General features: G+C 37.4%; 434 protein-coding genes, 7 tRNA genes and 1 other RNA gene (2 of these 442 only partly in view). 196 read left to right on the top strand and 246 right to left on the bottom strand.

What is annotated here, in order from left to right:
• A protein-coding gene (locus ACJJVW_RS02095; RefSeq protein ID WP_405250601.1) for a hypothetical protein crosses the window boundary here: on the bottom strand, nucleotides 1–116 show its 5' portion. It extends 1036 nt beyond the left edge of the window; the window shows 116 of its 1152 coding nt (coding positions 1–116); its start codon is at nucleotides 114–116; its stop codon lies off the left edge, out of view.
• A 99-nt stretch (nucleotides 117–215) separates the two neighbouring features.
• Here ACJJVW_RS02095 and proS point away from each other — a divergent pair, with 99 nt between their 5' ends.
• The 10 genes from proS (at nucleotide 216) to ACJJVW_RS02145 (ending at nucleotide 13233) form a co-directional block, all read left to right on the top strand.
• The gene (proS, locus tag ACJJVW_RS02100; RefSeq protein ID WP_298330739.1) at nucleotides 216–1694 is read left to right on the top strand and encodes a proline--tRNA ligase; all 1479 of its coding nucleotides are present in this window, start codon (nucleotides 216–218) and stop codon (nucleotides 1692–1694) included.
• Nucleotides 1695–1779: 85 nt separating this feature from the next.
• A tRNA-Glu gene (locus tag ACJJVW_RS02105) sits at nucleotides 1780–1851 on the top strand.
• 48 nt (nucleotides 1852–1899) lie between these two features.
• Nucleotides 1900–1971 (top strand) — tRNA-Glu (locus tag ACJJVW_RS02110).
• 30 nt (nucleotides 1972–2001) lie between these two features.
• Entirely contained in the window at nucleotides 2002–2253 is a 252-nt protein-coding gene (gene rpsT, locus ACJJVW_RS02115) for a 30S ribosomal protein S20 (RefSeq protein WP_013751623.1), read from the top strand.
• Nucleotides 2254–2480: 227 nt separating this feature from the next.
• Entirely contained in the window at nucleotides 2481–2834 is a 354-nt protein-coding gene (gene rplS, locus ACJJVW_RS02120; protein WP_013751622.1) for a 50S ribosomal protein L19, read from the top strand.
• 523 nt (nucleotides 2835–3357) lie between these two features.
• Nucleotides 3358–5580, top strand: a complete 2223-nt coding sequence (locus tag ACJJVW_RS02125) for an NADP-dependent isocitrate dehydrogenase (RefSeq protein WP_405250602.1) — start codon at nucleotides 3358–3360, stop codon at nucleotides 5578–5580.
• Between the two features lie 123 nt (nucleotides 5581–5703).
• On the top strand, nucleotides 5704–8082 hold the full coding sequence (locus tag ACJJVW_RS02130) for a TonB-dependent receptor (protein ID WP_405250603.1): 2379 nt from the start codon (nucleotides 5704–5706) through the stop codon (nucleotides 8080–8082).
• A 4-nt stretch (nucleotides 8083–8086) separates the two neighbouring features.
• Nucleotides 8087–8980, top strand: a complete 894-nt coding sequence (locus ACJJVW_RS02135) for a DUF4249 domain-containing protein (protein WP_405250604.1) — start codon at nucleotides 8087–8089, stop codon at nucleotides 8978–8980.
• Between the two features lie 84 nt (nucleotides 8981–9064).
• A complete protein-coding gene (locus tag ACJJVW_RS02140) occupies nucleotides 9065–10765 on the top strand; it encodes a M23 family metallopeptidase (protein WP_405250605.1) in 1701 nt (566 codons plus the stop codon).
• Nucleotides 10762–13233: a carboxypeptidase-like regulatory domain-containing protein gene (locus tag ACJJVW_RS02145; protein ID WP_405250606.1), complete on the top strand. Its 2472-nt coding sequence runs from the start codon at nucleotides 10762–10764 to the stop codon at nucleotides 13231–13233. Before ACJJVW_RS02140 ends, ACJJVW_RS02145 begins: the two co-directional genes overlap by 4 nt.
• A gap of 1 nt (nucleotide 13234) precedes the next feature.
• Here ACJJVW_RS02145 and ACJJVW_RS02150 read toward each other — a convergent pair whose 3' ends face one another.
• A complete protein-coding gene (locus ACJJVW_RS02150) occupies nucleotides 13235–14392 on the bottom strand; it encodes a cysteine desulfurase family protein (RefSeq protein WP_405250607.1) in 1158 nt (385 codons plus the stop codon).
• A gap of 195 nt (nucleotides 14393–14587) precedes the next feature.
• Between ACJJVW_RS02150 and ACJJVW_RS02155 the strand changes: the two genes are divergently transcribed.
• Complete coding sequence (locus tag ACJJVW_RS02155) at nucleotides 14588–15508, top strand: hypothetical protein (protein ID WP_405250608.1); 921 nt, start codon at nucleotides 14588–14590, stop codon at nucleotides 15506–15508.
• Nucleotide 15509: 1 nt separating this feature from the next.
• Here the strand turns inward: ACJJVW_RS02155 and ACJJVW_RS02160 are convergent, their stop codons facing one another.
• Nucleotides 15510–16049, bottom strand: a complete 540-nt coding sequence (locus tag ACJJVW_RS02160) for a Smr/MutS family protein (RefSeq protein ID WP_339850297.1) — start codon at nucleotides 16047–16049, stop codon at nucleotides 15510–15512.
• A 142-nt stretch (nucleotides 16050–16191) separates the two neighbouring features.
• On the opposite strand from ACJJVW_RS02160, the gene ACJJVW_RS02165 reads away from it, so the two are divergent.
• Genes ACJJVW_RS02165 through ACJJVW_RS02175 form a run of 3 tightly spaced genes read left to right on the top strand, consistent with a single transcriptional unit; the run spans nucleotide 16192 to nucleotide 18984 of the window.
• Nucleotides 16192–18336 carry a T9SS type A sorting domain-containing protein gene (locus ACJJVW_RS02165; protein ID WP_379953336.1) on the top strand — a complete coding sequence of 715 codons (2145 nt, stop codon included), beginning with the start codon at nucleotides 16192–16194 and terminating at the stop codon, nucleotides 18334–18336.
• 9 nt (nucleotides 18337–18345) lie between these two features.
• Nucleotides 18346–18621 (top strand): DUF2752 domain-containing protein, encoded by a 276-nt coding sequence (locus ACJJVW_RS02170; protein ID WP_379953338.1) that lies wholly within the window; start codon nucleotides 18346–18348, stop codon nucleotides 18619–18621.
• 27 nt (nucleotides 18622–18648) lie between these two features.
• Nucleotides 18649–18984 carry a CCC motif membrane protein gene (locus ACJJVW_RS02175; protein WP_379953340.1) on the top strand — a complete coding sequence of 112 codons (336 nt, stop codon included), beginning with the start codon at nucleotides 18649–18651 and terminating at the stop codon, nucleotides 18982–18984.
• A 121-nt stretch (nucleotides 18985–19105) separates the two neighbouring features.
• Here ACJJVW_RS02175 and rocD read toward each other — a convergent pair whose 3' ends face one another.
• Complete coding sequence (gene rocD, locus ACJJVW_RS02180; protein ID WP_379953341.1) at nucleotides 19106–20389, bottom strand: ornithine--oxo-acid transaminase; 1284 nt, start codon at nucleotides 20387–20389, stop codon at nucleotides 19106–19108.
• A 213-nt stretch (nucleotides 20390–20602) separates the two neighbouring features.
• On the opposite strand from rocD, the gene ACJJVW_RS02185 reads away from it, so the two are divergent.
• The 4 genes from ACJJVW_RS02185 to ACJJVW_RS02200 all read left to right on the top strand — a co-directional run bounded on the left by ACJJVW_RS02185 (nucleotide 20603) and on the right by ACJJVW_RS02200 (nucleotide 24533).
• Nucleotides 20603–21769, top strand: coding sequence for a mechanosensitive ion channel (locus ACJJVW_RS02185; protein WP_405223579.1), 1167 nt, complete (start codon nucleotides 20603–20605; stop codon nucleotides 21767–21769).
• Between the two features lie 161 nt (nucleotides 21770–21930).
• A complete protein-coding gene (gene rlmD, locus ACJJVW_RS02190; protein WP_379953345.1) occupies nucleotides 21931–23343 on the top strand; it encodes a 23S rRNA (uracil(1939)-C(5))-methyltransferase RlmD in 1413 nt (470 codons plus the stop codon).
• A gap of 1 nt (nucleotide 23344) precedes the next feature.
• Nucleotides 23345–23848, top strand: a complete 504-nt coding sequence (locus ACJJVW_RS02195) for a DUF6452 family protein (protein WP_405250610.1) — start codon at nucleotides 23345–23347, stop codon at nucleotides 23846–23848.
• On the top strand, nucleotides 23811–24533 hold the full coding sequence (locus ACJJVW_RS02200) for a DUF6048 family protein (RefSeq protein ID WP_405250612.1): 723 nt from the start codon (nucleotides 23811–23813) through the stop codon (nucleotides 24531–24533). Before ACJJVW_RS02195 ends, ACJJVW_RS02200 begins: the two co-directional genes overlap by 38 nt.
• A gap of 25 nt (nucleotides 24534–24558) precedes the next feature.
• On the opposite strand, the gene ACJJVW_RS02205 is transcribed toward ACJJVW_RS02200, so the two are convergent.
• On the bottom strand, nucleotides 24559–25710 hold the full coding sequence (locus ACJJVW_RS02205; protein WP_405253045.1) for a class I SAM-dependent RNA methyltransferase: 1152 nt from the start codon (nucleotides 25708–25710) through the stop codon (nucleotides 24559–24561).
• 82 nt (nucleotides 25711–25792) lie between these two features.
• Here ACJJVW_RS02205 and ACJJVW_RS02210 point away from each other — a divergent pair, with 82 nt between their 5' ends.
• The 3 genes from ACJJVW_RS02210 to ACJJVW_RS02220 all read left to right on the top strand — a co-directional run bounded on the left by ACJJVW_RS02210 (nucleotide 25793) and on the right by ACJJVW_RS02220 (nucleotide 27435).
• Nucleotides 25793–26461, top strand: coding sequence for a ZIP family metal transporter (locus ACJJVW_RS02210; RefSeq protein WP_298330682.1), 669 nt, complete (start codon nucleotides 25793–25795; stop codon nucleotides 26459–26461).
• Entirely contained in the window at nucleotides 26461–26889 is a 429-nt protein-coding gene (locus ACJJVW_RS02215; RefSeq protein WP_298330680.1) for a DUF4268 domain-containing protein, read from the top strand. The genes ACJJVW_RS02210 and ACJJVW_RS02215 overlap by 1 nt, the downstream gene beginning before the upstream one ends.
• Nucleotides 26890–27102: 213 nt before the next feature.
• Nucleotides 27103–27435: a hypothetical protein gene (locus ACJJVW_RS02220; RefSeq protein WP_405250613.1), complete on the top strand. Its 333-nt coding sequence runs from the start codon at nucleotides 27103–27105 to the stop codon at nucleotides 27433–27435.
• 122 nt (nucleotides 27436–27557) lie between these two features.
• Here ACJJVW_RS02220 and ACJJVW_RS02225 read toward each other — a convergent pair whose 3' ends face one another.
• Nucleotides 27558–27815 (bottom strand): hypothetical protein, encoded by a 258-nt coding sequence (locus ACJJVW_RS02225; protein ID WP_405250614.1) that lies wholly within the window; start codon nucleotides 27813–27815, stop codon nucleotides 27558–27560.
• 58 nt (nucleotides 27816–27873) lie between these two features.
• Between ACJJVW_RS02225 and ACJJVW_RS02230 the strand changes: the two genes are divergently transcribed.
• Nucleotides 27874–28155, top strand: coding sequence for a T9SS type B sorting domain-containing protein (locus ACJJVW_RS02230; protein WP_405253047.1), 282 nt, complete (start codon nucleotides 27874–27876; stop codon nucleotides 28153–28155).
• 303 nt (nucleotides 28156–28458) lie between these two features.
• Here the strand turns inward: ACJJVW_RS02230 and ACJJVW_RS02235 are convergent, their stop codons facing one another.
• Nucleotides 28459–29526, bottom strand: coding sequence for a PorV/PorQ family protein (locus ACJJVW_RS02235; RefSeq protein WP_379952657.1), 1068 nt, complete (start codon nucleotides 29524–29526; stop codon nucleotides 28459–28461).
• A 123-nt stretch (nucleotides 29527–29649) separates the two neighbouring features.
• On the opposite strand from ACJJVW_RS02235, the gene ACJJVW_RS02240 reads away from it, so the two are divergent.
• Nucleotides 29650–30372: a phosphatidylcholine/phosphatidylserine synthase gene (locus ACJJVW_RS02240; RefSeq protein WP_298330870.1), complete on the top strand. Its 723-nt coding sequence runs from the start codon at nucleotides 29650–29652 to the stop codon at nucleotides 30370–30372.
• A gap of 43 nt (nucleotides 30373–30415) precedes the next feature.
• Entirely contained in the window at nucleotides 30416–31879 is a 1464-nt protein-coding gene (locus ACJJVW_RS02245; protein ID WP_405250615.1) for an aminoacyl-histidine dipeptidase, read from the top strand.
• A gap of 87 nt (nucleotides 31880–31966) precedes the next feature.
• On the opposite strand, the gene ACJJVW_RS02250 is transcribed toward ACJJVW_RS02245, so the two are convergent.
• Genes ACJJVW_RS02250 through ACJJVW_RS02260 form a run of 3 tightly spaced genes read right to left on the bottom strand, consistent with a single transcriptional unit; the run spans nucleotide 31967 to nucleotide 34718 of the window.
• Nucleotides 31967–33139 (bottom strand): peptidylprolyl isomerase, encoded by a 1173-nt coding sequence (locus ACJJVW_RS02250; RefSeq protein ID WP_298330865.1) that lies wholly within the window; start codon nucleotides 33137–33139, stop codon nucleotides 31967–31969.
• Nucleotides 33140–33153: 14 nt separating this feature from the next.
• Nucleotides 33154–33705: a gliding motility-associated peptidyl-prolyl isomerase GldI gene (gldI, locus tag ACJJVW_RS02255; RefSeq protein WP_405250616.1), complete on the bottom strand. Its 552-nt coding sequence runs from the start codon at nucleotides 33703–33705 to the stop codon at nucleotides 33154–33156.
• Nucleotides 33702–34718 carry a bifunctional oligoribonuclease/PAP phosphatase NrnA gene (locus tag ACJJVW_RS02260; protein WP_379952653.1) on the bottom strand — a complete coding sequence of 339 codons (1017 nt, stop codon included), beginning with the start codon at nucleotides 34716–34718 and terminating at the stop codon, nucleotides 33702–33704. The genes gldI and ACJJVW_RS02260 overlap by 4 nt, the downstream gene beginning before the upstream one ends.
• Nucleotides 34719–34950: 232 nt before the next feature.
• Between ACJJVW_RS02260 and ACJJVW_RS02265 the strand changes: the two genes are divergently transcribed.
• Nucleotides 34951–35370: a nucleoside-diphosphate kinase gene (locus ACJJVW_RS02265; protein WP_041295684.1), complete on the top strand. Its 420-nt coding sequence runs from the start codon at nucleotides 34951–34953 to the stop codon at nucleotides 35368–35370.
• 440 nt (nucleotides 35371–35810) lie between these two features.
• Nucleotides 35811–37607 (top strand): translational GTPase TypA, encoded by a 1797-nt coding sequence (typA, locus tag ACJJVW_RS02270; RefSeq protein ID WP_339850338.1) that lies wholly within the window; start codon nucleotides 35811–35813, stop codon nucleotides 37605–37607.
• Nucleotides 37608–37697: 90 nt separating this feature from the next.
• Here typA and ACJJVW_RS02275 read toward each other — a convergent pair whose 3' ends face one another.
• Entirely contained in the window at nucleotides 37698–38843 is a 1146-nt protein-coding gene (locus tag ACJJVW_RS02275) for a glycosyltransferase family 2 protein (protein ID WP_405250618.1), read from the bottom strand.
• Nucleotides 38833–40134, bottom strand: coding sequence for a hypothetical protein (locus ACJJVW_RS02280; protein ID WP_405250619.1), 1302 nt, complete (start codon nucleotides 40132–40134; stop codon nucleotides 38833–38835). The genes ACJJVW_RS02275 and ACJJVW_RS02280 overlap by 11 nt, the downstream gene beginning before the upstream one ends.
• 137 nt (nucleotides 40135–40271) lie before the next feature.
• Between ACJJVW_RS02280 and ACJJVW_RS02285 the strand changes: the two genes are divergently transcribed.
• Genes ACJJVW_RS02285 through ACJJVW_RS02300 form a run of 4 tightly spaced genes read left to right on the top strand, consistent with a single transcriptional unit; the run spans nucleotide 40272 to nucleotide 44170 of the window.
• A complete protein-coding gene (locus tag ACJJVW_RS02285) occupies nucleotides 40272–41252 on the top strand; it encodes a GNAT family N-acetyltransferase (protein WP_405250620.1) in 981 nt (326 codons plus the stop codon).
• Nucleotides 41249–42355 carry a DegT/DnrJ/EryC1/StrS family aminotransferase gene (locus ACJJVW_RS02290; RefSeq protein ID WP_405250621.1) on the top strand — a complete coding sequence of 369 codons (1107 nt, stop codon included), beginning with the start codon at nucleotides 41249–41251 and terminating at the stop codon, nucleotides 42353–42355. Before ACJJVW_RS02285 ends, ACJJVW_RS02290 begins: the two co-directional genes overlap by 4 nt.
• Complete coding sequence (locus ACJJVW_RS02295; RefSeq protein ID WP_298330847.1) at nucleotides 42349–43638, top strand: O-antigen translocase; 1290 nt, start codon at nucleotides 42349–42351, stop codon at nucleotides 43636–43638. The genes ACJJVW_RS02290 and ACJJVW_RS02295 overlap by 7 nt, the downstream gene beginning before the upstream one ends.
• The gene (locus tag ACJJVW_RS02300) at nucleotides 43631–44170 is read left to right on the top strand and encodes a DapH/DapD/GlmU-related protein (RefSeq protein ID WP_298330844.1); all 540 of its coding nucleotides are present in this window, start codon (nucleotides 43631–43633) and stop codon (nucleotides 44168–44170) included. Before ACJJVW_RS02295 ends, ACJJVW_RS02300 begins: the two co-directional genes overlap by 8 nt.
• Nucleotides 44171–44174: 4 nt before the next feature.
• Here ACJJVW_RS02300 and ACJJVW_RS02305 read toward each other — a convergent pair whose 3' ends face one another.
• Complete coding sequence (locus ACJJVW_RS02305) at nucleotides 44175–45308, bottom strand: glycosyltransferase (protein WP_405250622.1); 1134 nt, start codon at nucleotides 45306–45308, stop codon at nucleotides 44175–44177.
• A 31-nt stretch (nucleotides 45309–45339) separates the two neighbouring features.
• Here ACJJVW_RS02305 and ACJJVW_RS02310 point away from each other — a divergent pair, with 31 nt between their 5' ends.
• Both ACJJVW_RS02310 and ACJJVW_RS02315 read left to right on the top strand, forming a co-directional pair.
• Nucleotides 45340–46419, top strand: coding sequence for a glycosyltransferase (locus ACJJVW_RS02310; protein ID WP_405250623.1), 1080 nt, complete (start codon nucleotides 45340–45342; stop codon nucleotides 46417–46419).
• The gene (locus ACJJVW_RS02315) at nucleotides 46416–46796 is read left to right on the top strand and encodes a sugar 3,4-ketoisomerase (protein ID WP_405250624.1); all 381 of its coding nucleotides are present in this window, start codon (nucleotides 46416–46418) and stop codon (nucleotides 46794–46796) included. Before ACJJVW_RS02310 ends, ACJJVW_RS02315 begins: the two co-directional genes overlap by 4 nt.
• Here the strand turns inward: ACJJVW_RS02315 and ACJJVW_RS02320 are convergent.
• The 11 genes from ACJJVW_RS02320 to folP form a co-directional block, all read right to left on the bottom strand.
• The gene (locus tag ACJJVW_RS02320) at nucleotides 46793–47725 is read right to left on the bottom strand and encodes a glycosyltransferase family 2 protein (RefSeq protein ID WP_405250625.1); all 933 of its coding nucleotides are present in this window, start codon (nucleotides 47723–47725) and stop codon (nucleotides 46793–46795) included. The genes ACJJVW_RS02315 and ACJJVW_RS02320 overlap by 4 nt on opposite strands.
• Entirely contained in the window at nucleotides 47718–48596 is an 879-nt protein-coding gene (locus tag ACJJVW_RS02325; RefSeq protein WP_405250627.1) for a glycosyltransferase family 2 protein, read from the bottom strand. The genes ACJJVW_RS02320 and ACJJVW_RS02325 overlap by 8 nt, the downstream gene beginning before the upstream one ends.
• A 154-nt stretch (nucleotides 48597–48750) precedes the next feature.
• Nucleotides 48751–49434, bottom strand: coding sequence for an ATP-binding cassette domain-containing protein (locus ACJJVW_RS02330; protein ID WP_339850382.1), 684 nt, complete (start codon nucleotides 49432–49434; stop codon nucleotides 48751–48753).
• 217 nt (nucleotides 49435–49651) lie between these two features.
• A complete protein-coding gene (gene rplT, locus ACJJVW_RS02335; RefSeq protein ID WP_013751599.1) occupies nucleotides 49652–49996 on the bottom strand; it encodes a 50S ribosomal protein L20 in 345 nt (114 codons plus the stop codon).
• Nucleotides 49997–50115: 119 nt separating this feature from the next.
• Nucleotides 50116–50313: a 50S ribosomal protein L35 gene (gene rpmI, locus ACJJVW_RS02340; protein ID WP_013751600.1), complete on the bottom strand. Its 198-nt coding sequence runs from the start codon at nucleotides 50311–50313 to the stop codon at nucleotides 50116–50118.
• 118 nt (nucleotides 50314–50431) lie between these two features.
• Nucleotides 50432–50944 (bottom strand): translation initiation factor IF-3, encoded by a 513-nt coding sequence (infC, locus tag ACJJVW_RS02345; protein ID WP_262485281.1) that lies wholly within the window; start codon nucleotides 50942–50944, stop codon nucleotides 50432–50434.
• A 59-nt stretch (nucleotides 50945–51003) separates the two neighbouring features.
• On the bottom strand, nucleotides 51004–52950 hold the full coding sequence (gene thrS / locus ACJJVW_RS02350) for a threonine--tRNA ligase (RefSeq protein ID WP_379952638.1): 1947 nt from the start codon (nucleotides 52948–52950) through the stop codon (nucleotides 51004–51006).
• A 529-nt stretch (nucleotides 52951–53479) separates the two neighbouring features.
• Entirely contained in the window at nucleotides 53480–57265 is a 3786-nt protein-coding gene (locus tag ACJJVW_RS02355; protein ID WP_405250628.1) for a hypothetical protein, read from the bottom strand.
• Nucleotides 57246–58526, bottom strand: a complete 1281-nt coding sequence (locus ACJJVW_RS02360; RefSeq protein ID WP_405250630.1) for a hypothetical protein — start codon at nucleotides 58524–58526, stop codon at nucleotides 57246–57248. The genes ACJJVW_RS02355 and ACJJVW_RS02360 overlap by 20 nt, the downstream gene beginning before the upstream one ends.
• Entirely contained in the window at nucleotides 58498–61401 is a 2904-nt protein-coding gene (locus ACJJVW_RS02365) for a hypothetical protein (protein ID WP_405250631.1), read from the bottom strand. The genes ACJJVW_RS02360 and ACJJVW_RS02365 overlap by 29 nt, the downstream gene beginning before the upstream one ends.
• A gap of 135 nt (nucleotides 61402–61536) precedes the next feature.
• The gene (gene folP, locus ACJJVW_RS02370) at nucleotides 61537–62361 is read right to left on the bottom strand and encodes a dihydropteroate synthase (RefSeq protein WP_405250632.1); all 825 of its coding nucleotides are present in this window, start codon (nucleotides 62359–62361) and stop codon (nucleotides 61537–61539) included.
• Between the two features lie 292 nt (nucleotides 62362–62653).
• Between folP and ACJJVW_RS02375 the strand changes: the two genes are divergently transcribed.
• The 11 genes from ACJJVW_RS02375 (at nucleotide 62654) to ACJJVW_RS02425 (ending at nucleotide 73886) form a co-directional block, all read left to right on the top strand.
• A complete protein-coding gene (locus ACJJVW_RS02375) occupies nucleotides 62654–63193 on the top strand; it encodes a DUF1599 domain-containing protein (protein WP_405250633.1) in 540 nt (179 codons plus the stop codon).
• A gap of 76 nt (nucleotides 63194–63269) precedes the next feature.
• The gene (locus ACJJVW_RS02380) at nucleotides 63270–65018 is read left to right on the top strand and encodes a BT_3928 family protein (protein WP_405250634.1); all 1749 of its coding nucleotides are present in this window, start codon (nucleotides 63270–63272) and stop codon (nucleotides 65016–65018) included.
• Complete coding sequence (locus tag ACJJVW_RS02385; protein WP_405250635.1) at nucleotides 65015–66091, top strand: ABC transporter permease; 1077 nt, start codon at nucleotides 65015–65017, stop codon at nucleotides 66089–66091. The genes ACJJVW_RS02380 and ACJJVW_RS02385 overlap by 4 nt, the downstream gene beginning before the upstream one ends.
• A 244-nt stretch (nucleotides 66092–66335) precedes the next feature.
• A complete protein-coding gene (gene tpiA / locus ACJJVW_RS02390; RefSeq protein WP_405250636.1) occupies nucleotides 66336–67088 on the top strand; it encodes a triose-phosphate isomerase in 753 nt (250 codons plus the stop codon).
• A gap of 102 nt (nucleotides 67089–67190) precedes the next feature.
• Nucleotides 67191–67712, top strand: a complete 522-nt coding sequence (locus ACJJVW_RS02395; protein ID WP_405250637.1) for a hypothetical protein — start codon at nucleotides 67191–67193, stop codon at nucleotides 67710–67712.
• Nucleotides 67705–69312 (top strand): S8 family peptidase, encoded by a 1608-nt coding sequence (locus tag ACJJVW_RS02400; RefSeq protein ID WP_405250638.1) that lies wholly within the window; start codon nucleotides 67705–67707, stop codon nucleotides 69310–69312. Before ACJJVW_RS02395 ends, ACJJVW_RS02400 begins: the two co-directional genes overlap by 8 nt.
• Nucleotides 69309–70169: a 50S ribosomal protein L11 methyltransferase gene (gene prmA / locus ACJJVW_RS02405; RefSeq protein WP_405223518.1), complete on the top strand. Its 861-nt coding sequence runs from the start codon at nucleotides 69309–69311 to the stop codon at nucleotides 70167–70169. The genes ACJJVW_RS02400 and prmA overlap by 4 nt, the downstream gene beginning before the upstream one ends.
• Nucleotides 70170–70264: 95 nt before the next feature.
• Nucleotides 70265–70540: an ATP-dependent Clp protease adaptor ClpS gene (locus tag ACJJVW_RS02410; RefSeq protein ID WP_013751571.1), complete on the top strand. Its 276-nt coding sequence runs from the start codon at nucleotides 70265–70267 to the stop codon at nucleotides 70538–70540.
• Nucleotides 70541–70634: 94 nt separating this feature from the next.
• The gene (gene sucC / locus ACJJVW_RS02415) at nucleotides 70635–71825 is read left to right on the top strand and encodes an ADP-forming succinate--CoA ligase subunit beta (RefSeq protein WP_013751570.1); all 1191 of its coding nucleotides are present in this window, start codon (nucleotides 70635–70637) and stop codon (nucleotides 71823–71825) included.
• A 427-nt stretch (nucleotides 71826–72252) separates the two neighbouring features.
• Nucleotides 72253–72588 carry a hypothetical protein gene (locus ACJJVW_RS02420; protein ID WP_339847391.1) on the top strand — a complete coding sequence of 112 codons (336 nt, stop codon included), beginning with the start codon at nucleotides 72253–72255 and terminating at the stop codon, nucleotides 72586–72588.
• A gap of 98 nt (nucleotides 72589–72686) precedes the next feature.
• The gene (locus ACJJVW_RS02425) at nucleotides 72687–73886 is read left to right on the top strand and encodes a DUF4105 domain-containing protein (protein ID WP_405250639.1); all 1200 of its coding nucleotides are present in this window, start codon (nucleotides 72687–72689) and stop codon (nucleotides 73884–73886) included.
• 2 nt (nucleotides 73887–73888) lie between these two features.
• Here the strand turns inward: ACJJVW_RS02425 and ACJJVW_RS02430 are convergent, their stop codons facing one another.
• The 24 genes from ACJJVW_RS02430 to ACJJVW_RS02545 form a co-directional block, all read right to left on the bottom strand.
• Nucleotides 73889–75283, bottom strand: a complete 1395-nt coding sequence (locus tag ACJJVW_RS02430; protein WP_298328135.1) for a sugar transferase — start codon at nucleotides 75281–75283, stop codon at nucleotides 73889–73891.
• Between the two features lie 36 nt (nucleotides 75284–75319).
• Nucleotides 75320–76336 carry a glycosyltransferase family 4 protein gene (locus ACJJVW_RS02435; RefSeq protein WP_405250640.1) on the bottom strand — a complete coding sequence of 339 codons (1017 nt, stop codon included), beginning with the start codon at nucleotides 76334–76336 and terminating at the stop codon, nucleotides 75320–75322.
• Nucleotides 76290–77651 carry an O-antigen ligase gene (locus ACJJVW_RS02440; protein WP_298328141.1) on the bottom strand — a complete coding sequence of 454 codons (1362 nt, stop codon included), beginning with the start codon at nucleotides 77649–77651 and terminating at the stop codon, nucleotides 76290–76292. Before ACJJVW_RS02440 ends, ACJJVW_RS02435 begins: the two co-directional genes overlap by 47 nt.
• A gap of 4 nt (nucleotides 77652–77655) precedes the next feature.
• The gene (locus tag ACJJVW_RS02445; protein WP_405250641.1) at nucleotides 77656–78729 is read right to left on the bottom strand and encodes a glycosyltransferase; all 1074 of its coding nucleotides are present in this window, start codon (nucleotides 78727–78729) and stop codon (nucleotides 77656–77658) included.
• On the bottom strand, nucleotides 78726–79838 hold the full coding sequence (locus ACJJVW_RS02450; RefSeq protein WP_405250642.1) for a glycosyltransferase: 1113 nt from the start codon (nucleotides 79836–79838) through the stop codon (nucleotides 78726–78728). Before ACJJVW_RS02450 ends, ACJJVW_RS02445 begins: the two co-directional genes overlap by 4 nt.
• Entirely contained in the window at nucleotides 79838–80944 is a 1107-nt protein-coding gene (locus ACJJVW_RS02455) for a glycosyltransferase (RefSeq protein ID WP_405250643.1), read from the bottom strand. Before ACJJVW_RS02455 ends, ACJJVW_RS02450 begins: the two co-directional genes overlap by 1 nt.
• A 6-nt stretch (nucleotides 80945–80950) precedes the next feature.
• A complete protein-coding gene (locus ACJJVW_RS02460) occupies nucleotides 80951–81943 on the bottom strand; it encodes a glycosyltransferase family 2 protein (protein ID WP_405250644.1) in 993 nt (330 codons plus the stop codon).
• A gap of 1 nt (nucleotide 81944) precedes the next feature.
• Complete coding sequence (locus ACJJVW_RS02465) at nucleotides 81945–82976, bottom strand: exostosin family protein (RefSeq protein ID WP_405250645.1); 1032 nt, start codon at nucleotides 82974–82976, stop codon at nucleotides 81945–81947.
• Entirely contained in the window at nucleotides 82973–84439 is a 1467-nt protein-coding gene (locus ACJJVW_RS02470) for a glycosyltransferase family 2 protein (protein WP_405250646.1), read from the bottom strand. The genes ACJJVW_RS02465 and ACJJVW_RS02470 overlap by 4 nt, the downstream gene beginning before the upstream one ends.
• Nucleotides 84436–85290: an FkbM family methyltransferase gene (locus ACJJVW_RS02475; protein WP_405250647.1), complete on the bottom strand. Its 855-nt coding sequence runs from the start codon at nucleotides 85288–85290 to the stop codon at nucleotides 84436–84438. Before ACJJVW_RS02475 ends, ACJJVW_RS02470 begins: the two co-directional genes overlap by 4 nt.
• Nucleotides 85291–85327: 37 nt before the next feature.
• The gene (locus tag ACJJVW_RS02480; RefSeq protein ID WP_405250648.1) at nucleotides 85328–86476 is read right to left on the bottom strand and encodes a glycosyltransferase family 4 protein; all 1149 of its coding nucleotides are present in this window, start codon (nucleotides 86474–86476) and stop codon (nucleotides 85328–85330) included.
• Nucleotides 86476–87345 carry a hypothetical protein gene (locus ACJJVW_RS02485; protein ID WP_405250649.1) on the bottom strand — a complete coding sequence of 290 codons (870 nt, stop codon included), beginning with the start codon at nucleotides 87343–87345 and terminating at the stop codon, nucleotides 86476–86478. The genes ACJJVW_RS02480 and ACJJVW_RS02485 overlap by 1 nt, the downstream gene beginning before the upstream one ends.
• An 8-nt stretch (nucleotides 87346–87353) precedes the next feature.
• On the bottom strand, nucleotides 87354–88256 hold the full coding sequence (locus ACJJVW_RS02490; protein WP_405250650.1) for a hypothetical protein: 903 nt from the start codon (nucleotides 88254–88256) through the stop codon (nucleotides 87354–87356).
• A gap of 107 nt (nucleotides 88257–88363) precedes the next feature.
• Nucleotides 88364–89797, bottom strand: a complete 1434-nt coding sequence (locus ACJJVW_RS02495) for an MBOAT family O-acyltransferase (RefSeq protein WP_405250651.1) — start codon at nucleotides 89795–89797, stop codon at nucleotides 88364–88366.
• 3 nt (nucleotides 89798–89800) lie between these two features.
• A complete protein-coding gene (locus ACJJVW_RS02500) occupies nucleotides 89801–90754 on the bottom strand; it encodes a hypothetical protein (protein WP_405250652.1) in 954 nt (317 codons plus the stop codon).
• Nucleotides 90751–92154, bottom strand: a complete 1404-nt coding sequence (locus ACJJVW_RS02505; protein ID WP_405250653.1) for a UDP-glycosyltransferase — start codon at nucleotides 92152–92154, stop codon at nucleotides 90751–90753. The genes ACJJVW_RS02500 and ACJJVW_RS02505 overlap by 4 nt, the downstream gene beginning before the upstream one ends.
• A 572-nt stretch (nucleotides 92155–92726) precedes the next feature.
• The gene (locus ACJJVW_RS02510) at nucleotides 92727–93602 is read right to left on the bottom strand and encodes an N-acetylneuraminate synthase family protein (RefSeq protein WP_405250654.1); all 876 of its coding nucleotides are present in this window, start codon (nucleotides 93600–93602) and stop codon (nucleotides 92727–92729) included.
• A complete protein-coding gene (locus ACJJVW_RS02515; RefSeq protein WP_405250655.1) occupies nucleotides 93595–94758 on the bottom strand; it encodes a cytidylyltransferase domain-containing protein in 1164 nt (387 codons plus the stop codon). Before ACJJVW_RS02515 ends, ACJJVW_RS02510 begins: the two co-directional genes overlap by 8 nt.
• A 55-nt stretch (nucleotides 94759–94813) precedes the next feature.
• A complete protein-coding gene (locus ACJJVW_RS02520; protein ID WP_405250656.1) occupies nucleotides 94814–95920 on the bottom strand; it encodes a glycosyltransferase in 1107 nt (368 codons plus the stop codon).
• 23 nt (nucleotides 95921–95943) lie between these two features.
• A complete protein-coding gene (locus ACJJVW_RS02525; RefSeq protein WP_405250657.1) occupies nucleotides 95944–96891 on the bottom strand; it encodes a glycosyltransferase family 2 protein in 948 nt (315 codons plus the stop codon).
• Nucleotides 96888–97955: a glycosyltransferase family 2 protein gene (locus ACJJVW_RS02530; protein ID WP_405250658.1), complete on the bottom strand. Its 1068-nt coding sequence runs from the start codon at nucleotides 97953–97955 to the stop codon at nucleotides 96888–96890. Before ACJJVW_RS02530 ends, ACJJVW_RS02525 begins: the two co-directional genes overlap by 4 nt.
• Before the next feature lie 41 nt (nucleotides 97956–97996).
• Complete coding sequence (locus tag ACJJVW_RS02535; RefSeq protein ID WP_405250659.1) at nucleotides 97997–99082, bottom strand: glycoside hydrolase family 99-like domain-containing protein; 1086 nt, start codon at nucleotides 99080–99082, stop codon at nucleotides 97997–97999.
• Nucleotides 99066–99929, bottom strand: coding sequence for a glycosyltransferase family 2 protein (locus ACJJVW_RS02540; RefSeq protein WP_405253049.1), 864 nt, complete (start codon nucleotides 99927–99929; stop codon nucleotides 99066–99068). Before ACJJVW_RS02540 ends, ACJJVW_RS02535 begins: the two co-directional genes overlap by 17 nt.
• A 69-nt stretch (nucleotides 99930–99998) precedes the next feature.
• Nucleotides 99999–100778, bottom strand: coding sequence for a glycosyltransferase (locus ACJJVW_RS02545; RefSeq protein WP_405250660.1), 780 nt, complete (start codon nucleotides 100776–100778; stop codon nucleotides 99999–100001).
• A gap of 433 nt (nucleotides 100779–101211) precedes the next feature.
• Here ACJJVW_RS02545 and ACJJVW_RS02550 point away from each other — a divergent pair, with 433 nt between their 5' ends.
• The gene (locus ACJJVW_RS02550) at nucleotides 101212–101919 is read left to right on the top strand and encodes a glycosyltransferase family 2 protein (protein ID WP_405250661.1); all 708 of its coding nucleotides are present in this window, start codon (nucleotides 101212–101214) and stop codon (nucleotides 101917–101919) included.
• Nucleotides 101920–103386 (top strand): hypothetical protein, encoded by a 1467-nt coding sequence (locus ACJJVW_RS02555; RefSeq protein WP_405250662.1) that lies wholly within the window; start codon nucleotides 101920–101922, stop codon nucleotides 103384–103386.
• A 213-nt stretch (nucleotides 103387–103599) separates the two neighbouring features.
• Here ACJJVW_RS02555 and ACJJVW_RS02560 read toward each other — a convergent pair whose 3' ends face one another.
• The 10 genes from ACJJVW_RS02560 to ACJJVW_RS02605 form a co-directional block, all read right to left on the bottom strand.
• On the bottom strand, nucleotides 103600–104454 hold the full coding sequence (locus ACJJVW_RS02560; protein ID WP_405250663.1) for a glycosyltransferase family 2 protein: 855 nt from the start codon (nucleotides 104452–104454) through the stop codon (nucleotides 103600–103602).
• Nucleotides 104454–105233, bottom strand: coding sequence for a glycosyltransferase family 2 protein (locus ACJJVW_RS02565; RefSeq protein WP_405250664.1), 780 nt, complete (start codon nucleotides 105231–105233; stop codon nucleotides 104454–104456). The genes ACJJVW_RS02560 and ACJJVW_RS02565 overlap by 1 nt, the downstream gene beginning before the upstream one ends.
• 37 nt (nucleotides 105234–105270) lie before the next feature.
• A complete protein-coding gene (locus ACJJVW_RS02570; RefSeq protein ID WP_405250665.1) occupies nucleotides 105271–106785 on the bottom strand; it encodes a DapH/DapD/GlmU-related protein in 1515 nt (504 codons plus the stop codon).
• 184 nt (nucleotides 106786–106969) lie between these two features.
• Entirely contained in the window at nucleotides 106970–107821 is an 852-nt protein-coding gene (locus ACJJVW_RS02575; protein WP_405250666.1) for a glycosyltransferase family 2 protein, read from the bottom strand.
• A 7-nt stretch (nucleotides 107822–107828) separates the two neighbouring features.
• Nucleotides 107829–108695 carry an FkbM family methyltransferase gene (locus tag ACJJVW_RS02580; RefSeq protein WP_405250667.1) on the bottom strand — a complete coding sequence of 289 codons (867 nt, stop codon included), beginning with the start codon at nucleotides 108693–108695 and terminating at the stop codon, nucleotides 107829–107831.
• 15 nt (nucleotides 108696–108710) lie between these two features.
• Nucleotides 108711–110000, bottom strand: a complete 1290-nt coding sequence (locus ACJJVW_RS02585) for an ABC transporter ATP-binding protein (RefSeq protein WP_298328224.1) — start codon at nucleotides 109998–110000, stop codon at nucleotides 108711–108713.
• A complete protein-coding gene (locus tag ACJJVW_RS02590) occupies nucleotides 109997–110824 on the bottom strand; it encodes a polysaccharide pyruvyl transferase family protein (protein WP_405250668.1) in 828 nt (275 codons plus the stop codon). The genes ACJJVW_RS02585 and ACJJVW_RS02590 overlap by 4 nt, the downstream gene beginning before the upstream one ends.
• Nucleotides 110824–111696: an ABC transporter permease gene (locus ACJJVW_RS02595; protein WP_298328230.1), complete on the bottom strand. Its 873-nt coding sequence runs from the start codon at nucleotides 111694–111696 to the stop codon at nucleotides 110824–110826. Before ACJJVW_RS02595 ends, ACJJVW_RS02590 begins: the two co-directional genes overlap by 1 nt.
• A gap of 9 nt (nucleotides 111697–111705) precedes the next feature.
• Entirely contained in the window at nucleotides 111706–114168 is a 2463-nt protein-coding gene (locus tag ACJJVW_RS02600; protein ID WP_298328233.1) for a tyrosine-protein kinase, read from the bottom strand.
• A 3-nt stretch (nucleotides 114169–114171) separates the two neighbouring features.
• Nucleotides 114172–114957: a polysaccharide biosynthesis/export family protein gene (locus ACJJVW_RS02605; RefSeq protein WP_405250669.1), complete on the bottom strand. Its 786-nt coding sequence runs from the start codon at nucleotides 114955–114957 to the stop codon at nucleotides 114172–114174.
• Between the two features lie 272 nt (nucleotides 114958–115229).
• Between ACJJVW_RS02605 and ACJJVW_RS02610 the strand changes: the two genes are divergently transcribed.
• The 8 genes from ACJJVW_RS02610 to ACJJVW_RS02645 all read left to right on the top strand — a co-directional run bounded on the left by ACJJVW_RS02610 (nucleotide 115230) and on the right by ACJJVW_RS02645 (nucleotide 125781).
• Nucleotides 115230–117149 (top strand): ABC-F family ATP-binding cassette domain-containing protein, encoded by a 1920-nt coding sequence (locus tag ACJJVW_RS02610; RefSeq protein WP_405250670.1) that lies wholly within the window; start codon nucleotides 115230–115232, stop codon nucleotides 117147–117149.
• 61 nt (nucleotides 117150–117210) lie between these two features.
• Nucleotides 117211–117990, top strand: a complete 780-nt coding sequence (locus ACJJVW_RS02615) for an O-methyltransferase (protein ID WP_405250671.1) — start codon at nucleotides 117211–117213, stop codon at nucleotides 117988–117990.
• A 164-nt stretch (nucleotides 117991–118154) separates the two neighbouring features.
• The gene (locus ACJJVW_RS02620; RefSeq protein WP_108876699.1) at nucleotides 118155–118841 is read left to right on the top strand and encodes an ABC transporter ATP-binding protein; all 687 of its coding nucleotides are present in this window, start codon (nucleotides 118155–118157) and stop codon (nucleotides 118839–118841) included.
• Nucleotides 118842–118936: 95 nt separating this feature from the next.
• Complete coding sequence (locus tag ACJJVW_RS02625) at nucleotides 118937–120037, top strand: pentapeptide repeat-containing protein (protein ID WP_405250672.1); 1101 nt, start codon at nucleotides 118937–118939, stop codon at nucleotides 120035–120037.
• A 427-nt stretch (nucleotides 120038–120464) separates the two neighbouring features.
• Entirely contained in the window at nucleotides 120465–121040 is a 576-nt protein-coding gene (locus ACJJVW_RS02630; protein WP_405250673.1) for a cob(I)yrinic acid a,c-diamide adenosyltransferase, read from the top strand.
• A gap of 177 nt (nucleotides 121041–121217) precedes the next feature.
• Nucleotides 121218–121439 carry a DUF2795 domain-containing protein gene (locus ACJJVW_RS02635; RefSeq protein WP_013751528.1) on the top strand — a complete coding sequence of 74 codons (222 nt, stop codon included), beginning with the start codon at nucleotides 121218–121220 and terminating at the stop codon, nucleotides 121437–121439.
• 96 nt (nucleotides 121440–121535) lie between these two features.
• Entirely contained in the window at nucleotides 121536–124898 is a 3363-nt protein-coding gene (gene secA, locus ACJJVW_RS02640) for a preprotein translocase subunit SecA (protein WP_405250674.1), read from the top strand.
• Nucleotides 124899–124959: 61 nt separating this feature from the next.
• The gene (locus ACJJVW_RS02645; protein ID WP_405250675.1) at nucleotides 124960–125781 is read left to right on the top strand and encodes a Cof-type HAD-IIB family hydrolase; all 822 of its coding nucleotides are present in this window, start codon (nucleotides 124960–124962) and stop codon (nucleotides 125779–125781) included.
• On the opposite strand, the gene ACJJVW_RS02650 is transcribed toward ACJJVW_RS02645, so the two are convergent.
• The 4 genes from ACJJVW_RS02650 to ACJJVW_RS02665 form a co-directional block, all read right to left on the bottom strand.
• Nucleotides 125756–126436 carry a peptidoglycan DD-metalloendopeptidase family protein gene (locus ACJJVW_RS02650; protein WP_405250676.1) on the bottom strand — a complete coding sequence of 227 codons (681 nt, stop codon included), beginning with the start codon at nucleotides 126434–126436 and terminating at the stop codon, nucleotides 125756–125758. The two genes, ACJJVW_RS02645 and ACJJVW_RS02650, sit on opposite strands and share 26 nt — an antisense overlap.
• Nucleotides 126437–126526: 90 nt before the next feature.
• Entirely contained in the window at nucleotides 126527–128239 is a 1713-nt protein-coding gene (locus ACJJVW_RS02655; RefSeq protein ID WP_405250677.1) for a hypothetical protein, read from the bottom strand.
• A 2-nt stretch (nucleotides 128240–128241) separates the two neighbouring features.
• On the bottom strand, nucleotides 128242–128847 hold the full coding sequence (locus tag ACJJVW_RS02660) for a hypothetical protein (RefSeq protein WP_405250678.1): 606 nt from the start codon (nucleotides 128845–128847) through the stop codon (nucleotides 128242–128244).
• Complete coding sequence (locus ACJJVW_RS02665) at nucleotides 128831–129376, bottom strand: RNA polymerase sigma factor (protein WP_298328280.1); 546 nt, start codon at nucleotides 129374–129376, stop codon at nucleotides 128831–128833. The genes ACJJVW_RS02660 and ACJJVW_RS02665 overlap by 17 nt, the downstream gene beginning before the upstream one ends.
• Before the next feature lie 217 nt (nucleotides 129377–129593).
• Between ACJJVW_RS02665 and ACJJVW_RS02670 the strand changes: the two genes are divergently transcribed.
• On the top strand, nucleotides 129594–130127 hold the full coding sequence (locus tag ACJJVW_RS02670) for a DUF2383 domain-containing protein (protein WP_405223400.1): 534 nt from the start codon (nucleotides 129594–129596) through the stop codon (nucleotides 130125–130127).
• 71 nt (nucleotides 130128–130198) lie between these two features.
• Complete coding sequence (meaB, locus tag ACJJVW_RS02675) at nucleotides 130199–131245, top strand: methylmalonyl Co-A mutase-associated GTPase MeaB (RefSeq protein ID WP_405250679.1); 1047 nt, start codon at nucleotides 130199–130201, stop codon at nucleotides 131243–131245.
• Here meaB and ACJJVW_RS02680 read toward each other — a convergent pair.
• The 3 genes from ACJJVW_RS02680 to ACJJVW_RS02690 are packed head-to-tail and all read right to left on the bottom strand — an operon-like array spanning nucleotide 131242 to nucleotide 133399.
• Nucleotides 131242–131802, bottom strand: a complete 561-nt coding sequence (locus ACJJVW_RS02680; RefSeq protein ID WP_405250680.1) for a phosphatase PAP2 family protein — start codon at nucleotides 131800–131802, stop codon at nucleotides 131242–131244. The two genes, meaB and ACJJVW_RS02680, sit on opposite strands and share 4 nt — an antisense overlap.
• Before the next feature lie 3 nt (nucleotides 131803–131805).
• Nucleotides 131806–132039: a hypothetical protein gene (locus tag ACJJVW_RS02685; RefSeq protein ID WP_013751518.1), complete on the bottom strand. Its 234-nt coding sequence runs from the start codon at nucleotides 132037–132039 to the stop codon at nucleotides 131806–131808.
• Between the two features lie 13 nt (nucleotides 132040–132052).
• Nucleotides 132053–133399, bottom strand: a complete 1347-nt coding sequence (locus ACJJVW_RS02690; protein WP_144784682.1) for an MATE family efflux transporter — start codon at nucleotides 133397–133399, stop codon at nucleotides 132053–132055.
• Between the two features lie 116 nt (nucleotides 133400–133515).
• Here ACJJVW_RS02690 and ACJJVW_RS02695 point away from each other — a divergent pair, with 116 nt between their 5' ends.
• Entirely contained in the window at nucleotides 133516–133899 is a 384-nt protein-coding gene (locus tag ACJJVW_RS02695) for a hypothetical protein (protein WP_405250681.1), read from the top strand.
• Nucleotides 133900–133902: 3 nt separating this feature from the next.
• On the opposite strand, the gene ACJJVW_RS02700 is transcribed toward ACJJVW_RS02695, so the two are convergent.
• The 11 genes from ACJJVW_RS02700 to ACJJVW_RS02750 form a co-directional block, all read right to left on the bottom strand.
• Nucleotides 133903–134463 (bottom strand): hypothetical protein, encoded by a 561-nt coding sequence (locus ACJJVW_RS02700; RefSeq protein ID WP_405250682.1) that lies wholly within the window; start codon nucleotides 134461–134463, stop codon nucleotides 133903–133905.
• A 142-nt stretch (nucleotides 134464–134605) separates the two neighbouring features.
• On the bottom strand, nucleotides 134606–135013 hold the full coding sequence (locus ACJJVW_RS02705; protein WP_405250683.1) for a hypothetical protein: 408 nt from the start codon (nucleotides 135011–135013) through the stop codon (nucleotides 134606–134608).
• A gap of 85 nt (nucleotides 135014–135098) precedes the next feature.
• Nucleotides 135099–136499, bottom strand: coding sequence for a M20/M25/M40 family metallo-hydrolase (locus ACJJVW_RS02710; protein WP_405250685.1), 1401 nt, complete (start codon nucleotides 136497–136499; stop codon nucleotides 135099–135101).
• Entirely contained in the window at nucleotides 136492–137370 is an 879-nt protein-coding gene (locus ACJJVW_RS02715; RefSeq protein ID WP_035336194.1) for a PPK2 family polyphosphate kinase, read from the bottom strand. Before ACJJVW_RS02715 ends, ACJJVW_RS02710 begins: the two co-directional genes overlap by 8 nt.
• Nucleotides 137371–137377: 7 nt before the next feature.
• A complete protein-coding gene (locus ACJJVW_RS02720; protein ID WP_405223373.1) occupies nucleotides 137378–138541 on the bottom strand; it encodes a sigma-54-dependent transcriptional regulator in 1164 nt (387 codons plus the stop codon).
• A gap of 2 nt (nucleotides 138542–138543) precedes the next feature.
• Nucleotides 138544–139440, bottom strand: a complete 897-nt coding sequence (locus tag ACJJVW_RS02725; RefSeq protein WP_339847553.1) for a DUF6268 family outer membrane beta-barrel protein — start codon at nucleotides 139438–139440, stop codon at nucleotides 138544–138546.
• The gene (locus tag ACJJVW_RS02730) at nucleotides 139433–140428 is read right to left on the bottom strand and encodes a mechanosensitive ion channel family protein (RefSeq protein WP_013751510.1); all 996 of its coding nucleotides are present in this window, start codon (nucleotides 140426–140428) and stop codon (nucleotides 139433–139435) included. Before ACJJVW_RS02730 ends, ACJJVW_RS02725 begins: the two co-directional genes overlap by 8 nt.
• Nucleotides 140413–141717 (bottom strand): ABC transporter permease, encoded by a 1305-nt coding sequence (locus tag ACJJVW_RS02735; protein ID WP_405250686.1) that lies wholly within the window; start codon nucleotides 141715–141717, stop codon nucleotides 140413–140415. Before ACJJVW_RS02735 ends, ACJJVW_RS02730 begins: the two co-directional genes overlap by 16 nt.
• Nucleotides 141714–142652, bottom strand: coding sequence for an ABC transporter ATP-binding protein (locus ACJJVW_RS02740; RefSeq protein ID WP_405250687.1), 939 nt, complete (start codon nucleotides 142650–142652; stop codon nucleotides 141714–141716). Before ACJJVW_RS02740 ends, ACJJVW_RS02735 begins: the two co-directional genes overlap by 4 nt.
• A gap of 326 nt (nucleotides 142653–142978) precedes the next feature.
• The gene (gene dnaJ / locus ACJJVW_RS02745) at nucleotides 142979–144109 is read right to left on the bottom strand and encodes a molecular chaperone DnaJ (RefSeq protein ID WP_298328325.1); all 1131 of its coding nucleotides are present in this window, start codon (nucleotides 144107–144109) and stop codon (nucleotides 142979–142981) included.
• 89 nt (nucleotides 144110–144198) lie between these two features.
• A complete protein-coding gene (locus ACJJVW_RS02750) occupies nucleotides 144199–144765 on the bottom strand; it encodes a nucleotide exchange factor GrpE (RefSeq protein WP_298328328.1) in 567 nt (188 codons plus the stop codon).
• 426 nt (nucleotides 144766–145191) lie between these two features.
• Between ACJJVW_RS02750 and ACJJVW_RS02755 the strand changes: the two genes are divergently transcribed.
• Complete coding sequence (locus tag ACJJVW_RS02755; protein ID WP_298328331.1) at nucleotides 145192–145857, top strand: YceI family protein; 666 nt, start codon at nucleotides 145192–145194, stop codon at nucleotides 145855–145857.
• A gap of 56 nt (nucleotides 145858–145913) precedes the next feature.
• Here ACJJVW_RS02755 and ACJJVW_RS02760 read toward each other — a convergent pair whose 3' ends face one another.
• Nucleotides 145914–146834, bottom strand: coding sequence for a TIGR01777 family oxidoreductase (locus ACJJVW_RS02760; RefSeq protein ID WP_405250689.1), 921 nt, complete (start codon nucleotides 146832–146834; stop codon nucleotides 145914–145916).
• Nucleotides 146835–146918: 84 nt separating this feature from the next.
• Nucleotides 146919–148124: an NAD(P)-dependent oxidoreductase gene (locus ACJJVW_RS02765; protein WP_405250690.1), complete on the bottom strand. Its 1206-nt coding sequence runs from the start codon at nucleotides 148122–148124 to the stop codon at nucleotides 146919–146921.
• 126 nt (nucleotides 148125–148250) lie between these two features.
• On the opposite strand from ACJJVW_RS02765, the gene ssrA reads away from it, so the two are divergent.
• Nucleotides 148251–148649, top strand: a transfer-messenger RNA (tmRNA) gene (gene ssrA, locus ACJJVW_RS02770).
• Nucleotides 148650–148819: 170 nt separating this feature from the next.
• On the opposite strand, the gene ACJJVW_RS02775 is transcribed toward ssrA, so the two are convergent.
• The 3 genes from ACJJVW_RS02775 to ACJJVW_RS02785 form a co-directional block, all read right to left on the bottom strand.
• Nucleotides 148820–149038, bottom strand: a complete 219-nt coding sequence (locus tag ACJJVW_RS02775) for a hypothetical protein (RefSeq protein ID WP_405250691.1) — start codon at nucleotides 149036–149038, stop codon at nucleotides 148820–148822.
• A 365-nt stretch (nucleotides 149039–149403) separates the two neighbouring features.
• Nucleotides 149404–150063, bottom strand: a complete 660-nt coding sequence (locus ACJJVW_RS02780; protein ID WP_405250692.1) for an HAD family hydrolase — start codon at nucleotides 150061–150063, stop codon at nucleotides 149404–149406.
• Nucleotides 150064–150066: 3 nt separating this feature from the next.
• Nucleotides 150067–151368 carry a D-arabinono-1,4-lactone oxidase gene (locus tag ACJJVW_RS02785; protein ID WP_405250693.1) on the bottom strand — a complete coding sequence of 434 codons (1302 nt, stop codon included), beginning with the start codon at nucleotides 151366–151368 and terminating at the stop codon, nucleotides 150067–150069.
• A 463-nt stretch (nucleotides 151369–151831) separates the two neighbouring features.
• Between ACJJVW_RS02785 and ACJJVW_RS02790 the strand changes: the two genes are divergently transcribed.
• Both ACJJVW_RS02790 and ACJJVW_RS02795 read left to right on the top strand, forming a co-directional pair.
• On the top strand, nucleotides 151832–153424 hold the full coding sequence (locus ACJJVW_RS02790; RefSeq protein ID WP_405250694.1) for a hypothetical protein: 1593 nt from the start codon (nucleotides 151832–151834) through the stop codon (nucleotides 153422–153424).
• Complete coding sequence (locus ACJJVW_RS02795; protein ID WP_339847648.1) at nucleotides 153424–154089, top strand: response regulator; 666 nt, start codon at nucleotides 153424–153426, stop codon at nucleotides 154087–154089. Before ACJJVW_RS02790 ends, ACJJVW_RS02795 begins: the two co-directional genes overlap by 1 nt.
• A 1214-nt stretch (nucleotides 154090–155303) precedes the next feature.
• Here ACJJVW_RS02795 and ACJJVW_RS02800 read toward each other — a convergent pair.
• The 11 genes from ACJJVW_RS02800 to ACJJVW_RS02850 form a co-directional block, all read right to left on the bottom strand.
• On the bottom strand, nucleotides 155304–155474 hold the full coding sequence (locus ACJJVW_RS02800) for a hypothetical protein (RefSeq protein WP_405250695.1): 171 nt from the start codon (nucleotides 155472–155474) through the stop codon (nucleotides 155304–155306).
• Nucleotides 155475–155835: 361 nt separating this feature from the next.
• Entirely contained in the window at nucleotides 155836–156240 is a 405-nt protein-coding gene (locus ACJJVW_RS02805) for a hypothetical protein (protein WP_405250696.1), read from the bottom strand.
• 53 nt (nucleotides 156241–156293) lie between these two features.
• A complete protein-coding gene (locus ACJJVW_RS02810) occupies nucleotides 156294–158045 on the bottom strand; it encodes a hypothetical protein (protein ID WP_405250697.1) in 1752 nt (583 codons plus the stop codon).
• Nucleotides 158035–160254 (bottom strand): tryptophan-rich sensory protein, encoded by a 2220-nt coding sequence (locus ACJJVW_RS02815; protein ID WP_405250698.1) that lies wholly within the window; start codon nucleotides 160252–160254, stop codon nucleotides 158035–158037. Before ACJJVW_RS02815 ends, ACJJVW_RS02810 begins: the two co-directional genes overlap by 11 nt.
• A complete protein-coding gene (locus ACJJVW_RS02820) occupies nucleotides 160254–161540 on the bottom strand; it encodes a BatA domain-containing protein (protein WP_298328463.1) in 1287 nt (428 codons plus the stop codon). Before ACJJVW_RS02820 ends, ACJJVW_RS02815 begins: the two co-directional genes overlap by 1 nt.
• A gap of 1 nt (nucleotide 161541) precedes the next feature.
• Nucleotides 161542–162438, bottom strand: a complete 897-nt coding sequence (locus ACJJVW_RS02825) for a DUF58 domain-containing protein (RefSeq protein WP_298328466.1) — start codon at nucleotides 162436–162438, stop codon at nucleotides 161542–161544.
• A gap of 26 nt (nucleotides 162439–162464) precedes the next feature.
• Nucleotides 162465–163463: an AAA family ATPase gene (locus ACJJVW_RS02830; RefSeq protein ID WP_405250700.1), complete on the bottom strand. Its 999-nt coding sequence runs from the start codon at nucleotides 163461–163463 to the stop codon at nucleotides 162465–162467.
• A gap of 1121 nt (nucleotides 163464–164584) precedes the next feature.
• Nucleotides 164585–165205 carry a DUF4159 domain-containing protein gene (locus ACJJVW_RS02835; protein ID WP_405250701.1) on the bottom strand — a complete coding sequence of 207 codons (621 nt, stop codon included), beginning with the start codon at nucleotides 165203–165205 and terminating at the stop codon, nucleotides 164585–164587.
• Nucleotides 165206–165225: 20 nt separating this feature from the next.
• Nucleotides 165226–165603: a DUF3703 domain-containing protein gene (locus ACJJVW_RS02840; RefSeq protein WP_405250702.1), complete on the bottom strand. Its 378-nt coding sequence runs from the start codon at nucleotides 165601–165603 to the stop codon at nucleotides 165226–165228.
• A 107-nt stretch (nucleotides 165604–165710) separates the two neighbouring features.
• On the bottom strand, nucleotides 165711–167027 hold the full coding sequence (locus tag ACJJVW_RS02845; RefSeq protein WP_339847678.1) for a TldD/PmbA family protein: 1317 nt from the start codon (nucleotides 167025–167027) through the stop codon (nucleotides 165711–165713).
• A gap of 26 nt (nucleotides 167028–167053) precedes the next feature.
• On the bottom strand, nucleotides 167054–168688 hold the full coding sequence (locus tag ACJJVW_RS02850) for a TldD/PmbA family protein (RefSeq protein ID WP_405250703.1): 1635 nt from the start codon (nucleotides 168686–168688) through the stop codon (nucleotides 167054–167056).
• A 303-nt stretch (nucleotides 168689–168991) separates the two neighbouring features.
• Here ACJJVW_RS02850 and ACJJVW_RS02855 point away from each other — a divergent pair, with 303 nt between their 5' ends.
• The 7 genes from ACJJVW_RS02855 (at nucleotide 168992) to ACJJVW_RS02885 (ending at nucleotide 175609) form a co-directional block, all read left to right on the top strand.
• Nucleotides 168992–170416 carry a DUF4041 domain-containing protein gene (locus ACJJVW_RS02855; RefSeq protein WP_405250704.1) on the top strand — a complete coding sequence of 475 codons (1425 nt, stop codon included), beginning with the start codon at nucleotides 168992–168994 and terminating at the stop codon, nucleotides 170414–170416.
• A 110-nt stretch (nucleotides 170417–170526) separates the two neighbouring features.
• A complete protein-coding gene (locus tag ACJJVW_RS02860; RefSeq protein WP_405250705.1) occupies nucleotides 170527–171408 on the top strand; it encodes an aldose 1-epimerase family protein in 882 nt (293 codons plus the stop codon).
• Nucleotides 171409–171570: 162 nt separating this feature from the next.
• Nucleotides 171571–172083 (top strand): hypothetical protein, encoded by a 513-nt coding sequence (locus ACJJVW_RS02865; protein WP_405250706.1) that lies wholly within the window; start codon nucleotides 171571–171573, stop codon nucleotides 172081–172083.
• Between the two features lie 4 nt (nucleotides 172084–172087).
• Nucleotides 172088–173353: a cation:proton antiporter gene (locus ACJJVW_RS02870; protein WP_405223300.1), complete on the top strand. Its 1266-nt coding sequence runs from the start codon at nucleotides 172088–172090 to the stop codon at nucleotides 173351–173353.
• A gap of 66 nt (nucleotides 173354–173419) precedes the next feature.
• On the top strand, nucleotides 173420–174121 hold the full coding sequence (locus tag ACJJVW_RS02875; RefSeq protein WP_405250707.1) for a ZIP family metal transporter: 702 nt from the start codon (nucleotides 173420–173422) through the stop codon (nucleotides 174119–174121).
• 79 nt (nucleotides 174122–174200) lie between these two features.
• Entirely contained in the window at nucleotides 174201–174974 is a 774-nt protein-coding gene (locus ACJJVW_RS02880) for a TrkA C-terminal domain-containing protein (RefSeq protein WP_298328488.1), read from the top strand.
• Nucleotides 174975–175093: 119 nt separating this feature from the next.
• On the top strand, nucleotides 175094–175609 hold the full coding sequence (locus ACJJVW_RS02885) for a PepSY domain-containing protein (protein WP_144784783.1): 516 nt from the start codon (nucleotides 175094–175096) through the stop codon (nucleotides 175607–175609).
• Between the two features lie 11 nt (nucleotides 175610–175620).
• Here ACJJVW_RS02885 and ACJJVW_RS02890 read toward each other — a convergent pair whose 3' ends face one another.
• Complete coding sequence (locus ACJJVW_RS02890) at nucleotides 175621–176079, bottom strand: Na(+)-translocating NADH-quinone reductase subunit F (RefSeq protein WP_405250708.1); 459 nt, start codon at nucleotides 176077–176079, stop codon at nucleotides 175621–175623.
• A 353-nt stretch (nucleotides 176080–176432) separates the two neighbouring features.
• Here ACJJVW_RS02890 and ACJJVW_RS02895 point away from each other — a divergent pair, with 353 nt between their 5' ends.
• A complete protein-coding gene (locus ACJJVW_RS02895) occupies nucleotides 176433–178004 on the top strand; it encodes a hypothetical protein (protein WP_405250709.1) in 1572 nt (523 codons plus the stop codon).
• Nucleotides 178005–178077: 73 nt separating this feature from the next.
• The gene (locus ACJJVW_RS02900; protein WP_405250710.1) at nucleotides 178078–179907 is read left to right on the top strand and encodes a cytochrome-c peroxidase; all 1830 of its coding nucleotides are present in this window, start codon (nucleotides 178078–178080) and stop codon (nucleotides 179905–179907) included.
• A gap of 82 nt (nucleotides 179908–179989) precedes the next feature.
• Here the strand turns inward: ACJJVW_RS02900 and ACJJVW_RS02905 are convergent, their stop codons facing one another.
• The 5 genes from ACJJVW_RS02905 to ACJJVW_RS02925 form a co-directional block, all read right to left on the bottom strand.
• On the bottom strand, nucleotides 179990–180439 hold the full coding sequence (locus tag ACJJVW_RS02905) for a rhodanese-like domain-containing protein (RefSeq protein WP_405253051.1): 450 nt from the start codon (nucleotides 180437–180439) through the stop codon (nucleotides 179990–179992).
• Nucleotides 180417–180722: a rhodanese-like domain-containing protein gene (locus tag ACJJVW_RS02910; protein ID WP_013751473.1), complete on the bottom strand. Its 306-nt coding sequence runs from the start codon at nucleotides 180720–180722 to the stop codon at nucleotides 180417–180419. Before ACJJVW_RS02910 ends, ACJJVW_RS02905 begins: the two co-directional genes overlap by 23 nt.
• Before the next feature lie 72 nt (nucleotides 180723–180794).
• Entirely contained in the window at nucleotides 180795–182183 is a 1389-nt protein-coding gene (locus ACJJVW_RS02915; protein ID WP_405250712.1) for a rhodanese-like domain-containing protein, read from the bottom strand.
• Between the two features lie 105 nt (nucleotides 182184–182288).
• On the bottom strand, nucleotides 182289–182912 hold the full coding sequence (locus ACJJVW_RS02920; protein WP_405250713.1) for a thioredoxin family protein: 624 nt from the start codon (nucleotides 182910–182912) through the stop codon (nucleotides 182289–182291).
• A gap of 2 nt (nucleotides 182913–182914) precedes the next feature.
• The gene (locus ACJJVW_RS02925; RefSeq protein WP_405250714.1) at nucleotides 182915–183418 is read right to left on the bottom strand and encodes a TlpA family protein disulfide reductase; all 504 of its coding nucleotides are present in this window, start codon (nucleotides 183416–183418) and stop codon (nucleotides 182915–182917) included.
• A 165-nt stretch (nucleotides 183419–183583) separates the two neighbouring features.
• Between ACJJVW_RS02925 and ACJJVW_RS02930 the strand changes: the two genes are divergently transcribed.
• From ACJJVW_RS02930 to ACJJVW_RS02985, 12 genes are all read left to right on the top strand, one after another.
• Complete coding sequence (locus tag ACJJVW_RS02930) at nucleotides 183584–184045, top strand: MarR family winged helix-turn-helix transcriptional regulator (RefSeq protein ID WP_405250716.1); 462 nt, start codon at nucleotides 183584–183586, stop codon at nucleotides 184043–184045.
• Between the two features lie 5 nt (nucleotides 184046–184050).
• Nucleotides 184051–184623 carry a YceI family protein gene (locus ACJJVW_RS02935; protein ID WP_339847718.1) on the top strand — a complete coding sequence of 191 codons (573 nt, stop codon included), beginning with the start codon at nucleotides 184051–184053 and terminating at the stop codon, nucleotides 184621–184623.
• Nucleotides 184624–184870: 247 nt separating this feature from the next.
• The gene (locus ACJJVW_RS02940; protein WP_405250717.1) at nucleotides 184871–186268 is read left to right on the top strand and encodes an anthranilate synthase component I family protein; all 1398 of its coding nucleotides are present in this window, start codon (nucleotides 184871–184873) and stop codon (nucleotides 186266–186268) included.
• A gap of 3 nt (nucleotides 186269–186271) precedes the next feature.
• Nucleotides 186272–186841, top strand: a complete 570-nt coding sequence (locus ACJJVW_RS02945; RefSeq protein ID WP_298328524.1) for an aminodeoxychorismate/anthranilate synthase component II — start codon at nucleotides 186272–186274, stop codon at nucleotides 186839–186841.
• 10 nt (nucleotides 186842–186851) lie between these two features.
• Complete coding sequence (locus ACJJVW_RS02950; RefSeq protein WP_298328527.1) at nucleotides 186852–187373, top strand: hypothetical protein; 522 nt, start codon at nucleotides 186852–186854, stop codon at nucleotides 187371–187373.
• The gene (gene trpD, locus ACJJVW_RS02955; RefSeq protein ID WP_298328529.1) at nucleotides 187370–188362 is read left to right on the top strand and encodes an anthranilate phosphoribosyltransferase; all 993 of its coding nucleotides are present in this window, start codon (nucleotides 187370–187372) and stop codon (nucleotides 188360–188362) included. The genes ACJJVW_RS02950 and trpD overlap by 4 nt, the downstream gene beginning before the upstream one ends.
• Before the next feature lies 1 nt (nucleotide 188363).
• Entirely contained in the window at nucleotides 188364–189140 is a 777-nt protein-coding gene (gene trpC, locus ACJJVW_RS02960; protein WP_405250718.1) for an indole-3-glycerol phosphate synthase TrpC, read from the top strand.
• Nucleotides 189137–189535 (top strand): hypothetical protein, encoded by a 399-nt coding sequence (locus ACJJVW_RS02965; protein WP_405250719.1) that lies wholly within the window; start codon nucleotides 189137–189139, stop codon nucleotides 189533–189535. Before trpC ends, ACJJVW_RS02965 begins: the two co-directional genes overlap by 4 nt.
• Nucleotides 189536–189595: 60 nt before the next feature.
• Entirely contained in the window at nucleotides 189596–190222 is a 627-nt protein-coding gene (locus tag ACJJVW_RS02970; RefSeq protein ID WP_405250720.1) for a phosphoribosylanthranilate isomerase, read from the top strand.
• 10 nt (nucleotides 190223–190232) lie between these two features.
• Entirely contained in the window at nucleotides 190233–191435 is a 1203-nt protein-coding gene (trpB, locus tag ACJJVW_RS02975; RefSeq protein WP_405250721.1) for a tryptophan synthase subunit beta, read from the top strand.
• A gap of 77 nt (nucleotides 191436–191512) precedes the next feature.
• Nucleotides 191513–192274, top strand: a complete 762-nt coding sequence (gene trpA, locus ACJJVW_RS02980; RefSeq protein WP_013751459.1) for a tryptophan synthase subunit alpha — start codon at nucleotides 191513–191515, stop codon at nucleotides 192272–192274.
• A 78-nt stretch (nucleotides 192275–192352) separates the two neighbouring features.
• Entirely contained in the window at nucleotides 192353–192493 is a 141-nt protein-coding gene (locus ACJJVW_RS02985) for a hypothetical protein (RefSeq protein WP_158307006.1), read from the top strand.
• A gap of 77 nt (nucleotides 192494–192570) precedes the next feature.
• Here the strand turns inward: ACJJVW_RS02985 and coaD are convergent, their stop codons facing one another.
• Nucleotides 192571–193062, bottom strand: a complete 492-nt coding sequence (gene coaD, locus ACJJVW_RS02990; RefSeq protein WP_108876769.1) for a pantetheine-phosphate adenylyltransferase — start codon at nucleotides 193060–193062, stop codon at nucleotides 192571–192573.
• Between the two features lie 49 nt (nucleotides 193063–193111).
• Nucleotides 193112–194110, bottom strand: coding sequence for a D-alanine--D-alanine ligase (locus tag ACJJVW_RS02995; RefSeq protein ID WP_405250722.1), 999 nt, complete (start codon nucleotides 194108–194110; stop codon nucleotides 193112–193114).
• A gap of 129 nt (nucleotides 194111–194239) precedes the next feature.
• Between ACJJVW_RS02995 and ACJJVW_RS03000 the strand changes: the two genes are divergently transcribed.
• From ACJJVW_RS03000 to yaaA, 3 genes are all read left to right on the top strand, one after another.
• Entirely contained in the window at nucleotides 194240–194833 is a 594-nt protein-coding gene (locus ACJJVW_RS03000) for a PASTA domain-containing protein (protein WP_108876770.1), read from the top strand.
• Between the two features lie 3 nt (nucleotides 194834–194836).
• A complete protein-coding gene (locus tag ACJJVW_RS03005; RefSeq protein WP_298328553.1) occupies nucleotides 194837–195880 on the top strand; it encodes an RluA family pseudouridine synthase in 1044 nt (347 codons plus the stop codon).
• A gap of 391 nt (nucleotides 195881–196271) precedes the next feature.
• A complete protein-coding gene (gene yaaA / locus ACJJVW_RS03010; protein ID WP_405250723.1) occupies nucleotides 196272–197036 on the top strand; it encodes a peroxide stress protein YaaA in 765 nt (254 codons plus the stop codon).
• 86 nt (nucleotides 197037–197122) lie between these two features.
• Here yaaA and ACJJVW_RS03015 read toward each other — a convergent pair whose 3' ends face one another.
• The gene (locus ACJJVW_RS03015; protein WP_405223233.1) at nucleotides 197123–197284 is read right to left on the bottom strand and encodes a 30S ribosomal protein THX; all 162 of its coding nucleotides are present in this window, start codon (nucleotides 197282–197284) and stop codon (nucleotides 197123–197125) included.
• Nucleotides 197285–197351: 67 nt separating this feature from the next.
• On the opposite strand from ACJJVW_RS03015, the gene ACJJVW_RS03020 reads away from it, so the two are divergent.
• The 3 genes from ACJJVW_RS03020 to ACJJVW_RS03030 all read left to right on the top strand — a co-directional run bounded on the left by ACJJVW_RS03020 (nucleotide 197352) and on the right by ACJJVW_RS03030 (nucleotide 200594).
• A complete protein-coding gene (locus ACJJVW_RS03020) occupies nucleotides 197352–198080 on the top strand; it encodes a hypothetical protein (RefSeq protein ID WP_405250724.1) in 729 nt (242 codons plus the stop codon).
• A complete protein-coding gene (locus tag ACJJVW_RS03025) occupies nucleotides 198080–198739 on the top strand; it encodes a uracil-DNA glycosylase family protein (RefSeq protein WP_379952691.1) in 660 nt (219 codons plus the stop codon). The genes ACJJVW_RS03020 and ACJJVW_RS03025 overlap by 1 nt, the downstream gene beginning before the upstream one ends.
• Nucleotides 198740–198845: 106 nt before the next feature.
• The gene (locus ACJJVW_RS03030) at nucleotides 198846–200594 is read left to right on the top strand and encodes a M14 family metallopeptidase (RefSeq protein WP_405250725.1); all 1749 of its coding nucleotides are present in this window, start codon (nucleotides 198846–198848) and stop codon (nucleotides 200592–200594) included.
• Here ACJJVW_RS03030 and ACJJVW_RS03035 read toward each other — a convergent pair.
• Nucleotides 200562–201185, bottom strand: a complete 624-nt coding sequence (locus ACJJVW_RS03035; RefSeq protein WP_298328571.1) for an NUDIX hydrolase — start codon at nucleotides 201183–201185, stop codon at nucleotides 200562–200564. The genes ACJJVW_RS03030 and ACJJVW_RS03035 overlap by 33 nt on opposite strands.
• A gap of 7 nt (nucleotides 201186–201192) precedes the next feature.
• Between ACJJVW_RS03035 and pyrE the strand changes: the two genes are divergently transcribed.
• From pyrE to ACJJVW_RS03060, 5 genes are all read left to right on the top strand, one after another.
• Nucleotides 201193–201834: an orotate phosphoribosyltransferase gene (pyrE, locus tag ACJJVW_RS03040; protein ID WP_379952693.1), complete on the top strand. Its 642-nt coding sequence runs from the start codon at nucleotides 201193–201195 to the stop codon at nucleotides 201832–201834.
• Nucleotides 201835–201850: 16 nt separating this feature from the next.
• Nucleotides 201851–202243, top strand: coding sequence for an orotate phosphoribosyltransferase (locus ACJJVW_RS03045; protein ID WP_013751446.1), 393 nt, complete (start codon nucleotides 201851–201853; stop codon nucleotides 202241–202243).
• Nucleotides 202244–202353: 110 nt separating this feature from the next.
• Nucleotides 202354–203199: a transketolase gene (locus ACJJVW_RS03050; RefSeq protein ID WP_013751445.1), complete on the top strand. Its 846-nt coding sequence runs from the start codon at nucleotides 202354–202356 to the stop codon at nucleotides 203197–203199.
• A gap of 48 nt (nucleotides 203200–203247) precedes the next feature.
• Entirely contained in the window at nucleotides 203248–204201 is a 954-nt protein-coding gene (locus ACJJVW_RS03055; protein ID WP_298328576.1) for a transketolase family protein, read from the top strand.
• A 98-nt stretch (nucleotides 204202–204299) separates the two neighbouring features.
• On the top strand, nucleotides 204300–204929 hold the full coding sequence (locus tag ACJJVW_RS03060; RefSeq protein ID WP_298328578.1) for an outer membrane beta-barrel protein: 630 nt from the start codon (nucleotides 204300–204302) through the stop codon (nucleotides 204927–204929).
• A 297-nt stretch (nucleotides 204930–205226) separates the two neighbouring features.
• Here the strand turns inward: ACJJVW_RS03060 and ACJJVW_RS03065 are convergent, their stop codons facing one another.
• On the bottom strand, nucleotides 205227–206252 hold the full coding sequence (locus ACJJVW_RS03065; protein WP_298328580.1) for a hypothetical protein: 1026 nt from the start codon (nucleotides 206250–206252) through the stop codon (nucleotides 205227–205229).
• A gap of 89 nt (nucleotides 206253–206341) precedes the next feature.
• On the opposite strand from ACJJVW_RS03065, the gene ACJJVW_RS03070 reads away from it, so the two are divergent.
• Nucleotides 206342–206737, top strand: coding sequence for an RNA-binding S4 domain-containing protein (locus tag ACJJVW_RS03070; protein WP_405250726.1), 396 nt, complete (start codon nucleotides 206342–206344; stop codon nucleotides 206735–206737).
• A gap of 41 nt (nucleotides 206738–206778) precedes the next feature.
• Nucleotides 206779–207282: a phosphoribosyltransferase family protein gene (locus ACJJVW_RS03075; protein WP_298328584.1), complete on the top strand. Its 504-nt coding sequence runs from the start codon at nucleotides 206779–206781 to the stop codon at nucleotides 207280–207282.
• Here the strand turns inward: ACJJVW_RS03075 and ACJJVW_RS03080 are convergent.
• Nucleotides 207274–207795 carry a shikimate kinase gene (locus ACJJVW_RS03080; protein ID WP_298328586.1) on the bottom strand — a complete coding sequence of 174 codons (522 nt, stop codon included), beginning with the start codon at nucleotides 207793–207795 and terminating at the stop codon, nucleotides 207274–207276. The genes ACJJVW_RS03075 and ACJJVW_RS03080 overlap by 9 nt on opposite strands.
• A 120-nt stretch (nucleotides 207796–207915) precedes the next feature.
• Here ACJJVW_RS03080 and ACJJVW_RS03085 point away from each other — a divergent pair.
• The 9 genes from ACJJVW_RS03085 to ACJJVW_RS03125 all read left to right on the top strand — a co-directional run bounded on the left by ACJJVW_RS03085 (nucleotide 207916) and on the right by ACJJVW_RS03125 (nucleotide 214806).
• Nucleotides 207916–207988: transfer RNA gene (locus tag ACJJVW_RS03085), tRNA-Lys, on the top strand.
• Nucleotides 207989–208115: 127 nt separating this feature from the next.
• A tRNA-Lys gene (locus ACJJVW_RS03090) sits at nucleotides 208116–208188 on the top strand.
• Nucleotides 208189–208333: 145 nt separating this feature from the next.
• Nucleotides 208334–208416: transfer RNA gene (locus ACJJVW_RS03095), tRNA-Leu, on the top strand.
• 235 nt (nucleotides 208417–208651) lie between these two features.
• On the top strand, nucleotides 208652–209581 hold the full coding sequence (locus ACJJVW_RS03100) for a MerR family transcriptional regulator (protein WP_298328588.1): 930 nt from the start codon (nucleotides 208652–208654) through the stop codon (nucleotides 209579–209581).
• A complete protein-coding gene (locus ACJJVW_RS03105; RefSeq protein ID WP_405250728.1) occupies nucleotides 209574–211034 on the top strand; it encodes a phytoene desaturase family protein in 1461 nt (486 codons plus the stop codon). Before ACJJVW_RS03100 ends, ACJJVW_RS03105 begins: the two co-directional genes overlap by 8 nt.
• A 1-nt stretch (nucleotide 211035) precedes the next feature.
• Nucleotides 211036–211875, top strand: coding sequence for a phytoene/squalene synthase family protein (locus ACJJVW_RS03110; RefSeq protein ID WP_298328592.1), 840 nt, complete (start codon nucleotides 211036–211038; stop codon nucleotides 211873–211875).
• A gap of 16 nt (nucleotides 211876–211891) precedes the next feature.
• Nucleotides 211892–212359: a sterol desaturase family protein gene (locus ACJJVW_RS03115; protein ID WP_013751435.1), complete on the top strand. Its 468-nt coding sequence runs from the start codon at nucleotides 211892–211894 to the stop codon at nucleotides 212357–212359.
• Between the two features lie 91 nt (nucleotides 212360–212450).
• Nucleotides 212451–213443, top strand: a complete 993-nt coding sequence (locus tag ACJJVW_RS03120) for an NAD-dependent epimerase/dehydratase family protein (protein ID WP_405250729.1) — start codon at nucleotides 212451–212453, stop codon at nucleotides 213441–213443.
• Nucleotides 213444–213786: 343 nt separating this feature from the next.
• Nucleotides 213787–214806 (top strand): glycosyltransferase family 2 protein, encoded by a 1020-nt coding sequence (locus ACJJVW_RS03125; RefSeq protein WP_405250730.1) that lies wholly within the window; start codon nucleotides 213787–213789, stop codon nucleotides 214804–214806.
• Nucleotides 214807–214897: 91 nt separating this feature from the next.
• Here ACJJVW_RS03125 and ACJJVW_RS03130 read toward each other — a convergent pair whose 3' ends face one another.
• Both ACJJVW_RS03130 and ACJJVW_RS03135 read right to left on the bottom strand, forming a co-directional pair.
• Nucleotides 214898–216292, bottom strand: a complete 1395-nt coding sequence (locus ACJJVW_RS03130; protein ID WP_405250732.1) for a hypothetical protein — start codon at nucleotides 216290–216292, stop codon at nucleotides 214898–214900.
• Nucleotides 216279–217943 (bottom strand): IPT/TIG domain-containing protein, encoded by a 1665-nt coding sequence (locus ACJJVW_RS03135; protein ID WP_405250733.1) that lies wholly within the window; start codon nucleotides 217941–217943, stop codon nucleotides 216279–216281. The genes ACJJVW_RS03130 and ACJJVW_RS03135 overlap by 14 nt, the downstream gene beginning before the upstream one ends.
• 232 nt (nucleotides 217944–218175) lie before the next feature.
• Between ACJJVW_RS03135 and ACJJVW_RS03140 the strand changes: the two genes are divergently transcribed.
• Entirely contained in the window at nucleotides 218176–218319 is a 144-nt protein-coding gene (locus tag ACJJVW_RS03140; protein WP_405250734.1) for a hypothetical protein, read from the top strand.
• A 4-nt stretch (nucleotides 218320–218323) separates the two neighbouring features.
• Here the strand turns inward: ACJJVW_RS03140 and ACJJVW_RS03145 are convergent, their stop codons facing one another.
• On the bottom strand, nucleotides 218324–219646 hold the full coding sequence (locus ACJJVW_RS03145) for a M24 family metallopeptidase (RefSeq protein WP_405250735.1): 1323 nt from the start codon (nucleotides 219644–219646) through the stop codon (nucleotides 218324–218326).
• Between the two features lie 87 nt (nucleotides 219647–219733).
• Complete coding sequence (locus ACJJVW_RS03150; protein ID WP_405250736.1) at nucleotides 219734–220909, bottom strand: BamA/TamA family outer membrane protein; 1176 nt, start codon at nucleotides 220907–220909, stop codon at nucleotides 219734–219736.
• A gap of 122 nt (nucleotides 220910–221031) precedes the next feature.
• Between ACJJVW_RS03150 and ACJJVW_RS03155 the strand changes: the two genes are divergently transcribed.
• The 3 genes from ACJJVW_RS03155 (at nucleotide 221032) to ACJJVW_RS03165 (ending at nucleotide 222890) form a co-directional block, all read left to right on the top strand.
• A complete protein-coding gene (locus ACJJVW_RS03155; RefSeq protein ID WP_405253053.1) occupies nucleotides 221032–221487 on the top strand; it encodes a tRNA (cytidine(34)-2'-O)-methyltransferase in 456 nt (151 codons plus the stop codon).
• Between the two features lie 12 nt (nucleotides 221488–221499).
• Nucleotides 221500–222201, top strand: a complete 702-nt coding sequence (locus ACJJVW_RS03160) for an SH3 domain-containing protein (protein WP_405250737.1) — start codon at nucleotides 221500–221502, stop codon at nucleotides 222199–222201.
• Between the two features lie 128 nt (nucleotides 222202–222329).
• Nucleotides 222330–222890 (top strand): hypothetical protein, encoded by a 561-nt coding sequence (locus ACJJVW_RS03165; protein WP_405250738.1) that lies wholly within the window; start codon nucleotides 222330–222332, stop codon nucleotides 222888–222890.
• Nucleotides 222891–222912: 22 nt separating this feature from the next.
• Here the strand turns inward: ACJJVW_RS03165 and bshC are convergent, their stop codons facing one another.
• On the bottom strand, nucleotides 222913–224508 hold the full coding sequence (gene bshC / locus ACJJVW_RS03170) for a bacillithiol biosynthesis cysteine-adding enzyme BshC (protein ID WP_405250739.1): 1596 nt from the start codon (nucleotides 224506–224508) through the stop codon (nucleotides 222913–222915).
• 121 nt (nucleotides 224509–224629) lie between these two features.
• Here bshC and ACJJVW_RS03175 point away from each other — a divergent pair, with 121 nt between their 5' ends.
• Both ACJJVW_RS03175 and ACJJVW_RS03180 read left to right on the top strand, forming a co-directional pair.
• Complete coding sequence (locus ACJJVW_RS03175; protein WP_405250740.1) at nucleotides 224630–227119, top strand: M14 family metallopeptidase; 2490 nt, start codon at nucleotides 224630–224632, stop codon at nucleotides 227117–227119.
• Between the two features lie 405 nt (nucleotides 227120–227524).
• Nucleotides 227525–227899 (top strand): endonuclease domain-containing protein, encoded by a 375-nt coding sequence (locus ACJJVW_RS03180; RefSeq protein WP_405250741.1) that lies wholly within the window; start codon nucleotides 227525–227527, stop codon nucleotides 227897–227899.
• A 437-nt stretch (nucleotides 227900–228336) separates the two neighbouring features.
• On the opposite strand, the gene ACJJVW_RS03185 is transcribed toward ACJJVW_RS03180, so the two are convergent.
• The 5 genes from ACJJVW_RS03185 to ftsY form a co-directional block, all read right to left on the bottom strand.
• Nucleotides 228337–229581, bottom strand: coding sequence for a hypothetical protein (locus tag ACJJVW_RS03185; protein ID WP_405250742.1), 1245 nt, complete (start codon nucleotides 229579–229581; stop codon nucleotides 228337–228339).
• 116 nt (nucleotides 229582–229697) lie between these two features.
• Entirely contained in the window at nucleotides 229698–231050 is a 1353-nt protein-coding gene (rimO, locus tag ACJJVW_RS03190) for a 30S ribosomal protein S12 methylthiotransferase RimO (protein ID WP_405250743.1), read from the bottom strand.
• Between the two features lie 159 nt (nucleotides 231051–231209).
• Nucleotides 231210–232892: an amidase family protein gene (locus tag ACJJVW_RS03195; protein WP_405250744.1), complete on the bottom strand. Its 1683-nt coding sequence runs from the start codon at nucleotides 232890–232892 to the stop codon at nucleotides 231210–231212.
• Between the two features lie 37 nt (nucleotides 232893–232929).
• Nucleotides 232930–233262: a hypothetical protein gene (locus ACJJVW_RS03200; protein ID WP_339848129.1), complete on the bottom strand. Its 333-nt coding sequence runs from the start codon at nucleotides 233260–233262 to the stop codon at nucleotides 232930–232932.
• 13 nt (nucleotides 233263–233275) lie between these two features.
• Nucleotides 233276–234229 carry a signal recognition particle-docking protein FtsY gene (gene ftsY, locus ACJJVW_RS03205; protein WP_013751421.1) on the bottom strand — a complete coding sequence of 318 codons (954 nt, stop codon included), beginning with the start codon at nucleotides 234227–234229 and terminating at the stop codon, nucleotides 233276–233278.
• A 295-nt stretch (nucleotides 234230–234524) separates the two neighbouring features.
• Between ftsY and murC (ACJJVW_RS03210) the strand changes: the two genes are divergently transcribed.
• From murC (ACJJVW_RS03210) to secDF, 7 genes are all read left to right on the top strand, one after another.
• Nucleotides 234525–235877 carry a UDP-N-acetylmuramate--L-alanine ligase gene (gene murC, locus ACJJVW_RS03210; RefSeq protein WP_405250745.1) on the top strand — a complete coding sequence of 451 codons (1353 nt, stop codon included), beginning with the start codon at nucleotides 234525–234527 and terminating at the stop codon, nucleotides 235875–235877.
• Nucleotides 235878–235928: 51 nt separating this feature from the next.
• On the top strand, nucleotides 235929–237275 hold the full coding sequence (locus tag ACJJVW_RS03215) for a hypothetical protein (protein WP_405250746.1): 1347 nt from the start codon (nucleotides 235929–235931) through the stop codon (nucleotides 237273–237275).
• Nucleotides 237276–237355: 80 nt separating this feature from the next.
• Nucleotides 237356–238492, top strand: coding sequence for a DinB family protein (locus ACJJVW_RS03220; protein ID WP_405250747.1), 1137 nt, complete (start codon nucleotides 237356–237358; stop codon nucleotides 238490–238492).
• Nucleotides 238493–238684: 192 nt separating this feature from the next.
• Complete coding sequence (gene gyrB / locus ACJJVW_RS03225; RefSeq protein WP_405250748.1) at nucleotides 238685–240628, top strand: DNA topoisomerase (ATP-hydrolyzing) subunit B; 1944 nt, start codon at nucleotides 238685–238687, stop codon at nucleotides 240626–240628.
• 861 nt (nucleotides 240629–241489) lie between these two features.
• Nucleotides 241490–242416, top strand: coding sequence for a malate dehydrogenase (mdh, locus tag ACJJVW_RS03230; protein WP_144784848.1), 927 nt, complete (start codon nucleotides 241490–241492; stop codon nucleotides 242414–242416).
• Nucleotides 242417–242696: 280 nt separating this feature from the next.
• Nucleotides 242697–243296, top strand: coding sequence for a hypothetical protein (locus ACJJVW_RS03235; RefSeq protein WP_405250749.1), 600 nt, complete (start codon nucleotides 242697–242699; stop codon nucleotides 243294–243296).
• A gap of 157 nt (nucleotides 243297–243453) precedes the next feature.
• A complete protein-coding gene (gene secDF, locus ACJJVW_RS03240; protein WP_405250750.1) occupies nucleotides 243454–246438 on the top strand; it encodes a protein translocase subunit SecDF in 2985 nt (994 codons plus the stop codon).
• A gap of 218 nt (nucleotides 246439–246656) precedes the next feature.
• Here secDF and ACJJVW_RS03245 read toward each other — a convergent pair whose 3' ends face one another.
• Both ACJJVW_RS03245 and ACJJVW_RS03250 read right to left on the bottom strand, forming a co-directional pair.
• Entirely contained in the window at nucleotides 246657–247298 is a 642-nt protein-coding gene (locus tag ACJJVW_RS03245; RefSeq protein WP_405250751.1) for a 7-carboxy-7-deazaguanine synthase QueE, read from the bottom strand.
• A 331-nt stretch (nucleotides 247299–247629) separates the two neighbouring features.
• Nucleotides 247630–248253: a hypothetical protein gene (locus ACJJVW_RS03250; RefSeq protein WP_405250752.1), complete on the bottom strand. Its 624-nt coding sequence runs from the start codon at nucleotides 248251–248253 to the stop codon at nucleotides 247630–247632.
• Nucleotides 248254–248438: 185 nt separating this feature from the next.
• Between ACJJVW_RS03250 and kynU the strand changes: the two genes are divergently transcribed.
• The 9 genes from kynU (at nucleotide 248439) to ACJJVW_RS03295 (ending at nucleotide 257076) form a co-directional block, all read left to right on the top strand.
• Nucleotides 248439–249701 (top strand): kynureninase, encoded by a 1263-nt coding sequence (gene kynU / locus ACJJVW_RS03255; protein ID WP_405250753.1) that lies wholly within the window; start codon nucleotides 248439–248441, stop codon nucleotides 249699–249701.
• Nucleotides 249701–250318 (top strand): FMN-binding negative transcriptional regulator, encoded by a 618-nt coding sequence (locus ACJJVW_RS03260; protein ID WP_405250754.1) that lies wholly within the window; start codon nucleotides 249701–249703, stop codon nucleotides 250316–250318. Before kynU ends, ACJJVW_RS03260 begins: the two co-directional genes overlap by 1 nt.
• Before the next feature lie 49 nt (nucleotides 250319–250367).
• Nucleotides 250368–251768 (top strand): FAD-dependent oxidoreductase, encoded by a 1401-nt coding sequence (locus ACJJVW_RS03265; protein WP_405250755.1) that lies wholly within the window; start codon nucleotides 250368–250370, stop codon nucleotides 251766–251768.
• 15 nt (nucleotides 251769–251783) lie between these two features.
• On the top strand, nucleotides 251784–252236 hold the full coding sequence (locus ACJJVW_RS03270) for a RidA family protein (protein ID WP_405250756.1): 453 nt from the start codon (nucleotides 251784–251786) through the stop codon (nucleotides 252234–252236).
• Nucleotides 252237–252388: 152 nt separating this feature from the next.
• Nucleotides 252389–252706: a GIY-YIG nuclease family protein gene (locus ACJJVW_RS03275; protein WP_405250757.1), complete on the top strand. Its 318-nt coding sequence runs from the start codon at nucleotides 252389–252391 to the stop codon at nucleotides 252704–252706.
• A 143-nt stretch (nucleotides 252707–252849) separates the two neighbouring features.
• Nucleotides 252850–254292 (top strand): aldehyde dehydrogenase, encoded by a 1443-nt coding sequence (locus ACJJVW_RS03280; protein ID WP_405250758.1) that lies wholly within the window; start codon nucleotides 252850–252852, stop codon nucleotides 254290–254292.
• Between the two features lie 58 nt (nucleotides 254293–254350).
• Nucleotides 254351–255130, top strand: a complete 780-nt coding sequence (locus ACJJVW_RS03285) for an SDR family oxidoreductase (RefSeq protein ID WP_405250759.1) — start codon at nucleotides 254351–254353, stop codon at nucleotides 255128–255130.
• Between the two features lie 84 nt (nucleotides 255131–255214).
• Nucleotides 255215–256303 carry an amidohydrolase family protein gene (locus tag ACJJVW_RS03290; RefSeq protein WP_405223129.1) on the top strand — a complete coding sequence of 363 codons (1089 nt, stop codon included), beginning with the start codon at nucleotides 255215–255217 and terminating at the stop codon, nucleotides 256301–256303.
• Nucleotides 256304–256434: 131 nt separating this feature from the next.
• On the top strand, nucleotides 256435–257076 hold the full coding sequence (locus ACJJVW_RS03295) for an O-methyltransferase (RefSeq protein ID WP_405250760.1): 642 nt from the start codon (nucleotides 256435–256437) through the stop codon (nucleotides 257074–257076).
• Nucleotides 257077–257139: 63 nt separating this feature from the next.
• On the opposite strand, the gene ACJJVW_RS03300 is transcribed toward ACJJVW_RS03295, so the two are convergent.
• Nucleotides 257140–257421: a twin-arginine translocase TatA/TatE family subunit gene (locus ACJJVW_RS03300; RefSeq protein ID WP_013751401.1), complete on the bottom strand. Its 282-nt coding sequence runs from the start codon at nucleotides 257419–257421 to the stop codon at nucleotides 257140–257142.
• Between the two features lie 359 nt (nucleotides 257422–257780).
• Between ACJJVW_RS03300 and ACJJVW_RS03305 the strand changes: the two genes are divergently transcribed.
• Nucleotides 257781–258644, top strand: a complete 864-nt coding sequence (locus ACJJVW_RS03305) for an RNA polymerase sigma factor RpoD/SigA (protein ID WP_013751400.1) — start codon at nucleotides 257781–257783, stop codon at nucleotides 258642–258644.
• A gap of 287 nt (nucleotides 258645–258931) precedes the next feature.
• The gene (gene rpe, locus ACJJVW_RS03310; protein ID WP_339848156.1) at nucleotides 258932–259594 is read left to right on the top strand and encodes a ribulose-phosphate 3-epimerase; all 663 of its coding nucleotides are present in this window, start codon (nucleotides 258932–258934) and stop codon (nucleotides 259592–259594) included.
• Here the strand turns inward: rpe and ACJJVW_RS03315 are convergent.
• The 3 genes from ACJJVW_RS03315 to ACJJVW_RS03325 form a co-directional block, all read right to left on the bottom strand.
• The gene (locus ACJJVW_RS03315) at nucleotides 259591–261822 is read right to left on the bottom strand and encodes a transglycosylase domain-containing protein (RefSeq protein WP_405250761.1); all 2232 of its coding nucleotides are present in this window, start codon (nucleotides 261820–261822) and stop codon (nucleotides 259591–259593) included. The two genes, rpe and ACJJVW_RS03315, sit on opposite strands and share 4 nt — an antisense overlap.
• A gap of 198 nt (nucleotides 261823–262020) precedes the next feature.
• The gene (locus ACJJVW_RS03320) at nucleotides 262021–262722 is read right to left on the bottom strand and encodes a Bax inhibitor-1 family protein (RefSeq protein ID WP_298328704.1); all 702 of its coding nucleotides are present in this window, start codon (nucleotides 262720–262722) and stop codon (nucleotides 262021–262023) included.
• 192 nt (nucleotides 262723–262914) lie between these two features.
• Complete coding sequence (locus ACJJVW_RS03325) at nucleotides 262915–263448, bottom strand: hypothetical protein (protein ID WP_298328707.1); 534 nt, start codon at nucleotides 263446–263448, stop codon at nucleotides 262915–262917.
• A gap of 173 nt (nucleotides 263449–263621) precedes the next feature.
• On the opposite strand from ACJJVW_RS03325, the gene ACJJVW_RS03330 reads away from it, so the two are divergent.
• The 3 genes from ACJJVW_RS03330 to ACJJVW_RS03340 all read left to right on the top strand — a co-directional run bounded on the left by ACJJVW_RS03330 (nucleotide 263622) and on the right by ACJJVW_RS03340 (nucleotide 266336).
• Nucleotides 263622–264326 (top strand): DUF4331 family protein, encoded by a 705-nt coding sequence (locus ACJJVW_RS03330; protein WP_405250763.1) that lies wholly within the window; start codon nucleotides 263622–263624, stop codon nucleotides 264324–264326.
• A gap of 19 nt (nucleotides 264327–264345) precedes the next feature.
• Nucleotides 264346–264969, top strand: a complete 624-nt coding sequence (locus ACJJVW_RS03335; RefSeq protein ID WP_298328713.1) for a hypothetical protein — start codon at nucleotides 264346–264348, stop codon at nucleotides 264967–264969.
• Nucleotides 264970–265046: 77 nt separating this feature from the next.
• Nucleotides 265047–266336: a tetratricopeptide repeat protein gene (locus ACJJVW_RS03340; protein ID WP_405250764.1), complete on the top strand. Its 1290-nt coding sequence runs from the start codon at nucleotides 265047–265049 to the stop codon at nucleotides 266334–266336.
• Nucleotides 266337–266815: 479 nt separating this feature from the next.
• On the opposite strand, the gene ACJJVW_RS03345 is transcribed toward ACJJVW_RS03340, so the two are convergent.
• On the bottom strand, nucleotides 266816–267613 hold the full coding sequence (locus ACJJVW_RS03345) for an anti-sigma factor domain-containing protein (RefSeq protein ID WP_405250765.1): 798 nt from the start codon (nucleotides 267611–267613) through the stop codon (nucleotides 266816–266818).
• Complete coding sequence (locus tag ACJJVW_RS03350) at nucleotides 267610–268149, bottom strand: RNA polymerase sigma factor (protein WP_108876829.1); 540 nt, start codon at nucleotides 268147–268149, stop codon at nucleotides 267610–267612. The genes ACJJVW_RS03345 and ACJJVW_RS03350 overlap by 4 nt, the downstream gene beginning before the upstream one ends.
• A 237-nt stretch (nucleotides 268150–268386) precedes the next feature.
• On the opposite strand from ACJJVW_RS03350, the gene ACJJVW_RS03355 reads away from it, so the two are divergent.
• The gene (locus ACJJVW_RS03355) at nucleotides 268387–268545 is read left to right on the top strand and encodes a hypothetical protein (RefSeq protein WP_405250766.1); all 159 of its coding nucleotides are present in this window, start codon (nucleotides 268387–268389) and stop codon (nucleotides 268543–268545) included.
• Nucleotides 268546–268590: 45 nt separating this feature from the next.
• Here the strand turns inward: ACJJVW_RS03355 and ACJJVW_RS03360 are convergent.
• The 16 genes from ACJJVW_RS03360 to mraZ form a co-directional block, all read right to left on the bottom strand.
• Nucleotides 268591–268664: transfer RNA gene (locus ACJJVW_RS03360), tRNA-Arg, on the bottom strand.
• Nucleotides 268665–268702: 38 nt separating this feature from the next.
• Nucleotides 268703–270661, bottom strand: coding sequence for an OmpA family protein (locus ACJJVW_RS03365; protein ID WP_405250767.1), 1959 nt, complete (start codon nucleotides 270659–270661; stop codon nucleotides 268703–268705).
• Between the two features lie 204 nt (nucleotides 270662–270865).
• Nucleotides 270866–271315, bottom strand: a complete 450-nt coding sequence (locus ACJJVW_RS03370) for a GatB/YqeY domain-containing protein (RefSeq protein WP_298328727.1) — start codon at nucleotides 271313–271315, stop codon at nucleotides 270866–270868.
• A gap of 202 nt (nucleotides 271316–271517) precedes the next feature.
• Nucleotides 271518–273533, bottom strand: a complete 2016-nt coding sequence (gene ftsZ, locus ACJJVW_RS03375; protein WP_405250768.1) for a cell division protein FtsZ — start codon at nucleotides 273531–273533, stop codon at nucleotides 271518–271520.
• 93 nt (nucleotides 273534–273626) lie between these two features.
• Nucleotides 273627–274976 (bottom strand): cell division protein FtsA, encoded by a 1350-nt coding sequence (gene ftsA / locus ACJJVW_RS03380; protein ID WP_405223091.1) that lies wholly within the window; start codon nucleotides 274974–274976, stop codon nucleotides 273627–273629.
• A gap of 71 nt (nucleotides 274977–275047) precedes the next feature.
• Nucleotides 275048–275737, bottom strand: a complete 690-nt coding sequence (locus ACJJVW_RS03385) for a cell division protein FtsQ/DivIB (RefSeq protein WP_405250769.1) — start codon at nucleotides 275735–275737, stop codon at nucleotides 275048–275050.
• Between the two features lie 16 nt (nucleotides 275738–275753).
• Entirely contained in the window at nucleotides 275754–277106 is a 1353-nt protein-coding gene (murC, locus tag ACJJVW_RS03390) for a UDP-N-acetylmuramate--L-alanine ligase (protein ID WP_405250770.1), read from the bottom strand.
• A gap of 54 nt (nucleotides 277107–277160) precedes the next feature.
• Nucleotides 277161–278249, bottom strand: a complete 1089-nt coding sequence (gene murG / locus ACJJVW_RS03395) for an undecaprenyldiphospho-muramoylpentapeptide beta-N-acetylglucosaminyltransferase (RefSeq protein WP_405250771.1) — start codon at nucleotides 278247–278249, stop codon at nucleotides 277161–277163.
• Complete coding sequence (locus ACJJVW_RS03400) at nucleotides 278236–279444, bottom strand: FtsW/RodA/SpoVE family cell cycle protein (protein WP_405250772.1); 1209 nt, start codon at nucleotides 279442–279444, stop codon at nucleotides 278236–278238. The genes murG and ACJJVW_RS03400 overlap by 14 nt, the downstream gene beginning before the upstream one ends.
• A gap of 102 nt (nucleotides 279445–279546) precedes the next feature.
• Complete coding sequence (gene murD, locus ACJJVW_RS03405) at nucleotides 279547–280884, bottom strand: UDP-N-acetylmuramoyl-L-alanine--D-glutamate ligase (RefSeq protein WP_405250773.1); 1338 nt, start codon at nucleotides 280882–280884, stop codon at nucleotides 279547–279549.
• Nucleotides 280885–280909: 25 nt separating this feature from the next.
• Nucleotides 280910–282148 carry a phospho-N-acetylmuramoyl-pentapeptide-transferase gene (gene mraY / locus ACJJVW_RS03410; protein ID WP_339848182.1) on the bottom strand — a complete coding sequence of 413 codons (1239 nt, stop codon included), beginning with the start codon at nucleotides 282146–282148 and terminating at the stop codon, nucleotides 280910–280912.
• Nucleotides 282148–283611: a UDP-N-acetylmuramoyl-L-alanyl-D-glutamate--2,6-diaminopimelate ligase gene (locus ACJJVW_RS03415; RefSeq protein WP_405250775.1), complete on the bottom strand. Its 1464-nt coding sequence runs from the start codon at nucleotides 283609–283611 to the stop codon at nucleotides 282148–282150. The genes mraY and ACJJVW_RS03415 overlap by 1 nt, the downstream gene beginning before the upstream one ends.
• A complete protein-coding gene (locus tag ACJJVW_RS03420) occupies nucleotides 283608–285599 on the bottom strand; it encodes a penicillin-binding protein (protein WP_298328755.1) in 1992 nt (663 codons plus the stop codon). Before ACJJVW_RS03420 ends, ACJJVW_RS03415 begins: the two co-directional genes overlap by 4 nt.
• Nucleotides 285600–285603: 4 nt before the next feature.
• Entirely contained in the window at nucleotides 285604–285924 is a 321-nt protein-coding gene (locus ACJJVW_RS03425) for an FtsL-like putative cell division protein (protein ID WP_405250776.1), read from the bottom strand.
• A gap of 8 nt (nucleotides 285925–285932) precedes the next feature.
• The gene (gene rsmH / locus ACJJVW_RS03430) at nucleotides 285933–286829 is read right to left on the bottom strand and encodes a 16S rRNA (cytosine(1402)-N(4))-methyltransferase RsmH (protein ID WP_405250777.1); all 897 of its coding nucleotides are present in this window, start codon (nucleotides 286827–286829) and stop codon (nucleotides 285933–285935) included.
• Nucleotides 286816–287286, bottom strand: a complete 471-nt coding sequence (mraZ, locus tag ACJJVW_RS03435; RefSeq protein WP_298328768.1) for a division/cell wall cluster transcriptional repressor MraZ — start codon at nucleotides 287284–287286, stop codon at nucleotides 286816–286818. Before mraZ ends, rsmH begins: the two co-directional genes overlap by 14 nt.
• A gap of 313 nt (nucleotides 287287–287599) precedes the next feature.
• On the opposite strand from mraZ, the gene ACJJVW_RS03440 reads away from it, so the two are divergent.
• The gene (locus ACJJVW_RS03440; RefSeq protein ID WP_108876845.1) at nucleotides 287600–288364 is read left to right on the top strand and encodes an alpha/beta fold hydrolase; all 765 of its coding nucleotides are present in this window, start codon (nucleotides 287600–287602) and stop codon (nucleotides 288362–288364) included.
• A gap of 131 nt (nucleotides 288365–288495) precedes the next feature.
• Complete coding sequence (yihA, locus tag ACJJVW_RS03445; RefSeq protein WP_013751371.1) at nucleotides 288496–289107, top strand: ribosome biogenesis GTP-binding protein YihA/YsxC; 612 nt, start codon at nucleotides 288496–288498, stop codon at nucleotides 289105–289107.
• A 12-nt stretch (nucleotides 289108–289119) separates the two neighbouring features.
• Here yihA and ACJJVW_RS03450 read toward each other — a convergent pair whose 3' ends face one another.
• From ACJJVW_RS03450 to gldB, 3 genes are read right to left on the bottom strand one after another with little or no spacing between them, the layout of a single operon-like run.
• Nucleotides 289120–289470 carry a GTPase gene (locus ACJJVW_RS03450; RefSeq protein WP_405250778.1) on the bottom strand — a complete coding sequence of 117 codons (351 nt, stop codon included), beginning with the start codon at nucleotides 289468–289470 and terminating at the stop codon, nucleotides 289120–289122.
• A 19-nt stretch (nucleotides 289471–289489) separates the two neighbouring features.
• The gene (gene gldC, locus ACJJVW_RS03455) at nucleotides 289490–289831 is read right to left on the bottom strand and encodes a gliding motility protein GldC (protein WP_013751369.1); all 342 of its coding nucleotides are present in this window, start codon (nucleotides 289829–289831) and stop codon (nucleotides 289490–289492) included.
• Nucleotides 289832–289834: 3 nt separating this feature from the next.
• A complete protein-coding gene (gldB, locus tag ACJJVW_RS03460; RefSeq protein ID WP_405250779.1) occupies nucleotides 289835–290788 on the bottom strand; it encodes a gliding motility lipoprotein GldB in 954 nt (317 codons plus the stop codon).
• A gap of 112 nt (nucleotides 290789–290900) precedes the next feature.
• Here gldB and nadE point away from each other — a divergent pair, with 112 nt between their 5' ends.
• Nucleotides 290901–291710 (top strand): NAD(+) synthase, encoded by an 810-nt coding sequence (nadE, locus tag ACJJVW_RS03465; RefSeq protein ID WP_013751367.1) that lies wholly within the window; start codon nucleotides 290901–290903, stop codon nucleotides 291708–291710.
• A 124-nt stretch (nucleotides 291711–291834) separates the two neighbouring features.
• Nucleotides 291835–292473 (top strand): response regulator transcription factor, encoded by a 639-nt coding sequence (locus ACJJVW_RS03470; RefSeq protein ID WP_013751366.1) that lies wholly within the window; start codon nucleotides 291835–291837, stop codon nucleotides 292471–292473.
• Here the strand turns inward: ACJJVW_RS03470 and dnaG are convergent.
• The 5 genes from dnaG to rsmG form a co-directional block, all read right to left on the bottom strand.
• Nucleotides 292470–294446 carry a DNA primase gene (dnaG, locus tag ACJJVW_RS03475; RefSeq protein ID WP_339848194.1) on the bottom strand — a complete coding sequence of 659 codons (1977 nt, stop codon included), beginning with the start codon at nucleotides 294444–294446 and terminating at the stop codon, nucleotides 292470–292472. The genes ACJJVW_RS03470 and dnaG overlap by 4 nt on opposite strands.
• A 194-nt stretch (nucleotides 294447–294640) precedes the next feature.
• Nucleotides 294641–295735 (bottom strand): hypothetical protein, encoded by a 1095-nt coding sequence (locus tag ACJJVW_RS03480; protein ID WP_405250780.1) that lies wholly within the window; start codon nucleotides 295733–295735, stop codon nucleotides 294641–294643.
• A 51-nt stretch (nucleotides 295736–295786) separates the two neighbouring features.
• On the bottom strand, nucleotides 295787–296587 hold the full coding sequence (locus ACJJVW_RS03485) for a hypothetical protein (RefSeq protein ID WP_405250781.1): 801 nt from the start codon (nucleotides 296585–296587) through the stop codon (nucleotides 295787–295789).
• Nucleotides 296571–297140 carry an RNA polymerase sigma factor gene (locus ACJJVW_RS03490; RefSeq protein WP_405250782.1) on the bottom strand — a complete coding sequence of 190 codons (570 nt, stop codon included), beginning with the start codon at nucleotides 297138–297140 and terminating at the stop codon, nucleotides 296571–296573. Before ACJJVW_RS03490 ends, ACJJVW_RS03485 begins: the two co-directional genes overlap by 17 nt.
• A gap of 153 nt (nucleotides 297141–297293) precedes the next feature.
• Nucleotides 297294–297923 (bottom strand): 16S rRNA (guanine(527)-N(7))-methyltransferase RsmG, encoded by a 630-nt coding sequence (gene rsmG / locus ACJJVW_RS03495; RefSeq protein ID WP_108876856.1) that lies wholly within the window; start codon nucleotides 297921–297923, stop codon nucleotides 297294–297296.
• Nucleotides 297924–298122: 199 nt separating this feature from the next.
• Here rsmG and ACJJVW_RS03500 point away from each other — a divergent pair, with 199 nt between their 5' ends.
• From ACJJVW_RS03500 to ACJJVW_RS03520, 5 genes are all read left to right on the top strand, one after another.
• Nucleotides 298123–299220, top strand: coding sequence for an acyl-CoA desaturase (locus ACJJVW_RS03500; RefSeq protein ID WP_108876857.1), 1098 nt, complete (start codon nucleotides 298123–298125; stop codon nucleotides 299218–299220).
• 111 nt (nucleotides 299221–299331) lie between these two features.
• A complete protein-coding gene (locus ACJJVW_RS03505; protein WP_405250784.1) occupies nucleotides 299332–300516 on the top strand; it encodes a pyridoxal phosphate-dependent aminotransferase in 1185 nt (394 codons plus the stop codon).
• 266 nt (nucleotides 300517–300782) lie between these two features.
• On the top strand, nucleotides 300783–302567 hold the full coding sequence (locus ACJJVW_RS03510; RefSeq protein WP_405250785.1) for a DUF885 domain-containing protein: 1785 nt from the start codon (nucleotides 300783–300785) through the stop codon (nucleotides 302565–302567).
• A gap of 60 nt (nucleotides 302568–302627) precedes the next feature.
• A complete protein-coding gene (gene purT, locus ACJJVW_RS03515) occupies nucleotides 302628–303791 on the top strand; it encodes a formate-dependent phosphoribosylglycinamide formyltransferase (RefSeq protein WP_298328813.1) in 1164 nt (387 codons plus the stop codon).
• 6 nt (nucleotides 303792–303797) lie between these two features.
• A complete protein-coding gene (locus ACJJVW_RS03520; RefSeq protein ID WP_298328816.1) occupies nucleotides 303798–304298 on the top strand; it encodes a MepB family protein in 501 nt (166 codons plus the stop codon).
• A gap of 21 nt (nucleotides 304299–304319) precedes the next feature.
• Here the strand turns inward: ACJJVW_RS03520 and ACJJVW_RS03525 are convergent, their stop codons facing one another.
• The 38 genes from ACJJVW_RS03525 to rpsL all read right to left on the bottom strand — a co-directional run bounded on the left by ACJJVW_RS03525 (nucleotide 304320) and on the right by rpsL (nucleotide 328495).
• Nucleotides 304320–305234: a dimethylarginine dimethylaminohydrolase family protein gene (locus ACJJVW_RS03525; RefSeq protein ID WP_298328819.1), complete on the bottom strand. Its 915-nt coding sequence runs from the start codon at nucleotides 305232–305234 to the stop codon at nucleotides 304320–304322.
• Nucleotides 305235–305320: 86 nt separating this feature from the next.
• Complete coding sequence (locus tag ACJJVW_RS03530) at nucleotides 305321–305818, bottom strand: GyrI-like domain-containing protein (RefSeq protein ID WP_298328822.1); 498 nt, start codon at nucleotides 305816–305818, stop codon at nucleotides 305321–305323.
• A gap of 102 nt (nucleotides 305819–305920) precedes the next feature.
• A complete protein-coding gene (locus ACJJVW_RS03535) occupies nucleotides 305921–307207 on the bottom strand; it encodes a citrate synthase (RefSeq protein WP_013751353.1) in 1287 nt (428 codons plus the stop codon).
• A gap of 742 nt (nucleotides 307208–307949) precedes the next feature.
• Nucleotides 307950–309239 carry a phosphopyruvate hydratase gene (eno, locus tag ACJJVW_RS03540; RefSeq protein WP_013751352.1) on the bottom strand — a complete coding sequence of 430 codons (1290 nt, stop codon included), beginning with the start codon at nucleotides 309237–309239 and terminating at the stop codon, nucleotides 307950–307952.
• A 151-nt stretch (nucleotides 309240–309390) separates the two neighbouring features.
• Complete coding sequence (carA, locus tag ACJJVW_RS03545) at nucleotides 309391–310503, bottom strand: glutamine-hydrolyzing carbamoyl-phosphate synthase small subunit (protein WP_405250786.1); 1113 nt, start codon at nucleotides 310501–310503, stop codon at nucleotides 309391–309393.
• Between the two features lie 75 nt (nucleotides 310504–310578).
• Nucleotides 310579–311295 (bottom strand): hypothetical protein, encoded by a 717-nt coding sequence (locus ACJJVW_RS03550; protein WP_405250787.1) that lies wholly within the window; start codon nucleotides 311293–311295, stop codon nucleotides 310579–310581.
• Nucleotides 311296–311449: 154 nt separating this feature from the next.
• On the bottom strand, nucleotides 311450–311923 hold the full coding sequence (rplQ, locus tag ACJJVW_RS03555; RefSeq protein WP_405223007.1) for a 50S ribosomal protein L17: 474 nt from the start codon (nucleotides 311921–311923) through the stop codon (nucleotides 311450–311452).
• Between the two features lie 57 nt (nucleotides 311924–311980).
• Nucleotides 311981–312973, bottom strand: a complete 993-nt coding sequence (locus tag ACJJVW_RS03560; protein WP_013751347.1) for a DNA-directed RNA polymerase subunit alpha — start codon at nucleotides 312971–312973, stop codon at nucleotides 311981–311983.
• Between the two features lie 25 nt (nucleotides 312974–312998).
• Complete coding sequence (gene rpsD, locus ACJJVW_RS03565; RefSeq protein WP_013751346.1) at nucleotides 312999–313604, bottom strand: 30S ribosomal protein S4; 606 nt, start codon at nucleotides 313602–313604, stop codon at nucleotides 312999–313001.
• A gap of 87 nt (nucleotides 313605–313691) precedes the next feature.
• Entirely contained in the window at nucleotides 313692–314075 is a 384-nt protein-coding gene (gene rpsK, locus ACJJVW_RS03570) for a 30S ribosomal protein S11 (RefSeq protein WP_013751345.1), read from the bottom strand.
• 9 nt (nucleotides 314076–314084) lie between these two features.
• A complete protein-coding gene (gene rpsM, locus ACJJVW_RS03575; RefSeq protein WP_013751344.1) occupies nucleotides 314085–314459 on the bottom strand; it encodes a 30S ribosomal protein S13 in 375 nt (124 codons plus the stop codon).
• A 5-nt stretch (nucleotides 314460–314464) separates the two neighbouring features.
• Entirely contained in the window at nucleotides 314465–314581 is a 117-nt protein-coding gene (ykgO, locus tag ACJJVW_RS03580; protein WP_010519235.1) for a type B 50S ribosomal protein L36, read from the bottom strand.
• 17 nt (nucleotides 314582–314598) lie between these two features.
• On the bottom strand, nucleotides 314599–314814 hold the full coding sequence (gene infA, locus ACJJVW_RS03585; RefSeq protein ID WP_013751343.1) for a translation initiation factor IF-1: 216 nt from the start codon (nucleotides 314812–314814) through the stop codon (nucleotides 314599–314601).
• On the bottom strand, nucleotides 314814–316166 hold the full coding sequence (secY, locus tag ACJJVW_RS03590) for a preprotein translocase subunit SecY (protein ID WP_013751342.1): 1353 nt from the start codon (nucleotides 316164–316166) through the stop codon (nucleotides 314814–314816). Before secY ends, infA begins: the two co-directional genes overlap by 1 nt.
• 13 nt (nucleotides 316167–316179) lie before the next feature.
• Nucleotides 316180–316632, bottom strand: a complete 453-nt coding sequence (gene rplO / locus ACJJVW_RS03595; RefSeq protein ID WP_013751341.1) for a 50S ribosomal protein L15 — start codon at nucleotides 316630–316632, stop codon at nucleotides 316180–316182.
• A gap of 12 nt (nucleotides 316633–316644) precedes the next feature.
• Nucleotides 316645–316824, bottom strand: coding sequence for a 50S ribosomal protein L30 (gene rpmD, locus ACJJVW_RS03600; protein ID WP_013751340.1), 180 nt, complete (start codon nucleotides 316822–316824; stop codon nucleotides 316645–316647).
• A 10-nt stretch (nucleotides 316825–316834) separates the two neighbouring features.
• Complete coding sequence (gene rpsE, locus ACJJVW_RS03605) at nucleotides 316835–317359, bottom strand: 30S ribosomal protein S5 (RefSeq protein WP_013751339.1); 525 nt, start codon at nucleotides 317357–317359, stop codon at nucleotides 316835–316837.
• 5 nt (nucleotides 317360–317364) lie between these two features.
• Complete coding sequence (gene rplR / locus ACJJVW_RS03610) at nucleotides 317365–317721, bottom strand: 50S ribosomal protein L18 (protein ID WP_013751338.1); 357 nt, start codon at nucleotides 317719–317721, stop codon at nucleotides 317365–317367.
• 11 nt (nucleotides 317722–317732) lie between these two features.
• Nucleotides 317733–318275 carry a 50S ribosomal protein L6 gene (gene rplF / locus ACJJVW_RS03615; RefSeq protein WP_298328852.1) on the bottom strand — a complete coding sequence of 181 codons (543 nt, stop codon included), beginning with the start codon at nucleotides 318273–318275 and terminating at the stop codon, nucleotides 317733–317735.
• A 20-nt stretch (nucleotides 318276–318295) separates the two neighbouring features.
• The gene (gene rpsH / locus ACJJVW_RS03620; RefSeq protein WP_013751336.1) at nucleotides 318296–318694 is read right to left on the bottom strand and encodes a 30S ribosomal protein S8; all 399 of its coding nucleotides are present in this window, start codon (nucleotides 318692–318694) and stop codon (nucleotides 318296–318298) included.
• An 86-nt stretch (nucleotides 318695–318780) separates the two neighbouring features.
• Nucleotides 318781–319050, bottom strand: coding sequence for a 30S ribosomal protein S14 (gene rpsN, locus ACJJVW_RS03625; RefSeq protein WP_013751335.1), 270 nt, complete (start codon nucleotides 319048–319050; stop codon nucleotides 318781–318783).
• Nucleotides 319051–319053: 3 nt separating this feature from the next.
• A complete protein-coding gene (gene rplE, locus ACJJVW_RS03630; protein ID WP_013751334.1) occupies nucleotides 319054–319605 on the bottom strand; it encodes a 50S ribosomal protein L5 in 552 nt (183 codons plus the stop codon).
• Nucleotides 319606–319607: 2 nt separating this feature from the next.
• Nucleotides 319608–319919 (bottom strand): 50S ribosomal protein L24, encoded by a 312-nt coding sequence (gene rplX / locus ACJJVW_RS03635; protein ID WP_013751333.1) that lies wholly within the window; start codon nucleotides 319917–319919, stop codon nucleotides 319608–319610.
• Nucleotides 319920–319932: 13 nt separating this feature from the next.
• Nucleotides 319933–320301, bottom strand: a complete 369-nt coding sequence (gene rplN / locus ACJJVW_RS03640) for a 50S ribosomal protein L14 (RefSeq protein ID WP_013751332.1) — start codon at nucleotides 320299–320301, stop codon at nucleotides 319933–319935.
• Complete coding sequence (gene rpsQ / locus ACJJVW_RS03645) at nucleotides 320301–320558, bottom strand: 30S ribosomal protein S17 (protein ID WP_013751331.1); 258 nt, start codon at nucleotides 320556–320558, stop codon at nucleotides 320301–320303. Before rpsQ ends, rplN begins: the two co-directional genes overlap by 1 nt.
• 11 nt (nucleotides 320559–320569) lie before the next feature.
• Nucleotides 320570–320758: a 50S ribosomal protein L29 gene (rpmC, locus tag ACJJVW_RS03650; protein ID WP_013751330.1), complete on the bottom strand. Its 189-nt coding sequence runs from the start codon at nucleotides 320756–320758 to the stop codon at nucleotides 320570–320572.
• 11 nt (nucleotides 320759–320769) lie between these two features.
• The gene (gene rplP / locus ACJJVW_RS03655) at nucleotides 320770–321192 is read right to left on the bottom strand and encodes a 50S ribosomal protein L16 (RefSeq protein ID WP_013751329.1); all 423 of its coding nucleotides are present in this window, start codon (nucleotides 321190–321192) and stop codon (nucleotides 320770–320772) included.
• 21 nt (nucleotides 321193–321213) lie between these two features.
• Nucleotides 321214–321936 (bottom strand): 30S ribosomal protein S3, encoded by a 723-nt coding sequence (rpsC, locus tag ACJJVW_RS03660; protein ID WP_013751328.1) that lies wholly within the window; start codon nucleotides 321934–321936, stop codon nucleotides 321214–321216.
• Between the two features lie 4 nt (nucleotides 321937–321940).
• The gene (rplV, locus tag ACJJVW_RS03665; RefSeq protein WP_405250788.1) at nucleotides 321941–322351 is read right to left on the bottom strand and encodes a 50S ribosomal protein L22; all 411 of its coding nucleotides are present in this window, start codon (nucleotides 322349–322351) and stop codon (nucleotides 321941–321943) included.
• Between the two features lie 6 nt (nucleotides 322352–322357).
• Complete coding sequence (gene rpsS / locus ACJJVW_RS03670) at nucleotides 322358–322639, bottom strand: 30S ribosomal protein S19 (RefSeq protein WP_108876871.1); 282 nt, start codon at nucleotides 322637–322639, stop codon at nucleotides 322358–322360.
• 6 nt (nucleotides 322640–322645) lie between these two features.
• Nucleotides 322646–323470, bottom strand: coding sequence for a 50S ribosomal protein L2 (rplB, locus tag ACJJVW_RS03675; RefSeq protein ID WP_013751325.1), 825 nt, complete (start codon nucleotides 323468–323470; stop codon nucleotides 322646–322648).
• A 9-nt stretch (nucleotides 323471–323479) separates the two neighbouring features.
• Nucleotides 323480–323770 (bottom strand): 50S ribosomal protein L23, encoded by a 291-nt coding sequence (gene rplW, locus ACJJVW_RS03680; RefSeq protein ID WP_013751324.1) that lies wholly within the window; start codon nucleotides 323768–323770, stop codon nucleotides 323480–323482.
• 6 nt (nucleotides 323771–323776) lie between these two features.
• A complete protein-coding gene (rplD, locus tag ACJJVW_RS03685; protein ID WP_013751323.1) occupies nucleotides 323777–324406 on the bottom strand; it encodes a 50S ribosomal protein L4 in 630 nt (209 codons plus the stop codon).
• Nucleotides 324406–325017 carry a 50S ribosomal protein L3 gene (rplC, locus tag ACJJVW_RS03690; RefSeq protein WP_108876872.1) on the bottom strand — a complete coding sequence of 204 codons (612 nt, stop codon included), beginning with the start codon at nucleotides 325015–325017 and terminating at the stop codon, nucleotides 324406–324408. Before rplC ends, rplD begins: the two co-directional genes overlap by 1 nt.
• Before the next feature lie 154 nt (nucleotides 325018–325171).
• Nucleotides 325172–325477, bottom strand: coding sequence for a 30S ribosomal protein S10 (rpsJ, locus tag ACJJVW_RS03695; protein ID WP_013073266.1), 306 nt, complete (start codon nucleotides 325475–325477; stop codon nucleotides 325172–325174).
• Between the two features lie 11 nt (nucleotides 325478–325488).
• Nucleotides 325489–327615 (bottom strand): elongation factor G, encoded by a 2127-nt coding sequence (fusA, locus tag ACJJVW_RS03700; protein WP_298328891.1) that lies wholly within the window; start codon nucleotides 327613–327615, stop codon nucleotides 325489–325491.
• A gap of 3 nt (nucleotides 327616–327618) precedes the next feature.
• A complete protein-coding gene (gene rpsG, locus ACJJVW_RS03705) occupies nucleotides 327619–328095 on the bottom strand; it encodes a 30S ribosomal protein S7 (protein WP_013751319.1) in 477 nt (158 codons plus the stop codon).
• A 25-nt stretch (nucleotides 328096–328120) separates the two neighbouring features.
• Nucleotides 328121–328495: a 30S ribosomal protein S12 gene (gene rpsL / locus ACJJVW_RS03710; protein WP_013751318.1), complete on the bottom strand. Its 375-nt coding sequence runs from the start codon at nucleotides 328493–328495 to the stop codon at nucleotides 328121–328123.
• A gap of 231 nt (nucleotides 328496–328726) precedes the next feature.
• Between rpsL and ACJJVW_RS03715 the strand changes: the two genes are divergently transcribed.
• The 12 genes from ACJJVW_RS03715 (at nucleotide 328727) to rlmB (ending at nucleotide 349334) form a co-directional block, all read left to right on the top strand.
• A complete protein-coding gene (locus ACJJVW_RS03715; RefSeq protein WP_405250789.1) occupies nucleotides 328727–330373 on the top strand; it encodes a POTRA domain-containing protein in 1647 nt (548 codons plus the stop codon).
• A gap of 198 nt (nucleotides 330374–330571) precedes the next feature.
• Nucleotides 330572–333601, top strand: a complete 3030-nt coding sequence (locus tag ACJJVW_RS03720; protein WP_298328899.1) for a SusC/RagA family TonB-linked outer membrane protein — start codon at nucleotides 330572–330574, stop codon at nucleotides 333599–333601.
• A 13-nt stretch (nucleotides 333602–333614) separates the two neighbouring features.
• Nucleotides 333615–335066, top strand: a complete 1452-nt coding sequence (locus tag ACJJVW_RS03725) for a RagB/SusD family nutrient uptake outer membrane protein (protein ID WP_298328902.1) — start codon at nucleotides 333615–333617, stop codon at nucleotides 335064–335066.
• 18 nt (nucleotides 335067–335084) lie between these two features.
• Nucleotides 335085–335939, top strand: coding sequence for a hypothetical protein (locus tag ACJJVW_RS03730; protein ID WP_298328905.1), 855 nt, complete (start codon nucleotides 335085–335087; stop codon nucleotides 335937–335939).
• A 457-nt stretch (nucleotides 335940–336396) separates the two neighbouring features.
• A complete protein-coding gene (locus ACJJVW_RS03735) occupies nucleotides 336397–339600 on the top strand; it encodes a SusC/RagA family TonB-linked outer membrane protein (RefSeq protein WP_298328908.1) in 3204 nt (1067 codons plus the stop codon).
• Between the two features lie 4 nt (nucleotides 339601–339604).
• Nucleotides 339605–341203: a SusD/RagB family nutrient-binding outer membrane lipoprotein gene (locus tag ACJJVW_RS03740; protein WP_298328911.1), complete on the top strand. Its 1599-nt coding sequence runs from the start codon at nucleotides 339605–339607 to the stop codon at nucleotides 341201–341203.
• Between the two features lie 334 nt (nucleotides 341204–341537).
• A complete protein-coding gene (locus ACJJVW_RS03745; RefSeq protein ID WP_298328914.1) occupies nucleotides 341538–344732 on the top strand; it encodes a SusC/RagA family TonB-linked outer membrane protein in 3195 nt (1064 codons plus the stop codon).
• 12 nt (nucleotides 344733–344744) lie between these two features.
• Nucleotides 344745–346436: a SusD/RagB family nutrient-binding outer membrane lipoprotein gene (locus tag ACJJVW_RS03750; protein ID WP_298328919.1), complete on the top strand. Its 1692-nt coding sequence runs from the start codon at nucleotides 344745–344747 to the stop codon at nucleotides 346434–346436.
• A 7-nt stretch (nucleotides 346437–346443) separates the two neighbouring features.
• Complete coding sequence (locus tag ACJJVW_RS03755; protein ID WP_298328922.1) at nucleotides 346444–347355, top strand: hypothetical protein; 912 nt, start codon at nucleotides 346444–346446, stop codon at nucleotides 347353–347355.
• Nucleotides 347356–347413: 58 nt separating this feature from the next.
• Complete coding sequence (locus ACJJVW_RS03760) at nucleotides 347414–348247, top strand: hypothetical protein (protein ID WP_298328925.1); 834 nt, start codon at nucleotides 347414–347416, stop codon at nucleotides 348245–348247.
• Between the two features lie 75 nt (nucleotides 348248–348322).
• The gene (locus tag ACJJVW_RS03765) at nucleotides 348323–348604 is read left to right on the top strand and encodes a hypothetical protein (protein WP_298328928.1); all 282 of its coding nucleotides are present in this window, start codon (nucleotides 348323–348325) and stop codon (nucleotides 348602–348604) included.
• The gene (gene rlmB, locus ACJJVW_RS03770; RefSeq protein ID WP_405250790.1) at nucleotides 348588–349334 is read left to right on the top strand and encodes a 23S rRNA (guanosine(2251)-2'-O)-methyltransferase RlmB; all 747 of its coding nucleotides are present in this window, start codon (nucleotides 348588–348590) and stop codon (nucleotides 349332–349334) included. Before ACJJVW_RS03765 ends, rlmB begins: the two co-directional genes overlap by 17 nt.
• On the opposite strand, the gene ACJJVW_RS03775 is transcribed toward rlmB, so the two are convergent.
• On the bottom strand, nucleotides 349329–350084 hold the full coding sequence (locus tag ACJJVW_RS03775; RefSeq protein WP_405250791.1) for a rhomboid family intramembrane serine protease: 756 nt from the start codon (nucleotides 350082–350084) through the stop codon (nucleotides 349329–349331). The genes rlmB and ACJJVW_RS03775 overlap by 6 nt on opposite strands.
• Before the next feature lie 99 nt (nucleotides 350085–350183).
• Here ACJJVW_RS03775 and ACJJVW_RS03780 point away from each other — a divergent pair, with 99 nt between their 5' ends.
• Nucleotides 350184–351461 carry a replication-associated recombination protein A gene (locus ACJJVW_RS03780; protein ID WP_405250792.1) on the top strand — a complete coding sequence of 426 codons (1278 nt, stop codon included), beginning with the start codon at nucleotides 350184–350186 and terminating at the stop codon, nucleotides 351459–351461.
• Nucleotides 351462–351468: 7 nt separating this feature from the next.
• Here the strand turns inward: ACJJVW_RS03780 and ACJJVW_RS03785 are convergent, their stop codons facing one another.
• The 6 genes from ACJJVW_RS03785 to radC form a co-directional block, all read right to left on the bottom strand.
• Nucleotides 351469–352299 (bottom strand): hypothetical protein, encoded by an 831-nt coding sequence (locus ACJJVW_RS03785; protein ID WP_405250793.1) that lies wholly within the window; start codon nucleotides 352297–352299, stop codon nucleotides 351469–351471.
• Nucleotides 352300–352306: 7 nt separating this feature from the next.
• Nucleotides 352307–353713 carry a DUF5723 family protein gene (locus ACJJVW_RS03790; RefSeq protein WP_405250794.1) on the bottom strand — a complete coding sequence of 469 codons (1407 nt, stop codon included), beginning with the start codon at nucleotides 353711–353713 and terminating at the stop codon, nucleotides 352307–352309.
• A gap of 1 nt (nucleotide 353714) precedes the next feature.
• The gene (locus tag ACJJVW_RS03795; RefSeq protein WP_405250795.1) at nucleotides 353715–354236 is read right to left on the bottom strand and encodes a hypothetical protein; all 522 of its coding nucleotides are present in this window, start codon (nucleotides 354234–354236) and stop codon (nucleotides 353715–353717) included.
• A gap of 95 nt (nucleotides 354237–354331) precedes the next feature.
• Nucleotides 354332–355015 (bottom strand): YjjG family noncanonical pyrimidine nucleotidase, encoded by a 684-nt coding sequence (locus tag ACJJVW_RS03800; RefSeq protein WP_405250796.1) that lies wholly within the window; start codon nucleotides 355013–355015, stop codon nucleotides 354332–354334.
• Nucleotides 355008–356291: a polysaccharide deacetylase family protein gene (locus tag ACJJVW_RS03805; protein WP_405250797.1), complete on the bottom strand. Its 1284-nt coding sequence runs from the start codon at nucleotides 356289–356291 to the stop codon at nucleotides 355008–355010. Before ACJJVW_RS03805 ends, ACJJVW_RS03800 begins: the two co-directional genes overlap by 8 nt.
• Nucleotides 356292–356305: 14 nt before the next feature.
• Entirely contained in the window at nucleotides 356306–357019 is a 714-nt protein-coding gene (gene radC / locus ACJJVW_RS03810) for a DNA repair protein RadC (protein WP_013751299.1), read from the bottom strand.
• Between the two features lie 198 nt (nucleotides 357020–357217).
• On the opposite strand from radC, the gene ACJJVW_RS03815 reads away from it, so the two are divergent.
• The 3 genes from ACJJVW_RS03815 (at nucleotide 357218) to ACJJVW_RS03825 (ending at nucleotide 360221) form a co-directional block, all read left to right on the top strand.
• Nucleotides 357218–357835 carry a MarC family protein gene (locus tag ACJJVW_RS03815; protein WP_108876891.1) on the top strand — a complete coding sequence of 206 codons (618 nt, stop codon included), beginning with the start codon at nucleotides 357218–357220 and terminating at the stop codon, nucleotides 357833–357835.
• 34 nt (nucleotides 357836–357869) lie between these two features.
• Nucleotides 357870–359033 carry an ATP-grasp domain-containing protein gene (locus ACJJVW_RS03820; protein WP_405250798.1) on the top strand — a complete coding sequence of 388 codons (1164 nt, stop codon included), beginning with the start codon at nucleotides 357870–357872 and terminating at the stop codon, nucleotides 359031–359033.
• Between the two features lie 117 nt (nucleotides 359034–359150).
• Nucleotides 359151–360221, top strand: coding sequence for an L-dopachrome tautomerase-related protein (locus ACJJVW_RS03825; RefSeq protein ID WP_405250799.1), 1071 nt, complete (start codon nucleotides 359151–359153; stop codon nucleotides 360219–360221).
• Nucleotides 360222–360307: 86 nt separating this feature from the next.
• On the opposite strand, the gene asnB is transcribed toward ACJJVW_RS03825, so the two are convergent.
• Nucleotides 360308–361975: an asparagine synthase B gene (gene asnB, locus ACJJVW_RS03830; RefSeq protein ID WP_298328973.1), complete on the bottom strand. Its 1668-nt coding sequence runs from the start codon at nucleotides 361973–361975 to the stop codon at nucleotides 360308–360310.
• Between the two features lie 257 nt (nucleotides 361976–362232).
• Here asnB and ACJJVW_RS03835 point away from each other — a divergent pair, with 257 nt between their 5' ends.
• Nucleotides 362233–362769, top strand: a complete 537-nt coding sequence (locus ACJJVW_RS03835) for a DUF2911 domain-containing protein (protein WP_298328976.1) — start codon at nucleotides 362233–362235, stop codon at nucleotides 362767–362769.
• Between the two features lie 102 nt (nucleotides 362770–362871).
• Here the strand turns inward: ACJJVW_RS03835 and ACJJVW_RS03840 are convergent, their stop codons facing one another.
• The 14 genes from ACJJVW_RS03840 to ACJJVW_RS03905 form a co-directional block, all read right to left on the bottom strand.
• Nucleotides 362872–363402 carry a hypothetical protein gene (locus ACJJVW_RS03840; RefSeq protein WP_405250800.1) on the bottom strand — a complete coding sequence of 177 codons (531 nt, stop codon included), beginning with the start codon at nucleotides 363400–363402 and terminating at the stop codon, nucleotides 362872–362874.
• A 5-nt stretch (nucleotides 363403–363407) separates the two neighbouring features.
• On the bottom strand, nucleotides 363408–364667 hold the full coding sequence (locus ACJJVW_RS03845; RefSeq protein ID WP_405250802.1) for an asparagine synthetase B: 1260 nt from the start codon (nucleotides 364665–364667) through the stop codon (nucleotides 363408–363410).
• Between the two features lie 81 nt (nucleotides 364668–364748).
• Nucleotides 364749–365219 carry a hypothetical protein gene (locus tag ACJJVW_RS03850; protein WP_405250803.1) on the bottom strand — a complete coding sequence of 157 codons (471 nt, stop codon included), beginning with the start codon at nucleotides 365217–365219 and terminating at the stop codon, nucleotides 364749–364751.
• 87 nt (nucleotides 365220–365306) lie between these two features.
• Nucleotides 365307–366863: a replicative DNA helicase gene (gene dnaB, locus ACJJVW_RS03855; RefSeq protein WP_405253055.1), complete on the bottom strand. Its 1557-nt coding sequence runs from the start codon at nucleotides 366861–366863 to the stop codon at nucleotides 365307–365309.
• Nucleotides 366864–367030: 167 nt separating this feature from the next.
• Nucleotides 367031–367984, bottom strand: coding sequence for an acetyl-CoA carboxylase carboxyltransferase subunit alpha (locus tag ACJJVW_RS03860; protein ID WP_298328989.1), 954 nt, complete (start codon nucleotides 367982–367984; stop codon nucleotides 367031–367033).
• A gap of 80 nt (nucleotides 367985–368064) precedes the next feature.
• Nucleotides 368065–368970 (bottom strand): DMT family transporter, encoded by a 906-nt coding sequence (locus ACJJVW_RS03865; RefSeq protein WP_405250804.1) that lies wholly within the window; start codon nucleotides 368968–368970, stop codon nucleotides 368065–368067.
• Nucleotides 368957–370033, bottom strand: a complete 1077-nt coding sequence (locus ACJJVW_RS03870; RefSeq protein ID WP_405250805.1) for an LptF/LptG family permease — start codon at nucleotides 370031–370033, stop codon at nucleotides 368957–368959. The genes ACJJVW_RS03865 and ACJJVW_RS03870 overlap by 14 nt, the downstream gene beginning before the upstream one ends.
• Entirely contained in the window at nucleotides 370034–371164 is a 1131-nt protein-coding gene (gene tgt, locus ACJJVW_RS03875; RefSeq protein ID WP_405250806.1) for a tRNA guanosine(34) transglycosylase Tgt, read from the bottom strand.
• An 80-nt stretch (nucleotides 371165–371244) separates the two neighbouring features.
• Nucleotides 371245–372480 (bottom strand): Nramp family divalent metal transporter, encoded by a 1236-nt coding sequence (locus ACJJVW_RS03880; RefSeq protein WP_405250808.1) that lies wholly within the window; start codon nucleotides 372478–372480, stop codon nucleotides 371245–371247.
• A complete protein-coding gene (locus ACJJVW_RS03885; RefSeq protein WP_405250809.1) occupies nucleotides 372477–373046 on the bottom strand; it encodes an RNA polymerase sigma factor in 570 nt (189 codons plus the stop codon). Before ACJJVW_RS03885 ends, ACJJVW_RS03880 begins: the two co-directional genes overlap by 4 nt.
• Nucleotides 373037–374152: a glycosyltransferase gene (locus ACJJVW_RS03890; RefSeq protein WP_405250810.1), complete on the bottom strand. Its 1116-nt coding sequence runs from the start codon at nucleotides 374150–374152 to the stop codon at nucleotides 373037–373039. The genes ACJJVW_RS03885 and ACJJVW_RS03890 overlap by 10 nt, the downstream gene beginning before the upstream one ends.
• A gap of 12 nt (nucleotides 374153–374164) precedes the next feature.
• Nucleotides 374165–374362, bottom strand: a complete 198-nt coding sequence (locus ACJJVW_RS03895) for a hypothetical protein (RefSeq protein ID WP_013751282.1) — start codon at nucleotides 374360–374362, stop codon at nucleotides 374165–374167.
• A gap of 69 nt (nucleotides 374363–374431) precedes the next feature.
• Nucleotides 374432–375199: an anti-sigma factor domain-containing protein gene (locus ACJJVW_RS03900; protein WP_405250811.1), complete on the bottom strand. Its 768-nt coding sequence runs from the start codon at nucleotides 375197–375199 to the stop codon at nucleotides 374432–374434.
• The gene (locus ACJJVW_RS03905) at nucleotides 375196–375750 is read right to left on the bottom strand and encodes an RNA polymerase sigma factor (protein ID WP_298329007.1); all 555 of its coding nucleotides are present in this window, start codon (nucleotides 375748–375750) and stop codon (nucleotides 375196–375198) included. The genes ACJJVW_RS03900 and ACJJVW_RS03905 overlap by 4 nt, the downstream gene beginning before the upstream one ends.
• A 123-nt stretch (nucleotides 375751–375873) precedes the next feature.
• Between ACJJVW_RS03905 and ACJJVW_RS03910 the strand changes: the two genes are divergently transcribed.
• Complete coding sequence (locus ACJJVW_RS03910) at nucleotides 375874–376386, top strand: fasciclin domain-containing protein (RefSeq protein WP_405250812.1); 513 nt, start codon at nucleotides 375874–375876, stop codon at nucleotides 376384–376386.
• Between the two features lie 167 nt (nucleotides 376387–376553).
• Here the strand turns inward: ACJJVW_RS03910 and murB are convergent, their stop codons facing one another.
• From murB to ACJJVW_RS03925, 3 genes are all read right to left on the bottom strand, one after another.
• Nucleotides 376554–377573, bottom strand: a complete 1020-nt coding sequence (gene murB / locus ACJJVW_RS03915) for a UDP-N-acetylmuramate dehydrogenase (RefSeq protein WP_405250813.1) — start codon at nucleotides 377571–377573, stop codon at nucleotides 376554–376556.
• A gap of 2 nt (nucleotides 377574–377575) precedes the next feature.
• On the bottom strand, nucleotides 377576–378766 hold the full coding sequence (locus ACJJVW_RS03920) for a pyridoxal phosphate-dependent aminotransferase (protein WP_405253057.1): 1191 nt from the start codon (nucleotides 378764–378766) through the stop codon (nucleotides 377576–377578).
• Nucleotides 378767–378902: 136 nt separating this feature from the next.
• Nucleotides 378903–379289, bottom strand: coding sequence for a DUF1573 domain-containing protein (locus tag ACJJVW_RS03925; RefSeq protein ID WP_298329016.1), 387 nt, complete (start codon nucleotides 379287–379289; stop codon nucleotides 378903–378905).
• 179 nt (nucleotides 379290–379468) lie between these two features.
• Here ACJJVW_RS03925 and ACJJVW_RS03930 point away from each other — a divergent pair, with 179 nt between their 5' ends.
• A complete protein-coding gene (locus tag ACJJVW_RS03930; protein WP_405250814.1) occupies nucleotides 379469–382102 on the top strand; it encodes a valine--tRNA ligase in 2634 nt (877 codons plus the stop codon).
• Nucleotides 382103–382183: 81 nt separating this feature from the next.
• Here the strand turns inward: ACJJVW_RS03930 and ACJJVW_RS03935 are convergent, their stop codons facing one another.
• The 6 genes from ACJJVW_RS03935 to rsfS all read right to left on the bottom strand — a co-directional run bounded on the left by ACJJVW_RS03935 (nucleotide 382184) and on the right by rsfS (nucleotide 386977).
• Nucleotides 382184–382444 (bottom strand): acyl-CoA-binding protein, encoded by a 261-nt coding sequence (locus ACJJVW_RS03935; protein ID WP_298329022.1) that lies wholly within the window; start codon nucleotides 382442–382444, stop codon nucleotides 382184–382186.
• Nucleotides 382444–383094, bottom strand: coding sequence for a phosphatidylserine decarboxylase family protein (locus ACJJVW_RS03940; RefSeq protein WP_379952724.1), 651 nt, complete (start codon nucleotides 383092–383094; stop codon nucleotides 382444–382446). Before ACJJVW_RS03940 ends, ACJJVW_RS03935 begins: the two co-directional genes overlap by 1 nt.
• Nucleotides 383084–383887: a phosphatidate cytidylyltransferase gene (locus ACJJVW_RS03945; RefSeq protein ID WP_379952725.1), complete on the bottom strand. Its 804-nt coding sequence runs from the start codon at nucleotides 383885–383887 to the stop codon at nucleotides 383084–383086. The genes ACJJVW_RS03940 and ACJJVW_RS03945 overlap by 11 nt, the downstream gene beginning before the upstream one ends.
• A gap of 1 nt (nucleotide 383888) precedes the next feature.
• Nucleotides 383889–384503: an LUD domain-containing protein gene (locus tag ACJJVW_RS03950; RefSeq protein ID WP_379952726.1), complete on the bottom strand. Its 615-nt coding sequence runs from the start codon at nucleotides 384501–384503 to the stop codon at nucleotides 383889–383891.
• A gap of 112 nt (nucleotides 384504–384615) precedes the next feature.
• Nucleotides 384616–386592 carry an ATP-dependent zinc metalloprotease FtsH gene (ftsH, locus tag ACJJVW_RS03955; RefSeq protein WP_298329034.1) on the bottom strand — a complete coding sequence of 659 codons (1977 nt, stop codon included), beginning with the start codon at nucleotides 386590–386592 and terminating at the stop codon, nucleotides 384616–384618.
• Nucleotides 386593–386605: 13 nt separating this feature from the next.
• Nucleotides 386606–386977 (bottom strand): ribosome silencing factor, encoded by a 372-nt coding sequence (gene rsfS, locus ACJJVW_RS03960; protein WP_108876919.1) that lies wholly within the window; start codon nucleotides 386975–386977, stop codon nucleotides 386606–386608.
• A gap of 83 nt (nucleotides 386978–387060) precedes the next feature.
• Here rsfS and ACJJVW_RS03965 point away from each other — a divergent pair, with 83 nt between their 5' ends.
• The 4 genes from ACJJVW_RS03965 to ACJJVW_RS03980 all read left to right on the top strand — a co-directional run bounded on the left by ACJJVW_RS03965 (nucleotide 387061) and on the right by ACJJVW_RS03980 (nucleotide 392002).
• Nucleotides 387061–387792 (top strand): biotin--[acetyl-CoA-carboxylase] ligase, encoded by a 732-nt coding sequence (locus ACJJVW_RS03965; RefSeq protein ID WP_405250815.1) that lies wholly within the window; start codon nucleotides 387061–387063, stop codon nucleotides 387790–387792.
• Between the two features lie 73 nt (nucleotides 387793–387865).
• Nucleotides 387866–388741, top strand: a complete 876-nt coding sequence (gene lipA / locus ACJJVW_RS03970) for a lipoyl synthase (protein WP_379952728.1) — start codon at nucleotides 387866–387868, stop codon at nucleotides 388739–388741.
• A 4-nt stretch (nucleotides 388742–388745) separates the two neighbouring features.
• Complete coding sequence (gap, locus tag ACJJVW_RS03975) at nucleotides 388746–389747, top strand: type I glyceraldehyde-3-phosphate dehydrogenase (RefSeq protein ID WP_405250816.1); 1002 nt, start codon at nucleotides 388746–388748, stop codon at nucleotides 389745–389747.
• Nucleotides 389748–389779: 32 nt separating this feature from the next.
• Nucleotides 389780–392002: a response regulator gene (locus ACJJVW_RS03980; RefSeq protein ID WP_405250817.1), complete on the top strand. Its 2223-nt coding sequence runs from the start codon at nucleotides 389780–389782 to the stop codon at nucleotides 392000–392002.
• A gap of 27 nt (nucleotides 392003–392029) precedes the next feature.
• Here the strand turns inward: ACJJVW_RS03980 and lpxK are convergent, their stop codons facing one another.
• Nucleotides 392030–393040: a tetraacyldisaccharide 4'-kinase gene (gene lpxK, locus ACJJVW_RS03985; protein ID WP_405250818.1), complete on the bottom strand. Its 1011-nt coding sequence runs from the start codon at nucleotides 393038–393040 to the stop codon at nucleotides 392030–392032.
• A 33-nt stretch (nucleotides 393041–393073) separates the two neighbouring features.
• Here lpxK and ACJJVW_RS03990 point away from each other — a divergent pair, with 33 nt between their 5' ends.
• The 3 genes from ACJJVW_RS03990 to msrA all read left to right on the top strand — a co-directional run bounded on the left by ACJJVW_RS03990 (nucleotide 393074) and on the right by msrA (nucleotide 395815).
• A complete protein-coding gene (locus ACJJVW_RS03990) occupies nucleotides 393074–394168 on the top strand; it encodes a Nif3-like dinuclear metal center hexameric protein (protein ID WP_405250819.1) in 1095 nt (364 codons plus the stop codon).
• A 3-nt stretch (nucleotides 394169–394171) separates the two neighbouring features.
• Nucleotides 394172–394951, top strand: coding sequence for a zinc ribbon domain-containing protein (locus tag ACJJVW_RS03995; protein ID WP_013751262.1), 780 nt, complete (start codon nucleotides 394172–394174; stop codon nucleotides 394949–394951).
• 207 nt (nucleotides 394952–395158) lie between these two features.
• Nucleotides 395159–395815 carry a peptide-methionine (S)-S-oxide reductase MsrA gene (msrA, locus tag ACJJVW_RS04000; protein WP_405250820.1) on the top strand — a complete coding sequence of 219 codons (657 nt, stop codon included), beginning with the start codon at nucleotides 395159–395161 and terminating at the stop codon, nucleotides 395813–395815.
• Here the strand turns inward: msrA and ACJJVW_RS04005 are convergent.
• Nucleotides 395812–396615 (bottom strand): class I SAM-dependent methyltransferase, encoded by an 804-nt coding sequence (locus tag ACJJVW_RS04005; protein ID WP_405250821.1) that lies wholly within the window; start codon nucleotides 396613–396615, stop codon nucleotides 395812–395814. The genes msrA and ACJJVW_RS04005 overlap by 4 nt on opposite strands.
• 20 nt (nucleotides 396616–396635) lie before the next feature.
• On the opposite strand from ACJJVW_RS04005, the gene ACJJVW_RS04010 reads away from it, so the two are divergent.
• From ACJJVW_RS04010 to ACJJVW_RS04025, 4 genes are all read left to right on the top strand, one after another.
• A complete protein-coding gene (locus ACJJVW_RS04010) occupies nucleotides 396636–397283 on the top strand; it encodes a flavin reductase family protein (RefSeq protein WP_405250823.1) in 648 nt (215 codons plus the stop codon).
• Between the two features lie 82 nt (nucleotides 397284–397365).
• On the top strand, nucleotides 397366–398184 hold the full coding sequence (kdsA, locus tag ACJJVW_RS04015) for a 3-deoxy-8-phosphooctulonate synthase (protein WP_298329066.1): 819 nt from the start codon (nucleotides 397366–397368) through the stop codon (nucleotides 398182–398184).
• A 134-nt stretch (nucleotides 398185–398318) separates the two neighbouring features.
• Nucleotides 398319–399764, top strand: a complete 1446-nt coding sequence (gene rpoN, locus ACJJVW_RS04020) for an RNA polymerase factor sigma-54 (RefSeq protein ID WP_013751257.1) — start codon at nucleotides 398319–398321, stop codon at nucleotides 399762–399764.
• Nucleotides 399764–400369, top strand: a complete 606-nt coding sequence (locus tag ACJJVW_RS04025) for a hypothetical protein (RefSeq protein ID WP_405250824.1) — start codon at nucleotides 399764–399766, stop codon at nucleotides 400367–400369. The genes rpoN and ACJJVW_RS04025 overlap by 1 nt, the downstream gene beginning before the upstream one ends.
• Nucleotides 400370–400458: 89 nt before the next feature.
• Here the strand turns inward: ACJJVW_RS04025 and ACJJVW_RS04030 are convergent, their stop codons facing one another.
• The 12 genes from ACJJVW_RS04030 to ACJJVW_RS04085 form a co-directional block, all read right to left on the bottom strand.
• Nucleotides 400459–401160, bottom strand: coding sequence for a porin family protein (locus ACJJVW_RS04030; protein WP_405250825.1), 702 nt, complete (start codon nucleotides 401158–401160; stop codon nucleotides 400459–400461).
• Between the two features lie 104 nt (nucleotides 401161–401264).
• Nucleotides 401265–401738, bottom strand: a complete 474-nt coding sequence (locus ACJJVW_RS04035) for a biopolymer transporter ExbD (RefSeq protein ID WP_013751254.1) — start codon at nucleotides 401736–401738, stop codon at nucleotides 401265–401267.
• A gap of 18 nt (nucleotides 401739–401756) precedes the next feature.
• Nucleotides 401757–402371: a biopolymer transporter ExbD gene (locus ACJJVW_RS04040; RefSeq protein WP_013751253.1), complete on the bottom strand. Its 615-nt coding sequence runs from the start codon at nucleotides 402369–402371 to the stop codon at nucleotides 401757–401759.
• Nucleotides 402372–402373: 2 nt separating this feature from the next.
• The gene (locus ACJJVW_RS04045; RefSeq protein ID WP_298329078.1) at nucleotides 402374–402808 is read right to left on the bottom strand and encodes a hypothetical protein; all 435 of its coding nucleotides are present in this window, start codon (nucleotides 402806–402808) and stop codon (nucleotides 402374–402376) included.
• A 31-nt stretch (nucleotides 402809–402839) separates the two neighbouring features.
• On the bottom strand, nucleotides 402840–403634 hold the full coding sequence (locus ACJJVW_RS04050) for a MotA/TolQ/ExbB proton channel family protein (protein WP_041295665.1): 795 nt from the start codon (nucleotides 403632–403634) through the stop codon (nucleotides 402840–402842).
• Between the two features lie 442 nt (nucleotides 403635–404076).
• Nucleotides 404077–406035: an OmpA family protein gene (locus tag ACJJVW_RS04055; RefSeq protein ID WP_405250826.1), complete on the bottom strand. Its 1959-nt coding sequence runs from the start codon at nucleotides 406033–406035 to the stop codon at nucleotides 404077–404079.
• A gap of 10 nt (nucleotides 406036–406045) precedes the next feature.
• Nucleotides 406046–406960 carry a type IX secretion system membrane protein PorP/SprF gene (locus tag ACJJVW_RS04060; protein WP_405222860.1) on the bottom strand — a complete coding sequence of 305 codons (915 nt, stop codon included), beginning with the start codon at nucleotides 406958–406960 and terminating at the stop codon, nucleotides 406046–406048.
• 32 nt (nucleotides 406961–406992) lie between these two features.
• On the bottom strand, nucleotides 406993–418527 hold the full coding sequence (locus ACJJVW_RS04065; RefSeq protein WP_405250827.1) for a gliding motility-associated C-terminal domain-containing protein: 11535 nt from the start codon (nucleotides 418525–418527) through the stop codon (nucleotides 406993–406995).
• A gap of 480 nt (nucleotides 418528–419007) precedes the next feature.
• Nucleotides 419008–419092: transfer RNA gene (locus tag ACJJVW_RS04070), tRNA-Ser, on the bottom strand.
• 167 nt (nucleotides 419093–419259) lie between these two features.
• Nucleotides 419260–420282, bottom strand: a complete 1023-nt coding sequence (locus tag ACJJVW_RS04075) for an asparaginase (RefSeq protein ID WP_405250828.1) — start codon at nucleotides 420280–420282, stop codon at nucleotides 419260–419262.
• Complete coding sequence (locus ACJJVW_RS04080; RefSeq protein WP_405250830.1) at nucleotides 420279–421400, bottom strand: 1-acyl-sn-glycerol-3-phosphate acyltransferase; 1122 nt, start codon at nucleotides 421398–421400, stop codon at nucleotides 420279–420281. The genes ACJJVW_RS04075 and ACJJVW_RS04080 overlap by 4 nt, the downstream gene beginning before the upstream one ends.
• A 70-nt stretch (nucleotides 421401–421470) precedes the next feature.
• The gene (locus tag ACJJVW_RS04085) at nucleotides 421471–422247 is read right to left on the bottom strand and encodes a TatD family hydrolase (protein ID WP_405250831.1); all 777 of its coding nucleotides are present in this window, start codon (nucleotides 422245–422247) and stop codon (nucleotides 421471–421473) included.
• A 121-nt stretch (nucleotides 422248–422368) separates the two neighbouring features.
• Here ACJJVW_RS04085 and ACJJVW_RS04090 point away from each other — a divergent pair, with 121 nt between their 5' ends.
• The 3 genes from ACJJVW_RS04090 (at nucleotide 422369) to ACJJVW_RS04100 (ending at nucleotide 425898) form a co-directional block, all read left to right on the top strand.
• Nucleotides 422369–422806, top strand: a complete 438-nt coding sequence (locus tag ACJJVW_RS04090) for a retropepsin-like aspartic protease (protein ID WP_405250832.1) — start codon at nucleotides 422369–422371, stop codon at nucleotides 422804–422806.
• A gap of 260 nt (nucleotides 422807–423066) precedes the next feature.
• Nucleotides 423067–424227 (top strand): M12 family metallopeptidase, encoded by a 1161-nt coding sequence (locus ACJJVW_RS04095; protein ID WP_405250833.1) that lies wholly within the window; start codon nucleotides 423067–423069, stop codon nucleotides 424225–424227.
• A gap of 150 nt (nucleotides 424228–424377) precedes the next feature.
• Nucleotides 424378–425898: a GH3 auxin-responsive promoter family protein gene (locus ACJJVW_RS04100; RefSeq protein ID WP_405253059.1), complete on the top strand. Its 1521-nt coding sequence runs from the start codon at nucleotides 424378–424380 to the stop codon at nucleotides 425896–425898.
• 71 nt (nucleotides 425899–425969) lie between these two features.
• Here ACJJVW_RS04100 and ACJJVW_RS04105 read toward each other — a convergent pair whose 3' ends face one another.
• Nucleotides 425970–426599, bottom strand: coding sequence for a hypothetical protein (locus ACJJVW_RS04105; protein ID WP_379952740.1), 630 nt, complete (start codon nucleotides 426597–426599; stop codon nucleotides 425970–425972).
• 60 nt (nucleotides 426600–426659) lie between these two features.
• Between ACJJVW_RS04105 and ACJJVW_RS04110 the strand changes: the two genes are divergently transcribed.
• Nucleotides 426660–427382, top strand: a complete 723-nt coding sequence (locus ACJJVW_RS04110; RefSeq protein WP_405250834.1) for a DUF6503 family protein — start codon at nucleotides 426660–426662, stop codon at nucleotides 427380–427382.
• A gap of 3 nt (nucleotides 427383–427385) precedes the next feature.
• On the opposite strand, the gene ACJJVW_RS04115 is transcribed toward ACJJVW_RS04110, so the two are convergent.
• The 3 genes from ACJJVW_RS04115 to rplU all read right to left on the bottom strand — a co-directional run bounded on the left by ACJJVW_RS04115 (nucleotide 427386) and on the right by rplU (nucleotide 429035).
• Nucleotides 427386–427937 (bottom strand): hypothetical protein, encoded by a 552-nt coding sequence (locus ACJJVW_RS04115; protein WP_298330409.1) that lies wholly within the window; start codon nucleotides 427935–427937, stop codon nucleotides 427386–427388.
• A 134-nt stretch (nucleotides 427938–428071) separates the two neighbouring features.
• Nucleotides 428072–428332, bottom strand: coding sequence for a 50S ribosomal protein L27 (gene rpmA, locus ACJJVW_RS04120; protein ID WP_144668082.1), 261 nt, complete (start codon nucleotides 428330–428332; stop codon nucleotides 428072–428074).
• A gap of 40 nt (nucleotides 428333–428372) precedes the next feature.
• Complete coding sequence (gene rplU / locus ACJJVW_RS04125) at nucleotides 428373–429035, bottom strand: 50S ribosomal protein L21 (RefSeq protein WP_405250835.1); 663 nt, start codon at nucleotides 429033–429035, stop codon at nucleotides 428373–428375.
• 349 nt (nucleotides 429036–429384) lie between these two features.
• Between rplU and ACJJVW_RS04130 the strand changes: the two genes are divergently transcribed.
• Nucleotides 429385–429954 (top strand): hypothetical protein, encoded by a 570-nt coding sequence (locus ACJJVW_RS04130; protein WP_298330419.1) that lies wholly within the window; start codon nucleotides 429385–429387, stop codon nucleotides 429952–429954.
• A 66-nt stretch (nucleotides 429955–430020) separates the two neighbouring features.
• Here ACJJVW_RS04130 and ACJJVW_RS04135 read toward each other — a convergent pair whose 3' ends face one another.
• From ACJJVW_RS04135 to ACJJVW_RS04180, 10 genes are all read right to left on the bottom strand, one after another.
• The gene (locus tag ACJJVW_RS04135) at nucleotides 430021–430509 is read right to left on the bottom strand and encodes a DUF4199 domain-containing protein (RefSeq protein ID WP_339850097.1); all 489 of its coding nucleotides are present in this window, start codon (nucleotides 430507–430509) and stop codon (nucleotides 430021–430023) included.
• 84 nt (nucleotides 430510–430593) lie between these two features.
• Complete coding sequence (locus tag ACJJVW_RS04140) at nucleotides 430594–431130, bottom strand: RNA methyltransferase (RefSeq protein ID WP_405250836.1); 537 nt, start codon at nucleotides 431128–431130, stop codon at nucleotides 430594–430596.
• A 61-nt stretch (nucleotides 431131–431191) separates the two neighbouring features.
• Nucleotides 431192–432076, bottom strand: coding sequence for a GTPase Era (gene era / locus ACJJVW_RS04145; protein ID WP_108876956.1), 885 nt, complete (start codon nucleotides 432074–432076; stop codon nucleotides 431192–431194).
• A 138-nt stretch (nucleotides 432077–432214) separates the two neighbouring features.
• Complete coding sequence (locus ACJJVW_RS04150; protein WP_405250837.1) at nucleotides 432215–432676, bottom strand: RNA methyltransferase; 462 nt, start codon at nucleotides 432674–432676, stop codon at nucleotides 432215–432217.
• 63 nt (nucleotides 432677–432739) lie between these two features.
• Complete coding sequence (locus ACJJVW_RS04155) at nucleotides 432740–432964, bottom strand: hypothetical protein (protein WP_013751231.1); 225 nt, start codon at nucleotides 432962–432964, stop codon at nucleotides 432740–432742.
• A gap of 159 nt (nucleotides 432965–433123) precedes the next feature.
• Nucleotides 433124–433342, bottom strand: a complete 219-nt coding sequence (locus tag ACJJVW_RS04160) for a uroporphyrinogen decarboxylase (RefSeq protein ID WP_405250838.1) — start codon at nucleotides 433340–433342, stop codon at nucleotides 433124–433126.
• A gap of 179 nt (nucleotides 433343–433521) precedes the next feature.
• The gene (locus tag ACJJVW_RS04165; RefSeq protein WP_405250839.1) at nucleotides 433522–434217 is read right to left on the bottom strand and encodes a VIT family protein; all 696 of its coding nucleotides are present in this window, start codon (nucleotides 434215–434217) and stop codon (nucleotides 433522–433524) included.
• 2 nt (nucleotides 434218–434219) lie between these two features.
• Complete coding sequence (locus tag ACJJVW_RS04170; protein WP_405250840.1) at nucleotides 434220–435356, bottom strand: efflux RND transporter periplasmic adaptor subunit; 1137 nt, start codon at nucleotides 435354–435356, stop codon at nucleotides 434220–434222.
• A gap of 10 nt (nucleotides 435357–435366) precedes the next feature.
• Nucleotides 435367–439698: a CusA/CzcA family heavy metal efflux RND transporter gene (locus tag ACJJVW_RS04175; RefSeq protein WP_405250841.1), complete on the bottom strand. Its 4332-nt coding sequence runs from the start codon at nucleotides 439696–439698 to the stop codon at nucleotides 435367–435369.
• A gap of 78 nt (nucleotides 439699–439776) precedes the next feature.
• Entirely contained in the window at nucleotides 439777–440175 is a 399-nt protein-coding gene (locus tag ACJJVW_RS04180) for a hypothetical protein (protein ID WP_298330446.1), read from the bottom strand.
• Nucleotides 440176–440371: 196 nt separating this feature from the next.
• On the opposite strand from ACJJVW_RS04180, the gene ACJJVW_RS04185 reads away from it, so the two are divergent.
• The 17 genes from ACJJVW_RS04185 (at nucleotide 440372) to ACJJVW_RS04265 (ending at nucleotide 454072) form a co-directional block, all read left to right on the top strand.
• On the top strand, nucleotides 440372–440659 hold the full coding sequence (locus ACJJVW_RS04185; protein ID WP_405250842.1) for a DUF983 domain-containing protein: 288 nt from the start codon (nucleotides 440372–440374) through the stop codon (nucleotides 440657–440659).
• The gene (locus ACJJVW_RS04190) at nucleotides 440659–441291 is read left to right on the top strand and encodes a Crp/Fnr family transcriptional regulator (RefSeq protein WP_144784973.1); all 633 of its coding nucleotides are present in this window, start codon (nucleotides 440659–440661) and stop codon (nucleotides 441289–441291) included. The genes ACJJVW_RS04185 and ACJJVW_RS04190 overlap by 1 nt, the downstream gene beginning before the upstream one ends.
• Before the next feature lie 75 nt (nucleotides 441292–441366).
• Nucleotides 441367–442179, top strand: a complete 813-nt coding sequence (locus tag ACJJVW_RS04195) for a sulfite exporter TauE/SafE family protein (protein ID WP_339850131.1) — start codon at nucleotides 441367–441369, stop codon at nucleotides 442177–442179.
• 198 nt (nucleotides 442180–442377) lie between these two features.
• Nucleotides 442378–443790, top strand: a complete 1413-nt coding sequence (locus tag ACJJVW_RS04200) for a rhodanese-like domain-containing protein (protein WP_405250844.1) — start codon at nucleotides 442378–442380, stop codon at nucleotides 443788–443790.
• A gap of 160 nt (nucleotides 443791–443950) precedes the next feature.
• A complete protein-coding gene (locus tag ACJJVW_RS04205; RefSeq protein WP_405250845.1) occupies nucleotides 443951–445357 on the top strand; it encodes a rhodanese-like domain-containing protein in 1407 nt (468 codons plus the stop codon).
• A gap of 6 nt (nucleotides 445358–445363) precedes the next feature.
• Nucleotides 445364–445681, top strand: coding sequence for a rhodanese-like domain-containing protein (locus ACJJVW_RS04210; RefSeq protein WP_405250846.1), 318 nt, complete (start codon nucleotides 445364–445366; stop codon nucleotides 445679–445681).
• A 177-nt stretch (nucleotides 445682–445858) separates the two neighbouring features.
• Nucleotides 445859–446203 carry a rhodanese-like domain-containing protein gene (locus ACJJVW_RS04215; RefSeq protein ID WP_339850170.1) on the top strand — a complete coding sequence of 115 codons (345 nt, stop codon included), beginning with the start codon at nucleotides 445859–445861 and terminating at the stop codon, nucleotides 446201–446203.
• A gap of 138 nt (nucleotides 446204–446341) precedes the next feature.
• Complete coding sequence (locus tag ACJJVW_RS04220; protein ID WP_035335796.1) at nucleotides 446342–446608, top strand: heavy-metal-associated domain-containing protein; 267 nt, start codon at nucleotides 446342–446344, stop codon at nucleotides 446606–446608.
• Nucleotides 446609–446611: 3 nt separating this feature from the next.
• A complete protein-coding gene (locus tag ACJJVW_RS04225) occupies nucleotides 446612–446872 on the top strand; it encodes a DUF202 domain-containing protein (protein ID WP_035335795.1) in 261 nt (86 codons plus the stop codon).
• 23 nt (nucleotides 446873–446895) lie between these two features.
• Nucleotides 446896–447912, top strand: a complete 1017-nt coding sequence (locus ACJJVW_RS04230; RefSeq protein WP_405250847.1) for a DUF3365 domain-containing protein — start codon at nucleotides 446896–446898, stop codon at nucleotides 447910–447912.
• 1 nt (nucleotide 447913) lies between these two features.
• Nucleotides 447914–448639 (top strand): DUF2490 domain-containing protein, encoded by a 726-nt coding sequence (locus tag ACJJVW_RS04235; protein ID WP_148235994.1) that lies wholly within the window; start codon nucleotides 447914–447916, stop codon nucleotides 448637–448639.
• Between the two features lie 3 nt (nucleotides 448640–448642).
• A complete protein-coding gene (locus tag ACJJVW_RS04240; RefSeq protein ID WP_405250848.1) occupies nucleotides 448643–449428 on the top strand; it encodes a carbonic anhydrase in 786 nt (261 codons plus the stop codon).
• Nucleotides 449429–449620: 192 nt separating this feature from the next.
• Entirely contained in the window at nucleotides 449621–450928 is a 1308-nt protein-coding gene (locus ACJJVW_RS04245; RefSeq protein ID WP_405250849.1) for an FAD-dependent oxidoreductase, read from the top strand.
• Nucleotides 450929–451020: 92 nt separating this feature from the next.
• A complete protein-coding gene (gene epsC, locus ACJJVW_RS04250; RefSeq protein WP_013751212.1) occupies nucleotides 451021–451806 on the top strand; it encodes a serine O-acetyltransferase EpsC in 786 nt (261 codons plus the stop codon).
• Nucleotides 451807–451813: 7 nt separating this feature from the next.
• Nucleotides 451814–452692, top strand: a complete 879-nt coding sequence (gene cysM, locus ACJJVW_RS04255; RefSeq protein ID WP_405250850.1) for a cysteine synthase CysM — start codon at nucleotides 451814–451816, stop codon at nucleotides 452690–452692.
• A gap of 183 nt (nucleotides 452693–452875) precedes the next feature.
• Entirely contained in the window at nucleotides 452876–453541 is a 666-nt protein-coding gene (locus ACJJVW_RS04260) for a peroxiredoxin (protein WP_108876973.1), read from the top strand.
• Between the two features lie 57 nt (nucleotides 453542–453598).
• Nucleotides 453599–454072, top strand: a complete 474-nt coding sequence (locus ACJJVW_RS04265) for a Dps family protein (RefSeq protein ID WP_108876974.1) — start codon at nucleotides 453599–453601, stop codon at nucleotides 454070–454072.
• A gap of 68 nt (nucleotides 454073–454140) precedes the next feature.
• Here ACJJVW_RS04265 and ACJJVW_RS04270 read toward each other — a convergent pair whose 3' ends face one another.
• A complete protein-coding gene (locus tag ACJJVW_RS04270) occupies nucleotides 454141–456246 on the bottom strand; it encodes a TonB-dependent receptor domain-containing protein (protein ID WP_405250851.1) in 2106 nt (701 codons plus the stop codon).
• Between the two features lie 69 nt (nucleotides 456247–456315).
• Nucleotides 456316–456681 (bottom strand): hypothetical protein, encoded by a 366-nt coding sequence (locus ACJJVW_RS04275; RefSeq protein WP_405250852.1) that lies wholly within the window; start codon nucleotides 456679–456681, stop codon nucleotides 456316–456318.
• Between the two features lie 214 nt (nucleotides 456682–456895).
• On the opposite strand from ACJJVW_RS04275, the gene ACJJVW_RS04280 reads away from it, so the two are divergent.
• The 4 genes from ACJJVW_RS04280 (at nucleotide 456896) to ACJJVW_RS04295 (ending at nucleotide 460449) form a co-directional block, all read left to right on the top strand.
• A complete protein-coding gene (locus tag ACJJVW_RS04280) occupies nucleotides 456896–458290 on the top strand; it encodes a cytochrome ubiquinol oxidase subunit I (RefSeq protein ID WP_405250853.1) in 1395 nt (464 codons plus the stop codon).
• A gap of 2 nt (nucleotides 458291–458292) precedes the next feature.
• Nucleotides 458293–459330 carry a cytochrome d ubiquinol oxidase subunit II gene (gene cydB / locus ACJJVW_RS04285; RefSeq protein ID WP_298330510.1) on the top strand — a complete coding sequence of 346 codons (1038 nt, stop codon included), beginning with the start codon at nucleotides 458293–458295 and terminating at the stop codon, nucleotides 459328–459330.
• Nucleotides 459331–459474: 144 nt separating this feature from the next.
• Nucleotides 459475–460032 carry a YeeE/YedE family protein gene (locus ACJJVW_RS04290; protein ID WP_405250854.1) on the top strand — a complete coding sequence of 186 codons (558 nt, stop codon included), beginning with the start codon at nucleotides 459475–459477 and terminating at the stop codon, nucleotides 460030–460032.
• A 3-nt stretch (nucleotides 460033–460035) separates the two neighbouring features.
• Nucleotides 460036–460449, top strand: coding sequence for a YeeE/YedE family protein (locus tag ACJJVW_RS04295; RefSeq protein WP_405250855.1), 414 nt, complete (start codon nucleotides 460036–460038; stop codon nucleotides 460447–460449).
• A gap of 75 nt (nucleotides 460450–460524) precedes the next feature.
• On the opposite strand, the gene ACJJVW_RS04300 is transcribed toward ACJJVW_RS04295, so the two are convergent.
• A protein-coding gene (locus ACJJVW_RS04300; RefSeq protein ID WP_298330519.1) for a succinylglutamate desuccinylase/aspartoacylase family protein crosses the window boundary here: on the bottom strand, nucleotides 460525–461373 show its 3' portion. It continues 114 nt past the right edge of the window; only the last 849 of its 963 coding nucleotides appear in the window; its start codon lies off the right edge, out of view; its stop codon occupies nucleotides 460525–460527.

Raw genomic sequence — 461373 nt, forward strand, 5'->3', positions numbered from 1 at the left:
ATTCCATCCTCATCATAAATATTCTGAGTAGAACTACAACCAATAATAAAAACTGATGTAACAGCTAGAAATGTTATTTTTTTTACTGTGCTTAAGAGAGAAGTATTAAATTCCATATCAATAGTGTTTTAATTGTTGCTTGATTGAAAAATACCTAATTTCGCTAGGTAATTTTATATTGACTTTAACACAACATTTGTGCCAAAACAAGTTTTATGGGCAAGAACCTCACAAAAAGAAGTGAAGATTATTCTAAATGGTATAATGAATTAGTAGTTCAAGCAGACCTAGCAGAAAACTCAGCAGTGCGCGGCTGTATGGTTATCAAACCATACGGATATGCCATCTGGGAAAAAATGCAAGCAGAGCTTGATCGCATGTTCAAAGAAACAGGACATGAAAATGCATATTTTCCATTATTTGTACCCAAAAGTCTTTTTGAAGCAGAAGAGAAGAATGCAGAGGGCTTTGCAAAGGAATGTGCAGTAGTTACTCACTACAGATTAAAAACAGATCCTGATAATCCTAGCAAGCTTATTGTTGATCCTAATGCAAAATTAGAGGAAGAACTTATCGTTCGTCCTACTAGTGAAGCTATTATATGGAATACATATAAAGGATGGATTCAATCATATAGAGATCTTCCATTATTAATAAACCAATGGGCAAACGTAGTACGCTGGGAAATGCGCACTCGCTTATTTTTAAGGACTGCCGAATTCTTATGGCAAGAAGGTCATACAGCACACGCTACTAAACAAGAAGCACTAGTAGAGGCAGAATTAATGAATAACATCTATGCAGAATTTGCTGAGAATTTCTTAGCTATTCCTGTAGTAAAAGGTGTAAAGACAGAGAGTGAACGTTTTGCTGGTGCAGATGAAACCTTTTGTATCGAAGCACTTATGCAAGATGGCAAAGCACTACAAGCAGGTACCTCTCACTTTTTAGGTCAAAATTTCGCGAAAGCGTTTGATGTAAAATTTACAACAAACCAAGGAAAACAAGAGCATGTATGGGCTACCTCTTGGGGTGTATCTACACGCCTTATGGGAGCGCTTATAATGACGCATAGTGATGATCAAGGACTTGTGCTACCTCCTAACCTCGCTCCATTCCAGGTGGTTATTGTTCCAATATATAAAGGACAAGAACAACTGGATGCGATCTCTCAAGTGGCGAATGAAATTGTACAAGACCTCAAACTTCATGGAGTTTCTGTAAAGTTTGATAACCGCGATACGCACAAACCAGGATGGAAATTTAATGAGTATGAGCTCAAGGGTGTTCCTTTAAGAATAGGAATAGGACCTAAAGACCTTGAGAAACGAACAGTTGAACTTGCTAGGCGCGATACGCTCACAAAAGAGTTTGTGGCCAAAGAGGATATTGTAGAGACTGTAGTTGACCTTTTAAAGGAAATACAAGAAAACCTATACACTAAGGCAAAAAATTACAGAGATACGCATATAACGCCTGTAAATGACTTTGAAGAATTCAAAGAAGTACTAGAGACCAAAGGTGGATTCTTGAGCGCACATTGGGATGGCACTGCAGAAACTGAAGAAAAAATCAAACAAATTACAAAAGCAACCATACGATGCATACCTATGGATGCTGTTGAAGAAGAAGGAAAATGCGTTTTTTCTGGCGCTCCTTCTAATCGTAGAGTACTGTTTGCCAAGGCATATTAATTTTTTTTTGAAAAAAGTTTCAAATAGTCTTGCAACATCTAGAAAAATGTTTATTTTTGCATCCGCAATTTAAGCGATTGTTCTAGGCCCGTTCGTCTATCGGCTAGGACGCATGGTTTTCATCCATGTAAGAGGGGTTCGATTCCCCTACGGGCTACACATTTTGAATACATAAATTCTGAAGGTAACACTTCAGAATTTTTCTGGCCCGTTCGTCTATCGGCTAGGACGCATGGTTTTCATCCATGTAAGAGGGGTTCGATTCCCCTACGGGCTACAATTTTTATAATTACTAGAAAAAACAATAATGGCAAATCACAAGTCAGCTTTAAAGAGAATTAGAAGCAACGAAGCTAAGCGTCTTAGAAATCGTTACCAACACAGAACGACTCGTAACGCGATCAAAAGACTACGCGATATGACTGAGCAGAAAGATGCACAGGCTTTATATCCAGCTGTAGCTTCTATGATTGACAAGTTAGCTAAGCGTAATATCATTCATGATAACAAAGCAGCTAACCTAAAATCTAAGCTTGCAAAGCACGTAGCAGCGCTATAATAGCACTACGATTATGATATACAGAGAACTTCTATATTTCTATAGGGGTTCTTTTGTTATTTAAGAAGTAGATAAGTATAACTTACGCTTTCGCGAAAGCAAAACCTCTCTACTACTTTTACATATTAAGATTAATACCGCAAGAAATTCTTGCAACTGATTAGGCTAACCTCTGACGATGTTCGTGAATGTTGCCCTAACGTAAAACCACTTTAATATCCATAGAAATGGAAGATTTAGTAAAATTCGTACAAGACGAATTCATCCCAAAAAATGATTTCCCAACTTTTTCAGCAGGAGATACAATTACTGTATTTTATGAAATTAAGGAAGGTGAAAAAAGTAGAACACAGTTCTTTAGAGGAGTTGTGATTCAATTAAGAGGAACTGGAAGAACTCAAACATTTACAATTCGTAAAATGTCTGGTACTGTTGGTGTGGAACGTGTATTCCCACTTAACCTTCCTGCAATCCAAAAGATTGAAATAAACAAGAAAGGTATTGTACGTCGTGCACGTATCTTTTACTTTAGAGGTCTTACTGGTAAGAAAGCTCGTATTAAAGAAAGACGTGGCGCTTAAGCTACCACAATATATTATCAAAAAGCTCCATCATAACGATGGAGCTTTTTTTTTGGATATATGTTAGCGTAAAAATATCTTAAGAAGTTAAAAATTAAACGGACATCTACCACTCAGCTTAGAATAAGACAGCTTAATTAATCAAGTCAAATACTGTTATCATCTTTCTCACTAATTAGAAGCTCCATCTAGTCGTTGATAAGAAATATCAAAGCCACTTCCCTTCTCCTCAAACTAAACTCCTCTGCTTATATACTACACAACAAACACAGTTATTAGTATTAGCATCTTGTTACACAACCAAAATCAACACCATCTTATACTTTATATAACTTCAAAAAAGTATTATTCATCTACTTTAAATGCTTAAATGAATTTAATGTATAGTTAAATACAATATTCTTAATAATTCTGAGTGTATTCACGCACCTAAGCATTGCAAGTAACCTTAGTGATTTGGTATATTTGCTAGGCTCGACTTACGAGTGATTTTCAATAGATTTACTAAACAAATACCTTCTAAATGGCGACAGAAAAGACCACTATAAAGTATACACTTACGGATGAAGCTCCTATGCTTGCAACGCATTCATTCCTCCCTATTATAAAACGTTTCACCCAGTCTTCTAATATTGACATGGAGCTAGTGGATATTTCTCTAGCTGGTCGTATCGTTGCAAATTTTCCAGACAACCTTACTGAAGATCAAAAACAAGAAGATGCATTGCTTGCGCTAGGAGAACTAGCAAAGCAACCAGAAGCAAATATTATCAAACTTCCAAACATCTCTGCCTCTATACCTCAGCTTACGGCTGCTATAAAGGAATTACAAAGTGATGGATACGATATTCCAGATTTTCCAGAAGAGCCAAAAACTGACGAGGAGAAATCTATACGTGCTAGATATGCAAAAGTATTAGGTAGTGCTGTAAACCCAGTATTACGTGAAGGTAACTCAGACCGTAGAGCTCCTAAGCCAGTGAAGCAATATGCGAGAAACAACCCACACAGTATGGGCGCATGGAGTGCAGATTCTAAAACACATGTTTCGACAATGTCTCATGGAGACTTTAGAAACAATGAAAAATCTGTTACTATTCAAGAAGCTGGAAATGTTCGTATTGAACATGTAGCTACAGATGGAACTGTTACTGTTCTTAAAGCAAATACACCAGTACTAGCAGAAGAAATTATAGACGCTTCTCTCATGGAGAAGAAAGCTTTAATTTCTTTCCTTGAAGAGCAAGTTGTAGATGCAAAGGAAAAAGACATCCTTTTCTCCCTTCACATGAAAGCGACTATGATGAAGGTTTCTGACCCTAAAATATTTGGACACGCAGTACGTGTATTTTTTGCACCAGTGTTTGAAAAGTACGCAGCTACTTTTGATAAACTAGGAGTAGATGTAAATAATGGATTTGGAGACTTAGTTTCTAAAATTGACGAATTACCATCCTCAGAAAAAGAAGAAATCCTTGCTGCTATACAAGCTTGTTATGATGCAAGACCAGATCTTGCAATGGTAAATTCTGATAAAGGAATTACAAACCTACATGTTCCTAGTGATGTTATTATTGATGCATCTATGCCAGCAATGATACGTGCATCTGGACAAATGTGGAATGCAGAAGGAAAACAACAAGACACAAAAGCGGTAATTCCAGATAGTAGTTATGCTGGGGTTTTCCAAGAAACTATAGATTTCTGTAAAAAACATGGAGCTTTTGACCCTACAACAATGGGTACAGTTCCTAACGTAGGTCTTATGGCTCAAAAAGCCGAAGAATATGGATCTCACGACAAAACTTTTGAAATACCAGCAGCTGGAGTAGTACGTACAGTAGATGACGCTGGAAATACACTAACAGAACACAAGGTAGAAGAAGGAGATATCTGGAGAATGTGCCAGGTAAAAGATGCTCCTATACGTGACTGGGTTAAACTTGCTGTAAGTCGTGCAAGAGCTACTGGTGTGCCAGCTATATTCTGGTTAGATCAAGAGAGAGCTCATGATGCACAACTTATCAAGAAAGTAAATCTTTACTTAAAAGATCACGATACCGATGGTCTTGATATACAAATCATGTCTCCTGTACTTGCTACACGTTTCTCTTTACAACGTATCAAGAATGGACAAGACACTATCTCTGTAACAGGAAATGTACTTCGTGATTATAACACAGATTTATTCCCTATTCTAGAAGTAGGAACTAGTGCAAAGATGCTATCTATCGTTCCTCTTATGAATGGTGGAGGTTTATTTGAAACTGGAGCTGGAGGATCTGCTCCTAAGCATATTCAGCAGTTTCTAGAAGAAGGTCACCTGCGTTGGGATTCTCTTGGAGAATTCTTAGCACTAGCAGTATCTCTAGAGCATGTAGCAACTAGCCGTGGTAATGATCGCGCTCAAGTTCTTGCAGACACGCTGGATGAAGCGACAATTAAATTCTTAGAAAATAGAAAGTCTCCTTCTCGTAAAGTAAACGAGCTAGATAACCGTGGTAGTCACTTTTATCTTGCACTTTACTGGGCACAAGGCCTTGCTGCACAGACTGTAAATGCTGACCTAGCTTCAGAGTTTGCACCTATAGCAAAAACTATGGAAGAAAACGAGCATAAGATTATTAACGAACTAAATGCCGCACAAGGTGAGCCTCAAAATATAGATGGTTATTACAGCGTAAGCAGTGAGAAAACATTTGCAGCCATGAGACCTAGTGCTACATTTAATGCAATTATTGATTAGATTATAACGCTTTCGCGAAAGCGTACAAAATCACTTAAAAGCCTCTTCTAAACAGAAGAGGCTTTCATTTTTTTTAACAAGTTTAATTAAAGAATTGTGGTTAGCTTTACTCAAAACTATAACATGAAAAAGTTCTTTACTTTACTCTTTCTCATAGGGGTTACTCAACTTTCACTGGGACAAGAAAAGTATACACTAAGTGGAACAATCACCGATAACTCAAGTAATGAAACCTTAATTGGTGTGAGTATCCTATTTCCAGAATTAAGCGATGGCGTAGTGACAAATTCTTATGGATTCTATTCGATAACACTACCCGAAGGAACCTATCAATTACAAGTAAGCTATCTAGGATTTAAAGATGTAATTGAGACTGTTAATCTTACAAGTGATATACGTCGCAATTTTAAACTAACACCTTCTGAAGAGCTACTCAATGAAGTTATCTTAGAAGAAAAAGTAGAACGAGTACGTATACGCAAACCCCAAATGAGTGTAAACGCTTTAAGTTCGGCTACTATTAAACAAATTCCCGTAGTACTAGGAGAGGCAGATGTTATTAAAGCGATTTTATTACTCCCTGGAGTTACAAGTGCTGGCGAAGGTGCCTCTGGATTTAACGTGCGCGGTGGTGCGGCAGATCAAAATTTGATACTTCTTGATGAGGCTACCATATTCAACTCCTCTCACCTCTTTGGATTTTTCTCAGTGTTTAATCCTGATGCGATTAAAGATTTAAAGCTATATAAAGGCGGAATCCCTGCACGTTATGGTGGTCGCGTCTCTTCTGTACTAGATATTTATCAAAAAGAAGGTAATAGCAAAAATGTAAAAGTAAGCGGAGGAATAGGCGCTGTAGCAAGTAGATTACTTGTAGAAGGACCTATTGTAAAAGACAAAGCTGCGTTTCTACTAGGAGGAAGAGCATCATATGCTCATTTATTTTTACCCTTATTTGATATAGACAACAAGGCATATTTTTACGACCTCAACACTAAGATTAACTATAACATAAACGACAACAATAGTCTATATCTTTCTGGATACTTCGGTAGAGACCTCTTTAGTATTGATGACAGTTTTAAAAATGTCTATGGAAATGCTGTAGGAAACTTACGATGGAATCACATCTTTTCTGATAAATTATTTTCTAACGCCTCACTGATTTATAGTGACTATTATTATGGTTTAGATCTTGACTTTGTAGGATTTGAGTGGAACTCAGGTATCAACAACATTAACCTCAAGTATGATCTTACTCATTACTTAAATGATAAGATGAAGATTTACTCTGGGATCAATAATCTATACTACACATTTAATCCTGGACGTATAAAACCTAATGGACCAGATTCTGGCATTATAGAAGAGCAACTCACAAAGAAGTATGCAAATGAGTTTGCAGCCTACGTAGATGTTGAGCACAAACTATCTAAAGACTTCACTATGGAGTACGGCTTACGTTATAGTAATTTTACTCGTCTTGGTCAAGATGAGATTAATATATATAGAGATAATCAACCTGTTACTTTTGATCCGTTTCTATTGATTTATAAAAGTGAAGATCCTATTGAAACAAACACTTCTTTATCAAGAAGTGATAAACTAGCTACCTTTAACTCACTAGAGCCACGTATCGCTGCATCTTATGCGTTTAATGACGACACTTCTATAAAAGCAAGTTACACGCGACTAGTTCAATATCTTCATTTATTGTCAAATACAAGCTCCCCTACTCCATTAGACATATGGACTCCTAGTGGGCAATTTGTACAACCTCAAAAACTCGATCAGTATGCTTTGGGATACTTTAATAACTTTGAAGTAAAAGACACAGAGTACACCCTTGAAACTGAGGCATTTTATAAAAATATAGATGGTAGAGTAGATTATATTGATGGCGCACAACTTATCGCAAATGATGCCATCGAGCAGGTAGTATTACAAGGTGAAGCAAGAGCTTACGGCCTAGAGTTCTTATTGAGAAAAAATGATGGTGACCTTAAAGGATTTATAGCATACACGCTCTCAAAATCTGAGCAACGTACTCCGGGCAGAAATGAGAATGAGCTAGGTATAAATAGAGGGCAGTGGTATAACACTCCTTATGACAAAACTCATGACATCTCTATGAATCTAAGCTATGAGCTCAGTAAGAAGTGGAAATTTGGTAGTAACTTTCTTTTTCAAACAGGACAGCCTACAAATTTTCCTGTAGGACAATTTGAGTTTCAAGGAATAGTAATCCCAACATATGGTCCTCGCAATGAACAACGATTGCCATCTTACCATAGACTAGACTTAAGCGCTACACTAACTCCTAGTGCAAATGAAGGTCGCTCATGGAAATCCGAGTGGATTTTTAGTCTTTATAATGCCTATAATCGTCGAAATGCTGCTTCAATTAACTTTAGGCGAAATGCAGAAACTGGAAACAATGAAGCTATTAGAACTTCTATTTTTGGGGCAATACCAGCAGTAACTTATAATTTCAAATTTTAAGAATATGAAATATTTATTTTCCATACTCGTACTGCTTTTCATCGCTACTTCTTGTGAAGACGTAGTAGATGTAGATCTTGAAAACGAAGAACCAAGACTTATAGTAGATGCACTTATTAGAATTGATACAGCGCAAAATCTAACAGATGCAACCATAAAGGTTTCTTTATCATCTTCATTTTTTGGAGCTATTGAACCTGCCTCAATAGAAAATCTAGAATTAAGAAAAGAAGACGATGGCAGCACTGTTCCCTATGAACCTATTCCTGGGTCACCTGGAATGTATCGCCCTTTCAGCACGACAACTTCTCCTGTGTCAGACAATAAAATTATCACTAACTGGTTTGAAGACGAAAGTGACTTTCTTTTGTATGTTACTTACCAAGATCAGCTATACCTAGCAAGAACTTCATTTGCGCCTTCTTCTCCTATTGATTCTGTTACTCAGGGCGATGGAGGACTCTTTGATGAAGATGATAAAGAAGTTATTGTTGCATTTACAGATATTGAAGCTCAAGAAAACTATTATATTTTTGACTTCGGTTTTAATGAATTCTTACCTACAGAAGATCGTTTTTATGAGGGACAACAATTTGAGTTCTCTTACTTTTATGATGCAGAAGATACTGGCATTGCAACGGGAGACGAAGTAAACATTAGTATTCTGGGAGCTACAGAAGACTTCTTCAACTACATGAATGGTCTCGTAGAACAAAGTCAGCAGGGAGATAATGGACCTTTTCAAACTCCTACCGCCACCGTAAGAGGAAACTTTCTTAATGTAACTGACATAGATAACATAGACCAGTTTGATAACGTAAATAGACCAGATGCTTTTATCTTAGGCTACTTCTCGTTATCACAAGAATTTACAACCAGCTTCGTTATAGAAGAGTAATTTTCTTTTTACGCTTTCGCGAAAGCGTACTAATAACATACATCTAGATTTTATTTTATTACTTGATTACCTACATTAGCCTTTATGATTAAAAGTATTTTATCCTTTACATTATTTATAGTAACAAGCACGCTTCTATTCTCACAGCAAGATATACCTCAAGACTATTTTGTTAATCCGCTGGACGGCCAGCTTGTCCTTGCCGGAAGTTTTGGAGAGTTGAGGAGTAATCACTTTCATAGTGGTTTAGATTTAAAAACACAAAGAAGAGAAGGACTTCCAGTTTATGCATCTGCGGCTGGTACGGTTACACGCATTAAGATATCGCACTACGGTTATGGGAAGGCAATTTATGTTACTCATCCTAATGGATACACTACCGTTTACGGACACTTGCAGAAATTCTGTGATGAAATAGAAGAATTTGTAAAAAATGCACAGTATAAAAAAGAAAGCTTTGAGATAGAGCTTTTCCCTAAAAAGGGCGAACTAGAAATTGGTCAAGGTGAAATTCTAGCATATAGTGGTAACACTGGAAGCAGCGGCGGACCGCATTTACATTTTGAAATAAGAGATGCAAATGAACGCCCTATGAATCCGTTTTTATTTGGACTTACAGCAAAAGACACGCGTAAACCTACTATTAATGAGCTACGCGCGTACCCTGTAGGAGAAAATGCATCTATTAATCAAAATGCAAGTCCAGTATCTGTGAGACTCACACAAAAGCCTGATGGTAGTTACCTCGCCGAAAATCTCAATGCATATGGAGAAATAGGATTTGCAATAGGTACCATAGATCAACAAGATTTGGCCAATAATAAAAATGGTATTTATGCCATTACCACAGCTGTTAATGGTCAAGAAAACTTTGAAGTAACCATGGATAAATTTTCATTTGCAGAGACTCGCTACCTCAACCGAATGATTGATTATAGTCTCTACAAGGACAAGCGTAAAAGAGTTCAAAAATTATTTATAGAAAAAAACAACCCTTTAAGTATCTACACTAAGCAAGTGGATAATGGTGTGCTGAATATAGGAGATAGTCTCTCTTATCAATATCAAATAAATGTGCGTGACTATGCAGGTAATAACGTAATCATTAACGTACCTATCACTGGTAAAAAAGAAACGATAACACCTGCTGACAGAAGTGGGATAGAAGATTATGTCTATAGTGATCAAGGATACACGTATAATGATGGCAAATTTGAAGTTTATATACCAAAGGGAGCGTTATACGAAGACACTTTTCTCAACTTAAAAACAGAAGGGGATAAACTTATACTGCACGAAGATTTAATTCCAGTGCATAAGAATATTGCTATCTCTTATGACCTGTCTAGTTATAATGAAGAAGACCGCGATAAGCTATATTTAGGTAGAATAGGATACAAAGGAGACGTGTATTATAGCAACACAAGAATTAAGGATAATAAGCTACAGATAAGTACTCGTATACTAGGCGACTATACAATAGGAAAAGATACGGATTCACCAATCGTAAAAGCTGTAAATATTACAAAGGGAAAATGGATGTCTAAATACAGATATCTCAAATTTGAAATAACAGATCTTACTAGCGGCATTAAAGGCTATAGGGCTACTGTAAATGGAAAGTATATTCTACTCGAGTATGACCCAAAGACTAAGCTCCTTACTCATGACTTTAATGACAACGTGGTAACAGACACAGAAAACAACTTAAAACTGATTGTAACAGACAATGTGGGAAATAACACTACATTTGAAACTACTTTCTTTAGAAAATCTGCCTTTTGAAAAACAACTATCTACTCCTACTATTTATATTTCTAGTCACATCTGCTACTAGTCTAGCACAAACCGCAACTATACGCGGTATTGTGGTTGATGATAGAAATACTCCAGTTCCTGGGGTTTCTGTTTCTTATGGAACTGATGGAACAACTACAAATGATAATGGTTTTTACATACTAGAAATACCTTCTGGTGAGAAACTAACTATAAACTTTACCTATGTAGGTTTTAAGAAAATATCGCAACCTTTTAACCTCTCTCCTAATGCTGAAGTGGAGTTTAATCCAGTGTTAAAAGCAGACGTGGAGCAACTAGGAACAGTAATTATAACCGCAACAACACAACAACGCGTTGAGGGTGTTGTTACCATATCTCCAGAAGTTATTAGAAAAACACCGGGAGCAAACGCTGGGGTAGAAAATTTATTAAAATCCTTACCAGGTGTAAGCAACAATAACGAGTTAAGTACGCAATATTCTGTACGTGGTGGAAACTTTGATGAGAACCTTGTATATGTAAATGAGATTGAAGTGTACAGACCTTTCTTAGTAAGGTCTGGGCAACAAGAAGGATTGAGTTTTGTAAACAGTGATCTTGTTCAAAATGTAGCTTTTAGTGCTGGTGGCTTTCAAGCAAAATATGGAGACAAATTATCCTCTGTTTTAGATATAAGCTATAGGAGGCCTACAGGTTTTGCAGCTAGTGTAGACGCAAGCTTACTAGGAGGCAGTATCTCTGGCGAGGGAATAACAAAAGACGGACGTTTTACAGCACTCGCAGGAGTACGTTATAGAGACAATAGCTTGCTTGTAGATGCAAAGCAGACAGAAACAAATTTTAGACCTCGCTTTTTTGACGCACAGACTTTTTTGACCTATAAGTTTTCAAATAAATTCCAATTGGACTTTCTAGGAAATATTGCTGTAAACAAATACGATTATGAGCCACTTACAAGACAGACTAATTTTGGAACCTTAGCAGATCCTATAGCGCTTGTTGTTTTTTATGAAGGCCAAGAAAAAGATAAGTATGAGACCTACTTTGGAGCATTAAAAGGAACCTACGAGCTTAATGAGCATACTACTCTAAAGCTATTAGGCTCTGCATATCACACACAAGAACAAGAGTATTTTGACATTTTTGCAAATTACCGTTTGGGAAGACCTAACACTAATATAGGAGATGAAAATCTAGGAGAAGTAGAATTTACTCAAGGTATAGGGTCTCAACTTACTCATGCACGTAATGATCTTGATGCGCTCTTTATTAATCTGGAGCACAAAGGAACTTACTTAAAAAATGATGATCAGATAGATTGGGGAATTAAATATACTAGAGAGGATATACGCGACCGTCTCGAAGAATATGAAGTAATAGATTCGGCTGGCTTTTCAATTAGACCTCCCATAGGTGATTTTGTAATCCAGCAACCTTATGAAGCTTTTGACGCTCCTCTTGAACCCTTTACAAATATCAGAGCTAGAAATGATGTTCAAATTGATCGCATCTCTGCTTATGGTCAATACAGTAAAAGAATAGATTGGGGAGAACGTGAAGTGTGGATTAACGCAGGAGTACGGGCACAACAATGGACAGTGAGTGGTGAAGGCATAGAAAGCAATACACAAACTATTGTAAGTCCTAGAGCTCAGATAAGCTTAAAACCCGGCGGGAATGAGGATATGATTTTTAGACTCTCAGGAGGGCTTTATGCACAACCTCCACTCTATCGTGAGTTAAGAGATTCACTAGGTCAAGTACGCCCAGAAGTAAAAGCTCAAAAATCTTATCATATTGTAGCTGGACACGATTGGAGCTTTAATATGTGGGAACGTCCTTTTAAACTAGTTACAGAAGCTTACTACAAAGGACTTACAGACGTAAATCCATATACGTTAGAAAATGTACGTATAAGATATAGAGCTACTAATAATGCTACTGCTCAATCGTACGGTCTGGATACAAGACTTAATGGAGAGTTTGTACCAGGAACTGAGAGTTGGATAAGCCTGGGTGTATTGCGCACAGAAGAAAATATAGATAATCAAGGCTATATACCTCGACCAACAGACCAGCGATTAAAGGTTGCTTTCTTATTTCAAGATTATGCTCCTAGTATTCCAAATCTAAAGTTATATATCAATATGGTATATCAAACAGGATTACCAGGGGGATCTCCAAGTTATGCAGACCCATATCAATTTGCAGAGCTACCGAGATTACGAGATTACTTTAGATCAGATATCGGTATAAACTATGTCATCACAGATGCAACAAAACCGTACCCAAAAGGACACTGGCTTCATGTATTTAAAGATCTAACGGCAGGTTTTGAAATCTATAATATTTTTGATAGACAAAATTCGATTACAAATACCTTTGTAAGAGATGCTAGTACGAGACAACAATTTGCAATCCCTAATTTTCTATCACCTAGAGTATTTAATGTAAGAATGTCTGCAAAGTTCTAAATTAGGCAGGAACGCCTTCTAGAAATTCTTTTAAGATTTCTATTACATAATCCACATCGGCTTTGGTGTTATATTTTGAAAATGAAAAACGCACACTAGGCTTTCCTAAATCTTCTCCCGATAAAATTTCTTGTAACACATGCGAGCCCTTATCGCTACCACTTTGACAAGCACTTCCTTTAGAACAAGATATACCTTTCATATCTAGTTGAAATAATAGTAAAAGTGCCTTTTCTGAGGCTATAGGTAAACAAACATTAAGTAAGGTGTACGTACTTTTTTCTGAGTTAGAACAATTACCGTTAAGCTTAGCTTCAGGAATTTCTTCTTGTAGCCTTTCGGCGAAATAGTCTTTTATACCCTTCACATAAGCGCTTTCCTCTTCAAGATTTTTATAAGCATACTCCATTGCTGTTTCTAATCCTGCAATATTATGAACTCCTTCTGTTCCAGCTCTTAATCCTCTTTCTTGCGAACCTCCATAAATTAAAGGTCGTAGGCCGCTATTTTTTCTCACAAAGGCAAACCCTACTCCTTTAGGACCGTGAAATTTGTGAGCAGCTGCGGCAATATAATCTACAGGTATCTTCTGTAGGTCTATATTATAATGACCTATACTTTGTACCATGTCACTATGCACTAATGCTCCATATGACTTACACATAGTCGCCACAGCTTCTATGTCAATCATATTACCTACTTCATTATTAACATGCATTAAGCTCACAAGCGTCTTCTCTTCACTCGATCTTAGCATTTCTTCTAGATGCTTCTCATCCGGTGTCCCGCAGTTCTTGAGGTTTACATACTCTAATTTGATATTATTAGTACGTGCTGCCTCTTCGGCTGCATGAAGTACAGCATGGTGCTCGATGCGCGAAGTAATTATGCGTTGTATTCCTAAATCGCGTGCTGCGCTATTTATTACAAGGTTATCTGCTTCTGTACCACCAGAAGTGAAGAATATTTCTCCAGCAGATACATTGAGAATTTTAGCTACTGTCTTACGAGCATTTTCTACAATACTTTTGGCACTGCGACCTACAGCATGTGTAGAGGATGGATTTCCAGAAACATCACGCATTACTTGCATAATACGGTCAAGTACTTCCTCTCTTATTTGCGTGGTTGCTGCGTTATCAAAATAAACCTTAGACATAAGCGTTATTCATTAGGGATTTGCTTACAAAAATAACCAAAATAACTCGAGACTGCTCGATAGGTGCCTATTTGGTTATTAGAATTTGCAGAGCTCAACGACAATTCTAATAGCTACTTTTTTGAAAGTAAATAACATTTTCGCGAAAGCGTATTTCAATCACTTTGCCCTATTTTTGCACTAAACATTATAACTATGAAGAAGCTCACGCTTTTACTTGCTCTTATATTTTTGATCGTGTCATGTGATGACGGCGACGTTATTGTTACGGAACTTGATTTTGACGATGTTGAGTTACAACGATGTGAGAATGTAAGTGATGTTACTAACTATGTGTTTTATAAAACTAAGTCTAGCACTAATGAGGCGCTTGCTTTACAATTTGAAACAGATGAGCCTTTATTTGAAGAGGTAAATACTTCATATTCTATATTACTTTCTGGAACAGATCAATACTCATACCGCGTATTTAATGGAGATCCAAGCAATTACTTTTGTAATGCGATACCGCCTACAAGTCCTTTAGTTCAAGAAGAGTTTATAAGTACAGATGGTCTGGTAGAAATATTTTCTAGCGGTACAGAAAGCGACGCAGATGCTATACCTTCAGAAATAGAAGACCCTACACTTTTACTAGATACAGATCTTGACGGAATTCTTGATTACTTAGATTTTGATGATGATGGAGATAATGTACCTACTAGACTTGAGGGTGTAGTTTTAAATGAAGATGAGACAGCGATAGATTTGATGTTATCCCGCGATACAGACGGAGATATGATTCCAGATTATCTTGATGACGACGATGATGGCGATGGGATTCTTACAAGAAACGAAGACCTAAACAGAGACTTAAACCCAAATAATGATAAATCTGATCTTGATTTCCCAACAGTTCCAGATTACTTAAACCCAAATATAACTGTAGAAACTGTTGTAGACGTCTATCGTGAAAACGAATACTTTATATCAGATTTAACGCTAGATATCACGATTACTAATACAGTACTTATTAACCCTGCTAACCAGGAAGAATTGCGAAATGAGACATTACAACTACTAGGAACATACTCCGCAGGTGATGTTTCAATAAAAGATACCCCAGTGTTTAATTAAATTACGTATTCTGAAAAATATAGACTTCGGTAGCTCCTACTCCATACTTCTGAAAATCCGCATCATAAAACCTAAGATTATCATACCTACGAAGTAGTGTATAGAGCTCCTCACGGAGCACTCCTTCTCCCACTCCATGTATGAAAACCATCTTAGGGATACGCTTTTTGATAGCAAATTCTAATTGTCTGGTTGCAGTATCGAGTTGAACGGTAAGAATTTCATAATTACTCATACCGCGTTCCCTATCGACTAACTTATGGATATGCAAATCCACCTCAAACATGGGAGCATTGCGCTCTTTAGGATTTACCTTTATTGCTTTCTTTCTTTTTGCCTCTTCTTTTTCTGAAATTACAGAATCTGGCACTACAGAAAGTGCCGCTCTCATACTCTTAGAAACTGCTGGTATAAGCTCGCTTTCGCGAAAATAGGATATAAAGCCATACTCATCTTCTACCGAAACTTCATCATCTTTAATGCGTACCACAACGCCCTCAAAATCATCGTCTAACGCTTGCACTTGATCTCCTAATTTCATAAATTTACAGTCGAATAGGTTTTTAGTCGGTAAAAATATACAATCTATCGAAAATTAAGCAGAAAAGTATCGTACTTACGCTGTCCTATCTACATTTGACTAAGTTTGACCCCAAGTTATAACTAAGTGTAAAGTTTAAATTATGAAAAATCTACTCCTTGTAGCAGTACTCTCTCTAGGATTCTCTGCTCATGCACAACTTTTTGTGAAGCCTACAACCACAGATGCATCTTATGTTTTTGTAAACGATACTTTCATTTATGTTGAAAACGATGTCGAATTGGAGTCTAATAGAACTCTCGCAAATGGCACAACTGAAGGTATACCTAATATTGCGCTGCGAAACAACGCCCAGCTCCTTCAAGGAGAAGGAACTGTTAGTAAAATTAATAAAGGAACGGGAGAAATATCAATCTTTCAAGAAGGTACGGTAAACAACTTTGATTATAATGTATGGGGCTCTCCAGTTGGAATTTCTCGTAATGGAGCAAACTCTCCTGCTCCTGATGGAAATGGAGTATTTTCTTTTAAAGATGGATCAAGTGGATTTATTGAGAGTGTTTTTTTCTTACCGACTTCTGTAACTATTAGTAACCCTGCACTTGGTATATCTGGATTTGATGGAGTGGTTAGTCCAAACACTCTACAAATTGCAAATTATTGGCTATGGTCATATAAATCTGGTACAAATTACGGTGCTTGGGATCATATTACAAATACTGGAGAACTAGATGCTGGTTATGGCTTTACGATGAAAGGTGTATCGGGAACAGATGCAACTGAGATTGCAACAGAAATTGGTCAATTGCAAAATAACCCTGGTAATGCACAACGTTACGATTTTAGAGGAAGACCAAACAATGGCGATATTAATATAGAAGTGGGACCAACATTAGACCCTTCATCACCTGTACAAACATTAGTAGGAAATCCATACTCATCTTCATTAGACCTCAATTATTTTTTACTACAAAACTCTAGAGCCTCTGGTGATCCCGTTACATACTCTGAAAATGTAGGAGGTGAAAACGTAAGCTTTACTAGAAAAAGTGTGATTAATGGAATGGCCTACTTTTGGGATAGTAATCCAGCTGTGATGTCTCATTACTTAGTAGATTATCAAGGAGGTTACGGTACATACTCGCCATTAGGTTCACTTAACAGTAATGGATTATATATGAATGCTGTATTTTATATGTATGATGAAAGTGGAGCTCAAATACCGGGAAGTGATACAGATACTTCAAATCCACAAGTAGCTATATCTTATGAAAGAAGATTTTCACCAGTGGGTCAAGGCTTTTTTGTGACAGGCGCCGAAGTACAAGATGAAAGTACTCCAGGAGTTCCAGAATTAATTTCTTTTAATAATAGCCAGAGAGTATTTGTACGAGAGGGAAATAATTCTGATTTTAGATCTTCACAATCATCTCAAAATGAAGAGCAAACCCCAGGAGTAGGAGTATCTGTATATTATCCAGATGTAAATAATCTGGGTGTTACAAGTCACATAAAATTATCAGCTGGAATCAATGACACATATTCACGAGAACTGGGAATTGCTTTCTTAGACAACGCTACAGAAGGTTATGATGTCGCAATGGATGCACCAACTGTCGACAACTTAGGGTCAGACGTTGCTTTTGTAATTGAAGATGTTAACAACTACGTAATCAATGCTGTACCAAAAGATGAATACCAATGGATTCCTTTATCTATAAAAGCTTCAGGACCTACAGAATTTAAGTTTGCAGTACACTACACAGAAGCATTTGAGTACAACAATGTTTTCTTAGTTGATATGGAAACAGAATCATATCATTCTATCCTAGGTGAAGAAGTTCTTATGATGCTTGAGGATGGTGTTTATGATGATAGATTCTTTATTCGTTTTACTACATCAGCATCGCAAGAGGAAGATGAAACTACTGAGGAAGAAGAAACAACTGAAGAGGAGACAACAGATAATACTGATGTAGCAGATGAAACTGTTGACATAGCGGTAAACGAACAAGATCCATTTATTGAAGAGAGCGTTCTTGAATCTTTTACCATTATACAGAACAACATTAACAACCAACTTGAAATTTATAACCCAAATAATATTGTTGTTGAGGATGTAACTTTATTTGATCTATCTGGAAAAAAGATCTTTAATGAAATAAACCTAGGTGGCCAGAGTGAATATACTTTTCCTACAAGAAACTTGGCAACAGGAATATATGTAGTTAAATTTACAACTCGTGATGGCCTTACAAAAGGTCGTAAAATTAGTATCGTAAATTAAAAGACACCTATGGATCAATACATGTTGCCCTGCCTGAATAAAAAATATTTAGGATTTGAATGTATGGGCTGCGGTATTCAAAGATCCATTTCTCTCCTTTTTAAAGGAGAATTTATAGAAGCATTTTACATGTACCCAGCAATCTATCCTTTGATAGCATTGTTGGGTTTTTTAATGCTCAATCAGTTTACAAATTTAAAATTTGCAAATAAAGGTGTAATATTTTTAGCTATATTGACGGTCGCTACTATCATCATTAGCTACACAATAAAAATGACTAACTAATCAATTAACTAAACATCAAACATTAAAATGGAAAATCGTAAACTGCCTAATGTAACCATATCTCTAGTATTAGGGATTGTATCATTCATAGCTTGCTGCTTCTCTTGGGGAATAGGAGGAGTTCTACTCTCTGGAATAGGCTTATTTTTAGCAAACAAAGACAAGAAAACATACTTACTATCACCTGATAGCTATGATAATTATGGACAGCTTAAAACTGCAAGAATTATCGCTATTATTGGTTTAGTTTTAGGTGTGCTGACACTATTAATGATAGTTATAATGCTCGTTATGTTCGGAGGAATGGAAGGTTTACAAGAATGGCAACAACAACAAATGGAACAAGCTGGAATGGCATCATAGTTGTTCTATACAACAAACACATAAACACGTCTCACGACGTGTTTTTTTTGCCAAATCATGAAAGCAAAAAAGCCGTTAGGATTCATAATCCTAACGGCTTTATATTTTAAATCAAAAAGATCTACTTTTCAAACTGCTTAAGTGTGTTGATAATAATATCAGTACACTCTAATAATTGTTTTTCATTCATTACTAATGGTGGAGCAAAACGAATAATGTTACCATGTGTTGGTTTTGCAAGAAGTCCATTATCACGAAGCGCTATACATATATCCCAAGCCGTTGAGCTATCTTCTGTATCGTTAATCACTACTGCATTTAATAAACCTCGACCACGCACTAAAGTTGCGATAGAACTTGAATCTACAAACTCCTGCATCTTCTCACGGAAAATTGTTCCTAGTTTACGAGCGTTCTGTATAAGGTGTTCATCCCTTACAACTTCTAATGCCGCTGTTGCTACTGCTCCAGCAATAGGATTTCCACCAAAGGTAGAACCATGCTGCCCTGGCTTTATAACCTCCATGATGTGATCATTTGCTAGCACGGCAGATACTGGATAAGCTCCACCAGAAAGTGCTTTTCCTAATATTAAAATATCAGGTTGTGCATAGGTATCCTCTTGCTTCTCACAATGAGACTCACAAGAACAATTACCACAAACTGCGAGTAAACCACCAGTTCTTGCAATTCCTGTTTGAATTTCATCAGCTATAAAAAGTACTTCATGCTTATTACACAAAGCTTGCGCCTTACGCATATAATCATCTGCTGGAGTATACACACCTGCTTCGCCTTGGATAGGTTCTACTAGAAAACCTGCAATATTTTTATGTGACTTAAGAGCATTTTCTAGCGCATCAACATCATCATAAGGTATTTTAATAAATCCTGGAGTATATGGTCCGAAGTTTTTACGAGCACCTTCATCGTTAGAAAAAGAAATTATGGTCGTTGTTCTTCCGTGAAAGTTATTTTCACATACAATAATCTGAGCTTCATGCTCTTCTACACCTTTTTTCTCGTAAGCCCATTTTCGCGCAAGCTTTATAGCTGTCTCTACAGCCTCTGCTCCCGTATTCATAGGTAATAGCTTATCAAAGTCAAAATACTCTGTAGCGTATTTTTCGTACGGTCCTAAGGTATCGTTGTAAAACGCACGCGAAGTAAGCGTAAGTGTTTTTGCTTGTTCTGTCATTGCATTTACAATGCGTGGGTGACAGTGTCCCTGGTTTACAGCAGAATAAGCAGATAGAAAGTCGTAGTATTTTTTTCCTTCTACGTCCCACACATAAACGCCTTCTCCCTTACTTAAAACCACAGGAAGTGGGTGATAATTGTGTGCTCCATGCTTGTCTTCTAGTGCAATTGCCTCTTGTGAAGAAAGTTGATCAACAGTGGCCATAATAATAATATTTTAAAAATAGTAATCTACAATTCCTAATTTGTGCTTAAAGCTAGAGGTAAGAAATCAACCCCATAAAACGTATATGCTTAAATTAATGTATTACATCGAAAAAATAAAACACTTAATCGATATAATTACATGATAAGTGAAATAAAGTAGTCTTCACTTACAGACAGTTTACTTTTGAAAAAACTAAAATAATTAATCAAAATGAACTATCTCAACGATTTACTAAGAAACTTAACGAGCGGTGATTATCTAATCAATGCGCTTATTGCAATACTACTACTTATAGTTGGTATTTTTATAGCAAAACTACTCAAAAAACTCACCGCAAATATTATTAAAAAGAGTGGCCTTGACGAAAAGCTAAAGAGTGAGAATATCACACTGTCGAAATTCATATCAAAACTAGTATACCTACTTGTTATGATATTTGTATTTACTCTTGTACTAGGACGATTAGGACTTACATCTGCGTTAGATCCTCTTAAAAATATGCTTGATGATTTCCTAGGCTTCATACCTAAAATTGTAGGTGCTGGTCTTGTAGGCTACATTGGTTATATGCTGGCCACTATTATTGCTGAGTTTGTTGGAATGTCAGGAGATACTATTCGTAAATTTCTTCCAAAATTAAAAATTTCAACCAAGATTGATGTTGTAAATATTTTAAAGAAGATAGTATTTATTTTTATTTTCATTCCATTACTTATAGTTGCTCTCAATATTTTAGGAATGGATGCTATTTCTATACCTGCTACTGAAATGCTATCGAGCTTTATGGAAGCTATTCCAAAAATTGCCACAGCAGCAATCATACTTATCGCCTTCACTATTGGTGCACGTTTCTTAAGTAGCCTTGTAAAGGATATTCTTAATGGTATGAATATGAATGAAACACTTCAAAAAATCCAATTAGATAAAATGGTTGGCAGTGTAAATGTGGTAAACCTCATAGGTAACATTGTGTATTTCTTTATTGTATTATTTGGTATCACTACAGCCGTAGAAAAACTTGAATTTAGCCAACTTTCAGAAATCCTAGCTACAGTAAATGTTTATGGTGGCAAGATTCTTTTTGGCCTCGTGATTTTAGTGATTGGTAATTGGATCGCTAGCATTGTATATAAAAATATGGCTGTAAAAGAAAATGCATTTTTGGCATCTATTGTACGCATGGCAATTATTGCTATATTTCTTGCAATAGGTCTTAACACGATGGGTATTGCAGATGAAATCATCAATCTTGCTTTTGGCCTTACATTAGGTACCATAGCACTCACCATAGTATTAAGTTTTGGACTAGGTGGACGTGAAGCTGCAGGTCATCATATGAAGAAAATCTTAAATAAATTTGACAATAAAGTTGACTAAACACTAATTAATTTTACTCTTAAGGCTACTTTTTAAATAAAGTAGCCTTTTTTTTGGCCCATGCTTATTACGTAGGTGCTATTCATACTGCGTAGATAGTACTTTATAAAAAACTACTTTTAATCAATTAAGGTTTTGATATAAGTCCTACTTTTGCGCCTATGGGAAGACGTAAACAGAACAGACAGGTTTTTGAAAATATTAGTGTAACAGATGCAGGTGCAAAAGGCAAAGCTATCGGCCACGCGCCAGATGGAAAAGTGATTTTCATTAATAACGCAGTGCCTGGTGATATTGTAAACGTACAAACTACAAAGAAGCGTAAAGCTTATTACGAGGGAACTGCAACAGAGGTTTTAACGCTTTCGCGAAAGCGTACTCAACCTAAATGCGAACATTTTGATGCATGTGGTGGTTGCAAGTGGCAACACATGGATTATAAATTCCAACTAGAATACAAACAGCAAGAAGTAGAAAATAACCTGAAACGCTTGGGTAAAATAGAACTCCCTGAACTTACTCCAATCGCTGGAAGTTCAGAGCAATACTTTTACCGCAATAAAATGGAGTTTGGTTTTTCTGACTCAAAATGGCTTACACTTGAACAAATAAAAAGTGATGAAGTCATTGAAGATAGAAACGCCCTAGGCTTCCACATCGCTGGAATGTGGGATAAAATACTTGATATTGATAAATGTCATTTACAACGTGATCCTAGTAATGCCATACGTAATGGTATAAAAGAATTTGCAACTGCAAATAATATGGCATTTTATAATGCCCGTAATCAAGATGGACTCCTTCGTACATTAATGATACGCACATCATCTAATGGTGAGTTAATGGTTTTAGTTCAATTCTTTAAGGAAGAAACTGAGAATAGAGAATTACTCCTCAACTATATAAAAGACACTTGGCCAGAAATAACTTCGCTATTGTATGTAATAAATAGTAAAGGGAACGATACCATTTATGACCAAGAGGTTATATGCTTCTCTGGAAGAGATCATATTTTTGAAGAAATGGAAGGTCTTAAGTTTAAAATTAATGCCAAATCATTCTACCAAACGAATTCAAAACAAGCTTACGAGTTGTACAAAATTACACGTGACTTTGCTGGACTTAGTGGTAATGAGCTAGTGTATGACTTATATACTGGAACCGGTACTATTGCTCAGTTTGTAGCGAAGAAAGCTAGAAAAGTGATTGGTGTAGAAGCTGTCCCAGATGCAATTGAAGCAGCTAAGGAAAATGCAAAGCTTAATGGCATTGAAAATACAGAGTTTTTTGTGGGTGACATGAAGAAGGTATTCAATACAGAATTTATAAATGCCCATGGCGTTCCAGATATTATCATCACAGATCCCCCTAGAGATGGAATGCACGCAGACGTTGTACAGCAAATTATAAACATATCACCAGAAAAAGTGGTGTATGTGAGTTGTAACAGTGCAACACAAGCACGTGATCTTGCGTTATTAGATGACACCTACAAAGTAACTAAGGTTCAACCTGTAGATATGTTTCCTCAAACTCATCATGTTGAGAATGTAGTGTTGCTTGAAAAGAGATAATATGAAAAAGCTACTTTTAATATTAATAATAGGTGCCAGTTTTGGACAGAGTTCTTGCGAACGAGACGATATCTGTGCAGAGACTACTCCCACTACTCCATTACTTATTATTGAATTTTATGATGTTAATAATCCAACATTATTAAAAGCTCCTAATAATCTAACGGTATCAACAATTGTTAATGAAGAGGTAAACGAAGTGTTAGCGCTCGTAAACCTAGAGAGTATAGAGATTCCTTTACGTACAAATGACGAATTCACAACGTACTCATTTAGCATAAATACTGACGAAGATGATGAAGAAGAAGCCAATACTGATGTATTGAACTTCACATATACCGTCACAGATGAGTTTGTAAATAAAGCATGTGGCTTTAGAGTAGTATATGACGATTTACAAAATACAAATGATCCGCTACAAGATGGAGCATGGATACAAAATATAGATATTGAAAACCCAACGGTTAATGATCAAACTGAAGCACATATTTCTATTTTTCACTAGTATAATTCTCACCGTTTTCACTAGCTCTCTAAGAGCTCAAAAAACGTCTATAGAAAATACTGCTAGTGATTCTATCACTGCACCTACAGACTACTATGGCTTACGCCTTGGTGTGGATATATCTAAACCTATTAGATCTTTCCTTGACGATAATTACAAAGGACTAGAACTCGTTGCAGACTTTAGACTTAAGAAGAATTACTATGTTGCTGCAGAAATAGGTAACGAAACCTGGAACTCTGACCTCCCTAATCTTGAGAATACCACAAGCGGAAGTTACATTAAAGCAGGTTTTAATTATAATACCTATGAAAATTGGTTTGGGATGAACAATCTCATTTATGCAGGTGTTAGAGCCGGTTTCTCTAGTTTTAGTCAAGAGCTAGAGAGTTATACAATCTATACCACTAATCCTGTATTTGGTGATGACACGAGGTCAGTAAGTCAAGAATTCAAAGGCCTTAATGCCACTTGGCTTGAACTCAAAATTGGCTTAGAGGTAGAGCTATTTAGCAACATTTACCTAGGGGTAAATGCACAATTGAAAAGAACTATTACAACTACAGACCCAGACGGCTACTCAAATTTATATATACCAGGGTTCGGAGAACTTACAGAAGGTACTCCTATAGGCGTAGGATATGGATATACACTATCATATCTTATCCCTATTTTCAAAAAGTAATTATTTACGCTTTCGCGAAAAAAGACTACTCCTCTTCCCTTTCTAGGTATTTACCTTTTTTGCTTCCCTCGTACATTTCATACTTGACAAGTCTACTCTCTAAACTACCATTGAAGCATTTAATTTTTCTACTCGGTCTAAGTCCTACATGTTTTAATGATTCCATATTTGATGTAATCATCCAAGCGTGAGATCCAGGATATCTAGATTTAAGAGTGTCTCCTATTTCTTTGTAAAATTCTTCCATCTCAATAGGTAAACGCTCCCCATATGGTGGATTAAAAACTATATGCAAGAAATCATTCCCTTCCTTTTCTGTCTTAAAAAAATTCTCTTCTCTTATAGTAACGAAATCAGATAGCTGAGCATTCTTAACATTCTCTCTTGCTTTCTCTACAGCAGATGGAGCTTTATCATATCCAGTGATGGTGTACCTAAAATCTTTAACTCTTTTTAAAGCAGAGGCTTCTATGAGTTCAAAAAGATCTACGTCCCAATCACCCCATTTTTCGAAAGCAAACTCTTTTCTATTAAGATTTGCAGGAACATTACAAGCTATCATTGCCGCCTCTATACACATGGTTCCAGAACCACACATAGGATCAAGAAAATCTGACTGTCCGTACCATCCGCTCATCATAATTAGCCCAGCAGCAAGTGCTTCATTAATAGGAGCAATATTTGTAGCAGTACGATAACCTCTATGGTGAAGAGAGGCTCCACTACTATCTAAAGATAGCGTACACCAATTATCTTGTATATGTACGTTGAGACGAAGGTCTGGATGCTTTGTATCCACATTAGGCCTAACGTTCTCTTCACGACGGAATTTATCTACAATAGCATCCTTGGTCTTAAATGAGATATACTGAGAATGGGTAAATGTAGGACCGCTTACGGTTGCATTTATTGCAAACGTAGTATTCACGTCCATATATTTACGCCAATTAATTCGCTGCATGCGACGATACAAGTCGTCTTCATTCATCACCCTAAACTCAGCAATAGGTTTTAAAATCTTGATAGCCGTACGGCAGCAAAGATTTGCCTTATACATAAAGCCTTTATCACCTTCAAAAGAAACATTACGTACGCCTATTTGCACATTACCAGCACCTAAAATACGTAGCTCTTCTGCTAATATATTTTCAAAGCCAAAAAACGTTTTGGCTACCATCTTAAAGTTTTGACTTGTCTCGCTCATATACCGCAAAAATACGTTAATTTTATCGCCTTAACACCGCAAAATACCTAACCATTTGTTAGCAATTATCTTACCCATTATCGCAGTTATTATTGGATTCACTATTGCGCTTATTTTTAAGCCTGTAGTAAATAATAGCATCAAGCTTTTGCTTTCATTTAGCGGCGCTTTTCTATTGTCGGTTATCATATTCGAATTTCTACCTGAGGTTTATAGTGAAAGCACAAATAATATAGGTATTTACATTATGGCTGGATTACTCGTTCAAATACTTTTAGAATTTGGTTCTAAGGGAGCTGAACACGGACACATGCATCATCAAGATCAAGGGAGCTTCCCTTTCTTATTATTCATAAGTTTATGTTTACACTCTGTAATTGAAGGTTTTCCCATTGCAGATAATCAAGATTTACTTTATGGAGTGGTCATCCACAAGATTCCAATTGCCATCATTATATCGGCTTTTTTATTTAACTCTAAAATGAGTAATCTAAAATCAGGTATATTTCTAGTTCTTTTTGGATTAATGACACCCATAGGAGCGTTTATGAAGTCTCAATTGATATTTCTACAACAATATAGCACCTATGTAAATGCATTTGTAGTAGGCGTACTATTGCACGTATCTACTACTATTCTATTTGAATCTTCAAAAGATCATCAATTTAATGCCTCAAAATTAGCCGTAATATTACTGGGTATAATAATAGCATACTTTTTATAATGTTCACAAGAGAAGAGTCTAAAGAAATACGAAAACAATTTTGGATTTTCTTCGGGAAGAGATATCCTAAGAAGTGGTTGTTGTATAATACTGGAGTCAAAGATTTAAATCTCAAGTTTGATTTTGATAATGACAAAGCTATAGTCTCTATAGATTCAGAATCTCGTGATGAAATAGATAGAACTTATTACTTCGATAAAATATTGAGTCTTAAAAACCTACTTCTGGACGAAGTATCTCAAAATATGATTTTTGATTCAGACTATATTCTAGAAAGTGGCAAGCTTATCTCAAGAGCATATATTAAATTAGAAGGTGTTAACATTCATAATAAGAATCACTGGCCACAGGTTTTTGATTTCATGTTTGAAAACATGTCCAAACTAGAACTCTTCTACATGGAATATCAGGATTTTATAAAATCCTAATAGAGCATCCTTTCAACACTAGTACAACCTTGATAGTCAAACTTTAGAATAGGAGTACAGCTTCTTACCTCCTTATTAGACATAATAACCATTGTTGTAAATCCTTCTAGATTTGACTATAGATTAATAGTAGACTAGTTATGGCATTCTATTTCACTAAATAATAAATCGCATATCTCGCTTTTAGCAAAAGACTTGCCTAGCTATTTAAATATGACAGTAGCGATTTATGGATATCTGGTAACGGCAAAGAATACAGGTACCTCAAATGGTAATCGTATGTGCTTTGGAACCTTCTTAGATTATAACGGTGATTGGGTAGATACTGTTCACTTTCCTCCTTCATTAAAGAAATACCCTATACAAGGTAAAGCAGTTTATAAGATAACCGGTAAAGTTGTAGCCGAGTTTGATTTTATTACTATTGAGGTATCAACATTAGAAAGACAGCATTATAGATCTGATACTAAAACTACGGCATTCTATAATCCAAAAGGAAGTCCAAAAGAGAGTCATAATCATAGCCCCTTTAAGCTTTTAAAATAAAGTAAGGCAGTGGATTAACATTGATAAATCCCCATCCATATATAGCTTAAGATATTGAAGACATACATTTCCTTGATTTTATGGCATAAAAAAAGCTCCAATACAATAGTTGTATTGGAGCCTTAAAAAGGCGGCGACCTACTCTCCCACGAGTGCAGTACCATCGGCGCTGACGGGCTTAACTTCTCTGATAGCGCAGAGAGTGCTCCCGTTTTTGAAGCGGTCGTTGTAGAATCTTCTTTTAACAATAGCGGATTATACACGGTAGAAGTAATTAATGTTACAGGAGCAGATGTCGCTTCAGCATATGAGTTTGCGATAGATGATGGACCGTTCCAGAGCAGTACAACCTTTACAGGAGTAACACCGGGGACACACACTGTTTTTGGAAGACTAGCCAGTGGTAACTGTAGTATCTCAGAAGTAGAAATAGGGATAATTGATTACCCAAGATTCTTTACACCGAATGCAGATGGCTTCCACGATACATGGAATATCATAGGACTAGGAGTAGCACCAAACTTAAACGCTAAGATTTTTATCTTTGATAGATACGGAAAACTCTTAAAGCAAATCAGCCCAGTAGGTGCTGGATGGGACGGTACCTTTAATGGACAGCCTATGCCGTCAAGTGATTACTGGTTCCGCGTAGAGTTTACAGAAGTTGATGAGCTAGGAACACAAAGAACCGTAAACGGACACTTTACATTAAAGCGATAATTAATATCAACTAGATTTAGAAAAGCTCTCAGTATGTGTTACTGGGGGCTTTTTTATGTATTAATCTTTATGATAAAAATAATCAGTAATCTGTTAAGTAATCTTAGCGTTTAAGCAAGTTTTAGTACTTTGTAATACATGGATAACCTTTAATTACGTGCGTGAGGGATAGCAGTGGTTACCCCGCAGTGTTATGGAGCGATAGCGCAGCATCACGAAGCGTATAAACGTATAGCCCGGTCACTAGACTTCAAGAATGAAATGAATGAAGGATAGGGGCACGCCCTGAGGTAAAGAAAAAGGCTATCTAAAAAGCTCCCAATCTAACTTTACAGAAAACACGTTAGAATAAATAGCAGCGCTCTGGTCACCTATATCTGTAAGTGCATAATCCACATGGATCCCTTTGTACTTGAATCCTACACCTATATTAGGTTGAAAACCTATAGACGTGGAGTCATCAAGAGCAGTGAGTTCTTGAAAATTACCAACGCCAGCTCTTACATATACTAGCTCTGCATAGCCAAACTCAAGTCCTAAGGCGGGTGTTGCACTTACGGCAGACGATGATATTATATCATTAGTTTGAGCAAATCTAAAATTCATATCTAGTTCTGCACGTAAGGAGTAATCATAATGAAAAATCCACTGGCGACCGAATCCTACTTGAAGTTTAGGGATGGTGATTTCTGTACTTTCTGGTAAATCTTGATTTTGACCTTCGACGGCATCGCTTATGGTAGCAAACTCATCTTCATCAATACTCCACGCGTTTACTGTAGTGGTGATGTCTCGAGCCATAACTCCAAAATCCCAATCTCCTTTTTTCCATTGCAACCCTACATCAAGGCCAAAACCCCAGCTGTTTGCAAAGTCACCTATTACTCTTCTCACCACCTTTGCATTCACCCCTAAATTCAAACCATCTAGCGGAAGTGCTCTTGCATAAGACACAGTAAAAGCATAATCTGCAGTAGAAAATAGACTGATACGATTGTAATCTATGTTTCCTTGGTCGTCTATAAGTTGGGTAGTATTTAAAATATCATCAACGCCAAAACGTATAATTGATATTCCAATAGCACTTCTATCATCAAGAGGTTTTGCAAAAGCGATGTAATCATAATTTGCAATATTTGCAAAATAGGAGGCGTGCATTAATGAGATCTGGTTATCTTCTAGGTTTACTAAACCTGCAGGATTCCAATAGCCTGCATTTACATCACTCGTACCTGCGACTACGGCATTACTCATACCAAGAGCGGCAGCATCTACACCAATATTCAAAAATTCATTCGAATATTTACGAACCGTTTGTGATACAGCAGTAACTGAAATGAGTAAAAATAGTATAGAAAGTGATTTTTTCAATAGCAGGATTTATGGGACAAATATCCCACTTTTAGTACACATTGTAAACAATAAAACGAGCTAGATATTGCACAAGCCTATATTAGTCGAAAATTCTTCCATACTTTTACTAAAAATTAAACAATGTCTATAAAGAGTTACGTTCCTAATGCCATCACAATGGGTAATTTGCTAAGCGGTTGTGTAGCGGTAGTTTTTGCTGTAAATGATCGTCTAGAGCTTGCTGCGATATTTGTAGCTCTTGGGATTTTCTTTGATTTTTTTGACGGCTTTTTTGCACGAATTCTTAATGCTTCTAGTGATGTAGGGTTACAGCTAGATTCCCTTGCAGATATGGTTACTAGCGGCGTTGTGCCAGGAGTAGTTATGTATCAACTGCTAGAAGATGCCAGCGGTATTCCTTGGGGAGCGGCACTAGAAGAACAGCACTTTCACTTGGGGTATATAGGTTTTGCAATTACGATGGCTTCGGCATATAGACTTGCAAAGTTTAATGTAGATGATCGCCAGACTAACTCATTTATAGGGCTTCCAACTCCTGCAAATACCTTATTCATACTAAGTTTACCTCTTATATTGATGTTTGAAGAGTACGCTTTCGCGAAAGCGTTATTAGAAAATCCATACGTCCTTATAGTACTTACCGCATTAAGTTGTTTTATGCTCAATGCAGAACTTCCATTATTTGCACTAAAGTTTAAAAACTGGTCTTTTGGAGAGAACAAAGTGCGTTACCTCTTTTTACTTGCAAGTGTATTATTGCTTGTATTCTTCCAGTTTTTAGGAATACCTATCATCATCATTCTCTACATCCTTCTTTCTATCGTTTTTAAAGAGCAAGCGTAGTCTTTCATCTATGTAGCCATTATCTTTGTGTAAAACTTAGAAAATGGATAATCAAGAAATAAGAAATCTAGCCCCAAAGGCGCTCTGGAATAAATTTGCAGATCTTAATGCTGTCCCTCGTCCTTCAAAAAAAGAGGAGCGCGTCATTGCGTTTATGAAAGACTTTGGTAAAAACTTAGGTTTAGAAACGATAGAAGACGAAGTAGGTAATGTAATCATAAGAAAACCTGCTACTGCTGGTCATGAGAACAAGAAAATGATTGTGATGCAATCTCACCTTGACATGGTACACCAGAAAAATAATGATACCGAGTTTGATTTTGATAATCAGGGTATCGAGATGTATGTAGATGGTGACTGGGTACGTGCAAAAGGAACTACACTAGGAGCAGATAATGGTCTTGGAGTAGCGACAATAATGGCAGTGCTTGAGAGTACTACTATTGAGCATCCAGCTATAGAAGCATTATTTACTATAGATGAGGAAACAGGTATGACAGGCGCGATGGGTCTTAAGGGAGGAATTCTTAAAGGCGACATCTTACTTAATCTGGATACAGAAGAAGATGACGAGATAGGAGTAGGTTGTGCAGGTGGTGTAGATATCACAGCAACTCGTAATTATCCAGAAGAAGGAATAGATGATGGTCTTGTAGCTTATAAGGTTACTGTAAATGGTCTTAATGGAGGTCACTCTGGGATGGATATCATCAAGGGACTTGGTAATGCAAATAAAATGATGAATCGCTTATTACGTAGTGCATCAGAAAATTTTGATATACGTATTTCAAGTATTGATGGAGGAAGTTTGAGAAATGCAATCCCAAGAGAAAGCGTAGCAATCATCGCGGTAGATGAGAATCAGCTGGCAGCTTTTGAAGCAGATTTTCAGGACGTGGCAAGTGCTATTCAAGGAGAGTACAATTCGCTAGAAGAAAACCTTAGCATTACCGCAGAGAAAACAAATCTTCCTGATAATGTTATGAACATGGAAGCTCAACAAGAACTTATTAAAGCGATAAGTGCTGCTCATAATGGGGTGTATAGAATGAGTCCAGAGATAGAAAACCTAGTGGAAACTTCTAATAACATAGCTAGAGTGATTGTAAAGGACGGATCTATAAAAATAGGCTGTCTTACACGCTCATCTGTAGATAGCACAAAGGATGATCTTGCAAATGCCATTATAGCTACTTTTGAACTTGCAAACTTTGACGTAGCACTTTCTGGTGATTATCCAGGATGGGCTCCTAATATGGCGAGTCCTATCTTAAAGGTGCTTGAAGCAAAATATAAAGAGATCAATAATGAAGATCCACATGTGGCAGCATGTCACGCAGGACTTGAATGTGGCATCTTGGGTCAGAATTATCCTGAGATGGATATGATTTCCTTTGGGCCTACTATTAAGGGAGCGCATTCTCCAGATGAGAGAGCAAGTATCTCTAGTGCTCAAAAGTATTGGGATTTTGTAATAGAAATATTAAAAGATATTCCAGTTGCTTAACAACTGATTGTTTCTTCAAATCATTAGATAAAAAAAAGCTAGCCATCGTAAGATGGCTAGCTTTTTTAATGTGCTGTAATGTTTGTATTACTTTACAATCTCTACAAGTTCGATTTCAAATACAAGATCTGCCTTAGGAGGTATTGCACCAGGATATCCTTGCGCTCCGTATCCTAAGTGGTAAGGGATAAATAGTGTTGCTTTATCACCTATAGACATCAATTGTAGTCCTTCTTTAAATCCAGCAATAAGTCTAGCTTCTGGGCTATATACTGTTTCAAGAAGTTTGTACTGTCCTGCAGCTTTCTTGCGGTCGTCTAGTTTGTTATTTGCAGCAGCTACTTCTTCACTACTTGTGTCAAATAACTCTCCTGTTGTAAAGAAACCAGCATATTCTACTTTTACTTTTTGACCAGTATTAGGCTTTATTCCTTTTCCTTTTTGATCAAAATAGATTCCTAGTCCGCTAGGAAGTTCTTCAATTCCTTCTCTCTTTGCGTCAAGCTCAGCTTTCTTTCCAGCAAATTGCTTTGCTTTTTCGGCAGCTTCTTTTGCTTTGTTTTCTTCAAAGGCAGCTAGTTCATTTGTAAACGTCTCACTAGCGTTGTAATTTTTTACATCACTTCCTTTTCTGATGATGTTTACTTGTTGGATAATTACTGGAGTTTTTGGTTTTCCAGCGCGTGGATCTTCAAGTTCTACTTCTGTAATAGCATCTACAACTTCTAATCCAGTAACTACTTTACCCCATACTGTATGACAGCTTACTCTAGGGTTATCACAGTTTTTAAGATTTCCGTTTGAGTCATAACCATCAAGGTGTGGTGTCGCTTTATGTGTAATAAAGAACTGACTTCCGTTAGTCGCATATCCAGAGTTTGCCATAGAAAGAACTCCTGCAGAATCATGTCTACGCTCAGGAGTAAGTTCGTCAAAGAACTTGTAGCCAGGATCACCAGAACCTGTGCCTGTAGGATCACCACCTTGAATCATAAAGTCCTTTATGATTCTATGGAAGGTTAATCCATTGTAAAATGGCTTACCAGCATATGTGCTATCTGCTAGAGGGTGTGTACCTTCTGCTAGCGCAACAAAATTTGCAACCGTTGCAGGGGCGTCGTTATAAAAAAGCTCTGCAACCATGGTTCCCTTATCTGTGATGATTTCTGCATATAATCCATCTCCTAGATCTGGATATTTATCATTACATGAAAAGAGTGATAAAATTACTGCAACTAATAACATACTTGTTTTCTTCATTGTTTGTGATTTATTTATTCGTTTGATTGGTCTTTTATTTCAAGTAAAGTAACGGTACTACGCACTGGGGTATTGCTAGGTATTCTATCTTCAAAACCGTAATAGCCGTAAGCTTTATAACTAGGAAATAGAAACGTCATTGTTTCTCCTTCCTTCATTAATTTAAGTCCTTCCCTTATTCCGGTAATTATATCTGGATTACTTTGATCTATTTGAGTAACCGTATTTCCTAGTTCTTCTTGCGTAACAAGTTCCTTACCGGTGATTGTTGCGAGGTTGTAATTAAACAAAACAAGATCACCTACTTGAGGAGCTTGCTTACCTAATGTATCTTTTGCAATATAAGAATACCAGAAACCATTAGGTGAAGGGTTATAGGTGTTTAAAGTATCGCTAGCTATAAATTTCTTAATAGCTGCTTCATCTTGGGCGATAAGCTCTTTGTTACGAGAGATAGTTTCTGTCTTCACGTAAGATCCTGTTTTTTGAGAAACTGGTCTGCGAGCAACTGTCTCAGAGCATGAAACAATAAGGAATATAGAAAACAGAAATATTACATTTCTCATGATGATAATTGGTCTTTATATGAAGGCAATAACTCTTTAAAGTTAGCAATAGTTTCTGCAAGTGCTACCTCGCTTCTTCCACCTGCGGCATTAGTATGTCCTCCACCATTATAATGAGCTCTAGCAAATTCGTTTACAGAGAACTCACCTTTAGATCTAAGCGACATTTTTATAATACTATCTGCTTTATGTTCTATAAATATCACAGCAAATATAATGCCCTCTAGCGAAAGACAATAATTTACAAAACCTTCTGTATCCCCTTTTTGAAAATTATGGTCATCTAGCTCTTTCTGCGTCATAGTAATAAATGCAGTTCTATACTCCCTTAAGACTACAAGATTATTAAGAGCAACACCTAGGAGTTGAAGTCTAGACTCGCTATTAGTATCGTAAATGTTTTGGTGTATCTGATCGTTATTTGCCCCTTTTTTAATGAGAGCAGCAATAACCTCGTGAGTAGTAGCGGTGGTAGATGAGAATCTAAAAGATCCAGTGTCTGTCATGATGCCTGTATACAAACAGCTAGCCATGTCTGCAGTAATTAGCTGCTCATCACCTAAAGCTTTTATGAAATGATATACCATCTCACAAGTACTGCTCATGGCAGTATCACTATAAGTAACCGTAGCATAATCTGCTGGTTGCTGGTGGTGGTCTATCATGATAAATGGAGCCTTGACATTATCAAGCACCTCTTCTAAGTCTCCTACTCTAGAAAAATGATTAAAGTCTAATGTAAATACGAGGTCTGCTGTTTTTATTGCATCCCTTGCATTAGTTGTATTAGATGTGTAAAAAAGTACATCGTCATGACCTGGCAGCCACTTTAAAAAATGTGGATACTCATTAGGCGCCACTACAACTGCCTTATGACCTTTTTTATTTAAATATGCTACAAGTGCAAGTGTACTTCCCATAGCATCTCCATCAGGATTTTTATGAGGAATTACAGCTATGCTTTTTGAGTCTTTAAGTAACTCTTTTGTTGTTGAGATTTGAGAGATATTCATAGTTTGCGAATATACAATTTCTGTTGTGCTCTATTTCTGCTTGTGATTAAATATTTAGCTTTTCAAGGAGATGAAAACTTAATATGGTGGTAACATTAAAAAGCAGTATTTTTGCACGCGATTTCAAGAAAGAGTTTTTACGCTTTCGCGAAAATTTTAAAAGCTCAACACGTGGGCATCTAAAAACTAAGTGAAGGTAGGGAGATAATACCGCCATTGCAGAAATTAAAGAATTATGACAAACAGAACTTTTACAATGATTAAGCCTGATGGCGTTGAAAACGGACACATCGGAGCAATCTTAGAAAAAATTACTGCTAGCGGTTTCCGTATTGTAGCAATGAAACTTACTCAAATGACGAAGGCAGACGCTGAGACATTTTATGCAGTACACAACGAGCGTCCATTTTTTGGAGAGCTTGTAGAGTTTATGACACGCGGACCTATCGTTGCAGCAGTTCTTGAAAAAGAAAATGCAGTAGCAGACTTCCGTACGCTTATAGGAGCAACAAACCCAGCAGACGCTGCTGAAGGTACTATACGTGCTTTATATGCAACTTCTATGGGAGAAAATGCAGTACACGGTTCTGATAGTGATGAGAATGCAGCTATTGAAGGTGCTTTCCATTTTTCTGGACGTGAGATGTTTTAATTGCTAGCGCAATAAACATATATACATATCTTACATGTGTTTTTACACATTAAGATTTATTTTAAATGCTTCTTCTATATAACATAGAAGAAGCATTTTTATTTACAGCTATTGTTGCGTTAAGGATAGTAGTGGTTACCCCACACGAATTGAGAACACCGAGCCATCTCACTTTTATGTGAGATGATAGCGAGGTTTTCTTAATGAGGAGGAGTAAAAACGGATAGCCTGACCCTTAGGGTAACGCCCATATAATAAGACGCCGTAATCGCTTTAAATAGTAGACTAATATATTAACTAAGCTGTTTTATTTCAATAATTTGAGCGCTTTTTGATTCATTTTAAAAGGAGAAAGCACATATAATATAGTAATAGTAAATATTTTAATTAAAAATACTTACTTTTGCACCGCCAAAAACACGGCATTAATACAACCCATTATGGACGTAAGGAATATCGCGATTATCGCCCACGTAGACCACGGTAAGACAACCCTGGTAGACAAAATTATGTATCACTGTGAGCTTTTTAGAGAAAACGAATCTAAAGGAGAACTTATTTTAGATAACAACGATCTTGAGCGTGAGCGCGGGATTACAATTACTTCTAAGAATGTTTCTGTAATGTACAAGGGAACGAAAATTAACATTATCGATACTCCTGGTCACGCCGATTTTGGTGGTGAAGTAGAGCGTGTATTGAACATGGCAGATGGTGTTTGTCTTCTTGTAGATGCATTTGAAGGGCCTATGCCACAAACGCGTTTTGTACTACAAAAAGCACTTGATCTTGGATTAAAGCCTCTTGTTGTAGTAAACAAAGTAGATAAAGAAAACTGTACTCCAGATATCGTACATGAAAAGGTTTTTGACCTTATGTTTGAACTTGGTGCAGAAGAGTGGCAGTTAGACTTTCCTACCGTTTATGGTAGTGCAAAGAACAACTGGATGAGTGACGACTGGGAGAAGCCTACTGATTCTATCGAGCCATTATTAGAAATGATAATGGAAAATATTCCAGTACCAGAGGTTAAAGAAGGAAACACGCAGATGTTAATTACATCTTTAGATTTCTCTTCATTTACAGGTCGTATCGCAATAGGACGCCTTAACCGTGGTGAGCTTACAGAAGGTATGCAAGTATCTCTTGTAAAGCGTGATGGAACTATCAAGAAAACACGTATTAAAGAATTACACACTTTTGACGGTTTAGGTCGTTTAAAAGTACCAAGCGTTCAAGCTGGTGATATCTGTGCAATTGTAGGATTAGAAGGATTTGAAATAGGTGATACTGTTGCAGATTTTGAAAATCCAGAAGGTCTTGCAACTATCGATATTGATGAGCCTACAATGAGTATGCTTTTCTCAATTAACGATTCACCGTTCTTTGGAAAAGATGGAAAGTTTGTAACATCTCGTCACATTAAAGATCGTTTAACAAAAGAGCTTGAAAAGAACCTTGCACTTCGTGTTAATGATACAGACAGTGCAGATAAGTTCTTAGTATATGGTCGTGGAGTAATGCACCTCTCTGTACTAATTGAAACAATGCGCCGCGAAGGATATGAATTACAAATCGGGCAGCCGCAAGTAATTATAAAAGAAATAGACGGAGTAAAATGTGAGCCTATAGAAGAGCTTACTATTGACCTTCCAGAAAATGTATCTGGTCGCGCTGTCGAGTTTGTGACAATGCGTAAAGGAGAAATGCTTTCTATGGAGGCAAAAGGAGAGCGTATGATTATTGAATTCTTAATCCCATCACGTGGTATTATAGGATTACGTAACCAACTACTTACTGCAACTGCAGGAGAAGCAATTATGGCTCACCGTTTTAAAGAATACCAGCCTTTCAAAGGAGATATTCCTGGACGTATATCTGGATCTTTAGTATCTATGGAGAATGGAAATGCGATTCCTTATTCTATCGATAAGTTACAGGATAGAGGTAAGTTCTTCGTATCTCCAGGTGAAGATATTTATGAAGGTCAAGTAATTGGTGAGAATTCTCGTCAAGATGACATGAACATTAACATTACAAAAGCTAAGAAGCAATCTAACGTACGTTCATCTGGTGCAGATGATAAAGCAAAGATTGTTCCTGCTATCAAGTTTTCATTAGAAGAGGCGCTAGAATATATTCAGAAAGATGAGTATGTAGAGGTAACTCCTAATCACTTGAGACTACGTAAAGTTCACCTTAAAGAGGTAGATCGTAAGCGTTTTAAAATAGCTTAATAATCTTAGAAATAAGAAATTATAGAAAAAACCTACTCGTACTGAGTAGGTTTTTTTATGGGCTATCGCGAAGGCTAGACCTAAAAACTATTACTTCCTAAGACCTAGTATGCTAAAAAAGAAGCTGAAAAGAATGGTCTGCACACCAAGTAACAATGTAGTAATAGCAGGAATTACTACGCGTAAAGTACTTACACCCGTAATGTTACCAAAGTTCACAGCTTTCCAATTCTGATAAGCATACACAGTTGTTATGATGGCTGTTATAATAAGCGTAAAGCCAACAATCAAGCCTTTTTCTAAAGTAAGCACTCTAAAGAGCTGATCATATTTTTTTGACTTAGGCAGTAAATCATTTTCTACTGTATAAATTTTAGTCAAGCCGTAAAATAGTACTAGCTGAAAACCTACAAGAAAAGTGGCGCTACTATATAGTAACGTGTGAACTCCTAACGTAATTTTACCTAAATGTAATGGACCAGTAACAAGAATAGTAGACAGTATAAATCCAACAGTCATAAATAAGACTCCTGGAATCATAAACAGCCAACTAGGACTGTAAAGAAGCAAAAAACGCAGATGTCTCCATCCATCTTGCCAAGTATTGAGATGTGGTGGCCGTGTACGACCGTCAGGATGTAAGATGGTAGAAACTTCTACAATTTTCATCCCTTTTAAACTTGCTTTTACAATCATCTCTGACGCAAACTCCATACCCGTAGTTTGTAACTCCATTCTCTGGAAAGCATTTTTACTAAAACCTCTTAAGCCACAATGAAAATCGCCAATTTTAGATTTAAAAAATAATCGCCCTATAAATGATAGTACAGGATTACCTAGATATTTATGTAAGAAGGGCATTGCTCCTTTTTTGATTTCGCCTTTAAAGCGATTACCCATTACTAGGTCGTTTCCTTTACGTAACTGGTCAACATATGGCGTAAGGTTTGAAAAGTCATAACTATCATCTGCATCTCCCATAATGATGTAAACTCCTCGAGCTGCCTTTATTCCTTCCTTTAATGCGCTTCCATATCCTTTATGAAGTGCGTTTACTACAATTGCTCCATGCTTTTTTGCTATGTCCTGCGAGCCATCTGTACTTCCGTTGTCACTTATGATAACTTCACCATGTATAGATTGATTTGCTAAAAACTCATTTGCTTTTAGAATACAAGTAGCGAGCGTTTCGGCCTCATTGAGACAAGGCATCACTATCGAAAGTTCAATTTTCATTTGTAAGATTTTTTTTGGTAGTTATCATATCCATTGTGAGAAAAACAATTAGAAATAGAACCCAATCATTGTAAAATGTAAACCGTTGTATAGTGTGCATTGCTATGGAGACTACAGCCATATTTGCCATTGTACAGAGACTAAAGAATAAAACAGTTTTATTAAGAATTGCAGGCTGTTTAATGAAATCTGTGAGACTTATTAAAAATAGAATTACAAATAAAACAAACATACTAATGGAACCAAAGCCATTAATAAAATTCATAATATATAATTTAGTCCAATCTACTTTATTATCCCAAGTAAGAGTTGCTGTCATCGATGTTGTTAGCTGGTCAACTAGGATAAAGTTTTCGTCAGTAAGCTCTCCATCACTTACTATCTCTAGTCCCTTATAAAATAAAGTTGCATTTGCAATCTTACTATAATATTCCTCATAAATATCAATATCTGGTTCATTGGGATTGTTTTTATGATTGACATTGAGCCCTTCTTCTTTAAGGATTGCAAACATCTCCTCAAAATATTGTTTTTCTTGAGAATCTTCATAAAGCAAGTTGTCACTTTCTTGGGCAGTAAAAATTGCTGGAGTAAACAGATGAATACCTGTCCACGGAGTGCTTACAAAATGGTTGTGTTGTATATGATGATATGTTTTATCTACAAAATTTGTGAGAAACGGTAATATCAAAAATGCTAACGCTAAGATTACTGTTTTTTTAGAAGTCTTATTTCGAAAATAAATGTTCAAGCAAATAAGTATTCCCATTGGGACAAGAAAGACAAACTGCGTCCGCGTTAATAGTAGTACAAAGAGTACAATAAACGCTTTGGTTAATGGCCTTGTTACGTTATTCAAAAATGCATTGAAAAAGAACGTAATTGTAATTAGATAAAGTGGATAAGATACTGCCTCACTTAAGATATTATTACCTATTCCTCTTTCAGCAATATACGGGTATAGCACCATTCCGAAAAGAATAACAAGCCAATGAACGGAGAGTGAAGTCCATTTTCTAAGCTTAGTAATCATGAACAATGCTGCACTTATGCCCATAAGAGTTTGTAATCCAATTATAGCAATATCTTCATGGCTCCCAAATAATAGGTCAATAATTTTAAGAAATATTGGATATATTGGAGTTCTATAAATTGCAGCTGTAATATAGCCTTCTGAGTCAGGGAAGATATGAACAGGTCGTAAAAGAGTAGTAACGAGAACTAATGTAGCAATCAAAATGATTGCTATGGTATAAATTTTATCACTTTTTAAAGACCTTATAATCTGCATCAATAATAATTTAAATTTATTTGGCTAAAATAGATATTATGTTCAAAGTACTTGAAGTATAATTGACATCTCTCAAAACAACGATTATATATAATTATGTTTGTATTTTACAGTACTAAAAGAGTAACTCCCAGTATTTGAAATCACCTTATACCATCCATAAATTTCAGCAAAAGGATACCGTCCAGTGGAACGATTTTGTCGCGCTATCATGCAACGCAACATTCCTCCATAATAGGGCATTTATGGAGTATCATTCTGATCGTTTTATAGATAACTCGCTGATGATATTTAAGGATAAAAAAGTAGTTGCACTGCTACCTGCAAATATTGAGGGAGAAGCGATCTATAGTCATCAAGGGCTTACTTATGGAGGGTTATTGATACTGCCATCTTTAAAGATTGCAGATTTAACAGAGCTATTTAAGGAGTTACTCAGTTATTTAAAGTCCCTAGATATTCAGACGCTCTACTTAAAGCAGATTCCTAACTTTTACAATCGTTTGCCTAGTGAAGGACTAGACTATCTTTTACAACTCGTTCAAGGGGCTTGCTATAGAGTGGATAGCGCTTCAGTCATTGATTATAGAAATGACATACAGATTCAATCTAATCGGCTTGAAGGTGTAAAGAAAGCTCAAAAACACAATTTAGTTATTAAAGAGGAAGATAATCTTGGTGATTTCTGGAACATTATTTTAACTCCTAATCTTCAAGAGCAACATAACGCCGAACCTACACACACTGCAGAAGAGATAACATTACTAAAGAAGTCATTCCCAAATAATATTAGACAGTTTAATGTTTACCATGATGGACGTATTGTTGGGGGAGCTACGATATTTGAGACAAGTACGACAGCACATGTCCAGTATATCTCGGCAAATAGTGAAAAACAAACTTTAGGCACACTAGACTTTCTTTTCAATCATCTTATAAAAGTTACTTTTAAAAACAAGAGATTTTTCGACTTTGGAACTTCAAATGAAAATGCAGGAAAACAACTCAATAAAGGACTTGCTTACTGGAAAGAATGTTTTGGCGCACGTACCTCTGTGCATCGAAGCTTCAAAATAGACACTGCAAATCATATCTATTTAAATAACGTACTGGTATGATCCCATTTTTAGATCTTAAAAAAATAAATGCTCCCTTTGAACAGGAGTTTAAAAATAAGTTCGATTCCTTTTTAGATAAAGGATGGTATGTGCTAGGAGAAGAGGTACAACTTTTTGAAGCAGAATATGCTCAGTATTGTGGAACGAGACATTGTGTAGGTACAGCAAATGGTCTCGATGCTTTACGACTCATCTTTGAAGGCTACAAAATCTTAGAACAGCTTCACGAAGGAGACGAAGTTTTAGTTGCAAGTAACACGTATATCGCTACTATTATCGCTATTAAGCAGTCTGGTTTGATTCCTGTATTAGTAGAAGCTTCGTTACTTACTTATAATTTTGATTTTGAAGATCTAGAACGCAAAATAACACCTAAAACGAAAGTAGTGTTACCTACACACTTGTATGGGAAACTTACGGATATGGAAAGGGTTAACGCTTTCGCGAAAGCGTACAACCTACTCGTAATTACAGATTGCGCACAATCACATGGAGCAAAGGATATTAATGGAAATCGCAGCGGATCACTAGCAGATGCGAGTGCGCATAGTTTTTATCCAACTAAAAACCTAGGAGCTTTAGGAGATGCCGGAGTAATTACTACAGATAATGAAGCGCTTGCTCAGGTAGTGAAAAAGTATAGAAATTATGGTTTTAAAGAACGCTATGTAGCCGAATATGCAGGAGTTAATTCTAGACTTGATGAGATACAAGCGGCCTTCTTAAGAATAAAATTAAAGCAATTAGATATTCAAAATCGTAGACGGCGTGAGATTGCGATGAAATATCTAAGCAAAATTCATAACGAACATATGATACTTCCTCAATTAAATAAAGAAGAAAATCATGTGTGGCACTTGTTTGTGATACGAAGTGTTTATCGAGATCAATTACAGACACACTTACAAAATAACGGGATAGGGACTAATATTCATTATCCAGTTCCTCCTCATAAACAAGAGGCACTTAGCGAGTACAATATGCAATCATTTTCCGTTTGTGAGCAATTGCATAAAGAGGTACTCAGTATTCCATTATCACCCGCATTGTCAGATGTAGATGTTGAGGACATTATAACAGCGCTAAACAACTTTAGATGCTAAGTAAAATACGCGCTAATATAGGTGACAATACGCTTTTAAAGATAGGCTCAATAAATGCTGTGAGTGTAATTCTCCAAATTTTAGGAGGGCTTATAACTTCAAAACTTATTGCTATTTATCTAGGGGAGCGTGGTATGGCATTGCTAGGACATCTGCGCAATTTTATGACTTCTTCTCAAGCTGCTGGAAATCTAGGCCTGTCCAACGGTATTGTAAAGTATGTAGCTACGGGTGATGAGAATAGTCATCCATTATCAAAATTATTATCTACTGCTGTTATTGTAAGTCTTGTTGCTACTATAATTGTATCATCGATGTTATACGTAGGCGCTTCTTATTTTAATGCACAGGTTTTTGGAGAAGAGGCACAGTACATCTATGTTTTTAAATTGCTAGCCATTGCCTTACCGTTTATAACACTTAACGGTATTTTACTTGCCGTTATTAATGGGCAGTCGGCTTATAAGAAGGTGGTTAAAATTCAAATATTTTCTAACCTTATTGGACTTGCTATAACAGTGTTAAGTATTATATACTACGGTGTGCAAGGTGCATTATTTTCGCTAGTTGCAAGTCCCGCAGTGATACTAGTGATTACCTTAATTGCATTAGGAAAGCAAGGTGATGTATTGAGAAATATTTCATTATCAAACTTTGATACGGCAGCGTTACGTAAGCTAGGATCGTACACACTTATGGCTTTGTTCTCTATGATTGTGCTGCCGCTCGTATATATTACCATACGTAAAGAGATAGGTGATGGTGCTGGTTACTGGGACGCAATGACTAGAATATCTAGTTATTATGTGAAGTTCGTCGCCACACTTATGACATTGTATATACTTCCTCAACTCGCAAAGGCAACTACAGATGAATCCTTTAGAAAGGAGATATTTGGGTTTTACAAAACCGTTCTTCCGCTCTTTGGAGTTGGACTTGTGGTAATATATCTACTACGAGATTTTATTGTAGGATTCGTTTTTACAGAAGATTTTGTCCCGATGACACATCTTTTTAAATGGCAATTACTTGGAGATTTTTTTAAGGTTGCCTCCATCGTGATAGGATATCAAATTATCGCAAAAAATAATCTAAAGCTATTTTTAATAACAGAGATAATATCCCTAGTAGTTATCTATTGTTCTGGAATTTACTTGGTGCGTAAATTTGGATATGAGGGAGCGTCTATGGGACATTGTTTTAGTTATTTTATACATTTATTGGTATTACTGTTTATCTTTCGGAAACCATTATTTGGTAAAATAATTGCAGCAAGTGAGTAGACTTAGTAACATATTACAATCCTTTAGAATATGGAAGTATAAAATGCTTTCATCTCATAAAAGTATCGATGGTAAAGCGGTACTTCATCAACCTGCGCAAATTAATGGAAAAGGAAGTATACGCTTTCGCGAAAGCGTACATATAGGTGTTATCAATTCGCCATTATTTTATAATACCTACGCGTATATAGAAGCAAGGAAGGGAGGTAGTGAGATCATCTTTGGGAATGATGTTGCAATTAATAATAACTTTTGTGCGATTGCAAATGAGGCTTCTATAACTATAGGAGACAGAACTACAATAGGTTTAAATTGTAGTATTTATAATTGCAATTTTCACAGTCTCAATCCTCAAAACCGAAGATCACATACAGGGTCTAGCGCAGCTGTAATCATAGGTGAGAATGTATTTATCGGGAATAATGTGAGTATCTGGAAAGGTGTGACCATAGGAGATAATGCCGTGATAGCGGCAGGAAGTACTGTTACAGTAAATGTAGCTGCGGGAACAACGTTTTCTAACTTTTTTTAAAGAATTAATTATTCCAAGTGTCTATATACTTTCGTGCGACTTTCTTATAACTATGATGAGTCTCAATAAATATTCGAGCGTTCCTTCCTATTTTCTCAATGGTTTCTGGATTTTCAATGAGTTTCTTTAAACTGCACACTATTTGATCTACATCTGGCGTAGCATCTATGGCCACAGTTTCTGAAAGATTGTAGTGCTCCTTAAAGTGAATGCCAGCGCCAGTAAATACTACTTTACCCTTTGCCATTGCTTCAAGTGCATTATAGCCTTGATCATGTGAGTAAACTTGATCTAGAATAATATGTGCACTATTGTACTTTTCTATATAAGTTTTATAGGGTAAGCTTTCGGTGGTAATTATAGCAACTCTTGAAGTATATGTCTCTTTAATTATTGCAAGCGCATTTTCAAAAATATCATTTCCCTTCTTAAAATAGTTTGCGCGATTTATGCCATGAAAGATTATAATAGGATTTGCATTCTCCTGAGGTAAGCTTTTTATGATATCTGTGTTTATGGGATTAGGAATTAAACCTACATATAGATCATGATCTATGAGCGGTATGTGATAATCAAGATCTGTAGCAATCACGCCATCTACTAGCTCATATAATTTTTCATGCAGTTCCTTGTAAGCAAGATCTAGATACTTAAGCGCAGGGGCAAAAGATTTCTTATCTATCTTTTCTTCTTGAAACGGAGTTACTATAGTGTATGGAAGCTCCTCTGTAAACGCATGTGTGATACTTGGATAATCTGCACCGCAAGAGAGGAGAAATACTTTCTTATTGTTATTTTTTAAATACTGAGCTATTTCTAGTTCTAATGATGGTGTGGTGTTGAAACTGGACTCATTAATGAGCTGTACCACATCATAACCAGAAAGTTGTGGTTTTAAAGTGTTGAATGATTTCCTTAAGGCGATTTCAGAAATATCAATCCCGGTTAGTTTAAGAACACCAAGTTTTAGTTTTTTTCTCCATCCGCTAGTGTAGCCTCTTTCAAGTCTAATGTCTACAGGATAGTTTTTAAATCCATCGCCACTTCCCACAATCGTTATTTCGTGACCTAACTGTAGGAGTCCTTCTTTGAGCGAATTGTGAAGTCGGCTGTATTCGCCTACAAGTAAGATGCGCATTGACTATATTTGGTATTCAAAATTTCTTCCGTTGCTTAAAGATACTCATAAAAAAATTGCGCTAGTTACCATCTCTTTGGCAGGTGGTGGCGCAGAGCGATCGTTGGGAATTTTATCGACTATGTTATCGGGATTAGGGCACACAGTGCATATTGTGACGTTAAGAGATGACATTGAAGTTCCATACACTGGAACACTTTTTAATCTAGGAAGTTATAAATCGAGTGATGATTCTTTAACCGCTAGATGGCGTCATTTGAAAAGATTAAGAGCCTACTTACTTCAGCACGATTTTGATCTGATTATAGATAATAGATCTAGACCTTCTCTACTTAAAGAGATTTGCTATACGCAATACATCTACCGTAACTTTAAGGTTGCATTTATGGTGCGTAGCGCTCGCTTAGAAACCTATTTTCCTAAGCCCATATCTATAGCAAAAAGACTTTACAACAATTCCAATTTTATCGGAGTTTCAAAACGCATTTGTGATAAGATTACGGAGACATATGGATTCAAAAATACAAAGCATGTTTACAATGCTATTCCTCAATTTTCAGTAGTAGAATCTTCTACAGCATTACCCAGCACCTATATTCTTGGTTTTGGGAGACTCGTAGATGATGTTAAGAATTTTAGTTTAATGATTTCCGCTTTCGCGAAAGCGAATTTAAAAACACCTCTCGTAATAATGGGAGACGGTCAGGATAAGGAAAAGCTGGTTGCTTTGGCCAAAAAGCTAAACGTTAGCAATAAAATCTACTTTGTAGGCCATCAAAAACAACCGTCCTCCATCGTGAAAAATGCATTATTCACGCTCTTAACTAGTCATTATGAAGGTTTCCCCATGGTGCTTGTAGAGTCATTATCACTAGGAACTCCGGTGATAAGTGTAGATTGTGAGTCTGGACCTAATGAAATAGTACAACACGGTCATAATGGATTATTAGTTCCTAATTATGATATGGAGGCATTATCTGAAGCTATACATATGTTTGTTCTTGATAGCGAACTTTTAGCGCATTGTAAATCAAATGCCAAAGAGAGTGTAGCACACTTATCACAGGAACAAATTAGTAATGACTGGAGTACCCTTATAAATTCCTTATGAAGAAAATTATAGAAATCCCTAGAATAACAGACCCGCGAGGCAACCTTGCTGTTATAGAAAATGGTGTGTTTCCACATGATATTAAGCGAGTTTATTATTTACACGATGTGCCTAGTGGAGCATATCGCGGCGGGCATGCACATAAAGAATGTGTAGAATTGCTCATTGCAGTAAGCGGAAGCTTTGAGGTTGTACTCGATAATGGAACGATTAAAGAACGGGTAATGCTTAACAATCCAAGTGAAGGCTTATTGATTGATGTGAATATATGGCGCGAACTAGAAAATTTCTCATCTGGTTCTGTTTGTCTTGTACTAGCTTCTCATGAATATGATGAACAAGATTACATCCGTGAATATAAAGATTTTATTGGCTAAAAAGCAGACAGATTAATCCCTGCTTGTGCTAATAATTTTTGTGATTTAAATGCTATTTTCAACACGCTCGGAGGTAAATTAAGTAGAAACCGCTGTCTACTATTAAGATTATTTAGGTCAAGGTTATCAAGATACACGGTCGCTTCTTGTGACTCATTCCATAATCTAGCCCTCAGTATTAATGAATATCTATTGAGATCTATAAATTTCTTTAAGCTCTCAAGCTTTTCCTCTTCATTGAGATAATTTAGATAATCAGGTCTATGTGTAACACTGCGTATACTTTTATAAAGACTTTGTGGCGCATAGATATAAGTTACAGCGGGCTTAGTGCTGAAAGCTACTCGATATTTAATCCCTATTCTAATCCATAAATCTGTGTCTTGTCCGCTTTTTATGGATTCATCATAAAACCCAATATCATTAAAAACGGACTTATGTATCACTGCAGAACTACTCGTTAATAGCGAGTTTTTATAGCTGCTCTCAAAGTAGTTTAGATCTAGAAAAGTATCTTCATTTGGATTATCAAAACTATAATTACTTGCCGTAGTTTTTCCTATATATTCTTTGAATACCGCTGTCGCGAAAACGTGATGTTGCGGAAACACATGTATTAGACTTACAATCTCGGCTAGGTAATAGCTATCCCAAATATCATCACCATCAAGAAGTGCAATATAAGATCCTCTGGCAGATTTTATGCCTATGTTGCGTGCAGCGCCGGCTCCTAGATTTTCTGCAAGTGGTAGATATGTAATTTTTTCTGAGGCTATAGATTTTATGACAGCATCACTACCATCTGTAGAGCCATCATTAACAATAATAATCTCAAAATCTTGCACCGACTGATTTAAGACACTTTCTACAGTTGCTTGTACAAAGTCCTCCTTATTATATACCGTAATGACTACAGAGAACTTAGGCATTTTCTTTAAGAGTTATATAATGATGTAATCTGTACAGGTCAAAAAGGAATAGAGATGGCTTCTTGCCCATTAAGTTTTTTTCGATGTACTTCAAACTTTTACTTATAATCACCTTGAAAATAAGAACTACTTTATTCTTTTTAAGAGTAAGATAGCTTTTTTGTAAACGTGTGAAGTCTTGAGCCATTAGACCTTTCTCTTCATAATAAATAAGAGTTTCTATCGCTTGTATGGACTTTTTTAAAAACACATCGTTCTTTTCTAAACCATGATGTATTACTGGATTATCTATGTGTTGGACACCATAACCTTGTTTAAGGATTTGATAAGAGAATATGTTATCCAGACCATACCTGTTTGAAGCAATAATATTGAGCTTTAAGAACGCTTCCTTTTTTACAAGTATATTTTGAGAAATAACAAAATAAGGAGTTTTACATCTTTTTTTGGCTAGTTGTGTTTCTCTTTGTGTTCCATATGTACTCCTAAGAGTGAAATCATCGTTATTATCTATAGCATATGATATACCACCATGAATAATATCATGGGATGAATTTAAATGCGAAACATAATTTTCAATGAAACTTATTGAAGGTAGTGCAACATCTGCATCTAGAAATAGTAACCAACTATATGTTGCGTTATGGGCAAGATTAGTACGGGTGGCAGTTCTACCTAAATTGGTAGCGTTTATTAGCCGTTTTACGTTAGTGTTTCCTAGAAGTTGTACGTTTTTTTCTATGTATAGATAAGATGCATCTTCACAGAAAATCACTTCAAAAGTAATTTTCGCACGACGTGCTTGCTCACAGATAGACTGGACAAGATCTGTGATGTCAGTATTATATGTAGGTATAAGTATAGAAAGCATTAAAGTAATGTCAATATACGCTAAATAGAAGTTTTAGGTATTTTACTAGCCAAAATCTATCTGGAATCTAACTCATTATTTTGTATAAGTTGATTACCAATCAAACAGTAACTTATTAGTGAGTTGGATGATATGTAAGTGTTCGGAAAGGATATTAAACTGTTTTCTGTACAACCTCAAAAACCTTGTTGCCATCGCACTTCAATGTTTTTGATGGATATTTTAATAAGAGCGCATAATCATGAGTTGCCATTAGTATAGTGTTTCCATTCTTATTAATCTCTTGGAGCACTTCCATCACTTCAACACTTGTCTGCGGGTCAAGATTTCCAGTAGGCTCATCTGCAAGGATAAGTTCGGGGTCATTGAGTAAAGCGCGTGCAATAGCAATACGTTGTTGTTCTCCACCAGAAAGCTGATAAGGGAACTTAAAGCCCTTGCTTTTCATTCCCACTTTATCAAGAACCGAATCTATCTTATTTGTCATAGCAGCCTTATCCTTCCATCCAGTTGCTTTTAAAACAAATTTTAAATTATCGATAACCGTTCGGTCATTTAATAATTTAAAATCTTGAAAAACAACACCAAGCTTACGACGTAAAAAAGGGATATTCTTTTCCTTAAGTCCATTGAGATCAAACCCTACAATATTCCCTTTTCCCTCTGTGAGCGGTAAATCACCATAAAGCGTTTTCATGAAACTACTTTTTCCAGAGCCCGTTTTACCTATGAGATATACAAAGTCACCTGGTTCAATGGTAACATTAACTTCAGATAAAATTAAATTTTCTCGCTGATATATAGCAGCGTGTGAGAGTTCAAGAACAGGTGTAGACATAGATTTTCTTATTGCACTCAAAGTAACGGAATTTCGATGAAAGTGTTTTAAAGCTACTTCAAAAGTTTTATAATAAGTTGTGCAATCTCGCTTTCGCGAAAATTGAATTACTCAGCAGTACTAGTAAATTTTAGAAAAGTTGTTTAAAACAAAAAGTCCTGCTCAAAGAGCAGGACTTTTTAATAAGTGAGATGTATTATTAAATGAGGCTCGCGCCTTACTTTACTTTATTGATTACTGCTTCAAACGCTTCTGGGTGGTTCATAGCAAGATCTGCAAGCACCTTACGGTTAAGCTCGATTCCATTTGCTTTTACTTTCCCCATAAACTGAGAATAAGACATACCGTGCATACGAGCACCCGCATTAATACGAGTAATCCATAATGAACGGAAATTTCTTTTATTCTGACGACGGTCTCTGTATGCATAAGACATTGCTTTGTCTACTGCATTTTTTGCTACTGTCCAAACGTTTTTACGTCTTCCAAAGTAACCTTTGGCTTGCTTCATCACCTTTTTTCTACGGGCTCTTTTAGCAACTGAATTTACTGATCTAGGCATAATTTAATGTGTTTTTGTAGCAGGCGGTACACGCTGTATACTCTTTTGTTCTCTCTCTTAAGCGGAGAGAAGGCCATACTCCAGGGTTGAAAAATATTTGTTTTAACCGGTTAAACGGATTACTTAAGATTAAGCATCAATTTAACATTACTCGTATCTGCATCGTGCACAAGGCCATCATGCGTTAACGCAAGCTTACGCTTTTTAGATTTTTTAGTCAAAATGTGACTCTTAAAAGCGTGCTTTCTTTTGATTTTACCAGTTCCGGTAAGCTTGAAACGCTTCTTAGCACTGGATTTTGTTTTCATTTTAGGCATCTGTTCCTATTTTTTAAATTATCTCACTTATTTTCTTACTAAACCCTCCTGACTCAAAAGAGTAGGAGGGTTTTATGTCTAGCTGCTATACACTAGCAACTTATGCTTGCTAGCAAGCTTATTTTTTCTTAGGAGCGATGAACATTGTCATACGCTTTCCTTCTAGTCTCGGGAGTTGTTCTACTTTTCCTAGTTCTTCTAGCTCTTGTGCTAGTCTTAGAAGTAGTATTTCTCCTTGATCCTTATAGATGATAGAACGACCTTTAAAGAATACATAAGCTTTAAGTTTTGCTCCTTCTTTAAGGAACTTTTCAGCATGCTTCTTTTTAAATTCGTAATCGTGATCGTCTGTCTGCGGACCAAAACGTATTTCTTTGATAATCACTTTTGAGGCTTTTGCCTTCATTACCTTCTCACGCTTCTTTTGCTCATATACAAACTTCTTATAGTCTATAATTTTACAAACCGGTGGTGCGGCATTAGGTGATATCTCTACAAGATCTAGCTCTAATTCTGCGGCTAGTGCTTGTGCTTTTTGGATAGGGTAAATCCCTACTTCCACGTTTTCTCCCACGAGTCGTACTTCTTTGGCACGAATCTTTTGGTTGATTTTGTGTTGGTCTTCCTTAATGATCCTAGCAGGACCTCTCGATCTTTTTCTACGTATTGCTATGGCGTTTCTATTTTAAATTAAACTTCAAATGTTTTTATTGTGGATGCTATCTCGGCATTTACCATTTTCGCGAAAGCGTCCATAGTCATACTACCTAAATCCTCACCACCATGTCTTCTTACAGATATTGTGCCATCATTCTCTTCTTGCTCTCCTATGATAATCATAAACGGAAGTTTTTGCATCTCTGCTTCCCGTATTTTCTTACCCATAGTCTCACCACGGTTATCTATAAGAGCGCGAATTTCGTGATTTTCAAGCAAAGTTAAAACATTCTGAGCATATTTCTCGTATTTCTCACTCAATGTCAAAATAGTAGCTTGCTGTGGCATTAACCAAAGTGGGAAGTTTCCTCCTGTGTGCTCTAGTAAAATTGCGATAAAACGCTCCATACTTCCAAAGGGTGCACGGTGTATCATTACAGGGCGATGCATCTCATTATCACTCCCTTTATACTGTAATTCAAAACGTTCTGGCAAGTTGTAGTCCACTTGTATAGTACCCAGTTGCCAGCTGCGGCCTAGAGCATCCTTAACCATAAAGTCAAGCTTAGGTCCATAAAAAGCAGCTTCACCAGTTTCAACAACGTAGTTAAGTCCTTTAGCTTTTGCAGCATTGAGGATAGCATTTTCTGCTTTTACCCAGTTTTCATCTGCTCCTATATATTTTTCTGGTTTTTCTGGATCACGTAAAGAAACCTGCGCTGTAAAGTTTTCAAAACCTAAAGAACCGAAAACATAAAGCACTAAGTCTATTACTTTCATAAACTCTTCATCCAGTTGATCTGGCGTACAGAATATATGTGCATCATCTTGAGTGAAGCCACGTACACGGGTTAGTCCATGAAGTTCGCCAGATTGCTCATAGCGGTATACTGTACCAAATTCTGCAAAACGTTTAGGTAGTTCCTTGTAACTCCAAGGACGGCTATTATAGATTTCACAGTGATGAGGGCAGTTCATAGGTTTAAGTAAGAACTCTTCTCCCTCGTTAGGTGTATGTATAGGTTGGAAACTATCTGCCCCATACTTTGCATAGTGTCCAGAAGTTTCATAAAGTTCCTTTTGACCTATATGTGGAGAAACTACCATCTCATAACCTTGCTTTTTCTGTGCAGCTTTAAGGAAATTTTCAAGACGCTCACGTAGTGCAGCTCCTTTAGGTAACCACAATGGAAGACCTTGACCCACACGTTGAGAAAAAGTAAAAAGTTCAAGCTCTTTACCTAATTTTCTGTGATCGCGTTTTTTTGCTTCTTCTATTAATTCTAAGTATTCCTTAAGATCCTTTTGTTTTGGGAACGATGTTCCATAAACACGAGTAAGTTGTGGTTTGTTCTCATCACCTCTCCAGTAAGCTCCAGCAACACTCATTATTTTTACAGCCTTGATGATTCCTGTATTCGGAATGTGACCACCACGGCATAAATCTGTAAAGTCATCATGATCACAGAAGGTGATTGTTCCATCTTCTAGATTCTCTATAAGTTCTACCTTAAACTCGTTTCCTTCTGCTTTGTATTTATCTAAAGCCTCTTGCTTAGTTACAGAGCGTAGGCTAAAGTCATGCTTACCTCTAGCGATTTCAAGCATTTTGTCTTCTATAGACTTAAAATCCTTGTCAGATATGGTTTGGTCACCCAGGTCAACATCATAATAGAAACCATTTTCGATAGCTGGTCCTATAGTAAGTTTTGCTCCAGGATATAATTTTAAAATTGCTTGAGCCAGTACGTGAGAAGAAGAGTGACGAAAAGCTGTCTTTCCTTCATCATCATTCCAGGTAAAAAGTGTGATCGAACCATCTTCGGTAAGTGGGGTAGAGGTCTCAACCGTTTGCCCATTAAATTTTGCCGAAATTACATTACGCGCCAGTCCTTCACTGATGCTCTTTGCGACGTCCATAGGAGTAGCTCCGTTGTCCATCTGTTTTACATTGCCATCTGGCAAAGTGATATTGATCATAGTTCGATTGTTTAAAGGCGCAAAGATAGTATCTTCAATGAAGGTTTACAATATATATTACATTCTGTTTGACTATATATTAAGGAGAAAGATTGTTTCGCTTTCGCGAAAATTTGAATTATAATAACTGCTTTGTTTTCATTTGATTAGGGATTTTTAGGTGGTTTTAGGAGGTCTATTTTGAGATAATTTTAAATATTTTGATATTTATTCTTGTAAGATTAGAACTTCGGTGTATCTTTGCCACCCGCTTAACAGCAAGCGGTTGTTCTTTTAAATGTCTTCAAAAAGTTTGTTTTTATTTCTTCAAATTATTTTAAAAAAGATAGTTTGTGATTAGGAAAAAGGTTGTAGTTTTGCAGCCGCTAACAAATGGAGGTTATTTGGGAGTTATGTTCATTACGATTGTTGCTTGGTTTTTAAGGGTTGAAAATTAAATTTTCAATTATTTTTAAGATTAAGTTGTGAGTTTAAAAAACAGTTGTATATTTGCACCCGCTTAGAGAAACAGTAACATATCTAGCGAAGTTCAAAAGTTTTTATTGAGNAAAGGAACGACTACAAAACATAGATTTCCGTCGCTATCCAAGTCGCTGTTTCCTGGCACATCACGTTCCACCCTTGCGTATAATGTTTGGTTGCCAGTCACGGTATTGATAAACGCAGTCACATCTGCAATGGCGAGCGTAGTGTCTTCTGGGTTCGCTTCCGCGAAAGCGAGTTCTGTATACACCGTTATATTTACCGGTTCTGCCCCCGCAATCTGCGCGATAGCAGGTGTTAAATCAAAGACTTCAAAACCATCTGTTGCCGAACCTGAACCTGCATCAATCACTCCATCACCATCTGTATCGACATCTGTAGTCGTGTCACACACTTCTAGCGTATCTGGATTGGTATTTGGTGTTGGCAGTGGTAATACTTCGATATTAAAGGTCGTTCCATCACTACATCCTGCTGGGCTTGATACTACCGCTTGGATGGTCTGAGGGTTTAAAATATTAGTGTAAGCCGAAGGATCTGCAATAGGAGTTCCTGCATTCAAAGCAGCAAGACTCTCATAATACGTCACCGTAAGTAGCGGATCACCACCAGTGAGACTCGCCTGATTTACGCTCAAGTCAAACACCGTAAAGGTGTCTGTATCATCATCACAAATCATGAGATCTAGATTGTCACCATTCGGGTTTGCCGTAGGTGGTGTCTCAACTGATATCTCAAAAGAACCAATGGCAGCACATATATTTGGAGAGCCATCACTTACTTGCAAGCGTACCCAGATAGTTTCTAGTGGTGTTATCTGTGTTGCTGTATAAGCAGTAGGGTTTACAATTGGATTGATTCCCAAATCAGCATCTGCTTGTGTATTATGGTAGGTAATGACAAGATTTGCTGGATCTTGCGTTCCTATAATCGTAGACTCATTTTGGGTAAGGTCAATGATTTCCATTAAATCATTGTTATCATCACAAGCAGCAAGGGTTGCTAGTGTTGTAGGAAGTTCTGGAATAGGGAACACAATAAGCTCAAACTCATAGATCTTCGTACAACTTGTGGCTGTCGTAGCGTCTGTATCTTGTGCAACTACATATAGCGAAGTCATTCCTGAGATGTTATTATAAGGAAGAGTAATGTCTATTTGACCTGCTCCTGTATCTGCCGTTGCATTATCTAGTGTTTCATAAAAACGCAAGTCTATGTTTGTTACTGTTGCTAGTAAGTCGTCATTATATTGTTGCAAGTCAAAAGCTCCAAAGCCATCATTGTCCTCATCACAAGCTACTGCAGCAGGCAAAGGTTCTCCAATTACTGGCAGCGGATTCACTTGAAGGTCTACCGTAGTCTGAGCGCCACACATTCCTGCTTGATCGCTAGTTACTAAGATAAAAATGGTCTGCGGACTCATTCCTGTATTCACATAAGCTGTTGGAGTAGAAATCGCATTGGTTGTCCCAGCATCTAAGTCTGCTTGCGACTCATAATAGCTAACACTTAAAGTGGTGTCTCCTCCAGTAATTAAAGTATCAAGGCTCGTTAAATCAAAACTTGTAATTCCATCAGTATCGGTGCCTACCAGTGCTCCTGCGCTATCACACTCCTCAAAAACACCAGGAGGTGTTATTGCCGGGATCATCGCTATGTTAAGATTGAAAGTACCAACTACCGTACATCCTGTAGTAGTATTTTCTAGACGTACCCAGATTGGTGTGGTTGGTGCACTTGCTAAATAGTTCAGCGGATCGGCAACTGGCATATCACTTACGCTTCCTACCATAGCTTCTGCGCTAGCAAGGGTTTCATGATACGTTAAAGTAACATCAGCAGTAGTTTGTGTTCCTAGAACAATCGCATCATTTTGAGTAAGATCAAAAAGTGCTTGTCCATCTTCATTATCATCGCAAGAGGTAAGATCTGGAATCACCGCAGGTAGCACAGGTGCTGGTTGTACGATAAGTTCTAGTTCGATAACACGGTANAAAGGAACGACTACAAAACATAGATTTCCGTCGCTATCCAAGTCGCTGTTTCCTGGCACATCACGTTCCACCCTTGCGTATAATGTTTGGTTGCCAGTCACGGTATTGATAAACGCAGTCACATCTGTAATGGCGAGCGTAGTGTCTTCTGGGTTCGCTTCCGCGAAAGCGAGTTCTGTATACACCGTTATATTTACCGGTTCTGCTCCCGCAATCTGCGCGATAGCAGGTGTTAAATCAAAGACTTCAAAACCATCTGTTGCCGAACCTGAACCTGCATCAATCACTCCATCACCATCTGTATCGATATCTGTAGTCGTGTCACACACTTCTAGCGCATCTGGATTAGTATTTGGTGTTGGCAGTGGTAATACTTCGATATTAAAGGTCGTTCCATCACTACATCCTGCTGGACTTGATACTACCGCTTGGATGGTTTGAGGGTTTAATATGTTTGTATACGCCGAAGGATCTGTAATAGGAGTTCCTGCGTTCAAAGCAGCAAGACTCTCATAATACGTTACCGTAAGCAGCGGATCACCACCAGTGAGACTCGCTTGGTTTACGCTTAAGTCAAACTCCGTAAAGGTGTCTGTATCATCATCACAAATCATGAGATCTAGATCATCACCATTCGGGTTTGCCGTAGGTGGTGTCTCTACCGATATCTCAAATGAACCAATGGCAGCGCATATATTTGGAGAGCCGTCACTTACTTGCAAGCGTACCCAGATAATTTCTAGTGGTGCTATCTGTGTTGCTGTATAAGCGGTAGGGTTTACAATTGGATTGATTCCCAAATCAGCATCTGCTTGTGTATTATGGTAGGTAATGATAAGGGTTGCTGGATCTTGAGTTCCTATAATCGCAGACTCATTTTGAGTGAGGTCAATAACCTCCATTAGATCATTATTATCATCACAAGCTGCAAGGGTTGCTAGTGTTGTAGGAAGTTCTGGAATAGGGAACACAATAAGCTCAAACTCATAGATCTTCGTACAACTTGTGGCTGTCGTAGCGTCTGTATCTTGTGCAACTACATATAACGAAGTCATTCCTGAGATATTATTATAAGGAAGGGTAATATCTATCTGACCTGCTCCCGTATCTGCCGTTGCATTATCTAGTGTTTCATAAAAACGCAAGTCTATGTTTGTTACTGTTGCTAGTAAGTCGTCATTATATTGTTGCAGGTCAAAAGCTCCAAAGCCGTCATTATCCTCATCACAAGCAACTGCAGCTGGTAATGGCTCTCCAATTACTGGTAACGGATTCACTTGAAGGTCTACCGTAGTCTGAGCGCCACACATTCCTGCTTGATCGCTAGTTACTAAGATAAAAATGGTCTGCGGACTCATTCCTGTATTTACATAAGCTGTTGGAGTAGAAATCGCATTGGTTGTCCCAGCATCTAAGTCTGCTTGCGACTCATAATAGCTAACACTTAAAGTGGTGTCTCCTCCAGTAATTAAAGTATCAAGGCTTGTTAAATCAAAACTTGTAATTCCATCAGTATCGGTGCCTACCAGTGCTCCTTCGCTATCACACTCCTCAAAAACGCCGGGAGGTGTGATCGCTGGAATCATCGCTATGTTAAGATTGAAAGTGCCAACTACCGTACATCCTGTAGTTGTATTTTCTAGACGTACCCAGATTGGTGTGGTTGGCGCACTTGCTAAATAGTTCAGCGGATCGGCAACGGGCATATCACTTACGCTTCCTACCATAGCTTCTGCGCTAGCAAGGGTTTCATGATACGTTAAAGTAACATCAGCAGTAGTTTGTGTTCCTAGAACAATCGCATCATTTTGAGTAAGATCAAAAAGTGGGCATATCACTTACGCTTCCTACCATAGCTTCTGCGCTAGCAAGGGTTTCATGATACGTTAAAGTAACATCAGCAGTAGTTTGTGTTCCTAGAACAATCGCATCATTTTGAGTAAGATCAAAAAGTGCTTGTCCATCTTCATTATCATCGCAAGAGGTAAGATCTGGAATCACCGCAGGTAGCACAGGTGCTGGTTGTACGGTAAGTTCTAGTTCGATAACACGGTAACACTGGGTTGCAGTTGCTGGGTCCGTATCGGTTGCTCGTACAAATATCGTTCTAGATACAGTCTCATAAGCCGCCGGTGTTGCTATCGATGGACTGCCCAGTTCCGCGGAAGCGAGTGTCTCGTGAAAAGTGAGTGACATAAACGTCTCTCCATTGATGATATCTGCAGTTACTTGACCTGTAAGATCAAATACTGCGTCTCCATCATTATCTACATCACCATCATTTGCCATGGTATCACATTCTTCTACCGCTACAATAGTGGTAGGTGATGGTAGTGGGTTTACCACTAAAGTAAGCGTGGTGGTTTCAAAACAGCTAGTTACTATATTTTCTACTCTAGCAAAAATAGTTTGGTTAGCCATTACGGTGTTTTGATATACATCTGGAAGCGCTGGTGCACCTGCATCGGCATCGCCTTGGGTAAGGTGATAGCTTACTGCCCAGTCATCATTACCACCAGTAATTTCATCATCACGGCTACGTAAATCAAAACTCGCAAACTCATCGGTATCACTACCACTCTCTAGATCATCACAAAGCTCATATTCGGCAGGTTGTACCGGAGTAGGAAGCGGATTCACAACAAGAGAAAGGGTCGCTATATTACTACAAAAAGTAGCCGTGGTCGTTGGTTGCGTCGTATCTGTCACCACTGCAAAAACAGTTGCCGTATTGCTGGTGTAAGCGCTAGGAGTTGCTATGGCAGGAGTTCCAGCTTCCGCGGAAGCGAGAGAAGAAAACCACACCACACTGTGAGTAGCAGGGTCTAGACCTCCTAAAATATTTACCACTTGCGTGCTTAAATCAAAAATCTGTAGTCCGTCGCTATTATCATCACACAATGCAAAAGGAGTTGCATTTTCATTAGGCATTGGAGTGTTAAGCACTCTCAAGGTAAGCGGTGTTGTGTCATAACAACCTATCGCATTAAACACACGAGCAAAAATGATCTGCTCAAAAGGGTCGTTATTGATATACATTGCTGCGTCCAGCTCTTGGCCTACAGGCGCGTTATCTGCATCTGCTTGGGTTTGTGTCATAACAACCTATCGCATTAAACACACGAGCAAAAATGATCTGCTCAAAAGGGTCGTTATTGATATACATTGCTGCGTCCAGCTCTTGGCCTACAGGCGCGTTATCTGCATCTGCTTGGGTAAGGTAATAAGCAACACTTAAACTAGGGTCACCACCAGTAATTTCAGTATCTCTAGATGAAAGCACAAAAAAGTCAAACACACCATCATTATCATCATCACAAGCCTCATAGTCGGCTGGAGTAACAGCCACAGGTACTGGGAAACTACGGATGCTCATGCTTGTAGTTGAAAAACAACCTGTTGTATTATCAGTCACACGAACTCCTACAATCTGCGGATTACTCGTGGTGGTAAACATGGTACTATCTGGAATGCTTGCATCGCCAGTAGTAGCGCCAGCGGCATCTAAGTGATAGGTCACTGTAAGATTTGCATTAAAACCACTAGTGATTTCTGCATCTTTTTGAGAAAGATCTACCGTTGTAAATCCATCTACTACACCATCATCATCACATACTTGAAGCTCAGACGGCGTGATAGCCACAGGGTTTTGATTGACAATAATCTCAAAATTCATCGCAGTATCAAACGTCGTACACGTGCTACTCGTACTTCTTAAACTATAGAAAATAGTCTGAGGATTACTACTGTTTGAAAAAGAAGTAGGACTTGCAATCGCTACAGCAGGTGTAGCTGTATAAGCTGCAATACTCTCATAAAAAGTAACTTCTAGATCTGCATCTCCACCAGTGATCTCCGCTACATTCTGCGTTAAATCAAAAGTAGCTGCATTTGCTACAGCAGAACAAGTCTCAATACTACTAATATTAGGAAGGAATGTTGGGTTGGGAGTCACAGTGAGTCTTACGTGCTCTCCAAGACCTACACAACCATTATCTGTATCTGCCTCTACACGAACCCAAATATCTTGAACGCCACCAGCACTTGTGAATAACGGATTATTGCTATAAGCAGCTATATCCGTAATAGGATTAATCTCAGATAAGGCTTCTTGCTCTGTTTCATAATAAGCAACAGATACTACTTGTGGCGAGAAAAATGTTTCTATCGTAGCAGTAGCGCCAGAGAAATCAAATACAGCAATGCCATCACCATCAGTATCACACTCAATCTCATCTGCAAAGAGTGTTCCTGTTGGAATTTGAGAAGCACTCACAATCACGTTAATAACGCCTTCTCGTGAACATCCATCTAGATTTGTTACAGTCACAGCAATAGCCTCACTAAAAGGAGAACCACTGTTTATATAAGCCGTAGGATCAGTTATAGGTGTGCCAGAAGCGTCTACATAAGTAAAAGTCTCGTTAGCTGAATTTGTACTCAACTCGCTTTGTGACTGTGTTAAGTTTAAAGTTGTAACACCGTTTGTATCATCATCACACTGACGTAAAGTAACTGGTGTGGTTAGGACTGGGAGAGCATTAACTCTAAGATTAATTGATGTTATTGAGAAACAACCAGTGAAAGCTGTATTTTCAACTCTTGCAAAAATAGTATCGTTATTAGGGCTTGATGTATTTGTATATGCTGCAGGAAGAGGATTTGTATTACTAGATGCTTCCGGTCCGTTTACATGATAACTCACTTCAAACTGCACTGGATCTAAGCCATTTAAAACTTCGTCATCTAATGTAGAAAGGTTGAAGGTAGCCACTCCATTAGTATCATCACCGTCTATATTATCGTCACAAATTTCATAGGTAGCAGGCATTGTTGCTATAGGTAATGCAACAACCTCAATATTAAATGAGGTAGTACTTGAACATGCAGGCAAGCCATTGTTTTCTACACGAACAAAAATCTCATCACTTACAGAGTTATATATTGTGGTTCCTGCTAAAGCTCCCGCTCCTGTATCTGCGTCTGCTTGACTCAAATGGAAAGAAACAGAAAACTCTGTCGCACTCTGTCCATTTAAAATATCTAGAATTTGAGCGTCTAGATTAAAACTTGCAAAACCATCTGAATCTGTATCACACTCAAAAATATCATCTGGAGCTGTTGCTGTTGGTACTGTGAAGAATGTAACGATAACCTCGTCTGTTCCTGTGTCACCAGCAGTATCTGTGATTGTCACTTGGTACTCGCCACTTGTAGTTACGTTAAGCATCGCTGTAGTAACTTGAGCTCCACCACCGTCTAAAACAGGCATAAAACCTGCTCCAGTATCTACAGCCCATGCATAACCAGCTGCTTCTGTACTCGTAGCATCTAGTGTTACTGTTGTTCCTTCACAAGCATCTTGATCTGCTCCTAGTGAAGCATTTACAATAGAACAATCTGTACTACCAACTCCAGTATTCATTGGGTCATTAGTTTGCTCTATAAAAATCTCCGCTTGTTGACCAGAAAAATTAGTAACCATAAAAACATAGACATCACCTTCTTGCGCATTTGTAATTGTAGGAAACTCTACTGGTGCTGAAGAAAAGCTACAACTTTCAATATTAGCTGCAGTCAATTGGTCAAAAACATCAGTATCTGCAAAAGGACCCCAGATTATATAATCTACATCAAGGCCTGTTCCTGTTGGAGTTCCGTCATCATCTATTGCTGTATTCTGGGTGATTTGAAAATTTAAATTTCCTGCTTGATCAATTTGCAAGAAATACCAAGTAGGAAAAGGTTGACTACCTAAACAACCATAATTGGGACCTGCTTGTCCTGATGTAGTACAGTTTGAATCTGTACTACCTGAAAAACAAGCGTCAAATGGTGTCGCAAAAACAGGATCATTGGTACAAAATGGAACTGCATCTTGAAACGTAGAACCTCCTGCCGATGTCTGAGCAAAAAGCGACGTATTTATAAAAGAAAAAGCTATTAGAATTAAAGCTAAACGTAGGATTCTCATTATAGAATTATTTAAGGAGTGAAAAATAGCGTTTTTTTGCTAAAATCCTGTTAACAGAGACTCGTTTTGTTAAGAACTATTGACAATAAAAATCCCAATTAGCAATGTCAATACCAGCAAAATAAACAAGCTTAACTACAAGGAACATGCTTGGCAAAGAGTTACCACTTCCATAGCTTCCTTAACGTCATGAACTCTTAATATATGAGCGCCTTGATTTATCGCGATTGTATTTAATACCGTGGTCCCATTAAGTGCCCTATCTGGTGATGTGTCGAGGGTTTTATAAATCATAGATTTACGAGAAACGCCTGCGAGAATAGGGAGGTCTAACTGTTTAAAGATTGCCAACTTATTAAGTAACTCAAAACTATGGCTAGCTGTTTTTGCAAATCCAAAGCCTGGATCTACTATCACATCATTTATTTTATGAGATCTTGCGACAGCAACTCGCTCACTAAAGTATTGCAGCACCTCTTTTGTTATATTCTCATAGACCGCAAGTTCCTTCATGGTCTGAGGAGTGCCTCGCATATGCATCATTATATAAGGAACACCCAACTCCCCTACTGTAGACATCATTTCTGGATCTAACTGCCCTGCACTAATATCATTAATCATAGCTGCTCCTGCTGCTATTGCTTTTCTTGCTACGCTTGCGCGAAAGGTGTCTACAGAGATTATAATCTCTGGAAACAAAGTCACCAATTGTTCTATCACTGGTATCAATCTTAACTCCTCCTCCTCTACCGAAATATCTACAGCTCCTGGTCGCGAACTATAAGCTCCTACGTCAATAAATGTGGCGCCATCATCAAGCATTGTTCTTACTTGGTCTATAGCAGCTTCCATATCTTTATACCTACCACCATCATAAAAACTATCTGGAGTAAGGTTTAGTATTCCCATAACCTTAGGCTTTGAGAGTTCTATTAGCGTTCCTTTACAGTTTATTTTCATAGATGATTATTTATAAATCTTTGGCTCTTTTTCTGTGATAGTTTAACTTCTTTAGTAACTACTTCTAATCACACACTACCTCTACTCCATAGCCCCGATTGTAGTGAAAATCCCGCAGCTGGCTGGTGCAACCGCCGCGAGGAATTGCAACAGAAAGCGGGATACTGCTTCAAAAATACACCATAAACGCTGTGCTTCAAAAGGATAATAGCTAGCATTACTTCCTAAGCAAGAACTCATTTCTTATATTGAAGATTTTAACCGAAATTTACCAAAAATCAAACAACATAGCATGCCTGACACTTCTGCCCAATATGATGCGGTAATCACACAATGTAGAGACCTTTATATTAAAAAAATGAAAGACTATGGGAGTGCATGGCGCATTTTGAGACTTCCTTCTCTCACGGATCAAATTTTTATAAAAGCACAGCGCATACGCGGGTTACAGCAAAACGAGGTGCAAAAAGTGGATGAAGGGCAGCAATCTGAATTTATAGGGATCATTAATTACTGCGCCATGGCGCTAGTAAATCTTGAGCGCGGCGTGGTAGAGCAACCAGACATGGAGCTTGAGGAGGCTACGCATGCTTATGATGAGAAAATAAAACTCACAAAACAGTTAATGATGGATAAAAATCACGACTATGGTGAAGCATGGCGTGATATGCGAGTGAGCAGTCTCACAGATTTGATTCTCCAGAAATTGCTGCGCGTGAAGCAAATAGAAGATAATAAAGGAAAAACGCTCGTTTCTGAAGGTATTGATGCAAACTATCAAGACATGATTAATTATGCTGTTTTTGCAATGATTCACTTAGGTGAAGCGTAATAATTAGTATTTATGAATAAAAGTTACGCTTTCGCGAAAACGTGACTAATACACCTCCAGTACTGCTGGATTATATATGAAACTATTTACACACATAGCTCGCTTTATTGTAGGAGCACTTTTTATCTTTAGCGGATTTATAAAGCTTAACGATCCTTTAGGGTTTTCTTACAAGCTTCAAGAATATTTTAGCGCAGAGGTTTTAGGCCTTGAGTTCTTATCACCTTACGCCCTACTTATTGCAATCATACTTGTGGTGGTTGAAGTACTTTTAGGAATTGCCCTTTTGGTAGGGTATCGTAAAAAAATCACCTTGTGGCTACTGTTTGCAATGATTGCATTTTTTACATTTCTCACCTTCTACTCGGCTTATTTTAATAAGGTGACAGATTGTGGATGTTTTGGTGATGCTATTCCGCTAGTGCCGTGGGAGTCTTTTGCAAAGGATGTGATTTTATTAGTTCTTATCCTTTTCTTGATGTTTAATCAGAAATATATCCTGCCTCTTTTTGGCAAACTCATCAACACCTCTATTGTCTTTGTATCATTTTTAGCATGTATGTTCTTTGGTATGCACGTACTCGAGCACCTGCCATGGTTAGATTTTAGAGCTTACAAAGTAGGCTCAAACATAGCCGAAGGAATGAAAATCCCAGAGGGCGCACCTGAAGCTACGTTTGAGTACCAGTGGAAATTTAATATTGATGGTAAAGAGGAAGTAATTACCACAGAAGGTGGCTACCCGCAAGTAGACGGAGAGTTTATCTCATACGAGGTCGTACAAACAGCCGAAGGTTATGAGCCACCTGTACACGATTTTACAATAGAACGCGGAGAAGAAAACTATACTACAGAATTTCTAGAGAAAGAAAATCTCGTTGTAATTGTTGCTTATAACTTAACTAATACGGAGCGAGAAGGTTACTATAATATTAGAACAATTGCAGAAGATGCTATTAGAAAAGGATATAACGTCATAGGTCTAAGCTCCTCGTCACAAGACGTGACAGATGAGTTTGTACAAGATTTTAAACTTCCTTTTAAGTTTTACTTTACAGATGAAACAGTTTTAAAAACTATTGTACGTGCAAATCCTGGAATTGTGAGTCTTCACAAAGGAACCATTTTACAAAAGCTTCACTATAATGACGCCCAAGACTTGCGCTTACAAACTCTAGAAAACAGTAAGCCTAACCTTGATTTCACCCTCAAATATGAGCTAGATAGTATCGCTATTCTAGATCAAAAGTACAGACGGATGATGTACTTACAAGACGGAGAAGAAAAGAATATCGAAGCTAAAAAGCTAGGCGTTGCTCCAGAGGAATTTCAAAATTTTATATGGAAGCAACAGGAATTACTGGATAGTATTAATCTTGAACGCATTGAATATACTATAAGAACTAAAGGATATCCTGGGAAGAGTATCGTGGGCGAACCTACAAATACTGCTGCTTGGTATGTGATCCAGCATAATCCTAATAAAATACCAACCTACATAGATACCATCAAAAAAGCTGGACAAGATGGCGAATTACCATACACGCTGGTTGCAATGATGGAAGACCGTTTACTTATGGGTAATGGCGAACCTCAAATTTATGGTACTCAAGGAGCAACATACCCAAACATGGCCGATTTTATATGGCCTATAGCAAATCCTCAAGATGTAAATGAAAGACGTGCTGCAGCTGGATTTCCTCAAACTATTGAGCAATATGGTAAAGACCTCTTTGGTCAAGACTTTGAATACAAAGAAATAACTCTTGATGAAGCGCTTGCTGCAAAACAGCAAATGCTCGAAGGTAAGGCGGCATCAAATTGATTAAATACCTATTATATAAATTAGGTTATGCGCTTCTCACATTATGGGGAGTAGTAACCGTCATTTTCTTCTTGTTTACGGTGCTTCCTGGAGATCCCGCACGTATGATGCTAGATCAAAATGAAGATCCAGAACAACTAGCTAAAGTGCGTGCAAAATATGGATTTGATAAGCCTATAAGTACGCAATACGCATACTACATTAACGATCTTTCTTTGCTCTCTCTACACGCTAATGATGAGCAAAACTATACATCTCTATCCTCTGGCAAGTACAGCGCAACTCCATTATTTGAGATTGGCAATAGCACGCTAGCAGTAAAATATCCATACCTCAGAGAGAGTTTTCAAAAGACAGGAAAACCCGTCACAGAGGTAATTACCGAAACGTTACCTAACACGATTGTTCTTGCCGTAAGTGCTATTGTGATTGCCATATGTATTGGCGTTTTTTTAGGGATTATTTCTGCGCAAATGCGGGACACATGGGTTGACAAAACCATACAGATTGTAAGTACTCTAGGAATGAGTGTTCCAAGTTTTTTTAGCGCTATTCTTTTTGCTTGGCTCTTTGGTTATGCCCTTCATAAATATACAAATCTCAATATGACAGGTAGCTTGTATGAGATGGATGATTTTGGGGAGCACGTACACATCCAGTGGAAGAATTTGATTTTGCCAGCGCTAGTTTTAGGTATACGTCCGCTTGCCGTTGTAATTCAATTAATGCGCAACTCGCTCCTTGAGGTTTATAATCAAGAATATATAAGAACTGCAAAAGCTAAAGGACTTACCACCTACCAGATTACAAAAAACCACGCACTTAAAAATGCATTAAATCCTGTAGTCACTACAGTGTCTGGATGGTTTGCATCCATGCTCGCGGGTGCTGTATTTGTAGAATATATTTTTGGGTGGAATGGTTTAGGTAAAGAAATAGTAGATGCGCTCAACACACTGGATCTACCTATTATCATGGGTGCCGTGCTTATTATCGCTACGCTATTTGTAATCATTAATATTCTTGTAGATTTCGTCTACGGCTGGCTAGATCCAAAAATTAGGCTGCGCTAGGTCGCAAAGTTTTTACGAAAACGTAATCGTGAAAACTGGGTTAAATCAAGAGTAAACCTCTCTTACTCTTAGTATATTTGGTTTTTAAGGAACTTGCTTTTGCGAAAGCGAAATACAACAAAGTAAAACACATACGCCTTTTTAAAACCACATGTAATGTTACATTATTGGTTTTCATCATTGAGGCTTCTGAAATTAACTACTAACGAGACCTCTTTGTATGAAGAGATAAAAAAGAACTATAATGAGAAAAAATATCGTCGCTGGAAACTGGAAAATGAATAATGACCTAGGTGCCACAGCAACCTTAATCACAGCACTTAAACAAAAGAAAAATGAAGGAAATGCAGAGGTTATTATCGCTCCTACATTTGTAAACCTTTACAGTGCTTTTGATAGTCTTTCTGACTCAAACATCACTGTTGCTGCGCAAAATATGCATCAAGCAGAAAGTGGAGCTTTTACGGGTGAGATTTCGGCAGGTATGCTCAAAGGAATAGGTGTAGACACTGTGATTTTAGGACATAGTGAACGCCGCGCTTATTTTCACGAAAGTGATGAACTACTTGCTCAAAAAGTAGATAGCGCTCTTAAAAATGACATGAGAATTATATTCTGCTTTGGTGAAGAACTAGAAGATCGTAAAGCAGGAAAAGAAGAAGATGTGGTGGGTAGCCAACTCAAAAATGCATTATTTCACTTAGATGTTAGCGCGTGGTCAAATATTGTTCTTGCATACGAGCCAGTGTGGGCAATAGGTACAGGAGAAACAGCATCACCAGAGCAAGCACAAGACATGCACGCCTTTATAAGAAAAACTGTTGCTGAAAAATATAACAATGACGTCGCAGAAAACGTATCAATCCTTTATGGAGGATCTGTAAAACCTGCTAATGCAAAAGAAATTTTTGGAAAACCAGATGTAGATGGTGGTCTCATAGGTGGTGCTGCACTTAAAGCAGATGACTTTTTTGATATTGTAAATGCGTTTGCATAGTCTCAAATAATTTAAGAATTGACAATGCGCTTCCAGAGATGGAGGCGCATTTTTATTTTATATCAATTGGTATTAGTACATTAGAGCTTAATCTTTTATCACATGAAATTCTTTTTTACATCGCTAGTCCTACTCCTCACCATCTGTAGTTGCACCTCACAACCAGCAGTTACCACAAGCACTCAAGAAGATGGCACACTCGTACTTCTCAAAAATGCTCAAGAAGCCAAGTCCATTTATATTACAACAGATGGCAATATGGGTATAGGTAAAAAAGAGCCAAAAGTTAGACTTGAGGTAAACGGGCAAATACACGCTAAATCCGTAAAAGTGGATATAAAAGAATGGGCGGATACGGTATTTGAAGATGGGTATGATTTATCACGCTTACGCGAAATTGAAACCTACATTCAGAAAAATGGGCACTTACCCGAAATTCCGTCTGCCGCAGAAGTTGAACAAAATGGTATTGAACTAGGTGCCATGAATGCACTACTTCTAAAAAAAATCGAGGAGCTCACCTTACACCTCATTGAGAAAGAAAAACAAATTGACCAACTAACTAAAGACGTACAGGCTCTCAAAGAAACTATCGCTCCATCTGACACCAAGAATAATGGCTAAACTCATTATCTTATCTCTCCTATTCTATTCTTGCCTGCTTCAAGCGCAAGAAGATCGCTTTTACATACGCACAACATCTGAAAAAGTGGAGATACCTGTTAGCACAAACGATTCGATTGTAACCTACTTAGGTAATGATACAAGACTCAAAAAAATGTTTACTGAGCACAAGGTTAAAGTATTTAGAAAAGAATTTAAATACGCGCAGCGAGACAAACTTAAACGCACATACTTTGTTATTGCAGAGAGTAAAACGTTTCAAGAAGAGTTAATGAATCTAGCGCCAGATCTTTTTGAGTTTGCAGAGAGTATCTTAAATGAATCGCTACAAATTTATGAACCTAATGATTACGGCGTTACAAGCACCACTGGCGAAAACCTAGGCGCACAAGCTGTTTTAGACTATTATGATTTCCTCGGTGTACCACAAGCTTGGTACTACACCACAGGTTCTCCGGAAGTAATTATTGGAATATCTGACGGTTACATAGACCCAGAAGACCCTGAGTTTGCAGGCAAAACTACCATGTTCAAAAAAAGCAGCCTATCCAAAGGTCATGGGTTTACAATCGCTGCCATAGCTGCAGCTCGCGGTGATAATGGATATGGCGCGCCGGGAGTTTGCTATAACTGCAACATATACGCTACCACCTATGGTGACTTTAAAGAGTTGGGCCAACTACTAGAACTATCAAGAACAGGCGCAAAAGTGATTAATTGCAGCTGGGGATCACGTACCTATTATGAGACTGCGCAGGAAGCCATTAATGAAATGCGCGACCTTGGTACCGTCATTGTTTCTGTACCACATAATGCGGCATATAGTGTTACTAATGGAGAACAATTAAGATATCCAGGCGCTTATGAGCATGTGATATCTGTAGGAAGTGTGCAGCACAAAAATGATGAAATCTCAGATGGACTTCTCATTGAAGAGAAAAACGGGAAATATTATGCAGAGAAGCAGCAATACCATTTATCACGTACAGGTGGTTTTAAAAATAATGATCCCAAAAATGAATATACGCTATACCTAAGTTCTACAAATAATCTGGATAGCTCTGTAGATATTGTCGCACCGGGAAATGATATTTTTCAATACTATAATTATAAAGAGAATGGTGAAGTATTTCATAATCCGTTCCAAGCGACATCTCCTGCGGCACCACTTGTCACTGGAACTATAGGACTTATGTTTTCACTTAACCCATCACTATCTGTAGATGAAGTGAACAGCATTATAAAATTAAGCGCGACTAATATTGATCATATAAAAGCAAACGCGCCACTCAAAGGATTATGGGGAGCAGGATCATTACACACAGGCAGAGCTGTAAAGATGACCCATGAAATGCTACAACCTGACACGTATATGATCATTGAAAATCAGCGATTTGCTCGGTGGAACTTTAAAATCAATGCCGCGCATAAAATCATGATTAAGAATCAGCAATTTATAGAGGACGCTAGAGTAGATTTTACTGCAAAAGATGAGATTCTCATCAATGCAGAAACCGTACTTTTGCCTGGAGAAAACGGATCTATAATACTTACTATTGATCCTAATGCATCTTATAACTTAGAAACTATAAAAGAATGACACCCATTTATTTAGGATATACCTTTACTATTGAGCCACGTGACCCTGCTACAGAAATTATCATTGCAGAGCTAGGCTACGCTGGTTTTGAAAGCTTTACAGAAACTACAAGTGGTGTGATTGCATATATCCAGAAAGAAGAAGCGTTTCCTAGTGGTGAAGTTGATTTTGCCGCACTTCTTACAGATATCCAGATTCTCAAATCTGATGAGTTTAACATCACCTACACTGCCGAAGAAATTGAGCAAGTAAACTGGAATGAAGAATGGGAGAAAAACTTTGAACCTATTGAGGTAGACGGAAAATGTGCCGTACGCGCACCTTTTCACGAGAAAACTGATGTTGAGTTTGACATTGTGATTGAGCCAAAAATGTCATTTGGAACTGGTCACCATGAGACTACACACATGATGATTAAGCATTTACTCAAACTCGATGTCGCTGGTAAAAAAACACTTGACATGGGCTGTGGTACTGGAGTACTAGCTATCCTAGCCGAAATGAGAGGTGCACAACCTATAGACGCGATAGACATTGATAACTGGTGCTACCTTAATACTATTGAAAATGTAGAACGCAACAACTGTAAGCACATCACTACTTATGAAGGTGAGGCTTCATTGCTATCTGATAAAAATTACGAATTCATTATCGCAAACATAAACCGTAACATTCTTTTACAAGATATCGGCGTGTACGCGAGTTGTCTTTCTGAGGATGGAATACTGTTATTAAGCGGCTTCTATACAGAAGACATTCCTTTAATTTCAGAAAAGTGTAATGAGCACGGACTCTACTTTGTAAGTAATTATGAGCGTAATAATTGGGTGGCTTGCAAGTTTGAAAAAAGAGGATAATTTCAAATTATTGATGATAAATAATTGTTAGAATTATGCTTTCGCGAAAGCGTAATCTCTAAAATTTGTAAATTTGCATCATAAATCTCAACGCTATGAGTAATCAAGAAAAATATCAAGAAGACGTAGATGTACTAACAGAAGAAACTCCATCACACGAGATTATTCTGTATAATGATGAAGTAAATACTTTTGACCATGTGATAAATACGCTTATTTATGCATGTGATCATGAGGAGAATCAAGCACATCAATGTGCGTTACTAGTGCATTACAAAGGAAAATGCTCTGTAAAGTCTGGTGAGTATAAAGATCTAGAGCCTCGATGCTCAAAACTTTTACAAGCAGGACTGAGTGCAGAAATTGTATAAAATCCAATACTTATAATTAATCACAATAACTATTGCGCTCTCGTGGCGCATTTGTTATTTTTGCGAGGCAAATTAAGCATCTTAAACGAAGATTATGAATCTACACGAATATCAAGGAAAAGAGATATTAAATAGTTTTGGCGTACGTATCCAGCGCGGTTATGTAGCACAGACTCCGGATGAGGCTGTTGCAGCTGCCGAAAGACTTACTGAGGAAACTGGTACTGGATGGCACGTTATTAAAGCGCAAGTTCACGCAGGTGGTCGTGGTAAAGGTGGTGGTGTAAAGCTAGCAAAGAGCCTAGATGAAGTAAGATCTATTGCAGATCAGATCATCGGGATGGATCTTGTTACTCCACAAACAAGTGCAGAAGGTAAAAGAGTTCACCAAGTGCTAGTTGCAGAAGATGTATACTACCCAGGTGACAGCGAGCCAGAAGAATATTATATGTCTGTACTACTTAACCGTGGTACTGGTCGCAATATGATTATGTATTCTACAGAAGGTGGAATGGATATTGAAACAGTAGCAGAGGAAACTCCGCACCTTATTTTTCATGAAGAAATTGATCCTGCAACAGGTCTACTTCCTTTCCAAGCACGTAAAATTGCTTTTAACTTAGGATTAAGTGGTGCTGCTTTTAAAGACATGACAAAATTTGTTGCTGCTCTTTATAAAGCGTACACAGATTCTGATAGTTCACTTTTTGAGATCAACCCTGTTCTTAAAACAAGTGATGATAAAATTATGGCAGTAGATGCAAAGGTATCACTAGATGATAACGCATTATACCGTCGTAAGGAATATGCAGCAATGCGTGACAAGCGTGAAGAAAACCAAGTAGAGGTTGAAGCTGGTGAGAAAGGACTTAACTATGTAGATCTAGACGGAAACGTAGGATGTATGGTAAACGGTGCTGGACTAGCAATGGCAACTATGGACCTTATCAAGCAATCTGGTGGTGAGCCTGCAAACTTCCTTGATGTAGGAGGTACTGCAGATGCTGAGCGTGTAGAAGCTGCTTTCCAATTAATACTTAAGGATCCAGCTGTAAAGGCAATCTTAGTAAACATTTTTGGAGGTATTGTACGTTGTGACCGTGTGGCACAAGGTATCATTGATGCATACAAGAACATGGGAACTATCAACGTGCCTATCATTGTACGTTTACAAGGTACTAACGCAGATATCGCAAAGAAATTAATAGATGATTCTGGACTTGATGTTCAATCTGCTATTGAATTCCAAGAAGCTGCAGATAAAGTACAGGCTGTACTAGCTTAATACTTTTTAATACATAGATGCTACTTGTAGCATCCTTCAAATCCCACTTTCTTTAAAGTGGGATTTTTTTTGTTTTACAAATGTCATTATGTGTCGTCATAATCTCTAGCTAAACAACTACCAAATAGGTCATTTTCTTAACATTGACTACTATATACTTTCTTTAAGGATTCCAAAGCTATTATAATAAAATATCACTCCATATTTCACGTAATGCTTACTGTTGTTGTCAATACATTATGAAGTTGATAATGACGCTTTCGCGAAAGCGTTACCCCAACAAATCCCCTACGTTAACAACTCATAACCAGCATTAAACAACAGTTAAGCTTGACTAACTCCCATAGAAAAACGAGAAATAAGTCGTCTATTTGTACTGTAATAATTCATCAAAAACCTCGAGTACATCGAGACAAAAAAGAAAATTATGAAAACATTAAACGTATTATTGGTAGCCGCTTTACTTGCAGTAAACACTGCCTTTGCAACAGAAACAGAACCAACATCAGACAACAAAGAAAAAACAGTTACAGAGCAAGTAGCTGTACTTTTGAACAAGCCAGAATTTGAAGTTACTAAGGAACTTGTTGCTCAAGTAACATTAATGGTAAACAACAAACATGAAGTTGTTGTATTAAGCGTAGATACTGACGAAGAGTATGTAGCAGATTTTATTAAGGCTCGTCTTAACTATGAAAAGCTAAGCACAAGAACCATAGGAGAGCAATTTACATTACCAGTACGCATCGTCCCAGGAGCTTAAGAAGCTTCACCTAAGTTTGTAAAGCTGAGCGTCGCTCGGCTTTTTTTATGCCCTGTATTGATTGTGAGATTTTTATACCTCCACTATCTTTACAAGGTATGAAAAATCTTATCCTTTTAATTTCTCTCTGTTTCTCTACCCTTGGGTTTGCACAGAATAAATTCATTAGCCTCTCTGATGACGCAACTATTAATCTAATCACCATAGGTCCTGGAGCTGTACTTAATGACGCCTTTGGGCACAATGCCATTCACGTACGTGATTATAAAAAAGGGTTAGATATTGTTTTTAACTACGGTAAGTTCAACTTTAACACTCCTAACTTCTATCTCAAGTTTGCAAGAGGAAAATTACTATATGAGGTCGGTGTAGATAAGTATGACGACTTTGAATATAGCTATAAGCTCCAGCAACGATGGATTGAGTCTCAAGAACTACAGCTCACTCAAGATCAGAAGCAAGACGTCTTTGAGTTTTTAGTAAATAATGCTAAAGAAGAAAACAAATATTACAAATATGATTTCTTCTACGATAATTGCTCTACAAGACCATTTGAGATTATTAAGAATGAAGCTAATGTGACAATGAGCTATGATCATCAAGAAGCTGGCATGACACACCGTGATCTGATACATGAATACGTTTCTTGGAATACTTGGGGAAGTATGGGTATTGATATCGCACTAGGATCTGTAATTGATAGAACTGCTACTCCAGAAGAGTACTTGTTTTTACCACATGAGCTTATGTATGCTTTTCAAGAAGCTACTATACAAACACCTTCAGGAACACTACCACTCGTAAAAGAAACAAAGACGGTATTCTCACCGCAAATCAAACATCGCTATAGTACTAATTTCTTACTAAGTCCATTGTTTATAATTGGACTTCTAGCAGGGCTTATCATCTACAAAACCTACAAAGATCATAAGAATGAAAATCCACTAGGCTGGCTAGACACGATTATTTTACTAATCACAGGGCTTATAGGAGTTGTAGTCTTTTTATTATGGTTTGGCACAGATCACAATGCCACTGCTTGGAATTATAATTTACTTTGGGCTTTCCCATTTCATATACTAGCAGCATTTGCTGTAAAAAGAGTACAGCCGCCACAATGGGTATATCCCTATATGAAGTTGGCTGTAATTATGATGTCGCTTTTATTCTTTCACTGGATTATAGGAGTCCAGCGATTTGCATTATCTCTTTTACCGCTCCTTTTAGCAATTACGATACGTTACGTATTTATACTTAGAAGAATTAAAGTTACAAGAACAAATGGTAATGAGGAGTAGTATTACTGCCCTCTAAAATTTACTATAGTACTAATAGTTTTAAGTACTATACTTAAATCCATAAAGAGGTTGCGGTGCTTGATATAATATAAGTCATACTGTAGCTTTTCTAGCGAACCTTCTTCAGAGCTTGCATAGCCACCCATTACTTGCGCCCACCCTGTAAGTCCTGGCTTAATAATGTGGCGTGTCTCATAAAAAGGTATCTCTTGAGAGAGTTCCTTTACAAATACGGGACGTTCAGGTCTTGGGCCTATCACGCTCATTTCTCCTAGAAACACATTAATAAACTGCGGGATTTCATCTAGCCTACTCTTTCTTAAAAATTTTCCGAATGATGTAATACGCGTATCATTTTTAGTAGACCATGCAGCGCCATCTTTCTCTGCATTTACAATCATTGTGCGTAGTTTGATAATCTTGAATGTATTACCGCCTTGGCCTATGCGTATTTGTGTATAAAACAGTGGACCGCGATTACCAATGAGATTACCAAGAAACACAATAGGTAGAACCACAACAAAGGACAAAATTCCCAAGACAGACATGACCACATCAAAAATGCGATGAATGAGTTTATAGAATTTATTTTGATTACTACGACTAAATGGAAAGTAACGGTAAAAATCTTTATCTACATATTCTACAGGAACACGCTGCGTGATATCCTCATAAACCTGCATATACTCTCGTATGGGGAAGCCTGATTTCAAGAGTGTTATAAGCTGGTTATAGAGTTCAAGCGATACTCCATCTTCATAAGTACTAGCGACAATAATTTCAGAAATTCCATTTTCTGAGATGGTTTCTTTCAGATCTTTAATAGGAAATCGTTTTGCCTCTGTTGAGATTACATCTGCAATAGACATAGGCTCTGTGTTGATATAACCAGCTATTTTGTAATTAGGATCTGCTCCTTCTAGATTCTTAATAATCTTATGAATATTAAAGGAATCTCCTACTACAATTGCTTTTCTATAAAATCTTGGTGCTGAAATTATAGACACGTATAACCACCTCCACAAAGAAATACCTATAATCATTGCCAAGAAGAAGTACACTATCTGTAGTCTATTTTCTGGAAGAATGGGAGTATAAAAGGGAGTTAGCAAGTAGAATAACACAGTAACTGCTACAGTAAGAATCACATTCTTAAGCATGGTTTGAAACTTCACCGTCTTTGGTAAGAAATAAAGTTCAAACACCGTCCCAAAGATGGACAGATACCCCACAAGCACTATGATTGCCGTTGCGTTTTCCTTTCTGATTTTTACATAATCAAATTCTAAGAATAATTCTGTGAGATAGAGTGCTCCCAGAACAGATAAGATATCAAATATGCGCAGTAATACTTTACGCTCTGACACATCAAAATGGATACTAGGTAAGAGGGACATTCGAGGTTGGTTGAGTACCGTAAATATATCACAAATTTAGCAGAGCACTTTATGCCATTGCTCTTTTACTACGCTCCAATCAAAGGATTCTACTTTTTGACGAGCATTCAACACTATTTCCTTTGTGCTATCTGTGTTTTCAAGCAACTTACTAAGCTTTTCTGAGAAAGCAGAAACATTCTCTGGACCTGATAATAGCCCATCGACAGTGTCATGAATAAGATATGGCATTCCACCTACATTTGTAGATACTACAGGTAATCCTAATGCCATTGCCTCTATCACACTCACAGGAGTATTGTCAAAGTTTGTAGTACTTATGAAAACATCATGGTCTTGCGCTAGAGACGTCCAATCCTCCTTGGATAATCTACCCGTAAAATGCACAGGGAGGCTGTTTTTCCTTGCATATTCCTCACAAGGTACTTGACTACCATCTTTATCTGGCCCAACCATCGTAAGAGTAGCTTCGGGATACCTTTGATGTAATTTCTCAAGCACTTGAACAGCCATAAGCGGATTATAAATTTCAGCAAATGAGCGTACCCATAATAAGTTGGGTTTAAATACTAATCGTTCTTTAAATGGATATTCTGCTAGTTCTATGGTATTAGGAATTAGGATTAGATTTGAGAATCCCGCTTTCGCGAAAGCGTTATATAAATAGCCACTAGGAGCAACATTAATCTGTGCACTCCCAAAAAGCTGTTTGCAAATTTTTGCGTTGTTCTTAAGCCTATGTGGCAAATTACCACCGTGTAAAATTGGAATATATGGAATACTGAACGTTCTACATAAACTAGCAATGATTACAGCATACCAAAAGTTGGATGTGCTATATGTATCTATGAGAACACTGTCTATACTTTTGCGAGAACGCAATAATGCGCGCATCATATCAAGTATGCGAAGTGACTTATTTGATATTGTTGACGTCACCTCAACATCATAGCCTTCCTGCCTCAGTAATAAACTAAGGGTCTCAATAGTGGTAGCCGTCTTCCCTTTATTGGATAACGCGTTGCCTACGTATAGGAGCTTTTTTCTTTTCATGAACAACGTTTAAAAGGGCAAGAGCATATATAAAAGCTGGTGCTGCAATACGCATTGAGGAGTGATTTATGGTCATAAACCAAAACCCTAGAGCCGCAAAAAATAGATAGTTCCTTCTATTCTTAGCTCTATATACAAGTGGATAAATAATAAGAATTCCTAGAATGATTAATCCTAAAAAGCCATGTTCAGATAATAATCTACTGACTTCGTTATGAGAAGCAGCTCCTATTCCTGTTTCATCTGCCCTTAATTCTTTTATCTTTCCAGCACCTACTCCTAGTAAAGGATTTTGATAAAAAGCCTCTAATTCTGTTTCTAATAGTTCTCCCCTACCTGTAGTAATATCACTCTTTAAACGACCTGCTGCGTCCCTATTTGTATAGCGTTTATTGATGAGTCCATTGGTCTGAAAAGAACTATAAGCACCGGCAGCCACCAGAACGCCTCCTAGTAAAATTAAGTACGTGACCATTCTTCTACGAGCAGATCCTTTAGAGCCTGCAAAATATATTACTAAAAAGGCGGCACTGCATACAAGACCTGTAATTACTCCTCCTCTCGAAAAGGTTATAATGCCTTTATAAAGTAGAAAACCCGTTAATCCTAAGTGTATAAATAAAAACAGCTTGTTCTTACTGTAAATAACAAGCTGGACGAGTGCTAGAAACATCCCTAAACCTAATACTGTAGAAACTTGATTAGGACCAAAACCACCTGTAGCAGCATAGTTGGCCCCAGTTCCACTTAAAGATTCTCTTAAGTCTGGTGTTCCTAGGGTGATGTAAACAGACATCCCTATAATAGGTAATAATATCCATCTCGTTAAGTTTGAAAGCTGTTGATATGTTAATCTTCTATCTACGCAATACAAGGCGGAAAGACCTAAACATATAGGACCACTTAAGTTAAAAAAGACAGCCTTTTTTACATCTGTACCAAGATTGAGCGTCATAGAGGCGACCAATATACTGGGAAGTAACAAGAAAACATACAGCCAGTAAATCCCTGATTTACGACTAGTACCACTCAAAAAAAGTCCGATTAACATAAAAGCTATTACCGAATATTTACCTGCTTCGTACACAGGTATAGCTTGGCTCATTCTAAAAAATACCTCAGCACCAGCCATATAAGCAGCTGCCATAAGTGCTTCGTTTTTCTTATTTCCCGTTCTGAATATTTGAACTAAAAAATAGAGAATACTTCCTGCAAAATACACGAGTGCAAGCGACCTTACGAGATACACTAAAACTCCTATGATGATATGAATCACCATAAAAGTTAAGTATGTAGATTGTTTGGATATATTCACAGCTCTAAGATATCAATCCTTTATAGATAGGCAACACCTTGTCCATAAAAGCCTTCTTACTATAATTTTTTAGTACGCTTTCGCGAAAGCGTAATCCCATCTGATCTCTTTCTTTTTGATCACAATGAAACAATTTTACTAGCTCCTTGCTTAGTTCTTCTCTTACATTATTAATCACTATACCGTTATTCCCTACGACCGCTGCACATTGCCCAACGTTTGTGACGATAACAGGCAAACTACTGTTCCCATATTCTAACAAAGAAACAGGTAATCCTTCTGAAATAGAAGAAAGTACACCTATCGTACTTTGTTCTAGAATATGCGCTATATCATTACAACTACCATAGAGAAATACCTTGTCTGAAAGGTTATGTATTTCAATAGCAGTGGTTAATTCACTATAGTAGTCATCTTCAAAGGACTTTCCTACTAAATGTAAAGTCCACTCTTGAAAACTATTTTGTGTTTTTGAAAAAGCTTCAATGAGCTCTATATGATTTTTCTGTGGTCGTAAGTTTGCTAAGCAAATCACACGCTTACCTTCTTTTCCTTTTAACGAAGTAACTTTGAGTTTATCACTGGAAAGTGCTGCAAAGTTCTCTAAAAAATAAGTTTGCTTGACACCTAATACTTCCCTAGACCATGTTTTAAGCTTCTCATTAACCGCTATTGTCACATCAATATATCTAGCAAGAATTTTGAGGAGTTTGCTATCACGTTTTTCTAACGCATCACTCATACCATAGTGATCATGCCAAACAATCTTTATGCTACGCTTATTGATTTTGGCTAGTACTGCTAGCATTAGCGATGTAGAATGCGCGTGGATAATGGTAATCTGTTCTTTCTTAACCCATTTAAAAAATCGACGAAAAGCTACAATATCTAGCTTCCCTTTCTTTCCGAGCATTAAAAAATTCACTTGAGAAGACAATTCATTTTCTAATGAACCTCCTCGGCGGGTTGCACACACATAGGAGGTTATACCCTCTTCATTAATTGCATTAGCAATATTTACAGCCATACGCTCTGCCCCACCAGCATCTAATGTATCTATGAGTTGGAGGATTTTCATTGCAATAGCTTTTTGATTTCTTGAGCAAAGGTATCCATTGTGTATTGCCTAGACCACTCTGCGGCCTCTTTACTCATTTGTACAAGAGCTTCTTTGTTAGTTAACTGTTTTCTTAAATACTCAACATCGATATGTTCTGGTTCATGTATGAGTATCCCTCGCTTATCGTTTCCAATTATCCAAGGCACACATGATACACTCGAGACTATAGGCACTACACCCCAAAACATTGCCTCTGCGACAACCTTAGGCCATCCTTCACTTTTGGAGAGTAATATGAGAAGATCTGCATTTTTGTAGGCTTCTTTTACTACATGCCCCGGTTGGTTTCCTCGTATGATGATTTGATCTAAAATCCCATTTTCTTTTCGATACCACTTGATGTCTTCTACCACGGGTCCATCACCGTACATCTCAAGGGTAATATCTAATCCAGAGCTACGTAAAAATTTTATAAGCTGTACTGTTTCAAAAGGTCTTTTATTTGCTCCCATAGTGCCTACATACATGGCTTTTAGAGGTTGCTTAAAATCTCTATCTATGATGGGCTCCTTTTCATTATTGTAATAACTTGCCGTAAAAAAGGGTTTAATATTTTTAGTTTGGTCCTTCCATTCTCCATAAACTAGCACTTGCATATTCTTAGTCAATACGGTATTAGAAAGTATCCACTTTTGGATCTTATAAGCTAGCGGCTGCTTAGATGCAGGGTCCCAATTCCCAGCATACTTAGCCGTTTTACGTTTTCGCGGAAGCGTAACCTGTATCATACTGGCTAGCAAAGCAAGATTACCTGGACATCTTAGATGGATATGATCTGCCTTACGCATAGCATTCCATAACACTATGGCTTGGTATGGAATGGTAAGAAACGAGATAAGAGCAGACATAAGTGTGTGAAATTCTAACCTGCGCAGGGCTATCTGCTTAAAATCTTGAATTTCAAATGGCAGTCCAAGTAAAGGGCCTCTTATTTTATTGGGACAAATGAAGGTAGTATGATCTACCTGTGACATCCATAGGTTCATTTCTTTCACATAAGGAGCATAGGCTACTTTTTGTCCATTTTGGTTAATGAGATGCGCGTCTGTGATTACAAGTAACTTCACTAATTATTTTTTAGCTTGTTAATTAATATCGTAACATGAGAAGGCATACTCTTTAAGCTATATGTATTTTCAAAAGTTTGGATAGCGCCTTGAGAATATATTTTCCAGTGAGCTATTACTTTATCAAAGGCTTCTAGCAAACTATTTTGGTTTGAATGTTTAAAGAATTCACCATTAATACCCGGTTCAAGAATATCTAAACTCCCGCTTGTTTTTGTGCATATAACGGGCGTGCCTTCTCGCAGTGCTTCAATAGTAACCATTCCAAAGGCCTCCTCATGGCTTGCTGATATATGTGCTACGCTATTTGCATACACGCTACCTATCTGGTCATTAGATTTATTTCCAGAGAATATAACGTTATTTTCAATCCCTACCCTTGCCACCTCTTTCTCAAGATGTTCTCTTTCATCACCATTACCCACAATATTCAATGTAATTTCTGGATATTTAGAAAGTAAAACCTTAAACTGTGATAAGAGCTCAAAATGGCCCTTTGATTTTGCGAGCCGACCTACTATAGATAATGTATGACTTCGTTCCTTTTGTATTTTTAAAGATAGCTGTGTCTCAGGTATCAAAAAGGTATGTACAAATACTTTACTCCCTTTTACATTAAAACGCTTTATAACGTCATTTCTTGTTCCTTGGGAGTTTGCAATCAGTTGAGTATTTAATCGATAAACGATTTGTTTTCTTACGTCTAGCAAGATGCTTTTATAGCTTGCTTTTTTACCACTGTCTATGCATATCTGCCCACCTAGTGTATGTACAAAATTCCATCTATGTGGAACACCCTTTAAATAACTCGCTACTGAAACAATGTTAGTAGATCCGAAATTAGATAAACACATCAGTGGTTTAAACTCTCGTAGCAATTGTACAAAGAAGGTAAAATCCTTCCATTTTGTAGGTCTATGATTAGGCCATTTCCTGAAAAACAAGTTTACCTCATCTTTAGGGAGAGTGCTTGGATTATTATCTATTACCACAACCACTCGATATCCTTCTTTAACAAAGGCCTTTGCTAGATCATGAAAATAGCTCGTAATTGTACCAAAAGGCAAAGATGTCGCTATTACGATTGTTTCTTTATTGTCTTGCACAGCCCTTTATTTAGGTTTATTAATAAAAAGGCTTAGTAAGCCAACTGTGCGCCCTAAGTATTCGGTAAAAGCTTCTTTTCTTTCTGAAGTAGTAATTACGTTTATTAAACGTATTTTAGAAAGTAATGTACTAATCATGTACCATTTAATAACATTCTTAAATCCAGGATTAGGATGCATCACTCTCCATACATACCAGCCATTACGTGTTACCATTTTTCCATACTTAAATCGATTAGGTCTGCCTGAAGCTGCATGATAGTGCCCTAAATTTGCACCTGTATGGACATACAACTTCCCTAATTTTGAAATTCTAAATGTATAGTCGGCATCTTCATAAAGACCATATCCTTCAAAATACTCTGAAAATTTATTTGCTTGTAATACACTAAGCGGAAAACTTGAGACTCCTCCCATTAACTGTTTTACTTCGTATATTTTTCCAGAAGGAGGTAAAAATCCAGTAGAGCGACCGTGACCAAATTTAGGCAAAACTCCAGGAACCGTATCTGCATCTAGGCCTAAACGCCTTCTTAGTTTAAAACGAGCACCTTCCGTTCTTCTATAACCATCATAATAAAAATGGTTTATATCGCTAGGGTTTTCATTATTAACTTGTTCCCAAATCACCTCATTATCTATATGTCCACCTACGCCCAAAGCTTCAGGATATTTTTGATAAACATCAAGAATTCGTTCAAAATAGGTATGTCTTAATATCGTATCGTCATCTAGAAAGCACACGATATCCATAGATGGGTCTACACGATCTATTCCGTAATTACGTTGTTTTGTGAGTCCTCTTGAGTCTTCAGCCACCTTATAATATAGGAGATTTTCTATTTCGCTTTCGCGAAAGCGAACGCCCGTCTCATCATCTGTACTTCCATCGATTATTAATATTTCGTCGGGATACATAGTCTGCTCTACCACTGATGCTAGCAAGATAGCAAGTGGCTCAGGACGCATGTAAGTACAAATAATTAGAGAAAATTTCAATTTAAAGTATTGATTTAAGATGATTATATAGGCTGTAAAAAAAACGATCTCGCACTAAATAGTTTTGATACAAATTACGATTAGATTCTTGTAACTTAATGAAAGAATCTTGATTGTATTTTTTGTGAAAAGTGCTCAAAGCATTTATCAGGTTTTCATCACGATACACGATACACACATGTTCATGCCACTTTATTATATGTTCTAGCGGCAATTGACAATCTGTATCTACTAAAACAGGAATACGACCAGATGCCAGAGATTCATAAAATCTCACAGAAAAATTACCTGCACCGCGTAAACAAAATGTGTAGGGCGACTTACTCAGATTCGTGTAAAATTCCTCTGTTGTGCGTGCCTTCTCTTCTTCCGTTTTTACGCCTGCTCTATATTTTGAACGGTAAATAAAATCTGTTTCTATAGACTCAGATTGCTCTAATTGTTTGAGATATTTAAATCGTTCTCTCGCCGCATTAAATAATACTTGCTTATCTGATTGATCTCTATTACACAATCTATACACATTAGCTTTTAATGTAGCTGCTGTGGCTCTTAGTACTTCTTTTAAACTCCCTGTCGCAAATCCCGTAAAAGAAATTTGAGGTCTCGCTGCATATGCTATAGCTTTATGGTTCATTCCTTTTCTTTGCAAAGGATCATCTATAAATGCAGGAATAATTATGGTATGCGTATCGTTAGATTTTTTAAAGCCAGCATTACGCCATACAATGATAGCATCATCATTAAAAGTTTTACCGTAGTCACCTCCTGTATAAACCATTAATTTTTTACCATTTTTGCGGGCTAAATTATACAAGTCCTTGAAGTGTGATTGATAACCTTTATTTTGAATGCTATTGTAATTAATAGGAAATAGAAATACATCTGCTATTTCCGGATTTGTTACTAGCGAGTAATGCGCCGTTACATCCTGATTAGTTTTTTCAAAATAATGCAAGTCAAATATGAGTGGATGTACTTCTCCTCTATTTTTAGGTATAAGAAGTGAGCTGTCTGTGTATATTTTAATCATAACCTAGCCGCCCATTTTTCACTTTGATTCCAAGCTTTTTTGAATCGCTTAAAGTGCTTGTAAGGATTTTTTGTGTTAAAGAAACCAAAACTCTTAAAGAACTGCATTATCTTATAACCTTGAAGTTGTTCTAATGTCAAGTTCTTTTTTCTAAAATACATAATTTGTGGAGAAGGCTTAGGCTGTACCGTCTCTTCTTTCCAAGGAAATACATGTGGATTTCTAAACCCTCCTACTGGAGCTTTAAGGTGTAGCATTTGGATTTGAGGCGCATAAATAACATCGTTACCTAAGTTGCGCACTTGCATACCATAGTCTAGGTCTTCTCCATAGCCATGTTCAAGTGCCATATCAAATGAGCATTTACTAAAAATTTCTCTATGCACTATAGAGCAACCAGAGCCAAAAGATTCCCATTGCTTATAAGCTTGCATGGTTTCCTTCTCATCTTTTTGAATACACGCAAAAGTTACACACCTCGCATTTGTTTTCTGAATGAAGTTCTCCACCTTATTCATAAAATCTGTTTTTATGCGTACATCATCGTCAAAGAATAACAGCCAAGGCGAATTACTAAGGGCTATTCCTGCATTACGAGCACCACAAGCACCAGTTATATGGGTGAATTTATGAATGATTTTAAAGTTCCAATTTTCATTATTAAGATAAGCTAATTCTGAAATTTGGTTAGGGTCTGGATTTTGTTCTATAATAATTACTTGAGAAGGAGTTATTTTTTGGTTGTTCAAATCTTCTAAAACCTTTTTTAAATACTCTTTACGACCAATAGTTGGAATAATAACATCATAGTTAAGTGGGATACCATCTATAATTTCCAGAGACTGTTGCAAGGAAAGCATATCTAGAGATAAAGAACGTTTTTTATAAAATTGCGCTTTCGCGAAAGCGTACAAAGGAAACTTCTTCTCATAATAGAGATGGCATAACAATAAATGTATAGTCCACCTACGTTTATAATGCTGCTTTACAAATTTATACAATTGGCTTACACCAAAAGTTTCTGTTTTAACCGTAATGGGAAGTTGATAGTTGAGCACTCCCAAAGGTCTCGTAAGTTTCCCTAGTGAATTTAACCAATATAAATAGTCATTACTGCTAGATAGTTGGCATGACACTTGATTGAGCAAAGAAGCATGTACGAGAAACATAGCCGTCCCTTTTTTCCAAGTAGGAAATATGACCTCATCATTTGTGGGAATAAATGGTTTATCCTCTACATAACCAAAATCAGTATTGAGTGGGTTATATGATGAAATAATACTTGTTTTTGATATTATTCCTTGTGCTTGAGACAAGAAACGATCTCTATCCTTATGATCTTTATAGACAAGAAGAAATTCATCTGGATTTTCTATAGATAACACGTACAAGCTCGATACCAAGGGCTGTCCCTGGTAGGCACTGCTTGTTACTTTGTTACCGTCGTGTTCTATAAAAATCATATTTCTCGGTTAAGTACTTTTACCTTTGGAGCACCATTTACTCGCTTTTGCACAAAAGGCAAATCTCTAATGAATACCGTATTAAATTGTGTTTTATTATAAGAGTCAAGCGCTGTAAAATGTCTCTTAAATGGATTATAGTCATAAGCTTTGAAACCTAGATTTTCTAGAAACCCCACTATCTGTCTATCCTCTATTTTATAACGACTACCCGAGTCATTGAGCTCTACAATAATCATCTTTAAGGTGTGATTCTTCAAGACCTTTTCTGCTCCCTGTAATGCTGGCATTTCATATCCTTCTACATCTATTTTAAAGCATGCAATATCTCTATCATCTACAAGTGTATCTATGGTGGACACCTTCACCTGTATAGCATCAGGATGGTTAGACTGTACAACATGATTCATCACTGTATTTCTGCTAGAAAAATACAAGTTCCCTTCCTCTTTAGAAACTCCGTAAGGGTGCAGGTCAATGCTACTCTCTAACTTATTCAGTAAAATTAAGTCGTTAAATTTTTTACAAGTGGCGGGTATAGGCTCTACACTAATAGAATTAGCACCTAATGAACCTGATACTAAAAGGCTGTAATGTCCTAAATTTGCTCCTACATCAAGGAATGTATCTTCTTTTCTTAAAAAATGTAGTAAAAGTAAAGATTCCTTATACTCATATAGGCCATAGTATACATTACTTACTAATCCCGCATCTCCCTTTTCTAACTCTAATTGTAGCCCGTTAATCCACTTTTTAACAACTCCTTTTTTTATTATGAATGTTCCATTGAGAATAACATATCTACATAACGCAGCTAGCGGATTACTAGCTGTAAGAGGATGACTTTTCATCTCCTTATATCTTCTATTAATTTTTGACAGAGCCACTTTAATACTCATCCTCACACAACAGTTTATAGGTGTCCAGATTTTTGTGAACTAGTTTACTTATATCAAATTTGTTTTCTACGGATTTCCTTGCTGCCTGTGATATATTATTTACAAGAACATCATCATCAAATAATTTTGAGATTGTATCTACATATGCTTCAATATCATCTGGATGATGCATAAACCCATCCTTACCGTGTTCAATAAGATCTTGAGCCCAACCTATACTTGTATTTACCACTACCTTTTGTAGCGCCATGGATTCTATGGTAACCATGCCCAGTGTTTCTGCTAAAGATGGAAACACACAAACATGTGCTTTTTCTATTTCGTTTTTAACTTGACTATAAGGTATTTTACCTAGGTATGTAATTGCTTTTTTGGCATCTGGCGACATTAATTTTTGCATAAGTTCCCAAGTAGAAACATTTCCTGTTTTTACATCGTTACTATCTGCACCTATAAAGTAAAGCGTTGCATCAGGATGCTTAACTATAATTTTATTGAACATCTCTATTAATTGAAATACTCCTTTCTTTCTAATAAGAGTACCTATATTTAAAAGTCGCTTGGAAGAAAAATCACCAGGATTGTTATTTTTAAATTGAGCTAATTCAAGTCCATGAGCAATTATTATCATTTTTAATAATGGTAAATTAAAAAGCCGCATACTCTCCTCTCCTGCGAAAGTAGTTGGAGCTATAAAGCCAATTGCTTTTTTGACTGCTTGTTTTTCAAAATAAGCATTTTTCTTCTTCTGCAAACGTCCTTCAATATGACAGAAATAAGTATCACTTCCGTGAAAACGTATCACCAACGGTTTCTTTAACTTCATAAATGCCGTGATCCCTGTCCAATCAGGAGCTTCTATAATATCTATGGTATCTGAGTACCGGTTCAAATAACGACTAATATGTTTTCGGTATAGAAAAAAACCTCCATACCCATAACTCTTCTGTTTTATGATATGAAAAGTTATCCCATCCTCGATAAACACCTCATCTGTTTTTTGACCGTAGATAAACAGACTCACAGCATGCCCTTCAGCAACGATAGCCGTTACAAGATTTTTTACACTCGTTCCCATTCCGCCAGAATTACCTAGTTTAGGGTGAGGGTACTCGGGTGTTAAATAGGCTATATGCATTAGTTTCTAAGGATATCGTCGGTTATTCTATGCGTAAATTTTTGTGCTCCTTCCATATTTAGATGACCACAATTAGCATAATTATCTTCTTGATCATCAAAAATATCAACGAAACTTTTCAATTGGGGATAATCAATCGTTAACGCTTCTATAAATTCATCTCTATTCAATGTATTCTTACAGTAAGGTGCCGTAAAAAGGACCACATTATCACCAGTAGCTAAAATCTCGTCTAAATCTGCATTACTTGAAGTAATTTCATATGGAAAGTGACCACTTATATCATTCCCCACACCCATTAAAGGATTAAAGCCTGAATGCATATCTACACTAGATTCTTTTTGAAAAACTTGCAAAAGCACCTCCCGAACACCGTTATACTTTTCATTGATAGCGTATCTAACAAATGGTAAATCATAAATTTTAGGAAGCGTCAAGCGCTTAGCTAGTTCTTTGGAAAATCTTTTGGATCTTACGAAAGGTGTTAATTGAGACACAAAAGCAGGTGAATTATTATTTATATTATGCATATAATCCACTTGTAATAATAGTTTGTCATAAGTCACTCTATTTAAGTTTAGCATTTGCATCATCACATTAGAATCGGCAATTGTCCCTCCTTGTATTCCTAAATTAATACAAGATTTTCCGGTTAATTGAGTAATCAAATTACAATCTATGTGGTTTTCTACTCGGGAGCTACCTAAAAAGACAAAATTTATATGTCTGTCCTTAAGATTAGCAACCAATTGTACTTTATTTCTTGGAATATCATTCTTAAAAGAAGCAGTATACCCAATATCTAATAGCACACTACTTATTACAAGCAATGCGCAAATTATTATTAGGTAAATTAACATCTTTTTCATCGTTTTCTTTATTCGCTTTTTAAAGTAAGCGAAGACCATCGTCTTCTAATTATATCCTCTGCTATTTTTTCTGAAAAATTCTTTGACCCCAATCTATTCAAGTGTAAACAGTCATTAAAATATTCTTGATTACTATCATATAAGGTCGCGTAGTTTATATATGAATCGAAGAGATTATTTAATGATAGCATAGCTTCTCTATTTTTGATTTCTTCACAAAAAGGAGCCGTAAAATAATTAAGATTTACATTAGTAGCACCTCTAGCCTTTTCATATAAATCTGAGTTGATGTTTCGTTCATAATTATCAGGTAAGGAAACGTTTATAAGCACACCTTCCCCATCTAATGGCTTGTATCCGCTTTTTGCATCTTTACCAAATAGTCCTGCAATAGGCACTAGTACTTTTCTTATACCAATTACTTTATCATTAATCATATACCTATAAAAAGGAATATCCCACAGTAATGCATTGCCTTGTTCATCTTTAAGATATTGATCTACCAGTTCTCTTCCCGTAAATGGTATTAGGTCAGCTTTAAAATGACTCCCTAACGAGAAATCATTATACTTATAATCAACCTGAAAAAAGGCATCCCTAATTGCATTATTATTACTTAGTAATACTTCAAATAGAAAAGCATCATTTTTTAAGGTAGAACCCATTGACCCCATATTCAGGCAAGATTTACCTGTCAATTTTGAAATGATACTGCAATCAATGTTATTTACTACTCGTGAGGAACCAAAAAAAACAATATCCCACTCTTGATTAGAATAACTGAAAGCTTTTTTTAATGGAGAATCTGTACTTGGTCTAGTAAGTAAAGATGAATATATTCTATCTAATCCTACCGCACTGATAAAAAGGATAGCTATAACAATTACAATATGTTTTAAAAATGAAATCATATTAAAACTGAAAATAAATAAAGTCGTTATGATTAGAATAAACACCGAGCGTGAGCAACATAAGGATAGCTATAACAATTACAATATGTTTTAAAAATGAAATCATATTAAAACTGAAAATAAATAAAGTCGTTATGATTAGAATAAACACCGAGCGTGAGCAACATTAGGATAACAGCTGTAAGCTTTACCCATTTAAATCTTCCTTGAAATGGATGTTCTTCAGTTCTATTAAACCATTCTATACTTATTAAAATACCTAAGATTACAATCATCTCTACATTATATCGCTCTATGTTTAAGTACTCTAATGTAAAGGTCATATCTGTAAAAATCCTTTCTATATAAGCAAACGCAGTACTTACAGAACTTGCTCTAAAGAATATCCAAGCAAAGCAGACAAGTATAAAAGTAAACAGCATTTGACCTAGTTCCTTGAAGTTGGGTAGTAATCGATTTGTAGCAACTTGATCTAGGTTCTTCCTATTAACATTAAATAACAATACTGGAATAAAAAATAAGGAATGAAGCGCTCCCCAAAAGATAAAAGTCCAATTTGCTCCGTGCCAGAATCCGCTAACAATGAAAATGATTAATACATTGCGAAGTTGGTTAGCCTTGGATCCTCTCGAACCTCCTAATGGGATATAAAGATAATCTCGGAACCAAGTAGATAAAGAAATATGCCATCTCCTCCAGAACTCAGCAATATCTCTTGAGAAGTACGGGTAATTAAAATTACGCATAAGGTCAAAACCTAATAAACGCGCTGAGCCAATTGCAATGTTTGAATACCCCGCAAAATCCCCGTAAATCTGGAAAGCAAAGTAAAAAGCTCCCAATAATAGACTGAGGGAGTTCATACTCTCGTAGTTGTCAAATATTGCATTCACATAAGGAGCACAACTATCGGCGATTACAACTTTTTGAAACAAACCCCAGATTATAAGATTAATACCTGAGATTGCTTTTTCCTCATCAAAAGCTCGCTTCTCTGCAAACTGCGGAAGTAGGTTAGATGCCCTTTCTATAGGACCCGCCACGAGCTGTGGAAAAAATGCTACATACGCAGCAAAATTTATAAAATCAGGAGTCGCTGTTAGCTTCTTACGATATACATCTATCGTATAACTTAATGTTTGAAATGTATAAAATGAAATGCCCACAGGTAAGATAATTTGTAGGGTACTAGTGTGCATCGTTATGCCTATTGCATTGAAAGCTTCTACCCAACTATCAACAAAGAAATTATAGTATTTAAAAAAGCCTAGCAACCCTAAATTCACAGTTAAAGAGATGCCGAGAAGCAGCTTTCTATTTTTCTTAGAATCACTATTTTGGATTTTTAATCCTACCATATAATCTACAAGTGTGCTGAAGGCTATAAGCGCGAGAAATCTCCAATCCCACCATCCATAAAACACATAGCTTACTAAGAGAATAAAAAAGTTTTGCCCCTTCAGACTTTTTTTGAGACCAAACCAATAGACTACAAAGACTAATGGCAGAAAGACGAGATATTCTAATGAATTAAAAAGCATTTATTAATTAAGGTTATTAATGGTGTCTACTATCATAGAACTAACAATATAGCTCCCTTTCTTATTTAAATGAAATGTATCGTAAAAATGGTTCTTTTCGTCAAGATTAATTTTTTGTAAGTCAATAAAAGCAATATTGCTATTTTCAGTACAGAACTCACTTACTAAATTTTTAACTCGATGTGTAGCTCTTTCAGTTAGCCTCCATCTTCTCTCAGACTCCGGAAGCCACACTAAAACTACTTGAATATTTGCATCTAATTGATTCTTAATAAAACTTAAGGTAGTCGCTATTCCTTCTTCTTTTATAAAATTAGGCTTCTCTATGTGAGATGCTTCTATTCTAGCTAGGTTATAAGAATCTATCTGAAATGGCTTTTCAACTGGATAGAATCCATTATAATCAAGTGAGGGTAGATTATCGAAATTATCTAAAGCATATAGAAAAGCTCTTTTAAATAACCTGACGTCATAAGCATATTTCATCGTCCCCTGAGATTTCCAGTAGTTGTATTCTGGTTCATATTTTTTTATGATTTCTCTTACCTCTGGCACCTCTGAAACAGGTAAAATCTGTTCTCTAAATGGGATTTGTTTTAAAGTTGAAAAATGTGCTAAGTCAATATTCTGTATTAGTATTTTAGGCTTTTTATTATATGACAAGTACGTATTAAACTTATCTATCTGCAAATTATGAGGAGCAGCATCGAAGCTTAAATTGAAAGTCTCAAGCTGCAGTCCTTTAGTAAAAACCTCAGGGTCATATGACACTTTTCCTCGAGAACTACCTAGGATAATAACCTCAGCATTAATATCGCCACTTACTATTTGATTCCATTCCTCAAAGTACGTATGAGTCCCGCTCACTAATCCTTTATCTACTAGTTTACCTAACAATAGATTTGTAGCATAAGCCCCTATGACAATAATCAGTACATACTTAATAAAGACTTTCATATAATTTCCCTTATCCCTTCCCAAATACGCTCACTAGCTTTCTCAGGCTGTTCTGGTTTATTTACAATTCCAAACCACTTTTTTGTAATAGGAACTGGATTAAGACTACCATTAAGTAACCCTTTAATTCCATCATAAATCTCCTCTTTATTCATTGCCCAAGTGACACTTGTATCATAATCTGGCATCGAGCGGAAGTGAACATATTTATAGTTCTGTCCTATATCACGTATTCCTTTCTTAAGTTGTGGCTGCTCGTAATTGGGGTAAATAGTAGGCTTATTGTGAGCCACAAAGTCAAACACCATACTCGAGCATATGTTTACCACAAGCTCGCAGTGGTGACAAGTATTTACTAGTAAAGAAAAATCTTCTTTGGTAGGCATTACCTGATTCCATTGACTCCCCATAGGTTTCCATAAAGGATCTATAGGTGTTATGACATCACTATAGTTAGCCAAAACCTCATCATACCTACCCGAAAAATCAATAGGCACTTTTCTATATACAATAGCTACATCTTCACCTTCTTCTCTCAACTTACGCACAGCAATTGCCGTGTCTTCTAGATAATATTGATCCAGTGGTGACGTGGTTTGATCATCCCCAGAGAAGCAAATATATCGTGTCTCTTCACTAAGGTTATGCTCTAGACAAAATTGCTTTCGCGAAAGCAATAAATCCTTATCATAATGAGGCTCAAATTGTGGAGTCCCCGTTACAAATATCTGTTCTTCGCTCGTTTTTGGGTAATACTGTAAGAGCTGCTCCTTCATTAACTCAGACCATACAAAATAGTAATCTGTCTCTACAGTGGTCATTCCCTTAGGCAGGTTGTCCCAACTATAAATCCAACACGCAGTTTTAATTCCTAAGTCTTTTGCTGCTAGGATAGGTGCAATGGCCTGTGTAGCGCGCTGTGTGGTGCAAAAGACAATATCTGGACGGTGTTCTTCTAGTTGTGCTCTAAGCTCTTGGTAGCGAACAGTAGATCGTTCGGCGGCTTGCATTTGGTTCATTATTCGTTGCCATCCCTTTGGCGTAGCACTAAACGTTTCATGATACTTTACAAATGCACTTTTTAAGGCTTTCTTTAAACTATTCCACTGTAATGGAAAACGATAGGTAGGATAGACATGATCCTTTTCACGCTTTCGCGAAAGCGCAAGTTCTACTCTTTTTCTTGCGTGACTAAGTGTAGGCGTTTTAGGGTGAATCCTGGTGTTCTCAATCTTCACTTCATTATAACCCAATTCTTTTTCTAACGAAAATATGGTGTTATTCCAATACGTGATATCAAATCCTTGTGCCTCTCCTACTTCTTTGAACTTAGTAAAAGCAAAGTTGCGTAGGCCTACGCCATCTGGAAAAAGAATGAAAACTTTATTTTTTTTAATCATATTTCATATACAGCTACTTACTGTAATAAGGTTTTTTTTGGTTTTATTCTTTTGTCATTTCAACCAAAGGAGAAATCTCATTATCAAGCTCACGTAAAAAGCTCAAAATACATTGTTTACTCTTCTCTGTTTACTCTGATGAGATTTCTCGTCGCTTCGCTCTGTCGAAATGACGAGTTCTCCTATACTCACCCAGTGAGTTTTCATTTTGCCCTAGCCTTTGGTCATTTCGACCTAAGGAGAAATCACATTATCTAGCTCTCGCAAAAAGCTCAAATACTTGTTTACTCTTATCTGCTTACTCTGATGAGATTTCTCGTCGCTGCGCTCTGTCGAAATGACGAGTTCTGCTATACTCACTTAATGAGATTTCACTTTGCTCTAGCCTTTTGTCATTTCGACCTAAGGAGAAATCACATTATCAAGCTCACGTAAAAGCTCAAATACTTGTTTACTCTTCTCTGCTTACTCTTCTCTACTTACTCTGATGAGATTTCTCGTCGCTATGCTCTGTCGAAATGACGACTCCTAATTTTTGTTAGTTTGCCTTAAACAAAGACTCTTAATTTACCTTAAACCTTTCTATATTTCAACTTATCTCTTTGTACTTGCTCAATAGGTAAAATGTCCGTCGCTTTATAGTCCAATGCTTGATATACCGCCTTTAAATCTCTAGAAAGCTTTCTCATTCCTGCTGGTTCCAGTGATGCGCTGTGATCTGTACCTTTCCAAGTACGGTCTAGTGTATAGTGGCGTTCTACAATGTTTGCACCAAGTGTATAAGCAGCAACATCTACTGCAATACCTAGATGATGACCAGAAAACCCGATGTGCTTTACACGATCGCCATACTTCTCGATGAGCGTTTTAATATCTAGCAAACAAACATCTGGAAATGGTACTGGATATCCAGACGTACAGTTATAAAGTACTAGGTCTTTACCTCTGTTATGCTTTTCAAAAAACTGTACTAGCTCCTCTATCTCATCTCTTGTAGTCATCCCAGTGGAGCAGTGAATCTCCCCTTTGTAATTCTCACATAACCATCCTAGCATTTCGTAATGATTATTACAAGCACTAGGTATTTTTATAAACTCTGGATGAAGCCCTGCTATTTCCTTTGCACTCGTTGTATCCCAAACCGAAGTTGCATAGGTAATGCCTAATTCCTCACAATAAGCCTTAAGCTCTGCGTGCTGATTCACATCAAATTCTAAGAATTCTCTATGCGCTCCATAAGAGTCTCCATAAGAATTTACAGGATTAGGATGTGGTGCTTCATATTGTTCTTTAGTAAGAAGTTCTATGTTGTGTCGCTTCTGGAATTTTACGGCATCTACATTACAGAAGATAGCCGCTACTTTAATCATTTCCTTTGCGATTTCCATATCGCCTTTATGGTTTCCGCCTATTTCAGCAATTGTATAAGGCGTTTTGTAATTACTCATATCGGTTATTGTATTTTATAATAAAGTCACAGGCTTCGCGTATTGCTCCTTCTGCGCTATTGTTTTGTAATATAATATCTGCGTGATTCTTGATAGGCATTGTAGCATTTGCAGGGGTAAATGACCAACCTGCTGCACAAATATTTGCCATATCATTCACATCATCACCTATATAAGCTATGTTTGAAAATGATAGACCTCTATCTGTCGCAATTCTAGAAAGCAAGCTATACTTGTCCTTCACACCTAGATACACATCGTTTATTTTTAATTTCTTCATGCGGCTGGCTACTATTTGAGAATCCTCAGACGTCATCACCATTACCTCAACATTATATTGTCTCAAAATCTCAAGTCCCATACCATCGCGCATGTCAAACTTTTTCATGAGTTCGCCCTCTGCACCATAATAGATACAGCCATCTGTAAACACACCATCTACATCAAGTATAAGATGTGTAATTCGGTTACTTTGCTTCTTAGTTTTTAAACGAGCGGCTAGCAATTCCTCCACGATTTTCCAGTCGGTAAGCGTGTCTATCTCTGTAAGACTATCCTCTGGCATGTGTACCGTAGCTATTTTACCGCTAATTCTGTTTCCGCTTTCGCGAAAAGCGTCACGCCTTGTCACATAGCAAGCTCCATTCTCAATAAGTAACCCATCAAAATCTTGTCTACGCGGTCGGTTGAACACATCATAATTTTGAGGTGTGCCATCTGCATTCCAAGTGAATCGGTGTGTATTTACCACCGTAAGAGCCGAATCATTTTTCGTACCTGACGCTACTGTATCTAGGCACGCATTTATATCTTGAGAAGTGGTAAAAGGTGATGTTGCTTGGAGTAAACAAAGCACATCAAAATCTTCTTTTAAACCTGCTGCAAACTCCTGCATCCCCATTTCTGTAGAAGCAGTATCTGTAGCACTCTCGTCGCTACGTTGTACGGCTTTAACTTTATCTGTCCAGTGATATTCTTTTTCTACAAAAGCGATGATATCCTCATCGTCCGTATAAATATAGATAGTATCAAGACGTGAAGCAATCGCTTCACCCAGCACCCAGCAAAATAGCGGGCGACCGAGAAGTTTCTTTTTATTTTTACCTGGAATGCCTTTTGAGCCTTTACGCAGGGGTATAAAACCGATGCTTTTCATTGTGGTTGGGTTGTAGTCAAATTTAAGGATAAGAGCCGACAACTTGTTAAAATCATTAACGTTTAATTGTACTGTAAGCTTTAACAACTTGGTTAGTAATTAATCGGCGACTAAGTGTAGGCAAAATATTCAACGTATTATATGCCATGCCACTTTTTAAGAGCTTTTGCTTATTAATCGCTTTCGAAATTAATTCTTGAATATGATGGACATCTTCACAATCTTCTATGAGAAAGCCATTCAAGCCATCCTCTATAATTTCGGCGGTAGCGCCACCAGGATTAGATTGTATAGGGAATGCTCCTGCACAAATTGCTTCTAATAATGTATTAGGCATTCCGTCACTGTTTGAATTACCAATATAGATAGCACTTTTACATAATAGCTCTATCAACTGCTTGTGACTTATAAGTCCATGAACAGTAATATTGGGAATCTTGCTTTCTTGAAATTTAAATACCTCAGAATTTTCAACACCAAAAACTACTACTTCAAAACTTTCTAATTTGAGAGAAATGCAGTCAAGTGCTTTTAACACTGGAATGGCTCTGCCGGATCTATTTTGATTTCCTTTTACCGCAATGATTTTACGATCTTGAAAAGGTATTTTATATTTTTCAAATAGCTCTAAATCAAATCCACCTCCACCTGGAAAAACGCCTAGATGCTCTCCTGTAAAACCTAATTCATTAGCAATATTTTGATCGCGAGCACAGTCTGCAAACATGTAATTAACGCGAGGCAATACGGCTTGAATATCTTTTAAATATTCTGGTTCATTTCTATAATAAAATAAATCACTACCCCATGAGGAGTATAGCCATGGAATATTATTTTGGTACATTACAGGTAATATAGGTGTGCAACTTACATAGAGTGCAAAACTATGTACCGCATCTGGTTGAATTTCTTGTAACGCTTTCGCGAAAGCATCCTCTATAGAGTGATCATATCTTCGAACTAAAATCCTATATAATTGAGGAAATTTATTTTTTATAAACGTACGCCCTCTTTTCTTCAAAAAACCTTTTTTCCATCCTGTGACTTGCGTCATCCAGCTCATAGATGGTGCATAACCTTGATCTAGTATATCAAACCAGTACACATCATGACCACTATCTCGCAACTGATTTGACCAGCGACGAAAATGTATAGAATTCATTGATACTAGTAAGATCCTCATTGTTATACTATAGACTTTTTTAAGGAGTAAATGTATCGCTTAAATAATGTCAAGGATAGATTTGATTTAAGTATTTGTAACATTAAAAAAGCTCCTCTTAAAAACTTTTTATCTCTATTGTAAGATGTTACTAGTGCTAATTGATGGTGCTCTAAACTATTTTTAAACAATGCTTCATTAGGCTCTAGAGCTTCCAAATGCGTTAAGTTTTTGATGATTTCTAAATTTCGAATAGCCACATTAGTATTATCCTCTCTCATACGTGCAGACACACCTATAGTACTTCTATAAACAGCCGTAACCTCTGCTAGTTTAAATGCTGCAGTATTTGTCAAAGACATAACTAGCAAATACGATGGCCAGTCGCCATAAGGAAATTTATGAAAAAACTGTGGTAATTCTAGAACACGATACACATTGAGAAACACTGCAGTAGGTGCTATAATTTTATTTTCTAGAGAAAGCTCACTTAACGCAATAGGCCCAGTATATTTATCTATATCTATTTCATTTATTTTACCACCTATAGATTTAAAACAACTTGTACCTACTACACTATACTCTTTATTCTTTTCTAAGAAGTCAACTTGAAGTTGAAGTTTATTATTATTAATCCAGTAGTCATCACCATCACAAATTGCGACGTATTTGCCTCTGAGCCACTTTGAAGTTTTTACAAAGTTACCCATCAAACCTAGGTTCTTTTCCTGCTTAATAAAAGTGATATTACTATTTATAGCGGCTAAACTTTCACAAATTTGTGGCGTTTTATCGCTACTTGAATCATCACTTATAATGATGGCAAATGGAAAATTAGTTTTCTGAGAAAGAATACTCTCTATAGTTTGAAGGATATAAGGCTCTTGATTATAACAAAGTACAAAAACACTTACGGTAGGCTCTTCATCTCTAAGTATATTTAGCTCTTCAAAATACATAGGCACTTTCATCTATAATGTACTTCAAGCGTGATGACATTACTTTCAGACATTTTATACTTGTAAAAAGAATCTCTAGCTTTAGAAACAACCCATTCTAAGATAATGTTATTTGCTTCTCTAATCGTTATAAAATTCAAAGCTTTACCTCTGGCTTTTCTCTTTATTTTCTTAATAAAGTCGTGTCTTTCTGGATGCTCTCTTACTGTTAATAAAACTCTCTTCCCTACACAGTTTTCTATATAATACAAGGCAGATTTTACTTGATCACGAGTTGTAAGAACATTTATTTTGACCTCGTCTACATTAAGGTCATATGAATCAGGAATTATGCCTGTGCCAGATGAATTATTTGCCTTTACAACACTTCCTTTTTGTACTCTGTTTAGGTATTGACCATTTATTAATTCTAAAGTTTCAGCAAAAGGATAGTTACTCTTGAAACTTCGATACATTTTAGGGTGCCATTGATGCTTGAAGTATAGAGTGTTTTCTACGAACTCTACTGTAACACCTGCTCTTTGCAGTCTTATATGTACATCTGTATCCTCCCCTCCCCAACCGTGATAAAATTCATCAAACCCACCTATAGACTTGAGTTTTACTGTTGGAAAAATCGAAATTCCGGTTGCTTCGTGAGTTGAGATACCCTTAACGATATATTTATGAAATGAAACTTCTCTTTTACTTTCGCTCTCGGTTAGGAAACCCACGGGAAAATAAAGGGCCTTTGCACTGTGCAAATGTGAGTGTCCTTCTTCTAAAAAATCAGGATGCCACAGCATATCTATATCACTTACCATAAAGTATTGAGAAGAACAGTCTTTTAGTACTGAATTTATAATTCTAGACTTGTTCCAAAGCTGCCCTTGTGTTTGATATAAGATAATTTGGAGTTTAGAAAATTTCGCACAGACATTTTTCAGTTCCTTTTGATAACCTACTGGGCTTCCATAATCTACCAGAATCAGCTTAACATTTTCTTCGATCTGACTGTAAACAGAGCTTATAGACTTTACAACAAGTTGTAAATCTCTATTCCTGTTAGGTAAGACTACGGTTAAAAGATCTTGCATTCTATTTTAAATATTTATGGCTTTATTGTAGGTAAATTAAATTACTTAAGTGCTTTATATGTCTCTTCTAGATACTGTTTACCCCACTTTTGACAAGGCTCTAAGTGATTTCCTTCAGCCCACTCATTCCAAGCATTTATAAATAGATAATTTTCTGGCATTTTTTGCCAAGGATAATTTAAAACGATATGCTTTAACCATTTTGCATATTTCTGCGGAGTTGAATTATGTAAAGCAAAATAATTCTTTTTTCGTCTAGCGGTATTATCCCACATAGGAGTTATTCCAGGATAGACCTTCGATTTAAACTCAGTATTTATCTGTAAATCAACAAACTGTTCATAATCATAAAATAACTCATAACGATTATCTATAGTCCATTTAAATTTACGTAGTAATGCGGTAGCATACCTCTTAAATACATTATTTTTAATACTGGAAGGTCTATTACTAAAATTAGGCTGAAAGTCATAAGAGAAATCAAACCCTCCTTCTCCAAGAAGCGACTGGTTTTTTTCTCCTAGCGCGTACCCCAAATAGATATCAGAAAAACCTGCTACCTTAACCTCCTCTCGCCATATCGCTATTGTTTTTTTAATATCAGGAAACAAGTTAGGTCGATATATAACAAATACTGGTTTTCCATTAGATTTCATGTAGCGATCATCTTTAAAGTATCTTATCAATTCCCTAATATGTAGTAAGTCATCTTCGTGCGAATACTTTTGCTCTAAAAGAATATTCTTTTCCCCACCGTCCCAAACTCTTGTCCAGTTCTCATTTGCCCAACATAACATAAAAGGAAAATCTTCCTTAATATTTTTAAGTTTACGCTCTAATGGTGTTTCTAGTATACGTTTTCCATTAAACCAATAGTGATAATAACAAAACCCAAATATTCCATTAGCACGAGCCAGATCCTCTTGTGCAATCCTTGCCTCCTCGAGTCTTAAGTCATAAAAACCAAGATCTGCTGGTAAATGAGGTTGATAATGTCCATCAAAAAAAGGCTTTGCTTTAGAAACATTAGTCCATTCGGTAAAACCATTACCCCACCATTCATTATTTTCTTTAATTGGGTGAAATTGTGGTAAATGAATAGCGATTGCTTTAATTTCCTTTGACATTCTTGTACTTACTTATAATTTTACGGTATAACCGCTTAGGGTATTTAATCAAAAGCGGCTCTCTACCTCTTCTTAAAATTTCTCGCCTTTTTTTTAATAAAACTCTTGCGTATTCAGGCTGTTTATTATTCTTAAAAAACTCTTCTAAAAGTCGTGTGGCTTGTAAAAAGCCATTCTTCATTTTAAAATAGTCTTGTGTCATTGAGTAAGGATGGATTCTATACTCAGCTAGTATCTCCCTGTTAAAACTAACCTTTTGAGAATAATAAAAATACTTCACCCAAAACACCCAGTCTTCGTGATTATCAAGCGACTCATCAAAATTTAATGTATTATCTAATAGAATATCATTTCTAAATAAGGCAGTATGGCAAGGTATTGACAGCTTAGACTCCCAGTTGAGTATAACACTATTAACCAAATTACTAGCGGATACAAAAGGAGTTAAATATCTATGTACTACATCTTGATTTGTCTCATTATCAAATGGCCTGTAATCACAAATACATATATCTGTATTATTTAAATTTACAAGTTGCTTCTCAAATTTAGTAGGCATAAGCAAGTCATCAGAATCTAACAATTGAATGTAAGTGCCCTGAGCAAGTTTAAGTCCGTAGTTGCGTGCACTGCTTAACCCGCCGTTATCTTTTTTAAAATATTTAAATCTATCATCTTTAATCACCCATTTGTGAGCTACAACGGCAGTCTCATCTGTGCTACCATCATCAATGATTAAGCACTCCCAACTCTTCTCTGTTTGAAGAAAAACAGAATCAAGTGTTTCATCAAGAAACATTGCTTGATTGTAAGAAGGTATTATGATTGATATTTTAATAATTTGTATTTAAAAGTTATACTATTTTCTATTGAAAAGACATAGGAAAAACATACACCACTAGTGAAGATTATTTATCTAAAACCTTTTGGGCTTATTTAAGCAAAACTTTATAGTATAAACAAAGCGCCTTAGAGCATACCATAAATCAACAACAAGGGCTTTTTTAAGCCTCCATCCAGTAGCAATAATACCTTTACCAGCAGAAAGGATGCTTACATCTTTATGCCAAAGCTGATAATTGCCTACTAAATCATTCTTCCATCTAAAAAATTGTTGCTTTTTTGTTCTGCGTATTTCATAACTAAAGATAGCAGGTGCAAACTCAATATCAAACCCTGCATTAACCACTCTTTTTGTCCACTCCTTATCTTCGAATGTAGCGACATCTTCTCTAAATGGATACTCCTCCCAAACTTTTTTACTAAAAGCAGAACCTGAGAATATTAATCCTGATTTATTAGGGTCAGTTTTTGCACTTATTTTATTTATGTAATTTCTATAATCATTTGGGCTATGCAAGCAACGTACACCAGCCAAGTTATTATTTGATTCAAATCTATCCTTTATTGTTTTAAAAAAATCGTGACTCACGGGATATGAATGCGCACTAAATATTACGACTATAGAAAATTGAGCTTTACTAGCAGCAAAGTTTGCACTTCCACCATAACTAAATTCCTTTATAGTTTCAAAGCGCGCATTATATCTAGTGGTTATCTCCTTACTTCTATCTGTAGATAAATTATCTACTACTATGATTTCAGAAATGTCTTCAGTGTATCGCTGTGTCAGGTTTTTTAATAAAAACTCCAGTGCTACTTCTTGATTTTTATTACGTATAACTACAGATATCATGTTTTAATTTTAACTTACTATCATTTTAAAGTAAAAAACAAGGATAACCCATTCTCATTTGCATTAAAATAGACTTAAGTATTTTGAGAATAAAAGCGTTTAATTAATCATTCAAATTGCCCCTATAAAAGTAATCAGCTAAGACTCGATTGAACATCAGTAAAATTCAAGTATACTAATGATATCCAACCAAATTTTATCACAATATATTTATTTAAACTCGAATGATAAGAAATTTTATAAAAATAAGCCCAACACAAGTAAAACAATACAAATTACTCTTTACAAAATGTTCTTTACATTTTTAAGCTCAAATATTGATGAGAAATTGCTAAACTTGCTTTTAAGTTAAATTCTACACACAATAAAATCAAGTCCATCTTTTAAAGCTATAAATGTAATTATTTATAAGTTTTAATTAATTAATTACATAATGATATTTAAAAGACTCTCTATAATTATACCCACCTATAATGAAGCTCCAACAATCCATTTAATTTTAAACAAAATTAAAGCAGTTCAACTTGAAAATAACATTGACAAAGAAATCATCATTGTAGATGACTATTCAAGTGACGGCACAGTTGATTCGATTAAAAATTACATTACAAAAAACAAAGATTTATCTATAAAATACTTTAGTCACACTAAAAATCAAGGAAAAGGTGCTGCTCTGCATACTGGCATTAAAAAAGCTACAGGGGAACTCACTGTCATTCAAGATGCAGACTTAGAGTATGACCCTGAAGAATACAACGACCTACTAAAACCAATACTTTTAGGAGCTGCAGATGTAGTTTATGGATCTCGTTTTATGGGAAGTAAACCGCACCGAATTTTATTTTTTTGGCATAGTATCGGAAATAAATTCCTAACAACTCTATCCAATATGAAAACGAATTTGAACCTTACAGATATGGAAACATGCTATAAAATGTTCAAAACGGAAATGCTGCAAAGTTTAATTCTAAAAGAAAAGAGATTTGGTTTTGAGCCGGAAGTTACTAGAAAAATTTCTAAGCTCAGAGGGGTGAGAATTTACGAAGTAGGAATTAGTTACTACGGAAGATCTTATGATGAAGGAAAAAAAATAGGCTGGAAAGATGGTTTTAGAGCAATTTACTGCATTATAAAATACTAAATGTTTATCAACATCTCAAATCCAAATTACTATAACCTATATTTTGTTGCTCCTATTATATGTTTTTGGACAGCTATAATATTTTGCAACTTAAAATACTTCCAGTCGCTTCTTTTAAAAATTTTAAATTATACAAAAGATAAGATCAATATTACGTGGGTATCATTTTTATTTTTAATCCCTAGCACTATTATTGCTTGGACTTTACCTCTCACTTACGACGAATCTTATACATTTTTACAATTTGTAAATAAATCTTTTTTTTATGCCATAGCAACCTACCCAGCTCCTAATAATCACATTTTCCATTCTATTTTAAGTAATTTAATATGGCATCTTTTTGGCTGGATAGGTAATCCAATCATCGTTCGTATACCCGCTTTGTTTTTCTCTTTTTTACTTATCAATGTTGTTTTTACTAACATCAAAAATCATAAGCTATTTTACACAATATTATTTAGCTGTGCTTTACTTTTAAACTTGCCATTTTTGTCATACACATTCCAAGCTAGGGGCTATATTTTTCAAGCTTTATTTGCGACTTTATCATTAATAGTTATTTTTAAAAATTCAGAAAACATAACTTTTAAACACCAAAACGAACTGCTTCTTTTATTATCAGGAATAGGTCTGTATACAAGCCCTGCTTACCTCTATAGCTTTTTAACATTCTATGCAGTTTTTTTAATTAAAAATTTACCGAAAGCTATTGATAATTACTTGTGGTTACTCAAAAGTGCTTTCTTTTTCACACTTACAATAATTACTTTATATTCTCCAATAATTATTTTCAGAGGGTACGAAAGTTTAATAAGCAATAAATTCGTTAGATCCATGAAAACTGTTGATTTTGATTTTATAATTCAGCACTATTTTCAAGTACTTATAGAAATTTCCGGAGGTTATATTTATTTTACTGTTCTATTAATTACAATAATATATTTTGCTAGAAAGAATAGACGCCCTGAAATCATAATTCTTTTCATACTTCCATTGGTTTTGATGATTGCATTAAAACAAACTCCATTCTCACGCATATTTTTACCAATTATCATTGGAATGACCAGCTTATGCGTTTTAGACATCGCAGATAATTATACAATCCCTAAAAAAATTGAAAACATTTTATCTCCCATTATTTTAGTACTTCTTTTAATTTTTATTCCTTCCTGTTTTTTAAAAACTAGTCATGGTGGTATAGATACTTCGTCAAATATTAAATCTATTGGCCCGTATCTCCATAAAAATTTTTTAATTGACAACTCTACTCAAGAACATGTCAAAATTTGTGCAGAAGCGCTATTAACCATAAAGAAAATAAAATACCAAAAAGGATCATTTACAAACACATCTTTAAAAGAAGGTGATGTTATTCTATTTACTGAACCCATGTACAACTTAGATGTATTCAAATTAGATTCTGTTACATCCTATGGAAAAAAAGTATATATTGGAAAGAAATACTAATGGATATTTCTTTCTCTAAGTGTTGTGATTGATCAAACCGAAAGTATTTTAAAATTTCTTTATAGTAAGCTGAAAGTGATATTAACGTGAAAAAATCTAAGAATAATTTAGTTTTAAAAATCATCTACAATATAATCTGAACTTTAAGTTATTTTCCACGAGCAACTACTGAGTTTAAGTAGATAAATGTGGAGGCTGGTAATACGTATAATCTTATTTCTTTGCCACTACTAGCTCTCTGAAAAATCTCAATGGCTTCAAAATAAATTTCCCCAATTTATATTCCAGAGATGCCTTTAAATAATCCTCACTTGATCTATGTTTTTTTATTAAGTAAAATAAATAATCCAAAGTGTTTTCAAAATTTGCCTCATAGATATCCCGATGTTTCTTATAAACATATTTTGAAGTATCCTCCAAATGATTTTTTATTGTATGCGTAAGCATAGACCTTTTAGATTTGCGATAATAAAATAAATACTCATCGACAAAGGATATAGCCATGCCGCCCTTAGTTATTGCAATCCAAAACTCCCAATCCTCAAGTCCATGCTTCATGCTCTCATCATAACCTCCTACTTGAGCCCATGACTCTTTCCTGTATAAGGAAGATGCCATCATGATATTTTCAAATAGAAGAGCATGGTATGACTCACCTTTGGGTTCTCTTTTGTTTACCACATTTGAAATACTATCCTCAAAGAAGATACTATTACAAGATACTACACCAATGTTTACACCATTTTCTAAGACTGGTACTAGTTTTTCTAAAAAACTCATATGCAACATATCATCTGCATCTAAAGGCAATATAAATGTGCCTTCGCAATTTTGTATTCCAGCATTACGAGCACTAGACAAGCCACCATTTTCTTTATACACATACTTGAATCGATCATCTTTCTCACACCATCTCATAGCTTGACTTTCCGTGTCATCTGGACTTCCATCGTTTACGATGATACATTCCCAAGCCGTATACGTTTGCTCTAAAACAGATTGTAAACTCTCTTTTAAAAAATGAGCTTGATTGTAGCAAGGAACAATGATGGAGACGAGTGTACTCATTAAAATTTATTTAAAAGCTTGAATCTTACCAAAGCATTAATAATTCTAGACTTTTTAAGACTATTGAGAACTCTTTTCATAAGCACTGTTTCTTCTACATCTTGATAGAAAAGTGTGTATTCTTCATTCAATACTCCTTGCTTTTCCGCCTCTTTTGAAGACCAATTTTTAGGATCAGAGCTCATTCCCCCTATGTAAAATGTTGTCAAGACCTCCGGAACATGTTTGTAGGTTAATTGAAATTTACAGATAGCGTCTATAAAAAACTTCCAGTCAGATACTATTTTAAAATCCTCTTTATATGTTCCCACTTTCGCGAAAGCCGTCTTTTTAATAAAAGTGGCTGGATGGGGTAAGGTATCATCCACAAAATAAGAAAATGACAACTTTTTGGGATACTTCTTAATAAAGATATTACGCTCTTCTACCACCTGTAAATCAAAATAAATAATACTTTCTCCTCTAAGATGCTTTATCGCATTTTCAAGAACATCAGAATTAAGAAAGTGATCTCCTGCATTTAAAAATAAAACATACTCACCAGAAGCTTGCTCAATCCCTTTATTCATCGCGTGATACACCCCTCTATCAGATTCGCTTATACAATAAGAAAAGGTATTTTGTTGTGCTTTTATATAATCCTCACTCCCATCTGTAGATCCTCCATCAATGATGATATGGTCAAACCTCTGAAGAGACTGTGCATGCACACTCTCAATGGTCTTTTTAAGACCTTTGAAATCATTATAATTAACTGTGATGATGGAGAGCTTTGTCATTTCTAACCTGTAGTGGCCGCTAATTTAGCTTTATGAATTATAGATTTACTGATGATTTTGAAACAAACTCATGTATATTATCAAAATAATTCTCCACTAACTGAAGATCATCTTCATTAAAATCCCACCACTGTATTTTCTTTAACTTTTCAATCTGTTCTTCTTCAAAACGATACTTTATAATTTTTATGGGATTTCCAACGGCAACGGCATAAGCTGGTATATCCTTAGATACGACCGCTCCAGCACCTATAATAGCTCCATCACCTATGGTTACACCATCTAAAATTGTTACATTCATGCCTATAAATACATCATTACCTATTCTGATGGGTGCAAATTCCTGAAACTTATTTTGTTTACAAAGAGTTAACCCATTTTGCTTTGCTGTAGAATAGAACATCGGGCTAGTTGAAATTCCTTGTGATGGATGAATACCCCATCCACAAACTAGATTAGGGCCTATGGAACAAAACTTCCCCACAACGGTATTTTTAAAAGACGAGTTTTGGGAAACATAGGTATAGTTACCTATCACTGAGTTTATAATTGTCGCACGTGGATAAATTTTTGTTTTACTTCCCAAATGGCTGTTTACGATGCTATTTTTAAATTTCTTGAGGTCTGGAACGATTTTGTAAACCAGGCCCTTCATTTTAAAAACAATCCTTTTTCGGATTCCTTTTGTAGCCTTTTTTTTGAGATCATTATAAAATGATGTGATTACGTCACGGGCTTCTGCATTTTCTATTTTAGGGTGACGCTCTACAGCTATTCCCTTTGCGAGCTCTCTATGAGCAAACTCAGAGTTACTCCCATTATGTACACCGCTGTTATCAAAACCTATATTATCTACGAGTGACTTTCTAGGAAATAATGTAAACCCACCCTTTAAAATTACAGATGCATGCCATTTTACAAACCAAGTTTTTAGATCTCCTGTTATATTAGCTGCAAGTTGTTTTGAGAGATAATCCCCACCAAAACCATCTAGTTTACAGAAAAGCACTTGCATATTGATCGCATTCCATAAGTCTACCGATGAGTCATTAAAATGTGACCAAGCGTCTTTCCAGGTAGCCCACCCCCAGCATAGGGTTACATTGTAAAAAAAGGTTTCAGGAAGCTCCCTTTTATGCGGATACATGTATCCAGATATATGCATGACATCTGCATCGTCTTTATAAAGGCAAAGAGCATCATTCATATACTTTAAAAAACCCTTAGAGACTATAATATCATCTTCAAGAACAATCACATGACCATACTTGTTTACGACTGTAGACACGCCATCTTTAATATTTTCTGCAAGGCCAAAATTAGTATCGCGTTTTATAACTTTCACCTCCTTAAAGCGCGACTCACCATCTGCTAACGCTCTTACCTCATTAATTGCTGTTAATAAACTCCTATCACTATCCTCCTTAGTACCATCACAATAGATATGAAGTACACTTTCTTTTGCTTCTTCGTTTTGAGCTAGCGCATCTAGCGTCTGCTTTGTGTGAAAGGGACGATTATAAACGAATAAAACAATAGGTGAAAAGGTCATATTACTAATATACTTTAAATTGTCAGTCTGAGAAATTATTAAAAGAAAATGCTTTGTTCTCACTCATACTTACTGTACTTCCTGAAAAATGTTTTCAACATCTTTTAATAGCAACTGAATATAGTATGGGATTATATTTACTTTTTTGCTTAAGGCTATGTTTGTGTGTTTAGTATATCAAACACTAGTTTTCATTTAAATCGCTCAACTTATTCCCTAAAAACAAAAAAAGAAGTCCTGATAATAATAGGGATAAAATCTTTTGCGCGGGCTTTGATTTCTCCAATTCCCTAAGCATCAAAAATCTATTACTGTTTAATAATTTAGTGTCAATTTGACTTCTTTTAATAATGTCATATCCACTATTTGAAAAAAGTGATCGTAATACTTCCTTATGTTCTTTAAACTTAAGTTCTTCATTACTATTACTCACCCCATTCATATCAAAATATGAAATCGCAATATCAATATAGTTTACGGTGGCACCGCCTTGAATAATTGCCTTCAAAAAAAACTTCCAATCTGAAACTATTTTTAGATTTACGTCATAAAGTCCGTATCTATCAAACAACGCTCTTCTATGAAAAGTTGCGGGATGTGGTAAACTATTTCCATCAAAAAGCAAGTTTAAATCAATAGTCCTTCCAGCTATCCCTTTATACTCCCTTTGATTTGTTTCATTATAATATTGAATATAATTACCATAAACAATATCAGATTCGCTTAGATGACTAGAAACTCTTTTTAAAACATCTTGATCCTTTAACCAATCACCAGAATTTAAAAAAAGAATATAATCGCCAGTAGCAGCTTCTATTCCTTTATTCATAGCGTCATAAATCCCTTGATCTGGCTCGCTAATCCAATAACTATAGTTTTCTCTTGTATTTATAATAAGTTCTTTGCTACCGTCATTACTATCCCCATCGATTACGATGTGCTCAAAATCTTTGAATGACTGCTTGTAAACACTAGTGATAGTCTTTTCTAACCCTAGCACGTCATTCATATTAACAGTGACAATACTCAAAATCATACTTCTTCTATTTTTTGGCAATCAAGTTTACATACGGATATCTTAACCTCATAACATCTTGAACTAATCCTCCATTCTCTAGTGTAAACCACTTATATCCCAATTCTTCAATCATCTTGTACACATCTTGAACCATGTAACCCGCATTGAAGGTGTTTTGCTCTGTAAATTCAACCATCAAAATTGGCGAGAAATTCTCCAAAAAGGTTAATCCTCCTAGCAATGTAAATTTCTCCCAACCCTCAACATCAATTTTAACTAAACGTATGTTGCTCTTATCTATTCTTTCTAGTTCTTTATCTAGTGTACTTACAGGAACTTTAATGGATTCTTGTAATTTATTATCGCTACTAGATGCAAGAGAATTCCAAGCATCATGACCATTATTAGATATAAAGAAATCCATATCACCTGCTTTATCAGAAAGTGCTAGTTGTCTAGCTTCTATATTCTTAAAATCATTTAGAGAAATGTTCTCGATTAGTCTATTGTAAGTGATTGGTGTAGGTTCAAAACTAATTACCCTCCCAGTATCTCCAACTTTTGGTGAAGCAAAAAGAGAAAACAACCCAACGTTTGCCCCAATATCAATAAAAATATCACCTTCTTTCAAAACAGATTCTAAGTAAGATACCTCTTCTACTTCAAACCCTCTGTATATAGGCTGTGATAAAACACTGTCTCTATAGAGGTTTATTTTTACAGAATTATTTAATTTATAGACAAAAGAATTCTGCCCATTAAACAAGTCACTCCATTCTTTGTCCTTTTGTCCAAGAGTAATTGTATGTCGCTTCAAATCAATTTTATAAATATAGTTTTTCAAGACTTTGGCAGTCTTAATAGCTAGCCTATAGAGTATATTATCAAACATTATTTGTTATATAAATTATTTTTTAATCGTCTCCCAGTTCAATGATGGCATTATTAAACCTGGACGATCCTCCATGTAAACTGCATTTATTCCTTCTAAATTTTTAACCTCAATATTTTTTCCTAAACCGTCATTATAAATGATCCACCTTTTATTGTGAACACCAATGGCCAACTGGATAAAATAAGAGCCCTCCTTAAGTAAGTTTGAGGAGATTACACTCCTACATATAAACTCTCCTTTTTCTAGCTCTTTTATCTCAGTATTCGCATCATCATGATAACTCCTAAAGAGTAAACTGTTAGTCTTCAAGTCGATAAAGTCATACCCTACTCTACAACCTATTAAACTTTTAAACAACTCAAATTTAATCTCGACCATTAAAGGTAAGTTTGTATAAAACACGCCTTCAGGTGATTCGTCTTGATAAATATTGAATGAATCTAACCTGAATTCATCATCATCCTGATTTATAATAAAATCACCTATAGAATTGTTCGTATTATCTTCTGCATTTTCGGTTAAGTATATTTCGATACCATCCTTGGTAGCACCATCAAAACTAATTTCGCCATTTTTAAGTACGATACAACGATCACACAATTGCTGTATACTACCCATATTATGGCTCACTATAAGTACCGTTCTCCCTCCAGTTTGTGATATATCCTGCATCTTACCAATAGCCTTTTTCTGGAACTCAGCATCTCCTACTGCAAGCACCTCATCTACCACAAGAATATCTGGCTCTAAGAATGCCGCTACCGCAAACCCTAATCGCACACGCATACCACTTGAATAACGCTTTACAGGAGTATCAATGTACATCTGACAGCCTGAAAAGTCCACAATCTCATCAATCTTAGCAGTAATTTCAATTTTGGTCATTCCCAAAATAGCCCCGTTTAAAAAGATATTTTCTCGTCCCGTTAATTCTGGGTGCATCCCAGTACCTACTTCTAGTAAGCTCGCAATTCTACCTTTAGTCTTTATACTGCCTGTAGTTGGACTGGTTACTCTTGATAATAACTTTAGTAACGTTGATTTTCCTGCACCATTCTTTCCAATAATGCCGAGAATTTCTCCTCTCTTAACTTCAAAATTAATATCCTTTAATGCCCACACATAATCAGAACTAGCGCTAGCACTTCGATCATTTACAGCTCCTATCTGTAAGTACGGGTCATCTTTCCCCCTTAACTTTGCCCAAAACCGATTAATGTCATGGCCCAAAGTTCCAGTCCCTACAACACCTAGACGATATTGTTTTGATATATTTTGTGCCTTTAATATTATATCGTTCATTGATTTAATGCTTTAAAAGGACATACCTCAAGAAGTGTCTTTTGTAAACTTTCTATAACTCCTATATCTGGAAGTGCATTTTTATGATTTTCAACGAAGGAAACCCAATGATTTACATCTTCTGGTGTATGTACTGTCAATGCTATGTAGGGATCTAAACCTACAGATATAAAATAATCATGGTATTTTACACCATCACCAAAAATTTTATCTGAAAAAATTACTTGAACTGCAGGTATTTGATAAGCGTGAGCTACAATTACACCGTGTAACGATGATGCTATAATACGCTCACAAGAGAGAATTTCTTTAGTTGTAGACTCTATGTCATTTGTTCTAAAATCTATAACCTTCACCTCTGGAATATTAGCAAACATTTGTGCTACAGCTACATAATCATTGATGTGAGGTATCACTCCAATTTTTGTTTTTTTAGCAAATGTATTCTCAAAGAAAAGTGGCAATAATAGCGCTGGATCACCATACACTTCTGGACATGCATAGCCCATACTAAGTAATCGCTTTCGCGAAAGCGGGCCTCTCACTGCTAGAAAAGTGGCGTTAGAAATCACAGAATCTCTATGGTTTATACCACTACCCCAAACAGTACAACGAGGACCTATATGCTCTAAAACACTCCCAATGGTTACATATAAAGGTTCCCATAAATTTTTAAGATGAAATTTATTTGCGCGTACCCACTTAACAGATTTTCCTGAAATCTTTTTTACAAGGTATTTTCCTAAGAGATCTCCATAGTTCTCTTTTTTCTTCTTTTGGATATGTATCTCACTCCACCAATATAGTCGTATCGAATTTCTCATTAGACAGTATCGATAAAGGTTTTTTCTGTTTTATTAAACACAATTAATCCCATTAAAAGAGATACTACTGCGACAACACTACTTATAATAAGTCCATTGAAATTTAAGTATTCACTACCTAACAAAAGATTCCTATACAACTCAATAGTTTGTGCGAGTGGGTTTGCTTCAATGAGCCATGCGTACTCAGAACTCTTCTTTTTGGCTTCTGCTATCGGATACATTACTGCACTCAAATACATCAACAAATTGATTCCAAAAGAAACTAATATAGTTAAGTCCCTATATTTTGTGGTGAGAGAACTCAAAATCATTCCCACTCCTAAGCCTAACAGTGCCATGTTTAGAACACAAATAGGCAACAACCATATATAAACAGAGGGAGCAATAGAGGCGTCTTTTGCCAATACGAAATACAAGTAGAAAATGAAAAATATAAATAGCTGTATAATGTATTTAAATAGCCCTGAAATAACCTTAGAAGCCGGAACAATAAACCTTGGGAAGTACACCTTACCAAATAGTCCTGCGTTTGCTGTAAAAGTAGTACTACTTGTACTAAGACATTCTTTAAAATAATTCCACAAGGTAACTCCAGCAAGATTAAATAAAAATGGAGGAACAGCCCCAGTATCTATATTAGCAAATGTGTTGAAAACAAGCGTAAAAACCACACTAGTAAATAATGGTTGTATGAGATACCATAAAGGTCCAAGAACAGTTTGTTTATAAACAGTTACAATATCACGCTTTACAAAAAGAACTAGCAAATCCCTATACCGCCAAATCTCTTTGAGATTTAGATCTATGAGCTTCCCCTTAGGTTTGATTTCGTAAAGCCAGTCTTCGTCATCTTTCATTTTATCAACCATAAACCCTCTCTACTTACGACCTCTTATCAGTCTACCTAACTTACCTAACAAGCCTCCTTTTCTTTCCTCCTCATGGTACCCGTTATTATAAGTACCATAGCCGTATCCATAACCGTAGCCTGCGCCATAACCGTAGCCATAACCATACTTACGCTTCTGTTGGAAATAGTTGAGTACAAAACTTACATGTTTTATTTCTCCTTTTTCATACTTATCTGTAACCAGGCCAAGCATATCTTTTCTAGTATACCCTTGACGCACCATATATAAAGACGCATCCACATAAGGCATTAACTCAAATGCATCAGAGACAAGGCCTAATGGAGGTGTATCAAAAACAATATAGTCATACTCTTCCTTAAGCTTATTAATAAATTCATGCATTGCGTCACTTATAATAAGTTCCGACGGGTTAGGTGGTATAGGTCCAGAAAGGATAACATCTAGATGATCAATACCTGAAGGTTGTTTTACTTCGTCTAGCGTTGCATCCCCTATCAAATAATTAACTACTCCCTTATCATTCTCTAATTCAAAATCGTCAAATATCTTCGGCTTACGTAAATCAAGTCCCACTAGCACTGTTTTCTTTTCGCTCAAAGCGAAAACGGAAGCAAGATTCATAGAGGTAAATGTTTTTCCTTCCCCACTCACACTTGATGTTACTAATACCGTCTTTGCACCCGTAACTCCCTTCTTCTTGTACATAAACTGCAGGCCAGAACGCAAGCCTCTAAAAGCCTCTGCCATTGCAGATCGAGGGTGATCACGCACTACGAGTCCTGAGGTACGCTTACTTTTACCTATCACTCCAAGTACAGGAATGGAAGAGCGCTTCTTAACATCTTCAGGAGTACCTATTTTTGTATCTAAAAAGAAGATAATCAATACCAAGGCTAAAGGAACCACAATTCCAAAGGTGGCTGCCATCACCTTATTGAGTTGTGTATTCGGACCTATAGGTCCTCTACCTACGTCTTTTGCTTTGTCTATAAATAAGATGTCTGAAACGTTTGAGGCTTTTATTATCTCTGCCTCACTGCGTTTTGTGGTGTATAAATTATATGCTTCCTGACTTATGGTAAAACGACGTTGTATTTCTGCAAGTTCTTGTTCTTCTTTTGGAAATTGCCTAAGCTTCCTTTCGGCTTGACCTATTTCTCTATTTAAGTTTGAAATTTGCGAATTAATCTGAGATTTACTGGATCTTATATTTTCAAACAGGACTGCTTTCTCTGCATCTATACGTCTATCAAGATCTCTAAAAGCTGGGTTACCTTCCTTTGCTGTATATGCAAGATTACTACGTTGTAATGCAAGCTGGATAATACTTGACACCCCTGATGTTATACTTCCTTCATTAATAAGAGAGACAGAAGGTGCAGGCACGTTTGTATAATCTGTGCGTGTTCTTAAATATTCTTCTAACTGCTTGTAATAAACAAGTTGTCTTGCTAAGTCATCTTTTTCGTTATCTATCGTCTGTAGTTCTTCACTTATTTGCTCCGCTCCTCCAGATAGTGTAATAGCACTATTTTTATTTTGGAACGAATTAAGATCATTCAATGCCTTATCTAAATCAACATTACTTGACTTAAGACTACTATCGATATACTTTATAGTTTTTGTAGCAAATAGATTCTTCTGGCGCAATTGCTCTTCCGTACGCACCTCAATACTTGCATTAAGGTAATCTATGAGTCGTTTTTTATTAGTCCCTACAAGGCTTAACTCTAAAGTAGAACTTCCTCGCGGAGTTTGGGTAACTCCCATCCCACGATATCTTCCTGCGGTTCCATTAAAATTACCCATACTCACAAAGTACTCCTGACCTGCGGTAGGATAAACATCTGTGGCTAGCAATTGCCCTTTTAAGAATGGAGTATCAATGGTGTCGCCTAACTTAAAAACCTGATCAAAATCTGTAGATGGTGCAGGTACCGTTGATGGTTTAAGCGTGTTATAATTAAATAATGAAGCATTCCCTCCACTAAAGGGTATCGTAAGCCTCATGCTACCATCTCCTTGATCTACTACAGTAATTCTCTTTCCATATAACTGCGGAAATGAGTCATTAAGTTTTAATTGAAAAGGAGTGTATCCATACACATCCTCAATGGCATATTTGCCTTGTTTTTGATAGTTAATGTAGTACTGTAAGTATTGAACAACACGCTCTGCATGTGTTCTAGATTTAAGCATGATAATACTAGTTTGTACCTTATCTGTAGTGCCACCCCAGTTAAAAACCAAACTTGTATTCCCTCCAAACATTTGATTTTGATCATCTTTTATAGAGATCATACTTGTCTCTCTATAAATAGGCACTTTACGCACGTTAATATAATGCGCTATAGAGAAGGCAATAAGCAATGATATCACAAATAACCACCAAAAGCTTAAGAGCCTAAACAGGAATCCCTTAAAATCAAAAAAACCTCCGGAGCTTTGTACGTCAAATTCTTCTTCCATCACTTATCGGGTTGCTAGTAATATTACAGAGGCTAGCGTTGTTACTAATCCTAATATGGTAGTAAATGCTTGCAGCCCGGTTGTACCAATACCTATAGCTTTTTGAGGTAGCGGATTTACTGTTATAATATCATTAGGTTGTATGTAGTAGTAAGGTGACTGCATCACATCTATGTTTGTAAGATCCACATGATGTACACGTTGCCCTCCTGGATATTGTCTTATAATAAGTACATCTGTAAGGTCACCCGTAAGTGGCACACCTCCAGCATTTGCTATCGCCTCAAGTATGGATACTTTCTCTGCAAGCACATTTTGAGTTCCAGAGGCTCCTATCTCTCCTACTAGCGTATATCGTATTCCTGGTAGTTTTACGGTTACAAATAAATCGGCCTCGTCTTTTATATAATCTGCTAGGAGTCTTTTTTCTATAATTTCTCTTATCTCGTCGGTTGTTCTGCCTAAGACATTAATTTCACCTAACTCTGGAACGCGGATGTTTCCATGAGTATCTATGGCAAAGCCATCATAATAAAAACCTTCGTCAAGGGATACGCCTCCATTGCTGGAAGGATTAAAAAAGTCAACCAATTGTTGATCCAATGCTTTCAGCCGAATACTCAATATATCGCCTATTTGTACTCGGTATGGTGGTTGCTGTTGCTGTAGAGATACAATACTGTCTGTAGCGCGCTCTGTCTCGCGCAAATAGGTAATGTCTTTAAGGGGCACACAAGAAGCTGTACTCGCGATAATTACGAGTAAAAGCAGTATGATTGGGTATCTCATTTATGTAAAGTTAGGCATCACAAATATAGCGTTTCATCGATAAAAATAAAACGTTCACAGATGGATGCTTAGTTATTAGCTTAAAATTATCAGAAATTAACTAAAAACAATGCTACGCAACGACTTAAAATCAAGTTATTTCTATTTGTAAGCGTTATTTTTGCTTTCGCGAAAGCGTAAAAGCATACCCATAATACTAAAAAACTGGTTGATCACTCATGTGACCAACTAATCGTAAATGGTGCAACGTATTGCATCTACACTATTTCCTGATGAATTACCTCTCTGTAGAAAACGTATCAAAATCTTTTGGCGAACACCATCTTTTTAAAGACATCGCGTTCGGTATTAATAAAGATCAAAAAATAGGCTTTGTTGCCAAAAATGGAACAGGTAAAACCTCTCTCCTCAACATTATCGCCGGACTAGAAGCTCCAGATAGTGGCCAAGTGGTGAGCAGGAAGGGAATTGTAATTTCGTTTCTACCTCAGGAACCAGATCTGGATCCTAATCTTACAGTAGAAGAAACCATATTTGCTCACGATAACCCTATACTTAAAACCATTGCAAATTACGAGAAGGCGCTTCTCAATATGGAGGATGCAGATGCGTACCAAAAAGCATTTGATGCCATGGAAGCTGCACAAGCATGGGATTTTGAGACACAATACAAACAGATCCTTTTCAAGTTAAAACTTGACGACATGGATCGTAAAGTTGAGCTCCTTAGTGGTGGGCAAAAAAAGCGTCTTGCACTAGCTCAAATGATGCTTACCAAGCCAGATCTAGCCATACTTGATGAGCCTACTAACCACCTTGACCTTGAAATGATAGAGTGGCTGGAAGAATATTTCCGTTCAGAGAATATCACTTTATTCATGGTGACTCACGACCGTTACTTTCTAGAAAATGTATGTAATGAGATTGTAGAGCTTGAGGGTGGCGTTCTTTACAGCTACAAAGGAAATTATGCCTATTACCTAGAGAATAAAGATGCTCGTGTAGCAGCATGGGAGACAGAGACTGGAAAAGCAAAGCAACTTTATAAAAAAGAATTAGAGTGGATGCGTCGCCAGCCTAAGGCTCGTACCACAAAATCAAAGTCTCGTATAGATGACTTTGCAGAAATTAAATCTCGCGCACATGAGCGTCGCAATGATCACACTGTACAACTAGAGATTAATATGGAGCGTATGGGGAGTAAGATTCTCGAGTTTCATAAAATCAGCAAATCTTTTGGAGATCTTAAATTACTTGATCAATTTGAGTATGTATTTAAAACTGGGGAGCGTGTAGGGATCATAGGTAAAAATGGAACTGGTAAAACCACCTTCCTTAATATGATTACTGGTGAGCTAGCTCCAGATTCTGGAAAAGTGATTGTAGGAGAAACTGTAAAATTTGGTTACTATACGCAAAAGGGAATTAACATCAAAGAAGGTCAAAAAGTAATTGATGTTATAAAAGAATACGGAGATCACATTCCTCTTAAAAAGGGAAGAACCATTTCTGCTGGGCAGTTACTAGAGCGTTTCTTATTTGACCGCAAGAAACAGTATGATTTTGTAGAGCGATTAAGTGGTGGAGAGCGCAAGCGCCTTTACTTGTGTACTATTTTTATCCAGAATCCCAACTTCTTGATTCTCGATGAGCCTACAAATGATCTAGACGTTGTAACACTCAACGTACTTGAGCAATTTTTACTTGATTTTCCTGGGTGTCTTGTCGTAGTTTCTCACGACCGTTACTTTATGGATAAGATTGTAGATCACCTTTTTGTTTTTAAAGGAGATGCCGTGGTAGAAGATTTTCCAGGTAATTACTCAGATTTTAGAGCTTATGAGGGTGGGATAAGTAACGCTTTCGCGAAAGCAGAAAAAGAACAATCTCAAATAGAGAATAAACAAAAATTTAATGCCTCCATAGGAGAAACCGCCACCGAAACTAAGTCTTGGAAAGAGGAACAGCATACAGGAACGATAAGCTTTAACGAGCAGAAAGAGCACGCAAAGTTAGAGCGTGAGATTGCAAAACTAGAACGTGAGAAAGAAGACAAGCAGAAACTCTTTTTAAATCCTGATCTTACTCAAGATCAAATCACCGAAGAAAGTCTGAAATTGCAAAAAATCATAGATGCGATTGCCTTAAAAGAGGAACGATGGTTTGAATTATCGTCTAAAATGGAAGGATAAGAAATTACAAACGACAATCTTTACTATAACCAAGACCATACAATAGCTCACATTCTATAAAGTGAACCAGTACAAACACTCCATACTAGCCTACTTAAAATGGCTTCCTAAGACCTTCCATCTTCATGGGATACACTCTCCGTTTATTTTTAAACTAGAGAAGGAAGTATTGAGAGGAAAGTCGGATCCTGCTATTTCACAAAAAATAAATACCTATAAAAAGGCATTACTAGATAATGAGACTAGTATAGAGGTGATGGACTATGGCGCAGGCTCTAGAGTATTTAAATCTGCTCAACGAGAAGTAAAAGATATTGCTAGGTGCGCCGGTGCTACACATAAAAGAGTACTATTACTGCAACGCCTTATGGCATATTTTCAGCCTAAAGAAGTGTTAGAACTAGGCACTTCGCTTGGTGTTGCTACTGCAGCACTAGCGATTCAGAATACGGCGCATGTCACTACTATAGAAGGTTGCCCCAATACTGCTGCCATAGCAAGGAAGGAGCTAGATGCAGCAAATGTGACTAACGTAACGCTTTGTGTAGGAGATTTTAATGATGAGATTGTAAAACACAATCACAAAAAGTTTGAATTTATTTATTTTGATGGAAACCACTCTAAGCAAGCCACGCTAGATTATGTGTCATCACTCCTAAGCACAACAACAGACGATACTGTCTGGATGTTTGATGACATTCACTGGTCACCAGAAATGACAGAAGCTTGGAATACCATTAAAAAAATGACAGAGATATCTGCGACCATAGATGCTTTTCATTTTGGAATGGCATTCTTTAGACCACAGCAAGCTAAAGAAGATTTTTATATTAGATTATAATTATACACAACGAAATAATCTTGACCTGTTTTTACACGCACAGCGTTCAAACAGCTATCGTCTCTTTTCTTAAAACGTTACAGTTGTTACTTCCTAGATAAATTTTTACATAAATTGTGTAACATTTAGACGCTTACCTCTTCTAATAGCAAACCAAACATTCTATGGGCAACCTTATTAAAATCAGAAATATCATTCGTGACTTCCCATTAGGGACAGAGATTGTTCACGTACTCAAGGGTATAGACCTTGATATTGATAAGGGCGAGTATGTAGCTTTTATGGGACCTTCTGGTTCTGGTAAGTCTACGCTTATGAATCTTTTAGGCTGTCTTGATACACCTACCGCTGGATCATATGTTCTTAATGGACGTGACGTGAGCCAGATGACAGATGACGAGTTAGCCGAAGTACGTAACACCGAGATTGGCTTTGTATTTCAAACCTTTAATTTACTTCCTAGAACCACCGCTCTTGACAACGTAGCATTACCAATGGTATATGCTGGAATGTCAAAGTCTGCGCGTAATGCTCGTGCAGAGGAAGTACTTACAGACGTAGGTCTTGCAGATCGTATGGATCACAAACCTAACCAACTCTCTGGAGGTCAACGACAGCGTGTTGCAGTAGGTCGAGCCTTAGTAAATAAACCATCCATCATCCTTGCAGATGAGCCTACAGGGAACCTGGACTCAAAAACTGGAGTGGAAATTATGGCACTATTTGATGCTATACATGCCGCAGGTAATACCGTAATTCTTGTAACACACGAGGAAGATATTGCAGAGCATGCACATCGTGTGATTAGATTACGTGATGGAGTCATTGAGAGTGACACTAGAAATAAATAATTTGCTTATTTCGTGAGTGAATTATTAATCATATTTATTCTCAACATAGGGGCTCCTTTACGAATTTGATAGTATTTTGGTGAAAAATTGCAACTATGAGTTTAATGGATGACGAGCTTAAACAAGCACTCAGTAAAAATGAGTTGTTAAGTCAAGAAAATGATTTTTTAAAAACGCAGCTTAAAGAGCAATCTTCATCAAATAAAAAAGTAGTTTTTACAACCACACTCAAAGGTATTCACCTCTGGGCTGGCGCTGACTTAAAAGAAAGTTTTGATCAAGTCTATCATGAGCTACCTAATGTATCAAAATCTTCATTTGCCCAACTCTCTGCTAGTTTAGTAAAGCGTATCACTCGCATAGGTCTATTTACATTACTATTTGCTGTGATACCTGTATTCTTAATCTTAATACAAACAGGTATTTTATTCCAGCAGAACAAAAAATTAGATATTCAGAATGATAGAATACAGCAACAGGTGTATCTAGAAGAGGCTAGCAGAAGGAATAATCTTGTTTTTTTAATGGATAATGTGCTCGATCAAGTGCATGATGAATTACAAATCTCAACATCCATATCTAAGCCTCTTATTGCTCGTACTCAAGCATTGCTCTATGGCTTTAGACCTTATCGCTTTCTAGAAGATGAAATTCTCACAAAACCGCTGAGTCCTGAAAAAGGACAATTTCTACTAGCTATTATTAATAGTGGGATGAACAAAAAGAGTATTCAAAATGTTTTTGCTGCGTCCTTTAGTAACGTGTATTTAAAAAGAGCAAATCTCTTTGGAGCGCAACTTGCCAATATTGATATGCCCGATGCAGATCTATCTTATGCAGATTTATGGAATGCAAATCTCACAGGAGCAAATCTCAAAAACAGTGATTTTACGGGATCACAATTAAACAACGCCATTCTTACAAATGCAGACCTTAAAGGAGCACAACTTAATGATGCTACACTTATTAAAGCAGTACTGGACGGTGCTTTCTTAGAAAAAACACAACTAGCTAACAGCGATATGAGAGGCGCCTCTCTTAAAAATGTTCACGTAGATAGTAAAGACTGGCTACAAGAATTAAAAGACGCAAATGTTTCAGGTGCAGATGAGCTTATTGCAACCTATCAAGTTCAAGGACCCGAAAGTGATGAGGACAATAAACAGTACTTTGTCGTATCTTTAAAACAAAAATAAGCGTGTGTAGTGTCTACATAAACACTACCACTCTGAAACCACATGAATATGGATTTCTTTAATAACCTCTCCCCTACCACACAGATAATTGTAAGCATTATTGGGGTTTCAGTTCTATTTCTTCTCGTATTTGCAAATAGCAAACGTAATACTACAAATCAACGAGGGAGGAGAACACGCAAATTTGGAGAAGGCCTCAGTAAGAAAATGAAGGAAAGAGAAAACAAATAACGCTTCTATTTTAGACTAGTAGATTTCGCAAGACCTCGATCATACAAATCACAATTCAAGTACACAGATGAATCCTATTTATAAAGCAATGCTATTTGGAATACTTATGGCAATAGGTTACATCATCATGAACACCATAAAAAGGAAATCTCAATCTTAAACACCAGTATCATATACTGGCTCACAAAAAAAGATAATGAAAGTATATACAAAGACTGGAGATGCAGGAACGACCGCTTTATTTGGCGGAACCCGTGTCCCAAAACATCATATTAGAATAGACAGTTATGGTACTGTAGATGAGCTTAACTCATTTATAGGGCTAGTACGCGATCAAGAAATCGATGCACGTAGCAAAGAAATACTCACGCATATCCAAAATAAACTATTCACCGTAGGTGCTGTACTGGCAACAGATCCAGAAAAAATGGTACTTAAAAATGGGAAGGATAGACTTAATATCCCAAAAATCAATGAAGAGGATATAGAGCTACTAGAAAAGGAAATAGACTGGATGGAGACATCACTACCTCAAATGACACATTTTGTACTACCTGGAGGACATACTACCGTGTCATATTGTCACGTAGCACGCACCGTATGCAGACGCGCAGAACGTTTAGCAACAGCACTTTATGAACTAGAGCCTTTTGACACACATACTCTTAAATATCTCAACCGTCTTTCTGACTACCTATTTGTGCTGGCACGGAAGTTGTCTAAAGACTTACAAGCAGATGAGGTTAAATGGATACCTACAAAGCTAGATTAAGAGTACAGATTACAGAAACATCAATATAAAGAGGAAGGAATATTTTCGCGAAAGCGAAATCCACCACTTTACAAGGTCTGAAAGCCACGTTCTTACATTTATTTTGAAATAATCACCAATTCACTTGCATTTCTGCCTAGAAAAATTATTTTTGCACAAATTAAAAACACAAATGCTATGTACTGGACACTTGAACTAGCTTCTTACCTAAGTGACGCGCCTTGGCCTGCTACTAAAGATGAGTTGATCGATTATGCGATTAGAACAGGAGCACCACTTGAGGTTGTAGAAAATTTACAAGCTATCGAGGATGAAGGTGACTCTTATGATTCTATCGAAGAGATCTGGCCAGACTATCCCTCAGACGAGGACTACCTCTGGAATGAAGACGAATATTAAAAAATATACCCGTTAAAACACTAAAAAGTCTCTCTATGAGGCTTTTTTTTTGATTAAATTTACGGGTTCAAGATTGACATAAAACAACACCATATTATGGGATTTTTAGATAATGTATTAAAGATTTTTGTAGGCGATAAGTCTAAACAGGATGTAGGAGCAATTACTCCTATTGTTGCCGAAATCAAAGCCCACGAAGCCGCTTTAGAAAAATTATCTCTAGATAGCTTACGCGAAAAAACGAACGAATTCAAAAGAACGCTAGCCGCTGCGCTTAAGGAAAATACAGACGCTGCCGAAGCTCTAAAAATTAAAGCCGAAGCTACCGAAGATATTGATGAGCGTGAAGACGTTTACACAGAGATTGACAAGCTTAAAGATGAAGCTTACGAAATATCTGAAAAGACACTTACCGAAATACTTCCAGAAGCATTTGCCGTTGTAAAAGAAACTGCAAAACGCTTTACAAATAACACTTCACTTGAAGTTACCGCATCAGAATATGACCGTCTTCTTAGTGCTACAAAAGATTATGTAACACTAGATGGTGATAAAGCAATATGGGCTAACAGCTGGGATGCTGCTGGTAAAGAAGTAACATGGGATATGATTCACTATGACGTACAGCTCATAGGTGGTATCGCAATGCACCAAGGAAAAATTGCAGAGATGCAAACGGGAGAAGGTAAAACACTTGTGGCTACCTTACCGGTATATCTTAATGCACTTACTGGAAACGGTATACACTTAGTAACTGTAAATGATTACCTAGCAAAACGTGATAGCGCATGGATGGCTCCTATATTCCAATTCCACGGGATGACAATAGACTGTATCGATTATCACAGACCTAACAGTCCAGAACGTCGTGCCGCTTATGCTGCAGATATTACATATGGTACTAACAATGAATTTGGTTTTGATTACCTACGTGATAACATGTCACATAAACCAGAAGATCTTGTTCAAAGACCTCCTAACTATGCGATAGTAGATGAGGTAGATTCTGTACTTGTAGATGATGCACGTACACCACTTATTATTTCTGGACCTGTACCTAAAGGAGACGTGCATGAATTTAATGCGCTAAAACCACAGATTGAGAAAATCGTAAACATACAGCGTCAAGAGCTTGTAAAAGTACTTCCAGAAGCAAAGAGATTAATTGCTGCAGGAGATACTAAAGAAGGAGGAATCCAATTACTACGTGTTTTTAGAGGATTACCTAAAAACAAAGCACTTATTAAGTATTTAAGTGAGGAAGGAATACGCCAATTATTACAAAAGACGGAGAACTTCTATATGCAAGATAACAATCGTGAGATGCCAAAAATAGACGAGGCACTTTACTTCACGATTGATGAAAAGAACAACCAGATTGAACTTACTGATAAGGGTATTGAAACCCTTTCTGGAAAAGAAAACCCTGATTTCTTTACCATGCCAGAAATTGGTCTTGAAATAGGGAAAATAGAAGCAAAAGGATTATCACCAGAAGAAGAGGCTGCAGAGAAAGAAGAGCTCTTTAAAGATTTTGGAATTAAGTCTGAACGTATTCACACTATGAACCAATTACTCAAAGCATACACTTTGTTTGAAAAAGACACGGAGTATGTAGTAATGGATAATAAGGTGATGATTGTAGATGAGCAAACGGGTCGTATTATGGACGGGCGTCGCTACAGTGATGGACTACACCAAGCGATTGAAGCAAAGGAAAATGTAAAAATTGAAGATGCTACGCAAACATTTGCAACGGTTACACTTCAAAACTACTTCCGTATGTACCGCAAGCTATCTGGTATGACGGGTACAGCGGTAACAGAGGCTGGCGAACTTTGGGAAATCTACAAACTTGATGTTGTTGAGATTCCTACTAACCGTCCTATTGCTAGAAAAGATAAAGATGATTTAGTTTACAAAACTAAACGTGAGAAGTATAATGCAGTAATTGACGAAGTTACAGAGCTTTCTAAAGCTGGACGTCCAGTATTAATAGGTACGACTTCTGTAGAGATTTCAGAATTGTTAGGGAAAATGCTTACACTACGTAAGATTCCTCACAATGTACTAAACGCAAAACTTCACAAAAGAGAAGCAGATATTGTTGCAGAGGCTGGTAATCCAGGCGTAGTAACAATTGCTACAAACATGGCAGGTCGTGGTACAGATATTAAATTATCTGACGAAGTGAAAAAAGCCGGTGGTCTTGCCATTATAGGTACAGAGCGTCATGACTCTCGTCGTGTAGATAGACAATTACGTGGTCGTTCTGGACGTCAAGGAGATCCAGGAAGCTCGCAGTTTTACGTATCTCTTGAAGATAACTTGATGCGTTTATTCGGGTCTGAGCGTATTGCAAAGATGATGGATAGAATGGGTCTTAAGGAAGGTGAAGTGATCCAACATGGAATGATTTCAAAATCTATTGAGCGTGCTCAGAAAAAAGTAGAAGAAAATAACTTTGGTGTACGTAAGAACCTTCTTGAGTATGATGATGTGATGAATATGCAACGTGAGGTTGTATATAAGCGCCGTCGCCATGCACTTTACGGAGAACGTTTACGAGTAGATCTCGCAAACATGATTTATGATACTTCTGAGGTAATTGTAGAGTCAAACAAGCAGGCTTCAGATTTTAAGAACTTTGAATTTGAGTTAATTCGTTATTTCTCAATGACGAGCCCAGTGAGCGAAACTGAATTTGCAAGTAAATCTGCAAAGGACCTTACAGATATCATTTACAAAGCCTCTTTTGAGCACTACAGAGAGAAGATGACTAAGAATGCAGACCTTGCATTCCCTATTATCAAGCGAGTGTATGAAGATCCTGCTGCAAAATTTGAACGTATTGTGGTTCCTTTTTCTGATGGAACTAAAGAGCTACGTGTAGTAACAAATCTTAAAGAAGCTTACGAGACTGATGGTAAGCAACTAGTAACAGATTTTGAAAAGAATATTACTCTTGCCATTATAGATGACGCTTGGAAAGATCACCTTCGTAAGATGGATGAACTTAAGCAGAGTGTTCGCCTTGCTGTTCACGAGCAAAAAGATCCTCTATTAATTTATAAGTTTGAAGCTTTTGAGCTTTTCAAAACGATGATTGATAAAGTAAACAAGGATGTAATTTCTTTCTTATTTAAAGGAGAGATTCCTCAAGGTAATCAGCAGCAAGTAAGTGATGCTTCTCAAGTGCGAGAAACTCGTGAGCAAACGCAGACGCAAAAGGAAGAAATTCCTAATCTTGATGAGCGTTCTACAGAAGCTAGAGCAGCTGGAAACACACAGCCACAGCAGCAGCAAGTAACAGAAACCATCGTAAGGTCTCAACCTAAAACAGGTCGTAATGACCGCGTTACTATTAAAAATGTGATGAACGGTGAGACTAAGGAAGTAAAGTTCAAACAAGCAGAACCACTTTTAGCTAAAGGACAGTGGGTAATTGTACAAAACTAATTTCCACTTTTGATTATATAATAACGGCGAACTTTTTAAGTTCGCCGTTTTAGTTTCTTACATGATGAATAAAACTATAAAAATACTCTGTTCAGACATAGACGGCACTTTATTAAATAAAGAACGCTGGCTAAGTGATGAAACTGTTTACGCTTTCGCGAAAGCGGGATTACCGCTCATTCTAGCATCCTCAAGACCGCCGCAAGCTATGCGCTACTTGCAAGAAGGTCTAGATAACCTAGGTGAGTCTCTTATAGCTTTTAATGGCGGGCTTATTATAGGAAATAACAACACAATCATAGAAAGCAACACCTTCCCTACTTCCCTACTGGAGAGTCTAGCAAGTCATCACACTAAACATACTTACAACCTAAGTATTTATAGTCATGAACACTGGTTTACAGATAAGGAAGATGAGTGGATCTTACGCGAAATAAACAACACACGCGCAACTCCCCTATACCAAACAGCCTTAGAAAGTCTTGCTTTTTTAAACAAAGAGCATCTTGGAATCCACAAGCTCATGTGCATGGGAGATCCAGCGGAGCTTGATGAAATTATAGAAGTTCTAACGCCCGCTTACGGAGATACTGTCCATTTTTACCGTTCTAAGGATACGTATATAGAGATCACTCCAAAAAACATAGACAAGGCAACCGCTTTGAGAAAACTTCTAGTAGCCGAATATGGCTATGAGATGAGCGAAGTAATGGCTTTTGGCGATAATCATAATGACGACGAACTCATAAAGAAAGTAGGACTAGGTGTTGCTGTAGCAAATGCCACAGACACCTTAAAGTCACTAGCAGATTATGTGAGTCCTTTTACAAATAAAGAGCACGCCGTTGCTCAAGCAATTAATAAATTTTTAATAACAGATTAGGGTCTGGGCAGTTATTCTTGTAGAAATCTAAGGTGTTCTGGCTTCCTACGCCAGCATAATCTCCCTCCTTACCTTCCATGTCCATTACAATTTGAAAATGTAGGTGTGGCGCATAATCACCATTCACATCAGGATTTCCTAAGGTTGCTATAACCTCACCTGCTTCCACCTTTTGGCCTACTTCCTTACCTTCAAGAGAAGCAAGACTCAGATGACCATACAAAGTGTGAAAAGTGTGCTCCCCTATCTTATGTTTTAAGATTATGGTAGGACCATAATCACCAAAATTCTCATTGCGCTTAAAACTATGTATCTCACCCTCTAGAGGGCTTAGTACTGCTGTACCTTCATCACACCATAAGTCTATCCCTAGGTGGATATTGCGTTTGTCTTTTGGGTCTGTAGCTTGAAAATAATCGGATCGATCATATAATGGACGCTGTTCTAAGTAACCACCATAAGCAACTTTAGCATCATTCTTTGCGAGATACGATTGTAAAAACACATGATGCTCATACGGACGTGTGAGCATATCAATATCTAAATCCTTATTAGCTGTAGATAAATCTAATGGAAAGTAATCCTCCTTTTTAAAGATAGGATTTATGATGGGTGTGAATTGCTGTGTGAGCGAGCTTAAAAAATTGTTATTCATAGAGAGTCTATTACACCATAAAAGTACTTAATCTAGTGTGAACACAAAAAGCAGCCATAGCTGCAAAGTAATCAATTATGTAATCTTTATCTACTGTAGTACTACGTCACTATACTTTGCATTGATAGTGATAGTATTTGCACTACTGCGTGATTTATGAAAACCATTTACCATCTCTGTAGATCCGTTTTTCATAGACTTTGTTTCCAGTTGTTTTGGAATAAAGAAGTCGTTATGATCTCCGCTATAATTAAAGTTAAATGCAGATTGTGGTAATCTTAACGTAAGATCACTATTCTCTAGAAAGATAGTAAGTGACCCAAAGTTATCGCTCACCTGCGGTATAGATAGCTTACCAAAAGAGCCAGATATCATCCCAGCTCCATTAATGCGATTTATATTTACATTACTAGAGTTTGAAGTTACCTCAATATTATTTGCAGTTGAGATGTTACATTCCTTTACGTGATTCACATTAAGAGTTCCCTCATTCCAGTTTGCAACAGCCACTGGACTGTAAGAAACATCGAAGGAGGTTTGCCCTCCATCGATGTTTGTTGCTACAAGGCTTCCGTGTGAGATTGTAGCTTTTGCATTATAAGCATCTACCATTCTCACTTTACCATAACGTACATTTAAGTCCAGCTCAGCCTTTTTAGGCATTTTGATGATTATTATACGTTTTACATTTTTATTTGGCTTTTTAGATCCATTACTTTCAGAGTCCCAATTAAGGCTAAAGTGGCTACTCTTGTTCCCCCTTTCGTCCTTAGTATGTTTTTCTTCCCACTCTCCTTCGTGATCTTCTGCCCAGCGCTCCATTTTCTTTCCAAAATTTTCACCCCACTTTTCCATGTCTTTCCCAAAAGATTCTCCCCACTTCTCCATAGACTTGCCAAAGTTCTCTCCAAAAGATTCTCCCCACGCTTCCATAGATTCACCAAAGTTTTCTCCCCAGTCTTCCATCTTTTTTCCAAAATCTTCTCCCCAAGCCTCTACATCATCCAGCCATTTATCAACCTCACGCACACTTACTCTTGTGTTGTACTTTCGGTTTAGTTTGTTTACATATGCTTGTTTATCCTTTTCATACTCATCACTATCAAAGGTCATATTACCTCCGCTTTTAAAAGGCCATCTAGGTATACCAGAGCGATCTATAAGGCGTTCACTCCAATCCTCAGAGTTGCGCTCAAATTCCTTCTCCCACTTCTCCATTTTCTCTTCAAACTCTGGTCCATAGCTTTTATCCATTTGCTTCTCCCATCTATCTAGATAAGCCCTTCCTTCTTTCTTGTATGCTTCATGATCAAACTTCATCTTTCCCATTTCCTCATAAAACTCATCTGGTAATCGCTGTCCAGATATTCCTTCTAATAGAGGACCCACAAGACCATTCATGACTGGCTCCACAAGGCTAAGCGATTGACCTATAATTTCTCCAAGGTCTAAATCAAGATCGAGATTGAGGTTACCTATATCATTTCTATCATACACCTTTGCATCGCTATAACCACCTTTACTGCTGATGCGCACATTATTACTATTACCCGACACATTTAAATCCCATGATCTTAAAGCATCGCTAGCATCTTTACCTTCTACATAAGCCTCTACAGATACTTCATTTTTATTCCATGTTTCAAAAACTACATCTGCATAGCGTGTGTCTACTGTGATAGACACATCCTTATTCACTGAGAAGCGCTCGTTTAATTTTTCTTTTTTGCTTTGTGCAAATACACTTCCAGAAGCTACAAAAAGGAGTGCTAGGAAGGTCCAAAATATGTTTGACTGTTTCATTTTTATACGGTTTGAATGGCTGCTTCTTGTTGAGCAGCGTTTTTCATTTCTTTCAATTTTGACTTGAGCTTTATCATAAGCTCTACTCGTAATTTGAGATTCTCAATCATCGCACTTACCATTTCATCACTTACTCCACTTTCGGTAATCTCACGATTGAGGCTCTTATACTCTTCATCTAGATCAGACAGTTGCTTCATAAAAGCATCTATAAGTTCTTTGTTATCATCTGTAATTTCTAATCTGGCAATCTCAAGATTCACACTTGCGAGGTAATAATCCTCCACTCGTTTAAATTCAGGTGAGATGGCGCTTAGTAATACTTCTGGTTCTGCACTTTGTTTTTCACTTGTCTCTACCTCTACTAGTTGTTGATCTTCCGCTTTCGCGAAAGCGTTATTATACACCATAAATACAATTCCACCAGCTATAATAAGTACTGCTGCAATTTTCATCCATAGATAGATACCTCCTTTAGCCGAAGTTTTTTGCTCCTGAATAGGTAAGCGTTCTTCAAGTAAATTCTCAAAGCGACGTGTATGTCCCTCGCGCAGTGATTGCTTACTGTCGCTATCATTCTTCATGAGCTCTCTAATATCCTGTGCCATAATTAAGCGTCTTTAATTGTTCTTGAAGTTTTTTCTTCCCGCGGTGCACCAGCGTTCTTGAAGCTACTTCTGTAATCTGTAATATTTCTGAAATTTCCTGATGATCATAACCCTCTATTAAGAATAGCATAAGAGGAAATTTATAGTTCTCAGGAAGTTCGCTGATAACGTTTTTCACATGTTCTATAGTAACGTCGTCTCCTACATCCCAACCGTCATCATCATCAACTTTGCCCATTACTTCTTCATTAAGAGGAATAATCACTGCTTTTTTTGCCTTGATCATATCGAGACTTTTATTAATCACGATACGCTTAAGCCAAGCTCCAAAGGTGACTTCTCCAGTAAACTGGTGCAACTTTGCAAAGGCGTTTATAAAACCCTCATGCATCGCTTCCTCTGCTTCAAATGAATTTTTTAAGAATCTAAAGGCGACGTGGTACATACCATCACAATACTTATTGTACAGCTGCAGCTGTGCCTTGCGATCATTAGTTTTACATTTTTCTATGATTTCAGTAACTAGCAAAATGGTTGGTTGGTTTTGATGGTTGTGATTGCTATTCTCTCTAAAGACGACGCTATTTTCTCAATGTTGCAAATGAGCTAAAAAAATACGACATTAACAGAAAATTAAGATACTCTATGATTTTTGAATAAACTATTCTTAAATATAGAGGTATTAACAGTAAGTTAGTAAACCTACGTTTAATACTGAATTATATTTGACATCAATAACTAGCCCTATGAAGCACCTTGACTTATCGTACGAAAAATTAAATGATCTACTAGATGAATGCTTCTGGGCAGAGCGACGCTACTTTAACGCCGCCGAAGATATCCAGATTACAGAATATAAGCGCTTTCTGAGTCATGAAAGTGTGAATAGAAATCGCTTTTGTCATAAAATAGTAGAGCGTATGTCACAAGAAGGCATAGAACCTAGTAGATTAGACATCGTAAAAGGAAATTCTAACCGTGATTGGATTGAAGTAAAAGCGGCTCTTGAAAATAGTAAGCCTAAATATCTTATAGGAGAATGTATGGTACAAGATGAAGTTGTACTTAACTTACTTAAAGATATTATAGATGATGGATGGCTTCCTGTAAATATTCTAGAGGTACTTGTGCCTATGGAATTCCAGATGAAGCAATCACACATTGACCTCTTGAAGCTTAAAAAGAAAATGAAAAAAAAGAAGCAAAAGGCTAAGGAGAAGATGCTAAAGAAGAAAAAATCAGGAGTTATAGACATACAAAGAATGAACGCCTCTAAATAACGCAAACCACCAAATGGTGGTTTTTTTTTGATGTAGATGTTTGTAGAAAGTAGTAATTTGGTATCACCATTGTGAGCGACAAAAACACACCCATAAACAAGAGTATTAATCCTGCATTTTACAAAAAAAGTAAAAGGCAAGACGCTATTGATGTATCACAACTGGCCCAGCGATTAATTACTGGTAATATTACTGCATTATCACAAGGAATCACTTTAATAGAAAGCTCGGTTCAAGAGCATCAAGTAAAGGCGCAACAACTTATAGAATTGTGCTTACCTCATGCCAATAAGTCTGTTAGATTAGGAATCACAGGTGTTCCTGGTGTAGGTAAAAGTACGTTTATAGAAAGCTTAGGAAACTATCTTACAGACCAAGGGAAAAAAGTAGCCGTACTTGCGGTAGACCCTACGAGCTCTGTTTCACATGGCAGTATCTTAGGAGATAAGACAAGAATGTATGAATTATCTCAAAACCCAAATGCCTTTATACGTCCTAGTGCTTCTGGGGATTCTCTAGGCGGCGTAGCTCGCAAAACGCGAGAGGCAATCATATTATGCGAGGCTGCAGGCTTTGATACTATTATTATTGAAACTGTAGGTGTAGGACAGAGTGAGACGGTAGTACACTCTATGGTTGATTTCTTTCTATTACTAAAGCTAGCAGGAGCAGGAGATGAACTACAAGGAATTAAACGCGGGATTATAGAAATGGCAGACACCATTGTAATCAATAAAGCAGATGGTGGTAATGAAAAGGCAGCACGGCTGGCTAGATCTGCTTTTGCAAAGGCATTACACCTTTTCCCACCAAAGCCTAGCAATTGGACTCCTCAAGTCATTACTTGTAGTGCCTTAGAACATTCTGGAATTTCAGATTCTTGGGACTTAGTTTCAGATTACTGTAATCATACAAAGGCCTCTGGATATTTTGCTAAGAAAAGAGCAGAGCAGAACAAGTTTTGGCTATTACAAACTATAGAGAATACTCTTAAGGACACGTTTTATAATAACAAGGACGTGAAGTCAACGCTTCCCGAGATACTTGAAAAAGTTGCTCGCGGTGAGGTATCACCTTTTAAAGCTGCAAAATCACTCATAGCAACCGCCGATTCTTAAGCCCACTTTGCTACAGCCCACTGCTGTAGTCTATATATTGCAAAGCCAATTATTGCTCCTATTACCCAACCTGTAAGCACATCACCTGGATAATGCACGCCTACATAAATACGGCTATAACCCACCATCGCAGACCAAAATAGCAGTATAAAGATTAACTTCTTGTGCGTAGATCTTAAGGCAAGACCTGCAAATACCGCAACCGCCATACTATTACCTGCGTGCGCAGAGTAATACCCATAACGCCCACAGCGCTCTGCTACATATCTTATAATTCCTTTAAAGTCTTCTACTCTACAAGGACGTGGTCTTTCAAAACCATGCTTAAAAGCATTTGCTAATTGGTCTACACACGTAATGAGTAACGCAACTGCAACCACTGTTATCAAGGTTCCTTTTACACCAAACTTTTTATAAATAAAGAAGAGTAGCAATGCATATAAAGGAATCGAGCTGAGCTTATTTGTAACAATAAGCCAGAATTGATCCCACGCAGGTGATCCTAATCCGTTGAGGAAAAGGAAAAACTCTTGATCATATTGGATAAGTTGGTCCACCGTTTATTGCTCTTTGTCAAATTTTTCCATCTCTGCATCATACCACTCGGTAGCATCTTTGATGGCATTTTCTGTTTCTGAGGCTAGCTCATCTTCGTCTTGACGATCAAACTCTTCAAACCATTCTATCTCATCTATTGTAAGGTCTATAATAAACCTTGGGAACTCAGTATGTATCACAAAAATATGATCTGAAAAATCTGAATTATCGCCTAAAAGGAACTTAGGTACTTTCATAAATATCGTATTATTACTGTTGGTCTATTAATTTCTTGCTAAGGTAATTAAATCTAAAGTACAACATCACTGCAGAAGCCGTAAGCCCTGCTAGCAAGCCTACCCAGACGCCTTGCACACCCATTTGCTCATCTTTACCCATATACCACATGATAGGGAATCCTATGATCCAGTAGGCTATAAAACAGATTACTGTGGGAATATTTACATCTTGCAATCCGCGCAATGCTCCAAGTATGGTTACTTGCACTCCATCACTTAGTTGGAATAACGCTGCCACAATTAATAACTGAGCTGCTAGAAAAATCACTTCTGGATTATCTATATAAAATGGAGGAAGCCAGTCTTTAAGCAATATAAATCCTACTGCAAATACAGCTTCAATTAAGAAACAGAGTATAAATATAGAAAAAGCGATACGTCGTAGGTTAGGAAAATCGGCTTTACCTTTTTGATTTCCTACGCGTATGGTTGCCGTTACTCCTAATCCTACAGCAATCATAAATGTCATAGAAGCTAGATTAAGCGCAATTTGATTTGCCGCTTGCGCATTCGTTCCTAGTATTCCAGATAAAAATATAGCAGCTGTAAAAACGCCTACTTCAAAAAGCATCTGTAATGCTGTTGGAAATCCTAATTTAAATAAGGTTTTAAACTCAGCAAGTTGGATGTGCTCCTTACTTCCCCAGTGGAAATAGGGTTTGAATTTACGCTTTCGCGAAAGCATAAAAATCAGCAGTGCGACCATAAAGAAACGAGAAATTAATGTTCCCCAGGCTGCACCTTCTACTTCTAATCTTGGGAAAACCCAGATTCCGTAAATCAATACATAGTTAAAAACAACATTGACCACGTTTGCTACAATGGTCGCATACATTGCATATTTGGTTTGTGACAGGCCATCTGCAAACTGCTTGAAACCCTGAAATATCATAAGCGGAATCATAGATAGTGCTACAATCTCAAGATATGGAATTGCCAGTTCTACCACCTCTGGCGGCTGATCAAGCATGTACAACAAAGGCTTTGCGATCAATAGCGTAATAAATAGTAGCACACCATTTATGGTACACATAATGACACCATGATGAAAGTGCAAGCGACCTTTTTCTATATCACCTTTACCATCTGCCTCTGCTACAAGCGGAGTGATGGCAAACGAAAATCCGATACCTATAGAAAGCGCTATAAACACCAAGCTATTGCCTAGACTTACTGCTGCAAGTTGAGCTGCACCCAGCTGTCCCACCATCAAATTATCTGCCAGTGCTACAAGAATATGACCTAGCTGCCCCAACATAATAGGATATGCTATTTTAAGATTGATGCCAAATTCCTTTGTGTAGTCTGAGAATCTCATTAATTAGATTTGATACGCTTTCGCGAAAGCGCAAAAATACTTCATCCCGTAGAAAGAGCGTCTAGATTTCAACCAATTTACTATCTTCAAGCTTGTAAATAATACTGGAACCGTAAATGATCACAAATCCCATCGAAATAGACCTCGCACTTCGTGCTATTATTAAACGCCACGAGCAACATTTACAATTAAGAAAAGACGATAGCGCAGGCTTAGAAGTGGCAGGTACCATACCTACCATGCAAGGAAAACAGAAAGTAGATGGTTTTTATTTTGCCAGTGTGATCCCAAAGCCTAAGGACTGCAGGTTGTACTTCTTCCCTATTTATACTGACGTAGCTGCATTTACAGACATAGATCCTGCCTTAAGAAAATGTTTGAAAGGCAAAAGCTGTTTTCACATCAAAAAAATGGATGCCTCACTCGAGGCATCCATTAGTGCTATGATAGACAAAGGCATTGCCATTTATCAAGAAAAAGGGTTGCTGACATCCACTTAAGAGTTAGAATAAAACGTATTGAAGTTTAAATTCTAATAATGGATAAACAGTGGCATCCTCACCTGTAAATAAATATCCTAGTCCGAATTCGCATTCGTAATTTAAATTTCTTGTGATGTTTCTGCGTAGGCCATATTTTGCTCCCAAGAGATAAGTAGTAAGATATCTAGCAAAACGTTCTTCTGTTGCCACGGTAAAATCAGGAATTACTTGAAACTCTGCAGCCCAAAAGTTACCTGCATTCTGTGTGAGCTTTTTTCCTTTTTCAAAGCGGCGTTCTCTGTTATAATAATAACGTCCACCTACAGATAGATTACCCGCAAAGGTTAAGTCAACATCTTGATTACTTCCACCACTAACTCCTACGAGTTGATATGAGGCATTGAAATGGGTGGTAAACTTATTACCAAGAACGCGCTCATAAGTTACTCCCGCGCCTATAATATTGAGATTTGCGCTAAATAAATTTTCTAGTGGTGCAACTGTATCTTCTTGAGAATATACCGTGAGCGAACAGAACAACAGTATGATTGAGAGGTACGTGAGTTTTAAATTTCTTTTCATTTTAAGATTGATTGATGAATTCTTAAAAGTATTTAAAACATTGGAATTAAATCAATTATCTACAAGTATATTTTCATAGACAAGCCTATCCCGTTAATGGTCAAGTTTTGTCTAGACTCGACGTCTACAATTTCTTTAAATTTTAAGGCTTGATAAGAGTATATAAATTCTGTTTGTGCGGTAAGAAGTTTAAAAGATAAAATTTAAAACCCAATCCAAGTCTTCCTAAAAATCCTCCTTCTCTTAAGTTATTTCCAAAGTGGCTACCAAGTTTCATACTTGCTGCCCAACCGTTTTTCTGGGGTTCTGTTCCAAAGTTTGCAGCTATAGCCCAACCATTATAATTAAGAGCTCTCGACAATACTTTTTCTGTACTCACAAAAGCTCCAATCGATAGATATTCACTCACATTGAAGCCGACATTGACTCCTAAAGCCTGTACAAAATCACTATCTCTCGGTTCAAAATCTGATGCTTCTATATCGTCTTTGTTCTCTATGTTATCGTCATAGAGATACATTACCTCTGGAGCGATATGTAAAAGCGTCATCCTTTCCGTTTTCTGAGCGATACAATTAATTGTCACTAAAAGGAAAAGTATTCTTAGCATAATCCAGCCCATGAATAAAAGAGCATTATTTCCCTGAAGGCTGTATATAATTATCCATCAAATATAACAGGCTTGTCATTGTGGCAGCACCTAGTTCAAGTTCTCTTTTATTTACTGCATCAAAGGTATCATTTGCAGCATGGTGATGGTCAAAATAGCGTTGCGAGTCAGGACGCAGTCCTGCGAGTACAATACCATCATTAGTTGCTTTAAGCGGACCAATATCTGCACCACTACCTCCCCTTGTAAAGTCGTGAATTAAGTAAGGCTCAAATAATGATTTCCAAGTAAGCACTTCATTAAAGTTACGATCATCACTATCAAAAGAAAAACCTCTTGGAGTAAATCCGCCAGAGTCACTTTCTAAAGCAAAGACATGGTTTTCACCTTTTGCCTTAGCTTCTTGTGCATACTTATTACCTCCTCGAAGGCCATTTTCTTCATTCATAAACAGCACTACACGTATGCTATGTTTAGGCTTATAACCTATTGCTTTCATTAATCGTAGCGCTTCCATACTTTGCACTACTCCCGCACCATCGTCATGCGAGCCGTCTCCTAGATCCCAAGAATCTAAATGACCACCTACGACCATATATTTATTTGGATATTCACTTCCTGTAATTTCAGCTATCACATTATGCGACTCTACATCTGCAAGATTCTTACAAGACATTTTATAGAAAAACTTGGTATCAGGATTTAGCTTCAGGGATGTACTTAAAAGCGCTGCTCCTTTGGTACTGATTGCAGCCGCAGGAATGCGTTTTGAATTAGGCAAATCACCATAAGACATCGATCCTGTATGCGGGTAATCATCAAGACTGTGTGTCACAGATCTTACAATCACACCTACCGCTCCTAGCTTTGCTGCTTCCATCGCTCCAGCATAACGCTGGTCTACACAACCGCCATATGCTTGAAATGTCAAGATAAGCTCGTCGTCCATAGGTCTGTTAAAGAAGACAATTTTCCCCTTCACCTCGTCAGCATTCAATGCTTTCAATTCTTCTATTCCCATCACCTCAACTACATTTGCTTTAAGTCCGGTAGTTTTTGTAGCAACAGATCCTCCAAGCGCACAAATAGGCACAGACGTAATGCTTGCATTATCCCCTTCTATAAATGCTCTTTCGGCTTCACCTCGTATCCATTTTGGCACCATTACAGGCTGCAACCACACCTTATCAAGACCCACTTTTTCTAGTTCGCTCTTTGTCCATGTCACAGCTCTTTCGGCTCCTAGGCTTCCGCTTAGTCTAGATCCTATTTGGTTAGACAGATGATCTAGCCACTCATAGCTTTGCCCTTCTGTAAGCGCTGCCGAGTATATTTTTCTCACAGTAATTGAATCATTTTGCGCTTTCGCGAAAGCGGAAACAACTACTAGTGCAGTCGCAAGTATATAACGTAAATTTTTATTCATTGCTCAACTGTTCTTTATAATCGGCAAGATTTGCCTTTGTTTTATCGTCTAATTCTGGCTCTTGGATATCGTCATATTGCGACAGTGTCTCTAGCAATATGGTTGCTACAGCAAGTCTAGCTGCCGGCTTATTATCTGCCGGAATCACATACCACGGAGCCTTCTCTGTCGATGTGCGATTTATGGCGTCCTCATAATATTCTTGATAAGTATCCCAAAGCTTTCGCTCTTTTAAATCTCCAGCCGAAAATTTCCAGTTCTTCTCTTTCTTATTAAGTCTGCGTAATAATCTATCCTTTTGCTCATCTTTAGATAAATGCATAAAGAATTTATAGATAATGGTTCCGTTCTCTGTAAGGTGCTTTTCGAAGTTTTTGATTTGCTCAAATCGCTTATCCCAGAATGCTTCGTTGACATCATCTATGCTGTGAACGTCAGGCAATTTTTCTCCTAAAATATATTCTGGGTGCACTCGAGTTACAAGCACATTCTCATAATGAGTACGGTTATGTACGCCAAATTTACCACGCTCTGGTAATGCTAAGTAATGACGCCACAAGTAGTCATGACTTAACTCTAGCTCTGTAGGCACTTTAAAACTTTGTACCTCAACACCGCGTGCATTAAAATCCTTAAAGACTTCACGTATGAGACTATCCTTACCAGAAGTATCCATCCCTTGAAGACAAACAAGCACGCTATATTTATCATGCGCGTACATAGTGTCTTGAAGTTTGCCTAATTTCTTACGTATTTTCTTGAGCTTACTTTCTAGCTCCTTCTCTTCTACGTCTGGAAACAAGGTGGTCTCTCTATCTGAAAGTGTCACACCGTTAGTGATTTTATAGTCTTCTGGTTTAATGTCACTCATAATTATATTATTTACTAGCAAATAGTTTTACATCCCCTTCTGACACTTCTGGGCCACTTAAGATAATAAGTCGTTCAACTACATTGCGCAGTTCACGTATATTTCCAGTCCAGTCATAAGCTTTAAGTAAATCAATAGCTTTGTCTGAAAATGATTTTTTTGCGGTTCCTTGCTCTTGAGAGATTTTCTTTGCAAAGTGCTCTATGAGAATTGGGATATCATCTCTACGATCATTGAGCGCTGGCACTTTAATTAAAATTACTGCCAGTCTATGATATAAATCCTCACGGAATCTTCCCTCTGCTATTTCTTTTTTCAGGTTCTTATTAGTTGCCGCCACTACGCGTACATCCACTTTAATATCCTTATCGCTTCCTACACGTTGTACACGGCTTTCTTGCAAAGCTCTAAGTACTTTAGCTTGTGCAGAAAGACTCATATCTCCTATTTCATCTAGAAATATAGTTCCACCGTTTGCTGCTTCAAACTTACCTGCGCGATCTTTATTTGCACTTGTAAAAGCACCTTTCACGTGGCCAAAAAGTTCACTTTCTATAAGTTCTGAAGGTATCGCAGCACAGTTTACTTCTATGAGAGCTCCTTTTGCTCGCTCGCTTTTCTCGTGCAACCAGTGCGCTACAAGCTCCTTACCAGTACCGTTAGGACCAGTAATCAAAACTCTAGCATCTGTAGGAGCTACTTTTTCGATCATTTCTTTGATTTGATCAATCTCCTTGCTTTTACCTACCATCTCGTATTTCTTACTCACCTTTTTCTTAAGCTGAATATTTTCTACGACAAGGGTTTTTCTGTCTAGCGCGTTGCGTACGGTATTAAGTAATCTATTAAGATCTGGCGGCTTAGATATATAATCAAAAGCTCCTAGGCGCATCGTGTTTACGGCAGTATCTAGGTCACCATGTCCTGAGATCATTACCATAGGAGTTTCCGGCTTAAGCTTACGTGCAGCTTCAAGCACTTCTACTCCGTCCATTTTTGGCATTTTAATATCACAAAGGACTAAGTCATAGTCTTCCTCGCGTATCTTATTGATACCTTCAAGTCCATCTGCAGCTTCTTCTACTTGGTAATCCTTACTCTCTTCTGATAAAATTTTGGTAAGTACACGACGTATCGCAGCCTCATCCTCTATAATTAAAATCTTTGCCATTGTTATATTTTAAATTTTATACCTGAACGACCGTAAAACGTATTTCTGTCGTTTATGGTAAATACATCATCTCTATCGCCATCACGCAATCGTATGTCATTTATAATCGTATGTCCAGCATAAATGTAGAACACTAAGTGTTTTGTAAAACAGTATTCATAACCTACGCCAAATAGTGCTACAGTCATAGAGATACTCTCTGCCGTTTCAAACTCTCCTGCAGGTATTGCAACATCTACATTATCTTGAATATTTGCATAAAACCCATCAAGCGTCACAAAACTCTGGAGTATGTGCCTACGGTCTTTCCCAAAATAGCGTTTTATATTTGATTTTGGAACACCCAGTGTATAAGACCAGTCTGGGTGAAACTCTTTATAATAGTTTATAAAAGGTAATGGAAAAGGTCTTCCAGATTCTGTATCATAGCGCCCACCTACTATAAGTCGCCACGGTTTATCTAGACCTTCGTTAGTCTTATCATTTATAAAATATAAAGCCCCAGTATGCACATAATCATTACTAGTGGCAGATCCTGTACTAAAATTAGACGTTACCGTAGTACCTAGTTTTGCTCCTATGCGCCACTCCTCACTTATTTTCTGAGTATATCCTAGAGACAGACTAAACGATTGAAATCTATCTAAGTCTTCACGGCTAAAAGGCACAACATCTTCAAACTTCAAATTCACATTGCGATATTCAAATCCAGGAACTAAGTATGTATCTTCTTTAAGTTTTATAGGAACATTAATAAATGTTCTAAACCTCCTAAACGAATTATCAGATTGCTCCTGCGGGAAGTATGTATACTCAATCCTAGCCAAATCTGTAAGCTGAGCAAAACAAGTACCACTCAACAGTAGTAATACTATAATAATGTTAGTCTGTTTATTCATCAATCATATCATTTTTAGGGGGTTCAATATTGGTGTTAACTGCTGTTTTATTAGGTGTATATACTGGATTTGCCGTATTAAAAAGATGTACATCTCTCTGAGGAAAGGGGATGGTAATCCCGCTTTCGCGAAAACGGTCGTCTATAGCATACCTAAGCGCACTTTTAATTCTTGGATCTACAAAACTGTCTCTCACAAAAAAGTATAGACCAAAATCAAGCGAACTATCACCAAAGTTTTCAAAAAGCGCAAAAGGCTTTGGATGCTTTAAAATCTCAGGATGTGCTACTGCACACTCTAGTAATATTTTTTCTACCTGTCTAGTATCACTTCCATAAGCAACGCCCACCTTTACATTCTCTCGGGTGGTTTTATGGTTTTGAGTGTAATTATAGACAGTGTCTGTTATAAACTTATGATTAGGGATAATTATTACTTTATCATCTCTAGTTAACGCTCTCGTAGTACGTAATTTTATTTCAAACACACGACCTACTCTTCCATCCATTTCTATAATATCTCCTGCAGATATAGACTTATCTATCATAATAAGGATACCACCTATTACATCTTGAAATACCTCCTGCAAGGCAAGTCCTAAACCTACAAATAATGCTGCAGATGCTGTGAGCAGCACCGTAATATTAATCCCTGAAGCACTCATCGTAGCAAGCACTACCACTATATAAGCGATATACTTGATAAACTTAAAAACGCTTACAAACTTAAGTTTGTCATCGCCCTCCATTTTACGTGTCATTAACACACGTATCCACTTAAGGAGAATGCTTGTGAGTATAAAAGCTATTATTAGAATGATAAGGTGACCCACTGTAAAACCTATATGATTAGGCTCTTTACCTACACTTATAAGTTCGAAGCCTAACCATTCCTTAATGGTTCCCCATACGTCTTGTTCAATAATATCTTTTACCTTCTCTACAGTCTCTTCCTGCAGAACAAGAAGGAGTGCTAGTATCTTAACCATTTTATTAAATCTTTATAAGTAGGCTTCTTACCATACATCAATATCCCTACGCGATATATTTTTGACCCAAACCATACTGTAAACACGAATGATGCCACTAGTAAGGTAATTGATAGCGCTAGTTGCCATACTGGAACCTCAAATGGTATACGCATTAGCATCACTATAGGTGACGTAAGCGGTATGATAGAAAAAACGGTCGCTACCGTTCCATGAGGATTATCTATCACTGCAAAAAAGCCAACATAAATTCCCAACATTAACGGCATAATGATAGGTAACATAAACTGCTGTGTATCTGTTTCATTATCTACTGCTGCACCTATCGCTGCATATATAGAGCTATACAGGAAGTATCCTCCTATAAAATAAATAAAGAAGCCTACTACAAGTTGCAATAACGGTAGCTTTTGAATCTCTTGTAGTAACTCAATTACCATCCCAGGATCTTCTGCTATTTGTTGCGCTTGTGAAGCAGCAGGACTCGCCGCCGATGCCGCTGATGGATCTATCCCAAATACCGTAGTAAGAACTACTAGCAAAATTCCTCCCACAATAACCCATATTGAGAATTGCGTGATTCCGGCAAGTGTAGTACCTAGTATTTTACCCATCATTAACTGGAAAGGCTTTACAGAAGATATAATGACTTCAATGATTCTATTAGTCTTTTCCTCGATTACGGAACGCATCACCATATTACCATAAATGATAATAAACATCATTAATAAGTAACCCGCAGCACCTCCAAAACCAGCTTTCACCCAGTTACTCATCTTAGAACTCGTCTCCCCAGAAAAGTTTTCTATTTGCACATCTATACTGCTTTTGGCAGTTTCTAGTGTATTCAAGTCTATGCCTTGAGCGATGAGATTTTCATCGGTCATTTTCTTTTCAATGCGCTTTTCTATATCTCCTATAAAACTAAAAGAAGGTGTTTCATTTCCATAAAAGGTTACAGCATCTTCTGCTATAGCAGGATTATCATTAATATGGATAAGCCCATAATAACCTTCACCTTTTGCAACCTCTTTTCCAGCTTCCAATCCTTGATCACTTAGGTTGAGATACGTGGTTTGGTCTGTATTAAAAAATACAGTTTCAAATTGCCCAGAATCGTCTACTACAACAATAGTGCGTTTATCTTCGCTATTGAGCTGAGTAAGGTAAGAGATTAATAAAATCATCCCCACAAGTATAAGCGGACTCAAAAATGTCATTATTAAAAATGACTTATTACGCACTCTGGCAATGTATTCTCTTTTTATAATTAAGGTAAGAATGCTCATTTGTTTTGGCTAACTGTTTGAATGAAGATATCGTTTACACTTGGTATCACTTCCATAAAATGGGTGACTTGTCCATGATTTTTTAAGGTAGTAAGCAATTCGTTTGGCGTAGACTTATCGCCCATTTCCACACGAAGCTTACGTTCATTACCTAAACTTTTAAAATGCGCTGGAGTTACTTTAAAAGCAGCTTTGAGTTCTTGTTCTGCTTTCGCGAAAGCGGTCTCATCTACAACCTGTACTCCTACATCAAACGTATTATTCTGGTATGCTCTCTTGATGCTGTTTACTTCACCATCGAGAATTTTATTAGACTTATTGATAAGTGCTATATGATCACAAAGCTCCTCTACAGATTCCATACGGTGCGTACTAAAGATAACTGTAGCTCCCTCATCACGCAATTGTAAAATCTCGTCTTTAATGAGATTTGCATTTATAGGATCAAATCCACTAAAGGGCTCATCAAAAATGAGCAACTTGGGCTGGTGCATTACGGTCACCACAAATTGGATTTTCTGTGCCTGTCCTTTAGAAAGCTCTTGAATTTTTTTATCCCACCAATCTCCTATTTCTAGTTTTTCAAACCAATGTTTGGCTCGTTTTTTTGCATCTGTTTTAGATAAACCTTTAAGTTGGGCGAGGTAAAGCACCTGCTCCCCTACTTTCATAGATTTATACAAACCACGCTCCTCAGGCATGTACCCTATGTCGCGTATGTGATGTTGTTGTAATTGCTCACCTCCTAGCGTTACACTACCAGTATCTGGCATGGTAATCTGGTTGATAATACGAATGAGTGTTGTCTTGCCAGCGCCATTAGGGCCTAGTAGCCCAAAAATGCTTCCTTCTGGTACAGCAATGGAGACGTTATTAAGTGCGGTAAAGTCACCAAACTTCTTTGAGACTGTATCTGCAACGAGTAATGAATTCATAGATAGTGGTTAATCAAGCTAAGATAGGAATATGACCTGACGGAGGCATAACTGTTAGCTATAATTTAGGAGTTTTATTAAAACGTACTGAGACCTTTATAGTTGTAAGTCATTTATCATAACTAGAAAACTAGGCAAACAGTACTATAATTCAAGATTTACAAAACGTCCTAAAAGCAAAACCCACCCTAGACGTAAGTTCAGGATGGGAAAAAAAATTGCTATGAAAAAGAAAAATAACGTCAAACATTGTTTAACGTTATTCAAATATAAGTTTTTTTTATGAACCCTATAATTTTGGTTTCACAAAATTTGAAAGTTTCACATTATGAGAACATATCTTTAACTTTTTCAAAGAATGACTTATCTCCAGTTTCTGGATTAGGCATAAAATTATCATCTGTTGCCATCTTCTCAAAAAACTGCTTTTGCTCTTTATTAAGTGTTTTAGGCGTCCATACATTTACGTGTACCAATAAATCTCCCTTACCGTAACCGTTTATAGATGGAATACCTTTACCACGCAAGCGTAGTATTTTACCACTCTGTACACCTTCTTCTATCTTGATACGTACTTTACCAGTAACAGTATCAATCTCTTTTGAAGTACCTAGTACTGCTTCACTAATACTAATGTAAAGATCTAGGTGAAGGTTATCACCTTCTCTTTGTAAGAACTCGTGATCTTTTTCTTCTATTGCTACAAGTAAATCTCCTGCGATACCATTTCCTGGCGCTTCGTTACCTTTTCCAGTAACCTTAAGCTGCATTCCATCTACTACTCCTGCAGGAATCTTGATGCTTACTGTCTCTTCGTCAACAATAAGACCTTGCGCATCTGCACCATCCGGACGTTTATCAATCATTTGCCCAGCTCCACCACAAGTAGTACAAGGAGCACTCGTTTGCATGCGGCCTAAAATAGTGTTCTGGATTTTTGTTACTTGTCCAGCACCATTACAGGTAGTACATGTTTTGTATGATACTCCAGCGGCTTGCTTTTTACGTTTAACCTTGATTTTTTTCTCAACGCCGTTTGCAATTTCTTCAATAGTAAGTTTTACACGAATACGTAAGTTACTTCCCTTCACTCGACGCTGACCTCCGCCACCACCAAATCCAGAAAAACCACCTCCGCCGCCACCAAAAGCACCGCCGAAAATATCTCCAAACTGACTGAAGATATCATCCATGTTCATACCTCCACCACCGAAGCCGCCACCGCCACCTCCGCCTTCAAAGGCTTGGTGACCGTACTGATCATAACGAGCACGCTTGTTATCATCACTAAGCACCTCGTATGCCTCTGCAGCTTTTTTAAAGTTTGCTTCTGCAGTATCATCACCAGGGTTTTTATCTGGGTGATATTGCACCGCTTTCTTTCGGTATGCTTTTTTAATTTCGGCTGCTGTGGCTCCTTTTGAGATACCTAATATGTCGTAAAAATCTTCTTTCATAATCAAAGCTCAGCGTTACTGAGCACTCTTAATCTATTGCAATCGCAGTATAAGTTTAAACAAATACTGCGATGTAAATCATTTTAAAATTATTGTCCCGTAACTACTTTAGGAAACCGGATGATCTTATCTCCCAGTTTATATCCCTTTTCTATCACGTCTACAATTTTACCTTTCAATTTCTTGTTAGGTGCTGGTATTTGAGTTATTGCCTCATGTTGATCTGCATTAAAATCATCTCCAGCTCTCACACTCATTTCCTCAAGTCCTTTAGACTTAAGCGTCTCTTTGAATTTATTGCTTATAAGCGTCATTCCTTTTACGTGAACGTCGTCTTTATCGCCTTTAAATTCATTAAGAGCACGATCAAAATCATCTGCAACTGGAAGCATCGCTTGTATGACTTCTTGTCCTGCAGTTTTGTACAATTCAATACGCTCCTTAGTAGTACGTCTTTTGTAATTCTCAAATTCGGCAAAAAGGCGTAAAAATTTATCCTTCTCCTCTGCCAGTTGATCTTGAACGATTTCTAGCTCGCTTCTTTCATCTTTTACCTCTTCAGTTGCCTCTACCGTTGCATCTTCTGCCTCATGTACAAACTGCTCTTGAGCAGCTTCGTCTACTGTATTGTCTGGTGTTTTATCTTCTGTTGCCATAATGGTCTTAAATTCAATTTTTATTGAGGTGGCAAAAGTACTGCCAATTGTATCAAAATGTCAAAATGTCACTGGCTTTTTAAAACTTACGGTATCGTGATTTATCAATACATTTAATCAAACCACTTTACAAAAGTAATCCTTACTTATATGTACAACTTTGACGTGCCTAGCGGTTATTTGTTTCTATCTAAGAAGAGAATACTACGCTAACTGTTACTAGAATCACTTTTTAGATAGTCATCTAACTACATCCACAACCAGAGACCACGCTCAAAGCCATACTCCTTCTTGCGTCAAGTAATAAAAAAGCTATTTCTAAGGTTTGTTACGCTTTCGCGAAAGCGTACTACTATTTAAGATAACATTATGATAAGGGCTATGGATAAATGTTAATTTTGCAGTTCACTAAATAATTTTATCAAGATGAAAAAACAAATTTTAAATACACTTGCTGCTGTAGCTCTTGTTGCAGGAGTAGTTTCTTGTAAAGGAGAAAAGAACGAGACAGAAGCAAAAGATGCTCAGGAAGTAGCTGTAGTAGAAGATGCTGCAAAATTTAAGGTAGATGCTTCAAGCTCTACAATTGCATGGGTAGGAAGCAAGCCTACAGGAAAGCACAACGGAACTATCAACATAGAAAACGGTGTTGTAAATGTTGCTGGAGATGCTATTACTGGAACATTTCTTATTGACATGACTTCTATTACTGTAACTGACCTTGAGGCTGGTGACGGAAAAGAAAGTCTTGAAGGACACTTAAAAGGAATGGCAGAAGGAAAAGAAGATCACTTCTTTAATGTTGCAAAATATCCTACTGCTGCTTTTGAAGTAACTGGAGTTACAGAAAAAGACGGTAAAAAAATGATGCAGGGTAACCTTACTATAAGAGACCAGAAGAAGAACATTGAGTTCCCAGTTTCTTATGCTGTAGAAGGTGAAAATATGACACTTACAAGTGAGCCATTTACTATTGATCGTACTGATTGGGGAGTAAACTACGGATCACAATCTGTATTTGACGATTTAGGAGATAAATTTATCTCTGACGATATCGAGCTTACTGTAAATCTTAAGGCTACTAAAGCTTAAGACTTCCTTTTTATAGAGTATGAAAAAAGCCACTCTAACGAGTGGCTTTTTTTTGGTTAGTCCAATAAGCTTTCAATAGCCTTGTCAATTTTTGGATATTTAAATTCATATCCATCTGTCTTAATTTTAAGAGCACTTACTTTCTGGCTTTCTAAAACTATTGATGCCATGTCGCCTAGCATGAGTTTAAGTGCAAACTTAGGGACTCTAGAGATGATAAGTGGCTTGCCCATAGTGTCTGCCACCACTTCTGTCAGCTTTTTATTTGTAACTGGGTTTGGTGCTACCCCATTATATATGCCAGCCAATTTATTTTTTAATATATGGAAGTAAATCCCTGCCATATCATCCACATGAATCCATGATTGCCATTGTTTTCCTGATCCTAGCGGTGCACCTGCTCCATATTTTACAGGTTGCATAATTTTAGGTAACGCTCCACTGTCTTTGTCAAGAATAATCCCCGTTCTCACACGGCTAGTAATGATATCAAGTTTTTGGAATTCTAAAGCAGCTTTTTCCCACTCTTCGACAACTTGTCCTAAAAATCCTTTAGCATATTCTGGATATGACTCATCATACATTTTTGTAAATGAAGATGGATATCCACCTACTGCACTAGCAGATATGTAATGCTTTATAGAAATGGGTTGGTTTTTAGACCGCTTTCGCGAAAGCGCACTATACAACAATCTCGCTGTTGTAGCTCTACTTTCAAAAATTGCTTTTTTATTTTCTGGTGTCCAGCGCTGCGCAATGGATGCTCCAGCAAGGTGGATGATAGTTTCTACTCCTTCAAAGCAAGCTTCGTCTAGCTCATCTGTCTTTGTATTCCAGTAAAAACCTTTATAATTAGGTGTATCCTCAATTTTATCTTTTGAGGTAGTTAGATAATGTACACTTATGCCGTCTTTATGACATAAGTCTGTAAGTGCGCGCCCTACTAATCCCGTTGCGCCTGTAATAAGAACTTTCATTATTAATTGATTGATGAACGATAAAGGTACAAAGTAGTGTTATTTATCTTTTAACACTTGTAGGAATTTAGTGTAACTTTAACGTTACTCCTTACCGTCTACATAGTCTTGAAGGTAGCTGTAACGCTGAGTGAGCTTTCCATCTTGCGTCATTCTCGCTCGATCAAGAAGTCCTGTTTTATCTCCATTAAAAAACGCTGGAATCACATGCTTTAAGAACATCTCACCAAAACCTTCACTAGCATCCTTAGGTAATTCGCACGGGAGATTATCTACAGCCATCATAGCAATCACACCATCCTTAGTATAATCATCTTCTTGTTCTGTAGCAGGATTGTATCCATAAAATGGATCTGTAATAGTAGAAGGACGAATGGTACTCGCCACTGGACCGTCTATATCGCAAGATACATCTGCAATAAGATTAATTTTAAACTCTGGATGTCTTGCATCTTCTCTAGTAAATAGATAAGGAGCACCATCACCGTAAAAATGTCCAGCAATAAAGTAATCTGTCACCTTTGCATACTTCATAAAGTCGCTCTCATATCCAGAAGGGTCTTTATAAAACTCTGATCGAGAACCTTCTGTACCATCTATACGTTTATTATACTCAAGTACGTCAATAGTACAATATACCGGTTCACTAAATTCTTCATTTAAATAAGCGTGATCTGTCACCTCCTTGATCTTGAGATGATCAAGAATCTCTTGCGCTCCGCGGGCAACCTTTCCACTACCTGAGAGACAAATTTTAATAGCAGGAAGCTTGATTTTATCTAGTTGGCTTTTTACAGCCTCAAGATCTAATAGCGTTTCTACCTTAGGAAGTTCAAAAAGCCCATCACGTAATCCTAATAATCTAAAACCATTATAAGCACCTACGAGTCCTGCATAACGACCAAAACCAATAAGTCGTGCTCCGTTAGCTTTTGTAATCACTTCGTGATCATACATCTCTATATTCTTATCAAGTATAGCCTTGAGTAAGTCACGGTTATATGGTTGCTTCTTAATGGTATGGCTAAAAAAGAAATACTTTTTATTAGGCACAAGCGCCTCCATAGGCACTTCTTTCACCCCAATCATCACATCTGCATCAGAGACATCTCCCTCTACATCAAAGCCATTAATGGTGTAAGCCATATCTGGAAACACTCTTATATCAGATGCTTCGACTACAAAGCTTGCATCTTCAAATTGCTCTCTTGCTTCTGCCAGTTTTTCTGGAGAAAAAACAACTCTTCTATCTGGTGGATTCTTACGTTCCTTGATAATTGCAAATTTCATAGTGTGTGAAGTTTTGGCAGTGTCTGTAGTTGGTACAGCTTTTGCATAATATTAATAGCAAATATAAGCTTTAGTAGTATATTTGTAGTTCCGCTTTCGCGAAAGCAAGGTGGAAATTTTAATACTGGGGTCGACTGGTTTTGACAGCGAGACCAATAGTATTGTAAGCGTGTCGAGCGCTGGAAAACAGCTCGTAAATCTCATTTTTCATCTTTTTAAACGGCGAGAACAACTACGCCCTAGCTGCATAATCTGAATTATAGTAAGATTACGCCTCGGTCTACAAGGTAGACAAGCAGGAAGTCACTCGAGAGCCTTGGTTTACGGCAATCGATATAGTGACTTCGTAAAAGTAAACCTATCCCTCGTAGGGCTTTGATGCGAGAGAGACACCTAATTGAAGATAAGGGGTGCGTTGGTAGTTTCTAACCGGCAATCTCACGAAAATTTAAACAGAAACTACACACGTAGAAAGCAGTAATATTGCTTGTTTGGACGAGGGTTCGAATCCCTCCGACTCCACTAATTGAGTATCAAAACTCAATAAAAAAATCCCATAAACATCTAGTTTACGGGATTTTTCACTTCTATCAATGTCGGTTAACATCACCGAAATGAAATCCTACATCATATTATACAGCGTTGATTAAAATTTTTCTACTGTAGTATTTCGAAATAATTACAAATCAATAATCTTATTGTTTTGATTTTTGCTTCGCGTCCTTATGAGCATTGTCTTGCACTGCATTTTCTTTATTAGAAAGTGTATTGCCTCCAGCTTTATAAGTCTCTCCAGCGTCCCTTTTAGGTTGGGATGAATCCTTGTTTTGATCTCCGTATTGATTTATGTGCTTATCCTTGTGCACACCGTGCTCCTTATTGTCAAGATCTGCTGCTCTTTTAGTATTGTCCATAATGCTTATTATATTAGTTTTCTTTTTATTTTCTTCAAATTTGGAACAAACTCTTTTTTAAAAGATCGTTTATTCTTTATCCAGTCGTAGGTATAATAACCTAGTTGAGCGACTGTCACTATTCTGAATATTTTCCCTACTAATTTCATGTGGTTCATTTTAGTTTCACATAAATTTAATCGGACACTAATATAATTTAAGCTGGATTATGACATTTTAACTAGCAACCGTTAAAGACCTCTAAATGATCCACCTACAGCGCTGTCAATTTAAGTTTTATTAAAGAAAAATGATATAGTATTGAAAACGACCTACATTAAAGACATTAATAATTTTCAAGCTCTGATGATGAGAGCTTCTATTAACTAAGAAGTTATAAGCTTATCAATAGTTCCCATCGCATCAAACAGCGAATTAAATTGATAATTAGTTTGACTAATGATATTTTCAGTAACTACACAATGTGATTGTATGTAAACAGATTTCATACCTGAATTTAAAGCTGCTTGTAAGCCTAGCTCACTATCCTCAAAGATGTACACATCTTTAAAATCAGCGGGTTTTATATTTAAACTATTTGCCAACTTTAAATAAGGTTCTGGATTAGGTTTTGGATTTACATAATCTTCATAGCCATACATCACGGGTACTTCAAACTTCCAAAATTTTATACAGTCTTTTACAAACTCACTGCTTGCGTTACTGGCTATACCATAGGGTATATTGTGCTTTTTGAGATATTCAAATAACTTTCCTACCCCATTATAATGTTCTACTTCATCAATATGCTCAGTTAGATAATTGTTTTTAACTGTTAGTAGCTCCTCGGCTTGAGAGTGACTTCCAAATTTTTCACACAATATCTCTGATATGATTATTGGTGATGCGCCAGATTTAATATCACCAGAAGTTATTACCACAGTAGCATCCAGCACCTCATTTACAGCAAACTGCCAAGAGGCAAAATGTATGTGCTTACTATAAGCTATCACTCCATCAAAATCAAATAACACTCCTTTAACCATTGATTATAATTTTTCTGAGAAAATAGAAGCTAAATACTTGTTTAAAAACTTGTTTGTAGGATCCATAGACCTACGTAAATCTTTAAAATCATTCCACTTCGGGTAGAGTTTAGTTAGCTCTGGATCTTTAGCGGCAAAGCGCTTTCCCCAATGTGGTCTTCCTCCATATTTAAGAAAAATGTCTTCTACCGTTTTAAATGCTTCATAACTATCTGCACTAGATGCATCTCTTGAAACGCAACCCATGGTAACCGTTTTTCTCTTGTAAGCATTACTCAACCAGCTATCATCACTATCTACAAAACGCACATCCATAGGTATGTGGATGAATGATTTATTTTTAAAACTATTTATTGTTTCAGATAGTTCTTTGAGCAAAGAAGGGAATTTATCAAAATCAACTGTCCACTCCGCAAGTTCAAGCGTTGATCCTCTAGATTTTGTAACTGTAGCCTGGTATAAATTCCCTTTGTGTTCTTTTCTACTTTTAAAAAATCGCTGGTAAAGAATTTTATTTGCAAAATATATGGTCCAAGGAGCTGTCTTGGTAAGCTGATATAAAAATTTTGAAGCCTTTCTTCTATTTTTCAAATATGCAGGTCCTAGATCTTCTTCAACATGTTGATCTTTTGGAATCTTTTTTCCTTTTATCACATATCCCATCCCTGTATGAGGAAGCCATAATATTCTTAGAAAATCGTGACTAGATAAATAGTCACCTAGATTCTTAGTCCATGTAGCATCACTCTCGGGTTCTTCAATCAGATGTAGGGTGTAGGATTCCTCACATTGAAGTGTAATGGTAGAGAAGGCACCCAGAACTCCCAGAGAAACTCTTACAGCATCCATAAGTACATCCTTTTCATCAATCACCTGGATTGTGCCATCTGCTTGAATGAGTCTACAACTCGTCATATATGACGAGATAAGCCCTCCATTAGTGCCATGTGTTCCAGTTGCTAAGGCTCCACCTAACGTAATAGTGTTGATGTCTGGCAGACAAGGAATACACCAATCTAAACTCTCTATTTTTTCTAGAAGGTCTTTAAGTTCAATTCCAGATTGGACAGTTATTTTTTTAGATGCTTTATCAATACCAATTATCTGATTATAATTCTTGATATTAATAAGTGAGTCAGTCCCAGCAGCAATATCTGATGAGGATTGTTTAGAACCGTAGAACCTGACATTGTCAGAGTTCTTAATGGCATCTGCAAATTCTTCTTCTGTAGTGATATCATAGCTATTTGTAAATGAATGTTTTACATTTTCATTCCAGCTAATCCAAGTATTTTCTTTCTTCAATTTTTTTATTGCAAAGTTATATTGAATTTTAACAAATTACTATCGTAATTGAACCTTTAATTAACTCTAACAAATCATTAAAGATAATTTTACATTAAGGTTATACAACTATGTCTGTGGAGTTACTTTATGTAATATTAATCAAGAACTTTTATGATATTTCTATTTATTTACTGTGCACAGTGAACACTATTGAGTCGTATTTTTCTTGAAAATATAAAACGACACCTCCGCAATGAACTACATAACTCCTAAAACTTCGTACCAGCCTGAGGCGGAATCTTTACATTAAACTAAACTATCATTGTTAGATAGACTATGGCATACGCTTTCGCGAAAGCGTAACTATCCCCATCAATATTTTTTACTTAAAAACCTGTTATTTCCCACTTACAAAATATAATATCTTTGAGGGATGCAGAAATCGATTTTCAGATCGCTCATTTTATTGATTGTGTTCACTGTGAGTACCTTTTGGCTAGTTCCATTACAGGCGCAAGAGGCAGTAGACAGTACGCAATATTATTTTAGGATTATTGGATATCCACAAAACACTCAGGATATTGCTGAGGGAATTAATTACTTTAAACGCCAACTTGAAAATCCTAATAACGATAAAGCCCTCAATAACTATTACTCTGAGCTTATATCCTTAGGATATTTTAATAATGGTGACATTTTTGAGAGCGAAAAAGCCACCATCAATCTTTTAAAAGATATTCCTGTAACAGATACACAAACCATCGTTCGTCTCAGAAATAGACTGGGTAGGTTGCACAGAAGTCTTAACAATCTGCCACTAGCTTTAGAAAACTACCAGCAAGCACTGGCGATGGCTACAAAAAAGGAAGATAGTATTACCATTTCAAATAACATCGCCACCATTTATATGGAGCGCGCATCCCATGAGGAAGCTGCTCAAGTCTTAAGTCCCTTTATGAAGGATACAGACCGCATAGAATATAATAACACGCTGGCAACCATATATGACAACTATGGATATAGTGTAACTCAATTAGGTGATTTCAAGGGTGAGATACTAATGCTAGAAGCGCTAACCATTAATGAAAAAGGTAATAATATAACGGGAAGTTTTTCTACAAATAGACATCTAGCACACTACTACCACAAGCAAGGCAAAGAAGCACTAGCCAGAAAACATGCTCTTCTCGCAAAAGATATTGCTTACAGCCTCGATAATCCTAGATATAAACTAGAAGCCCTTGGACTGGCAATTGATATAGGCACAACAGCAAATGCTGTTGTATTTAAAAAACTCTCAGACAGCTTAGACAAAGTAGAAACTCTTCAAGAAAATAAATATGTAGCTCAAAAATATGAATACGCCACTTTCCAGACTCAAGCAAAGGAAAGCGAGCTCATAGCAGAACAGGAGAAAGTTAATAAAACACGCTACCAGTTTTTAGCGCTATTTATTGCAATAGTCACAGTAGGTATTATCATCTTCCTTTCGTTACGTCATAAAAGAAAGCGTCTTGAACAAGTATATATCACAGAAACAAAAATCTCAAAGAGATTACATGACGAAGTTGCAAATGATGTGTATAAACTAATCTCACAAGTGCAAACTAACACGTACAATGAAAGTCATTTACTAGATAATCTAGAGCATATTTATAGTAGAACTCGAGATATTTCTAGAGAAAACAGTTTTATTGAGACAGAAGAATCTTTTCACACGACCTTACGAGATTTGTTATTAAGTTATAAAACTCCTTCTCTCAACATCATCACAAAAGGTATCGACAAGGTAGATTGGAATGAAATTTCAAAAGTCCACAAAACTACTATTTATAGGGTCTTACAAGAACTCATTACAAATACTAATAAACATAGTAAAGCATCTATAGCCTTCGTTGAGATTTCAAAAGAAGGTAAGAAACTGCATATTCTGTATAAGGATAATGGTATAGGCGGTGCTATAAATTCTAAAAATGGTTTGCTCAATGCGGAATCCCGTATAGAAGCTTTAAAAGGAACAATTACTTTTGAAAGTAAGTCTAACCAAGGTTTTAAAGCACAGATCAACATATAATGTTTCAAAAAGTAATTATAGCAGACGATTTAGGAAGTATTAATGAAGGTGTACAACACATTCTCACTACCTATCAAGTACCCTACATAAAGCAAGTTCAATATTGTGATGAGGCCTATAAACTCATTAAAAAAGCAGCGATGGATGGTAAACCTTATGACCTCATAATTTCTGATCTTTCATTTGTAGCAGATCACCGCAAGCAGCAATTTGCATCTGGAGATGATCTTGCTGCTACTTTAAAGAAAGAGCATCCTGAGCTCAATATTATCATTTATTCTGTAGAAGATCGCTTTCAGCGTGTGAGGCAGTTATATAATGATACGCGTGTAGATGCCTTTGTATGCAAAGGGCGAGAAGGAATCTCAGATCTTAAAGAGGCAATCACAACTGTTTTTAATGGAGAGCGTTATGTCTCTCCGCGCGTTGCTATGGCAATGTCTGATAATGAAGATTTACAAATAGATGAGTACGACATCACCCTCATGCGATTACTTTCTTATGGCTACTCTCATGATGAAATAAGTAAAGAACTCGTAGCTCTTAACGAGTCCCCATCAAGTCTAAGTGCTATTGAAAAAAAAATGAGCAAACTCAAAATTCAGTTTAGAGCAAATAACGCTGTTCATCTTGTTGCATTGGTAAAAGATTTAGGTATTATCTAAGAAATAATTCATAAATATGACCATAATGCGGTTTCCCGTAACATTGTTATATTAAAATCTCGTAATCTTATCACGACTTAAAATCATGGGGGATTTAAGTCAAGGATTGTTTGTAGAGGATGTTCATTTGGACATCCTCTCTTTTTTTTACAAATAACTGACAATCAAATATCCACAAAAATACAAATGTTAAATAGCAAAAAAATAGGTTTGAATAAAGGAAATCCGTAAAACACCTATGAAAAAAACACGTATCCTTGTCACAGCTTAGTTGCTAGGGGTTTCTAGGCTAAATTTGTTTGTACAGGGTATCCACTTGGGTACCCTTTTTTTATGATTCTATTTCATGATTTTTATGAATCCGCTTTCGCGAAAATTTAAAAAAACAGAAAAAAACGCTCAAATAAAGGAAATCCGTAAAATACCTATTTAAAAAACACGTATTCTTGCTAAGACTTAGTTGCTAGGGGTTTCTAAGTCAAGATTATTTGCATTTGGCACCCACTTGGGTGCCTTTTTTTTGGAGCCAATTAAACTTAGAAAATTCGCTTTCGTGAAAGTAAAAAACACTAGACGACGATACTTACCGACAATTATTAGGTGTTAAAACCGAGCATATAAAAAATAAAAAGGAGCAAATGCGGTTTCCCGTACATCATATGTATATAAAGCTCGTATACTTGTCACGGCTTAGTTGCTAGGGGTTTCTAAGTCGGGATTGTTTGTAGAGGGTTTCCATCTGGAGACCCTTTTTTTTGTACGGGAATCATCTCAAAACTTAAGAGTGATTACTACACCTCTTAAATTAATTTCCAATAAAATTTTCAGAATGCGGTTACACCTTAGAAAGCGTATGTCCATTACAATCCAAATCTTTTTTAACTTTAGTATCTCGCTTAAATTAATATTATAAAAAGCAAAAATAAAACGTATGGCCTCACGGCAGAAAATCCAGTTATGGTAACTGACGTAGCTACATCATAATCTTATCTTGACGGGTTAATAACTGTGAATAGTAATCTAAGTTATCGTCGCATCAAAAGTACATTTGCGCCATCAGTAAATGCCATTCTAGATAAGTATGAAATACTCTTAAGTGAGGAGCATTACTACTTTCTATTTATCTACCCTTACGCATCAGAAGATAAATTCGCAATAGCTGAAATCTTTGAGACATTAAAAAATCAAAGTAACATTACATTTATGCCCTTATTCTATAAAAGAGGCATCACCTTAGTTTGATTATCGTGGTTTTCATTCATCATATTTAGTCTAAAACCCATTCCATTTTCGCGAAAGCGAACCTCAACACCTTCTTTTTTCTTTTTTTTCCTATTCTCATCAAAAATGAGCAAGCTCAAAACTTTAGAGCTACAGCTATACATTTTGTGTATTTTATCGATTAATTACGTATTTCATAGAATACACACAGCTCATCATTTTAAAAATGATGGAGAAGATAATGTATAGCTAATTTAGCAGTGCAGAATGACTTACTTACCTAGCATAGCGAGTGTTACTCGAAGATCTAGTACAGAAAAAGAAGTATGATTATCCCTGCAGAGAAGATGTTTTTATAGATTGTTTATTAGATTGAATTCCCCCAAATTTTCAATTTGGTTTTGAGTAATGATTTGTTACCATACTTAATTTAACCTCATTGTTTTGCAAAGGCTATCCATACGGATAGCCTTTTGTGATTTATACAAATTCGTAAAGCAAATAGATACGCTGTAATCTTTGTAATTACTTGATGATAGCTTTATTCAAGCTTATAAATACCCATCCAAAGAAGACCATAAAAAGAAAATCATTAAGACCATAGATGCTATAAAACACTCCTGCAAGAGCGTCTCGCTCGTACACCGCAGTAATTGAATGACTGGTAAACCACTGTAGATATACAATCACGTAAGCCAACTTCTCTACAGCAAATACCGCTATGAGCCATGGCACAGCTGCATAGCTTTTTGCAACTGCTATATACGCAAGTCCCCATAAAACGATAGCTATAAGTCCAAAGTAGCCCATTACTTCTGGCTGTGTATCCATCATTACCTGATTTGTAAATCCTCTTGATAATAGTAAAACACCTAGCACATTAGAGAGGCCAGCAATTACAAAAAGCCTAGAAATAGTCTTTACACTCATAGATTGAAGTATTAATATAGATTAAACGATGACTCAAGATAGACAATTAGTCTTCACACACCTTCTAGTCTAGGTGCTACCCATAAATAGCCCATTGCAAGAACAAAAATGATAAATAACCATAAACGCTCCACAGGTTTCAATACCATGTAAGTATCTGTATTTTTTTGTGCAGCTGTAAATGTGCGCTTATTATGTGCGATTTGAGTAGATACTTTTAGCGTTTTCCAATCAGTCTCGAGCGGAATGTAATAGCTTGCTACTGCGGTGCTATCTTGCGCTAGACGCAATTCATTCCAGCCTTTGCGTGATGGGTAGACCATTCCCTCCCATTGGTCTTGCAGCGATACATCTTGTCGTAATGGAATTGCAGCTTGCGCATTATTTAGAATCTTTGGAGCTGGTATTTCTGTACGTAGCTTAAAGCGAAAAGGTGCATCCTTTACCCCTAGCTCTTCTTGAAATTCCCAATGTACAGCAGGTAACTTTTTCTGACTTACCGCGCTCAATATGGAAGTCCATAAGTAATTGTAAGCACGCTCATTACCATCTAGCACTAGCTGATAAGTATCTGTAAGTGTCGTACTCCCCCATCTGCCAGCACCCTGCTGTGCATATGCCGCCCACATATTTTCTTTCTCAGAAATAATAGGTTGTACAAGTGCTCCGGCATCAAAACTATAAAGAAGTGTAGCTACCTTAACTTTAGGCCAGGCTGAGAGTGAGGCTTCTTTTTTATTATTTCGCTTCAAACGAAAACCAAATTGTTTACCATTATCTACTACCGCTACATCTGGCTGTATAAATACACCGAGACCTTCACGTGATACTTGATTCTTAAGTGCTCTGCGAGAACCGCTAGACAATCCACTATAAGAACTAGCATCCATGATCACCACATCAAAGGCTGAAAGATTTGCACTCGTAAATCCATAAATAGTTCCTTGTTTCCTATTGAAATTCTCAAATTTGTACCGTTCCTTGGTAAGCTGACTGCGTACTAGCACTTCGTGCCCTTCGTCTGCTAGGTAATTTTTTAAGTACTTAGTTTCAAACGTGGGGAAACCATTTATAATTAAAACACGCAAGCCTTCTTTTTCTTTGATAATTAGAGGTAATGGATCTTCAGTAATAATTGAACCCAGACTGTCTTTTTCAATAAGTTTATACACATACCTTCCACTTACTGAAGTTGTGGCTTGTAACTCAAAATCAAATGCATCACCTCCAGAAACCATTACCGAATCAAGAGCATTTCCTCCAGCATCTTCTAACACCAAGTGATTTCCTTTAATAGGCGATGTATATATCCCGCGGATTGAAAGGGAATCGCCAACAGTTGCAGATTTATTATAAGCGAGTTTTGTAATACCGCTCAATCTTTCTCCAGCCAAATAGGTAGTTGCAATAGGTTGTAATTGCCAAATATCATAAGTGGCAATACCATTGCCTAGTATATAAGCAGTACTTATAGCCTCAAGTTGCGAGAGATTAAAACCATCACCATCATATTTGATAATTTCTACGTCCTTGTAGAGAACCTGTAAACTATCTACCTGTTGTTGTTTATAGGCTTCTGTGAGAATTATTCCTACGCCCTTAGTACGTGGTACAGCTTTTACTGGCTGCAGTAACATCAATGCAAGACTAGCTACTGCAATAAGTGCAACTATTACCTTTAAAAACACATATTTGCTGCCAGTAACGCGAAGTTCTTTCCATATAAAAAGACTCCATAATATTACAGCACCAGCAATTACAGGCCACATCCACTCTTTATGTATAAAAGATATATTATCGATCACCTGCCTGTAGTTCTTTTATGAATATATCTTCTAGTTTTCCTCTGTATGGCTTACGAGTAATTGGCATTGCATCATTTACTGGCAATGCTTGTAATAAACCGCGCTGTACTTGTCGCAGTGTAGTTGCTGGTTGTTGCTTTTCCTCTGTGAGCCATTTAAGTTTTTGCAAGGTGTTAAGATGTCTTGCAGGTTCTTGTATTGCAATTATTGCTAGCTCCTCACCAGCCCTAGCAAGTATCGTATTATCTGAAGCTGTCAAAGCTGTTTGATCAGCAATATGCTTTTCAAGAAGCGCAATACTTTGCTCCATACTTACATAGGGATTAGTGGCCGCTATTTGTTCGGTTTTATAAAAATTATCAATCTCCTTAAGATCACCAGTGAGTCGCTTGTCTTCCTTAATAGGCGGCGGATCAAAACCTATGCGGTGAACATAAATACGCGCACTATTTTTAATGTCTTGTATTAATGTCAATGCCCTGTATTGATAAGGTAGTGACATGCTAGGATCTGCAAGACGAAGGTGTAATTCTGCATCCCACATTTCGGCCATGGCTTGTTTGAGTTTGCCGCGCAAGGATTCTGTAAAAAGTGTTGATTCTTCAGGGTTATCGTGATTGTGTACATATCCCTCGAGTATAGATTTTTCACCTTCTTCCTCATCGCTTTCTTCATGATCATGCTCTTCTGGAACGAGATTATGCTCATTCTCACTATCGTGATCATGTCTAAAACCTGCAGTGGGATCATCTGCATCAAAATCTTCGTGAGAAATATCTGGAGTTACAGCGATACCAGAATCTGCCTCATCACCCATAAACTGACCGTACTTTAATCGTAATGCTTTCTGGTCAAAACCTAAATCATTACTTCGAGTTTTAAACTCTTCCTCTGTGAGTTGTGGTCGTTCTTTTATGAGTTTTTCCGTATCGATAATCAACTGTCGCTGGCTCCTAAAGTAATCGGGCATCAAATCTGCTCCTAGAGTTCCTTCTACTCCAAAACCATCGCTCACCGTATCTTTTATTACTGCAAAGAATGTCTCGCTTCGGGTAATATTAGGTCTTGGTATCTTTTGATCACTTACCTCAACATAAAAATACAACTCATCTCCCAGCTCCATTTTCAGCTGATCTAAATTAAGAGTCTTAGATAATCGCATGGATTTCTCACCTACTTGAACCGACTGATTAAAAGCCAACTTTTCCTCTCTAAATTTTACAGACTCTCCTTCGCCTTTACTTACCGTGGCAATAATGTGTGCTGCTGCCACTCCATAATCGTCACTTATTTCGGCAGTAAATGAGAGCTTTTTATTATCCGCATGATCAAATGACGTGAACTGTGGGATGTTTTTAATTTCTACTAATGGCGCTTTGTCTTTCACCACTTCAATCGCATAAATATCTGATGCGTAGCTAGCTCCAAGTGTATCTGTAAATTTAAAATTATAGTAGCCAGATTGGGTGGGTTTGTACGCTTTCGCGAAAGCGGTACCATTACCTCTCATCTCATCATTAACCCCTATCCCTTCTACTATAACCTCACTTACCTTACTGTCAAAATCCAATTGCCAATACAGCTGTGATCCCTCAACTGCCTTTGCATTCATCAAACTAGACGTACGTGAACCAAGTTTTGTGTAAGCTGGATAACGAATGGCAAGCTTCTGATTAATGAGCACAGGCGGCTTATATGCCGGAGCAACAGAATCTGTCACAGAAAATGTCATTATCTCCTGCTCAGGTGTAGTTCCATTAGTACGATTTATGCTCTTTCCAAATGCATAAAAAACTATGACACCGATTAGTATTAATGCGCTTGCTGTAATCGCAGCATATCGCAACCTCGTTTTAGGTTTGACAGTGGTAATTTGCTGTGATAAGAGTGTGGTAATTTTCTGTTGTTGTAATTGTGCAAGCCCAGACATTCCATCTGGCGAAGCCAACAATAAACTACTACTATATTCAGCATTATCGAGATGTTTATCAATGTAAGCACTCACTGTGCTTAGATTGATTCTCCAAGGTTTAATCACGAGCACTGCTATTGCAGTTACCACTATAAAAGCGACAACACCTATTATTGGGTTTCTAGTAATAAATGCGCCACAAAGTCCAGCTCCGATACCATAAAGCACGGCTTCTACACCTCGCAATAACTGCCAGCGCTTCTTGTAATTTTGTATGAGTTGTATCCCTTCTTGCATTATTGTTTACGTATTCTAGATAGTATGCGCTCGCTTATGAGGAGTACTAAAAGCAGTATCCAGAAGGTACTTGACATATCTGCTTTTACCTCTTTTTTCATTGTGGTAGCAGGAATATTAATGGTTTGTAGTTGCTCTAAACTCATCACCCGATTATCAAGGTCTGCTATTTTTGTATTTAATTCTTGGTCAAGATGGAGCCATGTAAGTAATTGTGTTACTAGCGGCTCTTCTGTTATGAGTTTTGGCGTTAGTTTCTTTGTCAGTATCGACGTAGTTGCTGCAGGTCCTGGTACAATAAGCGAATTTGCAATTTCATTCGGTCGATAATATAGCGTAGGCATCTCGCTATCTACCAAAGGATTACCACTCAAGTTAATCAAATAATCAATAGTCGTCGTATCCCTTTGATCACCTTCTAATATTGTAGTAAATGCAATCTCTCTCTGAGTAAACTGACTAATCGCACGTAAGGCAGCCTCTAGATAACTACGTTCGGCATCATGTTTTTTATTATAGATAATTGTAATCTCAATAGGAGAATACTCTTTAATGGCAATGGTTCTAGAAATACCATTCGTTCTGATCTCGACGCTGTCTTTTGCAAGATTTAATGCTGCATCACGTATCGCTACTTTCTCTTTATTTATACCAAGTAGTTGCGCCTCGCTTAAGACATTAATGATTTCTAAACTATCCTTACGAGCAATTGCGACTAGTGACTGCTCATCCTGCTTATTAGTTTCCACAAGAATCCAAGTGATGTTCTTTTTTATAGTAGGCCTTTTGCCTTGTAACGCTTTCGCGAAAGCGTGTGTAAAAACCACAATACTATCTGCAGCTAACTCTTCCATCTCTCTTGCGAGCTGCCAATAATTAGGCACCACCTCTTTATTTGCTATTACATCTCCAGTCTCCCACAGTGGAAAATCTTCTTGTAATAATCGCCTTCCTTCCAGCGGTATTTGTTCAAATCTCGCTAGACCATCTGCTGAGGAAAGTAGCGAAGGCTCAAAGAGATAAGCAACCTCCTCCTTATCGGGAGCTTTTGTAATATGAGGTTCTGCAAGAATCACAACCAGCGTGCTAATAATCAAGCAACGCAATAGTAGCAGCCACCATTCATTAAGCTGGATACTATTACTCTCTTTAGATTTTGTGGGCGCGATAAATTGTATACTGCCCACTTTTATGGTGCGCACCTTCTTGCGACTCCACAAGTGGATGATAATCGGGATTGCGAGTGCGAGTAGTCCCCAGAGATATGATGGCTGTAGTAGTGTCATATCAAAAAATATTGCTACGTTTTTTGAGAAATAAGTGTAGCGCTTCGCCAATATGGTCTTCTAGTGAAAATAACTCATAGTCTATACCACTTGCAAGTAGCGCTTCCTTAATAGTTTTCATAGATTGCTCTAGCGCTTGTAAATAAGTAGATTTTGCATCTTTTGCGTTTACCTTTACTTTAGCTCTAGTTTCAAGATCTTCAAAAATCACTTGTCCTTTGTAATCAAATTCTAGTTCGCTCTTACCTAGCAAATGCAACACTGCGACTTCGTTTCTGGCAGTTTTAAGCTGTTTAATCATTGTTATAATTTCCTCGTCCTTTTCATAAAAATCTGTGATAAAAAATATGAGATCCTTATGACTACGATTATGGAGCTTCTCACTTGCCAACTGTTTAGGCCAAGATCCTTGATTTTTTAATTGCAATAATTGGTATAGAAACCTATTAAAATGTTGCTTCCCAATAGCTGGTTGCAGTGCTTCTAACCTTTGATTATTTACCGTAAGTAAGCCTATCGCATCGCCTTGCGTTTGTGCTAGGTGTGCAAGACTTGCCACTAGTACATTTGCATACTCGATTTTTGAAATATCATCTTCCTTATGAAGCATAGACATACTTGCGTCTACTATAAATCTCACAGAGATATGAGTATCTATCTCTGACTGCTTGATGTAATATCTACCAGAACGAGCAAGCATTTTCCAGTCTAGTAACCTGAGGTCATCACCAGGCTCATACCCTCGATACTGACTAAATTCTAATCCGGCACCTACTCGCCTACTTTTATTGAGTCCAGACAAATACCCGTCTACAATCACCCGTGAGATAATAGACAGTCCAGAAACACTGTTTATTACATCGGGTTTAAGTAGCGATTTGTAATCGTCTTTTGGCATAGTATTCTTTGCTGCTATTATGGTGATTAAGCTAAGTTTATTTCTTTAAGTAAGTGAGTTGTTACTTGGTCTGATGTGATCCCTTCGGCCTCTGCCTTGAAGTTGACGATCAGTCTATGACGCAATACTGGTAATGCCACATTTTTAATGTCTTCTAGTGTTACTGCCATTCTCCCTTGTGAGAGCGCTCTAGCTTTTGCTGTAAGGATCATTGCCTGCCCTGCTCTGGGGCCTGCGCCCCAGCCTACCCATTGTTTCACATAGTCGTTTGTGGTGGTTTCTGGTCTAGTCGCACGTACTATCGTACTTACAAAATCGATAAGATTATCGCTTATAGGCACCTCTCTTACGAGTTGTTGTAATCGTAAAATATCTGCTCCCGTGAGTACAGGATGTACTGTCTGCTTAATACCACTCGTAGTACTTTTTAAAATATGAGTTTCCTCTGCTGCCGTTGGATATCCTATTTTGATGTAAAACAAAAAACGATCCTGCTGTGCTTCCGGTAATGGAAATGTACCCGATTGCTCAATAGGATTTTGGGTGGCAAGAATAAAAAATGGACGCTCAAGACTATAGGTTTTTCCAGAATAGGTCACCTCAAATTCCTGCATTGCTTCTAGTAATGCAGCTTGTGTTTTTGGCGGTGTACGGTTAATCTCATCTGCTAGAATGATATTTGCAAAAATAGGTCCCTTCTTGAACTCGAAAAACTTTTTACCCGTAGCCTGATCTTCTTCCAGAATTTCTGTTCCAATAATATCTGAAGGCATTAAATCTGGGGTAAATTGGATACGTTTAAAATTCAAGTCTATCGCCTGTGACAAGGTGCGAATCATCAACGTTTTTGCAAGCCCCGGAACTCCTTCTAACAAGGCATGGCCACCAGCAAGAAACGTAATAAGCAATTGCTCTACCGTTTCCTCCTGTCCTATAATCACCTTTGCGATCTCTTTCTTAAGATCCTTAAGCTTTCCAGTGAGTGTGGTTACTTCTTGTTGTAATTCGGTTAGTGTGTTATTCATAGTGTTACCTTATTAAATCTCTGTTCCAAATTTTCTCTCCCCAACCCTGAAGGGTGGAAAATTCTGGACTTGGTTGTTCTTTTCAATATTGTACTCTTACTTTTAGCCACTCCTGCAAAACATCTCCCCTAACCCCTCTTCGAAGAGGGGAACTTTTTAAGTTGCTTTTTGCAAAGCAAAAACAACTTCTTATCGCAACAGTGTCCCTCTTTGAAGAGGGAGTCAGGGAGATGTTGGCGAATTTTATATTCCTATTATTAGCTTCTCCTTAAAAACATCATTCTCTTGCTCTTAGCCACGCCTGCAAAACATCTCCCCTAACCCCTCTTCGAAGAGGGGAACTTTTTAAGTTGCTTTTTGCGAAGCAAAACAACTTTTCTTCGCAACAGTCTCCCTCTTCGAAGAGGGAGTCAGGGAGATGTTGGCTGTTTACTTTCTCTTTCTGAATTTTCCTCTCCCCGCCCTGAAGGGTGGGAAAATTCTATGTTTGGTTATCTTTTAAATTTTATTCTCTTCATCTTAGCTACTCCTGTAAAACATCTCCCCTAACCCCTTTTCGAAGAGGGGAACTTCTAAAGTTGCTTTTTGCAAAGCAAAACAACTTCTTCTCGCAACAGTGTCCCTCTTTGAAGAGGGAGTCAGGGAGATGTTGGCTGTTTACTTTCTCTTTCCAAATTTTCCTTCCCCGACCCTGAAGGGTGGGAAAATTCTGGGCTTGGTTACTTTTTTCAATATTTATATTCTCTTCATCTTAGCTTCTCCTGTAAAACATCTCCCCTAACCCCTCTTCGAAGAGGGGAACTTTTATGTTGCTTTTTGCAAAGCAAAAACAACATTTCTTCGCAACAGTGTCCCTCTTTGAAGAGGGAATCAGGGAGATGTTGGTGAATTTTATTTCTTCTACATTCCGAATTTTCTTTCCCCGCCCTGAAGGGTGGGAAAATTCTATGTTTGGTTGTTCTTTTCAATATTGTACTCCTACTCTTAGCCACTCCTGTAAAACATCTCCCCTAACCCCTCTTCGAAGAGGGGAATTTTATGTTGCTTTTTGCGAAGCAAAAGCAAACTCTTCTCGCAACAGTGTCCCTCTTTGAAGAGGGAGTCAGGGAGATGTTGGTGATTTATGATGTTAATGCATACATCACGATATTCACTCCAAATTTTGTATTATCAATTTTATACCAACGTTTATTTCTAAAATCATAGTCCCACTCGCAGCCGTAATCTTTGTTGCTGTACAGTACTCCTATTCTTCCATTGACCTCAATGGCTTTTAGGTATTCATGTACGAGGTCATCTCCCCAACCGTTTAGTTCTTGACTTGTGGTGGGTGGACCGTCTTCAAACTCAAAGAAAACGTTATAAATCTCGTGATCGTTAGGTATTTTTTTGAGTACATCTTGACCAAAAATGTCTTCCATCTGGCGTTCAAATGATTTGGCAAATAATCCGTCGATATCGTGATTGCAGTCATCTGCAAAAACAAAACCTCCGTTTTCTATATATTTTTTAAAATTCTCTTTTTCCTTCTTTGTAAACTGTACGAGCTTATGTCCTGAGATGTAACAAAACGGACATTTAAAAATCTCATCGCTCGCTAGTGAGATAATATTCTCTGTAGTATTTACAGGTAAGGTGGTGTATTCCACCAATGAGTTGAGCAAATTAGAAGGCATACGCTGATCTACGTCCCAGTCTCCAGATTCGTATTGTAAACGCGTAAAGAAGAATTTGTTATTCATTATAAGTTACTATTCATCTTTTACAAAACGCTTACTCCAGCTTTTTTGAATATATTTTGTATTTCCACCTCTATAGGAAATGCTTGTAATGGAGCAACATTGGCTCCGCCAGGATTACCTACCGGTATCTTCCCAACAAAGGATTTTACACCGCCTACTACTAAACGTGGAATTTGGCCTATCACTTCTTTAGAACTTTTTATGCGTACACCAAATTGCAACATTTTCCAGTGAACGTATGTATGATTATAAGGATAACGTTGTCCAATAATATGTGCGCGTTCAAGATGGTTCCAAGCAAGCTGTAAATCACCTGCACGATAAGCTTTGCTATAAGCTCTAAGTTCATCTTCATAAAATGGAGATAACTTTTTAGGTATCGTAGTATTAAATTTCATGATTTATTGACATTGTTTCATTCCACTCACGCTTTCGCGAAAGCGAACCTAAAATAAAAACTGGCTACCACTTTTGTGATAACCAGTTTTATATAATTTATACGTTTTTATACAGCATCTGAAAGACTGGTAAAAGTAAAGTCACGTATTTTCATATACGGGATTAAACTACCATCTACGCGCACTTGCTTGCCAAGAGTTTCCAGATTATTAAGCATAATAATAGGACTCTCATTAAAGCGGAAGTTCTTTACAGGATACTTGATTTTTCCGTTCTCAATATAAAAAGTTCCATCGCGGGTTAGACCTGTGTATAATAGCGTTTGAGGATCTACAGAACGTATGTACCATAGTCTTGTAACGAGGATTCCTTTCTTTGTAGACTTGATAAGATCTTCTAGAGATGCATCACCACCGCCCATGATAAAATTACTGGGAAAAGGGACTGGCTCTACGCCTTTTTCTTGTGCCCAGAAACGATCATAAGCAAGGTTTTTTACCACTCCATTTTCTATCCAGCTTGTCTTTTTAAGCGGCTGTCCTTCTCCGTTCCAAGTACCTGCTGGCACTTCTTCATTGAGTGGGTCTGACCATAGGTTTACACGCTCATCTACAATTTTGACACCCATCTTAGTGCCTCCACCTTCTTTAGACATAAAGCTTCTTCCCTCATCTGCAGATCGTGCACTTATAGAACGACCTAAGCCTTCTAGTAGTCCTAATCCAGCAGATGGCTCAAGGATTACGGTGTACTTACCTGGCTCGATTGCTTTTGCCTCGCGAGACATTACTGCCTTATCAATAGCAACTTTCGAAGCTTCTGCTGCGTCAAATTTTGACACATCATTAAAATCTCTTGTAACCCATCCAGAACCCGTACCATCGTTAGATCGCATGGTTACTGTAAACTCAACGTTAGTCGACTTGTTATAAGCAAACAATCCGTTAGAATTCATCATCGCGCTAAAGCCTGCACCACCATCTAGAAATCCAGCTGCTGTTACATCATTTGCTTTGGCAGGTTGTATACTGCTCTCTGCTACTTGTGCTCTGTACTCTGGAGTCATATTTGCCGTAGCTTCTACATACGTTTTAGACTCGTCATACGTTTGCGGCCCTAGTGGCTGCATAAACTCAGGGTTTTCTGGAGCAAGCTTTGCAAGCTCCTCTGCACGTTTTACCACTTTTTCTAGTGACGCATCATCAAACTCGTCTATGGTTGCTGTACCTGATTTTTTACCAAAACTTGCAGTGACCGCAAGACTTTGGTTAGACTGGTGTCCTGAGGTAGAAACAGAGTTACGTGCATAACGTATGTTACCACTCTCGCTACCGCCTAAATTTATAACGCAGGCATCTGCAGTAGAGAAGCTCATTGCTTTCTCCATCACTTTTTTTGCCTCTTCTTTTGAAAATATTCCCATTGTGTTTCTTCTTTAAAAATTGACGATTAAACGTTACGACCCGTATTGATCACATTAATATCATTAAATCGTGTTGTGGCACTTCCATGTGATACTGCGCTCACTTGTGAAGGCTGCCCTTTCCCGTCGAAGAATGATCCAAAGAGACGGTAGTCACTCTGATCACATATTTTTGCACAAGAATTCCAGAACTCTTGTGTATTAGATTGGTATGCTACATCATTAAGCATCCCAACTATTTTTCCATCCTTAATCTCGTAATACATGGTACCACCAAACTGGAAGTTATATCGCTGCTGGTCTATAGAATAAGATCCACGACCCGCGATATAGATTCCTTTTTCTACATCTTTAATCATATCATTAATAGAATACGGCTCTTTACCTGGCTCTAGGGAGATATTAGGCATACGCTGGAACTGTACATCGTTCCAACTTTGCGCATAACAACATCCATGAGATTCGTTCTGATCTATCATTTGTACTTGGTCACGTATCGCCTGGTAATTTACCAGCACACCATTACGTATGATATCCCATTGCTTGGTTTTTACACCTTCATCATCCCAGCCTACAGCTCCTAGTGATCCCACTTGTTGCTTATCTGCTACAATGTTTACAAGGTCACTACCATATTTAAAGTTTTTAGACTTCCACTTATCTATGGTTGCAAAGCTTGTTCCTGCATAGTTTGCCTCATACCCAAGTACACGATCTAGCTCCGTAGGGTGACCTACAGACTCGTGAATGGTAAGACCTAAGTGATTAGGCTCTAGTACAAGATCATATTTACCAGCATCTACAGACTTTGCCGTAAGCATTTCTTTAGCCTGCTTTGCCGCCATGGCAGCATCTTCTATAATATCGTAGCTATTTCTATATAATTTTAATCCTTGCGGACCTTCTAGTTTTTCTGACTCAAGACCATCTAAATATTCATAGCCAAGTCCCATAGGAGCACTCATAGCCTGGCGGGTTTTAAACTTACCACCACCTACAGCCGTCACGCCAAATGTAGGCCAGATACGGTGCACATCCTGATCAATATATGACCCTTCGGTAGAGGCAAAATACTTTTGCTCATTTACCATAAAGAGTGCAGAGTTTACAAAGTTTGCACCACTAGACTGCGCAGCAGCATTTGCCGTAAGCAACAGCTCTACCTTCTCAGATACAGGCACTTCTTTAAAGTCTTTTTTAATAGGCGTTTTCCAGCTCACCTCTCCATAAGAAGCTTCTGGAGCTAGCACTACTGGGTTGGTTTGAAATTTTGAGTTAGCCTTAGCAATTGCTACTGCTTGCTCTGTTGCCTTCTGGATACCATCTGGCGTTACATCATTAGTAGATGCAAAACCCCAAGTACCATTTGCAATCACGCGTATCCCTATCCCAAAAGATTCGGTATTTACAACGCCTTGCACTTTATCTTCACGTGTGCGCACAAACTGGTTTAGGTATCTCCCTATTCTAGCATCTGCATATGAAGCACCTAAACCTTTTGCCGTATTAAGGGCGACATCTGCCATTTGTTTTTTAAGCAGTACGTCCATTCCTGGTTCGAGCAGTGCTTCTGTTGGGATATTGTTTCCCAGCATCATCGATGGCACCATTAAGGCACCTGCTCCCATACCAGCGAGTTGGACAAAATTTCGTCTTTTCATAAGGTCTTAGGTTTTATTGAATTGTTTGTTTTATTGCGTTTTTAACATATAATTATTAAAAGCAGTATAATATCAGAATTTATGTTAAGGTGTCTTGTAGTATAAATGCTAATTATATCTTAAAATTTTACGCTTTCGCGAAAACTTGATTCTCTAACCACCTTCTCCATTCATATAAACAGAGGATACAGCCGATTAAAATTGTGCATAAAAGTTGAAAAACTGTAGTTTTAGAATGGGGATTACCGTACTTGGGGTTGGATTTGGTTTTGTAGATTGGCTTTAATAAAAAAATAAAAGAAAATGACAATAGCCTTTATACTCACAATTTTAATTTCAGGAATTACATTCTTCTTTATACTCAAACAGCACAGGAAAGAAAAAGCAAAACTGAATGTTCTTATTGAAAACGAAAAGTTAGAACTGTCTAAAAAAATAGAAGAAAACAGCAAGCTTAGTTCTGATTTAGAAAGATTTAATGGGATTATTTCAATTGAGAATGAAATAAATTCTAAAAATATTGAATTTGCGGAAATCCAATCTTACGCATCCGAATTAAATGACAAATTTGTTAATGCAAAATCAGTCTTTGATTTGTTAGAACAAGACATCAAACTCTATCAGAACGATTTAGAGTTTGTTGAATTAGGAATTTATGAACCTATTTTTGATTTGGAATCTTCAGAAAATTATAAAGAGAAAATTACACAAATTGTAACAAAACAAAAACAACTTATAAAATCTGGAAATGCTTGTATTTGTGATACGGAATGGACTGTAGGAAATAGCCGAAAACAAGGCGAAATAATGACGAGGAGATATATTAATTTAACTTTAAGAGCATTTAATGGAGAATGTGATTCATTAATCTCAAAAGTGCGATGGAATAATGTAAAGCGCTTTGAAGAGCGAATTAAAAAAGCCTTTAATGCAATTAACAAACTAGGAAAATCTAACAACACCTATATAACCGACGAGTATTTAAAATTAAAATTAGACGAACTTCATTTAGTTTATGAGTTAGCCCATAAAAAGTATCAAGAAAAAGAAGAAGCACGAGCAATTAGAGAAGAACAGCGAGAAGAAGAAAGAGCTAGAAGAGAGTTTGAAAAAGCAAGGAAAGAAGCGGAGGTAGAAGAAAAACGTTTTCAAAAAGCTTTGGAACGTGCTAGAATGGATCTAGGATTAGTAAGTGGGAAAAAACTAATTGAATTGAATTCTCAAATAGCACAATTGGAAGAGAATTTAAAAGAGGCACACGAAGCAAAGGAAAGAGCAATTTCAAGAGCACAAGAAACTAAATCTGGACACGTTTATATAATATCTAATCTAGGTTCATTTGGAGAAAACGTTTATAAAATTGGAATGACAAGACGCCTTGAGCCAATGGATAGAGTTAAAGAACTAGGAGATGCATCTGTTCCATTTACATTTGATTTACACGCGATGATTTTTTCAGAAAATGCACCTGAATTAGAAAACCTACTACATAGAGAATTTAATGATCGACGCATTAATAAAGTTAACTACAGGAAAGAATATTTTAGAGTGTCGTTAGATGAAATCGAGCAGGTAATCATTAAAAAATATGATAAAGAGGTAAATTTTATAAAAAGCATCGAAGCTCAACAATTTAGAGAAACCAAATCTATTATTAAACAGCTAGAAACAGCAAAAGATGAACAGTCACATGTGGAAGTAGAAAAGTATCCCGATAGTTTATTTTAAAGGGTAATAGTAATCTAGAACACCCCACATACGTCCTTATAAAGGAAAAAACTCAGACTCGGAATTTATTAATTACCTAACTTTATTCCGCAAACTCTACACACTCAACCATGCTCCACACCATACAAAACGAAAACCTCATCTGTACCGTTACTTCAAAAGGTGCAGAAATACGTTCCTTAATTAATAAGGAGACTGGTGAAGAATACATCTGGCAGATAGATTCTTCAGTTTGGGGAAGTAGTTCGCCAGTGTTGTTTCCTGCTATTGGTAATATCAAGGAGAACAAGATTGTTTTTAATGGAGAAGACTATGCTATGACTAAGCATGGAATTATAAGAAATAATGAGCAGCTGGATTTTCAGCAACAAGACGCGTCTAGTTGTTCTTTTACGCTCACAAGTTCTGATGAAACATTACGACAGTATCCATATACGTTCCATTTTCGCGTAAGCTTTACCCTTGTTGAGTATCGATTGTTAATGACCTATACGGTTACAAATAATGATACCGTGCCTATGCATTTTGCATGTGGTGGTCACACTGCTTATGCTTGCCCGCTTGATGAGCATACTGCACTATCTGATTATGTCATTGAGTTTCCAGAGCCACTTAATCTTGAGTCTCGCACGCTAGGAAATAGTGGATTATTATCTCCTGAAAAACGACCTATTAAAACTGATAACGGCCAATTACCACTCTCAGAAACAATCTTTAATGAAGATGCCCTCATCTTTACAGACATTAATTATGACTGGGTACGACTGCGTAAAAAAGATAAAAAGAAAGGTGTTATCGTGCGCTTTAAGGATTACCCAAACCTTGCTTTATGGTCAAAACCCGCTGCAGATTATGTGTGTATTGAACCGTGGTTAGGACTTCCAGATAGTGAAGATGAAAGTATCGACATCACTAAAAAAGGTTCTTATAAAGCGCTCGCATCAGGTGCAGCATTTGATATCACAATTGAAACCGAAATAGAGCAAAACTGACTGCCGTGACGCATTGACCACTTCTTAAATAATAGCTATCACGCATTCTGATTATTAAAAAAAACGAACGATAAAGCAGAAAAGTAGTATCTTCTTTCCATATTATATGCTTCTTGAGCGTACTTGATATTCTAAAAGCACTCATTTAACTATTGCATTATTATGAAAATAACAACTACACTCTTAGTACTATGTATCGCTACCACAGCTTTTTCTCAGCGTGAGAAAACAAAAAAACCAGGCGTTTCATTTAAGATATCTACAGAAGCCGTCCCTCGACCATCTGAGAAGCTCAATAATGTGCTTGATTATTTTGAAGATCAAGATCGTTTAACACGCGTATTGAATGCTCCGTGTAATGATTGCGATACCACCGTAGACCAACTAGAAAAGCAATTTCTTGTCAATAGTTTAAAAGAGATAAAGCAACATTTTGCTTCTAAAATCTCTATAGATGAACATGATTTTTTGAGAATAGAAGGACATCAAGGAAAGGTTTATAAAACAAAAGAAGAGGTGATAAATGCATATCAAGAGTATCTCGCCATTGAAATCAGAGAACTCCAGATGAAAATAAATATGAACCAAAAGGAGATTGAAAAACATAGACTGGCACCTATACCTCCTCCTGCGGTTCTTGAGGAAAGAACTAGAGTAAATAATAAAAACAACTAGCCTTATGGCGTTAATCGTAGAAACCCATCCTTATTTTGTTGCGCTAGCATGCACAGGTTTTGCCATCTCGCTTATGGCGTTTATTCCTGTGTATTCAAAAAAAATAAAAATCACTTATATCATACCGCTACTACTATTAGGTATGATATTATTTTTTGCGGGCGCTCCTTTACCTTGGCCAGATCCGCTATGGGAATTAGAAACAGGTAAGATTGTAAGTGAAGTTATTGTGATTATAAGTCTTATGACAGCAGGGCTCAAAATAGGCACGAGTTATAAGTGGAGTGACTGGAAAAAACCGTTATCGCTCGTAGCGATTACAATGCCTTTATGCATGATTGCCATCTTTGCCATTGCTCACTATTTACTAGGACTCAATGGCCCCGTTTCTTTACTACTAGCAGCAGTGCTTGCTCCTACAGACCCTGTGCTCGCTAGTGAGTTACAACTAGAAGAGCGCCAGGATTTAGAAGAAAGAAATACAGGCTTACGGTACACGCTTACTGCAGAGGCTGGAATCAATGATGGGTTTGCATTTCCATTTGTGTTCTTAGCGATTTTATGGAGCGAGGCTAGTAGTTTTCAAGAAATAGATTGGTTACACTTTATAAGTTATTATTTCTTGTTTAAAATTATAGGCGGTCTACTAGTAGGCGCCTTGATAGGGTTTATATACAGCTGGGTGGTACACTATCACAGTAAAGAACATCAAAAATATATACTCAATGGCTTTATTGCGGTCGCACTCACATTCTTCTCCTATGGCCTAGGAGAAATACTGAGCACCTACGGCTTTTTAAGTGTGTTTGCTACTGGCGTTTTTATGCAATATCACTGCGGCAAATCTGCAGACGATAATGTAAATACCTCCATGCTGCACTTTGCAGAGGAGACAGAAAAATTACTAGTCGCACTGTGGACCATCTTTTTTGGTGGTGCTTTGGTTTCAGGTATTTTATCATATACAGATGTAGACGGTATCATAGCGAGTCTAGTTATTGTACTCGTGTTGCGCCCTATTTTCGGGTATCTCGCTATGCTTACCACAAACTTTTCAAGGGCAAAAAAGTGGGCTATTAGTTTCTTTGGAATACGCGGCATAGGGAGTTTCTTTTATCTTAGTTATGCCTTGATACACGGCGATTTCACAGAGTATGACGAGCTATTTGGGATTATAAGTTACGTAGTTCTCTTTAGTATTCTCATTCACGGACTTACGAGCCTTCACGTAATCGATTATTTTAAGCGAACTAATAAAACAGCCTCATAATCGCATACTGGCGTACATAGATTTAAAAATTTTTAGTTGGCTTAAAGCCAAAATATCTTTTCCATCATGCTTATTACTATCCTTGTTGTATTTGTCGTTTCTATGTCACTCATTGCTGGCGCACTGTGGGGTTTGTATGGCAAACTATCGAAAAATACAGAAGGATTTCTCATTGCACTTGCTGGAGGAGCACTCATCGTATCTGCAGTATTAGAGCTTATAGAACCAGCAATGGAGGATGGTGATGTATTGTTACCACTACTATTTGTTTTTATAGGGGCTTTAGTATTTACAGGTTTAGATTTTTATGTAAAAGAAAAGTGGAGCTCAAAAAGCGGAGGCGCAGGTCTTCTAGCAGCCATAACCCTAGACGGACTTCCTGAAAACTTAGCGCTAGGTGTTGCACTTATAAGCGCAGACCCACTTGCTGTAGCAGCACTCTCAGGATCTATTTTATTATCAAACCTTCCCGAAGCCGCAGGTGGAGCAAAAGAAATGAAAGAAGATGGTAGGTCAAAAAAGACGATTCTCATATTATGGACGGGAACAGCCTTACTACTTTCTGCAGCAGCACTTATAGGCTACTTTTTTCTAGAAAATGTATCAAAAGATATTCTCAATAACATACGATGCTTTGCAGGAGGTGCAGTTGTAGCCTCACTCGCTATTGAAGTATTTCCAAAAGCTTTTAAGGAAGATAAATACTGGACTGGCATTGCAACTGCTCTAGGTCTGGTCATTGCCTTTTACCTTAATAGTCTGGCATAAATAGTACTTGCTTGACCTCATGTTTTTGTATGATGATTACAATAAATAACTAGCTTTGTAACTTCTAGAATTACCACATATGATTGCAGCTTTTTCTCTTTTTCTTATCATCACCATCTCTGTGTTGATTACTAAAATTTCTACTATCGCACTAGTACACACTGGTCTCTCAGAAGAAAGTGCCAAGTTTCAATCGCGATCTGCTTATACTGGTGCCGGCATAAGTTCGGAGGAAACAGAAAATATCATGAATCACCCTGTGCGCCGTAAGATTATTTACAACTTAATGCTCATAGGTAATGCAGGTATTGTTACGGCGATGTCATCATTGATCCTCACCTTCGTATTACCAGAATCTAATGCTTCTCGATTTTATGGGTTTTTAATCATTGTGGGCGGTATTCTACTACTATGGTTCGGAATACGTAGTAAATGGGTTAATCGCGGTTTATCTAAAGTGATTAATAGGATGCTTAAAAAGTATACAGATCTAGAGGTTCAAGATTATGCAGCTGTATTACATCTTAAGGACAATTTTAAAATTATAAAAGCGACCGTAGACACAGATGGATGGATGTGCAATCGTACACTACAAGAATTAGACTTACGAGAAGAAGGTATTACGGTCTTAGGTGTAGAAAGAGAAGGTACAGGCTATTTTGGCTCTCCATCGGGTAATTTTAAAATGTTACCACATGATGAAGTAACACTCTATGGGAAATCTGATGGTATAAAAAGTATCTATAATCGTAAGAAGGATCATTACGCTCACCTTGAACATAAGAAATTTGTAGAAAAAGAAGAAGAACGCAAGGCAAATGATGTCGAAAAAATTAATACTACAACAGATTAAAAATCGTATTGTCTTACATAAGTACGTTACACATAGGCAACAGTATTTTAATCTTTAACAAGTCTTCTGCTTTTACCCATCCTTAGTTTTTTATACCTTTCGCTTCTAAAACAAGATACATGGCTCGTAAAAAATCTACTTCACTTAAAATGCGCATTCTTCACAGGTACCTAGGCTTCTTTCTAGCAGGAATCATGGCAGTTTATGCGATAAGTGGAATTGTTTTAATCTTTAGAGACTCAGATACTTTTAAGAATACGGTTGTTATTGAAAAAACGCTTGACCCTAACCTCTCTGCTCCATCACTAGCTAAAGCTGTAAATAATAAGAGACTTAAGGTAACTAAAGAAGAAGGCGGTGTCCTTTACTTTGCAGAGGGAACGTACAATAGCACCACTGGAGCGGTTGTATATTCTAAAAAAGAATTGCCTTTCATTCTTGATAAGCTTACTCACTTCCATAAAGCCAAATCTGGAGATCCACTATATTTTTTAAATATCTTTTTTGGACTAAGCTTACTCTTCTTTGTAATATCCTCATTCTGGATGTTTATTCCATCAAGCCCTATTTATAGAAAAGGAATGCTCTTTGTAGCAGGAGGAATTGTGCTTGCGCTTATATTACTATTTGTCTAGGCGTATACTTATTAAACATCACTTAAAGCCCTTTTTTCTGCAGTAGCAGAAAGAAACTGCTGTTGGATATCCATTACATCCTCCACACCATCTAGCTCGCACAAGTAATGTATAACGGCACGCATGCCATTAAACATCACCTCATCCCCTTGTGGATCTGTTGGTTTCATACTGCCGCGGCTTATAGGTAACTCATAACCGCAAGCTCGTAAAAAGACACCTTCAATCTGGAGTAATTCACTAGGTAAATACCCATAAAAACGTTTACCGAAAGCCTCATTAACCTTTCCTACATAATTGAGGACAAGCGACCCGTGATCATCTGTCATGTGCTTCCACATATCTTTATTGTCACAAATAGTTCCTACTGCACAGGCTGTACAGCAACCTGGATGCAAGCTACCATCAGAAAATGCTGCATATAGTTTTGATAAAGCTTGTTCTAGTCTAAATGGAAATATAGTAGTCATCGCCAGTTTTTTACTATAAAGTTAGCATTTGTCTTTGAGATAATATGTTAATAGTGTGTACAAAAATATGGTACTTATCCTTTTCACAATAACAGCTCCTAAATCCTTTTGGTCTGATTTCCAACACTTTTAGTTTTGCTTTCGCGAAAGCGTGCCTCTCATTTTCCTTTAAAAAATATAAGATTTATTAATAGGTTGCTTTAACTAAATGTAAAATCTCGTTTTATTAAACAGTTAAGGCTTTACATAAAATAAACGCTTTTTTAATAAAAAGGCTACGATTAGGTAACGTTTACTCTTTTACTCTGAGACTACTTTTAAACCATTCTAATAATCAACTAATTACTCAAAAAATGAAACAAGTAAAGTCAATTTTTTTAACAATGCTATTTATAGCAGGAACAGGTGTTCTTTTTACAAGCTGTGACGATGCCGAAGATGGAATGGACGGTATAAACGGTGTAGATGGAATCGATGGACAGGATGGTGCAGATGGACAAGATGGAGCAGACGGTGAAGACGGTGATGATTTTGAAATGGGAACTACACTATTTTCAGATAAATCTGCAACGCCACCACTAGTTGCAATGTCACCGCAATTCAATTACGTAGAAGCATATTCATTAGTATCTACTCCTGATGTTATAGGAGGAGATTTTCAACTTGCAGGATCTGCAGATGGTTCTGGATTTTTAGTAGATGGTGAAGATTACATTTATGTAACTAACTGTGAAGATAGTTATGCAGTGGCTCGTATCCGTTTTGATCAAAATTTAGTTCCTATCTCTGGAGATTACTTACTAGATTCTGGAGTTTCTGACTTTGCAAGACAATGTAGTGCTACTATGTGGGAAGCAGATATACATGGAGGAGATGAAGATATCTTTTTATCTGCTTCAGAAAGTATTAACTATGATGTAAAAGCTATCGACCCTAGGGTAACTACTCCAACACCACAAGCAGATTTTGGACTAGATGCACTAGGAGAATTTTCTTGGGAAAATGCAACTCCGCTACCTAAAGATGCTTATTCTGGCGCTACTGTAATTGTAGGTGGTGATGATGATTCAAGTAACTCTGAGGGACAAGTAGCTATGTACTACTCTACTGCTGGTGATGCAGATTTTACTGGAGGTTCTATCTACGTACTACGTTTTAAGCAAGTATCTGATGGAATGGGAGGTGTGCAAGATGTTATGCCTAACACTTCTTATAACGAGTCTTCTCTAGATTTTCAAGCAGAATATGATGTAGAATTTGTAGAAATCCCTAATGGTGCTGCACTTACTAAAAACGAAATGGAAACTGCATGTAATGACGTATTTGCTGCACAGTTTATGCGTGTAGAAGATGTAGATTACCAAAAAGGATCTGATGCAAATGGAAGAAATGTATTCTTTGCAGTAACAGGACGCGGACCAGGACAGGGAACTTACAACGACTGGGGAACTGTATATAAACTCGCTCTTGATGACAACAACCCACTAGAAGGAAAGCTTACTCAAATCATAAGTGGAAACACAGATACAAATAACCAAGACGGTAACCTTGCTGCATTACAAAGCCCAGATAACATCTGTGTTACAGAGAACTTTGTATACATACAAGAGGATCCTAACTCTTTCTCAAGAGGTCATGCTGCATACATTTATCAGTCAGACTTAAGCGGTACAAACGTACAGCAGGTGCTTGAGCTTGTAGTACGTCAAGATCTAGCAGATGATAACAGTACTGGTTTAAGTGGAGAATTTGGTGCTCTTATAGACATCTCTGATAAAATAGGAGAGCCTAACACATTCCTATTAAACATACAACCACACTACTGGAGAAGTGAAGATTTTAAAGCGCTTGATGGTCACACTAACAGTGCTTACGAGGATAACCAAGCATCACAAGTTGTATTGCTAAAAGGTTTACCTAGGTAGATACAAGCCCATATTATTTTAATAAAGCGCAATCTCATTTTTGGGATTGCGCTTTTACAATGAATACATTTACATGAAAAATATAGTAATAAAACAGCTTCTTATACTCATAGTAATTGCAGTCGCACTACTCTATAGCTGCAAAGGTGATACGGAAAAATACACCTCAACACCTGAAGTAAACTGGGAGGCATCAAGGGAAATCTATTTAAACGAACTAAATAAAGCTATAGCTGGAATAGATACTCTAAAACAACTTCCTGTAACAGATCTAAAAGCCAAAGAAGTTTTTAAAACATTGCGTATTGCTTTCAAAAAAGCAGAGCCTTATGCGTCGTACCTCAACCCTCCAGTAGGACACCGAGTAAATGGACCAGCATTACCTATTTACAAAGAGGATAATGAGAAAACGATGAATCCTGTAGGGTTACAAAAAATAGAAGAAAGCATTTATGAGGGAGAAACCTCTCAAGGCCAATATGACAAAGAGCTTACGGTCACTTACGGACTTTTACAAAATCTCAAAAAAAATATTGAAAAAAGAGAGCTCAACGCATCTAGATATTTTACTGCGACTCATCAGCAATTACTAAGAGTGCTGAGCTTTTCAATTGCAGGTTTTGATACACCTGTAAGTCAGCTAGGCATAAATGAAGGTGCTGTGTCCCTTCAAAATCTTCATGACACGTATCACGCAAGTATTCAATCTATCATTCAAGCTAAGGACGAAGCACTAGACAAGCAATTTACCTCACAAATTAATGAAGCCATTGCCTTTATTAATGAGAATAGTGACTACGATAGCTTTGATCGTTATTCCTTTACACGCAGCCACCTTACTCCTATCACACGCAGCTGGGTTGCTATCCGTAAAGCTAGCGAACTGTGGGAAGGAAACCAGAGTACTCCGTTTAACTTTGATGCTCCTACGTTTTTTGAGGACGATAGTTTTAATGTAAATTTCTTCACTCCTAGTATCAACAAGAATCCTACAGATGAACAAATCACTTTAGGAAAGAAATTATTTTTTGATGAAAAGCTATCCACCAACGGTACGATGGCATGTGCAACTTGCCACGATCCAGAAAAGGCATATGCAGATGGTCTTGTTGTAAATAAAAGCAATACTGGTGAAGCACTACAGAGAAATACACCCACGCTACTCAATACTGTGTTCCAGCAAAACTTTTTTGCAGATGGACGTTCCAATTCAATTATTGATCAAGTTTCTGCAGTATTTACAAATGAGAAGGAGTTTAATACAAATGTTCATGAATTTTCTACAAGTATACTAGAAGACCCTAGCTACTTAGAAATGTTTGAAAAAGCCTACGGTGGAGTATCTACTCGCAATACAGATGTAGTAAAGGCAATCTCTTCATACGTAAGCACGCTCAATAGTTTTGATTCAAAATTTGACCGAAACATGCGAGGTGATGAAGATACTTTTACAAAAGAAGAACAATTAGGGATGAACCTCTTCATGGGTAAAGCTTTATGTGCAACATGTCACTTTATGCCCCTAACCAATGGAACAGTACCTCCATTCTTTGCAGAGACTGAGCGTGAGGTTATAGGCGTTCCAGAAACAGCAGAAAACAAAGAACTTGATGATGACACAGGTTATTACTGGCGCTTTGAAGCAGATCAACATAAAGGTATGTTTAAGACTCCCACAGTGCGTAATGCAGCACTTACAGCTCCATATATGCACAATGGTGTATATACCACACTAGAGCAAGTAATGGACTTTTACAACCAAGGCGGTGGCGGCGGACTAGGATTTGATCTTCCACATCAAACCTTGCCATTTGATAATCTTAAGCTCACAGATGAGGAGCTTGCTTCTTTAACTGCCTTTGTAAAAACACTCACAGACGATAAGGTAGAAGATAATTACTAGCAATTGCTAATAGAAAATATCAACCAAAAAAAAAAGCCCCTCGATTACGATGGGCTTTTTTTATTTAATGTAAAACGAGTAACTACTGTATTGGTTTTCCAGCAGAATTCCAATTATTAATTCCGCCTTCAAGATCATAGATCGTTGTAAATCCTGCTTCCTTAAGTTGTTGCGCGCACTTGGCACTTCTACCTCCTTTTGCACAATACACATAAACAGGCTTACTCTTATCTAGCGTTTCTATTTGAGATTGCCAGTTAGGGTTATTCATCTCAAAATGCTTAGCATTTTCAAGGTGACCACCCTCCCACTCATTATCTCTGCGTACGTCTACAAGTTGTGCTCCTGCAACTAACGCTTCCTTTTCAAAGGTATCAACATCAATCACTGTGATTACTTCTTGAGTAGCAACACCGCTTATTTCTTTTTGAGAAGTAGCTTCATTACAACTCCACAGAGAGAAACAAAGCGTTATCGCAATGAGCGTATATCTCAAACGCTGGCTACTCTTAATGCGCTGCATCCCAAGCATTATAACCACCTAGCAAGTTGTAAGTGTTGTTTAACCCTTTTTGCCCCATAAGAGCACACGCTTGTACACTACGTACTCCTGAGCGACAATACACGTAATAGTTTTTACTCTTATCAAGCTTTTCTACCTCATCAAGGAATCCTTGACCTAGATATATATCAATATGTTTTGCCCCTTCTATCATTCCATTTTCTACTTCTTCCTCCGTACGTACGTCTAGAATTACAGCATCTTTATCTTGAGCAATTTTCTCTTCCCATTGTGGGATTGTTAAATCTGTCATTGTTTAATATTTGTGCAATAGTACATATCTATATGAGCCATCGCAATTAGTATTTGTTTAAAATTAGATGAATTATGTCAATTTAATGCTAGAAGTATCTGCCTTTTTTATGGCACCATATCCACCTAGCACATTCACTACATTATTTATGCCATATGACCTTGCTATAGATGCATAAATAAGAGATCTATAACCACCTGCGCAATGTATGTGATACGTATTACCTGCTTCAAGCGTGTGCGCATTAACGTGCACTTCATCTAGACCCATATGTGGCAGTCCCTCTATATGACTTGTTGCATATTCTCCAGCTTTGCGCACATCTAGCGGATTCTTAATATCGCCAGTAGCAATGCCATCTACAAACTCTTGCGCAGTTACTTCTGCTGTAGCAATGACATCTCTGCCAGATTGCTCCCAAGCCTCTACTCCTCCTTCTAAGAAACCTAGACTATTATCATAACCTACTCTCGCAAGTCTGGTTACTACTTCCTCTTCAGAACCTTCTTCGGCGATAAAGATTATTTTTTGGTGAATATCGGCGATGAGTGCTCCTATCCATGGTGCAAACTGTCCCTGTAATCCAACAAACCAAGCTTGAGGTAATGACGCTTTCGCGAAAGCGGAAACACTTCTTGTATCGAGCACGAGTACATCCTTTTCATTTGCCAATGCTTCAAAATTTTCAGGATCTAAAGCTGTAGTTCCTCTCTTGACAATCGTGTCAAAACCTGTATTTGCCTTCTTATTCATTGCCACGTTATGCGGAAAATAAGCTGGTGGAAGTGTCAAACCATGTGTAAGCTCTTTAATAAAATCCTCTTTATTGAGCTTAAATGCGTAATTATTTTGCTTTTGATTACCTAGCGTATCACTGGTCTCACTACTCATGTTTTTACCACAAGCAGAACCTGCTCCATGGGCAGGATAAATTATAATGTCGTCAGATAATGGTGCAATCTTATGGTGAAGTGAGTCATATAAATGACCTGCAAGATCTTGCGTTGTTAAGTCCGTTTTGGCTGCGAGATCTGGTCTTCCTACATCCCCTATAAAAAGTGTATCTCCAGTAAAAAGAGCTTCTTCTTTTCCATGTTTATCTTTAAGAAGGTAACACGTAGACTCCATAGTATGACCTGGTGTGTGAATCGTGGTAATAGTTAAATCTCCCAACATGAACACCTCTCCATCACTTGCGCTGTGATAGTCATATCCAGCCTTTGCATTAGGACCTAAGATTACGGAGGCTCCAGTAGCCTTTGCAAGATCTACCTGGCCACTCACAAAATCTGCATGAAAATGAGTAAGAAAAATATACTTAATGGTCGTCTTATTATCGGCTGCAAGATCAAGATACGGTTGTACCTCGCGCAGAGGATCTATAATAGCTCCTTCTCCATTTGAACTTATAAAATAAGCTCCTTGAGCTAGACATTTAGTATATAATTGCTGTAATATCATTCTGGGATTTTGAATGCAAATTTACGAAATACTCACAGATGTGATTATACAAAAAAAATGAGCCTTTATAAGGCTCATTTTTTGATGACTCTATTATTTTTAAAGTTACGATTTAATCGCACAACCTATAGCTTTGGATTCTTTAAGCGTAACCTCTTTCCCTGACAAAATCTCATCAAGGGCATTCTCTAGATATTTTTCTGTAACAGCTTTTTCGTCTCGGCTATTATTATCTATAGCACCTATGTACTTAACTATATTGTTTTCTTGAACGCGTTGCAACACATATACATGTGGAGTTTTTGTTGCTCCATATTTAGGAAAAACTTCCTGACCATCATCTAGTAAATAGGGAAATGTAAACCCTTTTTTCTTTGCTCGTTGCTGCATCGCTTTAAAACTGTCTCCAGGCTTAACATGTGGATCGTTTGGATTAATCGCAATTACTGGATAACCTAACTTTTTATATTTGGTATCAATAGCAATTAATCTATCTTCATTTGCTATTGAGAATGGACAAGTGTTGCATGTAAATACGACTACAAAACCTTTTGCATCTTCAAAGTCTCTTAAGGACATCATCGCATTGTCTACATTACGTAGATAAAAATCTCCTGCTTCGTCACCTATATCGTATCCGCTCCTGTCTTTCTTAATCACAGCATTTGCAGCAAATGCAGATACTACAACCACTAGGGCGAGAAGCGTTAAGATTTTAAATGTTTTCATTACTAATTAATTAAGGTATTCAATTCTTGCTCTATTTCTTTATAAGTAAAAGAGCGCTCATAAAATTTCTTTCTTTTTGATCCCGTGATAAGTGTTGCTGGTATCGCACCACTCCACGAATCATTTACTTTTGGTATCCACGCATTTGCATCTCCATCATCTAGATATAAAACTTCAGATTGTAAATCTTTTTTCTCAACAAAAGCTTTAAGAGCTTCTAATTGATCTGGAAAGTCAAGACTCACTAATAATATAGTTACATCTTTGTTTTTATATTCTTTTCCTAATTTCTCAAAAGCCGGCAACTCCCTGATACATGGAGCACACCATGTTGCCCAAAAGTTTATCACTAAAGTTTCAGAAGGATGATTTTGTATATAATATTCTAAGCCATCATAATCCAATGCTTTTATATTACTGCCTTCTATTAATGCCTCTTTATAATCCTTTTGCCCTTCTTGGCAGGATGTTAAGATGATTAATAAGACAATTAGCATTCGCTTCATCCTTCAAAATTATTGTGATTGTGTCTTTTACACTTCTCAATTAACACACTTTATGAGGGGATTGTTAAGGATTTTAGAATGCTTTCAACCTTCCCGTGTTAAAAAACTCATAAAGACTTTGGTCAGTTCATTTACAAACATACATTTGTATATACAAATATTGTAATGACAATAGAAGAGCATATTAAAACAAAAACTTTAGGTATAGCACAAAAGCTTACTATAAACCTATCATATACAGCACAATGGTCTAATGATATACTTGCGAGTGCATTGAAGCCTCACGATCTGTCATTACAGCAATTTAATGTGTTACGCATATTAAGGGGACAAAAAGGAAAGCCTGCAAATCTCTCTACACTCAATGACCGTATGGTTACTAAGGCTAGTAACACGACAAGACTAGTAGATAAGCTTATCAAAAAAGAATTAGTAGCACGAGCTACTTGCCCTTCTAATCGCCGTAAAGTAGAAATCACTATTACAGATAGTGGTCTTTCACTCCTAAAAATACTTGACACGGCGATTAGTAATGCCGAAGAAAAAATTACATCCCAACTAGACAATAATGAGATAGAGCAGCTCAATAACTTGCTCAATAAATTACGAACAGAAACAAAAAACTAAAAAAAATGAAAAAGAAAATCACAACAGCTTTACTAGCAATTATCGTTACTACGGGTGCATTTGCTAACACAAACCCAATTCTTAAAAAGGTTATCGTAAAAGAAAGCAGTATCAACTGGACTGGAAAAAAAGTATTAGGCCAACACAATGGAACTATTGATCTTGTTTCTGGTTCACTAGAAATGGAAGACGATAAACTAGTAGGTGGAAATTTTGTAGTAGACATGACTACAATTACAGTTACAGATCTTAAAGCAGGAGAAGGGAAAGAAAAACTAGAAGGACACTTGAACTCTCCAGATTTCTTTGACACTGCAAATTACAACGAGGCAACTTTCACTATAACAGAGGTTACAGAAAGTGCTACGGGATATAATGTTGTGGGAGACCTAACTATTAAAGGTCATACAGAATCTGTATCAGTAAATATGGTTGTAACTGAAAATACAGCGACCACTACTTTTAATGTAGATCGCACAAAATATGGAGTACGTTATGGATCTGCATCATTTTTTGACAATTTAAAAGACAACGCAATCTCAGATAATTTTGAACTTGCTGTAAACTTGACATTTTAAATAGAATTCCTAGATTCCCCCATAAAGCTCAATATATAATTTTTATAGATTGAGCTTTTATATTAACAAAGTGGTTACTATCTTTGAGGAACAAATGAAAAACAATACAGTACATACTTGGTGGTGGATTACACAACAATCGTTGTCGTAAGCGCCTACCTATGTTTTTACATATACAGCCTGTCTTACGACAGGCTTTTTTTATGCTCTCAAGTCGCCTTAAAGCCGACAATAATTTAAATGAATAATGACATATAAATTAAAAACTTCTTCAAAACGCCTTCTGGCAGACACCATTACTCCAGTATCGGTATACTTAAGGTTGCGTGACCGTTTTCCTAATAGTTTGCTGCTCGAGAGTAGTGATTATCATGCAAATGATAATAGTTTCTCATACATCTGTTGCAATCCTATTGCTTCCATAGAAGTGGGTGACGGGATAATAAAACAGCAATTTCCAGATGGTAAAAGCGAGGAAATAACAGTTACAGATGATACTAACGTTGTGGGTGTTTTAGACGCTTTCGCGAAAGCGTTCTCATCTACAAAGACCGCTCATAAATTCATAAATAATGGCTTGTTTGGCTATTTATCGTATGACTCTGTACAGTACTTTGAGGATCTAAAAATCTCCAAAAAAGAGGAAGATTTGAATATACCAGATATCTATTATGCGGTATACCAAAATATCATCGCTATCAATCATTTTAATAATGAAGCGCACATCTTCTGCCACAATACTTCTGGAGAAAGTAATATTGAGGAGATAGAGCAAATGCTCAAGTCAAAAAACTTTGCCGAATATAAGTTTGCTCGTAATAATGAGCTCACCAGCAATATTACAGACGAAGATTACAAAGCACTTGTAGACACCTGTAAGAAGCACTGCCAGCGTGGTGATGTATTCCAGATTGTACCTAGCAAGCGATTCTCTCAGCAGTTTACTGGTGATGAGTTTAATGTATACAGAGCACTGCGTAGTGTTAACCCATCTCCTTATTTATTCTATTTTGACTACGGAGATTATAAAATTTTTGGGTCTTCTCCAGAAGCTCAAATTATTGTTCAAGATAGAAAAGCAGAGATTCACCCTATTGCCGGGACCTTTAAAAGAACAGGTAATGATGAGCAAGATGCCATCCTTGCTAAAGAACTTGCAAAAGACGAGAAAGAAAACTCAGAGCACGTGATGCTTGTAGATCTTGCTCGCAATGACCTATCAAGAAATGGACATGACGTTACGGTAGAGACCTATCGTGAGGTGCAGTTTTTCTCACACGTAATTCACCTTGTGAGTAAAGTAACTGGGCAAATGCATGAGGACAGTAATACACTACAAGTAGTGGCAGATACTTTTCCTGCAGGAACCTTAAGCGGAGCACCAAAGCACATGGCTATGCAGCTTCTCGAAAAATATGAAAACCGCAACAGAACGTTCTACGGTGGAGCGATAGGTTTTATGGATTTTTACGGTAATTTTAATCACGCGATTATCATACGTTCTTTCTTGAGTAAAAATCACACACTACACTGGCAAGCAGGCGCTGGTGTTGTATCAGGAAGTGATCCAGCTAAAGAATTACAAGAAGTTTATAACAAATTAGGAGCGCTTAATAAAGCACTTGACATCGCAGAAGATATATAGATCATGAAAAAGATATTAGTAATAGATAACTACGATTCCTTTGTGTACAATCTTGTGCACTACCTAGAAGAATTAGATTGCATCGTGACCGTAAAGCGCAACGACCAGTTTGCACTTGAAGAGTGTGAACACTACGATAAGATCCTTTTATCTCCTGGCCCTGGAATTCCAGAAGAAGCTGGTTTATTAAAAGCGGTTATAAAGAAATATGCAGGTAGCATTCCTATTCTTGGAGTTTGTCTTGGGCAGCAAGCTATAGGTGAAGTTTTTGGAGGATCGCTCATTAACCTTGATACTGTTTTTCATGGTGTAGCTACTCAAATCAATATTACCCAACCTGACACTGTGCTTTTTAAAGATCTTAACGATGAGATTGAAGTAGGTCGCTACCACTCTTGGGTGGTTGCTACAGAAGATTTTCCACCAGCTTTAGAAATCACAGCAGTAGATAAAAATGGTCAGATTATGGCTTTACGTCATAGAGAGCTAGACGTGCGTGGTGTACAGTTTCATCCAGAATCTGTACTTACTCCAGATGGAAAAACAATGATTAAAAACTGGGTTCTTAGTTAAACGTTTAGTTATGAAGATTACACTACTACTTATATTGAGTTGCTTCTTGTTAATGGGAGGATGCGATAGCACGCAGAAATCTGCTCAACCTGCTACTCAAACGGAGCCGGTGGTGGTAATCGAAGTATCTCCTGAGCCACTAAAAGAGGTGCTACCAGAGGAGAACACAGATGCTCATAAAAAACTGATTTTCAACACAAAATTAAGTGTAAGTCCAGAAAGACCTAATTGGGTTCTGTTTTCAAACGGAACCTACGTTATATTCCCAAAAGGAACTAGTAAAGATGATATGCGCAAAAGCGCGATAGGTCTTTTACAACGCTACAATAATGAACCTTTTAAAGTAAGAAAATCACCTATCGTAAAAGGATGGGTAGCAAGCTCTCCAAAAGGCATTTATAATTATGTAGCGCTAGCACAAGCAAGCTCACGCCTAGCAACTAATAAAGAACTAGCAAGCATAGGAAAACAAAATGTGATGAAGGATAAAGAAAATCCTGTTATCGTTCATATCAACACACCAAAACAATGAAACACATACTCAACAGACTTATAAACCACGACCAACTCACAAAGACAGAAAGTCGTGAGGTACTCGTAAATATTTCTGAAGGAAAATATAATCACAGTCAGATCGCTTCTTTTCTTACCGTTTACATGATGCGTAGCATTACCGTAGAGGAGCTAGAAGGTTTTAGAGATGCCTTGCTAGACTTATGTCTCGCGGTAGACTTCTCTGCTTATAATGCTATAGACCTTTGTGGTACAGGTGGTGATGGAAAAGACACCTTCAACATCTCGACACTTTCTAGCTTTATCACTGCTGGTGCTGGAGTAAACGTTACAAAACACGGTAATTATGGAGTAAGCTCTGTGAGTGGTAGTAGTAATGTGATGGAGCACCTCGGTATTAAATTTAGTAATGACAAGGACTTTTTAAAGCGCTCTATGGATGAAGTGGGGATGTGTGTTTTACACGCACCACTCTTCCACCCTGCTATGAAAAATGTAGCGCCCATACGTAGAGAACTAGGTGTAAAAACCTTTTTCAATATGCTAGGTCCTATGGTAAATCCTGCATTCCCAAGCAACCAGCTCGTGGGCGTTTTCAACCTTGAGCTCGCTAGAATGTATGGATATTTATATCAAAAAGGTGATAAGAACTTCACCATACTACACGCCTTAGATGGTTATGATGAGATCTCACTTACGGGAGCCACAAAAGCAATTACTAATCATACAGAGATGATGCTCGAGCCAGCAGATTTTGGCGTAAGCCCACATCTACAAAAAGATATTTATGGAGGAGATTCTGTTGAGTCTTCGGCAAAGATATTTATGGATGTAATTTCTGGTAAAGGAACAGACGCTCAGAATAATGTGGTGTGTGCAAATGCAGGAATGGCGATTGCAACCGTAGAGGGACTAACACCTATTCAAGGATTTGAAAAAGCAAAAGAAAGTCTCTTTTCTGGTAAAGCAGCCCAGAAACTGAGCAAACTACAAGCCTTAAGTAACTAAGATGACGATACTAGATAAAATTACAGCAGATAAAATCAAGGAAGTAGCTTTAAGAAAAAGTCTTATTCCTGTGAGTCAGTTAGAGCAATCTGTGCTTTTTGAACGAGATATTATTTCGCTTGCTACCGCAGTGCGCAATGGCTCGGGTATTATTGCAGAGCACAAAAGAAGATCACCAAGTAAGTCTGTTATAAATAACAGCTTAAACGTGCAAGATGTAGCTCGTGGTTATGAGCAGGCAGGTGTAAGCGGGATGTCTGTACTTACAGATATGAAATACTTTGGTGGTGCACTAGATGATTTAATTATTGCTAGAGCAGCGACTAGTTTTCCGCTATTGCGCAAGGAGTTTATAGTGGATGAATACCAGATTCTTGAAGCCAAAGCCTACGGTGCAGATGCGATATTACTGATTGCAGCTACGCTTTCGCGAAAGCAAATAGAGCAGTTTTCAACCTTTGCAAAAGGTCTTGGTCTCGATGTGCTTTGTGAATCTCACAATGAAGAAGAATTACAGAAGTCTATTATGCCATCTGTAGACATGCTAGGTATTAACAACCGAAATCTTAAGACTTTTGAAGTGAGTCTAGAAACAAGCAAGGAACTCATCAAACAGATTCCAGACGATTTTATAAAAATCTCAGAAAGCGGTATCAGTTCTGTAGAGGCAATCAAGGAATTAAAACCACACGGTTTTCAAGGGTTTTTAATTGGTGAAAACTTTATGAAAACAGATAACCCAGGAGAGAGCGCAGCAACTTTTATAAAGCAATTATGAAGTTAAGATATAAAAAGAAACAACTTATTATTTATGGAATAATGGCCATTGTATGGAGTGTACTTGGTATTATATCCTTTATTGAAAATGAGAACAATTTCACTAAGTACTCGTACCTCGTGCTTGGTGTCGTGCATATTATAATATTTATAATATATCAACATCAAGGATATGCAAATATTACCAATGGTGTTTTAATCGTTGGAGAATTAAAGAAAAAAAGAATCTCTATTGATCAACTTATAGAGATTAAACACGTGGCTGGAGATTTTGTACTTGTTTCGCAAACAAATAAAGTAAGTCTTAGTAAGGATCAGGTACGTGAAGAAGACTGGAAAGAGTTTCTAGCAATCTCTAAGATTAAAGATTTAGATCCTCACCAAAACAATTCTTAAAAGATCGTTTAATATAAACAATCTCAATTATCACCTATTATGAAAATCAAAATATGCGGTATGAAATATAACACACAAGAGGTCGCTGCGTTGCAGCCAGACTATCTTGGCTTTATATTTTATGAGAAGAGCAAACGAGATTTTGGCGACCTAGCGATTCCAGAATTACCTGAGGGAATTGACCGCGTAGGAGTTTTTGTAGATGCTGATATTGCTTTCGCGAAAGCGAAAATAACACAGCACAACCTCAACGTAATCCAGTTGCACGGGAGCGAGTCACCAGCATATATAAAAGAACTTCAAAGTTGTCTGGTCGAGCGCAGTCGAGACCTCAACATTTGGAAAGTTTTCGGAATAAAAGACAACTTTGATTTTGAAAAACTTAAGCCTTATGAAGGAATTGTGGATGGCTTCCTTTTTGACACCAAGGGAAAAGAAAAAGGAGGAAATGGTTACACCTTTGACTGGAGTGTATTAAAAGATTACACGTCTCAAACACCTATTATTCTAAGCGGTGGTATAGGACTAGAAGAAGTAGAAAAAGTATCAAAAATACTGGCGACAGATTTACCTATTATCGCACTTGATGTAAATAGCAAGTTTGAAGATAAGCCAGGAATGAAGAATATTGAAAAATTGAAAAAGTTTAAAGCAGCGATTGCAGCGTTTACGCCGTCTCGCTCATAATACAATTGCTATGAATACACTAGAAAAAGAAAAAAGTTACCAAGCAGACGAGAGAGGCTATTACGGAGATTTTGGAGGTGCATTTATTCCAGAAATGCTCTATCCTAATGTAGAAGAATTGCGCTCACAGTATGTACAAATCATGCAAGAGCCTGCTTTTCAAGAGGAATTCAAGCAACTCTTAAAAGATTACGTGGGTCGCCCTACGCCACTTTATTACGCAAAACGCTTTAGTGAGAAGTATGGTACAAAAGTGTACTTAAAAAGAGAAGATCTTTGTCATACAGGAGCACATAAAGTAAACAATACAATAGGTCAGATTTTAATGGCGCAGCGTCTAGGTAAAACTAGAATCATTGCAGAGACTGGTGCTGGACAGCACGGTGTTGCCACGGCTACCGTTTGTGCACTTATGGGTCTAGAATGCATCGTATATATGGGTGCTGTAGATATAGAGCGCCAAGCGCCTAACGTAGCACGTATGAAAATGCTAGGAGCAACCGTGCGCCCAGCAATGTCTGGAAGTAGAACGCTTAAAGATGCGACTAACGAGGCTATACGTGACTGGATTAATAACCCAGTAGACACTCACTACATTATAGGTTCTGTAGTAGGGCCACACCCTTATCCAGATATGGTAGCTCGTTTCCAGTCGGTGATTTCTGAGGAGACTAAGAAGCAGTTGCTAGAAAAAGAAGGAAAAGAAAATCCTGACTACGTAGTGGCCTGTGTAGGTGGCGGTAGTAATGCTGCTGGATTATATTATCACTATCTAGATCAACCAGATGTAGGCATTATTGCTGTAGAAGCTGCTGGAAAAGGTGTAGATACTGGCGAGAGTGCTGCAACATCTGCACTGGGACGTGAGGGAATTATACACGGAAGTAAGACATTATTAATGCAAACAGACGATGGGCAGATTACAGAGCCTTACTCTATCTCTGCTGGTCTAGATTATCCTGGTGTAGGACCTATGCACGCAAACCTCTTTCGCTCTGGGCGTGGAGAGTTTATCTCTGTTACAGATGAAGATGCGATGGCAGCTGGACTAGAACTTAGTAAGCTAGAAGGAATTATTCCTGCGATAGAAACAAGTCATGCACTTGCTATTTTTGAAACCAGAAAATTCAAAAAAGACGACATCGTAGTAATCAATCTTTCGGGACGTGGTGATAAGGATTTGAATACCTATATCGATTATTTCAAATTATAGAAGCACGCTTTCGCGAAAGCGAAATAAACATCAATATTAATTCCCGCTTAGGCAGGAATGACAAAATATGTATTCAGATGAATAGAATAAAACAAAAATTACAAGAAGATAAAAAGCTACTAAGCTTATACTTCACTGCTGGATATCCAGCGATAGATGATACCGTTTCTATCTTAACGCAGCTTCAAGAAAGCGGTGTTGATATGGTGGAGATAGGATTACCTTTTTCAGATCCGCTAGCAGATGGGCCTACTATTCAAGAATCAAGTACTGCCGCGCTTCATAACGGAATGACTACCGAAAAACTGTTTAGCCAGTTGGACGGTATTCGTGAGACCATTCATATTCCGCTTATTGTGATGGGTTACTTTAACCCGATGTTACAATATGGAGTTGAGAAATTCTGTAAGCGTTGTCAAGAAATAGGTATCGATGGTATTATTATGCCAGATTTACCACTAGCAGAATACGAAGCGGAGTATAAAGCAATTTTTGAAAAATACGGACTTATCAATGTGTTTCTCATTACTCCTCAAACGAGTGATGCGCGCATCCAGCAACTAGATGCAGCAAGTGATGGCTTTATCTATATGGTGAGTAGCGCGAGTACTACGGGTGGTACTAGCGGCTTTAGCAATACAACTTCAGATTACTTTGAGCGCATCGCTGCAATGAATCTAAAGAGCCAGCAAATTGTAGGATTTGGGATTAGTAATGAAGAGACTTTTAAAGCAGCAACTACCCATCAAAAAGGTGCCATTATAGGAAGTGCTTTTATAAAGCATATTACTAAGAATGGAGCAAATAGTGTTGCTAGCTTTGTAGAAACTATTAGGTAATCAACACTTTAACCTAAGACTAACAAGCCTTTAAGACGAATTAACAACCGTGATTTTTATCTTTATATCAACTTAAAAATGAAAAAGATTATGGAACGTAAATTTGAAAGAAAAGTAGAGCAAACAAACCCGACCAATCCAACGGGAAATGTAAACCAGACTACAAATGACTTTGATATCGATAAAAAGACTATCAAAGAACAACAGAATAAAAAGTAAGTTGAGATTACCCTATATATAAATGGTAAAGCCGCCAAATGGGCGGCTTTTTTATGAAATAATCCGAGTAAATTATACTACTCTTTCTCTTGTATTTCTTTCCAAATCTCATTTGCACAAGGTTCTACCACATCTGGCACTAGACCAGAACAGTCACCACCATTACGGATTACATCGCGCACAATAGATGAGGATATATAACTCTTACCAGAGCTGGTAAGTAAGAATACCGTCTCAATACCAGATAATTTTCTGTTTGTATGAGCTATTGCTTTTTCAAACTCAAAATCGCCAGGATTACGCAGTCCTCTTAGTATGAATTCGCTTTCTTGCTCCTTACAAAAGTCTATAGTAAGACCTTTATAAGTCATCACCTTAATACGCGGCTCGTCTTTAAACGTGTCAATAAGAAACTGCTTACGTTGTTCTAATGAGAACATATATTTCTTATCTGCATTAACACCTATAGCAAGTATCACCTCATCAAATAAGGTCAAGCCTCTTTCTATAATATCATAATGCCCAAGAGTAATAGGGTCAAAACTTCCAGGAAATACTGCTTTTCTTATCATAATCTATAGCTTAATATGGTATTCTTTTAATTACTAGTAACGCTTTCTATACTTGCGCTCGTTCTATACAATGTTCAATGGCTTCACCAAAAACGTCTGCAAGTGATAATCCTGCTGCTTTAAATTCTCTTGGGATGATACTTTCCTTTGATAATCCAGGATTAGTATTTACCTCAACAAAATGCGGTTTACCCTCGTGAAAGATAAAATCTATGCGACAGATTCCTTTTAAACTCAAGAGATCATAAATCCCTTTTGTAAGTCCTTGCACTTCATTTGTCTCTTTTTCGGAGAGTCGTGCGGGCACAATTTCTTGTGATTTTCCAGAGTACTTTGCCTCTAGACTAAAAAAGTCTCCATCTGGCACAATCTCGCAAGCCGGTAATACTTGTGTCTCTCCTCCAAAGTTATACACTCCTACAGACACCTCTGTACCGCTTAAAAAAGATTCTATCAGGACTTGGCTATCCTCAGAGAACGCATGCTCTAGAGCCTGCTCTAGATCTCCTTCTTTATATACTTTACTCACGCCATAACTAGAACCTGCGCGGTTAGGCTTTACAAAACATGGATATCCCACTTTTAAGGCTAGCGAATTTTTAAAGGGCATATCAATAATATCTCCTTTATTCACGTATACAGATTGCGCCATTGGCACGCCGTATGAACTTAACACGCTTAGTGTGTCGCGCTTATTAAACGTCATTGCGCTTTCATAAAAGTCACAACTCGTCTGTGGGATTCCTAGTAATTCTAGGTAGGCTTGTAGTTTTCCGTCCTCTCCTGGCGTTCCGTGTATGGTATTGTAACAAGCTTGGAATGTTACCTTTTTCGCGAAAGCGTCAATAAAGCTAAAATCGCCTTTATCTATTGCAAATCGCTCGCCATCTATCACACAAAACCATCCCTCCTTAAGGATATGCACGGCATACACTTGGTATTTTTCTTTATCTAAAGAAGCAACTACGGTGGCACCACTGTTAAGCGATATTTGGTACTCGCTACTGTAGCCACCCATTAAAACGGCGATATTTTTTTTCTGCACTTTCGTGAAAATTTGAAAAGACAAAACTAAATCTGTCTCGTTAACGTTAATGTAAAAATAGGTATAATCATACCTACACCAAATAGGCTATCTATTTTATATATTTGCACCCTTAACCATAACCCATCTATGAGTCTTTTAAAATTTCTAGTCAGCAAAGCATTTGTAAAACAAATTGTACTTGCTATCATCATCATCATCGCATTAGTATTTGTTACTAGATGGTGGTTAGGAAGCACCACAAATCACGATGAGCGCATTGCAGTGCCTAATGTAAAAGGGATGACGCTTGATCTAGTCTCTCAAGAACTAGAAAATGCAGATCTGCGTTACTTTATTATAGACAGTGCAAATTTTAATCCTGACTATCCTAAGTATTCTGTGATTGATCAAGAGCCTAATGCTGGAAAATTTGTAAAAGAAAACAGACAGATATACCTTGTATTGAATCCATCTGGGTTTCAAAAAATGACCATCCCTCCTATTGTAGGTAAAACACGCCGCCAGGCAGAACCTTCATTAAAGGCGTTAGGATTTGAGATAGGAAAAGTAACCTATGTAGACTGGATAGGAAAAGACGAAGTAAGAGATATAAGACACAAAGGAAAGAGAGTGAAAGCTGGAGATAGACTAGAAAAAACTTCTGTTATCGACCTAGTATTAGGTAATGGTAAAGGTGACTACCGCGACGCTATTTCTGATGACTCATCAGACGAAAACTAAACAATGAACGAAGAACAATTTATAGGTCCAGAACCTCAAGACGACGAACTTTACGAGCACTACAGTTTTACTGCTAGTAAAGGTCAAGAACCATTACGCGTAGATAAATTCTTAATGAATTTTGTAGAAAATGCTACCCGTAATAAAATCCAGAAGGCTGCCAAAAACGGCAGCATTCAAGTAAATAATATTGTTGTAAAACAAAATTATAAAGTAAAAGCAGGAGATGTTGTGCGTGCCATGTTTGAGCACCCACCACATGAGTTTTTACTCACTCCAGAAGATATTGATATCGATGTGGTTTATGAAGACGACCAACTTATGGTAGTCAACAAACCTGCAGGAATGGTGGTGCACCCAGGTCACGGTAATTATTCTGGAACGCTTATTAACGCACTTATTCACCACGTAGATAACCTACCTAACAATTCTAGTGATAGACCAGGACTTGTACACCGTATCGACAAAGACACTAGTGGTTTACTTGTGGTTGCCAAAACAGAACAAGCAATGACCCACCTCTCTAAGCAGTTTTTCAATAAAACGACAGAGCGAGAATATGTTGCTATCGTATGGGGTAATGTAACAGAAGACGAAGGAACAATAGAAGGAAATATAGGTCGTCACCCAAAGAACAGGTTACAAAACACCGTTTTTTACGGCGACGAAGAAGACCAAGGAAAACCAGCTGTTACTCATTACAAAGTAATAGAGCGTCTAGGCTATGTAACACTTGTGAGCTGTAAGCTTGAGACGGGACGTACACACCAGATACGTGTGCACATGAAGCACATAGGACACACCTTATTTAACGATGAGCGTTATGGTGGTAATGCTATCTTAAAAGGAACGACGTTTACTAAGTATAAACAGTTTGTGGATAACTGCTTTAAGATTTTACCACGCCAGGCACTGCATGCAAAGACATTAGGTTTTGTACATCCTACTACTGGAGAATACAAACGTTTTGAAACCCCAGTACCAGAAGATATGACGGGCTGTATAGATAAGTGGCGATCTTATGCTACGCACAGTAAGGAGCAATAGATTAGTTGAACTAGGCTTTCGCGAAAGCTGATACTACAAACTCATAATTACATCAAAAGCGAGTCATTGTTTAAAAACAGTGACTCGCTTTTTTTATGGTTTCTGTTGACAAATCTGTTATTTAAAAATATGGTTTGTTTATAAAATTTTATCTCAATTAATATCAAATTCCATTCTACCTACCTCTACGACCCATCCACCCCTTCAAAGGGAAGAAACTAGAAGTCTCCCTTTGAAGGGAGATTTAGAGGGATGTTGTGTAAAACAGATAATTTCAATTTCCCATCTCACTGACCATTACCCTTATTCAATCCCGCCATAGTCAAAAACAATAGCAACTGCTGTGTGTAAAGCACATAATTGCTAACTTTGATATCAAAGAAAATTACTTATGAAAATCGTTGTTTCTCCAGCAAAGTCACTCAATTTTGAATCAAAACTCCCTACCTCAAGAGCTACGCAACCGCAGTTTCTTGAAGAGGCAGAAAAGCTTAATAGTAAACTCTCAAATACTACAAAGAAAGAGATTCAAGACTTAATGCACATTAGTGAGAAACTGGCAGATTTAAACTACCAGCGTTATCAAGATTTTACAACTCCGTTTACAAAAAGTAATGCGCGACCAGCGGTTTATACTTTTGATGGCGATGTGTATACAGGTCTTGATGCATACACGATCCCAACAGAAAAATTAGACAAATTTCAAGACACGCTAAGAATTTTAAGTGGTATGTATGGAATATTACGCCCACTAGATTTAATGCAGGCTTACCGTCTTGAGATGGGAACTAAGCTAGAATACTACAACACTAAGAACTTATATGAATTTTGGGGAGACACTCTTACTAATCGTCTTAATGAGGAATTAGAAGATGATGAGCTTTTTGTTAATCTTGCGAGCCAAGAATACTTTAAAGCAGTACAGCCTAAAAAACTTAAGGTTCCCGTAATCACGCCTATCTTTAAAGACTTTAAAAATGGTAAACTAAAGATTATTGCTTTTTACGCAAAAAAAGCACGTGGCTCGATGGTGCGTTACATTATCGATAAAGATGTAAACAGCATAAAAGATCTTAAAGGATTTGATTATGACGGCTACGCATACAGCGCAGAGGAGTCTAATGAAGATAAAAACGAATTTGTATTTACAAGGTAATTGTCTACAATAACTAAAAACCCATCATAGAGAAATCTATGATGGGTTTTTTACGCTCTGGAAAACATCTTATAATACTAGAACAACTACTTATCTTTCTGCATTTTCGCAGCATCCTTAGCTTTCTTCCTGCCTTTTTTTCTTCTTTTTGCGCCAAAAGTTCCGCGGCTTATTTTCCCTCTTCTTGATTTTTTATCTCCTCTTCCCATATCCATATTTTTAGTTATTCTCAAGGTAGCATTTTTCAAAAAGAACCTATTTTAAAATTCTGTTAATCATCTGCCTACACTATCTTTATAAATAAAAAGTATCACTATGACGTATTACATTCTTATTGCGCTACAACTGGCATGTGCTTACCACGTTTACAAGAATAAAAATAGTTTTTACTGGTACTTTGCTATCCTCCTATTGCCTGCCATAGGCAGCCTAGTATATGTAATTGCTCAGATTTTCAATAAAAAGGATGTTGCTGTCGTTCAAAAGGAATTTACAGCGGTTATTAACCCTACCAAAAAGATAAGCCAACTAGAAAAGAAAGTTGAATTTTCTGACACGTATTCTAATCGCGTAGAGCTAGGCGATGCATTACTTGCGATAGGTAACTTTAAAGAGGCAGCGATTCAATACGATAGTGTTTTAAAAGGAAGTCAGAAAAACGATTACTATGCAAACACACAATTACTACTTGCTCTTTTTGAGCAAGAAAAGTATGATGAAGTAATTGCCATAGGTGAGAAAATGAGCACCGTCTCAGATTTTGAAAAATCACAAGCGCAATTTAAATATGGGCTCGCCTTATCAAAAACTGGTAAGGACGAAGAAGCAGAGGCTATCCTCAAAAAAATAGATCAGCGATATTCTAATTATCCTGAGCGCGTGCAACTCTCAAAATTTTATATTGAAAGTAAGATGCAATCTAAAGCGCTAGAAGTGCTACACGAGATGCAAGAAGAGTTTTTAAACCTTACTACACCCAATAGAAAACTACACAAAAATACTTTTATAGAAGTAGAAAGACTTGTTGCTGCGACACAATCATAATGTCTGTTTTTAAACACACACATCCCTATCCTCCGTTTAATATTGAGAACGCCACAAAACTCATTGTAGGCACACTTCCTCCTCCTAGATTTACAGAAGGCACTCTTAAAACGGGAGATGTAAACTTTTGCTACGGCAGTATCGATGGGCAACTATGGCCTATTTTAAATAAGATTTTTAATCTCAATCTTACTTTTGAAACTACAGAGCAAGCCATTCAAGAGCGTAAAGATTTTCTAATATCTCGTAATATCGGTATTTGTGATATTGTTGCTTCCTCAGAACGCATCAAAATAGACGCTTCAGATATCGGAATGACTAACGTGACGCTCAGAGATATTTTCGGTTACTTGAGTAAATCTCCAAAAGTGGAAACACTATTATTCACAGGAGGAAATAGTAAAAACGGCCCTGAGTATTTCTTTAGGAAAGCTTGCAAAGAAAAGGATGTAAAGTTAAAAGTGGTAAGCAGCGAAGTACCCCGAGTACATCAGTTTCAATGGCAAGGACGCACTATTAAAACGGTGTCTCTCACTGCACCTTCTGGAGCGGCAAACAGAGCCGTGGGCAGTCTTGCCCTATACAAACAACTCAAAAAGGAAAATCCACAATTCAATACGATAGACTTCAGAGTCTTGCAATACGCTCCTTTCTTTTAATTTTTTTACGCTTTCGCGAAAGCGTAACTCAAACACTATACATCCAAAAATAACTTACTTTTTATTTTTGAGCCAATTTGTATCTTCACACTTCAAGTACAACCAAATGAAAAGACTTTTTTTACTCCCACTACTCGCCATTATCATAAGTTGTGGTGACACAAAAGATAATCCAGAAAATAAAGACTTTACTACGCGCTTTGAAAAAAGCGGAGGTACAGAAACGCCAACCTACCAAGAAGTCATCGCTTTTTATAAGGATCTTGATACTGCGTATCGCTCTATTAAAACCTATGAAGTAGGCACGACAGATGCTGGCGAACCGCTCACGCTAGTTACTTTTAATCCTAATCGAAGTTTTGACAGTGAGTTTTCTGACGATAACGATGTGCGTCGTATTCTCATAAATAATGGTATTCACCCTGGAGAGTCAGACGGGATCGATGCTACTATGATGCTCATGCGAGATCTTGCACAAGGAAAAATAGAAGCTCCAGAAAATACATGGGTAAGTGCGATTGCAATTTATAATGTAGGTGGCGCTCTTAACCGTAATAGCGGGACGAGAACCAATCAGAATGGACCAAAAGAATATGGTTTCCGCGGAAATGCTCAAAACTATGATCTCAATCGTGACTTTATAAAGCGTGACACAAAAAACGCTGCCGCTTTTGCAGAAATTTATCACATGATTGAGCCAGATGTTTTTATAGATAATCACGTAAGCAATGGCGCAGATTATCAATACACGCTCACACATCTCTTTACACAACACAACAAACTAGGAGGAGCATTAGGTGACTACGTGCATGATGAGTTCCAGCCTATGCTAGAGGAAGACCTTAAGACAAAAGACTGGGAGATTACTCCTTATGTGAACGTCTTTAATAGCACTCCAGAAAAAGGCTTTAGCCAGTTTATGGATTACCCACGTTACTCAACTGGTTTCACTTCGCTATGGAACACTATAGGCCTCATGGTAGAAACCCATATGCTCAAACCCTACAAACCTAGAGTGGAAGGAACGTACGAATTAATGAAAAGCATCTTAAAAATCACTGCCGAAAACGGCCCGAAGATTAAAGAAATGCGTGAAAATGCTTTTAACGCTTTCGCGAAAGCGGAAACCTATCCTGTGCAATTTGAGTTAGATACTACAAAAACCACCACCCTAAACTTTCTTGGCTATGAAGGTAGCATGCAACCTAGTGAAGTGACCGGGAAGGAACGTCTTAAATATGACGTTAACAAACCCTTTACCAAGAAAGTTACTTACTACGATTATTTCAAGCCTACAAAGGAGGTAACGATACCAAAAGCATATGTAATCCCAAGGGGTTACAGAGATGTTGCGCTTATCTTAAAGGCAAATGACATTAAGTTTGATCAGCTTAAAAAGGACACGACATTTGTAGCTCAAGTATATCACATAGACACCTATGAAACTCGAAAGAGCCCTTATGAAGGTCATTATTTACACTATAACACCAGTTTAAAAACTTCTGAAGAAGAAGTTACCATACCAAGAGGTGGTTATATAGTACCTACAGACCAAAAAGGAATACGCTACATTCTAGAAACGCTAGAGCCAGAGGCGACAGATAGTTTCTTTAACTGGAACTTTTTTGACACTATATTACAACAGAAGGAAGGTTTCTCTCCATACGTATGGGAAGATAAGGCTCAACAATTTCTTGAGACCCACCCTAAAATTAGAATAGAGTTTAATCTCAAGAAGTCGTTAAATCCTGATTTTGCAAATAATTGGTACGCTCAGCTAGACTGGATTCATAAAAAATCTTCTAGTTATGAGAAGGCACACTTACGCTACCCTATCGTTAGGATGCTTAATTAAATATTCTTTAGGAAAGATAAGCTTGATATTTTCGTAAGATTTATCAAGCGCTTTCTGTGATTTTTCAAAGTTGAGCCACTTGGCTTTCTTAATACCTTCCTTTGCTTGCGGCACTAGCTCGTCTGTGCAGCTTGTGTGCATTTCAAACCAGAAAGTCTCCTTAAGACGGAACTCTCCATTACGTTTAAAAACGTGGTAAGTAATTTCCAGTGGCTTTTTAATAGTAAGACCAGTCACACCAGTCTCCTCCTCTACTTCTCTAATAGCACAGTCCTCTATATCTTCTTTTTTCTCGATTTTACCTTTAGGTAAGTCCCAGCGACCGTTACGATGTATAAAAAGAATTTCTTTTTTATCGTTATATACGAGTCCGCCGCCCGCTATTACAAGTTTAAGTTTCTTGCGCAGGTGCTTGAGTAACTTCTCTTCCTTAGGGTGGTAGAGGTTAATATATAACTGTTCTCCATCATATAATTTCTTGATCAGTTTCTTGATCTTGACCTTCTTTATGGAGATGGTTTTATAGTTCTTCCCTATTACCTTTTCTGTAGATAGAATAATAGGAATATCATTCACAAAAACTTTATACATTTGCAGTATGATTTTAGACAAAGAAACGGCAAAAAAAACTGCCGAATTGCTTTTGCAAATTAATGCAATAAAATTACAACCGCAAGAACCTTTTACATGGGCTTCTGGTTGGAAATCCCCAATTTATTGTGATAACCGCATCACACTATCGTATCCTCCTATTAGAAACTACATTCATCAAGAAATGGCAAAGCAAGTAGAAAACATCTACGGCAAGCCAGATGCTATTGTGGGTGTTGCTACAGGAGCTATAGGTATTGGTATGCTTGTTGCAGATTATCTCAACGTACCTTTTGCTTATGTACGTCCAGAGCCAAAAAAGCACGGACGTAAAAACCAGATTGAAGGTCATCTAGAACCTAACAGCACTGTTGTGGTGATAGAAGATCTTATAAGCACAGGTAAGAGTAGCCTTATGGCAGTAGAAGCTCTTAAAAATTCTAACATGACGGTAAAAGGGATGCTTGCCATCTTTACCTACGGTTTTGATACTGCTACTCAGAATTTTGAAGAAGCTGGAGTTACACTCAACACACTTAGTGATTACTCTCATTTACTACTACAAGCTAGGGACACAAATTTTATTACCGAAGCACAACAAGAAACGCTAGAAAACTGGCGTAAGAGCCCGTCAACCTGGGAAAAATAACATTAAAAAAACCTAAATGAATTTAGAAAGTCCTGTAAAGACGCTCAACAAGTCACAAGAAGAAGTTTATAATTTCTTAATGAACATTGAGAACTTTGAAAAATTAATGCCAGAGAACACTAAGTTTGAAAAGATAAGCGATACACGTTTCCTTTTTGGACTTAAAGGTATGCCAGAAATAGTACTAGACCTTAAGGAAGGAATCCCTCATAGTAAAGTAGTACTAGGGGCAGCAAGTGATAAAATACCTTTCCAACTTACTGCAGATATTAAAGAACTAGCAGCAGATAAAACTGAGGTACAACTTCACTTTGAAGGAGAATTTAACGCCATGATGGCGATGATGGTTAAAGGACCTATCACAAAGTTTATAGGTACACTTTCTGATAATATGGATGTAATTGCATAACGCAGTTTAAATTCAATATTTCGCAAAAATCAAAGAAGTCCTACAATCTTGAGCAATCTCGATGGTAGGACTTTTTTATATGCTTATTTTTACATAATAAATTCAATAATATGGCAGACATAGAGAAGCTAGAAGCATTTGTAACCCAAGTGCGTAGAGATATCGTACGACAAGTACACAAAGTAAGTTCTGGACACCCAGGCGGATCATTAGGATGTGCCGAATTTATTTCGGTTCTCTACCAAGAGCTTATGGAACGTAAAGAAGGATTTGATATGGACGGTATAGGAGAAGACCTCTTCTTCCTTTCAAACGGGCATATCTCTCCAGTTTTTTATAGTGTATTAGCTCGTTCTGGATATTTCCCAGTCGAAGAGCTTAACACTTTTAGACTACTTAACTCTAGACTACAAGGGCACCCTACTACACATGAAGGGCTTCCTGGAGTGCGTATCGCCTCTGGATCACTAGGTCAAGGATTAAGTGTTGCGGTAGGTGCAGCTCAAGCAAAAAAACTTAACAAAGACAACCACACTATCTATACCTTAATGGGAGACGGTGAATTGCAAGAAGGTCAAAACTGGGAAGCAATTATGTATGCTTCGGCAAAAAAGGTTGATAATATTATCGCTACTGTAGATCTTAACGGGCAGCAGATAGATGGTAGCACAGACCACGTTTTAAACATGGGAAGTGTGCGTGCAAAATTTGAAGCTTTCGGGTGGATTGTTCTTGATATCGAGCAAGGAAATGATGTAGAAGCTATTGTAAAAGGAATGAATCAAGCCAAAGATCTTTCTGGAAACGGAAAACCAGTTTGTGTATTATTACACACAATCATGGGTAACGGTGTAGACTTTATGATGGGCACACACGCGTGGCATGGTAAAGCTCCTAATGATGAGCAACTCGCGAGTGCTCTAGCACAGAATCCAGAAACTTTAGGCGACTACTAAACCTTTTTCTTATTACGCTTTCGCGAAAGCGTACCAAAAATCATTACAATGAAAACATACGAAAATACAGGCAGTAAGGATACAAGATCAGGTTTTGGAGCAGGAATGACAGAATTAGGAAGAACAAATCCTAATGTGGTTTCTCTTTGTGCAGATCTTATAGGTTCTCTAAAAATACAGACGTTTATAGATGAAAATCCTGAACGTTTTTTCCAAATAGGAATTGCCGAAGCCAATATGATGGGTATCGCCGCAGGACTAACAATAGGTGGCAAAATTCCTTTTACAGGAACTTTTGCAAACTTCTCTACGGGTCGTGTTTATGACCAGATTAGACAGTCTATCGCATATTCTGATAAAAATGTAAAAATATGTGCATCTCACGCAGGTCTTACCTTAGGTGAAGATGGTGCTACGCACCAAATTCTTGAAGACATCGGACTCATGAAGATGTTACCAGGGATGACAGTAATAAATACGTGTGATTATAACCAGACCAAAGCGGCTACTATAGCTCTTGCAGATCACGTAGGGCCAGTTTATTTACGTTTTGGACGTCCAGTAGTAGCTAACTTCACTCCAGAAGATCAAAAATTTGAAATAGGGAAAGCAGTACAATTACAAGAAGGTAATGATGTAACTATTGTTGCGACTGGCCACCTAGTATGGGAAGCGCTTGAGGCTTGCAAAGTACTTAACGAAAAAGGCATCTCAGCAGATGTAATCAATATACACACTATCAAACCTCTAGACGCAGAGGCAATCATCAAGTCTGTAAAAAAGACGGGATGCGTGGTAACTGCAGAGGAGCATAACTTTTTAGGAGGTCTAGGAGAAAGTGTGGCAAGAGAGCTATCTCTTACTCACCCTGCGCCGCAAGAGTATGTTGCGACAGCAGATACCTTTGGAGAAAGTGGAACGCCAGCACAACTTATGGAAAAGTACGGGCTTAATGCTGATGCTATTGTAAAGGCTGTAGAAAAAGTAGTTGCTAGAAAATAATCAAACAACACAACCGTTTATATAAAAAGACATAGGCAGTATGATTGTAACATACTGCCTTTTTATTTGTCTCTTTATTAATCAATAAAACTTCAATTATGAAAAAAATCATTGTAGCAGTATTACTCTTATCAGGTATGACTGCATTTAGCCAAAGCGCTGGCTTCGGAATCAAGGGCGGACTAAATTATGGATCTGTAGGCGATCTAGAGTTTACCTCAGAATTTGCCGAAAGTACTTTTGACAAAGAAAATAAGTCTGGCTTTCATGCTGGTATTTATTACAAGGCAGTGTTTGCTGGTATTTTTATACAACCAGAACTGCTTTACACTAAAATTAATACAGAATATCAGAGCAATATTTCAGGCTCAAATAGTATTGATTATGAATTGTCAAAAATTGACATTCCAGTACTCGTAGGTTTCAATGTTATAGGTCCTTTAAATGTGAAGGCTGGACCTTCTTTTCAGTACATTATAGATGATGAATTTGACGGGATAGACATTGATTTTGAAGATCCGGAAAATTCATTTACTGTAGGCTACCAGCTAGGTGCAGGGCTTTCATTTGGTAAGCTAGGAATTGATGTGAGATATGAAGGAGCATTTACAGACAATACCATTGTAACAGAAGCTCAGGCTGAAGATAATAGTGTAGGGTTTAAAGTAGATGCAAGACCATCGCAATGGATTTTAAGTTTATCGTACTCTCTTGATGGAGGGAACTAGCTTTAAAAAAATATAGATTTTAAAATCGGGTATTCTTAATAAGAGTACCCGATTTTCTTTTTGGTATACCTCGCACCTATTTCTAAGAGGAACGACATAAAACAAGCAATTATGCTCAATCTCTAGCCTCGATGTAGAAGTTTATAATCTACATATCGAACCACTTAACATCTTTAATAACCTTCTCAAATCACTTGATTGAGCATCAAAAATTAGTTCAAATAAAAAAGGCACATTGTTCAAACAATGTGCCTTTTAAGTATGTTAATTACGCTTTCGCGAAAGCGTAATTAAATTCTAACTATCTGCATCTAGATAATCAGGTATACCGTCTCCGTCTGTATCTGTATATGTAACGACTCCAGTTGTGCTATTGATTACAATTTCATCTAGGGTATCTCTACCATCACCATCATCATCGCTATCTAGGTGATTACTTATTCCGTCTCCATCTGTATCTATAAAAGAAACTAAATTTCCATCTTCATCACGTATAATCTCTAATTTAGTAAGAACACCATCATTATCATCATCTTGATCAATGTATGCAAATGACAAATCATTATCCGGGTCATCTGCATCGTCAAAAAGAAACCCATTACCATCAAGATCTTCATCTATTGAGATTATACCATCGCCATCATGATCTGTAATGACTACATTAAAAACAGAAAAAGTAAATACAAGTGGACTATATATTTCAACACTTCCTGGAGGAAGATTGAAATACGCAAGACCACTAGGTATAAAAACGGCCCCTACTCCATAATCCTCATATGCAGTCGTTCCATCTCCATTTGTAACAGGTCCAGATCCAGCTCCTTTAAAACCAGCTACACCATTTTGAAAACCATCAATAGTCCTAGCAAGATCAAACCATACAGGATTAGGAGAGGAATCAAAAACTGAACTATTTAAATTTCTACCTGTATAATTTAACAGTGTAGAATCTGCATAAGTGGCTGCAGGTTTTTCGCTAGAGCCTTGTCTTGCTGTTAAGATGTAAATAGTTTGATCTGTATCCTCACGATTATACGTAAGACTTGATAATTCTGGTCTATCTATAAGAGGAGTCTTATCACTATTTGCAAGTGCTATTGTGTCAAAACGTATTTGATAATCAAAGTCTACTGTAGGATTCTCAAACTCTTCATAATTATAAAAGTGCGTTTCTAAATACTCACGTATCTCTGCATCATCTTCAATTGCTTGCTCTCCCCTATCTCTAGGAGGAACAATCGTAATGTCTGCATCATCGTCTTCAGGACAACCAACACATAGTAGTAAAACTATCGCTAGACCTAGGTAATTTCTTAATTTCATCAATTTTAATTTAAGGACTGCAAGATACAATTTTGATGTATTTTTGCACATTACTTTACCTTTATTAACGCGGTTTTATCCCTTTTTATATGAGAGTAGACAAATATTTATGGTGCGTGCGCTACTTTAAGACTAGATCTATAGCTACAGCAGCTTGCAAGAAAGGTCAAGTCAAAATTAATAACACCCCTATTAAACCTTCTCGAGACATATATCCTTCTGATACCATATCTGTGCGTAAAAACCAAGTCACTTACGTACTAGAGGTCCTTGACCTACCTGAAAGCAGGCTAGGTGCAAAACTAGTAGGCATGTATGTGCGCGACAAAACTCCTAAGGAAAATCTTGAGAAACTAGAATTACTTAAATACTCAAAAGATTATTATCGTAAAAAAGGAGTGGGTCGCCCTACTAAAAAAGACAGAAGAAGCATTGATGAGATTTACAACAATGACGATTTTTTTAAAAGCGATGAAGAAGAATAGTAGGTTAATTGAATATCTTTAACCCATAAGCTAGCACAGATATGAAAGTTAAACTGGAGAAAATATTAGATCATCAAGCAATAGCTCATAAAACAAAGCGCATTGCCTTTCAAATCTACGAAAGCAATGCAAATGAAGAAGAAGTGATTCTAGCAGGCATTGCAGATAACGGTTACAAATTTGCCGAACGTCTCGCTATGGTTCTTGCAGAGATATCTCCTCTCAAGACAATTCTTTGTAAAGTGACTATGGATAAGAAAAATCCGCTAGGTACTGTACAGACAAGTCTTCCAGCAAGTGAATACCAAAACAAATCTGTAATTCTTATAGACGATGTTCTCAATTCTGGAACGACGCTCGTATATGGCGTAAAACATTTTCTTGATGTGCCATTAAAGAGATTTAAGACAGCTGTACTAGTAAATAGAAATCACAAAAAATACCCCGTAAAAGCAGATTTTAAAGGCATCTCTTTGAGTACATCACTTAATGAATCTGTAAAAGTCACTTTTAGAAAAGGCAATGATACTGCTGTTTTAGAATAGTTTCTTTAAAATTTCGACAGTTAATTCTTTTGGTGATTGGGTTTCTACTTTAATCACAACATCCGCCTGGTTATAATAAAACCCTCTCTCAAATAAATGCTTCCTTATATAATCTTCTAGATCTTCTAGCGATTGCATGCTAGCAATCAGTGGGCGCTCCTCTTTTGCCTCCCATAACCTATTTGCAAGTACTTTAAAATTCCAATTAAGGTACATTGTCTTTGCATTTGCTTCTTTAATAAGCTCCAAGTTGTTTCCATAACAAGGTGTTCCACCTCCTAAAGCGACTACTATATCACCATCATTCTCATCAATTAACGCTTTTAGATGTCTTGTTTCGGCTTTTCTAAAATAAATTTCACCTTTATTTTTAAATATTTCTGAGATACTATCGCCCTCTGCCTCTTCTATATAGGTGTCAAAATCTAAAAATTTGTAAGAAAGTGCTTCAGCGAGTAGTGGTCCAATGGTTGATTTTCCTGACCCCATGTACCCCATTAAAAAATATTTCATATGCGAACTTATTGAAAAACAAAGGTATATATTAAACTAAAAAAAAGAATGAAAATTTTATTTAAAAGGTTTGGAAATAAGAATTAATTAGATGTATATTTGCACCCGCAATGAGGCAATGACCTGGTAGCTCAGTTGGTAGAGCATCTCCCTTTTAAGGAGAGGGTCCCGGGTTCGAGCCCCGGCCAGGTCACTTGATAAGTGCAAACCTCCATCTTTTGATGGAGGTTTTTTTATGCAAAAAAAAATCAAAAAATAATTTCAGATTATGCTTTGAGTTTCGAAAGAAGACTTTATATTTGCACCCTCGTTAAAATGACGACCTGGTAGCTCAGTTGGTAGAGCATCTCCCTTTTAAGGAGAGGGTCCCGGGTTCGAGCCCCGGCCAGGTCACTTTATGAGTATAAACCTTCATCACTAGATGAAGGTTTTTTTATGCTTTAAATTCAATAACCCTCAAAAATAGTTTTAGATTCACTCTAGAGTCTCACAAGAACATTTTATATTTGCACTCGCATTGATAAAATGCTACCTATCTACCCGGGTGCTGAAATTGGTAGACAGGCACGGTTGAGGGCCGTGTGCACTAGTTGCGTGTGGGTTCAAGTCCCATTCCGGGTACAAAGAGAGTTAATCACATGATTAACTCTCTTTTTTATTACAATTCTTCCATAGATATTCCACAACCCATTAAGCGATAAGGCTTCAGTAGGTTCATCAAACTAATTCTTACCTTAAATTATCACGCTTTCGCAAAAGCGTAACTACATTTTCATAAACTTTGTTTAAATTTTAATACTCACAGGTTAAACAAAATAATTTAATTCCATACTTTTACATATAAATAAGGAGTTTTATGAAAAATGCTGTAAAAACAAAATTTAGTATAAAGGACCTTGAAGGCCTAAGTGGCATTAAGGCACATACTATACGTATATGGGAAAAAAGATATGGACTCCTTGAACCACAACGTACGGATACAAATATTAGAACATATGCACTAAGCGATTTACAGAAATTACTTAATGTTGTGTTTCTTACGGAGCATAAATACAAAATCTCAAAAATTGCCCGTCACTCTACAAAAGAAATAGCAGCACTTGTTGCAAGCTTAATTTCTGAATCTAATGAGTCTAGTGAAAATCATGCTATTAATTCATTTAAAATAGCAATGATGAATTTTGATCAAAATTTATTTCATAAAACATACAATGCACTTAATGAGACGAAGCCCTTCGTAGATATATTTTATGAAGTCTTCATACCATTACTACACGAAATAGGGTTGTTATGGCAAACGGATACCATCAATCCATCGCATGAGCATTTTATATTCAATCTCATCAAGCATAAAATTCTTATTAATATTGAAAAAACGCAAATCAGTGTCCCACCGTTAAAAGAGAAGACATTTGCGCTTTTCCTGCCTGAGAATGAAATACACGAGTTAGGATTATTATTTCTTAATTACGAATTGGTTTCTCACGGATATAAAGTTATTTACTTAGGACAAAGTATTATGCTTTCAAATTTGAAATATCTTTCAGTTAACCATCCTAATCTATCATTTGCATCTTACTTCACTGTAAATCCCTTAGAAAGTGAGATTCCTCAATACTTTGAAGATTTTAATGCTGTTTTTGAAAATCAGAAATTAGATTTATACGTATTAGGCGCAATGACTAGTAAAATAGATGAAACAAAAATCCCTTCAAACATTCATATTATGCTTAGCATAAGAGAGTTTGTAAATGTTATAAAACAGTCTACCCCATCATATGCATAAAAAAATTATAATCATAGGTTCTGGATTTTCCTCTCTATCTGCAGCAAGTTATCTTGCCAAAGCAGGAAATGAGGTTCACCTTTATGAAAAAAACAGTACGCTAGGAGGACGAGCAAGACAGCTCAAACGTGATGGATTTACCTTTGATATGGGACCTAGCTGGTACTGGATGCCAGACATTTTTGAGAAATTCTTTGGGGATTTTGGAAAGAAAGTATCAGATTATTACAACTTAGAAAAACTGGATCCTGCATATCATGTGTGGTTTGCAGATGAGATTGTGACTATAGGTGACACCCTTGATAAAATTGCTATAGAATTTGAACGCATAGAACCGGGCAGCTCACCAGCATTAAAAAAATTCATCAAAGAAGCAGGGGTTAATTATGACATTGCTATTAATGATGTAGTAAATAAACCTGGCCTTTCTCCATTTGAGCTAGTTACACCGGAGACTGCTGTACGAGTTGCACAATTTTTCAAAACGATAAGTGATGATGTGCGTAAAGCATTTAAAAATGAGAAGCTTGTTTCTATTTTAGAATTCCCAGTGCTCTTTCTTGGTGCAAAACCAGATAAAACACCTGCTTTTTATCGCTTTATGAATTATGCAGATTTTGGCTTAGGAACTTGGCACCCTAAAGGTGGAATGCATTCGGTGATAAAAGGAATGATTACACTAGCTGAAAGTCTAGGAGTAACGATGCATACAGATGCAGGCGCATCAAAAATAATTGTAGAAAACGGAGTAACTAAAGGAATTGTTGTCAATGGTGAAACGATCAATGCAGACATCGTAGTAAGTGGCGCAGACTATCACCATACTGAGACTTTACTAGAACCTTCGGATCGTCAGTATTCAGAAAAATACTGGGACAGCCGAGTTTTTGCACCATCTTCCCTCCTATTTTATGTAGGATTTGATAAGAAATTTGATAAAGTCGCTCATCATAATTTATTTTTTGATACTGATTTTAATGAACACGCAAGAACTATTTATGATGATCTTGCTTGGCCTAAAGAACCATTATTCTACGCAAATTTTCCATCTATAAGTGATGATACTATGGCTCCAGCTGGTAAAGAAAATGGCTTTTTCTTGATACCAATAGCACCAGGAGTAGAAGATACACAAGCACTTAGAGATAAATATTTTGACATTATAATGGAACGACTAGAGCGACTTTCTGGTCAAGATTTTAGAAGTCACATACTATTTAATGAGTCTTTTTGCGTCAAGGATTTTATAAGTGAATACAACAGTTTTAAAGGGAATGCATACGGAATGGCAAACACTTTAAAACAAACTGCATTTCTTAGACCGAATTTAAGAAGTAAAAAAGTGAAAAATTTGTACTTTACTGGGCAGTTAACGGTTCCTGGTCCTGGAGTTCCTCCAGCACTTATATCTGGTAAGCTAACTTCCCAACTTATAGCAAAAATTAAAAGTTAATATGAAATCATTATTTGACACCGTTTCCAGAAGTTGTGCAAAGGTTGTAACCCAATCTTATAGTACTTCCTTTGCCAGCGCTACAAAGATGCTTGCGCCGTCAATAAGACAGGACATTTACAATATTTATGGTTTCGTACGCTTTGCAGATGAGATTGTAGACTCTTTTCATGATTATGACAAAGCGCTTCTTTTTGAGCGTTTTGATCAAGATCTTAAAAATGCGCTAGAAGATAAGATAAGCTTAAACCCTATACTCAATGCTTTTCAAGAGACGGTGCACAAGTTTGCTATAGAACAAGAGCACATAGATGCTTTTATGAAAAGTATGCGTCTCGACCTCACAAAGTCGGATTACTTAACAGATGCAGAGTACAGAGAGTATATCTATGGTAGTGCAGATGTAGTAGGCCTTATGTGCCTTACCGTTTTTGTGCAAGGAGATAAGGAGCAGTATGAATCTCTTAAGGAAAGTGCCATGAGTCTAGGCTCTGCTTTTCAAAAGGTAAACTTCTTACGTGATCTCAAGGCAGATTTTGAAGGACTTAGTAGAACCTATTTTCCAGATACAAATCTGCACGAACTTGATGAAGCTTCAAAGCAAAGCATCATTGCAGATATAGAAGAAGACTTTGCCAAAGGTCTTGCGGGAATCAATAGACTACCTATAGAAGCTAAGTTTGGAGTGTACACTGCTTTTAGGTATTACAAAAAGCTGCTTACTAAACTCAAGAAAGTACCTTCTGCCGAAATTAAAAATACACGTGTACGAGTGCCAGATTATGTAAAAGCTAGTCTATTGGCTCGTAGCTATGTGAAATATCGTTTAAACCTTATTTAAATTTTACCCTATACTAATGCAAACATTTCTTTGGATACTCGTTTTTGTAATGACATTCGTCGTAATGGAATTTCTAGCTTGGGCAACACATAAATATGTGATGCATGGCTTTTTATGGTCACTTCATCAAGATCACCACCACAAAAAACACAACTCTTGGTGGGAAAAAAATGACCTCTTCTTTATTTTTTATGCCCTAGTTTCAATAGGCTGTTTCTTATTGTGGCAGTATGAAGGCGTGTGGATAGGTCTACCTATAGGCTTAGGTATTTTTGCCTACGGCCTTGCATACTTTGGCGTACACGACATATTTATTCATCAGCGATTTAAGTTATTTCGTAATGCAAATGGATGGTACGGTAAAGCGCTCAGACGTGCACATAAAATGCACCATAAACATTTAGGTAAAGGAGATGGAGAATCTTTTGGGATGCTCTTTCCTCCAGTAAAATACTTCAAGCAAGCGAGAGCAAGCAAGAGATAAAATATAAAAGACCACTGTAAAAGGTGGTTTTTTTATGCTTTCGCGAAAGCAAAACAACACTCCTCTCAATTCATTTTTCTAAGTTTGCAGCATGCAAATAACCTCATTAGTTACTGGTGGAGCTGGCTTTATAGGAAGTCATGTTGCTCGTCATTTACTAGATTTAAATCATCAAGTCGTAATACTTGATGATCTCTCTGGTGGTTTTGAAGACAATATTCCAGAAGGCGCAACATTTATCAATGGCTCTATCACAGATGTCTCACTTATTGACACTATATTTAATCAATATAATTTTGACTACGTGTATCACCTAGCTGCATATGCCGCCGAAGGATTAAGCCATTTTATACGTAAGTTCAACTACGAGAATAACTTGATAGGGAGCATCAATCTCATTAATGCAGCGGTTAATCACAACATAAAGAAGTTCATCTTTACGAGCTCTATTGCTGTATATGGAACTCAAGAATTACCACTCAAGGAATCGCAAAAACCACAACCCGAAGACCCTTATGGTATTGCAAAATATGCGGTAGAGATGGATCTGGATAATGCACATAACATGTTTGGGCTAGACTATATTATCTTTCGCCCGCACAATGTGTATGGGCCTGGACAAAACATCGGAGATAAGTATCGTAATGTAGTGGGCATTTTTATGAATCAAATTTTAAAGGACGAACCGCTTACCATCTTTGGCGACGGAAATCAAACCCGTGCCTTTACTTACATAGATGACGTAGCTCCTTATATTGCGGCTAGTTACGCTTTCGCGAAAGCGGACAACCAAATCTTTAACATAGGCTCAGACAGCGAAAACACGGTAAACGAACTAGCTAAAGAAGTAGGAGTTGCTATGAAAAAAGAAGTGACTATCAACTACCTTGAACAGCGCGAAGAAGTAGTACACGCCAATGCAGACCATTCAAAATTTACAGAAATCTTTAGCCCAAAACCAGCCACAACACTTGCACAAGGATTACAAGAAACCGCAAAATGGGTGACTGAACACGGCGCGAGAGAAAGTAGTACTTTTGACCCTATAGAAATCACAAAAAACCTTCCAAAATCGTGGCAGTAAATACGATGAATACAGATTGCCTTTTACATACTATCAAATGGTGGGAAACGAAAAGAATTTGGTTCAATCTTTTAGTTGGTTTATCAGGTATAATATCAATTTATACCTTTTATACAAATCTATCCCCTTTGGGTTTTACGGATTTTATAGGTATTATAATTTGGGGAATACTTGCAAATATTCTTTATTCTGCAGGAATTATACTAGAGACTACAAACTTGTATTATTTCAAATCTAAAATTAAACTGTATAAATTAAGACATCTATTTTGGACTGTTGGCACCATTGCATATTGTTTATGGACAGTAGTATATTCTTTCTTTTATTATAGTAACATTGCAGAATGGTAAAAGCAAACACACCCCTCGTATCTATCATAATGGCCGTAAAAGACACGGCTCCATATCTACACGATTGCATAAACTCGATTATAAACCAGACGTATCAAAACTGGGAACTTATTGCTGTAAATGATCACAGTACAGATGAAACTCCAGAGATTCTTGCAGCATTTGCAAAGCAAGATGCACGCGTTCGTGTTTTTGATAGTGACGGTTACAAGCTCATCCCTACATTACAATGTGGATACAGAGAAGTACGAGGAACCCTGCTTAACAGAATGGATTCTGATGATAAAATGCCTGATTATAAAATTCAGCTTCTCGTAGATGAATGGCATAAGTATGGAAAAGGGCACGTGATTGCTGGAGGTACAGAGCACTTTGTAGATGAGGGCGAGGTAGGCGATGGTTTTTTACGCTATGAGCGCTGGCTTAATGAGGTTGCAAGAACGAGTACTCACTACCAGCAGATTTATAAAGAGTGTGTTATCCCGTCACATTGCTGGATGATTCATAAAGATGATTTTGATGCCGTAGGTGCTTTTGATCCTATTATCTATCCAGAAGATTACGATTTATGTTTCCGTATGTATAAACACGGGCTCAAAGTTATAGGCATAGATGCCATACTTCACCACTGGCGTGATCGCTCTAATCGTATATCACGCACTTGGGATGAGTATAAAGACAATCGCTATTTTGACTTAAAAATGCGTTTCTTCTACGAGATAGACCGTGATAACACACGACCACTCGTACTCTGGGGTGCTGGCCGTAACGGTAAGGATATGGCAAAGATTTTACAATCGTATAATGATACCTTTCACTGGGTTTCAAATAATGAGAAACAGATAGGTAAAGACATTTACGATGTACGTATGCAATCTTTTACAGATGTCCCATCTATAGAAAATGCGCAGATTATGATTGTAGTTTCTTCTCCCGATGGAAAGAAGGAAATACAAGCACTACTTGATTCTTGGGACAAAGTAGCGGTTAAAGATTACTGGTTTTTTGCTTAGTTTATTGGTACATTACTCATGAATTGGAGTGCTTTTATTTAGAAAAGAAGGGATTATTTTTTAAACAAAGTAATCTTAAGGTGTTGATTCATTAATTAACAACATGCTCTATAACCGCTAACTCTTGAAAATCGAAATTCCCTCCAGTGTTTGAACCGAAACCATATGAAAAATATTGAAGCGGTCGGTAAGTACCAACAACATCAATTTTTTGATTTCCATTTCCTTCACTTAGTAATATATGAATAGGATAGGTTATAGTCGGTATTCTTTCTAGTAATGTATAATCCTGACTATCAAAAACGTGTATCTCTTTCTTTGCTTGTACTGCCGCATAAATCTTATTGTCTGAACCTATCGAGAAATTAAAATACTTATCGTTTGTTAACAATTCAAAGTTTGATAATTGTTCAAAAGAATTTAAACTAAAAACTGACCCTGATCTCCCTGAAATAAAGATTTCCAACTCTTCATTAATAACAAATAAATTTGGATCTATATTACTTCCGTCTATTCCGAAACCTTGAAGATTGATATCACCTGTTTGATTAACGAATTCTACATTACATTCAACTTCAGAAGGACAATTATCTACTAGTCGCATTAATCCAGCTTGAGCAGCATCAAAACGGCTTATAATATAAAACACGCTTTCTTGGTTATCATAGCTCAGTAATATATCTCCCGCTCCCACTGGCGCTCTAAAATTTTCTCCCGTATTTAGGTTATAGGAATAGTAGAAGCTATCTCGACCTTTATAATAAAATTTTTCACCTACAAATGCAAATGTTTTAATAATCTCATTATCAGGAACTTCAAACTCACTAATCAGTCCGTAATCACCTGTATTTAAGATTTGAACTTCTCCTTCGGTATTTGTTACTACCAATAAATTGTTAAAACGAAACTGAAATTTATTAAAACGAGATAGTCCAGAACCAAGATTAAATATCTCAGACACTTTACCTGCGGAGGTATTGTATCTTACTAATTTAGAAGTAGAATTACGGTCATAAATATGGTATATATTTTGCTCTAACCTATCTCTTTCTACCTGAAATGGGACATTATTAAAGGTTACTAAATCTCTGTCTAGAACTCCCCTATTGCTTGTAACTTCAAGACTCTCAGTCTGTCCATCGCTCTCGAAACTAAAACGAACTTGTACAGTGTAGGAAACAGAGGTTGTGTAGGGTACATCAAAATCAATATAAGATGTAGCATTTGATGGAGTATTTGATATAAATTGATCTACGACTAACGTTGAAGCGGTAAATGTATCATTCCTATAGATGCTAATATTATTAATTATAGAATTGATAGGCTTGCTTATCTCCCAATTAATCTCTATTTCATTCTCTAGTATAGTTAAACTTTCAATTGATACTTCAAAGTCATCAGTTGTAGTAGTCGTTTCATCCTCTTTAGAACAAGACAATACTAGGACTACAAAAAGTAACTGGTATACTTTCTTAAAATAATGCATTGAATATTCCGGGTTTAAATCTAGCAGTTAGATACTCATTAGAAAAATAATTGAATTCATTAATAGAAATATAATAGAATTCACCTCCTACATATTTAATACTTTCAGGTACAGTACCATTAAAATCAATTTGATTTCCTGTCTGTAAATTCCGTAAAATATTCCCAGACTTGACTATAACATAGTTATCTATTATAAATGAAACTTGTTGATTTAATGTTTCTACAGAAAAATCCGCATTCACAATGATCGTTGGATTGAAGCTGTCAAATTGTGATAAAAACAATTTACCATCAGCATGTCTTGGATTAAATACATTACCTCCATTTTGGGCTTCTGGCAAAGGAAACCCTTCCAACGCATTAGAAGGAAGCTCCTCCCACTCTAAAGTATTCCTATTTAATTTCAACTTAAAATTTTGAATATCAATAGTATCATCAGGTGTTAAGATAAAACCTCCTAAGACGAATAATCCGTCTTGAAAAGCAAAAACATTTGAATTATATAAAGTACTACTTACAGGTGTTTCAATAAGCGTTTCTTCAAAAGAATTAAGATCTATAAAGCTCCACTCGTAAACTGGATCACTACCTAAAGGCGTTTTTTGTAAGTAGATCCTATCAATATTATCAAATACAGTAAATTCTATAATACCTTCAAACTCCCAATCTCCTATCCTTTCCCACTTTTCTGTATCTGTTTCAAATTTAAAAAGCGCGTAAATTGGATCCAGATGATCATCAAAATCGTTTAGGTTTCCTAAACCGTAAATATCTTGATCAAAAACGTAAGAATGTTCAATTACATTTGGATTTTGGTCTACTAGAATAGCATTTTCAACAATAGAAAGTTCTGCATCTAAAACTGTCACAAAACCCGCATACTCATATCGTAGTTCCTGAATTGTAAAATCATCGTAAATCCCCGGCGGAATATCTACTACAAGGAAATCATTTGCTACATAAAAACGTGCTTCAACATCATCTACAAAAACACTACCTAAACTTTCGGGATTCAACCCTATACCTTGAACTGCAAATTCACCATAAAAAACATTTGTTCCATCGGGGATAGTCAAAATTGGTTCTAATAAATCTAATTGATCATCAACTACAATCTGTCTTTGAGCCGTCACCTCAATATTAAGATGAGATTCAACAATAAACGATGGCAAGAGTACGGTTATAGAATTGTATGAAGATTCTAAAATTTGAGCAGATTCATTATTTATTTCAACAATAATATCATCTATATCAATATCAAAATTTTCACCAAAAATTTCAAATGGCTCTCCAAATATAGCTTGGTCAGTTGAATAACCTGAGATGGAAGGACTTAATAATGAAAAATTAGATACAGCAATAGTTTCATTTGTATTTAAATCAATTACCTCTATATTTTTTTGCGCTGTATCAAGTGATCTTGGAATCAAAATGTTTATTACACCTGATTCTTGAATAAAAAATGATGTCTGTTCATTACCAAAAAAAACTTGGACGTTACTATCAAAATTCACTTCGGCTATATCTAATGAAATTCTTTGACCTAAAAGACCTGATGTATTCGGTAAATTAGTCATTGTAATAGTTTGGCCATCGTCTGTTCCGCAAGATAGAAGTAAGAGACTTAGATATAAAAAAACGTATTTCATTTAAAAAGTTTGAGTAGTAAAAATATAAATCAAAAGTCCTACTTAGGTTATGTTTCAAAGAAAAGTAGTAATTATTTTTGGGCTTAGCCTACAAATATGAATATTCCACTACTGTAATATTCGCATATGTTAGTTAAGTATTCTTCTTAAGTACAAACAATCCTATAATGACACCTTTCACTGGGTTTCTAATAATGAGAAACAGATAGGTAAAGACATTTATGATGTACGTATGCAATCTTTTACAGATGTCCCATCTATAGAAAATGCGCAGATTATGATTGTAGTTTCTTCTCCAGATGGTAAGAAGGAAATACAAGCACTACTCGATGCCTGGGGCAAAGAAGCGGTTAAAGATTATTGGTTTTTTGCGTAGATAATTAATTTGAGATAATAACAAGTTCTTCTTGTGGAGCGATAAGATACTCCGCTCCATTTTCTCTTACTACAGCCATCTCCTCTACAGACATTGTTTTTACACCGCCGTCTGCTAGTTTCCAAGAGTGAAAACCGTCAAAGGCAAAGGTCATCCCTTCCTTGATCACTTTTTCTGAGGCTGGTCTTACGTGTGATGCTTGAGAACCTCCTAGATTAGGTCCTACATCGTGAGCGACATAGCCTACGGGGTGACCCGTGCTCCACATCACATAGTCAGACCCTGCTTTTTCCATAAGTACGCGCTGGGCTCTATCTACATCTACTCCTTTAACGCCAGGTTTCATCGCAGCGAGTGCCTCCCTATTTCCAGCTTTAGAACTTTCCCAGTAGTGCATAATCTCATCTGGAGCCTCGCTCTCACCTTCTTTTAAGACATATGCAAATCGCTGTATATCTGTCACCCACCTGTCATATACTTTGATGCCAAAATCTATTTGTATCACATCACCAGGCATAATTACTTTATCCGTAGCGTGCGAGTGCCCACGGTCTGACCCAGAATTTACATTAGGATTTTGAGCAGGTGCCCATCCATCTGTCACGCCATACTCGGTCATTCTTTGTTTTAAATATTTTGCAATGTCTGCATCTGTAGATGTGCCAGGTACTACTTGCTCGTAGGCTTCAATCTGCCACTGGGCAGTGAGCTTTGCTGCTTTCTTTAGTATGGCAACTTCTTCTGGTAGCTTTATAGATAACCACTCATAGACAACCTCTTCAGAGGATACTAATTTTGACGTTTCGTCACCTAAGGCAGTAGCGATTTCTTCATACTGTGTATGCGTAAGTCCATCTGCCATCACATTTTTTGAAGATGTGTTTACGGCAATACGTTTAAAATCTTTTGTTTTGATAAAATCTGAGGCTTGCTCAATAGCAGAGGTTCCTCGCTCTACACTCACGACCTCCTCGTGTATATCTAGATCATCTAGCGCAGTTGCTTCTCCAGAAGGTGAGAATACTTTAGAGTGAAAACCAGTTGCGTCGTTGTAAAATAAAAACACGGCGGTACCACCAGCATTTTCTCCTCCTATGTGGTCTGCAATGGGATCATTATTATTTTCTCTACAAATAGTCATCCAGCAATCAACACCTGCAGTTTTGAGCGCTTGCGGTAATAGCTGACTAATACGCTTCTTTCTAATATCTGGCCAAGGGTTTTCTCCCCAGTACGTTTCCGGGTTTATGGCAACTTCTGGTTCTTGTTGTTGAGCACAACTACAAACTAAAAAAATGGAAAGAAAAAAGAGTAAAGGTTTAAGCATCGTATCAGGATTATTTTCAGAGTAATATAGAAATTTTGTTCCTATCTCTAAAAATAAAATGATGCAAATTAAACTAGCTGCTAGCTATTAAAATGCCTCTGCAATCCCTAAGTAAAACTCACTAGAGCCTCTACCAAAACCTACATCAAAACGAAGATTAAGACGTTCTTCCTTATCTATCATAAAACGAAGACCACCTCCATAGGTAGGTTTTAAGTTCTTAAACTGAAAATCGCTTACATCATTATAGATATCACCTCCACCGGCAAATAATACAGCGCCAAAACGAGAGTTCTTAAACGTCTTTCTATATTCTACCTGGCTCGCCAGTAAATCTCTACCTACATAACGGCCTTCTCTATAACCACGCATAATCTCACTACCTCCAAGAAACGAAAACTCAGAAAATGGTAAGTCACCACGCGTGAATCTCCCAACGAAATTGACGGCAATTACATCCTCCTTATTTGCAAAAGGCTTCATATAGTGTCTAAGGTCAAAACGAGTTAGGTTAAAATTATGTGTGCCTCCTAGCCCTTCAAAATATTGTCCTCTTGTAGCTTCTAAGTACCACCCATTATTTGAGTTTAGCACATTATTTCTACTGTCATAAAGTGATGCAACCTCAACACCTAGTGATGTAGAACCATCATAACCAGTAGGTCTGGTTTGATCTATTAGTCCGCCCTCTTCTATATCAACAGAGTAAATGTGATTAAATCGCACACCTGCACCTACAAAAAGGTAACGTGTAAAAGCCTGCTTTAAAAAGATAGGCTCCACTAGTAACTGGTAATAATTATACTCCTCCTCTGCACTTTCTGGTGAGTTTGTGCCAAAACCATAAAACAGTCTTGGGTAATTTTGAAAAAGGATATTACCCTCTATCACCCATTTCTCTTGGTTAGTAAAAATCTCAAATCCAGAATAAACAAAAAACTGACTATTAAGTGTGTACTGCAGCGTGATAGGCATATTAGACACACGCGTCTCCTCCCCACTACCGTTAAATTTAAAGAGATACTTTGCTCCCGTTCCAAAGGCAAAATTTGTCTCTGGGCTATAACTCACAACGGGTGCTGCTATAAACTTAGATGCATATAGCGTAGAATCTTGCTCAACTGCCTTGTGGTTTGGGTAAAATGTAAAAAACTCTTTAATTTTTTCAAAATCCTGCGCTTGTGCAGTCTGCGTATTTCCTAAAGAAAAAAGAAGGATTACAACGGTATATATAATTTTCTGGGGGAAGTAGTTTACTCTCAAAATGCTATTTTTGGGTAAAGATACTGTAGACGGGAGTTATAGCCCGTGACCAGCTTTAGTTTTTGTGATAACATTAGTATCTCACACACCATTTATACACCATACATCCCATCAAGCAAGCCATTATGCTCAATATTGTACTCATACATCCAGAAATCCCAAACAACACAGGTAACATAGGTAGGCTTGCCCTCGGTTCTGGCTGCAAGTTGCACCTTGTAAAACCCTTTGGTTTTGAGATAGACGACACCCGCCTTAAACGCGCAGGTCTTGACTACTGGAAGCATCTAGACGTACAGTATTATAATAATACAGAAGACTTTTTTAAAAAGAACGCTTTCGCGAAAATGGCCTTTCTCTCAAGTCACGGCACAAAATCACATTATGACATTCCTTTTGAAGAAGACCTATTTCTCGTCTTTGGAAAAGAATCTAAAGGACTCCCAAAAGAAATCACCGAAAAACACCCTGACCAACTTTATAAAATCCCATTATTTAGCGAACATATCAGAAGTTTAAATCTCGCAAATGCCGTGGGAATTGTAGCTTATGAGGGGATAAGGCAGTTGGGTTTATAGATATCTTATATTATGAAAAGTTTTTTACCAATACTGTTAGTCTTATTATTTATCAATTCTATTTTCGGACAAAATTTTAAAGTAAAAACAGAATTGTGTGTCATAAATGTGCTTGGTGCAAAAGTCTATGAAAAACCGAATTTCAAATCGAACATAATAACTGAGCTGAAAGCAGGAGAAAGCTTAATTATTGAAGATATAATCCAATCGAATGACCAATTAGAAATGGGCGAAGAATTTTCTTTGACTGGAGATTGGATTAAGCCCAAAAATATTAATGGATTTATCTTCAGTTCCAACCTATCTGACAAAAATGTGGAAATTGGAAAAAGCTACAAAGGCCAAACACATATAAACCTCTTAGGAAAACTGATTGATCAGAAAGAACAAGAAAAATTAATAAATACAAAAGATGGAGAGTTTCATAAATATTACAAATACAAATATTACGAAAACGGAACTTACACTTACGGAGCTTGGGACAGTTGTTTTGATCATATTACAGAATATAAAAATCTAACTTTAAACGAGGTTTATCATCAAATGGTGAGTGACTATGGAGCACTAATGAACGAAAATGAGTTTTGGAAACCAATCTTTCAAGAAAAAATAGGAAACATTATAAGATTTGAAGGAGAAGGAGCAACTGAGGATTTAAAAATTGAATTATTAGATAAAAAGACAATTATAGTATCATCATATGATTGCACATAAAAATACTTTAGTCACAAGACATAAGGATACTACTTTAGTATATAAATGTCCTTATACAAACGGAAAGAAAGATGGTGAAGAATTTTGCATAAATGATAATGGAAATCCAACAATCACAAAGTTCATAAATGGGAAAAAGAACAACTAAAAATAATGAACAACTCCAATATTATTCAGCTCTAGGCTTTTTTAAACAAGCAAGAATATCTGCTGAAACAATCAACTTTAATAGCGGACTCGAGGGTTTTGAACTCTCACCTGTTTCTGCAACTTGCTATACTTTTGCCGCAGAACTACTTTTGAAACTTCTTCATAATATATCTCCTTCAAAGCCCTCTAAAAGCGGTCATAAACTTGAGGAACTTTTTGATTACCTACCATTGGAAACTCAGAATAAAATTGAAAGGAATTATAATTCTAAAAAACTGAAAACTAATTCAAAAGAAAAACTAAAAGCTATAAAATTCTCTTACAATACTAGCCTTAACAACAATAGTGACAGAGAAGATAAAAATGACATCGCAAATTTAAATATCAAAGAATTACTCAGACTTCATAATGACTCCTTTGTTAATTGGAGGTATTCATATGAAGTCAAGAACTATACATATTCAATAGAGTTTAATTTTAAACTAATTGATGACTTTGTAGAGTCATTAATAGAAACTATTGAAAATGAGTTAAAATAGTCTATAAAAGCTAACAATCCCCCTACAAAGTAACCACCGTAAACTCGCCGCCTAGCGGCTCAAGAGCATTCACTAGCTCAGGGATGAGTTGCTCGCCAAATTCTAGATAAAACTGTGAGAAGTTCGTATTCCTTTCTTGCAGGCTTTGCATTGGGAATACTTCGTTTTGCAAATCTACTAGGCGTTGTACGTGATCGCTTAGTTTACGCTTTTGTGCGCGCAGCAATCTACTCTCTAAGTTTTCTAAGCCTTTAAGTTGTTTTACTTCTTGAGCTTTTACGGCTCCTATAAAACTAGCGTCTGTCTCTTCGGCTAGTAAGTGCATTGCTTTAAACTGCTCTTTCAAGAAGCTGCGTTGCGCAGAGAAGTCTATCTCTATATTTGAGATGGCACGCACCTTTCGGTTGATGAGTTCGTTTTGTTTTAGAAATAAATTTGGCAATGACACGCCTAGATTTTCCGCCTTTGTACGTTGCTTTTCGGTACGTATTAATGCCGAGTTACGAAGTAGTAATGCCGGAAATGGAATACCCACTTCTTCAAAATATGTTTTAAGTTGGAACCAGTACGCCAGCTCTCCGCCTCCACCTATGTAACAAAGATTCGGTAAAATCACTTCTTGAAAAAGTGGTCTCAACAAAGCGTTAGGCGAGAACCGTTCTGGATGGTTAGCAAGCTCGTTGAGTATCTCATTTTCGCGAAAGCGGATATCTGTATCATTTACCACATACATATCATCCACTTTGATAATACGCTCACGGATGCCTTTTGTGATGTAGAACAAGTTAATCTCACGAGGGTGCACTTGCTCTGGGTAGCCTAGCGCAGTGAGTTGCTCGGTTTGCTGTGTCACCTTTGCGTGCGATACCCCCTCTAGCAATTCTCGTTGTACATAAGGAGCAAATAATTCTTTAAGTCTTGCATCGTTACCATCTACAATGACAAGGCCATACTCACCAAAAAGCTCGTTACCCAGATAGCGCGTTGCATCTGCCAGGTTATCGTGATTTAGGTAGGCATCACTAAAAAGTTTTGAGAGGTACTCTGCATTTCTTGAAGTCCCCAGCTGTGTTTTAAATAATGCTAGTACCTCAGCCAGGCCATCGGTTGATAGTTCGCCTACGGCGCCGCCGTCTTCGCGATTCCACTGCACTTTTTTACCTTGAAAATTAAAGTAGTTAATCTCGTCAAAATCGTGATCTTCTGTCGCCATCCAGTAAATAGGTACATAATTGCGGTCTGGATCTTTCTCTTTAAGCTCCTTGCAGAGATTAATGACTGAGATAATTTTATATAAAAAATAGAGCGGCCCCGTAAATAAATTGAGCTGGTGCCCTGTCGTGATGGTAAATGTATTTTCGCTTGCAAGATGCTCTAAGTTGAGCTGTGTCTCGGCAGAGGTGTTTGTACTTTTATATTGCGCGATGAGGGAATCATATAAACGCTTTCGCGAAAGCGGACTAAAAAATTGCCCCTTCTCTTCTGCCTGTTTAATAAGATTATCTGCGGTAGGAAATCTGTGATAAAAGGGCTTAAGTGCTTCTTCTTGATCTAAATAGTTCGTAATAAGATTAGAAAAATACCCAGTTTCACGGTACGGCAGACAGTCAGTTGGCATAAATTATGGTTTAGATAGTAAAGATAAATCCGTTAAATAGCGAGTTTTCCCAAAAAAACGTTAAAACGCTGATTTGCGGCGAGCTCTTTTTATAGCTTTAGCTTTTGCTAAAACCAACCAAATGCTCAGAATCTACAGCTTTTTTGTCGCCTTATTTCTCACAACATTACTTACCGCACAAGTACAATCTCCATCAGAATTTCTGGGCTACGAGATAGGAACACAGTTCTCACGTCATGCAGATGTGGTGCGCTACTTTGAACATGTTGCAGAAAATAGTGATCTAGTCACCTACCAAACATATGGTAAAACAAATGAGCGCAGACCACTTACGTATGCAGTAATTACAACAGCTGCAAATCACAACAATATAGAAAACATACGTAAAGCAAATCTTGAACAAACAGGTATTGCCTCTGGTAATTCTGGTACGGCAGATAAGGCCATAGTCTGGCTTTCTTATAATGTCCATGGTAATGAAGCTTCCTCAACAGAAGCATCTATGGCTACATTGTATGAGCTTGTGACTACAAAAAAAGACTGGCTAGAAAACACTGTGGTTATTATAGATCCTTGTGTAAATCCAGATGGACGTGACCGTTATGCAAACTGGTTTAACCAAGTGGCATCTACACCTTACGATCCAGCTCAAGTAGCTGCGGAGCACGATGAGCCGTGGCCAGGAGGAAGACCTAATCACTACCTTTTTGACCTAAACCGCGATTGGGCTTGGGCTTCTCAAGTAGAATCACAGCAACGACTAAAAGTTTATAATAAATGGATGCCACATGTGCATGTAGATTTCCACGAGCAAGGTATCAATAGCCCTTATTACTTTGCTCCAGCAGCAGAGCCTTTTAATGAGATTATCACAGACTGGCAACAAGAATTCCAAGTAGAAATAGGAAAAAACCACGCTCGCTATTTTGATAAAGAAGGTTGGCTATTTTTTACCGGAGAGAGTTTTGACTTACTTTATCCATCATACGGAGATACTTACCCTATGTTTATGGGTGCAATAGGGATGACCTACGAGCAAGCCGGTCACGGTCGTGCAGGATTAGGAATAGATACAGATCAAGGTTTTGAACTTACCCTTGTAGATCGTATAGCACATCACAAAACCACAGGACTTTCTACTATAGAAATATCCTCTGCAAATGCTGGTAAGCTCAATACACAATTTAAAGACTACTTCAACACAAGCGGCCTTAAATATAAAAGCTACGTACTTTCTGGAAATCTAGACAATCTTAAAGAACTTGCGACACTACTAGACAGGCACGAGATCAAATATGGCTTCTCATCAAACGGGAAAGCCTCAGGTTTTTCTTATACCTCAAACGGTCAAGGAAGCATGAGTTATGATATGGCTATGGTCGTGAGCACTAATCAGCCAAAAGGTAAAATGGTAAAAGCGCTTCTTGAGCCAGATGCAAAACTGAGCACACCACTTACCTATGACATTACTGCCTGGAGTTTACCACACGCTTACGGGCTTAATGCTGTAGCAAGCACATCACTCGTTACTGCAAATGCGGCAGATCCTTTTACCACAAACAACTCAAACCTGAACGCAAACGCAGCAGGTTATATCGCAAAGTGGAATAGCCTTGAAGATGCAAAGCTACTTGCAGCATTATTAAAGGAAGGAATTAAAGTCCGTTTTACAGAAAAGCCTTTTGCAAATAATGGTATCTCTTATGAACGAGGATCGCTAGTAATTACAAAAAGTGATAACAAAGGACGTACAGATTTTAATGAGGTTGTAAATACGCTTTCGCGAAAGCATAACAGAATCCTTAACGCAACTAATACTTCATTTTCGACCTCTGGTCCTGACTTTGGATCATCATCTATGAAGCTTATCAATCCGCCGAAAATTGCATTATTAAAAGGAGAAGGAACCTCATCATTAAGTTATGGAGCCACTTGGTATTTCTTTGAGCAAACACTAGGATATCCTGCTACCTCGATTGATACTGGTAATTTAGGACGCGTTGACCTAGAAGATTTTGACGTCCTAGTAATGCCTAGCGGTTGGTACGGAAGTGTGCTTAATGATAGTACACTAGATAAAGTAAAGGATTTTGTACGCGGTGGCGGAAAAGTAATCGCGATAGCGAATGCCGTAGGAAGTTTTGCTGGAAAATCTGGATTTAACTTAAAACGCAACAGCAATTCAAGTGATGACGACGATACTTCGAGCGATGATAATCTCACTCCATATGCTGAGCGCGAGAACGCAAGCACCACCAACTTTATAACAGGTTCTATCTTTAAAACTAAAGTAGACCCTACACATCCTATGGCTTTTGGGTACGATGACACCTACTACTCTTTAAAACTAGGAAGCAACTCTTATTCATATCTGGACAAAGGTTTTAACGTGTCTTACATTCCAGAAGAAGTAACCAACGTTGCAGGATTTGCGGGTGATAATGCCAAAGCAAAACTTAGCAAGTCTCTTATTTTTGGAGAAGAACGCATGGGGCGTGGAAGTGTAATCTACATGGTAGATGATCCACTTTTTAGAGCTTTCTGGCACAATGGAAAGTTGTTCTTTGCCAATGCTATTTTCTTGACTAATAATGGAAAGTATAGGTTGTAATTACAACGCTTACTAAAACAAAAAAATGCCCTGTTTCAGGGCATTTTTTTTGTTACTCTTGCGGACATCTCCCTGACTCCCTCTTGGAAGAGGGACACTGTTGTGGGTAGGGCGCGTTATTTTTATATCTACTATTCTCAGAAAAGTCACCCTTTAGGGACGGGGAAAACTTTTCGGCTGGCAATTCCTGCCCCCAGCCCTGAAGGGTGGGAATTGGAATGGAATCAAAATTTAGAAAAGTCACCCTTTAGGGACGGGGTATAACTTTTCAACTGGCGATTTCCTTTCCCCAGCCCTTAAGGGTGGGAATTGGAAATAAAAAATTAATCTTGATTTTAATCTCTGCATTGGAAAATAGAAAATTCACTTCAAAGACTTAATAATGAGTTATATTGCTGACTAATTATGTGTAATTCAAAAGAAAATATGCACGCTAGGGCAGCTGCTTCTAAATTTGAGTTTGCAGCTGCTTTGAGAAAACGAGAAACTATAGCTGAGAAGAAGATTTGGGAGTATTTGAAAACAAAACCATTTGGTGTAAAATTCAGACGTCAACATCCTTTTGCTGATTATGTACTCGATTTCTATTGTCATAAACTTAAACTCTGCATAGAACTAGATGGAGAAATACATTATAACCAAAAGGAATACGACTCCGACAGAACCGATGTCATAAACTCTTATGGAATAAAAGAAATTCGTTTCACAAATAATTTCATCCTGCTCCAATTTGAAGAATTCAAAATATTTATTGAAGAGGAAATTAAGACATATCCTTAACTCAGAAAAGTCACCCTTTAGGGACGGGGAAAAACTTTTCGGGTTGCAATTCTTTTTACTAGCCACGACTCAGTCTGCCAATTCCTTTCCCCAATCCTGAAGGGTGGGAATTGGAGTTAGAAATTTTTAGTTTGTTTTCTCACTCCTGCGGACATCTCCCTGACTCCCTCTTGGAAGAGGGACACTGTTGTGGGTGGGTTACGTTCTTTTTATGTCTAATTCCCTAAGAAACGTCACCCTTTAGGGACGGGGAAAACTTTTCGGCTGGCAATTCTTTTTCATAGCCCTGACTCAGTCGACCAATTCCTTTCCCCCGACCCTGAAGGGTGGGAATTGGAAATGAAATTCTAGTTAACTCACTCTTGCGGACATCTCCCTGACTCCCTCTTGGAAGAGGGACACTGTTGTGGGTGGGTTACGTTATTGGTGCAATCAGACTATTCCATCTCAAAGCGTACCATCTTGACCTCGCTGTTGTCACCATTAAGATCTGTCCAGGCGACAAAAATTAAATCACCTACAACCTCTAGTTGTGGAAAGCCGCTTTGTCGTTCGGCAGAGGTGTTGGTTACTGTCACTGGTGCGTCGTGTGTGCCATCTACATATACTCGTGCTACTTGTAGTACAACGTTTTCACCCATTGGCTCTAACCACGAGATGAAAGCGCTGCCATCACTCATAAAATCTGCATCTACTCTACCTATTGCGCTTCCGTTATCTACACGTATTGCACCTCCAAAAGAGGCTCCATTATCGTTTGAAAATGCTGTAAGAACTCTAGGGGTTTCACCCTCTGCAGTAAACCAACTCACCACCACATTTTCTTCTTGAGTCGCGATTGCAGGTCCGTTTACGGGGCAACCATTTAGCTCCCAATTGTCATTTCCTATAACCATAGGTTTTGTCCATGATCCATCTACCCAACGTACGATTGCCATATCTCGTACCTCAGGTTTAGTTTCTGTGCGATCTCTATAAACGGTAATAGGACCATTATTTGTAATTGCGATAGCTGTATTACAGCAGTCACAAACTCGGTTATCTATCTCCGTATCTTGAGTTATATTTCCCGCCAAATCTATGTAGGCGTTGCGCAGGGTCATTTGATTCTTAGCCTTGTCTTCGTTTTTAGTATTTCTTCCGTCTAGCCAGCTAGCATAAAAACCTCCATCATACGCTTGGATTGATACAAAGCCATGCTCTGCATCTACATCATCTGTATTGAGCAGAAAATCGTCTTTTATTATTTGATCACCTTTAGATAATTGCAATTTGATATTATAATCATACGTACCCTCTGCAGATTTTTCTAAGATATTAGTGAGCACGTAATCACCATTTACGCCCAGTGCCGGAAAATCTGCCCAGTTTACAAACCAGTTATCTCCAGATGTAATGGTTCTAGGTTGACTCCATTTGGCACTATCGTAACTAGCATATTTTAAAATTGCCATCTTGTCTTCCTGCTCCACCCAAGTCATATGTAATTTACCGCCACTCGACTTGAGTCTAGGTAAATGAGACTTTCCTGTAGAAGGAAGTTCTATAGTAGTTAATGAGGCATTGACAGTAGCCATTTCTACAGCTGACTGTTCTAAGACTGGTGCAACCTCCGTTTGATTAGACCTTTTACAAGAAGTGAAGAAGATTAAAACAAAAAATACTAAACCAGTAATATGCATAGGTAATGTGTTTATAAATACTACAAATGTAAGCGTTGCGCAGAAACTCTTACACACAAAAAAGCCTTTCAAAACATTTGTTCCAAAAGGCTTTATATAAATCATCTTACTGCTTCTTACTTTTTAGTGGCGCGCTTTGCGTGTAGTGCTTGTGGTCGCTCTAAAGCTACAAGTGGTTCTGCATAAAGGTCAAAATCTTCGGCCTCTGTGATAGTTACCATTGCGTAGTCTCCAGTTTTTAAGTAGAACTTTGTTGCGTCTACAAGTACTTCGTTATCCACATCTGGAGAATCAAATTCTGTACGACCTATAAAGTAGTTTCCTTCTTTACGGTCTACTACAATCTTGAACTCCTTCCCTATCTTTTGCTGATTAAGTTCCCAAGATATTTGTGATTGGATCTCCATAATCTGGTTAGCACGATCCATTTTTACTTCTTCAGGTACATCGTCTTCTAGGTTAAATGCGTGTGTATTTTCCTCATGAGAATATGTAAAACAACCTAAACGTTCAAAACGCTGATCTTTCACCCATTGCTTCATAAGTTGGAAATCTTCTTCTGTTTCTCCAGGGTACCCAACAATAAGCGTAGTTCTTATAGTCATTCCTGGTACGCTTTCGCGAAAGCGGTCTAACAACGCATTTGTTTTCTCCATCGTAGTACCACGACGCATAGACTTCAATATATGATCTGCAATATGCTGCAGTGGTATATCAATATAATTACACACCTTAGGCTCGCGGTTCATCACATCAAGTACATCTACCGGGAATCCAGAAGGAAATGCATAGTGCAAACGAATCCACTCGATTCCTTCTACTTTAACAAGGTTTTCAAGAAGCTCTGCTAGGTTACGTTTTTTGTATAAATCAAGACCGTAATATGTAAGATCTTGCGCAATAAGAATCAACTCCGTCACTCCGTTTGCAGCAAGTTTTTTTGCTTCAATCACTAAGTGCTCTATTGATTTTGATTTGTGCTTACCTCTCATTAAAGGAATCGCACAGAAAGAACAAGGACGATCACAGCCTTCGGCTATTTTTAAGTATGCATAGTTTTTAGGTGTTGTAGTAATACGCTCCCCTATAAGTTCATGCTTATAATCTGCCCCAAGTGCTTTGAGTAATCCAGGTAATTCTGTTGTTCCAAAATACTGATCTACATCTGGAATTTCCTTTTGAAGATCCGGCTTATAACGCTCAGATAAACATCCCGTTACAAACACCTTATCAACTTCTCCTTCTTCCTTTTGCTTTACATACTCAAGAATAGTGTTTACAGACTCCTCTTTTGCGTTGTCTATAAAACCACAAGTATTGATCACGACAATGTTACCTTCTTCTTCGTGAGCAACATCCATCTCATTTGCTTTGAGCTGGCCCATCAAGACCTCACTGTCATAAACGTTCTTTGAGCAACCTAGAGTTACTACGTTTATCTTATTCTTTTTTAATGATTTTGTACGCATAGCATTCCTTTTAAGGGAGTGCAAAGATAAGCCAAATAACATAGTAATAAGAAAGCTATCTAAAACGAGAAAAGTCAGCATCTTACTGCTGACTTTTTTCTCATTATAATATGTGTTTTTCTTTCTAAAAGCGGCTAGCTTCTAGTCATCTGGATTATTTTATTCCTGATACCCTTCTGGTAACGTTCTAGCGTTAAGTGTACTCTCTACACCTACTGCAATATTATAAATCACTTCTTCCTGCTTAGATGGAGTGATGATGGTAATTCCCTTAGGCTCGCCTTGTGCGGTGAAGCCCATCGGTATTGTAAGTGCCGGATAGTGTGCCGCTGCGGCATAGCCAGCATCATAATTATTTATCGAGAGTATGGCGTCTAGTTGACCACCAGCTTCAGGGTGCTTGCTCAATGCGTCTTGGAAGTATGCTTGAGTAACCTCCATAAGGTTTTCTTTAATTGCTTTAAGCTCTAAAGCGGTTGTGCTATCTGCAACGATACCTTTAAAAAGCTGTTGCCCGTAGGGAATACGAGTGAGGCTATCTTGATTGTTAAATGTGATAAGCTCCTCTATATTTCTATTTTTTACAGATGAGACTACCTCAGCATCATAGTAAGCAGGTAGATCATTTTTCATATCTATATTTAAGATAGACAGAAAGCCCGGCATATTAATTCGTTCCATATCCACCTCAACGAGTGTAGCTTTGGTTTGCTTTAATTTATCAATGGCAGCCGCATACGTACTGTCTTGCAAGTATCCTTTTATCACACCAAGATATTTTCCTTCAAGGCTTCCATTTTTTACAGCAGTTACATAATCACTAGAAGAAGTGTAGCTATAAGAATCTGCAGCATCTTTACCAGTGAGTGCTTGTAATAGGATTGCATTATCGACTACGTTCTTCGTCATAGGTCCTGGAGTGTCTAAGTGACTAGAAATAGGTACAATCCCGCTGCGGCTTAAAAGACCAATGGTAGGCTTAAGCCCGACCAGATTATTTTGGCTAGAAGGTGATAATATAGATCCACTCGTTTCTGATCCTATGGCGGCTACTGCATAATTTGCTGCTACACTCACCCCTGATCCAGAACTTGAACCTCCCGACTCAAATTGTAAACGACCGTATGGGTTAATAGTTTGACCACCCACGGCACTATAACCTACAGGACAACCTGTACATAAAAAGTATGCCCACTCACTCAAGTTGGCTTTACCAAGTATTATGGCATTTTCTTCTTTGAGCCTTTTTGTAATAAATGCATCTCCTGCGTTATTATCTGCAAGCGCTACAGATCCTGCAGTCGTAATCATACCAGCTGCACCTATATTATCTTTTAAAAGAATAGGCATCCCATATACAGAGTATTCATCTATGGTAGATTTATCAATCGCATCTAGTGCTCTTGCTTCTTTCACCACTTCTTTATTGAGTGAGATGACTCCGTTAAGCGCTAAGTCATTATCACTTTCAAAACGAGCAATACGGTTTAAATAAAATAGCGTAAGTTCTTCGTATGAGTAATCTCCATTTTTGATGTGCTTCTGGATGGTTGGAATATCCTGCTCTAAGATAAGCGGAGAAATTTCTGAGATACGCTTTCGCGAAAGCGTATTTATCTCCCCATTAAGATCTTTCCAAATATCATTTTTATCGAGCCCCTTTGCATTTACAAGCTTGAGGTGCATTCTGCTATTTTCTAGTTCTTGCGTTTTTGCAATATCTAGAGAGTCATTATAAGCTTCCCACACATATCTAGGAGTTATATCTACTGTGGTTGTAGGAGCATCGTTTTTACAAGAAAAAAGCGCCGTTGCGAGCGCGAGAGTATAAAGGTATTTCATAGTGCATTTTTATAGTCCACTAAAAATACAAAAAGGTTTATCCAAAAGGATTAACCCACATCAAGAAACCGTAGATAAAAAACTTAGTAGATTCAAATATAATCACTGCAATTACAGGCACCCACCAATTTTCTGAAGCTAGTGCTCCCTTAAGAATTCTCCATATATAAAATATGATGAGACTATAAAAAACAATAAAAATATAATGAGGAAAAGCAGAGTACTGAGCTAGATACTTAGGTACAAGTTCGCTTCTTACTGTAGCATGTGCCGTATACACGCTCCACACATTAAGTAGCATGAAACCAATGACAACAACTCGTAAAGTGCGCAACGTAAGTTCTGGAAGCCACCTAGGAACGAGTTTCATAAAAAGTAATGGCTTATTTAAAGAAACTATCTACAAACTCCACTTTGTTGAACACTTGCAAATCTTCGATACCTTCTCCTACTCCAATGTATTTTACAGGGATTTGAAACTGATCAGAAATACCTATAACCACACCACCTTTGGCAGTACCGTCTAGTTTTGTCACCGCAAGCGAAGTCACCTCTGTAGCTGCCGTAAATTGTTTTGCTTGTTCAAAGGCGTTTTGACCAGTAGATCCGTCAAGTACAAGAAGTACATCGTGAGGAGCATCTCCGACTACTTTTTGCATCACGCGCTTCACCTTAGTAAGCTCGTTCATTAAATTCACCTTATTATGTAATCTTCCTGCAGTATCAATAATGATCACATCTGCGTTTTGATTTACACCACTCTCTAGCGCGTCAAACGCTACTGAGGCTGGGTCACTTCCCATTTGTTGTTTTACAATAGGAACATCTACTCTATCTGCCCACACTTGCAATTGATCTATAGCTGCTGCTCTAAACGTATCTGCAGCTCCTAGGACGACTTTAAGTCCTTGCTTTTTAAATTGGTATGCAAGTTTACCTATCGTTGTCGTTTTCCCTACTCCGTTTACACCTACCACCATAATTACGTGTGGCTTGGTACCTTTAGGGATTTCAAATTCTGTTGCGTTTCCTACGTTAGTCTCGCTTAGTAAGCCAGCGATTTCTTCACGTAAAATCTGGTTAAGCTCATCTGTCCCTACATACTTATCACGTGACACACGCTCCTCGATACGAGTAATTACTTTAAGCGTAGTTTTTACACCCACATCACTCGTTACAAGTACTTCTTCAAGATTATCTAGAACATCATCATCTACCTTAGATTTTCCAGCAACTGCCTTACTCATCTTATCAAAGAAGCTCGTCTTTGTTTTCTCTAAACCTTTATCAAGGGTTTCTTTTTTTTCTTTGCTAAATATTTTTTTGAAAAAACTCATAATTGTGTTGGCGGTTTTCTGGTATGGTGTCGGTAAGACAAAAATAGTGCCTTTTAGGGAGAATGCCGTTATGTCACCTCGCAGACTACACTACTGATTGTCAATTTTTTAAATAATTATAGAGACTTGCTATTAAAAAAAGCGCCTTAATTACAGTCGTGGCAATGGTTATGAAGTGTTGAAGTACGCTTTCGCGAAAGCATAAAAACCTCAAAACACCCATGACTAATTACCTGACTTCTCTTATGGTAGTTTGAGAGTATAATCTTATTTTTACTTCAAAGAATAAGATTATATGAATATCCATTTTATCGCTATAGGTGGTGCAGCAATGCACAATCTAGCACTCGCATTACATCATAAAGGAGAAACGGTTACAGGTAGTGATGACACTATCTTTGACCCGTCAAAATCCCGACTTGAAAAGTATGGATTGCTACCTGAAGCATTTGGATGGTTTCCAGAAAAAATTACAGTAGATCTTGACGCTGTCATATTAGGCATGCACGCAAAGGAAGATAACCCTGAGCTTTTAAAAGCACAAGAGCTAGGACTAAGCATATATTCATATCCTGAGTACTTATATGAACGTGCCAAAAACAAAACCCGTGTTGTTATAGGCGGTTCTCACGGTAAGACCACTATTACTTCTATGATTTTGCATGTCATGCATTATTGGGAAAAAGAAGTAGATTATATGGTAGGCGCGCAACTAGAAGGCTTTGATACCATGGTGCGCATGACAGATGATGCAGATTTTATGGTACTAGAAGGTGATGAATACTTAAGTAGCCCAATAGACCGCAGACCTAAATTTCATTTATATAAGCCCAACATTGCCCTACTAAGCGGTATTGCATGGGATCATATTAACGTATTCCCTACGTTTGATAACTATGTGGAGCAGTTTCAGATTTTTGTAAATTCTATGACCAATGGTGGTGCAATGATTTACAACACAGAAGATGAAAATGTCGTGAAAGTGGTAGAAAATGCCACTGCACACATTAAAAAGTATCCATATGAAACTCCATCATACAGCATTGAAGATGGAGAGACTTTGCTAGAAACCCCAGATGGGCCAATGCCTATTGAAGTTTTTGGGAAACACAACCTCAACAACCTTGCAGGTGCAAAGTGGATTTGCCAGCACATGGGCGTGGTAGAAGAAGATTTTTATGAAGCCATAGCTACGTTCTCAGGAGCGAGTAAACGCTTAGAAAAAATTGCAGAAACTAATGACACTGTCATCTACAAAGATTTTGCACATAGCCCATCAAAAGTAAGTGCTACAACGACGGCTGTAAAAGAACAATATCCAGATCGCACGCTTATAGCGTGTCTAGAATTACACACCTACAGCAGTCTTAATCCAGAATTTCTAAGCGAGTATAAAGGCGCGCTAGACAGCGCAGATGTTGCTGTGGTATTCTACTCTCCACACGCTGTCGAAATCAAAAAACTAGAGCCTATTACAACGCAACAAATAGCAACTGCCTTTGAACGCGATGATCTTATTATTTACACAGATCCAGCCGACTTTAAAAAGTTTCTTTTTGAACAAGAGCTAAAAAACAAAGCGGTATTACTTATGAGTAGTGGTAATTATGGTGGACTAGATTTTGAGGAGGTTAAGGGGTTGGTGTAACAATAACAAGTTTATCACTACCAACTTAGAACACAGTCTAGCAACACACATTTGGGTTCAAAAAAATTTCTCTACAAAATAACATTACAAGAATTCTCAAAAAGGAAATTCTTGTTAAGTATCGTATTAGGACTTTTATCTGCTATAGTTTTTTATTACTTCTTACAGTACATTTTTGCACTCATTAGAAGTGTACACTTAGCATTTGCATATAACGCAGATAACACTCTAGATACAGACAAAAGGAATTATATTGCGCTATTCTTTTCTTCAATTTCTGTTACCCTAGGAAATACAATTAGCATAGCTTTTCTTTTTTCCGGAACTGAAACAAGCAGTCTAAAAAGAAAAGCCAGGAGGAGAATTATAAATGACCAAAGTGCTCTTACCCCTACTGCAATATTCTATGTTTTCAAAATCCTAGCCATCACAATAGGTAGTATCATAATATCCCATAGCTCGATACTATTTAAAGAGTTTGCCTACGCAATAGCATTATTACCTATAGTTCTATTCTTTGACCAAGCTAAAAGTCTGAGAAGGTTTTTAAAAGGATATACAATCGCAAAAATGAGTATTCACTTTGCTATACTGAGTCTACTAGTATTTATCATCGCTTTGAGTAACATAAATGCTTATGATAAGCAAGGCAATCTTCAAGCTATAACTGGATCATTTGCAAATATTCCAGAATTTAAACTTGAGATCGAGTATAGTGAAGACATATTTATGGATTCACATCAGAATCAAATTAGATTTAAAGTCACAGAGAAGAATGATAGTATCAATTTTTTTGGATGGGATCGTTTCTTGACTTATCACGACGTCCAGATGTCTATCCTAGAATCTAAACAATCTCATTATAAATATGATGCTGTTTTCTATATTGATAAATCTATCAAATGGAATAAACTAGACACATTATTTGACAAACTTCTATTTATCAATGCAAATAATATATTAATTACAATTACAAACTCTGAGACACTATTAGAAACTTATTACAAACGTCATATTGTATTATCTAAAGAAATTTATAACAAATGGTCTAACTCAAAGGACTATCCTCCCCCTCCACCACCACCCCGATTTTTTGAAGAATTTATACTAGATAAAAACGTAGACACTTTAAATATTGCTTCATTTAAAAACACTAAGACATCCATCGAAGATTCGATATTCTCATATATCTATGAAGGCGCACAAAGTAATACTGCGTTTGTATTTTCCATTAACCAAGATATTTCAGTAGAAGAATATTTAGAATTTATGATAGGTTACAAAAAAGCTATCTATAAGTTGAGAACTGATTACAATAATCATCCTCAACTAAGAGATGATGCTTCTGCAAAATCCAAATATCCTATGATTTACAAAGATGTACTGATTAATCATTGATTTTTCAAACATATCATTTTGTAACAAAACTCATATCTTGCTACTAATAAAGCCAATAAGAACTCAAACAAGTCAATTCAATGAAATTTATTCCAACTCTTATCGTATTACTCTGCTGCGCATTTATTGCAAAAGCTCAGCAATCTCAAGTATCAAACAGCTGGACGGCCTTTTCTCAATCTATAGATATGAGTATGGACAAGGAGCGCAAATTTATTCTTAAAGCAGCTGTAAAGGCAGAAATTGCAGACTCCACAGCTTGGGCAGGACTATGGGCCAGAGTAGATATGAAGAATAATGAGAACGGCTTTTTTGATAATATGGGTGATAGACCTATCAGAGTTCCAGAGTGGAAAGAATATACCATAGAAGGGACCATAGGTAAAAATGCAGAACGATTACTTATAGGTGGTTTGATGCTATCTGATGGAACATTCTATTTTGACAACTTCTCTTTACAAATAGAAGACAGTAACGGCATAATGACAGATTTTCCACTAGGAAATGCCGACTTTGAAAAAACAGCAAAAGGAGAGAAAATAGATTCTTGGGCAGAAGGTATAGGCGGCACAAACAGCAGTTCTGTACTAGAGTACACACTAGAATCATCTAGCGATGCTTTTTCCGGAGCACACTCCCTGATGATAACAGGAGAAGGTACAGAAACTATGGACTTTGGCCCAGCCGAAATTAAGTCTGAAGATGGTTATGCTCCCCAGCTAGGTGTTTTAATCTCAATGCTAGATGATTTGAAAGAGCGAGTTGAGTATAGAGTAAAAGGAATGTCTCAGCACGAGATAGACCATCTACACGATGAGAATGCAAATCGCATAGGTGCACTCGTAATGCACCTAGCAGCAGCAGAGGCATTTTACCAAGTAAGAACATTTGAAAACAGGGGGTTTAATGAAGAAGAAGCCAAAAAGTGGGGACTAGCCTTAGACTTAGGTAAAAAGGCTCAAGAGGAGTTTAAAGGCAAGCCCGTGAGCTATTATCTAGAGGAGTTTACAAAAGTTAGAGAGCGCACTAAAGCCCTTTTTAAGTCTGCAAGTGACGAGTGGCTTCTCGAAGAAGTACCTAGTTATGGGATGAATAATTACTACGCCTGGTTTCACGTAATGGAACACCAGTCAAGTCACTTAGGTCAGGTTTTATTTCTTGCAAAACGCATTCCGCCAGAGGCAGAGATCAACGCGCCAACTGAGATGAAAAATTAAAGCTTTTTATATATTTAAAGATCATAATTCCGCTTTTGCGAAAGCGTAAAAATGCACCTCACAAATTGCGCTAAAAAGAGGCTTGTATTTTTCCACAAAATGTTAATAACTTCAAGGGTTTTCGAGGGTTTTTAAGACCTTTCTGGAGTCCCTTTCTTTATATTTGTTTTTAGACAATTTAACTATTAAAATATGAGCGACGACGCTAAGAAGAAAGAGTACTCGGCAGACAGTATTCAGGCCCTTGAGGGAATGGAGCACGTACGTATGCGTCCATCGATGTACATCGGTGATGTGGGTGTAAGAGGATTACACCACTTAGTATATGAGGTTGTAGATAACTCTATTGATGAGGCTATGGGTGGCTATTGTGACGCCATAGATGTAACTATAAATGAAAATAACTCTATCACGACTAGAGATAATGGTCGTGGAATCCCAGTAGGGCTTCATAAAAAAGAAGGTGTCTCTGCCCTTCAGGTTGTAATGACCAAAATAGGTGCCGGAGGGAAATTTGATAAAGATTCATATAAAGTTTCTGGAGGTCTTCACGGTGTTGGGGTATCTTGTGTAAACGCATTATCTAACCACTTAAGAGCTACCGTCTACAAGGAAGGTAAAATCTGGGAGCAAGAATATGAGCGTGGTAAAGCTATGTACCCTGTAAAAGTTATAGGTGATACAGACTTTACAGGTACAGAAGTTACATTCTTACCAGATGACAGCATCTTCCAGCAAACTACAGAATATAGTTATGACACACTAGCATCTCGTTTACGTGAGCTATCATACCTTAATAAAGGAATTACAATTACACTTACTGATAAGCGTAATAAGAATGAGAAAGGAGAGTACGAAACTGAGACTTTCCAAAGTAAAGAAGGACTTGCTGAATTTGTACGCTTTCTAGACGGTAACCGTACTCCTATTATAGGTGAGGTTATCTCAATGGAAGGTGAGAAAAATGGTATCCCTGTTGAAGTAGCCATGATTTATAATGACAGCTACGCAGAGAACTTACACTCTTATGTAAATAACATTAATACACACGAAGGAGGAACACACCTTGCTGGTTTCCGTCGTGGTCTTACAGGATCGCTTAAAAAGTTTGCAGATGCATCTGGTATGCTAGACAAACTTAAGTTTGATATTGCTGGTGATGATTTCCGTGAGGGACTTACTGCTATTATTTCTGTAAAAGTAAGTGAGCCACAATTTGAGGGGCAAACTAAAACAAAATTAGGTAACCGCGAGGTTACCTCTGCAGTATCTCAGGCCGTTGCCGAAATGATTGAGATCTACATGGAAGAAAATCCGAATGATGCCAAAATCATCGTTCAGAAAGTAATTCTAGCTGCACAAGCACGTCACGCTGCAAAGAAAGCACGTGAGATGGTACAACGTAAAACGGTAATGAGTATAGGTGGTCTCCCTGGGAAATTATCTGACTGCTCTGAAACAGATCCTACGCTTTGCGAAGTATTCCTTGTCGAGGGAGACTCTGCAGGTGGTACTGCAAAACAAGGACGTGATCGTGAGTTTCAAGCTATCTTACCATTACGTGGTAAAATCTTGAACGTAGAGAAAGCTATGGTTCACAAAGTTTTTGAAAACGAAGAAATCAAAAACATTTTTACTGCATTAGGTGTAACTATAGGTACTGAAGAAGATAGTAAAGCGCTTAACTTATCTAAACTACGTTATCATAAAGTAGTCATCATGTGTGATGCCGATGTAGATGGTAGTCACATTTCTACCCTGATACTTACTTTCTTCTTCCGCTATATGAAGGAGCTAGTAGAAAATGGTTATGTATACATTGCCACTCCTCCACTTTACCTAGTAAAGAAAGGTCAGAAAAAGCAATACGCTTGGAATGATAAAGAGCGTGATGCCATTGCAGATTCTATGGGAACTCAAGGAGTATCTATACAACGATACAAAGGTCTTGGAGAGATGAATGCAGAACAATTATGGGATACAACAATGAATCCTGAGTTCCGCACATTACGTCAAGTTGCCATAGATAATGGTACAGAAGCAGATAGAATATTCTCTATGCTTATGGGTGACGAGGTACCACCTCGCCGTGAGTTTATAGAAAAGAACGCTATTTATGCAAACATAGACGTTTAACAAAACTCTTATATTTTATTACAATGGTCCTGAGATAATTTCTCAGGACCATTTTTTTTTGAAGTAACTAACACCTCTCTAAATCTAAAGACCTGTGCATCGTATTACTCTCGATTTTACAACCAACTATCCTAGTACTCAACAATACTCAAGATTTTCAAACTCAGCAATTAAATAGACAAAAAACACTTAATTATCGACAAAGTACACATATTACTATTCGCATTATATTCGTTTTTGAGTTTTCTAGTGAATTAAAAGCTATGTCTATATTTACTCTCGAAAGGGATATTTTTAGATTATTTATAACATATTTCTGCTAATTTCTTAAGATTAGATGTAGGGGTTTAATTGGATAGAGATTAGCAACCTATAAATCCTTGCTATTTTATAGCAAGGATTTTTTTTGTCTTATCATAAACGAACTCTACCTAACAGCATAGTCCTCAAATCTATTACTTGGATAACATAAAATCCTATTTAAAAGCCGTTAACAAGCATTTATCTTCGATGAATTGCTTAAAACTTAAAATTATCAGGCAATGCTAGTGATCATTTATTCAATACAATCCAGCTCCTTATTTTTGTAATGCAGCATAACAACTGTCACACTTACACTATTATAAGTTGGGTATTTAAAATAGTTTAAGAGTGAAAAACGAGCGATTATTATTTGATTCATTTGGATTGTGAATTTCCCCGCTTGTTCATCCCCGTTTCTCAATGAGAAGCGGGGATTTTTTTTGTTGGTTAACATACATTTAGCGTCAGAGCTCACGATAAACGAGAGAGTTATTGTATTTTCGCAAAAGCGTAAAAAGCTATTAAAATCATACTATAAATCCTTAAAATTACATCCATATGAAAGTTACTGTAGTCGGTGCTGGAGCCGTAGGAGCCAGTTGTGCAGAATACATTGCAATCAAAGATTTTGCAAGTGAAGTTGTCTTAGTAGATATTAAAGAAGGTTTTGCCGAAGGTAAAGCAATGGACTTAATGCAAACTGCTTCGTTAAACGGGTTTGATACAAAAATCACAGGTACTACTGGTGATTATTCAAAAACTGCTGGTAGTGATATCGCAGTAATTACTTCTGGAATTCCTCGTAAGCCAGGAATGACTCGTGAAGAACTTATCGGGATCAATGCAGGTATTGTAAAAACAGTTGCCGCTAGCCTTGTAAAAGAATCACCTAATGTTATTCTTATCGTTGTTTCTAACCCTATGGATACAATGACTTACCTAGCACATAAAGTAACTGGACTTCCTAAAAACCGCATTATCGGTATGGGTGGAGCACTAGACAGCGCTCGTTTTAAGTACCGTCTTGCCGAAGCTCTTGAAGCTCCTATCTCAGATGTAGATGGAATGGTAATAGGTGGACACTCAGATAAAGGAATGGTACCTCTTACACGTCTTGCAACTCGCAACAGTGTACCTGTATCAGAATTTATTTCTGAAGACAGACTTACACAAGTAAAAGAAGATACTAAAGTAGGTGGAGCAACGCTTACTAAACTTCTAGGAACTTCTGCTTGGTATGCACCAGGAGCTGCAGTATCTGGACTTGTACAAGCAATTGCTTGTGACCAAAAGAAAATTTTCCCTTGTTCTGTACTTCTTGATGGAGAATACGGTCTTTCTGATCTTTGTATCGGAGTACCTGTAGTATTAGGAAGAAACGGAATTGAAAAAATAGTTGAAATCAACCTTAGTGATGCAGAAAAAGCGCATCTAGCAGAAAGTGCTGAAGGTGTTAAAGCAACAAACAGTTTACTTGACGCTTAAGAAGTCAGTAAATTGATCATATCAAAGGCTACCTATTTTTAGGTGGCCTTTTTTGTTATATATAATAAGGAGTCATTTTCTTTTTTAGTTACGCTTTCGCGAAAGCGTAAATACACACATCAAACCTTCCTCCTTATACGTTTATCATGCAGCTTAACATATCATTATAATGACACAAAAATTATTGGGTACTACCACTGAGAATCCTATATTTGCGTGTTTGATGAAAACAGAAATCTATATGCAAAACTGCAATAGATGATGTTTTATAATTAAGTGTGTGAGAAATAAGTGGTTCATAAGTGCTTTTATAATTGCCCTTGCTATCGTAAGTATAAGCATGGAGCAACGCACTGCGCCTAATCAGGAAATAATTATTACATTTTCTGACACTGAGGCAAATCTTTCTCAATCTGAACATGCCATCGCATTAGTAAAAAACAAGCTGAGCTCGCTTGAAGTTGATAATATTAAAGTAGAGCAACTTGATAATGGATCTTTAAAAGTATCATACTACAGTACTATTGATGTTGCAGAGATAAAGAACAAATTATCACCTACCTCGTCACATACTGTTTATAACCTTGAGAATGATAACTCAGATATACCAGGAGAAAACGAGCTCGGTCATTATGAGCTTGACGTTTATAAAATACAAGACAGCACAGACATGGAAGGTGCTGCTGGGGTTATTGTTGAGTCAAAATCTGAGTCTACACGTTCTTCTACCGTAAAAGTATATGCTAGCCTTCACAAACTAAGTGAGCACGTAGCTAAAACTCAAACACAAACGGCTTACAACAATCACAAGAGAAGTGATGTTGCTTTCATTAACTCTTTCTACAACATACCTGAGACAAGGGCCGGCCCCTTTGCTTAAGGCATAACAACATTAGCTAATGCAAGACTTGCTCTAGCTAATTGCTTTTATCACAAAAGCAATCCCACAGATTATAATACCAATCACTTTACATTAATTTCAACGTAATAATCACACACTGATGTGCTATTTATTATGTTGATACAAACACACTAAAATGCAAAACAAAGGACTCATTAGATTTTTTGCGATAATTTTTGGTTTGGTATGTTTATACCAACTATCATTTACGTATTTCACAAACAAAACAGAAGACGAAGCTAAGGCTTACGCGATCTCTCAAGCACCAGAAGATGCAGACATGCAGGATGTGGTAGAGCGCGCATACTTAGATAGTATAGGAGCAAATCCTATTTTTGCTGGTATCACTTATAATGATGCTAAGGAAAAAGAACTTAACAAAGGACTGGATCTTAAAGGAGGTATTAACGTAATCCTTCAGATCTCTATCCGTGATATCTTAGGTGGTCTTTCTAATAATAGTACAGATCCAGCTTTTATAGCTGCATTAGATGCTACAGATGAGGCACAAAAAGATAGCCAGAACACATACTTCGAAGATTTCGTATCTGCATTTGAAGCTCAAGGAGGACAACTAGCTTCTCCAGATATCTTTGCAAACGTAATTCTTAACGAAAAAGTAGATACAGGAATGAGCAACGCAGAAGTTGCTAGTGTTCTTGAAACAGAAATCAAAGAAACAATAGGTTCTGCTTTTGAAACGTTACGTAATCGTATTGACAAATTTGGAGTAACACAACCTAACATCCAGTCTCTAGGAGATAATGGGCGTATTCTTGTTGAGCTTCCAGGAGCAAAAGATATTGATCGTGTAAGAGGTCTTCTTGAAAAGACAGCACAATTGGAGTTTTACCAAACTCACTATGCTGGAGATGCACTTAACTACTTAATAGGAGCAAATGAAACACTACGTGGACTTGTTGCTAGTAATGAAGAGAAGCAAGAAGCTGCTGTAGCTCAAGACAGTACTCTTGATGATAATGTATCTGATCTACTTAAAGATGCAGATGAGGAAGAGGCAGAACAAGATTTTGGACCACTTTTCAAAATATTTAGCCCTAACCAACTAGCGGTTCAAAATAGCGCAACTCCAACTATAGGATTTGCTGCTGTAAAAGATACAGCAACTATCAACTCTTACTTAAGAAACCCATCGGTTATCAAGCAGCGTCCAGCGACTTTACGTTATGCAAAGTTTGCTTGGGGAGTTCCTGAAGAAGAAGGAGCAGATATCGTAGCACTTTATGCACTTGAGTCTAACAGACAAGGTGCTCCATACATGGACGGTGATGTTGTAAACGACTCACGCCAGCAATTTACACAAACTCAACAACCTGCTGTAGGTCTTGATTTTGAAGGACAAGGTGTAAACCAGTGGGCAAAAATGACTCGCGAAGTTGCACAAAAAGGAAACGCTATTGCAATTGCACTAGATGGAAATGTATACTCTGCAGCATCAGCTCGTCAAGAGATTAAAGGTGGTGCAACAGAAATCTCTGGAAACTTTACAGTAGCAGGAGCACAGGATCTTGCAACAGTATTAAACGCAGGTAGACTTCCTGCATCTGCAAAGATTATTCAAGCAGAAGAAATTGGACCATCATTAGGTAAAGAAGCTATTGATTCTGGAATCTTATCATTCCTTATCGCACTAGCACTAGTGTTAGTATGGATGGTATTTTACTACGGTAAAGCTGGTGGATTTGCAGATATTGCTCTTGTAGTAAACATCCTTTTCATCTTTGGAGTACTCGCAGGTCTTGGAGCTGTACTCACACTTCCTGGTATCGCAGGTATCGTACTTACTATAGGTATGTCTGTGGATGCAAACGTACTTATCTTTGAGCGTATTAAAGAAGAGCTACGTAAAGGAAAATCTCAAAAAGATGCGATTAAAGATGGTTTCAACAACGCACTTTCATCTATTCTTGATGCAAACATCACTACATTCTTAACAGCACTTATCCTTTTCTTATTTGGAACAGGACCAGTACAAGGATTTGCAACTACACTTATGATAGGTATTGCAACTTCATTATTCTGTGCAATTTTCATTACTCGTTTATTCATTGATGGATATGGTAAGAATGGAAAATCACTTGAGTTTGCTACTTCTATGACTAAAGGTCTTTTTGTAAATAACAATATCGACTTCTTAGGAAAACGTAAAATTGCTTATGCTATCTCTGGTGTACTTATCGTAGGTGGTCTTGCTGCTTTACTTACTGGCGGCCTTGATACTGGTATTGACTTTGTAGGAGGTCGTACGTATACTGTACGTTTTGATCAACCTATGAATGCACAAGAAATAGAAGATGCACTTGTTGCAGATTTTGGAAGTGCAGATGTAAAAACTTTTGGAGCAGATAATCAATTAAAGATTACTACAAAGTACCGTATCGATGAGACAGGTACAGATATTGACGCTCAGGTTGAGCAACAATTATTTACTTCACTTACTCCTTACTTACCTACTGGAATGACGTATGCAGCATTTGCAAAGTCTACAGATGATAAGCAGGTAGGAAAAATGGAGTACTATATGGTAGGACCTACGATTGCAGATGATATTAAGAAAGGTGCACTTTTTGCAGTTATCGGATCATTAATCGTAGTATTCTTATATATCTTATTACGTTTCCGTAGATGGCAATTCTCTCTTGGAGCTGTAGCTGCAGTTTTCCATGATGTATTATTAGTGTTAGGAGTATTTGCAGTCTTGAAAAACATCATGCCATTTGACATGGAGGTAGATCAGAACTTTATTGCGGCAATTCTTACCGTAATTGGTTACTCTCTGAATGATACCGTGGTAGTTTTTGACCGTATACGTGAGTATATTAAAGAACACGGATCTACTAGAGGATTTGGTAAATTAATTAACCAAGCACTTAACAGTACATTAAGCCGTACGCTTAATACCTCTGTAACTACGTTAATCGTACTTCTAGCGATCTTCTTCTTAGGAGCTCCATCTATTAGAGGATTAATGTTTGCACTTATTGTAGGTGTAATCGTAGGTACATATTCTTCACTATTTATCGCAACTCCTGTAATGTTTGACACAGTACAGAAGAAAGGATTAAAGGAAGAAAAAGAAGAGGAAGAAGTAGAAGCATAAGCTTCTAAGAAACTCAATAAATAGAAAATCCGCTACTGAGAAGTAGCGGATTTTTTTATGCGCTTTCGCGAAAATTAGCTGTAAGCAAATATAAAGTTGCTGGATAATAGATAATGAAATTTTTAACAAAGCTGTACAGAAACTGTTGGGCTACCAACTTCATCATCTCCGTAAAAGTATCACTAGCTTATAGCCTATCGCCTAAAGCTTTAAGCCTACTAAGGTATATTCAGATATTTATGCGTTTGCAAGCTCACCTTCCACTTCGGATTTTTCATCACATAATCTACAATGAGTGGCACTATTTTATCACGCACAGACCATTCTGGTTGCAAGTATAAAATACAATCCTCGCCTACTTGCTCTGCATGTTTCTCTGCAAAGTCAAAGTCAGATTTATTAAAGATAATCACCTTAAGCTCATTTGCTTTTTCTAAAACAGACGTTTTAGGTAGCATTAGCTTTTTAGGAGAAAGACAGATCCAGTCCCAATCACCAGAAAGCTCGTAAGCACCAGAAGTCTCGATATGAGTCGTAAGACCTAGTGACTTTAATTTATGAGTAAGCGGGTTCATATCCCACATAAGCGGCTCACCACCTGTTACAACTATAGTATCAGAATACTTTGCTGCATTTTGAGCAATCACATCAGCACTAGTAGGTGGATGTATTGCAGCATCCCAGCTTTCCTTCACATCACACCAGTGGCAACCCACGTCACATCCACCCACTCGTATAAAGTAGGCAGCCGTTCCTTTATGGAATCCCTCTCCTTGTAAAGTGTAAAATTCTTCCATAAGCGGGAGCATCTCACCAAGGTCTATTTGTGCTTGTAATGAATCTAAGGCCTGTTTTGTCATAGCGTGCAAAGATAAAGAATACAACTAGATTTAAAACCATCCATTACGAGAGTCTGTTTAAGGTTAACATATGTTACGCATAGGTTGGATTAATTACGCTTTCGCGAAAGCGTAATCCCAATAATCATCGCTAGTAATGCTCCACCACCTAGCACAGTAAAGCTCAGTTTTGAGACTTGAAAAATCTACCAAAAATCCCACCAGTTCAGGGCTCGAAAGAAATAGCACGAAACAAAAAAGCTGAACAATCATATGATTGTTCAGCTTTAAAAAATAAATTTAATTCTTTAATAATCTGTAAAGGTTATTATGAGACTAGACAGAATGACATTTACTCTTGAACTGTTACATTTTTCCATTTTCCACCACCAAAGTAAAATCCTAAAGAGATACCAAAGTACCCATTCTTTACAGTACCAAACTCATTATTATTAAGGTCACGTAATTGACCTTCTGGCGCAAAATTATACTCTGCAGCAAGTCTAAACTTAAAGTAGTCAAAACCTACTCGCAACATTCCACCTAGACCATTATCGGTTTCAATATTATTTGCATCGTCATATTCATCAAAATCTGCGATTACGTTTGCATTAGAAACATATCCTATCCCAGCACCACCAAATACTGCAAAAGGTGACCCGTCTTTATGGTAAAAGTAATAATCTATTGTACCTAAGTATGATCCATAAACAGTGACAATATCTGTTTCAAAAGCGTCAATTCCACTAGAAGCATTTGTTAACTCGGCAAGTGCCGCACCACCTATTCTAAAACCTACATTTATCTTTTCATCTATTGACCATTTAGGTTCCAGATTAAATAAAACACCATCGCCATATTCATTACCGGCAGCATAACCTAGGCGTATATCAAATCTAAATTTTTCTTTTTCTTGTGCAGTAACCTGTGTGTAGCAACCTGCAATTAGTAAAAGTAGTACAACTAGTTTTTTCATAAAATTTATTATTAAATGGTCCACAAATATAAATAACCTCGGCTCTCAACGTAAGAAAAACTCAGTTACATATTACAATTTAAATGTGCTGAACATTTAGGCTGCTTCATAAGCCTGTAAAGACATTTTCTCCCTTAAAATCATTATTTTTAGACAAGCAACAGTTCTTCAAGAAAACAGCATATATGGTGTATGAAAATAATCTCGCTTTCGCGAAAGCGCAAGACGAAAAAGACCCCCTTAAAGAGTACCGTAATCACTTCTACATACCCGTAGATAAAGAGGATAATGAACTTATTTACCTCTGTGGAAACAGCCTAGGGTGCCAGCCAAAATCTGTCGCACAATACATCGAGCAAGAACTCAATGACTGGGCAGATCTGGGTGTTGAAGGGCATTTTAAAGAAGAAACTCCGTGGATGTCTTATCACGAGGAACTCGCAAAACCTATGGCACACATCGTAGGTGCAAAACCTAGTGAGGTAGTGATAATGAATACGCTCACGACAAACCTTCACTTGATGATGGTTTCGTTTTTCAATCCTACACTATCACGTCATAAAATAATTATAGAAAGTGACGCTTTCCCATCAGATAAGTATGCGGTAGAAAGTCAGATACGCCAGCGTGGATACGATCCAGAGACGAGCCTTATACTATGGCAACCTCGAGAAGGAGAAGAATTATGCCGTTATGAAGACCTAGAAGCACTTGTAAAAGAACACGGCGACAGCGTTGCGCTATTACTCATAGGTAACACAAACTATTATTCTGGACAGTGCTACCCTATTAAAAAGATCACAGCTTTAGGTCATAGCAACGGCAGTAAAGTAGGTTTTGACCTTGCACACGGGGTGGGTAATATTATGCCAGACTTACACGAGAGCGGTGCAGATTTTGCCGTGTGGTGTACGTATAAATACCTCAACAGCGGCCCAGGAAGTCTAGGGGGTTGCTTTGTACACGAACGCCATCATACAGATAAAAACATACAGCGCTTTACGGGCTGGTGGGGACAAAACAAAGACACTCGCTTTAACATGCGCAAAGGCTTTGACCCAATACCAACTGCCGAAGGCTGGCAATTATCAAATCCTCCTATCCTCAGTATGGCAGCGGTAAAAGCTAGCTTAGATATTTTTGAGGAAGCTGGTATGAGTAATATACGTGCAAAATCTGAAAAACTCACCGGCTACCTAGAATTCTTAGTAAACGAACTCAACAATGAGCATATCGCTATCATCACACCAAGCGATCCAGCGCAACGTGGGTGTCAGTTAAGTATTCAAGTAAAAAATGCAGATAAGAGTTTGCACAAGAAGCTTACAGAAGCAGGAGTCATCTCAGACTGGCGTGAGCCAGATGTAATACGCGTCGCTCCAGCACCGCTTTACAATAGTTATCAAGACGTATTTGAAATGGTAGAACGACTCAAAAAGATACTGTAATGTATATCCCTGAGATTTATAAAAATGAAAACCCAACAGAGATACGCAGTTTCTTAAAAGAAAATGCTTTTGGGATTCTTGTCACAAATCTTGACGGAAAATCGTGTGCGACACACATCCCTCTAGAATTATCAAAACGCCCAGACGGCACCGAAATCATACACGCACACATCTCAAAAATGAATGAGCAAGTTGCTCACCTCAAAAATGGCGCAGAGGCGCTCTGTATTTTTAATGGCCCTCACAGTTATATTTCGGCTAGTTGGTACGATTTTGAAGAAGTATCCACCTGGAACTATACGGCCGTACAAGTGAGAGGTAATGTAAGTTTACTAGATAAGGAAGGTACTTATAAATCCATCAAAGCATTGATGGATAAATATGAAGCTCCGCAAAAAAATCCAATAGATATGGATGCGCTTTCTGAAAAGACATTGCGACAAATAAACGGCGTCGTGGCATTTGAGATTGAAATTACGAGCATTGAAGCTGTAAAAAAGATGTCACAAAACAGAAACGATAAAAATCACGCTGCTGTAGTTTCTAGCTTACGCGAAAATGGAACTTCAAACGACAAAGCCGTCGCAGACGAAATGGAGTGCTTGAGAAATAAATAAAATTCAAACAGTACTAACGGAGAGATCACACTAGTACTCACAATATAATATGGCAAAACAAGAACACATACTCATTATAGGCGCAGGCCTTTGCGGTTCGCTTCTAGCGTTACGTATGGCGCAACGTGGTTATAAAATCACCTTGATGGAAAAGCGTCCAGACCTAAGAGCCGTACATCAAGATGCTGGTAGAAGTATCAACCTCGCTTTATCAGATAGAGGTTTAAAGGGAATACGCCTTGTAGGTCTTGAAGATCGAGTAAAAGATTTGTGCATCCCTATGAATGGAAGGATGTTGCACGACAAAGAAAGTAACACCCTTTTTAGTCCATATTCTGGACGTGCAGATGAGTATATAAATTCCATCTCACGTACAGGCCTCAACATTATGCTACTCAATGCGGCAGATGAGTATGACACTTTGCAAGTTCACTTTAACCAAGCGTGTACAAACGTAGATCTTAAAAATGCTACGGCAACCTTTACAGATTATCACACAAAGGAAGAACAAACCATCACTGCAGATATTATTCTAGGAGCAGATGGTGCAGGATCTGCAGTGCGTAAGAGTATGTATATGAGTCGCGACTTTTTATTCAGCTTCTCGCAAGATTACTTAGGTCACGGTTATAAGGAACTCACCTTCCCTCCTGCCGAAAATGGCGGCTACCGCACCGAAAAAAATGCCTTACACATCTGGCCACGTGGTCGTGATATGATCATTGCTTTACCTAACCTAGATGGGAGTTTTACCGTAACGCTATTTATAGATTATGAAGATGCACCAGATAGTTTTGCATCACTAGACAGCCCAGCTGCAATTACAGAATACTTTACAAGACAGTTTCCAGACGCTATCCCTATGATGCCAGAACTGGTAAAAGAATATGAAGAAAATCCTGTAGGGCCGCTAGGTACTATAAAATGCCACCCGTGGAGTGCTTTTGGAAAAACCTGTATTCTAGGAGATGCGGCACACGCCATTGTTCCATTTTATGGGCAAGGGATGAATGCTAGTTTTGAAGATGTGGTAGTTTTTGACGAGACGCTAGATGCATTTGGGGATCAAGGATGGGAGAAGGTTTTCAAAGAATTTGAAAAAACCAGAAAACCAGATACAGATGCCATTGCAGACCTTGCGGTAGATAACTTTCACGAGATGAAAGAACACACGGCTCACCCTATGTTTCAAGAAAAGAGAAAGCTAGAGACACAATTTGAGAAAGAATTTCCTACGGAGTATTACTCAAAATATAGTTTAGTAACTTTTAACGAGGCGATAGGATACAAAGAGGCAATGACGCGCGGTAGAGCACAAAACAAGGCTATTTTAAACCTACTGGATGACGGATCGCTACCTGATTCTCTTTCGCTTAAAGCGAAATTAAAAAAAGTACAACAGGCTACAGAAAACATCTTGCACGACGATGCTATAGCCGGAAATATATAACAAAATCATATACCTATGAGTGATAAAGATTTAGACCTACGTTTACAAGGCGATCCTTTTAATGAAAAGAAAGTGACACCTAGAGGAGCTTATCCTCATATTAAAAGAGCTGGAGATTTTCTATTTGTCTCGGGAACCAGCAGCCGCAAGTCAGATAACACCTTTGCAGGCGTGCACGTGATAGACGAGCTGGGCACAATGCACCTAGATATCAAAGAGCAAACCAGAGCCGTGCTAGAAAACATCAAGAAAACACTTGCAACCGCAAATGCCACGATGGAAGATGTGGTAGATGTTACGTCGTTTCTTGTAAATATGAATGATTTTGGCGGTTACAACGAAGCCTACGGAGAATTTTTCAATAAAGAAACTGGCCCAGCAAGAACCACAGTAGCCGTACACCAGTTACCACACCCACATCTAGTGGTCGAGATTAAGGTGATGGCTTATAAGCCGATTGAAAAATAGAAGCAATGTCCCTTCGAGCGCAGTCGAGAAGTTGTCCCTTCTAGCACGGCCGAGAAGATATCTTTTTAAGTAAAGTGGAAATGATGTCATTTTAAAAGCGGTCGAGAAGATGTCCGTTCGAGCGCAGTCGAGAACTCAATAAACCTAACCTAATGAAAACCTATTACGTCTATATGCTTAAATGTAATGACAACCTGATTTATACAGGTGTTACAAATGACATAGCGAGACGTTATGAAGAACATCAGCAAGGACGAAATAAGAGTAGCTTCACATACAAGCGTCGCCCAGTTACATTGATTTGGCACGAAGTGTTTAATGATATAGATCAAGCTATTGCCTTTGAAAAGAAGCTCAAAAAATGGAGTTCAAAAAAGAAATTGGCTCTCGCATCTGAAGATTATGATATGATTCAGGCTTTAGCGGAATGTAGGAATGCGAGTCATTTTAAATATAATCCTGACAGATAGTTCTCGACTGCGCTCGAACTGACAAAAAAATGCAGAGTTGGACTTGCAATTAGTTCTCGACTGCGCTCGAACTGACAGGGAAACTCGACTGCGCTCGAACTGACATGAGAAAAATGTAGAGATCGAACTGATAAAAGAAAACAATGAACATCAAAAACTACATAAACGGCGACTATAAAAATCCAGCATCAAATGATTGGTTAGATAATTATGAGCCAGCTTCTGGTGAGGTATATGGTAAGATCCCTAATTGTAGTGCGCAAGATATTGAGGAGGCTACCGCTTTCGCGAAAGCGGCATTCCCACAGTGGTCCAGCACCACACTTGATGAGCGTAGTCGCATCTTGATGAATATTGCAAGTGGCATTGAAGCTAGACTTGAAGAACTCGCTCAGGCCGAAAGTAGGGATAATGGGAAGCCGGTTTCACTAGCAATGGCTGTAGACATCCCGAGGGCGGCGAGTAACTTTCGGTTTTTTGCAAACGCTATTACTCAGTTTTCGGCTGAGAGTCACGAGAGTGTGGGAATGAACGCGATGAATTTTACCCTACGTAAACCCATAGGCGTGGTGGGATGCATAAGTCCGTGGAATTTACCGCTATATCTCTTTACCTGGAAAATTGCTCCTGCTATAGCCGCTGGTAATTGTGTGATTGCAAAACCTAGTGAAGTCACTCCTATGACGGCCTACCTGCTAGGTGAGATTTGTACGGAGGCCGGACTTCCTCCTGGTGTTCTCAATATTGTACACGGACTGGGGCAAACAACGGGACAAGCTATTTTAGAACATAAAAATATCAAAGCAATAAGTTTTACGGGAGGCACCAAAACGGGAGCTCATCTTGCAAAAACGTGTGCACCTATGTTTAAGAAACTCTCTCTGGAACTGGGCGGTAAAAATCCCAATCTCATTTTTGCCGATTGTAATTATGAGGATATGCTTGCCACAACCGTGAGAAGCTCCTTTGCAAATCAAGGGCAAATCTGTCTCTGTGGGAGTCGCATTTTTGTAGAGCGATCTATTTATGACCGATTTAAAAATGATTTTATTTCAAAGGTAAAGGAGTTAGTCGTGGGACATCCATCACAAGAGAAAACAAACCTAGGAGCACTCGTTTCAAAATCACATCTTGAGAAAGTAGAAGACTACATTCACAATGCACAAGCATACGGAGGTACTGTTCTTTGTGGTGGTAAGAGAGTTACTGTTGCAGGGTATGAGAATGGCTATTACTTAGAACCTACGGTTATTGAAGTAAACAGTAATGACTGCAAACTGAATCAAGAAGAGATTTTTGGACCTGTGGTGACTATAATGCCTTTTGACACCGAAGACGAAGCCCTTGCACTAGCAAACGGAACAAAATACGGACTCTCTGCAACAGTTTGGACTCAGCAACTTGACAGAACAATGCGTTTAAGCAACGCACTTGAAGTTGGTATTGTCTGGGTGAATACGTGGATGAATCGAGATTTGCGCACACCCTTTGGCGGAGTGAAAGCTAGCGGCGTGGGGCGTGAAGGCGGCTTTGAAGCGCTCCGATTTTTTACTGAGGCAAAGAATGTTTGTATAAAATATAATTAGAAAATAAAATCAGAGCTCACTCGGACAGATTAGTTCGCTATGCTCGCAATCACATACTATGAAACTAAACCTAACTAATAAAAACGCCCTCGTCTGTGGCTCTACAGCAGGGATCGGACTAGCAACCGCAATGGGTCTAGCAGAAGAAGGTGCAAACGTAACCCTTGCTGCTCGTACAGAAGAAAAGCTCAAAAAAGTTATCGCTCAGTTACCTAATAACGGCTTACAAAAGCACAGCTATGTGGTGGCAGATTTTACAAATCCGCAGGAGGTGGCAGCTGCTGTTTCGGCAACGGGCAATGTGTATCACATATTAATCAATAACACGGGTGGCCCTCCAGGTGGCCCAATTGTGGATGCAGATGTTACCGCTTTCGCGAAAGCGTTTACACAACACCTACAAACCAATCACCTATTAACACAAACCGTACTTCCAGGGATGAAAGCCGAAGGATATGGACGTATCATTAACGTGATTTCTACCTCTGTAAAGCAACCGCTAGATGGTCTAGGCGTGAGTAACACGATACGTGGTGCCGTGGCAAACTGGAGTAAAACAATGGCAAATGAGCTAGGACAATACGGCATTACCGTAAACAACGTGCTTCCTGGTGCAACGGCCACTGGCAGGCTCTCTGAGATTATAGAGAACAAGGCAAAAAAGACAGGAAAATCTATAGAAGAGGTATCACAAACTATGGCAAATGCTTCACCGGCAAAACGTTTTGCAAAGCCAGAAGAGGTAGCAAATGCGATTGTTTTTCTTTCTAGTGAAGCCGCTTCATTTATTAATGGAATCAATGTCCCTGTAGATGGTGGGCGCACAAAATCGCTGTAATAAAAAAGTATTTATTATTAAGCCAATCTATAATTTGTACATTTAAGAACTAACTAATAGTACTCACACCTGTGAGCATTTACAATGACCAAAAAGAAACTTCGTATAAACGGCCACTCTCACCTACTTCCCTATCCAGAGGAGATTCCTCAGTTTATGAAAGACAAAGGGATTTTTTGGGTAGACAAGGATCGTAAATTTATGCTTCAAAAAGACTGGAGCAGACCCGTTACAGATTCTAGTTTTTTCCTTCATGAAAAGCTTGAATGGATGGAGCGCAACAAAGTCGATCATGCTGTGGTGCTTAATCTATCTCAGCTTTATGGAAACGGACTGCGTCTAGAGGAAATGAAAAAGGCACTAAAGTTTCAAAACGACTTTAATGCAAGAGTACAGCAAGATCACCCAGATAAGTTTACCACAGGGTTTGTAGTGCATCCAGGTTTTGTGAGAGGCGCACTATGGGAGATAGAGCGATGTGTAGAAGTATTAGGCATGGATTTATTATGCCTTCCTACGCACTACATGGATACCATTGGGACGTGGCGTTGTATTTTTGACGAAGAAAATGAACCTATTTTTGAGCTTGCGAGTAAATACAATCTTGCCGTAGAAATTCACCCGTATGACGGCGAGAAATTCATAAAATTACAAAATACAAGTTGGCGTTTTCATCTTATATGGATGCTTGCTCAATGCGCAGATGCTTACCACTTTCTAACGCTTAATGGTTATCCAGATAAATATCCAGGCATGAGAGTATGCTTTGCTCATGGAGGCCAACTAGCACAAATAAATTTAGGTCGTAGAATTCAAGGTTTTGATGGAAGGCCAGATCTTTTTGAAGGAAAAACGCACCCTCGTAAATCTGTGGGACACCCTAACATCTTTTTTGACACCTTAGTGCATGACACTAACAGCTTGCAAATGGTTATTGAAAATCAAGGAGCCAAGCAAGTTGTGATGGGCCTTGACGATCCTTACCCACTGGGAGAAATGGAAAGTGCAAACCAAAGTAGTTATCCTGGTAAAATACTTGACCTTGCTCTCGAACGTAAGATCGTCAACTCAGCAGAATATGATGCTATCTGGGATGATAATGTTGTGAGATGGCTTTATGGTGATGACGAGAAACGCAAGGAAGCCTTTAGAAAACGTATTTTAAAAGAATAAATGAGCAGCGTTTTGTACGCTATGTTTATAATCCTTTAAAGAGTGAGTACGACCGTGATCGATAAGATTATTACATTTACAGCCGTTACCACATACCCATTACACACCTCTATTACAGAAGTAAATATTCTATGCACTTTTTACCAGAAAATCTAGACGACTACGTTGTAGCACACTCGGCTCAAGAGCCAGCACATCTCAAAGCACTCACAAAGGAAACGTATCAAAAAATACTACAACCACGTATGCTTTCTGGAGCTTACCAAGGTCGTGTGCTTAGCATGATTTCAAAATTATTAAATCCTAAGAGCATCTTAGAGATAGGGACTTTTGCAGGTTATAGTGCGCTATGTCTGGCAGAAGGACTTCAAGATAACGGAACACTTCACACCATTGATATTAAGGAAGAGATGCAAGATTTCCAGCGTAAGCATTTTGACGCTTCGCCTTACGGATCACAAATTATACAGCATCTAGGTCAAGCATTAGATATCATACCAACCATTAACACTACTTTTGACCTTGTGTTTATAGATGCTGATAAGCGCAACTACATTAATTATTTTCACACAATAATAGATAAGATGAATCCTGGTGGGATTATCCTTTCTGATAATGTACTATGGAGTGGTAAAGTAGTTGAACCACTTAAGAAAAAAGATGTGGATACAAAGGTGTTATTAGATTATAACATACTTCTCAATGAAGATCCTCGAGTAGAAACGGTATTACTACCTATAAGAGATGGTCTTACGGTAAGCCGTGTTTTATAAATTTTGCTTCTTAAGCTATTAAGGAATATACATTAAGATCTCAATGCTGAGATTGGTCTAGCATTATAGAGATCTCTTGATAGGACCAGTAATATCATTAATATCTTCCTTAGCCTTATCAATCTCCTTTTTAATATCCTTAGTAAGGTCTAAGTCGATATCATTTCTTTCGGCAGTTTTTGTGATTTCTGACTTGATATCATTTGTAGCGTCTTTAAGTTGGCGCATGCCCTTCCCTAAACCGCGAGCGATTTCTGGAACTTTGTCTGCACCAAAAACCATAATCACTATAAAAATAATGAAGGCAATTTCGGCACCAGAAATAAATAGAGGTAAGCTTATCATAGATAACAAAGGTATTTAATAGCGCAGTAGTTTAAAAACTTTCAAATAGAATAATAACAAACTATATGCGATTGTTTTAAGGGTATAAATTACGCTTTCGCGAAAGCGTAACTATTCACACATAACGCTTAATAACAACGTATTCTCAGAAATAATAGCTAGCACCTCATAAATCACGCTATGTAAGGATTACTAAAAAATCGCAAATGATTAATTCATAGGTAATTATACCAGTCTAGCAAGTTGCATAAGCTATAACTTAAAAATCATTTAAAAAAAACTTTAAGTTTTTTGTAACATTTTGCAACTTTGCTGCGTATAACAGTTATAATAGACAAACCCTAGTTCATTACAACCCTATGAGACAGCTTAAAATTACTAAGCAGGTCACCAATCGTGAGACCGCATCCTTAGACAAGTACTTACAAGAAATCGGTAAAGTTGACCTTATCACGGCAGATGAAGAGGTGGAACTAGCACAGCGTATAAAAGCTGGTGATCATCGTGCTCTAGAGAAGCTTACTAAAGCAAATTTACGTTTTGTAGTTTCTGTGTCAAAACAATACCAAAACCAAGGACTTACCCTTCCAGATCTTATTAATGAAGGTAACTTAGGGCTTATAAAAGCTGCACAGCGCTTTGATGAAACTCGTGGTTTTAAATTTATATCATATGCAGTATGGTGGATACGCCAGTCTATCTTACAAGCACTAGCAGAGCAATCACGTATTGTACGTTTACCTCTCAATAAGATTGGGTCTATTAATAAAATTAATAAAACCTTTGCTTTTCTAGAACAAGCAAACGAACGCCCACCTAGCCCTGAGGAAATTGCCAAAGAGCTAGACATGTCTATTAATGATGTAAAGGAATCTCTAAAGAACTCTGGACGTCACATAAGTATGGATGCGCCTCTAGTAGAAGGAGAAGACTCAAACTTGTATGATGTCTTAAACTCTGGTGAATCACCAAATCCTGATCGCGAACTATTACATGAATCCCTTAAGACAGAAATAGAACGTGCTCTTGAAACACTTACTCCACGTGAGGCAGATGTGGTTAGACTTTATTTTGGCTTAGGAGATCAACAGCCTATGACGCTTGAGGAAATAGGAGAAACTTTTGATCTTACTCGCGAGCGAGTGAGACAGATTAAGGAAAAAGCCATCCGTAGATTAAAACATACATCACGTAGCAAGATTCTTAAGACTTATTTAGGATAAGCTTATCATTTTTACCGATAATGTGTTAAAACCAATAGCCAATGCTCTTGGTTTTTTTTACAGTGAAAAGATTTGGTATCTTTGTGATACAAAAATATAATTAACGCCATTGGCGACTTAATAATGACAACAACAGTTTATCATAACTGTTCGTTTTTTGATTGATGAATGAATCCCCGGCTGATTACCGGGGATTTTTCATTTTATATATTCTGGGTTACAAAACTTGATACTCCACTCTTCATACCTTAGAAGAGAATCATATCTTTACATAAAACATCTATTATATGTCAACTACGCTCATTGCCCCATCCATACTTGCTGCAGATTTTGCAAACCTTCAACGTGATATTGAGATGATAAATGCTAGTGAAGCAGACTGGTTTCATATTGATATTATGGATGGTGTTTTTGTACCTAACATTTCTTTTGGAATGCCCGTACTACGTGATATTGCAAAGCACGCTAAAAAAACAATCGATGTACACTTGATGATTGTAGATCCAGATCGTTACGTACAAACCTTTGCAGATCTAGGAGCAAACATACTCACCGTGCACCACGAAGCATGCACTCACCTGCACAGAACGCTACAAGTAATTAAAGCTGCTGGGATGAAAGCTGGTGTAGCTCTTAACCCACACACGCCTGTAAGCCATCTTGAAGATGTTATACAAGACATAGACTTAGTTTGTATGATGAGTGTAAATCCAGGATTTGGAGGACAACAGTTTATAGAAAACACTTATGATAAGGTTGCTGCTCTTAAAGCCCTAATTACAAAGAAAAATGCTCCTACGCTCATAGAAATTGACGGCGGTGTAAGTGATAAAAATGCTGCGCAGTTGGTTCAAGCTGGAGCAGATGTACTTGTAGCTGGAAGCTTTATTTTTAAATCATCCAATCCTACGGAAACGATCAAAGAACTTAAAGATATTGCAGCTCGCTAATTAACAATAGGATCAACTACTTGAACCTTTGCTGTATCTTGAATTACAGGAAGCACCTCATCAATAATAAGCGTATCCCTTCTTCTAAGATTATATAAGTACGTCGTATCTGATTGTGCTAATGTTTTTGCTTCTGCGGCACTCATTTCTAAAAATGAAGGACATGGAAAATAGTCAAAATCGTATTCAAAATTTGTGAGTATGGGTGATTTCCAAGAGCTCAGTCCTTTAAATACAGATGCTACCATAGGCATTGCCGTATTTGCACCAGAGCCGTGATAGGTTTTTTCAAAGTGCACTCTCTTATCTCTTGTTCCTACCCACGCTCCTACTACAATTTCTGGTGAAGCACCTATAAACCAGCCGTCCCCATTATTTTGAGTGGTGCCGGTTTTACCTATGAGATTATAACCTATTTCATAATTTTTCATTCCTGAGGCGCTTCCTTCTGTAATTACTTCCTCCATCATTTTCTGTAATTCCTTTACATGCTGAACACTTGCTATACGCTTTCCAACAGTAGAAGTATGTTTGTAAATTTCATTACCACCCTCATCTTCTATGCGCTGTATTGCATAAGGCTGTATACTTGTCCCACCATTTGCAATACTTGCATAAGCAGTAACCATTTCAAATAAGGTGAGCTCTGCAGTACCAAGCACGATACTTGGTACTTCTGGAAGAGTGGTAGTGATACCCATCTTCTTTGCCTGTTCTATCACTTTCTCTACACCTACATTAAGCTGTAATTGTACAGATACCGTATTTACAGAATTTGCAAGCGCTCCGTGCATACTATAACTTCCCCCATAACGACCACTAGCATTTTTAGGCCTCCAGTCTTCATATTGCTTATAAGTCATTAAGGTGTTATTGTAATAATTACATGGATATTGTCCTCTCTCTAAAGCAGCTAGATACGTGATAGGTTTAAAAGTCGAACCCACTTGTTTTTTAGTCACCACGTTATCTGTCTGACTAAAACCATAATCTATCCCTCCCACATATCCTAAAATAGCACCAGATCTACTATTTACAGTAAACACTGCTGCGTGTAATCTATTAAGACTTGTAGCTATAGAATCTCGTAAAGACTGAAGTCTTGGTTCGTATCCTTTTCCAATATTCCAGAAGTCACGCTCCTTAACTTTCATAGAAAACTCAGTGATAGAGCCTGCTGTAGCATTCTTTGCTTTCATTCTTTTTACAGCTGTTTGCTCCTGGACTATTTTATCTAAAAGAGCTTCCTTCCCTCCTTCTGTAGTGGTAGCTGCCCAGTATTTATCCATTAATACTTGTAATCGTTCTACTTGTTTTTGTAGCGCCTTTTCTGAGCTTTTCTGTATCGAACTATTGAGCGTCGTAGTAATCTTTAATCCATCCGTGTGTAGATTATAAATATGACCATCTGGAGCTGGGTGCTGTTGCGCCCACGTATTAAACTCGGCTTCTACAAAGTTTTTATAATAGGTGGAAAATGAGGACTGCTTTTTACTTACTTGATAATTGATTGCTAGAGGTACTTGAGCTTCTATTTTCTCCTCATCGCTAAGGAAACCATATTTTACCATTTGATTTAAAACCGTATTGCGCCTGCGTTCTGCACGTTCTGGATGATTGCGCGGACTATAATAACTAGGTGCTTTGAGTAATCCTACGAGCGTAGCACTCTCTGTAATGGTTAATTGCTCTGGAGGTTTATTAAAAAAACGTAAAGATGCTTTTTCTATCCCGTATATATTTTCCCCAAAAGACACTGTATTAAAATACAGCAGTAGAATTTCATCTTTACTATACACAGACTCTAGCCTTCTAGCAATAAAGAGTTCTCTAAACTTATTTATAGGAGTACTGAGAAAAAACTGCTTTTTTCGTCCAAAGATATTTTTTGCGACCTGCTGTGTTACCGTACTACCTCCGCCTGCATTCTGACCTAAAATAATAGATTTTATAAATACACGCCCATAGCTTTTATAATCTATACCTCCATGCTCATAAAAGCGAGCATCTTCGGTGGCAACTAGGGCATTTTTAAGCGCTTCTGGAAGTTGTGCTAAATCTACATTTGACCTATTTTGCAAAAAGTAAAGACCTATAGACTCACCTCTAGCATCGTATAATGTTGAAGTAACTGGGTTTTTAAGCTTCTTGAGATAGTCGGCTGTTGGTATTTTTCCAAACACACCTATGTAAATACTCAATAAGAATACTGCAAAAAATCCGATCATACCGACCAGTACATATCTTATTGCTCTAAAAGGTTTGGCTTTAACTTTTAACCAAATTGCCTTAACCTTACTTTTATAACTATACAAATGACCTCAGTTTATTAGATTGAATTGTAAATTCCCACATGACTGCATAAAAAAATGCGCACCTCCTATTATCTAGGAAAGTACGCATTAATATTTAGTAATTGAGAGACCTTAATCTCTTGACATAAAAATTCTCAAAATATACCAGAATAATAACATCAGAGATGCAAATAAACCTAAAGCCGCAGCAACATATTGCTCCTCATCATATTTATGCACCATATTTGAAGTAGTATATAATATAGATCCAGCCGCAAGTGCCACCATAGCAACACTAAACCATAAGCCGAGGTCAAATCCAAAGAGAAGTCCCGCAACCATAAGGCCTATTGCTAGAAAAAATCCTATAGCAAGTATAGATCGTAAAAAAGAAAAGTCTTTTTTAGTAAGGATCACAACTGCAGATAATCCTGCAAATAATGCAATGGTCATCACGGCAGCTTTTTGTAAAATCTCTACTCCATCTATCATAGAGAATGCCTTAAGAAGTAATGGGATAAAAATAAAAGCCTCTGCTACTACGTAAATTCCCAAAGCTAAATAGTGCTGATTTTTATCTCTGGACTTAAGTGCTAGTCCTTCTGCATGGTTTGTAATAAACATAAATGCCCCAAGTAGCAATAACCAGCTCCAGCCACCTGTAAGTGAATATGCAAAGTTTACAATAACTGGCGATTGAAAAAACAGATATTCGGTGATGATGAATAATAATACTGCAAGTGCTACATAGGTGTATGTCTTGCGATAAAATGCCACTCGGCGCTCATCAGATAATGCACTTACTGGTACTATTTGAGGTTGATATGATTCCATTGATGTTATTATTTTAGTTTTGAAAGTGATGTATAAATGTAAACAAACTAGAAATACGCTGTTCCTAAAAATTAAATATTGTAGACATCTTAGAGACGTATCTTATATAATTATCGGGATGTATTTATTTTTAGCTTTCGCGAAAGCGTACTTATATTATAAATAGTCTGCTGTATCAATTTACCTCAACGGTTACTTCTTAGAAGACGCACCTTTAAAGTTTTGAGATGAATTCTTGAACAATACATTAAAGGTAGTAAGGCTACCATAAATACGAGTAATGTACTGCTGGAGATCAACCTTATCTTGATCATCAAGTGTTTTACTAGCATTAATCTTTTGCTCCATCACGCGCACACGGTCGCGCACCATCACAATTTTATGGAAAAAGCTTTCTATAGAAATATCCTTTGATGACAAGTTGCTATCCTCTGGAGATAATGTCATTGTTCCTCCTCTCCACTTATCTGCTATAGGCACCACCTCAGATATGTCGCTGTATCTCTTGAGTAAATCTCTAAAGGTTTTTTCTACCTCATACATACTCACACTATCTACCTCACCTTCTATTGCTTCTATAACTTCAAAATTATCATCTAGTGTTATAGTCTCGAGTCCTCCGTCAATAAAAGTAACCCAGTACAGCTCTGAGGTGACATTTGTAATTACTCCTTTACCTAGCTTGTTATGGTCTATCCTACTTCCTATTCCTAATATGGTATTCATAATCTTATATATAGTTTCTTTTATGTTATTACTTATTTACGGACGCTAATATATGTAATAACGACCTTGTGCTTTGGTTTTAGATATTTTTCTCTTAACAAGAATTTAACGTCTTAATAGAAACCTTGCGATTCTTAACTGCGTAAGTGTTCCTAAATAAACAATATACAACAATGAAAAAATTACCAAAAATTCTAATCGCAGGTGCTGTCTTACTTGGAGTAGGTGCACTTATCGCAGCCGATCACTTAGATGCTCCTGCTGTAGGCGGAACAACCGCAGACATTACTGATTACTTCGCATTTGAAAGTGCTGAGAATTCAAGCAACACCGTATTTGCAGCAAACGTACAAAGTTCACTAGCTGGAGAGGCTGAGTTTGACGAGAACGTTCTTGTTGAGTTCAACATAGACAACGACGGTGATCTAGTAGAGGATAGAGTAATACAAGCAATTCCAAGAGACGGAAAAATGTATTTCTTTGGACCTTATGAAATTTCTTCAACTGGACTTAACAGTACGATTGACGAAAGTGCTCTTATTGGATCTGTAGATATCTCTACTGGAGCTGATGCAATCACAATGACTACAACTGATGGAATTAAAATATTTGCTGGATTAAGAGCAGATCCTTTTTTCTTTGATTTTACAACTTTTAATGCTGTTGTAGGAAATCCTGCAGGACCTTTTACAGGAACAACTGGACCAAATGGTGGTTTTCAAACTGCTGAAAATGCTTCTGATCCTTTTGAAGGAACAAATGTACTTTCTGTAGTAGTTGAAGTTCCAAACACTTTATTAGGTGGCACTTCTGCGCATCCAGCTGGAACGGGCGTTCAAGTTTGGAATACTTGGGTTGAAGCAAAAACAAAACAATAATAGTTAAAAGACATATATCATGAAATTACAAAATATAAAATATCTATTTGCAGCAGTTCTTCTAGCAGGAGTTGTATCATGTAGCGACGACGACGATAACACACCTATCACAATTGATCCAGTACCAACGCCTACAGAAGTTGACTTTTCTGGAACGTTTGCTCAACAAGATCAAATGGGACGTGCAGCAATTAATACTGTATTAGGAGGAGATAGCGCAGCTAAAAATAGCTTCAACACAACAATCCCTTCTGAGATGGTTGCAGGTTTTCAACAAGCCTTCCTTGACAAAGCTGTAGCATTACACGGTGCATTCGGAGTTGAATATGAAACAAACATTTTAGGTCTAGACGCTCCAACGCTTACAACGATATTAGCTCAAGATGTATTACAAGTAGCACCAGATGCACCTACTACTTATTTTGACGGAACAAATGTTCTTACAGGTCGTACGCTTAGTGATGATGTTGTAGATGTATCTTTAATTTTACTTTTCGGAGGAAATAATGGAGATAAATACAATGGACAAGACCTTGACAATGATGGAACACCTGATTTACCAATTTTAGTTACAGATAACGTAAGCGCTGGAACAGGTGCGACAGGATCTACTTCATTTCCTTACCTAGTAGGGCCACAATAAAAATTTGATTATTTTTAATTAGCTTAAAAAAGGGTCTGAATTTTTCAGACCCTTTTTACATAAAACCAATTGATCTTATGAAATATATAACCTTATTATTACTCACAACCGCCCTTTTTATCTCTTGTTCAAATGAGGATGAAAAAATCCTCAATAAAGCAGATTATGAGAACTACCTACAAACCAACAACTCTCAAGAGATTGCAAAAACAGAAAAAGAATTAAGCTTCTGGAATGAACGAATAAAAAAAGATAGCATCCAACTCATTGAACTATCTAAAAGTGCAGGAATGCAGACGAAGATCTTTCAACTCAATGCATCTATAGAGCAACTCAAAGATGCAGAAAAAAACCTCACAAGATCTGCGCTAGTAACAAACATAGGCAAGGACGGTAAACTGCTAGCATTAGCACAAAACTACATCACTCAGCACCGTTTTAAAGAAGCAAAATCACTCGTTGATAGTGCTCGCGTTATTGCTGGTGGAGAAATTAAAGCAATTAATCTAGTTGCCTTTGATGTAGCAATGGAACTAGGTAATTATGAAAATGCCGAAAAAATCTTAACAGAAGAAACAGACTTCTCAGACTACAACTATTTGATTAGACTTGGGAAACTAGAAGATTACAAAGGAAATCTTGACAAAACAATCCAACACATGGAAGCTGCAAAAGCCATTGCAGAGAGTAGCAAGCAAAAAGGATTACAAGTGTGGGTTTACACAAATCTCGCAGACTATTATGGTCATGCTGGAAGAATTAATGATGCTTACAATCATTATCTCAAAGCACTAGCAATTGATCCTAGTAATGCTTACGCAAAAAAAGGAATTGCCTGGATTGCATACTCCTATGAAAACAATCCTACTGAAGCTTTGCGCATAATTGAAGCTATAGAAAGAGATAGTAAAAGCCCAGATTACGAACTTCTCAAGTCAGAAATTTATGAAAGCACCGGTGATGAAAGTAGCGCAAAAGAGGCTCTAAACAACTTTTTATCTAGAGTTTCAAATCCAAGTTACGGAGATATGTATGGAGCCTACCTAGTTGAAATATATGCAAGCAAGCCTGAGACATCACAGCAGGCTATAACCCTAGCTCAAAAGGAAGTAAACAATAGACCCACTCCTATGTCTTATGACCTACTAGCACATGCTTATTATGGAAATGGAGATTATGAAAAAGCCTTAAGCATAACTCAAGAACATGTAATTGGTAAAACGCATGAGCCTATGGCGCAGTTTCACACAGCACAAATATATAAAGCTCTTGATATGAAAAATGAGCTAGCGCCTATCAAAGAAGAATTACTAGAAACAAGCTTCGAACTAGGACCTGTTACCTACAAAGAAATACAAAATTTATAATTTTATCAATCTATGAAACCGCTTCACAATGTTTTACGTAGATATAGTAAGGTTATTAGAAAACTATTAATGGTTGGATAGTTTTTGATTTTGTTTGTATGAGCGTCTTACTCTTTTGAGTAAGACGCTTTTTTTATGACCTATAAGTCAAGTTACCTTTATCACCTCTCCTTAAGTGCAAATCACACATAATAGTATATAACCTACACACAAAAGCAGTCGTCATCCTGCTTGTTTAAAGCATGCTCATTTAGTACCTTTTTGACGTTAATTAAGAAGCAACATACCCCACTAGATAATTGATGTAATCTGCATAGAATGTAAGCAGATTATATAAATAGATATTTATTAGTGAGCTTATGTATTTGCAAATGAATTGGTGGGTCATAAAAAACTCCTTGCTATAGAACTAGCAAGGAGTTTTTAAATTGATATTATACTTATGTATATTAAATATAATTAGAAGTCTCTTAAGCATCTTAAGATGATGCAACCACTCCTAATGTATATAGTTGCTCTAGTGTAGGTGAGGCACTTCCTCCTTCTGGTTCTAATGTAATACCAAAGGCTTCAGACTCATTAGGGTTACTTAGCTCAAAGATTTGATTTCCGCTAGCGTCATACTGATCAAGAACTCCAATACTCGTAGGCGTAAGAGGTTCTAAGGTAAGAGACCACACTTGGTAAACTTTACCTTTAGGAGGTTCTGGTAATCCTTTTACATCTATATATGCTTTACCACTTTTCTTATCCCAATACACAGATGCATAAGCTTCTGGTGCAATAGCTTGCGCTCCTAGTGGCACTGCTATTAAATCTTGTTTACGTATTACATTAAGTAATCCTCTGGTTTGATCGAGGTTTGTTTCTGCAACTTGTGTTTTACCTTCTTGAAGTAACAATTCTCTCTCCGTATCAACGATACGATCTTCAAGCTTGTTATTTTCAGTGTATAAGTAACCTATACCCGCAAGCAGTAATATTGCTGCAGCCCATCCCATAAATGCAATGATAGGTGTTTGCTTTCGCGAAAGCGGGATTACCTTTGTATCATTATCGTTTATATACTTTCTTAGAACACTCACATCCTTAGGCTCACCAGGAGCGGCTGCCTTAGCAAGATGCATTAAATGGTTTTCGATCTCTACTACTTCTTGTTGTAGCGCTGTATCTTGAGATACCTCACGAGCAATCTCCACCATTTCCTCTTCAGGAAGTGTTCCATATACAAAGAGCTCGAGAACCCCTGAATCTATATATGTTTGTGAATTTTTCATACTACGCCTACTATATCTCTAAGTTTTTTAATACAAATTCTATTTCGTGTTTTTACGGTACCTAAAGGAATGTCTAGCTCTTCGGCTGTTTCCTTTTGAGTGTATCCTTGAAAAAACAAGAAGTGAATTATCTTTTTACAAAGCGGTTCTAGAACGTCTACATACTTCTTGATACCTATAGCATCTACCGAAGTATTAAAGCTTCCTTTCGCCTCGAGAATATCTACGAAATATTCGGCAGTATGGTTTTTCTTTTGATTTTTGAAATCTTTAGAACGTGTTTTGTCTATAGCTCCATTGCGAGCTATATTGAGCATCCACGTAAAAAATCTTCCTTTAGAAGGGTTGTACTTATCTGAATTATTCCAGATTTTAACAAAGGTGTCTTGTAATAACTCTTCTGCCACCTCTTGGTTATGTACAACACTATTTATGACTCCAAATAAGCTCTCGCTATAGAGTTCATAAATTTTCTCAAAAGATGCAGGATCCTTCTGGAGAAACTTATTAATTAATGCGTCTGGTTGTGTCATCATAGATTAGACTACCAATGTAGGATTATGATTTACCATATGCAACTATTGAACTGTTAAAGCCTATAATAATTTACTTGTGGTTGTAATTAATCTCAGACTCCTACTAGTTTATGGAATATACATCTGTAATGAAACTTTCACGAAAGGATTATCTCCGCTGCGCTTCGGTGATCCCACAAAGCTCCGCTTTGAAAATAGAAGAGCCCCAATTGCAAATTCAAGCACACTGAATTTATTATGGGAATTTTGCACTCCTTAGTGACCTCAAAGGCAGAGATTTCAAACTTTTTAAAGAAAGATATATTTGTAATTGAAACTTTCACGAAAGGATTACCACCGCTGCGCTTCGGTGATCCTACAAAGCTCCGCTTTGAAAATAGAAAAGGAGAAAAATAATTTCTGAGCAAGCTCAAATTATTTTTCTCCTTTTCTATTTATTCGTGACCCAGAGAGGATTCGAACCTCCAACCGTCAGAGCCGAAATCTGATATTCTATCCAGTTGAACTACTGAGCCTACTCATTTTGCTTTCGCGAAAGCGCAAATGTAAATCTTTACTGAGTAATCACAATAAATTCTGAACGACGATTTAATTGATGTTGCTCCTCTGTACAGTCTGAGTTGTTATCACAGTTATTTACGAGCTCTGTCTCACCATAACCTTGACCAGAAATTCTACTAGCATTGATACCTCTAGAGATAATATATGCTACTGTAGACTTTGCTCTTCTATCTGAAAGTGACAGGTTATAGTCATCCTTACCTCTACTATCTGTATGTGATCTTACGCTTATTACCATATCTGGTACTTGCTTCATTGCCGATATCACTTTTGTAAGCTCTAACGCCGCATCTGGTCTTATGTCAGATTTATTATAATCAAAATAAATAGGATTAAGATTAAGAAGCTTTGCAAGGTCATCACCCACTCCTACTTCTGTAAGTCTCAACTCAAGCTCTATATCCTTCTGCAATGTTTCTGGCTCTGCTGGTGTGATCACAATCACCTCCTTTGCATAATATAATTTTGAAGTCGCACGGATCACATAATTTTCTGAGCATACGAGACTAAATCTATACAGGCCGCGTGCATTTACGTCTACCTCTTTTACCACTTCATTATCAGCATTCATGAGCTGTACTTTTGCATCTGTTATAGGTTGCTTTGTAACTGCATCTGTGATAAATCCTAAGACATCTACGTCACAACGTGGTTCTGGCTTTTCCTTTTGCTTGAATCTATAAATGTCATCACTTCCCATTCCCTGGTTACGACTTGAAGAGAAGAAACCAGTTTTTAAAGTATCATTCACTATGTACGCAAAATCATCTGCAGAGCTATTAATAGGCTCACCCAAACTTGCAACCGTAATCTCTTCTGAAGATGGGTTAGTCACAAAAATATCAAGTCCTCCCAGCCCTGGGTATCCATCTGAGGCATAGTAAAGATTTCCTGTACTACTCATAAATGGAAAGGCATCTCTTCCTTCTGTATTTATAGGCTTGCCAAGATTTTCAGGCTCACCAAAGCTTCCATCGCCGTTAATAGCTACTTTCCAAATATCTGACAACCCCACACTTCCAGGCCTATCTGATGAGAAGTATAAAGTTTTTCCATCTGCACTTAACGCAGGATGTGCAGTAGCATATTCCTCCTCATTAAATGAAACTTCAACCGCTTCAGACCAACTTCCCTTTTCCTTATCTACTAGCGTAGATTTATAGATCTTCAATTTATTAATCCCATCTGACGATTTTGCAAAATCTCCATCTGTAAAATTATTTCTTGTAAAATACATTGTCTTTCCATCCTTTGTAAATGTGGGAGTACTCTCATGGAAGATGGTATTTACCTTGCGGTGAAAACGTGAAGGCGGAGACATGCTCCCGTCTTCTTTCATAGTAGATTTATATAAATCTAGAAATGGCTGATTGTTCCACTTATGTATACGTCTTGTAATGGAACCCGTATCTCTTGCCGAAGCAAAAATCACTTGGTTCTTATAATATGACGGGCCAAAATCTGAGTATCGAGAGTTCATCTCTCGTATCATATTAACCGTATAATAGCTTTCTCGGTATCCTTCTACCTTTGTATAGTCTGGATTTTCTTTGAATAATTTTGCCCTAAAGTCATTTCCGCTTCGATCTGCAAAGATTTGCATCATCTCATCAGACTTATCGTAATCTTTAATAGCACGTAGTGTTTGTGCATATCTAAAGTAGTGTTCATCACTTACAGAGTCTGCATAGCTTTCTGTGAGTTTTCCATACCATTCCTGAGCTTGAGAATACTTACCATTGTAATAGTAGGCCTCTGCTATCTTATTAAAAACTTGATATGATTTAAAACCCTCTGCTACGAGGTCTTTATAAATCTCGATAGCATCTATATATGCTAACTGATTAAACTTTTTATTTGCTCTCGCAAGCTTCCCTTGCTGAGCATTAGCACTATGGATTGAACTAAAAATAATCACTAAAACAAAGGCGCACCTCATAAATCCCTTCATAACCTGTTGGTCTAAAAGTTAAACGTTAAAAACTATTTAGGGGGTTTATTTAAAGACTGCTTGAGTCTCGCTGGGGAACACAATATTAGTAAACCTTTTTTTTAAATGACACAACTACGTTGTCAATTCGACAAAAAGACTGCTTTCACGTATTAAAGGCTATTATATGAGAATTTTAAAGAAAATTAACTGATTACAAGACTATTATGAAAGACGAGCCTTCACAATTGTACTGATGGTTTTACCATCTGCTTTTCCAGTAAGTCTAGCGTTTACCTGTCCCATCACCTTACCCATATCTTTCATTCCTTGGGCTCCAGTTGAGGCAATTATCTCATCTACTACTTTAGTAACATCTGCCTCACTCATTTGTTCTGGTAAGAATTGAGAGATTACTTCTGCCTGTGCTATTTCTGGATCTGCAAGATCATTACGTCCCTGCTCTGCAAAGATAGCTGCACTATCCTTACGCTGCTTTACAAGTTTCTGTAATAACTTAAGCTCTTGCTCTTCGGTAATCTCTTCTTTTGCTCCTGTCTCTGTCTGCGCAAGTAAGATTGCAGATTTTATGGCACGTAGCGATGTTAATGCATTTTGATCTTTAGCTTTCATAGCTTCTTTCATTGCAGTCATCACTTGTGTAGATAGGCTCATAATAGTATATATTTTGTACTCAACACTCCTAATAACGTTATGGAGTTTAAGAGATAATTTTATTGATTATAAATATTTTATTGAAGTCACGAAGATACGAGAAATGGTGAAATTAAATACACACCTAAGTAGCTTATAAAAAAGAAACCCGTCTATCTTGGGGAAGATAACCGGGTCGCTAAAAACTCTAAGCAGTACCTGCTTAATCTACATTATCATGTAAAAATGAGTTATTACTTCTCAATTGAATTTCATCATTATCATCTGTAGAAAGTGATGTTCTAGATAAACTTCCATCCTTTGCTGGTGTTTCTTCTAGATCAATCCCCATACGCTTGTACGCAGGTTGCTTTTCTATCTCCTCAATACGAGACTGGTTTGTGCGAAATTTATAATTGAATTCTTTCATCTTGCGCTTACGCTCAGAAGCTCTATCTATAAGAATCTGTGAGATAGGACTATTCATAGGGTCTATCTCTGCATTGTCATCTTCACGCTTTTGTTGAGGAGCAACAGTTTTTGTTTCAAAAACAATTGTTTCTTCTTCAATGTCGCTTTCATCATCATCACTAGATGCATTAGAAAGTGTCTCTTCAAGCTCCATGTAATCCTCAAGACTATATCTAGTCTCTCCGTCATTAGTATGCTCAGTTACAGGTACAATTTCTATAGGCTCCTTCACCTCAATAGATGCTGTAGTGTCATCAAGATCAAACATGATAGGCTTCTCATCTTCCTCCACAGGAGCTTCTGTCGTTAATGGCATATCAAAAAACAACATTCCATTATTTTCTGGCTCTTTATGCTCTACTCTAGTCGCTTCATGACGCACTGTAGTGTCAATGATTTCAAAATCTGCTTCATTCTCTAGAAGTATCTCATCATACACAACAGTAATATTCTTAATTACATCTGTAGTAGGAACTATATCCATACTATATTGCTGCGCAGGAGGCTGTATTGGCTCAGCTTTAGGAGCCTGCTCTGGAACAGCTTGTTGCCTTGTAATTTCTTTTGCGGGCGCTTTCGCGAAAGCGGTAGGCTTCTTTTCCTCTATTTCATCAAGATCAAGTGTATGCACTATTTTCTTAGGAGCAACCGGTGCTTGTGGAGCTACTGGTGCCGAAGGTGGAATCTCTACGGTAGCATCTGGCATTAAATCTTGCTGTGCTCTCTGCTCCTCTTCTAGTGTATGAATGATCTTCTTAGTCTCTACGTTTACAATCTCATTCTGCTGCTCTGCATTAAATCCCGTTGCTATAATAGTTACAGAAATAGCATCACCCAGAGAGTCATCTTCACCTACACCCATAATGATGTTTGCGCTGTGACCTGCCTCTGCTTGAATGTGATCGTTAATCTCTCCTATCTCGTCTATCGTGATTTCATCACCACCAGAAACTATAAGTAACAATACATTCTTAGCTCCAGTAATTTTATTATCATTAAGCAATGGAGAGTCAAGTGCTTTTGATATCGCCTCGTTTGCACGACTTGTACCACTAGCTGTAGCGCTACCCATGATAGCTGTACCAGATTTACTTAACACTGTCTTTGCATCACGTAAATCAATGTTTTGTGTATAGTGATGTGTAATTACCTCTGCGATACCACGTGAAGCGGTTGCAAGAACCTCATCTGCCTTACTAAATCCTGCTTTAAAACCAAGATTACCGTAAACCTCACGGAGCTTGTTATTATTTATAACAATAAGTGAATCTACCTGGGCACGAAGTCTATCTACTCCTTTTTGAGCTTGCTCGTTACGCATTTTACCTTCAAACTGGAATGGTATCGTGACAATCCCTACGACTAGGATATCAAGCTCACGAGCCATTTTGGCAATAACTGGTGCAGCACCAGTTCCTGTACCACCACCCATTCCGGCAGTAATAAATATCATCTTTGTATTGGTACCAAGCATTTGCTTAATATCCATCTCACTCTCTATAGCTGCCTGCTCACCCACATCTGGATTTGCTCCAGCCCCAAGACCTTCTGTAAGTCCTACTCCGAGTTGTATTTTATTAGGTACTGTGCTATTCTCAAGTGCTTGCGCATCTGTATTGCAGATTATAAAATCTACTCCATTTATTCCCTGCTGGAACATATGGTTAATAGCGTTACTACCTCCACCACCTACACCTATCACTTTAATTACGTGACTTTGGTTTTTAGGTAGATCAAATGTGATATTATCAAATTGTGTCGTACTCATATGATTTGTTTTTGCCCCTTATTCTTATACAATCAATTACTACTTGCGTAGCTATTTTATTATTTCCTACTTACTCTTTACTGATTTAATAGACTACTCTGCGTTGTCTAGAAAATCCTTAAACTTATCTGCCCATCTATCAAATATGCTTCTTTTAGGCGCTTGTGGTTTTTTAGGCCTTGCCTCGATATCTGTTTCTGGTATTTCATTAATAGTCTCTGTAAACACCTCTTCTTCCTTTGCAATGATTTCCTCTTCTGGTTCTAACTGACTGTTATATAAACCGTGCTCGAGACTATTCATTACTAACCCAACAGCAGTAGCATACAGCGGACTCGTAGTCTCTGCATCACTATCTCCAGCAAGATGCTCATTAGGATATCCTATACGAGTATCCATACCTGTAATATATTCTACTAGCTGTTTTAGGTGCTTGAGTTGGCTACCTCCTCCAGTTAGTACAATACCTGCAATGAGCTTTTTCTTCTGCTCCTCGTGTCCGTAATTTTTAATTTCTAGATACACTTGCTCAACAATCTCCACAACTCTCGCGTGAATGATTTTAGATAAATTCTTTAGCGTTATCTCCTTAGGCTCACGTCCACGTAATCCAGGGATAGAAACAATCTCATTGTCTTTATTTTCTCCTGGCCATGCAGAACCAAATTTAATTTTAAGAAGCTCTGCCTGCTTCTCAATAATTGAACAACCTTCTTTTATATCTTCTGTAATAATATTACCTCCAAAAGGGATTACAGCTGTATGTCTAATAATACCATCTTTAAAAATGGCAAGATCTGTTGTACCACCCCCTATATCGATAAGTGCTACTCCAGCTTCTTTCTCTTCTTGGCTCAACACAGCGTTTGCAGATGCTAGTGGCTCTAGTGTGATGCGATCTAGGTTTAACCCTGCACTTTTCACACAACGACCTATATTTCTTATGGATGCAACTTGACCTACGACCACGTGAAAATTTGCTTCTACGCGACCACCATACATCCCAATAGGTTCTTTAATCTCGCTTTGCCCGTCTACTTTATACTCTTGTGGTAATACATGAATAATTTCTTCACCTGGAAGCATTACCAGTTTATGTACTTGATTACATAATGCATCAATATCTGCTGCATCAATTACCTCTTCAGAGTTGTTACGAGTTATATAATCACTATGCTGTAATGAGCGTATATGTTGTCCAGCAATACCTACGACTACATCTTGAATTTTAATTCCTGATACATCTTCTGCTTCCTGCACAGCTTGCTGCACAGATTGTATGGTCTGGGTGATATTATTTACCACACCACGGTGTACACCAAGACTTTTAGACTTCCCTATACCGAGAATCTCCACCTTATTGTACTCATTGTACCGCCCTATCATCGCCACGATCTTCGTGGTCCCTATGTCCAGCCCTACTGCGATATTTTGATTTTCCATACCTTTAATTTTGAGAGTTTACTCCCTCCCGATAGCTATCGGAATAAGCGAAAGCTTACTCAATCCCCGTTTTATTTTTTCTCACAAACTACTTGCCCGTCATACTTGAGCTCTATAGTTTTATACTTATCTAAACTTTTATCTTTAAGCGCTTTTTGATAAAAAGCCTTATAGTTACTAAATCTCTCTTCTAACGCTTCTACCTTGCCTAGTGATATAGTGAACCCTAGTTTTCTGGCCTTTAACGTATACTCTGCATTCTTACTTCGAGATATACCTATGATGTGCTTTGCAAGAAACTCATCCTTCCTTATAAAATTTACAAGCTTGTATACTTCGTTTAATTCTTTCTCGGTTGCTCCGGTCACAAGGGGTACGTGCGCGGAGTGATTTTGTGACAATGGCATCACCTCACCACTCTCATCAATATAAAAAGAAATAGCACCGCTAAGTCGCGCTATAGGCTTACGTTGCTCTATTGCAACACCTATATCACCACCCATCGTTACGTAAACATCTGCATTCTTGATAATTGGATGCGCCTTCACGCGCTTTTCCATCTCACTCAAAGCTATATTTTCTTTAGCCTTTCCTGCAAGCTTTTCGTTACTTACTATCAACAATTTATTAACGGTTTCACGCGTCACAAAAGGAGCACTTTCATCCTTAAATGAAACACTAACTTCAGCAACTGTGCGCGCCTCATTTCTTTGAATGGCAAACGCAAACAAAAACACCGTCAACAGCAGTAAAACCGACATCTTTATGTAAAACCAGTTAACCTTCACCACGCAGTTCTTTCGTTACTTTTAAAATCTCTACACCTATATCTCCAGCACCCATCATCACAACAATTTTGTGATTTGTATGTTTTACTAAATCAATAAGCTCATTTTTCTGTATGATTTGCTTTCGCGAAAGCGTCATTTCACTAAGCAATACCTCGCTAGTAACACCAGCAATAGGCTCTTCTCTTGCTGGGTAAATATCCAGCAGTGCTACTTCATCAAAATGAGAAAGCGCTACTGCAAAATCGTTCATAAAATCTTTTGTTCTACTAAATAAGTGTGGCTGAAAAATAGCTAGCACACTCTCCTCTGGATACATCTCTCTTACACTTTGATGTACCGCAGCAATTTCTGTAGGGTGATGCGCATAATCATCTATCAACACCATATCTTCTTTCTGAATACGGTATGTAAATCGGCGATTTACACCTGAATAACTCGCTAGTGCTTCTACCAATTTTTCTTTAGGACTGCCATACGATAGCGCCATCCCTAATGCAGCTACAGCATTAAAAAGATTATGTCTTCCTGGCAGGCTAAATTGTAAATTCTCTAAAACGCCACCTGGGTAATGCAAGTCAAAGACATAAGCGCTATTCTCTATGCGTACTCGCTGCGCAGTATAATCTGCATCCTCCTCAATACCAACCGTATTTCCAGCAAGTTGAAGTCCGTTTTTCACAAAACGCTTATCCTCTGGAGCTATTGCCCCAAATTCTTGAAACGTAGCGATAAGGTCTGCCTCATCTTCATAAATATCAAGGTGATCTGCATCCATAGAAGTCACACAGAGAATATCTGGTCTAAGCTGTAGGAACGAGCGATCAAACTCATCTGCCTCCACTACCACAACGTCACTTCCTTTTTGGATTAAATTACCATTATAATTATTTGTGATACCACCTATAAATGCAGTTACCGGAGCTCCGGATGCCGCAAGTAGATGACCTAAAATACTAGAAGTAGTCGTTTTACCATGCGTTCCTGCAACAGCAAGTGAGAACGTTTGATTTGCAATCATACCAAGCACCTCTGCTCGTTTTTTAAGCATAAATCCGCTTTCGCGAAAATATACTAGCTCTCCCATCATTTTAGGAATGGCAGGAGTAAACACTACTAGGGTATCTTCCTTACTACTAAAAGAATTATCAATCCCCTCTTTTTTATCTTCAAAATGAACCTTAATACCAGAGTCTTGCAAAGCTGCAGTAACATCTGAAGGTGTTTTATCATAACCCGCCACATTCTTGCCCTCCCTATGGAAGTACAATGCTAGTGCGCTCATACCTATCCCACCGATGCCGATGAAGTAAATGTTCTGTATGTCTTTTAAAGGTTTCATTTATCTATGCTACACACCATAGTTTAAAACTACGGTTGTTATGTTTTCAAATTATTATTTCAATAATTGCTCTACCTCATCCACAATGTCTGCTGTGGCATTTGGCAATGCAAGTGTTTTAATTTTTCTTCCTAGCTCAAAGCAAACTTTCTCATCGTTGAGTAGCCCCTTAAAAACAAGCTCAAATTTTTTGTCGAGGTCTTTTTCTGCTATTAAAATTGCAGCACCCGTCTTCTCGATAGCTTGCGCATTTTTAGTCTGGTGATCCTCGGCAACGTTTGGAGAAGGGATAAAAATGGTCGCCTTTCCTACAACACATAATTCTGATACAGATCCCGCTCCTGCTCTAGAGATAATAATATCTGCTGCTGCATAAGCCATATCCATCTGGTCGATGTATGCCATTACCTGAACACCATCTGCTTGATGATGTTTGTACTTATCATAATACAGTTTACCAGTTTGCCATAAAACCTGTACTCCTTTGCGTTTAAAAAATGGGAGTTGCTTCTCTATCAATTCATTTATAGCTCTTGCACCTAGACTTCCTCCTATGATTAATACCACCTTTGAACTATGAGACAAATCATATTTCGCGAAAGCGGTACTACGTTTACTTTCTATATCTAATAAATCTGCACGAACAGGATTTCCTGTCTTCACAATATGCTCTGATGGGAAAAAGCGCTGCATATCATCATATGCCACACATACTTTCCTCACAGACTTACCTAACAGTTTATTTGTAATACCTGCATAGCTATTTTGCTCTTGAATCACTGCCGGTATCCCTGCAATGGTAGCCATCTTAAGCAATGGCCCACTTGCAAAGCCGCCAGTACCTATTACGACGTCTGGCTTAAATTTCTTTATAATCTTGCGAGATTTCATCAAGCTACTAATGAGCTTAAACGGAAACATAAGATTATCTACCGTAAGCTTGCGCTGTATACCGGCTATCCACAATCCTTCTATTTCAAAACCTGCTTGCGGTACTTTTTCCATTTCCATGCGATCACTCGCTCCTACAAATAGAAATTGCGCGTCAGGATGACGGCGCTGGATTTCCTTTGCAATAGCAATAGCAGGATAGATATGACCTCCTGTTCCTCCTCCAGATAATATGACTTTATAATGCTTCACTAAGAATATCTAAAGGGTTTAACTCACTCTCTTCTTTTGGCACAACTGGCGCTCGCTTTGCACTTACACTAAGTACAATCCCTACAGCCAGACAGGTCATCCATATAGAAGTACCTCCACTACTAACTAGTGGTAATGTTTGACCAGTAACAGGAAATAACTCTACTGCAACTGCCATATTTATTAAAGCCTGAAAAACAATAGGTAATCCTACACCTACCACAACTAGCTTTGCAAAAACGGTCTCTGCTTTATGAGCAACTACCGTAATTCTAAATAAAAGCAACATGTATAAAAACAGTAAGAATCCTGCTCCCGCAAGACCAAACTCCTCTACAATTATTGCATATATAAAATCTGAAGATGATTGTGGTAAGAAGTTTTTCTGAACACTTTTTCCTGGACCTAGACCAATTACTCCGCCTGAGGCTATGGCAATTTTTGCTTTTTCGATTTGGTAATCTGCATCTGCGTCTACTTCGTTATTTGCAAAATTTTCTACACGGCTTATCCACGTGTCTACACGGTTAGGAAATACGCCTGGAAAAGCTTTTGCTAATAACACAAAGAATAAAAGCGCAACAACGCCAGTTGCAATAACAATACCTAAATATTTTAATGGATAGCCTCCCAGAAATACTAGAGCAACCACCATTGCTGCAATAATCGCAGTAGTAGAAAAGTTTGCTGGAAGTATTAGTGCAAGAACAGCAGCCACTGGCAACCATAACGGCACAATAGTTTCCTTAAACGTAACCACGGTATCTTTAATTTTTGCTAGGTACCTCGCTACATAAACCATTAAGACAACACCTGCAAATGTGGAAGTCTGAAAACCAACACCCAGAATAGGAATTTTAATCCATCGACTTGCATTTGCTCCACCCATGGTGGTTCCCTGAGCGAGTGTAACTATGAGCAATATGATCACAACTGGAAGCGCAATAAAGGAGAGACCCTTAAAGTAATGATGCGGTATTTTATGAACCCCATATAACATTGCAAATCCTAATACTAAGTGCATGCCATGCTTGATAAGAAACCTCACCGTATTTCCGTCACCTTTAATATATGCTAGGTTACTTGCAGCGCTGTACACAGGTAAAAAAGAAAACAACGCAAGAAGGGCAACAATAGCCCATATAGTCTTGTCACCTTGTAATCCTGCAAATATGTTTTTAAATGTGGTACTCAACGCTTAGTAATTATTTGTTATTCGGTTTCTTAAGCTTATAAATTCTGATAAGCTGATTGCCTTACACGGGGGAATGAAGTACAATCAGCTTTCAAATCAGAATTAAAGGTTACGTACAGCCTCCTTAAACTGGCGGCCGCGATCTTCATAATTATCAAATAAGTCAAAACTTGCACAAGCAGGAGAAAGCAACACGTTATCTCCACGCTCAGAAACTTTATAAGCTATTTTCACAGCCTCTGTCATAGATGGTGTCTCTACAATAATATCTACCATGTTACCGAAATGACTCATCAATTTTGCATTATCAACACCTAAACAGATAATGGCTTTTACCTTCTCGTTCACAAGTGGATATAAATCACGGTAATCATTACCCTTATCTACGCCACCTACAATCCAAACAGTAGGCTCGCTCATACTATCCAAAGCATAAAATGTTGCGTTTACATTAGTAGCTTTACTGTCATTAATGTATTGTACATTATTAATCTTAAGCACCTGCTCTAATCTATGCTCAACTCCTTGAAAACCTTCTAGACTCTCACGTATAGTAGCCTTACGGATATTTAATAGATTTGCTACAGTTGAGGCAGCCATTGCATTTTTCTTATTGTGTTGCCCTTTTAAAGCGAGGTTATTTGTAGCCATGTTAAAGGTGTTATTATCGAGTTGTACTGTTAGGTTATTATCTTTTATAAATGCGCCATTTTCAAATTCTTTATCAAGTGAAAAAGGCAATAATTTTGATTTGACTGGATGTTTTTTGAGCCAGTCTACACTCACAGGGTCATCTGCATCGTAGATGAGATAATCTGTTTCTTTTTGGTTCATTGCTATTCTAAATTTTGAAGCAATGTAATTTTCAAACTTATAATCGTATCGGTCTAAATGATCTGGCGTCACATTTAATACCACTGCAATATGTGGTGCAAAATCTGCGATTCCATCTAGCTGAAAACTGCTTATTTCTAGCACATACGTATCAATCTCCTTCTGCGCCACCATCTTTGCATAGCTGTCACCTATATTACCTGCAACACCTAGATTTATTCCCGCTTGCTTTAGAATAAATCCAGTAAGCATTGTTGTTGTAGTCTTACCATTACTTCCAGTAATACCAACAATTGTAGCGTCTGTATATTGAGTAGCAAATTCTATCTCAGAGATTACAAGCACTCCTTTTTCTAACAGCTTTTGCACAATAGGTGCTTTGCCTGGTATCCCAGGACTCTTCATTACTATATCTGCATTGAGAATAAGTGCTTCTGTATGCCCTTCTTCTTCCCAAGCAAAATCTTCGGCAATGAGTATATCTTTATAGTGATCTTTAATTTTTCCAAAATCAGATAAGAATACATCATACCCTTTGGCCTTACCTAAAATGGCAGTTCCTACGCCAGACTCACCGGCTCCTAATATGACTAATCGTTTCTTCATTTTTTATGCTTTCGCGAAAGCGTGATTATCTAATTTTTAATGTTATAATAGAAAGCACTGCCAGTAAAATCCCTACAATCCAAAATCTAGAAACAATTTTACTCTCGTGGATACCTTTCTTTTGATAATGGTGATGTAATGGAGACATCAAAAAGATGCGCCTACCTTCACCAAATTTCTTCTTTGTGTATTTAAAATATCCCACCTGCAACACCACCGAAAGATTCTCCATTAAGAAAATTCCGCATAGTATTGGGATGAGCCATTCTTTTCTAGTTGCAATAGCAAGCACAGCAATAATTCCTCCTATAGTAAGACTACCTGTGTCTCCCATAAAAACTTGTGCTGGATAAGCATTGTACCATAAGAACCCAATAAGTGCTCCTACAAAGGCAGCAATAAATATGAGCATCTCACCAGTACCTGGGATATACATCACATTGAGGTAATCACTAAAAATGATGTTACCAGATATAAATGCAAAAATTCCGAGAGTAAGTACAATAATCGCGCTTGTTCCTGCCGCCAGGCCGTCAATACCATCAGTGAGGTTTGCACCATTAGAAACCGCCGTGATTATAAATATTACAATAGGTATAAATATGATCCACGCATATCCTTTCCAATCTTCGTTAATGCTTGTGAGGATTGTTTCATAATTAAGCTCGTTATCCTTGACAAATGGTATGGTAGTTTTTAAACTTTTATGCGCTTCATCAAATTTCGCATCTCCTCTTACAGTAGTAATTTCTACTTTTTCTGTACCAGCAGTTTGCTTGATTTCTTCACGGATGGTGATATCACTATGAAAGAACATCGTTGCTCCCACGATGATTCCTAATCCTACCTGACCTATTACCTTGTACTTACCAGCAAGTCCGTCCTTATTTTTTTGCATTTTCTTCTTATAATCATCTAAGAAGCCTATGATGCCCATCCATACTGTTGTAACGATAAGAAGGAGGATATATATGTTTTGCAAGTCACCCAATAGCAATACAGGGATCAACGTAGCACCTATAATAATAAGACCTCCCATAGTAGGAGTACCTGCTTTCTCTGCCTGACCTTCCAGACCTAAATCGCGTATTTGCTCTCCCATTTGCTTGCGCTGCAAGAGCTTAATAATGCGCTCTCCATAAATAGTAGAAAGTCCTAACGATATTAATACAGCAAGCGCAGCACGAAACGTACTGAACTGAAACAACCCTGCTCCAGGCAAGTTATAAGCTTCGTCTAACCATTGAAAAAGATGATACAGCATTACTTATTAAGTTGTTTAAGGGTTTCTTGTACTATTTTATAATCGTCAAAATCAAATCGCTCTCCCATTATCTCTTGGTAAGTCTCATGACCTTTACCTGCGATTAGAATTATATCTCCTGGATTTGCTAGTTGGCAAGCTGTTTTTATAGCTTGCTTTCTGTCTGTGATAGATAAAATCTTTTTGTAATTGATAGGCTCAACACCTGCTTCTACTTGCTCGATAATTGCTTCTGGCTTTTCTGAGCGCGGATTATCACTTGTGATAATTGTCTTTGTACTCAGCGCACTTGCAATATGCCCCATTTTAGGCCGCTTTGTAGTATCTCTATCTCCACCAGCTCCTACCACTGTAATGAGCTCCTCATTTTTAGTGCGGATATCATTTATGGTCTCTAGCACATTTTTAAGTGCATCTGGGGTGTGTGCATAATCTACAATTGCTGTCACATTCCCTTCAGAAATAAAATACTGAAATCGACCTGATACGCTTTCTAACTCACTTAGGAGCTTAAGCGCCTCTATTTGATCAAGCCCCAAAAGCTCTGCAGTTGCAAAAATTGCTAGTAAATTATAAGCATTAAATGACCCTATAAGCTTTACCCAAACTTCTTGATCTTGAATTTTAAGTAATAATCCAGACAATTGGTTTTCTAAAATCTGCGCTTTATAATCTGCATATGACTTTAAGGCGTAGGTTACTTTCTTTGCCTTAGTATTTTGAACCATTACCGCCCCATTCTTGTCATCTGTGTTTACAAGTGCAAAAGCAGTTTTAGGTAACTCATCAAAAAATTTCTTTTTTACGTCCCTATATTCTGCAAAGGTGTCGTGGTAATCTAGATGATCGTGAGATAGGTTTGTAAATATTCCTCCCTCAAAACGCAAGCCTTCTGTTCGCTTTTGATGAATCCCATGTGAACTCACCTCCATAAAACAATACTCTACGCCTGCCTCAGACATCTCTGCCAGATATTTGTTTATTGTTAAACTATCTGGAGTAGTATGCGTCGCTTTATACTCAGTCTTATCTACTAAAATCTTCACCGTAGAAAGCAATCCTGTTTTATAACCTGCTTTTTGAAACAGTTGGTATAACAAACTAGCGATAGTCGTCTTACCATTAGTTCCCGTAATACCAATGAGCTTTAAGTTAGCCGAAGGATTTCCATAAAAATTAGAAGCTATTGTAGCCAGCGCACTAGAAGTATCTGCAACCTTAACGTATGTTATTCCGTTTACGATTTGCTCTGGAAGTTCCTCACAAATAATCGCTAGTGCACCTTGATTTACAGCTTTTGCTATGTAATCATGACCATTACTTTGCGTACCACGCACTGCAACAAACACGTCATTAAGTGACACTTTGCGCGAGTCAAAATGAACATTAGTAATTGCCACGGCAGTATTACCCACCACAGTTTCTAGCGTTACTTTATATAATATGTCTTTAAGTAGTATCAAGATAATTGTAGCGTGATCGTTTTATTCTTCTCTAATTTATCACCAGCTTTTATAGACTGACTTTTTACTTTTCCGCTTCCGCGAAAATTTACTTTTAAACCCAGGTTTTCTAGTAATGCAATTGCATCCATCCCAGGCATTCCTTTTACATTAGGCATCTTGCTATGTGCTTTATTCACATTTGCATAATACTTCTGATAATCTCCCTCAATAACCTTTGAATTACCTGTAGGCAACTTCACCTCATCAATTACTGGAGTGTCTGTATAAATCTTTTGGGCAATCTCTTTAAATACGGGTGCAGCAACAATATTTCCGTAAAATCCGAGAGACTTTTTAGGTTTGTTTACCACTACAATACAAGAATACTTAGGCTCATCTGCTGGAAAATAACCCGCAAATGATGAAATATATCTCCCTGCTTCTATCCAATACTCCGTCTGGCAAGTACCCGTCTTTCCAGCCATTGAAAACTCTTCGCTATAAATATTTCTCGCTGTCCCACGCTCTACAGTTTTTTTCATCATCTCCTTTACTACGTTAATAGTAGCCTGAGAAGCGATACGAGAATTGATTACTTCTTTATCAAAAGTCTCAATGGTTTGATCCCATTCCTTTACCTCTTTAATAAAGCGAGGCTTTACCATCTCCCCATTATTTGCTATCGCATTATAGAAAGTGAGTGTCTGTAATGGCGTTAACTCTATTCCGTAACCAAAAGCCATCCATGGAAGTGTGGTTCCATACCAGTTTTTATCGCCTGGGTAAGGAAAGTTCGGCTTTCCTTCTCCTTTAATTTCAAGTCCTAATTGATCGTTAAGGCCCATATTAAAAAGTCGTTTTACAAACTTTTCTGGCTCTGACGCGTAGTTATCGTTTATCATTTTGGCGAAAGCCGTATTACTACTCAGCTCAAAAGCCTTTGCTGCTGTTATCTTACCATAACCTCCACGCTTAGAATCTATCGCGGTGCGATCATAAAATTTTACACGACCATTTTCTGTGTCAAAAACTGTACTTGAGTCTATTACTTTATCCTCAAGTGCTGCTACCATCGACATCAACTTAAATGTAGAACCTGGCTCGTGCGCCTCGCCTACTGCATAGTTAAGACGCTCATAGTATTTACCTTCAGGAGTTCTACCTAGATTTGAAATTGCTTTAATCTCACCAGTTTTTGTCTCCATAACGACCACGCATCCGTGGTCTGCTTGATATTTTTGCAGACTTGCTAATAATGCATTGTGCGCTACATCTTGAATATTTACATCTATGGTTGAGATTACATCATAACCATCTCGTGGCTCGATTACATTACCTACACCAAGAGGCTTCCATTCTCCTTTTGCAATCTTTTGCTTAAGACGACGTCCTTCCTTACCGCGTAAGTAATATCCATATGCTCCCTCAAGACCTACGCGTGTGTAGTAGCCACTATCATCCTGACGCTCATACCCTACAGTACGCTCTGCCATTTTCTCAAGCGGATGCTCACGCTCTGTATGCTCCTCGATAATAATTCCACCTCTGAATTGGCCTTTATTAAATAATGGTAGAGACTTAATCTTCACATACTCTGCGTAGCCCAGTTTTCTAGCAATAAATAAGTAGCGGTTTTTTGTATTACGTGCTTTACGTAGTCTATTCTCATAATAAGATTGAGGCTTCCCTAAAACACCAGAAAGACCCTTAGAAAGACCAACTATATTCTCGTTGAAATTTTCCTTAGATGGCGCTACTGCGTCCCATCGTATATCGTACTTGATTTGTGAAGTAGCAAGAAGACTCCCATCTTCTGCATAAAGATTACCACGAGTAGCTGGGATGGTCACCATCTTCTCTGTGCTAGTAGTTGCAAGCTCACGATACTTAGCACCCTGAAACACCTGAATCGCAATAAGCTTGTATGCAATTATGATCGCTAGGAGGAACATACATCCAGCGACGAAATAAAGGCGGTTTAATATGTGCTTCTCTGTGGTTGCCACGTTATTAATCTGTTTCTTTTGTTGTTACTTTTATCTTTTTTGGCGGCACACTAGAAGGTTTAATTCCTCTTGATTCTAGCGCTCTTGCCACACTACTATTTGTTTTTAACTTCCAGAGATTTACTCGGCTGTCTACCGCTTCGCTTCTCAGCTCGGCTACTTCTTCTTTTAACCTTGCAATCTCATAGACCTTCTCATCTGCTCTGTGCGAACTAGCAATCATGATTAATGCTAGTACAGAAATAAAGATGATCATCCTCCAGTTTTTAAAGGCATCCTCGTCTACTAGAAATTTACCCTTGAGTATATTATTAAACTTGCTCACTGTGTCCCTTAAAGTTTTTCAGCGATTCTCAACTTTGCACTACGTGCTCTGTTGTTTAATTTTATCTCTTTATTGTCTGGAATAATAAGCTTCCCTACTTTCTTAAAAGGAACTTCAAAATTTCCATACATATCTTTCTCCGGCTCACCTTCAAACATCCCACTTCTTATATACCTCTTCACGAGACGATCTTCAAGCGAGTGATAGCTTATCAAGCTTATTCTCCCACCTGCATCAAGCAGTTGCTCTGTTTGCATTAAAAACTCCTTAAGCACTTCAATCTCTTGATTTACTTCAATGCGAATTGCCTGATAAATCTGAGCGAGTATTTTATGTTCTCTATGCTTAGGCAAAAATGGAGCTAACACTTTTTTGAGATGCTCACTTGTTTTTATAAACTGACTATTGCGCTCTTGCACAATAGTGCTAGCAAGCTTAGGCGCATTACGAAGTTCTCCGTACTGCCAGAACACCTGCCTTAAATCTTCCTCCTCATAATCATTGATCACGTTATAAGCAGATAAAGCGTCTTTTTGATTCATTCTCATATCGAGATCACTCTCAAAACGAGTAGAAAAACCACGCTCTGCAACATCAAATTGATGCGAACTCACCCCAAAATCACCAAGAATTCCATCTACTTTTTTTACACCATGAAAACGCATAAATCGCTTGATGTATCTAAAGTTTTCTGGAATAAGCGTGAATCGCTCATCCTCAATAATATTCTCTTGAGCATCTACATCTTGATCAAAACCATAAAGTTTGCCCTCAGGACCTAGCCTACTCAAAATCTCACGTGAATGACCACCACCACCAAAGGTGACATCTACATAGACGCCATCTGGCTTGATATTGAGACCATCTACGGTCTCTTTTAATAATACTGGGTTATGATAATCCATCTGGTATATCGCTATCTCCCATCACTTCCTCAGCAAGATCTGCAAAATCTACTGCTGCCTCATCAATGGCTTTTTCGTATAAATCCTTATCCCAAATCTCCAGAATATTGAAAGCAGCATTTACCACAATCGACTTCTCAAGTTTTGCAAAATTTCCTAAATCTTTCGACACTAAAACTCTTCCTGTCCCATCAACTTCTACTGGCTTAACACCTGCATTGAAACGACGTATAAACTCATCATTCTTCTTATTAAAACGATTAAGCTTATTCACCTTTGCACTTAGCGTGTTCCACTCTGCAATAGGATATAACTCAAGGCACTTTTGAAACACAGCGCGCTTAAGCACAAAACCATCCTGAAGGATAGGAGCCAGCTGCTTTTTAAACGCTTGAGGCAACATGAGTCGGCCCTTAGCGTCTATTTTACATTCGTATGTTCCAATGAGGTTAATCACTCGAGAAAGGTTAGTTTTTATGTATTAACTCAAATATAGCGCAAATATTACCACTTTTTACCACATTCTACCACTTTGTTGATAAGTTGTACCACCTTCCTCCACTTGTTAACAATATGTTGATGAGTAGAATTTTTTATTTTTTTCTATTTTGAGCTTAATTTTCTTTTTTTGCTTTCGCGAAAGCGCACCAAAACAACTTGTTATAACCTTAAAAATGCTCAGTATCATGCATTAAGACCATTGTAAAAAAAGAGCAACTAATCAAAACCGAAATAACTATATTTGCTTGTACCGATTACTAACCACTTTTATGAAACACGACTTAATTACCGAAGGGAAATTTACTTATCTCGAAAAAGGCGAAGGGACACCAATTATCATTCTACATGGTTTAATGGGAGGCTTGAGTAATTTTGATGCAGTGACTTCTCATTTCTCGGAAAATGGGTATAAAGTGGTAATTCCTGAACTTCCAGTATACACGATGCCTCTTATCAAAACAGGGGTAAAATCGTTTGCAAAGTATCTTGATGAGTTTATTGAAATGAAAGGCTATGAAGAAGTAATTCTTCTAGGTAATTCTATGGGTGGTCATGTGGGACTGTATCACACAAAAATGTCTCCAGAAAAAGTAAAGGCTCTTGTAATCACAGGCAGCTCTGGACTTTATGAAAGTGCAATGGGAGAAAGCTACCCTAAGCGTGGAGATTATGAATACATCAAAAAGAAAGCACAAGGGGTATTTTACAATCCAGAGTGTGCTACTAAGGAAATAGTAGACGAAGTATATGATACAGTAAACGATCGCAACAAATTACTTAAGACGCTTGCTATAGCAAAAAGCGCAATACGTCATAACATGGCACAAGACCTTCCAGACATGAATACACCTACTTGTATTATCTGGGGACGTCAAGATGGTGTTACACCACCGGAGGTTGCAGAAGATTTTAATAAACTACTTCCAGACTCAGATCTGTTTTGGATAGAGGAATGTGGTCATGCAGCTATGATGGAAAAACCAACAGAGTTTAACGACATCTTGTTGAAGTGGCTTAAACAAAGAGAGTTTTAAAAAGCCTCAATTCGGTATCTACATACAGCTATTACATAAATTCACTAAAAGCGCTAGGTCTTTATTAGTGCTTTGAGCATATAATGTGCTTCATATTCTTTATTAAACGATTACATTACTATTTTTGCGATATGAAAATCAAGTCTGCCTCTTTTGTAGTAAGTAACTCCGAAGTCACAAAGTGTCCTAACACTCGCATCCCAGAATACGCCTTTATAGGCCGTTCTAATGTAGGAAAGTCTTCGCTTATTAATATGCTTACTAACCGTAAGAGTCTGGCAAAAACATCTGGGAGACCTGGTAAGACACAGCTTATTAATCACTTCTTGATTAACGAAAACTGGCACCTCGTAGATTTACCTGGTTACGGATATGCTCGTGTATCTAAGAAAGATAAAAAATACTTCCAAAAATTCATTACAGATTACTTTGAGCAACGCGAGCAAATGATCTCTGCCTTTGTGCTTGTAGATTGTCGTCACGAGCCTCAAAAAATAGACATGGAATTTATGGAATATTTAGGCGAAAAAGAGATTCCATTCTCTATCATTTTTACCAAAGCAGATAAGCTACGTCCACAAGCACTAGAACGTAATATAGAAGTCTACAAGAAAATTATGCTTGATGGCGTATGGTGGGAATTTCCTAAATACTTCGTGAGCAGCGCATCTCATGGTGATGGTCAAGATGAAATTTTAGGCTACATAGAAGACCTCAACGAAAACCTAAAGCCGGGCTACTAATAACTAGGTCAACTAATAGGATTCTATAATTTTATTGACTTGCTCAATAAGTTCTTGAGAAGATGCAATACCAGCAAATGCATCTGCACTTATTACAACTTCCAGACCAGCTTCTGTAACCGCTAGCACCAAGGGAAACTCATACTTAGGCAACCACTTTGACTTATAAGCTTTTAAAAACTCATCCTTGTGAAGAAATTCTAATGGAGTATGTACGCTTTCGCGAAAGCGTAACCATTCCTCCTTTTCCTTAAACACTCCATGAGTAATCTCACAGAGTGCACATTGATAAGTTTGTGGACGCACCACTTTATGAGCTGCGTCTAAAATGGCGTTTATTGCGCCAGAGTTTGCGTTGTACACAAACAATAGTTTGTGAAGCTTACTTTTTATCTTCAAGGTCAAGGTGTTCTGCAAAATAATCTGCAAAATCTTTCATAGTATCTGCCATTTTCTCATCATTTGTAGCACGACGAAAAGACTCTGTCATACCCACAAGCACTTGATGGAAAAATTGCTGCATTTCATCTACAGGCATATCTTTTGTCCATAAATCAATACGTACAGTTTCCTTTTGATTAGGATCCCATAAAGAAAGAAGCATTGCTTTTGCTTCCTCGTTTGCTACTCCACCATCACGTGCAGTCCAAGCCATACTCTCTGGAACACGATTCTCATCAAGTTCGATTGCTATTTTAATTTCAGATTTTTCTTTCTTAGCCATTCCTTAGGGTTTGTATTTTGCGTTTGCAAAGATAATAGTTGCATCTTGATTCAATAAGACTTTAAGCGACACATCGTTGTTATCCATATATGATTTTACAATCTCATGACCTATATATCTCCCCACTCGACCAGGTGTCTCATTGTCAAAGGAAAGATAGAATTTTGAGAAAGGCGCTGGATTAATAAAACGACTTAAAAGCTTTCTATCTGTACTATATAATAGTTCGTTTTTCACAAAGAACTCCCACATATTTTTTTCATTTTCTTGTGCAAACAGTAACTCCTCAGGTGTATAACCTAATATTTCATGTGCAGGTGTCTCACTAAGCAATAGCTGCATGAGGTATAGTTTTTTACCTTCATGTATGATCTCAGAAAGGAAATCCTTTTGACGTAATCTATTAGCTTTAGTTTTTGCAAATGCAGCTGCTATATCAACTGGCATCTGCTCTTTTCTAAAATTCTTGCTTTGAAATTTTGGAATACCTACATAAAAATGATGGTCTGCACCTAAGTACGTATCTAATCCTATTAACAAGAGGCTGTCTGCAAGTACCACTTTATTTCTATAATCTACCTCTGTCGTTAAGGTTACAATCTTAGGAACTGTAGTTTCTGGGAAGTAATACTTAATATGACGAAAAAGATCTTCTATAGAAGCTTTTTCACTCTCAAAATCCGGAAATACTTTTGCAATCTCCTCGTTAATTTCTAGCTGTATAGTATCTGTAAAACGTTGTGCCCAGTACTCATCAGGAAATTTTTTTGAAAACAAATACGGAAACTCTGCTTTTAGTGGCGCTAGATCTTCCTTTGAAGCAGCTGCAAACAGTTGATCAAATCTTCTCACCTTCATATCTACAGACATTGCTTTGATTTCTGGTGGAGTCTTTGTGTCTTCTGTACAACTAGTAAGGCATACCAGCAATGACAGAATTATAAGTATTTTATTCATAGAGTTTGTATCTTTATATTCAAGAAAAGCGAGTCCTTTTCTTAAAGTGTATATTTCATACATTTAAGGATACAAAAGTACCAATTTAAAGCACTTCAAAACAGAGCAACCTATGCAAACCGATAAAGTAGTAGACCACATTGTAAACTGGCTTAAAGAATATGCAACAAACGCCCGAATGACTGGCTTTGTAATAGGTATAAGTGGCGGTATTGATAGTGCACTTACCTCAACACTTTGTGCAAAAACTGGACTACGTGTTCTCTGTGTAGAAATGCCTATACATCAAGATGAGCGCCAGGTAACTCGTGCTAAGGAGCATATCAACCAGCTCAAAAAGCGTTTTGCAAATGTCTCGAGCTTAGAGGTTAATCTTACAGAAACCTTTGAACAATTGAAAAGCGCAGTCCCAACCGCAGAAGACAGCGAGCAGCTCAATCTAAGCCTAGCAAACACAAGAGCTAGACTTCGTATGAGTACCTTATATTATTTTGCGGGTCTTCATAAATACCTCGTTGCTGGTACAGGTAATAAAGTAGAAGACTTTGGCGTAGGATTTTACACAAAGTATGGTGATGGCGGCGTTGACCTCAGCCCTATTGCAGACCTTATGAAATCTGAAGTTTTTGAACTTGCAGCAGCAGTTGGCGTTCCAGAAAGTATACAGAACGCAGCTCCAACCGATGGCTTATGGGGAGATGATCGTACGGATGAAGATCAAATCGGCGCAACTTATGACCAACTTGAATGGGCAATGCATCAAGATGAGTTACTTAAGAGTGGTGATAATAACAAAACTGTTGAAGCTTTCACTACAGAACAACGACGAGTTTTTGATCTTTATAAGAAATTAAACACTGCCAATTTGCACAAAATGAACCCTATACCGGTCTGCAATATCCCCGTTAACCTAAAAAAGTAGGTATTTGAACGAATAAATCATCAAAAAGGTTAAAACTATAAACAATTGAGCGTACTTTGCAGTGCAAACAAACAAGTACTACCCCTCAATCACTTGTTTCATTACTTGTTAAACAAAATAACTAATGAACAAAGTTTTAATAGCAGACCACCACCCAATAACGCGTAAAGGAATTACTTCCATACTTCTCGCGGAAGGGAACTATGAAGTTATAGGACATGTTAACGATGGTAATGACCTTCTTAACACCCTGACTACAACAGAGATTGACATCCTCATTCTCGAGATAGACATCCCCAACCTCAATAGTATTACTGCACTAAAGGCTATAAAAAGAGAATTTCCTCACATCAAGATATTAGTATTGAGCTGTCATCCAGAAGAGATGTACGCTTTAAGCGCTATAAAATATGGTGCTTCTGGTTATGTAGCAAAGACCGCTTCTATACAGCGCGTGCTTAATGCCATAAACCAAGTACAGCGAGGAGGAATCTATCTTAATGAAGCCCTTAGCCAGAGACTCGTAAGTGATGGTAACGCAACACAAGGACTAGCATTTAAGTACAAAAAACTCTCTAGTAGAGAGATAGAAGTATTAAACTTATTATCTAATGGAAAGCGCAATAAGGAAATTGCAGCAGAGCTAGACATTAATGAGAAGACAGTAAGTACTTATAAAATGAGACTCCTTAAAAAACTAGAAGCACAAAACGTTGCAGAGCTTATAAAGCACGCAAGATTATTACAGAGCAGTCACGTTTAGACAGATAGTACTCGCCCTAGTTTATTACCTAGCAATGTATTGAGAGATTGATAATCGAGAATATCTTTTATAATTTCTTTATTGTCTGTACTATCCTTGGTTTGATTCATCAACTCTTTTATCTTTTCTGTAATAAGATATTTTCTGAGACTCAATACTGTTTCGGTAACAAACTGCCCCACAGAAGTATCTTTCTTACGCACATAAACCTCTCGTGTATCCCAGCGGTGAAGCTCATACTTCTCATCATTGAGAATAATATTAGATATCTCACTAGCTTCCTCTGGAGCTAGCTCGTTGATAAAGTTCTGAACCTGGAAATTATTATCCAAATGCATTTGTGCCACTATTTTACCATAGAGCACCTTGAAGAGGTCATTTGTAAATTCCACCTCATCATCTTGAAGATCAAGATAGATCTTCTCAAAAACTCTCGCCTTATGAATGATAGGCTCTAGCTCAAGACTACCATCCTCATTTTCTTTAAGAACAAGATCTTCAAAATCCTCCTCTACCTGGCCATATAAAAGTAAAGACTCTATAAGCTTACGCTCAAGTTCATATAGCACATTAACCTTCTCAACAGCATTAGGCATCTCATCTGGCACCACAGACATGTATTCTGGTGGTGGTGATTGATTACCTCGATCTTGTTTTACAGTTTCCTTTTTATCTTTTTTAAGTATTTGAGCAAGCGTATTATAAAGAACTGTTTCAGAAACCTCCATGATACGCGCACACTCTTGCACATATATTTCTTGCTTTATGGCATCAGGTATTTTTGAAATACTCTCCACCATATCACGCACAGTATCTGCCTTTTTAATAGGATCACCAGCTGCCTCTTTTACAAGAAGATTTGCTTTGTACTGTATAAAGTCTTTTGCATTTTCATCAAAGAAAGCGACGATTTCTTCTTTACTATGCTTTCGCGAAAAAGAATCTGGATCCTCACCCTCTGGAAAAGAACACACCTTTACGTTCATTCCCTGCTCAAGAATCAAATCGATTCCTCTTAGTGCAGCTCGCTGTCCTGCGGCATCACCGTCAAAGAGAACCGTAATATTTTTTGTCAAACGATTTACTAATCGTATTTGCTCTGGCGTAAGCGCTGTCCCAGAAGAAGAAACCACATTCTCTATTCCAGACTGTACCATCTGGATTACATCTGTATAGCCTTCTACTAGGTAACAGTTATCTTCCTTTGCTATAGATTGCTTTGCATAATAGATACCATAAAGCACTTTACTCTTATGGTAAATATCACTCTCTGGCGAGTTGAGATACTTTGCAGCTTTCTTACTACTATCTAGTATTCTACCCCCAAAACCAAGTACACGACCACTCATAGAGTGTATAGGGAACATTACTCGACCCTTAAATCGGTCAAATTGTTTCTCCTCCTTCACAATGGATAGTCCTGTCTTTTCTAGGTAATCTAGTTTGTATCCTTGACGTATTGCCTCACTTGTAAAAGCATCCCATTGATCAGGATTATAACCTAACTCAAATTTTTCAATAGTCGCCGCAGTAAACCCACGCTCTTTAAAATATGAAAGACCTATTGCCTTTCCTCGCTCAGAGTTGAGCATTGTTTTATGGAAGTAATCACGAGCATACTCACTCACGAGATACATACTCTCACGCTCATTTGCAGCCTCCTTTTGCTCATCTGTACGCTCCGTCTCCTCTATCTCAATATTGTACTTTTTGGCAAGGTACTTTATGGCTTCAGGATAGCTAAAATGCTCGTGTTCCATTAAGAATGAAACAGCAGATCCTCCTTTACCTGTTGAGAAATCTTTCCAAATTTGCTTCACAGGACTCACCATAAAACTAGGCGTACGCTCGTCAGAAAATGGAGAGAGCCCTTTAAAGTTTGACCCCGACTTTTTAAGAACTACAAAATCGCCTATCACCTCCTCTACACGAGCAGTTTCAAAAACTTTATCTATGGTTTCTTTGGATATCAAGGCAGTACAGAGTGTTTATTTAAAAGTGCCAATGGCAGCTTGCAAAAGTACTTCAAATTACAACAGTTTTCAATAGAAATAGCTGCAAGCTGTCCACAAAATCGAATCACTCTCAAATAGAAATAGCCCAGACATTTAAATATCTGAGCTATTATTATTTTTAATCACGCTTTCGCGAAAGCGTAACAACGAACCTATAAGTCTAATCGCAATCCAAGAGAAATATTATTTACCTCTCCTAGCTCTACCGTTTTAAACGCCGAACTCAAATCGTACTTAGCATACAAGCTAAGGTCTCCAGTTACTCTTATGTAACTTGACAGTCCGTAAACTAGGTTATCACCGTCGTAGTCTTGACGTGACTTCGTTTTTATACGGTCTCCGTTTTCTTTGTATTTTAATTTTTGCTGAGTTCCTAAGCGCACCCCTGCATATCCACCTATTCCCATTCTAAATTTGCCACCCGTTCTGTAACGCACATAATCTTCCTTCTGTTCTTTCTTCCATCCTCCAAATTCAAAATGCAAGGGCACCACAAGATTTGTCACTCTAAATTTTGCCTTTTTAAGATCAAATGGAAATTCTTGAAAAGTATTTCCTCCTTCTAGGCTTTCTAAAGTTCTGTTGTCCTTAATAGATAAGAAATTGCTCTGTAAAGAGAGTCCGTACTTAAACTGTAGTGCTCCAGAATTTTTAAAAACTCTCGTTTTCCAAGCGTACCCCAACTCCACAAACGTAGATTTACCTATAGAAAAGTCATCACCTATATCTGCATCATCACTTATCGCATTATTAAGACCCAATGCAAAAACGGTTTCCCCATAGGTGCGTCTGTCATAATTTGTTACTCCAGGTTTATTTCTATTTACAGCAACTCCTAATACTCTATTACCATCTCGGTCAACACCTCCTAATCCTATCTCAACCGAAGTTCCATAATAGGGATTCATGTGTCCGGTACGCTTCACTAATTCTATTTGATTATCAATAATTGCTAACTCATTTTCTATATTAAGTGCTATTTCTTCTGCTGCTTCTTTTTTTCTCTCCTCTACTTCTACTGCGCTTAGATCTAGCTTCTCTTGTTGCGCATTTATATATTCAATACGTCTTTTAAGTGTTTGTTTCCAGTTTTCTGTTAATTGCTCTTTTCTTTTTTCTAGAGCCGACACTTGGCTCACGATATCCCCAGAGACTTCTTTCTTGACTTCCTCAACCTCTTGTGCTTGTACATTTTGGGCAAAGATGATCACTGTTGCCGCTAGGGCAATTTTAATAATTGACTTCATAATTGTTTGTGTTTTGTGCGCTCGATGATGGCGCGTTATTGATGAATTTTCTTAATTATCTTTATTTGCAACTGCTTCTACAGCTCTATTAAATTCTTTTTTGAGCGTGCGGAACATTCTATCTTTAAAAGAGTCTGGATCAACCTCTGCCTCTACATCTAGCAGTAATTCGTTTGCATTTACAACTGGAGTTTGTGCTTTATAGATTTCCTGTCGCTTTATTTCAGTTTGTGCATTTTTAAGTAGCATATCCACCTCATCATCCGTTACAGAATGGTCACTTGCATCAACAACTGTTACGCCATTATTTTCTTGAGACACATAAGCCTTGTTAAGTGACTTATCACTTACGATTCCGTCATTATCCTTATCTACCTTAGCTACGGCATTATTTTTAGTTGGAGCAACTGTGGCTGTTGGCTTATAATTATTGCGATAGGTTTTGGTAGCTTCAGTATTAGTTTTTTGCTTCGCATCACGCTTTCGCGAAAGCGTAACTTCATCCTTCTCCACCTCTGCTGCAGCATCTTTTTCTACAACCTCCACCACCTGTATGTTCTCAGTGTTCCTTAAATTAATATTACTTGCATCTTCTTTATCGATGGTATTATTAATAGTTTCTGGCGTTTGTACTATTTGATTTTCTATTCCATCAGTATCACCTCCAAAAATGATAGCTGTAAGAAAAACACCTGCAATAAAACTAGCTGCAATAGCAAGCCAGAACACCAAGCCATTTTTCTTTTTACCCTGCTCCGTCTCAAGTTTACCCTCTATACGATCCCAAGCAGATGCGGTAGGTGCTATACGGCGACCTTCCAACTTTTCTTTAAAATTATCTTCTAACTTCATTGGTCCCATTATTAATTAATTCTTCTTCAAGTTTTGCTTGCAATTGCTTCCTTGCCTTAAACAATTGACTTTTTGAGGTGCTCTCACTTATTCCTAGCGTAGTCGCTATCTCCTTGTGTTTATATCCCTCTACAGCATACATTATAAAAACTACACGGTATCCCTCTGGCAGATCATCTATTAAACTCTGGATGTGTGCCACCTCGAGATCTGTCTGGATATTACTTATAGCATCGTTGCTCTCAATCTCACCATTTTCTGTGAAGTACAACTTCTTTATCGCACGTAAGTAAGAAATGCTTTCCCTTACCATAATCCTGCGTATCCATCCCTCAAAGCTCCCTGCATTTTTAAAACTATCCAACTTTGTAAATACTTTAAGAAAACCATTACACATGGCCTCCTCTGCCTGATGTACATCCTTTATATAATAACGACACACACTTAGCATCTTAGGCGCGTGCTGCTCATAGAGCGCTCGTTGAGCATCTCTATTGCCTTTTATAGCTTTTTTAATAAGCTGTTTCTCGTTATTAAACTGTATGACTTTCATACTTGATTGATAGGTTTCTATCTATAAAGACGCAGGCTATTTATAAAAGGTTGCCTCGTGCATTTAAAAAAGTTTTAAAATGAAAAAATTCCAAAATTTATAATAAGCATTCTTACTATAAACTTTGGAATTAAATATATGACTATAAAAGTCTTACCCCTTAAACTTCATAGGTAAGTGCACTACCTTTTTAGTTTCGAAAAACTCTTCTTCAAAAAATGAAGGAAGTTCATAGATGGTGGTAGTCGTATACTTTTGAAGCTCTTCTGTAAGATCGCCACCTTTTAAGTAAAGAATTCCATTCTTGAGTTCGTGAGTAGACTTTTTGGCAACTCTACCTTTTACCCAGTGTACAAATGTTTCCATTTGGGCTACTGCACGAGAAACTACAAAGTCATATTGATCCTTTACGGTCTCAACACGATCATTTGTTGTCTTTACATTTGTTATACCAAGTCCTTCTACAACCTCATTTACTACTTTGATTTTTTTACCAATGCTATCTACTAGGTGAAAACTCACCTCTGGGTGTAGTATCGCTAGTGGCACTCCTGGAAATCCTCCTCCAGTTCCCACGTCAAGAATTTTACTTCCAGGATTAAATCTCTGTACCTTTGCAATACCCAGTGAGTGTAGTACATGACGTAAGTATATTTCATCAATATCCTTACGGCTCACAACATTGATTTTAAGGTTCCAGTCGTGGTATAAATCCTTCAATTTTGAGAATTGCTCAATTTGAGTTTCGGTGAGATCAGGAAAGTATTTTAATATGATATCCATTAGTAGTATATTAGGATTGTAAAAGTACCATTTTACTCCCTATTATTTTAACGCAGGTTCATAGCTGTGAGCGGGATTAAGTATTACTTTTACAAGGCTATTATAAAAGAAAAACTTTTTCGCGAAAGCGAGAGAAAAACGCTATGCACAGTGCAATATCTTGAATTAAAGTGCGCTATGTTAGAGTAATTACAACATTATGGAAAATACAATTAAATTTTCGCGCACGGACTCAGCAAAATTCTTCAGAACGCTGAATAAACGTGTAAATTCTTATTTTAAAGAAAACGACATCAAACGCACAGGTAACTGGAAATTGTACCTCAAGGCGATTATCATGTTTGCTATATACTTAGTACCTTATTTCTTATTCTTAACTCTTGATATGCCTACGTGGCTGCAATTACTTCTTACTGTTGTAATGGGTGTAGGAATGGCTGGAATAGGTATGAATGTTATGCATGATGGAAATCACGGTTCATTTTCTAGTAAAAAATGGGTTAATAAATTAATGGGCAGTAGTATCTATATACTAGCTGGTAATGTGTATAACTGGCAAGTACAACACAATGTACTTCACCACACTTATACTAATATACACGGCCACGATGAAGATATGGAAGCTGGACGCGTATTACGTTTTTCAAAACATGGAAAATGGCACTGGGCTCATAAATTCCAGCAGTACTACTCTGTGTTTTTATATGGACTTCTTACTTTTAACTGGGCACTTACTACAGATTTTTTCCAAATGAAACGCTACATGAAGCGCAAACTATCTTATGGAAAACTACAAAGTCCTGCGAGACAATGGAGCACACTTCTTATCACTAAATCTATTTATCTAGGTATGTGGATTGTGATCCCGATGATTGTGATGGATCTTGCATGGTGGAAAATTCTAATAGGATTCTTTATTATGCACTACGTAGCTGGAGTAATTTTAAGTGTGATTTTCCAACTTGCACACATGGTTGAAGATGCTCACATGCCATTACCTGATGAAACAGGAACCATGAAAAATACGTGGGCGATACACCAATTATTTACGACAGTAAATTTTTCTACTAAAAATAAAATCATGAATTGGTTTTCTGGAGGTTTAAACCACCAGGTAGAACACCACATTTTCCCTCACATTAGTCACGTACATTATACAAAGATTAGTAAGATTGTAAGAGAAACAGCAAATGAGTTCAACCTTCCTTATCATGAGTATGAAACAACAAGAAAGGCACTCGTTGCTCACTTCAATCACCTAAAAAACATGGGAATGAAACCTGCGATTACTGCATAAAACAAGCGTAATTTTTCAGAAAATATCAAGTGCCAAATCTCTTAAGGATTTGGCACTTTTTGTTAACTTGCAGTACAAAACTTATATCAACATAATATATAATCTCCTAGTATGAATAAACTATCTACCCGTGTAACAGAAATGGCTACCTCTGCAACACTAGCAATGGCTGCCAAAGCAAGAGAATTAAGAGCAGAAGGAAAAGATATCATAGGTTTAAGCCTAGGAGAACCAGATTTCAATACTCCAGACTTTATAAAGGATGCCGCAATACAGGCGATAAATGACAACTATAACTCATACACTCCTGTAGATGGTTATGTAGAGTTAAAAGAGGCAATCATCACAAAATTTAAAAGAGACAACAAGCTCGATTATAAACTACCGCAAATTGTAGTTTCTACTGGAGCAAAACAATCACTTGCTAATATTGCATTAGTATGTCTTGATCCAGGTGACGAGGTAATACTACCATGCCCTTACTGGGTAAGCTACTCAGATATTGTAAAAATAGCAGAAGGTGTGCCTGTTGAAGTACCAACTTCTATAGATACTAATTTCAAAATGACTCCTGAGCAGCTTGAGGCAGCTATTACTCCTAAGACTAAGATGCTTTGGTATAGCTCTCCTTGCAACCCTTCTGGATCTATTTACAGTAAAGAAGAATTACGTGCACTAGCAGACGTTCTTGTTAAGTATCCAAACATCATCGTTGTAAGCGATGAGATATATGAGCACATCAACTATGTAGGTGAGCACGCTAGTATGGCTCAGTTTCCAGACATGTACGATCGTACAGTTACTGTAAACGGTGTGTCAAAAGCTTTTGCAATGACGGGATGGCGTGTAGGTTACATAGGCGGGCCAGAATATATAGCTCGCGCTTGTAATAAAATGCAAGGACAGATTACTAGTGGTACAAACTGTATCGCTCAACGTGCTGTGATAACAGCTCTAGAAGCTCCAGTAAGCAAAGTACAATACATGATAGACGAGTTTAAAAGTCGTCGAACTTTGATATTAGACTTACTAAATAATATTGAAGGTTTTAAATGTAACGAGCCAGAAGGTGCATTTTATGTATTTCCAAATATCTCTTACTACTTCGGAAAAACGCTAGGTGGAACAAAAATCGAAAACGCATCAGATTTTTCACTCTACTTACTTGAAGCGGCAAATGTTGCGACGGTTACTGGTGAAGCATTTGGAAATCCAGACTGTATACGTATATCTTATGCAGCTAGTGTAGACAACATAAAGGATGCAATGAAACAGATTAAAGCTGCTGTTTCATAGTTCTTATTAATTACGCTTTCGCGAAAACAGAACAAAACAAACCCGCTAATCTCTTAGCGGGTTTTTTAATATCTCTAATTCAACAATAAGTCTTAATATTCTTCTACTTAATAAGACACCCAAGCGACCACATAATTTATTTACGAATAAGTATCTTAGTAACGTAATAGTGAGTGTGAGAATACCGCTTTCGCGAAAGCGCATCAAACACTTTAAAACAACGTAAACCGCAGAAAATAATAGCTGCAACTTCTACAATCTTCCTTATGAAAAAAACACTACTCGCAGGAATAATGGCCTTAAGCCTAATAGCCTGTAAAAACGATGCAACAACAGAAACAGCTAGTACAGCAGACACATCACTAGCTTTTAACAATGTGCTAGACAACTATTATGAAGACGGACTAAAGCTCAACCCGCTTAATGCGACAATGTCTGGTGATAATAGATATAATGACAAATTTCCAGATGCATTATCTCAATCTCATAAGGATGCAGTAAAGACTTATTATAGCTCGTACCGCGACTCTATCCAGCAGTTTAACGACAGTGACCTTACAGACACAGAGAAGATGAGTAAAGAGGTGTTACTTTGGGATATTGCCATCAATCTAGAAGGTATGGAGTTTAAAAAAGACCTCACTCCTATAGACCAGATGTGGTCTCCACATCTTATGTTTGGCCAGCTTGCGAGTGGAGCTAGTGCGCAACCATTTAATACTGTAGAAGATTACCGCAACTGGCAAACACGTGTAGATGAATACCTAGTATGGCTCAACAGCTCAGAGCAAAATATGCGTCAAGGAATGAAAGAAGGCTACGTACTTCCTAAGTCTCTTATTAAAAAAATTATCCCACAAATGGATGCTATGACAGAGGCAACTGTAGAAAATCACTTGTTTTACAAGCCCGTAGCAAACTTCCCAGAAGGAATAACAGACGAAGATAAAAACACTTTACGCACAGATTACGTTGCGATGATAGAAGGTAAAGTAATCCCTGCTTATGCAAAGATGCGTGACTTTTTACAAAATGAATACCTAGCTGCTGGTCGTGATAGCTCTGGCTATAGTGACCTACCTGCAGGTAGCGATTATTATGACTATGCTATCAAACTTTACACCACCACTACGATGAGCGCAGACGAGATACACCAACTCGGACTGAGCGAGGTTACTCGCATACGTACGGAGATGGAAAAAGTAAAAGAGCAAGTTGGCTTTAAAGGAGACTTAAAAGCATTTTTTGATGATGTACGCACTAACAAAAAGCTAATGCCGTACAGTACTCCAGAAGAAATCATTGCAAATTTTAATGCAATGCATGAGACTATAAAGCCTCAAGTAGATTTACTTTTTAGCGTGCAACCTAAGACGGCTTTTGAAGTGAGACAGACAGAGGCATTTAGAGAGAACTCTGCAAGTGCAGAGTATAATCCTGGATCGCTAGATGGAACTCGACCAGGTATTTTTTACACACCTATACCAGATGCTAGCAAGTATAATGTATACTCAGATGAGTCATTATTTTTACATGAGGCTGTCCCTGGACACCACTTCCAAGTTTCTCTAACACAAGAAAGCGAGACACTACCACAGTTTAGAAAAACATTATGGTATAGCGCATATGGTGAAGGCTGGGCATTATATACAGAGTCGCTTGGTAAGGAGTTGGGACTCTATACAGATCCTTATCAATACTTTGGAACACTAGGAGCTGAGATGCACCGCGCAGTTAGACTTGTAGTAGATACTGGAATCCACACTAAAGGATGGAGCCGTGAAAAGGCGATTGCTTACTGTTTAGATAATGAAGCAGAAAGTGAAGCAGGTATCACATCAGAAATTGAGCGCTATATGGCAAATCCGGGACAAGCGCTTTCTTATAAAATTGGCCAACTTAAAATTAGAGAGTTGCGCACAAAAGCAACCCAAGAGTTAGGTGATAAATTTGATATCAGAGAGTTTCACAAAGAAGTACTTGAGACGGGATGTATCCCACTTGCACTACTTGAAGAAAAAATTAATGCTTGGATTGAAGAAAGTAAATAATACCGCTTTCATGCAAGTGAAGTTTACACAGAGCTTGCCGAAGTGCGAAAGCAAAACATTATGAATAAAAAGATAGTATTACTAGGCTCAGGAGAACTGGGAAAGGAATTTGTAATTGCAGCACAACGTCTTGGTCAAACTGTAATTGCGGTAGATAGTTATGATAACGCTCCTGCAATGCAAGTAGCAGATGGTCGTGAGGTGATAAATATGCTTGATGGCGACGCTCTAGATAGACTAGTCGAAAAGCACAAACCTGATTTTATTGTTCCAGAAATTGAGGCAATTCGCACAGAGCGCTTTTATGATTATGAAAAACAAGGATATACCGTAATCCCAAGCGCAAAGGCTGCCAACTTCACAATGAATCGCAAATCTATACGTGACCTAGCAGCTAAAGATCTTGGCTTAAAAACTGCAAGCTATCGCTATGCAACATCTGCAGAAACATTACAAAAAGCAGTTAAGGAAGTAGGAATCCCTTGCGTGGTAAAACCCTTAATGTCTTCGAGCGGAAAAGGGCAATCCACTATCAAAACACCAGATGATATTCAACGAGCTTGGGACTACTCTCAAGCTGGATCAAGAGGAGATGTCGCCGAGGTGATTGTGGAGTCTTTTGTAAATTTTAATTATGAGATTACACTTCTCACTGTTACACAAAGAGATGGTGAGACGCTGTTTTGCCCTCCTGTAGGTCACCGTCAAGAACGAGGAGACTACCAAGAAAGCTGGCAACCAGCAACTATGGAAGATGCTCATCTTAAAACCGCTCAAGAAATGGCAGCTAAGGTTACTGCTGCTTTGGGAGGAGCTGGTTTATGGGGCGTAGAATTCTTTGTAGGTGATGATGGTGTTTACTTTTCTGAACTCTCACCTAGACCACATGATACGGGTATGGTAACTCTGGCAAACACTCAAAACTATAATGAGTTTGAGCTTCACTTAAGAGCAGTTTTAGGACTACCCATAAAAGAAATTACTCAAGAACGTATAGGTGCAAGTGCCGTGATTCTTGCAACTAAGGAATCTGATAATCCATCTTTTACGGGTATAGAAAATATTGCCGCAGCTTCTAAATGTGACTTCAGGCTTTTTGGAAAACCTACCTCCCGCCCATATAGACGTATGGGAGTTGTAGTAACGTATGACGAACTAAGTGGCGATATTAAAAACGTTACCAAAAGAGCAAAAGAACTTGCTGCGAAAGTCACTGTGAATTAACAAATAATGACCTCTAACCTGAAACAAATTAAAGCGAGCATTTATGACAAATGCTCGCTTTATATTTCGGATTATCATGACGAGCTCGAAAGCAAATCCTACGGTGCCTGTACATTTACGCTAGCAGGCTTTAATATTACATGTAGAGATGCGAAAGTAACACCTAAAAAAGTAGGCCAATTTGTAACGTTCTGGAAACGATTAGAAAGTGGAGAGATTTCACCTTTTCACGAAAGTGATCTTATTGATTTTTATGTAGTAAATGTAAAGACAGAAAATAAGCTAGGGCAATTTATCTTCCCGAGATCAATACTTATGAAAAAAGGAATCATATCAACCCAAACTAAAGAAGGCAAGAGAGCTTTTAGAGTTTATTCAGCATGGGATACTCCAAATAATAAACAAGCTCTAAAAACCAAAAAATGGCAATTAGACTTCTTTTATGAAGTAAGTAAAGACGTAGATATGGATTTTATTACATCCCTATTTACATCCTGTGAAAAATAATAAAATGCGTTAATGTAATAACTACTCTCTTATAAGCGGCAGTGTACTACATCTGAGTAATCCTTCTTGCTTTGCAATCTCTGCATAAGCAACTTCTTCAACAGTAATATTTTGATCTCTTAACCAAGTATTAAGACGAGTAAAATTACGTTCAGAAATTACTACTTCTGGCGATATACTGAATATATTAGAATTCATATTAAACATCTCTTGAGACGAGATTTCAAATACATTTTCTTTTCCGTAATGGTTTAACAACCAGTTATACTCATTTTCTTGAAGGAACCCATTTTTATGCAATATCGCTTTTCCATCTCCTACTGGCTGGAAACAGCAATCTAAGTGAAGTGCGTTACTGTATGGATCTGTGTTTGATTTTCTAAGATCAAATGACATTACTTTTTTATTTGGAAACAACTCCTGTATCATCCCTACGGCAAGCATGTTTGTACGTGCAATGATATAATCTGGATAGTCCGCCCCTCTATATGTCCCAATGAAGACATGATCATCTGCAAGCATCACATCCCCACCTTCAATGTGTGCTTCTTCTGGTAATCTAAACACATGTGTTGGCGCCACTTGCTTTATAACATGTTCAATAGCATCTATTTCTTCTTCCCTATCAGGGAGAATATTAGCCTTAAAAAACTTATCGTCAATCACAAATCCTATATCCCTCGTAAAGATCTGATTCATATCTTTTATAAGTTTAGGTCTATATACCTCTACATCATACTTCTTGAATATAGTCGCTACTGCTTCCATCTCTGGAACCATGTCTTTTTCAAGAGGATATGTACCTTCTTTAATATGAAGCGCCGACTTAGGATCATAAGCATCTTCAAGTGATGGCGTAGGTCCATTACTTTCTGCAGTTCCTAAAACCACGGCTTTAAGACGTGACGTTTCGTTTTTTACATTGAGTTTAAGCATAGCGTGAAATTACAAATTCCACTCTTGAAATCCCAACAACAACGATTAAGTAACATAAAAAATATAGTAATTGAATGTGAGTAAAACTATACGATTGGAATCCAGACATCTTCTTGCGCATCTGGGTGATTAGGTCCTAAATAATCCGAACCCATGTACTCATAATGTGGTCTATGATCTAATTGATACCCAGACTGCGGAAGCCATTCTTGATACACATGGTGAGCAAATTTTCCAAAATCACGTGTGGTCCCTTTATATGAAAAAACAGCCCATTTACCCTTTGGGATTTTCAACACTTCTAACTCCTTTGGAATATCATCTTCGTTAAATACCGCTACTGCCGCCCATTTCACAAACTTGGTTTCTGGTGTAAAAGGAATAGACATAAAATTATCTGCATAGCACTGCACGCTATAACTCCCATCATTAGACTTGTTATGGATTGACTTTTTTAATGGTCCAAAAGTTTGCCATAATTGCATTGTAGTATTATGAGATAAAGACATTGTAGTCTTTAAACCTGCAAGTATAAGTTCTGCTTGCTCTACAATAACTGGTAATGGATGGTTGGTATCTTTCACGAAAGTGAATTTACAAATTATTAAACAGTCACATTCTGACTTTTTGAGCATAAAAAAAGAGCAAACGAAATGTTTGCTCTTTTATACTTTATTACTGAGTTCTTATCTCTCCGAAACTTCTTTAAAAGATCTTAAGTTTTCACCAGTATATACCTGACGTGGACGTCCGATAGGCTCTTTACCTAATCTCATCTCTCTCCACTGAGCAATCCAACCTGGAAGACGACCTACTGCAAACATTACAGTAAACATCTCTACTGGGATATCAAGTGCACGATAAATAATTCCTGAGTAGAAATCTACGTTTGGATATAATTTACGGTCTACAAAATATGGATCTTCAAGAGCTTCTTTTTCAAGTCCCTTAGCTATATCTAATACAGGATCTTCAATTCCTAATTGAGTAAGAACATCATCTGCAGCTACTTTAATAATCTTTGCTCTAGGGTCAAAGTTTTTATAAACTCTATGCCCAAAGCCCATTAAACGGAAAGGATCTTCCTTATCCTTAGCCTTAGCCATATATTTCTTAGTATCACCACCATCTTCTTTGATAGCTTCTAGCATTTCAATTACAGCTTGGTTTGCTCCACCGTGCAGTGGTCCCCATAATGCAGAAATTCCTGCAGAAATAGATGCAAATAAACCAGCATGTGATGATCCCACTATACGTACTGTAGATGTAGAACAGTTTTGCTCATGATCTGCATGTAAGATTAGTAACTTATCTATAGCCTCAATAACAGCTTTGTCCACCTTATACTCCTCATTAGGCTTTGCAAACATCATCTTATGGAAGTTCTCTACATAACCAAGAGAATTATCTCCGTAATCAAGAGGTTGACTCTTTTTCTTGCGCATTGCCCATGCAGCTAGTACTGGAAACTTCGCTAGAAGTTTTACAATAGCAGCATACATATCTTCTTCAGAATCTACATTTACAGTAGAAGGATTAAATGCTATAAGTGCAGAGGTAAGCGCACTTAACACACCCATAGGGTGTGCAGACTTAGGAAAACCATCTAAGATTTTCTTCATATCCTCATCTACGTGAGATTCAGATTTGATATCTGCGTGAAATTTATCTAGTTGTTGTTTTGTAGGAAGCTCTCCAAAAATCAATAAATAAGCTGTTTCAAGAAAATCTGCTTTCTCTGCAAGCTCTTCTATTGAATAACCGCGGTATCTAAGAATTCCTTTCTCCCCATCTAGAAAAGTAATAGCGCTCTCACAAGACCCTGTATTTTTATAACCTGGATCTATCGTCGTGATTCCTCCAGTAGCTCCTCTGAGCGTCTTTATATCAATTGCCTGCTCCTTCTCAGTTCCTGTAATTATTGGGAACTCGTAACTTTTTCCATCTATCGTTAGGGTTGCTTTATCTGCCATCTATCGTTATATTTTTCTTTTTTTATTCTATTGTTTGAAGTTAGGCTAAATTACAAAAAAGAAGTCTCATTTTTTAACATATAGGCTTCATAGAAGGTTAAAAATTAATTAAATTCTTACTAGATAAGATAAGAGAGAATTTTCCAAATATAGAAGAAGCTTATATACAGGCTTTTTACACAAAGGCAGATATGCTGTTTGTAGAATAATAAAAAAGGACATGTACCGTAGCACATGTCCTTTACCCAACTTAAATCTAGATTTTGAATCTCTTCAAAATCCATTTAAAAAAAGAGCGAGTGTACAACATCGAAGCGTAACTGCCCGCTCTTACCCAACTTAAAGTCATACTTGCTTGTTTATTCACTAACGATGCAACGAATGAGCCAGGTAAAAATTTAAAGAACTATATAGATTTAAAATTCGCTTTCGCGAAAGTAAAACCTACACAACTTCTAAAGATCATAATTTGGAAATATAAAATTAATGCATTTAAACGTGTTTACAACAGTATCGGAGTAAGATTTTACTTACTTGTCGATTTTTACATAAAACACTGGATCACAGAAGCAATAACTAATACTTTAAACAATAAAGAGTGCTACTAGTTTTATTTTTAAAAGAAAAATTACATTTCACTAAGCACATAAACCTAAAAATTCGTTATTAGTCGAATATTGTAGAAATAAAAATGCCTTCTCATGGAGAAGGCATTTTTTAAATAATATAACTCTTATAGTTATTACTTTATCTTAAAAGCATTCATAGCTGGGAAGTATGCTGTATCAGCAAGCATCTCTTCTATACGAATAAGTTGATTGTACTTTGCCATACGATCAGAACGTGAGGCAGAACCTGTTTTAATCTGTCCACAGTTAAGTGCTACAGCTAGATCTGCAATCGTATTATCTTCAGTTTCTCCAGATCGGTGAGACATTACAGAGGTATAGCCTGCATTATGTGCCATATTTACAGCTGCAATAGTTTCTGTAAGAGTACCTATTTGATTCACCTTAATAAGGATAGAGTTTGCAATCCCTTCATTTATCCCTCTTGATAAACGCTCTACATTAGTTACAAATAAATCATCACCTACAAGTTGTACTTTATCACCAATCTTATCAGTAAGATATTTCCAACCTTCCCAGTCATTCTCATCCATTCCATCCTCTATAGATATAATTGGATATTTATCTGCTAGCTCAGCCAAGTAATCGGCTTGTTCTTCACTAGTACGTATTTTTCCGGTTTCACCCTCAAATTTTGCATAGTTGTATTTCCCATCTACATAAAATTCTGCAGCGGCACAATCTAGAGCTATCATAATCTCGTCACCCCAAGAGTAACCAGCTTTTTCTACAGCTATTTTTACACTATCAAGCGCATCTTCTGTACCATCTAATGCTGGAGCAAATCCTCCTTCATCGCCTACAGCTGTACTCAGGTTACGGTCATGTAACACTTTTTTAAGGTTATGAAAAATCTCAGTTCCCATTTGTAATGCATGACTAAAGCTCTTAGCTTTAACTGGCATTACCATAAATTCTTGGAATGCTATAGGGGCATCACTATGTGACCCTCCATTAATAATATTCATCATAGGTACTGGAAGTGTATTTGCACTTACCCCACCTATATATCTATATAGCGGCATATTTAATTCGGCAGCTGCTGCTTTTGCACAAGCAAGAGAAACACCTAGGATTGCATTTGCTCCAAGTTTTGATTTGTTTGGAGTGCCATCAAGATCTATCATAAGCTGATCAATAGCGTTTTGCTCAAAAACAGATACTCCAAGTAATTCCGGAGCAATTAGCGTATTTACATTTTCAACTGCTTTCGATACACCTTTTCCCATAAAAGCATTACCACCATCACGCAACTCTACTGCCTCGTGCTCACCTGTAGATGCTCCAGAAGGAACAGCTGCCCTTCCCATTACACCTAATTCAGTAAACACATCAACTTCAACAGTTGGGTTTCCTCGTGAATCAAAAATTTGTCTTGCGTGAACTTCTATGATTATACTCATGTTATAGTTGTTTTATTAGTTACGTAAAAATACGATTTTGATGATGATTTTGTGAAGTCAATGTTCTTTTGTAGCGATAACGTTTTCGCGAAAGCATAAATTTTAAAATAAAAAAATCCCCATCTTAATAATTAAGATGGGGATTAAATTTTTAAGCTGTGACACTTTTAATATTATCTATAAATTGATCGAACAAATATGTTGCGTCGTTAGGTCCAGGGCTAGCTTCTGGGTGATATTGAACTGAAAAACAATTCTTATCCTTAAGCTTAATTCCTGCAACAGTGTTATCATTAAGGTGAACGTGCGTTATCTCCACATCGTTATTAGATTCTGTTTCTTCTCTATTTATAGCAAAGCCATGGTTTTGAGAAGTAATTTCTCCTTTACCAGTAACCAAGTTCATTATAGGATGATTGATCCCACGGTGTCCATTGTGCATTTTATAAGTAGAAATACCATTTGCGAGTGCTATCACTTGATGCCCTAAACATATTCCAAATAATGGATCGTTTGCACTAATGATATCTTTAGCAACTTGTATTGCGTTTTCAAGTGGCTCAGGATCTCCAGGTCCATTAGATAAAAAATATCCGTCTGGATTCCATTCTTTCATCTCCTTATAAGTAGTATTATACGGGAAGACTTTTACGTACGCTCCTCTTTTTGCAAGGTTTCGTAAAATGTTACGTTTGATACCAATATCTAATGCTGCAACCTTAACCTCGGCATTTTCTTCGCCAAAATAGTAAGCACCAGTGGTTGATACTTTTGAGGCTAATTCTAGTCCGTTCATATCAGGAACATCAGATAACTGCTTTTTCAAACCTTCAATATCATCTACAGAAGTTGAAATAACAGCATTCATAGCACCATTATCACGTATGTGTGCAACAAGTGCTCGAGTATCGACATCTGAAATGGCGAAAAGCTTACTGTCATTTAAAAAAGATTCCAGAGACTCTTCTGCATCTTTTCTTGAGTATGTGTAGCTAAAATTTCTACAAATTAATCCAGAAATCTTTACAGTGTCAGACTCAGTCTCAACATCTGTTGCGCCATAATTACCTATATGAGCATTTGTAGTTACCATTAACTGACCAAAATAGGATGGATCAGTAAAAATTTCTTGATAGCCTGTCATTCCTGTATTAAAACAAACTTCACCAAAAGAAGTTGCTTCTTTATCTCCTACAGATTTACCGTGAAAGATTGTTCCGTCTGCAAGTAATATTATGGCTGGTCTTCTAGATTGATATTTCATTTTTTGTTTTTTCCTTACAGAAGGCAAAAGTAGTGAATATACTCTTTTTAAAAAAGAATAGTTTTACCACTGACGTTAATTAGAAGAAGATCTAAGCGTGCTTAATTTTAAAAACATTTTCTTCAAATCATGATCTTCTTTATAGGACAACTTATTTTCTTTAATATATTGAACCATTACATCCTCATAATCATTGAAAATAGAGAGTACAGAGGACTTCTTTGGCTTAAACTTCTTAAACTCTCCTTCACTTATAAGATAATAGTTCGTATTACTTACATATTCATCAGGCTCTTGTCCTACTTGTATATCAAATTTTCCTTCTCTTATTCTGACGTTATGGTCTTTCAACAAAGAGAGGTCATCAGATTCGTATATAACTTCCATTAATCTAGATATATTATCTTGAGGATTTAAAGTTCTTTTGAAAATTAAATCATTTATACTAACAGAACTGACAACAAATTGATTTACATCTAATAGATACTCTCCCTCTTTAAAAGAAAATGTCCCTCGTTCCATATCAAAGTTTACATTACGTACGTCTATAACTTGCTTATTCTGCGTTACTACTCTAGCAGAGCTAAACCAATTGTCGAATAAAAACTTATCACCCTCTATCTTAGTTGCAGACTTAAATGTTCTGCCCGAATAATTACCTCCATCAAAATTGACCAATGACCCATCGATAGCTTGATTAGAATTCAAGCTAGACATAAACGTAACATCTTCAGATTGACAGAATGCTGTTAGGGAATTAATAAGTAAAACGGAGATCAAGAAATATTTCATAACTATACAGTTGTTTTGTTTACCAATATAATGCGCTAGCAACGGAATTCAATAGGGATTCGAAATCTTAACAAGATATTATGACTCTTTTGAAATCAAAAAAGGCCCTGCTTAATAGCAAGGCCTTTTTAAAACTGTTTAGATAAAAAATTATCTATTCTTCTTCGTTAGAAGCTTTTTCTTCCGTTGCAGCAGGTGCTACAGCTTCAGCTTTTTTACTTCCACGACGAGTATTCTTCTTTTTTGCTGGTTTACCTGGGCTGTAAATCTCGTTGTAATCAACAAGTTCAATCATTGCCATATCAGCGTTATCCCCGAGACGGTTACCCATCTTGATAATACGAGTATAACCTCCTGGACGATCACCAATCTTTGCCGCTACGTCTCTGAATAATTCAGTTACTGCATCTTTCTGGCGAAGCTTTGCAAAAACGATACGACGATTATGAGTAGTATCTTCTTTTGACTTTGTGATCATTGGCTCAACAAACTGCTTTAAAGCTTTTGCCTTTGCCACTGTCGTGTTAATTCTTTTATGTTCAATTAAAGAGCAAGCCATGTTTGCAAGCATAGACTTTCTATGTGCAGTCTTTCTCCCTAAGTGATTAAATTTCTTTCCGTGTCTCATTGTAATATGTATTTTCCCGCTTTCGCGAAAGCGCTAATGCATTTCTGCTATAGCTAACTAGTCTTTATCTAATTTATACTTAGCTAGATCCATTCCAAAACTAAGGCCCTTTACATTTACAAGCTCTTCAAGCTCAGTAAGTGACTTTTTACCAAAGTTTCTAAATTTCATCAAGTCATTTTTGTTATAAGAAACAAGATCTCCTAATGTTTCTACTTCTGCAGCTTTTAAACAATTAAGCGCACGAACGGAAAGATCCATATCGATAAGCTTAGTTTTAAGCAACTGACGCATGTGTAGAGATTCTTCATCATAAGTTTCAGTCTGAGCTATCTCATCTGCCTCTAAAGTGATACGCTCATCTGAGAATAACATAAAGTGGTGAATAAGTGTTTTAGCAGCTTCAGTAAGAGCTTCTTTAGGATGAATAGATCCATCAGTGATGATTTCAAAAACTAATTTTTCATAATCAGTTTTCTGCTCAACACGATAGTTCTCTATACTATATTTTACATTACGGATAGGAGTATAAATAGAGTCTGTAAAGATAGTTCCAAGAGGTGCATTAGACTTCTTGTTCTCTTCAGCAGGTACATATCCACGTCCCTTTTCGATAGTAATTTCCATATTAAGATTTACTTTCTTGTCCATGTTTGCTATCACCATATCAGGATTAAGCACTTGGAAACCAGAAATAAATTTTTGGAAATCACCAGCTGTTAATTGATCTACACCAGATAATGAAATTGTTACAGTTTCGTTATCTATCTCTTCTATTTGTCTTTTAAAACGTACTTGCTTAAGATTAAGGATGATTTCTGTAACATCCTCAACTACTCCAGCCAATGTAGAAAACTCGTGATCTACACCTTCTATACGTACAGATGTAATTGCAAAACCTTCTAATGAAGATAACAATACACGACGTAAAGCGTTTCCTACGGTTAAACCGTAACCTGGTTCTAAAGGTCTAAACTCAAATTTACCTTCAAAATCAGTAGAGTCAATCATAATGACTTTATCGGGCTTCTGGAAATTTAATATTGCCATATCGGTTTTCTAGCTTTAGTGGTTATTACTTAGAGTACAGCTCGACGATGAACTGGGTATTGATGTTTTCAGGAATCTGAAGACGTTGTGGTATTGCCACAAAAGTACCTTCCTTCTTATCGTTGTTCCAAGAAATCCACTCATAGACGTTACTTGAATTTTGAAGAGAGTTAGAGATTACTTCTAAAGATTTAGACTTCTCACGTACCGCAACAACATCACCAGGCTTAACCTGAAATGAAGGAATGTTTACGATGCTTCCGTTTACAGTAATGTGACGGTGCCCTACTAATTGACGTGCACCACTTCTAGAAGGAGACATTCCCATTCTGTGTACAACATTATCAAGACGACACTCACAAAGTTGAAGTAAAACTTCACCTGTAATTCCTGGAGCACGATTTGCTCTGTCGTACATGTTTCTAAACTGACGCTCAAGGATACCGTAAGTATACTTTGCCTTTTGCTTTTCAGCTAATTGTACAGCGTATTCAGATTTCTTTCCTCTACGTCTGTTGTTTCCGTGTTGCCCTGGAGGGTAATTTCTTTTTTCAAAAGATTTGTCTTCTCCGAAGATTGCTTCGCCAAATTTACGAGCGATCTTTGTTTTGGGACCAGTATATCTTGCCATTTTAAATGTATTTGTTGAGGGTGATTAGAAATTAAGGTCAATCCTTTGCTAATCGTTCTCCCTCGAGATATTAATTATAATTTATTATTAAACGCGACGTCTCTTAGGAGGACGACAACCGTTGTGCGGCATTGGAGTGATATCAATAATCTCAGTCACTTCAATTCCACTGTTGTGTACAGCACGTATAGCAGACTCACGTCCGTTACCTGGGCCTTTAACATACACTTTTACTTTACGAAGGCCAGCCTCGTGAGCAACCTTAGAACAATCTTCTGCAGCAGTTTGAGCAGCATACGGAGTATTCTTTTTAGAACCTCTGAAACCCATTTTACCGGCAGATGACCAAGAGATAACATCTCCTTTCTTGTTTGTTAACGAAACTATGATGTTATTAAAAGAAGCAGTAATATGAGCTTCCCCAACTGATTCTATAACAACCTTACGTTTTTTTGCAGTTTGCTTTGCCATTATGCCTTATTATTTAGTTGCTTTCTTCTTGTTTGCAACTGTTTTACGCTTTCCTTTTCTAGTACGAGAATTGTTCTTTGTACGTTGTCCCCTTAAAGGAAGACCCACACGATGACGAATACCACGGTAACAACCGATGTCCATCAAACGTTTAATGTTCAAAGAAACTTCTGAACGAAGTTCTCCTTCTATTGTAAATGTACCAACAGCATCACGTATGCGACCTATTTCGTCGTCATCCCAATCAGATACTTTTTTATCTTCTGATACATTAGCAGCTGCAAGAATTTCTTCTGCTCTGCTCTTTCCGATTCCAAAGATGTACGTTAATGCAATTACACCTCTCTTTTGTTTTGGGATATCTATCCCTGCAATTCTAGCCATAACTATTAACCTTGTCTTTGTTTAAACCTAGGATTCTTTTTGTTGATTACGTATAATCTTCCTTTGCGACGAACGATCTTGCAATCGGCGCTTCTTTTTTTAATGGATGCTCTTACTTTCATATCCAGCTTTTTTCCGCTTAATAGCGGTAAGTTATACGAGCCTTTGATAAATCGTAAGGACTCATTTCTAATTTTACTTTATCTCCAGGTAATAATTTTATATAGTGCATACGCATCTTACCTGAGATATGCGCTGTCACAACGTGACCGTTTTCTAACTCTACTCTAAACATTGCGTTAGACAATGCTTCGATTATAGATCCATCTTGTTCTATTGCTGCTTGCTTTGCCATTATGCTACTGCTTTTCTGTTTTTACCTGATTTCATAAGACCATCGTAGTGCTTATTCAAAAGATAAGAATTTACTTGTTGCATAGTATCTATAGCTACACCAACCATAATTAATAGTGATGTACCTCCATAAAACAATGCCCAACCTTGTTGCATACCTAAAACATTAACTGCTACTGCAGGAAATATAGCGATTAGAGCAAGAAACACAGAACCCGGAAGGGTAATCTGAGACATTATTCTATCTAAATACTCAGCAGTTTCAGACCCTGGACGTATACCAGCAATAAAGCCACCACTACGTTTTAAATCATCTGCCATTTTATTAGTAGGTACTGTGATTGCTGTATAGAAATATGTAAATACAATAATCAATAGTGCAAACACAAGGTTATACCAAAATCCAAAAATGTTATTTCCGAAGTTGGTTTGTAACCAAGTTCCAGCAGTTGTATCTGCCAAGAAACTTGCTCCACCTATCAACCCAGGTACAAACATTATTGCTTGTGCAAAGATAATAGGCATTACCCCAGAAGCATTAAGTTTTAGTGGTAAAAATTGTCTACTACCAAAAACATTTTTTTCGTAGGCTCCAGTCGCTGTTCTTCGTGCATATGAAACCGGAACTTGACGTACTGCCATTACAAGTAAAATACACAATAGGATAATAACAAACCAAATCACTAACTCTATGAGTATCATGATCAAACCACCGTTAGACTCAGTAACACGAGCTACCCATTCTTGTACAAATGATATAGGCATCGTTGCAATAATACCCACCATAATTAAGAGTGAAATACCATTACCAATACCTTTATCTGTGATTTTTTCACCTAACCACATAGCAAAAACACAACCTGTAACTAAAATAAATACAGATGATATATAGAATGTAGGTGTTAAACCCATTACAAAAGCGCTAGAAGGAACTCCTAATGCAGGTAACGCAGCAAGATATCCTGGCGCCTGTAATAAACAAATTGCAATAGTTAACCATCTAGTTATTTGGTTGATTTTGCGACGCCCACTTTCACCTTCTTTTTGTAGCTTCTGCAGATAAGGTATTGCTATACCCATTAACTGCACCACAATAGAAGCAGATATATATGGCATAATCCCCAACGCAAAAACAGATGCATTAGAAAATGCACCACCTGTAAATGCTGCTAGAAGACCTAACAAACCTTGATCAGTACTATCCTGCAAGCCCCCTAATTGAGAAGCATCTATACCAGGTAGTACTACTTGAGCACCAAAACGATATACGAGGAGAAGTGTGAGCGTAAGGAGTATTCTATTCCTTAGCTCATCAATCTTCCAGATATTCTTTATTGTATCTATAAATTTCATCCTCTTATATCGATTATAACGTTACAGCTTCACCGCCAGCAGCTTCAACAGCAGCCTTTGCAGTTGCAGTAAATTTATGTGCAGATACTTTAATTTTCGCTTTAAGCTCTCCTCTACCTAATATTTTTACTAGATCGTTTTTACCAACTAATCCAGCTTCCATAAGAGATTCTATAGATACTTCTTCCGTCAGGCGTCCAGCATCAACATACTCTTGTAGCGTATCAAGGTTTACACCCGCATACTCTTTTCTGTTGATATTTGTAAATCCAAATTTAGGAACACGGCGTTGAAGTGGCATTTGCCCTCCTTCAAAACCAATTTTCTTACTGTATCCTGAACGAGACTTCTGTCCTTTGTGTCCACGACCAGCCGTACCACCTTGACCAGTTGCCTGACCACGACCTTTACGGCTATCGTTTTTCTTAACAGCTCCTTTTGCAGGCCTTAAGTTATTTAACTCCATCTGTTATTTATATTAAGCTTCCTCTACAGAAACTAAGTGACTAACTTTACTTACCATACCAAGGATGTTAGGTGTATTATCATGCACCTTTACCTGGCCTATTTTTCTCAATCCAAGAGATTCTAAGATTCTCTTTTGGTTTTGAGTGCGATTTATTGCACTCTTAACCTTTGTTACTTTGATTTTTGCCATTGTCCTTGATTTATCCTTTAAACACTTTATCTAGTGTGATACCACGTTGCTTTGCAACAGTCTCAGCACTTCTTAACTTAAGTAAAGCATCAAAAGTTGCCTTTACTACGTTATGTGGGTTTGAAGATCCTTGATTCTTTGATAATACATCATGTATACCAACTGACTCAAGTACTGCACGTATTGCACCACCCGCGATAACTCCAGTACCCGCTGCTGCAGGTAATAAAAGTACACGAGCTCCTCCAAATTTACCTTTCTGTTCGTGAGGTATAGTTGCTTTATTTAATGGAATACGAACTAAGTTTTTCTTAGCATCTTCCATAGCCTTTGCGATTGCAGAAGCTACTTCTTTAGACTTTCCTAAACCGTGACCTACTACTCCATTCTCATCACCTACTACAACAATAGCAGAAAATCCAAAAGCTCTACCTCCTTTAGTTACCTTAGTAACACGCTGTACACCAACTAAACGATCTTTAAGATCTAACCCAGATGGTTTTACTAACTCTACGTTTTTATAATCTTGATACATACTTCTTAGAATTTAAGACCGCCTTCTCTTGCGCCCTCTGCTAGTTGTTTAATTCTTCCGTGATATAAGTAACCACCTCTGTCAAATACTACAGCCTCTACTCCAGATTTTGTAGCTTTTTCAGCGATTGCCTTACCTACAAGCTTTGCAGTTTCAGTCTTACTTGATTTTGCAGCTGCGATATCTTTATCACGTGACGATGCTGCCATAATAGTTTTCCCCGTAAGGTCATCTACTAACTGAGCATAAATCTCTTTATTACTTCTAAATACACAGAGTCTTGGTCTCTCCGCAGATCCAGAAATAGTCTTACGAATTCTAAGATGAATTCTATTTCTTTTTTCACTTTTTGATAATGCCATTTCTCTATGTATTATGCAGATTTACCTGCTTTTCTTCTAATTATCTCTCCTACAAACTTGATACCTTTACCTTTGTAAGGTTCTGGTCTGCGGAAACCGCGTATTTTTGCAGCTACCTGTCCTACAAGTTGTTTATCATGTGAAGTTAATTTTATAATAGGATTTTTTCCTTTATCAGAAACTGTTTCCACTTTTACTTCTGGAGCTATATCCAAAACTATATTGTGAGAAAATCCTACTGCAAGATCAAGCTTATTACCTTGGTTACTTGCTCTATAACCTACACCTACAAGTTCTAATTTCTTTTCAAAACCGTTAGATACACCTTCAATCATGTTTGCAATCAAAGACCTGTATAGTCCGTGCTTTGCACGAACATCCTTCTTATCTGAGTCACGCTCAAGAGTAATAGTTCCGTCTTCGATTTTAATATCTATACCAGAGTACTCTTGCGTAAGCTCGCCTAATTTTCCTTTTACCGTTACAACACCGTCTGCTACGTTTACCGTAACACCATCTGGAACTGTAATTGGGCTTCTACCTATTCTTGACATCTTGTTGTCTTTTTATCTGATTAGTAAACGTAACAAAGTACCTCTCCTCCAACATTGTGTTGAGCCGCTTGCTTACCTGTCATAACTCCTTTAGAAGTTGAAACAATAGCAATTCCCAGTCCATTCAATATACGAGGTATCTCTGTTGATGAAGAATATTTACGCAAACCAGGCTTACTTATTCTTTGTATATCCTTAATAACAGCTTCTTTAGTAATGCGATCATACTTCAAGGCAATCTTGATAGTATCCTGCGCCTTACCTTCTTCAAACTTGTAGCTAAGAATGTACCCTTGGTCAAATAAGATTTTAGTCATCGCCTTCTTAAGGTTTGATGCTGGAATCTCGACCACTCTGTGATTTGCTGCCGATGCGTTACGCACACGTGTCAGGAAATCTGCAATAGTATCTGTATTCATTTAATTATAGTTACGGTAGTGGTTTTCTCTAGTCTCGCTTTCGCGAAAGCATAAAAAGAACCTTCTACCAATTTATACTCTTTGTATTACCAGCTCGCTTTCTTAACTCCTGGTATTAATCCTTGGTTTGCCATTTGACGAAACATCACACGTGATAATCCGAACTGACGCATATAACCCTTAGGACGACCTGTAAGTTTGCAACGATTGTGCTGACGTATAGGTGAAGCGTTCTTAGGTAACTTTTGCAATCCTTCGTAATCTCCAGCTTCTTTTAAAGCCTTACGTTTCTCAGCATATTTTGCAACTGTTTTAGCACGCTTTACCTCACGGGCTTTCATTGATTCTTTAGCCATATCTTAATTCTTTTTAAAAGGTAAACCTAGTTCTGCAAGTAATGATTTTGCTTCCTTATCAGTTTGAGCAGAAGTTTGAAAAGTGATGTTCATACCATCTATTTTCTTGATTCTATCAATATTGATTTCAGGAAAGATAATCTGTTCAGTAACTCCCATACTGTAGTTACCACGACCATCAAAACCAGTAGCATTGATTCCGTTAAAGTCACGCACACGTGGTAGTGCAGATGTAACAAGTCTATCTAAAAACTCATACATGCGTTCTCCACGTAAAGTAACTTTGGCACCAATAGGCATTCCTTTACGTAATTTAAATGTCGCAACATCCTTCTTAGACATTGTCGAGATAGCTCTCTGTCCTGTGATAAGCGTAAGCTCCTCAACAGCATTTTCTACAAGCTTCTTATCTGCAACCGCAGCTCCAACACCACGAGATACTACAATCTTATTAAGACGAGGTACCTGCATAATATTTTTGTAACCAAACTCTTCTTGAAGGGCTGGCGTTACGCGGTCTTTAAACTCTTGTTTTAGTCTTGGTACGTATCCCATCACTATAATATTTCGTTGTTAGACTTTGCAAAGCGTACCTTCTTATCTCCTTCCATACGGTAACCTACTCTCGTAGTCTTACCATCCTTATCCATCAAAGATAAGTTAGAAATTTGAAGTGGCGCTTCTTTTTCTTTAATTCCACCTTGAGGATTTGCGGCGCTCGGCTTTTCGTGCTTCTTCACCATGTTAACACCCTCAACGATTGCTTTGTTCTTCTCGATAAATACTTTTACGACTTTACCCTCAGATCCTTTATGATCTCCAGCAATAACCTTAACTGTATCTCCCGTTTTTATTTTAAGCTTTGTCATCTTATTGTCTGTATTAAAGCACCTCTGGTGCTAATGATACAATCTTCATAAACTGTTTGTCACGAAGCTCTCTTGCTACTGGTCCAAATACACGAGTACCGCGCATCTCACCTTGAGCATTTAAAAGAACACAAGCATTATCATCAAAACGGATATATGATCCATCTGGACGACGTACTTCTTTCTTAGTACGTACAACTACTGCTGTAGATACGGCACCTTTTTTAATTTGACCGTTAGGTGTAGCATCTTTTACAGACACTACAATCTTATCTCCTACAGAAGCATATCTTCTTTTAGTACCTCCTAATACACGGATAGTCAAAACTTCTTTTGCCCCAGTATTATCTGCTACTTTTAATCTTGATTCTTGCTGTAACATTACTTCGCTCTTTCAATGATTTCTACTAGTCTCCAAGTCTTTGATTTACTCATAGGACGTGTTTCCATGATCCTAACTGTATCCCCTTCGTTGCAGTCGTTTGTTTCGTCGTGTGCTACATACTTCTTCGTCTTTAAAACGAATTTACCATACATAGGGTGCTTTACTTTTTTCACTTCAGCAACAACGATAGACTTTTGCATCTTGTTACTAGTTACTACACCGACACGCTCTTTTCTTAAATTTCTTTTTTCCATCTTAAGCAGCGTTATTGTTCTCTTTTAGTTAATTCAGTTGCAATTCTAGCGACTGTACGTCTCATAGAACGCAGTTGAATAGGATTGTCAAGTGGAGAGATAGCGTGCGCCATCTTAAGATCCATGTAAGATCTTTTTGCTTTTCCAAGCTCTTCTTGCAATTCTGCTACAGATAATCCTTTTACCTCTGATTGTTTCATAGTACTATAATTTATTCAGCTGAAAAATCTCTAGCTACGACATACTTAGTTCTTACTGGAAGTTTTTGAGCCGCAAGACGTAACGCCTCTTTTGCTACTGGTTCTGGAACCCCTCCTAATTCGAACATAATGCGTCCTGGTTTTACAACTGCTGCCCAATATTCTACAGCACCTTTACCTTTACCCATACGTACCTCTAAAGGCTTCTTAGTAATAGGCTTATCTGGGAAGATCTTAATCCAAAGAGTTCCCTCTCTTTTCATGTAACGTGTTGCTGCTATACGAGCTGCTTCTATTTGTCTCGCAGTTACAAAAGATGAATCGAGTGATTTTATACCGAACTGACCATTAGAAAGCAAATGCCCTCTATTAGCTAGTCCTTTCATACGACCCTTCTGCTGCTTGCGGAATTTTGTTTTTCTAGGCTGTAACATTTTTTACTGTCTTTTTAAAAATTACTTTCTACGACGTGGTCCACGGTTGTCCTTACGACCTCCACCACCTTTTCCAGACTTGCTATTTTGCAGTCCTACTAAAGGAGAAAGCTCTCTCTTGCCATATACTTCACCTTTCATGATCCATACTTTGATACCCAATCTACCATAAGTAGTGTGAGCTTCAACCAAAGCATAATCTATGTCGGCTCTAAAAGTAGATAAAGGAATACGCCCATCTTTATAAGACTCTGAACGCGCCATTTCAGCACCATTCAAACGTCCAGAAATCTGGATTTTAATACCCTCAGCATTCATACGCATCGCTGCTGCGATAGCCATCTTAATTGCACGACGGAAAGAAATTCTTCCTTCAATCTGACGAGCAACACTCTGACCTACCAGAAATGCATCAAGCTCTGGACGCTTAATCTCGTGGATATTAATTTGTACTTCTTTACCTGTGAGTTTCTTAAGCTCTTCTTTCAACTTGTCTACTTCCTGACCACCTTTCCCGATAATAATACCAGGTCTTGCTGTAGTAATAGTAACGGTTACAAGTTTAAGCGTACGCTCAATTATAACTCTAGACACACTAGCTTTGCTTAAACGAGCGTGAATATAACGTCTAATCTTATCGTCTTCGGCAAGTTTATCACCGTAGTCATTACCTCCGTACCAGTTAGATTCCCATCCTCTGATTATTCCAAGGCGATTTCCGATTGGATTTGTCTTCTGTCCCATCTAATTAATTGCTTTGTGTGTTATCTTTTGCTCCAAGAATCACTGTTACGTGATTAGAACGTTTTCTAATTCTGTGCGCGCGACCTTGTGGTGCTGGACGTAGTCTTTTCAACATTGTTCCAGAATCAACTTTGATCTCTTTAATAAAAAGATTAGCATCTTCGACACTAGCATCCTCATTCTTAGCTTCCCAGTTTGCAACTGCAGAAAGAACAAGTTTCTCAACTTTACGTGATGCTTCTTTATTACTAAATTTCAACAACTGAAGTGCTCTCTCCACTTGCGTACCTCGTACCATATCTGCTACAAGACGCATTTTACGTGGAGAGGTAGGGCAGTTATTCAATTTCGCGAAAGCGATAGACTTATTAGCCTCTTTGCGACGATTAGCCGCTTCTTTTTTACGAACTCCCATCTCCTGTTATCTTTTACCTTTATTTTTCTTATCAGCTCCGTGCCCCCTATAAGAGCGCGTAGGTGAAAATTCTCCTAGCTTATGCCCTACCATGTTCTCAGTAACATATACTGGTACGAACTGGCGACCATTATGTACTGCAATAGTTTGCCCCACAAAATCCGGAGTAATCATAGAAGCTCTAGACCAAGTCTTAATGACAGTCTTTTTATCGCCTTCTACGTTTGCAGTAACTTTCTTTTCTAACTTATAGTGAACGTAAGGTCCTTTTTTTAATGAACGTGCCATATCTTATTATTTCTTTCTACGTTCTACAATATACTTATTACTCGACTTCGTCTTAGAACGCGTTCTGTAACCCTTAGCAGGTACACCATTACGGTTCCTAGGATGACCTCCAGAAGATTTACCTTCTCCACCTCCCATTGGGTGATCGACAGGGTTCATAACTACTGGACGTACACGTGGACGACGACCTAACCAACGACTTCTACCAGCTTTACCAGATACAAGTAACTGGTGATCACTATTAGATACAGCACCTATTGTTGCCATACACGTTGATAAGATTAATCTTGTCTCTCCAGAAGGAAGTTTTACCGTAGCAAACTTACCATCACGAGCCATTAACTGAGCAAATGAACCAGCCGAACGCGCCATAACAGCACCTTGACCTGGACGTAACTCAATACAAGATATTATAGTTCCCAAAGGAATCGCCGAAAGCGGCATAGCATTACCGATCTCCGGAGCTACACTTGCACCAGAAACTAAGTTCTGACCAACTTGCAAACCATTCTGAGCGATAATATAACGCTTCTCACCATCTTGATAATCAAGAAGAGCGATAAACGCCGTTCTATTTGGATCATATTGGATTGACGCAACAGTTGCAGGAACTCCTTCTTTGTTACGTTTAAAATCGATAATACGGTAACGTTTTTTGTGACCTCCACCAACTTGGCGTATGGTCATCTTACCCGTATTATTTCTACCTCCTGAGCGTTTTTTCGGAGCCAATAGGCTTTTTTCCGGCTTATCAGTTGTAATCTGGTCGAAACCATTTACAACTCTAAATCGCTGCCCTGGAGTGATAGGTTTTAATTTTCTTACTGACATTTTGTTGTCTTAAATGTTGTTATAAAAATCTATTGTATCACCTTCCGCCAGCTGTACAATTGCCTTTTTAATAGCATTTGTTTTACCAGTAAGAACACCAGACTTCGTATGACGAGACTTGCGATCCGGGCGGACATTCATTGTGCGAACTTTTTCAACTGAAACACCATAAGCAGCTTCTACCGCTTTCTTAATTTCAACCTTATTTGTTCTCATACTCACTTCAAAAGTAAAACGATTCATTTCCTCGCTATCTTTTGTTGCTTTTTCTGTAATAACAGGCTTTATTAAAATACTCATCGTGTCTTATTTTGCTAAATTTGCTTCAACACCTTCTAAAGACCCTTCTAAGAACACAACGTTGTTTGCATTCATTATTCCGTAAGTGCTTAATTCTGAGCTTTTTACGACTTTAGCGGTCTTTAAATTGCGCGACGACAAATATACGTTATTATTTGACTCTCCCAACACTATAAGTGACTTTTTATTCTCTAACCCTAAGGCTTTCAAAACATTCACAAAATCTTTCGTTTTTGGAGCGTCTAGATTAAAATCTTCTATTACAGTGATTGCGTTATCGTTAGCCTTAATTGTAAGTGCCGAACGACGTGCAAGTCTCTTCAATCCTTTGTTTAATTTGAAAGAATAATTTCTAGGTCTCGGTCCGAACATACGTCCTCCTCCTCTAAAAACACCAGACTTGATACTACCCGCACGGGCTGTACCAGTTCCTTTTTGTTTCTTGATCTTACGAGTAGAACCCGCAATCTCTGCTCTTTCTTTAGACTTGTGCGTTCCTTGACGTTGGTTTGCAAGAAATTGCTTAACATCTAAATACACAGCATGCTTGTTTGGCTCAATCCCAAAAACAGCATCAGAAAGGTCTGCCTTTCTCCCTGTTTCTTTTCCTTTGATATCTACAACTGCTATCTTCATTACTTCTGAATGATTACATAAGCATTTTTGTGACCAGGAACACATCCTTTCACTACAAGTAGATTCTTTTCAGCAACTACTTTCAATACTTTAAGATTTTGAACTTTGATTTTGTCACCACCCATACGACCTGCCATACGCATTCCTTTGAATACACGTGCAGGGTAAGATGCTGCCCCAATTGAACCTGGCGCTCTAAGACGGTTATGTTGACCGTGAGTAGCTTGTCCAACACCACGGAAACCGTGACGCTTTACAACTCCTTGAAAACCTTTACCTTTTGAAGTTCCCGATACATCGACAAATTCTCCTTCAGCAAAATGATCTACAGTGATTGCATCTCCTAATTTAAACTCTCCTTCAAATCCTTGGAACTCGACAACTTTACGCTTAGCAACAGTTCCTGCTTTTTTGGCGTGGCCAGCAGCAGCTTTGTTTGCCTTCTTAGCGTCATCGAAACCAAGTTGAAGGGCTTCATACCCGTCAGCTTCTGTGGTTCTGACTTGGGTGATAACGCAGGGACCTGCTTCGATAACGGTACATGGAATGTTTTTTCCATTCTCGTCAAAGATGCTAGTCATACCTACTTTCTTTCCGATTAACCCAGACATAATTATAAATATTTGTTATTAAAAAAATCTATTCTAAAAAAAACAAGGCCGAACACGTTCGACCTTGAATGTGTGTTTCCGTTTTTCCCTCGCACGCAGCTCAGGACAAATTAGTGTGGTAATTAATACGCTTTCGCGAAAGCGTAAATACCTATCACACCTTAATCTCTACCTCTACTCCAGATGGTAACTCTAATTTCATCAAAGCATCAATAGTCTTTGAAGAAGAAGAATAGATATCTAGTAAACGCTTGTAAGAGCTAAGCTCAAACTGCTCACGAGATTTCTTGTTTACGTGTGGAGAACGTAATACAGTAAAGATTTTCTTATGTGTTGGAAGAGGAATAGGTCCTGTTACTACAGCTCCTGTTGTCTTCACAGTCTTAACAATCTTCTCAGCACTTTTATCTACTAAGTTGTGATCGTAAGATTTTAGTTTAATTCTAATTTTTTGACTCATTTCCTTAGTAATTAATCGTTTGTACCTTTAGATGCTGCAATAACTTCTGCTGCAATATTCGCAGGAGTTTCCTCGTAGTGAGAAAATTCCATAGTAGAAGTTGCACGTCCAGATGATAGTGTACGTAACGTAGTTACATAACCAAACATCTCAGAAAGTGGCACTGTTGCCTTAATAGTCTTTGCACCAGCACGGTCACCCATACTTGACATTTGACCACGACGACGGTTCAAATCCCCTACAATATCACCCATGTTCTCTTCTGGCGTAATTACCTCAAGTTTCATGATAGGCTCCATTATAACAGCTTTGGCAGCTTTTGCAGAGTTTTTAAATCCAAGTTTAGCAGCAAGCTCAAAAGAAAGTTGATCAGAATCCACATCGTGGTAAGATCCATCTCTCAATGTTACTTTGATTGCATCAACTTCGTAACCAGCAAGAGGTCCGTTTACCATTGCCATTTTGAATCCTTTCTCAATAGATGGGATAAATTCCTTAGGAACGTTACCACCCTTAATTACTGATTCAAATTGTAATCCTACAACACCTTCGTCTGCAGGCTCAATTGTAAATACGATGTCAGCAAATTTACCACGTCCACCAGATTGCTTTTTGTAAGTTTCTCTGTGTTCTGCAGCTCTTGTAATTGCCTCCTTATACTCAACTTGTGGTTGACCCTGGTTAACCTCTACTTTAAATTCTCTTCTTAAACGGTCTACAATTACATCTAAGTGAAGCTCACCCATTCCTGATATAATAGTTTGACCTGAAGCCTCGTCTGAACGCACTGTAAACGTAGGATCTTCTTCAGCAAGTTTTGCTAAGCCCATTCCTAATTTATCTACATCTGCCTTAGTCTTGGGCTCAACCGCGATACCGATTACCGGATCTGGGAAGTCCATAGATTCTAAAACAATAGGGTGCTTCTCATCAGAAAGTGTATCTCCAGTCTTAATAGACTTAAAACCTACAGCTGCTCCAATATCTCCAGCTTCTATATAATCAATTGCATTTTGCTTATTAGCGTGCATTTGATAGATACGTGAGATACGCTCTTTTTTACCAGAACGATTGTTTAATACATAAGATCCAGCATCTAAACGACCTGAGTACGCTCTAAAAAATGCAAGACGCCCTACAAAAGGGTCTGTTGCAATTTTAAATGCAAGTGCAGCAAAAGGCTCCTTTACATCCGGCTTACGTAATTCTTCTTTTTCTGTATCTGGGTTTACACCTACGATACCCTCCTTATCCATAGGAGAAGGCAAGTAACGACAAACAGCATCAAGAAGGAATTGAACTCCTTTATTCTTAAATGCAGATCCACAGATCATAGGAATGATAGACATATCCATTACAGCAGCACGAAGCGCAGCGTGCACTTCATCTTCTGTAATTGAATCCTCATCTTCCATATATTTTTCTAGCAAGTTTTCATCATACGCAGCAACTTCTTCAATAAGTTTACCACGAAGCATTCTTGCTTCTTCTTTTAAGTTTTCTGGAATATCAACAACATCAAATGTTGCTCCCATTCCTTCTTCATGCCATACAATAGCACGGTTCTTAACAAGATCTACAATTCCTTTAAAATCTTCTTCGTCACCTATATTAAGAACGATAGGCACAGCATTCGAACCTAACATTTCCTTAACCTGAGTACAAACCTCTAAGAAGTTTGAACCTTGACGGTCCATTTTATTTACAAAACCAATACGTGGCACTTTGTAATTATCTGCAAGTCTCCAGTTAGTTTCTGATTGTGGCTCAACACCATCAACGGCACTAAACAAGAATACTAAACCATCAAGTACACGTAAAGAACGATTCACCTCTACAGTAAAATCAACGTGACCAGGAGTATCAATAATATTAAAGTGATAATCCTTAGTATCAGGAAGCGTTTGCGCGTTCTCCATTGGAAACTTCCAAGTACAAGTAGTAGCAGCAGAGGTAATTGTAATACCACGCTCCTGCTCTTGCTCCATCCAGTCCATTGTTGCAGCACCATCATGCACTTCACCAATCTTGTGACTTACACCTGTATAATAAAGGATACGCTCTGTAGTCGTAGTTTTTCCAGCATCAATGTGAGCTGCAATACCTATATTTCTAGTAAATTTTAAGTCTCTAGCCATTTCTTAGAATCTAAAGTGTGAGAATGCTTTGTTTGCTTCTGCCATCTTGTGTGTATCAACACGCTTCTTTACAGCAGCACCTTCCTCCTTTGCAGCAGCAAGAATCTCTGCCGCAAGTTTTGCAGCCATTGATTTCTCATTTCTCTTACGAGAAAAACTAATTAACCACTTCATAGCCGTAGAGATCTTACGATCTGGGCGGATTTGGTTTGGGATCTGATATGTTGCCCCTCCTACACGACGACTACGTACTTCTACGTGTGGCATCACATTAGATAAAGCATCTTTCCACAATTCAAGAGCAGTTTTCTCTTCATTTGTGTTTTTTTCTTCTACGATATCAATTGCATCATAAAAAACTTTGAATGCAGTAGACTTCTTACCGCTCCACATCATCATATTAACGAAACGAGTCACTAACTGATCGTTAAATTTCGGATCTGGAAGAATTGGTCTCTTCTTGGCCTGTTTTTTTCTCATTACTTCTTCTTAAAGTGTTGTTGATTTACTTCTTAGGGCGTTTTGCACCGTACTTAGATCTCGATTGCGTTCTTCCTGCAACACCAGCGGTGTCTAAGGCTCCACGTACAATGTGATATCTAACTCCTGGCAAATCTTTTACCCTTCCACCTCTTACCAATACTATCGAGTGCTCTTGTAAATTGTGTCCTTCACCACCGATGTATGCATTCACCTCTTTACCATTTGTCAAACGAACACGCGCAACTTTACGCATAGCCGAGTTTGGTTTTTTAGGTGTAGTCGTGTAAACACGAGTACATACGCCACGTCGTTGTGGGCACGATTCAAGGGCAGCAGATTTACTCTTCTTGGTAATCTTGGTTCTTCCTTTACGTACTAATTGTGAAATTGTTGGCATAATTTCTTTCTACCTAATTGTTAATTTTCTTAATCTACCCAAATTTAGGGTTTGCAAAAGTAAGAATAATTTACTAACCATCAAACCCACTTTCATTAAAATTTAGAAAAAGTTCTGAATACCAAAAAACTAACATACTTTCGTAATCCTAAATTCGTTTAAAAACGACACTAAAAATATCACTTGAAACTACTCTACCTATTTTTAATTATTTTCTTTGTCAGACAACATATGTCTGCGCAAAAAAATGATGTAAGAGTACAATTAGAAGTACAAAGTAATCTCCCATCAGAATCTGCTATTCTGGATAACACAAACTACAAGACTACATTTAAAGATAAACAGTCTGCACTAGATGAACTCCAAAACCTAAACACGCAATTACAAAATTTAGGGCACCTAGACAGCACTTATAAGTTAACTACAAAAAACGACACCTTATATATTGCCACATTCCTTCTAGACAAACCCTACCCATACATAACTTTAAAAATCAAAAAAAACAAAGACCTCGAGAGTTATATAACACAGACAGGATATAGAATTAAAAATGACAGCATAACTATAGAGACCGCTTTCGCGAAAGCGTACTTAAAAAAATTAAGCTCCATAGCATCAAACAACGGAAATCCTTTTGCTACATTTCAAATAGCCAACATCACCAAAACAACACAACACAATCTTGAAGGAACACTCAACTATTCTTTTGAAAACAGAAGAACAATTGATAGAATCGAAATTGAAGGATACACTAATGTCCCGAAAAGCTTTCTCAAACATAGCGTCAAATTAAAGGAAGGCGAAATATTTAACCGTGAGAAACTGAATAAACAGAGCAAGGAACTATCGTCTCTTCCTTTTGTAAATCAAGCTAAAACTCCGCAAGTACTTTTTAATCCGGACAGCACAATAGTTTACCTTTATTTAGAACGTAAAATTGTCAATAAATTTGATGGCTTTCTAGGTTTTGCAAATGAGGAAGACAACTCTTTTAGCTTAAATGGGTATCTCGACCTACTCCTTACAAACAACTTTAATTATGGAGAAACATTCATTCTAAATTATAAGGCAGATGGAGGCGATCAATCGCAGCTCCATTTAAAGACCAAACTACCTTACCTTTTCAAAAGTCCACTAGGAATTGAAGCATCCCTCAACCTCTTTAGGAAGGACAGCACATTTTCCACAACACAACAGTCCCTAGATTTAGTCTATCAACTAAATCAAAAAAAACACCTTACACTAGGATACGAATCTGAACAATCAGAAAATCTTAATGACAATACAACTACTCAACTTGTAAATCTTGAAGACTTCACCTCTAAAAGACTAACCACATCATTTACACACCAAAATTTATCTACTGATTTATTTTTTCCAACAAAAAGACGTTTACACTTTAGAGCTGCTTTTGGAAATAGAGAAATTACAGAAAGCTTAGACAAACAAATATCTCTTACTGCTATACTAGAAAATGAATTTACCTTAAATGATAACCACTCCCTATTTGCAAAAAATACCACACAATATTTAATCTCTAACAATTTCTTAACAAACGAACTTTATCGTTTTGGCGGAATTTTAACTCTTAGAGGATTTGAAGAGAATAGCCTTTTAGCAAACTTTTATAACACCCTAAATACAGAGTATAGATACAAACTGAACGATGGCATCTACATCAACTCAATTTTAGACCTTGGCTACCTCGAAAATCGCATTGAGAAGACAAAGCGAAAACTCTATAGTTTTGGCTTAGGTACTGGCATTCAGACCAAAGCAGGAATAATAAAATTAAACATTGCAAATGGTCTATTTGATAATCAGGACTTTAGATTTTCAGACACTAAACTTCATATAATTTTAGAAGTAAAATTCTAATAAAAGAATAAAAAACGACTTCCATTTATACAATAGAAAATTCTAATCAAAACGTAAACAGTTAAATTTCACAAGGGGTTATCACAAAAAAGAGTTAACGATAAGTTAAAGTTAATTTTTCTTAATTATTTTAACAAAAAAGGTTGTGATTCAAATAATGTTATTACAGAATTTTGCTAGAAATAAACAAATTTTTTTATGAAAACACTTTTACAAAAAGTACTTGTTCTTTGTACTATTTTAAGTGCCTCCGCCCTGTTTGCACAGGGTCGTATCATTACGGGTACGGTAACTGAGGCTAATGGACCACTTCCAGGAGCGACAGTGGTAATCAAAGGTACCTCTACAGGTACTCAAACAGATTTTGATGGAAACTTTTCTATTGAAGCAGCATCAAGTGATGTTCTTTCTTTTAGCTATGTTGGATTCAAAACTTTAGACATTCAAGTTGGTAATCAAAACTCAATCAACGCTACACTTGAAGCCGACAACTCTCTAGCAGAGGTTGTAATTACTGGTTACGGAAGTCGCTCTAGAGATTTATCTACAGCAGCTACTACAACTGTAAGTGCTGGTTCTATTGAAGATTTTGTACCATCTACGAGTGTAGACAACATTCTTCAAGGTAAAGCTGCCGGTGTACAAGTAACTGCTGCAAATGGACGACCAGGTCAAACTGCATTTGTACAGATACGTGGTGTAGGATCTATTAACGCCGCAACAACTCCATTATATGTAATTGATGGTGCCCCTATTGAGGCTGAGTTCGTTAACAACATTAACCCTAACGATATTGAGACTTTAACTATTCTTAAGGATGCTGCTACAGTATCTAAGTATGGTTCAAGAGGAGCAAACGGAGTTATCTTAATTACTACAAAGAGAGGTAGAAGTAAGGACGCTAAATTTGTATTTAGATCTTCTATAGGAACTAGTGAGAGAATTGCAGATCCATTTGATTTAATGAATGCATCTCAAAAATTAGAACTTGAAAGACAATATGCTGCATTAGGTGTTCCTCAAGCTCAGGGACTCCCTGGTGCTACAGCAACACCAGAACAATTAGCTACATTTATTGAAAATGATACTAATTGGGAGGATGCACTTTTAAGAAAAGGTTATATACAATCTAACTCTCTCGCTATATCTGGAGCAGATGAGAAAATCAACTACTTTTTATCACTTGGATATGACAAAAACACGGGTATTATAGATCGTATAGATGGTTTTGAGAGAATTTCTGCTCGCCTTAACACAACTTACGAGGCTAGAGATTGGCTAACAGTAGGGACAAACATTTCTGCATCTAGAAGTACAACAGATCTACCAAGAGACCGTAATAACGTTCAAAACCCATTCAGATTTTTATACGATGCAAACCCTTATGAAACTCTATTCTTAAGAGATGGAAATAATGAGGTAGTAACTAATGCTGATGGTGAACCACAATTCAACCCTACAACTTCAGGATTCCCTGTTGCTCAAGCACTTATTACTGAGCCATCTTCAGAAACTAACTTCTTACTTGTTGGTAATATCTTTGCTGATATTAAATTTTCTGATAAATTTTCAAACAGATTTGCTGTTGGTACAACTACCAACAGAGGCAGAACTGTAGCTAGATCTATTGCTGGCGGAACACTTGATCCTATAGTTGGAGACTCTGACTTTCCAGGAACTCAAAGAGAATCAATGAATGTAGATTTCCAATATAATGTGAGTAACGTTTTTGGTTACAAAGATACATTCGGCGAAAAGCACAACATTAGTGCAGATGTACTTTTAGAGTACAATGAAAGAATTTTTACTCGTACAAATGTTTCTGGTAGAGGATTCCCGACACCGGATATTGCATTCTTAGATGTAGCTGCTGATTTTAGTACAGGAGGATCTACAGAAGTACGTAATAGCTTATTCTCACAAGGACTTTTCGTTGATTATGATTACGATGGTAAGTATCTTGTTTCTGCATCAGTAAGAAATGACGGATCATCTCGCTTTGGCCCTGAAAATCAAAATGCTGTTTTCTATAGTGGAAGTGCTGCTTGGAATATTTCCAAAGAAGACTTTATGGAAGGAAGCGTATTTAGCGATTTAAAACTTAGAGCTTCTTACGGTAGTTCTGGTAACCAAAACATTGGAAACAATCAATTTGTGAACCTAATTGGATTTGGAACTTATAATGGAAATAGCTCTGCAGTACCAGGTGGTATAGCAAATCCTGATATCAAATGGGAACAACAATTTCTTGCCGACATAGGTGTTGAATTTGGATTATTCAATGATCGTATTACTGGTGTTGTAGATTACTACGTAAAAACTTCTGAAGACCTTCTTTTAAACAGACCTATTTCAGGACTTGTAGGAGATGGAAACAACGGAATTTTATCGAACATTGGTAAAATTGAAAACTCTGGACTAGAAGTTGCTTTAAATTTTGATGCTATCAAAACTGAAGACTGGAGAGTATCCTTAGGAGGTAATGTTGCTTTCCTTGATAACGAAGTTAAAGAATTAGTAGACGGTGACGATATTAACAACGGAAATACCATTCTACGTGTAGGTGAGGAAATCAACACATTTTTCCTAGTAGAATATGCTGGCGTAAATCCTGCAAATGGAGAGCCTCTTTATCTTACTGCAGACGGAGATGTAACAAACCAATACAGTGCTGATTTCGCTAAGACATTAGAAGGCAAGTCACCACTTGCAAATATAGAAGGTGGATTTTACGGAAATGTACGTTACAAAGGATTTGGACTTCGTGGTGATTTCGTTTTTAAAGCTGGAAACTACATTCAGAACTTCCAAAGATCTGCGGGTGTAAGTATTGGCAATATTGATGCTAACCAAAGAGTTGAAGCTTTTAATTACTGGCAACAACCGGGAGATCAAAATGTTCTTCCAAACCCATTGTATGAAGCAACAGCAGATCAAACCTCTACTAGATTTTTAGAAAAAGGTGATTATGTTAGACTAAGAACATTAACTCTTTCTTACGACATCCCTAGTCAACTACTAGACAGAACAGGTCTTTCCTCAGTTAGAATTTACGGAACTGGACAAAACTTACTAACATTTACTGACTATGAAGGAGATCCAGAAATTGGAATTGGTTCTGCTGAAAATAGCGCACCTGGTAACGCTGGATTCGTTGCTGGACAGTTTTCTCTATTTAGCTACCCTCAAACTAAGTCACTTACATTTGGTGTTGACATCGGATTTTAAAATAAAATAAAATATGAAAACAATAAAAACGATACTTACGATTTTCATCATGACACTAGGACTTACGTCTTGTGATGATGAATTAGAGATCGCACCTTTCATTCAAGGAGATGCGGATACTTTTTACAATAGTGTAAATAATTTTGAGATTGCTCTTAATGGAATGTACAGTTCATTCTTTGGGTACTACTCAAATGGTTCTGGTGTTCAAGGACTTCCTGACATTCTTTCGGATAACGCGATTATAGCTAGAACTGGAAGAGGGTCAAATCAAGTTTTTTCTGACTTCACTTACGGAGCAAATAATGGTGGGTACATCACCAATGTATTCAATGGAGCTTATACTACTATTCGTAGAGCAAACTTGATGATATCTCAGATTGATAATATTGATGGTGAAGCAGAAAGAGATAATATTCTTGGACAAGCCCTTGCAGGTAGAGCTTTCGCTCACTTAGACCTAGTACGTACTTATGGAAAAATACCTACACAAAGCGCTGATGCAAACGCATCACTTGGTATTACATACATAAAAGAACCTATTGACGCGTTAAGTCAATTATCTAGAGAAACCGTAGCTAGTAATTATGAGAACATAATTGCTGACCTTACTGATGCTCTTGCCCTTATAGATGATACAACTCTTGCCGGAGAGGACAAAATTGAAGGAGTTTTCAATAAGAACTCTGTAAGAGGAATGTTAAGCAGAGTATACTTATACACTGGAGATTATGATGCTGTAATTGATATTGTAGACGAAATAACGGCTCCTTTAGCAACGAGAACTCAAATACCAGGCGTATACACAGATTCTAATGACAATGGACTTCTTGTTGAATTTGCTGTTAATACAGCTTCTGAAAGTGGCTTTAACAATGTTGGCGTTATTTACAGCCAAACAATTAATGGAGCTACCGTTTCAGAATTTGCTGTTGACTTTGGACTTTTTAATGAATTAGACATTACAGATGTACGTAGAAACATTGTAGCTTTCTCAGCTTCAAATGAAGGTAACACTTATAATGGCATCAACAAGTTTATTGGAGAAACTGACCAAGTGAATGGTCGTGTAGATATCAAAGCCTTAAGAGTAGCAGAAGCTATTTTAAACAAAGCAGAAGCTCAATTTGAGTTAGGTTTAGAAGGTGATGCTCTAATAACTTTAGATTTGCTAAGAGCACAGAGATTCTCTCCTTTCTCAATCGGAACAGAGACTGGGCAAGATCTTGAAGATGCTATTCAACTAAATCGTCGTATAGAACTTGCTTTTGAAGGTCATCGTTTTTATGATCTAAAGAGACGTGGTGAAGCTATCGAAAGAGGTACTTTTGGTGATTTATCAGATGGATCTGGGACCCCTAATACTACTCAAACAATTGAAGCTGGAAACTTTAGGTTCCAATTACCAATTCCTCAAGCTGAGATCAATGTAAATCCAAATTACACTCAAAACGAGGGTTACTAATATTAAAACATATTTATAATGAATAAATTAAAATATATCGCAGCTAGTTTACTAGTAGGATTTATGACTCTTACTTCATGTGAGGACGCAGAAATCCCTCAAGTGGACACAGAAAACGGTAGAGCAATAGCTGGCTTTAACGGAGCTATTTCTAATCCTAAAATAGTTTTTGACCCTTCTCAAAATTTTGAGAACACTATCACAGTTGGAGTTTCAACAGTATCAGATGTAGATAGAGCTGTAGTGCTTAGTCTTAATGAAGACGACACTACCCTTCCTTCATCTTTTTATGAGATAAGCACACTTAATCCTGTAATTACTGCTGGTTCATTTACAACAGACATTACAATTACTACCATCGGTACTTCTGATTTACCAAGTACATCTGACATAATCGCATTAGATTTAGTATCTGTAGAGGCGTCAGAAATACTTACTGAAAGTGAGGATCGTCTTAATATATCTCTGACTATCCAGTGTCCTACAGTAGAAACTGATAATATTCCTGGTACTTATACCATTATACAGGATGATTTTGGAACTACTGTTGGCGATAATACATTTGAACTTATCGCTGGCCCTGGTGCAAACGAATACACTATGGTTAACCCATTTGATCACCCAAATCCAAACGATGGTGGTGCTCAAAGTTATAATGTAATTATAGAGATAGATCCAAGTTCAGGAGTTTCAAGAATAGCACGTCAAGACGCTTGGCACTGTGATAACTTTGGCTGTGGATTTGGTCAAGGTAGAGTTGACGGTACGGGTATCACTCTTACATGTATCAACCAAATTCAATTTCCTGGTCTTCGTCATACTGTTGATGCTGGAAGTTTTGGATCTTTTGCTTTCATAATAGAAAAGCAGTAAGCTAGATTAAATTAATATAATTTTCCTAAAGGGCTGTCTAAGTAATTAGACAGCCCTTTTTTCATTTAAACCAAATACGCTTTCGCGAAAGCGAAACACCGATAAGTAAATTATAAGAACAGAAAAAAAACATAAAATTCTAATAATTACAATCATTTTGAAATCATTAAATCATTCGAATTTTAAAACCGTAATATTCTAAATAAAACACATAATCAACTCCCTAAATTTATATAGACTCAAAAGCATTTGTTAAACAAAACTTATAACTAAGGGGTAAATTGTTAAATTTTAAGAAGTTCAATCACTCATTAACAACTATTTAACATCTACATATGTTAAACAAAATTCATTATTATGGCATTTTTGTTAACGCATTCCCAATTTCGTTAAAAGCGTACTAATTAGGTTTCTTTATGACTTTATTTGGAACGGCTAATTCAAATAATTTATAAAAATGAAAACAAAGTTTAGTGGAATTTTAACGCTATTACTAGCGTTTGTAGTGCAAGTTTCGTTTGCACAATTAACAGTGACTGGAACGGTGAAAGACGACACCGGCGTACCACTTCCAGGAGCAAATGTTCTTTTGAAAGGAACAAACACAGGTACACAAACAGATTTTGACGGTAATTACTCAATAGAAGCAGAGCAAGGACAATCTCTTGTCTTTACTTATGTAGGTTTTACTGACCAAACTATATTGGTAGGTACTTCTTCTACTATTAATGTAACCTTAGCTGCTGGAGATGCTCTTGACGAAGTTGTGATTACTGCATTAGGTATTTCTAGAGAAAAGAAATCTCTAGGTTACTCAACTCAAGAAGTTTCTGGTGAAGAAATTGCCGAGACTAGGAATCCAAATGCGCTTAACTCGATCTCTGGTAAAGTAGCCGGAGTTCAAATCTCTAATGCCACAGGTAACTTAGGGGGTTCTACACGCATTGTAATTCGTGGTGCATCATCTATTACAGGTGAAAACAGACCTCTTATTGTTGTAGATGGAATTCCATTAGACAACAGTAACTACAACTCTTCATCTACTCAATCTGGTGGAGGTGGAAGAGATTACGGTGATGCTGGTTTTGATATTAATCCGGATGACATCGCAACTATGAACGTTCTTAAAGGTGGACCTGCAGCTGCACTTTACGGATCTAGAGCAAGTAATGGTGTAATACTCATTACTACTAAATCTGGAAAAAAAGGAAGAGCTGAAGTTACAGTTAACTCGGGTATTACATTTGAAACTGTAAACATCCTCCCTAAAATTCAAAAACTCTACGGAGGTGGTGCTGGAGATGCTAGTACCATTGGTCAAGCTGGGTTCAATCAAGCGACTATAAACGGAACTACATATGATGTAGTTGATTATGGTACTGATGAATCATGGGGACCTAGATTTGAAGGACAACAAGTACTACACTGGGATGCTTTTGATCCTGAATTTGCAGATGATTTTCTTCAAACTCGTGCTTGGTCAGCTCCTAAAAACAACATTGATTCATTTTGGGACACTGGCGTTTCTTACAACAATGGAGTATCATTCTCACAAGGAACAGATAAATCAACAATGCGTTTGAGTGCTAACAACACTAGAACTGATGGTATTGTACCGAATTCAAACTTAAGAAAGAATTCAATTAACTTTAACGCTACTAGCCAGATATCTGATAAGTTAAAAGTGGAAGCAATTGTAAACCTTACTGTTACTGAAGGATTTAACAGACCTGCTTCTGGTTATACCGGTGCTGGTGTAGTACAACAATTATATCAATTTGGACAGACTTCTCTTGATTATAGTCGTCTAAGAGATTACAAACTAGCTGATGGATCACAAAGACCTTGGAATAGAATTTCTGCTACAAACGGAAATCCAAGATACTCAGACAACCCGTACTGGACCTTGTATGAAAATACTGCAAAGGACAAAAGAACTCGTTGGTACGGTAACTTAGGAGCTACGTATAATTTTACAGATGACTTTTATGTTGTAGGTAAAGTATATGCAGATACTTATGATTTTAGAATCAATGAAAGAGTTGCTGTAGGATCTCAGGGAGTTGCAGGTTATGCAGAATCTGATCGTGACTTTGAAGAAATAAACTACGAAGCGCGTGTTCACTACGATAAAAAATTCTTTGATAATAAAGTGAGCCTTAATACATTTTTAGGTACAAACAGAAGAGATGCCGAATTCCACAGACTTTCAGCAGCAACTTCAGGAGGACTCGTAGTTCCAGGACTTTACACAATTAGTAATTCAGCAGATCCAGCACAAGCAACTGAATTTGACTCAAGAAAGCGCGTCAATAGTGTTTTTGGATCTGTGTCAGTAGGATATGACAACTTTGCATATTTAACGTTTACAGGAAGAAATGACTGGTCCTCTACTCTACCAGCAGATAATGCTTCATTCTTTTACCCAAGTGTAAATGGTAGTCTTGTGTTTTCTAATCTTATAGAGGCAGAGTGGCTTTCATTTGGTAAAATACGTGGTGGATATGCCGAAGTAGCAAGTGATACTGACCCTTATTCTCTAGCAACTATATTTAGTGCATCAATTCCATTTTTAGGTGATGTACCTTTTAGCACTTCTAATACAAGTCAAAATCCAAATCTTGAACCAGAATTCAAAAATACTTATGAGTTTGGTTTAGAGATGGCATTTTTACAAAATCGTATTAGTTTTGACCTTACTTATTATAATGAAGAAACTTCTAACCTAATCACACCTGTTCAGGTTGATCCTTCTACTGGTTTCTCTTCCACATTTACAAATGGCGGAACATTGAGAAACCGTGGTATTGAGGCTTTAGTTAATGCGACAGTTATCCAAACAGAAAATTTTTCTTGGGATACAACTTTTAACTTCTCAAAGAACAACAATGAGCTACTTGAGCTAATAGATGGCGTAGAATCTTTACAGATAGCAAGTTTTCCATTCAACTCGGTTACATTAAACGCCGTTGTTGGTGAACCTTATGGAATTATTAGAGGAACAAACTTTGTTTTTGATGATCAAGGGAATAAAGTAGTAAACTCAAATGGAAGTTTTGCAGAGACTCAGGACCAAGAGAATTTAGGAACTATTTTACCTGATTTTAATTTAGGTATCAGAAATACTTTCCGCTATAAAAATTTAAGTTTAGGATTTTTAGTAGATATTCAAGAAGGTGGAAAGTACAGATCATTAACAAACATCTGGGGTAACTATTCTGGTATTCTTGAACAGACTGCTACAGATAATAAACGTGAAGTAGGTACTGTATTGGAAGGAGTAACAGGAACGGTTACGTATGACGCAAATGGAGATTACACAGTTACTGACACAGCAGCAAATACACAAGTAATTTCTGCTCAACAAGAAGGTACTGATTACTTTTTTGGACCAGACGCAGCTAACGTATTTGATGCAGATTATATTAAATTAAGAGAAGTGTCTCTAAGCTATAGATTACCTTCAGAATGGATTAAAAACCTTGGAGTATCTGATGTTATGCTTTCAGCTTTTGGTAGAAACTTAGGTGTTTGGGGTCTAGATAATGACAACTTTGATCCAGAAGTAGCTACTTCAGGAAGTGGAAATATTCAAGGCTCTGAAGGAGGATCGCTTCCATCAACAAAGAGCTACGGGTTTAACGTACAATTAAAATTTTAAGAAAATGAAAACTAAATTTTTTATAATTATGATGCTAGTCATCGCTGGCGCATTCACCTCATGCACCGATGACTTAGTTGAACTGAATATCAATCCGAACCAACCAGAGGTTGTTCCAACCGCTAATATATTTTCAAGCGCAACGAAACAATTTACTGATTTTTCAAGAAGTGGATTTAATGAAGGTCGTCTTACGTTGCCATGGATGCAATATTGGGGACAAACTGCTTATGCCGATGAAGATAGATTTCTTTATCGAGAAACTACTGCTGAGTCAATTTACAACAACACGTACTTGACGATGACAGATTTCAAAGCAATATTGGATCTAAATACAAATGAAGAAACAAGAGGAGATGCAGCAGCATCAGGAAATAATGACAATCAAATTGCTGCTTCACGCATCATGTTATCTTATATGTTTTATGAGTTGACAAATTTCTTTGGAGATGTACCTTATTACTCTTATGGATCTGATAATGAAACTTTCCAAGCTGCACAATTAGATGCTGGTAACTTTACACCGGTGTTTGCTGCTCAACAAGATATCTACACAGATATCCTTAAAGAGCTTAGAGAATCTGCAGATATGATTAATGAAGATGAACTTGTATTCACTAACGGTGATAACATTTTCAATGGAGATGCGACAAAATGGAAAAAGTTTGCGAACTCACTTATCTTAAGAGTTGCTACGACTATCAAAGGTGTTGACGCTGGTGCATACCAAACAGCTTTTGACGCAGCAATTGCTAGCGGAGTAATGACATCAAATGATGATAATGCTTCACAAGCTTATGACACTGCAGATGCAAATGCATCTCCATTATGGGGAGCATTTCTTACAAGAACTGACTTTGCGGTAGCCGCTCCTTTTGTTGAACTACTTAAAGGTGAAAGAGGAAACTTTGATCAAGATCCAAGATTATTTCAAATGGCAGTGCCAATTTCTGTTGACATTGAAGATGTAAAATCTGGTACTGCTGCAGTAACTATGGACTATGATGACTATTTAGGAGTACCATATGCATTCAGAAATACTAACTTTCTAGATAGAACTACATATTCATATCCAAGTAGTAATGTAATTAAACCAGATTATCGCGAGATACTAATGGAATATGCCGAGGTACAGTTCTTAATTTCTGAAAGAAATGGTTTCGCACAAGCAAACTATGAGAATGGAGTTACAGCAAGTATGGAAAAATGGGGAGTTCCTGCGGCAGACATCGCTACTTTTGTAGGTAACTTACCAGCGGCTAATCAAGCCAACGTATTAAATCAAAAATATATTGCTTTATATATGCAAGGACATCAAGCTTACACTGAATATAGAAGAACAGGTTTTCCTGATATTCTAGTTCAAGTAGACGAAACTGTTGCATTAGCTCAAGAACAGATTGATGGACTTGCTCCAGAAAACAGAGTTGAAAGCTATGTATTTGAAGCTGGTCCTGTTGACCCTTCAGTATCTGACTTACCTTTTAGACTAAGATACCCACAAGTATTACAAACTCTAAACGGAGCAAATAGAGATGCTGCGGCAGCTAACTTATCAAATGGTGATTTAATAATCAGTAAACTATTTTGGGACGTTAACTAAACATTTCTTATTAATATCTAAAAAGCCACTCATGTCATGAGTGGCTTTTTTTTATTTATAAATCCCGTTTCAAAAACCATAATTCATGGTAAGAATTACACAATGCAAGCATGTTAAAAACATATCGAATTTTCACATTTTTTTCAATTTTGTTAACAATTCAATATTAAAACCTACACATCTGTATTTGAGATAGTTACACAACAAAACCTTAAGAGACTCTTAATAAATATCACGATTACAATCATTTAAAATCTAATTTCCGTTAAAGAAATATTAATTTTTATATATAAAATGTTATTTTAGCCATGGCTAATTCAAATAATTTATAAAAATGAAAACAAAGTTTAGTGGAATTTTAACGCTATTACTAGCGTTTGTAGTGCAAGTTTCCTTTGCACAGACAACAGTTTCCGGAACTGTTACCGAAGAAAATGGTCCTTTGCCTGGTGCAAATGTCATTATTAAGGGAACATCAACCGGAACCCAAACAGATTTTGATGGTAACTACTCAATTCAAGCAAGTGCAACAGATGTACTTGTTTTTAGTTTTGTAGGTTTTACTACAAAAGAAGTTACAGTAGGTGGTCAAACAACTATTAATATAGGTTTGGCTGCAGACAATGCACTTGAAGAAGTAATTGTAACTGCACAAGGTATTAAAAGAGAAAAGAAAGCTCTTGGATATGCAGTTACTTCGATTTCAAGTGAGGAAATTGAAAACAAACCTGTAGGTGATGTAGGAAGACTACTCCAAGGTAAAGCACCAGGTGTACGTATTACATCTACTGGAGGTGTAGCTGGATCAGGAACAAACATTATAATTAGAGGTTATTCATCAATTGGTGGAAGTAATCAACCACTTTTTATCGTTGATGGAGTACCTTTCTCATCTGACACTAACCAGTCAGGGAGTTTTATAACAAGTTCAAATACAGCTTCAAGATTTGGAGATTTAGATCCAAATAATATTGAAAGCATGAGTGTTCTAAAGGGACTATCTGCTACCGCACTGTATGGTGAAGAGGGTAAAAATGGTGTAATTCTTATTACCACTAAGAGTGGGGCTAATCGCAAGAACAAAACAGAAGTTACGGTTTCTTCTTCATTATTCTTTAATGAAATTAGACTTCCAGATTACCAAAACACTTATGGTGGTGGATTCTTTCAGGATTACGGACCTTTCTTCTCAAACTGGGGATCGGCTTTTTCTAGCCAAGAGACAATACCTAATGCATTCTTAGGAGCTTTTCAAAACATTGATCGTTTTGATGGTGTATTGCCATCGGAAGTTTTTCCAGGTCGTACTGATTTAGATGCAACGAGTGTAGAATACAGACCTTATGACAGTCAAGAGCAATTTTTTAGAACTGGGGTAATTAGCAATACTTCTATTAACCTGGCAGGATCTTCAATGTCTAAGGATGGAAGAGCTTCAAATTTCAGCTTAAATTACTCTCACCTTGAAGATCAGTCATTCGTACCAGGGAACACAGTAAGACGAAATAACTTTAGTTTAGGTGGAGCTGCAGAATTGAGTAACAATTTCTCAATATCAGGTAAACTATCTTACGCTAAGTTTGATAAGACTTCTCCAATGACAGATGCTTCATTTGGTAGTGATGTATTTGGTGCGGGAATCGCATCTATCTGGAATGTTCTTTACATACCAAGATCTGTAGATTTATTTGGATCTCCATCATCACTTCCTGATACTGGTGAGTCTATTTGGTACCGTGCAGGTAACGATAGAACTAATCCATTATGGGTTGTTGATAATACAAGAGATAACAACTTAACCAATCGTTTATTTGGTAACACAAACGTTACTTACAAATTTACAGATGATATTAGTTTAACTTACCGTTATGGTTTAGATTACTATGCAGAAGATCAATTTAGAGCTATCAATGCAGGTGCAAACGATGGTGCAAGACCTTTTGGATATTTAAGCACGATTACAAATCAAAACACTATTCATGATCATTCTGTTTTATTCAACTTAGATAAAGACATTATTGAGGATGATTTACGTTTAACTTTTACAGGTGCATTAAACCTAAGAAGAAACGAGTTTAGTCAAGTATCAGTTCAAAGTGATAGACAATTAGCAAATGCTTTTGGATTATTTAGACATAGTGTATTTGAAAACAGACTAGCGTCAAGTGGGAACTTCACATCAGAAGAAAACAACAACGCAGTTTATGGTAATGCTACATTAGATTATGGTAACTGGGCATTCTTAAATCTTTCTGCTCGTAATGACTGGTCTTCTGTGTTTGAAGAAGCAAACAGATCTGTATTTTCTTACGGAGGAAGTATGTCTATAGACGTAACTGGCGCTATTCCGTCAATCAAAAATACATTTGTTGATTATCTTAAGGTTCGTGCTGGTTATGGACAAGCTCCAGGATTTGCATCACCTTATAGCACACGTCCAAACTTAGGAATCAATAGTCAAGCATTTAATCTTGGTGGTAATAACATCGCTACAAACAATGTTCAGAACTTCTTACCTAATCCAGATTTAAAGCCAGAGCTTTCAAAAGAATTTGAAGTTGGTATGGAGGCAAGACTTTTCAACAACAGAGTTAGTTTTGATTTCACATACTACAATAAAGATACTGAAGACCAAATTATCAACAGACCTTTACCTGCTGAAAGTGGATTTACATCATTTGCTGATAACTTCGGTAACGTGAATAATAAAGGTATAGAATTAGGGTTTAGAGTAGTTCCTGTAAAAAGCGAAAACTTTGTATGGAGCATTGATGGAAATTACAATGTGAATGAAAATATTGTAACAGACACAGACGGACAAACAGTTCAAATTGCTGGATTTGGTGATGACTTAGGAAACTATGCAATCGAAGATCAAGCTTTCGGTATTATTCAAGGTTCAAGAGTTGCTAGAGATGAAAATGGTAACCTACTTGTTGATGACACAGGATTTTATGTAACTGATAGTAATATTGGAGTAATTGCAGATCCTAATCCAGACTGGACAATGAGTTTAGTAAACGGTTTCAGATACAAAAACTGGAATTTAACTGCTCAAATTGAATATCAACACGGAGGAGACATGTTTTTAAGAACTGTAAACACTCTAGCTGCTCGTGGTTTAACAACTGATACCGATTTTGACAGAACACAAACTTTTATTCTAAACGGAGTAAATCAGAACACTGGACAACCTAATACGGTTCAACTTGCTCCTACAGAGGCGTATTTTGACAACTATGGTTTTGGTGCTGATGAATTTAACGTTTATGATGTTACTAACATCCGCTTAAGAGAACTTGCTGTTGGATATAGCTTCCCTGCAGAACTTCTAGAAAACACTCCATTTGGATCTCTTTCTATTACAGCTCAAGGTTACAACCTTTTTGTTGAAGCAGTGAACACTCCTAAAGGCGTTAATTTTGATCCAGACGTAAACTCTGTTGGAGTTGGTAATGGATTCGGATTTGACTTCCTAACTTCTTGGAATTCTAGAAGATATGGAGCAAGTGTTAAGGTAACTTTTTAAAAAAAATTAAACATGAAACTAAGAACAAAAATAGGATTTGGTTTAGTGGCCGCACTTGGTTTATTTTCCTCTTGTGAAACTACTGAGCTTGAAGGCTTGCTGGATAATCCCAACCAGCTAAGACCAGAACAGATTAATCTTGCCTCAGGTATTGATGGTCTACAATTTCAAATGAACAATGTATTTAGAAGCACATCAGCTGTTGCAGCAGATGCCACACGTTTATCATGGATGTTTGGTACTACATATCAAAATGCATTTAGCCCTGGTTCAGGGGGAGGAGCGTGGAATGCTGCTTATGCAGGAATTCTTTTAGACTCAAACGTGATCATTCCACAATTAGTAGAGCTCGATGCCGCTTATGAAGAAGGAATGGTACGTACTATAAAAGCGTATGCATTGATGACGTTAGTTGACTTCTGGGGAGATGTACCTTTTGATGAGGCTGCCTTAGGTCTTGAAAACTTCAACCCTGCCCTTACACCTGGTGATCAAGTTTATGCTGCAGCGTTAGCAGAATTAGATCTTGCAATTGCGGCATTTGATAGAGATCTAGATCCAGATATCACTACAGGAAGTATTGTAGGAGGAGATATTCCTTTAAACTTATTTTTTGCTGGTGACGATATCGGATCGCAAACAAATAAGAGTGAAAACTGGAAAAAGTTTGCTACTACGTTACAATTTAAATATCATTTAAATCTTGGTAATGTTACAGAGCTAAATGCTCTTATTGCTAGTGGGGATTTAATAGAAGATATAGAGGACAGCGTTGCACTTCAGTATGGGACGAGTACCAATCCAGAATCAAGAAACCCAGTTTATGTTGCCGAGTATGGTGACGATACTCCTGGAGATTATATTTCAAACAGTTTGATGTACAGAATGGTAGACATCAATGATCAGTATTTCGGAGAAGATCCACGTGCTGCTCATTATTTCTATCGTCAAACTACTGAATTCCCTACAGGGATTACCAATCCATCTATAGGAGATGCATTACCTTGTTTTGATGATCCTTCACCATATGCTCCAGAATTCGTATTCTGTGCGTTTGATTTAACTGATGATAATCCAGCGGCTTATTGGGGACGTGATCACGGAGATTCTGGAGGTATACCACCAGACAATAATTTAAGATCAACTTACGGTTCATACCCTATTGGAGGAAATGTTGATACTGGCGACGGTGGTGGAGTTGGTGATGGCGATGGTATAAACGGAGAAGGAATATCTCCTTTATTAATGGCTTGGCAAGTTGACATGATGAGAGCAGAGGCGGCACTTCGTCTAGGTACTGCAGATCTTGCTGCAAACGTATTACTTCAAAGAGCTATTGAAAAATCAGTATCTTTTGTTACTGCATTTGATAGAGATTTAGCTACAGATGATAATGGAGTAGCTTTTGCTTCAAATGTGATAGCAGATTTTGACGCTGCAGGTTCTGTAGATGATCAACTTCAAATATTAGGAACTCAGTTTTGGATTTCTTGTTATCAAAGTGGAAATGAGTTTTACAACTTTTACCGTAGAACTGGATTCCCTAATAACTTACAACCACACCTTCAACTTGGTGGCGCAGGAGATTTCCCTAGATCGTTATTTTACGTAGGAGGAACTGCAAACTTAAATTTATCTGTACAACAAAAACCAGACTTAAATCAGTCAGTTTTCTGGGCAGACTCATCAATACCTTTAAACTAGTATTATTATGAAAAAGATTAAATTTTTATCTCTTTTTGTTTGTGCACTGGCTTTTTTGACAGCGTGTGAAGATGAAGACAAAAGACTTCTTCCATTTGGTGAGCCAGGTGCGGTAGAGGGACGAGCAGGAGTTTTTGTAACTGCAGATATTACTACAGCAGTTATAGATGGTAACGATGTACCTAACGGAGTATTTGCCTTCACAGTAGGTGCACCTAATAACAATGTTGCCTCTTTTGATATCATAGCGCAACGTAGAACTCCAGCTCCTTCAAGCGAGCAGAGTGAGTTTGCACTTATCCAAACAGTCACTACATTTCCATCAGATATTGTAATTACAACAGGAGATTTAGCTAGCGCTTTTGGATTAACTGTTGATGAACTTGGTCTGGGTGATACATTTGTATTTAGAAATGTAGCTACTGGTACACAAGGTGAAATTGTTGAATTTGACGATTTAGATGCTGATTTGCAATCTGAGGGTGGTCAAATGCAAGGATTTGGATTATCAACACTTATTGTATGTCCATTACCAGATGGTTTTGCTACAGGTGATTATGCTGTTGAAACTACGATTGGTGGTATCTTTGGAGATATTTTTCTTCCACAGACTGTAACGTTAAGTTCAGAGTCAGTCTATCAGAGAAGCTTTGAAGCTAATTATCTTGAACAATTTGGAATTGGTCAACCTGATATGACTTTTACTATAAACTTCCTATGTGGTGTACAAACCGGACGTGATGGTATGGGTACCAATTTAGGATGTGCCGGTGGAGGACTAAGACTTAACTCGTCTGCAAATGCATTACCATACTCTGAAGATGATGATACATCTTTCGTAATCAACTTCACAGAAGATAGTGTAGGTTGTGGTGGAGTTCCTGCAGGAGAAGTACAAATTACTTTAACGAAATTATAAAACATATTGTGTAGGAGGTATTTAAAAATCTCTCCTACACTTTACTTAACTCATTAATATGAAAGCAAATTTTAAGAATATACTCCTTATGAGTGGTTTCGCTGCTTCTTTACTTACCTCTTGTTATAATGACGAGGGAGATGTTAAAGTACTTGAAAACAGCGCAACTGACGTAGTTATAGAGGCTACCATTTCATCTACAAGGGACTTTACAGCTCCAGGTGATTTAATTCCTTTTACAGTTATGTTTAGTCAATCTGTAGATAGTTTATCGTCTGTAGGTATAGAAGCAAGAGCCGATGATACTTCATTTATAAACACTTATTTTGACCTTCCCGCTGGAGCTACTTCGCTTTCAGGAACAGTATTTACTCCTGGAGGAAACGGATTTTCAGCAAGCGGAATAGGTTCTATAAATGACCTTATCGACCTAGAAGTTATTGGATTAGACAGTAATATTGAAGGACAACAAATTTTAGTTAACTCTAACGATGTTCAACTTGACGTATTTGATAGACTTCCTGAGGCAAACTTTGATGCCGCGACTGTTTTGTTTGACTGGACTAATCCAGATGCTAACGATCTTGATTTGGTGATTTTTGGTGATGGTGGAGCTTTAACAGGTTTTACTGGAGATAGATACGAAGAACTTGTACTTTCAAGCGATTTTCCTGATGGAGATTACACTGTACAATTGCAATTCTTCTTTGCTAACGACACTCCTATAGACTACAATGTATTCATCAGATTAGAAGATGGTGCTACTGTAGAGTTTAATGGTCAACAAACGTTTACAGATGCGGAAGTTGCGGCTGGAGCAGTTAACTTTGCTACTATTACAAAAGTAAGCGATGCAGATGGTAATCCTTCTTTCACGGTTGCTTATCTATAAGATAACTATTATTATAATTAAAAAGGGCTACCTTTGTCGAAAGACATGGTAGCCCTTTTCTTTTACAAAATTCTTATGAAAAAAATATACAACTACATCTTTCCTGTTGTCATAATGCTAGTTTTGATATCTTGTGGAAACAATGATGATGATTCTAACAGTGAAGTTCCGTTTGATTGCGGATCATCATTAAGTCAGATTGAAGCAGCTGATGCTGCATATACAGCAGATGCATCTATGTTTAACTGTAGAAGATTAAGAAATCTACTTGCAGATTATGTAGAAAGCGATTGTCCTGCAAATCCTCAATATGAACAACAAATACAACAATTAGACTGCGATGGTGGAATCAACTAAAAAAGACCTACAAATCTTTGGTACTCGTGCCATCATAGAAGCTATACAAGCTGGTAAAGAAATAGATAAAGTTTTTCTTCAAAAAGGACTTCATAATCCTTTGTTGAGTGAACTCAATACACTCATCAAAAAAAATGGTGTACAGACTTCTCATGTACCTATTGAAAAACTTAACAAACTAACGCAACAAAACCACCAAGGAGCAATTGCCGTAGTAAGCGCAATCTCATTTTATGATTTTGAAGAACTTGTAAATGCTGTTGTAGAAACTGAAGCTGCTCCCCTATTTATATTATTAGATCAATTATCTGATGTAAGAAATTTTGGTGCCATCATACGTACTGCAGAGTGTACAGGTGTTCACGGTATTATTATTCCTAAAAAAGGAGGTGCACCGGTAAATGGTGTGGCTATAAAAACCTCGGCAGGAGCTGCATTTAATATTCCTATTGCAAAGGTTGACCACATCAAAGATGCTATTTATTACCTACAAGGATCTGGTGTACAAGTAGTGGCTGCGACTGAAAAAACTGAAACTACTTTATTTGAAACAGACTTTACACCACCTACGGCTATAGTAATGGGGCGTGAAGACAGTGGGGTATCCCCTGGCGTTCTCAAAATTGTAGACAAACAGGCAAAACTCCCTCTTAAGGGCTCTATTGCTTCATTAAATGTTTCGGTAGCCTGTGGTGCCTTTCTTTATGAAATAGTTAGACAACGCTCATAAGTCACCTTTTTCAGGTGTTTTGCGTTCCTTATACTCATAACTTATCACTATACTTTCGGCTTCCTCATCTTGTTCAATTTCTGGAGGTAGCTCAAAAAAGTTTCCGTTTTCATCAAACTGCTGCATGAATGGATCTTGTTCTGAAGCATAATCTGATTTTTCCCAATTGTATGTGAGTGGTTTTGGTACGCTTTCGCGAAAGCATAACGCAACCAATCCTCCAGCTATAAATCCAGATAAATGTCCTTCCCAAGATATAGTCTCACTAGTGGGTAGCGTTCCCCATATGAGACTACCGTATAGAAAGACAACTATTAAGGAAAGTGCAATAAGCCGAAAATGCTTTGCTAGAATCCCTTTAAAAAAGAGAAAAGAAACTAGCGCATATATAACGCCGCTCATACCTATGTGATAGGAAACTCTTCCAATCATCCAAGTACCTGCACCGCTTAAGAGTATTAGAAGCGCCAAAACACGCCAAGATATTTTCCTATAAAAATAAAACAAGGCGGCACTAAGTACAAGTAATGGCACGGTGTTGTGCCATAAGTGTTTAATTCCAGAATGAATAAATGGTGAGAAAATCACACCTCTTATTCCCGATACAGTACGCGGTTTAACACCCCATCTTGTGAAGTCTAAGCCGAACTTTATTTCTACCCAAAATATAATCCACATCACGAGCACAAACAACAATGGGTACACTAATACCCCGTTATAAAACTTAAAATAATCTGCTTCTTTGTTCATAATAATGTGGTTATCTCTTTAACTACAAATTAACGCCCACAGATGAAGTAGATGTAATATTGTCACGAAAGACCTCATCAAAATAGCTATTTTTGTAACATGAATACACCTCTTGCAGAAAGGTTACGCCCTAAAAAATTAGAAGATTACCTCAGCCAGCAGCACCTTGTAGGTCCTAATGGATCATTACAGCAGGCATTAAAAGCAGGTATTATTCCGTCGCTTATTTTATGGGGGCCTCCAGGCATAGGAAAGACAACCCTCGCTACTATTATCTCTGAAGAGTCTAACAGACCTTTCTACACATTGAGCGCAATAAACAGTGGCGTAAAAGATATACGCGACGTTATTGACAAGGCAAAACAAAGTGGGGGACTTTTTACTCAGAAAAATCCTATTCTTTTTATAGACGAGATTCATAGATTTTCAAAATCTCAACAAGATTCTCTATTAGGCGCAGTAGAGCGTGGTTGGGTTACCCTAATAGGTGCTACTACAGAAAATCCAAGTTTTGAGGTTATTCCCGCACTGCTATCCCGTTGTCAAGTGTATATTCTAAAACCTTTTGACAAGAAGGATTTAGAATTATTACTTAATAGAGCAATTACAGAAGATAGCATTCTCAAGAAGAAAGATATCACACTTAAAGAAACGGAAGCACTACTATTCTTAAGTGGTGGAGATGCTCGTAAACTGCTCAATATATTTGAACTTATAGTAACTACAGAGCCTCAAAAGGAGGTAATTGTTACTAATGATATGGTCCAATCTAAAGTGCAACAGAATATTGTACGTTATGACAAGACTGGAGAGCAGCATTACGACATAATTTCTGCTTTTATAAAATCAATACGAGGAAGTGATCCTAATGCGGCAGTTTATTGGCTTGCCCGTATGATAGAAGGTGGAGAAGATGTTAAATTTATTGCTCGCCGTCTTATTATTGCAGCTTCTGAAGATATTGGTAATGCAAATCCTACAGCACTGGTAATTGCTAATAATTGTTTTCAAGCAGTAACTACAATCGGGTATCCAGAAGCACGAATTATACTCAGTCAGTGCGTGACTTACCTTGCCACCTCACCAAAAAGTAATGCCTCATACCTTGCAATTGGAAAAGCGCAACAGCTAGTAAAACAAACAGGAGACCTATCTGTGCCACTCCCGTTACGTAATGCTCCTACCAAGTTAATGAAAGAAATAGGGTATGGTGATGATTATAAATACTCACATGACTTCCCAGGTAGTTTTGTAAAGCAAGAATTTATGCCACCCGAAATAAGTGGCACCAGGTTTTACGAACCTACTAATAATGCCCGCGAAAAATCTTTACGCGAAAGCTTAAAAGAAAAATGGGGCTCTAAATATGGATATTAAAATTATCCTACTTCTTTATAAAGATCATTTCAATAGGATCTGCAATACCTTTTATAATACGTTCTACAATAAGGCGTCCTTCCTTTAAATACCCCTTACCACTAAATTGCGTTGTTTTCACTTGAAAAGGTGCATCTACATTTACATTAGTCACCTCACCTATTTTTTGAGAATTTTCAAAAAACTGAATAGATGAACCAGCGGTTAGTGCCTCATAAGCACCATCTGTACTTACATAAGATTGTACCGCTAACACAGCTTTTTCGGTAAGTGACTCATTACCTACTTGCTCTTGACTAGAAGCAGTAGACTTAACTATATTCTCTACCTTAGGTGTATTATCTACTGTAGGTCTCTCAACTTTTTCTGTGATAGTAGGTTTTTCTTCAACCACCACAGTGTTATTTTCATGATACGCATAATTAAGCTCTTCAATAGATTCAAAAGCCCTTCTCAATGCTTCATGATAACTTTTCTTATACTCTTTAAGCTTACTAGAACCTTCTTCTGAAATAAAGACTACAGCATCATTACAATCTAATAATTTCACTTGCAATTTGGTTCTAAGCATTCCTGAAGATTCTGTAACATCAGCATAGAGTACATTACAACCATTACGCGTATAATCTAAAGGGAGGTCATCACTTTTTGTGACATAAGCCTTAAAACCGTACTTATTGAAAAGAAATGTAGTTAAGCTATTCATTTGATATTGATCTTTTTCATTTAAAAAATCAAATTTCTCAGGCACAATAACGTACTTGTAATCATTAACAGATTGAGATATTAATGAAGACCCTATAAACACAGTAAATAATAAGCTAAGTAATAATTTCATTTTGGGATTATTTGTTATTGAACACTAATTGCATTCCAAGCTGCAAACTAGCGCCTCTAGCTTTTGCTAGATTTGTATATTCTAATAAATTATCTGCAGCAAGATAAAGATTAAATTTATCAATTTTTGCACTCATTAGAAGTCCTATGTTTCTACTCGAACGTTTGTCATAAGTATATGTAACTCGCGATAGCAACTTATTGCCCCACTGTTTTTCATAGTAACCCATTAAGGCTGTTTGAAAACCTCTAGGCCTTTTTATGCTATATAAATGAGCACCTACTCTATTGTTGTAAATTCTTTTTGACTGGGACCTACAGTTGCACCCCTCTCCCCTATCCTCTCCAAAGGAATATTGTATAGAGCCATTTATTTTTAAGGGACGCCAACTTGTATAGGGATTAGACAGGCTGTCTTCAAGGATAACCGCATCCTCAAACTCATCTTCTAGCTCTTGCCAGTATGAAGTTGTCTCGACTCCTTGTATAGAACCTGGAAATTCAAGCTCAATACCACTCGTGTCGTAATCTCCTGTCGCACTAAAATTTCTCACATCTCCTTTATGTTTTATAAAACCAATATCTATAAGACTTCCTGTAACTGTCCATTGATCATTGAGAAAGTGTGTAAATCCTATGTCTAGCCCCATTCCAATGTTGTCACTTAAGAAAGCATTACTAGCAATTTCACCAACATCAGTAGACTCCTCATCATCAAATAATGATGCAATTCCAGATGTATTAACTCCTAATTTTGCGTTACGAAGTTGATGACTATAAAAATTAGGACCTTCCGGCGTACTTCTAGTGACAAAGGTTCCAGTGTTATCTATGCTATTTACATTTGCTACGCTCATGTAAACTTTAGCTCTTATTCCTAATTGCCAAAAGTCATTTACTTTTTTCTGTAATCCAAAGTGATAAACAGAGAGTGACTCTGCTGTAAACGAAAGATCAGAAAAGTTAAACGCTCTATCAATATAGTCTGCATTACCTCTGTAGGCTAGCACTGCGATGTCTTTAGGAAAATAGATAAGTGCATCTATCTCATGATACAAACCTCCAGAGTAATAAATCTCAGACTTTCTTGATCTCCAACCAAAAGATAAAATCTCTAGCTGCTGATTTAAACTAAAATAATCCTTATTATCAAGCTCAGCAATGGCAATATCGATAGAGGTATTAATATCACGATCTGACCTAAAGAGGTCATAAGCACTTACTCCAGATGAGCCTCCCTCAACAGAAAATCCTGATAAAAGTGGTATGCCTATATGCTTATCAAAATTAATAACACTAGCAGGATTACTTAGTAGTGACTGAGCTAACTCTTGCACATTATACAGAAGTTGTCTGTTTTGTGCAGATAAAGTACTTAGTGATACTAGAAAGATTATAATAGCTAGTACGCGCATATTAAAGGTCTGAAAGTTCTAATGAATAGATTGCTTTACTCTGCAGGGTTAAAACTCCCTCATTCACAACTCCATTTGTGAATAACGTCACTTCATTTACAAGCTGTATGGAATTCCTAATAGCCTCTATATCCTCTTCAGAAAGTATCACTTGATACCTTGTAGTAGCTACCTCCCCATTTTGTGATGCGCTTATAGGAAAGTTTACTTCATATTGAATGGCTCCAGTATTGTCTAAAAACAAAGATCTATTTATAAGAGCACTATCAAATGTATTATCAGAACGATATGTGAGCTCTATTTCTTTTAAATTTTCTTGAACCACATTATCATCAAGAAACTCGAGTCTAGTTGTATCTCTGACAACTAACTGAGCAGTATTAGTATTTGCAGTTTCAAAATCTGAAGCACTGATTGTAAAGAAAACAAGATCTGCATCAATTCTTGGAGTAAGAACGACCTCATTAATACGATCAAGATCTATATCGCTTACACATGAAGCTACTACTAATAGCTGAAGCACTAATACCACAACAAAATTTACCCGTCTATAAAAACCCATATATGATACGTATTGTGTCTTGAAAGATTAAAACGGTAGTTACTCATTTATTATTGCTATAAATGATCTCTAAGCTGTATGATACTCTTGACTTCTTTTATTCCTTGCGGTAATGCTAGTTTGTGGTAATTAAAGCAGATAGCATCCATCCCTACATTTATAGCACCCACTATATCTGCTTCATAAGTATCACCTATCATAATACTAGTACTGGCGGCTGCTCCTGCTTTTTCCATAGCTACATGAAAAATTTTAGGATTTGGCTTTTTTACATTGGCAGACTCGCTAGTGGTCATGGTTTTAAAATAAGGTGCCAGACCTGACTTTTCCATTTTAGTAGTTTGCACCTCCTGAAAGCCATTTGTAATAATATGCATCTTATAATTAGGCGCTAGATAATCTAGTAGTTCTATGGTACCATCAAATAGAAAATTATTCTCTGGTAAGTGATTGACGTAATCATCAGAGAGTCTATCAATAATATCATCTGTTACAGAGATACCCATTTTATCAAAAGTCTTTTTGAACCTTCCATAGCGCAGCTGTGCTTTGGTAATGCGCTCTTCACGATACCATTTCCATTGCTGGAAATTTATAGGACTATAAACTTCTAAGAACTCGTCGTAATTAATAGAAAGATTGTTGATTTCAAAAATTTTGGCGAAAGCCAAACCACTATTACGGTCAAAATCCCATAAGGTGTGATCTAGGTCAAAAAAAATATCTGTAATGTTAGCCATCTGCTAGTAAGTGTCTAAAGAGTTTTTTACTGTAAATATCATCAAAGGAATCATTAGAAAAAGAGATTCTAAATACTCCTCCTATGTTTTTAAGGCCATCTTGTAATTCTTTGAGAAGTACAAAATCTATGGTGTGATTTTTATAATTTATGATGGCGTCAGACTGCATACATACTGGATTTATCACTAATGGCGTCTGTATCTCATAATCGAGATCGTAATACAAGAATGATTGTGATGTACCTGCTCTAAAGCCTATAATCCCATCGTAACCCATGGTAAAATCTTCTTGAATCTCTTGGTCCAATGCATCACGATATACGTGGGGTAAATTCAGTTTAAAATTTGAGATATGTATACTGCGCAATGGTCTGTGCTCTATTTCTTCTAGACGTTTACGTTCTAAACCTAAAGAAATCTTGTCACGTGCTGCCTGTGGTGAAACCAGCAAACCTACTTTGCAATAGTCTCCCACCATTTTTATGGTGCTTTGAAAACTGCGCTTAGAATGCTTTATATTCTTCCCATCCTTACCATAATCTCCTACTTGAAAAAACACCTGAAAGAGACACTTCTCATTTTTCTGAACATTTGTAAGCCACCCAAAGGTGTCATAAGGATCTTTGCGAGCGCCTACTAACACCTGGGTTCGTTTTAAAATTTCGCGCAAGCGTAATTTACTAATATCTCGCATATATCCTCCCAGCATGCGCAACACACCTAGCTTCCTATATTTGAAAGCCTGAGGCACCGTAACCATCATATGTGTATGATAGATGCTGTCCTTTAACTCAATTGCCGGAAAACTATTTACTAGTACCGCTGCAAAGCGATGTATCCAGATATCAATGACTGGCTGCTGTAAAAAACCATGTATTCCCGCCAGACTCTCTGAGGCAGGAAAGCGTCCTAACTCATCTTTTACATGAGGTAAATACTCTTCGTACCTACTTAACAAGTAAAATGTGGCTGCAAAAATATCATAAGGAATCTCTGTAGTGGCTTCTCTTATTTGGAAAAAGCACGGAACTCCATCCCAGTCTTGCACACTTACATCCATAGAGAGCACTCCTTGATCAAAGAGCAAGTCTGTACTTCTTATGTGAAGTTCGTTACCTAATTTTTTATTGGTATATGAAAGTTTAGGTCCCTCGTGAGCAATAAAAGCTTCTAGCTTACTAGTGAACTGCACTGGCACCCCAAGAATACGTGTACATATATGCTTGAATGTATATGAAACACGAGGTGTAATTTTATGCGTATAAACGAGTAACATGAGGCGGGCAGTGATTATAGAATGCCGTCATCGGCAAAGCTAAAATACTGCTTTTCGGTCACAATGATATGGTCTAAGACTTGGATATCTAGACTCTGTGCAGCCGTTTTAAGTTTGGCTGTAAGTAGCTTATCTGCCTGTGAAGGTTTAAGTGTTCCAGAAGGGTGATTATGTCCTAAAATCATTCCTACAGCACTGAGCTCAATAGCTGTTTTCATCACTAACCTTACATCTACTAGCGTTCCCGTGAGTCCGCCTTTACTCACTTGCTCTTTGCGTAGTACCTTGTTTGAATTATTTAAAAAAAGCACCCAGAATTCCTCATGCCCTAGCTCTCCTATTATTGGTTGCAAAATCTGATAAGCATCTTTTGAGGAAGATATACGCTTTCGCGAAAGCGTCTCTCCACCACTTCTCCTTCTCCCTAGTTCTAGAGCAGCAGCAATAGTAACTGCCTTTGCCTCTCCTATTCCCTTAAATTTCATTAAATCTTTTACCGAAAATTTACCCAGCTCCGAAAGATTATTCTCGGCCTGTGAGAGAATGCGTTTACTTAGTGCGACTGCGCTTTCTTCTCTAGAACCAGAACTTATCAAAATAGCGATTAACTCTGCATCAGATAACACAGATCTTCCTTTAATCATTAGTTTTTCCCGTGGCCTATCATCTTCAGACCAATTTTTTATAGAAATATAGGAAGCTGCGTCTGTGGATGTTTTTATAGCCATAAGCCTTAAATATAAGGCTTTAGTCTGAATATCTGCATCTTAGCAAAAAATCGGGGTAAATTAAATTACAAGTACTACGTTTACAAAAAGGACACGTGATATTACAGCTGCACTATATTATTTACAAGCTGTTTTCCAATTTGAGAACATGAAGAATGAGAAAATGCTACATTTACAATTCATTATAAAAAGCGACAAATGTCTGAAATCATCACTTCCATTTTCTTCATTTTTGCAGTGATCGACCCTATAGGATCTATCCCTGTATATCTAGAGGCTACAAAAGAATTTGATTTACGTCACAAAAAGAAAATTGCTATTAGAGCTTCTGTGATAGCATTTTTAATACTCTTATTTTTTATTGTGATAGGGCAACTCATTCTTGAGGGTATGTCTGTTTCCTTAAATGCCTTCCAAATCTCTGGAGGTGTAATACTATTTCTATTTGCGCTGACTATGATTTTTGGCGATGGCAAACCAGAAGAAGAAAAGAGTAAAATAACAGATTATAAACACGTGACCATTTTCCCTATTGCTATACCATCTATTGCTTCACCTGGAGCAATTATGGCAGTGGTTTTAATGACAGATAATCACATTTACTCCATACAAGAGCAGTTTATAGCTACAGCGCTCGTGCTATTTGTGATAGGACTTACTTGCTTGATTTTACTTGGAGCAAATAAACTTCAAGAACGCATAGGCAACTATGGGATTACAGTTATTAGTAAAATAATGGGACTCATCTTAGCCGCATATGCTGTACAAAGTATCTTGAGCGGCATAAGCGCTTATTTTGGAACCGCTACGGCTTAAAGTTTAATTAGAGTACCTCACAATAACCATCATTATGTTTTTAATAGATAAGCCATTTGCTTCAGATTTTCTTATTGCAACTATAAAGGAAAATAACTACCCCATTATTGCAACTCCAGTTGCGATGTCTATCATACAAGATGACACACTTAACTGGATTGATGAGCAGGATGCTATAACTGTCTATAACGATAATCCAGAGACAACGCTATACTCAAATTCAGAAAACGCGCTGGTATGGATAGAACAGCACCTGGGAGATAGCCAGCTTGCTCGACAAATAAATATTTTAAAGGACAAAGTCCTGTTCAGAGAACTTACAAAAAGCTTGTTTCCAGACTTTTATTTCCAAAAGCTTTCTCTAACAGATGTGCATCTTCTAGATGCCGAAACATTGAAATTTCCTTTTGTTATAAAACCTAGTGTTGGCTTTTTCAGTATAGGCGTTCATATTATTCAAGATCAACATGATTGGGAACAGGCAAAGAAAGAGCTACACCCAGAGAAGCTCAAAAGCATCTTTCCTAAAAATGTACTGGACACCACGTATTTCATTATTGAAGAATTTATTCAAGGAGAAGAATTTGCTATAGATTACTATCACAATGCAAATGGTGAGGTTGTAATCTTAAACATTTTACACCACCTATTCTCTTCTGGAAAAGACACTAGCGATCGCGTTTATTGCACCTCAAAAGATATTATCACCACACATAGTACTGCCATACATGAATTTCTAAACGCATTAGGACAAGAATTACAACTCAAGAATTTTCCAGCACATGCAGAGATACGCATCGATGCATCTGGAAAAATCACCCCTATTGAGGTTAATCCGCTGCGTTTTGGAGGATTTTGTACTACGGGTGACTCACTTGGTGTTACTGTAGATTTTAATTCTTATGTATGCTTTCGCGAAAGCAAAAAACCTAACTGGGACCAGATATTTAAAGGCAAGGAAGACAAAGTCTTTAGCATTATCATACTAGATAATAGCACGGGTATCCCTGCCGAAAACATCAAAAGTTTTGACTACAAAAAGATAGCTACAAAGTTTGAAAAACCAGTATTAGTAAGACCACTAGATATACATAGCTATCCTGTATTTGGATTTATTTTTACAGAGACAAATCCTGATAATGAGGGCGAACTCACAGATATCTTAACTTCTGATTTAAAGGAATACGTGACTACATAATCTCAACAAGGTTTCTTGAATTTTATAATAAGCCTAACACTTTCTATTCGCTAGGCGTAAATAGCCGTACTATCTTTGTAAGGTTAAAGAAGTACCAAATATTATAAAACTCATATCATGAATAAAACAATACTATCGCTGCTTGTTGTATTTTCTATTATAAGCTGCAAGAACACTACAGAAATAAAAGAAGCACAAAAAACTCAAGAAAGCCCAGTAATCACTGAAGTAGCTTCATTTACAGGACAGCAGGTTACAGGCGTTACGGTAAGTAATGAAGGTAGAATATTTGCTAATTTCCCAAGATGGAGAAAAGGTGTTGAAAACTCTGTAGTTGAAGTATTAGAAAATAATGAGTCGGCTGCATTCCCTAACGAACAGTGGAATACATGGGAAGATGGAAAAGAAGTTAATGATTCGCTTTTTGTAGCGGTACAATCTGTAGTCGCTTTCAATAATGATTTATATGTAGTGGATACTCGTAATCCATTGTTTGGTGGTGTGATTGACAACCCAAAAATCTTTGTATTTGACTTAACTACAAACTCATTAAAACGCACCTACACTATTACAGAAAGTAGCATCCATAAAGACTCATACATAAACGATGTGCGCATAGATGCAAAAAACAATAAGGCTTACTTTACAGACTCTGGACATGCAGGACTTGTAATTTTAGATCTTGAGTCTGGCGAATCTAAAAGAGTGCTTAATGAGCACACCTCAACACAAGCTGAAGTAAGCCAACTTACATTTCCTGATGGCAGTACTTGGGAGAACAAAGTACATTCTGATGGTATTGCATTAGATGTAAATAATGACATTTTATATTACCACGCACTAAGCGGTTATAGCTTATATGCTATCCCAACTTCAACACTTATTAATGGCACACAAGAAGATATAGAAAATAGCGTGTCTCTAGTTAAGAAAACAAGTGCACCAGACGGGATGATACTTGATGATGCTAGCAACCTTTACTTCGCGGACTTAGAGAATAATAAGGTGATGAAAATGGATACTAACACTAAAGAAGTATCTACACTTATTGAAGGTAACCAAGTGCGCTGGGCAGACACCTTTAGTATTTACAAAGGTGATTTATACTACACCAACTCTAGAATTAATGAAATTACAGGTCCTCTAGGAGACATGAAATTTACTATTAATAAAGTGAGTATTGATTAAATAAAAGCTCTTCAATTTCACGCATTAAAAAACCGCTTTATCCTTTAAGATAAAGCGGTTTTTCTATTTAAACAATTTACATATTCTTAATAAGCATCATCATGTACAAAAGCAACCGCTCTACCTGATGGATCATTCATGTTTTTAAAAGCTTCATCCCATTCTAGTGCTGTGGGTGTACTACAAGCTACACTTGGCACAGACGGCACACAGCGTGCTGCAGCATCACTTGGAAAGTGCTCTTCAAAAATAGTACGGTAGTAAAACTCTTCTTTGTTTTGAGGCGTATGGATAGGGAATCTATGATGAGCGTTTTCCATTTGAGTAGCACTCACAGCTTCATCTACTACTTCCTTAAGACTATCAATCCATGAATAACCTACACCGTCTGAGAACTGCTCTTTCTGTCTCCAGGCTACACTCTCTGGTAAATACTTTTCAAAGGCTTTACGCAAGATCCACTTTTCCATCTTACGCTCCTTAGTAATCATTTTATCTTGAGGGTTAAGACGCATAGCCACATCCATAAATTCTTTATCTAAGAAAGGAACACGCCCTTCTATTCCCCAGGCTGCAAGTGATTTATTTGCACGTAGACAGTCATACATGTGTAACTTATCTAGTTTACGCACAGTCTCCTCATGAAACTCTTTTGCATTTGGTGCTTTATGGAAGTATAGATATCCTCCAAAAATCTCATCTGCCCCTTCTCCTGAAAGTACCATTTTTACTCCCATAGATTTAATCACACGTGCCATTAAGTACATAGGCGTACTCGCTCTTATGGTGGTGATATCGTACGTTTCTAGATGATAGATTACATCTCGTATAGCATCTAGTCCTTCTTGTATCGTAAACTCAATAGGGTGATGTACCGTACCTATATGATCTGCCACTACCTGAGCGGCTGCTAGATCTGGAGAACCTTTAAGTCCTATACTAAAAGAGTGTAGCTGTGGCCACCAAGCAGCTTGCTCATCGCCAGATTCTATACGCTTTTCTGCATATAGCTTTGCAACTGCACTCGTGATTGACGAGTCTAGACCTCCGGAAAGTAATACCCCATAAGGCACATCACTCATAAGTTGGCGCTTTATAGATGCCGCAAGTGCATCGTGCAACTCTTCTATACTTGACTCGTTATCTTTTACGTTATCATATTCCATCCAGTCACGAGAGTACCAGCGTGTAAGCTCTCCTGTTACACTAGAGTAATAATGTCCTGGAGGAAATAATTCTATCTTAGAACAAACACCTTCTAGTGCCTTTAACTCAGAAGCTACATAAAAAGTCCCGTGCTGATCCCATCCCATATAGAGTGGAATAATTCCCATGTGATCACGGGCTACAAAATATTCATCTTTGGCTACGTCATATAACGCAAAGCCAAAAATCCCGTTGAGCTTGTCACAAAAGTCATGACCGTGTTCTTTATAAAGTGCGAGTATGATCTCACAATCTGATGCTGTTTGAAACTCGTAATCTCCAGTTAAGGTCTCACGTAATTCCTTATGGTTATATATCTCCCCATTTGCCGCAAGTACTAGACTCTTATCTTTTGAAAATAACGGTTGCTTTCCAGAAGCTGGATCTACTATAGACAGACGTTCGTGTGTCATGATGGCTTTATCATTATTAAAAACCCCATTCCAATCCGGTCCTCTGTGGCGGATTTTTTTTGACATTTCTAATAATTGAGGACGTAAATCTTCGGCTTTCTCCTTGAGATCAAAGGCACATACAATTCCACACATGATTTTATATATTTATTGTTATTGATAAGCCAAATATGCAATTATACTTCCTTTAATAAAACGATTACATCAATTACAGTTACATATTATAACTATATATCCATTGAACGTATTAATATGAAGGTATACGCTTTCGCGAAAGCGTACTTCTAAAACATTTTGAAAGTTTTAGCACTTTTGTAAGACTTACAGCATAACTTTGAAGGAGCCTTGAGAGCTATTTCAAGACTAATTAACTCTTAAACACAATTACTATTATGAAAAAGTTTTTTATGACTGCTATGGTGGCACTAGCATTTGTTGCTGCACCATCTGTAACTGCACAAGATTTTAATGTAGATAAAAGCCCAATGGATCAAGCGGCTTTTCCATCTAATTACAAAGAATCAAATAAGCTAGTAAAAGTAACATATAGCCGCCCTCAACTTAAAGAGCGTGAGCTTTCTAAACTTGCTCCAGACGGTAAAGTATGGAGACTAGGTGCAAATGAAGCAGCAGAGATTACTCTTTACAAGGATATGAAACTAGGAACGACGCCAGTAAAAGCAGGAACGTACACAATGTATGCAATGCCTAATGGTGCTGAGTGGACCATCATTTTAAGCTCTGATCTGAATGTATGGGGATCTTACTTTTACAAAGAAGCAAATGATGTAGCTCGTATCACGGTTCCAGTAACACAAGCAGATGAGTCTATTGAGTATTTTGGAATGGAATTCACACCTGTAGATCAAGGAGCTCACCTTCACATGGCGTGGGGTAATGCTCGTGTAGAAGTACCTTTCTACAACTAAGCATAAGCTTTAGGCTTTAGGCTTTAGGATAAGAAACAGAAAACTGGATTCTCAAGAATGAGAATCCAGTTTTTTTATGTGTTAGAATGTGTATTTAGTTCTCTATTCTTCAAAATCTCCTCTTAACCATCTTGCAACTTTAAGCTCCCACTGTACTTCTTTCATATGGTCAATCGAGTGGTTTGTTTCTTTATCAAATAATTGCTGAGTAGCGACACGCTCTTCCTCTACTTCTTTATAAAGCATTTTTATTTCTTCAAGACTATTTGATGTAAACGTAAACGCGGCTACTTTATCTTCAAGCTTACGTGCATACACTTCTGTAATATTAAAATGTGTTTGCTCATGAGCCAGAAGATGCTTACTCTTTTCTTGATGTCGCACCCATGAGTACTCCGGATAGAAATGAGCCGTGACTGTAAGACTTTCTTTGTCTATATAACCATCACCATTAGAAGCATATCCCTGACTAAGACCCGTGCTAGAACTAGCAGCCCATCGCTCTAAAGAATCTGGTGTTCCCTTAAAATCTGACCATTGCAACACGCGCTGGCTATGCCAAGCAAGTCGCTCTGGAGCATCAGAGACAGACACTAAGGCTATTGCAAATAGTATGATAAATACTCTACTCAATGTTATTAGGTTTTTTGTTTTTTCTTGCGTGCTGCTGGAAACAGTACATTATTTAAAATCAAACGATAACCAGGTGAGTTAGGATGCAGTTCTAACTCTGTCTTAGGATCACCTACTCTGTGCTGGTAATCTTCTGGATCGTGACCTCCATAAAAAGTAAAGAATCCTTTCCCTTTAATCCCATGAATATATCTCGCTTCACCATTAGTAAGGTTTTCACCCATTACTAACACGTTAGACTTGATAGTCTCTGGATCATAACTGGTAGTCTGTCCCATAAAGCCTTTTACAAGTGCAGTATGATTTTGACAAAGCATCGTAGGAATAGGATCCCATTTTGCACTATAATCTTTTAAGGTAAAATAATCTGTTTGAAAAGGAATCTTACGCTTGCGCGTCATATCAATAGACGAAAACTCGTACGTAGTAGGAGAACGCTCTAGGGTATAGTTTTTAAAAGCAAACGTTTTCTGAAAATCTATTTTTGAAGTATATCCTGGTTCGCTTGGATCTCCGTCAAACATTGGTTCGCAAATATCTACTCCCTCGGTAGAGAGGGCAATATCAAAACTATCTGTTGCACTACACATAGCAAACATAAAGCCTCCACCCACAACATAGTCTCGTATTTTAAGAGCTACATCGCCTTTTTCCTTTGAGACTTTATTATAACCTAGTTTGGTAGCAAGTGCTTCGGCTGCTTTTTTCTCTTCTATATACCAAGGCGAGGCTCGGTAAGAGCCATAAAATTTTCCAAATTGCCCCGTAAAATCTTCGTGATGTAAGTGTAACCAATCATATAAAATAAGCTGATCACTTAGTACTTCTGTATCGTAAATAGTAGTATAAGGAATCTCTGCATAGGTAAGCACCATTGTTACAGCATCATCCCAAGGCACTTTGCTGTCTGGTGTGTACACGGCAATTTTAGGCGCTTTTTCTAGCACGACAGCTTCCATATTTTGAGAAGGACTCGCAATCTCTGTAAGAATTTGTTCCGTTTGTGAGTCTGATAATACTTCATAAGATACACCACGTATCGTACACTCGCGGCGTACCTCTTCGGTATCTGGCAGCAAGAAAGAGCCGCCTCTATAGTTAAGTAACCACTTTACTTTTTGGTTCTTATCAAGTGACCAGTACGTAATTCCATATGCTTTAAGATGCTCCCTTTGAGTCTCTATATCCATAGGGATAAGGATATATGACGCTTTCGCGAAAGCGAAATTCAATATCAAAAAGGATAATATAAGTAGTTTCTTCATTGTCAATTTTATAACGTTGAAATTACGGAATTGTTATGACAATAAGGGTGCCAGAAAACACCCTAACGGTATAGTAAAATATCAATTTCCTAAACGAACATTAGAAGGTTCCCTTACTACATATAGTATATATAATGAATCTCCGATTTTTGGTATTTCATTTAAATAAATAGAATTTTGATATGTTTCGAATTTCACAATTGCAGATAGTGTATCTGTGTTTACAACATATTGCAATTTCAAATTGTAATAGTCATAAGCCGCGGAGCCCCATCCTGAAGCATTTAAATCACGATGTTGAACTACATCTAATACCTTAGCTTTTGTTCGTTCAGAATTTTTCAAAAAATAATTGACGTTATAATTATCTATACCCCATATTATAAATCCCAAAATAAAAACAAATAGAAAAAGTAAATAAATATTTTTCAAAGTAAACCTACTTGATTCCATTTTATACTCTAATTCTTTTTCGTATAATTCAGCATTTTCTCTTGCTCTTTTGCGACTTGATGAATAAGGAAATTTATTATTTTCTTTATCAAATAACATACATCGTTTATTACATTCAAAAACATCTTTGATTATTGAAAAGATTGTTCAAAGAATCAAAGATATTTTGAGACTAATCATCTGAAATTAAAAAGGAACATCGTCATCCTCATTCTCACTTGGGAGTCCTGGTGGTGGTCCACCAAAGGCATCATCTGCACTAGGTAGTGCGTTAGGATTAAAAGTATCATCATTTGCTGCAGCATTCATACTACTTGCAAACTCGTATGGCGTAGAGAAATCATCAAGGTTGTCAAACTTACCTAAGTGACCAACGAACTTAAGACGTATGTTATCAAGACCACCGTTACGGTGTTTTGCAACAATAAACTCTCCTTGTCCTTCTGTTGGGCTGCGTTCATCATCATCCCATTCTTCAATTTTATAGTATTCTGGACGGTAGATAAAAGATACAATATCTGCATCCTGCTCGATTGCTCCAGATTCACGAAGGTCTGAAAGTAAAGGTCTTTTACTACCTCCACGCGTCTCCACCGCACGTGATAGCTGTGACAGCGCAATTACTGGTATAGAAAGTTCCTTTGCAAGTGCTTTAAGGTTACGAGAAATCATCGAGATTTCTTGCTCTCGGTTACCTCCACCCTTTTGAGAAGAACCACCCGTCATTAACTGCAGGTAATCAATCATTATTATTTTAATCCCAAACTGTGATGCAAGACGTCTTGCCTTTGCACGTAAGTCAAAAATAGAAAGCGATGGTGTATCATCAATAAATAAAGGGGCTTTCTCTAAGCTTTTTACTTTCACATTGAGCTGCTCCCATTCATGCTTCTCTAACTTTCCTGTTCTTAGTTTTTCTGAAGATAATCCCGTTTCTGACGAAATCAAACGAGTAATCAACTGTACTGAAGACATCTCCAGTGAGAAGAATGCTACCGGTATATTTTGATCTACCGCCATGTTACGAGCCATCGTAAGTGTCATCGCTGTTTTACCCATACCTGGACGAGCTGCAACGATAATTAAATCTGATGGTTGCCATCCAGAGGTAAGCTCATCTACCTTATGAAAACCAGTAGGAATACCTGATAACCCCTCTTGATTTGCTATCTCTTCAATTCGCTTTTTTGCTTGTATTACAAGGTTCTGAGCACTCTCAGAACTACGTTTTACGTTTCCTTGAGTTACCTCATACAGTTTTGTTTCTGCAGTATCTAGAAGATCAAATACATCTGTAGTTTCATCATACGCCTCTTCAATAATTTCATTAGAAATTTTAATGAGTGAACGCTGTATAAACTTCTGTAAGATGATACGAGCGTGATACTCTATGTGGGCAGAAGAAGCTACTTTTTGTGTGAGTTGGATAAGGTAATAATCACCTCCAGCTACATCCAGCTTGCCCATCTTCTTAAGTTGCTCAGAAACAGTTAATAAGTCGACTGGCTGCCCTTCTTCAAAGAGCACTCTTATCGCCTCAAAAATATGTCTATGCTGATCTTTATAAAAAACCTCTGGTGATAAGATGTCAATTACTTCATCTACACCTTTCTTGTCAATCATAAGCGCACCAAGCACAACAACCTCAAGATCAATTGCTTGCGGTGGTATTTTCCCTTTTTCAAGGCTAATTAATTGACCTTTAGAAGTGTTATATGCTGGCTTCGGCTTAGTTTGTTCCATAGCTACGAAAGTAAATAAATAGTTATGCGAGATACGCTTTCGCGAAAGCGTAGTACTCACAGGTCATTAACAATTGAACTGTTAATAACTAGAAAATATTGTTAATAAGGGTAAAAAAATCCGCACTGGAAAAGCGCGGATTATGGCATCAAGTGAAAAAGGTCTTGTTAGCCTTTGAAGACTCCCATTTCTGAATATTTATTCATCCTTTGTTCCACCAGTTCTGTTGGTGATAAGTTCTTAAATTCGTCAAAAGCTTTTAATATTGATTCTTTTACAGTAAGAAAAGCCTCTGGACGGTTTGCATGTGCTCCGCCTAATGGTTCCTTTACAATCTCATCAATAAGCTTTTGTTTTTTCATATCTGTAGCAGTAAGTTTTAAAGCCTCTGCTGCTTGTTCTTTATACTCCCAGCTTCTCCATAAAATTGAAGAACATGACTCTGGTGAGATTACAGAATACCAAGTATTCTCAAGCATCAATACTTTATTACCAACGCCTATTCCTAAGGCTCCACCACTTGCTCCTTCACCTATAATTATTACAATAATAGGCACTTTAAGACGTGTCATCTCAAGAATGTTACGGGCGATAGCTTCTCCTTGTCCACGCTCTTCTGCTTCTAGACCTGGGTATGCTCCTGGTGTATCTACAATAGAAACTACAGGTACTCCAAACTTTTCGGCACTTTTCATAAGACGTAACGCCTTACGATATCCTTCTGGGTTTGCCATACCGAAGTTACGGTACTGTCTGGTTTTTGTGTTATATCCCTTTTGCTGGCCAATGAACATAAATGACTGATCACCTATCTTTCCTAGGCCACCTATCATTGCTTTATCATCTTTTACGTTACGATCTCCATGAAGCTCTAAAAAGGTATCACCACAGATAGCGTTTATGTAATCTAATGTATAAGGACGATTAGGGTGTCTTGATAATTGAACACGCTGCCAAGCGGTAAGATTTTTATAAATATCCTTTTTGGCTGCGGCTAGTTTTTTTTCTATTTGCTTACAAGTCTGGGTAACGTCTACATCACTCTCTTGGCCTATTAAGGCACATTTTTCCAGTTGCTCTTCAAGCTCTTTGATGGGTAATTCGAAATCTAAATATTCCATTCTCAAGGTTTTAAGACGCGCAAAGGCGCTTTACTTTCGGTTAGGTATAGTCTACAAATATAATGGTTTTCTTAAGAGACTCAAGCCTCTTTAACAGCCTTGAATTTTTTACTATTCTTAAGCACTCCATTAGCAATAACTACAGCGAGTATTACAAGCGCGCCATAGTAAAATTCTGTACTCATTTGTTCTGCATCTCCTAGCACTAGAAAGGCTAGTAATATTCCATATACTGGTTCAAGATTAATGGTAAGCATGATTGTATACGGACTTAAATGTTTCATTACCGCTACAGCCGCTATAAAGGCATATGCTGTACATACAGAGGAAAGTACCCCTATATAAACCCAATCCATAGTAGGTAGAGCAAAAAACTGTGCAGAAAAGAATGTATCTGGCCTTGCAACCACAAGATAGACTGTCACACACAGACTCCCAATGAGTAACTCGTAAAAAGATATTTTTGTAGGATGATGATTTTCTATAAACTTCCCATTTATCAACGTAAATACTGCCGATAAAAATGCAGATAGCAAAGCCAACAATATACCAGTCTGATATGCTGTCTCTACTTCAAAAATAACGTAAAGTGCACCTACAACGATAGCACCAAATAAAAGCTCATACCAGATTACCTTACGTTTATAGAATATAGGTTCGAGTAAAGCTGTAAAGAATGCTCCTGTACTCATCATTGCAAGGGTAATGGAAACATTAGATTCCTTAATAGCTCCAAAGAAAGTAAGCCAGTGTACCGCAATGACTAGTCCTGCAATTGCAAAACCTATTAATGTTTTACGTGGTACAGCAAGAGATACCCCTCGTATCTTTATGAAAGCAAATATGAATATACTTGCAAGCCCCATTCTAAACCATACTAATGGAACAGCATCTATAGTTATAAGTGCTCCAAGTACTGCTGTAAATCCCCAAATAAATACTATCAGGTGAAAATGAAGGTATGCCTTAAGCTTATCGTTTTGCATTGCGTAGAAGATATACTGCTAGTATAGCAAAAAGTATGTTAGGTGTCCACACAGCAATTAACGGTGGAAAATCTGATTGTTCTGCAAGTGTTCCAAAAACTTTATCAAAGAATATAAAAACAAAAGCAAGCACAATTCCAAAGGCAAGGTTGATACCCATCCCTCCACGACGCTTCATAGCGCTTACAGCTACTGCTATAATTGTGAGTATGTAAGCTGCGACAGGTAAACTATAGCGTTTTTGTAAAGTCACTTCATAACGACTTATGTAAGAAGATCCTCTTGACTTTTCCTTTGCAATAAACTCTCTTAATTCTGGAGTACTCAAGGTCTCTGCAATATATTCTACAGGCGTTAGGTCATCCATATCAAAATTGAATACCGTATCTAATTTTGCTTTACTTTCTAGAATATCACCGTTCTCTGTAATCGTTCTCTTCTTAAAACTATTTAAGGTATAAGTAGTATCCTCTTCATTATATCTAATACGTGTAGCACTCATTTTGTAAGTCATCTTATTGCCTTCAAAATGCTCCCAAGTAAAATTACGCCCAGTCTTAGTACGTGGTGTAAAACTGCTTACATAGATATAATCTCCTGTATCAATCTGTCGATAAACGTTTTGTGTATCTCGATCTTTTTTATTCTTCTTTAGGTATTCAAAAATGAATTCGTTGTAGCCTTTATTTGCACGAGGAGCAAGATAAGTCCCTAAGAAAAAAGCACCTGCACAAACTATGGTCGCCCCTATTATATATGGTCTTAAGAATCTATAAAAGGATACTCCACTACTCAAGAAGGCAATAACCTCCGTATTGTTTGCCAGTTTTGAGGTAAACCAAATGACCGACAAAAACAGAAATAAAGGAAAAAGAAGATTTGCAAAGTATATTGTAAAATTCAAGTAATACAAAGCCACCTCACTAAAAGGAACTTCGTTTGCTAAGATTTTATCAATCTTCTCTGCAAGGTTTACAATGATACCTATAGGTATAAACAGCACAAGCATCGTGACAAATGTCCCGATGTATCGCTTTACTATATACCAATCTAGAATCTTCAATTATAAACGATTATCCATTTGTTTTACCATCATTTCTTTCCAAGTCACAAAGTCTCCTGCAATAATATGCTTGCGAGCTTCACGCACTAGCCACATGTAAAATCCTAAATTGTGGATGGTTGCGATTTGCATTCCTAATAACTCATGACATTTAAACAGGTGACGAAGATAGGCTTTACTATATTCTGTATCTACCCAAGTAAGTCCCATTTCATCTATAGGAGAAAAATCATCCTCCCATTTCAGATTTTTAATGTTTATACTACCGTAGGCAGTAAATAACATTCCGTTACGAGCATTTCTTGTAGGCATCACACAGTCAAACATATCTACACCTAACGCAATATTCTCTAAAATATTTATAGGAGTACCTACTCCCATTAAATATCTAGGTTTGTCCTTAGGCAATATAGCAGTTACAACCTCTGTCATCCCATACATTTCTTCTGCTGGCTCTCCTACAGAGAGTCCACCTATGGCATTTCCAAAAGCACCTGCATTTGCAATATATTCGGCAGATTGTGCTCTTAAGTCCTTATACGTACTTCCTTGTACAATAGGAAATAATGCTTGCTCATGACCGTATAGTGCTGGGATTTTATTAAAATGATTAATACAACGATCTAGCCATCTATGCGTCATATGCATAGACCTCTTTGCATATCGGTAATCACATGGATATGGCGTACACTCATCAAATGCCATCATAATATCTGCACCTATCTGGCGCTGAATTTCCATCACATTTTCTGGTGTAAATAAGTGCATAGACCCATCTACGTGAGACTTAAAACGCACTCCTTCCTCCTTAATCTTACGTCTATTAGAAAGAGAGTATACTTGATACCCACCACTATCTGTAAGAATAGGTCGATCCCAGTTCATAAACTTATGTAATCCACCTGCCTTCTGCATAATGTCCATCTTAGGACGTAAGTACAAATGATAGGTATTACCTAATATAATATCTGGATTAATATCTTCTCTAAGCTCGCGCTGGTGTACACCCTTTACAGATGCTACCGTACCTACGGGCATAAAAATAGGCGTCTCAATGACACCGTGATCTGTTGTAAGTTTTCCTGCTCTCGCTTGAGATGCAGGATCTGTTGTAAGTAATTCAAATTGCATAAGAGGCAAAGATATAACTTAGATACAATTTAAAATGAAAGTTGCAACGTCATTTTAAAGGTTAAAAAAGCCTCAGCATATTAAAACAATGTAATAACATACCAGATACTGAAGCCTAACAAAGCAATTATACTCACAACACTAAGCAAATCCATGCCTTTAGAGAGCCTCGCTTCTTCAGGAATACTTTCGTCCTTAAAGGATAAATAGTTGCAAATGGCATAAAACGGAGCGGTAAGAAAAGATAATATGGTCGCCACTTTCACAAGAGCTCCCATCTCGCTTATTAATAAAAATAATATGCCACAGGTTCCAAGAATTAAGACGATTAGATAAAACAGGTATCCTCGTTTTTTAAAACCAAAACCTAATAATGAGGTTGTAGCATCAAGCGCTCTTGGAGACGCATCTAATGTAGTAAGTGTGGTGCTAAACATTGTTGTAAATGCAGCCACACCAATAAGCAAGGTTGCCCAGTCTCCCAGACTTGCTGTGTACATATTGATAAGTTGGCCTGCAAAAACACCTCCCCTTGGAGAAAAAGTCTCTCCAGTACCAAACATAACTAACGCTCCTAAGGTCATAAAGCAAATACCCAGCACTACCGCACCAGCATACCCTATATTAAAGTCAAAAATTGAATTGCGCATTGCATCCTTACCCGTATCCCTTTTTTCTAAGGTCCACAGTGAATGCCATATAGAAATATCTAGTGGCGCTGGCATCCATCCCATAAAAGCAATTAAAAATGCCACAGCTGCTCCTTCGGTAGGGATGACTTGCAGCAAATTTGCTGGAGTTCCCATTCCTTGGTTTGTTACGCTTTCGCGAAAAGCAAAAAAGACAGCCACCAGCGTACTTATAGTGAGTGTGACAATGATCACCTTCATTAGTTTATCGAGAATCCTATACTTTCCTACTGCTAGTATTGCAGCACATAGTATTGTAATTGCAACACTCCATATCGCTACGTCATTAGTTATTCCAAAAAGCTGAACAGCTATTCCTGCAGTTACAATGGTTACTGCTGTCTGAATAGTAAACATAGTGGCTAGCGTCAAAAAGAAATAAACCCACAAAACAGGTTTGCCTAACTTCATATAACCAACTAACAAACTATTCCCAGTTGCCGAGGCATACCTGGGCCCAAACTGAAAGAAGGGATATTTTATAATATTAACGAGAATCAAAGCCCACAATAGACCAAAGCCAAAATCGGCGCCTGCTCTGGTGCTTTGTACAAGATGAGAAACCCCAATAGCTGCACCAGCAAATAATAATCCTGGCCCTAACTTTTTAAAGGGTATAGCTTTCAATTATCTTCTGTTTTAATTACATCTGCGAGTAATCTACGAGCACGTAGAAGCTTGACTTTTACATTGCTCATAGGCTCTTCAAGATACTCTGCCATTTCTTTATAGCTCATTTCTTGAAAGTAACGCAAATTAATGATTTCTTGATAATGAGGCTTTAAGGTTTTAATATAAGCTAGTAATTCAGATAAATTCTGCTCCTTTATGAGTACATCTTCTGGAGATGGATTTAAGTCTGCCACTTTCTTTACTCGCTCGTCATCACGATCAGAAATATGAGATCGTATAGAAGACTCATTCTTCCGAATTATATCAATGTGTATATTTTTTGATATAGTAATTAACCATGTGGCAAACCTATACTCTTCTTTATAGGTATCTATTTTTGAAAAGGCTTTGGAAAACGTCTGGATGGTTATATCCTCTGCATCATAAGCATTTTTAGTACGCTTGAGTTGGAATCCATATACTTCACTCCAAAAGGAATTAAGCAAAAAATTGAAAGCACTTTGCTTTCCTTCTTTTGCTCGGGATATTTCTAGAATAATTTTTTCGGGGGTTACTTCCACCGTGTGGGTTTTGTGATAAGGTTACTGATAAAGATACTCATTTGTACACATACCAACGTAATCTCGTAAATAGGGTATAAATAAGTCAAATCTTTTTCTTGCAAACGCGCAGCGCTACAACCTACAGTAATCCATGCACATAAATAACGTACACCAATAATGAGCGCTACCCACTGCCAGTTAAACTGAGTTACAAGAAGGGCAATTGCTCCTACCAAGAACAAACACTGACTTATATAAAATAGCGCTAGCAATGATTTCTCAAGAAATTTATAGTGCACTGCAGTGCTTATATGCCTGCGCTTTTGAGTTATCCAACTTGCAAAAGTTTTCTTAGGAGTAGAAATTGTAAATGATTCTGGAGAAAACTGTATCGCTGTATTCTTACGTGTGCTTGCCTCGTTTACAAACAGGTCGTCATCACCACTTTGAATTTTAATGTGGTTGATAAATCCTTTTTGCTCATAAAAAACATCTGACGTATACGCTAGGTTACGACCAACGCCCATGTAAGGTCTACCCGCTTTTGCCCAACTAAAATATTGCAAAGCAGTCATCAAAGTTTCAAATCTTATAAGCTTATTAATCCAAGATCCTTTAATTTTCTCATAAGCTCCATAACCTAACACAATTTCCTTTTCTTCACTAAAGGAAGAAGCCATGTGCTGTAACCAGTGATTTGATGCTGGAACACAATCTGCATCTGTAAATAACATGTGCTTATGCTGTGCTCGTTTTATCCCAAGCGTAAGTGCGTATTTTTTATTACCCCAGAAAGTCTCATTATTCACCACATTTACTTGCTGTACATTTACATTGGCCAGTTTAAATGCTTCCATAATATCTTCTGTATCATCAGAAGATGCGTCATTAATTAAAATAACTTCAAATTCTGGATAGTCTTGAGATAGTATTTTTGGGATATTTTTTTGAAGATTTGCCGACTCGTTTTTGGCACAAACGATTACCGAAACTGAAGGAAGCGAACTTGTAGTGGTCTTAGAAATTTTCGCGAAAGCGAATAACCAATAGAAAACATAAAAAGTCACGTTAATAAACGTGACTCCTATAAATATATAAAAAAGTAGTGTGAAAATTTGTTCCAACAGATAGAGGTCTTATTTCTCTACAGAACAGTCACCCATTTCTTCGGGCATTTTACCGCACATACCGCAAGCCTCACCACTCTTATTAAGAAAAGGACTTTGACTAGCGCAGGTACCTGCAAATTTACCATCTTTTTTTGCCCAAATTTTGATTGCAATACCCGCTACAGATAGTGCAAGAAGGGCTAGTGTTATTAATAGTAACTCCATGACAATTATTTTGCACAAAGATACAGAAAGGCACTAGGAAGTAAAAGTTTTTTAAAGGAAGGAAAGTGCTTAGTTATTCTCAAAACTTATAGTAGCAACTTCATTTGCTTGTGTTGCTTCTTTACTCCCACCCTTAGGTTCTATCGTAATATTAATACTCGCCATACGTTCCTCATAAGGAATCTCTACAAGGTTATCTTTTGTAACCTTGAGAATATCTAGAGGAACTAGCGTTCCATCTACAGATGCCCACATCTGGTACACTTGCTCGTCTGGAAGTTCAGGCAAGGTATTTACGTGTATGTATGAGCGCTGCTCTAGCTCGTTAACGTAAGCAACGGCCTCTAGTCGCTGTGCACGTACATTACCTTGTAAAATATATTTTTGAGTTGAGGTATTATTAAGAATCATAAATTGCTCCTCTACAGATTGTAACATCTCTCTGTTTGAAACGATATCATCATTTAAGTTTTCAAGCAGGTTTGATGTAAACCTTCTATCATCTAGCAACTCTTGATTTTGCTTATAAATCATAATAGCAACTAGCCCAAAAAATGCAGCAATCATACATGCAGTAATGGCAAGAATAGGCAAAGCACGCTTAGGCTTATTCCTTGCTACATTTACGATTGTAGCTCGCAATTCCTCAGGAACTTTTACAGCATAGGATGCCGCATAATTCTCAAGATTTTCTTGTAATTCTATATAGGTTTGCTTCACCTCTGGATACTTAGCTATATAATGCTCAGCTTCCTGAGACTCTATAGGCGAAGTAGTTCCCATAAGGTAACGCTCTAATAAATCGTTCTCTAAAAATTGTGAAACTCTATCACTCATAACATACTGATCATAAAAAATAATACTCCAAACAGTTTACGCAGTTCTCGTAGGCCTATTTTTAACCTAGACTTCACAGTACCTAACGGTATGTTCAGCTCTTCACTTGCCTCTTGCTGGGTCATTCCTTGAAAAAACAATGCATCAATCACTACTCTGTATTTATCTTCAAGTCCATTTGCATGTTCTTGAATATCCATATGCTCTATTGCCAGCGAGGTAGACTGTAAATGATATACGTTTGAATCGTTTGTTTGGACTTCTTTATTCATTTTTCTTTTACGACTACGCACCTTGTCTATAGCCGTGTTTTGAACTACTCTAAAAAGCCAGGTAAACAGACGCGCTTTATCTGCGTCATACTTATGTGCGTTTTTCCAAATTTTGACAAATGATTCTTGCAATACGTCTTGAGCAAGCTCCTCATCATGGGTCACTTTAATCGCAACACCATACAGAGCATCTGCATAGTTGTCATATAATAACCCTATAGCACGCTCATCTCCAGCCTTAAGGAGTTCTACAATATGTTTTTCGACAAATGTCTTCAAAAAGTAAGTTTTTCTTGAATTAACAAAATCTTAAGAATACAATTCCATCCCGCACTTCAAGTTAGTGCGTATAATTAAGAAAGGAAAAGATTTTACTATAAACTCTGTAAACAACGTATTATTATGAAACTCAAAAATATAATTTTAATTGCAGTAATTTCATTCTTTTCCTTGAGCAGTTATGCACAATCGGACATAGTAGACATCATCTTACATTCTGAAAATCACACAACATTTACTGCAACAATAAAAGCTGCAAATCTTGTTTCCACCCTTAAAGAAAAAGGTCCATATACCATATTTGCACCTACCAATGAAGCATTTGACAAACTTGAACAAGGAAAACTACAATTCCTCTTACAACCAGAAAATAAAGCTATACTATCCACTACGCTTACCTATCACATAATACCAGCTTATTTGACCGCAAATAACATTGTTGACCAAATAAAGATAGGAGACGGCACCTTTAAAATGACAACCGTTGCTGGCAATATTCTCACAGCCTCTATTAAAGATGGCAATGTAATTCTCACAGACAGCTCAGGGAATATTGCAACAATCACTGCTACAGATTTAAAAGGATCTAACGGTATCGTCCACGTAGTTGATGGAGTAATGATCCCTGATAATTAGAATTACCTAAAGTCTAGTTTAGTTGAGAGAGCCCTATGCGAGTGGGGCTTTTTTACGCTTTCGCGAAAAAGGTAGAAATCACAAAAAGGTAGAAATAGAAAAAGAGCAGCTATTGGGCTGCTCTTTCTTTATGTGAAAAATTATATTCTTATCTAATTCTTTTGACCTTAAATCACATTCACCTCTGGAACAATCTTTATCCCAAACATTTCATTTACGGCTGCTTGAATTTTCATAGCAACTCCCCAGACTTCTGCTCCTGTTGCATTCCCATGATTAACTAACACAAGTGCTTGCTTATCATGCACACCTGCATCTCCAAATCTTTTTCCTTTAAAACCTGCTTGTTCGATGAGCCATCCTGCTGGAACTTTAATTTGCTCATTACCTATCGGATAAAAAGGTATTTCGGTATGCTCTTTTCTGAGTTCGGTAAACTGAGCTTGAGAGATTACTGGGTTTTTAAAAAATGATCCACTATTTCCTATCTTTTTAGGATCTGGCAACTTAGACTGGCGTATCTCTATAACCGCGTTTGAGATATCTACTAAGGTTGGGTTTGTTATTTCTTTCGCTTTAAGCGTGTCATAAATAGCGCCATACTCTGTATTTATTTTATGATTCTTCTTTGTGAGTTTAAAAGTCACCGACGTAATTACATGTTGATCTTTGAGCTCATTTTTAAACACAGAATCTCTATATCCAAAAGCACAATCTTCAAGTGTAAAAACACGCTCTTGTTGTGTAGCTCTATGCACTGCCTCACATGAGTAAAAAGTATCTTTTAATTCTACTCCGTAAGCACCTATATTTTGAATAGGCGATGTTCCCACATTACCTGGGATAAGAGATAGATTCTCAACACCTCCTAGGTCGTGATTTACACAGTACAACACAAACTCGTGCCAGTTTTCTCCTCCAGCTACCTTAAGCAAGATCTCATCTTCAGTAAATGTATCATCTACCACTTCAATACTCTTAAGGTCACAATGAATCACTAGCCTATCGACATCTTTAGTGAGAAGCATATTACTCCCTCCCCCTATTATAAAAGGATTAGGATATGCCTCATCTGCAAGCAATTCTTTTAAGACATCAATAGAAGAAACGCTCGCAAAATAGCGAGCGTTTACGTCTATACCAAAGGTATTATACTTCTTAAGTGATACGTTTTCTAGTACCTCCATTATTAATCTTGATATTGCTCTAGAGCAACTTTTAAAATAACCACAGCATCTTTTAAGTGGCTTTCTTCTAGCACATAAGCGATACGTACTTGGTTAAGACCTACGTTTTCACTACTGTAAAATCCAGCCGCTGGAGCTACCATTATTGTTCTTCCATCTAAGTCAAAAGACTCAAGTAACCACTGTGCAAAAGCATCTGCATTTTTTATTGGAAGCTCTGCGATACAGTAAAATGCACCTTTAGGCTTTGCTACTTTTACTCCCGGTATAGCTTCTAGTCCCGCTACAAGAATATCTCTACGAGACACATACTCTTCAATCACATCGTCAAAGTAACTTTGCGGAGTATCTAATGCTGCCTCAGATGCTATTTGTGCAAATGTAGGAGGACTCAAACGTGCTTGTGCAAACTTCATAGCCGTACTCATAAGTTCTTTGTTGCGACTTACGATACACCCTATACGAGCTCCACACATAGAAAAACGCTTTGATACAGAATCTATCATGATTGCATGATTATCTATATCTCGCTCTTTCATTACTGAGTGATGCTGGTGACCATCATAAGCAAACTCACGATACACCTCGTCTGCAATAAGAAATAGATCATGCTTTTTAACTAGCTCTGCTAGCTGGCGTATTTCTTCTTGAGAATATAAATACCCTGTTGGATTCCCAGGATTACAAATAACGATTGCCTTTGTTTTGTCTGATATCAGTTTTTCAAAATCTGAAATAGGAGGCAATGCAAATCCTTCTTCTAAGGTAGATATAACAGGAACTACCGTCACGCCACTTGCAGTTGCAAATCCGTTGTAGTTTGCATAGAAAGGTTCCGGAATGATAATTTCATCACCTGGATCTGTAACGCTTCCCATTGCAAACAACAATGCTTCAGAACCTCCTGTAGAAATGATTATCTCTTCTGAGGTCACATCAATACCGTGATTACTGTAATAAGAAGCAAGTTTATCTCTATAAGATTGAAATCCTGCACTATGACTATAAGCAAGCACCTCAAGATCATTATTTTTTACCGCATCAAGCGCTACTTGTGGCGTCTTGATATCTGGCTGACCAATGTTAAGTTGGTGAATTTTTATTCCTCGAGCTTTGGCCGCATCGGCAAATGGTACGAGTTTACGTATAGGTGATTGAGGCATTGCTAGCCCCTTCTTTGATATTGCTGGCATAATGTATTTTTCTTTATACAAAAATGCGTAATTTATTGGTGTTTTTAAAGCGTGTGGAAGGGTATTTTGCTTTCGCGAAAGCGCATAAAAAAAGACCGCCATTACGGCAGTCTTTAATACGATTTATGTGACCTAATTATTGACCAGCTTCTGGCTTTACCAGTCCTTTTATTTTAAGACTTTGTGGCACTTCTGAAGCATTAGAATAAATTGTTATTGTTCTTCTAATAGGTCCTTCTCTTTTTGTGTCATACTTTACCTCTATCTCACCTTTTTCTCCTGGTTGAATAGGACTTTCTGGTTTTTTAGGTATTGTACAACCGCAAGTAGAGTAAACTCTTGCCACGATAAGTACATCATCACCTGTATTTGTAAAAGTAAACTTACGTACACCGTCTGCACCGTAGTCTATTTCACCATAATCTATAACTTCTGAATCAAAAGTGATTACAGCTTTTTTCTCTTGTGCTTGAACGCTTACTACTAGAAGCATAGCGACAAATAAAAATAGTACCTTTTTCATAATTTTCAATATTTGAGGGATTCCAAATGTAACTACAAATTAAACACCTGCCAAGAATGATATTAACATTAACATGATGCGCTACTGTATATGTGTGCCAAAAATAGCACTTTGTCTACACAATAATCCTACTGTTATCCCTACTTTTGCTTACTTTAAGACAATAATCAGACCAAACTATGAGTATAGCATCAAAATATGATTCTACCCAAGTAGAAGACAAGTGGTACAGCTACTGGATGGAACATAATTACTTCCATTCTACACCAGACGATAGAGAACCGTATACCATTGTGATACCGCCTCCTAACGTCACTGGAGTCTTACACATGGGACATATGCTTAACAATACGATTCAAGATGTTTTAGTACGTCGCGCTCGATTGTTAGGAAAAAATGCTTGCTGGGTACCTGGAACAGATCACGCTTCTATTGCTACAGAGGCAAAGGTAGTTGCACGTCTTAAAGAACAAGGGATAAAAAAATCTGATCTTACTCGTGAGGAGTTTCTTGCGCATGCATGGGAGTGGAAAGAAGAGTATGGTGGGGTAATCCTCGATCAGCTCAAAAAGCTAGGAGCTTCATGTGACTGGGAACGCACCGCATTTACAATGGACCCAGCAATGTCTGAGTCTGTTATAAAAACCTTTGTAGATCTTTATAATAAAGGACTTATATATCGCGGTTACCGCATGGTAAACTGGGATCCAGAAGCAAAAACTACACTTTCTGACGAGGAAGTAATACACGAAGAACGTCAAGGACTTCTATACTACCTTAACTACAAACTAGAAGGCTCTGATGAAACGTTAACGATTGCCACTACACGTCCAGAAACTATTTTTGGCGATACTGCTATATGCATCAACCCTACAGACGAACGCTTCACGCATCTTAAAGGAAAGAAAGCGATTGTACCTATAAGCGGCCGTGTGATTCCTATTATAGAAGATGAGTATGTAGATCTTGAGTTTGGAACAGGATGCCTAAAGGTTACTCCGGCACACGACGAGAATGACAAAATGCTGGGCGATAAACATAAGCTAGAAGTAATAGACATCTTTAATGATGACGCTTCTCTTAATAGTTTTGGACTTCATTATGAAGGTCAAGATCGTTTTGAATGTCGTAAGAATATCAAAAAAGAACTTGAAGAAATAGGCGCTCTAGTAAAAACAGAGAACCACATTAATAAAGTGGGAACATCTGAGCGTACAAAGGCCGTAATTGAGCCTAGACTATCTGACCAGTGGTTCCTTAAAATGGAAGAGCTTGTAAAACCTGCCATAAAAGCTGTGCTTGAAACTGGCGAGGTAAAGTTATTTCCTAAGAAATTTGAAAATACCTACCGTCACTGGATGGAGAATATACGTGACTGGAATATCTCTCGCCAATTATGGTGGGGACAGCAAATTCCTGCTTATTTCTATGGAGATGGCAAAGAGGATTTTGTGGTAGCAGAAAGTATGGAGGAGGCTGTTACGCTTTCGCGAAAGCGTACCGGAAACGATTCCCTCACTGCAACAGACTTACGTCAAGACGAAGATGCTATGGACACTTGGTTCAGCTCTTGGTTATGGCCTATGAGTGTTTTTGACGGAGTACGCAATCCAGACAATGAAGAGTTTAACTACTACTACCCTACTAATGATCTTGTAACGGGTCCAGATATTTTATTTTTTTGGGTAGCGCGTATGATCATAGCTGGATATGAGTATACAGATAAAAGACCTTTCCAAAATGTATACCTCACAGGACTTGTAAGAGACAAGCAGCGTCGTAAGATGTCTAAATCATTAGGTAACTCACCAGATGCGCTAGAGCTCATAAAAGAGTACGGAGCAGATGGTGTACGTGTAGGACTATTATTGAGTAGTGCCGCTGGTAACGACCTTATGTTTGATGAAGATTTACTCAAGCAAGGAAAAGGATTCATCAAGAAAAATTTAAGTGCCTTTAGCCTTATACAAGGCTGGGAGATTGATGAGACCATACCACAACCTCCACACAGTTCACAAGGTCTAGAGTGGTACACTAACCGTTTTAACCAGACACTTATTGAGATAGAAGACCACTTCTCAAAATATAGAATTTCTGACGCTTTGATGGCTAGTTACAAACTAGTATGGAATGACTTCTGTGGTTGGTTACTAGAAATTATAAAGCCAGCATACCAGCAGCCTATTGATCGTAAAACTTATGATGCGGTAATTGCAGCATTTGAAAACAACCTACGTATCCTTCACCCATTTATTCCTTTTGCATCTGAAGAGATCTGGCAGACAATCGCTACACGTACTCCAGAAGAAGCGCTAATTATTAATAAATGGCCAGAAGGAGGTGAAGTAAATGAGCAAATCATTGCAGATTTTGACTACGCTACACAAGTTGTTTCAGGAATAAGAACGATAAGAAAAAGTAAGAATATAGCTTTTAAAGATCAAATAGAATTACATCTTTTAAGCAATGAGAAAGCATCATCAGACTATGATGGCATCATCTCGAAGTTAGGGAATGTGAGTGAGATCGCTTTTGCGAAAGCGCCACTAGACGGAGCATTATCCTTTAGAGTAAAATCTAATGAGTACTTCATACCACTTGCAGGTGCTATTGATGTAGAGGCCGAAGTTGCAAAAATTGAGGAAGAACTCAAATACACGAAAGGTTTCCTTATATCTGTTTCTAAGAAACTATCAAACGAACGCTTTGTAAGCAATGCACCAGAAAAGGTGGTTGAGATCGAAAAGCAAAAGATGGCAGATGCCGAAGCAAAAATTGAGGCTTTAGAAAAACGTCTTGCTAGTTTGACATAGACTTTCAAATACCTATTATAACAACAAAGGCGCAGATGATATCTGCGCCTTTGCTATTTTATATAATCTAGTCAATTGTTTTTACAAATATTTATCTGCGGCTTCGATATACGCTTCTTTTGCCTCTCGCGCAGTCATTGATTTAACTTGTAGTAATGCATTAATCTTAAAGGCACTTACAAGCTCGTGCTCTCCTTCGTTGTGACTAAATGTATTCTTTTGAGTAGCCTGTTTGTAAAGCGCGTAAAATTGCAGTAATACGTCAGGTGGAAATTCCTGCTTAGCATTACTGACCTTACGGAGGGCTTCTTCAAATTTTTCTTGAAGTACCTTCTTATCCATTATATTGATGCTATTATCGATTTCGCTCCTTTTACAACATCATTAAGCTTTACATCGAGCTTGGTTCCTATAGGTAGATATAAATCTACACGAGAACCAAAACGTATAAAACCACTGTCATCTCCTTGTACAACCATTTGGCCTTCTTCTGCATAATTGATAATGCGCTTAGCAAGGGCACCAGCAATCTGACGGTATAATACATCTCCAAACTTATCTGTAGTCACAACAACAGTTGTACGCTCATTCTCAGTACTAGATTTCGGATGCCAAGCTACTAGGTATTTACCTGGATGATACTTGCTGTAAGCAATACGCCCTCCTCCTGGATAACGTGTAACGTGCACATTAAGTGGCGACATAAACACAGAAACCTGAAGACGCTTGTCTTTAAAGTATTCTGCCTCATACACCTCTTCAATTACAACTACTTTACCATCTACTGGTGATGTAAGTACATTTGCATCATGAGGAGCAGTGCGCTCAGGATTTCTAAAAAACTGAAGCACTAGATACAATAGCACGCCTAAGATGACTGCTACTAGATAAAACAACCAGTTTTTATCTAAAAATCTATTAGCAACCAATATTAGTCCCGTAAAGATAACGAGTGATATTACTATAATTTTATATCCTTCTTTATGGAACATAGTCAAGTACAATTAAAAATAAGTATAAAAATGGTGCTGCAAATATGATACTATCTAGTCGATCATATAATCCACCGTGCCCTGGCATGATGCGCCCACTGTCCTTTACTCCAGCCTGACGCTTGAGCTGTGATTGAATAAGATCTCCCAAAGTTCCAAAAACAGAAGTAACAATCGCTATCGTTAACCAAAGCTGAAGACTAAGAAGATCTGTAAAAATGTAAAATAACAAACTAGCCAAACAACAGAATACTAATCCACCCACAAAACCTTCGACAGTTTTGTTAGGAGAGATACGTTCTAGCAGCTTGTGCTTACCTATACTTTTACCTACTATAAATGCAAAGGTATCATTAATCCATATAAGGGCAAATACGCTTGCTACAAGTAAAGAGGTATATTCTCCTTTGTATGATGGAAGAAGTATAGTAAACACTACACCTCCTATGATATAAAATATGGTATAAGCATACTTTTGAGCAACTGTAATATATCGCTCTGAAGGCCTAATAAGATTTTTAATGAGAAAAAGGTTTACTGTAATTGTGAGTGCTAAAAATATGAGAGTAACACTTCTATCTAACTTTAGATAACATAAAACGGTTACACAAAGAAGTAGTAAAACATAAGAAAGCAATGATTTTATCTCAATGAGTTTAAGAAACTCATATAAGACTACCACTCCTAGACCTAGAAACACTATTAGATATGTAGTTTCTAATGAAAAAATAGCAAGCAACAACAAGGTCACATAGAGCAATCCAGACAGCCCTCTAATTATTATTTCACGCATATTAAAGGTCTTCTAGCAATAACAGGTAAAGATTCTTGGTACTACTTCCATAGGTCATAAAATCCTTATCATCTTCTTTTGACTCAAAATTCTTAATAGTAGTAATGTTAGTAGGTATACTTCCAGAATTTCTATTTTTTATGAGTCTTAATCCCTCTCCTATTGTGTTTACTATTTGACTTGTAGTCCCAAAAACAATAATATTCTCAGGCAAATCGTTTAGCTTTAATTCTTTTAGTTGCTTAGAACACACTAATAAAGATCCGTCATTTGCTACAAGGCTCTCACAGGTAGTCAAAAAGAAAGGAGCTTCTCCATTTGTTCCAAATGTAAGATTATAACCTTTAAAGATCTCTTTGAGGTTATCATCTGTACAAAACACATGCTCTTCGTACCAATCGTTTTCTAATAAGATGTTATCAAAATTCTCATGAATCTCATCTTGATTAAGAGCATACAAAAATCGCCCTCCATTTATGATAAAGTTTTTTGTGAAACGCTCGTCTGCTGGAGTATTAATATCCGGCATGTATTTACTGCGCACTTCACCTTCTTTATCGCTATGGGGGCTATCTGACTTAGATGTATTTCCAAAGATTTTTCTAAAAAGACTCATCAATAGATTTGCTCAACGCTTGGTGTATTTTTCAAATATAAAAAATCTTGACTGAACCTTAGGTACAATCAAGATTTTTTGAGGGTCTATCCCTTAATAGCTTAGTCTAAAACTAGACTAGTGGCTTTGTTTCAGAATCTTCAGAAGCTTCTTCGATTTCGACATTTCCAAAAGCACGTTTTCCAAAGATTTCCTCTAGGTTATCTTTAAAAATCACTTCTTTATCAAGAAGATATTCTGCTAGTTGGGTAAGCTTTTCTTTCTCCTTAGTAAGTAAATCGATAGCTCTTTGATATTGCCCCTCTATAATATTAGAGATTTCTTTATCAATTATTTCTGCTGTCTGCTCACTATAAGGCTTTGTAAAACTACTATCTGACTGACCTGTAGAATCATAATAAGTAAGGTTACCTACTTTATCATTTAATCCATAAACAGTGACCATCATTCTAGCCTGCTTAGTTACTTTCTCAAGATCACTTAAAGCTCCAGTAGATATCTTGTTAAAGATTACCTTTTCTGCTGCTCTACCTCCTAAGGCAGCACACATTTCGTCTAGCATTTGTTCCGGACGTACGATGAGCCTCTCTTCTGGTAAATACCATGCAGCTCCTAAAGATTGCCCACGAGGAACAATAGTCACTTTTACAAGTGGCGCAGCATGCTCAAGCATCCAGCTTACTGTAGCGTGTCCAGCTTCATGAAAAGCAATTGCGCGCTTCTCATCTGGTGTGATAATTTTATTTTTCTTTTCTAGTCCTCCTACAATACGATCTACCGCATCTAAGAAATCTTGTTTACCTACTGCTTTACTTCCTTTACGAGCAGCAATAAGTGCAGCTTCGTTACACATGTTTGCAATATCTGCTCCAGAGAAACCTGGAGTTTGCTTTGCAAGGAAATCCACATCAAGCTCATCATCTACCTTTTTCAAAGGACGAAGGTGAACTTCAAAAATCTCTTTACGCTCACGTACATCTGGAAGATCCACATAAATCTGACGATCAAAACGACCAGCACGCATTAAAGCTTTATCAAGAACGTCTGCTCTGTTTGTAGCAGCAAGCACAATTACGTTTGTATTAGTGCCAAAACCATCCATCTCTGTTAGAAGTTGGTTAAGTGTATTCTCACGCTCATCATTACCTCCAGAAAAGTTATTTTTTCCACGAGCACGTCCTATTGCATCAATCTCATCTATAAATATTATAGCTGGAGATTTTTCTTTTGCTTGTTTGAACAAATCACGTACACGTGAAGCACCCACACCTACAAACATCTCCACAAAGTCTGATCCTGATAATGAGAAGAAAGGAACCTTTGCTTCCCCAGCAACTGCCTTTGCTAGTAATGTTTTACCAGTACCTGGTTGTCCTACTAGTAACGCTCCTTTAGGAATCTTACCTCCTAAACTTGTATACTTCTCTGGATTCTTCAAGAAATCTACAATCTCTTGTATTTCTTCTTTTGCTCCTTCAAGTCCCGCTACGTCTTTAAATGTAGTTTTTACATCTGTTTTCTCGTCAAATAACTTAGCCTTTGACTTACCAATGTTAAAAATTTGACCTCCAGGACCTCCTCCTCCACCAGAAGACATACGTCTCATGATAAAAATCCAAAGTCCTATGATAAGTATGAAAGGAAGAAAACTAGCAACAAGCCCCCACATATCACCTTCCGTCTCATAAGAAACTCTTGTGTCTAGGTTGTTTTCATCAATCGTTGTGTTGATATCATTTTCAAAATTCTGTAAATCCCCTATTTCAAAACGATAATCTGGAGCACCTGCAGAAGGTTTCAAAAAACCTGTAGCTCGTCCTTTATTGTGGACTTCCTTTGCTTCGGCTTCTTTAGTAAGATAAACCTTTACAGAGTTTTTATTTACGATCTCTACACGAGCAACATCACCAGCTTCTAGGTATTCTTCAAATTGGTAAAGAGAAGTTTTCTGTGCTTCACCTAACCCAGAACTACCAGTAAGCATACTGATTGCAATAAATATTATAACAATTAAACCGTATATCCAGTAAGAACTAAACTTAGGTTTATTAGGCGGAGTACCGCCTGCATTCTTTTCTTCTTTAGCCATTTAATCTTTTTTTTTAATAATCTGATGGGATAGTAGTAATCTTTGCATCACCCCAAAGACTTTCTATATCATAGAATTCACGTATGTGCTTTTGAAAAACATGCACGACTACATTTACGTAGTCCATAAGTACCCATTCTTGATTTTCCATACCCTCGATATGCCATGCTTTTTCTTGCAGAGCTTTACTAGCAGTCTTTTGGATAGAACTTACGATAGCCCCCACTTGAGTGTTTGATGTTCCATCACATATGATAAAATAATCACAAACCGTATTTTCTATATCTCTAAGATCCAGTATATCAATATTCTGTCCCTTCACATCTTCAATTCCCTCGACAATCTTAGCAATTAATTGATCTGTATTCTTTTCCTTATTTACCATTAAATTCTTTAATTTACACAAAGTTATTACAAATTTACATTACTCTGCGGTCTTAACACAAGTTTAGACTGGGTGTTTTACATATGCGCATAGACAAACTTCATACCATTGACTCAACAAACGATTACCTCAAACGTATTTCAAAAGAAGAAAACGCAGAGGAAGACATCGTAGTTTGGGCTCTAGAACAAACTGCCGGACGCGGACAGATGGGTACTCAGTGGCAAACTGAAAGCGGTAAAAACCTAACCTTCAGCGTTTTTAGAAAAGTAAAGCGAATTACCATCAACGAGCAATTTTATGCTCTTATGGCAGCTTCTCTCGCCGTTAAAGATGTTTTATCTAAACTTCTCATAAAAAATGTTCGTGTTAAATGGCCTAACGACATATTGACAGATAACGACAAAATATGCGGCATACTTATAGAGAGTGTCATAAAAGGCGGGCAACTTGACGCAATGATCTTAGGCGTAGGACTTAATGTAAATCAGACACAGTGGAATAATGTACCTCGCGCTACTTCAATAAAGTTTAGAACAGGGATTCACTTTGAGTTGGAAGAAATTTTATCGCTTCTACTCAAGAGATTTCATCACTATGTTGACCTACTTCTCAAAGGAGAATTCAACACCATCAAAAATGACTATGAAGCTCACTTATTTAAAAAAGATAAACCTGCTACATTTATTTCGGCAGGTGGGCGTCAGTTTGTTGGAATAATAAAAGGTGTTTCAGAGTCTGGAAAACTACTTCTTCAAGAAGAAAATGATATTGTAAATGAGTACGATCTCAAGGAACTTCAATTATTATATTAAGAGTACGCTTTCGCGAAAGCGTAACAACCCACAATTCATTATTTAGTATCTTTGTAACGCTATAAAAAATGCTATGCAAGAAGAACTCACTATTACTAAGCCAGAGCGCGTCGCAAAGCCAAAATGGCTTCGTGTAAAACTGCCTACTGGTAAGAAATATAAAGACCTACGTAATCTAGTAGACAAATACAGTCTTAATACGATATGCACCTCTGGAAGTTGCCCAAACATGGGTGAATGCTGGAGTGAAGGTACAGCGACATTTATGATTCTCGGGAACACATGTACACGTTCTTGTGGATTTTGTGGTGTAAAAACAGGTCGTCCAGAGCAAGTAGACTGGGAAGAACCAGAAAAAGTAGCTCGATCTATTAAATTAATGGACATCAAACATGCAGTAATTACTTCTGTAGATCGCGATGACCTTAAGGATATGGGAACTATAATCTGGGCAGAAACTGTACAGGCTATACGCCGCATGAACCCAAATACAACGCTAGAAACTCTTATTCCTGATTTCCAAGGTAGAGAAGATTTACTGGATCGTATTGTAGCTGTAGCACCAGAAGTGGTGTCTCACAACATGGAAACTGTAAAACGTCTTACTCGCGAAGTACGTATACAAGCCAAATATGAACGTAGTCTTGGTATTTTGAAATATTTAAAAGACAGCGGAATTAAGCGTACAAAGTCTGGTATCATGCTAGGTTTAGGTGAAACTGAAGATGAAGTAATCCAGACACTAAAAGATTTACGATCTGTAAATCTAGATATCGTAACAATAGGTCAGTACTTACAGCCATCAAAAAAACATCTTCCTGTAAAACAATTTATCACTCCAGATCAGTTTCAGAAGTATGAGAAGATAGGTTTAGAAATGGGATTCCGTCATGTAGAAAGTGGTGCACTCGTGCGCTCTTCTTACAAAGCACAGAAACACCTTACATAAAAAAATGACTACACTTAAGATTGCTATCAACGGTTTTGGCCGCATAGGTCGCACTGTGTTTAGACTTATTGAAGAGCATCCAGCAATGGAAGTAGTCGCAATTAATGATCTAGCAGATGCCCGCACTTTATCACACCTTCTTAAATACGATAGTATTCAAGGTGTTCTTAAAAAAGAGGTGTCACATAGTGAGCATACTATAATTATTGACGGTAAAACTATCCCGCTATATAATGAAAGTGAGATAAGCAATATCCCTTGGAATATTACATCTCCAGATATTGTTATAGAAAGTACAGGTAAGTTTAAAACTAGAAAAGATCTTGAAAAACATATAAGTGCCGGCGCAGCTAAAGTAATTTTAAGTGTGCCGCCACTTGATGAAGATATACCCATGATTGTTATGGGAGTAAATGATCATGAAATAAAAGATAGCGATACTATTATTTCAAACGCATCATGTACTACAAATAATGCAGCACCCATGGTGCAAATTATAGACGAACTGTGTGGTGTTGAGCAAGCATATATAACTACAATACACTCTTACACTACAGATCAAAGCTTACATGACCAACCGCATCGAGATTTAAGAAGAGCCAGAGCGGCAGGACAAAGTATTGTACCTACTACTACTGGAGCAGCAAAAGCCTTAACAGGCATCTTCCCTCATCTCTCTGATGTAATAGGTGGTTGTGGAATACGCGTACCCGTTCCAAATGGATCTCTCACGGATATTACATTTAATGTAAAAAGAGACACCTCAATTAACGAAATCAATGACGCTATGCGCAAAGCATCGTTAGGAAGATTTAAAAGTATTGTATCGTATACGGAAGACCCTATCGTATCAATAGACATTGTAGGAAATCCTTATTCATGCACTTTTGATTCACAAATGACATCTGTAATAGGTAAGATGGTAAAAATTATAGGCTGGTATGATAACGAAATGGGATATTCTAGCAGAATAGTTGACTTAATACTACGGATTTCTACAAAATAATATATATTGCAGTTGAATAATCAGAATTTCTTATGAATTTGCTATTAGTACGTTTTCTTCTAGCGCTTCTTCTTTCTTATCCTGTGATAAGTATTGCCCAAGAAAGAGAGAATGTAGAGGAAACGCTTACCAATGATAAAATAGACTCGCTTCTCAAGCGAGCTGTGATTGCAGTTTCTGATCGCAATTATAACCATGCCATTGATATACTAAAGTATTCTAGAGACCTAGCAACAGGCATAGGCCACACAAAGCGCGTAGGTCTTGCATCTGGAACTCTCGCAAAGCTATATTTTCAACTTAATGATTACGAGAAAGCACTTATTGAAAACGAGCGTGCAATAGCCTTACAAAAGGAAACTAAAAGTCTCGATCTTTTAGGGCAGAGTTACATTACCGCTACTCAACTAGCTCTTATAAAAAAAGACACCACCACTGCCCTAACATATATTTCTAATGGAATTGTAACTCTCGAAAATAGCACTCGAGACGACTTAAAGGCTCAATTGCACACATTAAAAGGTGACATTTTAAGAAATAGTGAAAGCCATCTAGACGCTATTGCATCTTACAACAAGAGTATTGAATATGCAAAAAATGAAAAGAGCGACTACCTAAAAACTCAAGCGCTTACCAATAAAGCATTAAGCCTAGCCGAATTAGGTAGACTTGAAGAAGCAGATGAAACTTTACTGGAAGTTGAGTCGCTATTAAGCTCAAATAATTTTCCGAGTATTAGCACTACCTTATTCAAAGTTAAGCACCTAGTAGCTCAAGGGCGCGGAAACTACAGAGAAGCAAATGACCACCTAACATCGTACTATCAAGCAACAGATCAAAATACGCTAAGTAAAATATCAAGTGTTCCACTACCAACATCAGAGAATCAAGAACTTGATGACATGGTAAAACGACTAGAACAAGACATTGAAATAGAAGAAGACAGAAACTCTAGAGCTATGAGACTCACTCTCGTACTAAGTATCGCCCTCTGCTCTATTCTTGCACTGCTCACCCTATCCTTGTACAAGAACAACAACCTAAGAGCAAAAGCAAATGAGCTTTTACAAGCTAAAAACGTGGAGCTTGTAATTGCAAGAGATAATGCAGAAAAAGCGTCAATGGTGAAAGCTCAGTTCTTATCAACAATAACACATGAGCTTCGAACACCCATGTATGCTGTTACAGGATTAACACACTTACTCCTATCTGAAAACCCAACGGAAGATCAGAAAAAGCACCTTGACTCTCTCAAATTTTCTGGAGAGTATCTACTTTCCCTAATAAACAACATACTTGACCTCAATAAATTAGAGGCAAACAAGGTAGAAGTTGAAGAAACAGCTTTCAATATCAAGAAGCGTATTGAAGATGTGTTATTTGCTTTAGGCAAATCTGCTCGAGATAAAGGGAATAAATTGCATATTGAATTTGACTCTAACATCCCTACAGAACTTCTGGGAGATCCATTAATGATCTCACAAGTACTTATTAACCTAGTTGGAAATGCCATTAAATTCACTCGAGATGGTGACGTTTGGGTTCGTGTACAGAAGATTAAACAAGGTGAGTCTGACATAAAACTTCACTTCGAAATTGAAGATAATGGTGAAGGAATCTCAAAGAAGAAACAAAAAACAATTTTTCAAAACTTCACACAAGGATCTGTAGCTATTAATAGAAAATTTGGCGGTACAGGCTTAGGGTTATCTATTGTTAAGAATCTTTTAGACTTACTTAATAGTGAGATAATACTAGAAAGCACATTAGGCAAAGGAACTACCTTTAAATTTGACCTTAACTACAACCTGACTCAAACAGCTCCAGGTGAAGCAAATGCAAACGACATCGTGTACGAAATAGATTATAATGCCCTTGAGAATCGTCACATTCTTGTAGTAGAAGACAACAAGATTAACCAAATGATTACTCGCAAGATTCTTGAAAAAAACAAAATCACCTGCGAAACGGCTGATAACGGTGAGATTGCTGTAGAGAAGGCACGCACAGAAAAATTTGACCTTATTCTAATGGACATACATATGCCTGGAATAAGTGGTATAGAAGCTACAGAACAAATCCGTTTGTTTGATAAAGACATTCCTATACTAGCGCTTACCGCTGTAACGATAGATGAAAATATTGATGAATTTCACGCTGTTGGATTTAATGACATCATTCCTAAACCATATAAGGTAGAAGAGTTCTTTCAGAAAATCTACAATGGCTTAAAGAATAGCAAAGTGCTCAACTAAGACTTCTTTGTTGAAATTTACTTGCGTTTAAAAACTTGAGACAAAGTTTTTAATCTCCTCAGACAACAACTCTTCACCATCCAGAAATTGCGCCTTTATAGGTAAATAATACAAATCACTCATCTTAAGTAGGGGGCGAAGTCTTACATAATCTTTTTCTGTAGTGAGGATACAATCTAATGCATCAAGCATTTCAATCTCAGAGCTTGTAAAATTATGATGATCTCCATACGCCTCATGAGAAAATGATAGCCCTTGACTAGCTAAATACACCGACAACGGTTTAGGATTTGCAATTCCCGTCACTAGCGTAACCTTTTTAACCTTAAGCCGGTTAAGTGACACAGCTCCCTCTGCAGAATACACCTGCTCATCATATGATATAGCTGAAAAATATACTTGCTGAGTTTTATTCACATTTAAAGAATCAACAATAGACGCTTGTTCTTGTGAACTTAAATTTTCTGGACATTTAGTTACCACTACAACATCTGCCCTACTCGCACCAGCTCTAGGCTCTCTTAAATTTCCAGCTGGTAACAAGAAGTCATTACTATAAAGATCACTGTATGCTGTTAATAATATATAAAACCCAGCTTCGACCTTTCTATGCTGGTAAGCATCGTCTAGAACTATAACTTCAGGCGCATTGACTTTTGACAATAATGTTTCGATACCAGTTTGACGATCCTCGCAAACTGCAACTTGTATATTTTTGAATTTCTGAGCAAATTGTAATGGCTCATCACCCACCATAGTTGCCTGATTTTCTGGATGAACATCTAGGTATCCTTTCGTTTTTCGGCCGTAACCCCTACTTAGTGTGGCTACTTTATAGTCATGATGCAAAAGCCGAACTACAAACTCAGTCATTGGGGATTTTCCAGTTCCTCCCACGCTCAAATTACCCACACATATAACTGGAATATCATATTTTTTTGACTTAAATATACCAGTGTCGTAGAGCTTATTTCGCGTAAGCGTAACTAAATAATAAATTCCCGCGACGGGAAATAACAAGAGACGTAGTTTTCTCATAAAACGAAGGTATCATTTTTTATCTTTACCCTTATGAAGGTACAAGATGTAAGTAATTTAATTAATGAATGGGCGCCACTAGCTTATGCAGAAGATTTTGATAATGTTGGTCTTCTTGTAGGTGACCCTCATCAAGAAGTAAGTAATATACTCGTATCACATGATGCACTAGAAAATGTGGTTGATGAGGCAATTACAAAAAACTGCAACCTTATTGTTTGCTTTCATCCTATAATTTTTTCAGGTTTAAAAAGACTTACAGCAAGCAATTATGTGCAAAAAGTGGTTCAAAAGGCTATTAAAAATGATATTGCCATTTTTGCAATTCACACTGCGCTAGATAATGTAGAGCACGGTGTTAACTTTGGAATGTGCAAAGCTCTCAATCTATCAAACACAAAGATTTTAAGCCCTAAACAGCATCATATTTACAAACTCACCACTTACGTTCCACACGCTTCTGTAAAGAGCGTTACTGATTCATTATTTAAAGCTGGAGCTGGAAGTATAGGTAATTATGAAGAGTGTAGCTTTGAAGTAAAAGGTCAAGGCTCTTTTAAAGGAAATGAAAACTCTAACCCTGTTATAGGAAGTAGAGGCACAAAACACATTGAACCAGAGACACAAGTACATCTTACGTTTGAAAAACACCTTAAGTCTAAGATTTTACAAACACTTTTTGAAAATCATCCATACGAAGAAGTTGCTTATGAAATCACCTCTCTAGAAAATACGCTACAAAATGTGGGTATGGGTATGATAGGTGAGCTTGATAAAGAAATGAGTGAGGTGGAATTTTTAGCTTTCGCGAAAGCGCAATTTAAAACAGGTGGTATACGTCATTCACAATTATTAGGTAAACCTGTAAAGAAAATAGCCGTACTAGGAGGAAGCGGAGCCTTTGCCATTAAAAGTGCAAAAGCCCAAGGAGCCGATGTACTAGTTACTTCAGATTTAAAATATCACGACTATTATCAAGCCGAAAGCCGCATCCTTTTGTGCGATGTGGGACATTATGAAAGTGAGCGATATACGAAAAACCTAATATGCGATTATCTTACAGAAAAAATTAGTACTTTTGCAATCATTTTATCTGAGGAAAATACCAATCCTATCAACTATTTTTAACGTATGGCAAAGAAGAAAGAAGCAACAGTAGAAGAAAAACTACGCTCGCTTTACGATTTACAACTTATAGATTCACGTGTGGACGAGATCCGCAATGTACGTGGAGAGCTTCCACTGGAAGTTGAAGACCTTGAAGATGAAGTAGCTGGTCTTAACAAGCGCATCGAGAAGTTAGAAAACGATTTAAAATTGGTAGACGACTCTATCAAGGCTAAAAAAATCCAGATAGATGACTCAAAAGCATCTATTAAAAAATACTCTGAGCAGCAAAAAAACGTACGTAATAACCGTGAGTTTAATGCTTTAAGTAAAGAAGTAGAGTTCCAAGAACTTGAAATTCAACTTGCAGAGAAAAATATCCGTGAGTACAAAGCACAGATTGAGCAAAAAGGAGAAGTTATCACACAAACTAAGCAACGCCTTGGAGAACGTGAGAACCACCTTAAGCACAAGAAAAACGAGCTAGATGCTATTCTTTCTGAAACAGAGAAAGAAGAACAAGCACTTCTAGCTAAAAGTGCAGAATATGAAACTAACATTGAAGACCGCTTAGTTAAAGCATACAAGAGAATCCGTTCTAGTGTACGTAATGGTCTTGCTATTGTACCTATAGAGCGTGGAGCATCTGGAGGATCTTACTTTACAATCCCACCACAAGTACAGGTTGAGATTGCTGGACGTAAGAAAATCATCACAGACGAGCACTCTGGTCGTATCTTAATAGATAGCGAACTAGCAAACGAGCAGCATGAGAAAATGGTAAAGCTTTTTAAGAAGCTATAACCACTTTTCCTTACAACATTAAAAAGCCTTCTATTTATAGAGGGCTTTTTTTTACCATTGAGTTATCTATAAATAACAATTTTCCGATTTCACATCAAGATATTTTCATTAAATACTCCACTTTATAATGACTATAATTGATTAACAAAACGATAACAACAATCTCAACCCTTATGATGTACTTTTATAGACTTTAAAAAAACCTCTATGAAATTACTTGCCTCCCTTGCAACGCTCATTACTTTTATGGCTTGCAACCATGATCCTAAGCCTATGACTGAGCCTACAGCTATGCTTGACCCAGTGGAAACGACGTTTCAAGATGGGATGAGTAGGGCATATTTTGCTAGTGGATGTTTCTGGTGTGTAGAGGCAGTTTTTGAAAGTGTGAAAGGTGTCGATGAGGCCGTAAGTGGCTATAGTGGTGGTAAAGAAGATAATCCAACTTACAAACAAGTGAGCTACGGAAACACGACGCATGCTGAAGCCGTGGAAGTAATTTATGACCCAAAGGTGATTTCTTTTCAACAACTGGTAGATGTGTTTTTTGGATCACAGGACCCAACCACAAAAAATCGTCAAGGCCCAGATGCAGGTCCACAATATCGTTCTATCGCTTTCTATCAAAACGACAGTGAGAAAAAAATAATAGATAAAACTATTGCTGCTTTAAATGAGTCTACTTACAATGGTCGCATAAGCACCCAAGTACTACCGTTTCAGAAATTTTGGATTGCCGAAGACTACCACCAAGATTACGAGAAAAACAATCCAAGCAACCCATATATTCAAAACGTTTCTATCCCAAGATATAGACGTTTTGCACAGAAGTTTCCAGAATTATTAAAAGAGGATGCACACTAAATTTTAGTAGCTTTTATCTCAAAAATTAATGGATATAAATGGTCTTTACTTTCGTAAAGGCCATTTTCATTTTTGACCAAATCCGGAAGAACATCATAAGGAGAAGCATCGCGTTCTCTTAAAATTTCTATTTTAAGACCGGCATCTATTAGGGCAGAAACCACTTCACCTAAACCGTGATTCCATCCATACTCCTTGCTTATCATGGGCGCATCAGTCTGAGCGTAAGTCCCTTCATATTCTTCGTAAACTGCCTCATCCTGATGATAACCATACTTCATTACCGGCTTATCTCCTGTATAATCAAACATCCAGACGATGGGATGAAACTCTACCATATAAAAAGTCCCTCCACTCTTTAATCGCTGTGCAATCATAAGCGCCCAAGGTTTTAAATCTGGCAACCACCCTATCACACCATAACTCGTAAAAACAATATCAAATTGCTCTTGGATATGCATTGAAGTATCAAGAACATTACAGCACACAAATGCGGCAGACAACCCTAGTTGTTTGTTTAGCTTTCGCGAAAGCGTAATTGCCTCCTCACTAATATCTACTCCTGTTACCAAAGCACCCATCCTTGCCCAACTCAACGTATCTTGTCCAAAATGACATTGAAGATGGAGTAAACTTTTACCATTTACATCTCCCAAGGCATCCAACTCATAGCTGTTAAGAGAACTTTTACCATTTAAAAATGATGGCACATCATAGAAGCTACTCTCTGCATGTATAGGCACTTTCTTTTCCCAAGTTTCCTTGTTTGTGCCAAAGTAATCCTGAAACTGCTCTTTCATAATCCGTATTTTTGGAAATAATGAAAAAGATACTACATTTTGACGACGACGCAATTAGCGCAATGGATAAGCGTTACCGTGCGAACTTTATTAATAGTGTTACGGGATATAAAAGCGCCAACCTGATAGGTACTACATCTAAGGACAACCATAAAAATCTAGCTGTTTTTAGTTCTATCACACACATAGGAAGTAGCCCTGCTCTGTTAAGCTTTATCATGAGACCTACTACAGTCCCTAGACATACATATAAAAATATTAAAGAGACGGGAGTTTTTACAGTGAACCACATTAATACTGAAATCATCTCACAATCACACCAAACAGCTGCAGCTTACGAGGAAAACGTTTCAGAGTTTAACGCTACCGGATTACAAACTGAATATTTAAATAACTCGAAAGCACCATTTGTAAAACAGGCACATATTAAAATTGCCTGCGAATACGTAAATGAATACAAAATTGAGGAAAATGGCACTATTTTAATGATAGGAGCTATTAAGGAAATCTTTATACCAGATAACTGCCTAGATGAAGATGGATGGATTGATCTAGAAGCATCTATGGGAGTAGCCATAAACGGACTTGACGCTTATGCTTCTCCAAAACTTATAGACAGATTTTCTTATGCAAAACCTGATAAGCAAACCACTTCTATCAAGAAGTAACAATGCTCATCTGTTTTAATACTATCTTTGTAACACCCATTTATTCCAGATAAAAATCCAGGAAACAATTAAAAACTAAACAATGAAACTTTCTAACATACCTAAAATAAAACATACAGATGCCAATAACTTTTTCTTACTATGTGGCCCATGCGCTATAGAAGGAGAAGATATGGCAATGCGCATTGCAGAGAAGGTGGTAAAAATTACCGACACTCTAAAAATACCATATGTTTTTAAAGGGAGTTTTAGAAAAGCAAATCGTAGCAGAGTAGATAGTTTTACGGGTATAGGAGATGAAAAAGCTCTTGAGATTTTAGCAAAGGTTTCTGCAGAATTTGATGTACCTACTGTAACAGACATTCACGAAAGTTCTGATGCTGCTCTCGCAGCACAATATGTAGATGTTTTACAAATTCCTGCATTTTTAGTAAGACAGACTTCTCTTGTAGTCGCTGCTGCCGAAACAGGAAAAGTAGTAAACCTAAAAAAGGGACAATTCATGTCTCCAGAATCGATGAAGCATGCTGTACAAAAGGTTCATGACACTGGCAATGAAAATGCTTGGATTACAGATCGTGGTACTATGTTTGGCTACCAAGATATGATTGTAGATTTTAGAGGAATACCTACGATGAGGCAGTATGCTCCTACGGTACTTGATGTGACACACTCCTTACAACAACCTAATCAATCAAGCGGCGTTACTGGTGGACGACCAGATATGATTGAAACTATAGCCAGAGCTGGTATTGTGAATAACGTGGATGGATTGTTTATTGAAACACACTTTGACCCTGCAAATGCAAAAAGTGACGGTGCAAATATGCTTGATCTTGCATATCTTGAGCAATTATTAAGTAATCTCGTAGCGATTAGAAAAGTCGTAAACACACTTTAAAATTAAGACAAATCCAAAACTCAAATACGCTTTAAAATCTCAAATATAAGAGAGCAAAACTTCCATTAATTAAAAGTTTGCTTAACATATATTTCTCATCACTGTCTACTGCTTTTTCGTAACTTCGTTTTTATATGTTAAAACAACAACTTAATTTTAAACTTTCGCAAAAGCTTTCTCCTCAGCAAATCCAGCTGATGAAGCTTATCCAACTTCCCACGCAGGCGTTTGAACAAAAAATCAAACAAGAGCTGGAAGAAAATCCTGCTCTCGATAGCGGCAAGGAGGAAGTTCAAGATGATTTTGAAGAGTTTGACAATACAGATGACTTTGATGAAGCGCCAGAAGTTGAAATTAATGTGGATGATTATCTAAGTGATGATGAAATCCCAGAGTATCGCCTGAGCGCAAATAATTATAGTGCAGATGATGAGGACAAACAAGTACCTTATGCTTCTGGAACATCCTTTAATCAATATCTAAAAACACAACTCAATACCGTAAGAATATCTTCTGAAGAGCGCGAGGTGGCCGAATTTATCATAGGCTCTCTAGATGAAGCAGGATACCTGAGACGTCCGCTAGCAGATCTTATGGACGATCTAGCTTTTACACAAAACATCTACACCTCTGAAGAGGTTATAGAAAAAATGCTTTTTAAAGTGCAAGACCTTGACCCAGCAGGGGTGGGAGCACGTAATTTACAAGAATGTCTGGTGTTACAACTAGATAGAAAGCCAGCTACAAAATCTGTATCGCTAGCTGTTGATATTCTTGAAAAGTCTTTTGACCATTTTAGCAAGAAGCATTACAAAAAGCTCATGGCTAAGTTCCACATAACGGAAGAGGAACTTAAAGATGCTATCAATGAGATAGAACACCTTAATCCAAGGCCAGGAGGATCATACTCCAGTAACACAAAAATAGTAGAGCACGTTGTTCCAGACTTCACCATACGCATAGTAGACGGTGAGCTAGAACTCTCACTAAATGGTCGTAACGCCCCAGAACTTAAGGTCTCTCGAGATTATAGCAACATGCTTAAAGGTTATAAAGAATCTAAGGAGCGAACTAAAGCACAGAAAGATGCGGTAATGTTCATTAAGCAAAAACTTGATGCAGCCAAATGGTTTATAGAAGCCATTATACAGCGACAGCAAACACTTTTTGTCACTATGAGTAGCATCATGCATTATCAAGAAAAATACTTCTTAACTGGTGATGAGCGCAACTTAAGACCTATGATATTGAAAGATATTGCTACAGAAATTGGGATGGATGTATCCACCGTTTCTCGGGTTGCAAATAGTAAATATGTAGACACACCTTACGGAACAAAACTTATTAAAGAGTTCTTTTCTGAGAGTATGACAAATGATCAAGGTGAAGAAGTATCTACACGTGAGATTAAAAAAATCTTAGAAATGGTTATCGAGGAAGAGGATAAACGCAAGCCTCTTACAGATGATAAACTTGCGGGCATTTTAAAAGAAAAAGGATACCCTATTGCACGTAGAACGGTAGCTAAATATCGTGAGCAACTAGATCTTCCAGTAGCGAGATTACGTAAACAGATTTAATGAAATTCCTCATACGTAGCTTTTCCTATATTTTTCACCCTCTGTTTATGCCGCTGAGTGGTGTTTTGTATTACTTCTACATTTCACCTAGATACTTCAATGAAGAGTTTATTTACTCTAAGATATTTGCAGCTGCCATAATGACTACCGTAATACCCATTTTAAGCTTCTATATGCTTAAAAACTTACAATTAGTCTCGAGCATACACCTCAAGGATGTAAGGGAGCGCAAATGGCCGCTACTTATGCAGATGCTATTCATCTTTATATTAATAAGATTAATATTTGACGGTTATGAGATTCCCGCACTTTACTTTTTCTTTGTCGGAGTTTTAGGAGCTAGTTCTGGAGCATTCTTACTATCTCTTTTTAAGTTTAAAGCAAGTCTTCACATGATAGGACTCTCGGGAGTTTTATTCTTTATTATAGGACTCAGTCTTCACTATGGCTCAAACATGCTTCCCTGGATTGCAGTCGGGATTTTTGCTTGTGGTGCAACAGCTACATCGAGACTAGATGCAAAAGCCCACACTCCTATTGAACTTATTATAGGATTTATAATAGGTGCCGCTTCGCAGTTTCTAGTTTACCCCTATTGGCTATAATAGTAGTAGTAGTAGTAGTAGTAGTAGTAGTAGTAGTAGTAGTAGTAGTAGTAGTAGTAGTATTGTAACGCTTTCGCGAAAGCGTACACTTATAAGAAGTAAAAAACTAATCCCAAACGAATCACCTGAAGGTTGACGCTATCGGCATCTATTTGCGCGTCGTCATTAAACAACGTACTCAAACCATAATATCCTTGGAAATTAAAAGCTCCGTACCCGAAAGAGAATGATGGTCCGTACTGGAAGTTATTTATCTCAGGTAAATCTGTACGAACAATATCAGCACTAGCATCTTGAAAAGTAGATTTGAACCTGAATAAGTAACCTAATTTTACTCCGGCATGTATACGCCAGAAACTATACTTGGTTGGCGTAGATGTACGCCATCTGTATTCAAGTGGAAACTCAAGAGTATATGTAGTAAATCTATTTACTTCTTCGTTAATCTGATCATCAAGAATTTCATAATTAGTCACCTCACCCGCAAATTCTTCACCTATAAACAAGTTTTGATTATACGTATCAAGGGCAAGACCTATTCCTAAACCAATTGCCTTATTGCGGCGCTTATTGATAGGAAAATCTCTAATAAATCCAACTTGCACTCCTGCACTAAGACCATTTTGACTAAAGCTTGCTGGTTTATTGCTTAATAAATTAAATGTAACACCTACATAGACTTGATCTTCTCTATATAAGGAATCAACCTCCTCCTCATACGAAATAGCTTCCTCTTGAGCCATAAGACCAATAGTGAGAAATAAAATGGTTAAAAATAGGTAGTATTTCAAGTGGAAGAATTTGTAACAAATATAAGAGAAATGACAATGAGTATTGAAAATAAAAAAACGCCTTGAGTTACCTCAAGACGTTTTTTTACTAATTTAATATAGGACTATTGCGTTACAGCATCATCCGTTTGTGTGGTAATATAAATTACCTTAAGCATGTTTGCTTGTCTAAGCTCCTGCTTTACGTCATATACCAAACCTGAATTAGTTTCCTTATCTACTTTAAAGGCAACCATTACACGGTCTTTAAGCTCATCTCTAAGCTTTTCACGCTCTTCGAGTATTGCTGGTTGTACTTCGTTTATGTTTACAAACTTGTCTCCAATTTGTATTTTCCCTTCTGTACCAAGGTTCTTATATCCCTCTCCTGGAGTACCAGCAAAGATGTATACACTTCGATCCTTTTTAAGCTTCTCAGTTTGATCTGCTGAAGGTAAAATTTGAGCTACTTTAACGTCATTTTTACGTAACACCGTAGCAACCATAAAGAAGAATAATAACATAAATACAATATCTGGTAAGGAAGCAGTATTTACTGCTGGTAATTCCTTAGCACCGCCTTTTCTAAATTTTGACATATTGTTATTGTTTTTATATTAGTTATTAGGGTCTACTTCAGAAAGCTTCTGAGGATACATGTTCTTGATAATATCAAGTTTTTTCTCAGTTGCATCTTCGTTACCCTTAAAAACACCTTCATCTATCGCTTTACTTACTTCGGTGTACTTCCACCCGTATAAACGTTGCGATTCTCTATCACGTAAGAAATTATATGCTCCTACTAGCTCATTTTGAACTGTAATAAAAGACTCGTAAGATGACTCACGAAGACTCTTTACAGTAACAATAGCCTTATCAGGATAATCCGATGAACTCGGATTACGTTCTCCCTGACAATAGTCACAATACCCTTCTTGTCCTTTTGGCACTCCCCCATTATCTAGGAAAGCAATGGCTGCTGCTTGAAGATCTTTCATCTCCATAGGCTCATTTTCAACCAAAAGCTGTTCTTCATTGTTTACAATAACAACAAAAAGGTTCTTTTCTTTTATGATAGGAGGCTCCACATTCTCAGGCTGCTCTGGCGGTAACGCTCTTACTAGACCTCTATCTTTTTCAATGGTAGTAGTTACCAAGAAGAAGATAAGTAGTAAGAATGCGATGTCTGCCATAGACCCTGCATTAATTTCTGGTGCATTTCTCCTAGCCATAATTATTTATTTACAAGTTTCTTAGCTCCAGAAATAACCATTAATACAATTGCGACAGCCGCAAGAATAAAGAATGCATTAATACCAGCGCTTACCCATTGTGAACCACTAGCAGATAGCATTTCTCCGTCTTTCATTGCAACTTCTTCTGCTCCGCTTGCAGCGAAGTAAGATATAGCAACTACTAACAAGAATGCTCCGGCACCTATTAGTGTATTCTTTGCGTTACCCGAAAATAGACCTTTGATAACAAAAATCGCTACGAGTATTACTGCGATACCTATAACTATCCATGCAAGGAGAATCATGATATCAACAAGGTTCTGTGAGTCACCACCTACGATGGCTTCATTGTTTGCCCATACCATACCAGCAACAACAAGTGCTACGATACCTACGATACCAACAATGAGTTTTAAAATTTTATGTAATCCCATAATATGTATGAATTTTTAAGATTACTATATATTACTTCTTGTAACGTACAAGCATGTCCATCAATGTGATTGATGCATCTTCCATATCGTTTACGATACTGTCAATTTTTGCAATAATATAGTTATAGAATATTTGAAGAATAATAGCCACAATCAGTCCAAATACTGTTGTAAGAAGTGCTACTTTAATACCTCCTGCTACAAGAGCTGGATTCATATCACCCGCTGCTTCAATTCTATCAAAGGCTTGAATCATACCGATTACCGTACCCATGAAACCAAGCATTGGTGCAAGTGCGATAAATAATGAAATCCAAGATACGTTCTTTTCAAGTTGTCCCATTTGAACACCACCATAAGCTACAACAGCTTTTTCAGCAGCTTCTACTCCTTCATCTACACGGTCAAGACCTTGGTAGTAGATAGAAGCAACAGGCCCCTTAGTGTTACGACATACTTCTTTTGCAGCTTCAACACCACCACTATTTAATGCATCTTCAACATCTTGAGCTAACTTCTTAGTGTTAGTAGATGCTAGGTTAAGATATATAATACGCTCAATAGCAATTGCAAGTCCTAAAATAAGACATAAAAGTACAATCCCCATGAATCCAGGACCTCCTTCAATGAATCGTTTTTTCAAATCTTGCGTAAAAGAAAGCTCTTCTGCTACGGCTTCATCTTGAAAAGATGCACCAGAATCTACATTCGCAACGATTTGTTGGATTTGTACTGGAAGGGTTGTTTGTGCGTTACTGGCGTTTGCTGTGAATGTGCTTAACACTACTACAGCGGCAATTGCCATGATAGAGAATAATTTTTTCATTGCTCTTGATCTTAAAGTTTAAATTAGTAAAGGGTTAAATATAGTAATTAATTAGATTAACTGTAACAAATATAGAAAAGCATCGTCTTATTTTAATTACAATTATTTTAGTATGTAATCTCTAAAGTAGCGTGCTTTCGCTAAAATTCGCATGAAATACTTCTAATTCTATCACAAAATAATTACTTCACGTTATTGTGAAATCTTTTGAGATAGCAAGTATATGAAAGTATGCTGTAATTTCTTACTACCTTGATACTTTTTTAATAGAAACACCTCATTATTGTGAAAAAATAAATAGTCTGTTCTATATCTTGAGTTTTTTACTTAGAAAAACACCTGTAAAATTGGAAAATACTAGTTCTTAACAAAGCATAAAAAAAGCTCTCAATTTTATTTGAGAGCTTTTCTTTATAATAACTAATAGTATGTTTTTGAATACTTACATTTTCTCTATAATAAACTCTGACCTTCTATTAATTTGATGCTGCACTTCATCGCATTGCACTCCATTAAAACAATCATTAAGCAATTGCGTTTCTCCAAAGCCTTGAGCAGACAATATTCTCTCTTTTGCTATTCCTTGTCTTATTAAGTAATTTTTGGTTGATATAGCCCTTCTTTGCGAGAGCTCCATATTATAATTATCATCTGCGCGGGCATCCGTATGAGATTCTATTCTAATCTCTATAGATGGTTGTTGAGACATCAGTGTTACAATCTTATTGAGCTCCATAGCAGCGTCTGGACGTATGTAGTCCTTATTGAGATCAAAGAATATAATTCCAACCTTAATTTTAAGTAGACCTCCATCTTCCACAATAAGTTCACTTAGCGTTTCAAGATCTAAGGGAACTACAGTTTCTGATGAGATACTAGAAGTAACAATATTTTTTGAATTAGGAGTGTACCCTAATTTATTCACTTTTATATCATATTGCTCAGCACAGTCAAGGTCAAAATTAAAAACATAATCTCCATTCCTTTTACTTACGGTTTCAGAAAGCTTAACTCCATTCTCCCCATATAAAGAAACTGTAGCATCCGCTATACGCTCTTGCGTACGTGCGTTAATCACATACCCTTTAACAAGTTGTTTACAATCGTTTAAAACATCTTCAGGAGCAATACGCTGTATTGCATAAATATCATCATCGCCTACTCCTCCTTCTCTGTTTGAACATACAAAACCTTGCTCTCCTTCTTCGTTAATAATGAAACCAAAATCATCCAACTTACTGTTAAGTGGCTTACCTAGGTTACGAGGGTCCGAGAATAAATCATTATCCATATTACTTTCAAAAACATCTAATCCACCAACACCTAAATGTCCATCCGAAGCAAAGTATATCACTCCCTTTGCAATAAAAGGAAACATTTCTCTTCCTGATGTATTCACTTTTGGCCCTAGATTTCGAGGTGTAGAATATGTATTATCCCCCAATATATCTACTACAAATATATCTGTAGCGCCTATTGTTCCTGGCATGTCTGATACAAAATAAAGTTTACTACCATCTTCACTAAGCGTAGGATGACCCGTAGAGTAATCCTTACTATTAAATGGCAGTTCATGCACATCGCTCCAGTCGTCCTTTCTATCTAGACTGTCATTCCTAACCGCAGTATATAATTTAAGATGGCTAATTCCATCCTCTCCTCTTTTTAAATCTACATCATAGTTATTTCTAGTAAAGTAAATACGATTACCATCATTAGTAAAAGCAATTGTAGCCTCGTGATATTTTGTATTTATAACCTTAGAAAATATTTTCTCTCTTTTTACTTCATTCTCGGCAGCGTTTATTTGTCCAATATAAAAATCTAAAAATGGCTGATCGTTCCAATGATACCTTCTTTTGATATAATAAGACGTATCCACAGCAGATGAGTACACAAGTTTATTTCCATAATATGCAGGTCCAAAATCTGAATACGCTGTATTTATTGACAAGTTTTTAAGCTCAAATTGCGCGGGAATCGCTAGCACATCTGCCAGAGTGCGTTCTTTCTGAGCATAATCATCAATACGTTTATCATTTTTAGTTGACGCTTTCGCGAAAGCTTTCATCCACTTTTTTGCCGCTTTATAATCCCCAATACCCTGTAGTGAGTGTGCAAATCTAAATAAATACTCGGCATCGACTTCATCTCCATATTGACTCACAAGCAGATCATACCACTTATAAGCCTCCTCCATATTTGTATTGAAGTAATATGAATCTCCAGCCTTCTGCAGAAGAACCATAGAATTATCTCCTCTATCTATTGCTTTCTCATAAACAGCTGCCGCTTCAACATAGCGCATTTGTTCAAATAGCTTATCTGCGTTTTTATATGTTTTCTGTGCAAAGAGAGAGACAGAAAAAAGTAGCAGAAGTATCGTAATATTCTTTGTCATTATTTATAATTTAAAAGAAACGAGGTGATTTAATTTTCTTTGTTTTTGAGATAAGATCAAATCTCATTGTAATCTCATGGCTTCCAGTATTAAATCGCTGTAGTTCTGTAGTAGTATAATCATAAGAATACCCTACCAGTAGCTGTGGTGTTATCTGGAATCCTGCAAGACCACTTACAGAATCATCCCATCTATAAGAAAGCCCTAATCTTAGCTTTTCATAAAACATAAAATTTGCAGATAAATCCACAATGAGCGGAGCTCCCGTAACACTCTTTACAAGGAAAGCTGGTTTAAATTTTGTCGTACTACTAAGATCTGTAACAATACCTCCTATTATAAATAAGTGAAGTCTTTCGGCAGCTACAGTTTGCTGTATATCATCATAGGTTTGATCTGTAAATAAATTTGGGATTGAAAATCCAAGATAGTTTCGATCATTATGCCAGTAGACACCTGCTCCTAGAGTAGGTAAAAATTCACTCACATTATTTTGAAAAAGGACATCTTGACTTTGAGCATTACCCTTAGAAAAATCAATATCTAAGAAACGCCCACCTCCTTTTAAGCCAAACGAAAGCTTACGAGTGTCTGAAGTCATTATCGTATAAGAAAAATTAAGATCTAGATACGTTTCCTTAGAGGGACCAAGTTCATCGTTTGCTATTGCCAAACCAAGACCTACATGTTCACCAATTGGAGTGTCTAAGGAAAAAGTCTGTGTTCTAGGAGCTCCATCAAGACCAACCCATTGCGATCTCAACACCCCAATCGCAGAAGCATGACCTCTAGATCCAGCATATGCTGGATTTACACTCAACGTATTGTACATATATTGTGTAAACTGAGGATCTTGTTGCGCAAATAGCGTCTGGAAGGATAGACCTACTAAACCTACTATTAATACTCTAAGCTTTATATTCATACTTTTTACTTTTAGTGCTTATACACCTTAAATTATCTGTTTATATATAACCATCCTGCACGACCCGAACTTCCATCATTAAGGTCAAGAAGGTAATAATATGTACCTACTGGCAGCTTCTCACCTCTCTCAACGGTTGCTCGACCATTTGAAGTACCGTCAAAGTTATTTTGATAGTTTGCTTCTTCAAAAACAACATTACCCCATCTGTTATAAATGCGAAGAACATTGTTAGGATAATTTTGTAATCCTTGAATAACGAAGGTTTCATTCACACCATCGCCATTTGGAGAAATTTCATTAAATATTTCCAAATCTTGTTCTACATCTAGTACTGTAATAGTAGGATCATCTGGTTCACCATCATTATTCTCATCATTATCTGTAGGGTTTGTAGGATCATCCGAAACATCTGTTACAATGGCTCCATTTGCAGTTCTTGCAGTTACAGTAGCTGTGTTTAATACACTTCCGTTGGCCACATCCTCATTAGTAAGAACGTAACTAGCGCTGAATGTAGAACTGTCAGTCTCCCCTATTGCGAGATCAATTGGACCTCCATCTATCTCTACTAAGCTATCGTCGACACTTACGTCAAACAATGGTGTGTTACCAGTATTTGTCACAGTAAACATGTAATCAATACGGTCACCTTGATCTACTATATTATTGAGGTTGGTATCAATATATTCTCCCATTTTCTGTAAAGAAATATTAGCTACTTCAAACATTGTTACCGTAGGGTCATCTCCCGCTCCAGTATCGTCTGCAGGATTAGCACTATCCGACACATCCGTAAGCGGCTGCCCCATCGCATCTATCGCACTTGCTTCTGCCGAGTTTATAATCATTCCAACCATGATATCATCTAGTGTAAGGACATATTCAGCTACTGCAATTCCACTTTCTCCAGGCTGCAATGTACTAGGCACAATAGGTAAGTTACTTACTCCGATTGTACTATCGTTTATTTCAACATTAGTGACTGTTACATTCCCAGTATTAGTAACTGTAAACGTATATAAGATTTCATCTCCCACATCTACGGTGTTACTATTGTTCGTGTCTTGTAGCTGGGCTGCTTTTACTAAAGTAATACCTCCCATATCATCTATATCAAATACAACTGTATCTGTAGAGGTAACATCGTTATCAAATGGATCATTACCTATAGCCGTGGCTGTATTAGTAACACTTCCTGTATCAATATCCGCCTGTGTTAAGTTATAAGTAGCAGTTACATTACCTGTATCAGAAGGTGTGAGTACATCAATCACTCCAACAATACCACCTAATAATGGATCATTTACAACAACGTCTGTAATAGTAACGTTTCCGTTATTAACTACGACAAAGTTATACTGTAATTGATCACCCAAGTCTATAGAGCCATTACCATTTGTGTCTAAATAAACGAACGTTTTAGTTATAACAATCACTGGATTTTGCTGTAAGAACACTTCCGTATCGTTATCGGGATCTCCATCTCCATCAGAATCTACTAGAACATCATTAGAAGAATCACCATCTCCATCAGAATCAACTCCACTTGTTGCAAAGTCTCTATCGTGAGAAACGTCTCTTACTTCATCACAATCTGCTCCCACGGGGTCTGCAACAATAAATGCAGTATTGAGCACGTAACCTGTATCAATATCATCTTGCGTGATAGTATAGGTCTGTGTGGTTGTTAGAGATTGTCCAACAAATATCTCTTCAAATTCACCAACGAAACCACCTAGCAACGCGTCAAATATTTCCGCATTTAAAAGTGTGATATTCCCTGTGTTTACCGCTGTAAATTGGAACGTTATAATATCACCCGGGACTGGGTTTGTAACGTCACCACTAAATGCAATATCTTCTTTAAAGAGAGATATATTAGGCATACATCCGAAATCAACAATTGTTGGGTCATCAGGATTACCATCTGTATTAGGATCAACGTTAGTGTTATCGTTCGGATCATCAGATGTGTCTACCACAGGTTCTCCGTTAGGTGCGCTTCCAGCAATGGTTGCTGTATTCACGACCATTCCAGCATCTACATCATCTTGTGTTAATGCGTAGGTCGCTGTGTAAATCCACACTTCATCTACATCAAGAACAGACACGTTACTTACATCTCCCGAATCAGGACCTGCAATAACACCTCCAAGTAATTGATCTGTTAGTACCGGATTTGCAACTGTTGTTGTTCCAGTATTTGTTAGAGTAAATGTGTATGTAATAATATCACCAGCTTGTAATCCATCACCTCCATCGTCAAGTACGCCCGTTTTATTGAGGTTCATACTTGCATCTTGAGGTATAAATGTATTAGTAGGATCATTATCATTACCAGTATTATCACCATCGTTGCCAGAATCAGACTCATCAGATACTGTCGCTCCATTTGGAGATGTACCGTTTACTTCAGCTTGATTTGTAACTACACCAGCATCAATATCAATTTGCGTTAGCAAGTAGCTAGCTGTAAAGAAGAGCATATCTCCTGGATTTGCATCAAAGGCATCTGCATCGCCATCTATGTCAACTCCACCTCCTGTATATACAGGTACAGGCGTAACACCAGTTCCTGAGAAGGCCGTTTCAACAAGTACTATATCAAATAATGCTACATTCCCAGTATTCTCTACAGTGTATGTGTAAGTAATTGTATTTGACGCAATGTCTATACTTGAACTCTTAACAAGAGTAAGCTCTGAAGAAGATGGTAGCGGAGTTACCGTATCATCATCACCAGCTCCAGAATCATCTGCTGGGTTACCAGAATCAGAATCATCAATTACCGTATTTCCATTAGGATCCTCACCAGAAGCAACTGCTTCATTGATCACCTCTCCTGCATTTACATCTGCCTGAGTAATGGTATAACTAGCCGTTAGTGTTTGGTTGGCCATTGGAGCTAGACTCGCAATCGTACCTACTAAACTTGGCGTCAAATTAGTATCTGTTACATCAATCGATGTTACTGTCACATTACCTGTGTTTGTCACCACAAAGGTATAAGCAATCATATCTCCAGGACTTACCACACCATCACCATTGGTATCTGCATAAGCACTTGTTTTTACAAGAGCGAGTGCAGGTGTTGCAGGTATTGGTAAGTTTGTTGGGTCATTCGTATCATCTGCATCTGCATCTGAGTTTCCTGGTTGACCTTCGTCATCATTAGGATTTGTACTATCAGACACATCGGTTACAGCAGCTCCATTTGGATCTGTTCCTGTTGCCGTTGCTGTGTTTTCTAAATTCCCAGCATTTACATCGGCTTGAGTTAAGATATAGTTCGCTGTTACACTTCCCATCTCCGTAGGTTGCAATGTAGATGGCGTTACCACTGCATTACTAAGACCTATCGTTGCATCGTTTACTGTAAGATTACTAACTGTTGTACTTCCAGTATTTGTTACTGTAAAGCTATAAGTCACTTGATCTCCTGCTCCTAATAAACCATCGCCGTTGGTATCTGTAAGTGCCGATACCGCTTTCGCGAAAGCGATCTCACTCACCACAGGAAGTGGCGTTACAGTAGCATCATCATCAGCTCCAGTATCGTCAGCAGCGTTACCAGAATCAGAAGCATCTGTTACTGGATTACCACTTGGATCTGTTGCCGAAGCTGTTGCTTCGTTCTCTACCGTTCCAGCATTAATGTCATCTTGTGTTAAGATGTAGCTCGCAGTAAATGTAAGTACATCGCCAGGTGCTGCATCAAACGCATCACCGTCACCATCAAGATCTCCACCGCCCATTTGGTATAATGGTGTAGGTGTCGTTCCAGTTCCTGAGAAGCTAGTCTCTGTTACCGTCACATCATTGGTAGTTACATTTCCTGTATTTTCAACCGTGTATATATAATCTATTTGATCTCCTACCGTAAGTCCAGCAGGTGCATTATCTACATATGTACTTGATTTTACAAGCTCAATCATTGGCATTGCAGGGATTGGAGTACTCGTCGTATCATCTCCAGCTCCAGTATCATCTGCAGCATTTCCAGAATCAGAAGCATCTGTTACATCAGCTCCTGCTGGATCAGTTCCGCTAGCAAGGGCTTCATTATCTACAACTCCAGCATCAATATCTGCTTGAGTTAATACATAGGTAGCAGTAAACTGTAGCACATTACCAGGGTTTGCATCAAAAGCATCTGCATCACCATCTAGATCAAAACCTCCAGCCGAATAAACTGGCGTTGGTGTTGTTCCTGTTCCCGTAAATGTAGTCTCTGCAATTGTGATATCATTTACTGTAGTGTTACCAGTATTCTCAACAATATAGGTATAGGTAATACTATTAGTAGCCGCATCAAAAGTTGAACTCTTAACAAGAGTAAGCTCTGAAGAAGATGGTAGCGGTGTTACCGTATCATCATCACCAGCTCCAGAATCATCTGCTGGGTTACCAGAATCAGAATCATCACTTACCGTATTTCCATTAGGATCCTCACCAGAAGCAACTGCTTCATTGATCACCTCTCCTGCATTTACATCAGCCTGAGTAATGGTATAACTAGCCGTTAGTGTTTGGTTGGCCATTGGAGCTAAACTCGCAATCGTACCCACTAAACTTGGCGTCAAATTAGTATCTGTTACATCAATCGATGTTACCGTTACATTACCTGTGTTAGTCACCACAAAGGTATAAGCAATCATATCTCCAGGACTTACCACACCATCACCATTGGTATCTGCATAAGCACTTGTTTTTACAAGAGCGAGTGATGGAGCACAAGCAATAATCGAAGTTGTAACTGAATTTGTACATCCAGTAACAGCGTCTACGAAAGTATATTCTATTGTGTGTGGACCAGGAGTTTCAATCGCTGGATCAAAGGTTGTATTTGCTACACCATCTATGGTAATAGTTGTTCCTACACCTCCAGTCGCAAAAGCAGGAGAAACTACAGTAGTCAGATCTAGTGCTGGCTCTCCTGTACAAACATTAGTAGGTGCTGTAATTGTTGGTGTTGGCAATAAATTAATTGCAAGCACTGTAGTATCAGAAACTATTGAAGAAGAACAAGCACCTAATCCCGTAAGAGTTTTAGTAAGCGTTACTGATCCCGAATTAATATCTAAAGTACTTGGAGTATAGATTGGGTTATCAACTGTTGTACTTGAAAAATTACCAGTTCCACTTGTAGTCCAAGCAATTGTTCCGTTTGTAGACGCACCTCCTACAACTGTATACATTTCATCTTCACAGATTTCAGCTGTAGCTGGTCCTGCGTCAACTGTTGGTTCATCTTCCACAGTAATTGTTACTGTATCTGTTACTGCAACACAAGGTCCTGTAAAGTCACTTGTTAATGTAAGTATATAATCTCCAGGTACCGTAGCGGTAAAAGTTACTGTTTCTGGAGTAGCGGTGGCAACCGTTGAGCTTAATGCTCCATCTCCTGTTGCAGGACTGGTCGTAAGTGACCAAGTTCCAGTAGTTGCGCCACCACCGATGGTAGCATCACTTAAAGTATATGCGCCATTATCAGAACATAAAGAAGCAGCTGCTCCAGCTTCTACTGTTGGCTCTTCACTGATTGTTAATGTTATTGATGCACTAACCGCACTTGAAGCACAAGCCCCAGTTCCAGTTACTGTCTTTGTAAGGGTTATTACTCCAGCATCTACATCAAGTGAGCTTGCTGTATACACAGGATTGTCAATCGTATTATCTGTAAAAGATCCAGATCCACTAGTAGTCCAAGCAATCGTTCCGTTGGTAGATGTACTTCCAGCAACCGCAAACATATCATCAAAACAAATAGTTGCCGTTGGCGATGCCACTGCTACTGTTGGCTCATCTTCCACAGTAATGGTTACCGTATCTGTGGCAGCAACGCAAGGTGTTGTAAAGTCACTTGTTAGTGTTAATACATAATCTCCAGGTACCGTAGCTGTAAAAGTTACTGTTTCAGGGTTAGCTGTCGCAGCAGTTGAGCTTAATGCTCCATCTCCTGTTGCAGGACTGGTCGTAAGTGACCAAGTTCCCATAGTAGCTCCACCACCGATGGTAGCATCACTTAAAGTATATGCGCCATTATCAGAACATAAAGAAGCAGTTGCTCCAGCTTCCACCGTTGGCTCTTCACTGATTGTTAATGCTATTGATGCTGTAACTGCACTTGAAGCACAAGCCCCAGTTCCAGTTACTGTTTTGGTAAGTGTTATTACTCCTGCATCCACGTCAAGTACGCTTGCTGTATAAACAGGATTGTCAATCGCATTATCTGAGAATGAACCAGATCCACTAGTCGTCCAAGCAATTGTTCCGTTAGTAGAAGTACTTCCAGCAACCGTAAACATATCATCAAAACAAATAGTTGCCGTTGGGGATGCTACTGCTACTGTTGGCTCATCTTCCACGGTAATCGTTACCGTGTCTGTTGCAGCAGCACAAGGTGCTGTAAAGTCACTTGTTAATGTCAGTATGTAATCTCCAGGTACCGTAGCTGTAAAAGTTACTGTTTCAGGGTTAGCTGTCGCAGCAGTTGAGCTTAATGCTCCATCACCACCTGCAGGACTAGTCGTTAGTGACCAAGTTCCCGTAGTCGCTCCACCACCAATGGTAGCATCACTTAAAGTATATGCGCCATTATCAGAACATAAAGAAGCAGCGGCTCCAGCTTCAACTGTTGGCTCTTCACTGATTGTTAATGCTATTGAAGCAGATACTGTACTCGAAGCACAAGCTCCTGTTCCTGTTACTGTCTTTGTTAGGGTAACTACTCCAGCGCTTACATCTTGTGTACTCGCTGTATATATTGGGTTTTCTGCCGTAGCATTGTCATAGGTACCTGTTCCACTAGTAGTCCAAGCAATCGTTCCGTTGGTAGATGCACTTCCAGCAACCGTAAACATATCATCAAAACAGATAGTTGCCGTTGGCGATGCTACTGTTACTGTTGGCTCATCTTCCACAGTAATGGTTACCGTATCTGTTGCAGCAACGCAAGGTGCTGTAAAGTCACTTGTTAATGTCAGTATGTAATCTCCAGGTACCGTAGCTGTAAAAGTTACTGTCTCAGGAGTAGCTGTTGCAGCAGTTGAGCTTAATGCTCCATCACCACCTGCAGGACTGGTCGTTAGTGACCAAGTTCCCATAGTCGCTCCGCCACCGATGGTAGCATCACTTAATGTATAAGGACTAGCATCAGAACATAGAGAAGCAGCTGCTCCAGCTTCAACTGTTGGCTCTTCACTGATTGTTAATGCTATTGAAGCAGATACTGTACTCGAAGCACAAGCTCCTGTTCCAGTTACTGTTTTGGTAAGTGTTATTACTCCAGCGCTTACATCTTGTGTACTCGCAGTGTATATTGGATTCTCTGCCGTAGCATTGTCATAAGTTCCTGTTCCACTAGTAGTCCAAGCAATTGTTCCGTTGGTAGAAGTACTTCCAGCAACCGTAAACATATCATCAAAACAAATAGTTGCCGTTGGTGATGTTACTGCTACTGTTGGTTCATCTTCTACAGTAATGGTTACTGTATCTGTTACAGCAACACAAGGTGCTGTAAAGTCAGATGTTAATGTTAATATATAATCTCCAGGTACCGTAGCTGTAAAAGTTACTGTCTCAGGAGTAGCTGTTGCAGCAGTTGAGCTTAATGCTCCATCGCCTGTTGCAGGACTGGTCGTTAGTGACCAAGTTCCCATCGTAGCTCCGCCACCAATAGTAGCATCACTTAATGTATAAGGACCAGCATCAGAACATAAGGAAGCAGCTGCTCCAGCTTCCACTGTTGGCTCTTCACTGATTATTAATGCTATTGAGGCATTAACTGAAGTCGAAGCACAAGCCCCTGTTCCAGTTACTGTCTTTGTAAGGGTTATTACTCCAGCATCTACATCAAGTGCGCTTGCAGTATACACAGGATTGTCAATTGTGTTATCTGTAAAAGATCCAGATCCACTAGTCGTCCAAGCAATCGTTCCGTTGGTAGATGTACTTCCAGCAACCGTAAACATATCATCAAAACAAATAGTTGCCGTTGGTGATGCTACTGTTACTGTTGGCTCATCTTCCACAGTAATCGTTACCGTATCTGTTGCAGCAGCACAAGGTGCTGTAAAGTCACTTGTTAATGTCAGTATGTAATCTCCAGGTACCGTAGCTGTAAAAGTTACTGTCTCAGGAGTAGCTGTTGCTGCTGTAGAACTTAAAGCTCCATCGCCACCTGTAGGACTGGTCGTTAGTGACCAAGTTCCCATAGTCGCTCCGCCACCGATAGTAGCATCACTTAAGGTATAAGGACTAGCATCAGAACATAAGGAAGCAGCGGCTCCAGCTTCCACTGTTGGCTCTTCACTGATTGTTAAAGTAACAGTATCCGAGACCTTAGTTGTAGAACAAGAATCCTCACCAGTTACTGTTTTAGTTAACGTCACTACACCAGCATCCACGTCCAAGGTGCTCGCAGTATATACTGGATTATCAATTGTATTATCTGAGAACGATCCAGATCCACTAGTACTCCATATTATCGTTCCATTACTAGATGTGCTTCCAGTTACTGTATACATCTCGTCATAACAGATGACAGCTGAGGCTGGACCAGCATCCACTTCTGGTGCTGGTGCTATAGTTACGGTAATTGTTTCCGTTTCTCCTTCACATCCAGAATTTGAGGTAGCTTGCACAACATACTCTACCGTTAAATCTCCTGCTGTAGTATTTGTAAATACATCATTAGCAATTGCATTGGCTGCTAATCCTGCTGTAATTACTGCGTTAGACCCTCCAGGAACTAAGCCCGCTTGAGGTGTAATACTTACAAGTCTATACGAAGCAGCCGGAGTACTTGTAGGTGCGACATCTAAGGTCACCCCAATAACTACATCGCTACAAACTGTCTCATCTAACGTACTTGAAACTACAGGCTCAGGAGCAACCGTTACCACAACATCAAATATTTGACCTGTACAAGGATCCGGATCACTCACGGTTAAAGTATATGTAATAGTCACATTATTAGATGTCCTATTTATATAAGTATCAGTTATATCATCTGCAGAAGGAGTATTTCGATTTGCAGCTGCAGGCACATTCAGTTCATCTGATGACACAACAGTATAAGACGGTGTAACGCTTGATACATCGATATTTAATTGTTCACCAGAACATACTGCTTCCGCAAAATCAGGAAACGGAGGATCTACTAATGTAAGGACCACTTCTTCTCTTACAGGGTTAGTACACGGAATACTCGAATCTGAAATTTCAGCAAAATAAGATATTGATCCTGCAGCAGTAAGTTCAGGCTCACCAGCTATTGGACTTCCTCCAGTCGCTGTGGTATACCAATCAACTGATATGTTTGGATCAGAATCTATAGCATTATTTGCATTAAGCTCTGCTCCAGATACTGCGCAACCAATTAAATCTTGAATAGAATTTAACTGTGGTTCGACCACATTAATTGTTAACGTATCCTCTGCTGGAATACAAGGAGCCGCTGCATCTGTAGTTAATGTTAACACATAAATTCCGGCGGTAGTTGCTGTAAAATTGGCGGTATCAGGCGAAGATGTAGCTGTATTAGGTGTAACAGCACCATCCCCAGGATTTGTACTTACTGTCCAAGTACCAGTTGTAGCTCCTCCGCCAATAGACGAACCCACGAGCTGGTAGCTAGCAAAATCTATACATAACGTTATGTCATTTCCAGCCTCAACAGTTGGATCTGTATTGATAGACAAAACAAAATCATCAGAAGCGGTTGTTGCTCCACAACCACCTGTTCCAGTTACTGTCTTAGTTAGGGTTATTGTTGTCGCCGCAATATCATCAGCACTAGGAGTATACGTTGGATTTTCAGCAGTGAGACTACTAAAAACACCATTACCACTTGTTGTCCAATTTATTACATCTGATGGTGTGCCACCTATTGAAGAAGTACCATCTGTAAATTGATACATATCTATTGAACAAATCGTAGCTGCTTTTTCTGTTCCTACGCTTGCAGTAGGTGCTTCATCTACCGTGATTGTAACGGTGTCAAAAATTACAGGACATGGAGTATCCGTGTTTGTCGTTAATGTCAATATATAATCGCCAGAAACAGTTGCTGAAAAACTAGCACTTTCTGGATTTGCTGTTGCTGTTGCTGGATTAACTACTCCATCACCGCCGCTTGGTTGTGTAATGGTCCACAGACCTGTAGTTGCCCCACCACCTATAGAAGCACTTGAAAGCATGTAGCTTCCAAAATCATTACATAATGCAATATCATTTCCTGCTTCAACAGTTGCTTCTTCTATTCTCGTGAGCGTAAGACTATCTGTTGTAGGATCACAAATCATGTCTGTATTAGATACTGTAACAGAAAGTTGTATCGTGGTTGCACTTTGATCTGCTGATCCTAACGTATAAATTGGATTAGTTGCAGACACATCATTAAAAGCTCCATCTCCAGTAGTTTCCCATAATATATTATCTGCCACTACGTTTGCAGCTGTTAGACTATATGTAGATTCAGTTTCGCAAATCTCTTCATCTGGACCCGCTTCACCAATAGGAGCACCTATTACATTAAGAGTAGTGCATCGTTGTTCTGCGCATCCACCTGGATCGATTACATTACATATTACATAGGTGCCAGGAGCAGCAAATGTATAATTAACATCTTGACCACCACCTCCAACGACTTGCGCAGGACCTCCGTCTACAGAAACAGTAAACTGCTGTCCAGCTCCAGATGCTGATGGTATAAATACAGACTCGCCTACACAGTAATCTTCGCCATCAAGAGCTATAGAATCTGTACCATCAATAGTGAACCCTAGACCACCTGTTGGAAATATAAAATAATCAATAAATGCGCAATTTGCAGCGACAGCTACAGAGTTTACCATAGGCCCTCCATTTGCCTGATTATTAAAAACCCTACCACCTCCAGATGGAACGGACTGACTATAGGTAAGACAATCTCCAGTACACCCCGCTGGTGTAATATCTGGCTGAGGACCTGCCGGAACATTACAAAAGTCACCTACTGTATTTCCAGAAGCTGCTCCATCCGTATATAATGTCAAACTAAAAACACCATCTGCAGTTTGTGCATTAAAGGCACAAGAAGTAATTGTAATTACTTCACAAACTGGGCCCGATGTACAATCAAAAGATATATTACCTTGACCAGGAATTATACCTACTTGATTTAAATCCTCATCTAAAATAAAAACTGCTTCAGCGGTTTGTCCGAAATCCCCACGTCTACAAACTCTAATTTCTATATCCTCAGAAACTGGTAATATGTTACCTGGATCTGCGAGAACAACGTCAAATCTCCATTCTGGATCTTCACCAGGACTACCGTTGTTCCCCCCTCCTCCTGTAATACAGGCTTCTGCTCCTTGTACTTGAAAAGTAACTCCATCTGCACCAAGAGCCGCATTTACGGCTATAATAGCATCTGGGTTTCCTGGAGGACCCGCAGGATCAGGGTTTGGCCTGTTAGTCCCTGCAATAATTTGAGCCTCTAATTGAAAGGAACAAAATAGAAGCGTTACAAAAAAAATTAAAGCAGTAAGTTGAGTTTTGGTAGTTTTATGAATCATACGTGATGATTTTCAAAGGATTTGGGTCAATTAGTATTGTCAACTAGTATTCAATGTTTTGACACTAGATTTTTTTCAAGGGAGAAAGATAAAGAACTTTCAAATGACATCTATGTGTTTATCACAAGTTATCAACAATTAACATGACAATTACGACAAAAAGTATTTTTTTTCGGATTAAATACGTAATTCGCTATGATGAAATCGAAAAACCTACAATTCCCTTGATATTTAAGATGAATTCTTTTCTATTCGCCAACAAGAGACACCCTCAATTGCAATCAGCAGTTTTATTGCTCAATCTAAAACAACCCATTCAAGAACGTATTGGCTATATCAAACTAGTGGGCTGCGTATTATGACAAGAACCATATATAGATAAGCAGGCTTAGAAATACACTACACTATTTTTTTTTAAGTGGAATTAACAAAAACAGAAGTAACAAAAAAGTGCTATACTTTAAAGCATAGCACTTATAGCAGAGAGGAAGGGATTCGAACCCTCGATACGTTGCCGTATACACGCTTTCCAGGCGTGCGCCTTAAGCCACTCGGCCACCTCTCTATTTTTGTTGTAAAGCGAGTGCTCTACAGGTATTTATCCTTAACGACATCTGATTACAACTCACTGTTGTAGGTGTTTCAAATTTTCGCGAAAGCGTATAAATCATACTCTTTCTAAAGGATTGCGAAATAACAAAAAAATAATAACTCATTCAAGAGTTACACACTTTATGTGAGCTCTCCTCGTAAAGAAGTTTCAAAGACAGTTTTAAACACTTTAGGTCCCAGCTCCTGCCCTAGTAAATACATCATTTTTGTGGTGGCTGCTTCTGTAGTCATGTCGCCTCCATTAATGACGCCCATTTTCTTTAAAGCGACACTAGTTTCATAATTCCCCATGTGCACACTGCCAGAGATACACTGCGTGATATTTACGATAGGGACTCCTCGCTTGATAGTTGCTTTAAGCGCATCTACAAACCAAGGTTGCGTAGAGGTGTTTCCTGCCCCGAAGGTTTCTAGCACCACGCCACGCGTACAAGGAATATTAAGCATTGCTTCTACTAAGCACTGCGAAATACCAGGATATATTTTAAGTAGTAGAATCTCTGTAACTAAGGTTCTGTGAACTTTAAGTGCTTTTTTATTCGGTTTCCAGAGTGCATCTTCATTAATAGTGAGATGTACTCCTGAGGTGAGGAGTTCTGGATAATTAGGAGAAGTAAATGCTTCAAAATTTTCCGCACTTATTTTTGATGTACGATTTGCTCGGTATAGTTTGTACTCAAAGTAAAGACACACTTCAGTTATAAGTGGTTTATTACGTTTTCTCAAAGCAGCTACTTGAACTGCAGTGATTAAATTCTCTTTTGCGTCTGTGCGTAAATCTCCTATAGGCAGCTGTGATCCCGTAAACACCACAGGCTTAGATAGATTTTCTAGCATAAAACTTATGGCAGATGCGCTATAACTCATGGTATCGCTACCGTGCAGTACTACAAACCCATCATAACTATCATATCCTTCTTTTATAAAATCGCAAAGCTCGTTCCAGTAGATAGGATTCATGTTTGACGAATCAATCACGGTATCAAACGAGGCGGTGCTTATCTCACAATCTAGCAATCTAAGCTCCGGGATTTTTTCAAGCAACTCATCAAAGTTGAAAGCTTTTAAAGCTCCCGTTTCATAATCTTTGATCATACCTATGGTACCACCTGTGTATATTAAGAGAATTTTAGCCTTGCTCATACTTTTTCTGATTGTACTACTGGGTTTGCGTACATTAATAAGAAGCTATCTACTTCTATCTGCTTTTCTGCATCTACTCGCACTTCTAATCTACGTTCAAAATGACGTAATTCTTTCTCATCATAATAAGCGCTGTACTTATTGCTTTTATGGTATAAATCATATGCAATATAATTAGACGGCCACAACTTATAATGCTTCCATATTATATTATCTAAGGCACTGGCAAATGCTTGTAACTTATCATTATCACTTGCATAATCCTGAGCAATTTGATCATAAATTTCTTCTGGTATAGGTGCCGCTGCTATATGGATATTGCGTTTATTACCTAGTGCACCTTTAAGGATGCTATTAAAATCTTCGTTTGCTGTTTTTATGTAAGGTACATTTTCTTGTTTTGCCACAATTTCGGGTACCTTCAAGATATCTGTAGGGTCATACTCATAAGAGATTGCGACTCCTACTATGTTAAGTTCTTTGAGGTATTGCATTAGTGGTGTTTTACCACGAGCAATGGTAATCATCTTGAGTACGCCTTGCTGCGTTTTATCGAGTCCGTCTTTTGTCCTTCCTTCTCGCTGGGCTACCCACACAGATCTATTTGATAATAACAAGTGCTTAATGTATTGAGACAAGAGTTTAGAACTCATAAGCATCTCACGTGGTGACTGCCCTCTTAGCACCAAGAAGTTTCTGTTGAGCTTAGAGAGCTCCATTAAAAAATCTTTTTGCACAAGGTTATCTCCTATTGCAGAGGCTGTTGTTATAAGACCATGATCTATAAGCGTCATATTAAGCAATGACGTATCAAGTACGATATCACGATGATTTGATAGGTATAAATAAGACCGCTTTCGCGAAAGCGTATCAAACCCACTACACGTAAAATCCTCGGCACTTTTATCAAGTAAATTTGTTACTGATTTATAGATAACTTTTTCTTGAAAGTCGGCTATTGAAAAGCAGGTACTGAGTACTTCGACAATTTCTTCTTGTGTTTTATCTGGAAATGTAAATTGCAGTAAAATCCTAAACATAGGATGCCTTGCTGCGTGAAGTAACGCTTGATTTACTTCATTATCATTATAAGGTCGTATATGGTCGTATCTATTCAAAATAGTCTGGATTGTTTGTCACAAAAGAACAAAATATTTTGAGTCTTCATCTACTATTTACAAGAAGATACTATGCACGCTTTGTAAAAAACACTGCATCTGCATTACTAGTAGTTATTGCAGCGATTTCATCTAAAGGTTTTTGATAAATTGTTGCCAGCTTTTCGGCTACTAAAACCACGTAGCTACTCTCATTACGTTTACCACGATACGGCACAGGACTTAAATACGGCGCATCTGTTTCTAGTACAATATGTGATAAAGGAATCTCTGCAAGAAACTTATCGATTTTACCATTTTTAAAAGTTGCTACGCCACCTATCCCAAGTTTCATGTTGTAACTGATGGCCTGCTCTGCTTGTTCTTTAGTTCCAGAAAAGCAGTGAAATATCCCAAAGAGATCATCTCCTTTCTCACTTTCTAGCACTTCAAAAACTTCGTCAAATGCCTCTCTACAATGTATAACAATAGGTTTTTTATATTTTTTGGCCAGTTGTATTTGTCGTTTGAAAGCATCTCGCTGAATTTCTAAAGTAGACTTATCCCAATACAAATCTATCCCTATCTCCCCTACTGCATAAAAATCACGAGCGGCAAATTGTGCTTCCACATGCGCCAGCTCTTCTTCGTAATTCTCCTTAACATGCGTAGGATGTAGACCCGCCATTAAAAACATATGATCTGGATAGTTTTTTTCTAACGCATACATACGCTCTGTATACTCAGAGTCTATCGCAGGAATAAAAAATCTGTTTACTCCAGCGTCAATTGCTCGTTGTATCATCACGTCCTGATCTTCATCAAAAGACTCGCTGTATAAATGGGTATGGGTATCTGTAAAATTCATAGACCACAAAAATAGCTAGCGCATAGAAAAGAGAGAAGGGAAAACACATAAACTTGAGCAATGCTTTACAAAGCTACAAGTCTATAGGATTGTAGTATTTTTGAGTAATACACTAATAAATATGCCTTCATTACGCGAGTTTCTACTTTCAAAAAAATATTGCCGTTCACGCCTTTTCCCTACCGTGACTAATCATCTTGAAATGAAAGCAAAAATTAATGGTATAGAAGGTTCCTTTATCCTGGATACGGGAGCTTCTAGTTCGTGTATAGATTTTGAGTTTGCAGCGTTGTTTGGGCTACTTTCAGAGGATAGTGAGATTCTCGCAGCAGGCGCTGGCGCGACAGATATGATCACTAAGCTTTCGCGAAAAAATACCATTACCATTCAAAAATGGGAATACAAAAAACTAGACATTGTCCTATTTGATATGTCACATGTAAATACAGCACTGAAAAATCATGATGCCGCTCCCGTCCATGGAATTCTAGGAGCAGATATACTCAATGCAGGAAAAGGAATTATTGATTATCAATATAATTGCTTGTATTTGAAATAAGCGTAAATTTTAAGCACTATATCTTCTTATAAACTTAAGTTAAGTGTTAAAATTTTAACGATTATGCACTTTAAATAATTGCTAATCAGTAATCTATATTTTTTAACAAAATTCATATAATCCAATAAGAATTTTCTCACGTTTAAATATTTGTAACCATAACAGTAATTCTTTGCTGTACTCATACAAACATTCAAGACAACTTTCTGCGGCCGCGATAAGTGATTTTGGAATTAACCTTTTTAATTTAAAATCCAATTATGAAAAATTTTCATCTAGCAGTCGCCTGTGCCTTATCATTATGTCTATTTAATTCTTGTGAGAAAGAAGACATTAATGAAATTAGCGAAGCAGAAAACACCTCTGTAGAAATACAATCAAATGACATTGAGAAAGCAGAAGAAGCATTCCCAGGTCAAAAAGGACAATCACAAAATCTATTTTACGGATTACATAGTCTAGAAGTAGCGACTATAAACGACACCTATGTCTTTGAAGGAGATATAATCTTCTCAAAAAATCAACTACAAGAAAGCACGGATGCTACTCGTAGCACTGGACGCACTGGAGGTAGATGGGCAAACAATACCGTGTATTATGCTATAAATCCTAGTCTTCCTAATCAAGCTCGTGTTACAAATGCCATAGCAAACTGGGAAGCCAGCACTTCTGTACGTTTTATACAACGCACAAACCAATCGGACTACGTGTATTTCACTCCTGGTAGCGGTTGTTCTTCATATGTAGGAAGAATAGGCGGTCGCCAAGACATTACACTTGCAAGCGGTTGCTCTACGGGTAGCACCATTCATGAAATAGGTCATGCAGTAGGTTTATGGCACGAACAAAGTCGCGCAGATCGTGATGACTATCTCACCATCAACCTAAACAATGTACAAGATGGAGTGGATTATAACTTTCTAACATATGTTGCACAAGGACAAGATGGAACAGAATATACAGCCCAGCTTGATTTTAATTCCGTAATGCTTTATAGCTCTTTTGCTTTTAGCAAAAATGGCCAACCTACCATCACAAAAAAAGATGGTTCCACATATACTACAAACCGCACAGCACTCTCTAATGGAGATATTACTGGCATCAATATCATGTACCCAGGTGATGGTGGCGACGGAAGCAATAGTGGAGACATTTGCGATGGTGTAGCTACATACAATAGCAACACAAATTATACTATAGGCAATCAAGTGACTTACCAAGGCAATCTTTATGAACGTGTAAATGGAGGTTGGACAAACCTAGGTCCTTGCGGAAGCAATCAACCGCCAGCAGATATATGCGAAGGTGTGCCAGCATATAATGGTAATCAAAGTTATAGTGTAGGTGATTTTGTGACCTACCAAGGCGGACTTTATGAACGTTTATCAACTAGCTGGGATCGTATAGGTGACTGTGGTTAGGCTTTCATAAATATCTAACAATATCAATAGCCACTCTGCAAAGAGTGGCTATTTCTTTTCACAATTCTTCCTTAACATCGGGTTAAACTTGCTACAATCTATATTAACTTTATAGTGAGATTTAACATATTTGTAAAAACAATCACAACCATGGCTATTCTAGGATCTATAATAAAAAGTGCAATTGACTTAAAGGACACATTATCCTCAGACATTAATCCTATTCAAGAGCAGGAACAGGTTCTAGCAGATATGCTGAATACTGCAAAGGATACTGCCTTTGGAAAGTATTATGGGTTTTCTCAGCTACTAGAGGAAGAAGACCAAGCAGCTGCATTTTCAAAAATGGTTCCCTATCATGATTATAACCAGATGGACAGTATGTGGTGGGATCGCATAAAACATGGATTAGAAGATATAACATGGCCTGGAAAACCTCACTATTTTGCACTTTCTAGTGGTACAACTGGAAAAACGAGCAAAAGAATTCCAGTCACTGAAGAAATGGTTGCTGCCATAAGAAGCACCAGTCTTGCTCAAGTATCTGCACTAGCTCATTATGATTTGCCAACAGATTTTTTTGATAAAGAAGTAATGGCTCTAGGTAGTTCCACAGATCTTATCGAACATGACGAATTTCTTGAGGGTGAAATAAGTGGTATTACAGCGAGTAATATTCCTTTTTGGTTTAAAGGATTTTACAAGCCAGGAGAAGATATCGCCAAAATTGAAAACTGGGATGAACGCGTAAAAACCATTGCAGAAAGAGCCAAAAATTGGGACATAGGCGCACTGAGCGGGATTCCATCATGGATGGAGCTTATGCTTAAAGAAGTAATTGCTTATCATAATGTAGAAAATATCCATGAGATATGGCCCAATCTACAAGTTTTTACAAGTGGAGGCGTAGCCTTTAAACCTTACGAAAAGAGCTTTAGACAACTACTAGGAAGAGATATTACAGTAATCGACACTTACCTTGCATCAGAAGGATTTATGGCTTACCAGAGCAGGCCTGAGACTTCCTCTATGAAGCTCTCTACTAATGCTGGTATTTACTTTGAATTTGTACCCTTTACTCCAGAATATATTAATAATGACGGCTCGCTATCACAAGATGCTCCATCTCTTACTTTAAAAGAAGTAGAAACAGATGTAGACTACGTGCTTATCATAAGTACTGTTTCTGGCGCATGGAGATATCTAATAGGCGACACTATCGCCTTTACAGATGTGGAACGCGCAGAAATTAAAATCACAGGACGAACTAAGTTTTTCTTAAACGTAGTTGGCTCTCAACTTTCTGTAAATAAAATGGAAGTAGCCCTAAGAGAACTTGAAGAACAATTTGATATTGAAATTCCGGAATTTACATTGAGTGCAAAAAAGATAGATGGAGAGTTTTACCACTGCTGGTATCTAGGCACAACGGCGACTACAAATGAAAGCGAACTTGCAGAGGCACTAGACAAAAGTCTAAAAGAAGCAAATAAGAATTACAAAGTGGCAAGAGGAAAATCTCTAAAAGGAGTAAAAGTTACCACTATAGACCCTAATATTTTTCACGAATGGAGTGGTGCAAATAAGAAAAAAGGAGGTCAAGTAAAAATGGAAAAAGTGATGGATGAAGAGAAATTTGAAGCCTTTGAAGATTTTGTTGCTAAGCAATAGTTCATAAAAAATCAACTATAAAAAAACGGGTATCATAATAGTGATACTCGTTTTTTTATATAAATATCTTGCTAGTCATGCTCCAGCAGGTGCATGACTTCTTCTGGCGACATGTATAGACTGCGCAGGCGTTCTTTGTAAGCCTCAGAAATATTCGCATGGTCGAGTATAAAGTTTTTAGTTTTTAAAATATAAGTTCCCATTCCATGAGTAATGGCAAATACATCTGCGGTACGTTCTACTTCTTTAATATGAGCGCCAGAATATAAATACTTCACTCCAAAAACTAACATCCCAAACCCAGAACGTTCCCTATAATCCATTACATGACCTAGCTCATGCCCTAACCATCCCGTAACCACATCACTTGGCACTTCAGAAAAACTGAGTTCATCTTGATCTATTTGTATCGTTCTTGATATAAGTATAATGTATTCTCGTTTCTTTCTAGATTTCAAAAAACTAGCCCAACGCGGTTGTGCCTGCATTGTCGACTTTTTTATATTGTCTTTAAACTGAAAAGTTATTGCAGTGTTCCACAACTCTGGGTAATGCTCTAAAGCAACGATAGCTTCATCATAAATTTCTTTAGGAATCACTTTATTCTCAAGGTTGAGCACTGCATCCTCAGTAGGTATTACATCTTTCTCTGTCATACTTTCAAAGTAGGGTTTATCTGCTTGCTGTGCTGTTAAGAGCATACTAAAGTTAGTTAGGATAATCCAAAAAGCAATGTGTATCTTCATCTTCAAAACATAGGTATGAAAAAATTATTAATAACGAGTATTGTTTTTTGTCTCGCTTTCGCGAAAGCGGACTTTGCAAATGCGCAATCTTTAAGACCTGTTACGGGGGCTGAGATTATTAAAAAATCAATAGCATTTCATGACCCCAATGACAATTGGTCAACCTTTCAAGGTGAATTTACCGTAGCACTTGATATGCCAGAAAAAGCTTCTAGAAAGAGCATTATCACACTTGACATTCCTAATGAATATTTTAATCTCACCACAAAACAAGAAGATGCAACTTCGTTTAGGGAGATAAGCAATGGCACTTGTAAATATACAGATGAGGCTGGAGAAATAATCACCAATACCACCGATAGCCAAGATTGTGAGAGAACGAGAATGTATCGCGATTACTACTCATACTTATACGGGCTTCCTATGAAGCTTAATGATCCAGGCACTCAGATAGATCCTACGGTGAAAAGCGTCACTTTCAAAGGGAAAAAGTATACCATGGTAAAAGTAACCTATGATAAGGCTGTAGGTTCAGATATTTGGCAATTTTACTTTAACCCTTCTACGTACGCTCTAGAAGTATATCAATTTTTTAAAGGCACAGATGAGACTACAGGCGAGTATATTCTGCTTGATGACATAGCTATCATCGAAGGCATTAAAATGCCTAAAAACCGCGCTTGGTATTACAACAAGGATGATGGATACTTAGGTACAGATAGCATTGTACAAGATTAATCGCTAATCCCTTTTTACGGTTAAAATCGCTTGCTTGTAATTACGCATGCTGTAATATTCTTTGTGCAATGAGGAAGCAAACTCCTCTACCCTTGCAAAATTTGCATATGATGGATTAAGACCATCATTAAAGTCCTCATCTGTGATAAGAAGCGCGATATACCATGTGTCGCCATAAATTCTAATAGGATCATCATTAAATACAGGACCTATTCCATTTTCCTCCAACATCTTATTTGCTAACGGTCTTAGTAAATTGACAGTTTTTGTATTCTTACTCACTTCATAAAACGAGACATAGTAATTATTTCCATCAAGCACTACTGGCACATTATCTTCTACATAATTGTGCTGTAGATCATACTTTGTATTTACGTAAGTATAAAACTCATCTGCATCTTTTGGATCTGTGAAGATGTATGAATACCTCTTAGGCAGCTTTTTATTAAACTTCTTGGCTTTTTTAATGGAGCCATTACTCAGGTCAGGAGCTATTGCTACTGGAAAACAAGATTGCAAAATAACCAAACAGAATAAACCTAGTATATATCTCATTTAATGCGTTTTACACAACGCATCAAACAATATACCAAAACCATAAATACTTATTGAACTGGGTATAACCAAGAAAACCCTTACCGCGTTGCGGTAAGGGTTTTATATGATAATTGAGAAACTATCCTCGTTTATTATGCCTCAAAAGGCACGATAGAAACGTAAGATTTGTTGTCTTTTTTCTTTTGGAATTTTACAACACCATCTACTCTTGCGTGTAGTGTGTGATCTTTTCCTCCGTATACGTTCTCACCTGGGTGATGCGTATTACCTCTTTGACGTACGATGATGTTCCCTGCGATTGCAGCTTGTCCTCCAAAGATCTTAACACCTAAGCGTTTTGATTCTGATTCGCGACCGTTTTTAGAACTACCAACTCCTTTTTTGTGAGCCATCTTGTTTCGGTTTTATAAGTTATACTTGATAGTATAGCGATTAAGCTTTACCACCGTCTAATTCGTCTTGCCATTTCTTAAGCTCATCCCACTTACCATCTGCAGCAAGTTGTGCTTGTGCTGGCCATGTGTCAGTTACGTGATTTCCACGTACACCTGCGATAATTTCAGAAATCTTAGCAGCATCAGTTTTTGCAAGTTCTGCAAAAGTTGAAATTCCTGCCTCTACAAGAGTTTCAGCAATTTTAGGTCCGATACCCTCTACTTTTTTAAGATCGTCTGCTTTAGAAGATTTTTTTGCAGTAGCCTTAGTAGCAGTTTCCTTTGCAGGAGCAGCAGCTTTAGGTTCAGCTTTTTTCTCTTCTTTCTTAGGAGCAGCTTTCTTAGCTCCAGAAGTAGCGATACTTTCAATTACGATTTCAGTAAGAGACTGGCGGTGTCCGTTTTTCACACGGTATCCTTTACGTCTTTTCTTCTTGAAAACGATTACTTTGTCACCTTTAAGGTGTCTTAAGACTTTTGCTCCTACTAGAGCTCCGTCTATAGCTGGGGCGCCTAAAGTGATGTTAGATCCGTCTCCTACCAAAAGTACTTTGTCGAAATCGACAGTTTTTCCTTCTTCGGTAGATAGGCGGTTAACAAAGACTTTTTGGTCTTTTGCAACTTTAAATTGCTGCCCTGCTATCTCTACAATTGCGTACATAGCGATTAATTAAATATTGTTATTACACTAATAATAGCCCAAACCTCTCAGTTTAAGCGGGTGCAAATATACTATTTATCTTAAGATTTACAATAAGCATCATTTGTTTTTATATAATAATATCACTCTACAAATACATTCTTACAGAAAATTAAAAATTAACCTACAACAAATACCCAGCACCACGTCTCATTCTTACAAAACTCAGACAACAAATACCTACTCATCAGCGCAATAACAACATCTAAAGCAATAAGCTGCTAGAAAAATAAAATATTTTAACGTTTTTATTTGCACTTTAACGATTGTAGATATATTTTCGCCCACTTAACTAATCAATCAATTAACAATGAAACATTTAAAATCAATCATCACATTAATTATCTTAACATTTACACTTGCATCTTGCTCTACAGATGATGCTCCAGATGTTGACACAAATCTTATTGTAGGAACATGGTCAATCCAAGATTTAAATTTCAGCAGCGACCTTACATACGCTTTTGCTGGTCAAACCATCTCATCTACCTCAAACGGCAGCGGATCAAACTTTGACTACACAGTAACTTTTAATGAAGACAACACACTGGTCGCAAATGGATCTTATGACTACTTAGTAACCTCAACAACAGATGGCGAAGAATTCACTCAAACAATTACTATCGAAGACGTTGACACAAATGGAACTTGGAGCATCGATGGAAACCAGCTAACTTTTACAGGATTTACAACTGCCCAAGTTGACAATGATTTTATTAGCGGAGGTCAAGATGCAGGAAGTTCTACAATAGAAATTCTCAACGCAACTACGCTTCTTATAACTAGCGATCTTGAAGATGCTGTGCCTTTAGATTTACCAGAAGGAATAGACATAAACATAGAAGGATCTAGCGACGTCACACTAACTAGAATTAATTAGAACCTACCCAGTAAAACAAAAAAAAACCGCCAATTGGCGGTTTTTTTTGTTTTTATCTTTAAGTGCTTATCCTCGCACAGAGTCTCCTCTATCTTTTAATACTTTCTTTGTTCCTTCTGTATTCCAGCTTGGCTTAAATAATTGCATAAAGCAAAGTGATAAGCATACCGCAGTTGCAAAGCCTGCAATCGCTACTGTAAATACAACAGAACCTATGCTTGTATTATACGTTTGCTCCCAGGGTCCAATTAGACCGTCTAGAAATTCTGGATTTATATTCCCTGCATATAATGCAAAAAATCCTGTGAAAATGATGGTTGCTACAAATCCCGAGACAACTCCATTTACCATACCGTCGGTATAGCTGTATGTAGCTCCGTTTTTAATTTGTGTATACTTAATAACCTCGTATATCCCAAAACCTACAATCACTCCATTAAAAAGCGAGAATAGCACATTAGTATGTAAGTTAAATAGAGAAAGTACTAAGAAGTACGCTATGAGGCCTCCGCTCATTGCAAAAGCAAATCTGATAGGCATTGTGAATTTTGACATTTTGTTTATTTTTTATTACATAAAGATAAACAAAATATGAAGCCACAATCTTAATCCACTGTTAAATAACAGATTAACAAATCATTAAGAAACTCCTAACTTGCTGAATAGGTCCCAAATAACCACTCCAGCGCTCACAGAAATATTAAGAGAGTGCTTTGTACCAAACTGTGGGATTTCAATAACAGTATTACTTAGAGACACAATTTCTTGCTGAACACCCTTTACTTCGTTACCAAAAACAACGGCATACTTCTCACCAGTAGTAGGCATAAACTTATCAAGCATCACTGCTCCTTCTGCTTGCTCTATCGCACACACATGAACGCCATCCTCTTTTAATTGCTTCACTAAAGCAATACTGTCTTCTACATATTCCCAAATTACAGCGTCTGTTGCTCCTAGGGCTGTCTTTTGTATATCGCGATGCGGCGGCGTTGCGGTAATGCCACAGAGATAGATTTTCTCTACTAAAAAAGCATCTGAAGTACGGAAAACGGACCCTACATTATTAAGACTACGTATATTGTCCAGTACGATAATTATAGGCGTCTTTTCTGCCTCCTTGAAGTCGGAAACAGATTTTCGGTTGAGTTCGCTATTTTTAAGTTTTCTATTCATGAATCAGTCGATGTGGCCGTAATGCTTTGTAAACTTACGCTTTCGCGAAAGCGCACTCATATTACTTCTGGTTGTAACCAAAACGCTTAAGCTGGTTAGAATTACTTCTCCAGTTCTTATTTACTTTCACATAAAGTTCAATGTGCACCTGCTTGCCAAAGAATTTCTGCAAATCCTTTCTAGCCTCTACACCTACTCTTTTAAGAGCAGTTCCTTTATGTCCAATTATAATTCCCTTCTGGCTATCACGCTCCACCATAATTACTGATCGCATGCGGATGATCTCATCCTCTTCAAAGAAATCTTCTGTATCAATCTCTACAGCATAAGGAATTTCCTTCTTGTAGTGCATCAAGATTTTCTCACGGATGATCTCGTTTACAAAAAAGCGCTCTGGCTTATCTGTAAGTTGGTCCTTAGGATAAAAAGCTGGCGACTCCGGTAATAGCTCAATAATTCTATTGAATACCTGTGGCACACCAAAGCTCTCGAGTGCAGAAATAGCAAACACCTCAGCATTTGGCACTTTTTCAGACCACAACTTCAATGCCTCTGCTAGTGTCTCTTCGTTTCCTTTATCTATTTTATTTATAAGTAATAAAACAGGGATTTTTGAACCGCGTATTTTATTAAAAAATGCCTCATCTTTAAGCTCTTTCTCACCCAGCTCTACAATGTATAAAAGTACATCTGCATCTTCAAAAGCACTTTTTACAAAGTCCATCATAGAAGCCTGTAACTCATATGCCGGTTTTATAATACCAGGCGTATCACTCAATAGCATCTGGAAATCCTCCCCATTTACAATACCGAGAATACGGTGACGCGTAGTCTGTGCTTTTGAGGTGATGATACTAAGACGCTCGCCTACAAAGGCATTCATAAGCGTACTTTTACCCACATTAGGGTTACCGATGATGTTTACAAATCCTGCTTTATGAGACATAATAATTTATTTTGGGCAAAGATACTTTAATTTGCCACGTTGCGCTTGCTCCTCAACGAGAACTGAGGTAATAGATGAATAAATATATAATTGGAGTTTACAAATTCTATACGTACGCTTTCGCGAAAGCGTAACTCATCAAGATCTAGGCTTCTCCCTAGTTCTATCGTATAACACGATACTTCCCGCCACCGAAACATTGAGACTTAATGTAGATGGGAATTTTATGAGAAAATGCGACTTTTCTATAGCCTCATTAGTAAGACCATGATCTTCTGCACCTAATAAGTAAACGCAACGACGCGGGTGATGAAAGGCTTCTAGCGTCTCTGCTCGATCATCAAGCTCTACGCCTACAATGCGTACACCCTTAGGCAAGTGCTTAAAAAAGTCATCAAAGGTATCATAATGGTAATACGGCATTGCCTTTACCGCATTATGCGTATCACTAGATTGCTTTGCATATCTATTACCGATGGTAAAAATAAAACTGGCTCCTAGGTTTTGAGCAGAGCGCCATAAAACACCTAGATTTTCTGGTGTTTTACCATTCTGTATCCCAATGCCAAAAAATTCGTTTGTAAAGTTGTCTGGTTGCATAGCCACACGCTTAAAAAGGGGTTCAATAAAAAAGAGACCGTCACAAGTGAGGCCTCTTTTATTTTACATACTATCAGGTCTACCCTTCAAGCGTTTTTCTATCTTCTTTTTCTTTTCGGTGAGACGCTTCATGGCGTCCATTATTTCAGAGTCTTTTGTCTCTTTAAAAATCTCATTCAGTGCAAGAATGAGTCGTTTAGCCTCTCTTGAAGCAGCAACGCGATCACTGGTGGACATATTGCTCATTGAAGCATTTTCAAAAGCCACCGCTTCTTCCATTAATTTCATACAGTATTTCAAATTTTGGCGAATATAAGCGAACCCATACTAATTTACAAGGATTTATGCAAATTTATACTCAATAATGTGCAACTTTAGATGAAAAAAGCGTAGCTTAAGCTATTCTTCCCCTTATTTAGCCTAAGCTCTGTGGCACAGCAAGATACCTTAATCCTTCTTTATAAATAGGTAATATCCGTTTACAAATAGTATTGCAAGATTAGTAATAATGATAGGAATACTAGCTAATAACACTCCGTACGTTACAAATAATGCACAGCCTATAGAGTTTACAATACGCAATTTGCGCAAATCTTTATTTAAAAATGATAGCAACACAAAAAGGCTTGCTAGGTAACCGACAATTTCTGTAGGATTGATTTCCATTATTTTTTATTGTTTTAGTACGTAACGCGCACTGACATGAACGCGCGAAGATACTTTACAATCTAGTCCATCACAAACTTAAAACCTGCGGTAATAAAACTAGCAACCTATATTACTCCGCACAATCTTTTGCGCAGTCGTTCTTAAACACACTAACACCCTCGATAATTAACTCACAATTAGATACTCACATTAAAGAACTGACCTATAAGCGCAGTTAATCCCATAGCCAGCGTACCCCAGAAAGTAATTCTAAGCACAGCCTTTATAGGACTAGACCCTCCAGCCTTTGCTGCCACGACGCCTAAAATGATTAAAAACAAAATTGCAGCTACGTATTGCACATATTCCATCATCTCTAAAGGCGCCATAAAAGCAACCAATACAGGTAAAAAACCACCTACTGTAAAAGCCACACCAGAAGAAAATGCCGCTTGCAATGGTTTTGCCTCCGTCATTTCATGTATTCCAAGTTCATCTCTTGCGTGCGCTTCTAAGGCATTATGAGCTGTTAATTGCGTTGCCACCTCTAGCGCAGTCGCTGGACTGAGACCACGACGCTCATATATTCTTGCTAGCTCTAGGAGCTCCTCATGTGGTGTTTCTATAAGTTCGCGCTGCTCACGGGCAAGATCAGACTTCTCTACATCTGTTTGCGAACTAACGGATACATACTCTCCAGCTGCCATAGATAATGCGCCAGCCACTAAGCCGGCTACACCTGCAAGCAGTACAGGTTCTCTAGTAGTACTTGCTGCCGCAACTCCTATAACGATACTCGCCGTAGACAGAATCCCGTCGTTTGCACCAAGTACTGCCGCCCTAAGCCACCCACTTCTATAAATGTAATGCTTTTCTGGTATCCTTGCCTCCATGATTACTCTCCTAATAAATTAAACACTCCTTTAGTTAAAAACTGCGTATCGGCCGCCATGTCGGTATTGAATTGCACTAATGAAAATCCTTCACTTTCCTGAACTATCTCAACTTCGGCTTGACGGAAATAATAGGTGTCACCCTGCTTCTCATCTAGCACTAAGATATAAGAAATCTCATCTACCGTCACTATGGAGGATGAAGGTAACGCTTTCGCGAAAGCGGAATTTGTTACAATACTAGCGTCTACAAACATTCCCGTTAAGAAATTAACACCAGACTCATCTTCTAGATGTCCATGCACTTTAATCGTTCTATTTGCTTCAATCGAAGTGCCTACAAGATGCACCTCAGCCTTATAAATCGCTGACGAAGCTTCGGGGATTTTAAAATCTATTGCCTGACCTTTCTTTACTTTTAAGATGTCTTTTTCAAAAACCGAAAGTTCTAGATGTATATGATCATTGTCTATAATTTCTAAAATTTCGGTAGCTGGTGAAACGTACGAGCCTTTTGAAACGTTTACCTTAGTAATGCTTCCCGAAATAGGCGCATTAATGCTTACGACAGAACTTATCTCTCCAGCTCGAACACTCGCTGGAGAAATATTAATCATTCTAAGTTGTCTATCTAATCCCGTGTGTCTAGCTACTGCAGTCTTATACTCACTTTCTGCTTTTAGAAAACTTTTTTGAGAGGTAATATTTTCTGCTCTCATTGTCACCTGTCTGTCGTATTCCGCTTTGAGATAAGTGAGTTGCTCATTTACCTCCATGTACTTCTGTTGCAAGGCTACAAACTCAGGATTTTCAATAGTCACAAGCAGCTGACCTTTACGCACAATATCACCTATAAGCAATGGCGTTGTTTTTATGTATCCGCCCATACTAGCATTTACCACGGCTCTATTTTCTGGCGGCACATCAATCATCCCATTTACAGTAACTACCGTAGGAAATGATTTTTCTTCTAGTCCTCCTAAGGACATCTTACTTTGATCAAACTGCACCTGAGTTACTTGAATACGATCATCCATCGCTTCTGTTTGAGAAGATGGCTCGGTTTGGTCTGTGGTTTTTTCTCCACAGCTTACTAGTACAAAACCTAGTAATGCTATTATATATAAGTTACGTATCATATGGTCGTATTTATAAGGTTAGGTAATTAATGGCAATTACAGTTTGATTGTATACATGGAGTTTATCAAAGTGACTTAGTCTTATCTCATAAGCGCTCTCAAGACTCTGGATATACTGGTAAAAATTAATCTCACCATTTCTAAAACTACCGTTTGCTGTTTTTAAAATTTCTTGAGAAAGTGATGCTCCTTCATTTTCATAATAATCTAGTGCTTCTTGAAGTTGCGACAACTTCTCTGTAAGTGCATTATATTTTGCATCGAGTTGTATCTCATACTCGCTAGATTGTGTAACTGCGATATCTTCGGCGATTTTGGCTGCTTTTATTTTAGCAGATTGACCGCCAAATAATATTGGGATTTTCACTCCTAATTGATATCCGTAAAGACTACCATTAAGCCCAGAATTTGTTCCTTGAAAATAATTAAGACTTAGATCTGGCAGGAGCTGTTGTTTTTCAAAACGACCCTTTTCCTGAAGCAGGGATACTCTGTTTTGATAATATGCCACTTCTGCACCACTGCTTATATCTAAAGTTGCTAGCGCTACTTTAAACGAAGGCTCACTAGCGACTATAATAGCTTCGTCTATCTGCACCACTTTTAGTAAATCCCCATAGGCAAGTGCTACTTCGCTCTGCGCTTGTTTATAATTAAGCTCCACCTGTTTTTGCTTAGAAGTCGCAGTAATCTTCTCTAGGTAATTAGTCTCTCCTAGTTCAAAACGCCTTGACGCCATTCTAGAAAAATCTGTATACAAACTATCTAGTGCGCTATACACTCGTTCCTTTTCTCTAGCAATTTGATAGTCATAATAGCCAGCCGTCACTTTGCGTTCAACTTCCTTTTTCTTTATTTCAAATGCACTAGATGCCACCTTAACGCTTGCTTTATGCACACTCTTTTCTGAGAAATAAACGGTGGGAAATTTAAAGTCCTGCTGTATCCCAAAAACCCGTAATGGCCGATCGTTTATAGCCAAATTATTCTCGTCAAATTCATAATACACCTGCGTTTTATCAAAGCTAAAAGCGCTATTAATCAAGGCTTCAGATTGTGCTACTTCTAGCCTACTTGCTTTTAACCCAAGATTATTTTCAATAGCCATCGGGATTAACTCTTGTAACGATTTAGCCCCTTCTTGTGCTTCTAGGCTTACAGAAAACAGTAATACAACAATACTTATGGTGGTGACCTTGCCTTTAGACAATCCTCCGTTAGTTTTCTTAGGAGTATTTAAGTACGCATAAAGAACTGGCAATACGACAAGGGTAAGTAAGGTCGCTGTAATTAATCCTCCTATTACCACAGTAGCTAGCGGTCGCTGCACCTCTGCTCCTGCATTTGTAGAAATTGCCATAGGCAAAAACCCTAAAGCCGCAGCAGATGCTGTGAGTAACACAGCCCTCAACCTATCTTTTGCTCCTTGCTTTATTAAAGCTTCTATACTTTCAAAACCTTCTTTTTGTAATTCTTTGAAGTGCTCAATTAATACAATTCCATTTAAAACTGCAATCCCAAACAAAGCAATAAAACCTACGCCAGCCGAAATACTGAATGGCAGATCACGCAGCCATAATAAGAGAACTCCTCCTACCGCAGCCAGCGGTATTGCAGAGTAAATCATCAGTGCTTCCTTGACAGATTTAAAGGCAAAATAGAGAAGAATAAATATGAGAATAAGTGCAATAGGCACTGCAATCATTAATCGCGCCTTTGCACTTTGTAAGTTTTCAAACTGTCCTCCATAAGTAATGGAATACCCTACAGGTAATTTTACATTCTCGTTAATCAACTTCTGGACATCATCCACCACAGATTGTAAATCACGATTACGCACATTAACCCCCACTACAATTCTTCTTCTTGTATCGTCACGAGATATTTTGGCAGCTCCTGTTTTATAGCTTATAGTTGCTAGTTCGCTTAATGGTATTTTTCCACCAGCAGGGAGATCAATGTATAGATTTTTAAGGTTATCGATATCTTGACGCTTCTCTTTGTCTAGTCGTACTACTAAGTCAAAACGCTTTTCTCCTTCAAAAACGCTGCCAGCAGACTTACCCGCAAATCCCATGGAAACCATATCATTGAGATCCTGAATATTGAGACCATACCTGGCTATTTTTGCTCTATTGTATTGCACACTCATCTCTGGCAAACCTGCCACTTTCTCAACAGAAACATCTGCTGCGCCTGCTACGTTTTCAATAAGAGTTCCTACCTCACTTCCTTTCTTTGCAAGAATTTCAAGATCATCGCCAAAAATCTTAATCGCAATATCTGCACGTACTCCGGTAATCAATTCATTAAAACGCATCTCTATAGGTTGTGTAAACTCTACTTCCATTCCTGGGATGACAGCAAGTGCTTCTTTAAACTTATCTGCCAGCTCATCTTTAGACGAGGCAGACGTCCACTCTCCTTTAGGTTTGAGTACAATAATCACATCGCTTTCTTCCATAGACATGGGATCTGTAGGTACCTCTGCAGCACCTATACGAGTTACCACTTGCTTTACTTCTGGAAATTGACTTAATAGTATTTTCTCAATTTCGGTGGTAATTTCTACTGTGTTACTTAGAGAGGTTCCTGTTTTTAATACTGGCTGAATCACAAAATCACCTTCATCAAGTGTGGGAACAAATTCTCCACCCATGGTGCTATACAAATAGATAGCTATTGCTAGTAAGGCTACTGCGATTCCTAATACTAATCTCTTGCTCTGTAATGCCCAGTGAATTACTGGCTCATACATTTTATTAAGCCATTTCATTAACCTTACGGAGATATTTTTATCTGTTGCATTAGATGGTTTTAAGAACATAGATGCAGCTACGGGAACATACGTAAAACAGAAAATCATCGCTCCTATTAATGCAAAACTAAAGGTGAGCGCCATAGGCTTAAACATTTTTCCTTCTACACCGCTCAGTGAGAGAATAGGTATAAATACTATCAAGATAATAAGCTGCCCAAAGATGGCCGAATTCATCATTTTTGATGCTCCAGAGAATGTAATCTTATCTTTTAATTGTTGTTGTTCAGCTTTCGCGAAAGCGTAAATCTCATCTTTCTTTCTCGTTATTTCAAATGCTATAAACTCTACAATAATAACTGCGCCATCTATAATAATCCCAAAATCTATAGCGCCCAGACTCATCAAGTTTGCATCTACCCCAAAGATGTACATAAGTGACAATGCAAATAATAAACACAGTGGAATTACCGAAGCCACTACCAGCCCAGATCTAAAATTACCTAGCAGTAAAACCACCACAAAAATCACAATCAGACATCCTAAAATTAAATTTTCGGCAACGGTAAAGGTGGTTTTTGCAATAAGATCACTACGGTCTAAAAATGCGTTAATGTATACACCCTCTGGAAGTGATTTTGAAATCTCGGCAACGCGTTCCTTCACCGCTTCTATCACTTTTTTAGAATTTGCATCTTTGAGCATCATCACTTGACCAAGCACCTTCTCGCCCTCACCGTTTCCGGTAATTGCTCCAAAACGCGTGGCGCTTCCATATCCTACTTTGGCAACGTCTTTTATATACACAGGTACTCCATCGTCATTCTTAACCACGATGTTACTTATATCATCTAGTGACGAAATGAGACCTTCGCCACGTATAAAAAATGCCTGATTTACCTTTTCTATATAGCCACCTCCAGAGACACTATTATTCATTTCTAAAGCTGTAAAAACCTCGCGCGCACTTATATCCATCGCACTAAGCTTTTCTGTATTGATAGCTACTTCGTACTGCTTTAAGAATCCGCCCCAGGTATTTACCTCAACCACTCCCGGAATTCCTGAGAGCTGTCGCTTTACAATCCAATCTTGGATGGTTCTTAAATCTTCGGCATTATACCTGTCTTTAAATTCTGGTTCTACATCAAGTATGTATTGGTAAATCTCACCTAGTCCGGTTGTGATAGGCCCCATCTCTGGTGTGCCAAAACCCTTAGGGATTTTTTCTGATGCAGATTTGATTTTCTCAGCAATGAGCTGCCTAGGCAAATAGGTTCCCATATCGTCCTCAAATACAATGGTGACGACAGATAATCCAAATTTTGAAACAGAGCGAATCTCCAACACGCCTGGCAAGTTTGCCATTTCTAGCTCTACAGGGTAGGTTATGAATTGCTCCATATCCTGCGTAGAGAGATTACGTGAGGTAGTAATCACCTGTACTTGATTGTTTGTTACATCTGGCACAGCACCTATAGGAATTTGCGATAATGAATACAGCCCAAATCCTATAATAAAGGCCGTAAATAAGAGAACAACAAACTTGTTTCTTATACTAAAATTGATAATATGTGATAGCATTTTGTCATAAAATAATCAATGTGAAGAGCCCCAAATCTTTACAAGACTAGGTGCTAAAAATAAATTAGATCTGATTATTTATGAAAGCCGTGGCGGCTGGAAGAGCCCATCTAGATGTAAAGAAGATGATGGTGCCTGGTAATGAAAATTATGTGCTTTAAAATCCGAAAACTCAAGAGTTTTGAATTCTTCTTTATTTGTAATTAAAACAAAATCCGCTACAGCCGTATGATGTGTTTGATGCTGAAAAGGTAATTGCTCGTGGTCTTTCTTTTCTTCTTGATGTTCTTTTTCGTGCTCTGCTTTTAGTTCGCCATAATGCTTTGCAATAAATACAAATATATTGTCTCCATACTGCTCTTTATGGAACTCTGCATGCTCAAAAAAGTCGCCCAGCTGCACCATATCATTAATGTGCATCCCAAAGCTTTGCAATAGGAAAACAAGTGACAACGATATGGATATAAGTTTACTCAAGGGTATAAAGATAACTAATTTTAAATATTACAATATGTAACATAAGTTACCGTGAGCATATTTTAATAGGTTTAATTTTACATAAAAAACTGAATTGTCCATGGGTAAATCGATAATATATAGCATCTTATTTTTAAAATGTCCTCAATGCAGAGAAGGTGAATTTCTTGAGGCGCATCCTTATAAGCTTTCTAACATGAATAAGGTTAAAAAGAACTGTCCTAAATGCCAACTAAAATATAGTATAGAACCAAGTTTTTATACCGGCTCTATGTACGTATCTTATGGTGTGGGAATCGCAGTTGCCGTGGGCGTTTATGTTTTAACCCTTATTTTTGGTTTAGATTTTGGACCTACAGGTATTCTAACGAGTATCGTCATTGCGTTAATCATCACAATGCCATACATAGGTGCCGTATCAAAATCTATTTGGGCTCATTTCTTTTTTAAATATGACCCTAGCATTCTTAAAAAAGCCGCATAATGATTCAAGAACTAAAAGCCAGTTACGGTCATCTCTTTGAAGATGAACTTATCAATGAAATACTCCAAGTAGGCACTTACAAAGAGGTTCCCGAAGGTTTTAAACTCATGGAAATAGGCGGCTATGTAAAAGGAATGCCGCTACTGGTCTCTGGAGTAATTAAGGTATTAAGAGAAGATAAAAATGGAGATGAGCTTCTCCTCTACTATCTAGAAAAAGGAGATACCTGCTCTATGACAATGACCTGCTGCATGGGACAAACTAAAAGTGAAATACGAGCAATTGCAGAGACAGACACCAAGCTCATTATGGTACCTGTACAGAAAATGGAAGAATGGACGGCTAAGTACAAGTCTTGGAGAAATTTTGTTTTTGAGAGTTACCACAACCGCCTTAACGAGCTATTACAAACTCTGGACAGTATCGCTTTTGACAATATGGATGAACGCCTTTTAAACTACTTAAAAGAAAAGGCGAGAGTAAACGATGAGCAAATTATTCATAACACGCATCAAGAGATTGCTTACGAATTGCACACCTCAAGAGTAGTGGTATCAAGACTTCTTAAGAAATTAGAGAACTTAGGAAAAATTGAATTACACAGAAATAATATCCAAATTATAGATTTATAGACCTTAAGTAACTTGGGTTACACCTAGGTCGTTATAGCAAGTCTATTTTTGTCTCTCAATACAAAGAAGTTTATAATGGAGATACTAGAAATACTTGGATATATAAGTGCCTTGATCATCGGCATTTCTTTAGGTTTAATAGGTGGTGGTGGTTCTATACTCGCTGTACCAGTACTAGCTTACTTATTTTCTGTAAATGAAAAAGTTGCCACCGCATATTCTTTATTCATTGTAGGAGCAAGTGCGCTCGTAGGTGGTTTTAAACAACATCTCAAGGGCTATGTAGACTGGAGAACAGCAATTGTTTTTGGACTACCCGCTATTGTGGGAGTTACCGTTGTGAGACACTACGTAGTACCTGCATTACCAGATATTTTATTTACCACAGGTGATTTTGAGTTTACACGTAGGATGGCAATGTTTGGACTCTTTGCGGTACTCATGATTCCTGCAGCCTTTTCTATGCTCAAAAAAAGAAAAGATAATAAACAAAAAGGTGACGGCACTGTCACTTACAATTACCCACTTATTTTAATAGAAGGCCTCATCGTAGGAGGTATTACTGGAATGATAGGCGCTGGAGGAGGTTTTCTCATCATTCCCGCTCTTGTTATACTAGCAAATGTAGAAATGAAAGTTGCCGTAGGTACTTCTTTAATCATTATCGCTTTTAAATCATTGATGGGCTTCTTTCTAGGAGATGCCTTAACCATGGATATAGACTGGTTATTTCTTTCCATATTTACAAGCATATCATTTGCAGGGATTTTTATAGGTAGCTACCTCAGTAATTTTATAGATGGAGATAAATTAAAAAGAGGTTTTGGCTACTTCATATTTGTAATGGCCATATTCATTTTTTACATGGAGTTTTTTGTAAAACACTAAAGAGAATAAAAATTAAAAAAGGGCTATTTCTTATCATAAGAAATAGCCCTTTTTTTGTGTGAACACTTGTCGCTACCAAGACATAACATGACAAATATCATAGTTTATAAACTATCTACGTTTGTGTAACTTAAGTAACCTACACACTTGAAATGACTGCTTACTTTTATGTTGTTGTAATTTAAAAATCCACATAAAATGAAAGTAGAACAAATTTATACAGGATGCATTGCTCATGCAGCATATTATATCGAAAGTAACGGAGAAGCTGCAGTCTTTGACCCTTTAAGAGAGGTGCAACCATACATAGAACGTGCACAAATAGATAATGCAACAATCAAGTATGTTTTTGAAACACACTTTCATGCAGACTTTGTAAGTGGCCACCTTGATTTGCATAAAAAAACAGGAGCTAATATTGTTTATGGTCCAGAAGCAAAACCCGCTTATGATGCTATTATAGCAACAGATGGTCAAATTTTTGAGGTAGGTAATTACAAAGTTAAAGTTATCCATACTCCTGGTCATACCATGGAGAGCACAACATATCTTCTCATAGACCAACTAGGAAACGAGCACGGTATTATCACTGGAGACACACTCTTTATAGGTGACGTAGGTCGTCCAGACCTTGCGCAGCACGTAGTGTCTGACCTCACAGAAGAAAAACTCGCTGGTCACTTGTACGACTCTTTGAGAAACAAAATAATGCCCCTAGATGACAATCTCATTGTGTACCCTAATCATGGTGCCGGATCTGCTTGTGGTAAAATGATGAGTAAGGAAACCACAGACACCTTAGGGAATCAGAAAAAATTCAATTATGCGCTTCAAGAAATGACTAAAGATGAGTTTATCAAAGCTGTACTTACTGGACTTACCGCACCTCCTGGATACTTCCCACAAAATGTCTTGATGAACATTAAAGGATATGAAAGCCTAGACACTATAATGGATCGTGCAACTAAGCCACTTGATCCAGAGGCCTTTGAAATAATAGCAAATGAAACAGCTGCACTTATGCTAGATACTCGCGATGCCGAAGTTTTTGCAAAAGGTTTTATACCTAACAGCATAAACATAGGCTTAGACGGTAATTTTGCACAATGGGTAGGAGAAATGATTCCTGATGTAAAACAAAAAATTTTATTAATAACAGATCCAGGCAAAGAAGAGGAGACGATTACTAGACTTTCTCGTGTAGGTTATGATTTTACAATTGGGTTCTTAAAAAATAGCTTCTCCTCATGGAAAGAGAGCGGCAAAGATTTTGAAACAATCGCCCGTATTTCACCTCAACAGCTAGAAGCCGAATATAAAATGGGACAACCTCTTGTTTTTGATGTACGTAAAAAAAGCGAATTCTTATCAGAACACGTTCTCGGGGCTATTAACGTGCCTCTCAATGAGATTAACCAGCATCTCGCACAATTCCCAAAAAACAAGCCTTTCTTCCTTCACTGCGCTGGAGGGTATAGAAGTATGATTGCCGCTTCTATTTTAAAGCAACGAGGCTGGAAAGATTTCAGCGATGTACGAGGTGGTTTTGCTCAAATTACAGAAACTACGGTTCCTAGGTCTGAGTATGTATGCCCTACCACTTTATTGTAAACAGCTATTACTTTGTAGAGCTCTTACCCTATTAAGGATAAGGGCTCTATTTATTTTCCTCCTTTGTAACTTATGTTACTGTAGCAACTGTTTCTATTAGCTAATTTTACGTTATTAATAGTTGAGTCCGCTTTCGCGAAAGCGTAAAAAAAATACACTTATGAACGTTGAACAAATATATACTGGTTGTCTAGCTCAAGGAGCTTATTACATTGAAAGTAATGGTGAAGTAGCTATCATTGACCCTTTAAGAGAGGTAACGCCATATTTAAATAGGGCAAAACAAGATGATGCAAAAATCAAATATATTTTTGAAACTCATTTTCATGCAGATTTTGTGAGCGGCCACATAACCTTATCAAAGGCGACAGGTGCTCCTATTGTTTTTGGACCAAATGCAAACCCAAGTTTTGATGCTATTATCGCAACAGATAGACAAGAATTTCCGCTAGGTGACATTACAATTATAGCGTTACACACGCCTGGTCATACAATGGAAAGCACCACGTATCTTCTTAGAGATAAAGACGGGAAGGATCATGCAATATTTAGTGGAGACACCTTATTTCTAGGCGACGTGGGAAGACCAGATCTTGCTCAAAAAATGGGCGAACTCACAGAAAAAGATCTCGCAGGTTTTCTTTATGATAGCTTACGTAATAAAATTATGCCGCTAGCAGATGACGTTACGGTATACCCTGCTCACGGAGCTGGATCTGCTTGCGGAAAGAACATGATGAAAGAAACGGTAGACACTCTAGGGAATCAAAAGCAAATGAATTATGCACTACGTGCAGATATGACTAAGGAAGAATTTATAGCAGAAGTGATAGATGGTTTATTACCACCACCTCAGTACTTCCCTCTTAATGTCAAAATGAACAAAGAAGGTTATGAAGATATTGAAGACGTACTCAAAAGAGGTACGCATGCACTATCTCCAGCAGCTTTTGAAGCTGTTGCAAATGAGACAGGAGCTATCGTACTAGACGTACGTCATCAAGATAAATTTGCCAAAGGGCATATCCCTAGATCTATATTTATAGGCCTAGATGGGAGTTTTGCTCCATGGGTAGGCGCCTTAATTGCAGATGTAAAACAACCTTTATTGCTAGTTACAGAGCACGGTAGAGAGAAAGAAACCATTACTAGGTTATCTCGTGTAGGGTTTGACAACACAATAGGATATCTGGAAGGAGGATTTGATGCTTGGAAAGATGCTGCCATGGAATACGATACCGTAAGTTCTATCACAGCAGATGGTTTTAAAAACGAATTAGAAAAAGGTAACAAACCTGTTTTTGATGTACGTAAAGAAAGTGAGTACCTATCAGAACATGTACTTGGAGCAAACAACACACCACTAGATTTCTTAAATGATCATCTAGCTGAATTTCCAGACAAACCTTTTTATGTGCATTGTGCCGGAGGTTATCGAAGTATGATAGCCTCATCTATATTAAAAAGTAGAGGAATTCATAACTTAATAGACGTACAAGGCGGCTTTAAAGATATTAAAGAAGCTGGCATTCCGGTGTCTGCCTTTGTTTGTCCTTCAACACTTTAAAAGACTATGAAAAATATATCACAAGTAGATTGGGAATCGGCAATTGAGAATGACAGCAATGCTATAATTCTTGATGTTAGAACTCCTGGAGAATGCAGTGAGGGTATCATTGAAAATGCAGTAATGATTGATTTTTTAAACAGCGCTACGTTTCAGGAAGAAATAGAAAAACTTGACCAAACAAAGAATTACTACGTGTACTGTAGAAGTGGTAATCGTAGTGGTCAAGCATGCCGAGCATTAGATAATCTAGCGATAAAAAACACGTTTAATCTAGTAGGTGGAATGCTAGACTGGAATGGTAAAACCGTAATTCCAGTTTAAACAAAGACATTCCATAGAGTGATGACTATGGTCTTATTGATTGGTTAGTAAAAAACGAGGTTATCAGTAATGATAATCTCGTTTTTAATTTAACATGATATGTAACTTAAGTTACTGGCAATGGGAAACTAGAGGACTATCTTTAATAAAAAAATAATGAAATCAACAATCCTTATTATGTCCATATTATCATTTCTCTTTGGAGGTAAACCTCAACAAAATAGCAATATCACTGTTCTAAGCACAGCCGACTTTAAAACCGCTATCACAGATAAAAAAGTGCAGTTAGTAGATGTGAGAACTAAGAATGAGTTCGATGGCGGTCACATTAAGAAAGCTGTAAACATTGATGTTTTTGATAAAGAAAATTTCATTTCTGCTTTCAACTCTTACAATAAAGAAGAGCCTATTTATATCTACTGTAGATCTGGAAACAGAAGTAAGAAAGCCTCAAAAACCCTAGATAGCTTAGGATTCAAACAGATTTTTGATTTAAAAGGAGGATTTATGGCTTGGCAGTAATGCTTATTCATCTGTTTAAAAACAGGCTTATTCTATCACATCTTTTTCAATTCGCTTTCGCGAAAGCGTAACATAGAACTCACAAGGCTCCTACATCAAGCTGCATCTTTAGATAATTATTTACTCAACACATATCTCATGAAAACATCAATTATAGTACAGAACTTAAAATGCGGTGGTTGTGCAAAAACAATCACATCAAAAATATCTGAACTTGACAATATATCAAACGTACATGTGGACACCGAAACCGCTACTGTTTCCTTTACTGCTCAAGGTACAGAAGACGCTTTAAGTGTAAAAGAAAAGCTCAAGTCATTAGGCTACCCATCTATTGAAGATGAAAATGGAGTGCTCTCTAAGGCAAAATCTTTTGTAAGTTGCGCTACCGGAAAAATGAAATGACTTATGAAAAAATTATCACTATCACTCACTGACAAATTAGCGATAGACAGAACAAAACTTGCAAACGAGCGTACTTTTCTAGCTTACTTTAGAACCTTTATTGTGTTTTTGAGTTCTGGTCTAGCGATTATCAAACTTGACATTCTAACAGAAATAAAGTGGATAGGCTTTATGCTAAGCATCATAGCGCCTGCACTGTTTCTAATAGGCTTAATACGTTTCTTATATGTAAAAAGAAGCATTAGAAGGTATTACGCAGCTTAAATCAAATTTACACTCATAACATTATGAAACCATCTCTTTTTTACCTGCCCCTTGTACTCACACTAATACTACTTACAAGTTGTAACGAGTCACAAAAGACTACATATGTGAGCCAGTCAGGTGTGACACCAGAATTAGATAATATCACTAATGCTGTAAGCCACCCAGGAAAGAAGTTAATGGAATCAAAGTGCTACGCTTGCCACAATCCCTCTACGGGTCACGAAGGAAGGATAGCACCTCCTATGGTTGCAGTAAAATCTCATTATATGAACGATGAGACGACTAAGGAAGAGTTTAAAGCTGGAGTCTGGAACTTTGTACAAAAACCATCTAAGGAATCATCAAAAATGAGAGGAGCCGTAAAGCGTTTTGGCCTTATGCCCTACCAACCATTTCCTAAAGAGGAAATTGAGCTCATTGCAGATTATATGTATGACTACAAAATAGATGAGCCAGCATGGTTTAAAGAGCACATAGAGGAAGAGAGCAAAGGCAAGATGCAATATAGAAATGATGGTAAAATAGAAGACACCTTAGCCTCTTTTCAAACTGAAAACAAGGCAGATATAGGTTTGCGCTACGCACTACAAACAAAACAAGAGTTAGGAAAAAACCTAATGGGTACTATACAGAATAAAGGCACTCTTGAAGCTGTCTCTTTCTGCAATAAAAAAGCCTACCCTATTACTGATAGTATGGCTGTGGTTCAAAATGCGAGAATAAGGCGAGTGTCTGACAAGCCTCGCAATCCAGCAAATCAAGCTTCTCAAAAAGAACTAAGCATCATAACACATTTTAAAAAACTAATAGCAAGTGATGAAGATTATGAGCCAGTAACAGAATTAGTGGACGATAAAGTAAACTTTTATTACCCTATTACTACAAATTCTATGTGTTTACAATGTCATGGCACTCCTACAATAGATATTGAACCTGCTGTTCTTTCTTCCATTAAAAATCTTTACCCTACAGATAAAGCAGTGGGTTATAACGTGAATGAAGTACGCGGTATTTGGAGTATCTCATATGAGAATTAGTATGAGGTTTTTTATCACGCTAGTTTTTACAATTACCACTTTATACAATGCTCACGCACAAGATGAAAACAAAACACATTACAGCAGCTGGAACACCATAAATGTTGTAAAAAAGTTCAATGATCAATGGGCGGTAAATGTAGAGCTTAACGCAAGACGCACTAACTTCTTAAGAGATTGGGAGCAAATTGTGATTCGTCCTTTTGTGCATTATATGTTTGAAAATGATTTAGATATTGCCATTGGGTATAGTTATATAAAAAACTACAACTACGCTTCTTATAGCACACCCATTGATGCTACTGAAAATAATGTATTTCAACAACTTACGATAAAGCATAAGTTTTCAAAATTCTCATTTGATCACAGGCTACGTTTTGAGGAGCGCTTTATTGATAAAATAACAGAGAATGATGGTGGTACATTCTTAATAGATGGTACTACTTACAGAAATCGATTCCGTTATAAATTTCAGATTACGGTTCCTGTAAAAACTTTTACATCAAATCAATCTCTAAGTTTAGTGATATATGATGAGGCTTTTTTAGCCTTTGGCAATGGTTTACGACCAGAAAAACTTGATCAGAACTGGATGTTTATAGGAGTAGGTTTTCGCGCCAGCGAACATATACACATTCGATCTGGCTATCATGACATCTATGCAAAAAGAGGAAGCATCTTTAGAAATAACCGAATCTGGGAAACTACATTAACTTATAAAATATAATAGATGAAATTGCTTATCGCCGGAATATCTATACTTATAGCGGTTACTAGTTGTCAAAATAAAGCAACTACGCATACTGATAACAACCAAAACAACAACGCACACACAGAGAAGCACTGGAGCTATAATGGCGAGACAGGTCCTTCACACTGGAAAGAACTTGAAGTAAATTCTGACTGTGGCGGCAAGTATCAATCTCCTATAAATATTGTGAATTATCAACTAGATGAAACACTTGCTCCTTTAAACATCACTTATTCTGATAGCACACACATACATGATGTAGTAAATAATGGACATAGTATTCAATATAATTTTGATGCGGGAGATTATATAACATTAGATAACAAAAGGTATGAGCTAAAACAGTTTCACTTTCATGAGCCCGCAGAGCATTTAATAGACGGAGTGCGCTACCCTATGGTTTTACACCTTGTGCATATAAGTGATGCTGGAGAATATGCTGTGTTTGCTGTAATGGCAAAAGAAGGTGTAAGTAGCTCTCCTTTTGATTTTTTAGAAAGCTATCTTCCTTTGAATGTAGAAGAAACCAAGGTTGTTGACACTGCTTTTGATATGAATTTAAACCTACCCGAGGACAAAACATATTTTAACTACACGGGATCTCTTACCACACCACCTTGCACGGAGCGTGTAGAATGGTTTATTTTTAAGGAGCCTATAACGGTATCTTTAGAACAAGTTGAAAAATTAAAAGCCTTGATGCCACTCAATAATTATAGAGATGAGCAACCACAAAATGGCAGGGTAATTAGAGTGTCAAGGTAACACTGCATATTATTTTATAGTACTTCGAGGTACAAGTTTACCTTAAGGAGCCAAGTATACTTCTATTTGAAATTCTTCTATAGAAGTTCCTTTAGCACACTAGTTTACCTTTTTTACGTCTATGTAACTTGAGTTACAGTAATTCCTTAAGTATTCGACTATTTTTAAATCATCAACACTAAAATGACATCTATGGCTTTACATTTTCAAGTTTTAATAATAGGAGGAGGTACCGCAGGTATCATGACTGCCGCTCAACTTCTTAAAAACAAAAAAACGAATAGCGTAGCTATCATTGACCCTGCAGACACACACTACTACCAGCCAGCATGGACGCTTGTAGGTGCCGGTACCTATGATTTTAAAAAGACAGGTAAACCCATGTCTGCTGTGATTCCTAAGGGAGCAAAGTGGATCAAAGATAAAGCAGCTGCTATTGATGCAGATAATAATACGGTACACACCGCTAGCTCTGGAAACATCACTTATGACTATCTCGTAGTTGCTCCTGGCCTTGCTTATGATTTTAGTCTTGTACCTGGATTAGGTCAAGCAATGGATAAAGGTGTTGTGTGTAGTAATTATACAGATCCTCAACATACATGGGATGTAATAAAGAACTTTAAAGGTGGTGTTGCATTATTTACACAACCTGCAACTCCTATTAAATGTGGAGGAGCGCCTCAAAAAATCATGTATCTAGCAGAGAATCACTGGAGAAAAAGTGACACTGCATCAAAAACTGATATTGTATTTGCTACTGCAGGAACCATCATTTTTGGAGTTAAGGAAATTGCAAAAACACTCATGGAAGTTGTAGATCGCAAGGACATTAATTTACGATTTAATCATAGACTCGTTGAAGTAGACAGTGAAAATAAGATTGCATGGTACGAGCTCACAAAAGACATCTCTGCTGGAGGCTGTGTTGTAATGTCTGGTGATGATGATGGAAAATATCTAGACGAGACTTTCCAATATAATTACAAGAATGTTAAGGTGACCAAGAAAGGTGATAAGTACGGAATACATTATGACATGCTACATACTGCACCTCCATCTGTTGCGCCTCAATTTATACGAGATTCTAAGCTAGTGAATGATGCTGGATGGCTTGATGTAGATATACACAGTATGCAACATAAAAGATATGGTAACATCTTTGGCTTAGGTGATGTAGCCGCACTGCCTACTGCAAAAACTGGTGCCGCAATCCGCAAGCAAGTACCTATCGTAGTTGATAATTTATCTAAACTCATGCAGAGCAATACAATAGGTAAGCAATCTTATGGAGGCTACTCTTCTTGCCCACTAGTAACAGATTATGGCAAGATGGTGCTAGCAGAGTTTGATTATCATAACAACTTTACACCAGATCCTAAACTCAAGCAACTATTAATAAAAGATAGTTCTAAGGAACACTGGAGGCTTTGGATGCTTAAAAAATATATGCTACCCTACTTATACTGGAATAAAATGATGAAGGGAGACAACGTATAAGCCCCGACTATCGCGTTAAAAAAGAGACAAAATATCAATTTTGTCTCTTTTTCATTAACTAATGTTTTATAATTACCTACAGAGATATAAAAATGAATTATACCGATTTAATTACATCTATCAATAAACAGAAAAAGGAAATCAAAGTTTCCATTCTATTGAAGCAAGAATCGCAACGATTTACACAGTTGTTATTTAACACACTGTTTGATAATGGAACAGATACAGAAAAGACTCTTGAGACTCTTGAAGCCTTATTTATTACCATAAGAGATCTTGCTTGTCCAGAGATTAAAGGTAGTCCGTGTAAAAAATGGGATGACTTTACACTTGTAATACCTACGCTCTTTTGTAGTTTAAAAAAGGATGCAGAGGCTATTTATAGCAATGATCCCGCTGCACAATCTCTAGAAGAAGTGTACCTAGCCTATCCTGGTTTTTTTGCTATTGCGATTTATAGAATGGCAAGAGAATTTTATGAGTTAGGTTTACCACTCATACCACGACTAATGACAGAATATGCACACCAGCTTACGGGTATAGATATTCATCCAGGAGCGCAAATAGGAGAATCCTTTTTTATTGATCATGGTACCGGAGTGGTGATAGGAGAGACTGCCGAAATACATAATAATGTAAAACTGTATCAAGGAGTTACCCTAGGTGCACTTACGGTAAACAAGGATTTAAAGAGCATAAAAAGACACCCTACCATTGAGGATAATGTTACCATTTATGCAAATGCAACAATACTAGGTGGAATTACAGTTATAGGAAAAGATAGTATCATAGGAGGTAATACTTGGGTGACAAAGACAGTACCTCAAAACTCTATAGTACTCCACAATCCTAAAGTAGAAATTCGCAATAAAAAATAAATAAGCAATGAATAAGACACTCTTAGATCAAATAGGAAACACTCCCATAGTCAAGTCAATAGCATTAAATACAAACCCAAATGTGAGTTTATATTTTAAACTAGAAGGTGATAACCCTGGAGGTAGTGTAAAAGACAGAGCTGCTTATAATATGATTAAAAGCGCGCTAGATAGCGGCGCTATAGATAAAAGCACAAAGCTTATTGAGGCTACAAGTGGTAATACAGGTATAGCACTTGCCATGATTGCTGCTATTTATGGGCTAGAAATAGAACTCGTAATGCCTTCAAAGGCAACTAAGGAACGTGTGCAAACCATGAGAGCTTATGGAGCAAAAGTTACACTTCACCCTGACGGGATAGAAGGCGCTCGAGATTATGCTATTGATAAGGTTGAAAATGAAGGGTACTTCTCTTTTAACCAGTTTTCAAATGATCATAACTGGCAAGCTCACTACAAAACCACAGGTCCAGAAATATGGAGAGATACTCAAGGTGAGGTAACGCACTTTGTATCTTCTATGGGAACCACAGGTACCATCATGGGAACCTCAACATTTTTAAAAGAACAAAACAGCGATATCCAGATTGTAGGAGTACAACCTACAGATGGATCAAGCATTCCGGGCATACGTAAATGGCCACAAGAATATTTGCCAAAAATCTTTAATGCTTCAAAAGTAGATAGAACGATTGAAGTAAGTCGTGATGAATCTATTGCCATGGCTAGAAGGCTAGCACAAGAAGAAGGAATACTTGCAGGTATGAGTAGCGGTGGCGCAACTACGGCTGCTCTAAAACTAGCTAGCGAACTAGAAAGCGGAGTTATAGTAAGCATCATTTGTGATCGCGGAGATAGATATCTTTCGTCAGATTTATTTGAATAGTGATTACTTACTTCATAATATAGTATAAATAGAATGAGGGTAATTATGCTTTCGCGAAAGCGTAACTACCCTCATTTGTTAAAGTTATTTTAAAAAAACTAAGTATGTAACATAGGTTACTAAGCCACCTACATCTATAACGTATATTTATATAATAAAACATAACGATAAATATATACTATTATGGATAAAGAAAACCTATTGCCAGAACAAGTAATCTCAATGCCTAGAATAGGTGATACAGCACCAGATTTTGAGGCAGTTACGACTAAGGGAACTATAAAAATGTCTGAGTTTGCAAAGGATAAGTGGACAGTGATGTTCTCTCACCCTGCAGATTTTACTCCAGTGTGTACCACAGAAATGAGTGGTTTCGCGATTAGAAAACCAGAATTTGACGCCTTAAACACAGAACTACTAGGTCTTAGTATAGACAGTATACACGCTCACTTAGGATGGGTTCAAAACGTAAGAGAAAACACAGGTGTTTACTTTGATTTTCCTATCATCGCAGATATTGATATGAAGGTATCAAAGCTATACGGGATGTTACAGCCTAACGAGAGTGAGACTGCAGCAGTAAGAGCTGTTTTCTTTATAGATCCTGCCAAAAAAATTCGTCTTATTATGTATTATCCGCTTAATGTAGGTCGTAATATGGATGAAATTCTAAGAGCGCTAGATGCACTTCAAATGTCAGATAAGCATAAGGTATCTATGCCACTAGACTGGAAAAGAGGTGATCAAGTGATTTGTTCTCCACCTAAAACACTAGACGCATTAAACGAGAGACTTGCAGATGATTCTGTAGAAAAAGTTACTTGGTATCTCGCAAAGAAGAGTATCTAAAAAATGATTATTTACGCTTTATAATAAAATAAAAAACAACCATACAATATCTCTATTATGAGCAATACAAACAACATCGGTTTAGATATTTCGACATCTCAAACCACAGCAACCCAACTTAACGACTTACTTTCTAACTACCAGATTTTTTACATGAACCTAAGAGGTTTTCACTGGAATATTACTGGAAAGAAATTTTTTGAACTACATGTGAAGTTTGAAGAGTTATATAATGACGCACTTCTTAAAGTAGATGAAATCGCAGAGCGCGTACTTACTCTAAGTGCTACTCCTACTCATTCATTTAAGGACTACTTAAACAGCTCAGACATAGAAGCTGCCAAAAATGTAACTGATGGTGAAGAGGCTATAGATAACATCCTTGAGTCTTTAAAGGTTTTATTACAAAAGGAAAGAACGATACTCACAACTGCTGGAGATGGTGGTGATGAGGGTACTGTTGCTTTAATGAGTGATTACATCACACAACAAGAAAAGCTAGTATGGATGCTCTCTGCATACCGTAACTAGTACTTAGGATTTACATAATAAAAAAGCCCTTTTGATAAAATCAAAAGGGCTTTTTCTATAGCTACCATCTAAAATCCATACTGTACAAATACAGAGAAATTTCTACCTGGGTCGTTTATAGGTACTCTTGTAAAATCTGCCTGATTTACAAAAGAGAAGTTGAGGTGATTATTATAAGTCTCATCAAATGCATTTAAGACTGCTAGACCTACATTAAAGTCTTTAATAACTTCCATACCAAAACGCACGTCTAAGGTTTCATAACCTGCAGTTTCTTGCTCTCTAAAGCTTGACGCTATCTCATCCTGTTTTGATGTCACTGTATAATCTACACTAGCCCAGTATCTATCTTTTTCAAAACCTACTCCTAGTCTTGTAATCAAAGGAGGCGTTAATGGCAGCGACTCATCTAGATCTTTATTTTTAGTATAAACATAAGAGAGACTTGTATTAACATTGAAATAACGAGCAAAATCGATTGCTACATCGGCTTCAAAACCTGTTTTGTAAGCGTTATCAAGATTCACAAATCGTTTTACTTCTTGCGGTTGTGCCGTAGGCATAAATTTACGATCTAGTGCAGGGTCTACTACAGCTACAATATAGTTTTCATAAAATGAGTAATACCCCGACAGGCCATACCTAATTGCATCAATTCCCGTAGTTAAAACTTTTTTACCTTTTATTCCTATTTCAAACTGGTTATTTACCTCAGCTTCTAGAAAAGGATTTCCCACATATTCAAAAGGATCTTGTCCTACAGAGAAGTGATTTATATAACGCTCTATCATATTTGCAGATCGTACGCCACGCCCATAAGCTGCTTCTAAAGTTGCATTATCTGACACTTTATGCTTAACAGAAACCGTTGCTGAGATATTATGTTCCTCTCGCTGCTCTAAGTTATTATATAGCGCCTGGAAATCTGCCTCTGGATCTTGAATGTCTGAGACTACAAGATCATATCTCACTCCTGCAGTAAGCATAGTCTTATCTGAGAATGCATATTTATTTTCTACAAATACCCCAAAGTCATTTACATAAGAGTCTTGCCATACTTTATCTTGAAAGACCAAAGGTTCTGCAAGCTCCATACCCATCATATTACGTTTTACAACTCTAGTCCTACCACCATCTCTTGCAATAAGCATGGCATCAAGACCTCCATAGAGAATCCAATTATCTGTTGGTTTCATTTTTAACTCTAGTTTCCCTCCTGCCGTAGTAGCGTCTATAGCAGACAGCGCCTCTGTAGTCATGAACGAAGGTCTGTTTTCGTTAGACATGATATGATCTACATAAGAGTAATATGCTTTTGCATTAAGCTCTTTTATAAAACCATTCTCCTTAGTCTTCTTATAGTCTATGGACAAAATTGAACTATTATCCTCTTCTGTATCCATTGGTAATCCAGCGTGTAATACATCTCTCCCAAATGATTGTCTCCAGTGCGCTTGAATTCTTTGGTTATCGTTTATGTTATACCCTAACCTCAAACCATAATCTAAACTTCTAAAGGACGAAGGAATCTCAACACCATCACCATCTTCATAATTACCAAAATCACGATAACCAGCATTTGCAGTGATATCATATTTCTCAGTTACTTGATTTAGCGATAAAGAAGATACGAGAGAATTACCATTAGATTCATATCCAGTATTTACACGACCATGCAAGCCGTTGTCCATAGATTGAGGTTTCTGAGTCACTAGATTAATCACTCCGCCAAAAGTTGCTCCATACCTCACGGTATACGGCCCTTTTATTACCTCAATACGCTCTATCTCTTCGGGCACAACATGAGTGGTAATAGGATCCATTCTGTTAGGGCAAGCGTGCACTGCCTTTGTACCACCGTCAAATTGAATATTAAGCTGTTCATACTGACTAGCTCTAAATGACGGATCTATGGCATAGTTACCTCGTTTAATTAATGAAAACCCGTTGAAATCATTAAATAAGTCGGCTACATTTTTGGGTTGCACTACTTTCTTAAGAAGATCTGTTTTAACTGTAGTTAGTACTGGGTCTGTATTTCCTTGTCCAGTGACAAGTACTGTATTTAATTGAATAGATTTTGAAGTTATTGTGTCTTGTTTTTTTCCTGTTTCTTGAGCTATCATTGATACAGGTATAAGTGCGCACAGAAGCGCAATTCTTTTTATATTCATTGTTTCTTTTTTCCAAATTACATCACAGTGATATGGAGGAAATAGCATACATCTATCTCCTCTCCTTTTCTAAATAAAAAAAGGATACACCTTTGGAGGATGGAAAATGGAGTAAGAAAACATATCACTATACAAAGTCGTGTAGTGATGATTATTACCTTTTGTGGCTGGCACAAATACTACTTCTTGGAAGCTCAACTCAAGCTGACAAAAAACCAATTGATCCCATTCTAGAATTGGAGTCTTTTGTTCATCTTGAGATGATGTATTGGCTGCTACTTTAGTTAGATAACATTTTCCATTACATTGTAGTTCAGGCTTGTCTGTGTTCTCACATAATTGTGCTACAAAACTTTCTATATCCAGCGTGTACCATCCATAAACAGCAGATACTCTTAAGCTATTGCTCAAGAGTAACAATGATAATATGGACATGGCAAACAGCTTCACTAAATAAAAATATAGATGATAGGTACGCTTTCGCGAAAGCGTAATTAAAAAAGTTAACTAGTCAAAAATATTGAGAAATCTACTTTCTATAAGCTACCTAGGTTACACAAAGAAAAAAATTAAAACTTCCCTTATGTAACCATAGTTACCTATCTAAAAATGTTTAATTTTTATTTTTGTTTACAAAATCTTAAGAACTATGGATACCGAAATTCTTGCTAGAATCCAGTTTGCATTCACCATCTCCTTTCACTACATCTACCCACCATTGAGCATAGGCCTAGGTCTTATTATGGTGATTATGGAAAGCTTGTGGATACGCACAAAAAATGAACAATATCACATCCTTGCCAAGTTTTGGACTAAGATTTTTGCACTCACCTTTGGGATAGGAGTGGTTACGGGAATCGTAATGGAGTTTGAGTTTGGTACAAACTGGGCAACATATTCTCGCTATGTCGGTGACATATTCGGCAGTGCACTAGCCGCCGAAGGTATTTTTGCCTTTGCTCTAGAAAGCGGATTTCTAGGTATCTTACTCTTTGGATGGAACCGTGTAAAACCTTGGGTACACCTCGTTGCAACCATAGGCGTATTTTTAGGATCTATGTTTTCTGCCGTTTGGATTGTGGTAGCAAATAGCTGGCAGCAAACGCCTGCTGGTTATCATATTGTAGGAGAAGGAATGAATGCGCGTGCAGAGATTACAGACTTCTGGGCGATGGTTTTTAATCCATCAAGTGTAGATAGACTTACGCATACGTGGTTTGCAGCATTTCTCGCTGGAGCATTCTTAGTACTTAGTGTACATGCATATTACCTTATTAAAGGACGTTATGTTGTGATTTCTAAAATGGCTTTTAAAATTGCGTTAGGAGTTGCCACTATCTTTTCATTAATGCAATTAGTCACTGGTCACAGTTCGGCAGAGGGCGTTGCTGTTAATCAGCCAGCAAAACTAGCTGCGCTAGAAGGGCATTATGATGCAAGTGGCCCTGCAGATTTATATCTTTTTGGCTGGGTTGATAATGAGACACAAGAAGTCACAGGGATTAAATTACCAGGAGGATTATCTTTCTTACTGCATCAAGATTTTGACGCTCCAGTAACTGGTCTTAATGCCTTTCCAGAAGAAGACAGACCTGGACAAGTAAATGCGGTCTTCCAGTTTTACCATATTATGATTGCAATCGGTATGTTCTTCATTGGGCTTACGCTTTTTGCTTGCTTTTTATGGTGGCGAGGTACGCTGTTTGAAACAAAATGGTTGCTCAAGATATTTGTGCCATCTGTAATATTAGCCCAATTAGGTAATCAAGTAGGATGGTTTGCTGCAGAGATGGGACGACAACCTTGGGTAGTATATGGGCATTTGAGGACTTCTGAGGCTTTCTCACAAGCCGTTACTGCAAATCAAATTGTGTTCTCACTGGTACTATTTTTTGTGGTTTACGCTTTATTACTTTTCTTATTCCTTTACTTGTTGACTAAAAAGATCAAACACGGCCCTTATAAAGAAGACGACGATGATATGGAAGAAAGAACCTTTACTAAGGAGATTACAGAACAAGTTGCAAACACTCTAAACTCATAACTATGGAAACTTTATTAGGTATAGATTACCCTACACTTTGGTTTCTTGTGGTAGGAGGTGTTTTTTCTGGATATGCCATACTAGATGGTTTTGATTTTGGAGCAGGCGCTTGGCATTTGTTTTTTAGAAAAGAACTTAGCAGGCGTATCGCTCTTAATGCTGTAGGACCTGTTTGGGACGGTAACGAAGTTTGGCTGGTCATAGGTGGTGGAGCGCTCTTTGCAGGTTTCCCAGTAATGTACGCCACTTTCTTTTCTGGCTTATATATCCCTTTTATGCTCTTTTTAATGTTTATCATTTTTAGAGCAATTGCTATAGAATTTAGAAGTAAAGAAGAATGGCTATGGTGGCGCAAAATGTGGGATATATGCTACAGTGTGAGTAGTATCATGCTAGCGTTTTTACTAGGTGTCGTAATGGGCAACGTACTACAAGGAATTCCTATAGGTCCAGATCTAGAGTATGACGGAAGTCCATTTCTTGGTTTTTTAAATCCGTATGCCATCATCACTGGGTTTACTACACTATTCTTATTTATGACCCACGGAGCTATCTATTTACTACTCAAAACAGAAGGAAAACTTTTTGATAAACTTGAAGGACTTCTTAAAAAGGCCATTATTCTTTTTATAGTGTTCTTTCTAATCACATCTTTATACACGCTTATTTACATACCTCATCTATCTGATGATTTTAAGGCAACTCCAGCATTATTTATTATACCAATACTTACGTTTTTAAGTATCGCAAACATCCCGAGATTGGCTCACAAAAAGCGTTTTAAGATAGCCTTTTTCTTCTCTGCACTTACCATTTCTTTAATGATGGTCCTTGTAGCTATAGAGTTATACCCTACGCTGCTATACTCAACAATTGATCCGGCAAATAGTATTACTATTTACAATGCCGCATCTTCAGATAAGTCCTTAGGCATAAGCTTGACAATGGTTGCTATAGGAACACCGCTCGTTTTAGGATATACTTTCTTTGTGTATAAAACCTTTGCAGGTAAAGTAAAACTAGATGACCACAGTTATTAAACGAGTGTTTTAAAAAAGTATAATCCTCACATTGAAAGCACACTAGATATCCTAGTGTGCTTTCTTTATTACAATCATCTATTTGAGTAACCTAGGTTACAAATAAGCTTGCTTTAAAAGTTGATATTTGCATAAAATAATAACATGGATTGGATTTTCTCCCCCTGGCCTTGGTATGTATCAGGACCCATCATTGCTTTCATCATGTTTTTACTTATTATGGTAGGTAAGAATTTTGGAATGTCTTCTAACTTAAGAACGATGTGCACCATCTGCGGCGCAGGAAACAAAGCAGATTTCTTCAAATTTGATTGGAAACATCAACGATGGAATCTCACTGTGGTTCTAGGTGCGATTATAGGCGGGTATATAGGATCTCAATGGCTATCTACAGACATCGCAGTAGCTATTAATCCAGACACAATAACAGACCTCAACAACCTTGGCTTTAATAGTGCGGGAAAAGCCTATTTACCTACAGAGCTATTTGACACAAGCGCATTACTTAGCTTTAAAAACTTAGTCTTATTAATTATAGGTGGATTTTTAGTGGGCTTCGGTGCTAGATATGCGGGTGGATGTACTTCCGGTCACGCCATTTCTGGTTTAAGTAATTTACAACTACCATCACTTATCGCCGTTATAGGATTTTTTATAGGCGGCCTGTTTATGATTCATGTACTATTCCCCTTTATATTTTAAAAAATGAGAACACTTATATATTTGCTAATCGGTATTCTTTTTGGAATAACTATGTTTAAATCTGAAGCTGCTTCGTGGTTTCGTATCTATGAAATGTTCAAGTTTGAGTCATTTCACATGTATGGAATTATAGGATCTGCGCTAGTGATAGGCATTATAGTAGTACAACTTATTAAACGTCTCAACATCAAATCATTTTATGGTGAGAAGATTCATTTTCACCCTAAGGCAAAAAGCTTTAGTCGTTACATGATAGGTGGCGTTTTATTTGGTTTAGGCTGGGCACTAGCAGGAGCTTGTCCAGGACCTATGTTTACCTTAATAGGAGCAGGTTACGTTCCTATTCTTGTAGTTATTGCTGCCTCGCTGTTGGGTACATTCGTATATGGATTATTAAAGGATAAACTACCTCACTAGAGGCTGTTTATCCTTCATCTATATTGAGTGTTGTTGTTACGCTTTCGCGAAAGCGTAACTACTTAAAAAGAGTTATTATTTTGTAATGTGCACAATAGCATCTCCTTGATTTACGATAGGAGCATGATTGATACAGATAATATATCCCGAATTAGGTGCTTTTATATTTTTTTCAAAATCACCAAAAGGTCCAGATACACTCGCAATTACATCGCCTTTTTCTACAAAAGTCCCAGCTTTTACATGAGGTCTATACATTCCAGAATATCGTGCTCTGATCCAAAATGACTTCTCGATAACGATAGACTCTGCTTCTACCCTCCAGCTATAATCATCAGAAAGTTCTTTTGTAAAATCACGCACGCCGAGATGGTGCATTACTTTTAAAGCTCCTGTAACTCCAGCGTCTGTAATGTCGCTATCTATTGCAAGAGATTTCCCTCCTTCAAAAAGCAGTACTTTCTTCCCCTTTTTTACACAAGAATCTCTAAAGGATTTCTCTCTATTTTGTGACTTGAGTATAAATGGTGCTCCGAAGGCTTTGGCAAGCTCTAGTGTCTCATCATCTTCATTGATCCTTATCTGTGGAGCATTAAATCGCTCTCTACCACCTGTATGAAAATCCATACAGTAATCAACATGTGGTATAATCTCTGTCATTAAATTATATGCATACCTGCTCGCCAGCGAACCCCTTGTACTACCAGGGAACACTCTATTGAGATCTCTCCCATCTGGAAACTCTCGCGTCTGATTAAGAAAACCAAAAACATTTACCACAGGAATACATATGATCGTACCGTGAGTTGGCTTATTATATTTTTTTGAAACAATCTGCCTTACAATCTCTACTCCATTGACCTCATCACCGTGAATACCGCCAGTAATAAGAATACATGGACCGGGCTTTGGTGCTCGCTCAAT

This window comes from Dokdonia sp. Asnod3-C12 (assembly GCF_045063975.1).
In the GTDB taxonomy this organism is placed as follows: domain Bacteria; phylum Bacteroidota; class Bacteroidia; order Flavobacteriales; family Flavobacteriaceae; genus Dokdonia.

Coding starts and splice junctions, on each gene's coding strand:
- rimO (WP_405250743.1), bottom strand. CDS start 231,050: ATGCGTACAAAATCATTAAAAAAGAATAAGATAAACGTAGTAACTCTA.
- ACJJVW_RS04215 (WP_339850170.1), top strand. CDS start 445,859: ATGTCCATATTATCATTTCTCTTTGGAGGTAAACCTCAACAAAATAGC.
- ACJJVW_RS03165 (WP_405250738.1), top strand. CDS start 222,330: ATGGGAAAAAGAACAACTAAAAATAATGAACAACTCCAATATTATTCA.
- ACJJVW_RS02725 (WP_339847553.1), bottom strand. CDS start 139,440: ATGAATAAACAGACTAACATTATTATAGTATTACTACTGTTGAGTGGT.
- ACJJVW_RS02945 (WP_298328524.1), top strand. CDS start 186,272: ATGAAAAAGATATTAGTAATAGATAACTACGATTCCTTTGTGTACAAT.
- nadE (WP_013751367.1), top strand. CDS start 290,901: ATGCAAACCGATAAAGTAGTAGACCACATTGTAAACTGGCTTAAAGAA.
- ACJJVW_RS02670 (WP_405223400.1), top strand. CDS start 129,594: ATGAAGCACCTTGACTTATCGTACGAAAAATTAAATGATCTACTAGAT.
- ACJJVW_RS04185 (WP_405250842.1), top strand. CDS start 440,372: ATGAATAAGGTTAAAAAGAACTGTCCTAAATGCCAACTAAAATATAGT.
- murC (WP_405250745.1), top strand. CDS start 234,525: ATGAATATCCATTTTATCGCTATAGGTGGTGCAGCAATGCACAATCTA.
- ACJJVW_RS03350 (WP_108876829.1), bottom strand. CDS start 268,149: ATGATGACACAACCAGACGCATTAATTAATAAGTTTCTCCAGAAGGAT.
- ACJJVW_RS04135 (WP_339850097.1), bottom strand. CDS start 430,509: ATGTCAAAATTCACAATGCCTATCAGATTTGCTTTTGCAATGAGCGGA.
- ACJJVW_RS03070 (WP_405250726.1), top strand. CDS start 206,342: ATGAGAGTAGACAAATATTTATGGTGCGTGCGCTACTTTAAGACTAGA.
- asnB (WP_298328973.1), bottom strand. CDS start 361,975: ATGTGTGGAATTGTATGTGCCTTTGATCTCAAGGAGAAAGCCGAAGAT.
- ACJJVW_RS03185 (WP_405250742.1), bottom strand. CDS start 229,581: ATGCATATTACTGGTTTAGTATTTTTTGTTTTAATCTTCTTCACTTCT.
- rsmG (WP_108876856.1), bottom strand. CDS start 297,923: ATGGATATCATATTAAAATACTTTCCTGATCTCACCGAAACTCAAATT.
- ACJJVW_RS03355 (WP_405250766.1), top strand. CDS start 268,387: ATGGGAATTTTGCACTCCTTAGTGACCTCAAAGGCAGAGATTTCAAAC.
- ACJJVW_RS02595 (WP_298328230.1), bottom strand. CDS start 111,696: ATGGTTGATAAAATGAAAGATGACGAAGACTGGCTTTACGAAATCAAA.
- ACJJVW_RS02630 (WP_405250673.1), top strand. CDS start 120,465: ATGAAAGTATATACAAAGACTGGAGATGCAGGAACGACCGCTTTATTT.
- ACJJVW_RS02700 (WP_405250682.1), bottom strand. CDS start 134,463: ATGAAAAGAAATTTAAAACTCACGTACCTCTCAATCATACTGTTGTTC.
- ACJJVW_RS02830 (WP_405250700.1), bottom strand. CDS start 163,463: ATGAATAACACACTAACCGAATTACAACAAGAAGTAACCACACTCACT.
- epsC (WP_013751212.1), top strand. CDS start 451,021: ATGAATTATACCGATTTAATTACATCTATCAATAAACAGAAAAAGGAA.
- ACJJVW_RS03790 (WP_405250794.1), bottom strand. CDS start 353,713: ATGCGCGTACTAGCTATTATAATCTTTCTAGTATCACTAAGTACTTTA.
- ACJJVW_RS04165 (WP_405250839.1), bottom strand. CDS start 434,217: ATGGAGGCAAGGATACCAGAAAAGCATTACATTTATAGAAGTGGGTGG.
- ACJJVW_RS02140 (WP_405250605.1), top strand. CDS start 9,065: ATGATTAAAAGTATTTTATCCTTTACATTATTTATAGTAACAAGCACG.
- rplD (WP_013751323.1), bottom strand. CDS start 324,406: ATGAAGATAGCAGTTGTAGATATCAAAGGAAAAGAAACAGGGAGAAAG.
- ACJJVW_RS02600 (WP_298328233.1), bottom strand. CDS start 114,168: ATGGAAGAAGAATTTGACGTACAAAGCTCCGGAGGTTTTTTTGATTTT.
- ACJJVW_RS02445 (WP_405250641.1), bottom strand. CDS start 78,729: ATGAAAATCCTCCAACTCATAGATACATTAGATGCTGGTGGGGCAGAG.
- ACJJVW_RS02920 (WP_405250713.1), bottom strand. CDS start 182,912: ATGAAAACATTTAAAATCTTAACGCTTCTCGCCCTAGTGGTTGTAGTA.
- ACJJVW_RS04090 (WP_405250832.1), top strand. CDS start 422,369: ATGCCTTCATTACGCGAGTTTCTACTTTCAAAAAAATATTGCCGTTCA.
- rplS (WP_013751622.1), top strand. CDS start 2,481: ATGGAAGATTTAGTAAAATTCGTACAAGACGAATTCATCCCAAAAAAT.
- ACJJVW_RS03720 (WP_298328899.1), top strand. CDS start 330,572: ATGAAAACACTTTTACAAAAAGTACTTGTTCTTTGTACTATTTTAAGT.
- ACJJVW_RS04050 (WP_041295665.1), bottom strand. CDS start 403,634: ATGAAAAAATTATTCTCTATCATGGCAATTGCCGCTGTAGTAGTGTTA.
- ACJJVW_RS03940 (WP_379952724.1), bottom strand. CDS start 383,094: ATGTTCCATAAAGAAGGATATAAAATTATAGTAATATCACTCGTTATC.
- ykgO (WP_010519235.1), bottom strand. CDS start 314,581: ATGAAAGTAAGAGCATCCATTAAAAAAAGAAGCGCCGATTGCAAGATC.
- ACJJVW_RS02330 (WP_339850382.1), bottom strand. CDS start 49,434: ATGTCTACACCTGTTCTTGAACTCTCACACGCTGCTATATATCAGCGA.
- ACJJVW_RS02580 (WP_405250667.1), bottom strand. CDS start 108,695: ATGTTTGATAATATACTCTATAGGCTAGCTATTAAGACTGCCAAAGTC.
- ACJJVW_RS02930 (WP_405250716.1), top strand. CDS start 183,584: ATGACAATAGAAGAGCATATTAAAACAAAAACTTTAGGTATAGCACAA.
- ACJJVW_RS03220 (WP_405250747.1), top strand. CDS start 237,356: ATGAAATTTATTCCAACTCTTATCGTATTACTCTGCTGCGCATTTATT.
- trpC (WP_405250718.1), top strand. CDS start 188,364: ATGACGATACTAGATAAAATTACAGCAGATAAAATCAAGGAAGTAGCT.
- ACJJVW_RS02315 (WP_405250624.1), top strand. CDS start 46,416: ATGAAGAAAATTATAGAAATCCCTAGAATAACAGACCCGCGAGGCAAC.
- ACJJVW_RS03740 (WP_298328911.1), top strand. CDS start 339,605: ATGAAAACTAAATTTTTTATAATTATGATGCTAGTCATCGCTGGCGCA.
- ACJJVW_RS02885 (WP_144784783.1), top strand. CDS start 175,094: ATGGCTCGTAAAAAATCTACTTCACTTAAAATGCGCATTCTTCACAGG.
- ACJJVW_RS03020 (WP_405250724.1), top strand. CDS start 197,352: ATGACGTATTACATTCTTATTGCGCTACAACTGGCATGTGCTTACCAC.
- ACJJVW_RS04200 (WP_405250844.1), top strand. CDS start 442,378: ATGAAAGTAGAACAAATTTATACAGGATGCATTGCTCATGCAGCATAT.
- ACJJVW_RS03520 (WP_298328816.1), top strand. CDS start 303,798: ATGACCTCTAACCTGAAACAAATTAAAGCGAGCATTTATGACAAATGC.
- ACJJVW_RS03030 (WP_405250725.1), top strand. CDS start 198,846: ATGAAAAGACTTTTTTTACTCCCACTACTCGCCATTATCATAAGTTGT.
- rsmH (WP_405250777.1), bottom strand. CDS start 286,829: ATGGATTATCATAACCCAGTATTATTAAAAGAGACCGTAGATGGTCTC.
- ACJJVW_RS02655 (WP_405250677.1), bottom strand. CDS start 128,239: ATGAAACAGTCAAACATATTTTGGACCTTCCTAGCACTCCTTTTTGTA.
- ACJJVW_RS02585 (WP_298328224.1), bottom strand. CDS start 110,000: ATGAACGATATAATATTAAAGGCACAAAATATATCAAAACAATATCGT.
- ACJJVW_RS03500 (WP_108876857.1), top strand. CDS start 298,123: ATGGAAAATACAATTAAATTTTCGCGCACGGACTCAGCAAAATTCTTC.
- ACJJVW_RS04095 (WP_405250833.1), top strand. CDS start 423,067: ATGAAAAATTTTCATCTAGCAGTCGCCTGTGCCTTATCATTATGTCTA.
- ACJJVW_RS02720 (WP_405223373.1), bottom strand. CDS start 138,541: ATGGCAAAGATTTTAATTATAGAGGATGAGGCTGCGATACGTCGTGTA.
- ACJJVW_RS02620 (WP_108876699.1), top strand. CDS start 118,155: ATGGGCAACCTTATTAAAATCAGAAATATCATTCGTGACTTCCCATTA.
- ACJJVW_RS03995 (WP_013751262.1), top strand. CDS start 394,172: ATGGCAAAGAAGAAAGAAGCAACAGTAGAAGAAAAACTACGCTCGCTT.
- secDF (WP_405250750.1), top strand. CDS start 243,454: ATGCAAAACAAAGGACTCATTAGATTTTTTGCGATAATTTTTGGTTTG.
- ACJJVW_RS03815 (WP_108876891.1), top strand. CDS start 357,218: ATGTCTGAAATCATCACTTCCATTTTCTTCATTTTTGCAGTGATCGAC.
- ACJJVW_RS02625 (WP_405250672.1), top strand. CDS start 118,937: ATGAGTTTAATGGATGACGAGCTTAAACAAGCACTCAGTAAAAATGAG.
- ACJJVW_RS02840 (WP_405250702.1), bottom strand. CDS start 165,603: ATGAAATTTAATACTACGATACCTAAAAAGTTATCTCCATTTTATGAA.
- rsfS (WP_108876919.1), bottom strand. CDS start 386,977: ATGGTAAATAAGGAAAAGAATACAGATCAATTAATTGCTAAGATTGTC.
- infA (WP_013751343.1), bottom strand. CDS start 314,814: ATGGCAAAGCAAGCAGCAATAGAACAAGATGGATCTATAATCGAAGCA.
- rlmD (WP_379953345.1), top strand. CDS start 21,931: ATGGGAAGACGTAAACAGAACAGACAGGTTTTTGAAAATATTAGTGTA.
- rpe (WP_339848156.1), top strand. CDS start 258,932: ATGTCAACTACGCTCATTGCCCCATCCATACTTGCTGCAGATTTTGCA.
- ACJJVW_RS04100 (WP_405253059.1), top strand. CDS start 424,378: ATGGCTATTCTAGGATCTATAATAAAAAGTGCAATTGACTTAAAGGAC.
- ACJJVW_RS02280 (WP_405250619.1), bottom strand. CDS start 40,134: ATGCAGATTATAAGGTCTTTAAAAAGTGATAAAATTTATACCATAGCA.
- ACJJVW_RS04270 (WP_405250851.1), bottom strand. CDS start 456,246: ATGAATATAAAAAGAATTGCGCTTCTGTGCGCACTTATACCTGTATCA.
- ACJJVW_RS03340 (WP_405250764.1), top strand. CDS start 265,047: ATGAAATATATAACCTTATTATTACTCACAACCGCCCTTTTTATCTCT.
- ACJJVW_RS03835 (WP_298328976.1), top strand. CDS start 362,233: ATGAAAAAGTTTTTTATGACTGCTATGGTGGCACTAGCATTTGTTGCT.
- ACJJVW_RS02155 (WP_405250608.1), top strand. CDS start 14,588: ATGAAGAAGCTCACGCTTTTACTTGCTCTTATATTTTTGATCGTGTCA.
- ACJJVW_RS04005 (WP_405250821.1), bottom strand. CDS start 396,615: ATGAAAGAGCAGTTTCAGGATTACTTTGGCACAAACAAGGAAACTTGG.
- ACJJVW_RS03330 (WP_405250763.1), top strand. CDS start 263,622: ATGAAAAAATTACCAAAAATTCTAATCGCAGGTGCTGTCTTACTTGGA.
- ACJJVW_RS02295 (WP_298330847.1), top strand. CDS start 42,349: ATGCTAAGTAAAATACGCGCTAATATAGGTGACAATACGCTTTTAAAG.
- ACJJVW_RS03175 (WP_405250740.1), top strand. CDS start 224,630: ATGCTCAGAATCTACAGCTTTTTTGTCGCCTTATTTCTCACAACATTA.
- ACJJVW_RS03910 (WP_405250812.1), top strand. CDS start 375,874: ATGAAACTCAAAAATATAATTTTAATTGCAGTAATTTCATTCTTTTCC.
- ACJJVW_RS02260 (WP_379952653.1), bottom strand. CDS start 34,718: ATGAATATCTCTCAAATCTCAACAACAAAAGAGTTACTTAAAGACTCA.
- ACJJVW_RS02535 (WP_405250659.1), bottom strand. CDS start 99,082: ATGTCAAAGGAAATTAAAGCAATCGCTATTCATTTACCACAATTTCAC.
- ACJJVW_RS04110 (WP_405250834.1), top strand. CDS start 426,660: ATGAAAAAATTATTAATAACGAGTATTGTTTTTTGTCTCGCTTTCGCG.
- ACJJVW_RS03560 (WP_013751347.1), bottom strand. CDS start 312,973: ATGGCAATATTAAATTTCCAGAAGCCCGATAAAGTCATTATGATTGAC.
- ACJJVW_RS02560 (WP_405250663.1), bottom strand. CDS start 104,454: ATGAGTACACTCGTCTCCATCATTGTTCCTTGCTACAATCAAGCTCAT.
- ftsZ (WP_405250768.1), bottom strand. CDS start 273,533: ATGAGTACGACACAATTTGATAATATCACATTTGATCTACCTAAAAAC.
- ACJJVW_RS02320 (WP_405250625.1), bottom strand. CDS start 47,725: ATGCCTAAGTTCTCTGTAGTCATTACGGTATATAATAAGGAGGACTTT.
- ACJJVW_RS02575 (WP_405250666.1), bottom strand. CDS start 107,821: ATGATTTTGAGTATTGTCACTGTTAATATGAATGACGTGCTAGGGTTA.
- ACJJVW_RS03980 (WP_405250817.1), top strand. CDS start 389,780: ATGAATTTGCTATTAGTACGTTTTCTTCTAGCGCTTCTTCTTTCTTAT.
- ACJJVW_RS02165 (WP_379953336.1), top strand. CDS start 16,192: ATGAAAAATCTACTCCTTGTAGCAGTACTCTCTCTAGGATTCTCTGCT.
- ACJJVW_RS02555 (WP_405250662.1), top strand. CDS start 101,920: ATGTTTATCAACATCTCAAATCCAAATTACTATAACCTATATTTTGTT.
- cydB (WP_298330510.1), top strand. CDS start 458,293: ATGGAAACTTTATTAGGTATAGATTACCCTACACTTTGGTTTCTTGTG.
- rpsD (WP_013751346.1), bottom strand. CDS start 313,604: ATGGCAAGATATACTGGTCCCAAAACAAAGATCGCTCGTAAATTTGGC.
- rpmA (WP_144668082.1), bottom strand. CDS start 428,332: ATGGCTCACAAAAAAGGAGTTGGTAGTTCTAAAAACGGTCGCGAATCA.
- gap (WP_405250816.1), top strand. CDS start 388,746: ATGACTACACTTAAGATTGCTATCAACGGTTTTGGCCGCATAGGTCGC.
- ACJJVW_RS02845 (WP_339847678.1), bottom strand. CDS start 167,027: ATGGGAATATTTTCAAAAGAAGAGGCAAAAAAAGTGATGGAGAAAGCA.
- ACJJVW_RS02150 (WP_405250607.1), bottom strand. CDS start 14,392: ATGTCTAAGGTTTATTTTGATAACGCAGCAACCACGCAAATAAGAGAG.
- ACJJVW_RS02860 (WP_405250705.1), top strand. CDS start 170,527: ATGCTCCACACCATACAAAACGAAAACCTCATCTGTACCGTTACTTCA.
- ACJJVW_RS02755 (WP_298328331.1), top strand. CDS start 145,192: ATGAAAAAACAAATTTTAAATACACTTGCTGCTGTAGCTCTTGTTGCA.
- era (WP_108876956.1), bottom strand. CDS start 432,076: ATGTCTCATAAAGCAGGATTTGTAAACATCATCGGTAACCCTAATGTG.
- ACJJVW_RS04240 (WP_405250848.1), top strand. CDS start 448,643: ATGAAATTGCTTATCGCCGGAATATCTATACTTATAGCGGTTACTAGT.
- ACJJVW_RS03965 (WP_405250815.1), top strand. CDS start 387,061: ATGCGCATAGACAAACTTCATACCATTGACTCAACAAACGATTACCTC.
- ACJJVW_RS03335 (WP_298328713.1), top strand. CDS start 264,346: ATGAAATTACAAAATATAAAATATCTATTTGCAGCAGTTCTTCTAGCA.
- ACJJVW_RS02160 (WP_339850297.1), bottom strand. CDS start 16,049: ATGAAATTAGGAGATCAAGTGCAAGCGTTAGACGATGATTTTGAGGGC.
- ACJJVW_RS03080 (WP_298328586.1), bottom strand. CDS start 207,795: ATGAAATATTTTTTAATGGGGTACATGGGGTCAGGAAAATCAACCATT.
- ACJJVW_RS04085 (WP_405250831.1), bottom strand. CDS start 422,247: ATGAATTTTACAGATACCCATACCCATTTATACAGCGAGTCTTTTGAT.
- ACJJVW_RS02935 (WP_339847718.1), top strand. CDS start 184,051: ATGAAAAAGAAAATCACAACAGCTTTACTAGCAATTATCGTTACTACG.
- ACJJVW_RS03130 (WP_405250732.1), bottom strand. CDS start 216,292: ATGCATTATTTTAAGAAAGTATACCAGTTACTTTTTGTAGTCCTAGTA.
- radC (WP_013751299.1), bottom strand. CDS start 357,019: ATGGCTATAAAAACATCCACAGACGCAGCTTCCTATATTTCTATAAAA.
- dnaJ (WP_298328325.1), bottom strand. CDS start 144,109: ATGAAAGAAGATTTTTACGACATATTAGGTATCTCAAAAGGAGCCACA.
- ACJJVW_RS02590 (WP_405250668.1), bottom strand. CDS start 110,824: ATGAGAAATTCGATACGACTATATTGGTGGAGTGAGATACATATCCAA.
- cysM (WP_405250850.1), top strand. CDS start 451,814: ATGAATAAGACACTCTTAGATCAAATAGGAAACACTCCCATAGTCAAG.
- rplO (WP_013751341.1), bottom strand. CDS start 316,632: ATGGAGTTAAATAACTTAAGGCCTGCAAAAGGAGCTGTTAAGAAAAAC.
- ACJJVW_RS03260 (WP_405250754.1), top strand. CDS start 249,701: ATGTATATCCCTGAGATTTATAAAAATGAAAACCCAACAGAGATACGC.
- ACJJVW_RS02470 (WP_405250646.1), bottom strand. CDS start 84,439: ATGATTTTTATAGAACACGACGGTAACAAAGTAACAAGCAGTGCCTAC.
- ACJJVW_RS02850 (WP_405250703.1), bottom strand. CDS start 168,688: ATGAAAAGACGAAATTTTGTCCAACTCGCTGGTATGGGAGCAGGTGCC.
- rpsJ (WP_013073266.1), bottom strand. CDS start 325,477: ATGAGTCAAAAAATTAGAATTAAACTAAAATCTTACGATCACAACTTA.
- ACJJVW_RS02650 (WP_405250676.1), bottom strand. CDS start 126,436: ATGAATAACAATTTTTTAAGCTCGCTCACACAGCAATTCACACCCATC.
- ACJJVW_RS02305 (WP_405250622.1), bottom strand. CDS start 45,308: ATGCGCATCTTACTTGTAGGCGAATACAGCCGACTTCACAATTCGCTC.
- ACJJVW_RS03365 (WP_405250767.1), bottom strand. CDS start 270,661: ATGAAGGGATTTATGAGGTGCGCCTTTGTTTTAGTGATTATTTTTAGT.
- ACJJVW_RS03505 (WP_405250784.1), top strand. CDS start 299,332: ATGAATAAACTATCTACCCGTGTAACAGAAATGGCTACCTCTGCAACA.
- ACJJVW_RS02780 (WP_405250692.1), bottom strand. CDS start 150,063: ATGGTTAAAGGAGTGTTATTTGATTTTGATGGAGTGATAGCTTATAGT.
- ACJJVW_RS03100 (WP_298328588.1), top strand. CDS start 208,652: ATGAAAAATGCTGTAAAAACAAAATTTAGTATAAAGGACCTTGAAGGC.
- ACJJVW_RS02435 (WP_405250640.1), bottom strand. CDS start 76,336: ATGAAAAGAAAAAAGCTCCTATACGTAGGCAACGCGTTATCCAATAAA.
- ACJJVW_RS03160 (WP_405250737.1), top strand. CDS start 221,500: ATGAAAAGTTTTTTACCAATACTGTTAGTCTTATTATTTATCAATTCT.
- ACJJVW_RS03865 (WP_405250804.1), bottom strand. CDS start 368,970: ATGCAAAACGATAAGCTTAAGGCATACCTTCATTTTCACCTGATAGTA.
- rpsE (WP_013751339.1), bottom strand. CDS start 317,359: ATGTATCAAGATTATAAAAACGTAGAGTTAGTAAAACCATCTGGGTTA.
- ACJJVW_RS04170 (WP_405250840.1), bottom strand. CDS start 435,356: ATGATACGTAACTTATATATAATAGCATTACTAGGTTTTGTACTAGTA.
- ACJJVW_RS03305 (WP_013751400.1), top strand. CDS start 257,781: ATGAGACAGCTTAAAATTACTAAGCAGGTCACCAATCGTGAGACCGCA.
- ACJJVW_RS02500 (WP_405250652.1), bottom strand. CDS start 90,754: ATGAAAGTCTTTATTAAGTATGTACTGATTATTGTCATAGGGGCTTAT.
- ACJJVW_RS03060 (WP_298328578.1), top strand. CDS start 204,300: ATGAAAAAAATCATTGTAGCAGTATTACTCTTATCAGGTATGACTGCA.
- ACJJVW_RS03300 (WP_013751401.1), bottom strand. CDS start 257,421: ATGATAAGCTTACCTCTATTTATTTCTGGTGCCGAAATTGCCTTCATT.
- ACJJVW_RS03845 (WP_405250802.1), bottom strand. CDS start 364,667: ATGAAGAAACTACTTATATTATCCTTTTTGATATTGAATTTCGCTTTC.
- ACJJVW_RS03785 (WP_405250793.1), bottom strand. CDS start 352,299: ATGAAATTATTACTTAGCTTATTATTTACTGTGTTTATAGGGTCTTCA.
- ACJJVW_RS04045 (WP_298329078.1), bottom strand. CDS start 402,808: ATGGGATTACATAAAATTTTAAAACTCATTGTTGGTATCGTAGGTATC.
- ACJJVW_RS02200 (WP_405250612.1), top strand. CDS start 23,811: ATGATCAAACTGAAGCACATATTTCTATTTTTCACTAGTATAATTCTC.
- ACJJVW_RS02250 (WP_298330865.1), bottom strand. CDS start 33,139: ATGAAGAAAACAAGTATGTTATTAGTTGCAGTAATTTTATCACTCTTT.
- ACJJVW_RS04275 (WP_405250852.1), bottom strand. CDS start 456,681: ATGTCCATATTATCATTGTTACTCTTGAGCAATAGCTTAAGAGTATCT.
- ACJJVW_RS03750 (WP_298328919.1), top strand. CDS start 344,745: ATGAAACTAAGAACAAAAATAGGATTTGGTTTAGTGGCCGCACTTGGT.
- rpsG (WP_013751319.1), bottom strand. CDS start 328,095: ATGAGAAAAAAACAGGCCAAGAAGAGACCAATTCTTCCAGATCCGAAA.
- rplF (WP_298328852.1), bottom strand. CDS start 318,275: ATGTCAAGAATAGGTAGAAGCCCAATTACAGTTCCAGATGGTGTTACG.
- ACJJVW_RS03290 (WP_405223129.1), top strand. CDS start 255,215: ATGACCAAAAAGAAACTTCGTATAAACGGCCACTCTCACCTACTTCCC.
- ACJJVW_RS02690 (WP_144784682.1), bottom strand. CDS start 133,399: ATGAGATTCTCAGACTACACAAAGGAATTTGGCATCAATCTTAAAATA.
- rplP (WP_013751329.1), bottom strand. CDS start 321,192: ATGTTACAGCCTAGAAAAACAAAATTCCGCAAGCAGCAGAAGGGTCGT.
- ACJJVW_RS04130 (WP_298330419.1), top strand. CDS start 429,385: ATGAAACATTTAAAATCAATCATCACATTAATTATCTTAACATTTACA.
- ACJJVW_RS02905 (WP_405253051.1), bottom strand. CDS start 180,439: ATGCTTGGGATGCAGCGCATTAAGAGTAGCCAGCGTTTGAGATATACG.
- ACJJVW_RS02900 (WP_405250710.1), top strand. CDS start 178,078: ATGAAAAATATAGTAATAAAACAGCTTCTTATACTCATAGTAATTGCA.
- ACJJVW_RS02715 (WP_035336194.1), bottom strand. CDS start 137,370: ATGAGTGACATTAAACCAGAAGACTATAAAATCACTAACGGTGTGACA.
- tgt (WP_405250806.1), bottom strand. CDS start 371,164: ATGCAATTTGAATTACTTACAACAGATCCTGCATCTCAAGCGAGAGCA.
- murC (WP_405250770.1), bottom strand. CDS start 277,106: ATGAAACCTTTAAAAGACATACAGAACATTTACTTCATCGGCATCGGT.
- rplE (WP_013751334.1), bottom strand. CDS start 319,605: ATGGGATACGTACCAAGACTAAAACAAGAGTTTAAAGACCGCGTAACG.
- ACJJVW_RS03275 (WP_405250757.1), top strand. CDS start 252,389: ATGAAAACCTATTACGTCTATATGCTTAAATGTAATGACAACCTGATT.
- dnaB (WP_405253055.1), bottom strand. CDS start 366,863: ATGGAACAAACTAAGCCGAAGCCAGCATATAACACTTCTAAAGGTCAA.
- ACJJVW_RS03480 (WP_405250780.1), bottom strand. CDS start 295,735: ATGAAGTCAATTATTAAAATTGCCCTAGCGGCAACAGTGATCATCTTT.
- ACJJVW_RS02550 (WP_405250661.1), top strand. CDS start 101,212: ATGATATTTAAAAGACTCTCTATAATTATACCCACCTATAATGAAGCT.
- ACJJVW_RS03860 (WP_298328989.1), bottom strand. CDS start 367,984: ATGGAATATTTAGATTTCGAATTACCCATCAAAGAGCTTGAAGAGCAA.
- ACJJVW_RS02635 (WP_013751528.1), top strand. CDS start 121,218: ATGTACTGGACACTTGAACTAGCTTCTTACCTAAGTGACGCGCCTTGG.
- rpsK (WP_013751345.1), bottom strand. CDS start 314,075: ATGGCAAAGCAAACTGCAAAAAAACGTAAGGTTGTTATAGAATCAGTT.
- ACJJVW_RS02800 (WP_405250695.1), bottom strand. CDS start 155,474: ATGTATAGCTGTAGCTCTAAAGTTTTGAGCTTGCTCATTTTTGATGAG.
- gyrB (WP_405250748.1), top strand. CDS start 238,685: ATGAGCGACGACGCTAAGAAGAAAGAGTACTCGGCAGACAGTATTCAG.
- ACJJVW_RS03935 (WP_298329022.1), bottom strand. CDS start 382,444: ATGGATAAGAAGGTACTTCAAGAAAAATTTGAAGAAGCCCTCCGTAAG.
- tpiA (WP_405250636.1), top strand. CDS start 66,336: ATGAGAAAAAATATCGTCGCTGGAAACTGGAAAATGAATAATGACCTA.
- ACJJVW_RS03195 (WP_405250744.1), bottom strand. CDS start 232,892: ATGAAATACCTTTATACTCTCGCGCTCGCAACGGCGCTTTTTTCTTGT.
- secY (WP_013751342.1), bottom strand. CDS start 316,166: ATGAAATTTATAGATACAATAAAGAATATCTGGAAGATTGATGAGCTA.
- msrA (WP_405250820.1), top strand. CDS start 395,159: ATGAAATTACTTGCCTCCCTTGCAACGCTCATTACTTTTATGGCTTGC.
- ACJJVW_RS03035 (WP_298328571.1), bottom strand. CDS start 201,185: ATGTATAAAGTTTTTGTGAATGATATTCCTATTATTCTATCTACAGAA.
- rpsN (WP_013751335.1), bottom strand. CDS start 319,050: ATGGCTAAAGAATCAATGAAAGCCCGTGAGGTAAAGCGTGCTAAAACA.
- ACJJVW_RS02835 (WP_405250701.1), bottom strand. CDS start 165,205: ATGAATAACAAATTCTTCTTTACGCGTTTACAATACGAATCTGGAGAC.
- ACJJVW_RS02660 (WP_405250678.1), bottom strand. CDS start 128,847: ATGGCACAGGATATTAGAGAGCTCATGAAGAATGATAGCGACAGTAAG.
- ACJJVW_RS02130 (WP_405250603.1), top strand. CDS start 5,704: ATGAAAAAGTTCTTTACTTTACTCTTTCTCATAGGGGTTACTCAACTT.
- ACJJVW_RS02485 (WP_405250649.1), bottom strand. CDS start 87,345: ATGAAAAAGATGTTAATTTACCTAATAATAATTTGCGCATTGCTTGTA.
- ACJJVW_RS02495 (WP_405250651.1), bottom strand. CDS start 89,797: ATGCTTTTTAATTCATTAGAATATCTCGTCTTTCTGCCATTAGTCTTT.
- ACJJVW_RS03295 (WP_405250760.1), top strand. CDS start 256,435: ATGCACTTTTTACCAGAAAATCTAGACGACTACGTTGTAGCACACTCG.
- prmA (WP_405223518.1), top strand. CDS start 69,309: ATGACACCCATTTATTTAGGATATACCTTTACTATTGAGCCACGTGAC.
- ACJJVW_RS04290 (WP_405250854.1), top strand. CDS start 459,475: ATGGATTGGATTTTCTCCCCCTGGCCTTGGTATGTATCAGGACCCATC.
- ACJJVW_RS03045 (WP_013751446.1), top strand. CDS start 201,851: ATGAATTTAGAAAGTCCTGTAAAGACGCTCAACAAGTCACAAGAAGAA.
- ACJJVW_RS02925 (WP_405250714.1), bottom strand. CDS start 183,418: ATGAAGCGAATGCTAATTGTCTTATTAATCATCTTAACATCCTGCCAA.
- trpD (WP_298328529.1), top strand. CDS start 187,370: ATGAAACACATACTCAACAGACTTATAAACCACGACCAACTCACAAAG.
- ACJJVW_RS04055 (WP_405250826.1), bottom strand. CDS start 406,035: ATGACAAAGAATATTACGATACTTCTGCTACTTTTTTCTGTCTCTCTC.
- ACJJVW_RS03490 (WP_405250782.1), bottom strand. CDS start 297,140: ATGAAAGTCATACAGTTTAATAACGAGAAACAGCTTATTAAAAAAGCT.
- rpsS (WP_108876871.1), bottom strand. CDS start 322,639: ATGGCACGTTCATTAAAAAAAGGACCTTACGTTCACTATAAGTTAGAA.
- ACJJVW_RS02570 (WP_405250665.1), bottom strand. CDS start 106,785: ATGACCTTTTCACCTATTGTTTTATTCGTTTATAATCGTCCCTTTCAC.
- gldC (WP_013751369.1), bottom strand. CDS start 289,831: ATGGCTAAGAAAGAAAAATCTGAAATTAAAATAGCAATCGAACTTGAT.
- ACJJVW_RS04175 (WP_405250841.1), bottom strand. CDS start 439,698: ATGCTATCACATATTATCAATTTTAGTATAAGAAACAAGTTTGTTGTT.
- ACJJVW_RS03265 (WP_405250755.1), top strand. CDS start 250,368: ATGGCAAAACAAGAACACATACTCATTATAGGCGCAGGCCTTTGCGGT.
- murB (WP_405250813.1), bottom strand. CDS start 377,573: ATGGAGGTACTAGAAAACGTATCACTTAAGAAGTATAATACCTTTGGT.
- ACJJVW_RS02465 (WP_405250645.1), bottom strand. CDS start 82,976: ATGATTAAAATATACACAGACAGCTCACTTCTTATACCTAAAAATAGA.
- ACJJVW_RS02420 (WP_339847391.1), top strand. CDS start 72,253: ATGAAAACATTAAACGTATTATTGGTAGCCGCTTTACTTGCAGTAAAC.
- ACJJVW_RS03055 (WP_298328576.1), top strand. CDS start 203,248: ATGAAAACATACGAAAATACAGGCAGTAAGGATACAAGATCAGGTTTT.
- ACJJVW_RS04150 (WP_405250837.1), bottom strand. CDS start 432,676: ATGCAACCAGACAACTTTACAAACGAATTTTTTGGCATTGGGATACAG.
- mraY (WP_339848182.1), bottom strand. CDS start 282,148: ATGCTGTATCATCTTTTTCAATGGTTAGACGAAGCTTATAACTTGCCT.
- yaaA (WP_405250723.1), top strand. CDS start 196,272: ATGAAAATCGTTGTTTCTCCAGCAAAGTCACTCAATTTTGAATCAAAA.
- ACJJVW_RS04245 (WP_405250849.1), top strand. CDS start 449,621: ATGGCTTTACATTTTCAAGTTTTAATAATAGGAGGAGGTACCGCAGGT.
- ACJJVW_RS04160 (WP_405250838.1), bottom strand. CDS start 433,342: ATGGAAATCAATCCTACAGAAATTGTCGGTTACCTAGCAAGCCTTTTT.
- ACJJVW_RS03065 (WP_298328580.1), bottom strand. CDS start 206,252: ATGAAATTAAGAAATTACCTAGGTCTAGCGATAGTTTTACTACTATGT.
- ACJJVW_RS03470 (WP_013751366.1), top strand. CDS start 291,835: ATGAACAAAGTTTTAATAGCAGACCACCACCCAATAACGCGTAAAGGA.
- ACJJVW_RS03715 (WP_405250789.1), top strand. CDS start 328,727: ATGTCTGCGCAAAAAAATGATGTAAGAGTACAATTAGAAGTACAAAGT.
- ACJJVW_RS02175 (WP_379953340.1), top strand. CDS start 18,649: ATGGAAAATCGTAAACTGCCTAATGTAACCATATCTCTAGTATTAGGG.
- ACJJVW_RS02170 (WP_379953338.1), top strand. CDS start 18,346: ATGGATCAATACATGTTGCCCTGCCTGAATAAAAAATATTTAGGATTT.
- ACJJVW_RS02380 (WP_405250634.1), top strand. CDS start 63,270: ATGAAACTATTTACACACATAGCTCGCTTTATTGTAGGAGCACTTTTT.
- ACJJVW_RS03800 (WP_405250796.1), bottom strand. CDS start 355,015: ATGGCTAACATTACAGATATTTTTTTTGACCTAGATCACACCTTATGG.
- ACJJVW_RS03950 (WP_379952726.1), bottom strand. CDS start 384,503: ATGAGTCTTTTTAGAAAAATCTTTGGAAATACATCTAAGTCAGATAGC.
- ftsH (WP_298329034.1), bottom strand. CDS start 386,592: ATGGCTAAAGAAGAAAAGAATGCAGGCGGTACTCCGCCTAATAAACCT.
- ACJJVW_RS02890 (WP_405250708.1), bottom strand. CDS start 176,079: ATGACTACTATATTTCCATTTAGACTAGAACAAGCTTTATCAAAACTA.
- ACJJVW_RS02820 (WP_298328463.1), bottom strand. CDS start 161,540: ATGACACTACTACAGCCATCATATCTCTGGGGACTACTCGCACTCGCA.
- ACJJVW_RS03180 (WP_405250741.1), top strand. CDS start 227,525: ATGTGTAATTCAAAAGAAAATATGCACGCTAGGGCAGCTGCTTCTAAA.
- proS (WP_298330739.1), top strand. CDS start 216: ATGGGCAAGAACCTCACAAAAAGAAGTGAAGATTATTCTAAATGGTAT.
- ACJJVW_RS03145 (WP_405250735.1), bottom strand. CDS start 219,646: ATGCTTAAACCTTTACTCTTTTTTCTTTCCATTTTTTTAGTTTGTAGT.
- ACJJVW_RS03760 (WP_298328925.1), top strand. CDS start 347,414: ATGAAAGCAAATTTTAAGAATATACTCCTTATGAGTGGTTTCGCTGCT.
- ACJJVW_RS02565 (WP_405250664.1), bottom strand. CDS start 105,233: ATGACAAAGCTCTCCATCATCACAGTTAATTATAATGATTTCAAAGGT.
- ACJJVW_RS03315 (WP_405250761.1), bottom strand. CDS start 261,822: ATGATCGGATTTTTTGCAGTATTCTTATTGAGTATTTACATAGGTGTG.
- ACJJVW_RS03140 (WP_405250734.1), top strand. CDS start 218,176: ATGCAATCTTTTACAGATGTCCCATCTATAGAAAATGCGCAGATTATG.
- lpxK (WP_405250818.1), bottom strand. CDS start 393,040: ATGAGAAAACTACGTCTCTTGTTATTTCCCGTCGCGGGAATTTATTAT.
- rpsL (WP_013751318.1), bottom strand. CDS start 328,495: ATGCCAACAATTTCACAATTAGTACGTAAAGGAAGAACCAAGATTACC.
- ACJJVW_RS02530 (WP_405250658.1), bottom strand. CDS start 97,955: ATGCAAGATCTTTTAACCGTAGTCTTACCTAACAGGAATAGAGATTTA.
- lipA (WP_379952728.1), top strand. CDS start 387,866: ATGCAAGAAGAACTCACTATTACTAAGCCAGAGCGCGTCGCAAAGCCA.
- ACJJVW_RS03820 (WP_405250798.1), top strand. CDS start 357,870: ATGTTTTTAATAGATAAGCCATTTGCTTCAGATTTTCTTATTGCAACT.
- ACJJVW_RS02965 (WP_405250719.1), top strand. CDS start 189,137: ATGAAGTTAAGATATAAAAAGAAACAACTTATTATTTATGGAATAATG.
- ACJJVW_RS03075 (WP_298328584.1), top strand. CDS start 206,779: ATGAAAGTTAAACTGGAGAAAATATTAGATCATCAAGCAATAGCTCAT.
- ACJJVW_RS04225 (WP_035335795.1), top strand. CDS start 446,612: ATGAAAAAATTATCACTATCACTCACTGACAAATTAGCGATAGACAGA.
- ACJJVW_RS04235 (WP_148235994.1), top strand. CDS start 447,914: ATGAGGTTTTTTATCACGCTAGTTTTTACAATTACCACTTTATACAAT.
- rpsQ (WP_013751331.1), bottom strand. CDS start 320,558: ATGGAAAAAAGAAATTTAAGAAAAGAGCGTGTCGGTGTAGTAACTAGT.
- carA (WP_405250786.1), bottom strand. CDS start 310,503: ATGAAATATCAATCTAGAAGACCAGCCATAATATTACTTGCAGACGGA.
- ACJJVW_RS04195 (WP_339850131.1), top strand. CDS start 441,367: ATGGAGATACTAGAAATACTTGGATATATAAGTGCCTTGATCATCGGC.
- ACJJVW_RS02735 (WP_405250686.1), bottom strand. CDS start 141,717: ATGAGCATTCTTACCTTAATTATAAAAAGAGAATACATTGCCAGAGTG.
- rpmC (WP_013751330.1), bottom strand. CDS start 320,758: ATGAAACAATCAGAGGTAAAAGGATTATCTGTAGCAGAATTGCAAGAA.
- ACJJVW_RS02430 (WP_298328135.1), bottom strand. CDS start 75,283: ATGTCCCTCTTACCTAGTATCCATTTTGATGTGTCAGAGCGTAAAGTA.
- ACJJVW_RS03370 (WP_298328727.1), bottom strand. CDS start 271,315: ATGAGCCTATCTACACAAGTGATGACTGCAATGAAAGAAGCTATGAAA.
- ACJJVW_RS02795 (WP_339847648.1), top strand. CDS start 153,424: ATGTTTCAAAAAGTAATTATAGCAGACGATTTAGGAAGTATTAATGAA.
- ACJJVW_RS02765 (WP_405250690.1), bottom strand. CDS start 148,124: ATGAAATTTGCAATTATCAAGGAACGTAAGAATCCACCAGATAGAAGA.
- ACJJVW_RS03775 (WP_405250791.1), bottom strand. CDS start 350,084: ATGAACAAAGAAGCAGATTATTTTAAGTTTTATAACGGGGTATTAGTG.
- rplT (WP_013751599.1), bottom strand. CDS start 49,996: ATGCCTAGATCAGTAAATTCAGTTGCTAAAAGAGCCCGTAGAAAAAAG.
- ACJJVW_RS03735 (WP_298328908.1), top strand. CDS start 336,397: ATGAAAACAAAGTTTAGTGGAATTTTAACGCTATTACTAGCGTTTGTA.
- rpmI (WP_013751600.1), bottom strand. CDS start 50,313: ATGCCTAAAATGAAAACAAAATCCAGTGCTAAGAAGCGTTTCAAGCTT.
- ACJJVW_RS03285 (WP_405250759.1), top strand. CDS start 254,351: ATGAAACTAAACCTAACTAATAAAAACGCCCTCGTCTGTGGCTCTACA.
- rplQ (WP_405223007.1), bottom strand. CDS start 311,923: ATGAGACACGGAAAGAAATTTAATCACTTAGGGAGAAAGACTGCACAT.
- ACJJVW_RS03385 (WP_405250769.1), bottom strand. CDS start 275,737: ATGTCGGTTTTACTGCTGTTGACGGTGTTTTTGTTTGCGTTTGCCATT.
- ACJJVW_RS02940 (WP_405250717.1), top strand. CDS start 184,871: ATGACATATAAATTAAAAACTTCTTCAAAACGCCTTCTGGCAGACACC.
- ACJJVW_RS03440 (WP_108876845.1), top strand. CDS start 287,600: ATGAAACACGACTTAATTACCGAAGGGAAATTTACTTATCTCGAAAAA.
- ACJJVW_RS02695 (WP_405250681.1), top strand. CDS start 133,516: ATGATCACAAATCCCATCGAAATAGACCTCGCACTTCGTGCTATTATT.
- ACJJVW_RS02545 (WP_405250660.1), bottom strand. CDS start 100,778: ATGATATCTGTAGTTATACGTAATAAAAATCAAGAAGTAGCACTGGAG.
- ACJJVW_RS02395 (WP_405250637.1), top strand. CDS start 67,191: ATGAAATTCTTTTTTACATCGCTAGTCCTACTCCTCACCATCTGTAGT.
- ACJJVW_RS02510 (WP_405250654.1), bottom strand. CDS start 93,602: ATGAGTAATTACAAAACGCCTTATACAATTGCTGAAATAGGCGGAAAC.
- ACJJVW_RS02515 (WP_405250655.1), bottom strand. CDS start 94,758: ATGAAAAGCATCGGTTTTATACCCCTGCGTAAAGGCTCAAAAGGCATT.
- ACJJVW_RS04035 (WP_013751254.1), bottom strand. CDS start 401,738: ATGTCAAAATTTAGAAAAGGCGGTGCTAAGGAATTACCAGCAGTAAAT.
- ACJJVW_RS04025 (WP_405250824.1), top strand. CDS start 399,764: ATGAAATTCCTCATACGTAGCTTTTCCTATATTTTTCACCCTCTGTTT.
- fusA (WP_298328891.1), bottom strand. CDS start 327,615: ATGGCTAGAGACTTAAAATTTACTAGAAATATAGGTATTGCAGCTCAC.
- ACJJVW_RS04205 (WP_405250845.1), top strand. CDS start 443,951: ATGAACGTTGAACAAATATATACTGGTTGTCTAGCTCAAGGAGCTTAT.
- ACJJVW_RS02710 (WP_405250685.1), bottom strand. CDS start 136,499: ATGAATAAAAATTTACGTTATATACTTGCGACTGCACTAGTAGTTGTT.
- ACJJVW_RS03115 (WP_013751435.1), top strand. CDS start 211,892: ATGCAAACATTTCTTTGGATACTCGTTTTTGTAATGACATTCGTCGTA.
- ACJJVW_RS02480 (WP_405250648.1), bottom strand. CDS start 86,476: ATGCATATAGCCTATTTAACACCCGAGTACCCTCACCCTAAACTAGGT.
- ACJJVW_RS03525 (WP_298328819.1), bottom strand. CDS start 305,234: ATGCTTAAACTCAATGTAAAAAACGAAACGTCACGTCTTAAAGCCGTG.
- ACJJVW_RS04210 (WP_405250846.1), top strand. CDS start 445,364: ATGAAAAATATATCACAAGTAGATTGGGAATCGGCAATTGAGAATGAC.
- ACJJVW_RS04040 (WP_013751253.1), bottom strand. CDS start 402,371: ATGGCTAGGAGAAATGCACCAGAAATTAATGCAGGGTCTATGGCAGAC.
- trpB (WP_405250721.1), top strand. CDS start 190,233: ATGAATACACTAGAAAAAGAAAAAAGTTACCAAGCAGACGAGAGAGGC.
- ACJJVW_RS04105 (WP_379952740.1), bottom strand. CDS start 426,599: ATGCTCTTAACAGCACAGCAAGCAGATAAACCCTACTTTGAAAGTATG.
- ACJJVW_RS04010 (WP_405250823.1), top strand. CDS start 396,636: ATGAAAAAGATACTACATTTTGACGACGACGCAATTAGCGCAATGGAT.
- ACJJVW_RS02245 (WP_405250615.1), top strand. CDS start 30,416: ATGGATAATCAAGAAATAAGAAATCTAGCCCCAAAGGCGCTCTGGAAT.
- ACJJVW_RS02750 (WP_298328328.1), bottom strand. CDS start 144,765: ATGGCAACAGAAGATAAAACACCAGACAATACAGTAGACGAAGCTGCT.
- ACJJVW_RS02895 (WP_405250709.1), top strand. CDS start 176,433: ATGAAACAAGTAAAGTCAATTTTTTTAACAATGCTATTTATAGCAGGA.
- ACJJVW_RS02610 (WP_405250670.1), top strand. CDS start 115,230: ATGAATTACCTCTCTGTAGAAAACGTATCAAAATCTTTTGGCGAACAC.
- ACJJVW_RS03925 (WP_298329016.1), bottom strand. CDS start 379,289: ATGAAAAAGGTACTATTTTTATTTGTCGCTATGCTTCTAGTAGTAAGC.
- ACJJVW_RS02185 (WP_405223579.1), top strand. CDS start 20,603: ATGAACTATCTCAACGATTTACTAAGAAACTTAACGAGCGGTGATTAT.
- ACJJVW_RS03755 (WP_298328922.1), top strand. CDS start 346,444: ATGAAAAAGATTAAATTTTTATCTCTTTTTGTTTGTGCACTGGCTTTT.
- ACJJVW_RS03900 (WP_405250811.1), bottom strand. CDS start 375,199: ATGAGTGATAGAGTTTCACAATTTTTAGAGAACGATTTATTAGAGCGT.
- ACJJVW_RS03005 (WP_298328553.1), top strand. CDS start 194,837: ATGAACGAAGAACAATTTATAGGTCCAGAACCTCAAGACGACGAACTT.
- ACJJVW_RS02125 (WP_405250602.1), top strand. CDS start 3,358: ATGGCGACAGAAAAGACCACTATAAAGTATACACTTACGGATGAAGCT.
- ACJJVW_RS02730 (WP_013751510.1), bottom strand. CDS start 140,428: ATGGTTAAGATACTAGCACTCCTTCTTGTTCTGCAGGAAGAGACTGTA.
- ACJJVW_RS03025 (WP_379952691.1), top strand. CDS start 198,080: ATGTCTGTTTTTAAACACACACATCCCTATCCTCCGTTTAATATTGAG.
- yihA (WP_013751371.1), top strand. CDS start 288,496: ATGAAAATCAAGTCTGCCTCTTTTGTAGTAAGTAACTCCGAAGTCACA.
- ACJJVW_RS03320 (WP_298328704.1), bottom strand. CDS start 262,722: ATGGAATCATATCAACCTCAAATAGTACCAGTAAGTGCATTATCTGAT.
- ACJJVW_RS02915 (WP_405250712.1), bottom strand. CDS start 182,183: ATGATATTACAGCAATTATATACTAAATGTCTAGCTCAAGGAGCTTAT.
- ACJJVW_RS02240 (WP_298330870.1), top strand. CDS start 29,650: ATGTCTATAAAGAGTTACGTTCCTAATGCCATCACAATGGGTAATTTG.
- ACJJVW_RS04140 (WP_405250836.1), bottom strand. CDS start 431,130: ATGAATAGAAAACTTAAAAATAGCGAACTCAACCGAAAATCTGTTTCC.
- sucC (WP_013751570.1), top strand. CDS start 70,635: ATGAATCTACACGAATATCAAGGAAAAGAGATATTAAATAGTTTTGGC.
- ACJJVW_RS02605 (WP_405250669.1), bottom strand. CDS start 114,957: ATGAGATACCCAATCATACTGCTTTTACTCGTAATTATCGCGAGTACA.
- ACJJVW_RS02855 (WP_405250704.1), top strand. CDS start 168,992: ATGACAATAGCCTTTATACTCACAATTTTAATTTCAGGAATTACATTC.
- ACJJVW_RS03730 (WP_298328905.1), top strand. CDS start 335,085: ATGAATAAATTAAAATATATCGCAGCTAGTTTACTAGTAGGATTTATG.
- ACJJVW_RS03535 (WP_013751353.1), bottom strand. CDS start 307,207: ATGGCAGATAAAGCAACCCTAACGATAGATGGAAAAAGTTACGAGTTC.
- ACJJVW_RS02325 (WP_405250627.1), bottom strand. CDS start 48,596: ATGCTTTCTATACTTATACCTACATATAATACTGACATCACAGATCTT.
- kdsA (WP_298329066.1), top strand. CDS start 397,366: ATGAAACTTTCTAACATACCTAAAATAAAACATACAGATGCCAATAAC.
- rlmB (WP_405250790.1), top strand. CDS start 348,588: ATGGTGGAATCAACTAAAAAAGACCTACAAATCTTTGGTACTCGTGCC.
- ACJJVW_RS02195 (WP_405250610.1), top strand. CDS start 23,345: ATGAAAAAGCTACTTTTAATATTAATAATAGGTGCCAGTTTTGGACAG.
- rpsM (WP_013751344.1), bottom strand. CDS start 314,459: ATGGCTAGAATTGCAGGGATAGATATCCCAAAACAAAAGAGAGGTGTA.
- mdh (WP_144784848.1), top strand. CDS start 241,490: ATGAAAGTTACTGTAGTCGGTGCTGGAGCCGTAGGAGCCAGTTGTGCA.
- ACJJVW_RS03895 (WP_013751282.1), bottom strand. CDS start 374,362: ATGGAGTTACTATTAATAACACTAGCCCTTCTTGCACTATCTGTAGCG.
- ACJJVW_RS02220 (WP_405250613.1), top strand. CDS start 27,103: ATGACAGTAGCGATTTATGGATATCTGGTAACGGCAAAGAATACAGGT.
- ACJJVW_RS02910 (WP_013751473.1), bottom strand. CDS start 180,722: ATGACAGATTTAACAATCCCACAATGGGAAGAGAAAATTGCTCAAGAT.
- ACJJVW_RS02490 (WP_405250650.1), bottom strand. CDS start 88,256: ATGATTTCATTTTTAAAACATATTGTAATTGTTATAGCTATCCTTTTT.
- ACJJVW_RS02205 (WP_405253045.1), bottom strand. CDS start 25,710: ATGGTAGCCAAAACGTTTTTTGGCTTTGAAAATATATTAGCAGAAGAG.
- ACJJVW_RS02505 (WP_405250653.1), bottom strand. CDS start 92,154: ATGATTAAAAAAAATAAAGTTTTCATTCTTTTTCCAGATGGCGTAGGC.
- murD (WP_405250773.1), bottom strand. CDS start 280,884: ATGAAGAAACGATTAGTCATATTAGGAGCCGGTGAGTCTGGCGTAGGA.
- rpsT (WP_013751623.1), top strand. CDS start 2,002: ATGGCAAATCACAAGTCAGCTTTAAAGAGAATTAGAAGCAACGAAGCT.
- ACJJVW_RS02815 (WP_405250698.1), bottom strand. CDS start 160,254: ATGCAAGAAGGGATACAACTCATACAAAATTACAAGAAGCGCTGGCAG.
- ACJJVW_RS03345 (WP_405250765.1), bottom strand. CDS start 267,613: ATGAAAAATTCACAAACATATATAGATTCAGGGGTTCTCGAGCTCTTT.
- rplC (WP_108876872.1), bottom strand. CDS start 325,017: ATGTCTGGGTTAATCGGAAAGAAAGTAGGTATGACTAGCATCTTTGAC.
- purT (WP_298328813.1), top strand. CDS start 302,628: ATGAATAAAAAGATAGTATTACTAGGCTCAGGAGAACTGGGAAAGGAA.
- ftsA (WP_405223091.1), bottom strand. CDS start 274,976: ATGGAAAATCAAAATATCGCAGTAGGGCTGGACATAGGGACCACGAAG.
- ACJJVW_RS03920 (WP_405253057.1), bottom strand. CDS start 378,766: ATGCCAGCAATATCAAAGAAGGGGCTAGCAATGCCTCAATCACCTATA.
- kynU (WP_405250753.1), top strand. CDS start 248,439: ATGGTGTATGAAAATAATCTCGCTTTCGCGAAAGCGCAAGACGAAAAA.
- ACJJVW_RS03250 (WP_405250752.1), bottom strand. CDS start 248,253: ATGAAAAAACTAGTTGTACTACTTTTACTAATTGCAGGTTGCTACACA.
- rpoN (WP_013751257.1), top strand. CDS start 398,319: ATGTTAAAACAACAACTTAATTTTAAACTTTCGCAAAAGCTTTCTCCT.
- ACJJVW_RS04075 (WP_405250828.1), bottom strand. CDS start 420,282: ATGAGCAAGGCTAAAATTCTCTTAATATACACAGGTGGTACCATAGGT.
- ACJJVW_RS03110 (WP_298328592.1), top strand. CDS start 211,036: ATGAAATCATTATTTGACACCGTTTCCAGAAGTTGTGCAAAGGTTGTA.
- rplN (WP_013751332.1), bottom strand. CDS start 320,301: ATGTTACAGCAAGAATCAAGATTAAAAGTAGCAGATAATACTGGGGCA.
- ACJJVW_RS02950 (WP_298328527.1), top strand. CDS start 186,852: ATGAAGATTACACTACTACTTATATTGAGTTGCTTCTTGTTAATGGGA.
- rpmD (WP_013751340.1), bottom strand. CDS start 316,824: ATGGCAAAAATCAAAGTAACAAAGGTTAAGAGTGCAATAAATCGCACT.
- ACJJVW_RS03745 (WP_298328914.1), top strand. CDS start 341,538: ATGAAAACAAAGTTTAGTGGAATTTTAACGCTATTACTAGCGTTTGTA.
- ACJJVW_RS03120 (WP_405250729.1), top strand. CDS start 212,451: ATGCAAATAACCTCATTAGTTACTGGTGGAGCTGGCTTTATAGGAAGT.
- ACJJVW_RS03125 (WP_405250730.1), top strand. CDS start 213,787: ATGGTAAAAGCAAACACACCCCTCGTATCTATCATAATGGCCGTAAAA.
- rocD (WP_379953341.1), bottom strand. CDS start 20,389: ATGGCCACTGTTGATCAACTTTCTTCACAAGAGGCAATTGCACTAGAA.
- trpA (WP_013751459.1), top strand. CDS start 191,513: ATGAATAGAATAAAACAAAAATTACAAGAAGATAAAAAGCTACTAAGC.
- ACJJVW_RS04065 (WP_405250827.1), bottom strand. CDS start 418,527: ATGATTCATAAAACTACCAAAACTCAACTTACTGCTTTAATTTTTTTT.
- ACJJVW_RS03105 (WP_405250728.1), top strand. CDS start 209,574: ATGCATAAAAAAATTATAATCATAGGTTCTGGATTTTCCTCTCTATCT.
- ACJJVW_RS02775 (WP_405250691.1), bottom strand. CDS start 149,038: ATGGACAATACTAAAAGAGCAGCAGATCTTGACAATAAGGAGCACGGT.
- ACJJVW_RS04230 (WP_405250847.1), top strand. CDS start 446,896: ATGAAACCATCTCTTTTTTACCTGCCCCTTGTACTCACACTAATACTA.
- eno (WP_013751352.1), bottom strand. CDS start 309,239: ATGAGTATAATCATAGAAGTTCACGCAAGACAAATTTTTGATTCACGA.
- ACJJVW_RS02410 (WP_013751571.1), top strand. CDS start 70,265: ATGAGTAATCAAGAAAAATATCAAGAAGACGTAGATGTACTAACAGAA.
- ACJJVW_RS03805 (WP_405250797.1), bottom strand. CDS start 356,291: ATGTTACTCGTTTATACGCATAAAATTACACCTCGTGTTTCATATACA.
- ACJJVW_RS02425 (WP_405250639.1), top strand. CDS start 72,687: ATGAAAAATCTTATCCTTTTAATTTCTCTCTGTTTCTCTACCCTTGGG.
- ACJJVW_RS03510 (WP_405250785.1), top strand. CDS start 300,783: ATGAAAAAAACACTACTCGCAGGAATAATGGCCTTAAGCCTAATAGCC.
- ACJJVW_RS04060 (WP_405222860.1), bottom strand. CDS start 406,960: ATGAATATAAAGCTTAGAGTATTAATAGTAGGTTTAGTAGGTCTATCC.
- rplW (WP_013751324.1), bottom strand. CDS start 323,770: ATGAGTATTTTAATAAAGCCTGTTATTACAGAAAAAGCAACAAAAGAT.
- ACJJVW_RS04265 (WP_108876974.1), top strand. CDS start 453,599: ATGAGCAATACAAACAACATCGGTTTAGATATTTCGACATCTCAAACC.
- ACJJVW_RS03780 (WP_405250792.1), top strand. CDS start 350,184: ATGAATACACCTCTTGCAGAAAGGTTACGCCCTAAAAAATTAGAAGAT.
- gldI (WP_405250616.1), bottom strand. CDS start 33,705: ATGAGAAATGTAATATTTCTGTTTTCTATATTCCTTATTGTTTCATGC.
- bshC (WP_405250739.1), bottom strand. CDS start 224,508: ATGCCAACTGACTGTCTGCCGTACCGTGAAACTGGGTATTTTTCTAAT.
- secA (WP_405250674.1), top strand. CDS start 121,536: ATGGGATTTTTAGATAATGTATTAAAGATTTTTGTAGGCGATAAGTCT.
- ACJJVW_RS03000 (WP_108876770.1), top strand. CDS start 194,240: ATGAGTCTTTTAAAATTTCTAGTCAGCAAAGCATTTGTAAAACAAATT.
- ACJJVW_RS02475 (WP_405250647.1), bottom strand. CDS start 85,290: ATGAAAAGTCATCCTCTTACAGCTAGTAATCCGCTAGCTGCGTTATGT.
- ACJJVW_RS02705 (WP_405250683.1), bottom strand. CDS start 135,013: ATGACGCTTTTACATATCGCTCCAGAGGTAATGTATCTCTATGACGAT.
- ACJJVW_RS02645 (WP_405250675.1), top strand. CDS start 124,960: ATGATGAATAAAACTATAAAAATACTCTGTTCAGACATAGACGGCACT.
- ACJJVW_RS03825 (WP_405250799.1), top strand. CDS start 359,151: ATGAATAAAACAATACTATCGCTGCTTGTTGTATTTTCTATTATAAGC.
- gldB (WP_405250779.1), bottom strand. CDS start 290,788: ATGAATAAAATACTTATAATTCTGTCATTGCTGGTATGCCTTACTAGT.
- ACJJVW_RS02870 (WP_405223300.1), top strand. CDS start 172,088: ATGGCGTTAATCGTAGAAACCCATCCTTATTTTGTTGCGCTAGCATGC.
- rplU (WP_405250835.1), bottom strand. CDS start 429,035: ATGTACGCAATTGTAGAGATAGCAGGGCAGCAATTTAAAGTTGCAAAA.
- ACJJVW_RS02805 (WP_405250696.1), bottom strand. CDS start 156,240: ATGAGTGTAAAGACTATTTCTAGGCTTTTTGTAATTGCTGGCCTCTCT.
- ACJJVW_RS02135 (WP_405250604.1), top strand. CDS start 8,087: ATGAAATATTTATTTTCCATACTCGTACTGCTTTTCATCGCTACTTCT.
- ACJJVW_RS03945 (WP_379952725.1), bottom strand. CDS start 383,887: ATGCGTGAAATAATAATTAGAGGGCTGTCTGGATTGCTCTATGTGACC.
- ACJJVW_RS02365 (WP_405250631.1), bottom strand. CDS start 61,401: ATGAGAATCCTACGTTTAGCTTTAATTCTAATAGCTTTTTCTTTTATA.
- ACJJVW_RS02985 (WP_158307006.1), top strand. CDS start 192,353: ATGAAAAAGATTATGGAACGTAAATTTGAAAGAAAAGTAGAGCAAACA.
- ACJJVW_RS03280 (WP_405250758.1), top strand. CDS start 252,850: ATGAACATCAAAAACTACATAAACGGCGACTATAAAAATCCAGCATCA.
- ACJJVW_RS02525 (WP_405250657.1), bottom strand. CDS start 96,891: ATGAAAGTGCCTATGTATTTTGAAGAGCTAAATATACTTAGAGATGAA.
- ACJJVW_RS02865 (WP_405250706.1), top strand. CDS start 171,571: ATGAAAATAACAACTACACTCTTAGTACTATGTATCGCTACCACAGCT.
- ACJJVW_RS02875 (WP_405250707.1), top strand. CDS start 173,420: ATGCTTATTACTATCCTTGTTGTATTTGTCGTTTCTATGTCACTCATT.
- ACJJVW_RS02880 (WP_298328488.1), top strand. CDS start 174,201: ATGATTGCAGCTTTTTCTCTTTTTCTTATCATCACCATCTCTGTGTTG.
- rplB (WP_013751325.1), bottom strand. CDS start 323,470: ATGTCAGTAAGAAAATTAAAACCTATCACTCCAGGGCAGCGATTTAGA.
- ACJJVW_RS02215 (WP_298330680.1), top strand. CDS start 26,461: ATGTTCACAAGAGAAGAGTCTAAAGAAATACGAAAACAATTTTGGATT.
- ACJJVW_RS03270 (WP_405250756.1), top strand. CDS start 251,784: ATGAGTGATAAAGATTTAGACCTACGTTTACAAGGCGATCCTTTTAAT.
- ACJJVW_RS02520 (WP_405250656.1), bottom strand. CDS start 95,920: ATGAATTCTATACATTTTCGTCGCTGGTCAAATCAGTTGCGAGATAGT.
- ACJJVW_RS03325 (WP_298328707.1), bottom strand. CDS start 263,448: ATGAATACCATATTAGGAATAGGAAGTAGGATAGACCATAACAAGCTA.
- rplR (WP_013751338.1), bottom strand. CDS start 317,721: ATGGCATTATCAAAAAGTGAAAAAAGAAATAGAATTCATCTTAGAATT.
- folP (WP_405250632.1), bottom strand. CDS start 62,361: ATGAAAATAAACTGTAAAGGAACGCTAATAGAACTCTCAAAGCCTAAG.
- ACJJVW_RS02275 (WP_405250618.1), bottom strand. CDS start 38,843: ATGAAAATTGAACTTTCGATAGTGATGCCTTGTCTCAATGAGGCCGAA.
- ACJJVW_RS03850 (WP_405250803.1), bottom strand. CDS start 365,219: ATGTTATTTGATAAAGAAAATAATAAATTTCCTTATTCATCAAGTCGC.
- ftsY (WP_013751421.1), bottom strand. CDS start 234,229: ATGAGTTTTTTCAAAAAAATATTTAGCAAAGAAAAAAAAGAAACCCTT.
- ACJJVW_RS03990 (WP_405250819.1), top strand. CDS start 393,074: ATGAAGGTACAAGATGTAAGTAATTTAATTAATGAATGGGCGCCACTA.
- ACJJVW_RS02825 (WP_298328466.1), bottom strand. CDS start 162,438: ATGCCAAAAGACGATTACAAATCGCTACTTAAACCCGATGTAATAAAC.
- rpsH (WP_013751336.1), bottom strand. CDS start 318,694: ATGAATACAGATACTATTGCAGATTTCCTGACACGTGTGCGTAACGCA.
- typA (WP_339850338.1), top strand. CDS start 35,811: ATGGACGTAAGGAATATCGCGATTATCGCCCACGTAGACCACGGTAAG.
- ACJJVW_RS02740 (WP_405250687.1), bottom strand. CDS start 142,652: ATGAATTCATTACTCGTTGCAGATACAGTCTCAAAGAAGTTTGGTGAC.
- ACJJVW_RS04295 (WP_405250855.1), top strand. CDS start 460,036: ATGAGAACACTTATATATTTGCTAATCGGTATTCTTTTTGGAATAACT.
- ACJJVW_RS03200 (WP_339848129.1), bottom strand. CDS start 233,262: ATGAAACTCGTTCCTAGGTGGCTTCCAGAACTTACGTTGCGCACTTTA.
- thrS (WP_379952638.1), bottom strand. CDS start 52,950: ATGATCAATATCACTTTGCCAGATGGCAATGTAAAACAGATGGACAAC.
- ACJJVW_RS02970 (WP_405250720.1), top strand. CDS start 189,596: ATGAAATATAACACACAAGAGGTCGCTGCGTTGCAGCCAGACTATCTT.
- pyrE (WP_379952693.1), top strand. CDS start 201,193: ATGATTTTAGACAAAGAAACGGCAAAAAAAACTGCCGAATTGCTTTTG.
- ACJJVW_RS03245 (WP_405250751.1), bottom strand. CDS start 247,298: ATGACAAAACAGGCCTTAGATTCATTACAAGCACAAATAGACCTTGGT.
- ACJJVW_RS03135 (WP_405250733.1), bottom strand. CDS start 217,943: ATGAAATACGTTTTTTTATATCTAAGTCTCTTACTTCTATCTTGCGGA.
- ACJJVW_RS02360 (WP_405250630.1), bottom strand. CDS start 58,526: ATGACACAAACCCAAGCAGATGCAGATAACGCGCCTGTAGGCCAAGAG.
- ACJJVW_RS03725 (WP_298328902.1), top strand. CDS start 333,615: ATGAAAACAATAAAAACGATACTTACGATTTTCATCATGACACTAGGA.
- ACJJVW_RS02685 (WP_013751518.1), bottom strand. CDS start 132,039: ATGAAAGTACCTAAGTTCCTTTTAGGCGATAATTCAGATTTTTCAGAT.
- ACJJVW_RS02290 (WP_405250621.1), top strand. CDS start 41,249: ATGATCCCATTTTTAGATCTTAAAAAAATAAATGCTCCCTTTGAACAG.
- ACJJVW_RS03765 (WP_298328928.1), top strand. CDS start 348,323: ATGAAAAAAATATACAACTACATCTTTCCTGTTGTCATAATGCTAGTT.
- ACJJVW_RS03550 (WP_405250787.1), bottom strand. CDS start 311,295: ATGAAATATTTCTTGATCTCCGTTTTACTTATTAATTCCCTAACAGCA.
- rplV (WP_405250788.1), bottom strand. CDS start 322,351: ATGGGAGTTCGTAAAAAAGAAGCGGCTAATCGTCGCAAAGAGGCTAAT.
- ACJJVW_RS04190 (WP_144784973.1), top strand. CDS start 440,659: ATGATTCAAGAACTAAAAGCCAGTTACGGTCATCTCTTTGAAGATGAA.
- ACJJVW_RS04115 (WP_298330409.1), bottom strand. CDS start 427,937: ATGAGATATATACTAGGTTTATTCTGTTTGGTTATTTTGCAATCTTGT.
- ACJJVW_RS02375 (WP_405250633.1), top strand. CDS start 62,654: ATGCCTGACACTTCTGCCCAATATGATGCGGTAATCACACAATGTAGA.
- ACJJVW_RS04280 (WP_405250853.1), top strand. CDS start 456,896: ATGGATACCGAAATTCTTGCTAGAATCCAGTTTGCATTCACCATCTCC.
- ACJJVW_RS03930 (WP_405250814.1), top strand. CDS start 379,469: ATGAGTATAGCATCAAAATATGATTCTACCCAAGTAGAAGACAAGTGG.
- rpsC (WP_013751328.1), bottom strand. CDS start 321,936: ATGGGACAGAAGACAAATCCAATCGGAAATCGCCTTGGAATAATCAGA.
- ACJJVW_RS02400 (WP_405250638.1), top strand. CDS start 67,705: ATGGCTAAACTCATTATCTTATCTCTCCTATTCTATTCTTGCCTGCTT.
- ACJJVW_RS03050 (WP_013751445.1), top strand. CDS start 202,354: ATGGCAGACATAGAGAAGCTAGAAGCATTTGTAACCCAAGTGCGTAGA.
- ACJJVW_RS04260 (WP_108876973.1), top strand. CDS start 452,876: ATGGATAAAGAAAACCTATTGCCAGAACAAGTAATCTCAATGCCTAGA.
- ACJJVW_RS04220 (WP_035335796.1), top strand. CDS start 446,342: ATGAAAACATCAATTATAGTACAGAACTTAAAATGCGGTGGTTGTGCA.
- rplX (WP_013751333.1), bottom strand. CDS start 319,919: ATGACAAAGCTTAAAATAAAAACGGGAGATACAGTTAAGGTTATTGCT.
- ACJJVW_RS03485 (WP_405250781.1), bottom strand. CDS start 296,587: ATGAAGTTAGAAGATAATTTTAAAGAAAAGTTGGAAGGTCGCCGTATA.
- ACJJVW_RS04155 (WP_013751231.1), bottom strand. CDS start 432,964: ATGAAATTAATGGAAGAAGCGGTGGCTTTTGAAAATGCTTCAATGAGC.
- ACJJVW_RS02760 (WP_405250689.1), bottom strand. CDS start 146,834: ATGAAAGTTCTTATTACAGGCGCAACGGGATTAGTAGGGCGCGCACTT.